Here is a 461,373-nt window from a genome sequence, read left to right as displayed (position 1 = left end):
TGGCCCGGAGCAACTCCGAGGTGAACCGGGAGATAGTCGACCTGGGCGTCGTACCCAAGAAGGTCCAGCACGCCTTCGTCGCCGCCGAGAACAAGTCCTTCTACCGGGACCAGGGCGTCGACCTCAAGGGCACCACCCGCGGTCTGCTCAACACGCTCACCGGCAAGGGCAAGCAGGGTGGTTCCACGATCACCCAGCAGTACGTGAAGAACTACTACCTCACGCAGGACCAGACGGTCACCCGTAAGCTCAAGGAACTGGTGATCTCACTCAAGGTCGACCAGCGCACGAAGAAGGACGACATCCTCGCCGGATACCTCAACACCGTGTACTACGGACGCGGTGCGAGCGGTATCCAGGCGGCGGCGCAGGCCTACTACGGCGTCGACGCCAAGGATCTCGACACGGGCCAGGGCGCCTATCTCGCGGCCCTGCTCCAGGCCCCCAGCCAGTACGACTGGGCGAACGCCACGCCCACCGGTAAGAAGCTCGTCAAGGAGCGCTGGGCCTACACGCTGAACAACATGGTCGACGAGGGCTGGCTCGACCGGGCCGAGCGGGACAAGATGACCTTCCCCGTCCCCGACTCGCCCAAGGCCGCTCACGGCATGGAGGGCCAGGCCGGCTACCTCGTCGAGGCCGCCGACGACGAGATGAAGCGGCAGGGCATCACCGAGGAGATGCTGGACGCCGGCGGCTGGACCATCACCCTCAACGTCGACAAGAAGAAGCAGAAGCAGCTCGAGAAGTCGGTCGACCGCCGGCTGGAGAACCAGCTGGACCGGGAAGGCAACAAGGTCGACGCGTCCGTTCAGGCCGGTGCCACCTCGGTGGATCCGAAGACGGGCAAGGTGCTCGCACTGTACGGCGGTGTCGGCGCCACCGAGCACTACCTGTCCAACGCCACCCGCCAGGACTACCAGCCGGCCTCCACCTTCAAGCCGCTGGTGCTCGCCTCCGCGCTGGAGAACGAGTCGACCACCCAGGACGGCAACCTGATCGGCCTGAACACGGTCTACGACGGCACCAGCAAGCGTCCCGTGGTCGGCAGCGACACCCCGTTCGCCCCGCAGAACGAGGACGACATCAGCTACGACAGCCCCACCGTCCAGACGGCGATGGACAAGTCGATCAACTCCGTCTTCGCGCAGATGGTCGTCGACGTCACCCCGAGCGCCGTGAAGAAGACCGCACTCGACATGGGCGTACCGGACAAGAACTTCCCCGAGCGCCCCGCGATCACGCTCGGCACCATGAACGCTTCGACATGGGACATGGCCGGGGTGTACGCCACGCTCGCCAACCACGGCAAGAAGGTCACCCCGACCATCGTCGAGTCCGCCGAGCACCGCGACCGCACCATGGAGCCCGTCGACGGTGTGGGCGGCCAGGCGATCAGCCGGGCGTCCGCCGACACCGTGACGAAGGCGCTGACCGAGGTCGTCGACGTCGGCTCCGGCCGGGAAGCCAACACCTCCGCGTACGACGCCGCGGGCAAGACGGGTACCTCCGAGGACAACAAGGCGGCCTGGTTCACGGCCTACACCCCGGAGCTCACCACAGCCGTGGCTCTCTTCGGCGAGTCCACCCGGGAGGGCGGCGGCCAGGTCAGCCTCACCGGCACGGCCAACTCCGGCCGTGCCAACGGTGGCGGTTTCCCCGCCAAGATCTGGGCGGACTACACCCTCGGCGCGCTCGGCGGCGGCTCGGACGCCACCTTCGACCTGCAGGGAGTCGAACGCGGTGAGACGCCGGTGACGGAGGCCCCCCCGGCGGCCACTCCGTCCGAGACAGAGGAGCCGTCGGAGACTCCGTCCGAGGAGCCCGAGACGCCCTCCGAGTCGCCGAGCGAGACCCCCTCCGAGGAGTCGCCGCCGGTCGAGACGCCGAGCGAGTCCCCCTCCGTGACGCCGAGCGTGACGCCCAGCGAGACGAAGGACCCCGAGGACGGGGACCAGCCGCCGGGCGAACGGCCGGGCAGCGAAGACATCCTGGGGCAGTAGCGACGAGTGAGGGGCGGGCGCCGGTCGGCACCCGCCCCTCACTCGTGGCCACGTCGTCGGCCTACGGCGTGGCCATCTCGAACCACACCACCTTGCCGGTCGAGAGCCGGGTCGCTCCCCACCGTCTGGCCAGCCGGTTGACCAGGAACAGCCCGCGGCCGCCCTCGTCGGTCTCCCGGGCACGCCGCTGACGGGGCAGCTGCGGGGAGTCGTCGCCGACCTCGCAGCGCAGGGTGTCCGTACGCAGCAGCCGCAGGGTCACCGGCCGCTCCGCGTAGCGCACGGCATTGGTCACCACCTCGCTGACCAGCAGCTCCACCTCGTCCGAGAGGTCGTCCAGACCCCACCGGCTCAGCGCCCTGCGGGCCAGCCTGCGCGCCCGGCCGGGCGCCGCGTCCTCCGGTTCCAGGAACCAGTACGCGACATCGCTCGGCGCGATCCCGTCGAACCGGGCGGCCAGCAGGGCGATGTCGTCGTCCCGGTCACCGGGGCCGAGCATGTCCAGCACGTCGTCGCAGAGCGCTTCCAGCGGCGGAGAATGGTCAGGCCCGGTCAGCTGGGCGGTGGCGGCGAGCCGCTCCCGCAGTATCTCGATGCCCGTCCAGACGTCCCGTATCCGGGACTCCACCAGGCCGTCCGTGTAGAGCAGCAGCGTGGCCCCGGCCGGCGCGTCCAGCTCGACGGCCTCGAAATCGACCCCGCCGACCCCGATCGGCGCGCCCGGCGGCACCCGCAGCACCTCCGCCCGGCCGCCCAGGTGGAGCAGCACGGGCGGCGGGTGCCCGGCGTTGGCGATGGTGATGCGGTGCGCGACGGGGCCGTACACCGCGTACAGGCAGGTCGCCATGCGATCGCTGCCGAGCCGCTGGGCCTGTTCGTCCAGATGGTGCAGGACCTCCTGCGGAGGCAGGTCGAGACCGGCGAGGGTCTGTGCCGTGGTGCGGAGCTGGCCCATGATCGCGGCGGACGTCATGGAGTGCCCCATCACGTCGCCGACGACCAGGGCGACCCTGCTGCCGGGCAGCGGGATCGCGTCGTACCAGTCCCCGCCGACCCGGGCCGTCTCGGCGGCCGGGAGATAGCGCGAGGCCAGGCGTACGCCCGTGGGCTGGGGCAGCGAGTCGGGCAGCATGGTGCGCTGGAGCTCGTCGGCGATGTACGCCTCGCGGCCGTACAGCACGGCCTTGTCGATACCGAGCGCGGTGTGCGTGGCCAGCTGGGCGGCGACCAGGAGGTCGTTGGCCTCGAAGGGCGGGCGGTCCGTGCCGCGCAGGAAGACGGCGGCACCGATCACCCGGCGACGGCCACGCAGCGGAGCCAGGATCGCGCGGTGACCGGTCGGCACGGTGCGGCCGGCCCCCAGCAGTTCGGGCAGGGCGACGCGGGCCGCGGCGGCGTCCCCGAAGACGGGACGCACCCCGCGCAGGACCTCGTCGAGTGCGCCGCCCGCCTGGATCTCGCACAGGTCGGCGGCGGGCAGCAGTCCGGCCTGCGGGTCGCTGACGGACAGCCGCAGCCGCTCGCCCTCCGGCCCGCTGTCGCTCTCCTCGTCGCCGAGCCGCAGCCTGTCGGTGCGCCGCAGCCGCAGCAGGAAGGGGTTGACGGGCCGCTCGTCGCCCACCGGGAGCGGGTCACGGAGGTAGACGAGTATGGCGTCGGAGAACGTGGGTACGCTCGCCCGGCACAGGCCCAGCACGATTTCGTCCAGGTCTATGCCGCGTGCGATCCGGCGGGTCGCCGCGCCGACGAAACGCAGCCGGTCCCCCTCGCGGCGCGTGACCGTCTGGGTGTCGACGCCGGGTGCGGCGGCGTCCGCGGCCGCTCCGGGCGCCGCATTCTGTACGGCGTTCGGCACCGGGCTCTTCGCCGTGCCCGGCACCGGAGAGGGCCCGGGGATCGCGGCGGTGGCAGCGGCGCCCGGCGGAGCCTCCTGCTGCCGGGGCCGGGCGCGTTCCTGCGGTCGGGCGGCGAGGGGCTGCCGGCCTTCGTGGGAGGTGGGATGCTCCGTCACGCGTGGGATTCCGTCCGTCCGGGCCGGTTGTATGAGGCAATCACCTCGTGGGGCGCCACTGTGCCCCGGCAAGAGCACCGAGAACAACGGCTGTCACCGGATGCCCTCGGAAAAGGGGCTGAAACCGTACGGCCACCAGGGAGGCCGGTATGGGATCTTCCGGCGGCTGGGCAGTGGACAGCGAGCACGTCTCCACCCCCTCGTAGTGGTTCATGCGACCGCACGGCCGTCCGGCCGGGTGGGCCGTGCGGCTCATGCGCTGCTTTCGGTGACTGGTGGTCAGGCCCTGAACCGGTCGTGCCGGTTGTGGTGCGCCTTCCGGCAGAGCGGTTCGCGGAGGGCGATCCTGCGTTTGCCCCCCTGGGGTGCATCAAGGGTCTCACGACGTCGTGGGGGTGGGGGTGCGGTCCCAGTCATCAGGCAGCGAGGGGACCTGCCACCGGGGGTCGGGCCGCCAGTGTTCCCAGCCGTCGCTGAACGGCGCGCCCCAGCTCTGGATCACCTCGACGGCCGCCAGCCCCGCCTCGCGTACGCGCCGGGCGGTGGCCTCGTCCATCAGCCCGACACGCTGCGCCTGCGCGAACTCGTCCTCGTCGAGCCATTCCCAGCTGTGGTCGGGACGCACCGAGATGTCGAGGAAATGGTCCTGCGAATCGACCCCGCCCGCCCAGCGTGAGCGGGGCTCCTCGAGATTGACGTACCAGTTGCGGAAGAGCCAGCCGCGGTCCCAGAACAGCCAGACCGACCAGGGGTCTCTTGGCCGGGCGAGCTTCAGCACCCCCGATCCGAACCACCGGGAGCGCGCCGTCGTGCGGGGACGCGTGTAGCGGGTGGCGAGGGGCTCGGCGTGCACCTGGGTGCCGTCGGCGAGGACCGGCCTCACACACTCGGTGCCGGACGCCATCCACACCGCCAGCAGTTCGTCGGTGTCCTGGACGACGGTGACCGGACGGCAGATGTGTACCGCGTAGCCGCCACCGTCGTCACCGCACCTCTCGTTGGCCCGGTAGCGCCAGAGGATCCGGTCCCCCGGCGACCAGCGCACGCCGTCTCCCGCACCCGCCCCGGTGCCTGCTCCCGTACCCGCTTCCGTCGCTGTCATGACGTGATCTTAGGGACGCGCCCGCCGGTGCGAAGCGTAACGGCCGCACCCGCGGCTGTTACGCGTCAGGGCCGGGTCATCCGCAACACGTCCAGGGCCTCGTCGAGCTGTTCCAGGGTCAGGTCCCCGCGCTCGACGTATCCTCCGGCCAGCACGGTCTCCCGGATAGTCGCGCCGTCGGCCAACGACTTCTTCGCGACCTTCGCCGCCTCCTCGTAGCCGATGTACTTGTTCAGCGGCGTCACGACCGACGGGGAGGACTCGGCGTACTGCCGTGCCCGCTCCACATGGGCCGTGATGCCGTCGACCGTGCGGTCGGCGAGCAGCCGGGAGGCGTTGGTGAGCAGCCGCACCGACTCCAGCAGGTTCTTCGCGATCACCGGAAGCATCACGTTGAGCTCGAAGTTGCCGGCCGCTCCGGCGGCGGCGACCGTGGCGTCGTTGCCCGTCACCTGGGCCGCGACCATCAGTACGGCCTCCGGGATGACCGGATTGACCTTGCCCGGCATGATCGACGACCCGGGCTGCAGGTCCGGCAGGCTGATCTCGGCGAGTCCGGTGCGGGGGCCGGAGGCCATCCAGCGCAGGTCGTTGGAGATCTTGGTGAGCGACACCGCGACCGTGCGGAGCTGGCCCGAGGCCTCGACGAGTCCGTCCCGGGCGCCCTGCGCCTCGAAGTGGTTCCGTGCTTCGGTGAGGGGCAGGCCGGTGGTGCGGGCGACCTCCGCGATGACGGCTGCGGAGAATCCGGGCGGGGTGTTGATCCCGGTACCCACCGCCGTGCCGCCCAGGGGGAGTTCGGCGAGGCGGGGGAGCGAGGCGTGCAGCCGCTCGACGCCGTGGCGGATCTGCGCCGCGTAGCCGCCGAACTCCTGCCCCAGGGTGACGGGGGTGGCGTCCATCAGGTGCGTACGGCCCGACTTCACGACCTCCGAGAATTCGGCCGATTTCCGCTCCAGAGAAGCGGCCAGGTGTTCGAGCGCGGGGATCAGGTCGGCGGTGACCGCCGCGGTCGCCGCGATGTGGATGGACGACGGGAAGACATCGTTCGACGACTGCGAGGCGTTGACGTGGTCGTTGGGGTGGACCTCGCGTCCGAGCCGCTCGGTGGCGAGCGTGGCCACGACCTCGTTGGTGTTCATGTTGGACGACGTACCGGACCCCGTCTGGAACACGTCGACGGGGAAGTGCTCGTCCCAGCGTCCGGCCGCCACCTCGGCGGCGGCCTCCTGGATCGCGTCGGCGATGTCCGGATCCAGTACCTCCAGCCCGGCGTTGACCTTGGCCGCCGCGGCCTTGATCCGGGCCAAAGCCTCGATGTGGGCCCGCTCCAGCCGTTGCCCGGAGATGGGGAAGTTCTCCACCGCCCGCTGCGTCTGGGCGCGCCACTTGGCGTGCGCGGGCACCTTCACCTCGCCCATCGAGTCGTGCTCGACGCGGTACTGCGTGTCCTCGGCCGGTTCGCCCATGGTGTTCTTACCTCCTGCTGGAGCGAGCACGGTCCGCGCCCGCCGTATTCCCCGCTCATCCTGCCCGGGACCGACCGGCGGATCACGTCCCGCCGCGACGATCACACGTCCACCGGCGCCGCACATGCCGAAGGGGCGCACCGGTGGCCGGGTGCGCCCCTTCGGCCGGTGTGCGGTCAGCCGAGGCCGGGGCCGCGGACCGGGATGCTGGTGAAGGTCGGCGCCGGGGCGGGCTCGGTGAAGAAGTCGTTGCCCTTGTCGTCGACCACGACGAACGCGGGGAAGTCCTCGACCTCGATCCGCCAGACCGCCTCCATGCCGAGCTCCTCGTACTCGACGACCTCGACCTTCTTGATGCAGTCCTGCGCGAGGCGCGCGGCGGGGCCGCCGATCGAGCCGAGGTAGAAGCCGCCGTGGTCGTCGCACGCGTCCGTGACCTGCTTGGACCGGTTGCCCTTGGCGAGCATCACCTTGGAGCCGCCCGCAGCCTGGAACTGCGCGACGTAACTGTCCATGCGGCCGGCCGTGGTCGGGCCGAAGGAGCCGGAGGCGTAGCCCTCGGGGGTCTTCGCCGGGCCCGCGTAGTACACGGGGTGGTCCTTGAGGTACTGCGGCATCTCCTCGCCCGCGTCGAGGCGCTCCTTGATCTTGGCGTGCGCGATGTCGCGCGCCACGACCAGCGGGCCGGTCAGCGAGAGCCGGGTCTTGACCGGGTACTTGGTCAGCTCGGCGAGAATGTCGTCCATCGGCTGGTTCAGGTCGATCTTCACCACGTCGGACTCGTCGAGGTGCTCGTCGGTGGTGTCCGGGAGGAAGCGCGCCGGGTCCTTCTCCAGCTGCTCCAGGAACACGCCCTCGGCGGTGATCTTCGCGGTTGCCTGGCGGTCGGCCGAGCAGGACACGGCGATCGCGACGGGCAGCGAGGCGCCGTGCCGGGGGAGGCGGACGACCCGGACGTCGTGGCAGAAGTACTTGCCGCCGAACTGGGCGCCGATGCCGATCTTCTGCGTGAGCTCGAAGACCTTCTGCTCCAGGTCCTTGTCCCGGAAGCCGTGGCCGGCCGGGGAGCCCTCGGCGGGCAGCTCGTCCAGGTAGTGCGCGGAGGCGTACTTCGCGGTCTTCAGCGCGAACTCGGCCGACGTACCGCCGACGACGATCGCCAGGTGGTAAGGCGGGCAGGCCGCCGTACCCAGCGAACGGATCTTCTCCTCCAGGAACTTCATCATGGAGCCCTCGTTGAGGACCGCCTTGGTCTCCTGGTAGAGGAACGACTTGTTGGCCGAGCCGCCGCCCTTCGCCATGAAGAGGAACTTGTAGGCGCCGCCGTCGGTCGCGTACAGCTCGATCTGCGCCGGGAGGTTCGAGCCGGTGTTCTTCTCGTCCCACATGGTCAGCGGGGCCATCTGCGAGTAGCGCAGATTGAGCTCGGTGTACGCGTCGAAGATGCCGTGCGACAGGGCCTCCTCGTCACCGCCCTGGGTGAGCACGTTCTGGCCGCGCTTGCCCATGACGATCGCGGTACCGGTGTCCTGGCACATCGGCAGGACACCCGCGGCGGCGATGTTCGCGTTCTTCAGGAGGTCCAGCGCGACGAACTTGTCGTTGGAGGAGGCCTCGGGGTCGTCCACGATGCGGCGCAGCTGCGCGAGGTGGGCGGGCCGCAGGTAGTGCGAGATGTCGTGCATGGCCTCGGCCGCGAGGGTGCGCAGGGCCTCCGGAGCCACCTTGAGGAACGTACGGCCGTCGGCCTCGAAGGTCGAGACGCCCTCGGCGGTCACCAGCCGGTACGGCGTGGTGTCCTCTCCCAGCGGGAGCAGATCGGAGTACGCAAACTCTGGCATTACGGCCATTCCTTACTCGGTGACAGCGGCTGGCCACCCTTGGACAGCGCATCCACCAGGGTAGAACCCTGCGGGCGGGCCGGACCTGTGAGGTAGGGCTCACCCGTACGGAGTGCGGCGGGGGCCCGGATTCCCGGCAAAGGCCGGTGAGGCACTGGTCGCGATCTATCGCGTTTCGGTACGCTGTCGCGGTGGACCTCGAGAAGCAGCCTCAGCAGCCCGTCGCTCCGGCCGGTCCCGCGCCTGCCGGAATCCGAGCCTCCGACGCGGACCGCGACCGGATCGCGGACATCCTGCGGGAAGCCGTGGCCGAAGGCCGGCTGACCGCCGAGGAGCACGCCGAGCGCGTCGACCTGGTCTACCGGGCCAAGACCCTCGGCGAACTCGAACCGCTGGTCCAGGACCTCCCGGCCACGGGCGGCACCGCCTCGCAGACCGCCTCGCCCTACGGGTACGGCCCCGAAGCGGCGGCCGGGCCGGTCGAGAATCTGGTGGCGGTCTTCAGCGGCTCGACCCGCAGGGGCCGTTGGCGCGTCGGCGGCCGTACGAACGCTTTCGCGCTTTTCGGCAGCGTCGAGATCGACCTGACCGAGGCGCTCTTCGGTCAGCGTCTGACGGTCATCAACGCGACGTCCATCTTCGGCAGTGTCGAGATCAAGGTTCCCGAGAACATTTCGCTGCGCGGCAGCGGAACGGGTATTTTCGGCAGTTTCGAGGTCGACACACTGGAATCCGCCGACCCGGAAGCACCGGTCGTCGTCGTGAACGGCTATTCCGTGTTCGGGAGCGTCGAGGCAAAGCCCAAGCGTGGCAAGCTCATCGCCAACCTGCACCGGCAGTTGCGCAAACACCTCGGCCACTGAGGTCGGACGGCTGCCGCACCGCGTATTCAGGCCATTTTGGAGCGCGTGCCGCCGCGGAGGGGCGGAAGGCGGCGCCACTCAGTGCATAGGCGTGCGTACAGCGGGTAGGGAGAGCTGCATCGCCTCTCGCTCGCGAAGCCCGAAGCCGTCGTCAGGAGTGGACCGTGCTGCACATGCCGCATCAGCCCCTGCAGGTCGCCGCCGTACCCTCCCAGCGCGCACCCGCGCGGGAGGATCAGGCGGGGCCCTGGCACTCGGAGGCGGTGTGCCGCCGGGATGAAGCCGGGCTGTTCTTCGCCCCGTCGAAGGAGCCGACTGCTGCCCGGCTGTCCCGTGAAGAGGCCGCGAAGCAGGTATGCGCGAGGTGCCCGGTGATGGTGGAGTGCCGGGAGCACGCGCTCATACAGCCCGAGCCCTACGGGGTGTGGGGTGGCCTCACCGCTGCGGAGCGCCGCGTGGTGCTGGCCCGGCGCCGCAGGCGCGACATGGAGCTCAAGGCGGCGTCCTCGGCGGGGCGCATAGCCGCAGCGGGCTGAGCCCCGCGCACACGGATGGGGGGCCGCCCGGCCCGGGCGGCCCCCCATCCGTGTCGCCGGTCCTACTTGGCGCGGTCGAAGTCGATCGCGCTGTAGGCGCGCAGCTTCGAGAGCCGGTGCGTCGAGTCGATCCTGCGGATCGTTCCCGACTTGGACCGCATCACCAGGGACTCCGTGCTGGCGGTCTCCCCGCGGTACCGCACGCCGCGCAGCAGTTCGCCGTCGGTGATCCCGGTGGCGACGAAGAACACGTTGTCCCCGCTGACGAGGTCGTCCGTCGACAGGACCCGGTCCAGGTCGTGACCGGCGTCCAGCGCGCGCTGCCGCTCGGCGTCGTCCTTGGGCCAGAGCTTGCCCTGGATGACACCGCCGAGGCACTTTATGGCGCAGGCGGAGATGATGCCCTCGGGGGTGCCGCCGATGCCCATGAGCAGGTCGACGCCGGTGCCCTCGCGGGCCGCCATGATCGACCCGGCGACATCGCCGTCGGAGATGAATTTGATGCGGGCGCCGGTCTCCCGGATCTCCCTGACGACGCTCTCGTGCCGAGGCCGGTCCAGGATGACGACGGTGACGTCCTCGGGGGCCGATTTCTTGGCCTTCGCGACGCGCCGGATGTTCACGGACGCGGGCGCGTTGATGTCGACGAAGTCGGCGGCCTCGGGGCCGGTGACCAGCTTGTCCATGTAGAAGACGGCGGACGGGTCGAACATCGCGCCGCGGTCCGCGGCGGCCAGTACGGCGATCGCGTTGGGCATGCCCTTGGCGTTGAGCGTGGTGCCGTCGATCGGGTCGACTGCGATGTCCACCTCGGCTCCGGTGCCGTCGCCGACACGCTCGCCGTTGAACAGCATGGGGGCTTCGTCCTTCTCGCCCTCACCGATGACGACGATGCCGTTCATCGACACCGTCGAGACGAGCGTGCGCATGGCTTTCACGGCGGCGCCGTCGGCGCCGATCTTGTCGCCGCGGCCGACCCAGCGCCCGGCGGCCATGGCTGCGGCCTCGGTGACCCGCACCAGCTCCAGGGCGAGGTTGCGGTCGGGGGCCTCCGGGGAGACCTCGAGCTGGGACGGCAGATGATGCTCGGACATCGGAGCGCACCTTTCTGTACGACGACGACCGGAAAAGAGGGTGCTGTGACTCTATCGGTAGGTCGATAAAATGAGCAGAGCGGGTCACGGATGAGCGGACGCGCCCGCTGGTCGGTCGCCCCCTGGCCGGTCGTGCGGAGGTCCATGCCACCATTGAGTCCGTGGCAAGCAAGCGAGGCAAGCAGACCGTCCGGGACATGATCCTGTCGATGCTCGTGATCACCGCAGTGGCGGGCGTCGTCTACATCTTCATCCCGCACGACGACAAGGCCGACCCGATCAAGGCGGTCGACTACCGGGTCGAGCTCGCGACGGCCCGCCGAGCGGCGCCGTACCCGGTGGCGGCCCCGGCCGGGCTGTCGAAGGAGTGGAAGCCGACCTCCGTCTCGTACGCGGGGCAGGACGGTGCCGGTTGGCACCTGGGCTTCCTCGACCCGGACGGCAGGTACGTCGCGGTGGAGCAGTCCACGAGCCCCGCGCGGAAGTACGTGCCCGAGGTGAGCCAGCAGGCCGAGGACACCGGGCGCACCTATGAGGTGGCGGGCCAGGCGTGGCAGCGCTGGGAGGGCCCGAAGTACGACGCCCTCGTGCTGCGTGCCGAGGGCGTGACGACCGTGGTCACCGGCTCGGCCCCGATGGAGAGCCTGGCGCAGATGGCCGCCGCGCTGAAGACCGCCCCTGGCACCACGGTCCCGGCACCCGCTGCCTGAACAGGCCGCCCGCCAGGACCGCGAAGAGCCCCGCGACGCCGAGCGTTGCGGGGCTCTTCTGCTGGTTCCGGGGGGGATCAGACGGTCGTGACGACCTCGTCGTAGGAGAGACGGGGGAGGCGCGGGAACCAGGCGTCCTCGCCCGGCTTGCCGATGTTGACGGCCATGAGCAGCTGGTGGTCGCCGTCCAGGAACTCCTTCTCGATGCCCGCGGCGTCGTAGCCGGTCATCGGGCCGGCGGCCAGGCCGGCGGCGCGGACGCCGATGATGAAGTAGGCGGCCTGCAGGGTGGCGTTCAGTGCGGAGGACTGCTCGCGGACCGGGCGCTCGGAGAAGAACGCGTCCTTGGCCTGCGGGAAGTGCGGCAGGAGTGCCGGGAGTTCGTCGTGGAACTCGTGGTCCGCGACCAGGAGCGCGACCAGCGGGGCGGTGGAGGTCTTCGGCTGGTTGCCCTCGGCCATGTGCTTCACGAGACGCTCGCGGCCCTCCGGTGTGCGGACCAGGACCACGCGCAGCGGCGACTGGTTGAAGGCCGTGGGGCCGTACTTGACCAGGTCGTAGATCGCCTGGACCTGCTCGTCGGTCACCGGCTCGTCGGTGAACGTGTTGGCAGTGCGGGCCTCACGAAAGAGGAGGTCCTGGGCGGCGGGGTCAAGAACGAGGGACATCTGGAGCATTACCTTCCGGGCGGTACGGGTCAAGCGATGGCGTCACCGTAACCGACGGGTAGATTAAAGGTTCAACTAAATCGACCCGGAGTGATCGACCGCACAGACGCACCCGGAGCGCCCGTGTGTACTCCTCAGTCCGTGCCCTCGGCCTCCGAGGGCTCCTCAGGGCGTGCCAGCGCCGCGTCCAGCCGGGCCCGCGCACCTTCCAGCCAGCGCCGGCACACCTTCGCCAGCTCCTCACCGCGCTCCCAGAGGGCCAGCGACTCCTCCAGCGTCGTGCCGCCCGCCTCCAGGCGGCGTACGACCTCGATCAGCTCGTCCCGCGCCTGCTCGTACCCGAGCGTGCCCGTCGCGGCAGCCGTCGTCGTCCCGTCGTCCGTCATGCCGACCACCCTATGCGCGGGGTCCGACAGACCCGGCCCCTCATTCCGCGTCCCGTACGGTTTCCGAGACCCGCACGGTTTCCGAGACCCGCATGGTTTCCGAGACCCGCACGGTGAACTCGCCTTCGAAGACCCGCGCCCGCAACTCCTCGCCCGGCGCCCCGGCATCCGCGGGGGAGCGCACCACATGGCCGTCCGGCCGCTGCAGCACCGCGTATCCCCGCTCCAGCGTCGCCGCGGGCGACAGCGCCACGACCCGGGCCCGGGTGTGCGCGAGCTCCGAGTCGGCGCGGTCCAGCAGATGCCCGAGCACCCTGCGGCTGCGCCCCACCAACGCGTCGATCTCCGCTTCCCGCTCGTCCACCATCCGCTGCGGCCGCTCCATCGAGGACCTGCCCAGCGCGTGCGCCAGCCCCCGCTCCTCCCGGTCGATCAGCCCCCGCACGGTCCGTAGCGCCCGGTCCCTGAGCTGCTGGACGCGGTCGAGCTCCTCGCCCACGTCCGGCACGACCTTCTTCGCCGCGTCCGTCGGCGTCGACGCCCGCAGATCGGCCACCAGGTCGAGCAGCGGCGAGTCCGGCTCGTGCCCGATGGCGGAGACCACCGGCGTACGGCACGCGGCCACCGCGCGGATCAGCGCCTCGTCGGAGAACGGCAGCAGGTCCTCCACACTGCCCCCTCCGCGGGCGACGACGATCACGTCGACCTCCGGCAGCCCGTCCAGCTCCTGGACCGCCTGGACCACCTGATTCACGGCGTGCACGCCCTGCACCGCGGTGTTACGCACCTCGAACCGCACGGCGGGCCAGCGTCGCCGCGCGTTCTCCAGGACATCGCGCTCGGCCGCCGACGCTCGCCCGGAGACCAGGCCGACCAGCTGCGGCAGGAAAGGCAGCGGCTTCTTCCGGTCCAGTGCGAAGAGCCCCTCGGCGGCCAGCGACTTCTTCAGCTGCTCCAGCCGCACCAGCAGCTCGCCGATGCCCACCGGCCTTATCTCCGTGGCCCGCAGGGAAAGCTGCCCGCGCGGCGCGTACCACTCCGGCTTGGCGAGGACGACGACCCGCGCGCCCTCCGACACCACATCGGCGATGCGGTCGAAGACCTGCCGGAAGCAGGTCACGCTCACCGAGATGTCGTGGGACGGGTCGCGCAGCGTCAGAAACACCACCCCGGCACCGGGCCGGCGCGACAGCTGGGTGATCTGCCCCTCGACCCAGACCGCGCCGAGCCGGTCGATCCAGCCGCCGATCAGGCGTGACACGTCGCCGACAGGCAGCGGGGCTTCCGGGGACGTAGTGAGAGCCATACGGGCGAGCGTATCGGCCGGGACCGACAGTCAGGCGGCCCGGCGCCCCCACTGCACCGCGAGCACAACCAGCCCGATCCCCAGCCAGCACAGCGCCACCAGCTGTGCGCTCGCCGTCGCCTCGAGGATCACCGCGACCAGAACGGCGGCGCCCACCACCGGCATCAGCACATGACGCCACCAGCTCGGGGTCCCCTCCATCCGGCGTACGGCGAACCATCCCACCACCGACGCGTGCAGCAGTACGAACGCGGTGAGCGCGCCGAGGTTCACCACCGACACCAGGTGGTCGAGCCCGTCGTCGCGCCGGGCCGCCCACACCGCCGCCACCAGGGTCACCACCGCGGCGCCCGTGATCGCCACGCGCGGCACCCCGGACCTGGCGTCGACCTGGGACAGGAACGACGGAAGGCGCCGCTCGCGGGCCATCGCGAACACCAGCCGCCCGGCCGCCGCCTGCCCGGCCAATGCCGCGAAGGCCGCCCCGACCGCCTTGCTCACGGCCACCAGATCGTGCAGCCAGGTCCCGACCGAGGCATCCACCGCGTCGTAGAAGGCGGAGCCCTGCTTCACCGGATCCGCCGCCAGCTCCGCCGAGGTCACCGGTTCCAGCAGCGCCGCCAGATACGACTGGACCACGAACAGCACCCCGGCCAGCACCAGGCAGAACAGCACGGCCCGCGCCACCCTCGCCGAACCACCCGTCACCTCTTCGGCGAAGGAGGCGATCGCGTCGAAGCCCAGATAAGACAGCACCGCGACGGACACCGCTCCCAGCACCGCGGTCATCGAGAACCCGGAGTCCCCCGTGAGAGGCGTGAGCCAGCCGCGCTGCGCCCCGTCCCCCGCCAGCACCACCACCGCCGACACCACGAACACCAGCAGCACCACGATCTCCAAGGCGAGCACCGCGAAGCCCACCCGGGCCGCCGCCCGCACGCCCCACAGGTTGAGCGCGGTCGTCACGACCACGGCGATCGCCGTCCACACCCACCGCGACACCTCGGGCACCAGCGCGTTCATCGCGATCCCGGAGAAGAGGTAGGCGACCGCCGGGATGAGCAGGTAGTCGAGCATGGCCATCCAGCCGGCGATGAACCCGGACCCTTCCCCCAGCCCCTTGCGGGCGTACGCGAACACCGAACCGGCCAGCGGGGCGACACGCACCATCTGCGCGTAACTGAACGCCGTGAAGGCCATCACGACGGTCGCCACGAGATACACCAGCGCCACGGCCCCGCCGGACTTGGCGTCCAGCGTGCCGAACACGCCGACCGGAGCCATGGGCGCGATGAACAGCAGCCCGTAGACCACCAGGTCCCGGAACCCGAGTGTGCGGTGCAGCCTTCCCTCGTCCGTGCTGCTGCCGGCCATGAACCCTCCGTCGCTGATCGAGTACGCCTCAGTCTCGCGACCCCGTCGATCCGGCGCCTGTTCGGTGCGGCCTTACGATGGGACGCATGACTGCAACTCCTGCCCGCCGTGTCCTGCTCGCCGCACCTCGTGGCTATTGCGCGGGTGTGGACCGCGCCGTGATCGCCGTCGAGAAGGCCCTGGAGCAGTACGGGGCCCCGGTGTACGTCCGCCACGAGATCGTGCACAACAAGTACGTCGTGCAAACGCTCGAGAAGAAGGGCGCGATCTTCGTCGACGTGACCGCGGAGGTGCCCGAGGGCTCCATCGTGATGTTCTCCGCCCACGGAGTCGCGCCGACCGTCCACGCCGAGGCCGCCGAGCGCAAGCTCGCCACGATCGACGCGACCTGCCCGTTGGTCACCAAGGTCCACAAGGAAGCCGTCCGCTACGCCAAGGACGACTACGACATCCTCCTGATCGGCCACGAGGGCCACGAGGAAGTCATCGGTACGAGTGGTGAGGCACCTGACCACATCACGCTGGTCGACGGCCCCGAGGACGTCGCGAACGTCGAGGTCCGCGACGAGTCGAAGGTGGTCTGGCTCTCCCAGACCACGCTCTCCGTCGACGAGACGATGGAGACCGTCGGAGCACTCAAGCAGAAGTTCCCGAACCTCCTCTCCCCGCCGAGCGACGACATCTGCTATGCCACACAGAACCGCCAGGTCGCGGTGAAGAAGCTGGCGGAGGACGCCGAGCTGGTCATCGTCGTCGGCTCGAAGAACTCCTCCAACTCGATCCGTATGGTCGAGGTCGCCCTCGACGCCGGCGCGCCCGCCGCCCACCTGGTCGACTTCGCCGACGAGATCGACGAGGCGTGGCTGGAAGGCGTCACCACGGTCGGCCTCACCTCGGGCGCCTCGGTGCCCGACGTCCTGGTCGACGGCGTGCTGGAGTGGCTGGGCGAGCGGGGTTACGCGGACGTGGAGACGGTGAAGACCGCGGACGAGTCGATCACCTTCTCGCTGCCCAAGGAGCTCCGGCGCGACCTGCGCGCCGAGGCCGCCGCGCTCTCCGCCGGGTAATCCCGAGCGCGGGTTACCCGCCCCTCGGGGGAGTGATCCGCGCCACCTGCCCGTACCGTGGATCACATGGAGATCTTCGGTGTGGATATCGGCGGTTCAGGGATCAAGGGAGCGCCCGTGGACCTGGACCGCGGAGAGCTGGCGCAGGAGCGCCACAAGGTACTGACACCTCACCCGGCCACGCCGGAGAGCGTGGCCGACGGTGTGGTCGAGGTCGTCGGCCACTTCGGCTGGCAGGGGCCGGTAGGCATCACGTTCCCCGGAGTCGTCACAGGCGGCATCACCAGGACCGCGGCCAATGTGGACAAGGGCTGGATAGACACGGACGCGAGGGCGCTGCTCAGTGACCGTATCGGGCAGCCCGTCACGATCCTCAACGACGCCGACGCGGCCGGTGTCGCCGAGATGACTTTCGGCGCGGGCCGTGGCCGCAAGGGCACGGTGATCATGCTGACCCTCGGTACGGGCATCGGCAGCGCGGTCTTCACCGACGGGCGGTTGATCCCCAACACCGAGCTCGGCCACCTGGAACTGCACGGCCACGACGCGGAGAAGCGTGCCTCCACGAAGGCCAAGGAGGACGAGGGCCTGAGCTGGCAGCACTGGGCGCACCGGGTGCAGAAATACCTGGTCCACGTGGAGATGCTGTTCTCGCCCGAACTCTTCATCATCGGCGGGGGCGTCAGCCGCAAGGCGGAGAAGTTCCTGCCGCTCATCGAACACGTACGGGCGGAGATGGTGCCGGCGGAGCTGCAGAACAACGCGGGCATCGTCGGCGCGGCCATGGGCGCATCCGGTAAGTAGCCTCTACGCGCGGGGGCGGCGGGCCGTCCGGTCGGCCCCTTTGGGCCGGTCGGCCCTTTCGGTCCGCTCGGCCCTGAGTACGTGGCGCTGCCGCTCCCGCATCTGCCGGATCTTCCGTACGGTGGCGATGAGCCCCGCGACGAGCGTGCCCCCGTACAGCCAGCCGGCCTGTACGGCCAGCGCGGTCACGACGGCCATCGCCTGTCCGCCGAAGCCGCCCGTGCCCCCCGCGACGGGGATCACGCCGACCGCGAAGGCGATGGGCACGATGATCGGCGCGGTCACCAGGTCGGCGGGCCGCACCCAGAGCGCGGTCAGGGCGCTGACGGGCAGGAACAGCAGGCCGTAGACGATCTCCGAACCGTCGAAGAGCAGCCGGTCCACACAGGCCAGGAGAAACATGGTCAGGGCCGCGAAGAGACCGGCTCCGATGCCGGTCAGCCGGGGGTCGGGGAATCTGCGCAGCGCCGTGACCACCGGCGGAACACCTCCGGGCCGGGAGCCAGGCCCCGGGCCCGTCGCCGGTGCGACCGTCACCGTCACCGGATAGGCGCCCGCGGCCGTGACCTCGCCGAGGCCGCCGGGCGGGGCGGGCTGAACCTGCGAGGGCTGCCTGCGCTGCGGGGTACGTGTCCTGTGCTGCTCCACCCCGACAACCTAGGTCGCCGCGTGCACTCTTTCGGGCCTTGGACACGCGCTTTGGACGACCTTGGGGTTGCGTTCGATCCCACACGGCCGAAACGGGACCGTTCGGCCCCGCACCGGCCCTCGTCCGCGCACCCGTGACGGGCTGCCCGGCCCCGCCCGTAAACTGGAGAATCGGTCCACCCCCGGCCCGCCCGCACAGCCCCTCTCCTCCACTTCAGGAAGTCGCCAAAGTGTCGCTCACGATCGGAATCGTCGGCCTGCCGAATGTCGGCAAGTCGACCCTGTTCAACGCCCTGACCAAGAACGACGTGCTGGCGGCCAACTACCCGTTCGCCACCATCGAGCCGAACGTCGGCGTCGTGGGCGTCCCCGACCCCCGCCTGAACAAGCTCGCCGAGATCTTCAACTCGCAGAAGCTGCTCCCCGCCACCGTCGACTTCGTCGACATCGCGGGCATTGTGCGAGGCGCGAGCGAGGGCGAGGGCCTGGGCAACAAGTTCCTCGCGAACATCCGCGAGTCCGATGCGATCTGCCAGGTCATCCGTGCCTTCAAGGACGAGAACGTCGTACACGTCGACGGCAAGGTCTCGCCCAAGGACGACATCGAGACGATCAACACCGAGCTGATCCTGGCCGACCTCCAGTCCGTCGAGAAGGCCGTCCCGCGCCTGACGAAGGAGGCCCGCCTCCAGAAGGAGAAGGTCGCGGTCCTCGCCGCCGTGGAGGAGGCCCAGAAGATCCTCGAGGCGGGCGACACGCTCTTCTCCCAGGGCATCACGGCCGGCACGGAGAAAGGCCGCCTTCTCCACGAGCTGCACCTGCTCACGACGAAGCCCTTCCTGTACGTCTTCAACGTCGACGAGGACGAGCTGGTCGACGAGGACTTCAAGAACGAGCAGCGCGCCCTGGTCGCCCCGGCGGAAGCCATCTTCCTCAACGCCAAGATCGAGTCGGAGCTGATCGAACTCGACGACGAGGAGGCGCTCGAACTCCTCCAGTCCATGGGCCAGGAAGAGCCCGGCCTGGCCACTCTGGGCCGCGTCGGCTTCGACACCCTCGGCCTCCAGACCTATCTCACGGCAGGCCCGAAGGAAGCCCGCGCCTGGACGATCAAGAAGGGCGCCACGGCTCCGGAGGCGGCCGGTGTGATCCACACCGACTTCCAGAAGGGCTTCATCAAGGCCGAGATCATCTCCTTCGAGGACCTGGTCGAGACGGGCTCGGTCGCCGAGGCCCGCGCCAAGGGCAAGGCGCGCATGGAGGGCAAGGACTACGTGATGCAGGACGGCGATGTGGTGGAATTCAGGTTCAATGTGTAGCGAGTTGGTTACTGTAAGATAGCTCGTCAAGAATGCTGGTCATGGGGGTCGGACTTGGGTGAGTCCGGCCCCTACCGCATTTCCGTGCCGACTTGGTGCTGACTCAGCCGCGGCGGGGCGGAGCGAGCCTCTCCAGGTCGAGGTTGATCTCGAAGGGCACCGGACGGCTGAGCGAGCCCCTGAAGATGCCAACGGGTGCATAGGTGGCGGTTGGCTCGTCAAGTTCGTAGACGTGGACGATGGGTGCTCCGTCCTCGTCCTCCGGGCGTCTCGCTTCGGCCGCCTGACGGCTGTCGCTGAGGGCGTCATCCTGTCGGCGGTCGTACGTTCTCGAGTGTGAACAAGCGCCCCGAGGTGTCCGGTCGGTCTGCAGGCACCGCGAACCGCGAACGTCCGTCGGGTCCTGATCCAAGCGGTGGGAGGGTCTGGGGAGGGCGGGAGAGGCGGGGGGAAGCGAGGCGGGAACTCGACGCCCTCCCGGGCGCCCGACTGCAGGACGTCACCGAAGGGCGGCTGCGGCCGGGCGGCATCGAGAACGAGCGCCCTGCGAGTCATGGCGCTTCATAACCCCGATCGGTGCGACGCGTACCTTCTTACTCGATGGCGCATCAAGTTGCGAGCCGCACCGTCAGCGTAAGGGGCCGGGCCGAAATAGCCGCGCTATATCGGGCGTTGGCCGGTCAGCGCGAAAGAATGCCCCGGCGCTCCGGTCGCGTCATAGGCAAATGCGAGGCCGGCTTGTCGGTGGAGACGGCGGACGGTACCGAGGGCGCCTTCGTGGAAGGGACGTCGGACGCGTCCACAGGCAGGGGCGGTATTGCCGTGGGCGTGGTCGCCGACGGGAGTTCCGGCGCCAGTACGACGGGCCCGATTTCTATCCCCACCGTTCCCGCGCCCGGCGGCTCGTGCGTCCTCGGAGGGTTTCCCGCATCGGGCCGGCGGATGTCATGGCCCGCCCGGTCGGTGCGGTGCGGGGCCGGGGAGGGGTGGGGCGCGTGCGGATGTCCCGGAGCCGGGCGGGGCGCGGGAAGCTCCGTGGCGTGCCGCAGGGCGTCGGTGCCGGCCCTCGGAGGGCGGCCGTCCGGCCGGTCGGGGAGCGTGACGGGCAGGGACAGTCCCACAGCGGCGACCGTCACCGCCGCCGAGGTCGCCACTGCCGACTGGGCGACGCCTGTACGCGGAAATCTGCGCGCGGACATCCATACGGCCATGGCCAGGGCGAGGCTCCCGGCCAGGACGTTACGCAGCGACCGCCTGGCTCTGGCGATCAGCGACTCGGTCGCCCGGTAGCTCAGCCCCATGGCCCGGGCGACCTGTCCGACGTCGAGATCCTGGGACTGGAGCCGCAGCGCCTCTGCCTGGCGGGCGGGCAGCAGTTCCGTGCTGCGGTCGGCCAGCCACCTGGCCTCTGCCCGGTCGCATGCGGCTTCCTCGACGGGGAAGGGCTCGGCCGGAGCGACGGAAAAGCTCGTGCTCAACTCCGAGTCGCGGGCTACCTGGCGGTCACGTTCGGCGCACGCGCGTACGGTCGCGTGCCTGAGCCACGAGCGCACCCGGCCGTACTGGACGCCCTGGTCCTCCACCGCGCGGAGCATCGCTTCCTGGACTGCGTCCTCGGCCTCCTCGGTGCTCGACGACCGGCGGAGCGCGATCTCCAGCAACTCGTCCCGGTGGCTCCAGATGAGCTCCCACCGGTTGCCCGGGCCGAACGGACGGCGAGCCGTGCCTGGGTGGTCCCTCACGTTCGAAGCTCTCTGGTCCGTGGTGTCGGAGTCCGGTGTGCGTCGGTCATGGTGCCCCACGGCCCCTATGCCCCGCGACCTGGAAGGTATCGGGGCATACGGGCTCAGCGTCGGCTCAGGACGAGAGCGTGGCGGCGGAGCCGAGCCCGGCGACACCGAGCGCGTTGCCGCCGACGGCGCCCGAGATGCCCGCGGAGAGCGGCGTCTCGAGGGAGACCTCGCCGGCCAGGCCGGCGAAGACGCCACCGGACACGTTGTCCAGGTCCGCGTCGGAGATTTCCTGGGTCTGTACCTGGGGGGCGGAGCTCATGATGTGAATTCCTTTCACGTTAATTCCGAATGGCCGGGCCGACTCCGTCAGGAAGGAAGGCCCTTGCCGTCGTCACGGTTACGGTTTCCGCGATGTGAAGGATGAAAGCACGTCAGCACGTTGCGAGGCCACCCATCCGGCAAACCTCGGCAATGCTTTTCCATATCGAAAAGCCGGTGCCGTCACATTGGTTCATGGACCGGTACAGCTTCTTCACTCGACCGATCGACGGATCTTCCTTCGGTCGAATTTTTAATCCGCCGCGAAAGGGACATTCTCCGCGACAGGTGTGAGGGGTCCGTTCCGCGCGTGGAGCATCGTCGGAGGTGGCGGGCCACCTGCGTGTGCGGTGTGGAGATCCGCCGCAGACGGCCGGGTGACTGCGGGCTCACGCGGGTGGGATGCCCCGCGCGGCCTGGACGGTCTCGCTCGGCGCGCCCTCCCGTGAGGTGGCGCACCCTCTCGGCGACGGCGACGGCGACGGCGAGGGTGGCGGTGGCGACGGCGACGGCGAGGGTGGCGATCAGGATCAGCCCTCGTGCCGTCTCCGCGTCGGCCGGCACGCCGGTGGCGGAGTCCGAGGGTGTCCGCGGGTGCGGCCGGGGAGGAGGGCGGAGCCGGCCGGACTCGAACCGGCGTCCTCGCGGTTTTGGAGACCGCGCGCGACGACCTCTGCGCTACGGCTCCGCCCGGCCCGAAATACTAGCCCGTGCATGACAGCGTCACGACGCCATCGGCCGCCTCCCTCCCTCGTCGGGCCCGAGCCGGCACCGGAGGCGGTCCGGTCCCGCGAGTCAGCGGGCGGGTCACCTCCGCGATCGCCTATTCACGGGCGATCGCGGTCAGTTCGGTCACTCCCGTCGGCTTCTCCGCGTCCGTGGAGCGAACCGTGAGCCTGATCTGGCGGGCCGTGGCGCCCGGTTCGTACGGACGCCAGATGCGGCCGTCCAGGGAGGTCTCCAGGGTGTGGGAGGCCGGTGCGATGTCCGTCCAGCGGGGCGTGAGCGAGGCGATCCGGGTCGCCTCGCGCAGGGCCACCGTCAGCGTGCCCGTCGCGCCGTCCGGTGACCAGGAGGTCGACGGGCTGCCGTCCACCGCCGCCTCGGCGTACAGGCCGGGCGCCTCGGAGGTGGCCGTCGCCGGGCGGCATCGGGCCGCGTCGGACGTCGGGGTGAGGTCGGGGCGGCGGGTGGGGAGGGTGAGGGTGACGGAGAGCCGGCGCGGGCCCGCCGGGGTGTGGACGGTGAAGGGTTCGCCGTCCGTGAGCCGGACGGTGGTCGTCCGTGGGCCGACGGCGATGTCGTACGTACGGCCCCGGTAGCGCAGCCCCGTCAGCTCGACGCCCTCGCGCAGCTGCGGTGGCAGGAGCGGGTCGAGACGTACGCCGTCCTCGCGCAGCCTGAGCCCGGTCAGTCCGTGCGTGAAGACCTGGAGGAAGCCGCCCTTACCGGTGAGGAAGTCCTCGGCGGGGAAGCCCGAGAGCGGGTCCTCGGCGCCGGACTTCTCGCCCCGCGCCTCGGAGAAGAGGGCGTACGGACCCCGGACGAACGGGCGTACGGCGCGCTGGAGGTACGTGTACGTGGCGCAGCCCGGCTCCCCGATCGCGGCGGCGTCGATCGCGTGCACCGAGTCGGTCATCGCGGGGCCGTCCGGGTCGGTGCGAGCTGCGTAGTAGTCGAGCGTCGCCGCGGCGGCGCCCTCCGCCATCGGCCACTCCAGCGGGTAGACCAGCAGCACCGTGTCGGCCTGCTTGATGGTGGAGCCGTTGTAGCCGGCGTACTGGAGGAAGATCTTGCGCTCGGCGTCGTACGGGATGCGCAGTCCGTCGGCGACCCGGGTCCAGCCGGAGGGCGCCTGGTGGCCGAGGAGCGCGGCGGCGCGGGTGGCGTTGCGCAGGGCGGTGGCCGCGACCGCGTTGGTGAAGACGCCGTCCGTGACCCCGTTGCTGTACTCGTCGGGGCCCGCGACGTTCTGCACCGAGTAGCTGCCGTCGCTGTTGGCGGTGGCGCGGGACTGCCAGAAGTCCGCGACGCCCTTCAGCAGGGGCCAGCCGCGGTCGGCGAGCCAGGTGCGGTCACCGGTGGCGAGGTAGTACTGCCAGGCGGCGAGGGCGATGTCGCCCTGAAGGTGGTTCTGGGTCAGGCAGTGCGGCGGGTCCCAGCTCTGGCACTCGGAGTCCAGGCGCCCCTTGCTCGCGCTCGTCCAGGGATAGAACAGCCCTTCGTAGCCCAGCTTCTCGGCGTTCGCGCGGGCGGCGCCCCGGGTGCGGTAGCGGTACTCCACGACGGAGCGGGCCAGCTCGGGGCGGGTGGCGAGCAGCCCCGGGTACATCCAGGTCTCCGCGTCCCAGAACACCATGCCCGCGTAGTTGTCGCTGGTCAGCCCTGCCGGGGCGATGCTGTCCGAGGAACCGGTCCGGGTGTTGGCGAGCAGCCCGTACTGCGCGGCGCGCAGCCAGGCCTGCAGATCCGGGCTGCCCGGCGCCCTGACATCGGAAGCCCATGCCTGACGCCATGCCCTCGCGTTGCCGGCGAGGACCCCGGACCAGCCACGCCGCTCCGCACGCTTCGCGGCCGCCCGGGCGGCCGCGAGCGGGGTGCGGGAGGTGAGGGCGGTGTCGACGCCGACGTACTTCTCGAAGGTGTACGAGCGGCCTGCCCGGACCCGGGTGGTGCGGGCGCCGTCGGTGCCCCGCTGGGCGATCGCCCCCTTCGTGCCCGTGCCGAGCGTGCGGAACGTGCCGTCGCCGCCGACCGTGACCCGGCGTGCCCCGCGCTCGTCCAGTCGGCCCGTGACCGTCGCGGTGCCGCTCCAGTGCGGGGTCATCCGCAGGCGTACGGCGCCGGTGTGCACGTCGGAGCGGTCGGCCAGCACCTCGTAGGTCAGGTCGGTCGCGCGGCCGTCGGCCGTGGTCCATCGAAGGGAGGTGACCACGACGCCGCAGCGTAGATGGAGGGTCTGGCGGTAGTGCGAGATACGGCCGGCCGGCGTGGCGGGGCCGTACGTCTCGGAACCGACGCGCACGTCGAGCGTGGTCCAGGACGGCAGCGCGGCGATCACCTCGCGGCCCTCGGCGAGGCCCTTGTCGCGGGCGTAGAGTCCGGAGACGAAGGCACCGTCGTACCGTGGGGTGTAGAGGGGCCAGCCGGTCTTCTCGCCGGTGGCGGCGTAACCGGCGCCCGTGGCGGGCACCCGGTGGCCCAGGTAGCCGTTGCCGACATAGGGGTCGTATCCCTCGGCCTCGCCGAAGGTCGTGGAGGCCGGTGCCCACGAGGTGTCGGAGGTTGATTCCGCTCTGCCGCACACGGGGGCCGGGGCCGGCCCGGCGGCGTACGAGAGCGGCGGCACGGGGAGGGTGAGAGCGCCCGCGATCAGGGGCGCGAGAACTGAGATGCGCTTGAGGCTCACCGTACGAAGGTAGGGAAGACCATGCCGCCGGTGCGGTACCGGCGCGCGGGGCGAGCGGACCGGTTCAGGACCGGCGGCAAGGAGAGCGGCATGTCGTATCCGGAACCCGTCTACACGGACGGCGCGGGCGAGATCAATGCGGAGTACCGCCCGGCCGGCACCGCCCCGAATCTGCTGACACGCGGCGGCGGCAGCACGCACTACCTGGCCACGACCGAGTCGACGCACGGCGAATTCGGGCTGTACCGGATCAACATGGGCCCCAGGGCGGGTGGCCCGGCCGAGCACTTCCACCGGTCGATCTCGGAGTCGTTCTTCATCCTCGACGGAACGGTGCGGATCTACAACGGCGAGCGGTGGATCGACGCCACGGCGGGCGACTTCCTGTACGTGCCCCAGGGCGGCCTGCACGCCTTTCGCAACGACTCCGACTATCCCGCTTCGATGCTGCTGCTCTTCACGCCGGGAGCACCCCGCGAGGAGTACTTCGAGAAGGTGGGGCAGGTCTCCGACTGGCCGGAGAAGGAGCGGGCGGAGTTCTTCATCAAGCACGACACGTACTGGACGGACTGACTCCGGGTGCGTGGGACCGTGCGGGGCGTGGTCGCCCCGCACGGTCACATCGGCTGCCGGCTGGCGACGGCGCAGCCCCCGGGCGACCGCGGTCATCAGCTCGCCGTCGTCCGGTCGGGGATGTGCCTGGCGCGCGCTTGGGTCAGGTATGCGCAGGTGGGTGCGGAATCATCACTTCGAGTGAAACTCTGGCCTGCGCTTGCGGTACTCAACCCACGGTTGCGACGCTGTTGCTGTCTGTCAACCTGTTGGGAGTGGCCCGTGGCTTTCGGTGAGCAGCCCGCCTATTTGCGCGTGGCGAGCGATCTCAGGGAGAAGATCGTCAACGGCGCGCTGCCGCCCCATGCCCGCCTGCCGTCGCAAGCGCGCATCCGCGAGGAGTACGGGGTCTCGGACACCGTGGCGCTGGAGGCGCGCAAGGTGCTGATGGCCGAGGGGCTCGTCGAGGGGCGGTCGGGCTCGGGCACCTATGTGCGCGCGCGTCCGGTTCCGCGCCGGATCGAGCGTTCCGGCTACCGGCCGGGAGGGGGAGCCAGCCCGTTCCGGCAGGAGCAAGCGGCGGAAGGGATGCGGGGGACCTGGGAATCCCGCAGCGAGCAGGAGGCGGCGAGCCCCGAGATCGCCGAGCGGCTCGGGATCGAGCCGGGTGACCGGGTGATGCGTACGCGGTACGTCTTCCGGGAGGCGGGCGAGCCGATGATGCTGTCCACGTCCTGGGAGCCCCTGGCCGTCACGGGACGCACTCCGGTGATGCTGCCGGAGGAGGGCCCGCTCGGCGGCTGCGGCGTCGTCGACCGCATGGCGGCGATCGATGTCGTCGTGGACAACGTGGCGGAGGAGGTCGGTGCGCGCCCGGGGCTGGCGGAGGAGCTCCTGGCGCTCGGCGGCGTGCCCGGCCACGTGGTGATCGTGGTCGGGCGGACGTACTACGCGTCGGGGATGGCGGTGGAGACGGCCGACGTGGTCGTCCCCGCCGACCGCTACCGGATGGCCTACCACCTGCCGGTCAAGTGACCGCCCGGACGGCCGGGGCGACAGCCGGGCAACCGTGGCGACGGCGAGGACGGCTGGGATGACCGCTGGGAGCGACGGCCTGTCCGGCGCCCGTGGCGCGGAGTCGACGATCCCGCGCCGTCTTCGTCGCGCTGGACGCGCTCGGCAGGCCGCACGCGCCGGAGTCGATCGCACCGCAGCCGGCTCGAGGTGCTGAAGCCGTGGCTCGGCTCGCTCGCGCTTCCGGCGGCGGCCGTCATCGTGGTCGTGTCCCGGATCAAGATCAATGTGACCGACGCCGACGGCGGCTCGCTGTCCTGGTCGAACCCCTTCTCCCGGATCACGCACAAACCTCCGGGCCGGGACCGGCACATCTTCCTCGACCTCGGCCTCTCCATCGCGCTGCCGCTGATGGAGATGAACATGTCCGCGGCCCTCGGTAAGCTGCCGGGCTCCTGTTCCGACGTGGGCACCGCCTGGATCGCGGACGCTGCGCCGACCCGGTCATCAACAAGGAAATCTGGCTGAGCCCCGCGCTACGTCGAGTTCAGGCGCGTCCACCTCTACGCCGACCGATCTGTTCGCTGTTCGCGGCTGGGCGCGGAATGCGGAGACGTCTGCCGGAAGGAACCCGCGGCCGCCCGGCGCTGACCCCGATGCCAGTGGCGCAGACACCGGCAGGCCGGCCGGAGAGGGCGTCGGTCCGCCGACGAAAGGGGGCGCGTTCGGAGGATGCGCCCCCTCTGGTGTGGCCGGATGCGTATCTCTTTGTGTAAACATGCCTCCGCTGAGTGAAGGTCAGGCGTACGCTCGGGCATATGCGTACTGCGGTTTCCTGGGGATCCTTAGAGGCGTGCACGTCGGTGGGGAGAGGGGCGGGATGCTGGGGAGGAACATCGTGACGGACAGCGGCGCAGTGCTCCCCTGGCTGGTGATCAGGCAGGATGACAACGGCAACAGGTACCGCGTCGGGCGCTACGCGACGCAGGACGAGGCGCAGAAGATCGCGGACGGCCTGGACCGTCATGGGCACGAGCAGCTCTACTGGGTGGAGCGAACGAGCCGGAGCGCGCGCCCGTAGGCAGGGCCCCGACCGGGGAGGGGTCACCGGCTACGCTCCGGCGCATGAGTGATTCCGTAGTGGTGGCCGGTGCCGTCTGCGACGGTGGGCGGCTCCTTGCCGCCCGCCGCAGCGCCCCGCCGGAGCTGGCCGGGCGCTGGGAGTTGCCGGGCGGCAAGCTGGAGCCGGGCGAGAGCGGCGAGCAGGCGCTCGTACGGGAGCTCCGGGAGGAGCTCGGCGTGGAGGCGGAGCCTCTGGAGCGGATCCCGGGGGAGTGGCCGCTGAAACCCGGCTATGTGCTCAGGGTGTGGACGGTCCGGCTGCTGGCGGGTGAGCCCAGCCCGCTGGAGGCCCACGACGAGCTGCGCTGGCTCGCCCCGGAGGAGACGGACACCGTCGACTGGCTGGACCAGGACCGCCCCGCCGTGGCCGAAGCCGTGCGCCGACTGCGGGAGGCCACGCGGACCTGAGCGGCACCGCGAGCGGCCGGCACCGGCTCGGCCGGGGTTCTGCACCCGTACGCCCCGTAGAGCACTGCCGGCGGTAGGTTGCGCTGAAGATCGGGTATGTGCCGATGTGACCCTGTGGACAGGGTGCGCCCCCGCTGCCGGCCCTGGGAAGTGATCGGCGTGACCGATACCGAAGGCGATTGTGCCGAGTGGAGCTTTCCGGCGGTGCCGGGTTCCGTGCGCAGCGCCAGGCATGCGGTCCGTGACGCACTGCACCAGGAGGGGTTCGACGCGGCGGTGGGCGATGTCGCCGTCCTGCTCGTCAGTGAGCTGGTCACCAATTCCCTGCGCTATGCCTCGGGCCCCATCGGCGTCCGGCTGAGGTGGCCGCATGCCAATGGTGAGGGGCCGGACACGCAGTCCGAGGGGCGGGGGCTGCTGGTGGAAGTCTCCGATCCGGTTCCGGATCCGCCCACCGAACGTACTGCCGGACCCGAGGACGAGAGTGGCCGCGGACTGCAGCTCGTTGCTCGTTCCGCGCGTCGTTGGGGGACCCGGCGCGGAAAGAGTGGCAAGACCGTGTGGTTCGAGCTCGCTCTGCCTGGTTAGGAGTGGGAGGGACGAAAGCGATCACCGGAGGTCGGGCAGGATCTGGCTGAAAGGGACTGAGACCGTGCTGTGATCGTGAACGCCGTGCCGGTGAGGCCCGTAGTGCTGAATACTGCGGGCAGGACCGGTCCGGTGTGTGAGCTGGAGGGGACGGTCGCGTGAGCGAGATACCTGGGACGGCGGGCGGCGTCATGTGGCAGAGCAGCCCGCCTGGCTCGATATATGACTACATGCAGGTGGCCTCATTCTCGATCGGGGCCGACGGTCTTATCGAGCAGTGGAGCCGGCGGGCCGCCGGTCTCTTCGGCATGACCTCCGAAGAGGTGGTGGGGAGAGACCCGGTCGAGGCGTTCATGCCCGCCGGCGTGCGTCCCGACGCCCGTCGGGGGATCGGCGAGATCCTGGACGGCAAGGAGTGGACGGGCCTCGTCCCGTTCCGGATCCCGGGCGAGAACGCCGTCCGTGGGCTTGCCGAGATCTATGTCATGCCGAGCGAGACGGAGACCGGTGAACGCGCCGCGCTCTGCATCGTCGTCGACGTCCGGGCGCTGCGGCGCATCGAGACGGACCTTGCTGCCTCACAGGCGATTTTCGGCCAATCCCCTTTCGGTTTCGTCCTCTTCGGCACCGACTTCGCCGTCGTGCGGGCCAACGAGCGGTTCGCCACCGTCTTCGGGGGTGTGGCCGACGACCACCGAGGCCGCACGGTCGCCGACTACCTGGCCCGACCCGAGGCCGAACGTCTCTCCGCCACGCTCAAGCGTGTCCTGGAGACCGGCGACGCCGTCACCGATCTCCAGCTCGTCGGCACCCCCCCGGGCACCACAGGCCGCCGCCACTGGTCCATGAACCTCTACCGGGTGCACAGCGGCTCCGGGCGTCCCATCGGCATCGCCGGACTCGCCACCGACGTCACGCAACGGCACATCGCCGCCCGCGAGGCGGCCAGCGCCCGCCGTAATCTCGCCCTGCTCAACGAGGCCAGCGCGCACATCGGCAACTCCCTCGACCTGGAGACCACCGCCAGGGAACTGCTCGACGTCGCCGTGCCCGGCTTCTGCGACCTCGCCTCCGTCGATCTCTACCAAGGACTGCTCACCGGTGAGGAGGCCTCGCCGGGCAGCTGGGGCAGGCACCACCAGGAAACCGGCACCGGCTCCGCGGAGCTGCGCCGGGTCGCCCACGCCAGCGCCGTGTCCGACGCCCTCCCGGGGATCTCCGCCGGCGGTGGCGCGGAGATCCCCGGGGCCACGGGCCCGCCCGTGCTCGGCTCGGTCCACCGCTACCCGTTCCACTCGCCCTGTGCCGTCGCCCTGCGCACCGGCCGGGTCACGGACGTGCCCGGCGACGGAAGCGGCTTCGTCCACTCCACCCTCGCCGTGCCGATGGTCGCGCACGACGTCGTGGTCGGCCTCGTCCAGTTCTCCCGGGCCAAGGGCAGCGAGCCCTTCGGCGAGCGGGACCGGGCCCTGGCCACCGAGCTCGCGGCCCGCGCCGCCGTCTGCATCGACAACGCCCGCCTCTACCGCCGCGAGCACGAGCGGGCGCTCATCCTCCAGCGCAGCCTGCTCCCGCCGGGCGACCCCGAGGCGGCGGGCCTGGACATCGCCTGCCGCTACCTTCCGGGCAACACGGCCACCGAGGTCGGCGGCGACTGGTTCGACGTGATCGAACTCCCCGGCCACCGCACGGCCCTGGTCGTCGGCGATGTGATGGGCCGTGGACTGCGGGCGGCCGTCGCCATGGGCGAACTGCGGACCGCCGTACGCACGCTGGCGCTCCTGGACCTGGAACCCGCCGAGGTCCTCTCCGCCCTGGACGAGGTCGCCCGCGGCCTCGGCACCCCGGGCGGCGGCGGGCGGAGCGAAGGCTTCGGCGCGGGCGGCGGCGCCCAGTGGCCCTCACGGGCCGCCCACAAGTCACGCGAGGCCGACCTCGCCGAGGTGTATCTGGCGACCTGTGTGTACGCGGTGTACGACCCGGTCACCCGGCGGTGCACCTTCGCCAACGCCGGCCACCTCCCCCCTGTGGTCGCCGAGCCGGGCGAGGCCGCCCTGCTGCTCGACGTACCGCCGGGTATGCCGCTCGGCGTCGGCGGCGAACCCTTCGAGGAGGTCGAGGTGGAGCTCAAGGAGGGCTCGCTCCTCGCCCTCTACACCGACGGGCTCGTCGAGTCCCGCGACCATCCGCTCGACGAAGGCCTCGACGCCTTCCGGCAGGCCCTCACCGAGAGGTCACAGACCCTCGAAGACGTCTGCGACCACGTGCTGACCACCCTCGACACCCGGCACGGCGAGGACGACATCGCCCTGCTGATGGCCCGTATCCAGGGTCTCGCCCCGGACGCGGTGGGTGACTGGCCGCTTCCGCGTGAGCTCCGGTCGGTCGCCCGGGCCCGTGAGCTGACCCGCGCACAGCTCACCGCCTGGGGCCTGGACGACCTGGTGGACACCACCGAACTGCTCGTCAGCGAGCTGGTCACCAACGCGCTGCGTTACGGCGAGGGTGAGATCCAGCTCAGGCTGCTCCGGGACCGCACGCTCGTCTGCGAGGTGTGGGACGCGGGGCTCGTCCAGCCGCGGCGGCGACGCGCACGCGACACCGACGAGGGCGGGCGCGGGCTGCAACTGGTCGGACTACTGAGCGGCGCCTGGGGGTCGCGCCGCACTCCGCGCGGCAAGACGGTGTGGTTCGAGCTGGCGCTGCCCGGCGGAGCGCCCGCCGCCGAACTCTCCGTGGAGCAGCTGCTGAGCATGTACTGACGGGTACAGGCCTGTCATGAGGTGGCCCTCGGTCAGGGAGCGGACTTCAGCGCGGCGAGCCGGGCCTCGATCTCCGCGCTGTCCCCGAGGCCGTCCAGCTGCTCGAACTGGGCGTCCAGGGAGGACGCGGCGAGTTCCTGCCTGCCCACCGCCTTCGCCTCCTCGCGCCGCACCTTGTCGTCGAAGCGGCCGAGCTCGCTCGCCGGGTCCATGACATCGATGCTCTTCACGGCGTCCTTCATCGGGTTCTGCGCCTGCGCGGACGCCGCGCGCGCGAGCAGTTCGTCGCGCTCGGACTTCAGCCGGGTCAGCTTGTTCTTCATACGGTCGAGACCCGACGTGAGCTTGTCCACCACCACGGTCTGCGAGGCGATAACCGGCTCGGTCGTCTTCGCCCCCTGCTCCGACTGGAGCTGCCGTCCCAGCGCCACCTTGGCGAGGTTGTCGAACGTGTCGGCGTCCACGCCCGAGCCCGCGGCCCGCAGCTCGTCGGCCTTCCTGCTGGCGGTGAGCGCCTTCTGGCCCCACTCCCGGGCCGCGTCGACATCCTCCCGGTGGTCCTCCTCCAGCAGCCTGAGGCTGCCGATGGTGGTGGCCACCGCCTGTTCGGCCTCCGCGATGTCGGCGGTGAAGTCGCGGATCAGCTGATCCAGCATCTTCTGCGGATCCTCCGCCTGGTCGATCAGGGCGTTGATGTCGGCCCGCGCCAGCTGGGTGACGCGGCCGAGGACGGTCTGCTTGGTCATGGCACCTCTCCTTGTGCGAGAACTCGTGAAGTCCCGTCGTACGAAAGGGGTGTCCGGCGTGACACGCCCCGCACCCATGTCAGAAGCGGCCTCCGCCGCCCCGCCGGCCACGGGTCCCCCCGCCGCCGAAACTGCCCGGACCACCCCCGAAACCTCCCCCCACGGCCTCGCCCCGCCCGCCGCCGAGCAGCCCGCCGAGGATGATGCCGCCCAGCACGGCGCCGGCTGTCCCGCCGCCGTCGCGCGGACCGCCGAAGCCGTCCTGGTCGCGATAGCCGCGCACGTCCTGCTCGGCCAGGCTCCGCGCCTGTGCGGCCAGCGCGTCCGCCTGCTGTGCCTCGGCCAGGGCGCCCTGAGGGTCGTTCGCCGAGGACAGCTCCCCGGACCCCTCCCACCGCCGCTGGGCCTCCGCGAGCCGGGTGCGTGCCTGACTGCCCACGGCGCCCCGGTTGGTGCTGATGAAATCCTCGGCGGCACCGATCGCCGCCCGCGCGGTGAGCATCGCCTGGTCGAGCAGCGAACGCGTCCGTCGGCTGCCTTGCTCCCGCTCACGGGCTCCGGCCAGCGCCTCGTCCAGCGCCGCGTCGGCCTTCTCCACCCTGCGCAGCGCGTCGACGGGGTCGTACCGGCCGGAGCCGAGCTTCCTCCTCACGTCGCCGACCACCGCCTCGGCGCGGGCCACCCTGCCCTGCAGACCGGCGGTCGGCACACCCTCCGGGGTGCCGTCGAGCAGGCCTCTGGCGTCGGCGAGGTCCGTCTCCGTCACGGTGAGCGCCCCCGGCAGTTGGTCCGCCGCCTCGGCCAGTTCCCCGGCCCGCCGGTCGACCGCGTCCACCAGGGTGGACACCTGCTTGATCGCCCCTTCGGCGGCGCGGAGGTACACCGCGGCCCGGGCGTTGTCACCGCTGTCCACGGACCGGTGCGCGTGGTCGAGGGCGGAGGTGGTGAAGACCAGCCGGTCCTCGGCCTGTTCGACGTCCCCGGCCGCGGGGGCGGCGGCCGACCCGGCGTACCGGTCCCGCATCGCGCCGAGCGCCGTCTCCGAGGCGGAGACGCGTGCGATCAGCTCGCGGAAGGTGGTCTCGGCGGTCGCCACGGCCTGCGGGGCGGTCCGTTCGAGGGCGCGCAGCCGGTCGAAGTCCTCGGACACGGCGTCCAGTCGCCCGTTGGCGTCCGCGCAACGGCTGATGATCTCGTCGAGCATGCGGCGCCGTGTCACGTCGTCTTCGGGGAAGGCGTCGTCCAGCCGCTGCCGCAGCCGGAAGGCCGCCGTCAGTTCGGTCGCGGCGTGCTGGACGGCAGCGGCGAACGGAGCCGCCGACTCCTCGCCGAACTGTGCCGTGGCGAAGCCGAGTTCTTCCTCGCTGGTGCGTATGGCGTCGTCCGTGTCGACCAGATCCCCCTTCGCCCGCGCGTCGAGTTCCGGAAGCGGAACCGGCGGCTCGGCCGTCTCTCCGGCCTCATCGCCCCAGCCGCCGGCCGCCGGCGTCGTCCGGGTCCTCGTACGCCGCCTGCGGCGGACGAAGGCGAAGGCGGCGACCGACCCCGCGACGACGACCACGGTGAGGGGCACGATGAGGTCGGCCGAGGCTCCACTGCCAAGGGCGCTCCCGGGATCCGCCGTGCCGGGGGTGATGGCGGGCGTCAGGACGGGAGCACCGGCGAGCACCGCGGCGTAGCCGTCGGCGGCGCCGATCGCGGCTCCCGCCCGGTCGTTCCGCCGGAGAGCCGGCTCGACGGCGGTGTTCGCCACGTCCTGGAGCTGGGGGTCGGTGAGGAGTGATCCCCGGTCGACGGAGCAGGCGTACTCCCGGTCGTGCGTGGCCCCGGCCGGCAGCACGTCCTCCTGGCCGAAGCCGTTGCGGTTCGTGGTCCCGTCGGCACAGGTCCGCGCGTCGCGGCCGGAGAAGTCGCGGACGGAGAAGTCACGGACGGACACCACGAACAGCTGCACCTGCCGCTCCGCGAACAGACGGTCGAGAGCGGCTTCGGTCTGTGGCTCACGGTCGCCCAGCGCTCCCGCCTCGTCGGTGATCTGCCCGTCACGGGGCAGCGTCACGGGGTCCTCGGCCCGGGAGCCAGGGGTGCCCGGCAGGGCGATCCAGAGCACCGCCGTGAGGGCGGCGAGGAGCATCCTGCCGGGTATCGAAGGCCGGGGCATCCCGGCACGGCTCGCAGGCGGCATCACATGTGGGAGGTTATGTCCGCCCACTTCCGCCCGCGACCCGGCACGTTCCGCTCGGTCGGCGGCCGTTTGCACCGGGTCGGGTGAGGGTCCCCGGGGCCGGGGGACTGGGAACCCTCGGGCGCATGCCGAGCGGAGTGCGACCCGTGCACCGCTCGGCGACGTCGGTGCGCGGCTCACCGCGCCGCTGCTCATGGGCTCCCTGCTCAACCCGGTCACCACCACGATTATTTCCACGGCACCGGTGGCGTCACCGCACCGCACAGGAGCACGGCTACCACGTCACCATCGCCACGGACGCGGTCACCGACCTGGAGCCGACGCCCACCGCAACGGCCTCGAGAAGATCTTCCCGAGGCCCGGCGAGACCGACACCACTGCCGCCGTCGTCGAGCTCCTGCGCCGACCACCGCCGGGCCGGTGACGGAACCGGGGCCGCACGGGTGACTTCTGCGGCCCCACCGGCCACGCCTGCCTCCCCCCGCGCGTGCGGGTGCCTTCAGTGAATCAGCGAGTCAGTCTGATCAACTGCAAATGCCACCAGAACGCATCATCCGGTCCCTTCCGGTACGGGGTGGACCGGGCCGGCCCCGGAGGTATCAGCCATGGCCCACGTCGGCGTCCCACGCGCGACGGCCCGAAAGCGCCGCTCGGTCGCGCTCCTGGCAACAGGTGTGCTCACGATCCCGGTACTGGCGGGCTGCACCTCGGACAGCGAGGGCCCCACCTCCGCGGCCGCCCCGCAGGACATCGCCCCGGCCGCCCGGTACAGGGTGACGGAGGGCTCCTCCCTCACCTGGGCGATCGACGCGGTCCCCGCCACCCTCAACGCCTTCCAGGCCGACGCCGACAGCGCGACCACGCGGATCACCGGCGCCCTGCTGCCCACCCTCTTCCCCATGGACGCGCGGGGAGAACCCAGGCTCAACCCGGACTACCTGGAGTCGGCGAAGGTCATCGAGCGGGAGCCCAAGCAGGTCGTCCTCTACAAGCTCAGCCAACAGGCCGTGTGGAGCGACGGCCGGGAGATCGGCGCCCCCGACTTCGTCGCCCAGTGGCGCGCGCTGAGAGGCGAGGACTCGGCCTTCTGGACCGCGCGCAACGCAGGGTACGAGCGGATCGAGAAGATCGAACGCGGCAAGGACGACCTGCAGGTCCGGGTGACGTTCTCGAAGCCGTACGCCGACTGGCGCTCGCTCTTCTCGCCGCTGTACCCGAAGGAGGTGACCGGGTCTCCGGGCACCTTCAACGACGGCGCCAGGACAGCCCTCAAGAACACCGCCGGACCGTTCGTGCTGAGCAGCGTGAACAAGGACAAGGGAACGGTCGTGCTCGACCGCAACCCGCGCTGGTGGGGCAACAAGGCAAAGCTCGAGTCCCTGGTCTTCCGTGCCGTCGAGCCGACGGACCGCACCGAGGCGCTGGCGGAGGGCATGGTGGACGTCGCCGACATCGACCCGGCGACGGCGAACAGCATCGCCCGTGCCGCCCGCTACAGCGGCGGGAACGGCCAGCCACCCGCCCACGGCCCGGGAGCCGACATCACCCCGGCCGCCGCCCTGCGGTCCTGGGCACTGGCCCACGGTTCGGACGAGGAGGCAGCCGAGACGGCGCAGGCGGCCCGTGCGAAGAACCGGGAAGCGGTCGCGGTGTACGCCGCCGAGCAGAAGTCGCTGCGCGGTTTCGCCGTACGCAAGTCCCTGGAGCCCGCCTACACGCAGCTCGCGCTGAACGGGGAGTCAGGGCCGCTCTCCGACGACCGGGTGCGCCGCGCCATCGCCCGCACCCTGGACCGGCAGGAGCTCGCCGACACCGTGCTGAAGCCGCTCGGCCTGCCCGCGAAGCCGCCCGGCAGCCACCTCGCCCTGGCCGGGCAGCCCGGGTACAGGGACGGCAGCGGAGCGCTCGGCGAGCGGGACACCAAGGAAGCGCGGGCGCTGCTGGCCGATGCGGGATGGACGCCCGGCGGTGCCGTCCGTAAGACCGAGGACACCAAGGCGGGCAGCGAGGCCGCAAAGAAGGCCGCAGAGAAGAAGGCAGCCGAGGACAGAGCCGGCAAGGCGGAAGAGGCCGAGAAGGACGACCACGCCTCGCGCGACGAGGGGACGTACGTCGTCGGCGACGAGAAGCCCGGTGACCGCTCCGCCGATGACGCCGACAGCACCGCTCAGGAGCAGCCCGGCGGTGCCGCGGGCGCCTACGCTCCCGTGGGAACGGCGGCACCGGCCCCCGCCCCGGCCAAGGACCGCCTCGGCAAGGGCGGCAAGCCGTTGACTCTCCGCTTCGTCCTGCCCTCGGGCCCCGGGTCGCAGGCGCTGCGCACCGTAGGGAAGAAGATCGTCGGGATGCTGGACTCGATCGGCATCAGCGCACAGGTCACCAAGGTCGACGACGACAGCTACTTCAGGGACCACATCGCCTCCGGTGACTACGACATGGCGCTGTACTCCTGGCCCGCCACCGCCTACCCGGCGACCGACGGCCGTCCGATCTTCGCCAAGCCGGAGCCCGCCACCGACGGCTCGCTGCTCGTCGAGCAGAACTACACGCGGGTCGGTTCGGACCATGTCGACCAGCTCTTCGACCGGGCGCTCTCCGAACTCGACGCCAACGCGTCGAGGGACCTGCTGAAGCAGGCCGACGCACGGATCTGGGCTGCCGCAGGATCGATTCCGCTGTATCAGAGGCCACAGCTGGTCGCCGTCGACAAGAAGCTGGCGAACGTCGGGGCCTTCGGCTTCGCCGCGCCCCGCTACGAGGACATCGGTTTCACCGGGCGGCAAGCGGCAGGTTCTCCCGCGAATCGGAAGAAGTAGCAGGTCAAAGCCACATGCAAAGCTCAGATGCAGCTCAAGTCCCTTGCCCGCCGGAGCTCCCGGCGGGCAGGCTCGTGTCTGCCCGGACCCTGGCTGCTCGTCTTCTCACACCCCTTGCCGTCCGGCTGCCCAGCGGCTGGACGATGGCGTAATACCAGCTGAATATCGGCTGAATTGTGGCTGTAGCCGTGTCCTGCGGATCGGCCCGGGAAGCCCCGGACCCATCGGGCCCGTACCATTGGACTAGCCGTGGCGTGCCGCCCGGCGGGCGTACGAGGACTCGAGACCGACTGAGACGCCTGATCCCACGATCCGAGAGAAGCGCAAGCCACCCATGCCCACGCGCCACGACATCCGTAACGTAGCCATCGTCGCCCACGTCGACCACGGCAAGACCACGCTGGTCGACGCCATGCTCAAGCAGGCGGGCGCCTTCGCCGCGCACGCCGCCGAGAACCTCGACGAACGCATGATGGACTCGAACGACCTGGAGCGTGAGAAGGGCATCACGATCCTGGCCAAGAACACGGCCGTCAAGTACCACCCGAAGGATGGCGGCGACGTCATCACCATCAACATCATCGACACCCCCGGCCACGCCGACTTCGGTGGTGAGGTCGAGCGCGGCCTGTCGATGGTGGACGCCGTCGTTCTGCTCGTCGACGCGTCCGAGGGCCCGCTCCCGCAGACGCGTTTCGTGCTCCGCAAGGCGCTGACGGCCAGGCTGCCGGTCATCCTCTGCATCAACAAGACGGACCGCCCGGACTCCCGGATCGCCGAGGTCATCGACGAGACGTACGACCTCTTCCTGGACCTGGACGCCGACGAGGACCAGATCGAGTTCCCGATCGTCTACGCCTGTGCCCGGGACGGCGTCGCCTCGCTGACCAAGCCGGAGGACGGCACCGTCCCGCCGGACAGCGACAGCCTGGAGCCGTTCTTCAGCACGATCCTGTCCGCGGTCCCGGCCCCGGAGTACGACGAGGACGCCCCTCTCCAGGCGCACGTCACCAACCTGGACGCCGACAACTTCCTCGGCCGTATCGCGCTGTGCCGTGTCGAGCAGGGCGAGCTCCGCAAGGGCCAGACGGTCACGTGGATCAAGCGCGACGGCACGATGTCCAACGTGCGCATCACCGAGCTGCTGATGACCGAGGCACTCACCCGCAAGCCCGCCGAGAAGGCAGGCCCGGGCGACATCTGTGCCATCGCCGGTATCCCGGACATCATGATCGGCGAGACCCTGGCCGACACCGAGAACCCGATCGCGCTGCCGCTGATCACGGTCGACGAGCCGGCCATCTCGATGACCATCGGTGCGAACACCTCACCGCTCGTCGGTAAGGGAGGCAAGGGCCACAAGGTCACCGCCCGGCAGATCAAGGACCGTCTGGACCGCGAGCTCGTCGGTAACGTCTCGCTCCGCGTCCTGGAGACCGAGCGCCCCGACGCCTGGGAGGTCCAGGGCCGCGGTGAGCTCGCGCTGGCGATCCTCATCGAGACCATGCGCCGCGAGGGCTTCGAACTCACCGTCGGCAAGCCGCAGGTGGTCACCAAGCAGGTCGACGGCAAGACGCACGAGCCGATCGAGCGCATGACCATCGACTCGCCGGAGGAGCACCTCGGCGCCATCACGCAGCTCATGGCGACCCGTAAGGGCCGTATGGAGACGATGACGAACCACGGTTCGGGCTGGGTCCGCATGGAGTGGATCGTCCCGTCCCGCGGCCTCATCGGCTTCCGTACGGAGTTCCTGACCCAGACCCGTGGCACGGGCATCGCGCACTCCCTGTTCGAGGGCCACGAGCCGTGGTTCGGCGATCTGCGTACCCGTCACAACGGCTCGCTGGTCGCGGACCGCGCGGGCGTCGTGACGCCGTTCGCGATGGTCAACCTCCAGGAGCGCGGTGTCATCTTCACCGAGGCCACCACCGAGGTCTACGAAGGCATGATCATCGGCGAGAACTCGCGCGCCGACGACATGGACGTGAACATCACCAAGGAGAAGAAGCTCACCAACATGCGTGCGGCTTCCGCCGACACCACGGAGAACGTGGTGCCCGCCCGCAAGCTGTCGCTGGAGCAGTCGCTGGAGTTCTGCCGCGACGACGAGTGCATCGAGGTGACCCCGGAGACGGTCCGTATCCGCAAGGTCGTCCTGGACCAGAAGCAGCGTGGCCGCTCGGCCTCGCGCGCGAAGAACGGCTGACCTGGCTCCGGCCGACCGACGTCCCGGAGTTGGCCCGAGTGGATGGGATGTGCCCCGTTCCACTCGGGGAGTTGCTGTCGACGTCGACCAGCCGGGTCACGCTTTCTCAGCTCCTCCTGGACACTGGGTCCGGCTCAAGGGCGGACGTATCCGCATAGCGGATCGGATCACCGCCGTGGTGGGGGGTGCGGCCGTGACGGTCGCGCTCGCCGCAGGTGTGGGCTCTCGCTCGCCCCTGACTCGCAGGACGCACCCTTGGCGGCCGCCGAACCCCGGTTCGGCGGCCGCCACGTGCCGTTCCGGGGGGGGGGCCTCATCGAGACGCTCGGCCCTCCGGAAGTCAAGGCGATTTCAGGGGCGGAGTGTCCGGATATCGGGCGTCGCTCTCCGGAACATGTGTTAACGGTCCGTTTCGGGGGTGTCTGTCTGGGATCGCTTTGTCCGGATTTCGGGCAACCAGCCCTCCTCGATGTTGTCAAACCGAGACCCTTTAAGTGTGGTTTACAGCCCGGTGTTACTTAATAGTTGGCTCCATTGAGCTCGGGTCAATGGGTCGTCGCATTGTGGGGAGTGCGGACTCACGAGCACACTCGGGGCACTGAAACAGATCACCGTCAGGGGTGTCGGTCGATCTCTCCAGTGCCCCTCTTGTAGTCAAAAGTGGACTCATGAGGAGGAAACCCATGCGCGGTGCCAAGAGCGCCAAGTGGGTCGCGGGAGCGGCCATCATCGCCCTGGCCGCGACTGCCTGCGGCGGCGGCGACAGCGGCGACGGCGACAAGAGCGCCAAGGGCGCCGTTGACCCCGACGGCATCTTTTCGGTCGAGGTCGGTGAGCCGCAGAACCCGCTGCAGCCGGCCAACACGATGGAGTCGAACGGCAGCATCGTCACCGATGCCGTCTTCTCGCAGCTCGTCGACTACGACCCTGCGGGCAAGCTCGAGATGATCAACGCCGAGTCGGTCGAGACGACCGACTCGAAGCTGTGGACCGTCAAGCTCAAGAAGGACTGGAAGTTCCACGACGGGACCCCCGTCACCGCCGAGTCCTACGTCAAGGCGTGGAACTGGGCCGCGACCATCACCAACGCGCAGACCAACGCCTCGTGGTTCGCCGACATCAAGGGCTACGCCGACGTCCACCCGGAGGACGAGAAGGCGAAGCCGAAGTCGGACACCATGTCCGGCCTGAAGGTTGTTGACGACCACACCTTCACCATCGAGCTCGGCAGCGCGGTGCCCTACTTCGCGTACAAGCTCGGCTACACGGTCTTCTCCCCGCTGCCCGAGTCCTTCTACGCGGACCCGAAGGCCGCCGGTGAGAAGCCGGTCGGCAACGGCGCGTACAAGTTCGTCAGCTGGGACCACAAGAAGGAAATCAAGGTCGTCCGCAACGACGACTACAAGGGTCTCGACAAGGCGAAGAACGGTGGTGTGCTCTTCAAGAACTACACCACCCTCGAGACCGCCTACGAGGACCTCAAGTCCGGCAACGTCGACGTGCTCCGCCAGATCGGCCCGAAGGACCTTCCGGTCTACCGCGCCGACCTCGGTGACCGCGCCGTGGACCAGGCGTACTCCGCCATCCAGACGCTCGGTGTCGCGATGTACACCGACCAGTGGAAGGACACCGACCCGAAGGTCCTCCAGGGTCTGTCGATGGCCATCGACCGGGACACGATCACCAAGACGGTGCTCCAGGGCACCCGCGAGCCGGCCACGGGCTGGGTCGCCAAGGGCGTTCTCGGCTACCAGGAGAACGTCGCCGGTGACGTGACCACGTACGACCCGGCCAAGGCCAAGGCCCTCATCAAGGAGGGCGGCGGTGTTCCCGGCAACGAGATCTTCATCCAGTTCAACGCCGACGGCGGCCACAAGGAATGGGTCGAGGCTGTCTGCAACAGCATCACCCAGGCCACCGGCGTCAAGTGCGCCGGCGACTCGAAGGCCGACTTCCAGGCCGACCTGAACGCCCGTGACGCCAAGCAGGTGAAGTCGTTCTACCGCGGCGCCTGGGTGCTCGACTACCCGGTCAACGCCAACTTCATCAGCGACCTGTTCCGTACCGGCGCCGCCGGTAACAACGGGTTCTTCTCGAACAAGGACCTCGACGCCAAGATCAAGGCCGCGGACTCCGCCCCCTCCCTGGACGAGTCCGTCAAGGGGTACCAGGAGGTCGAGAAGGAGCTGGTCAAGTACATGCCGACCATCCCGCTCTGGTACTACAAGGTCAACGCCGGCTACTCGGAGAACGTCCAGAACGTGAAGTACGCGCAGGACGGCGACCCGATTCTGACCGAGATCCAGGTCACCAAGTAACGACCGACGTAGTCCGTGGGCCGGTGCGGGACCGAAACTGACGTCGGTCCCGCACGAGCCCGCAGCCGTGGCCGGGGGGCCCTTCCACGCCGCTGACAGTCCCTGAGGGGGTGTCGGCGCCGGGGGAGGGCCCGTCGGCTGCCGCTTGCCTATTACATGGAGGCACGATGGGGCGCTATGTCGCACGACGACTGCTCCAGATGATCCCGGTTTTCATCGGGACAACTCTGCTGATCTTCCTGATGGTCTACACACTGCCCGGCGACCCCGTGCGGGGACTCTTCGGGGACAAGGGCGCCGACCCGGCGACCCTCGAGGCCATGCGTCACAAGCTCGGCCTCGACCAGCCGATCCTGGTGCAGTACTGGGAATACATGAAGGGCATCGTCCTTCACTTCGACTTCGGTACCCAGATAGCCAGCGGACGCCCCGTCACCGACGTCCTCGGCGACGCGTTCCCGGTCACGCTGCGGCTCGCCGCCATGGCGTTCGTCCTCGAGATCGTCCTCGGTATCGGTCTGGGCATGGCCGCGGGTCTGCGCGCCGGCCGCCTGACCGACAACGTCGTCCTGATCTTCACGCTGCTGATCATCTCGATCCCGGTCTTCGTCCTCGGATTCATCGTCAAGTCGGTGTTCGCCTTCCAGCTCGACTGGATCGCGCCGAACGTCTCGAACGAGGCGACCTGGGGTGAACTGATAGCCCCGGCCGTGGTGCTCGGGTCGTTGTCGCTCGCATACGTCGCGCGGCTGACCCGTACGACCATGGCGGAGAACCTGCGGGCGGACTACCTGCGCACGGCCGTGGCCAAGGGGCTCCCCAAGCGCCGCATCGTGGGTGTGCACCTGATGCGCAACTCGCTGATCCCGGTCATCACCTTCCTCGGTACCGACCTCGGGGCCCTGATGGGCGGAGCGGTCGTGACCGAAGGCCTGTTCAACGTGAAGGGCGTCGGCGGCACCATCTTCGAGTCGATCGTCCGGCGCGAGGGCACCACCCTCGTCGGACTGGTCACCATCCTGGTGCTCGTCTACCTCTTCATGAGCCTTGTCGTCGACCTGCTGTACGCGGTCCTGGACCCGAGGATCCGGTATGCCTGATGTGACCAAGACCGCTCCCGCGCCCCAGGACGCCAAGGCGCCCCTCGCCGACCCCTCGGCCGCCGTGAAGGCGGAGCAGGCCCGCAGCCTCTGGGGCGACGCATGGCAGGACCTGCGCCGCAACTGGTACTTCCTGGTCTCCGCGGCGCTGATCCTGATCCTGCTCCTCATCACGGCCTTCCCGGGCCTGTTCACCAGTGCCTCACCCACGACGGGTGACCTGGTGCACCACTTCCTGGGCAAGCCGGAGCTGAGCAAGATCGGATCGCCCGAGTGGTTCGGCTACGACGGTCAGGGCCGCAGTGTCTACGCGCGTGTCATCTACGGCACCCGCGCGTCGGTGATCGTCGGCGTCTCGGTGACCCTCGCGGTGACCCTGTTCGGCGGGCTGATCGGCATGCTGGCCGGCTACTTCGGCGGCCGGGTGGACGCGGTGCTCTCCGGATTCACCAACATCTTCCTCGGCCTGCCCTTCCTGCTCGGCGCCATGGTCGTCCTGCAGGCGTTCACCGAGCGGACGATCTGGGTGGTCGTCTTCGCCCTCGCCTTCCTCGGCTGGACCCAGATCGCCCGTGTCACGCGCGGCGCCGTGATCACGGTCAAGCAGGCGGACTTCGTCCAGGCGGCCAGAGCGCTGGGAGCCGGTACGACCCGGATCCTGTTCCGGCACATCCTGCCGAACGTCCTCGCTCCGGTGATCGTCGTCGCGACCATCTCGCTCGGTGTGTACATCTCGGCCGAGGCGACCCTGTCCTACCTGGGTCTCGGCCTGGCCCCGCCGACCGTTTCCTGGGGTATGGACATCTCCGGTGGTTCGAGCCAGATCCGGGTGGCCCAGCACATCCTGATCTACCCGTCGATCATGCTCAGCATCACCGTTCTGGCGTTCATCATGCTCGGCGAAGCCGTCCGTAACGCCCTCGACCCGAAGACGCGATAAGGAGGGCGCACGTGACCACCATCGACAAGACCGCAGAGGTCCCGTCCGCGCGCTCGGGAGACGACCACGTCGGCCCGCTGCTCGAAGTCCGTGACCTGCACGTGGAGTTCCACACCAGGGACGGCGTGGCCAAGGCCGTCAACGGGGTCAACTACAGCGTGGACGCCGGGGAGACGCTCGCCGTCCTCGGCGAGTCCGGCTCGGGCAAGTCCGTGACCGCTCAGGCGATCATGGGCATCCTCGACATGCCGCCCGGCAAGATCCCGAAGGGCGAGATCTTCTTCCGCGGCCAGGACATGCTCAAGATGTCCGCCGAGGAACGCCGTCAGATCCGGGGCCGGAAGATCGCGATGATCTTCCAGGACGCCCTCTCCTCGCTGAACCCGGTGCTCACCGTGGGCTATCAGCTCGGCGAGATGTTCCGGGTGCACCAGGGCATGTCCAAGAAGGACGCCAAGGCCAAGTCCATCGAGCTGATGGACCAGGTCAAGATCCCGGCCGCCGCGGCGCGGGTGTCGGACTACCCGCACCAGTTCTCCGGCGGTATGCGCCAGCGCATCATGATCGCGATGGCGCTTGCCCTGGAACCGGACCTGATCATCGCGGACGAGCCCACCACGGCCCTCGACGTGACCGTCCAGGCCCAGGTGATGGACCTCCTCGCGGAGCTGCAGCGCGAGTACAACATGGGCCTGATCCTGATCACGCACGACCTGGGCGTCGTCGCGGACGTCGCCGACAAGATCGCCGTGATGTACGCGGGCCGGATCGTCGAGACGTCGCCCGTGCACGAGATCTACAAGGCGCCCGCGCACCCGTACACCAAGGGGCTGCTGGCGTCGATCCCGCGCCTGGACCAGAAGGGCCAGGAGCTGTACGCGATCAAGGGGCTGCCGCCCAACCTGCTCCACGTGCCCTCGGGCTGCGCGTTCAACCCGCGCTGCACGATGGCGCAGGACATCTGCCGTACGGACATCCCGGCGCTGCTGCCGGTGACGGGTACGGACGGCACCGAACTGGTCGGCCGCCACAGCGCCTGTCATTTCTGGAAGGAGACGCTCCATGGCTGACATCAGCAAGGAGCCCGCGGACGCCACCCCCAACGTCACCGAGGTGACCGCGGTCGACGCGGCGACCGAGGACGCGGCGGTCGCCGCCATCGACGCGCCGGTCTCGCAGGGCGAGCCCATCCTTCAGGTACGCAACCTGGTCAAGCACTTCCCCCTGACCCAGGGCATCCTGTTCAAGAAGCAGGTCGGTGCGGTCAAGGCCGTGGACGGGATCTCGTTCGACCTGTACGCGGGCGAGACCCTCGGCATCGTGGGCGAGTCCGGCTGTGGCAAGTCCACGGTCGCCAAGCTCCTGATGACGTTGGAGCAGGCCACCGCCGGTGAGGTCTTCTACAAGGGCCAGGACATCACCAAGCTGTCCGGCCGTGCGCTGAAGGCCGTGCGGCGCAACATCCAGATGGTGTTCCAGGACCCGTACACCTCGCTGAACCCGCGTATGACGGTCGGCGACATCATCGGGGAGACCTACGAGATCCACCCCGAGGTGGCCCCGAAGGGCGAGCGTCGCCGCAAGGTCCAGGACCTCCTCGACGTCGTCGGTCTGAACCCGGAGTACATCAACCGCTATCCGCACCAGTTCTCCGGCGGCCAGCGCCAGCGCATCGGGATCGCCCGCGGCCTCGCGCTCAACCCCGAGATCATCATCTGCGACGAGCCGGTCTCCGCGCTCGACGTGTCGGTGCAGGCGCAGGTCATCAACCTGATGGAGAAGCTCCAGGACGAGTTCAACCTCTCCTACCTCTTCATCGCGCACGACCTGTCGATCGTCCGGCACATCTCGGACCGGGTGGGCGTCATGTACCTCGGCAAGATGGCCGAGATCGGTACGGACACGGAGATCTACGACCACCCGACGCACCCGTACACCCAGGCGCTGCTGTCGGCGGTCCCGGTCCCGGACCCCGAGGCCCGTAGCGGCCGCGAGCGGATCATCCTCTCCGGTGACGTCCCGTCGCCGGCGAACCCGCCGTCGGGCTGCCGCTTCCGCACGCGGTGCTGGAAGGCCCAGGACAAGTGCGCCACCGAGATGCCGCTGCTGGCGATTCCCGAGCGCTTCAAGGGCTCGGACACGCCGGCGGCGCATGAGTCGGCGTGCCACTTCGCCGAGGAGAAGGACGTCGTGCACGCGGCGTAGCACCCGATCGGCTCGACCAGGACGCCCGGCCCCTCGCGAGGGGCCGGGCGTCCTCGCGTTGCGGCAGCCCGTACGGCGGACAACGACATGCGACGCAGTGTCAAATGGGGTGATATAAGGCACTGAGCCATATAAGGGAACCCTAGGAGGCACTCCATGCGCGGAGCCACACAGGCCAGGTGGGTCGCATGCGCCGTAGCCGTCGCCCTGGCGGCCACGGCCTGCGGCGGCGGGGACAGCGGTGGCGGCGGTGGGGCCGACGGGATCGTGAGCTCGTCCTGGGGAGACCCGCAGAACCCGTTGGAGCCGGCGAACACCAACGAGGTCCAGGGCGGCAAGGTCCTCGACATGGTCTTCCGCGGGCTCGTGCGCTACGACCCCAAAACCGGCGAGGCCCGGAACGAGATCGCCGAGAAGATCGAGACGAAGGACTCGCAGAACTTCACCGTCACGATCAAGGACAACTGGACCTTCAGCAACGGCGAGAAGGTCACCGCGAAGTCGTTCGTGGACGCCTGGAACTACGGAGCCGCCCTGAAGAACAACCAGAAGAACGCCTACTTCTTCCAGTACATCGACGGCTATGACACGGTGCACCCCGAGTCCGGCACGGCGTCCGCCACCACCCTCTCCGGCCTCAAGGTGGTCAACGGCACGACCTTCACGGTCAAGCTGTCGCAGAAGTTCTCGCTCTGGCCCGACACTCTCGGCTACAACGCCTTCGTGCCGCTGCCCGAGGTCTTCTACACCGACCACGACGCCTGGCTCTCCAAGCCCGTCGGCAACGGTCCCTACACCGTCGACCAGTACGCCAAGGGCTCGTCGATGAACCTGCGCCGGTGGGACGGTTACCCGGGCGGGGACAAGGCGCAGAACGGCGGCATCGACCTCAAGGTCTACACCGACAACACCACCGCCTACACCGACCTGACCGCGGGCAACCTCGACCTCGTCGACGACGTACCCGCCTCGCAGCTCAAGAACGTCGAGGCGGACCTGGGCGACCGGTACATCAACACCCCGGCCGGCATCATCCAGACGCTGGGCTTCCCGTTCTACGAGAAGGCATGGAACACCCCGGGTGCGACCAAGGTCCGTCAGGGGCTCTCGATGGCGATCAACCGTGAACAGATCACCGACCAGATCTTCCGGAAGACCCGTACCCCCGCCTCCGACTGGACCTCACCGGTCCTCGGCGACGAGGGCGGTTTCAAGAAGGGCCTGTGCGGCCCCGCGTGCGAGTACGACAAGGCGGAGGCCAAGAAGCTGATCGAGGAGGGCGGCGGCATCCCCGGCGGCCGGCTCAAGATCTCGTACAACGCCGACACCGGCTCCCACAAGGAGTGGGTCGACGCCGTGTGCAACAGCATCAACAACGTCATGGGGAACAACAAGGCGTGCGTGGGCGGACCCGTCGGTACGTTCGCCGACTTCCGAAGCCAGGTCTCCACCCAGAAGCTGACCGGCGCCTGGCGGGCCGGCTGGCAGATGGACTACCCGCTGATCCAGAACTTCCTCCAGCCGCTCTACTACACCAACGCCCCGTCCAACGACGGCAAGTGGAGCGACCAGAAGTTCGACGACCTGGTCGACGAGGCCAACGCGGAGAGCGACAAGGCCAAGGCGGTCAGCACCTTCCAGGACGCGGAGAAGGTCCTGGTCGAGCAGATGCCCGTCATCCCGCTCTGGTACCAGAACGGCAGCGCGGGCTACTCGGACAGGGTCGAGAACGTCTCGTTGAACCCCTTCAGCGTCCCGGTGTACGACCAGATCAAGGTCAAGTGACCCCCTGAAGCCGGTGGCCGGTGCGGCATACCGCACCGGCCGCGCGGTTTTCCGGTCCATCCGCCCGTTCGCCCCGACCCCCGGAGCCCTTCATGGGACGTTATGTGATCCGGCGGCTGCTGCAGATGATCCCGGTCTTCTTCGGCACCACGCTGCTGATCTTCCTCATGGTGAACGTGATGGGCGACCCCATCGCGGGCCTCTGCGGCGACCGTCAGTGCGACCCCGCGACCGCCGCCCAGCTGCGCACCGAATTCGGGCTCGACAAGCCGGTCTGGCAGCAATACCTGACCTACATGGGCAACATCTTCACCGGTGACTTCGGCACGGCCTTCAACGGGCAGAAGGTCACGGAACTGATGGGTACAGCCTTCCCCATCACCATCCGGCTCACCATCGTCGCGATCGTGTTCGAGATCGTCATCGGCATCAGCCTCGGCGTCGTCACCGGACTGCGCCGCGGGCGACCCGTCGACACCGTGGTGCTGATCCTGACCCTGGTCGTCATCGCCGTACCGACGTTCGTCACCGGCCTGCTGCTCCAGCTCCTGCTCGGGGTGGAGTGGGGCATCATCAAGCCGTCCGTCTCCTCCGAGGCGCCGGTGGACGAACTCATCGTGCCCGGGCTCGTCCTGGCGTCCGTCTCGCTGGCCTACGTCACCCGGCTCACGCGGACCTCGATCGCCGAGAACTTCCGTGCCGACTACGTCCGTACCGCCGTGGCCAAGGGCCTCCCCAGGCGCCGGGTGGTCGTGCGGCACCTGCTGCGCAACTCCCTCATCCCCGTCGTCACCTTCATCGGTACGGACGTGGGCGCCCTGATGGGCGGCGCGATCGTCACCGAGCGGATCTTCAACATCCACGGCGTCGGCTACCAGCTCTACCAGGGCATCCTCCGCCAGAACTCCCAGACCGTCGTCGGGTTCGTCACGGTGCTGGTCCTCGTCTTCCTGGCGGCGAACCTGATCGTCGACCTCCTGTACGCCGTACTCGACCCGAGGATCCGCTATGCCTGAGCAGAAACCGTGGGACGAAGGGACGGGCGGCGGAGCGATCTCGGGGGCCGGCGCGGGCGGGGCGATGGACCTCGCGATGGACGAGGGCACCACGCTGGAGAAGACGCCCGGCGGCCCTGAAGGCACCGGGCCGACGGGCAAGCCGCGCAGCCTCTGGTCCGACGCCTGGCGCGATCTGCGCCGTAATCCGGTCTTCATCATCTCCGGGCTGGTCATCCTGTTCCTGGTGATCATCTCGATCTGGCCGTCGCTGATCGCGGACCAGGACCCCCTCGACTGCGACCTCTCCAAGGCGCAGGAGGGCTCCCAGCCCGGGCATCCCTTCGGCTTCGACGGCCAGGGCTGTGACGTCTACACCCGCACCGTCTACGGCGCCCGGACCTCGGTGACCGTCGGCGTCCTCTCCACCCTCGGCGTCTCCCTGCTCGGGGGCGTGCTGGGCGGCCTCGCGGGCTTCTTCGGCGGGGCGTGGGACGCCGTGCTCTCCCGCATCACGGACGTCTTCTTCGGCATCCCGGTGGTCCTCGGCGGACTGGTCTTCCTGTCCGTCGTCACCAGCTCCACCGTGTGGCCCGTGATCGGCTTCATCGTGCTGCTGGGCTGGCCCCAGATCGCCCGTATCGCGCGCGGCTCCGTCATCACCGTCAAACAGAACGACTACGTCCAGGCGGCCCGGGCGCTGGGCTCCTCGAACTCACGGCTGATGCTGCGCCACATCATGCCCAACGCCATCGCCCCCGTCATCGTCGTCGCGACCATCGCCCTGGGGACGTACATCTCGCTGGAAGCGACCCTGTCGTACCTCGGTGTCGGACTGAAGCCGCCTGCCGTCTCCTGGGGCATCGACATCTCCGCCGCCTCCCAGTACGTCCGCAACGCGCCGCACATGCTGCTCTGGCCCGCAGGGGCGCTGGCCGTCACCGTGCTCGCCTTCATCATGCTCGGCGACGCGGTGCGCGACGCCCTCGACCCCAAGCTGCGCTGAGGAGTCGCTGCCATGTTGCTCGAAGTGCGCGATCTGCACGTGGAGTTCCACACCAGAGACGGCGTGGCCAAGGCCGTCAACGGGGTCGACTACAGCGTGGACGCCGGGGAGACGCTCGCCGTCCTCGGCGAGTCCGGCTCGGGCAAGTCGGTCACCGCTCAGGCGGTCATGGGCATCCTCGACATGCCGCCCGGGAAGATCAGCGGGGGCGAGATCCTCTTCAAGGACCACGACCTGCTGAAGCTCAAGCCCGAGGCGCGCCGCAGGATCCGGGGCCAGGAGATGGCCATGATCTTCCAGGACGCGCTGTCCTCGCTGAACCCGGTGCTGAGCGTCGGGCAGCAGCTCGGCGAGATGTTCGTCGTGCACCGAGGGATGTCCCGTGGAGACGCCAAGGCCAAGGCCATCGAGCTGATGGACCGGGTGCGCATCCCCGCCGCCCGCCAGCGGGTCGGTGACTTCCCGCACCAGTTCTCCGGCGGCATGCGCCAGCGCATCATGATCGCCATGGCGATGGCGCTGGAACCCTCTCTGATCATCGCCGACGAACCCACCACCGCCCTCGACGTGACCGTCCAGGCCCAGGTCATGGAGCTCCTCGCGGAGCTCCAGCGCGAGCTCAACATGGGGCTCATCCTCATCACCCACGACCTCGGCGTGGTCGCCGACGTCGCCGACAAGATCGCCGTGATGTACGCGGGCCGGATCGTCGAGACATCACCCGTGCACGAGATCTACGAAGCGCCCGCCCACCCGTACACCAAGGGCCTGTTGCGGTCGATCCCGCGCCTGGACCAGAAGGGCCGGGAGCTGTACGCGATCAAGGGGCTGCCGCCCAACCTGATGCACATCCCGCCCGGCTGCGCCTTCCACCCGCGCTGCCCCATGGCCCAGGCCGTGTGCCGTACGGACGTGCCGCCGCTCTACGCCGTGGACGAGGAACGCCGGAGCGCCTGCCACTTCTGGAAGGAGACGCTCGATGCACGCTGACGACACCGGCCGAGGGGGCGGCGGTTCCGTGCTCCAGGCAGGGGCACGGGGAGCCGGTGAGGACCGCTGGTACGCGGAGGGCGAGCCGATCCTTCAGGTGCGCGGCCTGGTCAAGCACTACCCGCTGACCCAGGGCGTCCTCTTCAAGAAACAGGTCGGCGCGGTCAGGGCCGTGGACGGCGTGGACTTCGACCTGGAGGCGGGCGAGACGCTCGGCATCGTGGGGGAGTCCGGCTGCGGGAAGTCGACCGTCGCCAGGATGATGGTGCACCTGGAGCCGCCGACCGGGGGCGCGATCCGTTACAAGGGCGAGGACATCACCCGGCTGTCCGGCCGTGCGCTGAAGGCCGTGCGGCGCAACATCCAGATGGTGTTCCAGGACCCGTACACCTCGCTGAACCCACGGATGACGGTCGGCGACATCATCGGGGAGCCGTACGAGATCCACCCCGAGGTGGCGCCCAAGGGGAGCCGTCGGCAGAGGGTGCAGGACCTGCTCGACGTCGTCGGCCTCAACCCGGAGTACGTCAACCGCTATCCGCACCAGTTCTCCGGCGGCCAGCGCCAGCGCATCGGGATCGCCCGCGGCCTCGCGCTCAACCCCGAGATCATCGTCGCCGACGAACCGGTCTCCGCGCTCGACGTGTCGGTCCAGGCCCAGGTCGTCAACCTGCTGGACCGGCTGCAGGCCGAATTCCACCTGAGCTTCGTCTTCATCGCGCACGACCTGTCGATCGTCCGGCACATCTCCGACCGGGTCGGCGTCATGTACCTGGGCCGGATCGTCGAGATCGGCACGGACGAGGAGATCTACGAACACCCCACGCATCCCTACACCCAGGCGCTGCTGTCCGCCGTCCCGGTGCCGGACCCGACGGCCCGTGAGCATCGCGAGCGGATCATCCTGCACGGTGATGTGCCCTCCCCGGCGAACATCCCGTCCGGCTGCCGCTTCCGTACCCGGTGCTGGAAGGCCCAGGAGCGGTGCGAGCTGGAAGTGCCGCTGCTGGCGGTTCCGGCGGTCTTCCGGGAATCGGGGACACCCGCCCGGCACGACTCCGCGTGCCACTTCGCCGAGGAGAAACAGGTGGTGCCGCAGGAAGATCTGCGGGAGACGCCCGGGGGCGGCGGGGGCGACGGATATGACGGGGACGACCGGTATGACAAAGAATGACAAACGAGCCTCATATCCGTTAACACAGAGGCAACTTGACCGCCGTCACACCGATATACGAACCTCGCACCATAGAGAGCGTACGGCCGTGCGGGTGCCGTGAACCGGCCGGGGCGTTCATCACGTCGCCCCGGCCGGTTACCCGTGTCCGCCCTTCCCCGCAGGGCCACCGCCGCCCGCCTCCCCGCCGCCCGGCTGGTGACAGCCGCTGCTACGCCCGGGGCAGCCCCAGCGACCTCCTGAGGAAGTCCACCTGGAGCAGCAGCAGATTCTCGGCGACCTGCTCCTGTGGGGTCATGTGCGTCACCCCGCTCAGCGGCAGCACCTCGTGCGGGCGTCCGGCGGACAGCAGCGCCGAGGAGAGCCGCAGCGCGTGGGCGACCACCACGTTGTCGTCGGCCAGGCCGTGGACGATCATCATCGGCCGCACCTCCTCGGCCGGCTCGGAGAGGCCCTCGTCGGTCACCAGGGAGTTGCGGGCGTACACCTCGGGCTGCTTCGCGGGGTCGCCGAGATAGCGCTCGGTGTAGTGGGTGTCGTACAGCCGCCAGTCCGTCACCGGTGCGCCGACGACGGCCGCGTGGAAGACGTCGGGGCGCCGCAGCACCGCGAGCGCCGAGAGATAGCCGCCGTACGACCAGCCGCGCATGGCCACCTTCGAAAGGTCCAGCGGGAAGCGCCCGGCCAGGGCGTGCAGCGCCTCGACCTGGTCGTCGAGGGTGAGGGTGAGATCGTCCCTGACCGCCTTCTCCCAGCCGGGCGAGCGGCCCGGTGCGCCCCGGCCGTCCGCGACGATCACGGCGAACCCGTGGTCCGCGAACCACTGGGACGTGAGGTGCGGATTGTGAGCGGCGACCACCCGGCGGCCGTGCGGGCCGCCGTACGGATCCATCAGGACCGGAAGCGGACCATCCGATTCCTTGTATCCGGTGGGGAGCAGCACGGCGCACGGGATCCGCCGTGCGCCCCCCTCCGTCAGCCGGACCCTCGCGGACAGGACCGGCTCCTGGGCGAGGTTCGCCACGGTGGCGATCCGCTTGCCGTCACGCAGCACCTGTACGGCCGTTCCCGGGCGCTCCGGAGAGGCCGACACCAGCACCGTCACGCCGCCGCCGCGCACTGCGGAGTGCACCCCGACGCCCTCGCTGACGCGCTCCACGCCCAGCTCGTTGACCCGGTACACATGGCTCTGTCCCGTCTCCGGGTCGGCGGCGTCCTCGCCCGCGGCCGCCTGCACCAGGATGTCCGACTCCCCGATGTCCAGCACCGCCTGGAGGTGCAACTGGCCTCCCGTCAGCGGCCGGTCCCCGACCGAGAGCACCCGCGCGCCCCCTTCGTCGGCGACCCGCACGAGCCGCCCCCCGGGCGCCCAGGCCGGCACCCCGGCGAAAAGATCAAGCCAGATTCCATCCTCGTCGACATGCACCGTGCGGGTCGAGCCGCTCTCCGTGTCCACGGCCAGATGCAGCTGGCTGCGCTGGTCGCGGGCCTGCACCAGCAGCAGCGGGGCGCCGTGCGAGGACCAGTGCACCCGCGCCAGATAGGGAAAGCGGGACCGGTCCCAGACGACCTCGGTGCGGGTACCGTCCAGGCCCATCACGAAGAGCCGCACCTCCGCGTTGGCCGTCCCCGCCGCCGGATAGCCCACCTCGGCGGGCTTGCTCCCGGGGTGCGCGGGATCGGCGATCCACCACCGCTGTACGGCGCTGTCGTCGACCCGGGCGACCAGCAGGCGGTCCGATTCCGGCGACCACCAGAAACCGCGGTAGCGGCTCATCTCCTCGGCCGCGACGAACTCCGCGAGGCCGTACGAGGTGTGCGCGTCCTCCGGCTCGGCGACCGGCCGGTCCCCGTCGCCCTGCGCCCCCACGACGCGCAGCGCGCCCCGCGCGGCGTAGGCGATGTGCCGGCCGTCGGGGGAGGGGCGCGGGTCGATCACCGGCCCCGGTACAGGCAGGGCGCGCGCCGTACCCGCCCTCAACTCGGCGACGTACACCTTGCCGGAGAGCGCGAAGGCCGCCAACTCGGCCGCGTCGTCCACCGCGTAGCCCACGATGCCCGCCGATCCCTCCCTGGTCCGCTCGCGCCGCGCCCTCTCCTGCGGCGACAGCTTCTCCGCCGAACCGCCCAGCAGGGCATCGGGATCGGCGGCGATCCGCTCCTCTCCCGTCGCGGTGTCCAGCACCAGGAGCCGGTTCGTCCGGTCGGTGCCGGAGGAGGACCGGAGGAAGAGCACCCGCGTCCCATCCGGTGAGACGGTGAAGGCCCGGGGTGCGCCGAGAGTGAACCGCTGGGTCCGCGCGTGCTGGCGGGGAAAAGACAGCTTCTTCGAGGTCATGGCTCCGAACCTAGTCCGCGACGGCCGGTCCGTGCGCCCCTCGTGCTGCTGTGCCCCGATAAATGCGGCGGCACGGATAGTTATGATCCGTAGCGCTCGGTGGGTAGGAACCCGCTGGCTCCATGTGTGCTGCCTGTCCCGACCGTACTGATGGAGGTGAACCGCCGTGGCACTCTCGATTTCGGCGGTGGTGCTGCTGGCGATCGTCGTCTTCCTGCTGATCCGGAAATCCGGACTGAAGGGCGGACACGCGGTGGTCTGCATGTTGCTCGGCTTCTACATGGCGAGCTCGTCGATCGCCCCGACCATCTCGGAGGTGACGTCGAACGTGGCAGGCATGATCGGGGGAATCAAGTTCTGACGGGTGCGCCGCCGGGCGCCCCGGACACCGTGGGCGTTCGGCCCGGAGGGCGGCCTGCTCGTAGGGTGGTCCCATGAAGGACCTTCCCGCCCGCCGTCTGCTCCTGGTGCACGCGCACCCCGATGACGAGTCGATCAACAACGGCGCCACCATGGCCAGGTATGCGGCCGAGGGCGCCCACGTCGCCCTGGTGACGTGCACCCTCGGCGAGGAGGGCGAGGTCATCCCACCGGACCTCGCGCACCTCGCCGCTGACCGGGACGGCGGCCTGGGCGACCACCGCATCGGCGAACTCGCCGCCGCGATGCGGGAGCTCGGGGTCGCCGACCACCGGTTCCTGGGCGGCCCCGGCCGGTTCCGGGACTCCGGGATGATGGGAACCGAGCAGAACCACAGGCCCGATGCCTTCTGGGCCGCAGGACTCGACGACGCGGCCGGCCACCTCGTCCGGGTGATCCGCTCCCTGCGCCCCCAGGTCCTGATCACCTACGACCCCGACGGCGGCTACGGCCACCCCGACCACATCCAGGCGCACCGCGTCGCGATGCGCGCGGTGGACCTGGCCGCAGATCCCGCGTACGACGCCGGAGCAGGGTCCCCGCACACCGTCGCCAAGGTCTACTGGAACCGGGTGCCCCGTTCCGTGGCCGAGGAGGCCTTCGCGCGGCTGCGGGGTACCGCCCCCGACGCCTTCCCGGGCATCGCCGCGATCGACGACGTCCCCGGTGTGGTGGACGACGCGGAGGTCACGGCGGAGATCGACGGATCGGCGTACGCCGCGGCGAAGACCGCCGCGATGCGGGCGCATGCCACCCAGATCGCGGTGGACGGGCCGTTCTTCGCTCTTTCGAACGACCTGGGGCAGCCCGTTCTCACCACCGAGTACTACGAGTTGGTGCGCGGCGTACCCGGCGGCGAGGATGGTGTCCGCGAGCACGACCTCTTCGCGGGCGTGCCGGACGCGGCCCCCGCACCAGGAGCACTGACATGAGCAGCAGGCAGAGGCGGCGTGCCTCGTCGCAGTCGCCGCGTACCCACGCCCCGCCCAGGAGCCCCGTGCCCACCGGTCTCGCCGCGCCCCTCAAATCCGCACGGATTCCCCTGTACGTGGGCCTCGCGGTGCTGGGCGCGGCCGTCGGGCTGGCGGGGACCCTCCTCCAGGCGGCCCTGTTCCCGGGCGGGTTGCTGCTCGCGCTCGCCGCGTCGGCGGGGCTGTTCCACGGCGGCCGGGTGGTGACCGGAACCCAGCTCGGCGCGCTGGCACCGGCGGTGGGGTGGCTCATCGCCGTCATCGTCCTCCTCGGCGGGCGGCCCGAGGGCGACTACGTCTTCGGTGAGGAGCTCGGCCTCGCGCTCTTCATGCTCGGAGGGATGGCTGTCGCTGTGATGTGCGCCACGATGCCGCGGCTGCCTTATCCGGCCAAGGACACCGGCCGATCCGGCTCGTGATGTGGTATGTCCGCTCCCCGATTGCCCTTCCGCGCGGCAGTGGGTGCATCCTTGTCTCCCCCGGGCGCGGAGAGTCTTACGGCGGCGGCCAGTATGGTGGTGCGCGCGCCGAGCCGTCCCCTGGCCTGCGGCACGGGGGAAGTACGGGCGGCGGAGCCGATCGGGAGAACCTGCTTTGAGTCGTGAAACTGACAGTTCGTCCTCCGGGCCCCAGGGGCGCGGCGGAGCCGCGTACCCCTCGGGTACGCCGCCGTACGGATCACGCCAGTATCCGTCGCTGCACCCGTCCCAGGACGGGCCGGAGGACACTCCGGAGCCTGTGGACCCGCCTCGGCCCGAGGAGCCCAGAACAGAGACGACGCTGACGACGCGTATCCGGATCAACATCCCGGGCTCGCGGCCGATCCCGCCTGTCGTCATGCGTACGCCGATGAGCGACACGGACCCGTCCGGCGTGCGTCCACATGCCGAGCGAACCGGCAGCACCCTGGGGCCCGGCGCACCCGCGCCGTCATCCGGTGGGGCACCCGGCGCGGGCCCGGACGCGCGTGACGGCGGCCCGGCCGAGAAGCCGGCCAGGGAGAAGAGCGGCAGCGACTGGTTCGCCCCGCGCAAGGCGCCGGCCCCCGTGCCCGGTACGGGCGCGGCACCCGCCGCCTCCGCCTCCGGAGCACCCGGTCAGGGCCCCGGCTCCGGTGGCGCCCCATCCGGCGGTCCTGCCGACGAGGGTCGTGGCCCAGGCCCGACACTGCCCCGCCCGGACTCGCCCTCCTTCCCGGGCGGCGCTCCCCGTCCCGGACGCAGCGCCCTCGACAGCCTCGACGACCTCGACGCCGGTCCCCTTCCCACGCCGGACCCCGGCCTGCGGCCTCCGGTCGGCCCGGGTCCCTCCGGTCCCACCACCGGTCCGGCTACCGGGAGTTCGTCGCTGACGCCGAACCTCGGCCCGTTTCCCGGTGCGGCCGGCGCGGCGGCTCCTGGCGGCCCGTCCGGCCCCCGGCCGGGCGGCCCCGGCGGCGTACCTCCGCGCATGTCGGACGACACCGCGATCCTGACGCCGCAGGCTCCCGCGCCGGGCCCCGGGTCCGGCTCCGGCGGCAATGTCTCGGGCGACACGCTCACCAGCGGTATCCCGGTCATCCCTTCGGAGCCCCGCTCGGTGTTCCCGGGCGGGCCCGGCGGGATCCGGCCGGCCGAAGGCCCCTTGGGCGGCGGACCGGCGGACACGGGAGTCCGGGCGTCCGCCCCCGCTCCGAAGGCCACGCCGCCTGCCAAGAAGGGCCGCTCCAAGCTGGTCCTCCTGGGCGTGGCCGTCGTCGTGCTGTCCGGCGTGGCCTACGGCGCCGGCCTGCTGATGAACCACTCAGAGGTTCCCAAGGGCACCACCGTGCTCGGCGTCGACATCGGCGGCGGCACGAAGGAAGAAGCGGTCACCAAGCTCGAGGCCGCCCTCGGCGAGCGGGCCCGGTCCCCTCTCCAGCTGTCCGTGGACGGCAAGGAGGAGAAGCTCGCTCCTGAGAAGGCCGGTCTCACCCTGGACAGCCAGGAGACCGTCCGTGGCGCTGCGGGCAGCGACTACAACCCGGTCTCCGTGATCGGTTCTCTGTTCGGCGGAGCACGCCCCGCCGACCCGGTGATCCCGGTCGACGAGGAGAAGCTCGGAGTCGCGCTGACCGACCTGGCGGGCATCTCCGGCGCCGCCAACGACGGCACGATCAAGTTCGAGCCGAACAAGGCCGTGGCCGTCCCCGGCAAGTCCGGGAAGGCGCTGGACGTCAACCGGTCGATGATCTTCGTACGCGATGCCTACCGCACGCAGGTCCAGACCGGTGAACCGGCCGATGTCCAACTGCCGGTGGCCGCCACCGAGCCCACCATCACCAAGGCCGAACTGGACCGGGCGATGAAGGAGTTCGCCGAGCCGGCGATGTCCGGTCTGGTCACCATCAAGGCAGGGCCCAAGCAGATCGACTTCGGCCCCGCGAGGTCTCTGCCGCAGATCCTTTCCATGAAGCCGGTCGACGGCAAGCTGGTCCCCGCCTACGACAGGGAAGCGATCGACACCCTGCTGGACGGGGTCTTCGACGGCATCATGATCACCAAGGGCGACGGGAAGCAGCACCAGGTCAGTGCCACCGACGTGGCCCAGGCCATGCAGAGCGCGCTGCTCGGCAGGACCCCCGCCGAGCGCACCGTCGCGATCGACCTGACCGGCGCGGGCTGACCGGCTCCGCCACACCCGTACGACGCCGCCCCCGCCCGGAGTTCCGGGCAGGGGCGGCGTCGTACGGCCTCATCGGAAGGGGACGGTTCCGTGTCCACCCCATGGAGCTTGACGATCGACTGCGCGCACCCGAAGGCGCTGGCGGCCTTCTGGGCGCAGGCGCTCGGGTACGTGGCAAAGCCACCGCCTGCCGGGTTCGGCAGCTGGGAGGAGTGGTTCAGCCATCACGACGTCCCGGAGGAGGAGTGGGACGACGGTGCCTATCTCTCCGACCCGGACGGTGCGGGCCCCAGCCTGTCCTTCCTGAAGGTCCCGGAGCCGAAGACGGCGAAGAACCGGCTGCACCTCGATGTGCGGGCGGGCGGTGGCCGGGAGACCCCGTGGGAGATCCGGTGGCCCCGGGTGGCCGAGGCGGTGGAGCGGCTGACGGCCGCCGGTGGCACGGTGATCCGGGTGCACGAGCTGCAGGGGCGGCCCGACCATGTGGAGATGGCGGACCCGGAGGGCCATGAGTTCTGCGTGGTCTGAACGGGGCGGGGACCGGCCGCGCTCGCGGCCGGTCCCCGCCCCGCCCGGCTCTACGGGAAGGACACCACCTGTGACGGGACGGTGGTGTCACCGGATGTGGGGGATCCGGTGTCGTTGATGACGTGTTCGTACTGTCCCTTGCCCCCGAGGGACACGACGAGCAGGTCGTGGAACTTCACTCCGGGTTTCACCGGCGCCTGGAACCCGTGTTGCTGACGGATGGTCGGGTCGACGTTGAAGAAGCAGTAGCTGCCCATGCCCCAGCCCTCGTGGGTGGTGACGGAGTCGTCGACCTTGTAGCCGGCGTAGCCCTTGATGTCGCCGTTCTGGATGGCGGCCTGGTCGGGGGCGTCGTACGCCTTCTCGTTCTGGAAGAAGATCGTCTTTCCGTTCTCGCCGGACCACTGGACGTCGTACTTGTTGAAGTGCTCGACGAACAGGCCCGTGGCCAGCACATCGTCGCCCTTCACGTGGACGCCGTAGTCGGCCCGGTTGGTCTCCCAGCCGACTCCGTCGCCGTGGTCGGCGCGCCAGACCCATGTGTGGTCGATGATCGTGTCGTTGCTGTTGACGACGATGCTGGTGGTCGCCTTTCCGGGGCCCGCTCCACCGATACGGACGAACACGTCCTGCAGCGAGGTCGGGTTGGCCGAGTGATCACCCGAGGCGCCGTCGGGGCCCACCTCGATGAGCGTCTCGGAGTTGACCGGTCCCGCGTCCACCAGGAGTCCGGCGAGCTTGACGCCGTCGACGTCGCCGACCTTGATCGCCGTCACGCCGTTGTCCGGAATGATCGTCGCGAGGCCCAGACCGAGGGCGACGGTGTCCGCGCGGTCGATCTCGATCGTCTCGTCGATGTGGTAGACGCCCGGGGTGAACAGCAGATGCAGGCCCTGGTCCACGGCCGCGTTGATGGTCTGCGCGGTCGCGCCCGGCTTGACCACGTAGAACTGGTCGAGGGGGATGGACTCGCCCTCCGGGGTGCCGTCGGCCCAGGTCGTGCCACGTGCGTCGGTCCGCTTGGCGGGGACGAAGACCTTGTAGTCGTCGCCGTCGAGGTGGAGGAAGGGCTTCTCGCGGGAGACGGGGGTGGTGTCCAGGGTGGTGTACGGGGGTTCGGGGAAGCTCTGGGCGGGGGCGCCCTCGACGCCGGAGAACGTCATGTTCCAGACGCCGTTGCCCCAGCTGCCGATGGAGCTGTCGCGGGTGTACCACTGCTGCTGGGAGTAGGGGCCGACCTGGCCGTCGATCTTGCTGTCGGCGATGTAGCCGCCGCTGGCCCAGCCGTAGCCGTTCGGCGCGAGGTTCAGGCCGCCCTTGACGTGCATACGGCGAAAGGGTGCGGCCTGGGAGACCGCCCAGCGGTTGGTCCCGTTGACGGGGTTGAGGGCCAGGTTCTCGGCCGAGCGCCAGAAGTTCTGGGTGGCGTTGCCGTCGAACCAGCCGGCGTCGACGGTGACATCACCGTTGAAGGTGGTGTCGTCGGGGTTCAGTCCGAGCCCGGCGATGGAGGTGTAGAAGCCGATCTGGGCGTTGATGTCGTCGTACGTGCCCGGCTTGAACATCAGCGCGTAGCGGTCGCTGCCGAACTGCGCCGACTCCTGCTTCTTGAAGATCTCGTCGACCTTGCCCTGGATGTCAGGGGTCGAAGGGTCGAAGACCAGCACGTTGGGGCCGAGGTCGCCCCCGCCGGGCACCTTCTGGGCCTCGTTGCCGAACGCTGCCTGGGCTGTGGGGAAGGCCATGAGCAGCGAAACGGCGAGCGCGGCGAAACCGAGCGTCTTGGACCTGCGGTGTCGGCGGGGGGTGGTGGGGGGTGCGGAGTTCGTGGGGGGAACGTGCATGGGTGACGTCTCCTGGGTCGTGGTACGGAGGCACGACGGAACCTTGAGAGCGATGAGAGAGCGCTCTCTCTTGTGGGCGATGTAACCGGTGTCGCCCTGGACACGTCAAGAGGTGTGCGTCTGGAGCCTCGTTCGATTGCCGCCCGGTCAATAAATGACGGCGGGCGTACGGCAATTGCGATGCTTTGCTCTCAGATCACACCCCGGGTGAGTTCACAGGATGGCCGCCCGGCCACCCGCTCCGGCGTTCTGGGCGCTGTGGTTCGCGTAGCGGACTCGCATGATGCGCCACGCGAACCGATGGTGCGGAGCGGGAAGGTGCGTCCACCCGGCGGAGCCGGGTCCCCCGGTGTTCCCGAGTTCGGCACGCCGGGGTGCCGGCCGAGAACACTCACCGTCCGGGGCGACGAGCCGAAGGCCGTTACCGGAGGCCCGCCCGCTGTCGGGTCCGCGCTAATTGAGCAGCGCCCTGGCGGCCTGGGCGCGGTGGCGGATGGCCTCGGCGGCCGTCGGCTCGATGCCGTCGACGATCTCGGCGTACTCGTCCATCTCCGCCGCCCCGCGCAGGAACTCCCCGCGCTGCACGAGGAGCAGGGCCCGCTCGTAGCGGAGTCTGGCCGGGTGCGAGGGCAGCAGCAGGGAGAGGTCCAGCGCCCACAGCGCCACGTCCGTACGCTCGGGCCGCGCCGACGCCCAGGCGCGGATGTTGTTCAGCATCCGCAGCACCGTCTCCAGCGGCCTGGCCGGCACCGGCGTCGACGCCGTCGGCGGTGTTCCGGTCGCCCCCGTCACCAGCAGCTCCGCGTCCTCGCCGCTCAACGGGGCGCCGCCGGCGGAGGGGTCGGCCAGCACCCGCTCGGCCGGGTCGCCGAAACCGACCACGTAGTGGCCCGGCAGAGCCACCCCGTACACGGGTGCCCCTGCCCTCCGGGCGACCTCGATCCAGACCACGGACAGCAGGATGGGCAGTCCTCGGCGGCGTCGCAGCACCTGCTGGAGCACCGACGAGTCCAGCCGCTGGTAGTCCTGGGACGAACCCGCGAAACCGCAGCGCCCACCGAGCAGTCCGGCGAGCGCGGACGCCCAGGCGCGGGCGCTGCGGGCTCCGTACGGGAGCAGTCCGGCCAGCCGGTCCAACTCGATCTGTGCCGCGTCGATGCCGTACGGATCGGCGTCCTCGGACGACGGCGGGGAGGCCTCCGCACCCAGAAGCAGGCAGAGCAGCGCGAGGTCGGGCCGTTCGGCGCGCGCCTCCTCGGCGAACCGCTGCCGTCGTCCGGCCGTGCCGGGATCCTCAGCGCTCATGTGTGACCCGTGTCCCTGCTGCTGTCACCGCTACGCGGCCCGGAAGTGGTGGTAGCGGTGGTGGGTGGCGAAGCCCATGCCGTCGTACAGCGCACGGGCACCTTCATTGTCCGCCTCCACCTGGAGCCACGCTGCCGAGGCGCCCTCGTCCAGGGCCGTGCGGGCCAGGGCGGTCATCACCGCGGTGGCGAGACCGCGGCGTCGGTACTCCGGGCCCACCTCGACGGCCATGAAGCCCGCCCAGCGGCCGTCCACCACACAGCGTCCGATCGCGGCCGGCACCCCCGCCGGATCGTCGCCCGGCACGGAGGCGAACCACACCGAGGGCCCGCTGCCCAGCACCTTCAGCGCATCGGGCCCCGGGGTCTTCGAGCGTTGGTACCGGGAGAGCCACCCGTCGTCCGTCTCCGGCGCCGTACGTACGGCGGAGACGTCCGCGTCCAGGTCGCCGACCGGTGCCAGCGCCGCGATCCGCACCTCGGCCGTGACCTCGCGCAGCCAGCCGTGCTCCTCCAGGGCCGCGCAGAGCCGCTCCTGCGTGCCCTCCGCGCCCGTGGCCGTCTGGATGTAGGCGGGCAGGCCCCGTTCCCCGTACCAGCGCTGGACGTGCGCGAGCGCCTCGCCGAGCGGGAGGCCCGGATCGCCGAGCGGCAGCACGGAGTTGGCGCGGCGGGTGAATCCGCCGGCCGCGCGCAGCCGCCAGTCGCCCAGGGGCTCGCTCTCCACGGGTTGCCAGGCGCGTGCGGTGGCCAGGGCGAGTTCCTCGAAGGAGGCGGCGGGTCCACGACGGCGTGCCGGGGCCGGGGGCACCACCTTGCCCGCCACCAGCCTGGACTCCGCGATGTGGACCCTTTCGCCGCTCCTCGTTGTGACGGAGAGCACTTCACTGTCCCACGATGTGAGAACTCCGACCGTGTCGGTGAACTTCGCGCCCTCGCCCGGGGCACCGACGACGCGCCGTACGGATACCCGTTTGCCCACGTCAGCGGGCGTCATGCGAACCTCGAGCCGTCCGCCGATGGTGAATTCCACAGCTCTGTTTGCCCCTCCTGTTCGGATCGTGCCCCGGAACGGAGATACTAGGGGCGGGCATCGACGACGCCGCGCTCCCGCGCGAGAGCCAACGCCCTACCGAGGAGGAACGACAGCGTGACCTACGTCATCGCGCAGCCTTGTGTCGACGTGAAGGACAAGGCCTGCATCGAAGAGTGCCCCGTCGACTGCATCTACGAGGGCTCCCGGTCCTTGTACATTCATCCGGACGAGTGTGTCGACTGCGGAGCCTGTGAGCCGGTCTGCCCGGTCGAGGCCATCTTCTACGAGGACGACACCCCGGAGGAGTGGAAGGACTACTACAAGGCGAACGTCGAGTTCTTCGACGACCTCGGCTCGCCGGGTGGCGCTTCCAAGCTGGGTCTCATCGAGCGCGACCACGCGTTCATCGCCGCGCTGCCGCCGCAGAACCAGTAACGGCCTCACCCGCGACAGTCGCGGGCGAGGTCGTAAGCGGCCGCACGAGCGCCGCCCGGTCCCGTACGGCTCGTCACCGTGCGGGGCCGAGGTGTTTTCCGGCCGCCACGCCCCCGTACGAGAAAGCAGAGTTCCGTGTCCGCAGCAGTTCCCGTCTCCTCCCGTCTCCCGGTCTTCCCCTGGGACAAGCTCGCGCCCTACAAGGCGACGGCCGTGGCCCATCCGGACGGCATCGTGGACCTGTCGGTCGGTACGCCCGTCGACCCGGTGCCCGAGCTGATCCAGCAGGCGCTGATCGCCGCCGCGGACAGCCCCGGCTATCCGACGGTGTGGGGGACCGAGGCGCTGCGTGACGCCCTCACCGGCTGGGCGGAGCGCAGGCTCGGCGCGGCCGGCGTGACGCACGGGAACGTGCTGCCGGTCGTCGGCTCCAAGGAACTGGTCGCCTGGCTGCCGACCCAGCTCGGCCTCGGCGCGGGCGACAAGGTCGCCTACCCGCGGCTCGCGTACCCGACGTACGAGGTCGGCGCGCGGCTCTGCGGCGCTGAGCCCGTCGTCTACGACGACCCGACGGAGCTGGACCCGGAGGGTCTGAAGCTGCTCTGGCTCAACTCCCCGTCCAACCCGACGGGCCGCGTCCTGCCGAAGGACGAGCTGACCCGGATCGTGGCCTGGGCGCGCGAGCACGGTGTGCTGGTCTTCAGCGACGAGTGCTACCTGGAGCTCGGCTGGGAGGCCGAACCCGTCTCCGTGCTCCACGCGGACGTCTGCGGCGGTACGTACGAGGGCGTCGTCGCCGTTCACTCGCTCTCCAAGCGCTCCAACCTCGCCGGTTACCGCGCGGCCTTCGTGGCGGGTGACGCGGCCGTCCTCGGCGAGCTGCTCCAGATCCGCAAGCACGGCGGGATGATGACCCCGGCCCCGGTCCAGGCGGCGACGGTCGCGGCGCTGGGCGACGACACGCATGTGGCGAAGCAGCGGACGCGCTACGCCCGGCGGCGCACGGTGCTGCGGGCGGCGCTGGAGGCCCATGGCTTCCGGATCGAGCACAGCGAGGCGAGCCTCTACCTCTGGGCCACGCGCGACGAGCCGTGCTGGGAGACCGTGGCGCATCTGGCGGAGCTCGGCGTCCTCGTGGCACCGGGCGACTTCTACGGGCCGGCCGGGGACCGCTTCGTGCGGGTGGCGCTGACGGCCTCGGACGAGCGCGTGGACGCTGCGGTCGAGCGGCTGTCGTAGGGGCTGCCCAGAGGGGCTTCGCGAAGCGGACCCCGTATGCGCCGAGGGGCCTCGGGAGTGCGCACTCCCGAGGCCCCTCGGCGCGCCCTGTGCGGCGCACTTCCGGCTGATCAGCCGAGCGGCAGGCCCTTGGTCGGGAGGGTGTTCTCCGTCAGCTTGCCGTCCGCCACGGTGCCGGCCTTCCGGAGGGTCTTGCCCGCGGCGGGGAGGGTCGTGCCGACCAGCTTGCCGCCGGTCTCGTTCGTCGCCTTGGAACCCTGCTTCGAGGTGGAGTCCAGCGTGCTGCCGAGTCCGGCACCGTCGAGCGAGGTGAGGCCGCCGAGTGCGGGGGTCTGCGGGAGCCCCGCGGCACCCGCGGCACCGGCCGCGCCGACCACGGGGGCCGCGCCTGCGGCGATCAGCAGCGCGGCACGGGCGATCCTGCGGGTCAGGGGGAGGGACATGATGCTCCTTCGACGGGACGTCACGGGTTCACGGCGGATGTGGAATCCGCCTGTCCGGTGATCGGACGCACTGAACAACCGGTCCGGGGGCGGGGAAGGTTGCGGGGCACCGAGGTAAAGACTGGGTAACGCATCGGATAATCCGCAACGGGGGGACCCGGGGGCGTGACGCATCCGGCGAGCACCTGCTGAACCGTCACTCCCCCCTGCGGCCAGGAGAATCCGCTTCGACGGCGGGGGTGCGGAAACGATGGCGGGAGCGTGGGCGGGTGAACGCCCGGCGACCCGTACGGAGGACGGGTCGCACTACTGAGCGAGCCGCATCCGGACCGTGGTGGTGCCCGATTCCTTACGTTCCGTCCGCCACCCCGTGTCGGCGCTCCAGATCCGGCCGGCGTACGAGACCTCTTCGATCCGCAGGGTGCCGGCCCGCGCGACCGCCCAGTGGGCGAGTTCCCAGCCGCGCTGGGACGTGGCCTCGTCCCCGGCCCGTACGGGCACGGACACCGTGCCCGCCGCGGAGGCGCCGGCGGACCCGGCGGAGGGCAGGACGTCCTTGCCGAAGGCGCGCACCAGATCGGACCGCACCTCGGCCGCGTCCCCGGGGCCCCCGTCGGCAGCCGTCGGCAGTGAGCAGGTCAGGGAGGCGGGGGCGCGTCCGGTCAGTGCGGCGGACAGCAGGGCGGCATCCGGCTCGTGCTTGGCGTACGCCTGCGGGAATCCGCTCTTCTGCACACGCTGGGCGGCGACCGTCAGCGGCAGCCGCGAATAGCCCGGGACCTCGGCGAGGTGCTCGTAGAACTTCCCGGCCGAGTAGACCGGGTCCATGATCTGCGCGGGCGTTCCCCACCCCTGCGAGGGGCGCTGCTGGAAGAGCCCGAGCGAGTCCCGGTCGCCGTGGTCGATGTTGCGCAGCGCGGACTCCTGCAGCGCGGTCGCCAGCGCGATGGTCACCGCGCGTTCCGGCAGCCCGCGCGTGGTGCCCGCGGCGGAGATCGTGGCGGCGTTGGCGGCCCGGTCGGGGCTCAGCTCGTACGTGCGCCCCTCGCCCCCGTCGGCGGGCCCCACGGTGCATCGGGGCGCGCCACTGTGGCTGGTGACGTACTGCACGGCCAGATAACCGGCCAGAGCCACGAGCACGGCGAAGGCGGCCGTGACGCGGAAGAGACGGCTGCGGCGGGGAGAGGAGCTGGTCCGGGGCACGCGGCCCACCGTACTGGAGGGCACGGCCGGGGCCGCGACCGAAGTCCCTTAGGGTCGTGACCATGGATGGACACACGCTTGACCTCGCCCTGGACGGTCCGGAGCTCACCGCCCGGCTGGTCGACTTCCCCTCGGTCAGCGGGCAGGAGAAGGACCTCGCCGACGCCATCGAGGCGGCCCTGCGCCCGCTGCCGCACCTGACCGTCGACCGCCACGGCAACAACATCGTGGCCAGGACGCGGCTGGGCCGTGCCGAGCGCGTCGTGCTGGCGGGGCACATCGACACCGTCCCGATCGCGGACAACGTGCCGTCCAGGCTCGACGACGACGGCGTGCTGTGGGGCTGCGGGACCTCCGACATGAAGTCGGGCGTCGCCGTCCAGCTGCGGATCGCGGCGACGGTGCCGGAGCCCAACCGCGACCTCACGTTCATCTTCTACGACAACGAAGAGGTCGCCGCCCACCTCAACGGCCTCGGGCACGTGGCCGCGGCGCACCCGGAGTGGCTCGAAGCGGACTTCGCGGTCCTCCTGGAGGGCTCCGACGCCGAGGTCGAGGGAGGCTGCCAGGGCACGCTGCGGGTCCATCTGCGCTTCGAGGGCGAGCGGGCCCACTCCGCACGCGGCTGGATGGGGTCCAACGCGATCCACGCCGCGGCCCCGGCGCTGGCCCGGCTCGCCGCGTACGAACCGCGCCGGCCGGTCATCGACGGCTTGGAGTACCGCGAAGGCCTCAACGCCGTCCGTATCGAGGGCGGCGTGGCCAACAACGTCATCCCCGACGCCTGCACCGTGGTCGTCAACTACCGGTACGCGCCGGACCTCACGGCCGAGCAGGCCGTGGCGCACGTCCAGGAGGTCTTCGCGGGCTGCGGCGTCGCCGAGTTCGTCGTCGACGACCACTCCGGAGCGGCGATGCCCGGCCTCTCGCACCCGGCGGCCAAGGCGTTCATGGACGCGGTCGGCGGCACGGCCCTGCCCAAGTTCGGCTGGACCGACGTGTCCCGTTTCGGCTCCCTGGGCATCCCCGCGGTGAATTACGGCCCCGGGGACCCCCTGTTCGCCCACAAGCGGGACGAGCACGTGCGGATCGAGAGGATCACGCACTGCGAGGAGCGTCTCCGCTCCTGGCTCACCAGCTGACTCACGGCATTCCCCCGTGCGTAACCTCCCTCGATCTACGCTGAAGCGACACACGCACATCGCAGGTCGGCGGAGGGAGCAGGTCATGGGCAACCCGGAGGACGCACGGATCCCCGAGGGCGCGCAGATTCCTGAGGGCGCGGTGAAGCCGGAGGAACAACGACTGGGTCCGGTACTGCGCCGCAGGGAACAGGTCCAGCCGGGCACGACCGATCAGCGGCTGCTGGATTCCGAGGGCGACTCCGAGTGGGTCCACACCGACCCCTGGCGGGTCATGCGGATCCAGTCGGAGTTCGTGGAGGGCTTCGGCGCGCTGGCGGAACTGCCCAGTGCCATCAGCGTCTTCGGCTCCGCCCGCACCCCGGCCGGCGGGCCGGACTACGAGGCGGGCGTACGGATCGGCAAGGCGCTCGTGGAGGCGGGATTCGCCGTCATCACCGGTGGCGGCCCCGGGGCGATGGAGGCGGCGAACAAGGGGGCCCGGGAGGCGAAGGGCATCTCCGTGGGGCTCGGCATCGAACTGCCGTTCGAGTCCGGCCTGAATCCACATGTCGACATCGGCGTCAACTTCCGCTACTTCTTCGTCCGCAAGACGATGTTCGTGAAGTACGCGCAGGGCTTCGTCGTCCTGCCCGGCGGCCTGGGCACCCTGGACGAGCTCTTCGAGGCGCTGACCCTGGTGCAGACGGGCAAGGTGACGCGCTTCCCGATCGTCCTGTTCGGTACCGCGTACTGGGGCGGCCTGGTGGACTGGCTGCGGGACACGGTGGTCGCGGGCGGCAAGGCGTCCGAGCGGGACCTGATGCTGTTCCACGTCACGGACGACGTGGACGAGGCGGTCCGGCTGGTGACGAAGGAGGTCGGCCGCTAGGCCTCTCGTTCGGATCAGGCCGGGCCCCGGGCGGCCTCCGGGCCACCCGGGGCGGGGAGGGCGGTGGGCCTACGCAAGACCCCGGCGTGCGACCGCCGGTGGGCGGTGGCCCGCGATGGACGCCACCATGTCCAGGACCTGCCGGGTCTCGGCCACCTCGTGCACCCGGTACACCTGTGCCCCCAGCCACGCCGACACGGCTGTCGTCGCGAGCGTACCGATCACGCGTTCCTTGACCGGCCGGTCGAGCGTCTCCCCGACGAAGTCCTTGTTGGAGAGGGAGACCAGCACCGGCCAGCCCGTGGCCGTCATCTCGTCCAGCCGGCGCGTCGCCTCCAGCGAGTGCCGGGTGTTCTTCCCGAAGTCGTGCCCCGGGTCGATCATGATCCCGTCCGGCCTGACCCCGAGCTCCACGGCCCGCTCGGCGAGACCCAGGGTCACCCGCAGGATGTCCGCCATCACGTCGTCGTAGACGGTACGGTGCGGTCGCGTACGGGGCTCCGCGCCGCCCGCGTGCGTGCACACGAGCCCCGCTCCGTACCGCGCGGCCACCTCCGCCAGCTTCGGGTCCACGCCGCCCCACGCATCGTTCAGCAGGTCCGCTCCGGCCTCGCAGACGGCCTCACCCACATCGTGCCGCCAGGTGTCCACGCTGATCACCACGTCCGGGTGGCGGCGGCGTACCTCGGCGACGAAACCGACCGTGCGGCGCGCCTCCTCCTGGGCCGTCACCTCCTCGCCGGGGCCGGCCTTCACGCCGCCGATGTCGATGATCGCGGCGCCTTCCGCCACGGCCTGCTCGACCCGGGAGAGCGCGGGTTCGTCGTGGAACGTCGCCCCCTGGTCGTAGAAGGAGTCGGGCGTCCGGTTCACGATCGCCATGATCACCGGCTCGCGCGGCCCGAACTCCCGCCGCCCCAGCCTGAGCGCCCCGCTTCGCATTCCTGGTTCCTCCCTGTAGCTCGCCTGCGACCCTAGGGCCTCTCGTGCACCGGACCCCGCTCCCTGATCCGGCCTGATCCAAATGAATGACCCTAACTGTCAGTGGCGCATGGCACGATTTGACTCGGACAGGTAATCCGCTCCCTGGGAGATGCACGTGTTCTGGTTCTTGCTGCTCACGATGGCCGTGGTCGTGGCCGCGGTCACCCTGGCGGTGGTCGGTGGAGGCGGAAGCGCGGTGCTGCAGGACGTCGAGCCCGAGCGGCTCACCGACCCGCTGCCCGCGAACCGCCCGGTCGGCCGTGCCGATGTCGAGGCCATGCGGCTTCCCATGGCCGTGCGCGGCTACCGCATGACGGACGTGGACGAGGCCCTCGGCAGGCTGGGAGCCGAACTCGCCGAGCGGGACGCCCACATCGCCGAGCTGGAGTCCGCGCTCGCCGGTGCTCAGGCGACCGCGGTGAACGGCCCCGACCTGTTCAAGCGGCCGGGCGACCCGCCGGCCGCTGAGGACGGCCCGCAGGACGAGGAGGCCGGCGGGCGGTGAGCGGCACCGAACCGGCGGCGGACGGGCGCCCGCGCTGCCCGTGGGGCCTGTCCACGCAGGACTATCTCGCCTATCACGACACGGAGTGGGGCCGCCCGGTCCACGGCGACGACGCCCTCTTCGAGAGGCTCTGCCTGGAGGCGTTCCAGTCAGGGCTCTCGTGGCTGACGATCCTGCGCCGCCGCGAAGGCTTCCGCAGCGCGTTCGCCGGATTCAAGATCCCCGCAGTGGCGGAGTTCACCGACGCCGACAAGGAACGACTCCTCGCCGACGCCGGAATCATCCGCAACCGCGCGAAGATCGACGCCACGCTCGCCAACGCCAAGGTGCTGGCCAGCTGGGGCGAGGGCGAGCTGGACGCCCTCATCTGGTCCTACGCACCCGACCCGGCCACGTCGCCGGCCCCCCGCACCCTCGCTGACGTCCCGGCGGTCACCCCGGAGTCCACAGCATTGGCCAAGGACCTGAAGAAACGCTCCATCCGCTTCGTCGGCCCCACCACCGCGTACGCACTGATGCAGGCGTGTGGCCTCGTCGACGACCACCTGGCCGACTGCGTGGCCCGGGGCGGCGGCCGGTAGCCCTACCTGCCGAGATACTTCGCCGTCTGCTTCGCGAGGAACGCCTCGACCGCGATCGTGTGGTCCTGCGACGCACCCGCCTTCGTCTGGAGTTCGTCCTCCTTCTCCAGCGTCTCGGCGAGCGTGTGCCCGGCGCCGTATGCCACCGAGGCCTTCAGGGCCGCATACGCCAGCGTCGGACCGTCCGCGAGGGCGCGGGCCACCGCGTGCGCCTCCTTCGCCAGGTCGGCGGCCGGCACCACCTTGTTCGCGATGCCCAGCTCATAGGCGTCCTGGGCGGAGATGGAGCGGGGGAAGAGCAGCAGGTCGGCGGCGCGGCTCGCGCCGATCAGCCGGGGCAGGGTCCAGGACATGCCCGAGTCGGCGGTCAGCGCGACGCCCGCGAAGGACGTGTTGAAGGTGGCGGTGTCGGCGACCACGCGGTAGTCGGCGGCGAGCGCGAATCCGAAGCCCGCCCCCGCTGCGACCCCGTTGACGCCCGCGACCACGGGCTTCTCCATCTCGGTGAGGGTGCGCACGATGGGGTTGTAGTGCTCCCGCACCGTGCTCAGCGCGTTGCCGCCGGCCGACTCGCGGGCCTCGGCGAGCTTGGCGACGTGCTCCCTGAGGTCCTGGCCGACGCAGAAGGCGCGCCCGGTGGCGGTGAGGAGAACGGCCCGCACGGCGGGGTCGTCCGCGACTGCCCGAAGAGCGTCGCGGAGCGAGACCTTGGCGGAGGTGTTCATGGCGTTCATCGCGCCGGGGCGGTTGATCGTGATCGTCGCGAGCCCGTCGCTCACGTTCGTGAGCACCGTGTCAGCCGTGGTGTCGGCCATGTCGGCCATTGCTGGGTCTCCTTACGGGGCCGGCTTCGTGCCTGTCGAGGCAAGCATGGCGGACTTCGGGTGACCCGCACATGTGACCTGCGTCTAACGATTGGACCTCGGCTGAGGGCCGACGGCGGCGCAGTATCGCAGCCGGATCGCCGAATTAGGTGGTTTTGGGAGAGCGCGTTGCGCAAGCGATGCCGACCGATGTTGGTCATCGGGGTCCCTGATGCGGGATAATGCGGAGGAAGCATTGTGTTCGACGCCGGTGAGGCAGCGCCTGTCATGGGGCCGCCGGCTGCGATGAGCTGGTTTCAGGAAGGGGAACGAGCATGGCGGCCATGAAGCCGCGGACGGGCGACGGCCCGCTCGAGGTGACAAAGGAGGGGCGGGGCATCGTCATGCGCGTTCCGCTCGAAGGCGGCGGTCGGCTTGTCGTCGAGCTGACTCCGGACGAGGCCGACGCACTCGGTGACGCGCTGAAGAAGGTCGTCGGCTGAGGCAGAGGCGCCCACACTTCACTACTGCCCCGGACGGATTCCGTGCCGGGGCAGTAGTGCGTCCGTGGCCGAACCCGGCGGAGGTGTCAGGGGGCCGTACGGTCAGCCGCGCCGCACCGCGCACAGCAGCCCGTCGCCCACCGGCAGCAGTGTCGCCATGAGCTCCTGGCTCTCGCGCACGGCCCGCAGCAGTTCGCGCAGGCGCAGTACCTCGGCCGGCTGTGCGGCCGAGTCGATCGTGCGGCCGTCCGCGAAGACGCCCTCGAAGCAGACCAGGCCGCCCGGCCGGAGCAGGCGCAACGATTCGGCGAGGCAGTCCAGGCTCTCGAGCCGGTCGCCGTCGCAGAAGACGAGGTCGTATCCGCCGTCCGCGAGCCGCGGAAGTACGTCGAGGGCGCGCCCCGGGATGAAGCGGGCCCGGTTCGTGGCGAAGCCTGCCGCGCGGAACGCCTCACGGGCGAACTGCTGCCGCTCGGGCTCCGGGTCGACGGTGGTCAGTACGCCGTCCGGGCGCATGCCCTGCAGCAGATAGATACCGGACACACCGGTTCCGGTGCCGATCTCGGCCACCGCTTTGGCGTCCGCGGTGGCAGCGAGCAGGCGCAACGCCGCACCGGTGCCTGACGACACCGGGCGGAGCCCTGTCTCCTGAGCCCGGTCCCGGGCCCAGAGCAGAGCTTCCTCCTCGGCGACAAAGGCGTCGGCGAATGCCCAGCTCGTCTGCCGGTTGGCGGTAATGACGCTCTCCTGTCCCCGTAGTTGGCGCAACCGTGACTGTATCCGCTGGACCCGGGAACCCGCAGATGGGACCGGGCGTTGGGAAAGGGCAGAGGGGAACACACGGGCCGGCCCCTGCGGCCGGGCCCGGAATGTGCCTCTTGCTCCCGGGGACACCGGGCACCAGCAGGTAAAAGGCTTATCCGGAGCTAACGGGCGAGGTGGCTATGGTAGGGGCTCCACTGGACACCACCAGAGCCGATAGGGGAGGTGCGGCTGCGCCTGTGGATCGGAGAGGTGCGCTGCGGCGTTTTCTCAGGTCGGCGGGTGAGCCGAAATCCGTGACCAACATTGCTGACCGTTCTTCCAACGATTCCGCACCGACCGCGACCTTCGCCTCCGATGCGGATTCCCAGGCGTGGACCCCGCCCTCATGGGAAGAGATCGTCAGCACGCACAGTGCCCGGGTGTACCGCCTCGCCTACCGGCTGACGGGAAACCAGCATGACGCCGAGGACCTGACCCAGGAAGTCTTCGTCCGCGTCTTCCGGTCGCTGTCGACCTACACGCCCGGCACTTTCGAGGGCTGGCTGCACAGGATCACGACGAATCTCTTCCTTGACATGGTCCGCCGCAAGCAGCGGATCCGCTTCGACTCCCTCGGCGATGACGCGGCCGAGCGGCTGCCGAGCCGTGAGCCGTCCCCGCAGCAGGTCTTCAACGACACGCACTTCGACGCGGACGTCCAGCAGGCGCTGGACACACTCGCGCCCGAATTCCGTGCCGCGGTCGTGCTCTGCGACATCGAGGGACTCTCGTACGAGGAGATCGCCGCCACACTCGGCGTCAAGCTCGGTACGGTGCGCAGCCGCATCCACCGCGGCCGGTCGCACCTGCGCAAGGCGCTCCAGCACCGTTCGCCAGAGGCGCGTGCCGAGCAGCGTTCCCTCGCGGACGCGGTCCTTGCAGGGGAGGGCGGAACGGCGTGAGCGGCACAGGTCCGACCCCCGCGGAACAGCATCTGGGGGACCGGCTCGCCGCCCTGGTCGACGGCGAGCTCAAACACGACGCCCGGGAGCGGGTCCTGGCCCATCTGGCGACCTGCGCCAGATGCAAGGCCGAGGCCGACGCCCAGCGGCGGCTGAAGAACGCCTTCGCGACGTCCGCCGCCCCTTCGCCGTCCGAGGGGTTCCTCGCCCGCCTGCAGGGTCTCCCCGGGGGCCCCAGTGAGAGCGCCGACGGCCCGGGCGACGGCATGAACGGCAGCAGGCGCTTCGGGGACGGGATCTTCCCCGCGCTGCAGCCCGGCGCGCCTGCGGAACCGGGGCGCTCGCCGTTGGACGGCATCGGATATCTCCCCACCGCCCACGGCTCGACCGCCGTACTGCCGGGCGGCTCGTCCGGTTCCGGCTTCCGCATCCATGACGTGGGCCGGGACGCCGACCGTTCACCCTGGCGAGCCCGACGCTTCGCGTTCGTCGCGGCCAGCGCGGTCTCGCTCGCGGCCATCGCGCTGGGCGGCTCCCTCCCGCTCGACTACGGCCCCGACGCGCCGGTCAGCGCCGAGGGCGCGGGCAGCAACGCGACTCCGCTCGGCGCCGGGGAACGGACCGGCGGGGCCGGCGTCGCGGCCAGCCGCAGTGGTGGCGGGGCTCTCGCCGTCGGCGCGGACCAGGGTGCCCGGCCGGGCCCGTCGCTGTCTCCGCCCGCCCGGCCCGTGCTCGCCTCCGCGCTCTCGTCGCTGAGCGCTTCGGCCCTCACGGGCGGCACGTTCGCCTGCCCGGTACTGAACGTGACCGTGCCGCCGCTGATAGGCCCGACCGAGGCCACCCCGCTGCACCCGGCCGCATTCGACGACCGGTTCGGCGGCGGAGCGCACTCGGAGCCGTCCGTACCGCCCGCACCGTCCGCGACGGCTTCCGCGCCACCGCCGCACGACCACGCGATGCCGTTTTCCCCGCTGCGCTGACCGGGGCCCTGCGCGCGGATTCGCAAACCTGGTTGAATTCCGGGAGGGACGCCCCTGTGGGGGCGTGCAAGGGCCAGTTGCGGGGAGAACATGGACGACGGGAAGCCCAGCGGGCCGAAGACGAAGTGGTGGAGCCGTCCTTCTACGGAACGGAATCATCCGGATGAGCCGGAGGACGTGGCGGCCGCCACCGACTCGGGTACGACAGCATCCGCGCCCACGGCGGCGGCCGCGGATGAGGCCGCCGCGGCCGGAGAGCCGCCCAGCCCTCATGCCCCGGACGGCGATTTCCGCCCCGCCCCACCGGCCGCTCCCGCACCGCCCACCGCCGAGCCGCACGGGGCGACCCCCGCGTCGGCGGCATCCGCCCCGGCCCTATGCGCACCGCCCGCCGCCGAGCCGCTCGGGCGCCGTACGCAGCCGCTGCACGCGCCCGATGAGTACAGCACCCCGCCTTACGGCGGTCCGGGGCCGTGGGCGCCCGCGCCGCCCGTGCAGCGCCCGGTGCCGACTCCGGCCCACGGGACCCCCGTACCACCCGTACCGCCGCCGTACGCGGGGACGAACGGCCACAGCGTGGCCGCGCCCCTCCGCGTCCCCGCCCCTGCTCCGGCACCGGGCGGTCAGGGGCACACCGAGGCCTGGGCGCCCCCACCCGCGCCGCACACCGTGCCGCAGCAGCACACGGCGCCCCAGCCCTCCCCGCCCGCCGCACCGGCCCCGCAGACCCAGCAGCAGCCCTCGCAGTGGCTGCGGTACGACCCGTGGGGCGCGCCCCAGCAGCCGCTGAGCCACCCGGGCCCCGGCCAGGGCCCGGAGACCCGGCCACGCAAGGGGCGCCGGGGGGCGGTCCTGGTCGGAGCCGCGCTGCTCGCCCTCGTCGCCGGAGGGATAGGCGGCGGCGTCGGTGCCTACGTCGAGCGCAACGGCGGCCTGACCACGGTGGAGCTGCCCCAGTCCGGCCGGGCCGACGGCGGCCGGGCACCCGACAGCATCGCCGGTATCGCCGCCAGCGCGCTGCCCAGCGTGGTCACCCTGCACGTCAACGGTTCCGCCGAGTCCGGCACCGGTACCGGCTTCGTCCTGGACGGCAAGGGCCACATTCTCACCAACAACCATGTGGTCGCCCCCGCGGGCTCCACCGGGGACATCACCGTGACGTTCAGCGGCGGCGAGAGCGCGTCGGCCGAGATCGTCGGCAAGGACAGCGGCTACGACCTGGCCGTCGTCAAGGTGACCGGTGTCTCGGGCCTCAAACCGCTCCCTCTCGGGAACTCCGACAACGTGCAGGTGGGCGATCCCGTCGTGGCCATCGGCGCACCCTTCGACCTGTCCAACACGGTCACCTCCGGCATCATCAGCGCCAAGCAGCGGCCCATCACCGCGGGCGGCGAGAAGGGCGACGGCACCGACGTCAGCTACGTCGACGCCCTGCAGACCGATGCCCCGATCAACCCGGGCAACTCCGGCGGCCCCCTGGTCGACGCCGACGCCCGGGTCATCGGCATCAACAGCGCCATCCGCGGCGCCGACAGCGGATCCGGTCTCGACGGCGGCCAGTCCGGCTCAATCGGTCTCGGTTTCGCCATACCGATCAACCAGGGCAAGCGCGTCGCCGAGGAACTGATCAGCACCGGGAAGGCCACCCACCCGGTGATCGGCGTCACGCTGGACATGGAGTTCACCGGTGACGGAGCCAAGGTCGGGGGCGGGACGGCCGACGGCAAAGCGGCGGTGACCGAAGGCGGCCCGGCCGACAGAGCGGGCATCCGGCAGGGCGACGTCATCACCGAGGTGGAGGGCCGGCGGGTGCACAGCGGCGAGGAACTGATCGTCAAGATCCGCGCCCACCGGCCCGGTGACCGGCTCGGTCTCGTCCTGACCCGCGGTGGCAAAGACCTGTCCATGACTTTGACACTGGGTTCGGCGAGCGGCACCTGACGGCCACCGGCAGGTACCGCGCGGACAGCTTCGCCGGGTACCGTGGAGCGGCCCGGGCCCCTGATGACCTGGTGGCGGTGAACACGCGGAGACCACGCAGAGAACACGAGGAGCAGCAAGGTGTTCAATGACATAGGCGCACTCGAGCTGCTGACGCTCGTGGTTCTCGCCGTGCTCGTTTTCGGCCCGGAGAAGCTGCCGAAGGTCATCCAGGACGTCACGCGCACCATCCGCAAGATCCGGGAGTTCTCGGACAGCGCCAAGGAAGACATCCGCTCGGAGCTCGGACCGCAGTTCAAGGACTTCGAGTTCGAGGACCTCAACCCCAAGACGTTCGTCCGCAAGCAGCTCATGGACGGCGACGACGACCTGGGGCTCAAGGACATCCGCGAGAGCTTCGACCTGCGCAAGGAGATGGCCGAGGTCACCGACGCGGTGAACAGCCGCGAGAGCGACTCGTCCGCCGGCACCGCCGCCGCGGCGACGTCCGGCACGGCCGCGGCCTCCGGTGCCGCCGCCACGCCCGACCTCCTCAGGAAGCCCGCGCAGCCGGCCAAGGACGAGCGTCCGCCCTTCGACGCAGACGCCACCTGAGACCGGTCAATCCCGACTCGTCCGGACGGTATCGCTATTCTCCATCTGTCCGGTAGCGAGGTTGCCCATGCCCACGGGGGGAGGGCCGCGCCGGATCAGTGAATGATCGAGGAGGCGGCCGGGCAGATGGAGACGACGAGTCGGGCAGGGGCGGACGGTGCGTCCAGCGCAGTCACCGCAGAGGGGGTGCCGGCGACCCGGCGTACTGTCGACGGCTATCTCAAGGCGCCGTTCCCCTGGTACGGACTGGACGAGGCCTTCGCAGGTCCGCGCTGGCTGATGCACGTCACCGCCGCGGCGGACGAGACCGTGCAGCACGGTTCCACCGGGCACGGGGAGGAGCCCGTCGTGCGGGCCGAGGCGGGGGCGGAGAAGGCGCGTTTCGCGGTGGTCGTGACCGTGGGCAGCAGCCCCGTACGGCACAGCGACGACGGTACGGGGGTGCTGGACGCCACCACGGTCTCGTCGGCGGCCTGGCTGGCGGGCTCAGGCCTGCTGGACTGCACCTGGCCCCCGCAGATGGACCACACGCTGCGTGGCGAATGGCTGAAGCAGCAGACGGAGACAGCGTTCGAGCTCGCGGACGATCTGGGCAGGGCGCCCTGGTCGACCCTGTCCCTTCCGGTGGACGGCGTGCCGGTGGACTTCCACTACCGCGAGTCGGAGTTCGGCTGGGTGCTCGCGGGCTCGGCCCCCGACGGGGTGCACATCGGCGCCTACGGGCGCGGCATGAGCGCCTACGGCCTGGGTTTCGCGGTGATCGGCGACATCGCGTCGTACGAGAACTGAAGCCGCACGCGAACGGGTGGGGGCGGTCTCCTGGGAGTCCGCCCCCACCCGTCTCACGGTCAGAACTTGTTGCGCGGGGTGAGACCCAACGACATGCCGGACAGACCGCGCTGACGGCCGCTCAGCTTCTCCGCGATGGAGCGCAGCGCGGAGCCCGCGGGGGAGTCCGGGTCGGACAGGACCACGGGCTTGCCCTCGTCGCCGCCCTCACGCAGCCGTACGTCGATGGGGATGGAGCCGAGCACCGGCACCTCGGCGCCGACCGTCTTCGTCAGCCCCTCGGCGACCCGCTGTCCACCGCCGGAACCGAACACGTCGACCACCTCGTCGCAGTGCGGGCACGGCATGCCCGACATGTTCTCGACGACACCGACGATCTTCTGGTGGGTCTGCACGGCGATGGAACCGGCCCGCTCGGCCACCTCGGCAGCGGCCTGCTGCGGGGTCGTGACGACCAGGATCTCGGCGTTGGGCACGAGCTGTGCCACGGAGATCGCGATGTCACCGGTGCCCGGCGGCAGGTCGAGGAGCAGGATGTCCAGGTCGCCCCAGTACACATCGGCGAGGAACTGCTGCAGCGCGCGGTGCAGCATGGGACCGCGCCACACCACCGGGGCGTTGCCCGGGGTGAACATGCCGATCGAGATCACCTTCACGCCGTGCGCGGACGGCGGCATGATCATGTTCTCGACCTGGGTGGGCTTGCCGTCCGCACCGAGCATCCGGGGCACGCTGTGCCCGTAGATGTCCGCGTCGACCACGCCGACCTTGAGCCCGTCGGCCGCCATCGCCGCCGCGAGGTTCACCGTCACCGAGGACTTGCCGACGCCTCCCTTGCCGGACGCGACCGCGTAGACCCGGGTCAGCGAGCCGGGCTTCGCGAACGGCACCTCGCGCTCCGCCGTGCCGCCGCGCAGCGACGAGGCGAGCTCCTTGCGCTGTTCGTCGCTCATCACGTCGAGCGTGACCTCGACCCGTGACACGCCCTCGACGCGGGCCACCGCGTCGGTCACGTTCTTGGTGATCGTCTCGCGCATCGGGCAGCCGGAAACCGTGAGATACACGGTGACAGCGACTACACCGTCAGGATCGATCTCGACCGACTTCACCATGCCCAGCTCGGTGATCGGTCGGTGGATCTCCGGGTCGTTCACTGTCGCCAGTGCTTCGCGCACCGCGTCTTCCGTAGCCATACGGACGATGGTACGGCGCCGGGGGCTACGCGTGGGTAGCCACTCAGCGGTCGCCTTCGTCACTCTCGGCCTGCGAGAGGATCCGGCGCTCCTCCATGTCCTTCATCATGGCCTCCAGCTCGGAGCGGATCCAGTCCCGGGTGGCGACCTCCCCGAGGCCCATACGGAGCGAGGCGATCTCCCGGCTGAGGTATTCGGTGTCCGCGATCGAGCGCTCGTTCTGCTTGCGGTCCTGTTCGTGGGTGACGCGGTCGCGGTCGTCCTGGCGGTTCTGCGCGAGCAGGATCAGCGGAGCGGCGTAGGAGGCCTGGAGGGACAGCATCAGCGTCAGGAAGATGAACGGGTACTGGTCGAACCGCAGTTCCTCCGGCGCGAAGATGTTCCACACCACCCACAGGATGATGATCAGCGTCATCCAGACGATGAACCGCCCGGTCCCCAGGAAGCGGGCGATGCGCTCGGAGAACCGGCCGAACGCCTCGGGGTCGTACACGGGCAGCAGCCGCCGCCGTGGTGCCTTCGGCTGGTCGAGCCGGGGCCGCGGCGGGCGCACGATGCCCGAAGCACCCGTCGCCACGGCCCTCGCACGGTCCTCAGCGGCCATCGGCGATCTCCTCCTCGCCCTGGAAGTCGGTCTCGCGCCAGTCCTCGGGGAGCAGGTGGTCCAGCACGTCGTCGACGGTCACCGCGCCCAGCAGCGATCCGCTCTCGTCCACCACGGGCACCGAGACCATGTTGTACGCGGCGAGATAGCTGGTCACGGCGGGCAACGGCGTGTCCGGCGTCAGGGGAACGAGATCACTGTCGACGATCGAACTCACCAAGGTGAACGGTGGATCCCGCAGCAGCCGCTGGAAATGCACGGTGCCCAGGTATCTGCCGGTGGGAGTCTCGTCCGGCGACCGGCAGACGTACACCTGGGCGGCCAGGGCGGGGGACAGGTCCTGCTGGCGCACCCTGGCCAGCGCGTCCGCGACCGTCGCGTCGGGCCGCAGGATGATCGGCTCGGTCGTCATCAGCCCGCCCGCGGTCCGCTCCTCGTACGCGAGCAGGCGCCGCACGTCGGCGGCGTCGTCCGGCCGCATCAGGGCCAGCAGCCGTTCCTTGTCCGCCTCCGGCAGTTCCGAGAGCAGGTCGGCCGCGTCGTCCGGGTCCATCGCCTCCAGGACGTCCGCGGCGCGGCCCTCCTCCAGCTTGCCGAGGATCTCCACCTGGTCGTCACCGGGGAGCTCCTCCAGGACGTCGGCGAGCCGGTCGTCGTCCAGGGCCGCGGCGACCTCGGCCCGGCGCTTGGGCGTCAGATGGTGCAGGGCGTTGGCGACATCGGTGGGGCGCAGCCGTTCGAAGGTCGCCACCAGGCTCTCGGCGCCCTGCCCGTGCTCCTCCAGGGAGAAGCCGCTGATGGCCGACCACTCCACGGTCAGCGTCTCCCCCTTGCGGCGCAGGGCTCCGCCCCGCCCCTTGCGTACGAAGAACTTGTCGATCTCCCAGTCGCGGCGGGCCGGGAGCTGCTGGATGGCGACGTCGAGGACGGTCACCTCCTCGTCCGTCTCCACGAGGCGCACCCGCCGGTCAAGGAATTCGCCGAGGACGAGTCGCTCGGTCGGGCGCTGCTCGAAGCGCCGCATGTTGACCACACCGGTGGTGATGACCTGGCCCGACTCGACCCCCGTCACCCGGGTGATCGGGAGGAAGATGCGCCGCCGGCTCACGACCTCGACGACCATGCCGAGCAGGCGCGGCGGCCTGCCGCCGACCCGGAGCATCGCCACCAGGTCCCGCACCCGGCCGACCTGATCGCCATTCGGGTCGAACACCGGTACGCCGGAGAGGTGTGAGACGAAAACCCTGGGAGTGCCTGCCGCCATTCTGTGCGCCTCCCTCAGCCCCTCACGTCCTCCTTTGCCGTGATCAGGCTAGCCCGTGCCGGTCCGTGACGCCTTGGCGGACCGCCCGTACGGCGCTCTGCCGAACGGCGTACGCGGCACGGGTACGCTGCCGTCTGCCATCCCCCGACACACAGATGAGAGGCAGTGCGCCAGTGACCTCTTCCGCCCCTGCCGTCCCGGCTCGCCGCCGGACCGTTTCCGCCGTGGTGCTCTGCGCGGGACTGACCATCGCGCTCACGGCCTGCGCAGGAGAGGACCCGGACAAGGGGACCAACGGCGTCGGCAAGCTGACAGCCGCGCAGATCGACAAGAAGGCACGGACCGCCGCCGCCGCCGCGGACGCGGTGCGGCTCACGGGCAAGCTGGTCAGCAAGGGCGGGACCTACACCCTGAACATGCAGCTCAGCAGCAAGGGCGGCATGGGATCGGTCATCTCGGAGCGGAACACCTTCGAACTGCTGCGCATCGGTGACGAGCTCTATCTCAAGGCCGACGCGGGCTTCTGGAAGGACGACGAGGCCGACGACGAGAGTGACTCGGCCGCCGACAAGCTCCAGAACAAGTACGTCAGGGTCCCCGAGGACGACCCCACCTACCAGCAGATGCGCGGCTTCACGGAGAAGGAGACGCTCCTCGGCGGCGTGCTCGCACTGCACGGAAAGATCAACAAGGGCGACCGGGACACGATCGGCGGGGTGCGCACCGTGCAGATCATGGGCGGAAAGGGTGAGGGGGGCGCACTGGACGTCTCCCTGGAAAGCACTCCGTACCCCCTGCGGGTGGCCCGCGGCGGGGGCGGCGGCACCGTCGCCCTCGCCGACTGGGGCGTGGCCTTCCCGCTGGAGGAGCCGGCCGAGGACGACACCGTCGACTACGGCGGAGAGCTGCCCAGGTCCTCCGGCTGACGGAACCGGGGGGCTGCCCGGGTCCTCCGGCCGGTGGAGCCGGTCAGCGCTTCCCGCGGCGCTTCAGCAGCAGCCGGGGGAGCGCGGCGGGTGCCGTCCGCCGTGTGGTCGCCCCGGTGGGCAACGGCCGCGCGGCCAGCGAGCTGTCCGGCAAGTCGGTGCGGGTGGCGCCGGGCGTCAGCCGGACGACCCGGCATTCACGCGCCCAGCGCTCCGTCAGCTGTTCGGCGTCCGGGGCGTTCAGCCGCTTGCCCTTGAGCTCGCCGACCGCCGCCTCCCACTCCTCGGAGAGCGGCTCCAGCACCGTGACGGCGGCGGTCCAGGCCACGAGCCTGCCGCCCTTGTCCTTGCTGCGTACGGTCACCTCCGCGGCGGCACCGGCGTCCAGTCCGGAGGGGAGCGGCTGCTCCCCGGGGCCGTCCCCGACAAGCACGGCCGCACCCTCGTGCCACACGTGCCACAGCGCCCGGGAGGGGCCGGTGCCCCGCACCCAGATGAGGCCGGACTTCTTGGTGGCCTCCTCGACGAGAGCCCGGGCAAGCAACACGTCAGCAGCAGTCATGCCCGAACTCTATGGGAAACGACGTCAGAGCCAGCCGTTGCGCTTGAGGGTGCGGTGGATGGAGAAGCAGACGGCGCCGATGAGCGCGAGCACCATCGGATAGCCGTACGTCCACCGCAGTTCGGGCATGTGCTTGAAGTTCATGCCGTAGACGCCGCAGATCATCGTGGGTACGGCGATGATGGCCGCCCAGGACGTGATCTTGCGCATGTCCTCGTTCTGCGTGACGGTCGCCTGTGCCAGGTTGGCCTGGAGGATCGAGTTGAGCAGCTCGTCGAAGCCGATGACCTCTTCGTGCACCCGGGCCAGGTGGTCGGCCACGTCGCGGAAGTACTTCTGGATGTCGGGGTCGATCAGTCGCATCGGGCGTTCGCTCAGCAGCTGCATAGGCCGCAGCAGCGGCGACACGGCGCGCTTGAACTCCAGCACCTCGCGCTTCAGCTGGTAGATCCGGCCCGCGTCCGATCCGCGCGGGCTCCCCTTGGCGGGGGTGGAGAACACATCGATCTCCACTTCGTCGATGTCGTCCTGCACCGAGGCCGCCACCGCGATGTAGCCGTCGACGACATGGTCGGCGATGGAGTGCAGCACGGCGGAGGGGCCCTTGGCGAGCAGCTCGGGATCCTGCTGGAGGCGGTGGCGCAGGGCGCGCAGCGAACCCTGCCCGCCGTGCCGCACGGTGATCACGAAGTCCCGGCCGGTGAAGCACATGACCTCGCCGGTCTCGACGACCTCGCTGGTGGCGGTCAGTTCGGCGTGCTCGACGTAGTGGATCGTCTTGAAGACGGTGAAGAGCGTGTCGTCGTACCGCTCCAGCTTGGGCCGCTGGTGGGCGTGGACCGCGTCCTCGACGGCGAGCGGGTGGAGGCCGAACTCCCGGGCGATACCGGCGAATTCCTCCTCCGTCGGCTCGTGCAGGCCGATCCAGGCGAAGCCGCCCTCCTCCCGCACCCGCAGCATCGCCTCGCGCGGTGTCTGACAGGAGGCTGCGGTGACCCGGCGTCCGTCCCGGTAGACCGCGCAGTCGACGACGGCGCTGGAGGCGGACGGGTCACGGGTGGCGTCGTAGCTGTTGTACGGGGTGATGCTCTTGCGCTGGGACGGGCGCACGGCGGCGCGCAGGTCACGGATCATCGACATGGCTGGCTCCTCTTCGCGGAGGGCCGTCGGCGGGCACGTGGAACAGCCCGGAATGGGGACGTGCGCTCACGTCCGCAAAGCGGGCGGCACCGCGCGGGCACGATGGCGGCGTTCGCTACAGACAGGCAAAAACGAGGTGCTCTTCCGGTGCGCGAACTGCCGTGGTGACGTCCGGGAAGGGCGTCAGATCACAGAAGGAAGGCGTTGTGCGGAAGGGCGGTTGGTACTGCACGGTCGACTTGGATCCACCGCAGCCCCACCTCCTCCGGCCGGTCCCCCGTGGGGGATCACGTGGTGTCAGGACTGAGAGCAACGCTTCTGCGTGCTGTCCCGACCGACGCCCCAGACTATCAGCCAGGCGAGGAGTCAATCCCTTTCTCTGCCCGTTCACTACGCGTTCTATGCTCGCGACATGGGAGAAATTCTTGATCTGGTCGAGGCGCGGCTCCGTACGGCGCTGGGGCAGCCGGACGCACGCGCCGATGTGACGTTTCTCGGCACCGACCGCGTCGAGGTGCTCCGTTTCGTCGACGGCGATGTGGTGCGCTACGCCACGCTCGGCATGTCCGCGCAGCCGATGGCCGACCCGACGTCGCCCCTCGCCGACCCGGTGCGGGGCCCGCGCGCCGAACTGGTCCTGTCCGTACGGGTGGGGCTCGCCGCCACCGACCAGGTGCTGCGGCCCCTCGCGGTCCTGGCAGCCTCGCCGCAGGTCGAGGGGCTGATCGTGGCCCCCGGGGCGTCGCTGGACCTCGGGCAGCCCCTGTGGACCGGGGCCCCCTTCAGCTCCGTCCTGGTCGCCGAGCCGGGCGGCCTGGTCGAGGATCTGGAGCTGGACGCCCCGATGGACCCGGTGCGCTTCCTGCCGCTGCTGCCGATGACGCACAACGAGGCCGCGTGGAAGCGGGTCAAGGGTGCGCAGGAACTCCAGGAGCGCTGGCTTTCGCAGGGCACGGACCTGCGGGATCCACTGCGCGCGTCCGCCCTGCTCGACTGAGGCGCGCACAGGAGGGAAGCCCCGCGCGCGGCCAGGAGGGGAGGGGGCAGGGCCGGTACGGGAGACCGTCAGGTCTCAGCCGGCGAAGACGGTGACACCGTCCTCCGTGGCGTCGCGTGGCGCGGTTCCAGTTCCTCTGCCTCGTGGGTCAGTGCCGCACGCCGAACCCGTACGACCACTGCGCCGACCAGGGCGGCGACGGCGGCGACGACGAACGGCATGTGGATGTCGCTCCACTCCTCGATCTTCGGGGCGAGGTAGGGCGCGGCGGCCGCCGCGAACCAGCGGACGAAGTTGTATCCGGCGCTCGCCACCGGACGAGGCGCGTCCGACACACCGAGGGCGAGTTCGGTGTAGACGGTGTTGTTCATGCCGATGAACGCGCCCGAGACGACGGTGCAGACGACGGCCGTCGTGTGGTTGCCGTATCCGAGGACGACCAGGTCCGCGGCGAGCAGCACCAGGGAGCCGCCGACCACCTTCAGCGAGCCGAAGCGCCGCTGCAGGCGCGGTGCGACGAGTACCGAGAAGACGGCGAGCAGCAGGCCCCAGGCGAAGAACACCGCACCCGACCTGTACGGAGACATGTTCAGGACGAACGGCGTGAAGGCCAGGACCGTGAAGAACGCGTAGTTGTAGAAGAACGCCGATGCGGCGACCGAGGCCAGCCCGCCGTGGCCGAGCGCCTTGACCGGGTCGAGCAGCGAGGTCTTCCGGGCCGGCTTCGGCTGCTCCTCGAGGAACGCGGTGATGCAGAGGAACCCGATGGCCATCAGCGCGGCGGTGCCGAAGAACGGGTAACGCCAGCTGGCGTCACCGAGCAGGGCGCCGACCAGCGGCCCGCACGCCATGCCGAGCCCGAGCGCCGACTCGTACAGCAGGATCGCCGCGGCGCTGCCGCCGGCGGCAGCGCCGACGATCACCGCGAGCGCGGTGGACACGAACAGGGCATTGCCCAGGCCCCAGCCTGCCCGGAAGCCGACCAGCTCACCTACGGACGAGGACGTGCCGGAGAGCGCGGCGAAGACCACGACCAGAGCGAGGCCCGCCAGCAGGGTCTTGCGTCCGCCGATACGGCTGGAGACGAAACCGGTCACGAGCATCGCGATCGCGGTGATCAGGAAGTACGAGGTGAACAGCAGGGACACCTGGCTGGGCGTGGCCTGGAGTCCCTCGGCGATGGACGGCAGGATCGGGTCCACCAGACCGATCCCCATGAAGGCCACGACCGAGGCGCCCGCCGTGGCCCAGACGGCCTTCGGCTGACGCAGGATGCTGGTCGTCCCTTCGTCGAACGGGTCCTCTCCCCGCATGGGATTTCTCGCTCTCCACTAGATCGTTGCGTTATGCACAGAATAAGTTAGACACGCTAACAAGTGCAAGTTACATTCATCTTTGCCGGTCGGAGCCGCACCGCGGTCGGGTGATCGTCCTTGACGCGGGGACGGCCGGGGAGGACCGTTGAGCGCTATGAGGGGCGAACCCAGTTGCCCGAAGTGCGGTGGCCGGGTCAGGGCGCCCGGTCTCTTCGTCGATGCCTGGCAGTGCTCCACGCACGGCCAGGTGAGTCCGATGCAGCCGGTGGTCCCGCCCAGCGTCGAGGCACTGGGGGTGGTGGTGCACCGGGCCCGGGTGCCGGTGTGGATGCCCTGGCCGCTCCCCGTGGGCTGGCTGTTCACGGGCGCGGCGTACGCGGGTGACGACCGCAGCGGCGGCCGGGCGACCGTCGTCGCGTGCTCGGGCCCCGGACCGCTCGGGGGCATGGGTGAACTGCTGCTCGTCGCCGAGGAGCTCGGCGTCGGGCTCGGTGCGCGCTACGCCGGCATCGACGGTCCCGACCCCGGCTCCGGTCTGCGTGTCGACGCGGCGCCGGACGCCAAGGTGCTCGCGGCGGGACGCCCCACCGCGCTCTGGCACGTCAAGGACGCCCCCGCCGACCGGGCGGTCTTCGTGGGTGAGGCGCGTGGCCTGTGGCTCTGGGCGATCGCCTGGCCCGAGCAGTCCGGACTCCTGATGTACGACGAACTCGTGCTGACCGATCTGCACGACGCAGGCGGGGAAGTGGACCTGCTGCCGTGCGGAGCGCTGACCCCCCGGCTGCTCACGCCGCCCTGACCCGTCCCGGCGCCTGGACGGAGGGCCGGAAGGGTGATGCCCGGCGGCTATCCTTGGACGTCCCCTGTCCGTCGGCCCCAATGGAGTACGCGTCGTGCGCATCGACCTGCACACTCACTCCACGGCTTCGGACGGTACGGACACTCCCGCCGAGCTGGTGGCCAACGCCGCCGCGGCGGGCCTCGATGTCGTCGCCCTGACCGACCACGACACGGTCGGGGGCCACGCCGAGGCGGCAGCCGCCCTCCCCGAGGGCCTCACTCTCGTCACCGGCGCCGAGCTCTCCTGCCGCGTCGACGGCATCGGCCTGCACATGCTGGCCTACCTCTTCGACCCCGCCGAGCCCGAACTGGCCCGTGAGCGTGAGCTCGTCCGGGACGACCGGGTACCGCGTGCACGGGCCATGGTGCGCAAGCTCCAGGAGCTGGGCGTGCCGGTCACCTGGGAGCAGGTCGCGCGGATTGCCGGGGACGGCTCGGTCGGCCGCCCGCACGTCGCCACCGCCCTCATGGAACTCGGCGTCGTCGCCTCGGTGTCGGACGCCTTCACCCCGGACTGGCTCGGCAACGGCGGACGCGCGTACGCCGACAAGCACGAACTCGACCCGTTCGACGCGGTCCGACTGGTCAAGGCCGCCGGCGGCGTCACCGTCTTCGCCCACCCGCTCGCCGTCAAGCGCGGCGAGGTGGTCCCCGAAGCCGTGATCGCGCGGCTGGCCGCCGCCGGGCTCGACGGCATCGAGGTCGACCACATGGACCACGACGAGCCCGCCAGGGCGCGGCTGCGGGGGCTCGCCGCCGGGCTGGGGCTGCTGCCCACCGGGTCCAGTGACTACCACGGCACCCGCAAGACCGTCCGGCTCGGGGAGTACACCACCGACCCCGAGATCTACGGCGAGATCACCCGGCGCGCCACGGGAGCGTTCCCCGTGCCGGGCGCCGGTGGACCGCTCCCCGCGTAACGGGCTCTCTCTTTTCCTCCTCCGTCGCGTCCCCGTGCGCCCGGGCGGCCTCATGGCGTGCCGGCGCGCACATCCTCCTGTTCGGCCCGCTCTTCTCTCGCAAGGCTCACCGTGTTCGACATCGCTGTCTTCGGATCCCTCTTTCTCACCCTCTTCGTGATTATGGATCCGCCCGGAATCACCCCGATCTTCCTGGCCCTCACCGCGGGCCGCCCGGCCAAGGTGCAGCGCAGGATGGCCTTCCAGGCCGTCGCCGTAGCCTTCGGCGTGATCGCCGTCTTCGGCCTGCTCGGTCAGCAGATCCTCGACTATCTGCACGTCTCCGTACCCGCGCTGATGATCGCGGGCGGGCTTCTCCTGCTGCTCATCGCACTGGACCTGCTCACCGGCAAGACGGACGAGCCGACCCAGACCAAGGACGTCAACGTCGCCCTCGTGCCGCTGGGCATGCCGCTGCTGGCCGGGCCCGGCGCGATCGTCTCGGTGATCCTCGCGGTGCAGGACACCGACGGCGCCGGCGGGCAGATCTCCGTCTGGTCGGCGATCGTCGCGATGCACCTCGTGCTCTGGCTGGCCATGCGGTACTCGCTGCTGATCATCCGTGTGATCAAGGACGGCGGAGTGGTCCTGGTGACCCGGCTCGCCGGAATGATGCTCTCGGCCATCGCCGTACAGCAGATCATCAACGGCGTCACCCAGGTCATCCAGAACTCCTGAGGGTTACTCGCCCGGACACCACAGCACCCCCGCACGGAGCTTCCGTGCGGGGGTGCTTCGTCTTCAGCTCGTCATGCGCTCGTGTTCAGCGACGCGAAGCAGTGCAAGGTGTCATGAAGCCGAGGTGTCGGCCGGCCGGATGTAGATGCGCTGGCCCATGGCTGCGGCCTGCTGCACGATCCGGTTGACGGAGGCGGCGTCCACGACGGTGCTGTCCACGGCGGTACCGTCGACATCGTCGAGTCGCATGATCTCGAAGCGCATACGGCTTCCCTTCGTCTGATCCTCCTGCTGGAGAACTACTGGTCGGACGGGCTGGCCGTCCGCAAGGATGGGGAGCGCGAGGCGTCTGCCGTCTCGTGCTCCTCGAGGGGTACAACGGCTTGCCTACGGCAAACATTCCCTACGCTAAGGAAATTTTTCGGATGTCTAAGTACCCTTCGGTAATCAGTCATGCGCGGACAATGAGGTCCGTATGAATCAAGCGGACACGCGGACGGACGCAGGGCCGGGAATCCGCGAGCAGCTGGACCGCACCAACGAACTGCTCCTGCGCGTACTCGCCGAGGTGTCGAAGACTCCCTCGACCCATGCGATCTTCGTGGACGCGGGGTATGTCTACGCGGCGGCCGGACTGCTCGTCACCGGTACCGAGGACCGCCGGTCCTTCGACCTGGACGCGGAGGGGCTGATCGAGGCCTTCATCGACAAGGCCCGCACGATCTTCGCCGACAGCAGGCTGCTGCGCGTGTACTGGTACGACGGTGCCAGACGCCGGATCCACACCGTCGAGCAGCAGTCGATCGCCGAACTCCCCGACGTCAAGGTCAGGCTCGGCAATCTGAACGCCAACAACCAGCAGAAGGGCGTCGACTCACTCATCCGCACGGACCTGGAGTCGCTCGCCCGGCACCGCGCCATCAGCGACGCGGCCCTCGTAGGCGGCGACGAGGACCTGGTCTCGGCCGTCGAGGCCGCCCAGGGCTACGGCGCCCGGGTCCACCTCTGGGGCATCGAGGCGGGCGAAGGCCGCAACCAGGCCGAGCCGCTGCTCTGGGAGGTCGACAGTCAGCGCACCTTCGACCTCGACTTCTGCCGCCCCTACGTGACCCGGCGCTCCGTCACGATGTACGAGGACGACAGTCCGGCACCCGCGCGCGAGGACGTCCGCTTCGTCGGGGCGCAGATCGCCGCCGGCTGGCTCTCCTCGCGCGGCCGGGAGGCCCTCGCCGACCTGTTGCCCGGACACCCTTACCTGCCGGGCTCGGTCGACCAGGACCTGCTCGTCGAGGCCGAACGGCTCCTTCAGCACTCGCTGCGCGGCCACGCCCATCTGCGCCGCGCGCTGCGCGACGGCTTCTGGCAGCACCTGCAGGCGCAGTACTGACCGAGGCGGGGGTCATCGCCCAGGGGCTGAGGGCCGGACATCGTTCCAGAACGCGACGAGGGCTGTCGCGGTCTCCGCCGGCCGGGCCGTGTTGGGGGAGTGCTCGGCGCCCTCGATCACGGTGCGGCGGGCGCCCAGCCGCCGGGCCATCCGGTCGAGCAGCGGCACCGGCCAGACGTCGTCGCGCTCGCCCGAGACGACATGCACGGGCAGGGACAGTGCGGCGAGCTCGGCCACCCGGTCCGGCTCGGACGACAGCTGCGCGCCGGTGGCGATCAGCTGCGCCGGGTCGTGCAGCATCCAGCGGTGGCGCAGGTCCTCGCCGTCGCCCGTGTCCGCGTCCTCGGGCGGGTCCATCGCGCGCATCATCTGCCAGACCTCGGCCATGCTCCAGCGGGTGAGCGCGTCGCTGAGCAGGCGCGCCTTCTTCTGCTGGGCCGGGTCGATCTCCGCGGGGCCGGACGACATCAGCGTCAGCGAACAAAAGGGCTCGGCATCCAGGAGCACCGCCGCGCGGGCGATCTGGCCGCCCAGCGAGTGCCCTAGCAGATGGATGCCGCCGGAGGCTGCGATGCCGTCCACGGCGGCGGCCTGCGCCAGCACGTCGCGGGCCAACTCAGCCTGGGAGTACGGGTCTTGACGGTCCGTCGGCTCTGTCTCGTACTGCCCTCGGCCGTCGACGGACAGCACGCGGAATCCGGCGTCGGCGAGGGGTTGCAGCAGCGCGACGAAGTCCTCCTTGCTGCCGGTGTACCCGGGCAGCAGGAGGGCGGTGGAGTGCGCGCCGGCAGGCGGAGCGGCGTCCAGCACTGCGAAGTCCCCGCGCTCGGTACACAGCACGCGGGCGCGGGCACAGGGGGGCGGGACGAAGGTGGGCGGCCGGCTCATGGGGCCGAGGGTATCGCCGCCGGCCCGACCGCGCCCGGGCAGTCGTACGGCCCCGGCCCCGCAGTGCGGGAACCGGGGCCGTACGAAGGTGGCTGCGTCCGGGGATCAGCCTTCGGTCGTCTCGGCGGCGGCGGCGGCCGCCGCGCGGGAACGGCGCCTGCGTGGCTTCGCGGGTGCTGCCTCGCCGTCCGTCACGGCCTCGGTCACCGTGGCGGTCTCCGCCTTCTCCGCGGCCGCGGCGCGCGGCCGACGGCGGCGCGGCTTGGTCTCCGCGGCGTCCTCGGCCGTGGCCGTGGTGGCCGCCGCCTCGGTCTTCGGCTTGGCGGCGGCACGGGTACGGCGGCGGGGCCTGGTGTCGCTCACGGGCTCGGAGGCCGGAGCGATCTGGAAGTCGACCTCGTCGGCCGGCTTCACGACCCGGGTGCGGCGGCGCGGCTTGGTGGCCACGGGCTCCGCCACCGGTGCGGCGACGGCCACGGTCTGGAAGTCGACCACGGGCTCGGCGGCGGGGGCCGGCGCGACGGCCACCGTGACAGCGGGCTTCGTGGCCGTGGCACGCGCACGGCGACGGCGCGGCTTCGCCTCCGCGGCCGGCTCGGCCTCGGGGACGGGGGCGGGCTCGACGACCGGAGCCACGACCACCGGCGTCTCGACGGCCGGCGCCTCAGCCACGGCCACTGCGGCCTCCGCCGCAACGGCCTCGGAAACGGCGGCGCGAGTACGGCGCCGGCGGCGAGGGGTGCGCGGCTCCGGAGTTTCGTCACCGGTCGTCTCTGCGGCGGGTGCCGGCACGGTGACGGCGCCCTCGTCTGGGGTGCTGCCGCCCCGCGTGCGACGACGCTGACGCGGCGTGCGCGGCGGGCGCTCCTCGCTGGTAGCCGGCGCGGAGGCGGAGGGGGCGGACTTGCGGCCGCGGCCGCCTGTCTCGCCGAGGTCCTCGAGCTCCTCCGCACGCAGACCGGCACGGGTCCGCTCGGTGCGCGGCAGGACACCCTTGGTGCCGGCCGGGATGCTGAGCTCCTCGTACAGGTGCGGGGACGTGGAGTACGTCTCCGGCGGGTCCGGGAACTTCAGGTCCAGGGCCTTGTTGATCAGCTGCCAGCGCGGAATGTCGTCCCAGTCGACCAGGGTGATCGCGATGCCCTTGGCGCCCGCGCGGCCGGTACGGCCGATGCGGTGGAGGTACGTCTTCTCGTCCTCGGGCGACTGGTAGTTGATGACATGGGTCACACCCTCGACGTCGATGCCACGCGCGGCGACGTCGGTGCAGACGAGGACGTCCACCTTGCCGTTGCGGAACGCGCGCAGCGCCTGCTCGCGAGCTCCCTGGCCGAGGTCGCCGTGGACCGCGCCGGACGCGAAGCCGCGCTTCTCCAGCTGCTCGGCGATGTCGGCGGCGGTCCGCTTCGTACGGCAGAAGATCATCGCCAGCCCGCGGCCATCGGCCTGCAGGATGCGGGAGACCATCTCGGGCTTGTCCATCGAGTGGGCGCGGTAGACGTACTGCGCCGTGTTCTTGACGGTCGTGCCCTCGTCGTCGGGCGACGTGGCGTTGATGTGTGTGGGCTGCGACATGTAGCGGCGCGCGAGGCTGATGACGGCACCGGGCATGGTGGCCGAGAACAGCATCGTCTGGCGCTTCGGCGGCAGCATGGTGATGATGCGCTCGACATCGGGCAGAAAGCCCAGGTCGAGCATCTCGTCGGCCTCGTCCAGGACGAGGACGCGGATGTGTGAAAGGTCGAGCTTGCGCTGGCCCGCCAGGTCGAGCAGCCGTCCCGGGGTGCCGACGACCACGTCGACGCCCTTCTTGAGGGCTTCGACCTGGGGCTCGTACGCCCGGCCACCGTAGATCGCGAGAACGCGGACGTTTCGGACCTTGCCGGCGGTCAGCAGGTCGTTGGTGACCTGCTGGCACAGTTCGCGGGTGGGGACGACGATCAGGGCCTGCGGCGCGTCCGTCAGCTTCTCGGGAGCGGCCCGGCCCGCCTCGACGTCGGCGGGGACGGTCACGCGCTCCAGGAGCGGAAGACCGAAGCCGAGCGTCTTGCCGGTGCCGGTCTTGGCCTGGCCGATGACGTCGGAGCCGGAGAGCGCTACGGGGAGCGTCATCTCCTGGATGGGGAAGGGGGACATGATGCCGACCGCCTCGAGGGCTTCGGCCGTCTCGGTAAGGATTCCGAGGTCGCGGAACGTAGTCAGGGTGCTGCCTCTTCTGTGAGACGCGGCCCGAGGCGAACGCTGGGGGTCGTACCGTGCCGGGGTTGGTCATCCGGCCGTGGATGGGCCGGGTGGCGCGGGACCACTGCCGTCGCTCGAGCGCTCGTGCCGCTGAGGGGGCCCCTCATCTGCGGTCGTACATGGAGTACGCCCCGCGTGGAGGGCTGTCGGGTCGGAGCCGATCGGGCCACCGACCGGGCATCCTCATTCAAGGTCGCGCTCCTGGCACAACAAAATGCTCAGTAAGCGCAATACCACTGTACCCCGGATCAGCGCATGTGTGTTGGGCGAATTCATCGGAACGGTGTGATGTCACCTGCTGACCAGGCCCTTCCGCCCTCGGCGGAGCGGGCTATTCTGCGCTCCATGGAGACGCCTGACAACGCCACTGAAGCATCCGACGAAGCGCTCGCCCCGACCGGGATCGCCGCCCAGGACTGGGCCACCGCCTCCGCCGATCCGCAGTACCGCGCCGCGGTCGTGGATCTGCTCGGCGCGCTCGCCTACGGAGAACTCGCGGCCTTCGAGCGGCTCGCCGAGGATGCCAAACTCGCGCCGACACTCGGTGACAAGGCGGCACTGGCAAAGATGGCGTCCGCCGAATTCCATCATTTCGAGCAGCTGACCGACCGGCTCACGGCCGTCGAGGAGTCGCCGACCGAGGCCATGGAGCCGTTCGCGAAGGCGTTGGACGATTTCCACCGCCAGACGGCCCCGTCGGACTGGCTGGAAGGCCTGGTCAAGGCGTACGTCGGCGACTCGATCGCCAGTGACTTCTACCGGGAGATCGCCGCCCGCCTGGACAAGGACACCCGCTCCCTCGTTCTCTCCGTGCTCGACGACACGGGGCACGGGAACTTCGCGGTCGAGAAGGTCCGCGCCGCCATCGAGGCGGAGCCCCGGGTCGGGGGCAGGCTCGCTCTGTGGGCGCGCAGGCTGATGGGAGAGGCCCTCTCGCAGGCGCAGCGGGTGGTCGCGGACCGTGACGCCCTGTCCACGATGCTCGTGGGCGGAGTGGCGGACGGCTTCGATCTGGCCGAGGTCGGCCGGATGTTCTCCCGGATCACCGAGGCGCACACCAAGCGCATGGCCGCGCTCGGTCTGGCCGCCTGACCGGGGCCCTACTGGGCCGCCGCCGACCGCACCGGCCTGCTTCCGCGCGGGCGGATCAGCAGGGACAGGGTCACCGCCGCGACCAGCACGGCGCCGGCGGGCGTCGCCAGGACGTGGCCGGAGCCCAGGGTCGAATGCGTCAGATACGCACCGAACAGGGCACCCAGCCCACCCGTGACGAACACCACGCGGGAGGCCGGGAGCCGGCCGGGCAGGGAGCGGAGCGCGACCCAGGACAGGGCGATTCCGAGCACGACGGAGCTGATGGGTTCCCAGAGCACAGAGGGGTCACCTCGCTTGATCTGCGCGACGTTCGGTCGGTCGTAGGCGGTCTTACCCGGGGCCCGCTGAATACAACCCTCCTCGGGCCCCTGTGAACCCCACGGAGGGAAGAACCCGGAGCGGATCCGGAGAAGAAAAGGTGGAGGCCCGGCGGATGATTCCGCCGGGCCTCCACCTCTGCTGCCGCGTCGCGCGGGCTACAGCGCCCCGAATCCCACCCGCCGGGTGCTGGGCTCGCCGATCTCCACGTACGCGATCCTGTCGGCCGGCACCAGGACCTTGCGGCCCTTGTCGTCCGTGAGGCTGAGCAGCTGCGCCTTGCCGTTGAGCGCCTCGCCGACCGCGCTCTCGACCTCTTCGGCGGAAAGTCCGCTCTCCAGAACGATCTCGCGGGGCGTGTGCTGCACCCCGATCTTGACCTCCACGGCTATGTCCCTCCGACGGTCCGTCTCTGCGCGGTGAACCGCGCCGTACGCAGCACACATTAGCCCGGTGACGGGACGGACCACGGGTCGACCGGCAACGCCCGCAGCGAACAGAGGCCCTAGTGCTGATCGACGCCGTGCAGCGGGAATCCCGCGATGCCCCGCCAGGCGAGCGACGTGAGCAGCTGCACGGCCGTGTCACGCGGAATGCCGGAGGGGCTGGACAGCCAGTAGCGCGCCACGACCTGGGAGACGCCGCCGAGGCCGACGGCGAGCAGCATCGATTCGTCCTTGGACAGGCCCGTGTCACCCGCGATGACGTCGGAGATGGCCTCCGCGCACTGCAGCGAGACCCGGTCCACCCGCTCGCGGACCGCCGGCTCGTTGGTCAGGTCGGACTCGAAGACCAGACGGAAGGCGCCGCCCTCGTCCTCCACGTACGCGAAATAGGCGTCCATCGTCGCCTCGACGCGCAGCTTGTTGTCCGTGGTCGAGGCGAGCGCCGTACGGACCGCCTGCAGCAGTGACTCGCAGTGCTGGTCGAGCAGGGCGAGGTAGAGCTCCAGCTTGCCGGGGAAGTGCTGGTAGAGCACCGGCTTGCTGACGCCGGCCCGCTCGGCGATGTCGTCCATCGCCGCGGCGTGGTAACCCTGGGCGACGAAGACCTCCTGTGCGGCGCCCAGCAGCTGGTTGCGTCGGGCACGGCGGGGAAGCCGGGTGCCCCGCGGGCGCGCCGCCTCTGTCTGCTCGATGGCTGTCACGCCGCCTCCCAAATTTCGTGGTCGAACACAGTCGTACGTGCACGCTGCGCCGTGGTGCCATCGTACTTTTGGGTAACCCGGGTGTGCGCGGCGCGGACGCAGAATTTCACGGACCGGACTACTGCGGTAGCCACAGATACGACGACTCATGCCGCAAAGCGGTGTGTTCTACCGGTAATCATCCTCATCCTGGGTGACGACACGAGCCTGCTCCGCCGCATCCGCCTCGTTCGCGGTGTCGCGGTCGATGGCGGTGAGCGGTTCGTCGCGCTCCGGCCGGACGGCGGCCTGCTGCTCGGCGGTGTCGGCTTCGGGGGCCTCGGGGTCCGCTTCGTCCGGCTGTGGATCCTCGAAGGTCTCCGGGTCGCTCGGGTCGACCGTCATGGTGGCCCCCTTTCCTCCCTTGAAGCCTAGGAGCAACCCTCCGGACGCGCTATGCGGCCTGTGACCGCGAACACACGAACCATCGTGTGATCGTCTCGTAACATTGGCGCATGTCTTCGACCGAGCTGCCCGGTATCAACGCCGCCGCTGCCGCGGTGGCACCCACGGTCAGTGCCGTCCGGGTCGCGGAGGGGGAGGAGTTGCGCTCCGTCGCCCTGCCCGGGCTCTCGCTGACCGTCCGCTCCCGCCCGGCGCAGGCGACGGCATCTGCCCCGGCCCTCTTCGTGCACGGCCTGGGCGGGTCCTCCCAGAACTGGTCGGCCCTGATGCCGCTGCTCGCGGACTCGCTCGACAGCGAGGCGGTCGATCTGCCCGGCTTCGGGGACTCCCCGCCGCCGGACGACGGCAACTACTCCGTCACCGGACACGCCCGGGCGGTGATACGGCTGCTGGACGCGGGCGGGCGTGGGCCCGTTCACCTTTTCGGTAACTCTTTGGGGGGCGCTGTCGCCACCCGCGTCGCGGCCGTCCGGCCCGACCTGGTGCGCACGCTGACGCTGATCTCCCCGGCACTGCCCGAGATCCGGGTCCAGCGGCCCGCCGTGCCGACCGCCCTGCTCGCACTCCCGGGCGTCGCATCCCTGTTCGTCCGGCTCACCCGGGACTGGACCGCGGAGCAGCGCACCCGTGGCGCCATGGCACTCTGTTACGGCGATCCGGCACGGATCTCCGACGAAGCCTTCCGCCACGCGGTGGCCGAGATGGAGCGCCGGCTGGAACTGCCGTACTTCTGGGATGCCATGACGCGCTCGGCACGGGGCATCGTCGATGCCTACACGCTGGGAGGACAACACGGGCTGTGGCGCCAGGCCGAGCGGGTGCTCGCACCGACCCTGCTGGTGTACGGCGGACGGGACCAGTTGGTCTCGCACCGGATGGCAGGCAGGGCGTCCGCGGCCTTCCGCGACTCGCGTCTGCTGACACTGCCCGACGCCGGGCATGTGGCGATGATGGAGTACCCGGAGGCGGTCGCCCAGGCCTTCCGGGAACTGATCGACGAACGTGGCGGGAGCTGATACGGGGCGTGGGACGACACAGCCGGAAAGGCGGCCCCGAGGCCACCCGGCGCGAAACCGCCGGAACCTCCGCCGGTGCCGAGCGCGGCACCGGCCGGCGTGGGCGGGACCCCGCCACGCCCCCGCCGCAGGAGGGCCACGGCCCGTTCCGGGACGCTCAGCAGGTGCGCGGCGGACACCCCGAACAGCGGGAGCCGGGCGGTGGCTGGGGAACCGAGCCGCAGCCGCAGTACGACCCCCGGCGCGATCCGGCGGCGCCGGGCGGCCAGGACGTCTTCCTGGCCAGGCAGGCCGCCACGGCGCGGCAGCAGGCGGCGCAACAGGCAGGGCAGCAGGCGGCCGGGCGGCGCACGGCTGGGCCGCAGACCGGCAGTGCCGCACTGATACCGGGTCCGCGCAGGGAGTTCCTGGAGGCGTTCGACACCGCACCGTGGCGTCCCGCACCGACGGATCCGCCCGAGGACACGGCCCGGACCTCCGCGGGGCCCGACCCCGAGAACGCCGAGAACGCCGAGAACGCCGAGAACGCCGAGAACGCCGAGAACGCCGGGGGTCCCGAGGGCCCCGAGGACGGCCGGGTGCCGAAGGGCGGCATAGGCCGTACGTTCACGGGGATCGCGGCCGCCGCCGTGACCACGGTGCTCGCGTTCGTGGTGGCCGGGCAGGTGGCACAGGGCCCCGGGAGGCCGGCGGACGGTCCGCGGACCGCGGGCGTCGACCGGCGGGACTCCGAAGGCCCCTCCGGCGCCGTGGACCAGTCGGTCCCCGAGGTGCAGCGGCATGAGGCCGAGCCCCTGACGTACGCGCAGAAGATGGCCACCGCCTTTCCGCTGGCGCCGGACCTGAAGGCGTCCGGGGCGTTCGAGGCGGTGGCGGGACTGGCGAAGGCTCCGGGCAAGGGGACCAAGTACCGGTACAGGATCGACGTCGAGAAGGGCCTCGGTCTCGATGCCGGGCTTTTCGCCGAAGCCGTGCAGAGGACGTTGAACGACGACCGCAGTTGGGCGCACAACGGTGCCATGACCTTCGAGCGGATCTCCTCCGGAGAACCTGATTTCGTGATCACCCTCGCGAGTCCGGGCACCACGGCGGACTGGTGCGAGAAGTCGGGTCTGGACACCACCGAGGACAACGTGTCCTGCGACTCCGCCGCCACCGACCGCGTGATGATCAACGCCTACCGCTGGGCACAGGGCGCCGCGACCTTCGGGCCGGACAAGCTTCTGCCCTACCGTCAGATGCTGATCAACCACGAGGTCGGCCACCGGCTGGGGCACAACCATGTGAGCTGCCGCACCGCTGGCGCCCTGGCGCCCGTGATGCAGCAGCAGACCAAGACCCTGGATCTGGACGGCATCAAGTGCCGCCCCAACCCCTGGGTGTATCCGGGAAGTTGAGCCGCCCGGAAAGACCGATGTCCGCATGGTGGGACCGATGTCTCATCATGCGATGACGTCGGGCTACGGACTCCTGGCGGCGGTTGCCGCGCTCGGCCCCGCACGCGCCGCGGCACGCCGCGCGATCCGGTCGGATCTGGCCGCAGCCTGCCCCTGTGTCACCGGGCTCCCGCATATCGCAACAGAACGCGACTGGGGTGGGAAAGTTACGCCGATTCACCCCTTTCGGTGGCGCGACGGACAACCGTCCGTCGCGCCACCTGTCTGTCCGCATACGGTCGTCCCGCTGCGAGTCGCCGGGCAACGGCGGCTGACCACAAGGGAGATCGGGGGTGTGCTCGTGCGGATCGGACTCCTCACGGACGGTGGTTATCCGTATGCGACCGGTGAGTCCAGACTCTGGTGCGACCGCCTGGTGCGCGGTCTTCCCCAGCACGAGTTCGACCTCTTCGCGCTCAGCCGCTCCGCCGACCAGGAACAACAGGGCTGGGTCAGGCTCCCCGACCGGGTCGGGCGGGTGCGGACGGCGCCGATGCGGACGCACGATGTGGACGCCCGGCACGCCGGCCCGTCCAGAAGCCTGACGGGCAGGCTCGCCACCGGCCTGGGGCGCTCGTACGGGCGGCGGGACCGACGGCGCTTCACGGCGCATGTGACGTCGCTCGTCGGCGCGGTGTGCGCAGGTACGGAAACCGGGCCGGGCCCCGGAGGCGCGGCCGCGGAGGCGGCGGCCGGACGCTTCACGAACGGCCTCCACGGCCTCGCGGAACTGGCCCGGGAACGCGGTGGACTGCACCACGCTCTGCGCTCCGAGACGACCGTACGCGTCGTGGAGTCGGCCTGCCGTGCCCCGGGCACCGGGCGGACCGTCCACGCCGCCACCGTCCCCGACGACCTCTGGGCCATCGGTGCGAAGGGTGTGCGAGCGGGCGTACAAGGAGCGGGGGACGTCGATGCGTGACGACACGAGCGACGACGGCCACAGAGGAGTCCCGATGGGCGGGCCGGTCGACACCCCGTCCCTGGACGCCCTCTGTGCGTCGGCCGGCGAGGCTCCGGCGGCGGGCCGTTCCGCGGTCCGGGCGCCCGAGGTCGCCTGCCACCCCGCCCGCAGATCCGCGGTCCGGCGCGGACCCGCGGACCCGGTGAAGGCGCTCATGCACCGGCACCGGGACCTCTGCGAGCGCGCCGTCGCCCCCCTGGAGATCGCCGCGGGCCTGGAGGCGCACGGGCTCACCGACCGGACCGCTGCGTGCTACCGGCACCGCGACGTCTTCTCGCTCGCGGAGGAGCTCTACGCCCGCGTCCCCGGCGCGGACGGGCACACCCCCCGCGCACCCCGGCCGAAGCCGGATCCCGGCAAGGACGAGGGCGCGCGGGCGGGATGGACACTGCAGGCGCTGCTGCCCGGCGCCGCCTGCCTCGCGACCGCAGGGGCGCTCGAACTTACTGAAGGGGCCCTCGGCGGCGAAGCCCGGTTCGCGGTGACCGCCGTCGGAGCACTGCTCGCCCTCCTCGGGCTCCGGCTCTGTCTGGGCGGCGGTCCGCTGCGCGCCGCGGGCGGCACCGGCGGCGTCACGTTGTACGTCTGCTGGCTCCTCGGCTACGTCGTGTACGGCGACGACCTGCTCGCCCAGGTCGTCAGCGGCGGCCCCGACGGCGACTGGACCGCCGCGCCCGCCCCTCTGCTCGGGCTGGTTCTGGCCCTGGCGCCCGCAGCCTGGTGCGCCCACCTGTTCGCCGTACTGGTTCGCCGCCGTCTGGCAAGGTCCCACGGCCTGTCGGAGTTCGGCGCCGGAGTGCGCCCCCTGCTGTTCGGTGTCGTCGCGCTCTTCCTGTGCACGCTGACCGCGCTGCTGTTCCTGGCCGGCCTCGGCCGGCCCGGCGCGGGCGGCAGCCTCGTGGGCCCGGCCGCCCTCGGTTCCCTCCTCTTCCTGGCCCGCCTGCTGGCCGTCCACGGCTTCCCGGAGCCCGCCGCCACCGGGCTCGCCGCCGCCTTCGCCGTCGAAGTGGCGGCCCCCTTCCTGGTTCTCGCCGGCCGGCTGCCCGGCCTCGGCGACCTCGCCCGGCCCGTCGACGCCGTCGTCGTCGCGGCCGGCCCCAGCGGTGTTCCCGCCCTCGCCTGCGGCATCGCCGCGTTCGGGCTGCTGGTCCACGCCTCGGTCACCCTCACCCGGGCATCCGCCCACGCCTAGGGCCTGCCCCACCCCCGCGGAGCCGACGCCGCGGGTCTTCCGTACCGCGCACACACTTTCCTCAAGGAGACGCCAGACATGACCCCCCAATCCCCCGCACCGGCAGCACGCCGTCGGCACCGAGGGAGCGCGCGATGAGGGTTCTGCTGCTCGGAGCGAACGGATTCCTCGGGCGCTTCGTCGCCGACCGCCTGCTCGCCGACCCGGCCGTGCACCTCACGGCACTCGGCCGGGGCGACGACGCCGATGTGCGCTTCGACCTCGCGGGCGGCAGTCCCGGAGCGCTCACCCGCTTCCTCGACGCCGTCCACCCGGGGGTCGTGGTCAACTGTGCCGGCGCCACCCGCGGCGGTGCCAGGGACCTGACCCGCCACAACACAGTCGCCGTGGCGACCGTCTGCGAAGCCATGCGACGCAGCGGCTGCAGCGCACGGCTCGTCCAGGTCGGCTGTGCCTCCGAGTACGGGCCCTCGCAGCCCGGCTCGTCCACCGCCGAGGACGCGGTGCCCCGGCCGGGAGGCCCGTACGGCGTCAGCAAGCTCGCCGCCACCGAGCTGGTCCTCGGCTCCGGTCTGGACGCGGTCGTGCTGCGCGTCTTCTCCCCGGTGGGGCCCGGCACACCGGCCGGCTCCCCGCTCGGCAGGCTCGCCGAGACCATGCGCCGTGCCATGCAGACCGGCGACCCCGAGCTCAAGCTCAGCGGCCTCGGGGTGCAGCGCGACTTCGTCGACGTGCGCGATGTGGCGCGCGCCGTGCACGCCGCCTCGCTCTCCGCCGCCCAGGGCGTCGTCAACATCGGCACCGGCCGGGCTGTGCGACTGCGCGACGCGGCCTCGGTCCTCGCCAGGGTCGCCGGATACGCGGGCGCGCTCCACGAGCTCGACACGCCTCCCGCCCGGCTCCCCATCCACGCCCCCCGTGCCTCAGCGGAGTCGGTCTTGGAGCACCTCGCGGCAACCCCGTCCCCATACCCCGACGGCTGCGGTGCCTGGCAGCAGGCCGATGTCCGCACAGCCCGGGACCGGCTCGGCTGGCGTCCCCGTATCAATCTGGAGGAGTCTCTCGCGGACATTTGGATGGAGGCGGCATGCCGCATCTGACCCGCACCGGCTCCACCGTCCCCGACATCGACGACGGGCCGGGTGCCCGGCCCGCACTGCCTGGAGGTCACGGGGGCCCGCGCACGCACCTGGAGGGAGCCATGCGCATCGCCCGCCGGCAGGGTGCGGGCACGATCTTCTCCACGGACCGAGACGACGCGAACAGGCAAACCGGCTCATTCGCGGCACTGCCCAGCTACTGGGACGAATTCGTCTCGCAGATCGGACCGGGTATCTCGGAATGAGGAGGGGCGTGGCAGTGTTACGGGAGAACAACCGTACGTAGATGAAGTACGTAGAAACCGACCACCTGCATTGTTGAGGTTCCTGTGTCGCTGCCACCCTTGGTCGAGCCAGCTGCTGAGCTCACCGTCGATGAGGTCCGCAGGTACTCCCGCCACCTGATCATCCCGGATGTCGGGATGGACGGGCAGAAGCGGCTGAAGAACGCGAAGGTGCTCTGTGTCGGCGCCGGTGGCCTCGGCTCGCCGGCTCTGATGTACATGGCCGCGGCCGGCGTCGGCACGCTCGGCATCGTCGAGTTCGACGAGGTCGACGAGTCGAACCTGCAGCGTCAGGTCATCCACAGCCAGGCCGACATCGGCAAGTCCAAGGCCCAGTCGGCCAAGGAGACCGTGCAGGGGATCAACCCCCTGGTGAACGTGGTCCTTCACGAAGAGCGGCTCGAAGCCGAGAACGTGATGGACATCTTCGCCCAGTACGACCTGATCGTGGACGGCACGGACAACTTCGCCACCCGCTATCTCGTCAACGACGCCGCGGTCCTGCTGAACAAGCCGTACGTCTGGGGCTCGATCTACCGCTTCGACGGCCAGGCGTCCGTCTTCTGGTCCGAGCACGGTCCCTGCTACCGCTGCCTCTACCCGGAGCCGCCGCCCCCCGGCATGGTCCCCTCCTGCGCCGAGGGCGGTGTCCTGGGTGTGCTCTGCGCGTCCATCGGCTCCATCCAGGTCAACGAGGCCATCAAGCTGCTCGCCGGTATCGGTGACCCGCTGGTCGGCCGCCTGGTGATCTACGACGCGCTGGAGATGCAGTACCGCCAGGTCAAGGTCCGCAAGGACCCCGACTGCGCGGTCTGCGGCGAGAACCCCACCGTCACCGAGCTCATCGACTACGAGGCCTTCTGCGGCGTCGTGTCCGAGGAGGCCCAGGAGGCGGCGGCCGGTTCCACGATCACTCCCAAGCAGCTCAAGGAGTGGATCGACGGCGACGAGAAGATCGAGATCATCGACGTCCGCGAGCCGAACGAGTACGAGATCGTCTCGATCCCGGGCTCCCGGCTGGTCCCGAAGAACGAGTTCCTGATGGGCAGCGCCCTCCAGGACCTCCCGCAGGACAAGCGCATCGTCCTGAACTGCAAGACCGGTGTCCGCAGTGCCGAGGTCCTCGCGGTCCTCAAGTCGGCGGGCTTCGCCGACGCGGTGCACGTCGGCGGTGGCGTCATCGGCTGGGTGCACCAGGTCGAGCCCGAGAAGCCGGTCTACTAGGACCGCGCCGGTACACACGTGAAGGGGCCGAACGGAGCGGGCCCCTTCACGTGTGTACGTCGACGGCGCCCGCCGGCCGGGGCCGGACGCGGCGCCGCCGATGTCGGGTCGTCCCACGCGTGGTCACCGGCAGACCGTTCCCGGCTCCGGGACCTCCCCTTGGAGCAGATAGCCGTCCACGGCCCTCTGCACGCAGGTACTCCCGCCGTTGTACGCCCCGTGGCCCTCGCCCTTGTACGTGAGCTCGATCCCGACTCCCTTGCCGAGTGCGGCGGCCATTGCACTCGCGCCGGCATACGGCGTCGCCGGGTCCCCCGTGTTGCCGATCACCAGGATCGGGGCCGAACCCGGCGCCCCGACGTCCGGGGTGTCCCACGCGCCCGCGACGGGCCAGCCGGTGCAGGACATCAGACCCCAGCCCAGGTAGTCGCCGAACACGGGGGATGCCTGGCGGAACTCGGGGAGCACCTTCCTGGTCTTTTCCAGGGTGAACCGCTGCTCGGAGTCCGCGCAGTTGACGGCCGCGTTGGCCGCGTTCGAGTTGTCGTAGTGCCCGTCCTCGGAGCGGCCGTTCAGCGAGTCGGCGAGCGCGAGCAGCAGTCCGCCGTTGTTGCCGTCGGCCTCGTCGAGGCCCTGTTCGAGCAGCGGCCAGGTCTCCTTGGAGTAGAGAGCGGACGCGATGCCGGTGGTGGCCTGGGTTTCGGTCAGCTCCCGTTCGCCCAGCCCCGGGACGGGCTTCTTCTCCAGCCGGCCGAGCAGGTCGGCGATCCCGTCCTGGACCTCCTTCGACGTGGCCCCTGGGAGCTTGCAGTCGTCGCGTCCGGCGCAGTCGGCGGTGAAGTTGTCCAGGGCGAGCTGGAAGCCCTTGGCCTGGCCGAGCGAGGACTGCAAGGAGTCCTCCGTCGGGTCGACGACCGCGTCCAGGACGGCCCGGCCGACCTTCTCGGGATAGAGGTGGGCGTAGACACCGCCCAGTTCGGTGCCGTAGGAGATTCCGAAGTAGTACAGCTTGTCGTCACCGAGTACCTGGCGCATCAGATCCATGTCCCGGGCCGCGTTCGTGGTGCCGACGTAGGGCAGTTCTTTCCCCGAGTTCTTCTCGCAGTCCGCGATGTAGGACTTCTGGTCGGCGACGAACGCCTTCTCCTCCTCGGCGTCGTCGGGGGTGGCGTCCTGTTCGTAACGGGCGTCGAGCGTCTCGTTGTCCGAGCACTCGATCCCCTCGCTGCGGCCGACCCCGCGCGGGTCGAAGCTCACCAGGTCGTAGCGGGTGCGAAGGGTGTCGTACGCGGTGCCGAAGGACGGCAGCGTGGCGACGCCTGAGGCGCCCGGCCCTCCGAAGTTGAAGATCAGCGAGCCGATGCGCCGGTCCTTCTTCCTGGCCGCGGCGCGGATGAGTGCCAGTTCGATGGTCCGGCCCTCCGGGTCCGCGTAGTCGAGGGGGACGTCCATGAAGGAGCACTCCCAGGACCCCCCGCCCGGCAGCGGCGAGGGGGCCGCGCCGCTGCCCTGGGCCTGGCTGGGGGCCGGGCAGGGCTGCCAGTCGAGCTTCTGGGAGGACAGCTCCTCCGCCGTCGCCGTGGGGGACGCCGTCGAGGCCACCGATGGCGTCGACCTCTCCGTACCTCCGTCGTCGCCGTCGTCCGAACAGGCGGCCAGCGGCAGCAGCACGGTGGCGGTGGCGGTGAGGGCGGCGGCACGCAGTGCGGGAGAGGTCCTCATGACCCCATCGTGCGGCGGGGCGAGGTGGAACGCGCGGGGCGCGGTCCATGTGAGTGGTCCCGTCCCCGCGCGCGTGTTCTAGAGCTCTCCCTTACGGGTCAGCTGGTTGAAACAGATCCAGCCGGGAAGCACGGGCAGCCACAGGGTCATCACCCGGTACAGCAGCACGGCCGGCGCCGCGACCTCCTTCGGCAGGCCCACCGCGATCAGCCCCAGGGTCAGCGCGCCCTCGACGGCGCCCATGCCGCCCGGAGTGGGCGCCGCGGAGCCGAGGGCGTTGCCCGCGAGGAAGACCACCGCGATGCTGGCGTAGCTGAGCTGGGGGACATCGGGGCCGCTGAACGCGCGGATCGACGCGTCGAGGCACAGCACGAACAGGCCCGTCAGCAGCAGCATGCCGCCGATGCCGGTGACCAGCTTCTGCGGACGCTGCGCCACGTCGAGCATGCGGGGTACGACACCGGCGAACAGCGACCGCACCCGGGTAACGACGAACTTCCGCATGAACGGGATCGCCGTCACCACCAGCACGAGAACGGCGACCGTGAGCAGGCCCGCGATGACCGTCCTCGACGGGGTGAGCGAGTCCGGGGTCTTCTCCGTTCCGGTCAGATACCCGAACAGGGCGAGCAGCAGGATGTGGCAGCCGAGACCGAACAGCTGGGACGCGCCCACGCTCGCGACGGCGAGCCCGGGGCGCACCCCGGCGCGTTGCAGGAAGCGCGTGTTGAGCGCCACCCCACCGACCGCCGCCGGTGCCACGATCTTCACGAACGACCCGGCCACCTGCGCCAGCACGGTCTTCCCGAAGGCCACCCGCTCCGGCACGAAGCCGAGCAGGCTCATGGCCGCGGCGACGTAGCTCAGGGCCGAGAAACCTAGCGCGGCCGCGACCCAGCCCCACTCCGCCTGCTCCACGACCGTGCCGAAGTCGGCCTCGGTGACCTGTGAGATCAGGAAGTAGGCGGCAATGGAACCCGCGATGAAGCTGAAGAGGGTGCGCGGCTTGATGCGTTCCAGCCGGACCGGCTCGACCGGTGCCTGTGGCCTGATCAGCAGCACCTGGCGGCGGATCTGGGCCAGCATGTCCTCCTCGCGGGCCTCTTCCAGGGCATCGTCTATCGCCCGCTTCTCGGCCTGCTTCTCCGTGCGCAGCGACTTTCGGACCGCCTTGCGGTCGCCGGCCTCCGAGCCCTGCTCCTCCTTGGTCTGCTTCGCAGCCTGCGAGGCCTCCAGCACCGCCTCACGCTCGCGCTGTGAACGCTCCCGGGCGAGTCTGCGGAGTGTCGCCCGGGTGGAGCGGCTCAGAGCGATCGGCTGGAGCAGCGGCAGACAGTCGGCGACGGCGTCGGGCCCGAGCACGGCGAGTGCCCCGGCGACGGCTCGTTCGGCGCCCACGCGCAGCCCGGTGGTGGTGAGCAGCTGGGCGACGTCCATGCGCAGGATGAGGTCACCGGCCGCGATCTCACCGCCCCGCAGATCGGTGACGAACACCGTGCCGGAACGATCCACCAGGAGGGCGTCCCCGGTGAGCCTGCGGTGCGCGATCCGCCGCGACTGGAGCGCTTTCACCTGCCGCCAGGCGCCCCGCACCAGGTCGTCGGTGATCTCCTCGTCCTCCATCGCGTCCAGCGAGCGCCCGCCGATGTGCTGGTACACGAGCATCACGGCGTCGGGCCCCAGCTCGGACGTGGCGATCAGCCTGGGTGCGTTGGCCCCGGCGGCGATCGCCGCGTACGCGAGGAGCGCCTCCTGCTCCAGGGCCTGGCGCAGCGACTGGATGGAGCGGCGCTGGGTGATGCTGCGCAGGGTGAGCCTGCGCCACACCCGGTAGAAAAAGCCCTGGGCCTGCTGTTCACGGTCGACGACCGTCACATCCAGCGGTGGGCCGTCCTCCAGGGTGACCAGATAGCGGCGCCCCCGGTCGCTCTGATCGACGTTGTCGGGGGCGTCCTCGGTGCGCATCGCGGCGACCGGACGGAAGCCGACGTGGCGCAGACCGGCCATCAGGTGCTGGCCGGTCGGACGGACGTTCGGCGAGCCGACCGTGTACAGCGTGCCGTACGCCACGGTCCAGCCGATCAGCACGGTGAGGACGATCGAGAACGGGGTGGTGTAGCCGCCGACCAGCATCGCGAAGGCGTCCAGGAGCAGCACCACCCACAGCACGACCCGCCAGCGCGGTCTGCGGGCCATGCCGACCGCCGTCATATAGGCGATGACGGGTGCGAGATATCCGTGCACGGGATCGGTGAGCGCGTCCCCGGGCTGCGGCTGCGTCAGAGCCTCCCGGATCGTCCCGGGGGCCGACCGGGCGACCCAGAGATCGGTGGCCAGGGTCACCCCGTGGGCCAGCACGGCGGCGAGCACTCCGTCCGCGATCCGCAGTCCGTCTCGTTTCACCAGCCGCTCGATCGCGAAGGCGACCGGCACGAGGAGCACGGCGATGCTGGACACCAGGCCCGCGAGCTTGATCAGCAGATCGGGGGCCTGGTCGGTGCCCTTGGAGATGTCGTCCTCGAGACCGGTGGTGGTCCCCTGGGCGAAGGCGGCGACGGAGAACAGCAGGGCGATCGCGAGGACCCCGATGAGGAGCCGCAGCAGATCCGAGGGGCGGTGCACCCGGGCGGGCAGCAGGGGCTCGTCGCCCGAGACACGGTCGGTCAGACCGGTGTCGGCCGAAGCGAGCGTCGAGCCCGAGACGTGTTCCGGGGGCGTCCCGGGGGTCTCCCCGGCATTCGGAGTACCGGGCGCGTCCGGGCGCGGCTCCGCATCAGAGGCGTCCGCCGCCTTCGGTGGCTGCACGCCCTGCTCCTTAGCCTCTGATGAATCTTCGTGTTCTCGTATCACCGGTCACCGCCCGCACGATGGTGGCACGGCCTGCAGACAGAGGGGGGCATCAGGGTGCATTGCGCGGGTGCGATGCGCAACATACGCTGCTCCGCCAGCCCGTCACGGAGTGTGATCAGGGCGCCACCGGGCGGGCCCGGTTGTCGGTGGCGTACGGCATGATGGGACGGATGAGCGAAGACCGGACGAGCGGCAGCCGGGCAGAGGCCGTGCCCGCCGGCGCCGTGAACACCGAGCTGCCCCTCTACGCCGAGCGGGTGCTGGACGTGGCGGATCTCATCCCGCCCGGCCGCGTCTTGACGTACGGCGATGTCGCGGAGTGGCTCGGGGACGGCGGGCCCAGACAGGTCGGCCGGGTGATGGCGCTGTACGGCTCCGCGACGTCCTGGTGGCGTGTGGTGCGCGCCGACGGGGTGCTGCTGCCGGGCCACGAGCTGCGGGCGCTCGGCCACTACCGCGAGGAGGGCACACCGCTGCGGGCGGCCCCGCGCGACGCGGACGGGCACGTTCCGCGCCTTGACATGAGGAGCGCCCGATGGGACGGCGTGACCGGTGGTCCGGGCGGCGAAACTCACATCTGACAGCTTCCGCCGTCGTGGCCCGCCGGGGCGGGCGCCGGGCCGGTGGACCGGACGCTCCGGCGCGTCGGCGGCCTCCACGTGTGACGGGGGACGCGGCCCGGAGCCCGATGTCCGCCTCGCCGCTGGCGTAGCGTCGTCCACACGCGGCACGCTCCACTCCCTCTTCCGTCTCCGTCACGACCGGGCCTCGCGTACCCGGCGCTTCAGCACCGTCCGTCACCGGCAGCCGACACCGGCAGCCGTCGATCCCCGGGCCGTCCCCCCATGGCCGGCCACCGCGCAGACCGAGTACACCCACCAGGACCGGCGATCCACGTGAGCTCCCCCTTCACCACCCGGAACAGCCCGCACCGTCAGGCACGGCGGCGGGCCCCGGGCGCGTACCGGCTGGTGCGCACACCGCCGGGCCCCGTGGACCTCCCTCTTCTGGACGCACCGCAGCGCGCGGTGGTTGACCATCGCGACGGCCCGCTGCTGGTCCTCGCAGGGCCCGGCACCGGCAAGACCACGACGCTGGTCGAGGCGGTCGCCCAGCGCGTGGCCCGGGGGACCGATCCCGCCCGCATCCTGGTCCTCACCTTCAGCCGCAAGGCGGCGGTCGAACTGCGCGACCGTATGGCGGCCCGGCTCGGCGGCACCCGGGGGCCGCAGGCCACCACCTTCCACTCGTACTGCTACGCCCTGGTCCGTGCCCACCAGGACGCCGACCTCTTCGCCGATCCGCTGCGCCTGCTCTCCGGGCCCGAGCAGGACGTCACCGTCCGCGAACTCCTGACCGGCCAGCTCGGCCTGGAGCAGGCAGGGCTGGCCCATGTCCGCTGGCCCGACGAGCTGAGGGCCTGTCTGACCACGCGTGGCTTCGCCGACGAGGTGCGGGCGGTGCTGGCCCGCAGCCGTGAGCTGGGCCTCGGACCGGACGCGCTGGCCGCCTTCGCCCGCCGCACCGGGCGCCCGGACTGGAGCGCCGCCGCCCAGTTCCTCGCCGAGTACCTGGACGTCCTCGACGCCCAAGGGGTCCTCGACTACGCGGAACTGGTCCACCGGGCGGTCCTGCTCGCCGAACGGCCGGAGGTGGCGGCGGCGCTGGCCGGGAGCTACGACGCGGTACTCGTCGACGAATACCAGGACACGGATCCCGCCCAGGTACGGCTGCTGCACGCCCTGGCCGGGAACCAAGGGAGTTCCGCGCCGGGAACAGGCGGCGGCCGGACGCTGATCGCCTTCGGCGACCCCGATCAGTCGATCTACGCCTTCCGGGGCGCCGATGTGAACGGCATCCTCGACTTCCCCGACACCTTCCGCCGTGCCGACGGCGCGCCCGCCCCCGTCGGAGTCCTCACCACCTCACGCCGCTCCGGCACGCACCTGCTCGAGGCGACCCGGCTGCTCACCCGCCGGATGCCGCTCACCCGCCTGCCCTCGGACAAGGTCCGCGCCCACCGCGAGCTGTCCGCCGTGCGCCCGGGCGGCCGCGTCGAGACGTACACCTATCCGACGCCCTCCACCGAGCTGGACAACATCGCCGATCTGCTCCGGCGCGCGCACCTGGAAGAGGGCGTGCCCTGGCGGGACATGGCGGTTCTCGTGCGCGCCGGCGGCCGCTCGATCCCAGCTGTGCGCCGGGCGCTCACCTCCGCCGGAGTCCCTCTGGAGATCGACGGAGACGATCTCCCACTGCGCCACGAACCGGCGGTCACCCCGCTCCTGACCGCCCTGCGCACCGTCGCCACGGCGGCGCTGCACACTGCCGCGCCCGACGAACCCGAGGAGGAGGCCCTCACGTCCTCCGGCCCCCAGGAACCGGAGGAGGAGACCGGCGCCGGGAGCGACAAGGACGCACCCGGCCGGCTCGACACCGAGACCGCCCTCGCCCTGCTCACCTCCCCCCTCGGCTCCATGGATGCAGCCGATCTGCGCCGTCTGGGGCGGGCACTGCGCGACGAGGAACGGGCCGCGGGGAACCGCGTACCGCCGCCGTCCGGGGAGCTGCTGGCCCGGGCGCTGTCCGAGCCGGAGCGCCTGGTCACGCACGACCCGGCATACGCCCGCGGAGCCCAGCGGCTCGGCGCGCTCCTGCGCGACGCCCGAGAACTCCTGGAGGGCGGGGGGACCGCCGAAGAGGCCCTGTGGGCCCTGTGGAGGGGCACCCCCTGGCCCGGCCGGCTGGAACGGGCGGCACTGCGTGGCGGCGCGGCCGGCCGGAACGCCGACCGGGACCTCGACGCCGTATGCGCCCTCTTCGACAGTGCGGCACGGGCCGAGGACCGCACCGGGGGACGCGGCGCCCTCAACTTCCTGGAGGAGGTCGACGCCCAGGACATCGCCGCCGACACCCTGTCCCGTCGTGCCGTACGCCCCGACGCCGTACGCCTGATGACCGCGCACCGCTCCAAGGGCCTGGAATGGCGCCTGGTGGTCGTCGCCGGGGTGCAGGAGGGGCTCTGGCCCGACCTGCGACGCCGGGGATCGCTCCTGGAGGCGGACCGGATCGGGCGCGACGGCCTGGCGGAACCGCTCACCCCGGGGGCACTCCTGGCCGAGGAACGCCGCCTGTTCTACGTCGCCGCGACCCGGGCCCGTGAACGTCTCGTCGTCACCGCCGTCAAGGCCCCCGCCGACGACGGCGACCAGCCCTCCCGCTTCCTCGCCGAGCTCGGTGCCGAGCCCCGGGACGTCACCGGACGCCCCCGCCGCCCGCTCGCGGTGGCCTCGCTCGTCGCCGAGCTCCGGGCGACAACCGTCGACCCCGCCGCCTCGGAAGCGCTGCGCGACGCCGCCGCACACCGGCTCGCCCGGCTCGCGGCGCTCACCGACGACGAGGGCCAGCCGCTCGTGCCCGCCGCGCACCCGTACCGCTGGTGGGGGCTGAACGAGCCGACCCGCTCCGAGATCCCGCTGCGTGACCGGGACCACCCCGTCGCGCTCTCCGGGAGCGCGCTCGACCAGCTCGCCAACACCTGCGCCCTTCAGTGGTTCCTCGGCCGCGAGGTGAAGGCCGACGCCCCGGCGACGGCGGCCCAGGGCTTCGGCAACGTGATCCACGTGCTCGCCGACGAGGTGGCCTCCGGGCGTACCGCCGCCGACCTGGACGTCCTGATGGAACGCCTCGACTCCGTATGGGACGGCCTCGTCTTCGACGCCCCCTGGAAATCGAAGCAGGAGAAGGACCAGGCACGCGCCGCCCTTGAGCGCTTCCTGCGCTGGCACGTCATGGACCGCGCCGGCCGCACCCCCACCGCCAGCGAGCACGACTTCGACGTCACCCTCGAAGCCGGCGAGTACGCGGTACGCATCCGGGGCTCCATGGACCGCGTGGAACAGGACACCGAGGGCCGGGCGTACGTCGTCGACTTCAAGACCGGCAAGGGAGCGCCCACCAAGGACGAGGTGGCCTCCCACCCCCAGCTCGCCGTGTACCAGCTGGCGGTCAGTGAGGGAGCCGTCGATGAGGTCTTCGGCGGCCACCGCCCGGAACCGGGAGGCGCCGAACTCGTACAGCTGCGCCAGCCCGCCCCGAAGAAGGAGGGCGGCGACGCCCTGCCCAAGGTGCAGGCACAGGAACCCCTCACCGGGGAATGGGTCTCCGACCTGCTGGCCACGGCGGCCGGCCGGGTCCTGGACGAACGGTTCACCCCCACGACCGGCCAGCACTGCACCCACTGCGCCTTCAAGGCATCGTGCAGCGCGCAGCCCGAAGGCCGTCAGATCATCGAATGACCGCCCGGACGGAATCCGCGCGGGGCCGCGTTGTCGGTGCGTCCGGTTAGCCTCTCTGGAGTGTCCCCCCGTATCAGCGATCCCGAGCAGCTCAAGGAGCTCCTCGGGATTCCGTTCACCCCGGAGCAGACGGCCTGCATCACCGCGCCGCCCGCCCCGCAGGTGATCGTGGCCGGAGCCGGTTCGGGAAAGACCACCGTGATGGCCGCCCGGGTGGTGTGGCTGGTCGGGACCGGACAGGTCGCCCCGGAGCAGGTACTCGGCCTGACCTTCACGAACAAGGCCGCTGGTGAGCTCGCCGAGCGGGTCCGCAAGGCCCTGGTCGCGGCCGGGGTCACCGACCCGGACGTCATCGACCCGGACAACCCTCCGGGCGAGCCCAGCATCTCCACCTACCACGCCTTCGCCGGCCGGCTTCTCACCGACCACGGACTGCGGATCGGCCTCGAACCCACCACCCGGCTGCTCGCGGACGCCACCCGCTACCAGCTCGCCGCCCGGGTGCTGCGTGAGGCGCCCGGCCCCTACCCGGCGCTGACCAGGTCCTTCCCCACCCTCGTCAGCGACCTGCTGGCCCTGGACGCCGAGCTAGCCGAACACCTCGTACGGCCCGAACAGCTCGCGGAGCACGACACCGAGCTGCTCCACACCCTGGAGACGGCCAGGCTCACCAACGCCGAGCTGCGCAAGCTCCCCGAGACCGCGGAGGCCCGCCGCGAGCTCCTCGAGCTGACCCGGCGCTACCGGGCGGCCAAGCGCAGCCGCGATCTCCTCGACTTCGGCGACCAGATCGCCCTCTCCGCCGAGCTGGCACTCACCCGGCCCGAGGTCGGCGCCATCCTGCGCGACGAGTACCGGGTCGTCCTGCTCGACGAGTACCAGGACACCTCCGTGGCCCAGCGGCTGCTCCTTGCCGCGCTGTTCGGCGGGGGAGACGGGAGCGGCGCGGCAGGCGGCAGCGGCACGGCGGGCCACGCCGTCACCGCCGTCGGTGACCCCTGCCAGGCGATCTACGGCTGGCGTGGCGCCTCCGTGGCCAACCTCGACGACTTCCCGCACCACTTCCCGCACGCCGACGGCACCCCGGCCACCCGCTACTCCCTCAGCGAGAACCGCCGCAGCGGTGGCCGCCTCCTCCACCTCGCCAACGGCTTGGCCGAACCCCTGCGCGCCATGCACGAGGGAGTCGAGGCGCTGCGTCCCGCACCCGGGGCCGAGAGGGACGGCACGGTCCGGTGTGCCCTCCTGAACACCCATGCCGAGGAGATCGACTGGCTCGGCGACTCGCTCGCCCACCTCGTACGGACCGGCACAGCACCTGGGGAGATCGCCGTCCTGTGCCGGACCGCAGGAGACTTTCCCCGTATCCAGGCCGCCCTCGTCGCCCGGGACATCCCGGTCGAGGTCGTCGGCCTGTCCGGCCTGCTGCACCTCCCGGAGGTCGCCGACCTCGTCGCCGTCTGCGCGGTCCTCCAGGACCCCGGGGCCAACGCCTCCCTGGTCCGGCTGCTCACCGGACCGCGCTGGCGCATCGGCCCCCGGGACCTCGCCCTCCTGGGACGACGAGCCCGCCTGCTCGTCCACCGCTCCGCGCCCGGCGTCGACGACGCCGAGCCGGACCAGCGTCTGGCCGAAGCGGTCGAGGGCATCGACCCCGCCGAGGTGATCTCGCTCGCAGACGCCCTCGACACCTTCTTGGAGTCCGGCGGGTCGGAGGACGACCAGCTGCCGTTCTCCGCGGAGGCACGCGTCCGCTTCGCCCGCCTCGCCACCGAGCTCCGCGACCTCCGCCGCTCGCTGGCCGACCCCCTCATGGACGTACTGCACCGTGTCCTCGCGACCACCGGCCTCGAGGTGGAACTCTCCGCGTCGCCGCACGCCCTGGCCGCACGCCGCCGCGAGACCCTCGCCAACTTCCTGGACGTCGCGGCCGGCTTCGCCACGGTGGACGGGGAGGCGACCCTGCTCGCCTTCCTCGGTTTCCTGCGCACCGCCGCGCAGTACGAGAAGGGCCTGGACAACGCCCTGCCCGGTGGCGAGAACACGGTGAAGGTCCTCACCGCACACAAGTCCAAAGGCCTGGAATGGGACGTCGTCGCCGTTCCGGGCCTTGTCGGCGGCCAGTTCCCCAGCACGCAGTCCCGGGACGCGTGGACCTCGCAGTCCCAGGTCCTCCCGCATGCCCTGCGCGGCGACGCGGTCACGCTTCCAGCCCTCCACTCCTTCGACGCCAAGGGCCTCAAAGCGTTCAAGGAGGAGATGAAGGGGCATCAGCACACCGAGGAGCTCCGCCTCGGCTACGTCACCTTCACCCGCCCCCGCAGCCTGCTGCTCGGCTCCGGCCACTGGTGGGGCCCGTCCCAGAAGAAGCCCCGCGGCCCTTCCGCCTTCCTGGACGCGCTGTACGAGCACTGCGCGGCCGGGTACGGCGAGATCGAGGTATGGGAGGACCAGCCCGGGGAGGACCAGGAGAACCCGGCACTCCGGGAGAACGACGCCGACCAGGCCTGGCCCCTCCCGCTCGACGACACCGCCATGGCCCGCCGCCGCGCCGCCCGGGACACGGTGCTGGCCCACCTGGAGGCCCTGGCGGCCACGCCTGTGCCCGATGTGTACGAGGAGCCCGCGCACGCTCCGGAGCCGCCCGGCGAGGAGCCTCCGTACGAGGACGAGCCGCCGTACGGCGACGAGCCCGTTGAGCCCGAGGAGCCGTCCTGTACGGAGGCCGGCGCCCCGTACGACGATCCGTTCCCGGACAGCGAGCCCGGTCCGCACGCCGGACCGGCCCCCGGGCCGGCCGCCCCCGCCCCGCACGTGCCCGCAGCCCGCGCCCCGGCGGACGCGGACCTCACCCCGGCGGACACGGACCTCACTCCGGAGGAGTCCCGCACTCTCGCCTCCTGGGATCGTGATCTCGACGCCCTCGCCGGTGAGCTGCGCCGCGCCCGCGCCACCGTGCGGGACGTCGTCGTACCCGCCACGCTCTCCGCCACACAGCTGCTGCACCTCGCCGACGACCCGGAGGGCTTCGCGCGGGAGCTCGCCCGTCCCATGCCCCGCCCCCCGCAGCCCGCCGCCCGCCGGGGAACCCGCTTCCACGCCTGGGTGGAGTCCCGGTTCGAAGAACTGCCGCTGCCCATGCTCGGCCCCGACGAACTTCCCGGGGGCGACGAGAGCGACGCGGAGATCGCCGACGAACGCGACCTCGCCGAGCTCAAGGAGGCCTTCGAACGCACCGCGTACGCCCGGCGCACTCCGTACCGCGTCGAGACACCGTTCCAGATCACGCTCGGAGGCCGGGTGATCCGCGGCCGGATCGACGCGGTCTACCGCACGGGGGACACGTACGAGATCGTCGACTGGAAAACCGGCCGGCACCGCACTGCCGACCCGCTCCAGCTCGCCGTCTACCGCCTGGCCTGGGCCGAACTGCACGGGCTGCCGCTGGAAGCGGTCACCGCGACCTTCCTCTACGTACGTTCCGGGGAGACGTCCCGTCCCACCGGGCTGCCGGGCCGGGAGGAACTGGAGAAGCTCCTGCTGGACGATCCACCTCCGCAGGGCCGATAGGCTCATAAGCATGAGCGACACCCCGGACAGTGCCGTCCGTACGTACACCGAGCAGCACCGCGCGGCCTTCCTCGACGACCTCGCCGAGTGGCTGCGCATCCCGTCCGTCTCCGCCCAGCCGGAGCATGACGGAGACGTACGGCGCAGCGCCGCATGGCTGTCCGGCAAGCTGACCGAGACCGGATTCCCCGTCACCGAGATCTGGGAGACCCCCGGCGCCCCCGCAGTCTTCGCCGAGTGGCCGTCGGACGATCCGGACGCACCCGTCGTCCTCGTCTACGGCCACCACGACGTGCAGCCCGCCGCCCGCGAGGACGGCTGGACCACCGACCCGTTCGAACCGGTGATCCGCGACGGCAGGATGTACGGACGGGGCGCTGCCGACGACAAGGGGCAGGTGTTCTTCCACACACTCGGCGTCCGCGCCCACCTCGCCGCGACCGGTCGCACGACACCCGCGGTACACCTCAAGCTCCTGGTCGAGGGCGAGGAGGAGTCCGGATCACCGCACTTCCGCGCGCTGGCGGAGGAACGGGCCGCCCGCCTCGCGGCCGATGTCGTGATCGTCTCCGACACCGGCATGTGGGACGAGAACACCCCCACCGTCTGCACCGGCATGCGTGGCCTCGCCGAATGCGAGATCGAGCTGCACGGCCCCGCCCAGGACATCCATTCCGGGTCTTTCGGCGGCGCCGTCCCCAACCCCGCGACCGCCCTCGCCCGCCTCGTCGCCGCCCTCCACGACACGGACGGCAGGGTCGCGGTCCCCGGCTTCTACGACGGAGTCACCGAACTCACCGAAACCGAACGGGCCCTCTTCGCCGAACTGCCCTTCGACGAGGACACCTGGCTGCGCACGGCGGCCTCGCAGGCCACCGCGGGGGAGGCCGGGTACTCCACCCTGGAGCGTGTCTGGGCCCGCCCCACCGCCGAGGTCAACGGCATCGGCAGCGGCTACCAGGGCGCGGGCAGCAAGACCGTCATCCCCTCGTCCGCCCTGGTGAAGCTGAGCTTCCGGCTGGTCGCGGGCCAGGACCCGGAGCGGATCCAGGAAGCGGTCCGCAGCTGGGCCGAGGCCCGGATCCCGGCCGGTGTGCGCCACCGGATCACCTTCGCGCCTGCCACCCGCCCCTGCCTGACGCCTCTGGACCATCCCGCCCTCCAGGCGGTGGCCCGCGCCATGGGACGGGCCTTCGGAACGAAGATCCTCTTCACCCGCGAGGGAGGCTCGGGCCCCGCTGCCGACCTGCAGGATGTGCTCGGCGCACCTGTCCTCTTCCTGGGTATCTCCGTACCGTCCGACGGCTGGCACGGTCCCGACGAGAAGGTCGAGCTCGGCCTTCTCCTCAAGGGCGTGGAGACCACCGCCCACCTGTGGGGCGAGCTGGCCGACGCACTCCGCTGAATCTCTCTGAACGCCCGATCCACCCCCGGGGGAGTAGGAAGCACCTGTGAGCACCTTCGACAACGCCACCGCAGACCGCCCGATCGGTCTCACCGCGCCCAGCGGCATCGACCGCGCCGCGCACCACCGGCTCGACGAGGCCTGGCTCGCCGCGGCCTGGAGTCACCCGACGACCAGAGTCTTCGTCGTCTCCGGGGGCCAGGCGCTCATCGACGACACCCCCGACGGCGGCACCGAGCTCGTCATGACGCCCGCCTTCGAGGCGCCGGTCACCGAGACCCATCGCTATTTCCTGGGCACCGACGAGGACGGCGTACGCTACTTCGCGCTCCAGAAGGATTCTCTTCCGGGCCGCATGGACCAGTCCGCACGGCCCGCCGGCCTGCGTGAGGCCGGGATGCTCCTCGGCCCGCGGGACGCCGGTCTGATGGTGCACGCGGTGGCCCTGGAGAACTGGCAGCGGCTGCACCGCTTCTGCTCACGCTGCGGCGAACGCACCGTCATCGCGGCGGCGGGACACATCCGCCGCTGCCAGGCCTGCGGGGCGGAGCACTACCCACGGACCGACCCCGCGGTGATCATGCTGGTCACGGACGACCAGGACCGTGCCCTGCTGGGACGCCAGGTCCACTGGCCCGAGGGCCGCTTCTCGACCCTCGCCGGCTTCGTCGAGCCGGGGGAGTCGATCGAGCAGTCCGTGGCCCGCGAGGTGTTCGAGGAGGCGGGTGTCACCGTCGGCGAGGTCGAGTACATCGCCAGCCAGCCCTGGCCGTTCCCGTCGAGCCTGATGCTCGGCTTCGTGGCGCGCGCCACGTCCTCCGAGATCAACGTGGACGGCGAAGAGATCGAGGAAGCCCGCTGGTTCTCCCGCGAGGACCTGACGGCCGCCTTCGATTCGGGCGAGGTGCTGCCACCGTTCGGCGTCTCGATCGCGGCGCGCCTCATCGAGCTCTGGTACGGCAAGCCGCTCCCGAGGCCGGGCAACGCCGGCTGACGGGGGCGGTGGCGGCCCGGGCAGGGCGACAGCGACACCCTGGTCACCGGGAGGCCGGGACACCTCGGTAGAGTCCGCGGCCATGTCCGAATCGAGCGTCCGCCACGACGCGATCACCAACGCCGTCATGGCCGACGCCGGCCGCTCGCCACTGGCCTTCGAGCAGGCGAACGCGGGCCGCGGGCACGGAACGGCCTCCTGGTTCAACGACTTGGTCGAGTCCACGCCCGACTCCGAGGTCATCAGGCAGTACCTCGTGACGGCGGCTGAGGTGACGCGTGACGACCTGGGCGAGTTCACGCTGCGACCCGAGCTGTGCGAACCCGTGATGAGCGCGGAGAAGCTCGTCGTGACGGGACTTCGCCGACGGGTGGACCGTCCTCGGTGACCTGGGCGTCGCCGTGATGCCCACTGCCGGGCTGCATGCCCACGGCGCGCGCAAGGGATGGACCTGGGCGACCGACGAGATCACCGACGGACAAGGAGGGGGGCCGAAGGCCCCCAAGGGAGCCAGCGCCTTCGTCTTTCTGCAGGGGGCCGCTCACGCGGCCCACTTGGCTGCTTGCGCGCTTCGTCTTCGCCCTGGTCGGCCCTCTGTCGGAGGCCGCTCTTCGCCTACCGGCTTGCTACTCCTACCGCCGTCGCGGTTGAAGGTATGTAGGTTGTATGGCTCCTCACCCAGATGCCAGACTTTCCAGTACGGGAGAGTCGCACACTTGGCGTCCGGCGTCGATGTGGTCCCGGTAATCCTCGGCAGGTGAGGGGGATTCGCGGCGCGGGCACGTCAGTCCAGCAGCGCGACAGTGAACGTCTCGCGGTGGTCGGTCAGCCAGTCCTGCACGCGGTCCCAGCGTTCCCATCCGCCACGGTGGGCCAGCGCTTGGAGGTAGACAGGATCACCGTCAGCCACGCGGCGGGCGACGAAGGCCCGGCAGATCTCCGTGGCCTGTTCGATCGCGCCGGGCAATTGGGCGCGCTCTCCCGGCGAGAGGCCGTAGCTGTCGGCGAGGATCCGCAGCCGTGCAGGCGCGTCCAATCCGGCGGGATACAGGGCAGCCGCGGATAGCGGATCAAGCAGGGGTACCCAGTAGCGCGCAGCCATGGCGACGTCCCAGAGAGGACAGCCCGGAGCAGCGAGGTCGAAATCGATCAAGGCGGCGGCACGACCGTCGCGGAAGACGACGTTGTCTGGGCACACGTCGTTGTGGCACAACATCGTTCCTCCCTCCGGGTCGGCGAGGTCCTGGGGCCACTCGACGTCTTTGTCGACCGGGATGGTCGCGCTGGCCTCATGCAGGCGGCGCAGCAGGATTCCCACCGATTCGAGCGCGGTTGTCGTGAGCACCCAGGGTGGGAACGGTGGCAGAGCCACGTCGCCGGGAATGAAGGTCAACTGCTCACGACCGTCAGAGTTGAGTCCCACGGGAGTCGGAGCCGCGTCGAAGCCGTGCTCTTTCAGCGCGAGGAGGTGGGCGTGGAGGGCGTGTGCGTTGTGCGGTGCCGGGCGTTCCACCGACGCACCCCGGCGGAAGACCGCCCCCGCGTTCACCATGCCTCCGACCAGCGCCTCGCAGTCCGCGTCGCCCTCGGTCGTCATGTCGATCACGCTACCGCCAAGCCGCCTCGTACGGGCCGGGCGTCAAAACCCCCGATCCGGCGCCAGGCCGGTCGGGGGCCGTGTGCGTCATGTGGGTCAGACGCCAAGCGCCTGCTTCACCTGGGCAAGGCTCGGGTTCGTCATCACGACCTCGGCACCACCATTGGAGGGAACTACCTGAACAGTGGGAACCGTCTGGTTTCCGCCATTGGCCTTCTCGACGAAAGCTGCCGAGTCCGGGTCGTGCTCGATGTTGACCTCGGTGTACGCGATGCCCTCGCGGTCCATCTGCCCTTTGAGCCGGCGGCAGTAGCCGCACCACGTGGTGCTGTACATCGTCACAGTGCCCGGCATGTCGTCGGTGCTCCTTCGTCTTGTCCGTCTCGCTGACGCGGGGCCGCACGCATGGGCATGCTCCCGCATGGAAGGAACGTACGAGAGCTGACCACCATTCCCCGCGGTCTCAGCGCCGGTATGACGAACGGCACCCCCTGTGGACAACCACCGCGGAGGGTCCTCGCAACCTGGCAGCATGGCAGGGTGACAGCAGCAACGCATTCCACCCTCTTCCCACAGGTCCCCGAGTCCGCGGACGCCGTGCTCGCCGGGCTCGACCCGGAGCAGCGCGAGGTCGCGCTGGCCCTCGGCGGACCCGTGTGCGTGCTGGCAGGAGCGGGTACGGGCAAGACGCGAGCGATCACGCATCGCATCGCCTACGGTGTGCGTGCCGGGATCCTCCAGCCGACGACCGTGCTCGCCGTCACGTTCACGAACCGGGCGGCCGGGGAGATGCGGGGGCGCCTCCGTCAGCTCGGCGCGACTGGTGTCCAGGCCCGGACCTTCCACTCCGCGGCCCTGCGCCAGCTCCAGTATTTCTGGCCGAAAGCGGTCGGCGGTGAGCTGCCGCGTCTGGTGGAGCGCAAGGTCCAGCTGGTCGCGGAGGCCGCGGCCCGCTGCGGCATCCGGCTCGACCGCAACGAGCTGCGGGACGCCACCAGCGAGATCGAATGGGCCAAGGTCACCCAGACTGTGCCCGCCGACTACCCGGCCGCGGTCGTGAAGACCCAGCGGGACGCGCCGCGCGACCCGGCCGAGCTCTCGCAGATCTACGCGATGTACGAGCAGCTGAAGCGCGACAGAGCGGTGATCGACTTCGAGGACGTGCTGCTGCTCACCGTCGGTATCCTCCAGGACCGGCACGACATCGCCGACCATGTACGCCGTCAGTACCAGCACTTCGTCGTCGACGAGTACCAGGACGTAAGCCCGCTCCAGCAGCGGCTCCTTGATCTCTGGCTCGGCGACCGGGACGATCTCTGTGTCGTCGGCGACGCCGGTCAGACGATCTACTCCTTCACGGGTGCTACCCCCGACCACCTGCTCAATTTCCGCACCCGTCACCCGGGTGCGACGGTGGTCAAACTGGTGCGGGACTACCGCTCGACACCCCAGGTCGTCCATCTGGCCAACGGTCTGCTGAGTCAGGCCCGGGGCAAGGCGGCCGAACACCGGCTCGAGCTGGTCTCGCAGCGGGACAAGGGCCCCGATCCCGTCTACACGGAGTACCCGGACGAGCCCGCGGAGGCCGAGGGGACCGCACGGAGGATCCGTGACCTGATCGCCGCCGGGGTCCCGGCCGGTGAGATCGCTGTGCTGTACCGGGTGAACTCGCAGTCCGAGGTCTACGAGCAGGCACTCGCGGACGCGGGCGTGCCCTACCAGCTGCGCGGTGCCGAGCGCTTCTTCGACCGGCCCGAGGTGCGGGAAGCGGGCGTCGCCCTGCGCGGCGCCGCTCGCGCCGGAGGCAACGACTCGCTGCTCGACGGCGCCGACGACCTTCCCTCGGAGGTGCGGGCGGTGCTCTCCACGAAGGGATGGAGCTCCAAGCCGCCGGCCGGCTCAGGAGCGGTGCGGGACCGCTGGGAGTCACTCGCCGCGCTGGTGCGACTGGCCGAGGACTTCGAACAGGCCAGGCCGGGCGCCACGCTTTCCGACCTCGTGGCTGAGCTCGACGAGCGGGCCGCGGCGCAGCACGCCCCCACGGTTCAGGGCGTCACCCTTGCGTCACTGCATTCGGCGAAGGGGCTGGAGTGGGATGCCACGTTCCTCGTCGGTCTCACCGAGGGCATGATGCCGATCGCCTACGCCAAGACGGACGAACAGGTCGAGGAGGAACGCCGGCTGCTGTACGTCGGCGTAACCAGGGCCCGCTTCCACCTCTCGCTGTCCTGGGCTCTGTCCCGGTCGCCGGGCGGCCGAGGGAACCGCCGGGCGACCCGCTTCCTGAACGGACTGCGTCCCGGCTCGGCCGCGCTCGGCACACGTGGCGGCACCGGAGGCGGCGGAGGCATCGACCGTGGCTCCCGTGTGGGTACGGGCAGCGCCGTCTTGGCGAGGCCCGCCCGGCCGGCCCGGAGGGGCCCGGTGCTGTGCCGGGTCTGCGGCAAGACACTCACCGAAGCCGGTGAGATGAAACTGATGCGCTGCGAGGACTGTCCCTCGGACATGGACGAGGGGCTGTACGAGCGGCTGCGCGAGTGGCGCGCGGATCGGGCGAAGGAGATCGGCCAGCCCGCCTACTGCGTTTTCACGGACAAGACTCTGATGGCGATCGCCGAGGCGGCGCCGGGCAGTGAGGGGGAGCTCGTCGTCATTTCCGGTGTCGGCAACCGGAAGCTGACCCGGTTCGGGACCGACGTGCTGGCCATCTGTGCAGGCCGGGCGGTGGGTCAGGAGCCGGAAGAGGGCTACGGCGACGTGTGAGGAGAACTTGTCGAAAAAATAGTTTGCGCGCGCAGCAGCAAGCACCATAGGTTCTTAACCACGGGAACAGCGACTTCTCTGAAGCCCTGACTCCGTGCTGTACTTATCCGAATACCGCAGGATCGGCCCCGGCCGGTCCCTTGAGACGCCGAGAGGAGGCGATTGTCGTGATCAGCATCATCAACACCGTCAAAATGACCGATCCGTCGATCGTCTCCACCTGCTCGCTCGGCCTCACACGCTCTTCGGAGCTCTCGCTTCGTGGCACCGGTGTGTCCGGTATCTCCGGGGTCAGCCCTCTGTCCCTGGCGAGCCTGCCCGTCCGGGAGCGTAATGAGCGACCGACCGAGGCACCGGAAGCAGCAGTAGTGAAGGGACAGGCCTCGGCCTATGCCTTTGCGGCAGCCGGTGCCGGAGCCAAGAAGCAGACGACGCAGCACCACACGATGTGGGCCTTCCGTGGGCCTGAACCCTGGAGTGATCCAGCCTGATACGAATCAGGCCGGCGCCTTCAGGGCCGCGGAACCCCACTCGGGATCCGCGGCCCTTTTGTTTTGTCCGAACGGATGAGACGAGACGAGGGAGCCTCGGGACAGCAGGACCTGGTACCAGCCGCCAACCGGCCAACAGGCCGGCACGACCAGACGAGGACAACGCCACCGTGCAACTCGAGACGCACGCCCCGTCCGTACCGCCTTCCGACACGATCTCCCCGCCCGGCCTCACGGAGGACTCCACCTTGATCCCCCTCACCGCGCTCACCGCGCTCGACGACGCCATCGAGAACCTCGGCGTACCCGTTCCCTGCCGTTCCTACGACCCGGAGGTCTTCTTCGCCGAGTCGCCGGCCGATGTCGAGTACGCCAAGTCCCTCTGTCGGACCTGCCCGCTGGTCGAGGCTTGCCTCGCCGGAGCCAATGAGCGTCGCGAGCCGTGGGGCGTCTGGGGCGGCGAGCTCTTCGTCCAGGGCGTCGTCGTGGCCCGCAAGCGGCCGCGTGGGCGTCCGCGCAAGAACCCGGTCGCGGCGTGACCGCCGGCCTGGGGGTCTTGTCCCCCACACGAACGAAGCGCATCGGAACCATCGACCGTCCCCAGACCCATGACCCCCGGAATCAGGCACCAATGACCACCACCACGAGGGAGCCCGTCGGCTCCGCGACCCCGGACGTCACCATCATCGGCGCGAACGACTCGCGTCAGAACAGGACCCGCGAGATGCAACTCATCCCAGAAGCCCTGGCTCGTGCGCATATGCACGACCGTCTGAGGGAGGCCGAGGAGGGACGCCAGGCAGTGCGCCTGGTGGCCGCCCGGCGGGTGCAGCGCCGTGCGGAGCGTGCCTCGATGCGCGCCCGCCGTGCCCTCGCCATGGCCGTCATGTACTGACAGCCCACCAGTGGTGCGGCGCACCACGGCTGCCGGGCCGCCGCTCGGCCTCGCAGGCAGCCACTTTCCCCTTTCGCAGGGCCGGCCCGAACGGGCCGGCCCTGCGGCGCGTGGTGCGGCGCGAGGCCCACACCCCAGGAGTCATCGTCGCCCCACATGCGACGTGGCTCCGGTCCCGCGTGGGGCCGACCCCTACACCTCGACCGCCTCGCCCTCCTCGGCGCTGTCCTCGGCGTTCGCTGCGGCGTCGTCCTCGTCAGGTTCGTACTCCAGCAGGAAGCCCGGCAGCCAGGAGTCCAGTTCGTCCCGTAGACGGACGGTCGCGCCCAACTGGCACAGCACTCCGATCGTGCTGAGCGTCACGCGGTGTATCAGCAGGTAGGACGGGGGTAGATTCAGCTGCTTGCCCAACTGATGTGCCGGGGAGCGCGGATCGGCGATCCTGGCTGCCTGACTGCGCAGCCAGGAGCGGGTGAAGGTGAACTCGTCCACCTGCGCCGGTTCGATGATGGGAAGCAGATAGCCGAGCACGGCGTCCGGTTCGAGATCGATCGACTCCTTGACGAAGCCGGCCTCGCGCAGCATGGCGTAGACCGCGTCGGCGTCCCCGTCCAATGTCATCCGCAGCGCGTCTCCGATGGTCTGCGGCAGACCGCCCGGAAGGCGGTCCACTGTGCCGAAGTCCAGAACTGCCAAGCGCCACGGGCCGTCGTCGCCGTCCGGCTCGACCACGTCCCCACCGGTCACATCTGCCGGGGGGAGCAGCCGGAAGTTCCCCGGATGGGGGTCCGCGTGCAGCAGTCCGGTGCGCGCGGGCCCCGAGAAGAGGAAGCGTGCCAGTAGCTGGCCGGCCCGGTCCCGCTGCTCCGTCGTACCGTCAGCGATCACCTCCGACAGCGGAATTCCCTCGATCCACTCCGTCACCAGCACCTGCTCGGACTGATGCACCACTGCCGGGATCACGATATCCGCATCGTCCTCGAATTCCGCCGCGTGCTCCTCCTGAGCCCGGGCCTCGAGTTCGTAGTCCAGCTCCTCGGACACCCGGTCGCGTAGTTCCGTGATGAGGGGCTTGATGTCCATCCCCGGGACCAGCGGACCGAGCAGCCGGGCGAAGCGGCTGAGCTGGGTGAGGTCCGAAAGCAACGCCTCACCGGCGCCCGGGTACTGAACCTTCACGGCGACGTGGCGTCCGTCATGCCATACGGCGCGATGGACCTGTCCGATCGAGGCCGCCGCGGCGGGCCGGTCGTCGAACTCCGTGAACAGATCACGCCAGTCCTCGCCCATCCGCTCCGCCAGCACCCCGTGGACCGTGCGGGTCGGCATGGGCGGCGCGGCCTCCTGCAACTTGGTCAGCGCTGCCCTGTAGGGACCGGCGACATCTTCGGGCAGTGCGGATTCGAAGACGGACAGCGCCTGTCCGAGCTTCATCGCGCCGCCCTTCAACTCGCCCAGTACCTTGAAGAGCTGATCCGCCGTGCGCTGCTGGACCTCACGGGCCACCAGCTCGGCGGACTTCCCGCCGATCCGCTTACCCAGGCCCCAGGTGGCACGCCCGGCGAAGCCGAGCGGCAGAGCTGCCAGCTTCGCGGTACGGGTGACCGCCTTCCGGGGAAGATCAGACATGTGCCCCTCCAGTTCCCAGACTGCCGTGTCGCGTGTGTATCCGGCTGCGCTCCGTCGGCGGCGGTCACCCGGCCATTGTGTCCTGCGTGACGCCGGCCGCGGAGGTGAGCTCCACCTCAGTGTGCCCGGCGGCCCCGCAGACGCAGTCGGGGTGTGGGGCCAGCCGCTCCGACCGCCAGTCCAGCATCGGCATGGCGGCCTCCCACCGTGCTCCCGTGCTGGCGGGGAGCTCCCCGTCGAGAAAGGACAAGGCGTGGGCCGAGGCGAGGCCGGCCACAGCTGTCGCCAGGCCGAGATCGCAGGCCTGGACGTATGCGCGCCGTCCGGACCTCCACTGTGCGAGCATCCGCAGCCACTGAGGGTCGGCCTCCGCGCGGTGCAGTGCCAGGCAGCCCGCGCAGCCGGTGCCCCCGGGCAGTACCAGCGGCCCGACCACTCCCGTGGCTTCGATCACCCCCGCGTATAGATGCGGGGTACCCGAAGCGATCCACGGTGCGGCGGTGTCCGGTTCGGGCGCGTAGACGGAGAGGCCGTCCCTGGGAGCCACCACGATCAGGGACAGCGCCGGTTCGCCGCTCGCCGGAGCTGCGCCGGGCCCGCCCGATCGTGGAGGCCCGCTCACCGCGGACCTGCGTACCAGCTGCCGGGCCGCCGTGTCCCGGCGCTCCCCGACCGACGACGCCGGAATGCCGCCGGGCGCCACGTCCCAGGGTTCGGCGCGGCCGCCGTCGAGCACCTCGACGTGGCCCACTCCTGATCCGGACAGCACCGCGGCGATCGCCGCGCCGACCCTGCCGGCGCCGCGCACCTGCACCCGCATCGCCCGCCGGGCCGCGAGTCTGCGCAGCCCACTGCCGGGCTCCGGGTGGACCACGGAGAGGGCTGCCGCGTCGGGGCGCTGCCGCTCGAGGGTCTCGGCCCGACGGCGTAAGGCGTCTGCCTCCGGGCCGCCCGCATCCGGGTCGTCCAGCAGGCCGGCTTCCGAGAGGCGCGATACGAGAATGTCCACGTGACGGTCCGACAGGTCCAGGGCTCTTGCCTCTTCGCGGAGCAGAGGAAGTCCGCGTGTTCCGTCGAGCAGTTCCAGAAAGCTGCCGGTGGCGATATCCATCGGCCCCAGCGTTACCGCGTGTGCGGGTGTCACACCGAATTGCACGGTGTTCCGTCCACGCCAGGCACGGCGGAGTGCGGGCTTCAGCATCGGATGCATGACTTCTCCCAGGTCGGTGTCGGGATCCGTTGCCAGAATGCAACGTGGCGGCGAAGCGGGCCGAAAGTTATCCACAGGCTGGGGCATTAGTCGTTCAAATGGTGCAAGCCGAGAAGTGGATCAACACCGATCCGTCGAGGAGGCGGGACTTCCCGCGCCGTCAGCGGGTAACGTCGTGGCGTGCCCGCCGACTCCTCTCCCGGTCTCGCCGGGGAGACCCCCGCGCGCAGCGCCGGACGCCAGCAGCGCAGCGCAGCCACCCAGCAGCCCCGCTCATCGGTGACGAGCGCGGTCGAGGTCCGCAGGAGTACCCGGCGCAGCAGAACGGTCTCCGCGTACCGGGAGGGCGATCGCACCATCGTGCTCATCCCGGCCCGGATGTCGGAGGCCGAAGAGCAGCGCTGGATCGGCGTGATGCTCGACAAGCTCGCCGCGCAGGAGAGCAAGCGCGTCATCGGAGACAGCGAGCTCGCCGATCGAGCCGAGCGGCTCTCCGGTCAGTACCTCGGGGGCCGGGCGCAGCCCGCCTCCGTGCGGTGGGTGACCAATCAGAACACCCGCTGGGGTTCCTGCACCCCGGCCGAGGGCAGCATCCGTCTTTCGCACCGGCTGCAGGGCATGCCGGAGTACGTAGTCGACTACGTCCTCCTCCACGAGCTGGCCCATCTGCTGGTCCCGGGTCACGGGCCGCGTTTCTGGCGGCTCCTTGAGGAGTACCCCCGTACCGAGCGTGCGCGTGGCTATCTCGAAGGAGTCGTGGCGGCCGACCGGCTTCCGCATCTTCCTGGCGCCCGCGAGGAGTGACGTCGCCGATTCTGTACCGGGTCTGTACCGGCTTGGCTCGTTGTCGTGGTTTGCGGCTAGCCTGACGCGACGCATTCACCTTCGGGATGGGGGACGGTCGTTACGCATGGCCAGGGAATTTCAACGCGGCCACAAGGCCAAGGTCAGTGATCTCACGTCAGGGACGGATCTGTACGTAGGTGTGCAGATCGCGGGCCCCGGCTTGACGTTCGACATCAGCTGCTTCGGTCTCGATGCCCATGAGCAGCTCTCCGACGACCGGTATTTCATCTTTTTCAATCAGCCGAAATCGCCTGAGGAGTCCATTCAGCTTCTCGGCGCCCAAGCCGGTGACACCGAGTCGTTCCGCGTCACCCTCGACCGCATTCCGGCCAACATCCACAAGCTGTCCTTCACGGCGACTCTCGACGGTGCCGGTCAGATGTCCCAGGTCGGTCCCGGATACATCCGGATCGTCGCGGGCGGTGAGGAAGTGGTGAAATACGCCTTCACCGGTTCGGAGTTCACCACGGAACGCGCAGTCATGCTAGGCGACTTCTATCTGAAGGACGTCTGGCGGTTCGCCGCGGTCGGCCAGGGTTTCGACGGCGGCCTCGACGCGCTGCTCAAGAACTTCGGCGGGGAGGTCGCCGAGGAAGCTCCCCAGGGGGCCGCTCCCTCGTTCGCACCCCCCGCCCAGTCCTCCGCCCCTCCTGCCTTCGGTGCTCCGGCCGCCCCTCCGGCTCCCCAGCCCGCACCGGCATTCGGCGCACCGGCAGCGCAGGCTCCCGCGCCGCAGCAGCAGCCGATGCACGCCGCGCCGACCATCGCGGCGCCTGTGGCCGCCGCGCCTCAGGCGCCCGCTCCGTACGGGCAGCCGCCCCAGCAGCCGCAGTTCGGGCAGGTCCCGGGACAGGGCGCCCCGTCTGCCGCCCCGCCGTACGGACAGCAGCCGTCTGCCGCCCCGCCGTACGGACAGCAGCCCCCCGCCACCCCGTTGTTCGGCCAGCACCCTCCGGGCACGCAGCCAGGTATGCCGCAGGGCGTACCCCAGGGTGTCCCGGCCGGCGGCGCAGGCCTGCAGGCCGCCCTGCAGCCCTACAAGGAGGCGCCCACCGGGCAGCGCTGGACGTCGCAGAACCAGCAGCTCATGCGCGTCGACCTGTCGATGGGCGGCACCCCGGTGCTCGCCCGCCAGGGCAGCATGGTGATGTATCAGGGCAAGGTCGACTTCGGCTACAAGGGCGCAGGCTTCGCGGGCCGCATGGTCGGCAACGCGACGGGCCAGGAAATGCAGCTGATGCGCTGTACCGGCCGCGGGCAGGTCTTCCTCGCCGAGGAAGGGTCGCATCTGCATCCCATCGAGCTGCAGGGCGACGGTATCTGTGTGTCCGCGGAGAGTGTCCTCGCCTTCGACGAGTCCCTGCAGTACGAGGTCCGCAGGATCGAGGGGCACGGGATCCCCGGCGGCGCCCTGTTCACCATGCAGTTCCAAGGCACCGGCACCGTCGTCGTCAAGACCCACGGCGTCCCGGTCGTCCTGCCGGTCACCCCGACCACCTTCGCGGACTGCAACGCCGTGGTGGCCTGGTCGTCCGCGTCCCAGGTGATCCTCTCCAGCCAGGTCCGGCTGCGCCGCAACGCGTACCCGGGGCACAGCGGGGAGACGGTGAACCTCCAGTTCCGGGGAGCCGCCGGGAACTTCATAGTCGTCCAGCCCTACGAGGTATGAGGGAGCCCGTCATGAATCAGCAACTCGCGGGCTTCGCCCCGACCCCCGTCACGGCCCGCATGGAGAACCACGGCCGCACGATGCTCAAGGTCGCCATGGCCACCGGCCAGGACCTCTACGCGCGCACCGGCTCGATGGTGGCCTACGAGGGCTTCATCCAGTACGAGCCCAACCCGCCCGCCGTCCGGCAGATCGCCTCCCAGTGGATCTCCGGTGAGGGCGCGCCCCTGATGAAGTGCGCCGGCGACGGTCTGCTCTACCTCGCCGACTACGGCGCCGACGTGGTCGTCATCAATCTCGACAACGACTCGCTCTCGGTCAACGGCACCAACCTCCTGGCCTTCGACGGTCACCTCGCCTGGGGTGTGGAGCGGGTCAAGGGGCTGGCCAAATTCGCAGGCCAGGGCCTGTGGAACGTCGGTATCCAGGGCACGGGATGGGTCGCCATCACCTCGCGCGGTACACCGATCGTCGTCGACTGCGGCCGGGGCGAGGACGAGACGTACGTCGACCCCGACGCTCTCGTCGCGTGGTCCCCGAACCTCAAGGTGAAGGGCAAGCGCAGCTTCAAGGCGAGCTCGCTCATCGGGCGGGGCAGCGGCGAGGCGTACCAGATGGCCTTCTCGGGCCAGGGCATCGTCGTGGTGCAGCCGAGCGAGGACAGTACCGACCGCCTGCGGGCCCGGAACTGAGCCGGGGGAGAAACACATCATGCAGAGTCCGATTTTCAGCCACACCGAACAGCAGTCGCAGGACCGCTACACCGTCCAGAACCCGCAGCTCCTGCGGGTCTCGCTGACCGGCCACGACGACGTCCTCGCCCGAAAGGGTGCCATGGTCGCCTACCAGGGGCTCATGGAGTTCGACGGGGAGTACCAGTCGCACGGCCAGCGCCGCGCCCGCCGGAACACGGGCGAGGGCCTCGACCTCATGCGCTGCTCGGGTCAGGGCACGGTCTATCTGGCCAACCTTGCCCAGTACATCCACATGGTCGACGTCGACCACGAGGGCATGACGGTCGACAGCGCCTACGTCCTCGCGCTGGACTCCTCGCTGCACACCGAGGTCATCGCGGTGGACAGCCAGTACGGGATCTCCGGAACCGGCAAGTACCAGCTCAACATCTCGGGGAACGGCAAGGTCGCGTTGATGACCTCCGGCCAGCCCCTGTTGATGCAGGTCACCCCCGACAAGTACGTCAATGCCGACGCCGACGCGATCGTCGCCTGGTCGAGCGGGCTGAGGGTGCAGATGCAGGCCCAGACCCACTCCTCGGGCGTCATCCGACGCCGTGGCAACACGGGGGAGGGCTGGGAGCTGAGCTTCCTCGGACAGGGCTTCGCGCTCGTCCAGCCCAGTGAGGTGCTGCCGCCGCAGAGCGCCCAGATCGGCCAGGGGGCCGCAGCCCAGCTCGGCGTGGGTCAGCAGGGTTCCCGTGGCCAGAACCAGAACAACGCCTGGAACTGAGCCGTCCGCGCAGCAATGAGGGGCGGTCTCCCGCAGGAGACCGCCCCTCAGCAGGTCCTAGCCGTTCTGCTCCAGCCGTGACCGGGTGCTCTCCAGGAGTTGCCTGACCGAGGCGTCCGCCACCCCCGCCACCTCGTCGTAGGGGAACCAGCGCAGATCCAGGGACTCGTCGCTGATCTGCTCCACCGCTCCGGCCGAGGCCGTCGCCGCATACTGCACGTCGAGGTGCCAATGGCACGGCGCCGGGATGGGGTGCCGGTCCAGCCGTACGGGCCCGCCGGGCAGCAGGGTGAGTCCGGCGATCCCCGATTCCTCCGTGGCCTCGCGGAGGGCCGCCGCCGCCAGGGTGGTGTCCTGGGGTTCGCAGTGCCCGCCCATCTGCAGCCACATGCGCAGCTTCCGGTGCAGCGTCAGCAGGACCCTGCCGCGCTTCGGGTCGATCACCAGCGCGCTGGCCGTCAGATGCCCGGCTCCGCACGACTTCCATATGCCGTCGGGGTGCCCGGTCAGGTGGTCCAGGTACAGCGAGCGCAGCTCCGACTGCTGCGCGTCGCCCCCGTCGTAGCTCTTGAGTACCGAAACCGCGTCGTCATGCAGGCTCACTTGCCGGTGTCGTCCTTGCCGTCGCTCTTCGGGTCGCCCCCGGGCTCATCATCGCCCTGGTCCTCGGCGGCGGGCTTCTGCGGGCCCTTCGCCGCCTCGCCGAGCATCTTGTCCAGCTCGGAGAAGTCCAGCTGCTCGTGGTGGACGAAGCCGTCCGGGTCGTCCAGGTCCTGGGCCGTCGGCAGCATGTCCGGGTGCTCCCACAGGCCGTCACGGCCGTCCACGCCCCGGGCGTCCGTGAGCGAGGCCCACAGCCGCGACGCGTCCCGCAGTCGGCGTGGCCGCAGCTGGAGACCGATGAGCGTGGCGAAGGTCTGCTCGGCGGGACCGCCGGAGGCCCGACGCCTGCGCATCGTCTCGCGCAGCGCGTCCGCCGAGGTCAGCCGGGACTTCGCGGCCTCGTGCACCACCGCGTCCACCCAGCCCTCGACAAGAGCGAGGGCGGTCTCCAGGCGGGCCAGCGACGCCTTCTGCTCCGGGGTGTCCTCCGGCTGGAACATGCCCTGCTGAAGAGCGTCCTGCAGCTGCTCGGGCTGCGAGGGGTCGAACTGACCGACGACATCCTCGAGCTTGCTGGTGTCTACCTTGATACCACGCGCATAGGCCTCGACCGCGCCGAAGAGATGCGAGCGCAGCCACGGAACATGCGCGAAGAGCCGCTGGTGGGCCGCCTCCCGCAGAGCCAGGTACAACCGCACCTCGTCCTGCGTCACGCTCAGGTCCTTGCCGAACCGCTCGACGTTCAGCGGTAGCAGTGCGGCCTTGCCGGCCGGCGCCAGCGGAAGGCCGATGTCGGTCGAGCCGACGACCTCGCCGGCGAGCACGCCCACGGCCTGCCCGATCTGCTGGCCGAACATGGCACCACCCATGGACCGCATCATGCCGATCAGCGGGCCGGCCATGGCCTGCATCTCCTCCGGCAGGACGTCGCCCATGGCCAGGCCGACACGCTCGGCCACCGGGTCGACCAGTTGCTGCCAGGCGGGCAGCGAGGCCTCGACCCACTCGGCGCGGCTCCACGCCACCGTCGAGACGGAACCCGAGGGGAGCGATGTCACGCCGTCCAGCCAGAGGTCGGCGAGACGCAGCGCCTCGTCGACGGACGCCCGCTCCGCGGGGCCGACGCTCGCGTCCTTGCTGCCGTCCGTGGTGCCCTGCGACACCGTCTGGCGGGCGATCTGCTTGGCCATGTCCCAGTTGACCGGACCGCCCTCGTAGCTCAGCATCTGGCCGAGCTGCTGGAAGGCGGCACCCAGGTCGTTCGGGTTCATCGAGCCGAACATCGCGGCGAACGGGTTGTCCCCGCCCGCTCCCGGCCCGAAACCGAACGGGTTCGCCGGCCCGCCCGAGCCCTGCCCACCACCGGTGGGGTCCTTCTTCTTGCCTTCGTCGCCGTCTTCCGGCTCCTCCGGCGGAAAGCCGAATCCGAATGGGGTGTCACTCACGGGTTTCCTCGGCTCGTAGGGCCGCCGGCTCGAACCGACGGCGACTGCCCGACATCACCATCCAGCGTAGACACCGAAGACCGCATGGGGCCTCAGTGCTTCGCCGGCTCCCGGCCTGCGGCAGGATGGACGCCACCTGGTACGTACGCGTCATTCGGGTACGTACTGAAGACAACCGCTGGAGACGCCCGGTGAGTTCCCCAGATCCGCAGGTTCGCGCAGCGCGAAACCTGGCCGACCCTTCGCCCGAAAGCAAGCCCACGAAAAAATCTTCCCGAAGCCGCGGCCCCGTCGTCGCGGTCACCGGTGCCGCGACCGGCGTCGGTGCGCTGCTCACCGCCCATCTCGCCGCATCCGACGAGATCAAGCAGGTCATCGCCATCGACGAGCGCCGGGGGGACGTCTCCGAGGCCACGTGGCACATCCTGGACGTGCGGGACCCCGCCATCGCCGAGAAGCTTCGGGGCGCGGATGTCGTCGTGCACATGGCCCTCGACCTCGACCTGGAGACCGATCCCGCCGCCCGTACTGCGTACAACGTGCGCGGCACCCAGACCGTGCTGACGGCGGCGGCGGCCGTGGGTGTCCACCGGGTCGTGCTGTGCACCTCGGCGATGGTCTACGGCGCTCTGCCCGACAACGACATCCCGCTCTCCGAGGACGCGGAACTGCGGGCCACCGCGGAGGCCACCGGCGTCGGCGACCTGCTGGAGATCGAACGGCTCGGCCGCCGCGCACCCCGCGCCCACCCCGGCCTCAACGTCACGGTGGTGCGTCCCACGGTCCTGGTCGGCGGTACGGACACGGCGCTCACCCGGTACTTCGAGTCCCCGAGGCTCCTCGTCGTCGCCGGCTCGCGCCCGGCCTGGCAGTTCTGCCACGTCGACGACCTGGTGAGCGCACTGGAGTACGCGGCTCTCGAAAAGATCGAGGGAGAGTTCGCGGTCGGCTGCGACGGCTGGCTCGAACAGGAAGAGGTGGAGGAACTTTCCGGAGTACGCCGCATGGAGCTGCCGTCCGCCGTCGCTCTCGGCGCGGCGGCCCGGTTGCATCGGATCGGTCTCACACCGTCACCGGCGGGTGATCTCGCCTACACCATGCATCCCTGGGTGGTCAGTGTGAGTCGGCTCCACGACGCGGGATGGCGCCCCCGGTGGACCAACGAAAAGGTTCTGGCCGCGCTCCTGGAAGAGGTAGAAGGGCGCCACACGGTCGCCGGCCGGCGGCTCGGCCGCAAGGACGCCACCGCCGCGGGTGCCGCTGGGGCGACCGTCGCGCTGCTCGGCACGGCGGCGCTGGTGCGGCGGGCCCGCAAGGCGCGCCGTCGTTTCTAGGCGGACGCCGGCCCGGTCTTCCCCGCCTGGTAGGAGGCTCCGAGCGGGCCGGCCCGCCACCGGTCGAACACGCTGTTCCGGGATGTCGGTGCCGTGCGGCACGATGGTCCCATGGCACGCACTCACGACCACCCCGGCGAGCAGGCTGCCCAGGACCCCATCCGGCTTCTGGACATCCGTGACGCACCGCTCTCCGTCGACGAGATCTTCCGCGCGGTCGGGGACGACGCCGCGGGAGGCATGGCGCTCTTCGTCGGCACCGTGCGCAATCACGACGAGGGGCAGGACGTCGGCGCCCTCGGATACTCCTGCCATCCGACGGCCGTCGACGAGCTCCGCAGGGTGGCTGAGAAGGTGGTGGCGGACTTCCCGGTACGGGCGCTGGCCGCCGTCCACCGGGTGGGTGAACTGGGTGTCGGCGATCTGGCGGTGGTCGTCGCCGTCTCCTGCGCCCATCGAGGTGAGGCCTTCGACGCCTGCCGCAAGCTGATCGACGACCTCAAGCATGAGGTCCCGATCTGGAAGCACCAGCGTTTCTCCGACGGTACGGAGGAGTGGGTCGGAGCCTGCTGAGCGCAAACCGCCCCTGGGGGCATCAGCCCCGATTTGCGTAACCGCACCCCTGCCATGAGCGTTGCTCCTACAGGTGGATAATCTTCTGATCGTCAGTTGCGGTCGCTCATGGGGTAGGGAGGTCGTGATGGCAGCACTCGCTTGGCTGTTGATTCCACTTATAGCTGCTCTTGGCGCAGCGATATGGGGAGGGTGGGCAGCCCGCAATCGAACGACCGGCGATGTCACCGAACTCGCCGACTACGCCAGGTTCCGTGAAGCGATGGAGAAATCGCACTCCGGTTCCGAGGCCGTCTGAAAGTCCGCAGCTGTACGCAGGCGCCAGGACGCACCGTACCGCCTCCTGTGCTGACCGGCCCCGACACTGCGCCGACAGGCCGTTCCCGTACTGTCGTTCCATGCCACGCCGCACCGCGACGATGCTCGCCTCCACCCTCATCCTCATCGCGCTGCTCTGCGCAGGCGTGCTGATTCGCGTGCCGTATTCGGAGATGTCTCCCGGGCCGACGGTGAACACGCTCGGTGATGCCCGTGGCGAGCCGGTTCTGCACATCAGCGGTCACAAAACCTATCCGACCTCCGGCCACCTCAACATGACGACGGTTCGTGTCACCGGCGCGGACTACGACATGAACATCGTCGAGGCCGTCTACGGCTGGCTGGCCCATGACAGCGTGGTCGTGCCCCACGACACCCTCTACCCGGACGGCAAGACCGAGCAGGAGTCGACGCAGGAGAACGCCGAGGAGTTCAGCCAGTCCCAGGAGAGCGCCAAGGTCGCCGCCCTGGAGGAGCTGAAGATCCCCGTCACCTCCCGTGTGGTGGTCTCCACGGTCGTCAAGGACAGTGCCGCCGAGGGTGTGCTGCACGCGGGTGATGTGATCAAGGCCGTCGACGGCACGGCGGTCAGGGAGCCGGAGGACGTCGCGAAGCTCGTCACGAAGCACGAGCCCGGCGAGGATGTCGTCTTCACGGTCATCCCCGCCAAGACCGCGGCCGCCGCCGAGAAGGCGGGGAAGGAGCCCAAGGGCTCCCAGGACGTCACCCTCACCACGCGGAAGGCGCCCGAGGACCCTTCGAATCCCTCGGAGGACCGGGCGATCGTCGGGATCCAGGCAGGGACGGACCACACGTTCCCGTTCGAGATCGACATCAAGCTGGCCGATGTCGGCGGTCCGAGCGCCGGACTGATGTTCTCTCTCGGCATCATCGACAAGCTGACGCCCGGAAAGCTGACGGGCGGCGAGTTCGTCGCAGGCACCGGCACCATCGACGACGACGGCAAGGTCGGCCCCATCGGCGGGATCAACATGAAGCTGGTCGGCGCACGCGATGAGGGCGCAGACTACTTCCTGACCCCGGACGACAACTGCGCCGCCGCGGCCTCCGACACCCCGGGCGGCCTCACCCTGGTGAGGGTGAAGACCCTCGACGACGCCAAGAAGTCCCTGGAGAAGATCCGGGCGGGGGACACGGCCGGCCTGCCGAGCTGCTCGACGAGCTGAGGCCGGCCCCCGCCGGAGGGGTCGGAGTGATCAGGACTCGAAGGTCGCCGCGAGTGCCTCGGCCAGCCCCGGGACCAGTCCCGCACCGGTGAGGACCTCGGTCGGGGAATCCTTCTCCCGCAGTCGCACGGCGGAGTCCCGCGCTCCGTCCCGCAGCACCGCCACGGTCATGCGCACCTCCTGCCGGTCCGGGTGCTCGGCGACCCACTTGGTCAGCTGGGCATCGGTCAGGCCGTCCGGCACGGACGCCTCCGCGGACGGCGGCAGCATCATCCGCTCCACGGTCATGGCGCAACCGACCACGGCGTCGGGCCAGGCGATCGTGGCGAGGAACTCGTCCAGCGCGGTGCCGTCGGGGAGCTCCTCCTGCTCGACGGGAGTGAGAGTGGCGGTCGTGGAAGCGGTGTCGTCGAGGCCGAGCTGGGCGGCGAGGCCCGGCTCGTGGGCACGGAGCCGGGCGGTGTCGACCAGAGCGAACAGCCTTGCGGGCTGGTCCCAGCCGAGACCTGCGGCATAGGCGTCGATTTCGAGGACGGCGACGGTGAGTGGACTCGCGGCCATCGGAGGGCCTGAGGGGGAAACGTTGGGCATGCTCAATATCCTGCCTCCTTATGCCCCGGGAACGGGAACTAGGTAAAGCCTCAGTAAGTTGCATAGGTGGGCTCTACGATCGCTGGGCCTGCTTCACACGACCGCGAACTTCGAGGTGCGCACGTTGGCTTTCCAGATGCCGGACCGCGGCGGAGGCCCGACCGGGCCACGGATCAGAGTCGGCCGCCCGTCCCGGCGCGTCCGTACCCTGCTCATGACATTGGGCGTCCTGGCGGTTCTCGCCATGGCCTTCGTCATGTTCGCCGGGTTCTGGACGGACTGGCTCTGGTACAGGTCGGTCGCGTTTTCGTCTGTCTTCACCACCACTCTGTGGACCAAGATCGGACTGTTCCTCGTCTTCGGACTACTGATGGCCGTCGCCATCGGTGTGAACATCTGGCTCGCGCACCGGCTCCGGCCGCCGCTGAGCGCGATGTCGCTGGAGCAGCAGAGCCTGGACCGCTACCGGATGAGCGTCGCCCCTTACAAGAAGTGGGTGCTGCTCGCGGTCACCGCGCTCGTCGGGCTGATCGCAGGCGCCTCAGCGTCGGGCCAGTGGCGTACCTGGCTGATGTACGTCAACGGCGTGCCGTTCGGGCAGAAGGACCCCCAGTTCAAGCTGGACGTCTCCTTCTACGCCTTCGACCTGCCGTGGTACCGCTTCCTGCTCGGATTCGGCTTCGCCGCGGTGGTGCTGTCGCTGATCGCGGCGGCGCTGACCCATTACCTCTACGGCGGACTGCGGATCACGAGTCCCGGCGCGCGGGCGACCGGCGCGGCCACCGGTCATCTCTCCGTGCTGCTAGGCATCTTCGTCGCGCTGAAAGCCGTGGCGTACTGGCTCGACCGGTACGGCCTGGCCGTGAAGTCCAGTGACTTCAAGGCCACGGACAACTGGACCGGCCTGCGGTACGTCGACGCCAACGCCTACCTGCCTGCGAAGACGATTCTGTTCTGCATCGCCGTGATCTGCGCGGTGCTCTTCTTCGCGACGCTTTGGCGTCGTACCTGGCAGCTGCCGGTGATCGGCTTCGGCCTGATGGTGCTGTCGGCCATCCTGATCGGCGGCCTCTATCCGGCGATCGTGCAGAAGTTCCAGGTCCAGCCCAACGAGCAGGCCAAGGAAGCGCCGTTCATCCGGAAGAACATCGACGCGACACGTGATGCCTACGACATCGACGACGCGAAGGTGGACGACTACTCGGGCAAGAGCACGACCACGGACGACGCCAAGCTCCGAGCCGGCGCGGACGCGGCTGCCAGTTACCGGGTGATGGACCCCAACGTCGTCTCCCCGGCCTTCCAGCAGCTCCAGCAGAAGAGGAACTACTACCAGTTCCCCAAGACGCTGGACGTCGACCGCTACAAGGGCGAGGACGGCAAGGAGCAGGACACCGTCATCGGCCTGCGCGAGCTGAACATCGATGGTCTCCCCAAACGGAACTGGATCAACGACCACTTCACGTACACCCACGGCTACGGCGCCATCGCGGCCCGGGGCACCACGACAGGCACCAACCCGGTGGGCTCCCCGGACTTCACGGAGTCGGGCCTGCCGACCTCCGGCGAGTTGCCGAAGTACGAGCAGCGGATCTACTACGGCGAGAAGACCGAGCAGTACTCCATCGTCGGCGGGCCCCAGAAGGAGCTCGACTACGAGGAGGACGGCGAGAAGACCACCAGCTACAAGGGCGACAGCGGGATCAGTCTCTCCAACGCCTTCAACCGCGCGGCCTACGCCGTGTCGTTCAGCGAGCCGCAGATACTGTATTCGGGAGCCATCGGCGACGGTTCACGGATTCTGTACAACCGCACCCCCAAGGAGCGGGTCGAGGCGGTGGCGCCCTGGCTCACGATCGACGGTGACGCCTATCCGGCGGTCGTGGACGGGCGGATCAAGTGGGTCGTCGACGCCTACACCACGACCAACGGGTATCCGTACGCCTCGCGCACGACGCTCGGGGACACCACGGCCGACTCGCTGACGACCAATCAGCGCGCGGTTGTCGCCCAGCAGAACCAGGTCAACTACATCCGCAACTCGGTGAAGGCCACCGTCGACGCGTACGACGGCAAGGTGAAGCTCTACGAGTGGGACACCGAGGACCCGGTGCTCAAGACGTGGCGCAAGGCCTTCCCCGGGACGGTGAAGGCCAAGGACGACATCCCGCAGGAGCTGATGGACCACCTGCGCTACCCGCAGGACCTGTTCAAGGTCCAGCGTGAGCTGCTCACGCGGTACCACGTGCAGGATCCCGCACAGTTCTACAGCGGCAGTGACGCCTGGCAGGTGCCGGACGACCCCACCAACAAGGAGCCCGGGGCCGTTCCGCCGTACTACCTGAGCATGAAGATGCCGGGCCAGGACGAGCAGAAGTTCTCGCTCACCACGACGTTCACACCGAAGGGACGGCCCGACCTTGGGGCGTTCATGGCGGTGGACGCGGACGCGGCCAGCAAGGACTACGGCACGATAAGACTGCTGAGAGTCACCACCACCGTGAAGGGCCCGGGCCAGGTACAGAGTGAGCTCAACGGCAACGACGACGTCGCCGAGTTCGTGAGAAACCTTAAGGGCACCGACTCGGACATCGAGTACGGCAATCTGCTGACCGTGCCGCTCGACGGAGGTTTCCTCTACATCGAACCGGTCTACACGCGCGGTGGCACGCAGAACTATCCGCTGCTGCGCAAGGTCGCCGCCTCGTTCGGGTCGAAGATCGTCTTCGAGAACAGTCTCGGGGAGGCGCTCAACGCGGTCTTCGGAGTCGAGGGCGATACGACCACGCCGCCGACTGAGCCGACCGAGCCGCCGGGCGACACGACGGAGCCCCCGGCCACCGGGGAGGCGGCTCTGAAGAAGGCCATCGCGGACGCCCAGAAGGCATACACGGCGGGAGAGGCGGCTCTCAAGGAGCAGGACTGGGAGGCCTACGGAAAGGCCCAGTCCGACCTTCAGGAGGCGCTCGAGCGGGCCGCGGCGGCGCAGCCCAAGGGGGCCGGCGGCGCCTCGGGTGCCGCGGGCGCCACGAAGCCGGAGGGCGACGACCAGGGCAGCTGAGAAAGGTCCGCCCCGCGTCGTGGTACGGTTTGAACACAACGACGCGGGGTGGAGCAGCTCGGTAGCTCGCTGGGCTCATAACCCAGAGGTCGCAGGTTCAAATCCTGTCCCCGCTACTGAAAGGTGAAGGCCCGGATCCTTTGGGATCCGGGCCTTTGTCATGCCATGAGACATTTTTTCAAGTTGTCGGAGTGAAGTGCGGTTCGCGGGGCACCAGTTGGTCTCGATCATGTTTCACTTGTCTCTCTGTGGGCATGTCGACAAAACGCTGAAGTGACCTCACTGGTCGCGGTATACCAGGTGTACGCGGGTTGCGGGTGGTGCGACGATGGTATTTATGGGGGACAGGGCAACTCTGTTGGAGACAGGGCGGTTTGTGCAGCGACGCGGCCGGACGGCGGGAAACGTGGCAGATGAGGCATTCGCCGCTGCCCCGGCCGGGGCCGCTGGCCCCGCCGACGGCGCCCATGAGGCGGCAGTCCTGGCCGTGGATGTCACCGGTATTGCGGGTACGGACGCCGCCAGGAGCACGGACACCACGGAGACCGCGGACCACGTCGACGAGACCGAGGCGCGGCACCGGCGTGCCGCGGAAGCCGGTGACCCGGCGTCGATGAGCGTCCTGGGCGCACTCCTGCTGCGCCGCGGCGACCTGGACGGAGCCGAGACCCACCTGCGCGCGGCTACCGCCGAGGGTGACCGGGCCGCGGCCAACAACCTCGGCGTGCTCCTCCACCAGAGGGGTTACGCGGACGAGGCGGCCGGGTGGTGGCGCATCGCCGCAGTCGCCGGCTCCGCCGCCGCCGCGCACGCCCTCGGGCGCCACTTCCGTGAGCGTGGGGACGAGCCCGGCGCCGAGTACTGGCTGCGTCAGTCTGCGGAGCAGGGCCACGCATTGGGCGCGTACGCACTGGCCGACCTGCTGGAGCACCGCGGTGACGGCGGCGCCGAGCGCTGGCTGCGGGCCGCCGCGGAACAGGGGCATCGGGAGGCCGCGTACCGCTTGGCGCGGACGATCGAGCGCAACGCCGTGGGCGACGCGCACGATGCCTTCGGCCTGGGACGCGTCGTGGGCGAAGGTCGTCGGGGGCTGGGCCCCCGTATGCCCGCGAAGCGTGACAGCCCTGTCGCGGGGCCCGATGCCGGACGGGTGGGCGAGGCCGAGCAGTGGTACCGCCAGGCTGCGGCGCGCGGTCACCGCCGTGCAGCCCTGCACCTCGGAGCCATCCTCGAGCAGCGCGGCGAGCTGAAGGACGCGGGCCGCTGGTATCTCACCGCCGCCAAGGAGGGCGAGCCCCGGGCGGCCTGCGCCCTCGGTTTCCTGCTGCGTGACGCGGGGGACGAGGAGAGCGCGGCCGTGTGGTGGCTGCGTGCCGCCCAGGACGGCGACGGCAACGCCGCCAACGCGCTGGGTGCACTGCACGCGGCCAGGGGCGAGCAGCAGACCGCCGAACGCTGGTACCGCGCCGCCATGGACGCCGGTGACGTCAATGGCGCGTACAACCTCGGCCTGCTCTGCGCCGCTCAGGACCGGATCCCGCAGGCCGAGCAGTGGTACCGCCGGGCCGCCTATGCCGGGCACCGTGAGGCGGCGAACGCGCTGGCCGTGCTGCTGCTTCAGGCGGGAGACGCGAGCGGGGCCGAGCCCTGGTTCTCCAAGGCCGCGGAGGCGGGCAGCGTGGACGCCGCCTTCAATCTCGGCATCCTGCACGCCGGACGGGACGAGGACCGCACGGCGCTCGGCTGGTACCAGCGGGCGGCGGCGGCCGGGCACACCGATGCCGCGCTCCAGGTCGGTATGGCTCTGTTGCGGGACGGTGACGAGCGGGAGGCCGAGCGCCATCTGCGCTGCGCCGCGGGCGGCGGCAGCGCCGAGGCAGCTTTCCGGCTGGCCGGTGTCCTCGACCTGCGTCAGCCGGTTCCCGGACCTCCCGGGCTGGGAGAGCCGATGCCGGAGAAGACCGAGTGCGAGGAGTGGTACGAGAGGGCCGCCGAGCAGGGCCATCGCCGCGCCCAGGTCAGGGCCGGAATGCTCGCCGCCGCGCGCGGCGACATGGCGAGCGCTGCGCGCTGGTACCGCGAGGCCGCCGAGTCGGGCAGCCGCAACGGCGCCTTCAACCTCGGCCTGCTGCTCGCCCGGGAGGGCAGTGAGCGCGAAGCGGCCTTTTGGTGGAGTCGCGCCGCCAATGACGGGCACGGCCGGGCCGCCCTGCGCCTCGCGCTGCTCGCCGCCCGCCGCGGCGAGCTCACCGAGGCGCAGCGCTGGTGTGCCCGCGCGGTCGAGCTGGGGCCGGCGGAGGTGGCCGAGCGTGCCGCAAGGCTGCTCGAGGCGCTGCACCAGGAGCTCACCGCGTGACCGCGGGCCGTCGGGGTGATCACTGCGTGCGGGTGGCCGGGGAATGAGTTTGCGCTGGTCGACGGGGTCCCGTAGAGTTGCAATCACAACGACGCGGGGTGGAGCAGCTCGGTAGCTCGCTGGGCTCATAACCCAGAGGTCGCAGGTTCAAATCCTGTCCCCGCTACTGTAAGACAGAGGCCCGGATCCTTCCAAGGATCCGGGCCTCTGTCGTATGCCGGTGCAAAGGAGCCGTCCGCACCAGGTGCGTGACGGAGCAGGCGGCTCCCGGCGCGGTGGGGCGCCCCCTCAAGCCGTGGCGGCGCAGTTCGGGCAGATGCCGCGGTAGGTCACCTCGACATCGGAGACCGTGAAGCCGAAGCGCTCGTCGTCCGGCAGGTCCGCCAGCGGATTGCCGGACGGGTGCACGTCCCGGATGGCTCCGCAGCGTCCGCACACCAGGTGGTGGTGGGGGCGGTGGGCGTTGGGGTCGTACCGCTTGGCCCGGCGGTCGGTGGAGACCTCGATGACCTCCCCGAGGGACACCATCTCGCCCAGTGTGTTGTAGACCGTGGCGCGGGAGATCTCGGGCAGCCGGTCCACGGCCCTCGCGTGGACCTCGTCCGCCGTCAGATGTACATGGTCCCCTTCGAGAACCTCGGCTACCACGCGCCGCTGTGCCGTCATGCGCCAGCCGCGTCCACGGAGTCGTTCCAGGAGGTCACTCATGGGGACCAGCCTAACAGTGGGGAGGTCGAGTTCCTCGTAGGTGTGACTTTAGATGATTACTTGACTTAGACAAAGTCCATTGTAGGATCGGTGATGTATCGGCCAAGGGCAGGCTGCGGCCGAGAACGGGCTGTACAGGGAACGACGCTGTACAGGGAACGACGCTGTGCAGGACATTGACGCAGGAGGCACGCGTGATTCAGGGACCGCTCACCACGGAGGCCGGCGCTCCGGTAGCCGACAATCAGAACAGCGAGACCGCTGGCCCGGGTGGACCGGTTCTCGTCCAGGATCAGGCGCTTCTCGAGAAGCTCGCCCACTTCAACCGCGAGCGCATCCCCGAGCGCGTCGTACACGCCCGCGGTGCCGGTGCGTACGGCACGTTCACGCTGACCCGGGACGTCTCGCAGTGGACCCGGGCGGCGTTCCTCTCGGAGGTCGGCAAACAGACCGAGACCTTCCTGCGCTTCTCCACCGTGGCGGGCAATCTCGGCTCCGCCGACGCGGCCCGTGATCCCCGCGGCTGGGCTCTGAAGTTCTACACCGAAGAGGGCAACTACGACCTGGTCGGCAACAACACCCCGGTCTTCTTCATCAGGGACGCCATCAAGTTCCCCGACTTCATCCACACCCAGAAGCGCGACCCGTACACGGGCTCGCAGGAGGCGGACAACGTCTGGGACTTCTGGGGTCTGTCGCCCGAGTCCACGCACCAGGTGACCTGGCTCTTCGGTGACCGGGGCATTCCCGCCTCGTACCGGCACATGGACGGCTTCGGCTCGCACACGTTCCAGTGGAACAACGAGGCCGGTGAGGTCTTCTGGGTCAAGTACCACTTCAAGACCGACCAGGGCATCAAGAACCTCACTGCCGAGGAGGCCGTGCGCCTCTCCGGCGTGGACCCGGACAGCCACCAGCGAGACCTGCGTGAGTCCATCGAGCGGGGCGACTTCCCGAGCTGGACCGTGCAGGTCCAGGTCATGCCGGCGGTCGAGGCCGCGACCTACCGCTTCAACCCGTTCGACCTCACCAAGGTGTGGCCGCACGCGGACTACCCGCCGATCGAAATCGGCAAGCTGGAGCTCAACCGCAACCCGGAGAACGTCTTCGCCGAGGTCGAGCAGTCGATCTTCAGCCCGGCGCACTTCGTGCCCGGTATCGGCCCGTCCCCCGACAAGATGCTTCAGGGGCGCCTCTTCGCGTACGGCGACGCCCACCGCTACCGCGTCGGCATCAATGCCGACCACCTGCCGGTGAACCGCCCGCACGCCACCGAGGCGCGCACCAACAGCCGTGACGGCTACCTCTACGACGGCCGTCACAAGGGGGCGAAGAACTACGAGCCGAACAGCTTCGGCGGCCCGGCCCAGACGGGCCGGCCGCTCTGGCAGCCCGTTCCCGTCACGGGCGGCACGGGCAACCACGAGACGCCGGTCCACTCCGAGGACAACGACTTCGTGCAGGCCGGCAACCTCTACCGGCTGATGTCTGAGGACGAGAAGGCGCGGCTGATCGACAACCTCTCCGGATTCATCTCCCAGGTCTCGCGCGACGACATCGCCGAGCGCGCGATCAGCAACTTCCGTCAGGCCGACGGAGATTTCGGTAAGCGGCTGGAAGCCGCGGTCCGGGCCCTGCGCGGCCAGTAGCCCTTGCCGCCGGCGGCGGGCCGGATTCCCCGGATCGTTCCGGGGGTCCGGCCCGCTGGTCGTTCGCAGGGGCCGGAAAGGTAGGGGCCGGGAGGGAAGGGCCGGGAAGAGGCAGGGCCGGGAAGAGGCGGGGGTCAGGCGGTCAGGGCGGCGGCATGCCTTCTGGCCGGGGCCCAGCACCTGATGATGTCGCGCACCGAGACGATGCCGACGGGGCCGTGACCGTCCAGCACGATCAGATGCCGGAAGCCGCCGTGTGTCATGGCTTCCGCGGCCTCATCGAGGGTCCAGTCGGGAGAAGCGAAGACCACGTCGGTGGTGGTATGGGTGGACGCCGTCTCGAGATCGGGACTCAGCCCGGCGCCGACCGCGTCGAGAATGTCGCGCTCTGTGATGATACCCAGACCGCAGGTGTCCGGGTCGTGGACGACAGCCGCTCCGATGCGGCGGGCCGACATCAGCCGGGCCGCCTGGCGCAGCGTATGGGCCGGGCCGATGGTGAGGACCAGGGTGCTCATGGCGTCACGGACAAGCATGTTGAGGAGCCACCTCCTTCGGGAAGTGACCTGCGAAGTGGCCTTCGTGAGGCAGTTCACAAGTTCACAAGTGGGGGGATTCCCAGAGTCGCACCCAAGTCGGGACCCAACAAGGGGGCGGGCGCCCGCCTTCGACGTATCTCTGCCCCGGACGCCTAGTAGCGCTGGTTGAGGTAGCCGAGCAGCTCGTGGTGCAGCAGCCCGTTGGACGCCGCCGCGTTGCCGCCGCCCGGGCCGGAGACCCCGTCCAGGCTGGTGAACTGCCCGCCCGCCTCCTGGACGATGATCGCGTTCGCCGCCATGTCCCAGAGGGAGAGCTCCGGTTCCGCACAGATGTCCACCGAACCCTCGGCGACCATCATGTACGGCCAGAAGTCCCCGTAACCCCGCGTACGCCAGCAGGCCCGCGTCAGATCCATGAAGCCGTCGAGCCGGCCCTGCTCCTCCCAGCCGGTCATCGAGGCGTAAGCGAACGACGAATCCGCGATCCGCTCGACCTTCGACACGTGCAGCCGCGTCGCAGACGTCAGGCTGCGGCCGGAGAAGGCACCCGCGCCCTTCGCGGCCCACCACCGGCGGTTCAGCGCGGGGGCCGACACCACGCCGACCACCGGTTGGAAGCCGTCTTCGCCTGCCTCCATCAACGAGATCAGCGTCGCCCAGACGGGGACGCCCCGGACGTAGTTCTTGGTGCCGTCGATCGGGTCGACGACCCAGCGCCGCGGGCCGGTGCCCTCGATCCCGTACTCCTCGCCCAGGATCGCGTCGCGTGGCCGCGCCCGATGCAGGTGCCCGCGGATCAGCTCCTCCGCGTTCTTGTCGGCCTCGCTCACCGGGGTCATGTCCGGCTTGGTCTCGACCTTGAGGTCCAGAGCCTTGAACCGGTCCATCGTCGCCGCGTCGGCGGCGTCCGCCAGTACGTGGGCCAGGCGCAGATCATCGTGGTAGTCGGGCATGCTGTCACAGTATCCACCGCCACCCGCCCGGGCTACACGGCCCCGTGCGGGGCGGACAGCTCCCTGGCCGTGCCCGCGGACCCTTGACAGTGCACGGGCGTCCGGGAGTTCACCTACCCGGACCGGGGGGCTCTTCCGGCGGGTCCGGCTCCTGAGCCGACCTGCGAGATCGCGCTCCGGCTCGCCCTCTCCCACGTGCTGGTGCCCGCGGACCCCGTGCCGGGTCCCGGGCTCAGTGCGCCGAACCGGACAACTGCAGACCGATCACGCCGATGATCACCAGCGAGATCGACACCAGCTTGAGCGCGGAGACCACGTCGTCGAGGAAGATCATCCCGTAGATCGCCGTTCCCGCAGCTCCGATGCCCGTCCACACCGCGTACGCCGGACCGACGTCGAGTTTCTTGAGCGCCAGCGTGAGCAGACCGAAACTGCCGAGGGCGAACGCGCAGAAGGCGATCGTCGGCCAGAGACGGGTGAATCCGTGCGAAAGCTTCAGACACACGGCGAAGCCGGTCTCCAGCAGTCCAGCGACCACGACCAGCAACCACGCCATCGTCCGGTGCCTCCCACGTAGGTGACGCTTCGTTCCGCTTGCGCGATTATGCCCTTACCAACCGTGGGAGCCCGCAAACGTGCGCGAGTCGGGCAGTGGGGCGTCCACTGCCGCTCCTCAGTCGCCCTCCCGCCGCTCCCGGGTCGCGAGAAGCCTCCGCAGCGAATCGAGCCGCGCCGGATCGGCGTGGCCCTCAGAGACCCACACGTCCAGGGCGCACTCCGGCTCCTGGCCGTCATGGGTGCAGCCGCGCGGGCAGTTCTCCGTACCCGGCTGAAGATCGGGAAAGGCGTTGATGACCCGGGAGGGGTCGACGTGATGCAGCCCGAACGACCGCACGCCCGGGGTGTCGACCACCCAGCCGCGGCCGTCCGGCAGCGGCAGGGCGAGCGCCGAGGTGGTGGTGTGCCGGCCGCGTCCCGTGACGGCGTTGACCACCCCGGTGGTCCGCCTTCGGTCCTTCGGCACCAGGGCGTTGACCAGCGTCGTCTTACCGACCCCGGAGTGCCCGACGAAGGCGGTCACCCGGTCGTTCAGGAGTTCCCGCACCCGGTCGGCGGCGCCGCCGTTCTCCAGCTCCTCGCGGCTGGTCACGACGTAGGGGACACCCAGCGGGGTGTACGCCTCCAGGAGCTTGTCCGCCGAGGCCAGATCGGACTTGGTCAGCACCAGGAGAGGGGTGAGCCCGCCGTCGTACGCCGCGACCAGACAGCGGTCGATCATGCGCGGGCGGGGTTCGGGATCGGCCAGGGCGGTGACGATGGCCAGCTGGTCGGCGTTGGCGACGACCACCCGCTCGAACGGATCGTCGTCGTCCGCCGTGCGGCGGAGCACCGAGGTGCGCGCGCCGATCCGCACGATGCGCGCAAGGGTGTCCTTGGCGCCGGAGAGGTCACCCACCAGGGAGACCCGGTCGCCCACCACGGCGGCCTTGCGGCCCAGTTCGCGGGCCTTCATGGCCATCACCGTGCGGTCGCCGACCAGGCAGGTCAGCCTGCCCCGGTCGACGGTGAGGACCATGCCGTCCTCGGCGTCCTCGTGCTTGGGACGTGTGTGTGTGCGGGGACGGTTGCCCTTGGGGTTGGGGCGGACGCGGATGTCGTCCTCGTCGGGGTTCTTCCCGTAGCGGCGCATGTCCTCAGACCCCGCGCCTCACCGGTGCGGCACCGAGCGCCCCGGGGATGACGCCGACGGCGCCGGAAGGTTCCCCGAGCATGCCGGTCCACATGTCCGGGAAGTCCGGCAGGGTCTTGGCCGTCGTACCGACGTTCTCGATCTCCACCCCTGCCACGGCGAGGCCGATGATCGCGCCCGCGGTCGCCATCCGGTGGTCGTCGTAGGTGTGGAAGGTGCCGCCGTGCAGCGGGCGGGGATTGATCCGCAGGCCGTCGGCGGTCTCCGTGACGTCGCCGCCGAGACCGTTGATCTCCTTGGTGAGCGCCGCCAGCCGGTCCGTCTCGTGCAGCCGCAGATGGGCGACGCCGCTCAGGGTGGACGGGGAGTCCGCGAGGGCGGCGAGGGCCGCGATGCCCGGCGTCAGCTCACCGACCTCGCCGAGGTCGACGACGATGCCGTGGATCGTGCCGGAGCCTGTGAAGGTGAGACCCCGCTCGGTCAGCTCGCACGAGCCACCCATTGCGGTGAAGATCTCGCGCAGCGCGTCACCCGGCTGGGTGGTCCGCAGGGGCCAGTCGGGCACGGTGACCCGGCCGCCGGTCACCAGCGCGGCGGCCAGGAACGGCTGCGCGTTGGAGAGGTCGGGCTCGACCGTCAGATCGCGGCCGAGCAGAGCGGAGGGGGAGACCCGCCAGACATCGGGCTCGCCGCCCGACTCCGGCTCGTCGACCTGGGCGCCGACCGAGCGGAGCATGTCGACGGTCATCCTGATGTGGGGCATGGAGGGCAGGGCCGAGCCGGTGTGCCGCACTTCCACGCCCTGGTTGAACCGGGGTGCGGACAGCAGAAGCGCGGAGACGAACTGGGAGGACGAGGAGGCGTCGATGGACACCGGGCCACCGTCCAGCGCCCCCGCGCCGTGCACGGTCAGCGGCAGAGTCCCCCGTCCGTCGTCGTCGATCCGGGCTCCCAGGGATTTCAGCGCGTCGATCACGCCGTGCAGGGGGCGTTCGTAGGACCGAGAGTCCCCGTCGAAGTGCACGGGGCCGTCGGCGAGGCAGGCCACGGGCGGCAGGAAGCGCATCACCGTGCCCGCGTTGCCGACGTCCACCTGGGCGGGGCCGTGCAGACCTGCGGGGATGACCCGCCAGGCCTCGCCCGAGCCGTCAGGGCCCACGCCCTCCTCGATGCCGACGCCCATCGCGCGGAGCGCCTGGGCCATCAGGAGGGTGTCGCGGGAGCGCAGCGGGCGGCGCAGCCAGCCCGGCTCGGAGGACAGTGAGGCAAGGACGAGGGCGCGATTGGTGACCGACTTCGATCCGGGCACGGTGACGGTCGCGTCGACGGCCCCGGTCGCTCGGGGGGCGGGCCAGAGGGCAGGGTGCACGGAACTATCGGTCATGCCCCTCACTTTAGTGGCTCAGCACAAACCCGGATCCTCCACAAATTGGCTGAAATCAGGGCGTAATGCAAGGGTGGTACGGGCGGGCTCACAGTCCGAGCAGCCAGCGTCCGCCGCCGATCAGTGAGGAGAGCGACACCGCGTGGAAGAGGAAGAGCCAGACCGCGGCCGGCGCGTGCGTCAGCCTGGCGAGCTGGTCGGCGTCGGAGTCGGGCGCACCGCCGTACCTGCGCTTGGACTGCAGCTCGAACGCCGGACGTACGCCGCCGAGCAGCAGGAACCAGACCACGGTGTACGCGAACGCCGACTGGACGTCCGCCGAGGTCAGCCAGGACACCAGAAGGAAGGTCGTCCCCGTGAGGATGACGGTCAGTGCCCCGTACAGATTGCGGATCATCACCAGCATCACCGCCAGGAGCGCGGTCGCCAGCCACAGGAGCAGCGTGATCCGGCCGTTGGTCAGCAGCCAGGCACCGCCCAGACCGAGCAGCGGTGGCGCGGTGTAGCCGGCCGCCGCGGTGAGGATCATGCCGATACCGGTGGGCTTGCCGCGGCTGACGGTGAGGCCGCTGGTGTCCGAGTGCAGGCGGATGCCGGAGAGCTGCCGCCCGGTGAGCAGGGCGATCAGTCCGTGACCGCCCTCGTGCGCGATGGTGATCGCGTTGCGGGAGAGCCGCCATATGAGGTTCGGCACCACCGCGACGAGCGCCGCCGTGGCCGTGACGACCACCAGCCACTGCTCGGGAGCGGGCTGGGTGCCGAAGACGCGATCCCACAGATCGCCCAGTTCGGTGCTGTCCATGGTGCGGGCTGCTCCTTGGGGTGCTCGAGGTGCTCGAGGGATCGGGGTCCACTCCACCGGCGTGTCGTGGCAGTCTGGCACTTATGTGCGGACGGTATGCGGCGAGTCGGCGGCCAGAGGACCTGACCGGGCTCTTCGGCGTGGAGAAGTGGGAACCCACGGAGACCTTGGAGCCCGACTGGAACGTCGCGCCGACCAAGGAGGTCTACGCGGTTCTGGACCGTCCTGTGAAGGACGCAGACGACCGGCGTCCGGTTCGCCAGCTGCGTGCGCTGAAGTGGGGACTCGTGCCGTCCTGGTCGAAGTCGCCGGAGGGCGGCGCCCGCATGATCAACGCGCGCGCGGAGACCGTCCACGAGAAGCCGTCCTTCCGCCGCCCCTTCGTGTCGAGGCGGTGCATCCTGCCCGCCGACGGCTACTACGAGTGGGTCACCGGGGCCGACGAGCGGCAGTTGGAGGAGAAGGGGAAGAAGAAGCGGGCCCGGAAACAGCCGTACTTCGTGACCCCCGCGGACGGCTCCGTCTTCGCGATGGCCGGCCTGTACGAGTTCTGGCGCGACCGGACGCTGCCCGACGACCATCCGCAGGCCTGGTGGGTGACCTGTTCGGTGATCACCACCGAGGCGGAGACGGCCCCGCTCGCGGTGGCGCCCGCCGAGGGGCCCGCGTCGCTGTCCGACATCCACCCCCGGATGCCGCTGATGCTGACCCCGGACCGCTGGGACGCATGGCTCGACCCGTCGCGCACCGACGTCGACGAGCTGAAGCCGCTGCTCGAGCCCCCGCCCGGCGGACTGATGCGGGCCTATCCGGTGGCGACCGCCGTCAGCAACGTCCGCAACAACGGCCCGGAACTCCTGGAGGAGCTGGCGGCGCCGGAGGTGAGCACGCTCTTCTGACCCGGTACCCGGCAGGATGGGAGTGTGAGCCGTACTACAGCGACAGCGCGGAAGACCGGGAGCATCGGCACGGACGCCGGGGAGGCCAGGATCACCTGGATCCCCGCGAAGAGGGCCCGTCTGGTGCTCGCCGTCAGCCATGGAGCGGGCGGCGGCATCGAGGCCCGTGACCTCCAGGCCCTGGCCGCCGTGCTCCCGGGCCGCCGGGTGACCGTGGCCCTGGTGGAGCAGCCGTGGCGGGTAGCCGGAAAAAAGCTGGCGCCCGCGCCCCGGACCCTGGACACCGGCTGGCGGGGCCTGTGGCCGGCGCTGACGACCCCGGGGCTCCCCGTCGTCGCAGGGGGACGCAGCGCGGGGGCCCGGGTGGCCTGCCGTACGGCGGCGGAGCTCAGCGCCCGCGCGGTTCTCGCCCTGAGCTTCCCGCTGCACCCCCCGGGCAGGCCGGAAAAGTCCCGCGCGGACGAACTGCTCGGCGCGGGCGGCCCCATCCTCGTGGTGCAGGGAGGCCGAGACCCGTTCGGGCGGCCGGAGGAGTTTCCCCCGGGGGAGCACGGGCTCGTCGAGGTGCCGTACGCGGACCATGGCTTCGTCGTACCGAAGAAGGCCCCGCTGACCCAGGATCAGGCGATGGACCTGCTCACCGACGCGGTGGCCGAGTGGCTGGACGGGCTCTCCTGACCACCGGCCATGGAGCGGCCCTCGCGATCCCGGCACCCGCGAAAGCATTGGGAATGCGCCGTGCGGGGCGGCTGTTGTGGCTGATGTCGGTACAACAACGTCGTACGTGGAGAGGGAGTCCGTCGCATGGGTTCGACCATCTGCCCGAGCCGCTCGAACGCCGCTGAACTGGAGTGGACGGTCCTTCACGCGGCCACGAGCACTCCGGCGCGCGCCCCGGGCGGAACCGATCGACAGCCCGCGCAGAGGCAAGGTCGACTATTCTCCGATGCTAGCGGGTCCGGTTTCGGCTCCGCCACATCGTTGGAGGAGGTGGGTCCGGTCACTGGGACCGACACAGGGACCGACGACGGCCGTGCGCAGGAGACGACTGCCGAGCGCAACGCGCGCTTCGAGCGGGACGCCCTCGGATACCTGGACCAGATGTACTCGGCCGCGCTGCGCATGACGCGCAACCCCGCGGATGCCGAGGATCTGGTGCAGGAGACGTATGCCAAGGCGTACGGCTCCTTCCATCAGTTCCGTGAGGGCACGAACCTCAAGGCGTGGATGTACCGCATTCTCACCAACACCTTCATCAACTCGTACCGCAAGAAGCAGCGCGAACCCCAGCGGAGTGCCGCCGAGGAGATCGAGGACTGGCAGCTGGCGCGTGCGGAGTCGCACATGTCGACCGGTCTGCGCTCGGCGGAGTCCCAGGCACTCGACCATCTCCCGGACTCCGATGTGAAGTCCGCCCTGCAGTCGATCCCCGAAGAGTTTCGCATCGCCGTGTACCTCGCCGATGTGGAGGGCTTTGCCTACAAGGAGATCGCGGACATCATGGGGACACCCATCGGTACGGTGATGTCCCGGCTGCACCGGGGACGCCGTCAGCTGCGCGGCATGCTGGAGGACTACGCGCGTGAGCGCGGGCTCGTCCCGGCCGGAGCCGGTGAGTCGGACGACAGGAAAGGCTCGGCCTCATGAGCTGCGGAGAGCCGCACGAGACGGACTGCTCAGAGGTTCTCGATCATCTCTACGAGTTTCTCGACCATGAGATGCCCGAGGGCGACTGCACCAAGTTCGAGGTGCATTTCGAGGAGTGCTCCCCGTGCCTGGAGAAGTACGGCTTGGAGCAAGCCGTGAAGAAACTGGTCAAGCGCTGCTGCGGGCAGGACGACGTCCCCGCCGACCTGCGCTCGAAGGTGATGGGACGGATCGACCTGATCCGTTCGGGCCAGGCCGTGCCCGAACAGGACGTGGCCATGGGCGGCGTCGACCGTCCGGCCGCCGCCGAGTGAAGGCCGACCACCCGGGCGCCGAGCGCTGACCCCCGGTCGTGTCACCCGAACGTGCTAATCCAGCCCGTTCGAGACCTGATGAACCCCCAACTCGCTAGCCTGGCGCCTCCATCGACCAGGCTGGGGGCGGGTGGTACGGGTGAGGGGCACACCGGGGGCGGCACGCGCCCATATCCTGTGCACGGCGGTCTGCGCCGCACTCTGCGCCCTGCCCGCACTGTCGCCCGGTGCCGCCACGCCCTGGGGCACCCTCGGCCTCCTGGCCACGCTCTACCTGGCCTGTGAACTCCCCGGCCGCTGCCGCGTCCTCGGCGGCTCCGTGCCGGTCAGTGCCGGATCGTTCTTCCCCCTGCTGCTCGCCGCGGCATTTCTGCTGCCGCCGTCCACCGCCGTGCTCGTCGCCGTACCCGGTGCGCTCGCCGGCCGCGTGGAGCGCCCGCCCGCCACGGCCCGCCGCGTCTGGAGGGCCGCCCAGCTCGCCCTGACCGTGGGGGCGGCCTCATGGACGTACGCGTTTCTCGGCGGCCCGGCAACGCTCGGAGGAGCCTCGGGGGGCGCCGTGCCAGACCTTCCGTACGCCCTCCTCCCCGCCTGCGCGACGGCGCTCGTCTTCAGCCTCGTACTGGCCGCGCTGGACGGCGGCATCCTCGTCACGGCCGAGCGCGTGGCCGTCGGACACGCCTGGCGCGGGCTGCCGGCCCGCTCCGTGGGGCCGCACATGGTGCACACGCTGGCGGGGCTGATGATGGCCGTCCTGTGGCGCAGCTCCTACGGGCCCTTGTCCGCTCTGGTCGTCCTGCTGCCGATGTACATCTCCTGCTGGGTCTTCGCGCAGTACCACCGCCAGCACGCCGCCCACCGCGCCACCATCAGGGCGCTCGTGCAGGCGGTCGACATCAAGGACGGGTACACCCGTGGACACAGCGAGAGGGTGGGCCGCGCCTCCGAGCTGATCGCGCGCGAACTCGGCATGAAGGAGAGCCGGACGGAAGCTCTCCGCTTCGCCGGCATCCTGCACGACGTCGGCAAGCTCGGCGTCCCGACGCGGGTCCTGCGCAAGGACGGGCCGCTCACCTCCGAGGAGCGCCGCGTCATCGAACTGCATCCGGAGTACGGCCACGAGATCGTCCGGGGCATCGGCTTCCTGGACGAGGCGCGTGCCGCGATCCTGCACCACCACGAGCGGCTCGACGGCAGCGGCTATCCGTACGGCCTCGCCGGTGACAGCATCCCCGAGTTCGCCCGGGTCGTCGCCGTGGCGGACGCCTTCGACGCGATGACCTCGACGCGCTCCTACCGGCGTGGGCGGCCCGTTCCCGCGGCCGTGGAGGAGCTGAGGCGCTGCGCCGGGAGCCAGTTCGACCCCCGGATGGTGTGCGCTCTGGCCCAGGCCCTGGACCGCCACGGCTGGTCCGCCGCGGCCAACACGGTCACCTCGGACGAGGAGCCGCCCGGGCTGCCGCACCAGCGGGCGGGGTCATGACCGTCCGCCACCGGGTCCCCGGGCCGGCCGGGACAGCAGGGGTGACCCCGGTCCGCCCGTCTCCGCCCGTCCTCGCGGTCCGTGGCGCCGCCCTCGTCCTCGCGGTCGTCGCGCTCGGGCACACCCTGTGGAACGGCGTCGTCGAGCCCGGCCACGCCCTTGCCTTCGGAGTCCTGGTCACCGTCGGTGAGCTGGCCCGCTGGGGTGCCCTGCCCGGGGAGCGGGAGCCCGCGCCTCTGGGGGCGGCGGGAGCACTCGCGTACGCACTGCTCGGGCGCAGCGGTGGACAGGGCACGGCGCACGGTGTCCTCCAAGTGGTCACCGTCGTTGTCGCGGCGCAGCTGCTCGCCTCCGTGCCCCATATGGCGCGCGGCAGCGGCCCCGGGCCCGACCAGGCCGCCCGGCGCGTACTGGCGGTGGCATTCGCCGCCGTGTGCTTTCAGCCGCTCCACCATTCGGGCCGGTCGGAACGCTTGTTCGGCGAGGGCCCGTACTTCGCCCTCTTCCTGCTGGTGCTGCTGATCCTCACCGCCCTGTGCGACGCCGTCCTCGCGGCCCTCACGGCGGGGACGCCCCGTCCGTACGGGCCGCAGCTCCGTGACGAACTCCACGCGCTCAGCGGCATCGGCTCGGCGGTCTGCGCGACCGGTGCCGTGATGGCGCTCGGGGTCGCCGTCGCTGGGCTGTGGGCCCTGCCCGTCCTGTGCGTACCGCTGCTGCTCACCCAGGTGTCGTTCCGCCGGTACGCGGCCGTCCGCACGACGTACCGGCAGACCATCGCCTCGCTGGCCCGGTCCACGGAGATCGCGGGCTACACCCCGCACGGGCACGCCCGCCGGGTGGCCGAACTCTCGACGGCCGTCGGGAGGGAGCTGGGGCTCGCAGGCCCGGAGCTGACCGTGCTGGAGTACGCGGCGCTGATGCACGACATCGGTCAGCTCTCGCTCGTCGACCCGGTGGCCGATGGCGCGACCGCGGTCCTCCCGGCTGCCGAGCAGCGCCGGATCGCCCTGCTCGGAGGGGCGGTGGTCCGCCAGACCGGAGTGGATCCGGCGGTCGCCGTCGTGGTGGAGCAGCAGGCCGATCCGTACCGGGAACAGCAGACCGCCGCCAGGATCGTCCGTGCCGTCAACGCGTACGACGACCTGTGCGGGGAAGGCGTCAAAGGGCCCTTGGGGGCGCTGGAGCAGCTGAGGCTCGGCACCGGCCATGACTACCAGCCGCAGGTGGTGGAAGCGCTGGCCAGAGTTCTGGCACGGGGCGGTCTGACCCCGGTCCGGGCTGGGTAACCCATGGGTAATGAGCGAGCGTCCGGCCGGGCGTGGTTGGATGCGAAGGAGAGCGTTAAAGAGGGTGTCCAGTCGGGACAGGCGGGAATCGTGAGGATCTTCGGGAAGGTACGGCATAGGCCGTCCGCCTCTTGGCGGCAGGCCACGGACCGCGCGTTCACGCTGATCGGCGACGGCCGGTACGAGGACGCGGGGGCGCTGCTGACGCGCGCGGCGGACCTGGAGCCCTGGCTCTCCGAGTCCTGGTTCAATCTCGCGCTGCTGCACAAATTCCGGCACGACTGGGAGCAGGCGAGGGCCGCCGGCCTGCGCGCCGTCGCCCTGCTCGACCGGGGGGCGGGAGCCCCGGACTGGTGGAACGTCGGGATCGCCGCCACCGCCCTGCAGGACTGGCCGCTGGCGCGCCGGGCCTGGCAGGCCTACGGGCTGAGGGTGCCCGGCAGCGGTCAGCACAACGCCGCGGCCAACAGCGAGCCCACGGGCATGGAGCTGGGCAGCGCGGCCGTGCGGCTCTCCCCCGAAGGCGAGGCCGAGGTCGTCTGGGGCCGGAGGCTGGACCCGGCACGGATGGAAGTGCTGTCGATCCCGCTGCCGTCCTCGGGGCGGCGCTGGGGCGAGGTCGTCCTGCACGACGGGGTGCCGAACGGCGAGCGGGTCACGGCGGCCGGGCCGTCGTACCCGGTCTTCGACGAGATCGAGCTGTGGGCACCCTCTCCCGTCCCCACCTGGGTGGTGCTCCTCGAGGCCGCCACCGAGGCCGACCGGGACGCACTGGAGCAGCTCGCCTCCGATGCCGGATTCGCCGCCGAGGACTGGTCGTCGTCCGTGCGGCTGCTCTGCCGCGCGTGTTCGGAGAGCCGGATGGAGAGCGATGAGGGCTACGGCGAGCACCTGGACCCGCACGACCACAGCGAGCCGGGGCACCCCGGGCCCCTGGGCCACCGGACCGCCGGCGACCTGTGGGTGCCGGAGCGAGAATGCGGCATAGCCGCCCCCGCCGGGCTGGTGCGGGGGTTGCTGGACGGCTGGGTGGCGGACAGCCCGGACAGCCGCGAGTGGCGGGATCTCGAAGAAGTCTGCTGAGTGGTGCCCGCAGGTGCCCGTAGGCTGTACAGGCACCGATTCCGGTGCGGGTAATCACGGGTTTCAGGTTTGCAGGAAGGCGTACGGCGGACATGTCGCAGCAGGAGACGGACGAGCAGACCGGTGTGGACGACGAGGGATTCCTCGTGGACACCGAGGACTGCGAGGCGCGTGAGGCGGCGCACCGGGAGCGCGGCACCTCCCGCCCGGTCACGGTGGTCGGCAACCCGGTTCTGCACAAGGAGTGCAGAGACGTCACGGAGTTCGACGACGAGCTCGCGCAGCTGATCGACGACATGTTCGCCAGCCAGCGGACGGCCGAGGGCGTGGGCCTGGCCGCCAACCAGATCGGTGTGGACCGCAAGGTCTTCGTCTACGACTGCCCGGACGACGACGGGGTGCGGCACGTCGGCGCGATCTGCAACCCGGTGCTGGAGGATCTCGCACCGGACCGGCGCAACCTCGACGACTCGAACGAGGGCTGCCTCTCCGTGCCCACGGCGTACGCCTCGCTCGCGCGCCCCGACTACGCGGTCGTGCGCGGCCAGGACGCCCAGGGCAACGCGGTGAAGGTACGGGGCAGCGGCTACTTCGCGCGCTGCCTCCAGCACGAGACGGACCACCTGTACGGCTACCTGTACATCGACCGGCTCTCGAAGCGGGACCGCAAGGACGCACTGAAGCAGATGGCGGAGGGTACCCCGCGCTACGAAGTCGTCCCGAACGACTGACTTCCGTACGGAGAGGCGCCTCGCCGCGCGCGGGGCCCTCTCCGCCCCGGTGATGCGGGAGAGCGAAGGGCTTCGTCAACCAGTGTTCTCCGAGGTGTAGTTGACGCACGTCGGCCTGTCCGCCACGCTCGTCCCCACGCCTATCCAGGCCTCACCTCGCAGGGAGACCCATGCTCAGACGTACCGCACATCTGCTGCTCGCCCTTGTCATGGCCATGGCTTTTGCTGTCGGTGGTGCCGTTGTCACCGCCGGCACCGCGCACGCCGACGGCTGTTACACCTGGACCCGCACCCTGTCGCCCGGCGCCACCGGCAATGACGTCACCCAGCTCCAGATCCGGGTGGCCGGCTATCCGGGATACAACTCCGTGCTGGCCGTCGACGGCTCGTACGGCCCCGCCACCACCGCCGCCGTCAAGCGCTTCCAGTCCGCGTACGGCCTCGCCGCGGACGGGATCGCCGGACCGGCTACGCAGTCCAAGCTCTACGCGCTCCAGGACGACGACTGCACCCCCGTCAACTTCACCTACCCCGAGCTCAACACGTGCAACAGCACCTGGGCGGGTGGAGCGGTCGCCGCAGGCACGGCCAGGGCCAACGCTCTGAGCAGCATGTGGAAGCTGCAGGCCCTGCGGCACGCGCTGGGTGACCAGCCCCTCCGGGTCACCAGTGGCTTCCGGTCCACCTCCTGCAACGCGGCGGTCGGCGGAGCCGCGAACAGCCGCCATCTCTACGGTGACGCCGTCGACCTGGGCTCCGGGCCGCACTCGCTGTGCACCATCGCCAAGCAGGCACGTAACCACGGGTTCAACGGGATCCTCGGCCCGGGTTACGCCGGCCACAGCGACCACATCCACGTGAACCAGGGGCCCGGTCACTTCTGGTCGGCCTCCGCCTGCGGTATCTGACGGCACTCCGGGGTCCGCCCGGTCGCGCGGCCTCGGTCACGCGGCCTCGGTCATGTCCGCCGGCCCCCGGAAGGTGCGGCGGTAGGCGTTCGGGGTCGTGCCCAGCGAACGTACGAACTGATGGCGCAGCGCCGCCGCGTTCCCGAAGCCGGTCTGCCCCGCGATCGTGTCCATGGTCGCGTCCGAGGTCTCCAGCAAATGCTGTGCCAGCAGCACCCGCTGCCGGAGCAGCCAGCGGTACGGAGTGGTGCCGGTCTCCTGCTGGAAACGGCGGGCGAAGGTCCGGGGCGACATATGGGTCTGAGCGGCCAGCTGTTCGACGGTCATCTCCTGGTCGAGGTGGTGCTCCATCCAGGCGAGGGTGTCGCCGACCGTGTCGCACCGGGTGCGAGGCAGCGGACGCTTGACGTACTGAGCCTGGCCCCCGTCCCGGTGCGGGGGGACCACCATGCGGCGTGCGATGGCGTTCGCGACGGCGGGGCCGTGCGCCTGGCGGACCAGGTGCAGTGCGGCGTCTATGCCCGCGGCCGTGCCCGCCGACGTGATGACCGCACCCTCGTCCACGTAGAGCACGTCCGGCTCCACGACGGCCTTCGGGAAGCGGCGCGCCAGCTCGTCGGAGTGCCTCCAGTGGGTGGTGCAGCGGCGGCCGTCCAGCAGCCCGGCCGCGCCGAGGACGAAGGCGCCGGAGCAGACGCTCAGCACCCGCGCGCCGCGCTCGACTGCCCGGCGCAGGGCGTCGAGGGCCTCCTCGGGGTACTCCCGGTCGATGTAGTGGCTCCCCGCGGGTACGGCGATGAGATCGGCCTCCTCCAGGCGGTCCAGCCCGTAGGGGGTGCTGATGGTGAACCCGGCGTGTGTCCGCAGGACCGGTCCTTCCGCCGACACCACCGCGAAGTCGTGGACCGGCAGCCCGTCCTCGGATCGGTCAAGCCCGAACACCTCGCATACGACGCCGAGTTCGAAGGGATGGACTTCGTCGAGCAGCAGGGCGGCGACATTCTTCAGCATGACGTCAGTGTGGCAGCAATTCGATGGTGTGTGACAGTCCTGCCACTGCCTGAATCCGGGCGCACGGACGACAGTGGAGCCATGAACGTATTCCAGAGCTACCTATTCATAGCGGCACTTTTCGCCCTCGTCCTGCTGCCCGCGCTCGTCGGGTTGGCGCGGGAGCGCCGTATCGACCGTGCGCTGCGGGAGGCACAACGCAGCCGGGCACAGCCCCCGGAAAGGACGGACGCCGCGCAACCGGTCACGGCCACGCGGCGCCCGTACCTCCGGTCCTGGGCGAGGGTCTAGAAGTCGTCGTCGAAGCCGACGGACCCCTCCACCGCCACCTGGTACGCGGAGGGGCGGCGCTCGAAGAAGTTCGTCAGCTCCTGCACCCCCTGGAGCTCCATGAACGAGAACGGGTTCTCGGAACCGTAGAGCGCGGGGAAGCCGAGCCGGGCGAGCCGCTGGTCGGCGACGCACTCCAGGTACTGACGCATCGACTCGGTGTTCATCCCCGGCAGGCCCTCGCCGCACAGATCGCTGCCGAACCGCAGTTCCGCCTCGACGGCCTCCTTCAGCATGTCGGTGACCTGCTGTTCGAGTGCGTCGTCGAAGAGGTCGGGCTCCTCTTTGCGGACGGTGTCGACGACCTCGAAGGCGAAGTTCATGTGCATCGTCTCGTCACGGAAAACCCAGTTGGTGCCCGTGGCGAGACCGTGCAGCAGACCACGCGAGCGGAACCAGTAGACGTACGCGAACGCGCCGTAGAAGAACAGGCCTTCGATGCACGCGGCGAAGCAGATCAGGTTGAGCAGGAAGCGCCGGCGGTCGGCCTTCGTCTCCAGCCTCTCGATCTTTTCGACCGAGTCCATCCACCGGAAGCAGAACTGCGCCTTCTCACGGATCGACGGGATCTCCTCGACCGCGTCGAAGGCCGCCGCGCGGTCCTCCGGGTCCGGAAGATAGGTGTCGAGCAGCGTCAGGTAGAACTGGACGTGCACGGCCTCCTCGAACAGCTGACGTGACAGATACAGCCGCGCCTCGGGCGAGTTGATGTGCTTGTAGAGCGTCAGGACCAGGTTGTTGGAGACGATGGAGTCGCCCGTCGCGAAGAACGCGACCAGCCGGCCGATCATGTGCTGCTCACCGGGTGAGAGCTTGGCGAGGTCGGAGACATCGGAGTGGAGGTCGACCTCCTCCACCGTCCAGGTGTTCTTGATCGCGTCCCGGTAGCGTTCGTAGAAGTCCGGGTAGCGCATGGGACGCAGGGTCAGTTCGAAGCCCGGGTCGAGCAGGTTCTTGTTCTCGTCGGGACTCATTACTGGCAGGCCTCGCAGGACTCGGGGTTTTCGAGGGAGCAGGCGATCGCGTCCGCGTCGGGAGCGGAAGCCTGCTGTACGGGGATCGGGGCAGCGGTGGCGGCCGTCCCGGACGCCGCGCGGGCGATGCGGGTGGCCGGGCGCGAACGCAGGTAGTACGTCGTCTTCAGCCCTCGCTTCCAGGCGTACGCGTACATCGAGGAGAGTTTGCCGATCGTCGGCGTCTCCAGGAACAGATTCAGCGACTGGCTCTGGTCGAGGAACGGCGTACGGGCCGCCGCCATGTCGATCAGACCGCGCTGCGGGATCTCCCACGCCGTGCGGTACAGCGCCCGTACGTCCTCAGGGATCCAGGCGAAGCCCTGCACGGAGCCGCTCGCCTCGCGCAGCGCCTCCCGGGTCCGCGCGTCCCAGACGCCGAGCTTCTTCAGCTCGTCCACCAGGTAGGCGTTGACCTGGAGGAACTCCCCGCTGAGCGTCTCGCGCTTGAAGAGGTTCGAGACCTGCGGTTCGATGCATTCGTACACGCCGGCGATGGAGGCGATGGTCGCCGTCGGCGCGATGGCCAGGAGCAGGGAGTTGCGCATCCCGCTCTTCGTGATCCGGGCGCGCAGCGCGTCCCAGCGCTCAGGCCAGTTCAACGCGGTGTCGTAGTGGTCCGGGTGCAGCACGCCCCGGGCGGCGCGGGTCTCGGACCAGGCGGGCAGCGGGCCCGACCTCTCGGCGAGGTCGCAGGACGCCTCGTAGGCGGCGAGCATGATCCGCTCGGAGATCCTCGTGGACAGCGCGCGGGCCTCGGGGGAGTCGAACGGCAGGCGCAGCTGGAAGAAGACGTCCTGCAGGCCCATCGCACCCAGACCCACCGGGCGCCAGCGGGCGTTGGACCGGCCGGCCTGTTCGGTCGGGTAGAAATTGATGTCCACCACCCGGTCGAGGAAGGTCACCGCGGTACGGACGGTGGCGTCCAGCCGCTCCCAGTCGATGGTGCCGTCGGCGACGAACGCGCCGAGGTTGACCGACCCCAGGTTGCAGACGGCCGTCTCGCCGTCGTCGGTGACCTCCAGGATCTCGGTGCAGAGGTTCGAGGAGTGCACGACGCGGCCCGGCTCGGCGGTCTGGTTCGCGGTCCGGTTGGAGGCGTCCTTGAACGTCATCCAGCCCTGCCCGGTCTGCGCGAGCGTCCGCATCATCCGCCCGTACAGCTCACGGGCCGGCATGGTCCTGCGGGCCAGCCCCTTGGCCTCGGCGGCGCGATAGGCGGCGTCGAACTCCTCGCCCCACAGGTCCACCAGTTCGGGAGCGTCCGCCGGGGAGAACAGCGACCACTCGGTGTCCGCGTCGACGCGGCGCATGAACTCGTCCGGGATCCAGTGCGCCAGATTGAGGTTGTGCGTACGCCGCTGGTCCTCGCCGGTGTTGTCGCGCAGCTCCAGGAACTCCTCGATGTCCGCGTGCCAGGTCTCCAGGTAGACGGCGGCGGCGCCCTTGCGCCGGCCGCCCTGGTTGACCGCGGCGACCGAGGCGTCGAGCGTCTTGAGGAACGGCACGATGCCGTTGGAGTGCCCGTTGGTGCCCCGGATGAGTGAACCCCGGGCGCGGATGCGGGAGTACGAGAGACCGATGCCGCCCGCGTGCTTGGAGAGGCGGGCCACCTGGCGGTAGCGGTCGTAGATGGAGTCCAGCTCGTCCAGCGGCGAGTCCAGCAGGTAGCAGGACGACATCTGCGGGTGGCGCGTGCCGGAGTTGAAGAGGGTGGGGGAGGAGGGCAGGTAGTCGAGCCGGCTCATCAGGCCGTACAGCGCGGCCACTTCCTCCAAGGCGCGCTCGGAGGTGTCCTCGGCGAGGCCGGCGGCGACACGCAGCAAGAAGTGCTGCGGGGTCTCCACGACCTCACGGGTGAGCGGGTGGCGCAGCAGATAGCGGCTGTGCAGCGTCCGCAGCCCGAAGTAGCCGAAGCGGTCGTCGGCGCCGTCGGCGAGCGCATGGTCGACCAGCGCGTCGAGCGCGGCGGCGTGCAGCGTGACGAACTCGGCCGTACGGTCCGCGATCAGGCCCTCGCGATGCCCGACAGCGACCGATGCCGAGAAGGAGACAGCGCCCTGACCGGCCGCCTCGTCCGCGACGGCCCGGGTGAGGAGCCGGGCGGCGAGCCGGGAGTAGGCCGGGTCCTCGGAGATCAGGCCCGCGGCCGCCTCGGTGGCCAGCGAGCGCAGCTCGGCCTCGTCCGACCGCGCGTTGCGGCCGCGCAGCGCGGCGGCGGCCACCCGGCCTGGGTCGGTGTCGGGCAGATCGGCGGTGAGGTCGGTCAGGGTCCGCAGCAGAGCGGTCCCGGGTGCTTCGGCCGTGCGGCCTTCGGGTTCCGCGGCTGAAACCGGATCGGCGGGCGCGATGGTCACTGGGGGCTATCCCTCGCTCGGCTCAGGGCCTGCGGGGAGCGGGGCAGCCGGGCACGGCGGCGCCCGGGGGAGGGGGCGGCACGGCGCACGGCGTCCACCGGCCCTCCGCGGGGCCCGGACGTCTCGGCGTCCGGTTCGGTCGAGCCGGACGCACTGTCGACAGGTCTTCGGACTTCGGGATGCGCGAAAGCATACCGATCACACCGTTGCGGGACAGTTCCGGATTCACACCGGATTCCCCTGCGGCGACAGCGAGGTCGAGCATACATGTGGGGGCTGCCTATCGAAGCAGCCCCCACATGTTGTGTCGTGGTGGGTCAGAGCTCCAGCCGGAACGTCAGGAGCGGTAGGTCCGGCAGAGGGCACCAGTCCCGCTCCGGGGTTCGTACGAAGCCGAGGCGCCGGTATATCCGGTGGGCCCCCAGCATGGACTGCTGCGTCGACAGGACGACCCCATGGAGCCCTCCGGCAGCTCGTGCCCGGTCGATACAGGCCCGTACGAGCGCCTCGCCCGCACCACGTCCACGTGCCTCCGGCGAGACCGCCAGCATCCGGAACTCGGCCTCGTCCTCCCCGGCGATGTCCGCCCAGGGGCTGCCGGGCGCGACGTAGGTGACGCCTCCCAGCAGGCGGCCGCCCGCGTCCTCGGCGACCAGCACCTCGGCCTCGGCCGCCCGCCGCTCCACCGCGCGGAGCTGCTCCAGGTAGGGGTCCTCGGCGCCGAAGTCCAGCAGCCCGTCCCCGAGATACGCCTGCGCGGTGATCTCGCCGAGCTCCTCGAACTGAGCCGGCCGGACCGGTCCGATCGATACGTCCATGGGCGCAGTCTGCCGCAGCCGAGATGTGCGCGCCCCCGATTTCCGGCCCGCCGCCGCATGGAACGGCACCGCATGGAACGGCACCGCATGGAACGGCACCGCATGGAACGACGCCGTCCCGGCAGGGCGGACCCTGCCGGGACGGACGTCGCGCGTGAGGACTGCTGTGGGGTCAGTGACCGCCCGGGGAGCCCACCGTGGCGGGCGGGAGCTCGACCTTGACTCCGGGGTCGCCCGCGTCCGCCGTGTAGTCGGACGGCGAGGTCTCGTCCACACCGGCCGGGGCCTTCACCGCGTTGAGGACGAAGGTCAGTACGACCACGACGACGAGGTTCAGCACGAACGCGGTGAGACCGATGTAGCCGATCTCGCCGATGCCCGGAATCTCCTTCGAGGACCCGCCGAAGTGCTTCTGCGTCGGGCTGGCGACGCCGTACGCGGCCACCGTGCCGTAGATCATGCCGACCGCCCAGCCCGCGATCAGGGCCCAGCGGTGGAACCACCGGGTGAACAGGCCGCCCACGAGGGCCGGCATCGTCTGGAGGATCCAGATGCCGCCCAGCAGCTGGAAGTTGATCGCGACCGTCTTGTCCATCGTGAGGACGAAGGCGAGCGCGCCGAACTTGACCAGCAGCGAGACCAGCTTGGAGACCTTGGTCTCCTGTGCCGGGGTCGCGTCGGGCTTGATGAAGTCCTTGTAGATGTTGCGCGTGAAGAGGTTCGCCGCGGCGATCGACATGATCGCGGCCGGCACCAGGGCACCGATCCCGATCGCGGCGAAGGCCACGCCGGCGAACCAGTCGGGGAACATGTTCTCGAACAGCTGGGGGATCGCGAGCTGGCCGTTGTCCACCTTGATCCCGGCGGCGATCGCCATGAAACCGAGCAGGGCCAGCAGACCCAGCATCAGCGAATACAGCGGCAGGATCGTGGTGTTACGCCGGATCACCTCACGGCTGCGGCTGGAGAGCGTCGCCGTGATCGAGTGCGGGTACATGAAGAGGGCCAGTGCCGAGCCCAGAGCCAGCGTGGCGTAGCCCCACTGGCCGGAGACGCCGGGTGTGAGTCCGGCCACCGGTTTGCCGGCCGTCTCGTTCGCGGCGGAGAACTTCTCGCCGGCCGCGGCGAAGATGCTGTCGAACCCGCCCAGCTTTATCGGGATGTAGATGATCGCCACCACGATGACGAGGTAGATCAGTCCGTCCTTGACGAACGCGATGAGCGCCGGCGCGCGCAGCCCCGAGGAGTAGGTGTACGCGGCGAGTACGGCGAAGGCGATCAGCAGCGGCAGGTCTTTGATGAACCAGTGCGTGGTCTCGCCGCCGCCGACGCCCATGACGTCCAGCACGGCCTGGATGCCGACCAGCTGGAGCGCGATGTACGGCATCGTCGCGAGGATGCCGGTGAGGGCGACCGCCAGCGAGAGCCCCTTCGAGCCGAACCGGCCACGGACGAAGTCCGACGTGGTGACGTAGCCGTGCTTGTGCGAGACCGACCACAGGCGCGGCAGGAAGGTGAAGATCAGCGGGTAGACGAGGATCGTGTACGGGACGGCGAAGAAGCCGGCCGCCCCCGCCGCGTAGACGGCCGCGGGCACCGCGACGAAGGTGTACGCCGTGTAGAGGTCGCCGCCGAGCAGGAACCAGGTGACCCAGGTGCCGAACGACCGTCCGCCCAGCCCCCATTCGTCGAGGCTGGCCTCGTTCTCGGCCTTGCGCCAGCGCGCGGCCATGAATCCGATGACCGTGACGGCCACGAAGAAGAAGATGAATACGGCGAGTGCGACGCCGTTCACGCCGTCCTTCATGCGGAGGCACCCCCCTTGCGGGCGCGCTGGTCACGCTGCCACAGCTTGTACGCGATCATGGTGAGAGCGGTCGAGATCAGTACCCAGAGCATCTGGTACCAGTAGAAGAACGGGATGCCGATGAAGGTCGGCTCGACCTTCGCGTACGAGCTGACCCAGAGCATCGCCACGAACGGGGCGATCAGGCAGAGCGCGATGATCCCCCTGGTGGGTGTCACTGTCGGTGGTTTCGCATCGTTTTCTTTTGGCATGTGGCGACTCCGTCCCCTCGCTGATCACCTGGAGCAATGCGCAGGAAATCTAAGCGAGAGTTCCGGCCACCGTCACCCCCTGTCCGCATTGCGGTCCTGCAACGGTCCGGTGTCGCCCGAAAGGACTGATCCCCCTGCGTGGACAGGGGGATCAGAGGCACCAGGAGTCCGAACCCGTCTCAGTCGGTGGGACGCTTCAGGCGGGCCACGAACTTGTACCGGTCACCCCGGTACACCGAGCGCACCCACTCCACCGGTTCGGCGTCGCCGTCGATCGAATGCCGGGACAGCATGAGCATCGGAAGGCCCACGTCCGTGCCGAGCAGCCCCGCCTCGCGCGGGGTGGCGAGCGAGGTCTCGATGGTCTCCTCGGCCTCGGCGAGCCGGACGTCGTACACCTCGGCCAGAGCGGTGTAGAGCGAGGTGTACTTCACCAGCGAACGGCGCAGCGCCGGAAAGCGCTTGGCCGAGAGGTGGGTGGTCTCGATGGCCATCGGTTCACCGCTGGCGAGCCGCAGCCGCTCGATCCGCAGCACCCGCCCACCCGTCGTGATGTCCAGCAGCCCGGCGAGCGTGTCGTCCGCCGTGACGTAGCCGATGTCCAGCAGTTGAGAGGTGGGTTCCAGGCCTTGGGCGCGCATGTCCTCGGTGTACGAGGTGAGTTGCAGGGCCTGGGAGACCTTCGGCTTGGCGACGAAGGTGCCCTTGCCCTGGATGCGCTCCAGCCGGCCCTCGACCACCAGCTCCTGCAGGGCCTGGCGCACCGTGGTGCGCGAGGTGTCGAACTCCGCGGCCAGGGTCCGCTCGGGCGGCACCGGGGTGCCGGGCGGCATGGTGTCCGTCATGTCGAGGAGATGGCGCTTGAGCCGGTAGTACTTCGGGACGCGGGCCGTACGCGCTCCCGCGCCGGCGCCGGTCTCGCTCGTACCGCTGCCCCCGTCGGCACCCATGGCCCGCCTTCCCGACTGCTGCGTTGCTGCCGTCACCGGCTCCTCCGTCTGTCGCGGCTCACATGGTGGCACGGTCCGGTCACGGGTCGTCGCCCTCCCTCAGGTGTCGGTCCGATAACGGACGCGAGTGCACTTCTTATACACCCTTGACACCCCTATAGGTCTAGGCCAAGCTCCCGGTACTGGTCTAAACCATTAAAGACCAGGTCCCAGCCCCAGCAGTACTACTCGTCGGTGTCTTCGCGGTGGGCGGGGGGTTGCAGCACCCTGAGGAGGGTTTGGCGTGAAGCGCAAGCTCATCGCGGCGATCGGCGTCGCGGGCATGATGGTCAGCATGGCAGCGTGTGGCTCCGACGACGGCGGCGACAGCGGCAAGAAGTCCGGCCCGGACAGCTACAAGGGCGAGACCCTGACCGTCTGGGCCATGGACGGTTCCACGCCCGAGCAGTGGCAGAAGGACCTGTCCGCCGAGTTCGAGAAGAAGACCGGCGCCAAGGTCAAGTTCGAGGTGCAGGTCTGGAACGGTATCCAGCAGAAGCTGACGACCGCCCTCTCCGAGGAGAACCCGCCCGACGTCTTCGAGATCGGCAACACCCAGACCGCCGCCTACGCCAAGACCGGTGGCCTCGCGGACCTGGGTGACCTCAAGTCGGAGATCGGCGGCGACTGGGCCGCCAACCTGAACGAGGCCGCGGTGGTCGACGGCAAGCAGTACGCCGCCCCGTGGTACTTCGCCAACCGCGTGGTGATCTACAACAAGTCGGTCTTCGCGGAGGCCGGCGTCACCGACACCCCCAAGACCCGCGACGAGTTCTTCGCCGCCCTGGACAAGATCAAGGCCAAGGGCAAGGCCGAGCCGCTCTACCTGCCCGGCCAGAACTGGTACTTCTTTGACGGTCTCACCATCGGTCAGGACGCGGACCTCATCAAGAAGGACGGGGACAAGTGGGTCTCCAACCTCGCCGACCCGAAGATCGGCGCGGCGATGGACCTCTACAAGAAGTACCAGGGCTACTCCAAGGCGCCCAAGGACAAGGACGAGGCCACCCCGCAGCAGGCCGACATCTTCGCCAAGGGCAAGACGGGCGCCTTCATAGGCATGGGCTGGGAAGCCGGTACGGCGATCAAGGCCAACCCGGCCATCGAGAAGGAGATCGGCTACTTCACCATCCCGGGTGAGACCGCCGAGAAGCCCGAGGGCGTCTTCCTCGGCGGCTCCAACCTCGCCGTCGCCGAGGGCAGCGCGAAACAGGACCTCGCCAAGGAGTTCCTGAAGCTCGCGCTCTCCGACAAGTACGAGGGTCAGCTCGCCAAGCTGAACGGCATCATCCCCAACAAGGAGTCGCTGAACTCCAACCTGGTCGGCAACCCGGTCGCCGAGGCCGCCGCCCCGTCCGCCAAGTTCGGCGGCACCACGCCGCTGATCCCCGAGTGGGCCGCGGTCGAGAACGCTCCTAACCCGATCAAGACCTTCATGACGGCGGTCCTGAACGGCAAGTCGAACGCCGAGGCCGCCAAGCAGGTCGAGGAAGAGTTCAACGAGCGCCTCGCGCAGAAGCAGTAAGGCCGAAACGCCGGGGGCGGACTCCTGTGACGGAGTCCGGCCCCGGCCGTGTCCCATGGTGCCGAGAAAGAGATGGCGAGCATGACCGTGCAGACCGAACGGCCGCCCTCCGGGCCGACGGAGGTTACGAAGCGGCCCGACTCCGGGCCGGACAAGCCCCGGGGAGCCGAAAGACGGGCCGTGTCGGCCCCGTATCTGCTGCTGCTTCCCCCCGTGGCCGTGACCCTGGTGTTCCTCGGCTGGCCCGTGGTCAAGAACACCCTGCTGTCGTTCCAGAACCTCAACATGAGGCAGCTGATCCAGCACCTCACCGAGTGGAACGGGATCGACAACTACACGGACATCCTCGGCAGCGAGGAGTTCTGGAACGTCACCGGCCGGTCGATCGTCTTTGCCGGCACCAACGTCGTCCTGATCATGCTGTTCGGCACCCTGATCGGCCTCCTGCTGGCCCGGCTGGGCAAGCGCATGCGCGTCACCCTGCTCGTCGGACTGGTCCTCGCCTGGGCCATGCCGGTCATCGCCGCGACCACCGTCTACCAGTGGCTCTTCGCCTCACGCTTCGGTGTCGTCAACTGGGTGCTGGACGCCATCGGCTTCCACTCCATGGCGGAGTTCAACTGGACCGGCAGCCAGTTCTCCACCTTCTTCGTGATCACGGTCCTCATCGTGTGGCAGTCGATCCCGTTCGTGGCGATCAACCTGTACGCCGCGACGACGACGATCCCCAAGGAGCTCTACGAGGCCGCCTCGCTGGACGGCGCGGGCCCCTGGAAGAGCTTCACCTCGGTCACCATGCCCTTCCTCAAGCCGTTCCTCCTCGCGACCACGTTCCTCGAGGTCATATGGGTCTTCAAGGCCTTCGCCCAGGTGTTCGCGATCAACGAGGGCGGCCCGGACCGGCTCACCGAGATCCTCCCCGTCTACGCGTACATCGAGGGCATCGGCAACCAGCACTACGGCATGGGCTCGGCGATCGCGCTGCTCACCATCGTGATCCTGCTCCTCCTCACCTCGTACTACCTCAGGATCGTCTCCAAGCAAGAGGAGGACGAGCTGTGAAGCGCTCGGCTTCGTCCCGGTTCAGCCGTATCTGGCCCAACGTCACGGCGGTCCTGCTGGTCATCGGCTTCGTCTTCCCCGTGTACTGGATGTTCGCGACGGCCTTCAAGCCGACGCCGGACATCGTCTCCGAGGACCCGGTCTGGTTCCCGACCGACATCACGTTCCAGCACTTCCGGACGGCCGTCGACGCCGAGAACTTCTGGACGATGGTCCGGAACTCGCTCACCGTCACCGTGCTCGCCGTGGCCTTCTCCCTCATCCTGGCGCTCGCGGGATCGTTCGCCCTCGCCCGGATGCGCTTCAAGGGCCGGCGGGGGTTCATCATCGGCTTCATGGTCGCCCAGATGGCGCCCTGGGAAGTCATGGTCATCGCGATCTACTTCATCGTGCGCGACACGGACATGCTCAACAGTTTGATCCCGCTGACGCTCTTCTACATGGTCATGGTCCTGCCCTTCACCCTCCTGACGCTGCGGGGCTTCGTCGCCGCCGTGCCCAGGGAGTTGGAGGAGTCGGCCATGGTCGACGGCTGCACCCGGCCCCAGGCCTTCGTGAAGGTGATCCTGCCGCTGCTGGCCCCCGGGCTGATGTCCACCTCGCTGTTCGGCTTCATCACCGCGTGGAACGAATTCCCGCTGGTCCTGGTGCTCAACAAGCAGGCCGAGGCGCAGACCCTGCCCCTGTGGCTCTCCCAGTTCCAGAGCCAGTTCGGCGACGACTGGGGCGCCACGATGGCCGCGTCCTCCATCTTCGCCATCCCGATCCTCGTCCTCTTCGTCTTCCTGCAGCGCAAGGCCGTCAGCGGTCTGACCGATGGCGCAGTGAAGGGATAACACGGCTGCCATGACCACGCTCGTATCCACCACGGACACCGTCACCCGCGACGCGCTCGCCGTCCTCCAGCCGGGCTTCACCGGCACGAGCGCCCCGGACTGGCTCCTTCGCAGGGTCGGCGAAGGCCTCACCTCCGTCGGGCTGTTCGGCCGGAACATCCACTCACCCGAGCAGCTCGCCGCGCTCACGGCCCGCCTCCGGGCCGAGCGGGACGACGTACTCGTCGCGATCGACGAGGAGGGCGGCGACGTCACCCGGCTGGAGGTCCGCAGCGGCTCCTCCTTCCCCGGCAACCTCGCCCTCGGCGCCGTCGACGACGTGGACCTGACCAGGGCCGTCGCCCGGGAGCTCGGCCGCAGGCTGGCCGAGTGCGGGGTCAACCTCAACTGGGCACCCTCCGCGGACGTCAACTCCAATCCCGGCAACCCCGTCATCGGCGTACGCTCCTTCGGCTCCGGCACCGGGCTGGTCGCCCGCCACACCGCGGCGTACGTCGAGGGCCTCCAGGCCGCCGGTGTCGCCGCATGCACCAAGCACTTCCCCGGGCACGGGGACACGGCGGTCGACTCCCATCACTCGCTGCCCCGCATCGATGTGGATCTGGATACCCTGCACGCCCGTGAGCTGGTGCCTTTCCGGGCTGCCATCGCAGCGGGTTCGAAATCGGTGATGAGCGCACATATCCTGCTCCCCGCACTCGACCCGACCCGGCCGGCCACCCTCAGTCCGCGGATCCTCACGGGTCTGCTGCGCCAGGAGCTGGGCTACGAGGGGCTGATCGTCACCGACGGCATGGAGATGGACGCCATCGCCGGCCCGTACGGCATCGAGCGTGGATCCGTCCTCGCCATCGCCGCGGGCGCCGACGCCATCTGTGTCGGCGGCGGGCTGGCCGACGAGGACACCGTGCTTCGGCTGCGCGACGCGTTGGTGACGGCGGTGCGGGCAGGTGAACTGCCCGAGGAGCGGCTGGCCGACGCGGCCGCACGTGTACGGGCCCTCGCGTCCTGGACGCAGAGGACCAGGGGGGTTGCCTCGGAGCCGGGCGCGGACAGGCAGGAGGGGGCCGCGCCCGGCGCCGGAGCCGACATCGGGCTGGTCGCGGCCCGCAGGGCCGTGAGGGTCACGGGCACCGTCGAACCGCTGAGCGAGCCGGCTTACGTCGCAGCCTTCAGCCCGGCCGCCAACATCGCGGTCGGCGACGAGACCCCGTGGGGCGTCGCGGCCGAGCTGGCCCGGATACTGCCCGGCACATGGACGGACACCTACGGCAGCGGGAGCGCGTCGCCGGCCGCCGAGGTGCTGAGGGCGGCGGGGGAGCGGCGCATCGTCGCCGTCGTCCGTGACGCCCACCGGCACGCGTGGATGAGCGAGGCCCTGGATGCCGTGCTGGCGGCGCGTCCCGACACGGTCGTGGTCGAGATGGGCCTGCCCGAGGCGCCGCCCCGGGGCGCGCCGCACATCGCCACGCACGGCGCGGCACGGGTGTGCGGGGCCGCCGCCGCGGAGGCGATCACGGGTACGGCTTCCTAGCCCCCGGAGGGACGACGCGTGGGGGCCGGGTCACCGTCACAGGTGCCGGCCCTCGCGCGTACGGGAGTTCTAGAGACCCTGCCACTGCGGCTTCGCCGCATAGGTGGCGCGGAAGTAGTCCGCCAGCTTCAGCTTCGACGCCGCGGCCTCGTCGACCACCACGGTGGCGTGCTGATGCAGCTGGAGCGCCGATGCCGGTACGACCGAGGCGACCGGGCCCTCGACCGTGAGGGCCACCGCGTCGGCCTTTCCCTCGCCGGTGGCCAGCAGGATCGGGTGACGGGACTCCAGGATCGTGCCGATGCCCTGTGTGATGACGTGGCGGGGCACCTGCGCGATGTCGTCGTCGAAGAAGCGCGCGTTGTCGATCCGCGTCTGCTCGGTCAGCGTCTTGATACGGGTACGGGAGGCGAGCGAGGAGCACGGCTCGTTGAAGCCGATGTGTCCGTCGGTGCCGATGCCGAGCAGCTGGAGGTCCACGCCGCCCGCCTCGGTGAGCGCCTTGTCGTACGCCTCGCAGGCCGCCTGCACGTCCTCGGCGGTGCCGTCCGGGCCCATGAAGGACTTCTCGGACAGGCCCAGCGGCTCGATGACCTCGCGCAGCAGGACGGAGCGGTACGACTCGGGGTGGCCTGCGGGCAGCCCCACGTACTCGTCGAGCTGGCAGATACGGGCGCGCGAGGCGTCCACGGCGCCGGAGCGGACCTTCGCCGTCAGGGCCCGATAGATGGGCAGCGGGGTCGAGCCGGTGGCAACGCCGAGCAGGGCGTCGGGCTTGCGGCTCAGCAGGGCCGCGACGGCCTCCGCGACGAGTTCGCCGCCTGCCGTGGCGTCCGGGACGATGACAACTTCCACGCTGTGCCTGCCGATCTGAAGAGTGGTGGCATGTGGTATAGACCAATTCAGAGCCCCAATCTAGCAGAATGACGCGGCCCGGAGGTGAACCGGTCGCGTGTGCGTCACTGGTTGTCGCCCTGTCGGCGGACGGCCTCAGCCGTGAGGGGATGCCCCCGGAAACACCCGCGGGCCGCGGCGCCGGGACGGGACCCTCGGCCCGTCCGACACCGCAGCCCGGAGCTGCCTGGCCGGTGGTGTGCGGTGCCTCCGGCCACTGGAGGCACCGGCGCGGTCAGGGCAGAGAGCGCCGGCTACCTCGGTCCGCTCTCCTGTGCGGGGAGAGCGGAGGTCTGTCGTGCAGGAGACACGCTCTTCCTGTCGTGTTCCTATGTGATGCATTGTGGACTAGACCAATAGCCCGTGTCTATCGGTGGGCGCGGACGTTCCCCACGCCGGCCCGTCCCTCACCATGTCACGTACCCGGGGACCGATCGGTTCGGAAGCTCTTCCTTTCCACGGGTACGCTCGCACACGTGCCCTCCATGAACGACCTCGTCCGCCAGCACACAGCCCTGAGTGACACCGACCTCGAGTGGCTCCATCTGCTGGTCTCGGAGTGGCAGCTGCTCTCCGACCTCTCCTTCGCCGACCTCGTCCTGTGGGTGCCCACCCGCGACGGGACCCGCTATGTGTCCGTGGCGCAGATGCGGCCCAACACCGGCCCCACCTCCTACCAGGACGACATGGTCGGCCACCTCGTGCCGCGCGGTCGCCGGCCGCTGCTGGACGCCGCCCTGGACGAAGGCCGCATCGTGCGCGAGGGTGATCCGGAGTGGCGGGAGGAGGTGCCCGTCCGGGTCGAGTCGATCCCCGTCCGGAGAGAGGGCCGAATCCTCGGGGTCATCGCCCGGAACACCAACCTCCTCACCGTGCGCACGCCGTCCAGGCTGGAGCTCACCTACCTCCAGTCCGCCTCCGACCTGGCCCAGATGATCGCCGCCGGGTCCTTTCCGTTCCCCGGCCAGCAGGTCGACATGGACGCGTCGCCGCGCGTCGGCGACGGGCTGATCAGGCTCGACGCCGACGGCGTCGTGCAGTACGCCAGTCCCAACGGCCTCTCCGCCTACCACCGGCTCGGCCTGGCCTCGGACCTAGTCGGCCACAACCTCGGCGCGACCACCGCCGAACTCGCGCCGTCGCGCGGCCCGGTGGACGAGGCCCTGGTCAAGGTGGCGAGCGGATACGCGCCCCGGGAGTTCGAGGTCGAGGGCGCCGGCGGGGTCATCCAGCTGCGCGCGATCCCGCTCAAGCCCAAGGGGGTGCGCATCGGTTCGCTGGTGCTGCTCCGTGATGTCACGGAACTGCGCCGCCGCGAGCGGGAATTGATCACGAAGGACGCCACCATCCGGGAAATCCACCACCGGGTGAAGAACAACCTCCAGACGGTGGCCGCCCTGTTGCGGCTCCAGGCGCGCCGGATGGACTCGGAGCGGGGCCGCGAGGCGCTCAACGAGGCGGTGCGGCGCGTCGGTTCGATCGCGATCGTCCATGAGACGCTGTCCCAGAATCTGGACGAGCGGGTCGAGTTCGACGAGATCGCGGACCGAGTGATCGCGATGGTCGCCGAGATCTCGCCCGGGAAGGTCACCTGCCGCCGCACGGGGCGCTTCGGAATTCTCGATGCGGAAGTGGCCACTCCGCTCTCGATGGTGCTCACCGAGGTCCTGCAGAACGCGCTGGAGCACGCGTTCACCGTGGCCGAGCGCGGCACGGTGGAGGTGTCCGCGGTGCGGGGCGGTTCACCGGCCGAGGGCCGGCTGCGGATCACCGTGACGGACGACGGGCGCGGGCTGCCCGAGGGGTTCGACCCCCAGCGGGCCGGCAATCTGGGACTGCAGATCGTGCGGACCCTGGTGGAGGGCGAGCTCGGCGGCACCTTCGGCATGGTCCCGGCCCCGGTCCGCGGCACGCAGGTGGTGCTCGACCTCCCCGTACGGAACGACAAGTAGTCAAAAGCAGTGGGCCCGGACCGTGGTGACGGTCCGGGCCCACTGCGTGGTGCTCACGGTGCGATGCGCTTCGGGGGTACTGCGCGCTGCGACTCGAAGGCGGGGCTGTGCGTACGCTCTGTACGCGCCGCCGGGCTGAGGCTCATCGTGCGGGGGGCGTCGGTCAGGCGCTGGCGTTACGCGCCCGGTTGCGAGCGGCGCGACGCTTCATTGCGCGACGCTCGTCCTCGCTGAGGCCACCCCAGACGCCGGAGTCCTGGCCGGACTCGAGCGCCCACTGCAGGCACTGCTCCATGACGGGGCAGCGACGGCAGACGGCCTTGGCTTCCTCGATCTGCAGCAGCGCAGGACCGGTGTTGCCGATGGGGAAGAACAGCTCGGGGTCTTCCTCACGACAAACGGCGTTGTGACGCCAGTCCATGGCTGCTACCTCTCCTTGGTAATACATGCTGGTGCTTGTGAATGTGAACGCTTTCACGAATCCCCCCGCAAACAAAGGTCCGACGCCCAGATGAGCTGGATGTGGTCCTGTTGTGGTGAGGAGGGGTTCTGGCTCTCAGTGGAGGCCGATGATGCGGGCCGTCCCGATCGCCATGTAGAGATTCGCAAACCTCGGCGGCGGATACAACCCCTTCTGGAAAGTTTTTTTTGATTCCTCGGTGTCGACTAGGTCACAGCCGTACTTCTAAGGGGTGGGGGCCAGCCCAAACGTTCGAGTTAAAGGACTTTCGCCCCTTCTACTCACACAATCACACGCAGTGCACGGCGTACGCCTGTGAACGTCACGCTCGTACGCAGTCCCAGGTGGTCACCGTCCATCTGGAAGGGCAGTGGCGCCTTTGAATGCAAGGTGAAGTCCGTGAGGTCGTGACGGGACACGGCGTGCTTGCCGTGCGGGCCCCTCTCGGGGCTGGAAGTGAGCAGCTGAGTGGCGTATCGGGCCACCGCGGGAGTGGTGAGACGCTTCAGTCCGAGGATGTCCAGGGCGGTGTCGAAGGACGCCTTGGGGGCGGCGTACATCGGGCGATTCCCCAGGTAGGTCCAGGGTGCGGTGTTGCAGACGATGGACAGCGCCAGCTCCGTGACCGGGTCCTGGCCGGGGACGTCCAGGGTGATCAGCCCGTTGCGCCGGTGCGGCTCCTCCAGGAACTGCCGGACCACCTGGCGTACGTACAGCGGATGGGTCGAACGCTTGCCGCGTTCACGCTGCTGTTCGACCCGGCCGAGGACGCCGGCGTCGAATCCCAGTCCGGCGCAGAAGGTGAACCAGCGTTCCGGGACGGCCTCGTCGTTCGTACCCGGGGTGCCGACGGCCAGTCCGAGGCCCACGGTGCGCTCGCTGCGGTCGGCGAGGGCGTCCAGGATCGCGCCGGTCGCTTCCACCGCGTCGTTGGGGATACCCAGGGCGCGGGCGAAAACATTGGTGGACCCGCCGGGGACCACGGCCAGGCTCGGCAGGCCCTCGGGGTCGGGGCCGCGGTGCAGCAGGCCGTTGACCACCTCGTTCACCGTGCCGTCGCCTCCGAGGGCGACCACCAGGTCGATGTCATCGGCGTCGGCTGCTCGTCGCCCCAGGTCCCGGGCGTGCCCGCGGTACTCCGTCGTGACGGCCTCGATCTTCATCTCGCTCGCCAGAGCGTGGATCAGTACGTCACGTGTCCGCGCACTGGTAGTGGTGGCAGCTGGGTTGACCACGAGGAGTGCGCGCATGCCCGCCAGCGTACCTACCGCGCGGTACCGGCCCGAAGCCGCGATCCGCCCGTCCGCAAGTGATCACGCAACGTGACCGGCCCTCGGTGGCGTGTCCTCGTGGCCCCGGCTTCGCGTTCGGCGGGCCGGGATGCGAATCTGAAAGGCGTGAGCACTCAGCAGAACGCGCCCTCTCCGTCGCCCTCGGCCGGCCCGGAGAAGCCGGGCCGGATCGCCGCCCTGGCCGCACTCAACGCCGCCGAAGGCGCGGCGCTCGCCATCGGCGGGATCTACATGCTGACCGTCGGGCTCCTCGGGCGGCCCGACAGTATTCAGCAGGCCGAAATGGGCGGACTCACGCTGGTCGCGCTCGGCCTGATCCCGCTGTTCGCCGCCCGTGGGCTGCTGCGGCGGCGCAGCTGGAGCCGGGGACCCGCGCTCATCACCCAGCTCATGGCGCTGCCGGTGGCCTGGACGCTGCTGCGGTCCCAGGGGGCGCTGATTCCCGCGGGCATCGTCCTCGCCGTGGTGGCCGTCACAGCGCTCGTACTGGTGATCGACCCCGCGACCACGAAGGCGCTGGGCATCCGGGGGCCGCGTGCGACCCCCGACGCCTGACCTGGTGCAGCGCCCCGCCCGGCGCTACTCCTCCACCAGCAGCCGCTCGCGCAGCTGCGCGAGTGTGCGTGCCAGCAGGCGGGAGACGTGCATCTGGGAGATGCCGACCTCCTGGGCGATCTGCGACTGGGTCATGTTGCCGAAGAATCGCAGCAGCAGGATCCGCTTCTCGCGCGGCGGGAGGTCCTCCAGCAGCGGCTTGAGCGACTCGCGGTACTCGACGCCTTCCAGCGCCTCGTCCTCGGAGCCCAGTGTGTCCGCGACCGCCGGCGACTCGTCGTCCGTGTCCGGGACGTCCAGCGAGAGCGTGCTGTAGGCGTTGGCCGACTCCAGCCCCTCCAGGACCTCCTCCTCGGAGATGCCCAGGCGCTCCGCCAGCTCGTGCACGGTGGGGGAGCGGCCGTGTTGCTGGGAGAGCTCGGCGGTGGCCGTGGTCAGCGACAGCCGAAGCTCCTGGAGGCGCCGCGGGACCCGCACCGCCCAGCCCTTGTCCCGGAAGTGGCGCTTGATCTCGCCGACGACCGTGGGGGTGGCGTACGTCGAGAACTCGACGCCGCGGTCCGGGTCGAACCGGTCCACCGACTTGATCAGGCCGATCGTGGCGACCTGGGTCAGGTCGTCCAGCGGCTCACCGCGGTTACGGAACCGGCGGGCCAGGTGCTCCACGAGCGGCAGATGCATCCGCACCAGCCGGTTGCGCAGCTCGGCCTTCGCCGCCGACCCGTCGGGCAGCTCCCGGAGCTCGATGAAGAGCGCCCGCGCCCCGCTGCGGTCGTGTGGGTCGTGGTGCCCGTGCTCGCTCATCTGGCCCGCCCGCTCCGCCTGCGAAGGCTCCGCCGCGGCCGGACGGCCCTGCACGCCGTCCGTGCCGTCCGCCCCGCCTTCCGGATGCGGCCGGGCCTGCTGCTCCGGGAGGGCTGCTGGGCGTACCGCCCCCGACCGGATCGTTTCGTCCCGCACAGGACCGTCCCCGTTCCCGTCGCTCACGCCGGCCCGGGTCCCGCGCCGCGCTGTTTGTAGAGGCTGATGCTGACCGTACGGTCGTCGGCGACCGTGGAGTCGACCTTGCCGGCCAGTGCGGAGAGCACCGTCCAGGCGAAGGTGTCGCGCTCAGGGGCGCGGCCGTCCGTCGTGGGGGCCGAGACGGTCACCTCGAGGGAATCGTCGACGAGTCGGAAGACGCAGCTGAGGACGGAGCCGGGCACGGCCTGCTGAAGCAGGATCGCGCAGGCCTCGTCGACCGCGATGCGAAGATCCTCGATCTCGTCGAGAGTGAAGTCCAAGCGCGCTGCGAGGCCGGCCGTGGCCGTACGCAGCACCGACAGGTAGGCACCCGCAGCGGGCAGCCGGACTTCTACGAAGTCCTGGTTCCCGGGCTCGCCTGCGATCTGGGACACCCTCACCTCCAAGGTGGCACAAACTCGTTCGAGACTCCGGGACGAGTGCCCGGGGCCGTGCGGTCCGTCGTCGGTTCTGTGGTTCGGCGACGCTGTCGCAACCCATGATGCCGTGTCGCCGAGACCACAACCGCATGATTACTCATGGTAAGCATACGAGTACAGACGGTGGCTAGTGGTCTGCCGCAGTCAATTGCGAAGAACCGGCGCCGGTTTGACGTACCCAGGCGTCAGACGATCGAACCGTCCACGAAGCACCAGCGCCAGCTCTCCGCGCGTTCGAAGCTGCGCATCACCGGGTGCCCGGTCGCCTCGTAGTGCGCTGTCGCGTGCTTCAGTGTCGAGGAATCGCAGCACCCGACGTGTCCGCAGGCGAGGCAGAGCCGAAGCTGCACGGGCTGGGTGCCGGCCGCCAGGCACTCCGGACAGGTGTCGCTGAGCGGGGCGGGCTCGGGGCGCGGCAATTCGGCTACGTGGAGGCACTCACTCATGATGGCCACGTTACGTCGGATGTGAGGACGGTGAGATGGACGCATTGCCGCTGGTGGCACTCGTCGCGGCGAGCGCGGCGGTCGCGGGTGCCGCCCGCCGGACACCGGTGCCCGCGCCGCTGCTGCTGGTCGCGGCCGGACTGCTGGCCTCGTACCTGCCGGGAGTGCCGAGCTACACGCTGGACGCGCACATCGTGCTGCCCCTGCTGCTGCCGCCGTTGCTGTACACGGCGGCGGTCGACAGTTCGTACCTCGACCTGCGGGCCAATCTGCGGCCGGTCGCCCTGCTCTCCGTGGGATACGTGCTCTTCGCGACGGTCGCCGTGGGATGGCTGGCCTATCTCCTCGTGCCGGACCTGCCGCTCACGGCCGCGCTGGTGCTCGGTGCGGTGGTCGCCCCGCCGGACGCCGTCACGGCCGCGGCGATCGCTCGCAGGGTGGGTCTGCCCGCCCGGGTCACCACGATCCTCCAGGGCGAGTCCCTGGTGAACGACGCCACCGCGATCACCGCCTTCAAGGTGGCCCTCGCCGCAGCCGTCGGCGAAGGCATGAGCTGGGGCGCCGGAATCGGTGAGTTCGTGCTTGCGTCGGTCGGCGGCATCGGCGTCGGCCTGCTGCTCATGGTGCCGCTGCACTGGCTGCGTACGCACCTCAAGGAGGCGCTGCTCCAGAACACCCTGTCGCTGCTGATCCCTTTCGTCGCCTACGCGGCGGCGGAGCGGGTGCACGCCTCCGGGGTTCTCGCCGTGGTCGTCGTCGCGCTCTATCTGGGGCACCGCTCCTGGCAGGTCGACTTCGCGACCCGGCTCCAGGAGGCGGCGGTCTGGAAGATGGTCGCGTTCGTCCTGGAGTCCGCTGTCTTCGCGCTCATCGGCCTGCAGCTGCCCTTCGTGCTCAAGGGCCTGGGCACGCACGGCGTGGCCGAGGCCTTCGGCTACGCGGTCCTGGTGTTCGTGGCCGTGGTCGTGGTGCGCTTCGTCTGGGTGTACCCGGCGAACTACCTGCCGCCCCGGCTCTCCCGGCGCGTCAGGGAGCGCGAAGGGGCGCCGCCCTGGACCTCGTCCCTGATCGTCGGCTGGGCCGGTATGAGGGGCGTCGTCTCGCTCGCCATCGCCTTCTCCATCCCCATGGTCACGCACGACGGAGAGGACTTCCCCGCGCGCAACCTGGTGCTGTTCCTGACCTTCACGACCGTCATCGGAACGCTCGTCGTCCAAGGGCTGAGTCTGCCCCTCCTGGTGCGCGTACTGAAGCTCCCAAGGCGCAGCGCGCGCGCCGAGACGCTGGCCGAGGCGCAGGCGCAGAACGAGGCGTCGACGGCCGCGGACGCACGGCTGGAGGCGTTGCTGGCCGATCCGCGCAACGCGCTGCCCGACCCTCTCACCCAGCGGCTGCGGGCCGTCATGGAACGGCGGCGCAACGCCGTGTGGGAGAGGCTCGGCGCGGCCAACCCGGTCACCGGGGAGTCGGCGGACGACACCTACCGGCGGCTGGCGAGAGACATGATCGCCGCCGAGCGCGAGGTCTTCGTACGCCTCAGGGACGAGCGGAGTATCGACGACGAGATGCTGCGCGCCCTGTTGCGGCGGCTGGACCTGGAGGAGGCCGCCGCCTACCGGGAGACGGACGGCGTGTGAGCGTGCCCCGGAGGTCTCGGGGGCCGGACGTCTCAGGGCCGCCCGGTGATGACCGCGGTGACCGTGGCCCCCGGGGCGAAGGCGCCCTCGCCGGCCAGCACGGTCAGCCCGTACAGAAGTTTGGCCACATAGAGCCGCTCGACGGGCAGGGCGTGCCGCTTCTCGAAGTCGTCCGCGAAGGTGTGCAGTTCCGGTGTCGTGCGGGCGTACCCGCCGAAGTGGAAACGTTCGTCCAGGGACCACTGTCCGGTGGGGGCGCCGAACGCCTCCCGCTGCAGATCGCGTACCGCCGCCCCCAGGAACCCGCCGCGCAGGACGGGGATGCCCAGGGCGCGCTGTCCGGGGCCGAGCCCGGCGGCCAGTCCTGCGAGGGTGCCCCCGGTGCCGCAGGCCACCGCCACGGTTCCGGCCGGGCCGCACAGTTCGCGGCCGAGCTCTGTGCAGCCCTGTACGGCCAGCGCGTTGCTGCCGCCTTCCGGGATGACCACACACTCCCCGAAGAGGCTCAGCAGGCCTTCCAGGACGTCGGGAGCGGTCTTCGCGCGGTAGGTGACGCGGTCCACGAAGTGCAGTCGCATGCCGTCGGCCGCGCACCGCGCGAGCGAGGGGTTCAGGGGACGATGGGCCAGCTCCTCGCCCCGTACGACGCCGACGGTGGGGAAACCCAGCAGGCGTCCGGCGGCGGCCGTGGCCCGGAGGTGGTTCGAGTAGGCCCCGCCGAAGGTCAGAACGGTACGGCCGGCGGCGGCCCGGAGATTGAGGGCGAGTTTGCGCCACTTGTTGCCCGGCAGGTCCGGGTGGATCAGATCGTCGCGTTTGAGCAGCAGTGTCACGCCGTGGCGCGCGAAGCGCTCGTCCTCGGCCGGCTGCAGGGGCGAGGGGAGCGCCGGCTGCAGCCGGGAGAGGTCGGGCGTTTCGTCCATGCCTTCATTGTGTGCCGCCCCGTGCCGCCCTGCTTCAGCCGGTCGTGGATCCGGTTGCGCATGCCCGGCGATCGGAAGACCGCTCAGGTCGACGGTGCCGGTGTGCGCGGCGGTCCGGCCGGGCTCCGGATTCTCGTACCAGAAGTGGGCGGAGGCGTCCGGGAGCTTGCCGGTGAGTGCCGCGTGGTCCGTGCGCAGCGCGTGGTCGGCGGGCGAACGGTCGCCGTGGACCACGGTGACGGGCGAACGGTGCTGTTCCTCCGCCAGGTGCTGCACGGCCTCGTACTGCGCGGCCGGTGATGCCCAGGGAGGCGTGCTTGTCGGCGATGTGGCCCAGCATCACATCGGGTTGGGTGCAGGGGTGTTCGACGAGATGGGTGGCAGCGGGTGGCGGCTCGATCAGCCGGGCGCGGGGCGACCGCGGCTGATGCCGAGCAGCAGCGGGCCGGTGGGGGAGGAGACGAGATCGCCGACCGTGAGCGGGTCGAGCGAGGCGTAGAAGGCCTCTTCGGCCTGGCGCAGCGCCGACCGGAGCCGGCAGGCGGAACGCAGGGGGCACGGGGTGCCGCCCTCGCAGTCGACGACCTCGCCCGGCCCCTCCAGCTGCCTCACCAGGGCGCCGATCGAGGCCGACCGGCCGGCGGCGGTGAGGGCGAGGCCTCCGCCCCTGCCTCGCCGCGCGTCGACCAGGCCGAGATGCTGGAGGCGGGCGACGACCTTTGCCGCGTGGGTGTACGGCACCTGCATGGTGGCCGCCACCTCACGTGTGGTCGGCGGGTCCTCGCCCTCCGTCGTGACGGTCAGGCGCATGAGCACCCGGAGCGCCACATCGGTGAATCGCGTCAGCCGCATGGCGGCAGCGTAGATAAGTTACATATTGGATGCAAGTTAGTCGCCCGTCCTCCGTCCCAGGGGGCGCGTCATCATGGGGGTGCGGCCTCGTGACGGATGCGGGGTGCGCGTGGGCGAGAGAGGTGGTCAGCGGCCGTGCCGAAGCCGAACGCAGCCGACGGGATACCGGCGAGCAAGGTCATCACCGACCCGGACAGCCTGGGCCGGTACGCGCACGACGAGGCGGAGTGGGCCCCGGCAGGGCTGCCCCTGGCCGTCGTGCGGCCCCAGGACACCGATGAGGTGCGGGCCGTCGTGGCGTACTGCGTCGAGCACCGGATCCCGGTGATCCCGCGCGGCGCCGGTACGGGTCTCTCCGGCGGGGCCAACGCGGTGGACGGCGCCGTCGTCCTCTCCTTCGAGGACATGAGCCGGATCCTGCGCATCGACCCGGTGGAGCGCCTCGCCGTCGTCCAGCCCGGCGTCGTCAACGACGACCTGCGCGCCGCGTGCGCCGAACAGGGCCTCTGGTATCCGCCGGACCCGGCGAGCTCCCCCTGGTCCACCATCGGCGGCAACACGGCCACCAACGCGGGGGGCATGTGCTGCGTCAAGTACGGCGTGACCCGCGACTACGTGCTCGGGCTCGAGGTGGTCAACGGCCTCGGTAAGATCGTGCGGGTGGGCCGGCAGACCGCCAAGGGGGTCGCCGGGTACGACCTGTGCGGTCTGTTCGTCGGCTCCGAGGGGACCCTCGGCGTGATCACCGAGATCACCGTGAAGCTGCGCGGTGCGCGGCCGGCGGAGCGCACGGTGGCCGGCTTCTTCGACTCGGTCGTCGCGGCCGGCGACGCGGTGAGCCGGGTGACGGCGGCCGGCATCGTGCCCTCAGCGCTCGAACTCCTCGACCGGCACTGCCTGAAAGCCGTCGACGAGTGGAAGAACATGGGCCTGTCGGCGGACGCGGACGCGATCCTGCTCGGCCGCGTTGACACCCCGGGAGCCGCCGGCGACGCAGAGGCCGAGGCCGTACGGGCCTGCTTCGCGGAGGCCGGTGCGGCCTGGGCCGAGGTCTCCACCGACCAGGCGGAGGCGGACGCCCTGTTCCAGGCCCGTCGGCTGGCCTACCCGGCGCTGGAGCGGTTGGGACCGGTGCTCACCGAGGACGTGGTCGTGCCGCGCTCCCGGGTGCCGCAGATGCTGGCGCGTATCGAGGAGATCGCCGGTGAACACGACGTCCTCATCGCCAACATCGCCCACGCCGGCGACGGCAACCTCCACCCCCTGATCATCACCGAACCCGGCGACGACGCGGCCAGGGCCCGCGCTCAGCTCGCCTTCGAGGACATCCTCGACGCGGCGATCTCCTTCGGCGGCACGGTCACCGGTGAACACGGGGTGGGCCTGCTGAAGATGGGCGGCATGGACCGCGAGGTCGGCCCCGTCAACCTCGCCATGCAGAGAGCGGTCAAGGCGGCCCTCGACCCGCACGGCATCCTCAACCCGGGCAAGGTCGTCGTCTCGGGAGCGCCGCTGGCGCACTGACGGCTCCGGCGGCCGTCCCTACCGCAGCGGTTCGCAGAGCGCGATGGCGCGCAGGGCCGCCGCGAGTGCCTGCTCGCCGCCGACATCGAGGGCTGTGTCGGTGAGCTTGACGACGTGCTCGTCGCCGTGTGCCAGGGCTTGTTCGAGGACCTCTTCGGGCGTGATGGCGCCCGGGGGGACATAGGCCACCGGGGCGTCCGGCGCGTACATGGCCGTCACCGCCGCGGATGCCGTCCAGGCGGCCTGGAGGCTCGGCACCCACAGGGCCCGCGGGAGCGCGGGCAGGGTGCGCAGGACGGCGTTGGGCGCCGTCGCCGCGTGGACCAGCATGGTCGCCTCGCCGTGGCCGTGGGTGGCGTACCGATGGGTGGCCGCCCGGACCAGTTCGGTGAGCCGGCGGTGAGCCTCGGCCGGGTCCGTGACCGGGGCGGCCCATACCGGCAGGCTTCTGACCCGGCCGAGCCGGGCGGGGAAGCCGCCCTCCTGTCCGGCGACGGGGGGCACCGCGGCGAGGGCGGCTGCGGCGCTGTCCGCACCTGCTACGGCCTTGGGGAACATCGGTACAGCCGTTGGCGCTGAGATTGATCATGGGGTCTAGCTGCGGATTTCCGTGTTCGGGTGGGGCTGGGCCTGGAGACGGTCGCGGAGGTCGATCTCCTCGGGGGTGAGCGGGTCTTCTGACCGGCGGATGCGGACGTGCTTGGGCCGCAGCGGCGGGCCGTCATCCGCCGCAGCCTCCTCGACTTCGGCCAGCGCCCGGTAGAGCGAGGCGACCGAGGGGCTTTTGCCTGCGTTCTTCCCGGTCTTGATGATCAGCTTCTTCGCGATCTCGGGAACGGGGACGCCCTTGTCCTTGAGCGCGACGGCGAAGGTGAGCATGTCGTCGTCGATTACCTTCGGCCGTCCGCCGTGGTTGCCCTTGGCCGCTGCGGTGACCTGGCCTTCGAGTGTCTTCTCCCGGATGTAGTTGCGCTCGATCTGCCCGGCAACGGCGAGCACGGCGAAGAACATGGCGCCCATGCCGTTGGGGTCGTAGATGCCGGTGAGCGGGCCGGTGAGGAGTTCGAGCTGGATGCCGGCAGCCTGGAGTTCGGCGGACAGTGTCATCAGCTCGGCGGCGTTGCGCGCGAGCCGCTTGAGCTCGTGGACGGTGAGAATGACCGGCGTCTCGGGTGCGGCTTCTTTGAACTGGCGGGCTAGCGCGAGCGCCTTCTCCAGCTCGGGCCGCACCTTGATGCGGGTACTGATCTGCTCCTGGAAGACCTTGTGGCACTCCGCGCGGTGGAGGGCTTCGAGCTGGCTCGCCAGCTCCTGGCGGGCGGTCGAGGTACGGGCGTACCCGATGCGGACCGGGCGTTCGGTGCGCGGCGCGGGCACGACGGCGAGCGCCGGGCCCCGCTTCCACGCGCGGCCGGGGTGGCGGTCGGCGGGGACGAGGATCTCCAGTTCCTCGCGGAGCGCGGGGACGAGGACGAAGCGGGGGGTGTGGTACTTCGCGGCGGTCTTCCCGCCGCGGGTGCGGCAGGCGGAGCCGGCGGGCGCGTCACAGTTTGGGCAGTCGTGACGTTCTACCGCCGATGCGGCCCGATCGGGCGTGAGATCCATCCGGGAAGCCTCTCAGAAGTGCCTCGCACAACATGCAGGTTTCGAGAGGACTTTTGCGAACAGCGACCTGCGGAAACGTGATCACTGCCGGGGCTCTCGCAGAACTCTCACAGATGTTCATTTGTGAGAATGCCGAGAAGTCGAACATGCAACCGGGCGGCGCCCGATCGGAGCCCCTTGCCGGCGTCACGTCGCGGCGAGGACCAACCTGTGTGCTCAGGCGGGCTGACGGAGCGCGCTGACCAGTGCGCGCGGGTCGTCGGCGTGGAAGCGGATGGTGTGGGCCTCTTCCATTGCGCCGAGCGGGCGGGTGAAGGGGAGTGGCCGGTTCAGCTCCAGGGTCACCGAGGTCTGGCTGCCCACTATGAGGTCGAGGACCCCGTCCTCGGAAAGGGTGATCAGGCCGCCTTCGGGATAGCGCCGGTCGACCCGGACCGAGGCGACCGCGTCCGGCGGTACGGCGAGGTCGAAGAGGGCTCCGTAGCGGATCCGCAGAGAGCCGTCGGGGCGCACGACGTGTGGCCGGGTGACGCAGGCGGCGTGCAGGGCCAGCACGAGGACGACGCCGTACAGGTCGAGTACCAGGATCACCCGGTGGACCACCGGCCAAGGGATGAGGAAGGCCAGGACCACCGTCTCGATGACCATCACGAAGAGCAGCCCGTACATCATCGCGGTCTGGGGCCCGGTGTACGCGGCAGCGTGGTCTCCGGGGCGCACCCCGTGCGTGCCGCGCCGGACCCACCGCCCCAGGGAGGCGAGGGCGCGCAGTTCATGGAGGACCAGGCGGCGGACCGTCACCGGCACCGCCTCCTGTACGGCAGCTCGCCGCGCCGCCTGGCGGTCTGCGCCACGGGCGCGCGCGGCGACATACAGCGAGCGCAGCACCCATGCCTCGAACAGCAGCACCACGAGCACCAGCGCCTCGGCGCCCGCCAGCGCCCAACCGGGCGGCCGGAGCCCAGCCATCAGGCAGGCCGCCAGGGCCAGTTCCCCCGGCAGTACGGCGGCGACCGCGACCCGCGCCGCCCGTACGCCCCTTGGTCGGCCGTTCATCCCCGGCCCCTCTCCATGAACGCGTCCATAAGTCGGCCCACGACTTCCGCTTGCGCGGGGGTGTACTCGGCGAGCAGCGCCTCCTTGAACCCGGTCACGACCGCCCCGTCCTCGGGGATTGCGGCGAACAGCTCCTCGGGGACGGCTGCCATCAGGTCAGCTGCCAGAGGTGCGATCCGCGGATCGTCGGCGGGGGCTTCGGCGAGCGCGTCGAGGCGCTCATACAGTTCGACGACCGCGGGATCGGCGACCAGTGTTCCGAGCAGCGCGAAAATCTCTTGGCTACCGGAGCTGGTGGCGTCCATCAGCGTGAGGTACTCGCGGTCCTTGGCCGCGCTCGGCGAGTCTGTCCTGGGGGCCTGTGCCAGCAGTGCGGCGAGGGCGGGTGAGACGGGCCCGGTCGCGCCGGGCGGCTCGGCAAGCAGGGCGCTGAGCCGGCAGCGGCGCTCCCGGATGTCGGCTTCCTGGCGGGCCAGGTCGGCGTCGAGTTCCTCTAACACCTCGGCCAGTTCGCGTCCGGCATCATCGGCGAGGGCGTCGCGCACTTCATCTAGGCTGAGGCCGAGTTCGGTGAGTCGACGCACCCGGGCCAGCAGTACGGCGTCGCGGACGCTGTAGGCCCGGTACCCATTGGGGCGCCGCTCCGGTTCCGGAAGCAGCCCGACATGGTGGTAGTGCCGGATCGCCCGGGTGGTGAGCCCCACGAGCGCGGCGATCTCTCCGATTCGCATGCCGCCAGTAGAAACCCTGCCGTTGCGTCAAGGTCAAGCGCTGAAAGTCTCGTCGGGCGCAAAACGATTCGAGCGCGTCTACACACCGGAGTGATACGTCTTCGTCAGCGCACGTATCTGGCCAGGGTCCGCTCCCGCTACCCCTCGTCGTCCTCGTCGAGTTCGACTGTGTCTGGGTCGCGAAGCGGGCGTAGGGCGCCGCCAGCCGGGGTGGAGGTGGTGAAGCTGTAGCGGCCCAGGACGTTGAGGTTGCGGTGCTTGAGCGGGGAGAGGCGGGCGATGTCCTCGTCCCGGATCTCGTGTCCCTCGGCACGGAGGTGTACGACGGCGGCGTCGATGTACCGGGTGGTCCAGAGCACCACGGCGTTGAGGACCAGGCCCAGTGAGCCGAGCTGGTCCTCCATCCCGTCCCGGTACGCCTGATGGATGGTGCCGCGCTTGCCGTGGCACACGTCGCGGGCCAGCTTGTGCCGGGACTCCTGCACGGTGAGCTGGCGGTTCATCTGGCGGCGGTAGGTGTCGTCGACCGGGTCGACGACACGGAGCAGGTGCTCGGTCTTGGCGATCCGGCCGTACTCGGCGAATGCCTGCCCCAACGGGGTCGGGTGGCCTTCGCGTCCGAACATCCGCAGTAGGTCGTAGGCGCGAACCTGGTTGGTGACCAGGGAACCGGCGACCCGGAGCATGTCCGGCCAGTGGGTGATCACCTTGTTCAGGTTGACCCGGTTGCGGGCCAGCGGCTCCAGCGGCCCGTACGTACCTGTCCCCACGCCCGGAAGGGACGCGCGCCAGAACCGCTGGTCGTCCAGGTCTTTGAACCGGGGGCTGAAGTTGTAGCCCAGAATGCGGAAAATGCCGAACACGATGTCGCTGTACGAGGCGTTGTCGGTGGCGACCATCTCCGGCTTCACCCCGCCGTCGAGGTTCAGCAGCGCGTCCAGGATGTGCAGGGAGTCGCGAGGGGTGCCCGGGACCACCATCTGCCCGATGCCCGCGACCTGGTCGTTGACGGCGTTGAGCCAGGTGATGCCGCGCTTGAACCCGAAGTACTTCGGCGAAGGGGCGGCGTTGATGGTGCGGACGGGGACGACGAACCGCAGTCCGTCGACCGAGGCCAACAGCCCGTCTCCCCAGTACCGCACGATCGGCACCTGGCCCTGCGCCTCGATCAGTGCGGCGTTCGCCGCGGCGATGGTGTCGGCCCGCAGATAGAACTGGTCGACGTGCACCAGCCGGGAACGGTGAAGCGCCTCATGCGCGGGGTTGATGACCGGGGTCATGCCGATGTTGCACGCCTCCGAGACCAGAAGGGCCACCAGTGAGGTGGTCAAGTCCTTCATACGGGTTGTGCCGTCGCCCAGGTGTACGAAGGCGTCCAGGAACCCGGTCCAGCCGTGCACCTCGAACAAAAGCTCCGGCAGGTCGATCTTCGGGAGCATCTTCTCCACCCGCCCCCGCAGCCACGTCAGGGACTTCGGCTCGCCCAGCGCGCCGAGTTTGGACACGTTCAGCTTCGCCCGGCCGCCCGGCGGGACCTCGATGGTGACTTTCGTGTCCTGCCCGGCCGTCTCCAGCCGCTCAGCCATCTGCTTCCACGCCGCATCCAGCGCCGTCACCAGCGCGGCCAGGTGCTCCTCGACCGGCATATCCAGGCTCAGGCCCGCCAGGACGTCCTCCCGCACGGCCTCCCACTCTGTGCCGTCCAGCAGCCGGGCGCGCGGGTCGGACCAGCGGTGCGAGGGAGAGGCGAACACGTCCCGGCGCTGAAGCGCGCGGTGCAGCTGCTCCAGCACACACACCACGTACGCGTCCCGGTCCACAGCCCCCGGCGGCAGCTCGGCGTTGGCGTACACCGCCTTGCGCCATGCGGCTGGCACCAGCTTGTCATCGACCTCGCGCGGCAGCAGTGGCTTGTCCTTCACCCGCCGCCGCGCCAGAGCGGGCAGCCGCTTCACCCCGGCCAGCACCCGCTTCCCGCCGGTCGCCGCATCCAGCGCCTTCGACTCGCCCAGCAGCGACAGGAACGGCCGCACCGTGTTGTACCGGGTGGCCAGCGCCGCCCGCATCGCGACGGCTGCCGAGTCCTCGTCCTCCGGCACCAGCGAGACCACCAGCACGGCCGCACTCATCACCGCGGCCCGGGACGCGACCTCCTCCACTGCCCGCCACAGTGCCGCCGCGTCCAGATCCGTGCCGTGTGCCTCGACCAGCTCCAGCTCCTCGAACAGCACCTTCGCCGCCCGCGCCAGGGTCCGCGACGCCTTCTCCAGCTGCGGCAGCGTCGAGAGCCGCTCCTTGTCCGTCGCCCGCTTTGCCGTGCTGATCAGCCTCGTCGCCATCAGCACCGAGAACAGGTCCAGCGCCTCATCGATCGCCTTGGCCTCAAGGTGGCGCATCACCGCAGTGAGCATCGCCGTGCGCTTGGGCTCTGCGGCCCGCTCCAAGGTCGCAGCCTTGGACCCCAGCCCGTAGCGGGCAAGCGCCGCGAGCCGGTTCGGCGGGATCTGCGACAGCTTCAACCGCCCGAGCTGGAACGCGCCGATTTCGTCGACCCGTTCCAGCGACCGTGCGAACGCCGTGCCCGTCGTCCGTGTCGGCGGCCGGCGCAGCCGCTCCAGCTCCGAGTACCGGCCGCCCTCCGGCGTCACCAGCGTGGCCACCAGGTCCGCCGGCAGAGCCGGGTCCGCACGGTGAGCCGCCCTGGCCACGGTGGCGTGCAGCCGCTTCTCCGCGATCGTTCGAACCTCCGACACCTGCCGGGCCAGCACCGAGACACCCGGCAGCAGCACCCGGTTCCGCCGTAGCCAGCCCACCGCCTGGTTGAACAGCGCGACCGGCCCCTCCGCATGCGTCCACGCCCGGCCGTGCAGGAACGTCCGGAACTTCCGTCCCCACTCCGCATCTTCGTACGGGTGGTATCCGTAGGCGTCCCGGATCTCCCACGAGTGCTCGTACGCCGTCTTCAGCCGCTCGGTGTACCGCTTCACACACGACGGATCCTCGATGCCGAGCTGCGCGGCCAGGTGCTCGACCACCGGCCATGGCACCGCAAGCGGGTCCTCCAGGAACAGCCCCACGTAGCGGACTGTGCACATCTGGAGGGCGAAGCCCAGCTGATGATGCTTTGTACGCCGCAGCGCGATCAGATCGCGGTCGACATCATCCAGGAAGAAGAACCGCTCCAGCTCGGGTCTCGTCGGCTCCTCAGCGAACTTCCCGTACGCCTCGGCCTGATCATCAGTTAAAAACTCCACCGGCATGACGCGGACCGTAGACCGGCCCCACCCGTGATCGACGATCTTTCAGCGAACCCCCGTTCTGGGGACGATCGCTGTGCTACCCGACCATGATCGTTCTCAGCGCCAACGGCTGTACCGATGTTCCCCAAGGCCGTGCTACGGGGGTGAGGCCGGTGACGGGGTGGTGGCGGGCGGCCCAGTAACCGAGGCCATGCTCGAGTTCGGTCAGCCGCGGTGCGGTGCTCTCGCCGGCCAGGAGCGTGCGTACGGCATGGCCCACGCGGATCACCGGATGCGTCGATCCGCCGTACATGCCGGGCAGCAGGCGGGGCCACCACTGGGTCAGCACGTCCCGCCAGGGGCGCTCGGCGACCTCCCGGCCGAAGTAGCCGATCCAGTCGGCGGCGCGGCGCGGGTCTCCCAGAGCCGCACGCCAGTTGGCGTCCGTGACCGGCTCGACGCCGGCCGGGAACTCCTCGAGTCTGGACGCGTAGAGGTCGAGCCAGCGGTGCACGGCCGACGGCTGACCGTTGGCCGCGAGGGCCTCTACGGCCATCGGCGCGTGGTTGGTGAGCCGCCCGAGCCGCTCCGGGCCCGAGCTGTGCAGCCGCTGGAGCGCCTCGTCGAGGGTGCCTGTCGAATCCATGACCAGAACGCTAGGCGGCCGTCCGTACCCCCGTAACGGGCGGAAGTCCTAGGCGCCGGGCGGGGCTTCCCGGAGGAGACCTAGGTCCAGGGGCCTGGTTGGGGTTCTCCCCTCCCCTCCACGCCCGACCGGGTGCCGCTCGGGCTGTTCGCGAGCGCCGGGTGCGGGCAACGTTCCCGCCCTGAGCCTGAATAGTCACACTCTTTTGTGTAATAGCGCGTCGTGTCCTCCGGCTGCAAGTCTTCCTCTCGCAGGTCAGCCCATGATCGAGAGGATGTCGGATGTCCGTTGGTGAAGAGGTTCACGACACGCAGCCGCCGCAGCAGAGTCTCGGCACAGCGGCTGCGCGGAACCTCGCGACGACGACCAAGTCCGCCCCGCAGATGCAGGAGATCACCTCGCGGTGGCTGCTGCGCATGCTGCCGTGGGTGCAGGTGCAGGGCGGCACGTACCGGGTGAACCGCCGGCTGAGCTACTCGGTAGGAGACGGCAGGGTGACGTTCGTCCAGACGGGCGACCGGGTCACCGTCATCCCCGCCGAGCTCGGCGAACTTCCGGCTCTGCGCGGTTTCGGTGACGAGGAGGTACTGGCCGAACTGGCGCGCAGGTGCGAACAGCGCGACGTCGCGGCCGGTGAGGTGCTTGCCGCATCGGGCGACGCGGCGGACCGGGTCCATCTGCTGGCCCACGGCAAGGTCGAGAAGATCGGTGCCGGGCCGTACGGCGACGAGACGGTGCTCGGAGTCCTCGCTGACGGTGCCTATTTCGGTGACCATGTCCTGGTCGACGGTGACGCGACCTGGGCGTACACGGCCCGTGCGGTGACCGCCTGCACGCTGCTGACCCTGCGCCGGTCGGATCTGCTCAACCTCGCGGCCCGCGCGAACTCGCTGCGTGACCATCTCGCCGGGCTCCTCGCCATCCCACACCAGCGGACCAACCGTTACGGCGAGGCGGAGATCGACCTGTCGGCGGGCCATGTGGGGGAGAGCGTCGTCCCGCACACCTTCGTCGACTACGAAACTGCGCCCCGTGAATACGAACTGAGCATCGCCCAGACCGTCCTGAAGGTCCACAGCAGGGTGGCCGACCTCTACAACCAGCCGATGAACCAGACCGAGCAGCAGTTGCGGCTCACGGTCGAGGCGCTGCGTGAACGCCAGGAACACGAGCTCATCAACAACCGGGAGTTCGGCCTGCTCAACAACTGTGACTACGGGCAGCGGCTCCAGCCCCACGACGGGGCGCCCGGCCCCGACGACATGGACGAGCTCCTGTCGCGCCGGCGCGGATCCAAGCTGTTCCTCGCCCATCCGCGGGCCATCGCCGCATTCGGCCGGGAGTGCAACAGGCGCGGCCTGGTGCCGGAGAGCGTCGAGGTCGGGGGCCACCATGTGCCCGCCTGGCGGGGAGTGCCGATCTTCCCGTGCAACAAGATCCCCGTCACAGACGCCCGCACCACCTCGATCATCTGCATGAGGACCGGTGAGGCGGACCAGGGCGTCATCGGTCTGCAGCAGAGCGGAATCCCGGACGAGATCGAGCCCAGCCTCTCGGTCCGCTTCATGGGCATCGACGAGCAGGCGATCATCTCGTACCTCGTGACGGCGTACTACTCCGCCGCCGTGCTGGTGCCGGACGCCCTCGGCGTGCTGGAGAACGTGGAGGTGAGCCGCTGGCGGTAACGCTCCCCGGGGCCCGGGCGGCTGCCGCCCTGGCTCCCGGCAGGCCGAGGCCGCGACCAAGGTGCCCCGTGGCGCCCGGAAGGACTGACCGTGACCATGACCAGTACGGATGCCGCGAGGGAGGGGCACAAGGCCGCCGTTCTCCTGGAGCACACGCGTAACGCCGTCGACCCGCACCTCCGAGCAGCCGTCGAAACACTGCCCGGGGCGATCCGCCGGGTCGCCATGTACCACTTCGGCTGGCAGAACGCCGACGGGAGTCCCGCCTCGGGGCAGGCAGGCAAGGCCATCAGGCCCGCGCTCGTCCTGGCCGCCGCCCGTGCGCTGGGCGGGGACCCGGAGGCAGCGATGCGGGCAGCCGTCGCCGTGGAACTCGCGCACAACTTCACCCTGCTCCACGACGATGTCATCGACGAGGACACGACCCGTCGGCACCGGCCCACGGCCTGGGCGGTGTTCGGCGTGCCGGACGCCGTCATCACGGGTGACGCCATGCTCTCCCTCGCCCTGCGGCTGCTGGCGGACGACTCGCACCCGGCGTCCACGCCGGCCGCGGTGCGGCTCTCCACCTGCGTCATCGAACTCTGCGCGGGGCAGCAGGCCGACTGCGCACTGGAGGACCGCAACCCTGACGACGTCACGTTGGACGAGTGCCTCGCCATGGCCATGGCCAAGACAGGCGCCCTGCTCGGCTGTGCCTGCGCCCTGGGCGCGCTCTACGCCGGAGCGGAGGAGCGGGCGGTCCGCGCACTGGACGGCTTCGGCCGGGAAGCGGGTCTCGCCTTCCAGCTCATCGATGACCTGATCGGCATCTGGGGGGATACGGCCCGCACGGGCAAACCGGTCGGGGCTGACCTGACCACCCACAAGAAGTCCCTGCCGGTGGTCGCGGCGCTCACCTCGGGCACCCCGGATGCCGCCGCGCTCGCCGCGCTCTACCGGGGCTCCATGAACACCCCGGCGGAGGTGAGGGACGCTGCCGACGCGGTCGACCGGGCCGGCGGCCGCGACTGGGCCCAGGTCGCCGCGGCGGACCGGATGGCCCGGGCCGTCCACCACCTGTCCCGTGCGGTGCCCGCGCCGGCCGGTGCCGGAGACCTGCTGGCCCTGGCCGAATTCGTCACCCGCAGAACGCACTGAACGGGGCCGCCCGTGAGCGGTGCCAAGTCGCAACCCTGAGAATCCGGCGGTCGGTGGGGAACATGAGGTCGGGATCAGGTCGTACACATGCTGGAAGAGGCGTTCCACGAGGACCCGGTGAGCAGTCGGGTCTTTCCCGACGAGAGGCACCGGCGCGCGGTGCACGGTGAATTCCTCGGCGTCCATGCCGACGTCACGCTGGAAGGAGGCAGGGTCGACCTGCTGGCGGACGTAACGGCTGCAGCCCTCCGGCTTTCCGTGCCGGCGGGCGTGCCGGAGGAGGACGACGACACCCCCGCTCATGCGGGAGACGGCGGATCCCGACAACGAGCGGGCCGAGCTGGTGGGGAGGACGACCGGCGCCGTCCACCCCCACGACCGTGCGCGCGAGTACCTGTTGATCATCGGTGTCTTCCCGGAACGCCAGGCGGAGGGGATCGGTGAGGCGCAATGAGAGGGGTCCTGGAGCGATGTGACCGGGAGGGAACTCCCGCCTATCTGGAGGCGAGCAACGGGCGTGACCGCGATCTCTGCGAGCGGCTCGGTTTCACTTTCACGGGACAGACCGTCGACCTCCCCGACGGCCCGTCGATGTGGCCCATGTGGCGCGACCCGCAGGCCGGATGAGAGGACTCCGGCCGACGAGTTACGGAAGGGGAGGGTGCCACCGGAGCGGTCGGGGGGACGGGCTACAGTCCCTGCTCATGACAGATGAGTCGTGGGCAGGCTGGTACCGGGACCGTCAAGGTTCCGAGGCCGTCATTCTCACCACGGACGGACAGCAGCTCCGCATCCGCATCCGGGGCACGGACTTCGAGGGCGAGAGCTTCGACGGTCTGGGCCCGGTGGTGGGTGCGCCGGTCCAGGAGGGGCAGTTCGACCTGGTGGACGGCGTACTCGACGACTGTGTGCTGGAGTGGGACCTCCCCCTCCCGGTCCTCGTGTCCGGGACGGTCCGCCAGGCCACGCTCAGTTGCCTGTTGTCCCTGCGCAGGGCAGACCCGGATCTGTATCTCGCCCTCCATCTGGACGGGGCGGTGTACGAGTCGAACCGCGCAGAGGGCGACTTCGCCGCCGCGCTGGCCACGGTCCAGCGGATCCTGCCGCCGGACATGCAACTGCAGACGTGCATCGCCTGCGCCTTCTCCGACTACTTCCCGGCACCGGTCCGCGGTCTGTCCGGCGGGCTCGCCTGCTTCCGCGGCGCGAAGGACGCCTACCGCGACGTGGCGGGCGGGGAGGACGTCGTCGGCCTCTGGGACCGGCGTACCGGATTCGTCCAGGAGATATGGAGCTGCCGGGAGTTCGAACCGCGCCCGGCGCACGGCGCGGGCACGGGTCACCGGGGCGCCTTCCCGCTCGAGCTCGCCTGAGCGGCGTTCGGGCGCCGGTGCCAGGTGGTAGGTGCCGGCCGTGCCGTGGTGTCAGGACGTGCCGGGGCCGCCACCCGACCCGCAGCGCTCCCCGCACATGTCCTGAAGCGGAGCGGTTCCGCGTTATGCCGACAGCGAGGTCCCGTTTCTCCCTTCCGTGCAGCAGGGCAAGCTCCCCGCATGAGGCTCTTGATGCTGGGCGGAACGGAATTCGTAGGACGCGCGGTCACCGACGCCGCTCTCGGCCGCGGATGGGAGGTCACCGTCTTCCACCGCGGCCGTCACACCGCACCGGCCGGGGCCCGGACGCTGACCGGCGACCGGACGACGGGTGAGGCGGGGCTCGCCGCGCTGGCCGACGGCACCTGGGACCTGGTGGTCGACACATGGAGCGGCGCGCCCTCCGCCGTGCGGGACGCCGCCCGGCTGCTGTCGGGCAGAGCCGCACACTTCAGCTATGTCTCCAGCAGATCCGTGTACGCATACCCCATCCCGGCTGGGCTCCCCGAGGACGGGCCGCTGGTGGCCGGGGCGTCGCCGGACGCCGGAGCGGACGTTCCGTACGCCCTGGCCAAGCGCGGCGGGGAGCTCGCGGCGCTCGATGCTTTCGGTGACCGGGCGCTGCTGGCCCGGGCCGGGCTGATCCTCGGCCCCGGGGAGAACGTCGGCCGTCTGCCGTGGTGGCTGGGCCGGACAGCCAGGGGCGGACCGGTCATCGCACCGGGGCCGCCGGATGCCCGGCTCCAGTACATCGACGCCCGTGACCTGGCGGACTGGCTCCTGGCCGCCGCAGCGGACGGCCTGGGCGGGGCGTACAACACGGTGAGCCACCCGGGACACACGACCATGGGCGAGCTTCTGGACGCATGCGTCCGTGTCACCGGCTCCCGCGCCCGACTGCGCTGGACCGACCCCGAGGTGCTCCTCGCGGCAGGCGTCGAGCCGTGGACCGGCCTGCCGGTCTGGCTGCCCGCCGGAGAACGCTACGACAGCCTGCACCAGGGCGATGTCACCAAGGCGCACGCCACGGGTCTGCGCTGCAGACCCGTCGGCGAAACCGTCGCCGATACGTGGGCCTGGCTGTGCGAACGCGGAGGGTCCGCCCCGCAGCGTTCTGACCGGCCCGCCGTCGGTCTCGACGCGCGAACCGAGGCGGAACTTCTGGCGGCACCGGTCAGCCCTTAGCGTGACCCCATGACCGAACAGCTGCTGCACCTCACGGAAGAGCCCCTGTGGGAGGCCGCCCGCACAGCGGGAACGTACGAGATGTCCACCCGGGGCCGCACCCTGCGGGAGGAGGGGTTCATCCACTGCTCGCTGCCCCATCAGCTCCCCGCCGTGGCCCGGGCTTTGTACGGATCCGACGACACGGGCCTGGTGGTCCTGGTCATCGATACCGGCCGGCTCCCGGTGCCTGTCCGGTACGAGGCCATGGAACCCGGCGGCGAGGAGTTCCCGCACATCTACGGGCCGCTGCCGGCGAGCGCGGTCGTGGAGGTGCGCCCCTGGGCCGGGCGCATGGGCCCGGAGAGGGGTGAGGCGGGATGATCAGCCCTCTCGTCGCGGTGACCGGCGCGAGCGGGGCGGTCGGCGGGCGGGTGGCCGCGCGGCTGGCCCGGACCGGGGTCCCCGTGCGTCTCCTCGGCCGGGATCCCTCCCGGCTGCCCCGGCTGCCCGGAGCGGACGCCGCGCCCCCTGCCGCGTACGGCGACGGCGAGGCCATGCGCCGCGCGCTCGAAGGCGCGCACACCCTGTTCCTCGTCTCGGCGCACGAGAGTCCGGACCGGGTGCTGGAGCACACCACGGCGGTGGACGCCGCACTCGCCGCAGGCGTCGAGCGCATCGTGTACGTGTCGTTCGTCGGCGCGGCACCGGACGCGACGTTCACGTTCGCACGCGACCACTGGCACACCGAGGCGCACATCAGGATGGCCGGGGTGCGCCACACCTTTTTGCGGGACAGCTGGTACCTCGCGGCGATCCCCGCGATGACGGGCTCCGACGGCGTCCTGCGCGGTCCGGGCGGCGAGGGGCGGGTCTCGGCCGTCTCCCACGAGGACATCGCGGACGCGGCGTCAGCCGTCCTGCTGGACGAGGGAACCGGCCATGACGGCGCGACGTACGACCTCACGGGCCCCGAGGCGTTCACCTTGGCGGAGGCGGCCGGGGAGCTGAGCCGGCGTACCGGCCGTGCGATCCGCTACGCACCCGAGACCAGGGAGGAGGCGTACGCCTCTCGCGCCCACTACGGCGCCCCGGAGTGGGAAGTGGCCGGCTGGGTCACGTCCTACGAGGCGATCGCGGCAGGCGAGCTGGAGACCGTCTCGAACGCCGTTCCCCTCCTCACGGGCCACCCGGCCCGGAACCTGGCCGCCTTCCTCCAGGAGAACCCGGAGAGCTACCGCCACCTTCTGCCAGGCTCCTAGCGCTGTGCGGCCACGGCCGGGAAAGACGACCGCACCCGGTCCAGGCGGGACGCCGTGAACGGCGGCCCAGCGGACCGGGTGCGGTCGGACCGGCGACGTGACCGGCACATTCTCCGGCCAAGCGGCCTGGCCAGTGATCAGGCCTTCTTGGTCTCCTAGTAATGGGCCGGGTCGGTGACCTGCGGGGATCTTCTCCATGGGCTGCTGACCTGGTCCTTTGCTGTTGGTCAGCGATGGGGCGCGACGGTCCTGATCGGGTGTTCTGCGGACTGTGTGCGGACTGTGAGACGCGTCTGCCGAGAGCCGTGCTCAAGATTTCCGCGGCCGTCACCGCAGCCAGCCTCTCCGAAAACTCCTTGGTTCGAGCTTCAAGCCGCGTTCGGCGACCGCCTTCTTACAGCCGGGGTTGGGCCAGATCTTGGTGATGGTCGGGTCGGCGTTTTTGGCCTGGTCGAGGAGGCGTACATAACGACGTCGAACTGGTGAGGCCGGCCGGCGCTGGGGGGTTATCCCCCGCTCTGATACTGGGGAGCGCCGGATCGCACCCCGGTGTGGGATGACACTAGCGTTGAGTCATGTTTTCGACTCTGCGAAAGCCCCTCGCCGTGCGCTCGGTGTCGCTGTGCTCCTCGCCGCAGAGGCGACCACTGCTGTCGCACAGCCCGCCGGTCCCTTTTCCGTGGAACAAGTCGCGCCGGGGACACCGCGAGCAACAGCGGGGTGCAGGCCCGCCTGATCGCGCCTGATCGGCGGCAATCGGTCGCTGCCAGCGACACCCCGACCTAAAACCGGCTGTCCGGTCTCTTCTGGCAGCTACTTTCGCATGGCTAGCACCTCCAAGACTCTGGTCGCCACCGTGGTCCTCCAACTGGAGGGCGCGGGCAGAATGCCCCTGGACGACATGGTCGACCACTGGCGGCCAGGAGTGGTTCAGGGCAGCAGTCACGACGTCCAACTACTTCGAAACCTGGGATCGATCCTGGGGCAAACGCATGAGAAGGGATACCTCATCGATGCGCATCCTCCTGATCGGGCCGCCCGGTGCCGGCAAGGGCACGCAGGCAGCGCGCCTTGCCGCGCATTTGTCGATCCCGCACATCTCCACTGGCGACCTGTTTCGCGAGCACATCGACCAGGGCACCGAGCTCGGGCAGAACGCCCTCACGCACATCCGTGGCGGCTTTCTGGTACCGGACGAGGTCACGACCGGGGTGATCAAAGAGTGCCTTGCCCGACCGGACACCGAGCGCGGATTCCTGCTGGACGGCTTCCCCCGCAACCTTGCCCAGGCCAAGGCGCTGGACGGCATCCTGGCCGACTCGGAGTCAAGGTTGGATGCCGTGCTCGACCTTGAGATTCCCGAGGATCAGGTGGTCAGCCGGATCGCTGGACGACGGTTGTGCCATCAGGACCGCGAACACATCTTCCACGTCGACTACAGCCCGCCTGAAGTGGCAGGAGTCTGCGGCTTCTGCGGCGGTGAGCTGTACCAGCGCGATGACGACCGCGAGGCAACCGTTCGTAGGCGACTGGAGATCTACCGCACCGAGACGGCGCCGGTCGTCAACCACTACCAGGCCCAGGGCCTGGTGACCACGATCTCGGCCCTCGGCCAAGTCCATGAGGTCCTGAACCGCGCGCTGGTCGCGATTGGCCGCGGCCAGGTCGATGCGTCCGGCACGTCGAGCTGATGACTCCTCTTCCGGGAGGGTGCGGAGCCGCCGTCCCGGAAAGCCGCCACCGAGGACTGCAAACTGCGCTCGACCCGCCGCGTCGGGCCCGCACATCGCCGAGATCTGGACAAGGCTACTGGGATTGGAGGTTCGAACTAACCCGTCGCGGGCCAGTTACGGGTGGCCGCCCCCTCGTTTGGAGCACCGTTCGCGGCAGACGCTGCACCCAACGGCTCCACTCCGCGGGCCCCATCGGTCCAATCTGCTCCGCGAGCGCTCACGGCTACGCGGAGCCGCTGCTCGGGGGCTCCTCCTGCAGTCCAGTCAGCTTCCGTATGCGCCGATCTCGCAGGCGCATACGCCCTGCGGTTGCCTGCGGCGGGCGCGTGCGCACGCCCACGGTCTCCGGCACATAACATTCGCGTTCGTGAGCACCCCACATGTCCTGCTCGGGCTTCTTGCCTCCCGTCCCGGCCACGGCTACGACCTCAAGAAGCGCCACGATGCGCGCTTCCCAAAGGCACGCCCGCTGGCGTACGGCCAGGTGTACACGACACTGCAGCGCCTAGTCCGTGACGGGTTCGCAGAGGCGGTGGGCGCTGAGGCGGATGGGACCCGGGAGCGCATCTGCTACCGGATAACCCCCGAGGGAAGCACTCGACTGAGGGAATGGCTTGCTGAAGTTGCTGTGCCCGTGCGGTTCGTGACAGATGAAACCTTCGCCAAGGTCGTGGTCGCGATCCTCGCCGGCACGTCGGACTCTGCGGCTGGCTACCTCGATGCTCAGCGCGCCGCCCACCGAGCTCGGATAACAGAGCTGAACGCAGCTAGGACCGCTGAGGGCATTCCCTCGGCTGACGCTCTGTCCATGGACTATGCCGTGACTCACCTAGAGGCCGACCTGCGCTGGATGGATGTGACCGCCGGACACCTGAGTGGCTCTGAGAACGAGATGTGAGCTTTTTGAAGGACCGGGGAGCCCGGAGGAGCCAGGGCATGCGCGCGGATGGCCCGACGGGTTGGGGGCGCTCGGTCCGGGTCAAGACAGGCTGAAGCGAACTCCTGCTTCCTTGGCCGAAACCGGGATTACGGCGCGCCGAATGCCCCTCTACCACAGGTGGCAAATCGCCCCTCAGGGGTCATTCCAGCCCCGCCGAGCAAGTAGAGCGTTAGGTTCCGGACATGCCAAAGAAAGCGCATGACTGGTTGGTATTTTTCATGACATGGTGACGACGTCAAAGCGCAACCGGACAAGTGTTCTGGCCCTATCGGGGCGGAATTAGCAATTCTAGGAGAAGAGTTTCTTCATGCGGATGAATACCACCTTCCGTGCGCGGGCAGCGTCCGTCTTTGCCGGCCTCCTGGTAGTGGGCGGGGCAGCGGTCGTGGTCGCACCTCAGGCTTCGGCCGGCGGTGACGGTAACAAGGTGCACAACTGTTTCGGTCGTTGGTACAACACCGACTGGGACCAGAAGTGCAGCGGCTCCGGTGCGGGATACGCTGGCACCTACGAGTCCACGGCCAACTGCAGCCTCGAGCCCGACAACACGATGACGCAGTGGCGGGCGAAGGGCAGCACGGCGACGTACGACGGCCACGACTGCGACTGGTCTGTGTCCGGCGTCTCCACTTTCTACTACTAGGAAGCGTGGCCGCCGCGAGCGGCCTGAAGCAGCATCGCTGCGGCCCGTCTGCCCGCACTCCAATTGCGGGCAGACGGGCCGCGTTTCCAGCTTACTCACCCATGGCAAGGTGCTGATATGCACGTTCACGTATCCGACCTCCGTCAGGGTTATCCCGGGCGTGTGGTCCTCGAGGACCTCGACCTCGAACTCCGCCCCGGCGTGACGGGGCTCCTCGGGCCCAACGGCGCAGGCAAGTCGACCTTGATGCGGACCTTAGCCACGGTGCAGCCACCGCTGCGCGGACGTATTGATCTCGATGGTGTGACCATCGATGGCGAGAAGGCTGCGCGGCACATACGCCGTCGGATCGGCTATCTGCCGCAGCGGTTCGGATGGGATCCGGGGATGCGGGTGCGCGACTTCGTCGAGTACGGAGCGTGGATGCGCGAGGTGCCTGGCAAGTACCGGTCACAGGCCGTGGAGCGGGCACTGAGTCAGGTTGACCTGACGGGCCGAAAGCAGGAGCGGATGTCCCGGCTCTCCGGCGGCATGCGACAGCGTGCGGGCATCGCGTGGGCCATCGTCGGAGACCCGGGCCTGGTGATCTTGGATGAGCCCACTGTGGGCCTGGACCCGCGCCAGCGCCTGCAGTTTCGCCGGATCCTCGCTCAACTCACTGACGCCACTGTCTTGCTGAGCACGCACCTCATTGACGATGTGGCCGCCGCATGCGACCGCGTCGTCGTCCTGCACAGTGGGAGAGTTCTCTTCAACGGCGGGGTGCCCGAGATGGCGGACCGGGCCGGTGACGGTGCCGCTGGGCATACCCCGCTGGAGCGTGCCTATATGGAACTGCTGCCGGACGGAGAGCGGGAACTGTGACCTCCTTCCTTCTGGCGCTGCGCTCCTCCCCGCTGCGGTGGCTGCTTACCCCCTTGGTTGCCCTCGATCTCATCCTCATCCTCACCCGCGATGACTATTGGCACGGGCTGTGGGGAGACACTGGCGCCGCGGGGCAGGTGCCCACCCTCATTCTGGGCGTCTTCGCCGCGGCTGCGGCTGCGTGGACCTCCTCGCTGCGCCGTCCGCCCGAGGTGGCGGAGACTCTGAGCGCGATGCCCCGGCCCAGACCTCAGGCTGAACTGCCACGCATCGCCATGGTCCTGTGTGTCTTCCTCGTCCCGTACCTGGTGGGGCAGGCAGTCTGCTTTGCGGTCACCGCGTCCTCATGGCCGCCCGGCTTCACCCAGTACCTGGGATATCTCCTGCTTGGTGTCTCGAGCCTACTGACAGCGACTGGGTTGGGCTGGGTCGTCGGGCGACTGTTGTCCAGCCGTTGGGGCCCCGCGGCCGGTGCGCTCGGCTGGCTGCTCATCGCTATGGTGTCCGACACTGACCTTTCCGTGGTGAACGGCCCGGCCCGTATGCAGCCCGACCTTCTGGAGATAAGCCTGCGCTCGGCGGCTGCACTGCTGCTGCTTGCAGCCTGCCTCTGGCTGCCGTACGGCCCGCGGATCACGCGAGTCAGCCCCCTACCAGGACTTGCCATCGTCCTGGCACTCGCCGCGACCGCGGCAACCGCCAGCAGCCCGGTCATCGATGAGCGGCAGGGCTCCGCATTGAAGACCTGCGTCAAGGGCCGTACCGACATCTGCCTATGGCCCGAGGAAGAGAAGTACAAGCCGATGGCCCAGGGCGTGCTGGAGCGGGCCGAGGACCTACCCCCGGTATTGGCTACGCCTGAAGCGGTGTACTCCCTCGGTCTTGTCTACACCATGGACCGCAGGTGGGGCGGCGACTTCGACCTGGACAGTGGCTCCGTATGGGCGATGGCTGACGGAGTGACAATGGCGATCAGCACAAAGACGTTCGCGGCCTGCAGGGACAAGGACTTCAAGGGCTATGCGGCGCAACAGAAGGCCGACGACCAGTCGGTTCTCGCTCTGGAGCGGTGGCTTGAGAAGCGACTGGCAGGTGGCGGCGAGCCGGAGTACAAGGAATCGGGAATGACGGCATCCATGGCGAGAGCAGTGGAAACCGGAAAAAAGATGGCCGACCGGTCTGAGGCAGAGCAGAACGAGTGGGCCACGACAACCGTGCGGCACGTCCTGGAGAAATACTGTGACTGACAGCCGCGCCGGCACACGCATCGACGCGCTGCTGCCGACCTGGCGGCTCGGACCGGGCAGGCGTTTTTACCCGCCGTGCGGCGTGCGGCGCCCGGGGAGCGTCTTGCTCGTGGTCCTGCTCAGCGGACTGGCTGTGGCCTGGCTGGGGGACAGGCTAGCCCCCCTGCCCACCGTGGCGGGCGCGCAGGCCGCAGGGACCCCGAGCTGGAGGATGCTAGCCATGTTCGCGGGCGTCCTGCCGGTACTGTCCCTGCACAGCCGCATGGCAGCGCTGGAGGCGGTCGGCACCACCCGCTTTCACCGTGGGAGGGCGTTGCGGCTGATGATGCTGTGGGCCACGAGTATGGCCGTCTTCCTGGGCGTCTGCGCCGTTTCTGTGGAGGGCCGGGTGCTAGAAGTCATGGCTGGCGCTCTGCCGGGGTGGACCGGGCTGGGGCTACTCAGCGGGCGCCTGCTCGGCTGGCGGCAGGGGTGGATCCTGCCCGCACTGGTTCTTCTCCTCATCAGCTACTGGGGTGTTCAGGACGGAACGGGCAGCTACCCGTGGTGGGACTTCACCCGCTCACCCGTTGTGGAGCAGCCGATGGGTATCGGGATCAGTCTGGGGCTGCTGGCTGTAGGGATGCTGGCCTACCGGATGACACCCTGGCGCTTGCGGGGTCTGCTCCGGCGGTTGTAACGAGGGGCGAGTCGCTCCACGAGTAGACACGCTGACGGCCAGCCAGGTGGGCGCCGCGGAGGTGCCCGGTGCGGTGTGCAGTTCCTCGTACCGGTGAGCAGGTAGGCGTGCCGCCTTCGGACTGCCAGGCCGTACGAGGAGGTTGTGATCGAGGTGCTGGGCCGCGATCAGCTCGTGCATACGGACTCCTCGCTCGGGCTGCTGAGGATCAGGCGGGCCCAGACGGTCTTGCCGATCGGGTGGCGGTCGTGGTGGCCGGTTTCTTCAGAGAGCGCTGCGACGAGAAGCAGGCCCCTGCCGCCTTCGTCGTCCTCCCCGGCCTGGGTGGGGCGGGGAGGGGTGAGGCCAGCATCGGAGACTTCGACCAGGCAGTGTGGACCGTCAATAGTCAGCCGAACTTCGAAGAGGTGCCCTCGTCTGCCGCCGTGCTGGACGGCATTGGCGGAGAGCTCTCCGCAGACGAGGACCACCAGGTCGATGTCCTCCTGGCCGTATCCCCAGCTCGCGAGCGTCTTGGAGACGAGGGCGCGGGCCAGGGGCACGCACTTGCGTACCGGGCTGAACTGCATCTGCCTCCGCAACGGGGTGGTCTGTCGGTCGTGCGTCGTCATCGCGTGCATCGCGTCCCCTCGTCGCGGGCGGGCTGTGGGACACAAGTTCACCGCTGCGGTGATCACAGAATCAGGTCACAGTGATTACCCAACGTGGGTAATCTCATCAGCAGTCGGTCCCATGTCAGTCCGTCCGAACGGGCGAGTGAGGGGGATGAGTGGCACGCTCGCATGCCCACCGAGCCCTGCCGGCCGACCTGCTGGCCAGCGCGGCATGGCAGGAAGCCTGTCGCGCTCGGGACTTCGCCCGCATCTTTCGGCTGGTCAAAGTCAAGGCCGGGATCTACCCGTCGCGGATTGCCGCGCTGTGCGGCATGACGCCGAGCAGAGTCGGCGAGATCATGGCGGGGCGGCGCGGCTTGGCGCACATCGACGTGATCGAGCGCGTCTCCGACGGCCTGCGCATCCCCGGTGCGATGCTCGGCCTGGCCCACCGACCTTGGGAGATCCCTGCCCCAGCTCGCACCGAGGATAGGCCGCCCGAGCCCTCTCCTGCTGTACCGGGCGAACCTCAGCGCACCGAACCGGCAGAGGAATTGGACGACCTTCTCGCTCTGGTCGACGGCCGTGCCACCCGTTCCACCCTCACAGCCCTGCGCTCCTCGGTCCAGGACTACTGGCGGCGGGACAACGCACACGGCGGTGCGACCCTGCGGCCGGCCGTCGTGGGACACCTGCGCTATGTCGGCCGCCTCCTCGACTCTGCCGAGGGTGGCTTACGGCACGACCTCCAAGGGGTTGCGGCCGAGCTGGCACGGCTTTCCGGCTGGGCCTACTTCGACGCCCGTCAGTACAGCACCGCTCGCACCTACTTCACCCAGGCGCTCAAGCTCTCCCACACGCAAGGCGACAGCCTCTTCATGGCCAATGTGCTGTCCTGCATGAGCCTTCTGGCCACCTACGACGGCAACCCGAACGATGCCGTGGCCCTTGCATGCCGTGCCCAGGACGCGGCCCGCGCCGCCGGCGAACAGCCGCTCGTCATGTCGATGCTGCACTTGCGAGAAGCGTTCGCCCATGCCGCCCTTCGAGACACCCAGGCTTGCCACCAGGCCGTAAATCGCTCCCGTGACCAGTACGAACGCTCACGCGGACACGAAGTCGAGGCGCCTGACTGGGTCCAGTACTTCGACGAGACGAAACTCCTCGTCGACACCGGCATCGCCTACGCGCGCCTCGGCGACCCAGCCCGCGCCGAACCCCTCATCACTGAGGGCTTACGTCGAGAAAATGCCGACCAACAGCGAGGCCGGGCCTTCCACGCTTACTGGCTGGCCAGCGCCCAGCTCCAGCTGGGCAAACTCGACGAGGCATGCACCAGCGCCAGCCTCGCCCTCGACCTCGCCGCAGCCATTGACTCGCCACGAGTGAGCAGCCACGTCCAGGAACTTCACCGCCGAATGCTGCCCTACGCACGCGAAGCCCCCGTCCTCGCCTTCGAGCAACGCATGCGTGAAGCCCTCGGCTGACCCCTTACGAGCTGCCGGTCGCTTCGTCCAGCAGCAGATACAGCAAACCGACCAGGCTGCCACTGCTGACGACCTCGCGGCGGTCGATCATGCCTCGGATCTCCGAGATCGGAATCCACTCGATTCGGTCGGACTCGTTCAACTCGGTCGGCGGGCCCGCATACGAGGCTGTCTCGGCACGGAAGACGAAGTGCTCGGAATCCGTGATGCCGTTCGCCGGTTGCGCGTACACCAGCGGCTTGACGCCCTTCACACGCCAGCCGGTCTCCTCCTCGACCTCGCGGGCAGCAGCCTGCTCCGGGGTTTCGTCGGCCTCGATGAGGCCCATCGGAAGCTCCCAGCCCCAGGTATCGGTGATGAACCGGTGCCGCCACATCATCAGCACGCGCTTCTGGTCGTCGACCACGGCCGCTACGGCCAGGTGCCGCATCCGGACCACATGGTGTTCCCACCGCCGGCCGTCAGGCTGCTGGACGTCCACAAGCCAGAGATTCACCCATGGGTTGTTGTAGATCTGCCGCTCGCCATGGACGGTCCACTGCATGAGCCCAACTCCCTTGTTTCAGTGAAGTATCCAGCATGTCACTTTGACGAGAATCCGTCCGCCAGGTTGGCGCATCATCGCCCACGCCGACGAGAGGGAGGAGTTTTGGAGTCAGCAGGCATGACCGTTGAGGTGCTCGGCCCCGTAGCCATTGTGCTGCTTGCCCTTGCGGCTGCGAGTCGTCGGCTGGACGCGTTATCGAGCCGCCAGATCAGTACCTGGGCAGGGTGTTCGGCGGTGTCGAGTTCACGTCCTTCAGCGGCTGCGGTGAGAACGGAAGCTGGCGAGTGGCTGCCAGCCTCTGCGCGGCGCAAGGCGGCGGTCAAGGCAGGCCACGCGGGGTCGGCCAGGATTCGGTCGACTTGGGCGGGGAGAGTCGCCCGCAGGATGCCTTCGTAGCGCGTGACGGTTTCGGCGGGCGGGGCACGACGGATCAGTTCGGACAGTACGGGTGCAGCCTGTGCCTCGTAGGTACTGCAGAGGCGGGCGTGGGCCTGCTGGGCGGCGGCTGCTTGCTGTTGGTGATCGCGCTGCTCATGCCAGCGGGCGGCGGCGAGGGCCAGGTGGACGGTGGCGGCGAGGACGGCGATGACGAAGTCGCCCGCACTGTTGGTGCCATAGAGGAGTTCCTGTCCTGCCTTGCGCAGGGCGTGGCCGACCTGGTGGTCTGCGCGGATCATGGACCGGTTGGCGCGATTGAATGCGCTGGCCGCGGCCTGCATCTCAGCTCGCAGCGGGCGGGGCGCATGCAGGGCTGCGGTGTGGAGGAAGTCGCCGAATGCTGCAATTTCGCCCTGAGCCTGGTGCGCGTCGCCGTTCGGGTTCGTGAGGACGGCGTGTGCAGTGCGCAGAGAGCGTTCGGCCTGGCGCCACGGATGAGCCGGTGGCGCGGTCAGCGGGGCGGCTGGCTGCGTGGTGAAGCGTTCGCGCAAGCGGTGGATCGACAGGTCAGGGGAGAGTTTGGAGCCGCCGAATTTAACCGGCTCACCGGCAGCAGTGTCACCAGGGGCCGAAAGGCTGTACCCAATGACGTCACCGGTTTCGGGACCGATGCGGGTGTGGACCGTGATGCCCAGATCGGTCAAGATCGAGAAGTAGTCCTCCTCGTTGCGTGACGCCGCAGCGGCGGTGTGGGCTTGTTCGCGCAGCCAGGCGCGAGTGGTCACTGCACGGCCCTGGCGCTCCGCCTTGGCGCGCTCGGCACCAGTGGGAGTCTTGGGCGCGGTGGCGTCTCCCTTCTTAAGTTGGCGGAGCCCCATTTCCTTCTCGATCTTTCGGCATTCGGCTTGTGCCCTCTGCCCGCCCCGGTGGGTCTGGGGTACGCGTCCGTCGGCGCGGACGGTGGTGGCGATGATGTGGATGTGGTCGTCGGCGTGGCGGACCGCGATCCATCGGCATGCCTTCTCGTCGCCGTTGGGGGCGATGCCCGTGGCGTGCACGACGCGGCGGGCGACCTCGGCCCACTCGGTGTCGGTGAGGTAGCGGTCGCCGGGGGCGGTGCGGACCGGGCAGTGCCAGACGTGCTGTGGTGGCTTCTTGCCGCCGAGCTCGCGGGCGCGGAGGTCGACGTGGTGGTCGAGTCGCCTGGCGAGCTGGGAGTAGGTGGCTGCCGGGTCGCGCCCGGGGTCGGGAGCGCCGGCCATGTCCCAGGCGGCGACGATGTGGGGGTTGGTGTGCTCGTCGCGGCGGCCGGGGCCGAAGAGGTAGGCGATCAGTCCGCGGCTGTCGGAGCCGGTGGAGACGTCAGGAACCATGGGTCGTGCCCTCTGACAGGAGCTGGTCGATGAGGTGGAAGCTGTTCTGTGCTGCTTGCTCGACGTGGTCGAGAACCGTCTCGGCGCGCTCGGGGACGGTTCCTCGGTTGATGGCTGCGGTGATCTGGTTGAGGTTGCCGCCGATGCGGTTCAGCGCGACCGTGTGCGCCTCGACGGCCTCGATCAGCGGGCGCAGAGGATCGTCCTCCGGGCTGCCGACCATTCCCGCCTTGCCCTGCGCAACGGCCAGGGCCGCGTCTCCGACGAATCCGGCGAACCTCTGACCGCGCTGGTGAGCGGCGGTGCTGATCACCTGGACTGCGGTGCGTGTGAAGCGGATGGTCTTCTCCTGGTCGCGCTTCTCCACGGTGCGCTTGCGGTTCATCTGCGCGGGCAGGGCGGGGGCGTCGAGATCCCGCCAGGAGGGCTGCTCGACGAGCGGTGGGGCATCGGCAGGCGTACGAGGAGGAGCGGAGTCGGCTGCGGGCCGGAAGGAGTCCTCGGCCACCCCCTGCTCCGGCTCGGGCGCCCCCTGGCGCTCGGCCTTGCCCTCCGCCACCCCTGGGGCGGGGGCAAGCGCGGACGAAGCCTCGTTAGAGGCTCGTTCGCTCCAGCTTGCTGCTGGTCGTCGGGTGAGCCTGAACAGCTTCCTACGGCGGCGGGAGGTGGTGTCGTCAGTGTTTGATTCGGGCATGGTGGTGCTCCGTCAGTCGTGGGGTGGGGCTTCGTCGCATCCGTCGCATCCGTCGCGTGGCTGGTCAGCACAGGTACGGATACGGCCGCCGGTACGGACCGATCCGTAACGCCGAGGAGATCCGTCCCCGCGCTGACCTGCGCGGGGACGGATGCGACGGATTGATGCGGACCTGGTGTCAGCGAGTGGGCCTGGGGCCTGCGGGCCCACCCGGCGGGCCGGTGGGCAGCGTCCCGGACGGAGGGGCGGGTGGCCTGCCCGGGGTCGGACGTGCCGGAACCTCGGCAGTGGGTGCCGACGGGGCGGGGTCGGGGCAATAGCGGGCCCAGGCGTCCACGAACTGATTGCGGGCGTACGCCTTGGCCTGCCGGCCGTTCTCGAACCGGTAGTTGGCCGGGCTGATACCGAAGTCGCGCAGCAGGTTGGCCAGGTGGTAGGCGTTCATCCCCTTCGTGCCGTACTCCGCCCACGGGGCCTCGGCGTCCTGGATAAGGACCGCGAGCAGGTCTTGGCTGCGCAGAGCCTCCTTGCCGCTCTCCTGGTCGAAGACGCGGCGGATGTCACGCAGCAGCCGAGTCTTCAGCGTCGTCTGCTCGTCCTGGACCACCTCGTTGCGCGTCATCGCCAGACAGGCGGCACGTGCCCGCGCGGGCCAGTGCCCGCCGGCGAGATCGGCGACGATGACGAGCGGCTCCCATGTGTCGGCGGCGCGGTCCTCGACGGGCATCTTCGGCACCGAGCCCGCGACGGTGCCGCGCAGCGGGACCAGCCAGTCGGCCAGCCGGTCGCGAAGCGCGTGCAGTTCCGGTACGGAGTACCGCGAACGGAACGGGGTGATCCGCTCGCCCGGCTTGCGCTTCTGCATGCGGATGACGATCGCGCGGTCCATGATCGTGTCCGGCAGGTCGCCGATACCGGCCAGAGCCGCCATGGCGAAGGTGGGGAACGCGGTCGGCTTGTGCTCCGGCCCGGAGATTCGCCAGGCCGGCCGGTTGCGCTGGTGCCCGGCGTTCAGCAGGCCGCGCAGGTCCTCCTTGTCGCCCGCCTTGGGGCCGAAGATGGTGTCGGCCTCGTCCACCAGGAGCGTTGGCGGGTTCTTGCCGATGACGCGGAAGACGACGGCGGGGGAGGTGTTCACCGTCATCATCGGCTGGTGGACGGTCTCGTAGAGAACGTCCAGGAGGCGGGACTTGCCGCACCCCTTGGTCGGCCCCACTACCGCCAGCCGTGGCGCGTGCTGGAGGCCGGGCTGGATGTGGGAGGCCGCGATCCAGAGGGTGACGGCGGTCAGGGCCTCGTCGCTCGGCAGCACCACGTACCGCCCGATCGCCGTGCGGAGGTCGTCCAGCAGCGCGCTGCCCTCGCCTGCCGCGCCGGCGCCGTCTTGGGTTTCTGATCCGCCTGGAGCAGGATCGCCTGCGCTGTACGACGCTGTTGTCGGGGCGCCGGCCTCGGCAGGTTGCGAATCGCGCGAGCTCCGATGCGGAGCATCGGCGGGCGGGCCTCCGATGGCGGGGCGTGTCTGCCGGTCGCGGGGCAGACCCTGGCCTGGAACCGCGATCGCTGGCCAGGCAACGCCGGATGCCTTCGAGGTGGCGGGGGACGTAGGGTCCTTCATAGATGTTCCTTTCAGGTGGGGGCGAGACGGGCAAGGTCTCGCCCCCGACCAGTTCGTTCAGGGATGGGCGAGGTGCAAGGGGATCTCCGGCCCTCGGCGTAGGCGCGCCGAGGGCCGTTCCTGTGTCCGGGCGGTCCGGCGGCTCATGAGGCCAGGCCCCACTCGTCTCCGCCGTCGATCAGCGCGCGCTCGTAGCGCAGCAGCTCGGCCTCGGGGTAGAGCACCCGCTTGCCGACCTTGATGCCGCGCGGTCCCTTCTTGAGCTGGCGCCAGTAGCGGACGGTGCTCTCGGCGGTGCGGTAGCGCTCGGCGACCTCGGCGGTGGTCAGATCGCATGCGTTCCCATTCGGCTAGATGACGATTCGATCTGCATAATCAGTACCTCATGATCGGCGGTTAGCCAAACCGGGAAGCCCATGTTTCAATTTGGATAGCGAAGGTCGCGATGGAGGTTCGATGGCAAGCGAGAAGGCCGAGGGCGGCGAAGTGCCGCTGCTCTACAGCGAAGGCAACGTGGCGGGCCGCGTGGCCCTGGAGCGCGAGGTCAGAGGGTGGAGCACGACCGAGCTGGCCGAGCGGGTGACCAGAGCGGGCGTGAAGATGAACCAGACGGCCGTGTGGCGCATCGAGAACGGCTCACCCCGCCGGCGGATCAACCTCGATGAGGCGCTCGCCTTCTCCCGCGTCTTCGAGCTCCCCCTCGAAGAGCTGATGTCCCCGCCCCTCGAAGGGCTCGACGTCGACAGCCGACGGCTCGTCCAGGAAGCCGTAGAAGCGTTCTACGAAACTCGCGACGCCCGCGACCGTCTGCACCGTGCCGTGGTCGCCGTCGCCGGCCACATCAAGGCCCACCCGGACAGCTCGCGGGCGATCCACGAGCAATGCCTCCGCCTCATGGGGGACGAGCGAGACGCCCGCGTCCTCAGCGGCGACATCGAGGACGGGGGCCACTACTGACAACCAGCACAGAGGAGAAGCCACTTGGCGAACGTACAGAAGCGCCCCAATGGCAAATGGCGCGCCCGCTACCGTGATCTCGACGGCAAGGAGCACGCTCGCCACTTCGACCGGAAGCTCGACGCCCAGCGCTGGCTCGACGAGGTCACAGCCAGCGTGGTCACTGGTCAGTACGTCGACCCGCGCGCCGGTCGCATCACCTTCGCGAAATACGCCGAGAGGTGGCAGGGCTCGCTCATCGCGAGCGAGGCGGGTGAGCGCATCACCGACAACGCGCTCCGGCTCCACCTCGTACCGGCGCTGGGTGCCCGCTCCCTGGCAGCGATACGCCGCAACGACATACAAGTGCTGTTCAAGCACCTGTCCGACCAGCTCGGTCCGGGCAGTGTCCGGAACGTCCACGACGTCCTCGTGCGCGTCATGACGGCGGCCGTGGACGACAAGGTCATCGCCTCCAGCCCGTGCCGCCGGATCACCCTTCCGGTCATTCCGGACGAGGAGGTTACCCCACCCACCGTCGCTCAGGTTGAGGCCATGGCCCGTGTGATGCCGCCGTACATCCGGGCGGCCGTCGTCATGCTCGCCGGGTCAGGCTTGCGCATAGGTGAGTTGCTGGGCCTGAAGGTGTCGGACATCGACTTCAAGGCCGGCAGCATTCGCGTGGAGCGGCAGCGGCTCCAGTCGGGGAAGGTCGGTCCGCCGAAGACCGCCAAGTCCCGGCGCACGGTTCCGGTCGGGGAGGTCGTCACCGACGCGATCCTCGGCCACCTCGCCGCGCGCCCCTCCACGGAGTGGCTGTTCACGATGGAGGAGGGGGAACCGCTCAACTACCGCCGCTGGAAAACCGAGTGGAATTGCGCACGTAGGGCGCTCCAGGCGGCGGAGAACGAAGCAGCCAAGCGCGAGGGCCGCAAGCCCGTCGAGCTGCCGCACATGGTGATCACGACCTGCGGCACTTCTACGCCTCAGCGCTCATCGCAGGCGGGGCGAGCGTGAAGCAGGTCCAGATGGTCCTCGGCCACGCGTCCGCCGTCATCACGCTGCGGATCTACGCACATCTGTGGCCGGGAGAAGAAGACCGCACCCGGTCCGTGATGGACGCCGTGCTCGGCGGCCTGCGGACCGGGTGCGGACCGGTAGGGAGTCCGACCAGCGAAACCGCAGGTCAGACGGCCTAACCAGAGATCAGGCCTTCTTGGTCTCCCAGAAGATCTTGTCGATCTGGGCGATCAGGTCCAGAGCCTTCTGGCCCGTGGCCGGGTCGTTCGAACCCTTGGCCGCGGAGAGCGCCTTCAGGGTGTCGTTGACCAGCTGGTGCAGCTCCGGGTACTTCTCGAAGTGCGGGGGCTTGAAGTAGTCGCTCCAGAGCACCGAGACGTGGTGCTTCGCGAGCTCGGCACGCTGTTCCTTGATCAGAACGGCGCGCGTGCGGAAGTCCGCGTCCTCGTTGGCCTGGTACTTCTCCTGGACGGCCTTGACGGACTCCGCCTCGATGCGGGCCTGGGCCGGGTCGTACACGCCGCAGGGCAGGTCGCAGTGGGCGCTGACCTTCACCTTGGGGGCAAACAGGCGGGAAAGCATGGAGCTGTCCTTCCTCGTGATCGTCTTCTCAGGTGGGACATTACTCCGTAGGGAGCCGCTTTTTGCGGCTGCCCCCTAGGGCTTAGGCCAAAAGTCCGGGGTGAGGATGAGACCGGTGGCCGAAAATACGGAGCGGTGCGCGCAGCCGTGTACTGGAGGATTGGACCGGGAGGTGCCACAGATGCCGGAACCGGCGCAGGAGCCGTGGAGCGGGCGGGCGGCGCGCAGGCCGTTCCAGGTGGTGGAGGTGACGGGCCCGTCGATGGTGCCCACGCTCTACCACGGGGACCGGCTGCTCGTGCAGCGCGGGGCGCCGGTGCGCCCGGGGGACGTGGTGATCCTGCGTCATCCGTTCCAGCAGGACCTGCTGGTCGTCAAGCGGGCCGCCGAGCGACGCGACGGCGGCTGGTGGGTGCTGGGTGACAACTCGTACGCGGGCGGGGACAGTACGGACTACGGGGCGGTGCCCGAGGAGCTCGTGCTGGCCCGGGTGCGGGCTCGCTACCGGCCGCTGAGGAAGGATCAGCGGTCGGTGCTCGCGCTGCTGGGCTGGGCGGTGTCCGCGGTGCGCCGTGTCTCGCCCGAGCGTTCCGTCTCCAGGCGCTTGCGGGCCCGGTAGGCCGCCACGTTGGCCCGGGTGGCGCAGCGGTCCGAGCAGTAGCGCCGCGAGCGGTTGGTCGAGGTGTCGAGGTAGGCGTTGCGGCACGGAGCCGCCTCGCACAGGCCGAGCCGGTCCACGCCGTGCGAGGTGAGGTGGAAGGCGAGGCCCATCGCCGCGATCGCGGCGAAGCCCGCCGTCGCGTTCGACGGATGGTCGGCGAGATGCATGTGCCAGTCCGGTTTGCCGTCCTCGTCCCGGGTGTCGTGGCCGGAGATCTGCGGGCTCACCGGGAACTCCAGCAGCAGTGAGTTGAGCAGAGCGACCGCGAGGGTCTCGTCGCCGCCGTCGGCAGCCTCGAAGACGGCGCGCAGCCGGGCCCGTACCGACCGGAAGCGGGTCACGTCCGTGTCCGTCGCGCGGCGGGCGGCCTGGGCGTTGGCGCCGAACAGCTCACGGACGGACTCGACCGTGGTGAGGGAGTCCTTGCTACGGGCCGGCTCCTCGGTGTTGACCAGACGCACGGCGTAGTCCGAGTAATAGGCCAGTTCCACTTGTAGTCCTTACGGCGTCGGTCTATGGTCGATGTGCTGACCAGGGTAATGGGTGGTTGCGCCCAACGGGCCTTACGGGTGCGGTCTTCCGTAAGTGGACAGGTGGAGGATCGAGTGACGGCGACGGGTGCCGACTGGCAGTCCTGGCAGGAGAGCTGGGACCGGCAGCAGGAGTGGTACATGCCGGATCGCGAGGAGCGGTTCCGGGTGATGCTGGACATGGTCGAGGCCGTTGTGGGGCCCGGGCCGAGAGTCCTCGACCTGGCGTGCGGTACGGGCAGTATCACGGGCCGGCTCCTCGAGCGGTTCCCCGACGCCACCAGCACCGGCGTCGATCTCGACCCGGCGCTCCTCACCATCGCGCGCGGCACCTTCCAGGGAGACGACCGCGTCACCTTCGTGACCGCCGACTTGAAGGACGCCGCCTGGACCGAGCGGCTTCCGTACACGTCGTACGATGCCGTGCTCACCGCCACCGCCCTGCACTGGCTGCACAGCGGGCCGCTCGCCGCACTGTACGGGCAGATCGGCTCACTGGTCAGGGACGGCGGAGTCTTCATGAACGCGGACCACATGATCGACACCGAGACTCCTCGCATCAACGCCGCCGAACGGGCACACCGGCACGCGGCCATGGACCGGGCCCGGGCCGCGGGGGCCGTTGACTGGGTGGAGTGGTGGGCCATGGCGGCGGAGGATCCGGTGCTCGCGGCGCCCACCGCCGAGCGGTTCGAGATCTACGGAGAGCACGCTGACGGCGATATGCCCCCTGTCCGCTGGCACACCCGTACCCTTCGCGAGGCCGGGTTCGGCGAGGCGCGCGCGGTCTGGGCGTCGCCGTCGGACAGCCTGGTGCTCGCGGTGAAGTAGGGCGCGCGTGCCCGCGCGGGCCGCTCGGCGCCCCCCGGCACATGGCGTAGGACGGCGAGGAGGGCGATACGGACCAGGTCCGTACCGCCCTCCTCGCACCGCGCTACGGGGTTACAGCACCTTCGACAGGAAAGACTTCGTCCGGTCGTGCTGCGGGTTCGTCAGGACGTCGCGCGGGTGGCCGGACTCGACAACGACACCGTCGTCCATGAAGACCAGCGCGTCGCCGACCTCACGGGCGAAGCCCATCTCATGCGTGACGACGATCATTGTCATGCCGTCCTCGGCCAAGCCGCGCATGACGTCCAGGACGTCCCCGACCAGTTCCGGGTCGAGCGCGGACGTGGGCTCGTCGAAGAGCATCAGCTTCGGCTCCATGGCCAGGGCGCGGGCGATGGCCACGCGCTGCTGTTGTCCGCCGGAGAGCTGCGAGGGATAGTTCTTCGCCTTGTCGGACAGGCCGACCCGGTCCAGCAGCCGTTCCGCGCGGGCCCGGGCGACGGCCTTGGCCTCACCCTTGACCTGGATCGGGGCTTCCATGACGTTCTCGAGGGCCGTCATGTGCGGGAACAGGTTGAAACGCTGGAAGACCATGCCGATGTCCCTGCGCTGCAGGGCGACCTCGCTGTCCTTGAGCTCGTAGAGCTTGTCGCCCTTCTGCCGGTAGCCGACCAGGTTTCCGTCGACGTACAGCCTCCCGGCGTTGATCTGCTCCAGGTGGTTGATGCACCGCAGGAACGTCGACTTGCCGGAGCCCGACGGGCCGATCAGGCAGAAGACCTCTCGCGGGGCGACCTCCAGGTCGATGCCCTTGAGGATGTGCGCGGGGCCGAAGGACTTGTGTACACCCTCGGCCTTCACCATGGCGGTCATGCGGAAGCACCTCCCGAGGGGCGGTTGCTGAAGGAGGTGAGGGCGAGCTTGGCCCGCTGGAACGGGGTGAGCGGCAGGCTGCGCAGCGTGCCCCGTGCGTAGCGGCGCTCCAGGTAGTACTGGCCCACGCTGAACACGCTGGTCATCACGATGTACCAGATGGAAGCGACGAAGAGCATCTCCATCACCGCGTAACTGGTCGAGCCGATCTGCGACGTCGAGCGCAGCAGCTCGTTGTAGGTGACGGCGTAGACCAGCGACGAGGTCTTCAGCATGTTGATGAACTCGTTGCCGGTCGGCGGGATGATCACTCGCAGGGCCTGCGGGAGCACCACGCGGCGCATGGTCTTCGCCTGGGTCATGCCGAGCGCGTGCGATGCCTCGGTCTGGCCCTCGTCCACCGACTGGATGCCCGCCCGGACGATCTCCGCCATGTACGCGGCCTCGTTGAGGGCGAGCCCCAGCAGGGCGCACATGAACGGTGTCATCACATCGGTCATCTCGTCCTTGTAGATGAACGGGATGTTGAGGACCGGGAAGATCAGGGCCAGGTTGAACCAGAGCAGCAGCTGCACATAGACCGGAGTGCCGCGGAAGAACCAGATGTAAAGCCAGGACACCCAGCTGGTCACCGGGTTCCTGGAGAGTCGCATGACGGCGAGCACCACGCCCAGGATCACGCCGAGGATCATGGCGAGCACACTGATCATCAGCGTGCGGCCGGCCCCGGCCAGGACGGTGTCGTCGAACAGCTTGTCCCGGACCGCCTGCCACTGGATGTCGCCCTGCGAGAAGGCGTACGCCAGGGCGGCGAGCAGAGCGATGACGACCACGCCGCTGATCCAGCGGCCGTAGTGCCGGACGGGAATGGCTCTGATGCTCTCCGGCGCGACGGTGGTGGCCTCGGAGACGGGCGCGGCGGCGACGGATGGGCCGCCGGGCACCTTGTCGAACTTGTCAGTCACGGTGACTGCCCTTCAATGGTGCGCCGGTCACTTGCCGCCGTTGATGGCGGCCTTGTCGATCGCGCCGGTGCCGGCGCCCCACTTGTCGAGCACCTTCTTGTAGGAGCCGTCGGCGATGATCGCGTCCACGGCCTCCTTGAGCACGTCACGCAGTTCGGTGTTGTCCTTGTTCACGGCGATACCGAAGGGGCCGGCGTCGACCTGCTCGCCGACGACCTCGAAGTCCTTGCCGCCATTGGCCTTGCGGGCCAGGTCGAGGGCGACCGGGTAGTCGTTGACACCGGCTACGGCGCCGCCGGACTTCACACGGGTCTGGGCCTCGGTGTCGTTCTCGAACGGCTCGATCCTGATCGCCTTCTCGCCGCCGTCCGTGCAGGCCTTCGACTGCTTGTCCAGGGCCTTCTCGTACGTGGTGCCGCGCTGGACCGCCGCGGTCCTGCCGCACAGGTCCTCGATGGACTTGATGCCCTCGGGGTTGCCCTTCTTGGTGTAGACGGCGGTACCGGCGAGGAAGTAGTCGACGAAGTCGACGCCCTTGCCGAGCTTCTTGCCGCTGTCGTCCAGGCCCTCCTGGCGCTGCTTGTTGTCCGTGATGGACGACATGGCGATGTCGTGGCGGCCGGTGTTGAGCGCGGTGATCAGGCCGTCGAAGGAGCCGGAGGTGAACTCGAACGTCACACCGAGCTGCTTGCCGAGGGCTTCGGCGAGGTCGGGGTCGACACCGACGATCTTGCCGTTCTCGACGGATTCCATCGGGGCGTACTCGGCATTCGTGCCGACCTTGATGACACCGGACTTCTGGTACTTCTCCGGGAGCTTGTCGAAGAGCGGAGCGCCGTTCCCGGAAGCCGTTCCGTCCTTCGTCGAACCGCTGTCGGTCTGGTCGCCGCAGGCGGTCAGCAGCAGCGTGCCGGCGACCGCGACCGCGCAGACCGCGGCAATCCGGGACTTCGCGGTCGTGCGACAGAGGGTGCTTGCGGTCATGATCGGAATCCTCCGGCGGTGAGGGAATGCTGGCGAGGTGGGCACGCACGCACCTTCGAGTGTCGCCACCATGTGTGATTAGGGCATCTTGCCATTCGGACTCACCCAATCAGGGGGCTGGCCATGTCAAAATCGGGTAACGGGCGACCCCCGAACCTCAATGGGCGGTACGGCAAGGCCGGACCTTCTGCTGGAAAGTGCGTGTACCCCCGGAGAATCTCCGGTGTGTCTCGACCCACGGACGGCCTTTGTAGCCCTTAGTGGACTTGTCCAGATATTCGGCTATGAGTCATGTCACCGAGTCGATACCGACTCGTGAGAGGCCCGGTCCGTCCGGTATGAAAGACCTTTACACCCCTCATCCGGGGCTCAGGGCGCGTGTGCGGCGCGCCCGCGCGTATGTGTCTCCCCTGCCGGAGCGGGCCAACCGCTCGGTGCCGGGAACGTACGCGGTGCCCGCCCACCCCTCCTCAACCGGGAGTGGCCACCCTCAACTGATGAAGACTTAAGGGGTCAACACATGGCAGCGGAGATCGTCAATCCTCGCAGCGACAGCAAGACGCACGGCACGGCCGATGCAGCAGGACTCAGCGGTGCGGACGAGCCCTTCGATCCGGCCTTCGCTCTCCACCGCGGTGGAAAGATGGCCGTGCAGGCCACCGTTCCGATCCGGGACAAGGACGACCTGTCCCTCGCATACACGCCCGGCGTGGCCAAGGTGTGCAGCGCCATCGCCGAGAATCCCGAGCTCGTCCACGACTACACCTGGAAGTCGCAGGTCGTGGCCGTCGTGACGGACGGCACCGCCGTCCTCGGCCTGGGAGACATCGGTCCCGAGGCCTCCCTCCCGGTGATGGAGGGCAAGGCGATTCTCTTCAAGCAGTTCGGCGGGGTCGACGCGGTGCCGATCGCGCTCGCCACGACCGACGCGGACGAGATCGTCGACACCGTCGTGCGCCTCGCGCCGTCCTTCGGCGGCGTGAACCTGGAGGACATCTCGGCGCCGCGGTGCTTCGAGATCGAGCGCAAGCTCCAGGAGCGTCTCGACATCCCGGTCTTCCACGACGACCAGCACGGCACGGCCGTGGTGACCCTCGCGGCTCTGCGTAACGCGGCCAAGCTGTCCGGCCGGACGCTCGGTGATCTGCGCGCCGTCATCTCCGGTGCCGGTGCGGCGGGTGTGGCCATCGCGAAGTTCCTGCTGGAGGCGGGCATCGGTGACGTCGCCGTCGCCGACCGGAAGGGCATCGTCAGCGGCGACCGCGAGGACCTCACAGAGGTCAAGCGAGAGTTGGCGGAGCTCACGAACCGGGCCGGTATCACCGGCTCCCTGGAGACGGCGCTGGCCGGCGCCGATGTCTTCATCGGAGTCTCCGGCGGTACGGTCCCCGAGCAGGCCGTGGCCTCGATGGCGCCCGGTGCGTTCGTGTTCGCCATGGCCAACCCGAACCCCGAGGTCCACCCCGATGTCGCGCACAAGTACGCGGCCGTGGTGGCGACCGGGCGGTCGGACTACCCGAACCAGATCAACAACGTGCTGGCGTTCCCCGGAATCTTCGCGGGCGCGCTGCAGGTGCGGGCCTCCCGGATCACCGAGGGCATGAAGATCGCGGCGGCGAACGCGCTGGCGGATGTCGTCGGCGACGAGCTGGCCGCGGATTACGTCATTCCGTCGCCGTTCGACGAGCGGGTCGCCCCCGCCGTCACCGCCGCGGTGGCTGCGGCCGCCCGCGCGGAGGGTGTCGCGAGGCGCTGACGTGGTGTGGGTGGGGGAGCGGGGTCCGCTGTGCGGGGCCTGCTCCCCCACCCCGCCCCACCCCGCCCCTTCCGGACCCCCGGGCTGCGCCCTCGACCTCGGCCCTCGGATACCGCGCGGGCTGAGGACAGCCCGCAGTAGTCGGGCGAACTGATGGTGGTTCGTGTGTGGCGCGGCGCGTGTCACACACCCGAACGGTTACCTCACGTGACGTCACGGCCTATCGTCGTCGCCATGTTCGCCGCCTACGCAGCACGCATCGACCGTGACCGGCCCCTCGACGGACTTGAGCTGGGGGACCGCCCCGCGCCCGAGGCACGACCCGGGTGGACCACCGTCCGGGTCGAGGCAGCCTCGCTCAATCATCACGACCTCTGGTCCCTGCGCGGCGTGGGCCTGGCCGAGGACAAGCTGCCCATGATCCTCGGCTGCGATGCCGCAGGCGTCGATCAGGACGGCAACGAAGTCGTCCTGCACTCCGTCATCGGCCAGACCGGGCACGGTGTCGGCCCGGACGAGTCGCGCTCCATCCTCACCGAGCGCTACCAGGGCACCTTCGCCGAGCAGGTCACCGTCCCCAGCTGGAATGTGCTGCCCAAGCCGAAGGAACTCACCTTCGAACAGGCCGCCTGCCTGCCGACCGCCTGGCTGACGGCGTACCGGATGCTGTTCACCAACGCCGGTGTGCGGCCCGGCGATTCCGTTCTCGTGCAGGGGGCGGGTGGCGGTGTGGCCACCGCCGCGATCGTGCTCGGCAAGGCCGCCGGGCTGCGGATGTTCGCCACCAGCCGTGACGAGGCCAAGCGCAGGCGGGCCGTCGAACTGGGTGCGGTCGAGGCCTGCGAACCCGGTGCGCGGCTGCCGCAGCGTGTCGACGCCGTCATCGAGACCGTCGGAGCGGCGACCTGGTCCCACTCGGTCAAATCGCTGCGTCCCAGCGGAACCCTGGTCATCTCCGGTGCCACCAGCGGTGACAGGCCCTCGCACGCCGAGCTGACACGGATCTTCTTCCTGGAACTCAGAATCGTCGGCTCCACGATGGGCACCAAGGACGAACTGGAAGACCTGCTGTCGTTCTGCGCGGCAACCGGCGTGCGACCCGTCATCGACACGACACTGCCGCTGGACCGGGCCCGCGAGGGCTTCGAGCGGCTCGCCGCCGGAGACCTTTTCGGAAAGATCGTGCTCACCACCTCATGAGGCCGCCCGGGGAGCTGCTGTCGCGGGAGGGGCCGGTGCTGAGGCCCTGGCGTCCGGTGGCGCTCCGCGCCTTCGCGCCTCCGGAGATGGCCGGGCGGCCGGGCCGGTCCGTCACTACCACCGCCGAGGCATTGGAATGGATCGCCGCCCGGGAGGACGAAGGCGTAGCCGGCATCGCCCACACGTGGGCAGACGTCCGAAAGGGAACTCCGCCCGCGACGGTCAAGCCTGCGTTGTACGGGGACCCAGGGCTGGGCCAGGCCCTGGCGAGCTGGCCGAGCGGCGCCTCACCGGGCGGTGCGGCCCGGCCGGCGGTGCGGCCCGGCCGGGCGACGCGTGGGGTCAGGGCCTGCCGGAGGCGCCCTTCGCCTGGTCGGCCGGCCCGCGCAGGAGCGAGTCGATGCGTGTCGCGGCTGTGGCCAGATGACGGCGGGCCTCCGAGAGCTGGGTCTCGGTGACACCGCGGTCCCGGGCCGCGTCACGGATGTCGTCGCGGAAGCGGTCCAGCAGCCGGTCCAGGTCGCGGGCCGGATCGTTGGTGGCCGTCGTGTCGGCGGCCCACTCGATGTCCGGCTCCTCAGGTGCCGGACGGCTGTACGAGGGCCAGGAGCCGGTCCTGGCGAAGCCGCCGAGCTGGCCGGTGATCTCGGCCAGTCCGTCCCGCACACCCGCGGGCCAGTCCCCCCGCGCGAAGTGCTCCTGGACCTGGCGCGCGGCGTTCTGCATCTGCTCCCGCGCCTTCTCGTGTGCCTCCTGGGCCTGACGGCGGGCCCGCTCCGCGTCCTCACGGGCCTTGCGGGACTCGTCCTTCGCCCGACGAGCCTGTTCCTTCCACTCCTGCTTCGCCTTGCGCAGTTCCTCCTTCGCCGTGCGCCACGCCTCCTTGTCCCCGAGGCCGGCGGGGTCCCAGCCGCTCCCGGCGCCGGAGGTGTGCTGGGACTCGGAGGCGGCCGCGCGCATCTCGCTGCGGAGCCGGCCGGCCGCGCCCCGCACGTCGTCGCGTATCTCGGCGGCCAGCTCTGCGACGGACTCGCGGATCTCCAGCTCCAGATCGGCCAGTTCCCCGCCGCGGCCGGCCAGCTCGGCCCGCCCGGCCTCCGTGATGGAGTAGACCTTGCGCCCACCCTCGGTGGCATGGGTGACCAGGCCCTCGGCCTCCAGCTTGGCCAGTCGCGGATACACGGTGCCCGCCGACGGCGCGTACAGCCCCTGGAAGCGCTCCTCAAGAAGCCGGATCACCTCGTATCCATGGCGGGGGGCCTCGTCCAGCAGCTTGAGGAGGTACAGGCGCAGGCGGCCATGGGCGAATACGGGGGCCATCAGAGCACCTTTCCGGTCGGCTCGGCATCGTGCGCGCTGTCCTGGGCGGGCGGGCGGCGCAGCAGGGCGATCGAACCCGAGACGGTGGTCGCCTTCAGCTTGCCCGTGCCCGCGCCCAGTGTGCCGGTGATCTTCTTCGCCCCCCACTGGCCGCCCACGCGCAGGTCCTCGAAGGCGTTGGAGACGGTACCGCTCGCGGTGTTCGCCTCGACCTTCGCGTCCGCCGGGTGCGGCAGCCGGATGGCGATCTCGCCGGAGACCGAGGTCAGTCTGATGTCCGTCGGCTTCGGCGAGGTGTCGAGGTCGAGCACCATATGGCCGGTGACGGACTCCGCCCGGACCGAGGTGCCGGCGCCCTCGACGACCGTCAGATCGCCCGACACGGACTGGAAGTGGAGGTCGCCGGTGACGGTCTGGGCCTCCAGGCTGCCGGACACGGTCTCGGCCCTGACGACACCGGAGAGACCTACCAGAGTGGTGGCGCCGGAGATGCCCCGCAGCTCGGTCCGTCCCCGGATCCCGGAGACGACCGCCTCGGCGCCGATCACGCCGACCTCGACTCCGGCGTCGGCCGGTACGGCGAGGGAGACCGCGACGCTGCGGTGCGGGCTTCTGCGGTCGAGCCAGGTGAGAAGGCCCTGCCACGGCAGATCCTCGTAGGTGACGGTGAGGGTGCCGCCCTCCAGGGTCACGATCAGCGGCGGTCCGTCGATCGCGGACACCTCCAGCCGGGCGGTCGGCTCGTCGGTGCCGACGACATTGACCACGCCGTCGACGATGCGCACGTTGAGCGTCGTCACGGGGGCGTCGAAGGCGAGCTTCCGGGGCTCGGCGACGGTCCACGTCGACTCAGGCATGGTCTGACCTCCCTCTGGGTGGCGTGACGCAACATATCGCGTCCCCTGTGGAACACGATATATCGCGGTTCGGAGAAGTCAAGGAAGAAGCCAAGAAGTCAAGGGAATCGCAAGGGTGCTCGTCGAAAGGCGCTCGAGGGTCTCGAGTGGTCCATATGTGTGCAAATTGCCCCCGCGTGTGAGGCATGACGGCGACATCCGTGGGGTCCCTGCTCCTGTGCCGGGCCGACCCGAGACCGTACGGCCCGTGCCCCCGCCTTCTGCGGGAGTGCATGCTGCCCGCGCCCGCCGGGAACGGCTGGAGCGTGTTCGTTCCCGAGGTGAGCCCTGGCGGAGGGCGCTACGAAGGCGACAGAGGTACGGCGCCCGGCGGGGCCACCGCGGCCGATGGTGCCGAGCCGGTCGACCGCGTCGTCGGCGGCTGGGCCACCGCCCTCGCGGTGGGCGCCACCTGGCCGGTGCCCGCCCCGTGGTGGGACGGCGACCGGTCCGGCTGCACTCTGGCCTCCGGCTTCCGCCGCCCGTTCGGCTGCATCTGGCTCGCCGACGGCACCCCGGCCGCCGAGGACGAAGTGATGCGGACGTCCGTCCGGCTGGGGCTCGACCCCGTCCTGGACGTTCAGTCGCTGGAGGCTCTCACCCGCGCGGCCCCGGGTACGGACGCAGAGGCCCCGCTGCGCGGGCTGCCCGCCGTACTCCCCCGGACCGGGGCGGCGCTGCCGCCCGGTCTCACGCCCGGCGACCGGCTGCGCTCGGGCGCCGGGGCCCATCCGGAAGCGGAACAGATCGCGTGGGCCGGCCGGCGCGCCCGGTCCGCCTTATGCAGGGGCTGCTGGGGTGCGCGTACAACCGCGTCAGGGGTGCGGGCGAAGGAAGCGGAAGCCCCGGACGGTGACTACTCGTCCTCGTCGTCGTCCAGCCGGGCCAGCCAGGTCGCCAGGCGCTCGACGGGCACCTCGAAGTCGGGGTTGAGGTCGACGAACGTACGAAGCTGCTCGGCGAGCCACTCGAAGGTGACCTCCTCCTCGCCGCGCCGCTTCTCCAGTTCCTCGATGCCACGGTCCGTGAAGTACATACGACCAGAATAACGAGGCCGGAAAGCCGGAGGGCCCGGCCCCGCGAACATCTCGCGAGGCCGGGCCCTCCGGGGACGTACTGCCGCTGATCAGGCCTCGAAGACCTCGGCGACCAGCTGGGCCTGCTCGGCCTGGTGACGCTTGGCAGAGCCGACCGCCGGGGACGAGCCGTGCGACCGCGAGATGCGGCGCAGGCGCTCTCCGTGCGGCACGTCGGAGCCGACGGCCAGGTCCAGGTGGTCGATCAGGTTGAGCGCGATGAACGGCCACGCACCCTGGTTCGCCGGCTCCTCCTGGGCCCAGAGGTACTTCTCGGCGTTCGGGTACTTGGCGATCTCGGCCTGGATCTCCGCACCCGGCAGCGGGTACAGCCGCTCCAGCCGGATGATCGCCGTCTCCGTGTCGCCACGGTTCTCGCGCTCGGCGTCCAGGTCGTAGTACAGCTTGCCGGAGACGAAGACGACCTTGCGGACCGCTTCGGCCTTGACCGACTCGTCGCCGATGACCGGGCGGAAGCCGCCGGTGGTGAACTCCTCCACCTTCGACGCGGCCGCCTTGAGGCGGAGCATCGACTTCGGGGTGAAGACGATCAGCGGCTTGTGGTGCGGGTTGTGCACCTGCCACCGCAGGAGGTGGAAGTAGTTCGACGGGAGCGTGGGCATCGCGACCGTCATGTTGTCCTGCGCGCACATCTGCAGGAAACGCTCCGGGCGGGCGGACGAGTGGTCCGGGCCCTGGCCCTCGTAGCCGTGCGGGAGCAACAGGGTGACGCCGGACGTCTGGCCCCACTTCTGCTCGGCGGAGGAGATGAACTCGTCCACGACGGTCTGCGCGCCGTTGACGAAGTCGCCGAACTGGGCCTCCCAGATGACCAGGGATTCCGGGCGGGCAAGCGAGTAGCCGTACTCGAAGCCCATCGCCGCGTACTCGCTGAGCAGCGAGTCGTAGACGTTGTAGCGGGCCTGCTCGTCGGAGAGGTAGAGCAGCGGGGTGTAGTCCTCGCCGGTCTTCTGGTCGACGAGGACGGCGTGACGCTGACCGAACGTGCCGCGGCGGGTGTCCTGGCCGGCGAGCCGGACCGGGGTGCCCTCCATGAGCAGCGAACCGATGGCCAGGGTCTCGCCCATGCCCCAGTCGATCGTGCCGTTCTCCACGGAGGCGGCACGGCGCTGCATCTGCGGCAGGAGACGCGGGTGAACGGTGATCCCGTCGGGGATGTTCACCTGCGACTCGGCGACCAGCTTCACGACCTCCGAGGACACCGCGGTGTTCACGGCGACCGGGAATTCCGCCTGCGCGTCCGGGACGTGCGGCTGGGACGGCGCCGAGGTGGCTTCGCGGACCTCCGCGAACACCTTCTCCAGCTGGCCCTGGAAGTCCTGCAGCGCCTGCTCGGCCTCTTCCAGCGTGATGTCGCCGCGACCGATGAGGGACTCGGTGTAGAGCTTGCGCACCGAGCGCTTCTTGTCGATCAGGGTGTACATCTGCGGGTTGGTGAACTCCGGGTTGTCGCCCTCGTTGTGCCCGCGACGGCGGTAGCAGATGAGGTCGATGACGACGTCCTTGTTGAACGTCTGCCGGTACTCGAAGGCCAGCCGTGCGACGCGGACCACGGCCTCCGGGTCGTCGCCGTTGACGTGGATGATCGGCGCCTCGATCATGCGCGCCACGTCGGTGGCGTACATCGAGGAGCGCGAGGACTCCGGGGCGGCGGTGAAGCCGACCTGGTTGTTGATCACCACGTGCACGGTTCCGCCGGTGCGGTAGCCGCGCAGCTGCGACATGTTGAGCGTCTCGGCGACGACGCCCTGGCCGGCGAAGGCCGCGTCGCCGTGGAGCGCGACGGGCAGGACCGTGAAGTCCGTGCCGCCCTTGTTGATGATGTCCTGCTTGGCGCGGGCGATGCCCTCGAGGACCGGGTCGACGGCTTCCAGGTGCGAGGGGTTGGCGGCCAGCGAGACCTTGATCTGCTCACCGTCCAGACCGGTGAAGGTGCCGTCGGCGCCCAGGTGGTACTTGACGTCACCGGAGCCGTGCATCGAGCGCGGGTCGAGGTTGCCCTCGAACTCGCGGAAGATCTGCGCGTACGACTTGCCGACGATGTTCGCCAGCACGTTGAGGCGGCCGCGGTGGGCCATGCCGATGACGACCTCGTCCAGGCGGGCCTCGGCGGCGGAGTCGATGACCGCGTCGAGCAGCGGGATGACGGACTCCCCGCCCTCCAGCGAGAACCGCTTCTGGCCGACGTACTTGGTCTGCAGGAACGTCTCGAACGCCTCGGCGGCGTTGAGGCGACGCAGGATCCGCAGCTGCTCCTCGCGCTCCGGAGCCGGGCGCGGACGCTCCACCCGGTCCTGGAGCCACTTACGCTCCTTCGGCTCCTGGATGTGCATGAACTCGATGCCGGTGGTGCGGCAGTACGACTCACGCAGCACGCCGAGGATGTCGCGGAGCTTCATCATCGTCTTGCCGGCGAAACCGCCGACCGCGAAGTCCCGCTCCAGGTCCCACAGGGTGAGGCCGTGCTCGGTGATGTCCAGGTCGGGGTGCTTGCGCTGGCGGTACTCCAGCGGGTCGGTGTCGGCCATGACGTGGCCGCGGACCCGGTAGGAGTGGATCAGCTCGAAGACCCGCGCGGCCTTGGTGACGTCGTCGTCGTGCGAGGCGTCGATGTCCTTGAGCCAGCGGACCGGCTCGTAGGGGATGCGCAGCGCCTTGAAGATCTCGTCGTAGAAGTCGTTCTCGCCGAGCAGCAGTTGGGCCAGGACACGGAGGAACTCGCCGGACGCCGCGCCCTGGATGACCCGGTGGTCGTACGTCGAGGTCAGGGTCATGACCTTCGAGATGCCCAGCTTGTTCAGGGTGTCCTGCGAGGTGCCCTGGAACTCCGCCGGGTAGTCCATCGCGCCGACGCCCATGATGAGGCCCTGTCCGGGCATCAGGCGGGGCACGGAGTGGACCGTGCCGATGCCGCCGGGGTTGGTCAGCGAGGCGGTGACCCCGGAGAAGTCGTCCATGCCGAGCTTGCCGACACGGGCCCGGCGGACGATGTCCTCGTACGCCTGCCAGAACTCGAAGAAGTTGAGCGTCTCGGCCTTCTTGATGGCCGCGACGACCAGCTGACGGTCGCCGTTCGGCTTCACCAGGTCGATGGCCAGACCGAGGTTGACGTGCTCGGGCTTGACCAGGGTCGGCTTGCCGTCCTTCACCGCGAAGGAGTAGTTCATCGACGGCATGGCCTTGAGGGCCTGCACCATCGCGTACCCGATGAGGTGCGTGAAGGAGATCTTCCCGCCGCGGGCCCGCTTCAGGTGGTTGTTGATGACGATGCGGTTGTCGAAGAGCAGCTTCACCGGCACGGCGCGGACCGACGTGGCCGTCGGCAGCTCCAGGGAGGCGTTCATGTTCTTCGCGACGGCGGCCGAGGGGCCGCGCAGCGTCACGAACTCCGGGCCTGCGGGGGCCTCGGCCGGGGCATCCGCCTTCGCGGGGGCCGGGGACGGGGCCGCCTTCGCCGGTGCGGCCTTCGCGGGCGCGGCCGGAGCCTTTGCCGGAGCGGGGGCAGCGGGCGCGGCCGGGGCAGCGGGGGGCGCGGCCGGGGCAGCGGGGGGCGCGGCCGGGGCCTGCGCCTCGGCCTGCGCCGGAGCGGTGTTGTTCACGGTGTTCGCAGCGGTGGCGGCCGGAGCCGGTGTCACCGCTCCCGCAGATGCGGGGACGGGCTTGTCCGCCGTGCCGGACGTACCCGGCTTGTAGTCGGCGAAGAAGTCCCACCAGGCGCGGTCGACCGAACTGGGGTCCTGGAGGTACTGCTGGTAGATCTCGTCGACTAGCCACTCATTGGGCCCGAAAGCGGCGGCCGGGTTGGACCCGGTGCCCGCTTCTTGATCGGTCGAGATGCTCGAGTTACTGGGGGACTGAGACGACACGGCGGCAACCGCCCTCTTCCGCTTCACAAGGTGATGGACAGCGGAAATCAAGGCTACGCCTCCCGAGCCGTTACGTGCAGGCCGGGCCGGTCTTCGTCGTGCACATCACATCGAAGGCCGGGTTTCGGCGCATGAAATGGCGGGAAACAAGCAAGGTTCCGCTGCCCTTCGGGTACGCGAGGCCAATGCTACGGCCCCCTGGACCGTATCTCTTTCCCGGACGGGAGGGAGAACGGGGTCCTCCACTTCGAACAGCGGGTCAACCGTGCATCGGTGCGATCCCCGGAAGAGTGACCTGGATATGGCAGCCGCGGGCGGATTCGGCCACCCCGATACGACCGCCGTGCAGATCCACCGCCCAGCGGGCGATCGCGAGCCCGAGCCCCGTGCCGCCGTCGCTGCCCGGACCGTGGGGGGACGGTGCCTGGCCGCGGTTGAAGCGCTCGAAGACCCGGTGACGCTCCGCCTCCGGAATGCCGGGGCCCTCGTCCATGACCTCCAGCTCCAGCGACTCGGGATACTTTCCACGCCGCGCCAGCACCGTGACCCGGCCGTGCGGAGGGCTGTGTTTGACGGCGTTGTCGACCAGATTGGCGACAACCTGGTGCAGGCGTTCCGCGTCCGCGTGCGCGGTCAGCTCGGGCGGCGATACATCGAGGTGCAGATGGACGTCGGTGCGGGAGTGGTTTCCGGAACCGGAGGAGAGCCGGCGCTGCGAGGAGGCGAGATTCGCTTCCTTCAGCACGCCCGACAGATACGGCCAGACCTCGAAGCGGCGCGCCTTGAGCGCCACCACGCCGTTGTCCAGCCGGGAGAGGTCCAGCAGGGTCTCCACCAGCCTGCCCAGGCGTTCGGTCTGTTTGAGGGCCGTACGCATCGTCTCGGGGTCCGCGGCGGACACCCCGTCCACCACGTTCTCCAGGACGGCTCTGAGCGCCGCGATCGGCGTACGCAGCTCATGGGACACGTTGGCCACCAGCTCCTTGCGGTGCCGGTCCTCCGCCTCCAGATCGTCCGCCATGCGGTTGATCGTCTGTGCCAGGTCGCCGAGCTCGTCACGCCGCCCGGCGCCGCTCACCCGTCTCGTGTAGTCGCCGTGCGAGATCGACCGTGCGACGGCGCGCATCTCGTCCAGCGGCGCGGTCAGTCCGTGTGCCACGAACTGGGTGATCAGCAGAGTGGCGATCACCGAGAAGACCGTGATGAACCGGAATTCGGTCCTGGTCCGCAGAGCGACGATCAGCAGTCCGGTCGTGATGAACACCGAGACCACGACGAGGGTGCCCAGCTTGGCCTTGATCGAGAAGGGCCGCAGTCCGGAGCCGGGCGGCGTCATGGCGCGGGTGTCTCCAGGGCGTAGCCGACGCCGTGCACGGTACGGATCCGCTCGGCGCCGATCTTCCGGCGCAGGGCCTTGATGTGGCTGTCGACCGTGCGGGTCCCGGAGGCATCCGCCCAGTCCCAGACCTCGGCCAGCAGCTGTTCCCGGGACAGAACCGCGCGCGGTGTGTTGGCCAGGCAGACCAGCAGGTCGAACTCGGTCGGGGTGAGGTGGACGTCGTCGGCGCGCACCCTGACACGGCGCTGCGCGTGGTCGATCTCCAGCTCGCCGAGGCGCAGGATGCCGCTGCGCGGCGTCACGGCGGCCAGTGCGGCCCGTTCGACCCGGCGCAGCAGGACGTGGACCCGCGCAGCCAGCTCCCGCATGGAGAAGGGCTTGGTCATGTAGTCGTCGGCGCCGACGCCGAGCCCGACCAGCATGTCGGTCTCGTCGTCCCGCGCGGTGAGCATCAGCACCGGCACGGGGCGCTGGGCCTGCACACGACGGCAGACCTCCAGACCGTCGAAGCCGGGAAGCATGATGTCGAGCACCATCAGGTCCGGCTGCCATGCCTCGGCCGCGTCCACGGCCGCCGGCCCGTCCAGCGCGGTCTGCACCAGAAAGCCCTCGGCCCGCAGACGGGCGGAAATGGCGTCGACGATTGTCGCGTCGTCCTCGACCACCAGCACCCGGCGCTGAGCCCCGGGGGTGGCCGCGACGCCGTTGTGGGTGGTGTGTGTCTGTTCCATCGCCCCGCCCCTGCCCGTTCCCACGGGGGCCATTCCCCCGGAGCACGGTTATCGCTTGTGGATTTTCGTCGGTGATCCCTTGTCCGGTCAGCAGCGTAAAGGCAGAGGACACCTCTCGGCTACGCAGGGTGTTGTCCGTCGTGAAGGTGTTACCGGCGGGAACGAGGCGGATCGGCGGACTTGTCCCGCCTGATCCGTGGCGGGGCCAGGTAAATGGGTACCGGGTGGGGGTTCAGTTGTCCCGTAGTGCGAGATGGACCACGTCCGGTACACCTCGGGCAACCGCTACTTCTTCGGTCCTTACTGCGTGGAATCCGGCATTCCGCATGGCCTGCTCGAAGTCGGAGGACGGCTGCGCGGACCATACGGCCAGGACCCCGCCGGGTGTCAGACGCGCGCGGCAGGCGGCGAGGCCGGCGGGTGAATAGAGGTTTCCGTTGTCCTGGGTGACGGTCCAGTCGGGGCCGTTGTCGATGTCCAGGCACAGTGCGTCGTAACGCTCCGTGGTCGTACGGAGATGGGCGACGAGGTCCGTACGCAGGATCTCGGTCCGCGGATCGGCGAGCGCCGCACCGGAGATGCGGCCGAGCGGTCCGTCGAGGTGCCAGTCCACGATGGCCTGCTCCCGTTCGACGACGGCGATCCTGCCCCAGCGCGGTTCGGTGGCGGCCCGCACCAGGGAGAACCCGACGCCGAGCCCGCCGATCAGTACCGACGGGTCCGGCCGTCCGACGGGCAGGGCGGCGAGCGCCGCGTCCACCAGGAGTCGCTCCGAGCGCCCGTCGGAGGTGTCCATCAGGAAGCAGCCGTTGGCGATGATCTCGAACGCGGCGCCGCGTTCGCGCAGGACGACTTCGCCGAACGGTCCTTCGCGCCGGTCGAGGACGACGGGGCGGGGGGCATCTGTGGCGGGCATGGGCGCGGTCTCCGGCGTGTGGCGGGGTGGGCCTTGTCGTGGCCGCCCAGTTTCGCCCACCACCGGGCCTTCGGTACACCCGATTTCCGCGTCCCGGCTCTCCGGGCCGGTCGCGCCGGGAATGGCTGTGTGCCGTGGAGCGCTGGTGTGGAGGCGTGGCCCGTGCGGCCCGGATCCGGGTGATCGCTATGAGCGAACAGGGCGTGGGGAACATTCGAGCGCTCATGAGCATTGAGTCCACATAGCTCAACTTGCCTGCCGAAGGGGAGATCATGACTGCTGAGTCCAATGCGTCCGAGGCGTTCACGCCGGTCGACCTGCCCGTGCTGCCGCTCGACGACGAGGTCGTACTGCCCGGCATGGTCGTGCCGCTCGACCTGTCGGACGCGGAAGTGCGCGCCGCCGTGGAGGCCGCCCAGGCCGTCGCGCGAACCGGGGGCGGCAAGCCCGAGGTCCTGCTCGTGCCGCGTATCGACGGGAATTACACCGGGACCGGTGTCCTGGGCACCGTCGAGCAGGTGGGACGGCTGTCGGACGGGGACCCGGGCGCACTCATCAGGGCCCGGGACCGGGTGCGGATCGGTGCCGGGACGAGCGGTCCCGGGAGCGCGCTGTGGGTGGAGGGCACCCGGATCGACGTATCGGTACCCGACCCGCTGCCCGGTTCCGCGGCCGAGCTCGCCAGGGAGTACAAGGCCCTCGCCACCAGCTGGCTGAAGAAGCGTGGCGCCTGGCAGGTCGTGGACAGGGTGCAGCAGATCGAGGACATCTCGGCGCTCGCCGACAACTCCGGGTACTCGCCCTTCCTCACCACCGCCCAGAAGGTCCAGCTGCTGGAGACCGCCGACGCGGTCGCCCGTCTGAAGCTGGCCATCCAGTGGCTCGGCGAGCACCTCGCCGAGCAGGACGTCGCCGAGTCCATCGCCAAGGACGTCCAGGAGGGTGTCGACAAGCAGCAGCGCGAATTCCTCCTGAGGCGCCAGCTCGACGCCGTACGCAAGGAGCTCTCCGAGCTCAACGGTGAAGCCGGCTCCGGCGACGAGTCCGACGACTACCGGGCGCGCGTCGAAGCCGCCGATCTTCCGGAGCACGTCCGTGCGGCCGCCCTCAAGGAGGTCGAGAAGCTGGAGCGGTCCTCCGACCAGAGCCCCGAGGGCTCCTGGATCCGCACCTGGCTGGACACCGTCCTGGAACTGCCGTGGACCCAACGGACCGAGGACGCGTACGACATCAAGGGCGCCCGGGAGATCCTCGACGCGGAGCACGCCGGCCTGCAGGACGTGAAGGAGCGCATCACCGAGTACCTCGCGGTGCGCAAGCGGCGTGCCGACCGCGGGCTCGGTGTGGTCGGTGGCCGCCGCGGCGGCGCGGTGCTGGCACTCGTCGGTCCGCCCGGAGTCGGGAAGACCTCGCTCGGCGAAAGCGTCGCGCACGCCATGGGGCGCAAGTTCGTCCGGGTCGCGCTCGGCGGGGTCCGGGACGAGGCCGAGATCCGGGGCCACCGGCGCACGTACGTCGGCGCGCTCCCCGGGCGCATCGTCCGGGCCGTCAAGGAGGCCGGTTCGATGAACCCGGTCGTCCTGCTCGACGAGATCGACAAGGTCGGCTCCGACTTCCGGGGCGACCCGGCGGCCGCCCTGCTGGAGGTGCTCGACCCGGCTCAGAATCACACCTTCCGCGACCACTACCTGGAGGTCGAACTCGACCTCAGCGACGTCGTGTTCCTGGCCACGGCGAACGTCCTCGAATCCATTCCGGAGGCTCTGCTCGACCGCATGGAGCTGGTCACGCTGGACGGGTACACGGAGGACGAGAAGGTCGTCATCGCCCGTGACCACCTGCTCCCGCGCCAGCTGGAGCGGGCCGGTCTGAAGGAGGACGAGGTCGGCCTGGACGAGTCGGCGCTGCGCAAGCTGGCCGGGGAGTACACCCGGGAGGCCGGGGTGCGGAACCTGGAGCGGGCCGTCGCACGGCTGCTCCGCAAGGTCGCGGCTCAGCACGAACTCGGGGAACGTGAACTGCCGTTCACGGTTGCCGAGGACGACCTGCGGGGTCTGATCGGCCGACCGCACCACGTGCCCGAGTCCGCCCAGGTCCCGGCCGAACGCCGCACCGCGGTGCCGGGTGTGGCCACGGGGCTCGCGGTGACCGGAGCGGGTGGAGACGTGCTCTTCGTGGAGGCGTCGCTGGCCGACCCGGAGACCGGGGCCTCCGGGCTGACCCTGACCGGTCAGCTGGGTGACGTCATGAAGGAGTCCGCGCAGATCGCCCTGAGCTTCCTGCGCTCGCACGGCGCGGAGCTGGAGCTTCCGGTCGCGGACCTCAAGGACCGTGGCGCGCACATCCACTTCCCCGCGGGTGCGGTCCCCAAGGACGGTCCGAGCGCGGGCATCACGATGACGACGGCGCTGGCCTCCCTGCTCTCGGGGCGGCTCGTCCGGACGGATGTGGCCATGACCGGTGAGGTGTCGCTGACCGGACGGGTGCTCCCGATCGGCGGCCTGAAGCAGAAGCTGCTGGCCGCGCACCGGGCCGGCATCACCACCGTGGTGATCCCCAAGCGCAACGAGGCCGACCTGGACGACGTACCGGCCGAGGTCCTCGACACCTTGGAGGTCCACCCGGTGACCGATGTCCGCCAGGTGCTGGAGATCGCGCTCGCCCCGGCCGCCGCCAGGGCGCAGGACAGGATCCCGGCCGCCGCGTAGGCGTCACGGCGTGACGGGCGTGGCACCACGCCGACGGCCGGTAGGAACGGCCCGTCCTCCACGCGGAGGGCGGGCCGTTCCGCGGGACACTCCCGCGGCGCGGGCGGAGTCTGGCCGCTGCCGGAGGTCTACGCCTGCGAAATACTGGCCCGGCTGCGGCGATGGCCGGAGTCGAGAGCAGTTTCAGCGGCGGGAAAGTGTATGAGGGGTGCTGACGTGCACGGGAGCGGAAGCGGCGGTGAACCCGGTGCAGCGGCCGGAAGTGGTGTGGACCATGAGTTCCTCGCCCTGGAGCGGGAGTTGGCGGTCTTCCTGCGCCGGGCGCGGGCCAATTCGGGGGAGATGGCACGCGAGGTCCATCCGGATCTGGAAGCCGCGGCCTACGGGCTTCTCGTGCGGCTGGAGTCGGCGGGGCGGCAGCGGGCCACGGATCTCGCCGCCTACATCGGGGTGGGCAAGGCGACCATGAGCCGCCAGCTGCGAGCCCTGGAAGGGCTCGGCCTGGTGGCACGGGAGACCGACCCGGCGGACGGCCGCGCCTCGCTCGTCCACCTCACGGAGGAGGGCCTCGCGCGCTTCCGCAGCGTCCGCGACGCCCGCCGCGGCCGATACGCCCGCAAGCTCGCGGGCTGGGACCGGGCCGAGATCGCGGAACTGGCGCGACTGCTGCACCACCTGAACGAGCGGGCCGAGGGGTGAGTCGCTCCGCCGTGACGCCGTGCTCCGACGGCGGCCGGGCGGGGCGGGAGTCAGAGTTCCACGAGAACCGCTGTCGCGTCGTCGTGCGTCTTGCCGCGGCGCAGGTACACGCGGTCGGTGTCGGCCCGCTCCAGCTCCCTGACCCGGTCGATCAGACCCTGCGGCCCCTCCTTGCGCAGCAGGCCGAGGGCGGCCGTCCAGTCGCCCTCCCGGAACTTCTCCGTCCAGCGGCTGGCGCCGTCGGTCAGGGCCGCCAGCGCCCGGACCTCCGCCTGCGGGGTCTCGCCGGTCACCGCGCGTGACGACACCGAGGGGTCCGCGGCCGCCGTGAAGAAGCCGCCCTCCTTGTTCCGTACATGTGCGTCCGCGATCTCCGCAGAGGCGAGCGAGCCCGGCGGCAGCCGGTCGATACGGTCGTCGAGCAGCGGCCGGACCGTGCCGTCGTGCCCCTCGACGAGCAGGACCGAGTCGGAGAGCACGAGGTGCTCGACCCGTTCTTCGTCCCAACGCGCCAGGACCACCGTTGCCTGAGGCGTGCGCGGGTGAGAAAGGTCACACAGGGAACGGTGGGCATCGGCGGTGCGTCGGATGGACGTCGAGAGGATCTCCGCCAGTGTCAGATCCCGTCGCGAAGCGGACAGTTCGGCCAAGGCGCCGCCGAGCCGTGCGGTGAACCACGGAACCGAGTGCACACACCCGTCGTCGCCCACGGGCGGCGTGACGCCGTCGAGCAGGACCAGGGCACCACCCTGGCCTGCCGCGGAGGCGGCGGTCGACGCCCAGTCCTCGTTGGGGCGTTCGGGGCTGCCGGGCTCGGTGGCGAGTGCGATGGGCATCCGATCAGTCTGCATGATGTCCTCACGCGACGGGCACGACCCCGCGCTCGGGCCGTATCGGCAGGTCAGATGGCTCGCATGGGGAGGACTCAAGGGCTTCACGCATATGCGGGCGGGCATACTGCCAAAGCCTGGCCCGAAGTTCCACCCGGTGGCCCGTGCATGCCCTGCGGCTCCTGTGGGGAGACTTGTTAGCCAACTCCGGAGTGCGGTTCACTCGTTCGAGTGGCGGAGCGGTTGATGCACGGCCCCCTCTCAAAAGCGCTGGAATGGTCAGAAGCCGTACGGGCGCGCACCAGGGTGGCATGCCCATTCACGTGACCGTGTGTCACCTCTGCTTCAAGGGCGGACGAGTCAAGATTGCGAGCACCGGTGCAGAAGAAGCGGCCTCGGAGCAAGGACAGCACGCGCGAGGAGTCCGGGGCGACGCCTCAGGCAGCGGGTGCCTCCAAGCGGACCGTGCGGGTACGCAGCCGGCTCGTCGCCGGTGTTGCCGTCGTGGGGATCACCGTCATCGCCGCCGGCGCCCCGGCGGCACTCGGCGCATCCTCCGATCTCAACGAGTCCCAGCGGCTGGTCACGCTCGCCGAGCTGAACCAGCAGGCGATCACGCTCGCGCACTCCCTCGCGGACGAGCGCGACGAGGTCACCGTCCACATCGCGGGCGGCCGTGAGGCCGGGGACACCGAGGACGGCACCACCGGTCCGGCGGCCCGTGTCGACCAGCAGGTGGACGAGATCCGGGCGACCGCTCCGGCGGCGCTGCGCCGGGACCTCGCCGCCGTTCCCTCGCTGCGCCGGACCGCCCTCACGGGCAAGGGCTCGGCGATGGAGGCGTACACGGCGTACTCCGAGGTCATCGCCAAGCTCCACGACCTCGCGAACGAGCTCGCCGAGAAGACCCCGCCGCGGGCCGCCGACGCCACCCGCGCGCCGCTCGCACTCGGCGGTGCCGTGGAGCAGGCCTCCGCCACCAGGGGGCTGCTCCTGGCCGCGCTGGCCGTGCCCGGCGCGCAGTCGCAGCAGCAGACCGACCCGTTCACCGGCCTCCCCGTCCAGAGCCAGGACACGGCCCCCGACGAGGACGACCGCAACCGCGACGAACTGAGCGCCGCCGCCCAGCAGGCGCGGGTGCGCGAGCTCGCCTCTCTCGCCGAGTTCGACCAGGCCGCCGGGTCCTCGGCCCGGGACAGGCTCGCTTCCACGGTCACCGGACCCGAGGTCACCAGCGCGGAGAAGTACCTCACGCGGTTCACCGACCGCCCCGAGCTGTCCGACGCCGAGCGGGAAGCCGACCCCGAGAAGGTCGAGGCGGCTCTCTCCGCCCGTATCGACCGCATGCGCGGAGTCGAGTCCGCGCTGGGCACCGCGCAGGTCAAGCGGCTGGAGGGGCTGCGCGACGACGACGTCACCGCGCTGGAACTCCGCCTCGCCCTGCTCGGCGGCTGCGTGCTGATCGCCATCGGCGTCTCCACCGCCGTCGCCCGCACCCTCACCCAGCCGCTCGCCGTCCTGCGGATCGGGGCCGGCCGTATCGCCGCCGAGCCCGAGACCGCCGAACCGGTCCGTTACACCGGGCGCAACGATGAATTCGCCCAGGTCGTACGGTCCATCAACACTCTCCACGGCACGCTGCACGGACTGCGCCACGAGGTCACCGGCCGACTCGAGGGCGTGCAGACCGAGCGCGGCGAACCGGTCACCGACCATGAGGCCCTCACACTCGAGCGGGCCGAACTCCAGGCCCGGGTCGCGGAACTCACCGGGCAGCTCGAACGGCTGCGGAACACGGTCCACCACACCTTCGTCAATCTGTCTCTGCGCACGCTCGGCCTCGTCGAGCGCCAGCTCGGCGTCATCGAGGGCCTGGAGGCCGGCGAGCAGGACCCGGAGCGCCTCGCGACCCTCTTCAAGCTGGACCACATGGCCACCGTCATGCGGCGCCACAGCGAGAACATGCTGGTCTTCGCGGGAACCGATCACCACCAGGGGCACGCGAGCCCGATCCCCCTCGTCGACGTACTGCGCGCCGGGGTCAGCGAGATCGAGCGGTACGAGCGGGTCACGATCCAGTCCCTGCCGCCGCACGCCCAGGTCGCGGGCTTCGCCGCCGACGACCTGAGCCACCTCGTCGCCGAACTCCTGGAGAACGCGACCTCCTTCTCCCCGCCCGACTCCCATGTCGAGCTCTCCGGCTGGCTTCTGGAGACCGGGGAGGTGATGCTCTCCGTACAGGACGAGGGCATCGGCATGTCGGCGGTCCGGATGGGTGAACTCAATGCCAGGCTCGCCGACCCGACGTCCTTCGAAGCGGGCGAACAGGCCGCGGACGGTGCCGGACTGGGCCTCCAGGTGACCTCGCTGCTCGCGGCCCGCCACGGCGTACGGGTGCAGCTGCGCGAACATAAGGGGAGCGGGGTCACCGCGGTCGTCGTCCTTCCGCAGACGATGCTGCCCACGGCGCCGCCCGCGGCTTCCCCGCCGTCCGTACCGCTGGCGGGGGACGCGCCCGGGCTGAACCTTCCGGGATCGGTCGCCGAGGCCGATTCCCACGCGCTGCCGCCCCGTTCGGCTCCTCCCGTGGAAGACCCGCTGATCGCGGCCGCGGAGCGGACCCTGCAGGCTGCGGGCCAGGAGCTCGTAGAGGCATCGGAGCCCGCGGGTCAGGAGCCCGCAGAGGCATCGGAGCCCGCGGGTCAGGAGCCCGCAGAGGCATCGGAGCCCGCGGGTCAGGAGCCCGCAGAGGCATCGGAGCCCGCGGTACCGGATCCCGCAGCAGAGTCGGAGCCCGCGGTACCGGAGCCCGCGACGCCCGCTCCCGCCGAGCCCGTGTCCGAGGCCCGCGAGGAGTCCGAGGCCGAGACCACGATGCGGGTCCGGCTGCCCGCGCAGCAGGCCGCACCGAGCCCGTACGCCATCGGACCCGACCGCCATGAGCGCGCGGCCGACACGAGCCCCGCCACGGCCCCGGCCGCCGATACCCTTCCGGGCCCCCGGCAGCCGCTGACCGGACTGGGCGAGGAGGTGCCCGACCCGGCGCCCCTGCCCGAGCGCCTCACGGACAAGGGGCTGCCCAAGCGCACCCCGAGGGTCGCCGCGTCGCCCTCGGCCCCGGTCGCCGAGCGCACGGGCAGCCTGGACAAGGAAGCCCTGCGCCGCCGGCTCGGCGGGTTCCACCAGGGCGCGAAGGACGGCCGTCGCGATGTGGAGGCGGAGATCGACGAGAGCGGCGCGCAGACCGGCCATGACCGCACCGACGGTCGGATCGATGAGACGGGGGACACAGTCGAGGAGGCACGCAATTGACTGCGCCCAGCACATTCGGGATGAGTACCGAGGCGCGGAACCTCCACTGGTTGCTGAACAATCTCGTGGAAGAGGTGCCAGGGGTCCACTCGGTCACCGTCGTCTCGTCCGACGGGCTCATGCTGCTTTCCTCGGACCCCGGCTTCGCGACGGCCGAGGCGGCAGGACGGCAGAGGGGCCCCAGGGGTTCCAGCGCCGACCTCGCCACCATCGTGTCCGGGATCGGGTCCCTCACGATCGGTGCCGCCAAGCTGATGGACGGCGGCGGCGTCAAGCAGACGATGGTCGCGATGGACGAGGGCAGCGTCTTCGTCATGTCGATCAGTGACGGTTCTCTGCTCGGCGTGCACGCCACCCCCGACTGCGACATGAGCGTCATCGCCTACCACATGGCACTCTTCGTCGGCCGCGCCGGACATGTGCTCACCCCCGAACTCCGCAGTGAGCTGCGCACATCGATGGAGAGCGCCCAGTGACGTCAGCTGCTGGACCCGTACGAAAACTCCCCGTCCGGGGTGCGGACCGCAAGGCCGCACGAGTCCGTCCGTACTCCCTCACCGGAGGCCGCACCCGCTTCACCCACGTCCTGCTCGTCGAGACGTTCGTCGCCGCGCTGGAGGCTCCCGAGGAGCGCCGCGAGCTCACGAACGGCAACCTCGCCTCGCGTGTCATGCCGGAGCTCCACGCCATCGTCGAACTCTGCCGCCGCATGCGTACGGTCGCGGAGATCTCCGCCCTGCTGAAGATGCCGCTCGGCGTGGTCCGGGTACTGCTCAGCGACCTGGCCGACCAAGGAAAGATCCGCGTCTACGGCACCGGTCACGGCACCGGCCAGCCCGACCGCGCGCTGCTCGAAAGGGTGCTCGATGGACTCCGTCGTCTCTGACGCGCCGCGCTTCACTCCGCGTCAGCGGGGGCCGCGGGAGCGGCCCGACGAGCCGGTGCAGTCCTGGCAGCTCGACCGCACACGCGCGCCGATCGCGACCAAGATCGTGGTCGCGGGCGGGTTCGGCGTGGGCAAGACGACTTTCGTCAGTTCGGTCTCCGAGATACCCCCGCTGCAGACCGAAGCGCTGATGACACAGGCCAGCGAGGGGACCGACGACCTCACGGCCACCCCCGACAAGGTCACCACGACCGTGGCGATGGACTTCGGCCGCCTCACCTTGGACGACGACCTCGTCCTGTACATCTTCGGAACGCCTGGCCAGCAGCGCTTCTGGTTCATGTGGGACGACATGGTGCGCGGCGCGATCGGCGCGGTCGTGCTGGCCGACACGCGGCGCCTCGCCGACTGCTTCGCCGCGCTCGACTACTTCGAGACCTGCGGCCTTCCCTACATCGTCGCCGTCAACCACTTCGAGGGAGCGGCCGGTTACGACGAGGCCGATGTCAGGGAGGCCCTGACCGTATCTCCGCACGTACCTGTCGTGATCATGGACGCGCGTAAGAGGGGCACCGTCGTCGAGGCCTTGCTCGCCCTGGTGGGCCACGCACTCGAAGCCACCCCCGAGTGACGACGCACCCAGAACACGTAACGGAGAACCGAGATGCGGAAGGTACTCATAGTCGGAGCCGGTCAGTCCGGTCTCCAGCTGGCGCTCGGGCTGCAGTCCGAAGGGTACGAAGTCACCCTGCTGGCCGACCGCACCGCGGACGAGGTCCGGTCCGGCCGGGTCATGTCGACGCAGTGCATGTTCCACACGGCCCTCCAGCACGAGCGTGACCTGCAGCTCGACTTCTGGGAGTCGCGGGCGCCGCGGATCGAGGGTCTCGGCGTCTCCGTCGCCGGGCCCGACTCCTCGCGTGTCATCGACTGGGTCGGCAAGCTGGACAACATCGCCCAGTCCGTCGACCAGCGCGTCAAGATGGCCGGCTGGATGGAGACCTTCGCCCAGCGCGGCGGGCAGCTCGTCATCCACGGTGCCGCGGTCTCCGACCTGGACTACTTCTCCCGCACGTACGACCTGGTGATGGTGTCGGCGGGCAAGGGTGAGCTCGTCTCCATGTTCGGCCGGGACGCCTCCCGTTCGCCGTACGACGCCCCGCAGCGGGCGCTGGCCGTCGCGTACGTCCACGGTCTGGGCCCGCGGCCCGAGCACCCGGAGTTCGACGCGGTGCGGTGCAACCTGGTCCCGGGCGTCGGTGAACTCCTCATCATGCCGACCCTGACGACGTCGGGCCGCGCGGACATCCTGTTCTGGGAGGGCATCCCCGGCGGTCCGCTCGACGCGTTCCAGGGCATCAAGGACCCCTCGGAGCACCTGGCCAGGACGCTGGAGCTCATGGAGAGGTACACGCCGTGGGAGTACGCACGCGCCACCGAAGTCGAACTGACGGACGCCAACGCGACGCTGGTGGGCCGTTACGCCCCGACCGTGCGCAAGCCCGTCGGCAGGCTGCCCGGCGGCGGTCTGGTCCTCGGCGTGGGGGACGTCGTCGTCGCGAACGACCCGGTCACCGGACAGGGCTCCAACACCGCGTCAAAGGGCGCGCACTCCTACCTGCACTCGATCCTGGAGCACGGCGACCGGCCGTTCGACGAGGAGTGGATGAAGGCCACGTTCGAGCGGCACTGGGCGAAGACGCAGCACGTCGTGAAGTGGACGAACGCGATGCTCGCGCCGCCGCCGGAGCACGTGCTGAATCTGATCGGCGCGGCCGGTCAGCTCCAGCCGGCCGCGGACCGGTTCGCCAACGGGTTCAACGACCCGGCGGACTTCGACAACTTCTTCTTCGAGCCGGAGAAGACGAACGCGTACCTCGCCGAGATCTCGGGCGCGCAGGGCTGACACAAGCGCGTGGGGAGGCCGGGCCGCCAGGTGCCGTCACGCAGGCACGGACGGATGGGCCGGCCCGGCTCTCACTCGTCCGGGGCGTCGTAGCCCGTGTCCGCGCCCGAGGTGGCGTCCGCGGGCAGCTCCGGCCGCGTGTACGCGCTCAGCGGCTCGTTGCCCGGGTCGGGGCGGACGGCCCCCAGCAGCGGGTTCGAGGCCAGCGGCGAGACCTTCACCGTGGCGCCGGGCCTGGGGGCCTGCACCACGAGACCGTCGCCGATGTAGAGCGCGACATGCGTGGCCTTCGGGAAGTAGACCACCAGGTCGCCGGGGCGCAGCGAGCCTACCGGCACCTTCGGCAGCCGGCGCCACTGTTCCTGCGAAGTGCGCGGGATGTCCCGGCCAGCAGCCGACCAGGCCTGCGAGGTGAGCCCGGAGCAGTCGTAGGCCTCGGGCCCCTCCCCGCCCCACACGTACGGCTTGCCGATCTGCTGGACGGCGTAGCGGACGGCCTTGCCGCCCTCCTCGGACGGCGGGTGGACCGAGCTGAGCGCCCCTGAGGCGGCCAGTGCGCCCTGGGCCTTGCCGACGTTCTTCTCCTCCAGCGCCGACAGCGCGGCGAGTTGCTCGGCCGACAGCGATGCCAGCATCGCCTCGACGCCCTTCAGCTGTGACTGCGCGCTGTCACGCTGCTTCTTCTGCCGGGCGGCCAGCACCCGCTGCCGTTCCTGTGCCGCCCGGGACTCGGCCGCCAGGGTCTCGGCATGCTTCTTCGCGCCGGTGAGCCGGTCGACCACGGCCGTCCGGCCTGCCTGGGCGCGCTCGATGACGTGGCTCTGCTCCAGGGCGCGAGCCGGGTCCTTCGCGAGCAGCAGCTGCACGTACACGGAGAAGTCGGTGCGCCCCTGGTACTGGTCACGTGCCAGTCGCCCGGCGTCCCGGCGTCCGGAGTCCAGCGCCGCCCTCGCCCTGGTCAGCTCGGTGCGCAGTTTCCTGGCCTCGGCGGTCCGCTTCTTCAGCTCCTCCGCGGTGCCGTTGTAGAGCTCCCCGGCTTCCTCGGCCTCCTGATAGAGCGTCCGCAGCTTTTTCAGCAGCCCGGCCACGCTCTGCGGAGCGGCTCCGGCGGCCGGTGCGGGATCCGGTCCGGACGGCTCGGCGCCGGCGGTCGAGGCAGCGGGGGAGACGGCGACGACCGCGGCCAGCGCCGCCGTGCAGAGGGCGTGTACGACTCTGCCCGGCACGAGATCACCTCCGGTGTCAGGGGTGACGCCGATTAATCGGACAACCCCACAATTGGTCGGATCTCGTCCATCCGGTCACTCGGCCCCGGGTGATGCAAGGACCGCCACGCCCGCCGTCCGGGGCGTGCCCCGGACGGCGGGCGCCCGGGCAGGTCACTCCACGGCGAACGCGTAGAAAGCCCGTTCCCGACCGTGCCCCGGCACCTTGACCGCCGATCGTACGGACGCGTGCGCGGACGACACTCAGGACCCGCTGCGGGGCCTGTCCCAGGGCCACTTGGGGGTGAAGCGCTCACGGCCCCCGGGGGCGTACTCGTACACCCAGCCGCGTTGCAGCCCGAGCCGCTTGGAATAGCCCGCCGGGGTGCGCCGGTAGGCGTGGACCGTGGCGGGGCCGCCACCGGCGTCCGGCACCGGTACCTCGTACCACTTGGGCGGATGACCGGTCGGCCCGAGCAGGACGGGCAGCACCCGGCCGTCCAGGGGGCCGCCGCAAAAGGGCGTGTTCTCGCTTTTCACCGGGCCAGTGTCACCCAGGCGTTCTCAGTCCGGCGGCAGCAGGTGCGCGGCCCGGCCCGCCACCGGGATGATCAGCGTGGCGAGCCGGCCGGCGGGGCCGTCGGCGGTCTCCTGGTCCAGCAGGTCCGCCACCACGGCTTCCGTCTCCTCGTCCGAGGCGGCGGTGGCCGCGAGCAGGGCAATCAGATGGTCGACCAGCCAGCCCCGCAGGTCACAGGCCGTCGGCTGCTTCTCCTCGTCCAGCCAGATCAGGGACGCCGCCTCCACGGCCGCGATCCAGGTGCGCACCATCATCCGCAGGCGTGGCCCGGCGGGTTTCTGCCCCGGGCCGGTGCCCCGGCCCAGGTGGAGCAGGATCTGCTCGGCCGCCGACCGGCGCACGCCGTCCACGATCGTCGACGTACGCGAGGTCTCGGCCACGCTGCCGCCGCGAAGCAACGCGCTGAAGCCGGCGTCGTGCTGGTCGACGAAGCCGAGATAGCGGTCCAGGACCCGGCTGACCCGCTCGGTGGGCGGCCCGACGGCGGGTTCCGCGAAGCAGAGCGTCAGCTGCTCGGCGGCCGATCCGAGGGCGGCCTCGTACAACTGCTGCCTGCCGCCGGGGAAGTAGCGGTAGACCAGCGGACGGGAGACCCCGGCCGCGGCCGCCACCTCGTCGATCGACACGTCGTCCGGCGGTCGGTGGGCGAAGAGCGTGAGCGCCGCGCCCAGCAGTTGGGCGCGGCGCTCCTCGACACCGAGCCGTCGGTAGGCGCGGGCCGGCGGTGCTGCGGGTGCGGAGGTCATACCTCGAAGCCTAAGCGGTGCCTTCAAGAGCCCCTCAGGCCAGCAGGCCCGAGCTCTTCCACAGCCTGCGTCCCACGCCGTTGAGCACGCCGATGTCATCGAAGAAGTCCGTGAGCCGTTTCGCTCCCGACTGCATGACCTCCGCCCGGTGGCCGCTCGTTCTCACCTGGGCGACGGCCTCGTGGCGGTCCAGTCCGACGTTCTCGTACACCTGCGGGTTGACGAAGCAGACGGAGAAGACGCGAGCCGCCTCCCCGCAGTTGAGCCGGGTCAGCCGGCGCTCCCAGAGGGGTGCGGTCACCATCTGACGGCGCAGCTCCTCGCGGGCGTAACGCACATGCCGGGCCTCCTCGACGACATGGATGCGGGTCACCCCCCGTACGAGCGACTGGACGCGCTCGTCGGGGAAGGTGAGCCGCTGCATCCAGTCCAGGATCTCCTCGCCGAGCAGGGTCGCGGCGAACGAACCCGGGGTGGTGGAGACGGTCTTCAACACCCGCGCCAGGTTGTGGTAGCGCCGGGGTACCGGGTAGCTGGGGGCCCCGCCCCACTCGATCATGCGGGCGAACATCATCGAGTGCCGGCACTCGTCGGCTATCTCGGTCAGGGCGTAGCGGACGTGCTTGCTCGTCACGGACTTGTCGTAGATGTGCCGGACGAGCAGCTGCATAAGAATGATCTCGAACCAGATCCCGAGCGAGGCCAGCGACGCCGCCTCGTGACGCGCCAGGTCCATCCGCTGTTCCTCGGACATCTTCCGCCACAGCGGGGTGTCGTACAGGGAGACCAGCTCGGGAGGCCAGAACCACTTGCCGTCCTCGACCGCCGCGTCCCAGTCGAGCTCGGTGTCCGGATCGAAGGAGTGCTTGGCCGAGGCTTCGAGCAGGCGGGCCGCAACCTGTTCGCGGCCCTTGAGGGGGCCGAGCGCATCGCGCAGCGCCTGGATGTCCTTGTCGGTCACTGTCGTCATGCTCAGGGCACCTCGCACATGGGTTACCGGCGGTCAAGTTTCCGGTCACGCCTTATGAGACCTCCTGTCAGCAAGGCGGTCAATCCCTTGTGCGCGACTTGTTGACTGCGTGTCTACCAACGTGTGAACCTGCCAACGGACGTCAGCACCACGGAATGTACGATCCTCGCCGGGCGAAGGAGCTGTCCGTGTCGACACACGACCTCTACACCACCGCACCCGCCGCACCGACATGGCAGGTACCTGCCACGGGTGCGGCCCGTTTCAGCTGGGACTACGACGACGGCCGCGAACGCCTCCTCGCCCTCTACCAGAAGGGCAAGGACAAGCAGTGGGACGGCAACAAGCGCATCGACTGGAGCCTGGAGGTCGACCCCGCAGACCCGCTCGGCACCCCGGACGAGGCCCTCACGCTTTACGGCACACCGCACTGGGCGAAGATGGCCGAGCGGGACCGCGGCGAACTGCGCAAGCACTACACCTCCTGGCAGTTCAGCCAGTTCCTGCACGGTGAACAGGGCGCCATGGTCTGCGCCGCCCGGATCGTGGAGTCGGTCCCCGATCTGGACGCGAAGTTCTACTCCGCGACCCAGACGATGGACGAGGCGCGGCACGCGGAGATCTACGGCCGTTTCCTGCACGAGAAGGTCGGGATGCTCTACCCGATCAACGACAACCTCCAGGGGCTGCTCGGCGACACCCTGCGCGACTCCCGCTGGGACATGCCCTACCTCGGCATGCAGGTCCTCATCGAAGGGCTGGCACTCGCCGCGTTCGGCATGATCCGTGACACCACGACGAGACAGCTGCCCAAGCAGATCCTCGCCTACGTCATGCAGGACGAGGCCCGGCACGTCGCCTTCGGGCGGATGGCGCTGCGCGACTACTACAAGCAGCTGAGCGACGCCGAACTGCGCGAACGCGAGGAGTTCGTCATCGAGGGCTGCTACCTGATGCGCGACCGCCTCAGCGGCGTCGAGGTTCTGGAGAACTTCGGCATCGGCAAGCAGGAGGCCAAGGACCTCTCCGAGCACTCCGAGTATCTCCAGCTCTTCCGCAAGCTGCTGTTCAGCCGGATCGTCCCCTGTGTCAAGGACATCGGCCTCTGGGGCGAACGGCTCCAGAAGGCCTACGTCGCCATGGGCGTCTTCGAACTGGGCGACTCGAACCTGGACCTGCTGATGGCCCAGGACGAGGAGATAGCCGAGCAGCTGGACCGGGACCGCTTCGCGGTGGAGGAGCGGGAGCGCGTCGCGGAGGTCGCGGAGGCGATCGCGGAGGGCGGGACGGGCGGCTAGTTCTCCTCGGGGATCTCGACGGTCCTGCCGTTCTCGTCGAGGGTCCGGGTGTTCCAGTACGTGTACCACTTGTCGTCCACGTGCTCGGGCACCTTGCCCTCCGGGTAGCGGGCGTAGCCCTTGGGCGGCTCCTCGTCGTCGGGCACGCATGCGTTGCCGGCGCTTCCCACGGCCAGGACCGGGTATTCGCCGCCCCCGCACACGGCGTCCTGCGTGGAGCAGGCGCCGGTGAGCAGGGCGACCGTGACGCCGGCCAGGGCGAGCCCGAGCGCGGTGCGTGACGGGGTGCGGAGTCGGTAGGCCGTGCGCATGGTGGAGCTCCCTCTGACGTGTGGCTGACAGGTCCAGCCTGCCGTGGCCGGAGGGGGTGAGCGTGAGCACGCGTACTCAAATCCGGTGTACGTACCGGGTACGCGAGCGGAGGATGGCGGGCATGAACTCCTCTCCAGGCCATGGTGATTCCGCGGCAGCCCGCCGCAGCCTCGAAGCGCTCGCCCTCGGTGACGCCTTCGGGGAGCGCTGGTTCCCGCTCTTCCGGCCGCCCCGGCAGGCGTACGCCGAGGTCCGGGCGCGCCGCACCCCGCACGAGCCCGTGTGGCACTGGACCGACGACACCGCGCTGGCGCTGGCGCTGCAGCGGGTCCTCGACGAATACGGGCAGGTCGAACAGGACCGGCTCGCCCTGTACTACGCCCTGGCCTTCGACGCGGACCAGGCCCGCGGTTACGGGCACGGCATGCACCTCCTGCTGCCGGAACTGCTGGCCTCGCCGGCCGACTGGCGCATCCTGGCGCCCGGGCTCTTCGAGGGCGGCAGCCTCGGCAACGGCGCCGCGATGCGGGTCGCGCCGCTCGGAGCCCGCTTCCACGCCGACCTCGGCCATGCCGCCGAACAGGCCGCGCTCTCGGCGGTCGTCACCCACGCCCACCCGGAGGGCGTCGCGGGTGCGGTGGCGGTCGCCGTGGCGGCGGCTCTGTCTGTGCGCGGGGAGTTCACGCTGGAGGCGGTCGCCGAGCGCACCCCCGAGGGTCTGGTCCGCGACGGCGTGCTGCGTGCCGCGGGGGTGCCGTTCGCCACGGAGCCCTGGAAGGCCGCCGACCTCCTGGGCAACGGGCAGCGCATCAGGGCCGACGACACCGTCCCGTTCGCGCTGTGGACCGCCGCCCGGCACCCCGGCGACCTGGAGGCCGCCCTGTGGTCGACGGCGGAGGGCTTCGGGGACGTGGACACGACGTGTGCCATCACGGGGGGCGTCGTCGGTGCGGCCACGGGTGTGGAGGGGGCGCCTGACGAGTGGCGCAGGAAACGCGAACCGCTGAGTTGACAGCGGTCCGGCGAAGCCCGGACCAGGCCGGAACTCTGCGCGGGTGCGCTTCGAGCCACGTCGGCCGATTCAGCTGAACCGGCGCGGTCGCGGGGCCGGCAGGACGTGTTCCATCGCGCATGCCATGCCGAGCAGCGCCGCGTCCGTACCCCGGCGGGCCACCAGCTGGAGACCGGCCGGACAGCCGTCCGGGGTGAGACCGGCCGGAAGGCTCGCCGCGGGATGTCCGCTGAGGTTGAACGCCCAGGTGAGCGCCGTGGAGTAGACGTCCCCCGGGCCTTCGTGGCCGTGCGGCGGGTTGGGCGTCACCGGGGTGAGCAGCAGGGGCGTACGGGCGAAGAAGGCGTCGAGGGCGCGGTCGTTCACGGCACGGAGCGCCCGGGTGGCGGGGGTCGGTGACTCCCCGCGTACCGCCTTCCACGCCTCCGCGGGGTCGAACAGAGTGACGGGGTCCCGGACGAGGCGGATCACCCCGGCCGCGGCCAGCCGCTCCACCGCGGCTCGCGTCACCTCGGCGACCTCCGGTTCCACCGATGCGAAGCCCAGGTCCGGGCTGTGGGCGGCAGGGACCGGAAGACGTGCCGGCCGGGGCACGTACCCGTCGAGTACGTGGCGCAGGTATGTCTCCGCCCGTGCCGCCGAGCTCGCGAGCACACCGGGGGAGGCGAGGCCCGTGCGGTCGGGGGAGGGCAGCAGTCCCGTCGTCGTCTTCAGGCCGAACACTCCGCACCACGCCGCCGGGATCCGTACCGACCCGGCCCCGTCGCTGCCCGTCGCCAGCTCCACCATGCCGGCCGCGACCGCCACCGCCGAGCCCGCCGAGGAGCCTCCCGGAGTCCGGTCGGGCCGCCAGGGGTTGACCGTACGGCCGTGCGCGCCCTGCCCCCATGTCTGCCAGGGGGCACCGGGGCCGGGGACGGACGTGGTGCCGACCGGGACGGCGCCCGCGGCGGCCAGGCGGCGGGCCGCGTACGAGTGGAGGCCCTTGCGGCCCTTCACCGCGAACGGCAGTCCGGCGAGCGGGAGGTCCAGGGCGGCCCGCTCCTCGGCGAGCGCGTCCTCGTGCCGGACCTCCGTGAACGCGTGGAGCTCCGGGTCCAGTTCGTCGATCCGGGCCAGTGCCGCCGCCACCGCTGAAGTCATGGGCTCAGTCTCGGCCCTCCAGCGCCGCCCGCATCACCGCCCGGGCGATCGGCGCCGCGTTGCCGCCCCCGCTGACGTCCGCCCGGTCGGCCGACGCGTCCTCCACGACCACCGCGACGGCGACCGCCGGGCGGCCGGAGTCCGGTGCCCGCGCCCAGGCGATGAACCAGGCGTACGGCGTACCGGAGTTGTCGACCCCGTGCTGGGCGGTGCCCGTCTTGCCGCCGACCGTCACCCCGGCGATCGCCGCGTTCGTGCCGGTGCCGTTCTCCACGACGTCGACCATCATCCGCTGGAGCTGCTGGGCCGTCGTCGGGTTCATCGCCTGGCGGTACGAGTCCGAGCCCTGCTGCCGGACCGTGTCGGCGTCGTCGGTGGTGACCCGGTCCACCAGGTGGGGGCGCCTGAGATCACCGCCGTTCGCCACGGCCGAGGCCACCATGGCCATCTGGAGCGGGGTCGCCGCCGTGTCGAACTGGCCGATCGAGGACTGGGCCAGCTGGTCGTCGCTCATGTCCGAGTCGAAAGTGCTGCGGGCCACCCCGGAGGGAATCTTCAGGTCGTTGTCGTTGAAGCCGAATCTGCCCACCGCCTCCAGCATCCCGTCCAGACCGACCTCGACGCCGAGATGGGCCATCACCGTGTTGCAGGAGATCCGGATCGCCTCCGCCAGCGACGCCTTCTCGCAGCCGCGCGCCTCGTTCGGCAACACGGTCGAGGTGCCCGGCAGGACGTACGGGGACGGGGTGTCGGTCTTCGCGTCCGGATCGGTGACCACCTCCGCGTCCAGCGCCGCGGCCGCCGTCACGATCTTGAAGGCCGAACCCGGCGGATAGGTCTGACGGATGGCGCGGTTGAGCATCGGCCGGCTCTGCGCACCGTTGAGCCGCGTCCACGCGTCGGTGACGGCGGAGCCGGTGCCGGAGAGGAGCTCCGGATCGTACGAGGGCGAGGAGACCAGTGCCAGGATCCGGCCGCTGGCCGGGTCGAGGGCCACCACCGCGCCGCGCCGGCCGTCCAGGCCCTCGTACGCCGCGCGCTGCATCGAGTCCTCGATGGTGGTGACGACATCGCCGCCGGGTTGCCGGCTGCGTGTGAGGTCACCCCACAGCGGGAGCGGGGCCAGGGCCGGGTCGGTACCGGAGAGGACACCGTCCTCGGCGTTCTCCAGCAGCGTGGTGCCGTACGTCTGCGAGGCGTAGCCCGTCACCGGCGCGTACAGCGGCCCGTGGCGGTAGGTGCGCTCGTACGCGAGCGGCTCCCCGGTGTCCTCCGAACCGGTGACGGGTTCCCCGCCGACCACGATGTCGCCGCGTGGCTGGTCGTAACGGTCGATGGTGGCGCGGCGGTTGGCGGAGTTGGTGTTCAGCTCGTCGGCCTCGAAGAGCTGGACACGGGCGGCGTTCGCCAGAAGGGCGAGGAGCAGGAGCAGACAGAATCCGGCGGCGCGCCGGATGTAGCGGATCACTGTGGCTCCCCGGCCGGCGAGGTCTCCGTATCGGGGTCGGGGGTGCGGGCCACGTCGCTGACCCGGATGAGCAGCGCCACGATGATCCAGTTGGTGACCACGGACGAACCGCCCTGGGCCAGGAACGGCATCGCCATCCCGGTCAGCGGGATCAGCCCCATCACCCCGCCCGCGATCACGAAGACCTGGAGCGCCAGGATCGAGGCCAGGCCGATCGACAGCAGCCGCCCGAAGGGGTCCCGCAGGGCCAGGCCCGCACGGTATCCGCGGGCCACCAGCAGGGCGTACAGCAGGAAGATCGTGGTGAGCCCGGCCAGGCCCAGTTCCTCTCCCGCGGTGGCCAGGATGAAGTCGGACTTGGCGGCGAAGCCGATGAGGATGGAGTGGCCGAGCCCGAGACCGGTGCCGAGCATGCCGCCCGCGGCGAACGCGAAGAGGGACTGGGCGAGCTGGCTGGGTCCCTGGCCCGCGTTGATCGTGGCGTACGGGTCCAGCCAGTCCTCCACCCTGCTGTGCACATGAGGTTCGAACGAGCCGACGACGAAGGCGCCCGCGGCGGCGAGGAGCAGCCCCACGGCGATCCACCCGGTCCGCCCGGTGGCCACGTACAGCAGGATCACGAAGAGGCCGAAGAAGAGCAGCGAGGTGCCGAGGTCACGTTCGAGCACGAGGACACCGACGCTGAGCAGCCAGATCGCGACGATGGGGCCCAGGACCCGGCCGGTGGGGAACTGGAGCTTCCAGATCCTGCGGCCGGTGTACGCGAGCGCGTTGCGGTTCGCGGCGAGGTACGCGGCGAAGAAGACGGCGAGCAGGATCTTGGCGAACTCGCCCGGCTGGAAGGAGAGTCCGCCGATCCGGATCCAGATCTTCGCCCCGTTCACCGCGGGGAAGAAGATCGGCACGATCATCAGCACCAGTGCCGCGGCGACTGACAGATACGCGTAGCGCTGGAGCACCCGGTGGTCGCGCAGCAGGACGACGACGGCGATGAAGAAGGCGACCCCGAGCGTGGACCAGATCAGCTGCGTCGTCGCCGCCCGGTCGCTCGGGGTCTCCAGATCGAGGCGGTAGATCAGCACCAGGCCCAGTCCGTTGAGCAGGACGGCGATGGGCAGCAGCAGCGGATCGGCGAACGGGGCGCGGAAGCGGACCGCGAGGTGGGCGAGCAGGGCGAGCAGACCGAGACCGGCGCCGTACCCGGCGACATCGGGGGGTACGGCGTTGTTCCGGGCGAGGCCGACGGCGGCGTAGCCGTAGACGGAGATGAGCACGGCCCCGATCAGGAGCGAGAGCTCGACCCCGCGCCGCTTGGGCAGGCGTAGCTCGGGCGGGCGTGCGTCCGCCGTCGTTGCGGTCATGCCCCGCAACGTAGCAAGAGGACGGTGTTATTTCCCTTATGTCGACTTCGTGGCACTCTTCGGCGGAAGGCCCCGGGAGGCTCAGCGCTGGTACGGGTTCTGGCCGCCGGGAGGCGCGTAGCCGGTCTGCTGCTGTGGGGCACCGAACGGACTGCCGTCCTGCCCGCCCTGGGCCTGCGCCAGCAGCTGGTCGGCCTGCTCCTTCGGTATCTGCCGCTCCCCGCCGCAGAAGGTGCACTGCGTCGCGTACTTCGTGGAGAACGGGAACAGCGGCACGAAGAACAGCGTGAACTTGGTGACCCGCTTGCGCAGGGTGTGCGCCGCGGGATTGCCGCACCAGCCGCACACCATCGTCAGCACCGCCAGCTGATGGAGATAGCCCCGCGTACCGAAAATGATCATGATGTGGTTCCTTTCCCCGTGTTTCCCAGAAGTGCCCGCCGGCAGAGTGCCAGCAGCTTCTCGTCCTCATAAGTGTCGTGACTGCCGTATCCGCCGTCCAGCGCGTTGTGGCGGCGTACGGAGAGGAGCTCGGCGCGGAGCACCCGCGTCGCGTCCGACCCTGCCTCAGCGACACCCATCCGCGCCAGACATCCCGCGACCCTGACTCTGACGTGCCGATTCCTCTCCCACGCGGAGAGGAGCACGGGCACGGCCTCACCGGTCCGCCCGGAGACCTCCCAGAGGGCGATCGCGGCGTCGACCCGGAGCCACAGCTCCTCATGTGCCAGCAGTGCCCGCAGCCTCGGCGTCACCGCCTCGGCGCGCCTGCCCAGCCCGCCCAGCGCGCTCACCGCCGCCCGGCAGGCGTGCACCTGCTCCGCCCGCAGCCCCTCGGCCAGCACCGGCAGCACCGCGTCCGCGTCGCCCGTGGCCGCCCACAGCGCCTCCGCCGCCTCCGTGGACGCCACCGTCCCGGGCCGCCGGATCAGCCGCCTCAGCTCCGGCACGGCGCAGTCCGCAGCCGGCCCGAACGCCCCCAGCGCCCGCAGGGCCGCCGTACGCAGCCACTCGCCCCGGTACTCGGGCGCACCCCGCAGCACCCGCAGCACCTCCGGAGCGGCCTCGCCCGCGCGCAGCGCGGTCAGCCCGGCGAGCAGCGGACTCGCCCGGTCGTACGCCCCCTCGTCCAGGCGGACCTCGCCCAGCCTGCGCCGCAGTGCCCCGGCGAGCGGGGCCGCCGCGTCACCGAGACACCGGATCGCGAACCCGACGTCGTGCGGTACCTCCGGCCGCTCCAGAGCCGCCGCCAGCGCGGGCAGCACCCGGGCGTCGCCCAGCCTGGCCAGCGCCTTCACCGCCGGACCCAGACCGGGCGGCCCGCTCGCCCACTCCCTCACCCAGGCCCCCGGATCCGCCGCCACCCGCCCGGCCAGGGCGTCGGCCGCCGGGGCGGCCAGACCGAACAGCTCCTCCAGCACGTTTGAGGCTGCCTCGGCGAGCCGCGGTTCCGGATCCGTGAGCTGCACGCCGACCAGCCGAACCAACCCCTCGTACGAACCGCGCCAGGCCCGGATCAGTCCACCGCTCATCCGTACGGCGTCGATGCGCTGCCAGGGGTCCGGGCTGCGCAGCTGGTCCGTCAGCAGCGCCGTACGGTCCTCCACCCGGTCGTCCAGGCCGCCGTGCAGCGTCCGCAGCAGGTCGGCCGCCCACGGGGTGCTGACCTGCTGCGGACGCGCGGACTCCTCGGCCGACAGCTCCCGAAGCCGGCCCACCAGCGTCGGCGCGGCGGCCCGGTCCGCCGCGCTGTCGTCACAGCCCGTCGCCTTCGCGACGCTCGGTTCCGGACGGACGGGCCGGGCACGCAGCTCGCGCAGCAGCTCCGACACCACCCGTACGACGTCACCGGGCAGGGCGTCCGGGGCGCACCTGGCCAGCTGGGCGAGGGCAGCGAGCCGCAGCCCGGGCGGATGCGCCTCCGAGGCGAGCCGGCACAGCCAGTCGGCCGCCTGCCCCGCCAGCGGCCGGTGGCGCAGGGCGATCCGGCCGGCGGCCTCGACGAGCGCGAGCCGCACCTCGTCGTCCGCCTCCACCGGCATCCGCTCCCGCAGCAGCGCGAGCACCCTCTCCGGCCGGCTGTGCAGCGTGGCCAGGGCCAGCGGTGCGGCGAGCCGCACGCCCGGGTCCTCGTCGGCGACCAGTTCGAAGAACTCCGCCGACCCGGCGGTCACGGCGGCCGCGGCCATCGCGTAGTTCGCCACGCCCTGGATCTCGTCCTCGTCCAGCTCGCTCTCGTCGTCCTCGTCCAGATCGATGCCGCCGATACTGGTGAGCAGCTCGACGATGCCGCCCCGGTCCCCTATGCCGGGATCCACGGCCAGCTCGAAGAGGAACGGGATGCACGCGAGCGTGCACGCGTACACATCGCCCTGGTGGTGCACCGCGCCGTACATCCCGTCGAGCGCGCTCTCCCGCTCCGCCGCATCGGCGGACGCGAGTCCGTACAGGAGCCCCGGCACGTCGTCGGCCGGTCCGTAGGCATGCTCCATCGAGGCCCAGTCGACCTCGTCGATCCCCGTGAACACGCCACACCCTCCCCGTGTCTTCCCACTGCCGCCCGGACCTGGCGGAATGCCGTGTCCGCGAAGCAGCGTCTGCGCAGAGTGTGCACCACTGCCAGGACAATCCACCGCCCACTTGCGGCCTTTCCTCGCGGTCCCCGCCCCACGGCTGTGCGTCCACTCAGCCCTCGGGCAGGGGCCGTGCCTGCCCGGGGTCGGTCAGCGGGCCGAGCAGATCCCCGTGCCGCTCCAGCCGTGCGGCCATGTCACCGGCGAGGAAGACGAGGTCGCCCGGCGCTCCGCAGTCCTCGATCTCGTCCCAGGTGACGGGCGCGGAGACGGCCGGGCTGCCCTTCGCACGCAGGGTGTACGGGGCGGCGGTGGTCTTCGCCGCGGCGTTCTGGCTGAAATCCACGAACACCTTCCCCGGGCGCAGCGCACGCGTCATCCGGTACACGGCCAGTGCGGGAAGCGCGCTCTGCGCCTCGACCGCCAGTTTCTTCGCGTAGGCCGTCACCTCCTCGGAGGGGGTGGGCTCCAGGGGGACGAGCAGATGCAGCCCCTTGGAGCCGGAGGTCTTCCCGTACGAGGTCAGTCCGTCCTCCGCCAGCCGCTCCCGCAGCCAGAGGGCGATCGCGCAGCACTCGACGACACCCGCGGGCGGCCCTGGGTCCAGGTCGAACACCATCCGGTCGGCCACGGCGGGGGAGTCCTGCCGCCACTGATGGGTGTGGAACTCCACCACCAGATTCGCCGCCCACATCAAAGAGGGCAGGTCCTGGGCGAGCACCTGCCGGGCACCGGGGTCGTCGCTGCGGGGGACCGGGGCCGTGCGCACCCAGTCGGGTGTACCGGGCGGTGGGTTCTTGGTGAAGAAGCGCAGCCCCTCCGGGCCGTCGGGATACCGGAGGAAGGACAGCGGGCGGTCACGCAGGTGCGGCAGCATCGCGGCCGCCGCCGTGGCCGCGTAGTAGTGCAGAACCTCGCCCTTGGTCGTACCCGTGTCCGGGTACAGCACCTTGTCGAGATTGCTGAGCGCCAGGCGCCGCCCCTCCACCTCAGTGATCGGCGTCATACGATAAGAATCACATGAAATCGTGTGAATGAGGTCGCGGCGGGCGTAAGGGGTTCATGGTGAGGTCCATCTGGAACGGCTCCATCTCGTTCGGGCTGGTCAGTATTCCGGTCAAGCTCATGAACGCCACGGAGAGCCACGCGATCTCCTTCCGGCAGATCCACCTCGAGGACGGTGGCCGGATCCGCTATCGCAAGGTCTGCGAACTGGACGAGGAGGAGATACCCGCCTCCGAGGCCGTCAAGGCGTACGAGGACGCCGACGGCACGGTGATCCCCGTGACCGACGAGGACCTGGCCTCGCTGCCGCTCCCCACGGCCAAGACGATCGAGATCGAGGGATTCGTGCCGTCCTCGGCGATCGACCCGCTCCAGCTGGACTCCGCGTACTACCTCTCGGCCAACGGTGTCCCGGCCGCCAAGCCGTACGCCCTGCTGCGCGAAGCCCTGAGACGGAGCGGCAAGGTCGCCGTCGCGAAGTACGCGCTGCGCGGGCGGGAACGGCTCGGCATGCTGCGGGTGGTCGACGACGTCATCGCGATGCACGGCCTGCTGTGGCCGGACGAGATCCGTGCCCCGGAAGGTGTCGCCCCGGACTCCGGCGTCAAGGTCCGCGACGCGGAACTGGACCTCGCGGACGCGCTGATGAACACGCTCGGCGACGCCGATCTGGACACGCTCCACGACGACTACCGCGAGGCGGTCGAGGAGCTCGTCGCGGCGAAGGCGGCCGGTGCACCCGTGGCGGAGGGGGAGGCCGGGGAGCCCGAGGGCAAGGTGATCGACCTGATGGCGGCGCTGGAAAGCAGCGTGCGGGCGGCGAAGGAGTCCCACGGCGAGGGCGACGGGCACGGGGGCGAGGTCGCGGACGTACACCCCATCGGGTCCGGCCGGGGCGGCGGCGCGAAGAAGACCTCGAAGAGGGCGGCCCCGAAGAAGACGGCTGCGAAGAAGACCGCGGCGAAGACGGCGTCCAAGACGGCGGCGAAGAAGCCCGCGGCGAAGAAGGACACCGAGAAGGAGCCGGCGGCGAAGAAGACGACGACCCGGGGCACCCGGAAACGCACCTCGGCCTGACGTGCGGCCGAGGCGCGCCCCCAGGGGACGCTCGCCGGCGCACTTCGGCTCGCGCCGGGGTCAGCCGCCGTCGACGTAGGCGCGGGCGGCGACCATGACGTCCTTGAAACGGCCGTCCGCGATGCACTGAGCGGGCGTCTCGTCCTCGAGTTGCGGGTTCATGCCGATCATCCAGGCGCGCGCGGTGTGGTTGTCCTCGGCGCTCTGGATGACGTGAAATGTCTGCAGCGTCGCGCGGAGGCGCTCTTCGGCCTCGTCGCGGGGCTGTGTGTCGCCGGCGGCCCACTTGCCCACCTGCCGCGGATCGCTGATCCGCGTGATGCGGGCGGTGATGCGCGGCCCGAGATTCTCCTGCAGGAAGCGGGCGACCTCCGCGATACGCATGCGTGTGGCCGTACCGTGCGCGATCTCGGCGTGGTCGGTGCTCAGCGGCGTGCGTGTGATGGTCTGCGTCATGGTCACAGGGGGTCTCCCTCGTTGTCATGGCTGCGCGCCTTGTACGGCGGTCGCGTGCCGGACGACGGGTGATGGGCATGGGTCGTGCGCGGGCACCAGGAGGCACCGCGTGCCGGCGTTCCGGCGCGACGCGGAAGAGATGTGTGCCAGGTGCTGTGAACGCTTCTCGGTGCGCACCCGTGGGGAAGCGTGACCGCGACGGGTGGGACGAGCTGGTGCGCGCCGGCTGTCAGTCTCGATGCCTGCCGGTCGTCGGAGATCCGGTGCATGGAGGCTGATGCGGCGCCGCGTCGATGCGGGGACCGGTGTGCTGGTGAGGTCGGGCACCACGAAAAGGCGGCTGCTGCAACGTGCCTAAGACAGCGCTTTGTTCCATCATGATCTTTGCCCCCATCTGAAGAAGATGCATTGAGACTACCCATCAACTCTGTCCAACTCCACCGCTTTGACTGTTGTTTCAGACACGTAATGCAGCGTCAAGTTGACGGGTCTGTCGGCGTGTTGAGTCGGTGACCTGCTGCTACAGCCTCTGGTGGACAGGTCCGGACGCGGTAAACTCCACGGCTTTTTCACCTCTTCGGAGGCTGGTACCTCCGGTGGTCTCCCCGTGGTTTTTCCTGTGGTCTCCCGGTGGTGTCCGTGGATCCGTGGATCCGGTCGAGGTCAGTCCAGGCGCAGGCCGTACTCCTTCACCACCCTGCGCAACGCGGCATCCTCCGGGAAGATCAAGTGCGACTCGATCCGGGTGAAGCCGACGTCGCTGTAGACCGCCCAGCACTGATGCATGCCGAGCCGGGACCGATAGGCGATCCCATGGATGAGGCGGCCGCCCTGTCCGGGCTCCCGCTGGCTGATGGCCCAGGCGGAGATGGCGCGGGTGATCTTGCGGTTGAAGCCCTCGATGTGATTGCGGGCCAGCTTGTCCACCTCGTTGAGCGTCAGCGTCGGCCGCAGCTCGTCGGACAGGGTCATCAGAGTGCGCTCGTCGTCGACGTCCAAGAACCTGGTGTCCTTGGACAGTTCTAAGCGCTCCAGCGTGTGCCGCGTCGTCCAGTCGGGAGGGAGCAGGCCCGGTGCGTCCTCGCCCGCCCAGTCGGCGGCCGCGGAGTCCTGCCAGTCGGGATGGGGGCGAAACGGACTGAGGGCTTCGGCCAGGCAGCCGTCCCGTTCGGAGGCACAGTAGAGGGTCCCGTACCCCACCAGGCTCCATTGGTTGCCTGCCGAGCTGTCCGCGTCTTCGCGGCTGATCTTCTCGTACCTCAGTGGCTCATGGACCTTGCCGAGCCGCCATACGCCCCGTTCGGGTGGGGGGATCAGCCTGACATCCGGCTGATGGTCTCCTCGTACGGTCATGCATGCTCCTCACTCGGGTCGGGTGACGGGTGGGCGGCGCGGCGCCCGGAAGCGTCAGGCCTTCGTGCCGCCGGCCGCTCGGGCGACGGGGCGCCGGAGGAGCGGACCGCTCGGACGGCCGGCACCGCGCGAAGCGAAGCCTCATAGGCGGGACGATCATTTTTATGCCCGGTTCGCTCCCTCACTGCGTGCCCGCCCAAAGAATCAGGGGCGCACGTAAGCTTCCGGGGGGCGCACAAGGGTTACCGGGCCCGGCCGTCACAGATCTCCGAGGTCCAGCGTCATCACGGCAGCGCCGGCGTGACCCGCCACGGTGAGGGTGACGCGGCCGCTTTCTCCCTCGGAGGGATGAGCGGACAGCGTGTGCACCGGCACGGTAAGGGCGAGTCGCAGAAGACAACGGCCGCTCGCCACGTCCCAGATCCGCAGCGTCCCGTCCCGTGAGGCGCCGGCAACGAACAGACCCACGCCTCCGGCCGACCAGGTGGCCACGGCATCGACGGACGCGGTATGACCCAGCAGGCGCCGGAGCGGCTCTCCGGTCAGCAGGTTCCAGAGCCGGACCGATCCGTCGCTTCCCCCGCTCGCGAGATAGGGCGGCACGTCTGCCTGCGGGCGCGCGTTGATCGCCAAGGCCCTGACCAGGCCCTGGTCGCAGGCGATCACCCCCGTCGGGGCGCTGTGGTCGATGCTCCAGAGGCGGACGGTGCCGTCCGAACTCCCGGAGGCGAACCAGTCGTTGTTCTCCCCGGAAGCCGCCGCCACCGCGCTGACGGGCAAGGTGTGAGCACGCCATGCGCGTCTCAGCACCGGTCCGTCGAGGTCCCACAGGACGACCCGGTGGTCGCGCCCGCCGCTGAGCACGACGTCCCGCCCCGCGGCGGTGGTGCAGGAGGCGATGGAACTCACACGCTGCGTATGCCCCTTGAGCCTGACGGCCGGGTTCCTGCGGCTGGTCGCGTCCCACAGACGGATGCTGTGGTCGGGTGCGGCCCAGAGCAGGGTCCGTCCCGCCGGACCGGCCGCCCAGGCGAGAGCGGGAGGCTCCCGGCCTCCCTCGGTCCCGAACCCGCCCTCGGGCGCCCCCGTCTCCAGGTCCCACAGGCCGACCGACTCCGCGGTCGCTACGGCGAGAAGAGGAGCAGAACCCTCTCCGGTGCCGAGTGAGGCGACCGCGGGCAGCCGCGCGTGGGCTCCGACGCCCTCCAGAGCGCGAAGCAGCGCAGCCTGGTCCCACAGCCGTACGGTCCTGTCCTCGGCGGCCGACGCGAGGACGTCCTCACCCGCCGCCGGAAGGGTGGTCAGCGCCGTGACGTGGCCCGCATGCCCCGGCAGGTGGCCTGCCGGCCGTGAACCGGAGGTGTCCCACAGGTCGATCCCGCTCCCGTTGGCGACGGCGAGAACGTGCCGCTCGCCGACCGTCAGCGCGGCCAGACAGGTGACGGGTCCGCCCGCACCGCCGAGCACCGTCCGCCTGCCCGCGGTGACGTCCCACACGACGACACTGCCGTCCGCGTGTCCGGACGCGACCTCTCCCGGGCGCCGGGTGGGAGCGAGGGCCCGCAGCGCCCGAGGGCCGGGCCAGGGGAGGGGCCACCGGTGAAGGACTTCGCCCGTGGAGGGCACCCGCGCGGTCAGGAACTCACCGGCGCTCACCAGAAGCAGGCTGCCGTCCTCCCGGCGGACGGTCGTGACGCAGGTCCTGTTCGTCCTGCCGACGGAGGCCAGGGTGCGGACACCGTCCGTCTCGCTCCAGCGCGTCAGCGTGCCGTCGCCCTTCCCGGACACCACGACGGGAAGGCCCGCGCCGTCCAGGTAGCCGGTCACGTCATCGGCCCAGACGGACCCGGGGCTGCCGACCTGGCTGACGAGGTGGCCGGTGAGCAGATCCCGGATGCGCACCGTACCGTCCCCGCTCCCCGACGCGAGGATGTTGCCGGCCGGGTGCCGGACACTCGTGAGGGAGCGCACCGCGCCGTCGTGCGCGAGCACGCGATCACCGACGAGCCCTCCGGTCGCCGGGTCGATGAACTCGATCCCGCCCCGTTCGTCCCCGGCGGCCAGGAGCACCTCCCCGTCGGGGTCGACGACCGGAGCGAGGGCGTGCACAGGATGCCCGACCGTGGTGAGCACGTGGGCGGGCGGCGTCCACCGGGACCACAGGATCTCCAGGCGGGACCCCTGCGGTACGGAGTCGGCAGGCAGCCCGGCACGAGGTACACCGGAATGGTTCAGCGCGGTGTGTGCCAGGTGCAGACCGGCGAGCCGTGACGTCGCGTCCGTATGGGCCGCGTACGGCTCGATGACGGCATACGCCTCCAGCCAGGTGCGCGGCCCGGTGCCCCTGGAGGAGCTGAGCAGCCCGCGGATGCTGCCGCTCGTCTCCCACGGCAGCACACACACCGGTACGTGGACGTCGTCCAGGACCCCGCCCAGCCGGGCGTGCTCCGCGAGGTGGCGCCGGATGTACGGGGGAGGAGGGTCCCCCTGTGACCTTTCCGAGGTACGCGCCAGGGCGGCGCTGATCGAGGCGTGTGCCGCCCGCTCGTCCGCCGGGTACCCCGCGCCGGAGCCGTCGGACGCACGCACCTCGTCGGGCGGCCCGTCCCGCGTGCCGTCATCCGTCCCGTCGGCCCCGTCGTGGGCCCACGGTCCGCTCCGCAGGATGTCGGCCAGCCGGGCATGGGCCGGGCGGTAGACGAGGCGTTCGTCCTCGACGTCGTGGCTGAGATACCCCGACAGCGAACCGTGCAGAAGCCTGTCGATCTTCCCGTCGGCCCCCGCCAGCGGACGGCCGAGGACCGCACCGGCGGCGGCCGGCCAGACCTCTCCCCAGGCCATGCCCCGGCCCTGGGCGAACGCCGTCGCACGCAGGAGCGCGAGCGCCTCCACGGCCGGCAGGCCGGCTCCGGCCGCACGGGCCAGGTCGGCCCGCAACAGGCCGGCCGTGCCCCCGTCCAGCTGGGCGAGCCACTGCCGGTCCCGCAGCAAGGACGGTCCGCCCGCGCGCAGTTGCTCGGCGGCGCGCTGGGCGTCCAGGAACGACGGCTGCACCTGCCGGGCCACCAGCGCCGCCGCGTCGGTCCGCTCCGGCTCGCTCCAGCCTTCCGCGTTCCCCAGCAGGGCGCGCGTGTACCGGTCGATGTCGTTCTCCGTGCCGTCGCCGTCCGTACGCAGTTCCCGGGCCGCGGGAAAGGCGGCGTGGAGCACCGACACGAGACTCGATCCGCGCAGCCCCGCCGGGGCACGAGGACCGGGGCTGGAGCTGCGTACCCCGAGCAGCAGCCGCAGCCCGCGCCGGGCGGCTCTCTCCCCGGCCCGGCCGGCCTGCTCCGGGACACGGCCCGCGGATTTTCCCGGCGTGAGCAGGCCGGCCAGTGGAGCCAGGACGTCGCTCACGCAACGGGCGGGACTCATCGCCTCGTCGACGGAATCCACCACGATCGTGAGCGCGGTGGCCGACTCCTCGATGAGCACACGCAGCTTCGCCCGCAGCGTCTCCTGCGCCTGACGGACGTCACTCTGCTCCGTCCGGTTCCCGAGCTCTCGGCAGAGCGCCTCCAGAAGGGCGAGTGAGCTGCGGTTGCGGGCGCTGACCGCGGCGGTGATCGCACCGTGGGGAGGAATGGCGGTGGCGGGAGAATCGCGTACCGCCGCGCCGTAACCCTCCGAGAACCGGAAATCCGAAGCGCTCAGGGTCACGGCCCGGCCGAGCACCGCGGATTTGCCGCTCGCGGCCGTACCGGTGACGATCAGCACGCCCGGTGGCCCCCGGAGGAACTCGGCCACGGCGCCGTTGAGTTTCTCCCGGCCCGAGAAGTACCAGCCGGTGTCCTCGGGCCGGGGACGGCCGCTCGCCTTCTCCAGCCAGTGGTCCGGCTCCCCGGCCTCGGACGTCCCCGATTCCCGGCTCTCCGCGAGCGGTGGGATCTGCGCCCGGTAGCCCGGATTGGGGATCGCGGTGGTCGGCGCGTCGAGGCGCGCCGTCAGGATGGGGCGTGGGCCTTCGATCGTGCGGTGGTCCCTCTCGTTGATGGCGTCGGTCGCCGCCCGCAGCGCTTCCACGAACTCCGCCATGGACAGATGGGGACGTGTGATCCCGCCGGCCCTGCGCGACCACGCGTGCGCCTCCTGGAGGATCGTGGCGAACTCCAGACCGAGCACTGCCGTACGGTCACCCGTTGTGGCCAGTACGTTCAGACGGTTTCCCTGCTCGCGGCCTGGTGCCAAATCCCGTAAGGACGAATGGAGTTCACTCGCGATGCCGGCGGCCTCGCACAGGTTGACGACGACCAGGACGTCCTGGGCGCACGAGTCCAGGGCGGCGACGACGATGTCGCACGTCGGCAGGGTCGTCGCCAGCAGACGTGTACGGTCCGTCTCCGGCAGCAGCAGGTAGTGCCGTGAGCCCGTGCCTGCCAGGCCGTGTCCCGTGATGAAGAGAACCAGGGGTACGTCCGGCTCGGCGTCCCGCAACTCGGCGCGCTCGAGGAAGATTTCCACGTCGTGACGTCTCTGTGGCTCACGCGTCTCCACCACGTCGAAACGCGCTCCCGGGGACTGTCCGGACTGCCACCAGGCGCGGACCGCCCTCAGCTGCTCGTCGATCGCGGCGCTGAACGGCTCGGTGCCGTCCTCCACGGCCAGCATGACCAGGAGCCCGGACCGGTCGGGGGCCGGCAGCTGTTCGGCCGCCGTCCGCCGGGGACGGCCGGCTAACTCGATCTCCACACGCTCCCCCTGCACTTTCCCTATTCTGCACAACCATGGACCGTCCGCCGCGCCGAACGCGCATTCCGCAGGCTGCCGATGCGCAGCCGCTCTCCGACAGGACCACGCAGGACGCCGTGGTCGTCGTACCGGGCATCATGGGCAGCACACTCAAGGACGGTGTGACGGGCCGTCATCTGTGGGGCCTGGGTGGAGCCTCGTGGTACGTCAAGGCATGGACCCACCCCCAGGGGCTGCGGGAGCTTCACCTGACCGAGGACGAGCTGGAAGGGAAGACCGGCCGGATCGAGGCCACCGGGCTCCTCGCCTCGACCGCCTGGACGCCCTATCTGCGCGGACACGAGCCCTACACGGCCCTGGTCGGGCGGGTGAGGAAATGCGTGGCACACGAGGCGGCCGTCCTGCCGTTCGCCTATGACTGGCGGCTGCCCGTGGCCACCAACGCACGGATCCTGGCCGACGCGGCGCGCCGCCACCTGAGCGCCTGGCGGAACCACGAGGCACACGACCGGGCACGTCGTCACCGTGTGGACGAACGCCCCGCGCGCCTGGTCTTCGTGGCCCACTCCATGGGTGGACTGGTGACACGGGCCGCCCTCGACGTCGGCTACGACAGCGACCTCGCGGCCGACACCCGAGGCGTCATCACCCTCGGCACCCCCTTCAGCGGTGCGGTCGCGGCCGCCGTCATCCTCAACACGGGACGTGGGACCCCCGTGCCCCTCCCCAGGCGCAAGCTGCGGTCCCTGTGCGCCACGATGCCCGGACTGCACGACCTGCTGCCCCAGTACCGGAGCGTCCGCGAGGACGACGGCATCCGCCCTCTCACGCCCGAAGACGTGGCGGCCATCGGCGGCAGCGCCGAGCTGGCGCGCGCGGCACGGGACTTCCATGCGGGCCAGCGGCACATCGAGCTGCCCGACCACCGGTCCGTCGTGGGGATCAACCAGCCCACGTGGCAGAGCCTCGGCCTGCGTGACGGGCAGGTCGAGGCATTCCCCGACGGCGCCCGTCAGAACAGCGACGGCACCTTCATTCGGGACCGGCACGACAGGCTGCGCTACTTCGCCGTACAGGGAGACGGCACCGTCTACAAGGAGTCCGCGGAGATCACCGCCGCCGCGACGCCCCTTCCCCTGCAGCACGGCTCGCTCGCCGTCGAGGACACGGCGCTCGACGCGGTCGAGGAGATCCTCGCCAGGGACACGCACCTGGGTCCGCCGCAGGGCCAGTTCGGCTGCGGTCTCACGGTTCCCGACATCGCCGAGGCGGGCAGTTCCTGGACCCTGTCCCTGAACGGGGTCGATTCCTTGGCGGGCCTCACCTGCCGTATCCAGGATGTCGAAGATCCGACGACGGGCCGGGAGCTGCGTCCGGGGTGGATGGACGGTGGTATCGGTACCCGGGTGACCGTCGACAGCCCGGGACTGCACCGTGTGGAGGTGCGGACCCGTGACGGGTTCCGGATCACCCAGGTCGTCCTCGTGACGGACCCCGCGCTCCGGCTCGAAGAGGCGGTGTGACACTCACCGGCCGTGGCACGGTGTCCGCAAGGACCGCCCCGCAGTGACGTGCGCAGGGCCGCGACCGGCGCGTGCCGGCGGGATCTCCGTGGAAACGACCACGAGGGAGCGGCACACCCCGGGCACCCCCGGGCATGCTTCGGGACGTCGCCGCCGGAGGCCGTCCGCCTGGGCTGTGCGGGTCCATGTCGCCCCGTGCGACCGACCCGGAAGGAACCCCGTGACCGTGCAGCCGTCCGATGCCGCTCGTACAGGTGATGAAACAACCGTTTCCGAGGTCGGGGACGAAGTGCGGACCATGATGGACGCCTATCCGGCGCCGGGTCTCCCCCTGGCCTGACCGGGACGTCGGAGCAGCCCGGGGCACACAGGGCGCCGGACCGCTCCGGAACGCCGTGTCCCCGACTCCGCGCGCCCGCTCTGCGCCCTGTGCCGAGGACGGGCCGCGGTACAGGCTGGGGGAAGTATGGATGGCCGGCGGGGTGAACAGAGGGGGCACGATGCACGATCTCAAGGTCACGTCATGGCAGCTCTTCGGGCACGACCGGCTCTATGTGAACCTGCCGGACGGCACCGCGATCGGATGGGCTGACCGGGGCAGCGGCACGATCACGGTCCTGCACCCGCGCTACCGCGACGCCGTGACCGACGCGCTCGCGCGCCAGGTCCCGGACCTGCCGGCGCTCGTCGGCGAGGGCGCCCCGATCGGGCCACCGGCCCCGCGGACCCCGCCCCCGGCCCCGCGGATCCCGCCCGTGAGGGGGATACGGAAGCGGGGCGCCGCACAGGAGACAGCACCGGTGCGGGTGGCAGCACCTGTGCGCGAGCCGGCACCGGTGCAGGATTTGGCGCCAGCACCGGAGAGGGTGCGGGAGGCGGTGCCTGTGACGGATCCGTCGTCCGGGCCGGAACCGTCGTCCGGCCCGGATACGGGGCAGCGGCGACGACGGCCGGCTGTCCTCCCCGCCCTGACACCCGCGAGCGATCTCTCGTCCCGGAGGCCGGGGGCCGGGCTCCGGGAGCAGCTCGGCGAGTCCGGAACCGGGGCGCTCGTGCGGGCGGCCACCGGGGCGCTGCGGCGGCACAAGGACGCGGACCCGCGCCGCGGCGCCCTCGCGGGGGAGCGGCGGGTGGGGGCCGAACTCAAGCGGCTGACCCGGCACGGCTGGCGCGTCCTGCACTCCGTGCCGCTGCCGGACGGCTCCGAGATCGGGCATCTGCTCATCGGGCCCGGCGGTGTGTTCGCGGTGAGCACCGAGCACCGACCCGGGGCATCGGTACGGATCGGGGACGGCACTCTGCGGATCGACGACGGCACCCCGCAGCCGTACGAGCTCGACGGCCGTCCCGCTGCCCGGCGGGCCCGGGCGGCACTGGAGGCGTACTGCACCTTCGAGGTGCCCGTACAGACCGTGCTCGTGTTCACCGGCGTCACCGCGCTGGAGGTGGTCGCCACCCCGGCCGGTGTCCGCGTCTGCCGCGAGCGTCAGGTGGCCACCCTCGCCCCGCTGACCGGCGTCCTCACCGCCACCCAGGTGGAGCGGGTCTACGACGTCGCGCGCAACGGGGAGGCGTGGCTGGACGCGTGAGCCCGGGACACGGCCGGTAGATTCCCCGGTGCCACCGCCACCGCCACCGCCATCGCCACCGCCGGCGCCGCGCCATCGCCGTGCCGTTGCCGTGCCGCCGAAGGGGAAGACGCCATGAAACTCCGCTGTGCCGTGCTCGACGACTACCAGTCCGCGGCGGTCGACGCCGCCGACTGGTCGCCCGTCGCCGATGACATCGACGTGGTCACTTTCGCCGACCACTGCGCCACCGAGGACGAACTGGCCGAGCGCCTGGCCGGGTTCGACATCGTCGTCACCCTCCGGGAGCGTGTGCCGTTCCCCGCCACGCTGATCGGGCGGCTGCCCCGGCTCCGGCTGCTCGTGGCCTCCGGCATGCGCAACACGTCGATCGACTACGCCGCCGCCGAGCGGCACGGGGTCACCGTCTGCGGCACGGCCAGCACGGCCACCCCGCCGGTCGAGCTCACCTGGGCGCTCCTGCTCGGACTGGCGCGCGGGCTCGTGACAGAGGTGAACGCACTGCGGACCGGCGGCCCCTGGCAGTCCACCGTCGGAGCCGACCTGCACGGGCGCAGGCTCGGAATCCTCGGGCTGGGAAAGATCGGCAGCAGGGTCGCCGATGTCGGTCGCGCCTTCGGCATGGACGTGGTCGCCTGGAGCCGGAACCTGACCCCGGAGCGGGCCGAGGAGGCCGGGGTGGGATTCGCCGCGTCCAAGGAAGAGCTGCTGGAGACCAGCGACTTCGTCTCCGTACACCTGGTGCTGAGCGAGCGCACGCGTGGACTGCTGGGCGCGAAGGAGCTCGGGCTGATGCGGCCTGGCAGCTATCTCGTCAACACCTCCCGGGCGGCGATCGTCGACCAGGACGCGCTGCTCGACGTGCTGCGCAGAGGGGCCATCGCGGGAGCAGGCGTCGATGTGTTCGACGTCGAGCCCCTCCCGGCGGACCACCCGATGCGCAGCGCGCCGCGCCTCCTTGCCACGCCGCACCTGGGGTATGTGTCGCAGGCCAACTACGCGGCGTACTACGGGGACGCGGTCGAGGACATCCGCGCCTACCTCGACGGCGAGCCGGTTCGCCGCCTCGGCTGAAGAGCGAAGTAGCGTGTGCACGGGGGAACTTCGCCCCTCTCCGGACAGGAAGGCCCACCGCGTGCACACGCTCACCGACGACCAGACGGTCTCCTGCATGATCCGGATACCGGCCGGGACCGTGCACCTCCGCGACGACCGCCGCGGAGCCCGCTGGCAGGAGGAGATCGAACCCTTCCTGCTCGCCCGCCACCCCGTCACCACCGGACAGCACCGCGCCGTCACAGGGACGGACCCCGACCCTTCCGCGCCCGGCGCTCTGCCCCTGACCAACATCAGCTGGCTCGACGCCATCGACCTGTGCAACCGCTTCTCGGTCCGCGCCGGACTGGATCCGGTCTACTCCCACGACGCACGGAGCGGCGAGGTGACCCGCGACCCGGCCTCGGACGGCTACCGCCTGCCCACGGAGGCGGAGTGGCAGTACGCCTGCAAGGCGGGAACCACCGGCTACCGCTACGGCGAGATCGACGACATCGCCTGGTACGACGGCAACTCCGACGGCCGGGCCCACGAGCCCGGCGCCAAGGCCCCCAACGCGTGGGGCCTGTACGACATGCTGGGCAACGTCTGGGAGTGGTGCTGGGACCTCTACGACGAGGAGGTGTACGGCGCCTATCGCACCTTCCGCGGCGGCGGCTGGGCCGAGTCGGAGCGCGGCTGCGGCGCCACCGTACGCCGCCGGAGCCACCCCACCTTCGCGATCGACGACCTCGGGCTCCGGCTGGCCCGCAGCGTGCGCCGTCGGGCCGAGGACGTGAGCTGACCGTCGCGGACAGCTCCGGTGCCGTGTGCGGGGCGTACCTCGCATGTCGGCCGGGCCTTCGGGGGCGGCCGATGCATCATGTCCAGTGGGTGCGGGCCGTCCGCAGGTTCCTCCGACGGGAGCGGCGCGATGCGCGAGATCTGGACGATCGGGCACTGGACCTGCCCGGAAGAGACGTTCACCGGTTTGCTGGACGCCCAGCGCATCGACGTACTGGCCGATGTCCGGGCGCACCCCGGCTCACGCCGAAGCCCGCAGTTCTCCGAAGAGACGCTGCGCGCGTGGCTGGAGCGGGCCGGACTCGACTACGTGTACCTGGACGAGCTCGGCGGCCGGCGGCGCAAGCAGGACGTGGACCCCGCCGCCAATGCGGGCTGGCACAACCCGAGCTTCAAGAACTACGCCGACTACACGCTGCTCCCGGCGTACGAGCGCGGCATCACTCGTCTGACCTCCCTCGCGGAGTGTGGCCGTGTCGCCGTCATGTGCGGCGAGCCGATGCCGTGGCGCTGCCATCGCCTGCTGATCGCGAACACGCTCACCGCCCGCGGCTGGACGGTCCGGCACATCATGGGCGCCGGCGAGCCGCGTGTGCACGAACTGGGCGCCTGGGGCGCGGAGCCACGGGTCGACGTGCCTGGCCGCGTGACGTACCCGGCGCCCCGGACCGAACCCCGGTGAAAAACCGTGCGGGCGATCGAGGACGTGTGCGATACGTTCCTGTCACTCGAAGGGGGCGAAGTGACGAAGCTCAACCAGATCATCGCCGTGGAGAAGGGTGTCAAGAGCAAGTCGCTCCAGGACATCACCGCGGCCCATCACAAGGTGCAGAAGCCGGCGCTGCTGGCAGGCATCTCGCGTACGTACCAGCCGAAGGACGAAGAGGGCGAACAGCTTCCGCCCGAGTCCACGCGTGTGCAGATCAAGGCCGAGGAGGCGCTGCGTGAGATGTCCGCGTCGCTGACCCGGCTGTTCGACGTGACCGCGACGAAGGACTGGGCCAACTGCTCGGCCCGCGCGGACGTCACCGTCGACGGCCGTACGATCGTGAGTGAAGTCCCGGTCAGCTACCTGCTCTTCCTGGAGAAGCAGCTCACCGACCTCCACACCTTCGTGAAGAAGCTTCCCGTCCTGGACGCTTCGGAGTCCTGGTCGCTCGACCCCTCGACGGACTGGTGGAAGACGGACCCGGTCCGCACGATCCGGACGAAGAAGGTCCCGCGCAACCACGTCAAGGCCGAGGCGACCGACAAGCACCCGGCGCAGGTCGACGTGTACTACGAGGACGTGCCGATCGGGTACTGGACGACCGTGAAGTTCTCCGGAGCGCTGCCGGCGCGCCGGGTGAACGAGCTGCTGGAGCGGGTCGAGAAGCTGCAGCACGCGGTGAAGTTCGCCCGTGAGGAGGCCAACGGCGCCGAGGTCACCGACCAGCGGGTCGGAGACGCGGTGTTCGGCTACCTGTTCGGCTAGCCTCGGACACGAGGCGGCACCCCCAAGAACGCCCCCGCGCCAATGTCGTGGGGGCTGCGCACCCTGCACGAGGCGGAATTGAGGTCCGCCCCGTGTGACGAGCGCAAGCTGAAACTGAACGTTCAGCCTGAAGACGCGGTAACGGTGGAGGTTCGAGTCCTCCCCCCGGCACCACCTGCCGGGGTGGCCCAACATGGCAGAGGCAGCCGCGATCAATCTCAGACTCTCGCTCCAGCTTCAGTATCGCCGCCGATTGCCAGATCGACCGAGTACGGACGAACACCGTTGAATGCTGGTTCGAATCCGGCCTGCGCCTCTACGCGGCGCGGTAGTTCAAAGGCAGAACGCGACGGTATGACGACTGATCCGCACTCTTAAACGGCGCTGGCAAGCGCAATTGGGTGGCAACCCCAGGGGCCCGGGAGCTGGATACGACTCCCGGGCTCCGCCACGTCCGGCGAGCGCGGTTCTCCGTCGGCCGGGCACCGGTGCTTCAGCGGATGACCCAGACCTCTGCAGTCTGCTGTATCGGAATCCGAAGTTTTGTTCAGACGACCTGGCTGGTGAACCGCACGCGTTCACCAAGCGCCGCGGTCGCTCCTTCCAGATCTGCCATCCGGGCTGAGAGCGTGGCCTCGGCCAGCCGGGGCGGAAGAGCCGCACTGAACTTCAGCCCGTTCAGGGCTCGCGGGTCAACAGAGGGAAGACACAGGCGCTCCCCCGCGCCAGTTTTTGCCTGCTTCCATTCCCGCAGAGTGAGGTCTTCGCGAAGCCGCACGTACATGTCGGTGGGTCGCTGCAAGGGGTCAGCCACCGAAGAGAGAGTGGCTGCCAGCGCCGCGTTGGCCTTGTACCCGGCCCAGGTCCACCAGCGCACGTTCGTGTCACGGTTGCCGCGGAGGAGCACTGTGCCGTCAGGGGCCACCAGTTCACGGCCCTTGTCACGCAACTGATCGAGTGCGCCGGCCGCACGACGCGTGAGTGCCGCACGAGGCGTCGAGCCGAGCATGACCTCTCGTGCTGCACGGGTCAGCGCATAGGAGGCTGTGCGGGAGAGGCCCACGCCGCCCCAACGTGCCCTTCCGCCACCGTCGACCGGCTCCACGAAGCAGCGGCGGCGCGACCAGTCGATGTAGGTCACCTGCCAACTACGCCCGGCCAGCAGGAGGCGCCGCGGGCCCATGACCCGCTCGGTGAGCAAGGCGGGGTCAGTAGCTCCGATCTCTGTACGGCCGGCCAGGACGGTGAACTCCGGGGCGGCGGTGAAGACAGCGGTCAGGTCCATGAAGTGCCGGTACCCGAAACGCTGTTCCGCCTCAGGACCGATGAACATCAGGCCTGCGTCGCGGTTCAGGAACCCGGCCCCCAAAGATGACGTACGAGGGGCTCGGAAGCCGGACCGAACGGTCCCAGTCCGCCCCACCAGTCCTGCCACAGTCGGTCCCCGACCCGGTGTTCCTGCAGACAGAGCGCAAGAACCTGCTGGGCGACGATATGACGGGGTTCCGGCGGAGGAACAACAGGTTCGACCCAGCCGCGCGTCCACAGCAGCAGAAGCGCTGCCGCTGACAGCAGGCCTGCCTCGTCGAGAGCCAGGAACAGGCAGTTGCGTGTGGATCCCGGCCGAACAGGAGCACGATCGCTTCCTCCTGGAGGGGCCGCAGGCCCGCGACTTCGATGCCGGCCTTCGCCAACGACCACTGCGTGCAGGACCCGAGGGCGGGCTTGACCGCGTCGGCGGGGGCGGCACACAATGCGGGACATGACCCCCTACTCGCTGACCACTGTCGCCCTGCGGATGACGGGGCCTTGCGGCGAGTGTGCTCCACGGTCCACCACCTGTCTGCGCCGCCGCGGCCGTATCGGCTCGCCGCCCGCGCGCATCGGCGGACACTCGCGCTGACCGGGCGTCAACCACTCGGCTGCTCCCCAGGATGAAGCCGAGATCCCGGAACGCCCGTGTTGTCTCTCCCCGGCCTCTCACGGTCCCACCGCGTCCCCGCACCTGCCCGGCAGGCACTCGGCGCGGGCGTGAACGGCCCACCTCATCGCACCGCCGGAGGCCTCGGCCGCTGTCGCGGGTCCCGCCTGTCCCTTCGGGTACCCGGGGCCCGCCCACCGGGGCCCACGACGGCTCGCTCTCCTTCAAGGAGGAACCGTATGACCACCATTGCTTCCCCGAATGCGACCGACGCGCCCGGCGCCGTCACGGCCGCCGACCGGCCCTCCACCACCCCGCCCGTCCTGCGTGAGGCACGCATACCGCAGGACGGTCTGTACGAAGGGCACCGCGTCCTAAAACGGCTGCCGGCCAGTGCGACGGTGCGCCCGTACACACTCTTCGACGTCGTCCCTCAGGCCCGCACGATCGGCGCGGAGATCCACGGCCCGGACCTCTCCCGGCCGTTGGAGCCGGCCCTGCGCGAAGAGCTGAACCGTGCCCTGCTGGAGTGGAAGGTGCTCTTCTTCCGGGGGCAGAACCTCACCTCGGCCGCCCAGCGCGATTTCGCACGCCACTGGGGCGAGCTGGAAGTCAACCCGCTGCTGGCCAGGGGAGACAGCGAAGACGTCGTGCGCTTCGACAAGACGGCCGGGGCAACGAAGACGTTCGAGAACGTCTGGCACACGGACGTCACCTTCCGTGAGCGTCCGGCTCTCGGCGCCGTCCTGCAACTGCGCGAGGTGCCGCCGCTGGGGGGAGACACCATGTGGGCGGACATGGCCGCCGCGTACGACAACCTGCCGCAGGACGTGAAGGACCGCATCGACGGGGCGAGCGCCGTACACGACTTCATCCCCGGCTTCGCCCGCTTCCTCGGGCCCGAGCAACTCGCTCCCCACCAGCAGGCGTTCCCGCCGGTCGAGCATCCGGTCGTGCGCACGCACCCGGAGTCGGGGCGTCGGATGCTGTTCGTGAACACCTCGTTCACGACCCGGATCGTCGGCATCGACCGGGCGGAGAGCGACCGCCTCCTGCGCTTCCTCTTCCAGCAGGCGCACGTACCCGAGTACCAGGTGCGTTTCCGCTGGCAGCCGGGCGACATAGCCTTCTGGGACAACCGGGCGACCCAGCACTACGCCGTGAACGACTATGCCCCGCACCCGCGGGTCGCCGAGCGGGTCGCCATCGCGGGGGACCGCCCCTTCTGAGCGACCGGCGACTGCCGAACGGCGGGCGCGGCACCGCGCCCGCCGGGTCGTCACCGTACGTCCCGGGTCAGGGGGAGAGCGGCGCCATCTTGTCGACCACGCCCGGGTTCTGGGCGATCCACTTCTCCACGGCCGCTTCCTCACGGCCGGTGCCCTCGTCCTGGATGGTCGCCTCCAGGTCCCCGAGCTGCTCCTCCGACATGTGCCAGTCCTTGAGCCAGCCGTGGAACTCGGGGAACTCCTTCGGGAAGGACTTGTGGCCGAGCGAGCGGATCTCGTTCACCTCGCCCCACAACTTCTTCGGGTCCTTGAGCTTGGTCAACTCGTACTTGCTGTATGCCCAGTGTGGCGACCACAGGACGACCGCCACCGGTTCGCGCTTCCGCAGCGAACGCTGCAGCTCCAGGATCATGCTGGGGGAGCTGCCGTCGGTGACCTTGTACTCCTTGTCGAGCCCGTAGCCGGGCAGCACCTCGTTCTTGAGCAGGTTCATCTGGCCGGTCCCGGGCTCGATGCCGATGATCCTGCCGCCGAACTCCTTCGACCTGCCCTTGAGGTCCGCCATCGAGTCGATGCCCTTGACATAGCTGGGCACCGTCACTTCCAGCGTGGTCTCGTCGTACCACGGGCCGATGTCGACCAGGTCGTCCTTGTACTTGTCCCAGTACTGCTTCTGAGCGTTGGGGAGCCAGGCGTCGAATTCCACATCGACCTGGCCGCCGGCCATCGCGGTGAACATCGACCCGATGTCGTACTGGTGGATGCTGGGCTTGTATCCGCGCCGCTCCAGGACGTTCTTCCACAGGTAGGTGACAGCCACGTCCTCGTCCCACGGGAAGTAGCCGATCCTGGGAGCCGCACCGGCCTCCGTCCCCAGGTCCTTCCTGTCCACGTCCTGGCCGTCGTCGTCCGGGCCGGAGACGAACTGCAGACCGCCGGCGAGCAGCGCGAGGACCAGCACACCTATACCCGCGAACGCTGTGCTGGGCCTCCACAGCAGGGCCTTTCCCGCCCGGAGAGAGGCCGCCTTGGCCAGCGCACGGCGACCGAGAGGCGAGATGCGCTGGTTCAGCGCGCCGGTCATGCGGTCGAGATACATGGCGAGGATGACCACTGCGAGACCCGCCTCGAAGCCGAGGCCGATGTCCACCGAGCTGATGGCCTGGAAGACGACGGTACCCAGACCGTCGGCGCCGACCATGCCCGCGATGACCACCATGGACAGGGAGAGCATGATGATCTGGTTGACGCCGGCCATGATGGTCGGCAGGGCCAGCGGCAGCTGTACGCGCAGCAGAATGGCACGTGGAAGTGCTCCGAACGCTTCCGCGGCCTCCACCAGCTCCTCGTCCACCTGCCGGATACCGAGCTCGGTCATCCGGATCCCCGGCGGCATCGCGAAGATGATGGTGGCGACGATGCCGGGCACCACGCCCACTCCGAAGAAGGTGATACCGGGGACAAGGTAGACAAAGGCCGGCATCGTCTGCATGAAGTCGAGAACCGGCCGAAGGACCGAACTCACCGACTTGTTGCGGGCCGCCCAGATGCCGAGGGGGACAGCGATCACCATGGTGACCGTGGCCGCCACGACGAGAAGCGACAGCGTCTGCATCGCCTTCTCCCACAACTCGATCGAGTTGACGAGGAAGAAGCCCGCGGAAGCGACGGCGGCCGCCACCACGCCCCGCAGCCACCAGGCGATCAGCGCGAGGATCGCCCCCATCACCAGCGCGTCGGGGCCCGACATGACGAAGTACACACCGTTGTACAGGCCTTGGCCGACGGAGTGCAGGGAGTCGAAGAGCCAGGGCAGACGAGCTTCCAGGAACTCGACGGCACTGTTGACGCCGGCACCTATTTCGAGCCTGATCACGGCTTTCCGCCTTCATCGCACCGGTGTCCGTCAGCTACGGCAGGGCCGGGCCCGCGTACGGGTCGCCCTGCTCCCTCACCGAAGGCTCTGTACCTGCCTGGGGGCTCTGTTGTCAGCCTGGTCACGTGTACCTTTCGCGTTGACCTGAGACCCGGCGAAGAGACATGGCGCCGCCCAGCCCCTTGGCGGTGTGGGACATGCGGATGCGCGCGGCGCGTGGCCGTAGCAGCACCTCAGCCGGGCGGTCATGTGTCCTGGCAGCCGGGTCCTGGCATGCTGCCGTGCCATCCGCGCCGGCTGCCCGAAGGGCGTCCGCGCCCGGACAGGGTGATTCGGGCTGCGGCTACCCAGTGTTCCGGGAGACAAACGGATGGCGAAGCCTTCGTTCGGACGAGCTCGCTGGTGAATCGCACGGTATGCGACGGCAACGCACGGGCTGCCCGTCGGCGGCGGGGGCGCTGGGGCCGTGCGGTCCTCGGCGGGCATGAAAAAGACCCCCTGCTCGGCGTCTCCGCCGATCAGAAGGTCTTCCGGAAAGTGCCCCCGGCAGGATTCGAACCTGCGCACCCGGCTCCGGAGGCCGATGCTCTATCCCCTGAGCTACGGGGGCGATGTCGCTGCGCTTGGCGGCGACGAGTGAAACCCTACCAGCTCCGACGGGGTGTCCGGGAACGGGTATGTCCGGTCGGAGGCACCCTCGCGAGGCGGGCACAGGCCACCCCTCCGGGGGCGGAAGTGGGCAAAACCCGGACGCAGCTACTCCGCTCGACCTACCCTCGAAGGGTGTCAGGGGCGTACGGCCGCGTGCTTGTTGTCGACGACAACAAGGCCATCCGGCAGCTGATCAGGGTCAATCTCGAGCTGGAGGGCTTCGAGGTCGTGACCGCGGCCGATGGCGTCGAGTGCCTCGACCTGGTGCACGAGGTCTGCCCGGATGTGATCACTCTCGATGTGATGATGCCCAGGCTCGACGGAATGCAGACCGCGGCCCGGCTGCGCGCCGATCCGAGGACCGGGCATCTCCCGGTCGCCGTCATCAGTGCGTGTCCACCCCACGAGGTGGACTCCGGGGCGGCCACCGCCGGAGTCGACGCGTTCCTCGCGAAACCCTTCGAGCCGAGCGAGCTGGTGCGCATGGTGCGCCGGCTCGCACACCGCGAGGAACCCGCGCCCTTCGACGGCAGGCGCGGTGCGGGGACGGCCGGGAGCACGGCCGGCTGACGGCATGGCTGACCGGACCTCCGACGGGCCCCTCGGCCGCGCCGACACAGGATTGCTGCCCGTATGGCGAAACCGGTTGGCGAAGTGCCCCCCTTCCTCCCATACGCTTGTCCCGTGACCCCCGCAGATCTCTCCATGACCGTGCTGCACGCTGTGCGCCGCGCGGTCGACGAGGACGCCCTGCGCGCACCGGTGCCCGTGCGCGTGCGGGTCGAGCGGACACGGCCCGGCGGCAGCGGCGACTACGCCTGCGCCGTCGCCCTTCAGCTGGCCGGCCCCGCCGCGCTCCCGGCGCCGGAAGTCGCCGCGCTGCTGCGCGATCGGGTCGTCGGCGCGCCCGGGATCGGGCGGGTCGAGATCACCGGGCCCGGATTCCTGAACTTTCACCTCGACGCCTCGGCGGACGCCGCTCGCGCCGCGCTCGTACGCGAGGTGCTGGAGCAAGGGCTGCGGTACGGGCGGGTACCCGAGTACACCGGCCGGCTCTACCAGCTCCACCACCGTCGCGAGGTCCGGGCCGCGGTGACGGCCGACTCGGTGCAGCGGCTGAAGCGGTCCCAGGGCGCCCTGGGGCGTGTCACCTGCGAGGAGGCGTCCGACCCCGACTGGGTGCGTCTCGGTGTCAGCGTCGACGCGCACGGGCGGCCCCCCGTCCCGCTCACGGAGACCCGCCCCGTCCCCGCAGGAGCCACGGCGGGCGAACTGCTGGAGCGGCTGGGCCCCGACGCCACCCGGTGGGGTCTACTGCGGCCCGCCGGGCACGACCGGGCGGCTCTCGGTGATGATCTCCTCGTCCAGACGGAGGCCAACCCGCTCTTCCTGGTCCGCTACGCCCACGCACGCGCCCGCGCGCTGACCCGCGAGGGGGCGCGGCTCGGCATCACCGGCGCGTACGAGACGGACGTCCACGCGCCCGCGCTGCACGCCGCGCTCGCCGACCACCCCGGCGTCCTCGCCGCGGCCGCCCGTCACCAGGCACCCGACCGGCTCGCCCGGCACCTCGAAACGGTGGCGCGCGCCTTCTTCGACCTCCACGACGCCTGCCCGCCGCTCCCCGCCGGCGACGAGAAACCCTCGGCCGCCCACCGCTCCAGGCTGGCCCTCGCCGAAGCCGCCGGGACGGTGCTCGCAGGCGGCCTGTCCCTGCTCGGCATCAGCGCGCCCGACCACCTCTGAGAACCGAGAGAGCAGAACAGAACGATGAGCCGATCCGCACACCCCGCCGGACCCCGTCACGCCGACGTCCTTCCCGAGGGCCACTACACCGCCCCGGCCACCGACCTCAACGAGCTGGACGCGAAGGTCTGGTCCCGTACCGTCACCCGTGACGCCGACGGTGCGCTCACCGTCGGCGGGATCGAAGTCGCCCGGCTGGCCGAGGAGTTCGGCACGCCGGCGTACTTCCTGGACGAGTCCGACTTCCGTGCGCGCTGCCGTGCCTGGTCGGACGCCTTCGGGGCGGACGCCGACGTCTTCTACGCCGGGAAGGCCTTCCTGTCACGCGCCGTGGTGCGCTGGCTCAAGGAGGAGGGGCTGAATTTGGACGTGTGCTCCGGCGGCGAGCTGGCCACGGCGCTGGACGCGGGGATGCCGGCCGAGCGCATCGCCTTCCACGGCAACAACAAGACCGCCGCCGAGATCGAGCGGGCCGTCGAGGCCGGCGTCGGGCGGATCGTGCTCGACTCCTTCCAGGAGATCGTCCGGGTCTCGCACATCGCGCAGCGGCTCGGCACGCGCCAGCGTGTGCAGATCCGCGTCACGGTCGGCGTCGAGGCCCACACCCACGAGTTCATCGCCACCGCGCACGAGGACCAGAAGTTCGGCATCGCGCTGGCGGACGGACAGGCGGCCGAGGCGGTCCGCAGGGCGCTCACCCTGGACGGCCTGGAACTCATCGGCATCCACTCGCACATCGGCTCGCAGATCTTCGACATGGCCGGCTTCGAGGTCTCCGCGCGGCGTGTCGTGCAGCTGCTCGCCGAGATCCGCGACGAGCACGGTGTCGAGCTCCCCGAGATCGACCTCGGCGGCGGTCTCGGCATCGCGTACACCTCCGACGACGACCCCCGCGAGCCGCACGAGATCGCCAAGGCGCTCTCCGAGATCGTGACCCGGGAGTGCGAGTCGGCCGGTCTGCGGACCCCGCGCATCTCCGTGGAGCCGGGCCGCGCGATCGTCGGCCCCACCGCCTTCACGCTGTACGAGGTCGGCACCATCAAGCCCCTCGAAGGCCTGCGCACGTACGTGAGCGTCGACGGCGGCATGTCGGACAACATCCGCACCGCGCTGTACGACGCCGAGTACAGCGTCTCGCTCGTCTCGCGCAGCTCCGAGGCCGAACCCATGCTCGTACGCGTCGTCGGCAAGCACTGCGAGAGCGGTGACATCGTGGTCAAGGACGCGTTCCTGCCGTCCGACCTGGCCCCCGGCGACCTGATCGCGGTGCCCGCCACGGGCGCGTACTGCCGCTCGATGGCGAGCAACTACAACCACGCCCTGCGCCCGCCCGTCGTCGCCGTGCGCGACGGACAGGCGCGGGTCATCGTCCGACGCGAGACAGAGGAAGATCTCCTGCGTCTCGATGTCGGCTGATGAAATTCACATCTCAAAATCCGGACGGGTGGCAGAAACCCCCGTCCGGTGAGTGAGACTGGTCCACACATCAGAAGTATGAGAAACGAGGTCGGATGATGCGTACGCGTCCGCTGAAGGTGGCGCTGCTGGGCTGTGGAGTGGTCGGCTCAGAGGTGGCGCGCATCATGACGACGCACGCCGACGACCTCGCCGCGCGCATCGGTGCGCCGGTCGAGCTCGCCGGTGTGGCCGTCCGCCGGCCCTCCAAGGTGCGGGAGGGCATCGACCCCGCGCTGATCACCACCGATGCGACCGCCCTGGTCAAACGGGGCGACATCGACGTCGTCGTCGAGGTCATCGGCGGCATCGAGCCCGCCCGTACGCTCATCACGACCGCTTTCGAGCACGGCGCGGGCGTCGTCTCGGCCAACAAGGCGCTGCTCGCCGAGGACGGCTCCGCGCTCCACGCCGCCGCCGAGAAGCACGGCAGGGACCTCTACTACGAGGCGGCCGTGGCCGGCGCCATCCCGCTCGTACGGCCGCTGCGCGAGTCCCTCGCCGGGGACAAGGTCAACCGGGTGCTCGGCATCGTCAACGGCACGACCAACTTCATCCTCGACAAGATGGACACGAGTGGCGCCGGGTACTCCGAGGCGCTCGACGAGGCCACCGCTCTCGGGTACGCCGAGGCCGACCCGACCGCCGACGTCGAGGGCTTCGACGCCGCGGCGAAGGCCGCCATTCTCGCCGGTATCGCCTTCCACACCCGGGTGAAGATCGGCGAGGTGCACCGCGAGGGCATCACCGAGGTCACCGCCGCCGACATCGCCTCCGCCCGGCGCATGGGCTGCACCGTCAAGCTCCTCGCCATCTGCGAACGCGCTGCCGACGGCAGGTCCGTCACCGCCCGGGTGCATCCCGCGATGATCCCGCTCAGCCACCCGCTGGCCTCCGTCCGTGAGGCGTACAACGCGGTCTTCGTCGAGGCCGACGCGGCCGGTCAGCTGATGTTCTACGGTCCCGGCGCCGGCGGTGCCCCGACCGCGTCCGCGGTTCTGGGCGACCTGGTCGCCGTGTGCCGCAACATCATCGGCGAGAGCACGGGTCCCGGTGAGTCCGCGTACACGCGTCTGCCGGTCAGCCCCATGGGTGATGTCGTCACGCGGTACCACATCAGTCTCGACGTGGCCGACAAGCCTGGCGTGCTAGCCCAGGTCGCGACGGTCTTCGCCGAACAGGGCGTATCCATCGATACGGTCCGACAGCAGAGCCGACCATCGGGCAGCGGCGACGGAGTTGCCATCGAGCAGGGTGGCGGCGGGCGACGGATGGGCGGAGACGGCGAGGCATCCCTCGTCGTCGTCACCCACCGCGCGCCCGACGCCGCCCTCTCCGGGACCGTCGAAGCGCTGCGCAAGCTGGACACCGTGCGCGGTGTCGCCAGCATCATGCGTGTTGAAGGGGAGTAAGGACCCATGACCAGCAAGGGCACCCACCAGTGGCGCGGCATCATCGAGGAGTACCGGGACCGTCTTCCGGTCACGAGCTCCACCCCGGTCGTCACGCTCCGTGAAGGCGGCACGCCGCTCGTTCCGGCGCAGGTCCTCTCCGAGCGCACGGGCTGCGAGGTGCACCTCAAGGTCGAGGGCGCCAACCCCACCGGGTCGTTCAAGGACCGCGGCATGACCATGGCGATCACGCGGGCCAAGGAGGAGGGCGCGCAGGCCGTCATCTGCGCCTCCACCGGCAACACCTCCGCCTCCGCCGCGGCGTACGCCGTGCGCGCGGGCATGGTCTGCGCCGTCCTCGTGCCGCAGGGCAAGATCGCGCTGGGCAAGATGGGGCAGGCGCTCGTCCACGGCGCGAAGATCCTCCAGGTCGACGGGAACTTCGACGACTGCCTGACCCTGGCCCGCAGCCTCTCGGACAACTACCCGGTAGCGCTGGTCAATTCGGTCAATCCGGTGCGCATCGAGGGCCAGAAGACCGCAGCGTTCGAGATCGTCGACGCGCTCGGCGACGCCCCCGACATCCACGTCCTTCCGGTGGGCAACGCGGGCAACATCACGGCCTACTGGAAGGGCTACAAGGAGTACGCGGGGGACGGCGTCTCGTCGCACACCCCGCGCATGTGGGGCTTCCAGGCCTCCGGTTCCGCGCCGATCGTGCGCGGCGAGATCGTCAAGGACCCGGCGACCATCGCCACCGCGATCCGCATCGGCAACCCGGCGTCCTGGCAGTTCGCGCTGGACGCCCGGGACGAATCGGGCGGCTTCATAGACGATGTGACGGACCGTCAGATCCTGTCGGCCTACCGCCTGCTGGCCTCCCAGGAGGGTGTCTTCGTCGAGCCCGCCTCGGCCGCCTCCGTGGCCGGTCTGCTCAAGGCCGCCGAAGAGGGCAAGGTCGACCCCGGCCAGAGAATCGTCTGCACCGTCACCGGCAACGGGCTCAAGGACCCCGACTGGGCCGTCGCCGGCGCACCGCAGCCGGTCACCGTCCCGGTCGACGCGGTGGCCGCGGCCGAGAAGCTGGGCCTGGCGTAGCCGGCCCCTTGCCGCAGCTCAACCGCCCTCCCGGGCGGAGAGCGCATGGGAGGTGTGCGACACGCATCGTGCGCCTCCCGTGCGCCCTATGTCGCCACAGAACCTTCCTTCGATAAGCTGTACTCGACCCGCCCCGCCGCATCCGCCGCGGTGCAGCAGCCGTCGTGACTGCCGGGCCCTCAGTCCCTCCGCGCAACGACACCACGCATACGTCGAAGTACCCTGCACAACATCCCCGCCGCCGTACAGGAAGAGTCGTCCAACCGATGGCCGGTCCCGCGTTCCGAGCCGCCGCCGTCCGGGTGCGCGTCCCCGCAACCAGCGCCAATCTGGGCCCGGGTTTCGACGCCCTCGGCCTCTCGCTGGGGCTCTACGACGACGTGGTCGTCAGGGTCGCCGATTCCGGGCTGCACATCGACATCGCGGGTGAGGGCGCCGAGACGCTGCCCCGCGACGAGAACCACCTGCTCGTACGCTCCCTGCGTACGGCCTTCGACCTGCTCGGCGGACAGCCCCGCGGTCTGGAGATCGTCTGCGCCAACCGCATTCCGCACGGCCGTGGCCTCGGTTCCTCGTCCGCCGCCATCTGCGCCGGGATCGTCGCCGCCCGCGCCGTGACGACGGGCGGCGAGGCCCGGCTCGACGATGCCGCGCTGCTGGAGCTGGCCACCGAGATCGAGGGGCACCCCGACAACGTCGCCGCCTGTCTCCTCGGCGGATTCACCCTCGCCTGGATGGACGGCGGAGCCGCCAGAGCGATCAGGATGGACCCCGCGGATTCCGTCGTGCCGGTGGTTTTCGTCCCGGCGACGCCGGTGCTGACGGAGACCGCCCGCGGTCTGCTGCCGCGCACCGTCCCCCATGTGGACGCCGCGGCCAACGCCGGCCGCGCGGCCCTGCTCGTCGAGGCCCTGACCAGGCGTCCCGAGCTGCTTCTCGCCGCAACGGAGGACCGGATCCACCAGGAGTACCGGGGTGCCGCGATGCCGCAGAGCGTGGAGCTGGTGCACCGGCTGCGTGCCGACGGCGTCCCTGCCGTCATCTCCGGTGCGGGGCCCACCGTGCTCGCGCTGACGGAAGAGGGTTCGGCCGAGAAGGTCGCCCGGCTGGCGGGTGAGGGCTGGGCCGCGAACCGGCTCGCTCTCGATGCCACGGGTGCGAGCGTGTTGCCGCTCGCCGCGTAGTCCCACGTGATTGCCGGTGCATGAGAGGGGGAATGTTTGTTGGAGCCGGTAGTGTTAACCTCAAGTCGGCAATCGACGTCTTCGTGGCGCGTTGCTTCGTGTCCCCCTCCGGGACCACCACTCTTCCGGGAGCCTCCCCGACTGCCTGAGCAGCCTGCCTGAGCTTTCGAGCACGCTCCGGAACCGGCACGACACCCTCTTGCTCGTCCAGGAGTGGGCCGAGCAAGGGGATCTCGCGCCGGACCCCGCACATTCATCTCTCCGCCGTACCCGGCGGACCACCGCCCCGGCAAGGTCCGCGATCGACACGATCAACAGACCGCAGTCGGACAGCACAACCGGTCGCCGAGCCAGAAGGCCGACGTCCGCTCCAGGGAAGGACCCTTCGTGAGCGACACCACCGATCTGATGGGCGTGAGCGCCGACAAGAGCGTCGACAGCTCCGCGCCCGCCGAAGGTGCTGCCACTGGCACCACCGTACGGCGCCGCCGCTCCGGCACCGGCCTCGAGGGCATGGTCCTGGCCGAGCTGCAGCAGGTCGCGTCCGGCCTCGGCATCAGGGGAACTGCGCGGATGCGCAAGAGCCAGCTGATCGAGGTCATCAAGGAGGCGCAGTCAGGAGGATCCTCCGCGCCCGCCCCCAAGGCCGCCGCATCCGCCGGTACGGACACCGGAAGCAAGCCGAAGCGGCGAGCCACGTCGAAGACGCGCACCGGTGACGAGAGCGCTGCCGCTCCGGCCGCCGACGCCGCCCAGCAGCAGATCGACATCCCCGGGCAGCCGGCGAGCGACGACCAGCCCACGGGCGAGCGCCGCCGTCGCCGGGCCACCGCGCAGGCGGGCAGCCCCGACACCAAGGCGGAGCCCAAGGCGGAGCCCAAGGCCGAGTCCAGGACGGAGGCCGAGCCGAAGACAGAGCCCAAGGCAGAGGGCCGCCAGGACCGCGCCGAAGAGCGTGGCGAGGCGAAGGCCGACGCGAAGGCGGAGTCCGCAGCGGACACCGCCGAGGGCCGGCGGGGCGACCGCCAGGACGGCCGGCGCGGCGACCGCCAGGACCGCGGTGACCGCCAGGACCGCGGTGATCGCCGGGACCGCCAGCGCGACCGCCGTGGCAAGGGCGACGACCAGGGCCAGCAGGGCGGCGGACGCCGTCAGGGCCAGCAGGGCGGCGGCCAGGGCCAGAGTCAGGGCCAGGGCCAGGGCCAGCAGGGCGGCGGTGGCCAGCAGGACGACGGTTACGACGACGAGAGCGGCCGGCGTGGCCGCAGGGGCCGTTACCGCGACCGCCGTGGCCGTCGCGGCCGTGACGACTTCGCGACCGACGTCCAGGTGGCCGACGACGACGTCCTGATCCCCGTCGCGGGCATTCTCGACATCCTCGACAACTACGCGTTCATCCGGACCTCCGGCTACCTGCCGGGCCCGAACGACGTGTACGTCTCGCTCGCCCAGGTCCGCAAGAACGGCCTGCGCAAGGGTGACCACGTCACCGGTGCGGTGCGTCAGCCCAAGGACGGCGAGCGCCGCGAGAAGTTCAACGCGCTGGTCCGTCTCGACTCCGTCAACGGCATGGCGCCGGAGACCGGCCGTGGCCGTCCCGAGTTCCAGAAGCTGACTCCGCTGTACCCGCAGGACAGGCTCCGTCTGGAGACCGACTCCAACGTCCTGACCACCCGGATCATCGACCTGGTCGCACCGATCGGCAAGGGCCAGCGAGGCCTGATCGTGGCCCCGCCGAAGACCGGTAAGACCATGATCCTGCAGGCCATCGCCAACGCGATCACGGTCAACAGCCCCGAGTGCCACCTGATGGTCGTCCTGGTCGACGAGCGTCCGGAAGAGGTCACCGACATGCAGCGGTCGGTGAAGGGCGAGGTCATCTCCTCGACCTTCGACCGCCCCGCCGAGGACCACACCACGGTCGCCGAGCTCGCCATCGAGCGCGCGAAGCGCCTCGTGGAGCTGGGCCACGACGTGGTCGTCCTGCTGGACTCGATCACCCGCCTGGGCCGCGCCTACAACCTGGCGGCGCCGGCCTCCGGCCGCATCCTGTCCGGTGGTGTCGACTCGACCGCGCTGTACCCGCCGAAGCGCTTCTTCGGTGCCGCACGCAACATCGAGGACGGCGGCTCGCTGACCATCCTGGCCACCGCGCTCGTCGAGACCGGCTCGCGCATGGACGAGGTGATCTTCGAGGAGTTCAAGGGCACCGGCAACATGGAGCTCAAGCTCGACCGGAAACTCTCGGACAAGCGCATCTTCCCTGCGGTGGACGTCGACGCGTCCAGCACCCGCAAGGAAGAGATCCTGCTCGGCACCGATGAACTGGCCGTGGTCTGGAAGCTGCGCAGGGTGCTCCACGCTCTCGACCAGCAGCAGGCGATCGAGCTGCTGCTTGACCGCATGAAGAAGACGCAGTCCAACGCGGAGTTCCTGCTCCAGATCCAGAAGACGACGCCGGGCAACGGCAACGACTGACGTCGCCGAGTCGCGACATGGAACAGATGCCCCGTCACGAGGTAGTGACGGGGCATCTGTTTTCTTTTCCCGCCCCGGCGAGCTGGGACCGCCGCCGGCAGCTTGGGCATGCCTCCGGTGCGATCTTTGCCACACGCGTAGTGATCGGCCGCGGCTGGAGCAGCCACAACCAGTTCGGCTGAAACACCAGGTGAGCGCCGGTTCGCCGGCCCACTCGCCCGCTTCTTCCGAGGTCCCTGTCACCGGACGGGGACCTCGGGTCTTTGTGCGAGGCTGCTGGATGCTCCGACGTCCCAGCGAGTGACGCCGGACGCCCGTGCACCACGGCAGGGGGTGACAGCGAGAAGCGAAAGAGGGAGCGTATGACCGAGCAGAGCAGGAGCGCCGGCCGAATACGCGGCACCGGCAGCCGCCGGAGGACGCCGTCCCGTGCCCGCCGGGTGAAGAGGGCCGCCCTGTGGGGCGCCGCCGCCCTGGTGGTCGTCGGGGGATCCGGGGTCGGCTACGCCTACGTCACGCTCAACGGGAACCTGAAGGGCGTCGACATCGACGCCGCCCTGGGAGCCGAGCGACCCGATGACGTCGACAACGGCTCGCAGGACATCCTCGTGCTGGGATCGGACTCCCGCTCCGGCGCCAATGCGAAGTACGGCGTCGACGAGGGCTCCGCCCGGGCGGACACCGCGATGGTCGTCCATGTCGACGAGGGCCACACCTCCGCGAGCGTGGTCTCCGTCCCGCGGGACACCCTCGTCGACCGTCCCGCCTGCACGAGCGACACGACCGGTGAGCAGGTCGGCGCGGAGCAGGAGGCGATGTTCAACACGGCGTACGCGGTCGGCGGGCCGGCCTGTGCGGTGAAGACCGTCGAGGCCATGTCCGGTATCCGCATGGACCATTACGTCGAGGTCGACTTCACCGGGTTCAAGAAGCTCATCGACGAGCTGGGCGGCGTGAAGATCACCACCTCGCAGGCGATCGACGACCCCAACAGCCATCTGGCGCTGAAGGCCGGCACCCACACCCTGAGCGGCGAGCAGTCGCTCGGCCTCGTCCGCACGCGGGAGAGCGTCGGCGACGGCAGTGACCTGGGCCGGATCCAGCTCCAGCAGGCGTTCGTGAAGGCGCTGATGGACCAGGCGAGGAGCGTCGGGGTGTTCTCGAACCCGCAGAAGCTGTTCGGCCTCGCGGACGCGGCGACCGAAGCCCTCACCACCGACTCCGCGCTGGCCTCCGTCAAGAAGCTCACGGGTTTCGCCAACGGGCTCAAGGGCCTCGGCTCGAAGAACGTCGACATGGTCACCCTGCCCGTCGAGTACGACCAGGACGACCCTAACCGCGTACTGCCCCAGGAGAAGGCCGGCCGGCAGGTCTGGGCGGCGCTCAAGCAGGACAAGCCGATTCCGGCGTCCGCCACGGCGAAGTCGGCCGGCGACAAGGGCGGGGCGGGGAAGGTCTTGGGGTGACGGCGCCCTCAGCGGAGCGCCCTCGACGGCACCATCCGTCACCCCGCGATCGCGGAACGTTCCCCGCACGTACGGGAATACACCCGGCCGAGTCCTCGTTTTGGGAGATACGGCCGGTCCTGGCAGACTGGTACGTCGGTCCCGGTTCACGGACGCGCAATCCGCGCGAACGACCCGGAGCCCTCCCGAACCTAGGAGACACCTTGAAGCGCGACATTCACCCCGAGTACGTCGAGACGCAGGTCAGCTGCACCTGCGGTGCGTCGTTCACCACCCGGAGCACCCTTGAGGGCGGCGCCATCCGCGCCGACGTCTGCTCCGAGTGCCACCCGTTCTACACGGGCAAGCAGAAGATCCTCGACACCGGCGGCCGCGTGGCCCGCTTCGAGGCCCGCTTCGGCAAGGCTGCCGGCTCCGCCAGCAAGTAGCGAGCCATTGCGCCGGTTCCCGACGCCCTCCATCGGGGCGCCGGGACCGGCGTTTTTTCCGGCTGTGCGGCCGGACGCGCCGCCGCGGTGCGGCACCGGCAGCACACCGTCCAACAGGCCCGCAGACGTATGACGCAGAAACCAGGAGCCCGAAGATGTTCGAGGCGGTCGAGGAACTGATCGGCGAGCACGCCGATCTCGAGAAGAAGCTCGCCGACCCGTCGGTCCACGCCGACCAGGCCAACGCGCGCAAGCTCAACAAGCGCTACGCGGAGCTGACCCCGATCGTCTCCACCTATCGGTCCTGGAAGCAGACCGGCGACGACATCGGGACCGCCCGCGAATTCGCGGCCGACGACCCGGACTTCGCCGCCGAGGTCAAGGTCCTGGAGAAGCAGCGCGAGGAGATCACCGAGAAGCTCCGCCTCCTCCTTGTCCCGCGCGACCCCAGTGACGACAAGGACGTACTCCTGGAGATCAAGGCGGGCGCGGGCGGCGACGAGTCCGCCCTGTTCGCCGGCGACCTCCTGCGCATGTATCTGCGCTACGCCGAACGTGTCGGCTGGAAGACCGAGATCATCGACTCCACCGAGTCCGAGCTCGGCGGCTACAAGGACGTCCAGGTCGCAGTGAAGACCAAGGGGGGCAACGGTGCCACCGAGCCCGGCCAGGGCGTCTGGGCACGGATGAAGTACGAGGGCGGTGTGCACCGTGTGCAGCGGGTGCCCTCCACCGAGTCCCAGGGCCGTATCCACACCTCCGCAGCCGGTGTGCTCGTCACGCCCGAGGCGGAGGAGGTCGACGTGGAGATCCACGCCAACGACCTGCGTATCGACGTCTACCGCTCCTCGGGCCCGGGCGGCCAGTCCGTCAACACCACGGACTCCGCCGTGCGCATCACGCACCTGCCGACCGGTGTGGTCGCCTCCTGCCAGAACGAGAAGAGCCAGCTCCAGAACAAGGAGCAGGCCATGCGCATCCTGCGGTCCCGGCTGCTGGCCGCCGCCCAGGAAGCCGCTGAGCAGGAAGCCTCCGACGTACGCCGCAGCCAGGTGCGCACCGTGGACCGCTCCGAGAAGATCCGGACGTACAACTTCCCGGAAAACCGGATCTCGGACCACCGCGTCGGCTTCAAGGCGTACAACTTGGACCAGGTCCTCGACGGTGACCTCGACGCCGTCATCCAGGCCTGCGTCGACGCCGACTCGGCCGCCAAGCTCGCCGCCGCATAAGGCGCGTACGACCCGCCCCGCCCCGCTCGTGAACCCGTACGGAGAACCGCGATGAACCTGCTGCTCGCCGAGGTGGCCCAGGCCACCCAGCGGCTGGCCGACGCCGGTGTCCCCTCGCCGCGATTCGACGCCGAGGAACTGGCCGCGTTCGTGCACGGCGTCAAGCGGGGCGAGCTGCACCATGTGCCGGACGCCGATTTCGACGCCCGCTACTGGGAGACGATCGCCCGCCGCGAGGCCCGTGAGCCGCTCCAGCACATCACCGGCCGCGCTTTCTTCCGCTACCTGGAACTCCAGGTCGGCCCCGGTGTCTTCGTGCCGCGCCCGGAGACCGAGTCGGTCGTCGGCTGGGCGATAGACGCGGTCCGCGCGATGGACGTCGTCGAACCGCTGATCGTCGACCTCTGCACCGGATCGGGCGCGATCGCTCTCGCCATGGCGCAGGAGGTGCCGCGCTCCCGTGTGCACGGCGTGGAGCTGTCCGAGGACGCCCTGCAGTGGACGCGGAAGAACGCCGAGGGGTCCAGGGTCACCATCCACCGCGGAGACGCCCTGAGCGCCCTTCCCGAGCTCGACGGCCAGGTCGACCTCGTCATCTCCAACCCTCCCTACATCCCGCTCACCGAGTGGGAGTACGTGGCGCCGGAAGCCCGCGACCACGACCCGCAGATGGCACTGTTCTCCGGCGAGGACGGCCTCGACACCATCCGGGGCATCGAACGCACCGCGCACCGCCTGCTCCGCCCGGGCGGGGTCGTCGTCATCGAGCACGCCGACACCCAGGGCGGCCAGGTGCCGTGGATCTTCACCGAGGAGCGGGGCTGGGCCGACGCGGCCGACCACCCCGACCTGAACAACCGGCCCCGGTTCGCGACGGCCCGCAAGGCCATGCCGTGACCACCGGGACACCGGCACCGCACGATCCCTACCCGCCATACCCGTACATGTCCGAGGAGGCCGGCTGATGGCACGGCGATACGACTGCAACGACGCGACCGACCGTACGACCGGCCTGCGTGAAGCCGCGTCCGCCGTCCGCCGCGGCGAACTGGTCGTGCTGCCCACCGACACCGTGTACGGGATCGGTGCGGACGCCTTCAGCTCGGAGGGCGTCGCCGACCTGCTCGACGCCAAGGGCCGCGGCCGCAACATGCCGACCCCGGTCCTGATCGGCTCCCCGAACACCCTGCACGGCCTGGTCACCGACTTCTCCGAGCAGGCGTGGGAGCTCGTCGACGCGTTCTGGCCCGGCGCCCTCACGCTCGTCGCCAAGCACCAGCCGTCGCTGCAGTGGGACCTCGGTGACACCCGGGGCACAGTCGCCATCCGGATGCCCCTGCACCCGGTCGCCATCGAACTCCTCACGGAGGTCGGCCCGATGGCCGTCTCCAGTGCCAACCTCACCGGACACCCCTCGCCGGAGGACTGCGACGCCGCCCAGGAAATGCTCGGCGACAGCGTCTCCGTCTACCTCGACGGCGGTCCGACCCCCGGAATCGTCCCGTCCTCCATCGTCGACGTCACCGGCAAGATCCCGGTCCTGCTGCGGGCGGGCGCTCTCTCGGTCGAGGAACTCCGCAAGGTGGTACCCGACCTCGAGGTGGCCAATTGACCGCCCCTGAGGGGCGTGGCATAGCGCGGCAGTACGACACCTTCCGCATCCTCCACGTCAGCACCGGCAATGTCTGCCGCTCGCCCATCACCGAGCGTCTGACCCGTCATGCCCTCGTGGACCGACTCGGAGACCCGCTCAGCGGCGGCCTCATCGTGGAGAGCGCGGGCACCTGGGGGCACGAGGGCGCGCCCATGGAGGCCAACGCCGAGGTCGTCCTCGCCGACTTCGGCGCCGACGCCACCGGCTTCGTCGGCCGTGAGCTCCTGGACGAGCACGTGATCCGCGCCGACCTCGTACTCACCGCCACCCGGGACCACCGCGCGCAGGTGATCTCCATGGGCCACTCGGCGGGCCTGCGGACCTTCACGCTCAAGGAGTTCACCCGGCTGGTACGGGCCATAGACCCCGCCACGCTGCCCGATGCCCGTGAGGAGGGCGTCGTCGAGCGTGCCCGCGCACTGGTGCGCGCCGCGGCGGCCCTGCGCGGCTGGCTGCTGGCCCCCACCGCGGACGCGGACGAGGTCTACGACCCGTACGGCGCCCCGATCACCTTCTTCCGCTCCGTCGGCGACGAGATCAGCCAGGCACTCGATCCCGTCATGACGGCACTGACCGGAGTGCACGCCCCGCACTGACGGCCCGCACCGGGGTGCGCCGACCGGCGTAGAGGGGCGCCCGGCAGCGGGCAGGCGGCCCCCGGCGGGCCTACATTGGATCTGACCCCACGCACCCCCCTCCAGGCCCGGAGCCGTCAGATGCCGGTCACCACTCCAGCCGCACGCGCGGCCGCGCCATCGCCCTCCCCCTCCGACACCGCCATGCCGCAGGACTTCGGCGCCCTGCTCCGCCAGGACCCGGAGGTCGCCGGCATCCTGCTGGCCGAGGCCGGGCGGCAGTCCAGCACCCTCCAGCTCATCGCCGCCGAGAACTTCACCTCGCCCGCGGTCCTCGCCGCCCTCGGCTCCCCGCTCGCCAACAAGTACGCCGAGGGCTACCCCGGAGCCCGTCACCACGGCGGCTGCGAGCAGGCCGACGCCGCGGAACGTCTCGCCGTCCGGCGCGCCATGTCGCTGTTCGGCGCCGAACACGCCAACGTCCAGCCGCACTCCGGCTCCTCGGCCGTCCTCGCCGCCTACGCCGCGCTGCTGCGCCCCGGCGACACGGTCCTGGCCATGGGGCTCCCGTACGGCGGACACCTCACCCACGGAGCTCCGGGCAACTTCTCCGGACGCTGGTTCGAGTTCGCCGGCTACGGCGTCGATCCCGACAGCGGACTCATCGACTACGCACAGGTGCGCGCCCTGGCCCGCGCCCGGCGCCCCAAGGCGATCGTCTGCGGCTCGATCTCGTACCCCCGGCACCCCGACTACGGGCAGTTCCGGGACATCGCCGACGAGGTGGGCGCCTATCTGATCGCGGACGCCGCCCACCCTATGGGACTGATCGCCGGGGGAGCGGCCCCCAGCCCGGTGCCGCACGCGGACGTGGTGTGCGCGACGACGCACAAGGTGCTGCGCGGACCGCGCGGCGGCATGATCCTGTGCGGCGTCGAGCTGTCGGAACGGATCGACCGTGCCGTGTTTCCCTTCACACAGGGCGGCGCCCAGATGCACACGATCGCGGCGAAGGCCGTCGCGTTCGGGGAGGCGGCGGCCCCGGCGTACACGGTCTACGCCCACCGGGTCGTCGCGCACGCCCGTGTCCTGGCGGCCGCTCTCGAATCCGAGGGCTTCGAGGTCACCACGGGCGGAACGGACACCCACATCGTCGTCGCGGACCCCGCCCCGCTCGGCGTCGACGGCCGTACCGCCCGCGAGCGGCTCATGGCCGCCGGGCTGGTCCTGGACACCTGCGCCCTGCCGTACGGCGACGCGCGCGGGATCCGGCTCGGTACCGCGGCCGTCACCACCCAGGGCATGGACGAGGACGACATGGCACGGATCGCCGCCCTGTTCGGCGCGGCCGTGCGCGAGGAGCGCGCCCCGGGTCTGCTGCGGGCCGAGGTGCGGGGACTGGCCGAGCGCAATCCGCCGTATCCGGGGTAGGCGGTGTGGATGAGGTATGTGCAACCAACACCCGTGGCTCGGTGTCCTTGTTCTTGAGACTAGGGTGTGGGGCTGAGACAGCCGGCGAATTCTATGGGGCAGCCCGTGCGTGATTACCTGCTGACGCTCTGTGTCACGGCCGCAGTTACCTATCTGCTGACCGGACCGGTGCGGAAGTTCGCCATCGCGGTCGGGGCGATGCCCGCGATCCGTGCGCGTGACGTACACCGAGAACCGACACCTCGGCTCGGTGGCATCGCCATGTTCGGCGGACTGTGTGCGGGGCTGATCGTCGCGGACCACCTGTTCAACCTGAACGGTGTCTTCGAACTCTCCAACGAGCCCAGGGCGCTGCTGTCCGGCGCCGCCCTGATCTGGCTGATCGGCGTCCTGGACGACAAGTTCGAGATCGACGCGCTGATCAAGCTCGGCGGACAGATGATCGCCGCCGCGGTCATGGTCATCCAGGGTCTGACGATCCTGTGGCTGCCCATCCCCGGCCTGGGTACCGTCGCGCTCACCCAGTGGCAGGGCACGCTGCTCACCGTCGCGCTGGTGGTCATCACCATCAACGCGGTCAACTTCGTCGACGGCCTGGACGGCCTGGCGGCCGGCATGGTCTGCATCGCGTCCGCGGCGTTCTTCCTGTACACCTACCGCCTCTGGTACGGATACGGGATCGAGGCGGCAGCCCCCGCGACGCTCTTCGCCGCGATCCTGATGGGCATGTGCCTCGGCTTCCTGCCGCACAACATGCACCCCGCCCGGATCTTCATGGGTGACTCCGGATCGATGCTGATCGGCCTGGTGCTGGCGGCAGGCGCGATCTCGGTCACCGGCCAGGTCGACCCGGACGCGATGAAGCTCTTCGAGGGCAGTGAGCGACAGGCGACCCACGCGATGCTGCCGGTCTTCATCCCGCTGCTGCTGCCCCTGACGATCATCGCGATCCCGGCCGCCGACCTGATCCTCGCGATCGTGCGGCGTACCTGGAACGGTCAGTCGCCGTTCGCGGCCGACCGCGGGCACCTGCATCACCGGCTGCTGGAGATCGGGCACTCGCACAGCAGGTCCGTGCTGATCATGTACTTCTGGTCCGCGCTGATCGCGTTCGGCGCCGTCGGCTACTCCGTGCACTCCGCGTCGCTGTGGATCGTGCTGGTGATCGTCGGACTCAGCGCCGTGGGCCTGGTCCTGCTGCTCATGCCGCGCTTCACCCCTCGGGCTCCGAGGTGGGCTCAGCGGATCGTGCCGCCGCGCTACCGGCGCAGGCCCCGGGAAGGCGCCTCGGTGGCCTTCGAGGGACGTGGAGAACCCCAACGGGAGCCGGTGGGCGGGCAGGTGGGGTCCGCCGGTGACGAGGGCTCCAGGACTCCGGTCGCCACGGGTGCCTCAGGGTTCAACGGCGCCACCGCGATCGGCGGGCACGCGCATCACCCGGACAAGCGGAAGGCGAGCTCGCGCCGCTGAGCGCGGGGAGACCCGCAGGGTGTTCGGTCGCCTACCGCATGAAACGTGCAGAATCTGCGACGACATGCGAACGGTTAGCCCTTACGTGTGACAGTGAGCACCCTTTCGGGTAAAGACCTCATCAAATAGTTTGTGATAGCGTTCACGAGAGCCTGGCGGAGAGTCGGCAGTCCGCACTGTGACGGCCTGCACCGATGCACACAGCACCTCCGGATACGCTCACCGTTGAACGAAACCCCCGTCTTACGTACCCCTGCTGGAGAAGCATCCATGCCGTCGAACGACGCCCGAATCCTCCGAGGCGCCGCGATTCCCTCAGCATGCGCCGGCTTGATCGGTGTAGTGGTGGGGGCGTTGACGGCCGGTGTCGCCGGCGCCGCCGGTGCCGCCATCGGCACCGTCGTGGTGCTCGCCTTCTTCGGCGGTGGCCTGTACGGGATCGGAGTGGTGGGGAAGCGCTGGCCCGAGCTGTTCCTCGGCGCGGGCCTCCTGCTGTACACCACGCAGATCCTGCTGCTCGTGATCCTGCTGGTGATCTTCCGGGACGCGACGTTCATGGACGGCAGGGTCTTCGGGCTGACGACGCTCGGCTGTGTGGTCGTCTGGATCGCCGGCCAGGCATGGTCGAACGTCCGCGCCAAGACCCCTTATGTGGTGCCTGAATCCGACAAGTCGCCGACCGGACCGGAGAGTCGCCCGTGACTTCGCGGTGTACGTCCTCTCGGCGTAGGGGTGACATAAATCCCCGCTTCGAGGGCTGCTATCGTCCGACCCCGAGGGTGCGTCGAGTGAGGCAGCGAGTGCTGTGCGGGACAGCATCGCGTGTTCACCACCCTTCCGCCGGCGGCCCCGGCTCACAGCCGGCCGCCCAGACTTCCCGCGTATCCAGTCCAGTGCCGCCTTGTGGCCTCGTACCACGCCGACACATCGAGGAAGCCGTACCTATGCGTCATATCGAAGGAGCTCGCGGTGAGTGCTGACCAGTTGCTCGCCTTCGAGACCGATTGCCACCTCTTCAAGGGGTGCGGCTTCCCGGCTCCCAGTGTGTGGTCGTTCCTCTTCGAACCCATCGCCACGGTCGGTTCGGTCGAGATCAACAAGCCCATGCTGCTGGCGGCGATCGGTACCGTCGTCATCCTCGGTTTCTTCTGGGCCGCGTTCTCCAAGCCGAAGCTCGTCCCGGGCAAGCTCCAGATGGTGGCCGAGGCTCTCTACGACTTCGTGCGCCGCGGGATCGCCCGCGAGGTGATCGGTAAGAAGGGGGAGCCGTTCGTCCCCTTCCTGGTCTCCTTGTTCTTCTTCGTCTGGATGCTGAACCTGTGGGCGATCATCCCGCTGGGGCAGTTCCCGGTGAGCTCCGTCATCGCCTACCCCGCGGGCCTGGCGCTCGTCGTATGGGTCGTCTACATGACGGTGACCTTCCGGACGAACGGGTTCGTCGGAGGCATCCGTAACCTCTGCGTGCCGAGCGGCCTGCCGAAGCCGATCTACGTGATCCTGACGCCGATCGAGTTCGTCTCGAACATCTTCGTGCGGCCCTTCACGCTGGCGGTGCGACTCTTCGCCAACATGTTCGCCGGACACGTCCTGATCCTGATCTTCACGATCGCGACCTGGTACATGCTCGGCACCGTGCTCGGCACGGTCTACGCCAGCGCCTCGTTCGTCCTGACCCTGGTCATCACGGTCTTCGAGCTGTTCATCCAGGCGCTCCAGGCGTACGTCTTCACGGTGCTGACCGCCACCTACCTCTCCCAGGCGCTCGAAGAAGCGCACTGAGAGCCCGAAGCCACTTTCCGCTCCATCCCACAGACGTCCGGTGGACACATCCCACCGGCCCATTAAGAGAAGGAACCAAGGACATGTCTGCTCTTGAGACCCTTGCGGCTATCAACGGCAATATCGGCACCATCGGTTACGGCCTCGCCGCGATCGGCCCCGGTATCGGCGTCGGCATCATCTTCGGTAACGGTGTGCAGGCCATCGCCCGCCAGCCCGAGGCCGCCGGCCTCATCCGCCAGAACATGCTGCTCGGCTTCGCCGTCGTCGAGGCCCTGGCCCTGATCGGCTTCGTCGTTCCGTTCATCGTCAAGTGACGTACCGGCGTTAGCCCGATTCGACGGAAAGGTCCATCATGATGTACCTGGCAGCCGAGGAAGCGCAGAACCCTCTGCTTCCGGTGTGGCCCGAGGTCGTCATCGGCCTGATCTGCTTCTCCATCGTCTTCTTCGTCTTCTCGAAGAAACTCCTCCCGAGCATGAACAAGGTTCTGGAAGAGCGCCGAGAGGCCATCGAAGGCGGTATCGAGAAGGCCGACGCGGCACAGGTCGAGGCCCAGAGCGTTCTTGAGCAGTACAAGGCTCAGCTCGCCGAAGCCCGGCACGAAGCGGCACGTCTCCGTCAGGAGGCCACCGAGCAGGGCTCCGTGATCATCGCGGAGATGCGGGCGGAAGGGCAGCGCCAGCGCGAGGAGATCATCGCCGCCGGCCACACCCAGATCGAGGCCGACCGCAAGGCCGCGGCGTCCGCGCTGCGTCAGGACGTGGGCACCCTCGCCACCGCCCTGGCAGGCAAGCTCGTCGGCGAGTCCCTCGAGGACCACGCCCGGCAGAGCGGCACCGTCGACCGTTTCCTCGACGAGCTCGAGGCGAAGGCCGAGGCCGTCCGATGAACGGAGCGAGCCGCGAGGCGCTGGCCTCCGCACGCGAGCGTCTCGACGCGCTGACCGACTCCACGTCGGTCGACGCGGCGAAGCTCGCCGGGGAGCTGGCAGCCGTCACCGCGCTGCTCCACCGCGAGGTGTCGTTGCGCCGGGTCCTCACCGACCCGTCGCAGGGCGGCGAGGCGAAGGCCGAGCTGGCCGGACGGCTGCTGAGCGGTCAGGTGGGCGGCGAAGCCGTGGACCTGGTCTCCGGCATGGTCCGCTCCCGCTGGTCGCAGTCCCGTGACCTGGTCGATTCGGTCGAGGAGCTGGCGAGCACCGCAGACCTCACCGCGGCCGAGCGCGCGGGTGTGCTCGACGACGTCGAGGACGAGCTGTTCCGGTTCGGCCGGATCGTCGGATCCGACGTGGCACTGCGATCGGCTCTGACCAGCAAGTCGGCTCCGGTCTCCGCCAAGGGCGAGCTGCTGCGCAGCCTGCTCGGCGGCAAGGCGCAGCCCGTCACCGAGCGCGTGGTCACACGCCTCGTGACGCAGCCGCGAGGCCGTAGCCTGGAAGCGGGACTCGAGTCCCTGTCCACGCTCGCCGCCGAGCGCCGGAACCGCACGGTCGCCGTCGTCACCTCGGCGGTACCGCTGTCCGATCGGCAGAAGCAGCGCCTCGGCGCCGCCCTGGCGAAGATCTACGGCCGTCAGATGCATCTGAACCTGGACGTGGACCCCGAGGTCCTCGGTGGGATCTCGGTGCGCGTCGGTGACGAGGTCATCAACGGCACGATCGCGGAGCGCCTCGAAGAGGTCACCCGCAGGATGGCCGGCTGACAGCGCGCAGCGCCACACCGCACCAACTGAACGAGCAAGAACAGCGGCCCGGTTGGGCCGTGCAGAAATTGCAGAAGATTCCTGGGGGTCGCCCCCAGACCCCATTGAGAAACTTCGGGCCCAACAAGGAGAGCAGGGAACCCAGATGGCGGAGCTCACGATCCGGCCGGAGGAGATCCGGGACGCACTGGATAACTTCGTCCAGTCGTACCAGCCGGACGCGGCCTCGCGCGAGGAGGTCGGTACGGTCAGCGTTGCCGGTGACGGCATCGCGAAGGTCGAGGGTCTTCCCTCGGCCATGGCGAACGAGCTGCTGAAGTTCGAGGACGGCACCCTCGGTCTCGCCCTCAACCTCGAGGAGCGGGAGATCGGTGCGATCGTCCTCGGCGAGTTCAGCGGAATCGAGGAGGGCCAGCCGGTGCAGCGCACCGGTGAGGTGCTCTCCGTCGGCGTCGGCGAGGGCTACCTCGGCCGCGTCGTCGACCCGCTCGGCAACCCGATCGACGGTCTCGGCGAGATCGCGACCGAAAGCCGTCGCGCCCTCGAGCTGCAGGCCCCCGGCGTCATGGTCCGCAAGTCGGTCCACGAGCCGATGCAGACCGGCTACAAGGCAGTCGACGCCATGGTGCCGATCGGCCGAGGCCAGCGTCAGCTGATCATCGGCGACCGTCAGACGGGTAAGACCGCTCTGGCCGTCGACACGATCATCAACCAGCGCGACAACTGGCGCTCGGGCGACGTGAACAAGCAGGTGCGCTGCATCTACGTCGCCATCGGTCAGAAGGGCTCCACCATCGCCTCCGTGCGCGGTGCCCTCGAAGAGGCCGGTGCGCTCGAGTACACGACCATCGTCGCCGCCCCGGCGTCCGACCCGGCCGGCTTCAAGTACCTGGCGCCGTACACCGGTTCGGCCATCGGTCAGCACTGGATGTACGACGGCAAGCACGTCCTCATCATCTTCGACGACCTCTCGAAGCAGGCCGACGCCTACCGCGCCGTGTCGCTTCTGCTGCGCCGTCCGCCGGGCCGTGAGGCCTACCCGGGCGACGTCTTCTACCTGCACTCGCGTTTGCTGGAGCGCTGCGCCAAGCTCTCCGACGACATGGGCGCCGGTTCGATGACCGGCCTCCCGATCGTCGAGACCAAGGCGAACGACGTGTCGGCGTTCATCCCGACCAACGTCATCTCCATCACCGACGGCCAGTGCTTCCTGGAGTCCGACCTGTTCAACGCGGGTCAGCGTCCGGCGCTCAACGTCGGTATCTCGGTTTCCCGAGTCGGTGGCTCCGCCCAGCACAAGGCCATGAAGCAGGTCTCCGGCCGACTGCGCGTGGACCTCGCCCAGTACCGCGAGCTGGAGGCGTTCGCCGCTTTCGGTTCCGACCTGGACGCGGCCTCCAAGGCGTCGCTGGAGCGCGGTAAGCGCATGGTCGAGCTGCTGAAGCAGCCGCAGTACGCCCCGTTCCCGATGGAGGAGCAGGTCGTCTCCGTCTGGGCCGGCACCACGGGCAAGATGGACGACGTCCCGGTCGAGGACATCCGCCGCTTCGAGGGCGAGCTGCTGGAGTTCCTGCGCCGCGAGCGCAAGGACCTCCTGACCAGCATCGCCGAGGGCGGCAAGATGTCCGATGACACGCTGCAGTCGATCGCCGACGCGATCGCCGCCTTCAAGCAGCAGTTCGAGACCTCGGACGGCAAGCTCCTGGGCGAGGGCTGATCGATGGGCGCTCAGCTTCGCGTTTACAAGCGCCGCATCCAAGCCGTCACCGCGACCAAGAAGATCACCAAGGCGATGGAGATGATCGCCGCCTCGCGCATCGTCAAGGCGCAGCGCAAGGTGGCGGCGTCGATGCCGTACGCGACCGAGCTCACCCGTGCGGTGACCGCGGTGGCGACCGGCTCCAACACCAAGCACCCGCTCACCACCGAGGTCGAGTCCCCGGTCCGGGCGGCGGTCCTGCTCCTCACGAGCGACCGCGGTCTGGCCGGCGGATACTCCTCCAACGCCATCAAGGCGGCGGAGCGGCTGCGGGAGCGGCTGGCGGCCGAGGGCAAGGAGGTCGACACGTACATCGTCGGCCGCAAGGGTGTCGCGTACTACGGCTTCCGTGAGCGCAAGGTCTCGGAGTCGTGGACCGGCTTCACCGACAGCCCCGAGTACTCGGATGCCAAGAAGATCGCCGAGCCCCTCATCGCGTCCATCCAGAAGGACACGGCCGAGGGTGGCGTCGACGAGCTGCACATCGTCTTCACGGAATTCGTGTCGATGATGACGCAGAACGCGGTCGACGGCCGGATGCTGCCGCTGTCGCTCGACGAGGTCGCTGAGGAGAGCACCGAGAAGGGCGAGATCCTTCCGCTGTTCGACTTCGAGCCGTCGGCCGAGGACGTCCTCGACGCCCTTCTGCCGCGCTACGTCGAGAGCCGTATCTACAACGCACTGCTGCAGGCCGCCGCTTCCGAGCACGCCGCCCGCCGTCGTGCGATGAAGTCGGCGACCGACAACGCCGGGGATCTGATCAAGAGCCTTTCCAGGCTTGCCAACGCGGCCCGCCAGGCCGAAATCACCCAGGAAATCAGCGAGATCGTCGGCGGTGCAGGTGCGCTGGCCGACGCGTCCGCGGGGAGTGACAAGTAATGACGACGACAGTTGAGACGGCCGCTGCCACGGGCCGCGTCGCCCGGGTCATCGGCCCGGTCGTCGACGTGGAGTTCCCCGTCGACGCGATGCCGGAGATCTACAACGCCCTGCACGTCGAGGTCGACGACCCGGCCGAGGCCGGCGTTCGTAAGACGCTGACCCTCGAGGTCGCCCAGCACCTGGGCGACGGCGTGGTCCGCGCGATCTCGATGCAGCCCACCGACGGCCTGGTCCGCCAGGCCCCGGTGACCGACACGGGCGCGGGTATCACCGTCCCGGTCGGTGACATCACCAAGGGTAAGGTGTTCAACACCCTCGGTCAGATCCTGAACGAGCCGGAGGCCGAGGCGCAGATCACCGAGCGCTGGCCGATCCACCGCAAGGCCCCGGCCTTCGACCAGCTCGAGTCCAAGACCGAGATGTTCGAGACCGGCCTGAAGGTCGTCGACCTGCTGACCCCGTACGTCAAGGGCGGCAAGATCGGTCTGTTCGGTGGTGCGGGCGTCGGCAAGACGGTCCTCATCCAGGAAATGATCATGCGTGTGGCGAAGCTGCACGACGGTGTGTCGGTGTTCGCCGGTGTCGGCGAGCGCACCCGTGAGGGCAACGACCTCATCGACGAGATGACCGACTCGGGCGTCCTGGAGAAGACCGCACTGGTCTTCGGCCAGATGGACGAGCCGCCGGGCACCCGTCTGCGGGTCGCGCTGTCCGCCCTGACCATGGCGGAGTACTTCCGCGATGTGCAGAAGCAGGACGTGCTGCTCTTCATCGACAACATCTTCCGCTTCACGCAGGCCGGTTCCGAGGTCTCCACGCTGCTGGGCCGCATGCCGTCCGCAGTGGGTTACCAGCCGACCCTGGCCGACGAGATGGGTGTGCTCCAGGAGCGCATCACCTCGACGCGTGGTCACTCGATCACCTCGATGCAGGCGATCTACGTCCCCGCGGACGACCTGACCGACCCGGCCCCGGCCACCACGTTCGCCCACCTCGACGCGACGACGGTTCTCTCCCGTCCGATCTCCGAGAAGGGCATCTACCCGGCCGTGGACCCGCTGGACTCCACGTCCCGCATCCTGGACCCGCGCTACATCGCGCAGGACCACTACGACACGGCCAGCCGCGTCAAGGGGATCCTGCAGAAGTACAAGGACCTCCAGGACATCATCGCGATCCTCGGTATCGACGAGCTGGGCGAGGAGGACAAGCTCGTTGTCCACCGTGCCCGTCGCGTCGAGCGCTTCCTGTCGCAGAACACCCACGCCGCCAAGCAGTTCACCGGCCTGGACGGTTCGGACGTTCCGCTCGACGAGTCGATCGCCGCGTTCAACGCGATCTGTGACGGGGAGTACGACCACTTCCCCGAGCAGGCGTTCTTCATGTGCGGTGGCATCGAGGACCTCAAGGCCAACGCCAAGGAGCTCGGCGTCTCCTGAGCCTCCGGCTCACCGAGGGGGGTGGGTGTGTCCCGCCCCCCTCACCACGCCCCGTAGAATTGAACCGACACCCGGCACAACCGCCGGGTGGTGACCCGAGGAGCCACCCTTGGCTGCTGAGCTGCATGTCGAGCTGGTCGCCGCGGACCGCAGTGTCTGGTCCGGCGAGGCCACCCTCGTCGTCGCACGTACCACGTCCGGTGACATCGGCGTCATGCCCGGTCACCAGCCGCTTCTCGGTGTGCTGGAGTCGGGCCCGGTGACGATCCGTACGAGCGACGGCGGCACCGTCGTCGCTGCCGTGCACGGCGGTTTCATCTCGTTCGCGGACAACAAGCTCTCGCTGCTGGCGGAGATCGCCGAGCTCGCGGCGGAGATCGATGTCGAGCGCGCAGAGCGTGCGCTGGAGCGCGCGCAGTCCGACACGGACGCCGGCGCGGAGCGCCGCGCGGACGTGCGACTGCGTGCGGTGGCGGCGCACTGAGCGTCCCCACGAGGAGTTTTTGACTCAGCCGCGGCCCGAGCTGGAGAGATCCAGACCGTGTCGCGGCTGAGGCGATGCAGGTGCAGTCCGGTTCGGCTCGGTGCGGTATCCGTTACTCGACGATGCGAGGAGGTCGGTGGAGATGGTCCTCGCTTTGTGGGTGGGCGGTCTGGTCGTCGTACTGGTCGCGGTGGGTCTGTTCGTCTTCGGTCTTCGCCGGAGGCTGATCCAGCGCTCGGGCGGAACGTTCGACTGCAGCCTGCGCTGGGATGTGTCCGAGGAGCCCGATCCGTCCGGCAAGGGCTGGGTGTACGGGGTCGCCCGCTACAGCGGTGACCGCGTCGACTGGTTCCGGGTCTTCTCCTACTCGCCCCGGCCGCGCCGCGGCCTGGAGCGCTCCGCCATCGAGGTGGTCGCGCGCCGGCTGCCCGAGGGCGAGGAGGAGCTGGCGCTCCTGTCCGACTCCGTCGTGCTCGGCTGTCTCCACCGGGGGACGCGCCTGGAGCTGGCGATGAGCGAGGACGCCCTGACCGGCTTCCTCGCCTGGCTGGAGGCGGCGCCGCCCGGCCAGAGGGTGAACGTGGCCTGAGGTCTCGCAGACGGGCGAAAACCGGGGAGACAGGGGGCGGACCTGTCTCCCCGGCGCTTTTCCGGGGTTCGACTGCCTCGTGGGGGCTAGTTGAGGCCGCTGTCCATCGCGCTCACGAGCTCACCGTTGGCTGTGTCGCCGCTGAACTCCCAGAAGAACGCCCCGCCCAGCCCCTGGCTGTTCGCCCAGGTCATCTTGGACGCGATGGTCGCCGGGGTGTCGTAGCTCCACCAGTTGGTGCCGCAGTGGGCGTACGCGGTGCCGGCGATCGTGCCGGTGGCCGGGCAGCTGTTCTTCAGGACCTTGTAGTCCTCGATGCCCGCCTCGTACGTTCCCGGGGCCGCCCCGGTCGCCGTACCGCCGGGTGCCGCCTGCGTGACGCCGGTCCAGCCGCGGCCGTAGAAACCGATACCCAGCAGCAGCTTCGAGGCGGGGACGCCCTTGGCCTTCAGCTTGGCGATGGCGGCGGCGCTGTTGAAGCCCTCCTGCGGGATGCCGCTGTACGAGGTCAGGGGGGAGTGCGGGGCCGTCGGACCCTTGGCCTCCCAGGCGCCGAAGAAGTCGTACGTCATCACGTTGTACCAGTCGAAGTGCGCTGCGGCGCCCGCGTAGTCGGCGGCATCGATCTTGCCGCCCGCCGAGCCGTCCGCGGTGATCGCGGCAGTGACCAGGTTGTTCGTGCCGAATTTCGTGCGCAGCGCCGAGGAGAGGTTCTTCAGCGCGGCGGGTCCGCTGGTGTCGCAGGTGAGACCGCAGGCGTTGGGGTACTCCCAGTCGATGTCGATGCCGTCGAAGACGTCGGCCCAGCGGGGGTCCTCCACCAGGTCGTGGCAGGACTGGGCGAAGGCGGCCGGGTTCTGCGCCGCGGCACCGAAGCCGCCGGACCAGGTCCAGCCGCCGAAGGACCAGATGACCTTGATGTGCGGGTACTTCGCCTTGAGCTTGCGCAGCTGGTTGAAGTTGCCGCGCAGCGGCTGGTCCCAGGTGTCGGCGACCCCGTCGACCGACTGGTCGGCGGTGTAGGCCTTGTCGTAGTCGGCATAGGCGTCACCGATGGTGCACTTGCCGCCCTGGACGTTGCCGAACGCGTAGTTGATGTGGGTGATCTTCTCGGCGGAGCCCGAGGTCACGAGGTTCTTGACGTGGTAGTTGCGCCCGTAGACGCCCCACTCGGTGAAGTAACCGAGGTTGACCTTGCCACCGGGGCCCGGGTCGGTGGTGCCGGTGGTGCGGACGGCGACCGAGGCGCTGACCGGACCGGTCTGGTCGGCGGTGTCACGGGCTTGCACCGTGTAGGAGTAAACGGTGCCCTTGGTGAGACCGGTGTCGGTGTACGTCGTCGTCGTGACCGTGGCGACCTTGGCGCCGTCGCGCAGGACGTCGTAGTTCTTGACGCCCTTGTCGTCGGTGGCGGCGCTCCAGGTGAGCTTCGCCGAGGTGTCCGTGATGCCGCTCGCGGTGGGGGTGCCGGGCTTGGACGGGGCGCTGTCGCCGGGGACGCTGCCGCCGTCACAGGAGGCGCCGTTCAGCTTGCAGCCGGTGGGGGAGCCGGTGCCGGTGCCGTTGAAGCCGAAACTGATGCTGGCGCCCGGAGCGACCGTACCGTTCCAGCCGAGGTTCTTCGCGGTCCAGTGGGTTCCGGAGCTGGTGACGGAGGCGTCCCAGGCGGAGCCGACCGCGGTGCCCGAGGGGAAGTCCCACTCGATCGTCCAGGAGGAGAGGGCGGTCGTACCGGTGTTCTTGACCGTCCACTGGCCCTCGAAGCCGCTGCCCCAGTCGGACTTCTTGACGTAGGTGGCGGTCGCGGAGGCGGCGGCCTCGGCGGGGGAGGCCAGGCCGACCATCGCGGCGAGGGGGAGCAGCAGTGCGGTGAGGCCCGCGACCGCCTTGGATCTGGTGGCTGTGCCGGCTGCGCGTCTCCATCTGAGTCGGGAGAGGCTTACGGGGTTGTCAGTGCTCAACGGTGCTCCTCGGGTGAGGTCCGGCAAACGGGGATGATCCGTAACCTGCGAACCCTGCGTCGCCCTGAGCCGCTTTGTCATGGCGTACTCACCGCAGCGTGTTCGGTGAGATTAGGAAGGTCTGGACCAATCGTCAAGAGGTCCAGACCAAGCAACGTTCCGGACCGGAGATCAGAGGCCCCACTCCTGTGCGAGCACCGCTGCTTGCACCCGGCTGCGGAGCTCCAGCTTGCCGAGCAGTCTGCTGACGTGTGTCTTCACCGTCGCCTCCGCCATCGAGAGCCGGCCCGCGATCTCCGCGTTCGACAGGCCCTCACCCAGACAGCCCAGCACCTCGCGCTCCCGGCGCGTGAGTGTGTCGAGGGCCTCCGGAGCGGGCCCGGCCGTCCTGCGCGCGGAGGAGGCCCCGGCGAACTCCTCGATCAGCCGCCGCGTCACGGCCGGGGCGATCACGCCCTCGCCGCGCGCCACCGTGCGTACGGCATGGAGCAGGTCCTTGGCGTCGGTGTTCTTCAACAGGAAGCCCGACGCACCCGCGCGCAGCGCGCCGAAGACGTATGCGTCCAGGTCGAAGGTCGTCAGCACCAGCACGTCCGCCAGCCGCTCCGCCACGACCTGCCGCGTCGCGGACACCCCGTCGAGCCGGGGCATCTGCACGTCCATCAGCACCAGATCCGGGCGGAGTTCACGGGCCAGGCGCACGGCTGCCTCGCCGTCGGCCGCCTCGCCCACGACCTCGATGTCCGGCGCGCTGCCCAGGATCAGCACCAGTCCCGCGCGCACCGCCGACTGGTCCTCGGCGACCAGCACCCGGATCGTCATGTCTTCTACGCCCTTTCCTCGACGGGCAGTTCGGCCCGCACCAGCCAGATCTTCACGCCGTCGCCCCGGCGTTCCAGGCCCGCCTCGACGGTCCCGCCCAGCAGCGCGACCCGTTCCCGCATCCCCACGAGGCCGGCCCCCGAGCCGGGCGCACGCGGCCCGGGCCGGTCTCCGAACACGCTGCCGACCTCCACCGTCAGAAGCTTGCGCGACCCACGCAGCCGGACCGTCACCGGGCCCGGCGCCGCATGCTTCAGCGCGTTCGTCAGCGACTCCTGGACGATGCGGTAGGCCGCCAGCTCCACCGGTGCGGGCAGCGGCCCGGACTCCCTTCGGCCGTCGTCCAGGATGACGTCGAGCCCGCTGGACGCGGAGCTGGCGCCGGCCTGCTCCACCAGAGCCTCCACGGAGGCGAGGGTCGGGGCCGCGCTCGGCGGCCCGTCCGCGCCGTTCTCCCGTAGCAGCCCGATCAGCCGCCGCATCTCGGCCAGTCCGTCGACACTGTTCTGCCGGATGACGCCGAGGGCGTCGCGAGAGGTGTCCGGTTCGTCGATGGAGAGCGCGGCGGTGGAGTGGATGGCGATCGCGGAGAGGTGGTTGGCGACCATGTCGTGCAGCTCGCGGGCCATTCGCGACCGCTCGGCGGTCACCGCCTGGACCCGGTCCATCTCGGCCAGGAGCGCGGTCTGGTCTGCGCGCAGCCGGGCCGCGTCGGCGGCGTCGCGGTGGTTGCGCACGCTGGCCCCGGTCAGGGCGGGACCGAAGAAGACCACGCCGACGACGATCCCGATGAGGACGGCGTCCGCCGACGGGGCCCAGGCGACGAAACCGACCGTCGTGGCGACCGTGACGAGCAGCGCGATCACCGGAACGCGGCGCGAGGCGGCGGGCGCACCGTACAGCACCGCGGCGTACACGAGGTCGGTGAACAGCAGCAGGGTCGCGAGGCTGCCCACCGTGAACTGATCGGCCACCAGTGCGAGCGTGCCGGCCGCCAGAGCGGTGAGCGGGGCGCAGCGCCGTAGCAGTTCGAGGGCTGACATCGCGACGAGTGGCAGCAGGGACACCCAGGGGGCGTCGAAGAGCCGGCCGTTCTGGATGTGAATGCCGATCAGCCACATGATCACACCGCCGGACAGCCCGATGACCGCGAGCAGGACGTCGTGGCGATGCGGACGCACAAAGGAGAACACCCTCCCATCCAACACGGCGGCGTGCCGCAGCACGTCCGTTCGCGGGGTGAGGCGCGGCTACATCGAAGGATGCAGTCACGTTTCGTCACTGCTGACGACGATCCGGCGCCCAGCGGAGGGGAGTCTGGAGGGACCGGAAGGAGAAGTACCGTGATCGTCACACTGATCGTGCTCTGCGAGGTCGGCTTCTGGGTCCTGCTGGCCGCCGGACTCGGACTCCGGTACATCGCGAAGAAGCCGCGGCTGGGTGCCGCCGTGCTGCTGTGCGAGCCCCTGCTGGAGGTCGTCCTGCTGGTGGTGACCGCCATGGACCTGAAGGACGGCGCCGAACCGGGCATGAGGCACGGTATCGCCGCCGTCTACATCGGCTTCACCGTCGGACTCGGCCACTCCACCGTCAAGTGGGTCGACGCCAGGGTCGCCCACCGCTTCGCCGGCGGCCCGGCCCCGGTGAAGCCCCCGAAGTACGGGATGGCGCGGGCCGCCCACGAGTGGCGCACCGCCGCCCGCTGGATCGTGGCCGCGGTGACCGCCATGGCGCTGCTCCAGGCGGCAATCTGGTACGTCGGCGGGCACGGCGACACCGGCTCGCTGCAGATGTGGCAGCAGAAGATGCTCTGGGTGATCGGGCTCAACCTGATCATCGCCGCGGGCTACACGGTGTTCCCCAAGCAGGAGCCCAAGGACCGGGTCGGGGCGGGCCGCTGATCAGCGCTCGCCGCCCGGCACCCACAGCACGTCGCCGACCTCCTTGTTCGCCGTCCTCGCGAGGATGAACAGGAGGTCGGAGAGGCGGTTCAGGTACGTCGCGGTCAGCGCGTTCATCACGTCCCCGTGAACCTCCAGGGCCGCCCAGGTGGACCGCTCCGCCCGCCGGACGACGGTGCAGGCCTGGTGCAGCAGCGCCGCCCCGGGAGTTCCGCCCGGAAGGATGAAGCTGCGGAGCTTGTCCAGCTCCTCCAGGAAGGTGTCGCAGTCGGCCTCCAGCTTGTCGACGTAGGACTGCTCCACCCGTAGCGGCGGGTACTCCGGGTTCTCCACCACCGGTGTGGACAGGTCCGCACCCACGTCGAAGAGGTCGTTCTGCACGCGGACGAGGACCTTCACGACCTCCTCGGAGAGGTTCCCGAGCGCGACGGCCGTGCCGATGACGGCATTGGCCTCGTTGGCGTCGGCGTAGGCGGAGATCCGCAGATCGGTCTTGGCGGTCCGGCTCATGTCGCCGAGGGCGGTGGTGCCCTTGTCGCCGGTACGGGTGTAGATGCGCGTCAGATTGACCATGGGGCCAGCGTAGTTATGCTCCGGCCCTGCGGAGGGCACGCGTGCCGGTCGGCACAGCCGGAAGGGCGACGCGAGGGCCACGGGTGACCAGGTCCTCCCGCACGGTGGCGTGCGGGTCCACCCCGCCGGACCGGGCGACGGGACCGCACTTCTCGCGGACCCCCGCCGGGTCCGCGGCCAGGTCACAGCCGGAGACGGTGGAGATCCGGCTGGACCCGGACGTGCTGATGGCGGGCCTAGGGGCCACAGAAGCAGAGCGAACCGAAAATGCACTCCCACCAAACTTTCAGGGCCACCATGAGCTCCGTAGGATGGGCTCATGGCTGAGGGGCTGAGGGAGCGGAAGAAGCGCCGGACGAGGCAGCACATCTCCGACGTGGCCACCGGGCTCTTCGTGGAGCGGGGCTTCGACGCGGTCACGATCTCCGAGATCGCCCAGGCCGCCGATGTCTCGGTGAACACGGTGTACAACTACTTCCCGGCCAAGGAAGACCTCTTCCTGGACCGCAGCCGGGGCATCGTCGACCGGCTCTCGCGCTGTGCCCGCGGCCGTGACGCGGGGGAGTCCGCCGCCGACGCCGTCCTGCGCGAGCTGCGGACCCAGGTGGAGGGCGTCTCGCCAGCGGTCGGCCTCGTGGACGGCTACGCGAGCGTCATGCGGGTCATCGAGGGCGCCGACAGCCTCAAGGCCCGCCTCTGGCGCATCGGGCAGGAGGCCCAGTTCCACCTGGAGAGCACCCTGCGCGAGGAGTCCGGGGCGGATCCCGGCGACCGGGCTCCGAATCTGGTGGCCGGTCAGCTCTCCTGGGTGCACAGCACCCTCATGGCGTACATCGGCGGCGAGATGGTCGCGGGCCGCAAGCCTGACCAGGTCTCGCGGGACGCGCTCGTGCTGCTCGACGAGATGGAGGACCTCCTCGGCGAGAAGGTCCTCAACTACGCGCGACGTGCCGCCACGTGACGCCGGCCGGTGTGATGTCCGTCATGTGAGACGTGACGCGCATCTCTTCAGGGCCCCATGGCCCCTCACGGGTACTAATCTCCGCCGGAGAGCATGCGAACGACTGACAAGCATTGGGGTGCGGAACGTGGCCAGGAAGCTCGCCGTCATCGGCGCCGGACTCATGGGGTCCGGTATCGCGCAGGTCTCCGCCCAGGCGGGCTGGGACGTCGTGCTGCGTGATGTCACCGACGAAGCCCTGGCCCGTGGGCGCGGCGGCATCGAGGCCAGTTACGGCAAGTTCGTGGCCAAGGGCAAGCTGGAGGCCGCCGACGCCGAGGCCGCGCTCGCCAGGATCACCACGACCACCGACCTCGACGCCGTGGCCGATGCCGATGTCGTCGTCGAGGCCGTCTTCGAGAAGCTCGAGGTCAAGCACGAGATCTTCCGTACGCTCGACAAGGTCGTACGCAAGGACGCCGTCCTCGCCTCCAACACCTCCGCCATCCCGATCACCAAGATCGCGTCCGTGACGGAGCACCCGGAGCGGGTCGTCGGGGTGCACTTCTTCTCGCCGGTCCCGATGATGCAGCTCTGCGAGCTGGTGCGCGGTTACAAGACCAGCGACGAAACACTCGCCACCGCACGGGAGTTCGCCGAGTCCGTGGGCAAGACCTGCATCGTCGTCAACCGCGATGTCGCGGGTTTCGTCACCACCCGGCTGATCTCGGCGCTCGTCGTCGAGGCGGCCAAGCTGTACGAGTCGGGCGTCGCCTCGGCCGAAGACATCGACACCGCCTGCAAGCTGGGCTTCGGTCACGCCATGGGCCCGCTCGCCACGGCCGACATGACCGGCGTCGACATCCTTCTGCACGCCACGGGCAACATCTACACCGAGTCCCAGGACGAGAAGTTCGCCGCTCCGGAGCTGATGCGCCGGATGGTCGACGCAGGTGACATCGGCCGCAAGAGCGGGCAGGGCTTCTACACCTACTGATCACGACCCGGGGGCCCCGGGCTGTCTGATGTGCCGTCAATCAGACCAGGGGACCCGGGATCCGGCGCCCACCGGCGGACGGATCCCGCGGATACCGCCGTACCTGCTTCACCCATCGGGGTGAATTCGGTATCGGTTCACACACAGACGGCAACTTCCCTGTCGCTGCGGCAGTCAGTTGTGGCAGAGGCAGAAAGAGAAGAACCAGACAGACCGACCTAGCTGCGGAGCACTTCCGGGGAGCGCATATGCACATCAGGGGCGACCATGCCGAGCTGGTCGTCGGGGGACGCCTCGACGTCCGAAGCGCGGCGGACGCCCGTACGGTCCTGCACTCGGCCGTCGACGACGGAGCCGGCGACCTCGTGCTGAACCTGACCGAGCTGGACTCGTGGGACGCCACCGGCCTCGGCGTCATCATGGGCGCGCACCGCAGAGCCGGCCGGGCCGGCCGACGGCTGGTGCTGCGCGGCGTCCCGCCGCAGATGCAGCGCCTGCTGGTGGCGACGAGACTGCACAGGATCCTGGCCATCGAGGGCGGGATCGCCGCGGACTCCCTGCCACGCGTCTGAGAGCGTCGGGCGACACACGCACAATCCTCACGAGAATGTGATGTCGGTGCGGCGCGGCCCCCCGCTGACTCGTGGATACTGTGCGAGGGTTCAGGGTTCGGCCGTCTGCCGATGGACGAGAACCCACTGGCGGACACCGGACCGGGAACGACAGCGGGCGTGCGAGGCCGGAGAGGGCAACCGCGCGCTGCGCGTCTGGGGGACTTTCACGATGGACCCGACCAATCGGGGACCGGAAGAGTACGGCCACGGCAACGACCGTTCCGGTGACGACGGCGGGCGGCGACGGCAGTCCCGCGACCCGCTGACGCCCGACTTCGGGCACCAGACACCACAGCAGACCCGCATGGTGCAGCTGATATCGGGCGACTTCCTCCTCACCGTCAATCCGGTCGACGGCAGCGAGATCGAGCCCTGTCGGCCGGGGGAGCAGCCCGACCCGCCCGTACGGCGCACCGCCGCCCAGCGGGTGGAGCGGGAGCGCGCCGCCGCGCCGCCCGTCCCTCCGGGGCCGCCCGCTCCGCAGATGCCTCTCCTGGAGCGCCAGGAGGAGCGTGAGCGACTGGTGCGGCTGCTTGCCCGGGGGCGCTCGGTGTGCCTCACCGGGCCGGCCGGGAGCGGCCGCACGGCCCTTCTGGACGCCGTCGCCGGCGACTGCGCGGATCTGGCCCCGGACGGGGTCGTACGGCTCTCCGGATACAAGAGGACCGCCCCCGAACTGCTCTACGGGCTGTTCGAGGCCGTCTATCGCGCTCCGCTGCACCGCCCCGACCGCGAAGGGCTCCTGGCGCTCGTCCACGGCATCGGCGCCGTCGTCGTCGTGGACGACCTGGAGCTCGGCGGCGCCGCGCTCCAGGAGCTGCTCGACGCCACCCCGGAGTGCGCGTTCCTCTTCGCCACGACCCCCGAGGTGTCAGCGCCCGCGGCCGATGCGAACCTCGAAGAGGTCTTCCTCACCGGTCTCGGCCGCAGTACCTCGATCGAGCTCATGGAACACGTCGTGGAGCGCGCGCTCACCGACGAGGAGGCCAACTGGGCGGGAGACCTCTGGTTCGAGTCCGAAGGGCTGCCGCTGCGCTTCGTCCAGGCCGGCGCCCTGCTGCGCCAGCGCGACGACCTGCGCACCGGCAAGGACGTGTTCGACGGTGACGACGGTGCGGCCGACGCGACGGCCTTCGGCCGGACCGAGCCGGCCGACCTCCCGCTGCCCAGCCTCGGCGAGGGTGCGGCGCCCGCCGCCCTGCTCGCGTCCCGGCTGAGCGAGGCGGCCCGCGAGACCCTGCGCTTCGCCGTCGCGCTCGGCGGTGAGGTGCCCCACCAGGCGCATCTGCCGGCCCTGGTGGGGGACACCCACGCCGACGCGGCGCTCGGCGAGCTGGCTCTCGTCGGCTTGCTCTCCCCCGCCGGACCCCGCTTCCGCCTGGCTGCCGGAGTCCGGACTCAGCTGGAGGCGAGCGGCTACGGCGAGGGTGCGGAGGCACACGCCCGCAGCGCCGCCCAGCACTATGCCTGGTGGACAGGACATCCCTCCGTCACCCCGGAACGCGCGGCCGCCGAGGCCGACGCCCTCCTCGCCTCGATGACCCGCCTCGTCCCCGCCGACGCGCCCGGACAGGCCAGCGTGGCCGTCCTGCTGGCCCGCAGCGCCGCGCCCGCCTTCGCGGCGGGGATGCAGTGGGGCGCTTGGGAGAAGGCCCTCAGGGCCGGCCAGGAGGCCGCACGGATCGCCGGCGAGGTGGCGGAAGAGGCGTACTTCCACCATGAGTTGGGTGTCCTCGCGCTCTGCACCGGTCATCTGGACCGGGCGAGGGCCGAACTGGAGGCGTCCATCGGCATGCGCGGGGCGCTCGCCGACAAGCCCGGTGCGGTGGCCGGCCGCCGGGCTCTCGCCCTCGTCGCGGACCGCTCCGGCGAACCGGTGCTCAGCACCCCCGCGGGCGAGGCGGTGCCGGCCCCGCGTCACGACGAGCCGGCCTCACTCCCCGCCGGCATGCCGGCGACCAAGCCTCTTTTCCCCCGGCAGACGGCCGAGACGTCCGCGCCCCTGCTCACCCGGCAGAGCCCCTCGCCCGCCGGCGGGCCGATGGGGGTGTTCCGGGGGGCCCGGCGCAACCTGGTCGCGGTGGGCGCGGGCGCGCTGCTGGCAGCCGTGCTGGGCACGGTGGTGACTCTGGGCGCCACCTCAGGAGGTGAGGACCCGGAGGAGAAGACCGTCACGACCGAACAGTCGGCGAACGAGGACGACAGCGAGAACGGCCTCTCCGTGGACGAGCCGACCGACGATCCGGCCACCGACGAGGGCACGGCCGGTGGCGGCTCCGAATCCCCCGCCCCGTCGGGCACGGCCACGCCGTCCGCGAGCGGCACCCCGTCCCCGGACACCTCGAGCCCCGGCACGAGCCCGGGGACGGGCACCCCGTCGAGCAGCAGCCCCAGTAGTGACGACCCGCCGGCCGAGGGCAGCCCCTCGCCGACGCAGACGACGAAACCGCCGGCCACCGAGCCCACCGAGTCCGAACCCCCGACCGAGTCGCCGACCGACCCGCCCACCACGGAGCCGGCCCCGACGGAGACCTCGACGGAGCCGGAAACCTCCAACTCGGCGAGCGGCCCGGCCGAGACCGTCACCGCGTCGACGACGGAGAACGGTCCCGCCTCGCCGGCCATGGCCTGAACGCGAAATCGCCGTACGGCCCCGGAAAGCGGGCCCGTACGGCGATCGGTGGGTCAAGGCCTCTCGTCGGGATCAGGACCGGCCCGAACGAAAGGCCCTGCAGCCGGCGCGTCAGAACAGCCGCAGCTTGTCGTCCTCGATGCCGCGCATCGCGTCGTAGTCGAGGACCAGGCACCCGATCCCACGGTCCGTCGCCAGCACCCGGGCCTGCGGCTTGATCTCCTGCGCGGCGAACACGCCCCGCACCGGCGCCAGATGCGGATCACGATTGAGCAGTTCCAGATAGCGGGTCAGCTGCTCCACGCCGTCGATGTCACCCCGCCGCTTCAGCTCCACGGCCACCGTCGCGCCGTCCGCGTCCCGGCACAGGATGTCGACCGGGCCGATCGCGGTCGGGTACTCACGGCGGATCAGGGTGTAACCCGCACCGATCGTCTCGATGCGGTCGGCCAGCAGCTCCTGGAGATGCGCCTCCACGCCGTCCTTGATGAGCCCCGGGTCGACACCCAGCTCATGGGACGAGTCGTGAAGGATGTGCTCCATGGTGATGATCAATTTCTCGCCCGCTTTGTTCACCACGGTCCAGACGCCCTCGTTCTCGTCGGCGCCCTCCTTCAGGGTGCACGGCGGGGACATCCAGTTGAGAGGTTTGTACGCCCGGTCGTCGGCGTGGATCGAGACGCTGCCGTCCGCCTTCACCAGGATCAGACGGGGGGCGGAGGGCAGGTGGGCGGTGAGCCGGCCCGCGTAATCGACGGAGCAACGGGCGATGACGAGACGCATGGTCGGCAACGCTACTCGACGACCACGGGTCCACGCGATTCCCGGACCCGGCCGCCGTAGGCCCCTTGACGTGTACCGGACGGACGCCGATCGGGCTTGCCCCTCTTTGCGACCGTTCGTTATTGGCCGGTTGTGTTCCCAATCTCCTGGTGCGGCCCGGACTGCGCGCTTACCGTGGAAGCAGGAGGTCGCCGTCTGTGTACGCAGCGTCGCCATCCTGTCTTGCCCGTAAGGCCCCGGCCACCTGTCGGGGTCGCGAGAGGAGAACCCATGTCGCTCGACGTCTCACCGGCGCTGTTGGAACAGGCCGAGCGAGGCGAGGTCGACGAAGCCGACTTCGTCGACTGCGTCCGGACCTCCCTGCCCTACGCATGGGAGATGATCAGCTCGCTGGTGGCCCAGCTGAAGGTCGACGGTGGAGAATTCGCCGACAACCAGACGCCCCCGCCGGACGAGCAGGCTCGTGGTCAGCTGCTGCGTGCGCTCGCAAGTGATGCGATACGCGGCGCGCTCCAGCGGCACTTCGGAGTGCGCCTGGCATTCCAGAACTGCCACCGCGTCGCAGTGTTCCCGCTGGACGCCTCGGTCGACGAGCGGCTGGTCCGATTCACCTCTGTGAGAGGGCAGTTGCTCAACCAGTCGCCCGGACTACGGGACTGCTGAACGCTTCTGCTGCCGCTTCGGGCCGCGGGAGGCGCAACTGGCTCCGGGGCGGCAGCTCCCGCACCACCAGGACACCAGGGCCGGCCGGACCACCAGCGTGAACGGATCACTCCAGCAACGGCAGCACTTCTGTGCCCAGCCGCTGCACATTCGTCTCCGTCGCCGCGAGATCACCCGACCCCTCCACCATGAGGGCGAAGCGGGTGATGCCCGTGCGCTCCGCCGTGGCCGCCAGCCGGTCGGCGGCGAGACGGGGCGGGCCCACCGGATGCAGGCCGCAGAGGAACTCCGTGTACGCAACGGGGTCGCGCATCACCCGGTGCCGGCCGTCGACCGTCACATGGGCGTCGAGCCCTTGACGCAGCCAGCCCGGCATCGCCTTCACGAGCGTCTCCACGGCGTCTGCGGGGTTGTCGGCGATCTGGGCCACCCCCGCGGACACATGTGCTACCCGCTCCGCGACCTCCGCGGGCTGACCGGCCACCCGGGCGGCCGATCGCCACAGGGCGGCCATGTCGGCCTTCTCCTCGTCGTCGCAATGCATCCCGAGGAGCATCGGCAAACCCTTTTCAGCAGCGAGTTTCACGCTTTTCGGCGACGTACAGGCGACGATCACCTCGGGGCCCGGCGGGCCGTCGCCCAAGAGCTCGTCGGCCCGGGGCACCACGGCCACCTCGCGGAAGCCGTACCGCTCCCCGCTCCCCGCCACCCGGGGTTCGTCCAGCCAGTCGAGCAGCAGCTCCAGCGCCTCGGGGAAGCCCCTCTCGTACGCCTCCAGCCCGCCGCCGAACACCTCCAGGTCGACCCACGGGCCGCCGCGCCCCACCCCCAGGGAGAAGCGCCCTCCACTGGTCAGATGCAGCAGCGCGGCCTGCTCGCCGAGCATGACCGGGTGCTGGTTGGGCAGCACGCTCACCGCCGTGCCCACGCGGATCCTGCGGGTGCGCCCGAGCAGCAGGGCGGCCAGGGTCGTGGCGGACGGGCACACCCCGTACGGCACGAAGTGATGTTCTGCCAGCCAGACGGAGTCGAGCCCCGACTCCTCCGCGACTTCCGCGGACCGGACGGCGCGGTGCAGGGCCTCGCCCTGCCCCTGGCCCGGGAACTGGGCCGCCAGTACGAATGTTCCTACGCGCATCGCCTCTTGCCTCCTTACGGCCGACGCGGTCCCCCACTGGCAACAACGCCTGACACGTGCCAAAGGCACGGTTCGGAGCGAAGTTGTTGCGATTTTCCGGTTACCCACCCACCCCGCCGCTGCTTACGCGGCACTTCCGGCAGGGGCCCGCAGCCGATGCCTCTAGGCTGGACGGAACAATCTGCCCGAACCGTCGCCCCGTGAGGTGTCCCGTGTCCCCGCGCCGCAACCGCCCCCGAGGCGGCGAGAGCCCTACCGGCAACGCACGAGAGGCGGGGGAGCGGTACGGCGGCGGCGGCGCCACGGTGAGCTGGCAGGGCGAGGAGTGGTCGGTGCGCCCGGTGAGCGGCGCGAGCGCGGAGGGCAAGCGCTACCGCTGCCCCGGCTGCGACCAGGAGATCCCGTCCGGGGTCCCGCACCTCGTGGCCTGGCCCGGATTCGGCGGGATCGACGACCGCAGGCACTGGCACAAAGCCTGTTGGAACGCGAAGGACCGCCGCACCACACGGGTGCAGCGGTCCAGGAACGCTCCGCGCTACTGAGTCAGACGTCCCGCCGGTCCAGTGCCGCGAAGGCGCCGGCCATGGCCACCGCGGTCACGCCGACGATGATCCACAGCGGATCCCAGCCGCTCGGCCCCGTCGAGGTCATGGACGTGTTGTACAGCGTGGCGAGCTGATTGGGGATCGAGTACTGGAAGAGTGCCTCCTGCACACCGGCCAGCGTCGGCGAGAACATGAACATCGCCAGCACGAGCGGGAGCAGCACCACCGCGATCATGATCGTGATGGCACCCGCCGAGTGCCGGATGATCGCGCCGAGCGCGAGTGAGAGCAGCCCGAGCGTGGCGACGTAGAGGCCGACTCCGACCGTGGAGCGCACCCACAAGCCGGTGTCGGGTGTGGCGCCGTCCAGCATGGCCGTCTGCAGGACTCCGACGGTCCCGGTGGTCACCGTGGTGATCGTGAAGGCCAGCAGGAAGAAGACCACCGACTTCGCGATCACCATCCGCGCCCGGCTCGGGCACGCGGTCAGCGTCGTACGGATCATCCCGGTGCCGTACTCGGACGCGATGGTCAGCACGCCGAGCGTGATCACACAGATCGATCCGAGCAGTACCCCGAAGAAGCCCAGACTGAGCACGGGGGTGTCGTCCATGGGGGCGTCGGACACGTTCACGACGAGCGCGGTGAGCAGCCCGACGCCGACCAGCAGCACGATCATCACGCCGAGCGTCCACATCGTGGAGCGCACGGAGCGGATCTTCGTCCACTCGGAGGCGATCGCGTCACCGAGGCCGGGAGTGCGCACGGGAATCGGCGAGGCGTACAGGCCGGGAGGGGCGTCCCAGCCCTGCTGCGGCTGTTGGGGAGCCTGGTGAGCGTGTGGGGGCGGCGGGGCCGGCATCGTCATCGGGAGTCCTCGGTGGTCTTGGGCCCGGTCGCGTCCGCGGTGGCCGCGGTGGCCGCGGGAACATGTGCCGGTGTGCCGGCGTACGGGTTCTGTCCCGGGGGCGGCGGTGCGTACCAGCCCTGCTGCGGGACTTCCGGCATACTCCGGGGCGCGTGATCGGGCTGTCCGTAGCCGGGCGGCGGCAGTTGGAGCCCTTCCTTGGAGTCCGCCGTCGAGCGGTAGTCCACGGCGCCCTGCGTCATCCGCATGTACGCCTCCTCCAGCGACGCCTGGTGCGGGGAGAGCTCCCACAGCCGGACGTCCGACGCGTGGGCCAGATCACTGATCCGGGGGAGCGGCAGCCCGGTGACGCGCAGCGCCCCGTCCGGCTCCGTCATGACTCGGCCGCCCCCTTCCGTCAGCGAGGCCGTCAGCTTCTCCCGCTCCTCCGGCCGGTCGTCGGGGACCCGCACCCGCGCGAAGTCCGCGGAGTTGGCGGAGATGAAGTCCTTGATGCTCATGTCGGAGAGCAGCTGCCCGCGGCCGATCACGATCAGGTGATCGGCGGTGAGTGCCATCTCGCTCATCAAGTGGCTGGAGACGAAGACGGTGCGGCCTTCGGAGGCCAGCTGCTTCATCAGATTGCGGACCCAGAGGATGCCCTCGGGGTCGAGCCCGTTGACCGGCTCGTCGAAGAGCAGCACCTGCGGGTCGCCGAGCAGCGCCGCCGCGATCCCGAGCCGCTGGCCCATGCCGAGGGAGAAGCCCTTGGACCGCTTCTTCGCGACGTCCTGCAGACCGACGACGCCGAGGACCTCGTCCACCCGGACCGCCGGGATACCCGCCAGCTGGGCCAGGCACAGCAGGTGGTTACGAGCGCTGCGCCCGCCGTGCACGGCCTTGGCGTCGAGCAGGGCCCCCACCTGGCGCGGGGCGTTGGGGAGGCTGCGGAAGGCGTGGCCGCCGATCGTCACCTGTCCGGACGTCGGCCGGTCCAGGCCGAGGATCATGCGCATGGTGGTGGACTTACCCGATCCGTTGGGACCGAGGAACCCCGTGACGGCACCGGGCCGTACCTGGAAGGAAAGGTTGTGCACGGCCGTCTTCGCGCCGTAGCGCTTGGTCAGGCCGACTGCCTCGATCATTCTCCAGCCCCATCGACTTATCTGTCGTCGGGGCCCAGGCCTGCGGCCGCACGCCCCCGTAAGAGTTAGGAGGATAACCAGCCGTGGGTGGTTCCGGCCAAGCCGTTCCGTGGAGCGGCGGTGCTCCGGGCGCCTCTAGGCGTCCCGCTTCTTCATCACGAGGTAGCCGCCGATCAGTGCAGCCACCACCCACAGCGCCATGATCCCGAGCCCGGTCCATGGCCCGTACGGCGCCGGGTCGCTGTTCATGGCGTCCGGAACCACCTGCATGATCTCGGAGCCGGCCTGGTCGGGGAAGTACCGGGCCACGCTCTTGGCGCCGGGAACCGCGGAGAGGATCTGCGAGACGAGGAAGAAGAACGGCATCAGGATGCCCAGCGACAGCATGGAGCTGCGCAGCATCGTGGCCACGCCCATCGAGAAGATCGCGATCAGGCCCATGTAGACGCCGCCGCCGAACACCGCGCGCAGCACGTTCTCCGCGCCGATGTCGGTGCCCCGGTCGCCGAGCAGGGCCTGGCTGAGGAAGAAGGTCACGAAGCTGGTGGCGAGGCCGACCACCAGGGCCAGGACGCCCGCGACCGCGATCTTGCTGAAAAGGAAGGAACCGCGCTGCGGCACGGCGGCCAGCGAGGTGCGGATCATGCCGGAGCTGTACTCGGTGCCCACCACCAGGACTCCGAAGACGACCATCGCCAACTGCCCCAGGACCATGCCGGAGAAGCTCACGAACGTCGGGTCGAAGGTGGCCCGCTCGGCGGCGGAGAGATCGTCGAACTGGCTGTTCATCAGGGCGCTCAGAGCGGCGCCGATGGCGACGGTGACGAGGAACGCGGAGATCAGGGTCCAGGTGGTCGACGAGACCGTACGGATCTTGGTCCACTCGGCGTTCAGGACCGCGGGTACCGATGCCATCGCCGTCACACCTTCTTCGTACGGTCGCCGGCCGTGCCGCCGGGCTGCTGCTGGTTCCACTGGTCGCCCCAGTGCGGGCCCACCGGCGGTGGCGGGGCACCGTCGCGTTCGGAGTGGGCGTGGTACTCAACGGAGCCCGCGGTCATCTGCATGAAGGCCTCCTCCAGGGAGGCCCGCTGGGCGCTCAGCTCGTGCAGCACGATCCCGTGCCGGCCGGCGAGCTCACCGAGCCGCTCCGGGGCCTCGCCGTCGATCTCCAGCGTGCCGTTGCCCGACTCCACCGCGACGACGCCTTCCGTGTGCAGCAGGTCGCGCAGGCGTTCCTGCTCCGGAGAGCGCATCCGCACGAAACTGCGGGAGTTCTCGCGGATGAAGTCGGCCATCGAGGTGTCGGCGAGCAGCTTGCCCTGCCCGATGACGATCAGATGATCGGCTGTCAGGGCCATCTCACTCATCAGGTGCGAGGAGACGAAGATCGTCCGGCCTTCCGCCGCGAGGGCCTTCATCAGATTCCTGATCCAGTGGATCCCTTCGGGGTCCAGGCCGTTGACGGGTTCGTCGAACATCAGGATCTCGGGGTCGCCGAGCAGTGCGGCCGCGATGCCCAGCCGCTGGCCCATACCGAGGGAGAAGCCCTTGGGCTTCTTCTTCGCCACCGCGCTCAGGCCGACCGTGTCCAGCACATGGGAGACCCGGCTCGCCGGGATGCGGTTGCTCTGGGCGAGGCACAGCAGGTTGTTGTACGCGCTGCGCCCGCCGTGCATCGACTTGGCGTCCAGCAGCGCCCCGATGTGCTTGAGCGGCTCCTGGAGATCGCGGTAGGGGCGGCCGTCGATCCGCACCGTTCCGCTGGTCGGGTTGTCGAGGTCGAGCATCATCCGCATGGTCGTGGACTTGCCCGCACCGTTCGGGCCGAGGAAGCCGGTCACCATTCCCGGCCTGACCCGGCATGACAGATGGTCGACGGCAACCTTGTTACCGAATCGTTTGGTGAGGCCGTCGAGCTCGATCATGCGTTCACGCTAGAACGCCCGCGCGCCCGGCGCCACCACAAGGGCGGGACCGGGCGCGCAAAGGGGTACAGCTGCTGTACGTGCCCTCGGTATCAGCGGGTCTGCTGGACGGGGACCCCGCGGGTGGTGGACTCGTCCTCCGCCGGGGAGCCGGCGGCGGCGACCGCGGCACCCGTGAGCGTCGCCAGCATCTCGCGGACGTTGGTCAGCTGGGCGTTGATCGAGTCGCGGCGGTTGGTGAGCGCCGCGAGCTCGCGCTCCGATTCGCTGCGGATCCGGTCGGCCTTGGCGTTCGCGTCCGCCACGATGTCCTCGGCCTGACGCTGAGCCGTCTCCACCGTCTGACGGGCCCGGCGCTCGGCGTCCGTGCGGAGCTTCTCCGCCTCCAGACGGAGCTGCTCGGCGCGGTGCTCGATCTCGGCCAGACGCTTCTCGGCCTTCGCCTGACGGGACGCGAGGTCGCGCTCGGACTGCTCGCGGCGCTTGGCGAGGTTCGTCTCGAAGTCCGCGGCGGCCTGGGCGGCCTTGGCGCGGGTCTCCTCGAAGAGGGCGTCCGCCTCCTCGCGCTTCTGCTGGGCGTCCTTCTGGGCGTCGGTGCGCAGCGTGCTCGCTTCGCCCTTGGCCTTCTCGACGATACGAACGCCCTCGTCCTCGGCCTTCGCCTTGCGATCCGCGGCGAACGTCTCCGCGTCGTTGCGCACCTGCTGGGCGGCCGACTCGGCCAGCTCGCGGTGCTGCTCGGCCGCGCGGCGGGCCTCCTCACGCAGGTCCTTGGCCTCCTCCTCGGCGAGGCGGAGGATCTTCTCCACGCGGGCACCGAGACCGGCGTACGACGGCTCGGCGTCGTTGACCTGGGCCTGGGCGTTCTGCGTCTCGAGGTGGAGTTCCTCGATGCGCTTTTCCAGAGAGGTGATACGGGCGAGAGCGCTGTCACGGTCGGCGACGAGTTTGGTAATGCGGTCGTCCACCTGACCGCGGTCGTATCCACGTCGCACGAGCTCGAAGCCGAAGGGGGAGGAAGGGTCGCTCATGGGGTTCCTGTCGAATGAGACCGGTGAGGTGTTAGAGGGAATCCTAGGGGCCTGGGCGGCGTGTCAATGTGAAGATGCCGCTTTGGTATGGAGAATGACAGTCCTTTTGAGTGGCTGACCCCCGGAGCGCTTGTGACCGGAAGGGTTGAATGTGCATGGCAAAGTCCGTGAGCCGCTACCCGCCCGACGTCTTGCCCCCCGAACGGTTGCCCGCCGCCGCGCCGGCCTTCACCGCGGCAACGCCGCCCGCCCCCTTGCCCGGTCCACCCGGAGCCTCGAAGGACTCCAGCGCCTCGAGGACATCCTGGACACGGGAGATCTCCGTGTTGATGTCCTCGCGTCTGCGGACCAGCAGATCCAGCTCCCGACGGCCCTCGTCGACCGTCTGCTTCGCCTCGGCCTCGGCGTCGGCGCGCAGCTTCTCGGCCACCCGGGTCAGCTCGGCCTTCTTGGCCTCGGCCTCCTTGAGGAGCGACTCGGCGCGCTTCACGGCGGCGATACGGACCTTGCTCGCCTCCGAATTCGCATCCGAAAGCAGCTCCTTGGCCTTGGCCTCGGCCTCCGCCCGCTGCTCCGTCGCCGCCTTCATCAGCTTGTCGACGCGCTCGCCCGCCGTCTTCATCTGCTCGGAGGTCTCGCGCCGCGCGCGCTCGTGCAGCTCCTCGACCTCGCTCTCGATGCGGACTCTGAGCTCCTCGGCCCGCTCGCGGGTCGCGGTGGCGTCCCGGCGGGCGCCGACGAGCAGCTCATCCGCGTCCGCACGGGCCCGCTCCACCAGGGAGTTGCCCTCGACCGTCGCCTCCGAGGTGATCCGCACGGCCTCGTTGCGGGCGGCGCCGACCATCCTGTCGGCCTGCTCCTCGGCCTCGGTGGCGGCGCGCAGCGCCTCCTCCTGGGCCTTGTTGACGAGCTGGTCGGCCTGTTCGGCGGCGTCGGCACGGCGCTTCGCCGCGGCCTCGCGCGCCTCGTCCAGGAGCCGGTCGGCCTCCTGACGGGCCTCCGCGCGCAGTTGCTCCGCCGCGGACTCGGCGTCGGTGCGCAGCCGCTCCGACTCCTCGCGGGTACGGGCGGCGTGCTCCTGGGCCGAACCCACGGTCTGGGCCGCCTCCGCGCGCAGCCGCTCCGCCTCGTCGGTCGCCTCTCCGATGAAGCGTTCCGACTGCTCGGCGGCCTCGGTGCGGATGCGCTCGCTCTCGCTCGTCGCCTCGGCCATGAGCCGGTCGGCCTGCGCCGCCGCCTCGGAACGGATCCGGTTGGCGTCCTCACGGGCCTCGCCGCGGGCGCGCGAGGCGTCCTGCTCCGCCGACGCGAGGGCGTCGGACGCCTCCGTACGAACCCGTTGGCTGTACACCGAGGTGTCCGAGCGCAGCTTCTCCGACTCGGCGATGGCATCGGAGACGGTCCGCTCGGCCAGGGCCTTCGCGGCCTCCGACTCCTCGTGCGCGACCTGACGGACGCGGTTGGCGTCCTCGGCGGCCCGCTCGCGCTCGGCGTAGGCGTCGGACCTGAGCCGGTCGGCCTCCTCCTGCGCCTCGGTCCTGGTCCGCTCCGCCGCGTGCTCGGCGGCGGAGCGCAGCCCGGTGAGCTCCTCCTCGGCCTGCTCCTGCAGCCCGGCTACGGACTCCCGCACCTGCTGGGCGGTCTGCTCGGCGGCGGAGACCAGCTCGGCCGCCCGGCTCTCCGCCTCCTCGACCAGCCGCTGGGCCTCGGCCTGGGCCTCCTCGACCCGCTTGCGGGCGGACGCCAGGAGCTCCTCGCTCTGCTCGCGGGCGCGCTCGCGCTCCTGATCCGCCTCGGCGCGCGCGGAGCCGAGTGTCTCCTCGGCGGCGCGGCGGCGGCGGTTGGCCTCCTCCTGAGCGGCGGCCAGGGCCTCGGCGGCCTCCGTGCCGACCCGCTCGGCGGCGGCCGCTGCCTCGGAACGCACCCGGTCGGCGCTCTCCTGCGCCTCGGTCTTCAGCCGCTCCGCCTCGGCGGCGGCCTCGCTACGCAGCCGTACGGCGACGGACTCGCCCTCGGCACGGGACCGCGCGGCGTCGGCGGCGGCCTCGGTACGCAGGCGCTCGGCCTCCGTCGTGGCCTGCTCCTGGAGCGTACGAATCCGCTCGGCGGCCTCCGCGCGCAGCCGCTCGGACTCCTCGCTCGTCTCGCGGCGGATCCGCTCCGCCTCCGTACGCGCCTCGCCCAGCGCCTCTTCCGCCGCTGCCACCCGGGACTCGGCCTCGGTGTGCAGCCGGGACAGCTCCTCGGCCGCCTCGGCCTTGCGGGCCTCGACCCCGCGCTCGGTCTCCTCGCGCAGCGCCTCGGCCGCCGTCTCCGCCGCGGCGGTCAGGGCGGTCGCCTGTTCCTCGGCCTCGGCGCGCAGCTTCTCCGCCTCGGCGCGGCTGCGCTCCAGCGCTTCCTCGGCCTGCTTGCGCAGGGTGGCGGCACGCTCGGCCGCCTCGGTCCTGACACGCTCGCTGTCGGTGCCCGCGGAAGTCCGCAGCTCCTCGGCGTCGGCCTTGGCCTTGGTGAGCAGCTCCTCGGCGGTGCGGGCACCCTCCTCGAGCTGCTGGACGGCCTCGCGGCGGGCCTCGCCACGGATGCGCTCGCCCTCGGCGACCGCCTCGGAGCGGAGCTGCTCGGCCTCGCCGCGGAGCCGGCGGGCCTCCTCCTGCAGCTCGACGGTCTTGGCCCGGTACTCCTTGGTGTCGTCCTTGGCCGCGCCCTTGAGCTGGTCGGCCTGCTCGGCGGCCTCGCCGCGCAGCCGGTCCGCCTCGGCCTCGGCCTCGCGGCGGATCCGGTCGGCCTCCTCACCGGCGGCCCTGGTGGTGGACCTGGCGTCGTCGGAGGCCTTGGTCAGGACCTCCTCGGCACTCCGGGCCGCCTTCGCGAGCTGGGCCGCGGCGTCCTCGGCGGCCAGGGTGCGGGCCTTCTCGGAGGCCTCGGCGACCACCCGCTCGGCCTCGGCCCGGGCGTCGACGAGGGCCTGCTCGGCCTCTTCCTTGAGCGTCTCGGCCTGCTTCGTGGCCTCGCCGACCAGCCGTGCGATCTCGGACCTGGCCGTACGGGTGCGCTGCTCGTTCTGCGACTCGGCCCCGGCCAGCCGCTTGACCGCGGCGTCCTTCGCCTCGGAGAGGACCTTCTCGGCCTCCAGCCGGGCCTCGCGCAGCCGGGTCTCGGCCTCCTGCACGCGCTGCTCGGCCGCGCGGTTCAGCTCCGCGGTCTGCTGCCGGGTCTGCTCGGTCTCCGCGGTGGCCGTCGCGCGCAGCCGCTCGGCGTGACCGGTGGCCTCCTGGGCCTGGGTCGAGGCGGCCTCCAGCAGCCGCTCGGCGTCCCGGCGGGCCCGCAGGAGGGTCGACTCGGCATCGGCACGCGCCGACTCGGTCTCGGAGTTGAGGCGCCGACGGGTCTCGTCGGCGAGCCGGGCGGCCTCGGCGCGGGCGGTGGCCAGCGACTGCTCGGCCTCCGTACGCGACTCGTCCAGGAGCCGGCGGGCCTGGGACTCGGTCCTGGCCCGCAGCTGCTCGGCCCAGGCGACGTTCTCGTTGACGTGGGACTCGACGGTCTGCCGGCGTTCCGCCAGCTCCTGGTCGAGCCGCTGACGCCGCTGCACCGCCTCGGCGTGCAACTCCGCCTGGAGACGGGCCTGATGCTCCGCGTGCTCCTGCAGGATCCGCTGCGTCTGCGCCCTTGCCTCACGCAGTTCGCGCTCGGCGTCCGTACGCAGCTGTTCGGCCTGGATCTGGGCGTTACGGAGCATCTGTTCGGCCTGGTAGCCGATGTCCGCGCTGTCGTGTGCGGGACGGGTCGCCAGATTGCGCCGTGCCTCGTGCAGCTTGGCGCGCAAGACCTCGACCTGGTAACCGAGGTCCTCGGCGTGCTGGACGGCCTTCTCCCGGTCGGTCTTCAGCCGGTCCATCTCGGCTTCGAACCGCGAGAGATGGTCGTCGTCAGCTCGGTGGCTCTGCTGGCTCTCGTAGCCCCGCACTGCGCGGTCCCATCCTTCCCCGAGCTCTCAACTTCTTCCCCGAGCTCTCAACTTCGTTCGAGCAGGGAATGCCCCACTGAGCAGGGGGAGACCCCAACCCTGGTCGCAATTCTCCGTACGAGTACCGCTCACCGACGAGCGGTCCCCCGGGGAATGGTGACAGATCAACGGCGGGGACGCGGCACGGCCCCGACCCGGCCCCGGCCCGGAGCGGCCCACTCTACCGGGCCGGGTATCGGTCGGGTCAGTGCTCTGTCGCCGAGGTGACCAGTTCGGTCAGCACGCCGTGGCAGTCCTTGGGGTGCAGGAAGGTGATCCGGGAGCCCATCGACCCGGTCCTGGGCTCGTCGTACAGCACCCGGACGCCCTTCCCGCGGATGTCCGCGGCGTCCTGGTCGACGTCCGCGGTCCCGAACGCGATGTGGTGCACGCCCTCACCGTTCTTCGCCAGCCACTTGCCGACGGCCGAATCCTCACGGGTCGGTTCGAGCAGCTGGAGGTAGGAAGCACCGCCGTCAGAAGTGTCGTTGATCTTCAGCATGGCCTCCCGGACACCCTGCTCCTCGTTGATCTCCGAGTGGTACACCTCGAAGCCGTAGGTCGCGCGATAGAACTCCACCGTCTTGTCGAGGTCGAAACAGGCGATTCCGATGTGGTCGATACGCGTCAGCATGGAACCAGTGCAGCGCCCCGGGGTTGGTTACGCAACGTGCGCGCGATCACACCGACAGCCGGATGACGGGCGCAGTACCGCTCAGTACATTCAGGTAAACCCTCGTTCACAACCAATCCAAGGGGCTGCGCCTCATGTCTGGAACGACCGGAACCACCTCAGTGATCGTCGCGGGCGCGCGGACGCCCATGGGCCGGCTCCTCGGCTCGCTGAAGAGCTTCTCCGGCGCCGACCTGGGAGGCGTGGCCATCAAGGCGGCGCTGGACCGGGCCGGTATCGGCGGCGACCAGGTCGAGTACGTGATCATGGGCCAGGTGCTCCAGGCCGGGGCAGGGCAGATCCCGGCACGCCAGGCGGCGGTCAAGGCCGGAATCCCGATGAACGTCCCCGCGCTCACCGTCAACAAGGTGTGTCTGTCGGGGCTCGACGCGATCGCGCTCGCGGACCAGCTGATCCGCGCCGGCGAGTTCGACGTCGTGGTGGCCGGCGGCCAGGAGTCCATGACCAACGCCCCGCACCTGCTGCCGAAGTCCCGTGAGGGATACAAGTACGGTGCGATCGAGATGCTCGACTCCATGGCGTACGACGGCCTGACCGACGCCTACGAGAACATTCCGATGGGCGAGTCCACCGAGAAGCACAACACCCGACTGGGCCTGGGCCGCGCCGACCAGGACGAGATCGGCGCCCAGTCGCATCAGCGCGCCGCCGCCGCCCAGAAGAACGGCGTCTTCGAGGCCGAGATCACACCGGTCGAGATCCCGCAGCGCAAGGGCGAGCCGGTCCTCTTCGCCAAGGACGAGGGCATCCGCCCCGAGACGACCGCCGAGTCCCTCGGGAAGCTGCGCCCCGCCTTCACCAAGGACGGCACGATCACCGCGGGCACCTCCTCGCAGATCTCCGACGGAGCCGCCGCCGTCGTCGTCATGAGCAAGGCCAGGGCCGAGGAGCTCGGCCTGGACTGGATCGCCGAGATCGGCGCACACGGCAATGTGGCGGGCCCGGACAACTCGCTCCAGTCGCAGCCTTCCAACGCCATCCGGCACGCCCTGAAGAAGGAGGGCATCGGGGTCGAGGACCTCGACCTCATCGAGATCAACGAGGCCTTCGCGGCCGTGGCGGTCCAGTCGATGAAGGACCTCGGCGTCACGTCCGACAAGGTCAACGTCAACGGCGGCGCGATCGCGCTCGGCCACCCCATCGGCATGTCCGGCGCCCGTGTGGTGCTGCACCTCGCGCTGGAGCTGAAGCGGCGCGGCGGCGGCACCGGGGCGGCGGCGCTGTGCGGCGGCGGTGGTCAGGGCGACGCGTTGATCATCCGCGTACCGGGCAAGTAGCCGGTACGAGCGAACGAGGAGGCCGAGCGTGAAGGTGGACGTCCCCACCCTGGTGGAGCAGGCACGTGAGGGCAGGCCACGTGCGGTGGCCCGGCTCATCTCGCTGGTGGAGGGCGCCTCGCCGCAGCTGCGCGAGGTGATGGCCGCCCTGGCACCCCTCGCGGGCCGTGCCTACGTCGTCGGCCTGACCGGATCGCCGGGTGTCGGCAAGTCCACCTCCACCTCGGCGCTGGTCTCCGCCTACCGGAAGGCCGGCAAACGGGTCGCGGTCCTGGCAGTCGACCCGTCGTCGCCGTTCTCAGGGGGCGCGCTCCTCGGGGACCGGGTGCGGATGTCGGAGCACGCCTCCGACCCGGGCGTCTACATCCGCTCGATGGCCACCCGCGGTCATCTGGGCGGCCTCGCGTGGTCGGCACCGCAGGCGATCCGGGTGCTGGACGCGGCGGGCTGCGACGTGATCCTCGTGGAGACCGTGGGGGTCGGCCAGTCGGAGGTGGAGATCGCCTCCCAGGCCGACACCTCGGTCGTCCTCCTCGCCCCCGGCATGGGCGACGGCATCCAGGCGGCGAAGGCCGGAATCCTTGAGATCGGCGATGTCTACGTGGTCAACAAGGCCGACCGGGACGGTGCGGACGCCACCGCCCGCGAGCTCAACCACATGCTGGGCCTCGGGGAGTCCCGAGGGCCCGGCGACTGGCGGCCGCCGATCGTGAAGACGGTCGCCGCCCGGGGCGAGGGCATCGACGAGGTAGTCGAGGCCCTGGAGAAGCACCGGGCCTGGATGGAGGAGCACGACATCCTGGCCGAGCGGCGTACGGCGCGTGCGGCCCGCGAGGTCGAGACGATCGCCGTCACCGCGCTCCGTGAGCGGATCGCCGATCTGCACGGCGACCGCCGGCTGGACGCCCTCGCGGAACGGATCGTGGCCGGCGGCCTCGACCCGTACGCGGCGGCGGACGAGCTGGTCGCGGGGCTCACCGGCGGGAACTGACGGCCCCCGGGCGGCGTGCGGGCCGCCCGGGAGCCGCCCCCGCCGCGTTCCGAGGGACAGTGCTCCCCGCCTGACGGGGCGTGAAAAGATGCCGCGCACGGGACGCGTGCGGTGCGCGTTCCGGTCATGTACCTCGGGGGGACGCATGCTGGAGCCGTTGCGCGAGGACTCACCGAGACGTATCGGGCCGTACGCCGTTCTGGCCAGGCTCGGCGCGGGCGGCATGGGCGAGGTCTTCCTGGGGCTGCGGGACGGCTCCGGATCCGACGAGGTCCCCGTCGCCGTGAAGACGGTCCGCCGTGATGTCGCCCAGGACCCCTCTTTCCGGCAGCGCTTTTGCCGGGAGATCGCCGTCGCCCGCTCGGTCACCGGCCCGGCCCTGGCCCCGCTCCTGGACGGTGACGCCGAGGCGGACGTGCCGTGGCTGGCCACCGGCTATGTCGCGGGCCCGAACCTGTCGGCCGCGATACGCCGGTCGGGCGCGCTGGACGAGGAAGAGGTCCGGATGCTCGGGGCGGACCTCGCCCGAGCCCTGGAGACCGTACACGCGGCGGGTGTGGTGCACCGGGACCTGAAGCCGGGCAACGTCCTGCTCGCCGCCGACGGGCCGCGCCTGATCGACTTCGGGATCGCCCGCGGCGCGGGTGCCACCCCGCTCACGACGACCAGCCGCATGATCGGCAGCCCCGCCTTCATGTCCCCGGAGCACGTGGCGGGCAGCGGACGCGTCGTGCCCGCCTCCGACGTCTTCTGCCTCGCGTCCCTCCTGTGTTTCGCCGCCACCGGCCGTGACCCCTTCGGCGACGGTCCGGTCGCCGCGGTGCTGTACCGGGTCAAGTACGTCGAGGCCGACCTCGACGGAGTGCCCGGCGCACTGCGCGCCGTGCTCCAGGACTGCCTGGTGGCCGACCCTTCCGCCCGCCCGGCCCCCGGCGAACTCGCCGCACGGCTCGCGCCGGAGGCGTCCGTGCGGTGGCCCGGACCGGTCGCGGCGCACATCGCCGAGTACGAGCGGGAGCTGGTCTCCGTACAGGCGCTGGGCGGGCCGCTGCTGCCCGGGTACACACCGACCGAGGCGGCCACGGGCAGCCGGACGCCGGTGGACCGACTTCCCACCCAGGGACCCGGGGTGCCGCCCACGGCCGCTCCGGTCCGTCCCGCCCGCCGCCGGCGCCTCCTCGGCACGGCCGTCGCCGTCGCGGTCCTCGCCGGGGCGGCCACGTGGGGTCTGCCGGCCCTGCGAGGCGGGGGCGCCGAGGGCGTGAAGACTCCCGCGCAGGCAGGCCCGGTCGGCTGGAAGGCGTGGCACGCCACCTTCGACGGCACCCCGCTCGGCTGCGCGGCGGGCCAGGACGTCATGGTCTGCCGTATGGCGGACGGATCGTACGAGGCGCTCTCGGCAGCCGACGGCAAGCGACTCTGGGAGTTCGCCGCGGGCGAGGAACCGGGCGACGCGGAGGCCCGTTACAGCCCGTCCGGGGCGTTCTTCATGCCCAGTGGCTCCACCCGTCCCACAGTCCACGAGGACTCGGTGTACTTCGCCACCGGTGACCATCTCCTCGCAGTCGACGCCAGGACGGGAACGTCCCGATGGGAAGCCGCGGCCGGGGCGGCCCACATGCCGGGGAGTTCGCCCCGGGTCGCGGACGGGATGGTGTTCGCGGCCACGGGGGCTCTGCCCGCCGGGTCCGGGATCGCGGCGTTCGACGTCCGCGACGGGACGGAGAAATGGAACAGGCCACTCGCAGGCGACGATCTGGCCCAGGTCCAGAGAGGTGACTTCTGGCCGTTGGGCGCCCGCGACGGGGTGCTCTACGCCAACAGCGAGGAGGGGCTGCACGCCTTCCGCACCGAGGACGGCGAGGAGGAGTCCGCCGGATGCCCACGAGAGACACCGGCCGACTTCGCGGTCCACTGCCCGCAGGCTCAGGACGGTACGGACGAGGAGGACCCGCCGCCCGGAGTCGGCGAGGACGCGGTAGCGGTGGCGGAGACCGACAGCCTGACCGTGTTCAGGACGGGCATGGACACCGCGGCCGAGCCCGTCGAGGACGACGAGGAGTCCGAGTTCGTCGTCGTACGGAGTGACGACGGCACGGTGCTGAAGCGCTTCAGCCTCGGCAAGGACGCAGAAGCCCGCGAGAAGAACCCCGTCTCCGCTCCCGCCCTCGTCGACGGCACCCTCGTCTGGGCTGACACCGACGCGCTCCGGAGCGTCGCGCTGGGCGGGGGCACCCCGGGGCCCCTGCGCCGCACCCCGATCGAGGACGTACCCGTCCCCGCGATCGAGGAGCCGTACGACCCTGACATCGGCGTCTCGCTGGGCAAGGAGAACCGGCCGCCCGAGATCTTCCCGGTCGGCGGGATCGTCCACATCGTCTACCGGCACGGCGTCGCCGTGTCACTCGCGCTGCCCGGAGGAGAGGCCTCCTCGTGATCGAGCCCCTGACTCCCGGCAGCCGCACCCGTATCGGCCCCTACCGGCTCCTGGGGCGCCTCGGCGCGGGCGGCATGGGCGAGGTGTACCTGGCGCGGGCGGACACCGCCCCGGCCGCCGGCGCCGGACCGCTCGCCGGGCTCGTCGCGCTCAAGACCGTGCTCGCTGGGCTCGACCTCGACGACGGCTTCCGTATCCGCTTCCGCCGGGAGATCGCGGCGGCCGGTGCCGTGCGCAGCCCTCACTCCGCGGCACTCGTCGCCGGGGACGCGTCGGGCGGGACGCCCTGGCTCGCCACGGAGTACGTCCCGGGCCCCTCGCTCGCCGAGGCGGTCTCCCGCACCGGGCCGCTGCCCGAGGACGTGGTCCGGGCCGTCGGTTCGCGGCTGGCCCTGGCGCTCGCCGACATGCACGCCGTACGGGTGCTGCACCGTGACCTCAAGCCGGGCAACGTCCTGCTGGGCGCCGACGGACCCAAGGTGATCGACTTCGGGATCGCCCAGGCCTTCGAGGCCACCCAGCTCACCCGGACCGGTGTGGTGGTCGGCAGCCCCGGCTACATCTCGCCCGAACACGTCAACGGCTCGACGGCGCTGGTCCCGGCGTCCGACGTGTTCTGCCTGGGCGCGGTGCTGGCGTTCGCGGCGTGCGGACGCGGCCCGTTCGACGATCCGGACATGGCGGCGGTGATCTTCCGGATCGCGCACGGCGAACCGGAACTCGACCGCGTACCAGCGGGGTTGCGCGCGGTGATCGAGTGCTGCCTCGCCGCCCGCCCCGAGGACCGGCCGACCCCGCACGAGCTTGCCGGGCTGCTCGCTCCGGGTGGCGTCCCGGAGCCCTTCCCGTGGCACGGCGCGGTACGGGGGCTGGGCGCTGCGCACGCCGAACTGGCCCTGAGGTGCGCCGAGTCGGCGCCGGTGGCTCCGCCACCACCGCCGGCCGCCGCCCCCACGCCGCCGCCTCCCGTACGTACCCGGCGGCGCCGTCCCGTCGTGGGCATGGTCGCGCTCGCGGTGGTCTGCGCGGTGCTCGGCGCGGTGTTCCTGCCGGGGCTGCTCGACGGTGACGACGGCGCCGGCGATCCGGCCGCCGCCCGGCCGGGTGGACCGGCATCCTCGGCGGCCGCCCCGGCCGGGCCCACGGTCGTGTCCGGGGCGGACGCCGCCCGCACGGACGACTTCGGGGCACGCGGCGCGGACCTGGCCGTGCGGCCGACCGGCTGGAAGCCCTGGACGACCGACGAGGGTGTGGGTGAGCACGGCTGCTTACTGTCGGCCGGGACCCTGGTCTGCTCCGGCCGGCGGGGCGTCACCGCGCTGGACGCGGCGAAGGGCACCGAACGCTGGAACGTCCCGGAGAGGCCCGGGTCCGAGGCCGGCACGGACGGCCGCTCGGTCGTCACGGCCGTGGACGGCACGGTGTACGCCTTCGTGCCGGGCGCCCTCGTCGGGTTGCGCCTGACCGACGGCGAGGAGGTGTGGCGGCGCGCCTTGCCGGACGGTCAGCTGGGTACAGGAGCGGTGTACTCGGACGGAGTGATCTTCCACGTCTCCTGGAACGAGGGCGGCTCGGCCGGCCGTCTGACCGCCCAGCAGATCACCGGTGAGGAGAAGCCGGAGATGTGGGCCGTCGAGTACGCCGAGTCCGACTCGACCCTCCTGGCCGGGGACGGCCGGGTGGTGGCCGTGGGGAGCGACATCCAGATCTTCGACGCCCGGTCGGGCGAGCGGCTGCGGGGAGTCGGCAAGGAGGACACGGAGTGCGCCCATCCCCTGCTCAAGGGCGGCGATCTGATCTGCGTCGCCCGGGACGGCCTCACGGTGACGGACACCTCCGCCCCCGCCGGCCGCCGCACCCTGGCCGAGGGGATGGCGGGCGCGATGAAGCCGGCCGTCACGGCGGACGGCACGGTGGTGGTCTCGGCGCCCGGCGAGGTCCGGGCGTTCCGTCTCCGTGACGGCGAGGAACTCTGGTACCACGTCGACACCCTGCTCGACGAGAAGGCGGGGAACGTCTCGATCGTGGGCGACCGGGCGTTCGTCCACGCGGACATCACGGTGAGCGCCTACGAAATGGACGGCAGCGGCGAGAACCCTCCCGGCGCGGGCAAGCTCTTCGACCTGCCCATCGGCGGTACGCCGCCCTCCCTGATCGCATACGGTGACGCCCTGTTCCTCTCCTCACCTGACGACGGCAGGGTCCTGTCCGGCTTCGCACCCTAAGGCGGAGCCGGACGGGACCGCCGGGCCTGAGGATCAGTCGTCGTCGCCGTCGTTGTCGTTGTCGTCGTTGTCGTCGTCCTGGTCCACGGTGACCTTGCCGCTCTTCGCGTCGACGTGCAGCTCGTGCTGCTTGCCGTCCTTGCCCGCGACATCGACGTCCCAGCGCAGGGCACCGCGCCGGTCGTCGTCGTCGTCCAGGTCCACCGACGTCACCGTGCCGGGCTGCGCGGCGAGGGCCGCCTTCACCGCCGCGTCCAGGGACACGGCGGCCGAACGGGAGGCGTGCTGGTCGCGGTCGTCGTTGTCGTCGTCCTCGCGGTCGGACAGCACTGTGCCGTTCCGTGCGTCCACGGACACGTCGTGCCAGACCTTGTCGGAGCCGTACACGTCGAGCTCCCAGACGGCGCGGTCGCGGTCGTCGTCGTCATCGTCCAGACCGGCCTCGGTCACCGTGCCGGGGACTGCCTTCAGCGCGGCGCCGACGGCCTCGTCCACGGTGAGCCGCTCGGTCTTCCGCTCGGCCGTCCGCTCCCCGGTGCTCCCGGCCACCCGGTCCGCCACGGCAGTCCGGTCGTCCTTGACGCTGCCGGCGGAGTCCGCGAAGGCCGCGGTGGCGGCGAGCCCGCCGCCGACGAGTACGGCCGCAGTGAGGGTGGCGATGGCGATGTTGCGCTTCATGGTGGGTTCCTCCCCGATGGGATGTGCTGTGCTGAGCGACGGGACCCACACTGGCCCGGCGATGCTGAACGCAGCCTGAAGCCACCTGAAGACTTCTTCAGGTTCGGTTTGGGAAGCTGTCCCCATGCGCCTGTTGATCGTGGAGGACGAGAAGCGTCTCGCGACGTCCCTCGCGAGAGGACTCACAGCCGAGGGCTTCGCCGTGGATGTCGTGCACGACGGTCTGGAGGGCCTGCACCTGGCCGGCCAGGGTGTCCACGACCTCGTGGTCCTCGACATCATGCTGCCCGGGATGAACGGCTACCGGATCTGCGCCGCCCTGCGCGCCGCCGGGCACGAGATGCCGATCCTGATGCTGACGGCGAAGGACGGGGAGTACGACGAGGCGGAGGGCCTCGACACGGGCGCCGACGACTATCTGACCAAACCGTTCTCGTACGTCGTGCTCGTCGCCCGGATCCGGGCGCTGCTGCGCCGCCGCGGCGGATCCGCCTCGCCGGTGCTGACAGCCGGCACGCTGCGGATGGACACCGCCGCCCGCCGGGTCCACCGTGGCGAGGACGAAGTCACGCTCACCACCAAGGAGTTCGCCGTCCTGGAACAGCTCGTCCTGCGCGCGGGCGAGGTGGTCAGCAAGGCCGACATCCTGGAGCACGTCTGGGACTTCGCCTACGAAGGGGACCCGAACATCGTCGAGGTCTACATCAGCACGCTGCGCCGCAAACTCGGCGCCGCGACGATCCGTACGGTACGGGGCGCGGGCTACCGGCTGGAGGTCCTGTGAGGTCCGTACGAGCCAGGGCCGCCCTGGGCGCCACCCTGGTCGTCGCCGTAGCGCTGATCGTCGCGGGGCTGGCCGTCCTGACGGTGCTGCGCGGCAACCTGACGGACAGGGCGGGCCTGGAGGCGGAGGTCGCCGCGCGCGAGGTGGCCGGGCAGATCGCCCTGGGCGTGCCGTACGCGGACCTGGAGCTGGGCGACGAGGACACCCACCCCGTCCAGGTGACCGACGAGTCGGGGCGCGTGGTGGCCGTCTCCCCGGACCTGGAGGCGATTTCGGGGACGGGCGCGGCCGGGGTCGTACCAGCGCCCTCCGCGCCGGCCCCGAGTCCGGGTGACGACGATGACGACGACGATGACGACGACCCGCCCCGCAGTGAGGTCTCCTCCGATCCGCCGGGCTTCACGAACGGCACCGCCACCGTCGACGGCGGGACGGCGGACTACCGCTTGGCCGCCGTCGAGGTGACGACCGGGCAGGGCGTCACCCTGACCGTCCACGCGGGCGCCCCGCTCGCGGCCGAGCAGGAGGCCGTGGACACCGTACGCACCTCGATGCTGACCGGACTGCCCCTCATGCTGCTCGTCGTCGCCGGAGTGACCTGGCTGGTCACCCGGCGCGCGCTGCGCCCGGTGGAGGGCATCCGGCAGGAGCTGGCCGCGATCACCGCGTCCGAGGATCTCAGCCGGCGCGTGCCCGAGCCGGACTCGCGGGACGAGATCGCACGGCTGGCCCGTACGACCAACGAGACCCTCACCGTGCTGGAGGCCTCGGTCGACCGGCAGCGGCGCTTCGTCGCCGACGCCTCGCACGAGCTGCGCAGCCCGATCGCCTCGCTGCGCACCCAGCTGGAGGTGGGGGAGGCCCACCCGGAGCTGCTGGACGTGTCCGGCGCGGTCGCCGACACCGTACGGCTGCAGGTGCTGGCCGCCGATCTGCTGCTGCTCGCCCGGCTGGACGCGGGGGAGCGGCCGGGGCGGGCGGCGGTCGGCCTGGCCGCACTGGTCCGCGAGGAGATCTCCCAGCGGGCCACGGACCGGATCCCGCCGGACGTGTCCGTCGCCGACGACAGTGGACCGCTCGAAGTCGCCGGTTCAAGGGGGCAGTTGGCGCGGGTGGTCGGTAATCTGCTGGACAACGCCCAGCGTCACGCGGAGCGTTCCGTCGCCGTGTCGGTGCGGGCGGACGGGGGAGATGTGCTCGTGGAGGTCACCGACGACGGGTCGGGCGTGCCCGAGGCCGAGCGGGACCGGATCTTCGAGCGTTTCGTGCGGCTGGACGACGCCCGCAGCCGGGACGACGGCGGAGCCGGGCTCGGCCTGGCCATCGCCCGCGATGTGGCCGCCCGGCACGGAGGCACACTCACGGTGGGCGAGGGGCCGGGCGGCGGTGCGCGGTTCACCCTGCGGCTGCCGGGGAAGCCGCAGGCCGGGCGGGAGGGGGCGGCGGAGGACTGCTGAGCGCCGGCCGGTTACGGCTTGCCGCGCCGCCCGCGCAGATGGTCCGCGATCGGGGTCAGCGCCGAGTGCAGTCCGGTGAGCTCCTCGGGGGAGAGCAGGTCCATGAAGTGCCTGCGGACCGACTCGACGTGGCGCGGCGCGACCTTCCGCATCGTCTCGCCGCCCAGGTCCGTGAGGACCGCGAACAGTCCGCGCCGGTCCGACTCGCAGTGCTCGCGCCGCACCAGGCCGGCGTTCTCCATACGGGTGATCTGGTGAGAGAGCCTGCTCTTGGACTGCAGGGTGGCGGCGGCGAGATCGCTCATCCGCATGCGCTGGTCTTCCGACTCCGAGAGGTTGACCAGGATCTCGTAGTCGTTCATGGTCAGGCCGAACGGCTGGAGGTCCTTCTCCAGCTGATGCGTCAGCAGCCTGCTGACGTCCAGGTGGGTGCGCCAGGCGCACTGCTCCGCATCGGTAAGCCACCGTGTGGCCGTCTCGGTCTCCATGTATGAATTCTACCTAAGATGTTGAAAGCCGGACGAAGTCTGGGAGTGTGACGCTGCGCACCCGCCTGTCGGGTGTCACACTCCGCAGACTACCGTTCACAGTCCGAAGCGGCGCTGGAGGTCCCCCAGCTGACCGGGCATGCGGGGTGTGGAGCCATGTTGACCACCGCTCCCGGGACCGCCGCCCGGCACACCCGGCTCGTGCGGGACGGCGCCGGTCGTCTGCTCCGGCATCAGTGCCTCGGTCGACTGAAGCAGCACCGTACCCGCCCCGACGAACTCGAACTGATGCTCCTCGCCCGAGGTGCCGCCGATCCCGGTCAGCGAGCGCAGCCCGCCCATCACGCCCGTCATGTAGCCGTGGTCGTAGTGGTGGCACGGCGAGGGGCAGTCCGCCCACCCCACCAGCGCCTGGGGGTCCACCCGGAGCGGCGGCTCCATGAAGACCACCGGGCCGTTGGACGCGGCGACGAACTTCCCCGTCCCGATCAGGGTCAGGAAATTCGGCACGATCGACTGCTTCAGCGCCAGCGTCGGCTGGTAGGCCAGCAGATTGCCGGAGCGGATCGTCAGGTTGCCGTCCTCCAGGTCGAAGGAGTTCACATCGAAGGCCCGGTCGGCGAGCAGCATCTTGCCGCTGCCCTCGGCCACCACCCAGTCGCTCGCGTGCAGCGGCGAGTGGAAGCTCGTACGGATCAGCCGCTCGAAGCGGCCGTGCCCGATGCCGTTGAATTCGATCTGCCCGTAATAGGCGATCATCTTGCCCTTCTGCAGGAACCACTGGCTCCCCTTGAGCTCCACGCAGAAGGTGTACGCGTTGACGTTGTCGTCCGACGGCAGCGTCATCGGGTCGAAAACCACCGGCGTGCTCACAGCTTCTCCTCCGACGCCTGGACGTACACCGCTCCGTTGCCGCTGAGCTCCAGCTGGAACGCCTCACCGGAACCGCGTCCCACCATGTCGCGCCAGCCGAGCGCGGTGGACAGCTTGTTGGTCACGTCCCCGTGGTGCGCGACGTACGCCTGCGGGTCCACATGGACCGGCCGGCCCGGCGTGATCGGCAGCTCGATCACCCCGCCGTGCGCCATCACGGCGACAGCGCCGTGGCCCTTGAGCGTCGTCGTGAACAGGCCCTGCCCGGTCACCTGGCCGCGCACCATGCCCATCACCCCGCCCTGCGAGCCCATGAACATGGTGCCCTGGTGGAGCGTCCCGTCGAAGGCGAGCAGCCGGTCGGCCTCCACGTAGAGGGTGTCGCCGGCCAGGCCGATCACCTGGATGTGGTGGCCCCCGTGGCCGAACATCACCGTGCCGTTGCCCTCGACCGTCATCAGCGGGGTCGCCTCGTTCGCCACCCGCCGGCCGATCATCGACCCCAGGCCGCCCTGGCCGCCCTGGATGTTCGGGGTGAACGAGACGTCGCCCCGGTACGCGAGCATCGCGCCGCGCTGGCTGTACATCTTCTGGCCGGGGCCCACCACGGCCTCGACCATCTTCGAGTTGATCTCACGGAACGGCATCAGACATCGCCCCCGACGGTGTTCCGCTCGCTGGGCTGTACGTAGACGAGGCCCTCGCCCTCGAAGCGGATCTGGAAGGACTCGCCCGAGCCCTCGCCCATGAGCGTCCGGAAGTTCACCCCGGACTGGAAGTGCTGCTGGAGCCTGCCCTGGTGGGCGATGTAGGCGCCGGGGTCCACGTTCAGCGGGTACCGGGGTGTCACCCGCAGCACCACTGCGGAGCCGTCCGACATGATCGCCGCCTGGCCGGTGCCCTCGACGGTCGTGGTGAACAGACCGTTGCCACTCGCCCCGCCGCGGAGGCCCGTGAAGGAGGTGCCGGTGCGCAGGCCGGCGTCGGTGGCCAGCAGATTGCTGGACTCGACGTACAGCGTCTCGCCGTGCAGCGAGACGAGGTTGATCTCGCTCGCCCGGTCGGCGAAATAGCAGGTGCCCTGCCCCTTCACCTCCATCATCACCATCTGCTCGCCGGTCACCCGGCGGGTCACCATGCCCCGCAGGCCCTCACCGCCGCCGGACATCTTCTTGAACGCCATCTGGCCGTCGTACGCCACCATCGAGCCGTTCTTCGCCTTGACGGCATCGCCCGTCAGGTCGACGGCGAGCGTCTTGCTGCCTTGAAGTCGAAACATCGCCACGGTGAGACGTTAGCCGCAGGAGAGGCCGGCGGACAGAGCCCCACGGCCGATCCGGCTCCCGAAATGAGCCTGATATGCGCGGATACGTTCGGTACGGGCCGGACGCGGACCCCCTGCCTGAAGAGCCCCGGGACGATGCCACAATGGCTGTGCTTGTGCCTGCTTTCACAAGCCGACACGCCCCTCCCACCGAAGGTGCCCTCGTGGACATCAAGACCGCTTCCGCCCTGCACCGGCTGCGCCTCATCTCGCTTCCCGAGGCGCTGTCCTTCCCCGCGCTCCTCATCTTCGGCTCGCTCCTCATGCGGGTCTCGGACATCGACTTCCTGATGCCGCCCCTCGGCGCGCTGCACGGCCTGCTCTTCACGATCTACGTGATCTTCCTGCTGGACGTATGGGTCAAGGCCAAGTGGCCCCTCAAGCGCGTCGCCCTGTTCTTCCTCCTCGCGGTCGTGCCCTTCGGTGGTCTCTACGGCGAGAAACTGCTCAAGAAGTACGAGGCCGACGGCGTCATCGCCGCCCGCGCCCGCGCCGAGGGCACGGTCAGCGCATGATCGTCGCCTTCTCCGTCAGTCCTCTGGGCGTCGGCGAGGACGTCGGAGAGTACGTCGCCGACGCCGTACGGGTCGTCCGCGAGTCCGGTCTGCCCAACCGCACGGACGCGATGTTCACCTCCGTCGAGGGCGAGTGGGACGAGGTCATGGACGTCGTCAAGCGCGCCGTCGCCGCCGTCGAGGCCCGCGCCGGCCGTGTCTCCCTGGTGCTGAAGGCCGATATCCGGCCGGGCGTCACCGACGGCCTGACCTCCAAGGTCGAGACGGTGGAGCGCCACCTGGCGGGCTGAGACCCCCGTCGGCCCCCGCACGCACGACGAGCCCCCACGCCCTCCGGCGCCGGGGGCTCGTCCCGTTCGGGCGAAGAAATCCGCTCGGTCGGACCTGCCGGGTCGCCACCTCGCCGGATCTCCCCTTCTGTGGGGACATCGGCATATCCGACCGTTGGAGGCCCGATGCCATCGGAAAGACCTGACCACGAATGTCGCAGCCGGCCTGCCGGCCGCACCGGCCGGCGCCGAATAAGGGCGGTCCCCCCGCTGACGCTCGCCCCCGTGCTCGCCGGACTGCTGCTCCTCCTCCTGGTCCTGCCCGCGCACCGGGCCGCACGCGGGCACGGCCGGGCGTGGCTCGCTCCCGCCGACTCCGTGATGCTGGTGTCCCTCGGTCTGCTCGCCGTGTGTGCGGCGGCCGGCCTCGCCCTGGTCGTGCACGCCGTGACGGTGGCCGGCGATCCGGTCCCGCCGATGCCCGAGCCCGGCACCCGGGTCGCCTTCCTCACCACGTACGTGCCCGGCCGGGAGCCGCTCTCCTCGGTGCGGGCGAACCTGGAGGGAGCCGTACGGATGAGGCACCCCGGGCCGCTGGACGTCTGGCTGCTCGACGAAGGGGACGATCCGGAGGCCCGGATGCTCTGCGCCGAACTGGGCGTGCACCACTTCACCCGCCTCGGGGTGCCCGAGTGGAACCGGGCACAGGGCCCGCACCAGGCCGGGACGAGGCACGGCAACCGCAACGCGTGGCTCGCCAAGCACGGTGACGCCTACGACTTCTTCGCGTCCGTGGACACCGACCACGTCCCGCTGCCGAACTTCCTGGAGCGGATGACGGGCTACTTCCGCGACCCGGACATGGCGTTCGTCGTCAGCCCCCGGCCCGGCGGGGACGACGACCTCCACGTGCTGGCGCAGCGCGCGGGCAACCGCTACGGCGCGGCCGTGTTCGCCGGTCCCGGCAGCGTCGTACGCGTCGCGGCGCTGCGCCAGGCCGGGGGCTTCCACGACTCGGTCACCGAGGACACGGCCACCGGGCTCGAGATCCACCACCGCCGCAACCCGCGGACCGGACGGTACTGGCGTTCCGTGCACACCCGGGACGTGGCGGTCTCCCGCGAAGGGCGCGCCTCGTCGGTGGACCGCCCCGGCCGACGGCCGCACCGGCCCGGGAGGGCGCTGCTGCGGCAGTACGGAGAGGCGCTGTTCCGGATGCCGCCCGGCCGGCTCCTCGGCTACACGCTGCTGGTCGTCCACCACCCCGTGGCCGTCCTCACCCGGCTGCTCGGTGTGCTGAGCTGTCTGGCGGCCCTCGCCCACCCGGCGGCCCGTGGCTGGTCGGTGCTCGCTCTGGTGATCGCCCTCGCACCGGGCGTGGTGCGGTCCTGCGCACTCCGGCGTGAGCGCGGGAACGACAGCGGGCCGATGGCCCCGCTCAGGGCTCCTGCGCCGCCAGAGCGATGCCCAGCGGTGTGCGCTCGTACAGCACCTGATGCCCGTAGCGCCGCGAGGTGAGCAGGCCCGCCGCGCGCAGCACCGCGAGATGGGCGGACACGGAGGACGGGGCGAGCGCGAGCCGGTGGGCAAGTGCGCTCGTCCCGGCCGGTTCGCCGAGGGCGCACAGCACGTCGGCGCGGGCCCGGCCCAGCAGCCGGGCGAGCGCGTCCGGCGCCCGGTCGGCGGACTCCGTCCACAGCCCGCCGATGCCGCGCGCCGGATAGATCACGGCGGGCCGCCAGGGCGGTTCGTGGCCGCCGACGACGTCCGGCCACACGAAGACGCTGGGCATCAGGACGAGGCCCTGGCCGCCCAGGACCCGGCTGTGGTTCCCCTGGGTGCCGACCACCGTCAGGGTCGAGTCCGTCCAGCGCAGCTGCGGGCTGATGTCGCCGAGCGTCCGTGGTGGCCCCGAAGGCCCTCGCGGGGCCGGCCGCGGAGTTCGTCCCGGTGCATCAGGTGGTCGCCGGCTCGGGCGTGCTCGGCACCGTCTGCACCCTCCTGCTGGTCGCGGAGGTCCGTAGAACACGCGTCCGGTACCGAAAGGCGAGACAGGGCTGACCCGCATGTGACCAGTGGGTAAGGTCGTGCCGTGCCGAAGCCGCTCAGCCTTCCCTTCGATCCCATCTCCCGCGCCGAAGAACTCTGGCAGCGGCGGTGGGGGCCGGTGCCCTCCATGGGCGCGATCACCTCGATCATGCGTGCGCAGCAGATCCTGCTGGCCGAGGTGGACGCGGTGGTCAAACCGTACGGGCTGACCTTCGCCCGGTACGAGGCGCTGGTCCTGCTCACCTTCTCCCAGGCCGGTGAGCTGCCGATGTCCAAGATCGGCGAGCGCCTGATGGTGCACCCCACCTCCGTGACGAACACGGTGGACCGGCTGGTGCGCTCGGGGCTGGTCGACAAGCGTCCCAACCCCAACGACGGCCGCGGGACCCTGGCCTCCATCACGGACAAGGGCCGCGAGGTCGTCGAGGCGGCCAGCCAGGACCTGATGGTGATGGACTTCGGGCTCGGTGCGTACGACGACGAGGAGTGCGCCGAGATCTTCGCGATGCTCCGGCCGCTGCGGGTGGCCGCCCAGGACTTCGAGGACAAGTAGCCGCGAGGACGGGGTGCTGCAAGATCGTCCCGGCCGCCCGGTTAGGCTCGATGCCATGAAACGCAGCGTGCTGACCCGCTATCGGGTGATGGCCTACGTCACCGCCGTCATGTTGATGATCCTGTGCGTGTGCATGGTCTTCAAGTACGGATTCGACACCGGCGAGAGCCTGACCTTCGCGGTCTCGCAGCTTCACGGCGTCCTGTTCATCATCTACCTGATCTTCGCCTTCGACCTCGGTTCCAAGGCGAAGTGGCCGATCGGCAAGCTGCTCTGGGTGCTGATCTCCGGCACGATCCCGACGGCCGCGTTCTTCGTCGAGCGCAAGGTCGTCCGGGAGGTCGAGCCGCTGATCACCGACGGCTCCGCACGGGCCGTCAAGGTCTGACCAGAGGTACCCGAACCGCCCCGCGCGATGCGCCGGGCGGTTTGCCGTCGACATTTACTAGGACGTCCTAGTAAATTTGAGCTATGGACGCTCACGCGATCGAGGAAGGCCGCCGTCGCTGGCAGGCCCGTTACGACAAGGCCCGCAAGCGCGACGCGGACTTCACCACGCTCTCCGGTGACCCGGTGGAGCCCGTGTACGGGCCCCGCCCCGGCGACACGTACGAGGGGTTCGAGCGGATCGGCTGGCCCGGCGAGTACCCCTTCACCCGGGGACTGCACGCCACCGGTTACCGAGGCCGCACCTGGACCATCCGCCAGTTCGCCGGCTTCGGCAACGCCGAGCAGACCAACGAGCGGTACAAGTCCATCCTGGCCAACGGCGGCGGTGGACTCAGCGTCGCCTTCGACATGCCGACCCTGATGGGCCGCGACTCCGACGACCCCCGCGCACTCGGCGAGGTCGGCCACTGCGGCGTCGCCATCGACTCCGCCGCCGACATGGAGGTCCTGTTCCAGGACATCCCGCTCGGCGACGTCACCACCTCCATGACGATCAGCGGACCCGCCGTCCCCGTCTTCTGCATGTACCTCGTCGCCGCCGAGCGCCAGGGCGTCGACCCGGCCGTACTCAACGGCACGCTCCAGACCGACATCTTCAAGGAGTACATCGCGCAGAAGGAGTGGCTCTTCCAGCCCGAGCCCCATCTGCGCCTCATCGGCGACCTGATGGAGCACTGCACGCGCGACATCCCCGCCTACAAGCCGCTCTCGGTCTCCGGCTACCACATCCGCGAGGCCGGGGCCACGGCCGCGCAGGAGCTCGCCTACACCCTCGCCGACGGCTTCGGGTACGTGGAGCTCGGTCTCTCGCGCGGTCTGGACGTCGACACCTTCGCCCCCGGGCTCTCCTTCTTCTTCGACGCGCACCTCGACTTCTTCGAGGAGATCGCCAAATTCCGCGCCGCCCGCCGGATCTGGGCCCGTTGGATGAAGGAGACCTACGGCGCGAAGACCGACAAGGCGCAGTGGCTCCGCTTCCACACCCAGACCGCCGGTGTCTCGCTCACCGCTCAGCAGCCGTACAACAACGTCGTACGCACCGCCGTGGAGGCGCTGTCCGCCGTCCTCGGCGGCACCAACTCCCTGCACACGAACGCCCTGGACGAGACGCTCGCCCTCCCGTCCGAGCAGGCGGCCGAGATCGCGCTGCGCACCCAGCAGGTGCTCATGGAGGAGACCGGTGTCGCCAACGTCGCCGACCCGCTGGGCGGTTCCTGGTACGTCGAGCAGCTCACCGACCGCATCGAGGCCGACGCCGAGAAGATCTTCGAGCAGATCAAGGAGCGCGGTACCCGGGCGCACCCGGACGGCAAGCACCCCATCGGACCGATGACCTCAGGAATCCTGCGCGGTATCGAGGACGGCTGGTTCACCGGCGAGACCGCCGAATCCGCCTTCCGGTACCAGCAGTCCCTGGAGAAGGGCGAGAAGCGGGTGGTCGGCGTCAACGTCCACCACGGGTCCGTCACCGGCGACCTGGAGATCCTGCGGGTCAGCCACGAGGTCGAGCGCGACCAGGTGCGTGAGCTCGCGGGGCGCAAGGAGGGCCGCGAGGACGCGAAGGTCCGTGGCGCGCTGGACGCGATGCTGGCTGCCGCTCGCGACGGCTCGAACATGATCGGGCCGATGCTGGACGCCGTACGGGCGGAGGCGACCCTCGGCGAGATCTGCGGGGTGCTGCGCGAGGAGTGGGGCGTCTACACGGAGCCGCCAGGCTTCTGACGGGCGGGTGTCAGTCCTTCGGCGGGTACGCCGCTCCCAGCCCCGAGAGCAGCAGATGGGTGAAGCGCCGGGCCCAGGCACAGTCCACGGGCTCGGCGCTCACCAACGTCCGGTGCACGACGGCGCCGGCGATCACGTCGAAGATCAGGTCGGCGGTGCGGGCCGCCACGATCGCGTCCGGCTCGGCGGGCAGCTCGCCACGCCGCTGGGCACGCTCGCGCCCCAGCAGTACGAGGTGTTTCTGCCGGGTCACGATCGAAGCGCGTATGCGATCCCGCAGCGCCTCGTCCCGTGTCGACTCGGCGACCACCGCCATCAGCGCCGTTTTGGTCTCCGGGCGCTCCAGCAGGGCCGCGAACTGCAGGACCACGGCATGCACATCGGCCGCGAGGCTGCCGAGGTCGGGCAGCTCCAGCTCGTCGAAGAGAACCGCGACCGCGTCCACCACCAGCTCGTTCTTGCCGGCCCAGCGGCGGTAGAGCGTCGTCTTGGCGACCCCTGCCCGCGCCGCCACATCGCCCATCGTCAGCTTCGACCAGCCGAGATCGACCAGCGACGCACGGGTCGCCTCCAGGATCGCGGCATCGGCCTCGGCGCTGCGAGGGCGTCCGGAACGGGCGGGTCCGGTGGGGCTGCGGCTCAGCATGCGGCGACCATACCGGCCGGTAAGTGCTGTTGACCGGCCCGGGAGCCCGTGAGACAGATCACCGCGCGCTCTTGCCCGTCAGGGGGTCCGGACAGTTACGCTACGGGGCGTAGCGTAAGGATCGACGGCTCGTCCGTCGTTACGCGACGACCGATCGACAGCCGCAGGTGCCGGGTGGGGACCCGGTGTCGAACACGGGGTTTTTCAGGGCCCCGGGACCGTTTCCGTCCGCCCGCCCCGCACACCGGCGTGGCTGTGGACGGAGGCGGTTCACGGATCGCTTTCCGGAACAGTGGGTGCAGGGGGGAGGATGTACGTATGCAGCCTAGGAACATGTCCATGAGCGGTGTCGTCGACCTCGCCGCTGTGAAGGCGGCCGGCGACGCCAAGGCGAAGGCGGAGCAGGCCCGCGCGGAGTCCGCCCGGCAGGGGGGCACCGGTGCCGTGGCACCCGCCTCCCTGGTGATCGACGTCGATGAGGCGGGCTTCGAGACCGACGTCCTCCAGCGCTCCACCGAAGTCCCCGTCGTCATCGACTTCTGGGCCGAGTGGTGCGAGCCGTGCAAGCAGCTCGGCCCGCTCCTGGAGCGTCTCGCCGCCGAGTACAACGGCCGTTTCGTGCTGGCCAAGGTCGATGTCGACGCCAACCAGATGCTGATGCAGCAGTTCGGGATCCAGGGCATCCCGGCGGTCTTCGCGGTAGTGGCCGGACAGGCCCTCCCGCTCTTCCAGGGCGCGGCCCCCGAGAGTCAGATCCGCCAGACGCTGGACCAGCTGATCCAGGTCGGCGAGGAGCGTTTCGGTCTCACCGGGATCGCCGTCGACCCGGACGCCGGAGCCGGAGGCGAGGAGAGCGAGCCGGCCGAGGTGCCCGCGGGCCCGTACGACGCACAGCTGGAAGCCGCCGCACAGGCGCTGGACGCCAACGACTTCACCGGCGCCGTCCAGTCGTACAAGAGCGTCCTGGCCGACGACCCGGTCAACACCGAGGCGAAGCTGGGCCTCGCCCAGGCCGAACTGCTGGGCCGCGTCGCGGGCATGGACCCGCAGCAGGTCCGCAAGGAGGCCGCGGAGAAGCCGACCGAGCCGGTGGCGCAGATGGCCGCCGCCGACCTGGACCTCGTGGGCGGCCACGTCGAGGACGCGTTCGGGCGGCTCGTCGAGACGGTCCGCCGTAATTTCGGCGACGACCGCGACGTCGTCCGGGTCCGCCTCCTGGAGCTCTTCGAGGTGATCGGCCCCGACGATCCTCGGGTCAGCGCGGCCCGGACCGCCCTGGCGCGTGTCTTGTTCTGATGTGACAACACGGCCGTGGAGCCCTTCGGGTGCCACGGCCGTTTTCGCGAGCGGACGACAATGAACGCCTCCGCTTTACCAAAACTTGGCAAAAGTGCCTACTGTTACTGGCAGTAAATCACCTGCAGGGGTCTGTCCGGTTTCAGGCTGTAATCCCAGCATTGCCGCGTCCCTCCGGTGCCACCCTGTGTGGCCGGATGATGCCGCCCTGTCGCGTCCTGGTAACCGCGTCGTTACTAGTCAGTAACCACCCCCCTTGTGTCATGGCCGCGAATGCACCACGATCGGCCACGCTCGGTCCAACACCCGCGGGCCCGACGGCCAGTCGGCGCAGGTGGGTCTGTTGGTTCCCCACCGGGTGGTCGGCGGCAGTGACGCCGATCGCGGACAGGGGGGTTCCTGCCCCTGGCAGGGCCTGTCCGAACCGGCTGTGCAGACGCGCGGCCAGTGGTTGTCGCTCGGGGGTGATCGCCGGTGATTCGGACGCGGTACGCGCCTCCGGTCCGGGCGCTCTCCTTCCCGAGGACGTAGCACTTCTCCCATCCCAGGACGGGCGCGATGCCCGTACCGGAGATGTACGTCCGAGAAGGAGGAAATTTATGAGTTCGCAGGTTCGCGGTGGTACCAGATGGAAGCGTTTCGCTCTGGTCATGGTGCCGAGCGTCGCGGCGACCGCTGCGGTGGGCATCGGCCTGGCACAGGGCGCCCTCGCGGCGTCGTTCAGCGTGTCCGGGCAGGAGTTCAAGGTCAAGGCCACCGAGCTCGAGGGCTGGGACTTCGTCCAGTACGGCAGCGTGGCCTCGGGCAAGACGCTCGACGGTAAGGACATGCACGCCCCGGTGGCGGTGTCGGGCTTCAGCAAGGCCTACATCTCCCACATGTGCCAGTCGGTCGTCACGCCCAAGGTGCCCGGTATCGGCACCGTGACGCTGAGGCTGGAGGCAGGCGGGGGCGAGGAGCGTGTCTTCGCCAAGGACCTCTACCTCGACGTGTCCGAGCTCGACGCCGACGCCGAGTTCAAGAACATCGACATCGGCGTGGCCGCGGGTTCCCTGCCCAAGGAGGACGGCAAGCCCGGTATTCAGCCGAACACCCAGGCCAACCCCAACGGCTTCTCGCAGCGCGCCGAGAAGGCTTTGCTGAAGAACGTCAGGCAGAAGGCGTGGGCCACGACGGCCGGCACCTTCAACCTCAGCGGACTGAAGCTGCGGCTGTCCACGGGCACCGACCAGGAGTGCTACTAAGCACGCCCGGGTGGCCGGAGCACGCACCGTCGGCTTCCGGCCACCCTCCCTTTCTTCTCTCACAGCAGTACCGGTTCCAGGGAGCTGTTTTCCATGAGCCCCGAGTCCACAGGGCAGAACGAGCACTACCTCACCGTCATTCGGCGGAAATTCCGCACGTGGCGGGGTAACCGGCCGTTCTGGGCGGGTCTGTTCACCATGGCGGGTGGCCTTCCCATCGCCTACTTCCCGTACGCCAACCTGCATCTCGGCAACGTCACGCTGGCGATGTCCACCACAGCCGGCGCCGGGTCGCTGATCATCGGGGTCCTGCTCGTCACGCTGGGTCTCACGATGTGGTTCCACCACATCGTGCGGGTGTTCGCCGGCGTCGCCGCGCTCCTGCTCGCCCTGGTATCCATACCCGTCGCCAACATAGGAGGCTTCGTCATCGGCTTCCTGCTCTCCCTCGTCGGTGGAGCTCTCTCCATCTCCTGGGCGCCGGGCGACGCGAAGGACGAACGGGCCCCGGAGGGGCCGCAGGCGCAGATGACCCGGAACGACGCCTCCGAGGCGTCGGAGCACTATCAGAAGTCCCACGACACGGCTGAGGCCTCGCGCAGGCCGATGCTGTTCGAGGCGGCGACGGAGGCCGACGGCGGGAGGCATCGTGCGGGGTGACGAACGGCAGTCGAACGGCTTCGGCCCGGAGGGTCTTCCGGAGCGAAGAGGGCCCCGTCACGCGGCGCCCAGGAAGTCACTCCTGACGAAGTTGCACATGCCCTCAGGCAAGAAGGCGTTCGCGCTCGCCGCGATGCCGACGGCCGTCTTCGTGGGCATGGGGCTCACCCCGAAGCTGGCCATGGCCGACGACAACTCGGACATCCCCTTCGCGCCCGGGCCCTGCGTGACCCGCTCCGACGAGCCGTCCGAGTCGCCGGAGCCGACCCCGAGCGCCACGCCGTCCGACGACGCCGGCAAGGACGACGCCGGCAAGGACGACGCCGGCAAGGACGACGCCGACAAGGACGACGCCGGCAAGGACGACGGGACCGCGGCGCCGAAGCCCACCGCGAGTACGAGCGCCTCCGGCGAGGACGCGCCCGCGGAGACCTCCGGGGACAAGGCCGCCCCGTCGGCCGCCCCCTCGCCCACCGAGTCGAAGAACCCCCTCGACCCGCTGGGTGTCGGTGACGCGCTCAAGGACCTCCTCGACGGAACGGACAAGGAGACGGCCGAGCCGTCCCCGAGCGCAACAAAGGAGACCCCGGAGCCGTCGGAGAGCGCCTCCACCACCAAGCCGGTGGAGGAGGCGACGGACGCGGCGAAGGACACGGTCGACAAGACCACCGACGCCATCCGTGAGGCGGCCGAGAAGGCGGGCAAGGACGTCGAGGAGCTCGACGACGACGTCAAGGGCCTCGATCCCGTGAAGGACGAGGCCATCCCGGAAGGCGCCAAGGAGCGCTTCCCCTGCCCGACCGCCGACCCCGAGGCGCTCGCCGCGGCCGAACTGGAGCCGGGCATCCCGCTGCTCCCCAACGACCCGTGGATCCTGGAGTCGTCACGGCTCACGCTCAACGGGCTCGACTACGCGGGCATCGTCGAGGTGCGGAAGGGGGACGGCAGCACCAAGAAGGTGCTGAAGTTCACCGCGAGCTCCATCGACATCAAGGACCTGCACCAGCTGACCACGGGCCCGGCCGGCACCACCGGTCACGTCAAGGCGCGTGAGGGCTCGACGTCCACCATCCGCAACGGCACGGTGACGATGTACACGGAGGAGCTGAAGGGCAACCTCTTCGGCCTCATCCCGATCACGTTCAGCCCGCAGACCCCGCCGCCGCTGAACGTCCCCTTCGCCTTCTTCACCGACGTGAAGGTGACCCAGGCCGGCCAGTTCGGCGGCACGCTCACCGTCCCCGGCCTGCAGAACTACTTCACCGGCGGCAACGGCTAGCCGGTGGTCCGGACCCGTCCAAGAGCCGCACGACGCCTGTGGCCCGCACCCCCGTTCTCACCGGGATGCGGGCCACAGTCGTCCACGCCGTACGGCCGGTCAGGCGCGCTCGCCGCTCAGGTGGTGCACCCGGACCATGTTGGTGGTGCCGGGGACGCCGGGAGGCGAGCCGGCCGTCATGACCATCGTGTCGCCGTCGTTGTAGCGGTTCAGCTTGAGCAGCTCCGCGTCCACGAGTTCGACCATGGCGTCCGTGTTGTCCACGTGCGGCACGACGTAGGACTCGACGCCCCAGCTCAGTGCCAGCTGGTTACGCGTGGACTCCTCCGTGGTGAAGGCCAGGATCGGCTGCGCCACGCGGTAGCGGGAGAGACGGCGGGCGGTGTCACCGGACTTGGTGAAGGCCACCAGCGCCTTGCCGTCCAGGAAGTCCGCGATCTCGCAGGCCGCGCGCGCCACCGAACCACCCTGCGTACGGGGCTTCTTGCCCGGCACCAGCGGCTGGAGGCCCTTGGACAGGAGCTCCTCCTCGGCGGCGACGACGATCTTCGACATCGTCTTGACCGTCTCGATCGGGTAGGCGCCGACGGAGGACTCCGCCGACAGCATGACCGCGTCCGCGCCGTCCAGGATCGCGTTGGCGACGTCGGACGCCTCGGCGCGGGTCGGCCGCGAGTTGGTGATCATCGACTCCATCATCTGGGTCGCCACGATCACCGGCTTGGCGTTGCGGCGGCACAGCTCGATGAGGCGCTTCTGCACCATCGGGACCTTCTCGAGCGGGTACTCGACGGCGAGGTCACCGCGGGCGACCATCACACCGTCGAAGGCGGCGACGACGCCCTCCATGTGCTCGACGGCCTGCGGCTTCTCGACCTTGGCGATGACGGGGACCCGGCGGCCCACCTCGTCCATCACCTTGTGCACGTCCTTGACGTCCTCGGCGTCCCGGACGAAGGACAGCGCCACCAGGTCGCAGCCCATCCGCAGGGCGAACCGCAGGTCTTCGACGTCCTTCTCGGAGAGCGCGGGGACGTTCACCGCCGCGCCCGGGAGGTTGATCCCCTTGTGGTCGGAGATGACACCGCCCTCGATGACGATGGAGGTGACCCGGGGGCCGTCGACCGAAACGACCTTCAGCTCGACGTTGCCGTCGTTGATCAGGATCGGGTCACCCTTGGTGACGTCGCCGGGCAGCCCCTTGTACGTGGTGCCGCAGATCGACTTGTCACCGGGGACGTCCTCGGAGGTGATGACGAACTCGTCCCCGCGGACCAGTTCGACAGGGCCCTCGGAGAACTTCCCGAGACGGATCTTGGGGCCCTGGAGGTCGGCGAGCACGCCGACCGCGCGGCCGGTCTCGGCGGCGGCCTTGCGGACCCGGTCGTAACGGCCTTGGTGCTCCTCGTGGGTACCGTGACTGAAGTTGAAACGAGCCACGCTCATGCCGGCCTCGATCAGAGCGACGAGCTGCTCATGGGAGTCGACGGCGGGACCGAGGGTGCAGACGATTTTGGAACGGCGCATGAGGCGGATCCTATCGGTTTGTTTCACTGCGGAATATTCCGTCTGGTGGAAGATACAAAAGGGCGCGGGGCCGCTCAGTTGTCGACCAGGGCGAAGGTCTGACCTGCGATCTCCAGCTCCTCGTCGGTAGGCACGACGGCGACCGCCACCCGCGCGTCCTCGGGCGAGACCAGCCGCGGTTCGCCGGACCGTACGGCGTTGCGGTCCGCGTCCACGGCCAGGCCGAAAGCTTCCAGTCCCGCGAGCGCAGCCTCCCGCACCGGGGCCGAGTTCTCCCCGACCCCCGCCGTGAACACCACCGCGTCCACCCGGCCGAGGACTGCCGAATAGGCGCCTATGTACTTCTTCAGCCGGTGGATGTAGATGTCGAACGCGAGCGTGGCACGCTCGTCGCCCTCGTCCACCCGGCGCCGGATCTCCCGCATGTCGTTGTCGCCGCAGAGGCCGACCAGGCCGCTCCTCTTGTTCAGCAGGACGTCGATCTCGTCCGTGGACATCCCCGCCACCCGCTTCAGGTGGAAGGTGACGGCCGGGTCGATGTCCCCCGAACGCGTACCCATGACCAGCCCTTCCAAGGGAGTCAGCCCCATGGACGTCTCCACGCACCGGCCTCCCGCCACCGCCGAGGCCGAGGCGCCGTTGCCCAGGTGCAGCACGATCACGTTCACGTCGGCCACCGGCCGGCCCAGCAGCTCGGCCGTCCGGCGCGACACGTACGCGTGCGAGGTGCCGTGGAAACCGTAGCGCCGGATGCGGTGCGCGTCGGCGGTCTCGACGTCGATCGCGTACCGCGCCGCGTACTCCGGCATCGTCGTGTGGAACGCCGTGTCGAAGACCGCGACCTGCGGCAGGTCCGGGCGCAGCGCCTGCGCCGTACGGATGCCGGTGATGTTCGCCGGGTTGTGCAGCGGGGCCACGGGGACGAGCCGTTCGATCTCCTTCAGCACCTCGTCGGTGATCACGGTGGGCTCGCTGAACTTCAGCCCGCCGTGCACCACGCGGTGCCCGATCGCCGCCAGCTCGGGGGAGTCCAGGCCGAGCCCGTCGGCCGCCAGTTCCTCGGCCGCTGCCTTCAGCGCCTGCTCGTGGTCGGCGATCCTGCCGGTGCGCTCGCGGCGCTCCCCGCTCCTCAACGGTGTGTGTACCAGCCGGGAGTCCGCCTCGCCGATCCGCTCGACCAGGCCGGTCGCCAGCCGTGCGCCGTCGCGCATGTCCAGGAGCTGGTACTTCACCGAGGAGGACCCCGAATTGAGGACGAGCACCCGGCTCGCCCGGTCGCCGGGGGTCTGCGTGGGGGTCATGCGGTCTGCTCCTCGTCCTGCGCCTGGATCGCTGTGATGGCCACGGTGGTCACGATGTCCTGTACGAGGGCGCCGCGCGAGAGGTCGTTGACCGGCTTGCGCAGCCCCTGCAGGACCGGGCCGACCGCGACGGCGCCCGCCGAACGCTGGACGGCCTTGTAGGTGTTGTTGCCGGTGTTGAGGTCCGGGAAGATCAGCACGGTCGCCCGGCCCGCCACCTCCGACGCCGGCAGCTTGGTCGCGGCGACGGACGGTTCGACCGCCGCGTCGTACTGGATCGGCCCCTCGATCCTCAGGTCCGGCCGGGAGGCGCGTACCCGCTCCGTGGCCTCCCGCACCTTGTCGACGTCGGCGCCGGTGCCGGAGGTGCCCGTCGAGTACGAGAGCATCGCGATCCGCGGGTCCACACCGAAGCGGGACGCGGTGACCGCCGACTGCACCGCGATGTCCGCCAGCTGCTCCGCGTTCGGGTCCGGGTTGACCGCGCAGTCGCCGTAGACCAGGACCTTGTCGGCGAGGCACATGAAGAACACCGAGGAGACGATCGAGGCGTCCGGCTTCGTCTTGATGATCTCGAAGGCGGGGCGGATCGTCGCGGCTGTGGAGTGCACCGAGCCGGAGACCATGCCGTCGGCCAGGCCCTCCTGGACCATCAGCGTGCCGAAGTAGTTGACGTCCGAGACGACGTCGTACGCCAGCTCCACCGTCACCCCGCGGTGCGCGCGCAGTTCGGCGTACCGCTCGGCGAAGCTCTGGCGCAGCTCGGAGGTCTGCGGATCGACGACCTGGGTCCCGCCGAGGTCGATGCCCAGGTCGGCGGCCTTCTTGCGGATGACGTCGGTGTCCCCGAGGAGGGTCAGGTCGCAGACGTCGCGGCGGAGCAGTACGTCGGCGGCGCGCAGGACGCGTTCCTCGGTGCCCTCGGGGAGAACGACCCGGCGCCTGTTCGAGCGCGCCTGTTCCAGCAGCTCGTGCTCGAACATCATGGGGGTGACCCGGCCGCTGCGGGCCACGGAGATGCGCTCCAGCAGGGCGCCGGTGTCCACATGACGCTCGAAGAGGCCGAGGGCGGTCTCCGCCTTGCGGGGCGTCGCCGCGTTCAGTTTGCCTTCCAGGGCGAAGAGTTCGGCCGCCGTGGGGAAGGATCCGCCGGCCACCGCGATGACCGGGGTGCCCGGTGCGAGGCGGGCCGCCAGCCGGAGTATCTCCTCGCCGGGGCGCTCGTTCAGGGTCAGCAGGACGCCCGCGATGGGCGGCGTACCGGCGCTGTGCGCGGCGAGCGAACCGACGACCAGGTCCGCGCGGTCGCCGGGGGTGACGACCATGCAGCCTGGCGTCAGGGCCTTCAGGAGGTTCGGCAGCATGGCGCCGCCGAACACGAAGTCCAGCGCGTCCCTGGCCAGACCCGAGTCGTCGCCGAGCAGAACCGTTCCGCCCAGTGCTGTGGTGATCTGGGCGACGGTGGGCGCGGAGAGCGCGGGATCGTCCGGCAGCACGGAACAGGGGACCGGGAGCTGCGCCTTCAGCCGGTCGGCGATGTCCGCGCGGTCGCCGGACGCCACCCGGTTCACGATCATCGCCAGGACGTCGCAGCCGAGACCGGCGTACGCCCGGTAGGCGTTGCGCGTCTCGGCCCGTACCGACTCGGCTTCCTGGTCCTTGCCGCCGACCACCGCGATCACCGAGGCGCCGAACTCGTTGGCGAGCCTGGCGTTCAGGGCCAGTTCGTCGGGGAGCTGGGTGGCGGCGAAGTCGCTGCCGAGGACCAGCACCACCTCGTAGTCGCGGGCCACCCGGTGGAACCGCTCGACGAGCAGCGAGACCAGCTCGTCCGTGCCCTTCTCCGCCTGGACGGCGGAGGCCTGCTGGTAGTCGAGGCCGAAGACCGTCTCCGGGCTCTGCGAGAGCCGGTAGCGGGCCCGCAGCAGCTCGAACAGCCGGTCGGGCCCGTCGTGGATCAGCGGCCGGAAGACACCGACCCGGTCCACCTGACGCGTCAGTAGCTCCATGACTCCCAGATCGACGACCTGTCGGCCGTCCCCCCGGTCGATCCCGGTCACGTACACGCTGCGCGCCACGCGTGGTCTCCCGTCCTGTATGGCTGGCATTGTCCCTTTGACGATACCTACCGGGGCAGGTGGGCCGCCCGCCGGGCACCGATCCGGACGGGCCGCTCCCCGCCCCGGACGGTCCCTGTCACAAAGTCGGAAGCGCGGGGGCCCGGCTCGGCGTGGGACAATCGTCCTGGCTCACGGTACGGGGGGTTTCTCGACGGGTCCCCGGAATGCATGTCACTAGCGAGCAGGAGACAGAGCGGGATGCGCATCGGAATTCTCACCGCAGGCGGCGACTGCCCAGGCCTGAACGCTGTGATCCGCTCGGTCGTGCACCGCGCCGTGGTGGGGCACGGCGATGAGGTCATCGGCTTCGAGGACGGCTTCAAGGGCCTGCTGGACGGCCACTTCCGGCCCCTCGACCTGAACGCGGTCAGCGGCATCCTGGCCCGCGGCGGCACGATCCTCGGCTCGGCACGCCTGGAGCGCGACCGGTTGCGCGAGGCCGCCGAGAACTGCGCGGAACTGTCCCACCGTTACGGCATCGACGCGCTGATCCCGATCGGCGGCGAGGGCACGCTCACCGCGGCCCGCATGCTGTCCGACGCCGGGATGCCCGTCGTGGGCGTCCCGAAGACCATCGACAACGACATCTCCGCCACCGACCGGACCTTCGGCTTCGACACCGCCGTCGGCGTCGCGACCGAGGCCATAGACCGGCTCAAGACCACTGCCGAATCGCACCAGCGGGTCATGGTCGTCGAGGTCATGGGCCGCCACGCGGGCTGGATCGCGCTGGAGTCCGGCATGGCCGGCGGTGCCCACGGCATCTGCCTGCCCGAGCGGCCCTTCCAGGTCGACGACCTGGTCAAGATGGTCGAGGAACGCTTCGCGCGCGGCAAGAAGTTCGCCGTCATCTGCGTCGCCGAGGGCGCACACCCGGCCGAGGGCTCCATGGCGTACGCCAAGGGCGAGATCGACCAGTTCGGCCACGAGCGCTTCCAGGGCATCGGCAACCGGCTGGCCGCCGAGTTGGAACGGCGGCTCGGCAAGGAGGCCCGGCCGGTCATTCTCGGCCATGTGCAGCGCGGTGGCACACCGACCGCGTACGACCGCGTGCTCGCGACCCGCTTCGGGTGGAACGCCGTGGAGGCCGTGCACCGCGGTGACTTCGGGCGGATGACGGCCCTGCGCGGGACCGAGATCGTGATGGCCCCGCTGGCCGACGCCGTGGCCCGGCTGAAGACGGTTCCCAGCGACCGGATGTACGAGGCCGAGTCGGTCTTCTGAGGCCCCGCCCGACAGCAGACGCGGCCCCGGCCGTCCCTTCGCGGACGGCCGGGGCCGCTGCCGTTGTCCTCGCGCTTCAGATACCCGCCGTCCGCCAGAACTCCTCGACCACCCGGTCCAGGAACTTCCGCCCCGCGTCGCCCGTCGTCCCGGCCCGGTCCCGGGCTGTCGGGTTCCAGCCCGAAGCCGAGACCATCAGGGCCTGGTAGTCGGCGTGCAACTGCTCCAGCACGTCCTGGACCAGGACCCGGTCCAGCGGTACGAGCTTGTCCACCGGCCGTACGTACGCCTGCCAGCGGGTCGTGACCGCCTTGCTCAGCAGGTCCGCCAGCTCCTCGTTCCGGCCGGTCGCCGTCAGGAACTGCGCCGCCGACATGCCCAGCGCCCGGCGGAGCGCCGTGGCCTGGCGCTCGTTGCCGCGCCAACGGCCGGACTCCTCGATCCGCTGATACGCGGCGGCCGTCATCCCGAGCGTCCGCGCCAGGTCCTCCACCGCCATGTCCCGGGCCAGCCGGTGCTCGCGCAAGGTGCTGGCAGCGGTCAGCAGTTCGCCGGGCGCGCACCACAACACACCGGCCAGTGCTTTCAGTTCGCGTTCGCCGGGCAGGGCCGTGCCGCGTTCCCAGGCCATGACGGTCTCAGTGGTGACGGTCAGTCCGTACTGGGCGCCGAGCCCGTACGCAACATGTCCGGGAGCCATTCCCAGCGCCTCGCGGAGACGGCGTGCGGCGGGGGCGTCGAAGGGGGGTGTGGGGTGCACGGCCCCACCGTAGAAGCCAGAGAACGGCCTGGCTACAGGCTGTTCCTCACAGTTCACCCTTCGTACGATCCTCCTAGGGAGCCCGCCCCGGTGGGGACCCGGTCCATCAGCGAGTTTCGGCCACCCAGTGATAGTGCAGCTCGGGCCGGCCGACCTGACCGTAGCTCGGCCGCCGTGCGGCCCGGCCCGCCGTCACCAGGTGCTCCAGATAGCGGCGGGCGGTGATCCGGGAGATCCCCAGCTCTTCCCCGGCGGCCGCCGCGGTCACCCCGTCCCGAGCCTCCCGCAGAGCCCTCGTCACCGCTTCCAGCGTCGGACCGCTCAGGCCCTTGGGCAGCGTGGCCGGGTCCGAGACCCGCAGCGCGCCCAGCGCCCGGTCCACCTCCTCCTGACCGCTGGCCTCACCGGCCGCCGCCCGGAACTCGGCGTACCGCACGAGCCGGTCCCGGAGCGTGGGATACGTGAACGGCTTCAGCACGTACTGCACGACGCCGAGCGATACCCCCTCCCGCACCACCGCCAGATCACGCGCCGACGTCACCGCGATGACGTCCGCGCCGTGCCCCGCCGCCCGCAGCGAGCGCAGCAGCTGCAGACCGTGCCCGTCGGGCAGATAGAGGTCGAGCAGCAACAGATCCACCTCCGTCCGGTCCAGCGCCCGTACGGCCTCCGCCCGGGAGTGGGCGACAGCGGCGACCTCGAAGCCCGGCACCCGGCCCACGTACAGCTGGTGGGCGTCCGCGGCCACCGGATCGTCCTCCACGACCAGTACCCGGATCACGGTGCGACCACCTCCGGCCTGGCCGTACGGCCGGCGAGCGGCAGTCGCACCGTGAACTCCGCGCCGCCGTCCGGCGCCCGGCCCAGCGTCACCGTCCCGCCGTTGCGGTGGGCCGCCTGCCGTACGAGCGCCAGGCCCAGGCCCCGGCCCGCGCCGTGGGTCGTCCAGCCACGCCGGAACACCTCGTCCGCGTCGTCCGGGCCGATCCCGGCCCCGGTGTCCGCCACCCGCAGCAGCAGCTCGCCGGACTCCGTCCGCGCGGTCACCGTGACCAGGGCCCGCGGCGCGGTGCGCTGTGCGGGGACGGGGTCGGCGGCGTCGCCCGTCGCCGTCTCCGACGCCGCGTCCACCGCGTTGTCGATCAGATTGCCGAGGATCGTCACCAGGTCCCGCGGCGCCAGCGAGCGCGGCAGAGCCCCGTCGTCGATCAGGCTGTCCTCGGCGAGTACCAGCTCCACCCCACGCTCGTTGGCCTGCGCCGCCTTGCCGAGCAGCAGGGCGGCGAGCACCGGCTCGGCCACCGCGTCCACGACCCGGTCGGTGAGGGCCTGTGCCAGCTCCAGCTCCGCCGTCGCGAAATCCACCGCCTCCGCGACCCGGCCCAGCTCGATCAGCGACACCACGGTGTGCAGCCGGTTCGCCGCCTCGTGCGCCTGCGAGCGCAGCGCCTGGGTGAACCCGCGCTCCGAGTCGAGCTCGCCCGACAGCGCCTGCAGCTCCGTGTGGTCCCGCAGTGTCACGACCGTGCCGCGCCGCTCGCCGCCGACCACCGGGCTCGTGTTGACGACGATCACCCGGTCCGCCGTCAGGTGGACCTCGTCCACCCGCGGCTCGGACGCCAGGAGCGCCCCGGTCAGCGGCGCCGGCAGCGCCAGTTCGTCGACCCGGAGGCCGACCGCCCCCGGCGCCAGCCCCAGCAGCTCCCGGCCCGCGTCGTTGATCAGCGCGACCCGGCGCTGCCCGTCCAGCATGAGCAGCCCCTCGCGCACCGCGTGCAGCGTGGCCTCGTGGTAGGTGTGCTTCCGGCTCAGCTCCCGGGCGTTCATCCCGTGGGTGTGCCGCCGCAGTCTGGCGTTGATCACGTACGTCCCGAGCGCGCCGAGCGCGAGGGCGGCACCCGCCGCCGTCCCCAGGGCGCCGAGCTGCTCACGTACCTGGGTGGACACCCGCTCGACGGTGATGCCCGCGCTGACCAGGCCGACGATCCTGCCCCCGTCCTCGACCGGGGTGACGACCCGTATCGAGGGGCCGAGCGTGCCCGTGTAGGTCTCCTCGAACGTCTCGCCGAGCAGCGCGCGCTCGGTGTGGCCGATGAATCTCCTGCCGATCTGGGCGGGATCGGGGTGGGTCCAGCGGACCCCCTTCGGATTCATGATCGTGACGAAGGCTACCCCGGTGTCCTCGCGGACCTGTTCCGCGTACGGCTGGAGTACGGCGGACGGGTCCGGGGTACGGATCGCCTCCCGCACGGACGGCGATCCGGCCATGGCGAGGGCGGTCGCCCGCACCTGGCGGGCCGCGGTCTCCTCCGCCTGGGACCTGCCGGAGGCGTACGCGAAGAAGGCGCACCCGGCCACGACCGCGGCCACGAGCAGGGCCTGCATCGCGAACAGCTGTCCGGCCAGGCTGCGGGGGCGGGTACGGGGCAGGCGCATGCATAACAGTCTGCCTGGCGGGGAGCGAAGGCCCAAAGTGGCTTGAAAGCGTCCGTGAACGATATGAACGCAAGGGTGACGCCCATCATAGGGAAGTGAATAGTCACCGGGGCCCCCAGGGACGGGGAGCCGCCGCATACCCGAGGAGACCCCCGTGGCAGAGAAAGCCGCACGACGGGACCGCACCCACTACCTCTATATCGCCGTGATCGCCGCCGTGGTGCTGGGCATCACGGTGGGCCTGGTGGTTCCCGACTTCGCCGTCGAGCTCAAGCCGATCGGCACAGGCTTCGTCAACCTCATCAAGATGATGATCTCGCCGATCATCTTCTGCACGATCGTGCTGGGAGTCGGCTCCGTACGGAAGGCCGCCAAGGTCGGCGCCGTCGGCGGCCTGGCCCTCGGTTACTTCCTGGTGATGTCGACCGTCGCCCTGGCCATCGGCCTGGTCGTCGGCAACCTCCTGGAGCCCGGTTCCAGCCTTCACCTCACCGAGGCGGCCCGCGCCGCGGGTGAGAAGCAGGCCTCGGGGGCGAGCGAGTCCACCGTGGACTTCCTGCTCGGCATCATCCCCACCACCATGGTGTCGGCCTTCACCGAGGGCGAGGTCCTGCAGACCCTGCTGATCGCCCTGCTCGCGGGCTTCGCGCTCCAGGCCATGGGCTCGGCCGGCGAGCCGGTGCTGCGTGGCATCGGCCACATCCAGCGCCTCGTCTTCCGTATCCTCGCCATGATCATGTGGGTGGCCCCGGTCGGCGCGTTCGGCGCGATGGCGGCGGTGGTCGGCGAAACCGGTGTGGACGCGCTGAAGTCGCTCGCGATCATCATGATCGGCTTCTACGTGACCTGCGCGCTCTTCGTGTTCCTGATCCTGGGCGCGATCCTGCGCCTGGTGGCCGGGGTCAACATCTTCACGCTGCTGAAGTACCTTGGCCGTGAGTTCCTGCTGATTCTCTCCACCTCCTCGTCCGAGTCGGCCCTGCCGCGGCTGATCGCGAAGATGGAGCACATGGGTGTCAGCAAGCCCGTCGTCGGCATCACGGTGCCGACCGGCTACTCCTTCAACCTCGACGGCACCGCGATCTACCTCACGATGGCCTCGCTCTTCATCGCCAACGCGACGGGTGACCCGCTGACCATCGGCGAGCAGATCTCGCTGCTGGTCTTCATGGTGATCGCCTCGAAGGGCGCGGCGGGCGTCACCGGCGCCGGTCTGGCCACCCTCGCGGGCGGCCTCCAGTCGCACCGGCCCGAGCTGGTCGACGGTGTCGGCCTGATCGTCGGCATCGACCGCTTCATGAGCGAGGCCCGCGCCCTGACGAACTTCGCGGGCAACGCGGTCGCCACGGTGCTGGTCGGCACCTGGACCAAGGAGATCGACCGGGAGCGGGTGGACCAGGTCCTCTCCGGCGCCCTCCCGTTCGACGAGAAGACGATGACGGACGACGCCCATGGGGGCGAGCCGCACGTCCCGGCCTCGCGGGACGGCGACGGCGACGCCGCCGTCGACGAGAAGTCGTCGCTGACGAAGGTGTAAGCAGGCGTAAGGACACCAGGCAGGCGAGTGCGGCCGGTACGGGAGCCCCCGTACCGGCCGCACTCATGTGGTGGGTCACCGGCGGGGAACACGGCCGGCCCGCTTGGTCGACAGGGACGAAGCATCGCGGGCTCCGGCCGACGCACGGGACCTGGCCGGAGCTCGGACGCTGTTCCGGGCGGTGCCTGGTCGTTCCCGGCTGCGGTGGGGCGTGCTCGGAGTCCTCGGGGTCGTGCTGACCCTGGTCGGGACCGGTCGGGGGTCGGGGGGTACGCGGCCGGGCGGAGCGCCCGGCGTTCGCTCGCGGCGGTGCCGCCGTGGCCCGTGGCCTGAGCCGGTGCCCCCGGGGCCGCGCAGAATGATCCGCGCCAGGCCACGCCGTCTGCGACCCGGCTGCCCGCCCCCACCCCGGCGGGAAGCCGGAGCCGGTCAGGCACCGGCCGACGGGATTTCCACCATCGGCCCGGAAGCCGGCCATGGGAGTGTGTTTCCCTTACGACCCCACGCGTGCGAGACGCGTTCGGTACTCGTCCGACCGAGGAGCGGAATGCACAGGAATCTGGCGGACACCGCCCGAGCCGCTCTGACGGCCGCGTCTGCGCCTGGCGCCGGCGGGCGCGAGGCCGTACCGGCGCACCGCCTCGATGGCGCCACCACCACTGTCGTCGTCGACACGTGCATACGGGGCGACCTCGGCTTCGCCCTGCTCCTCCACCGGCGCAAGGACGGTGCTGACGCCGAGGAGCTCTTCTTCGCGAGGCGCGAGGGCACAGGGGGCTGGGGGAGTGCGGAACACCTCTCGGGCAGCGGGGGGATACCGGACCTGACCGGGCCCGAGGAGGCCGCGGCCGTTCTGCGCGGCTGGTCTATGACCTTGCTCGGCGAATCCGAGACGCTTCTTCCCACCGGGCGGCCTCAGGCCGACGAGGGCTACGAATTGCTGCGCTTCCATGTGCTGCTGGTGGACGGGAGTGTCCGTCACCTCCAGGTCGAGGACACCTCGGCAGCAGCCCCGCCGGCGGCGTCCGGCCACGTCCGTAAGCCCTTGAGGTCCCAGATGGCTCTTCTCGCCCTGTTCCCCGAGGAGAGCGTCACCGTGCGCACGAGGGCGGACGCCGGGACCGGTGCCGGGTCTCTCGGTGAGCGGTTCGAGCTGACGGGCAGCGGCGCCGTGTCCGGCGCCTCCGGTTCGTAGAGCCCGGAGCCCGCCTCGCGTCGCCTTGCCTTCCATAGTCGGTTGACACTCGTTAATGCACCGTGGTTGACACCTGTCAAGCTGACGAGGAGTGCCATGACCCAGACCACGGTCATCACCGGAGGGAACTCAGGGATCGGTGAGGAGTTCGCCTGCCGTTTCGCGGAGGCCACGGACGAGGGCGCCGCCGCGGTCGCCCTGAACGTCACCGCCGTCGGCGACCTGTCGAAGGCGTTCTACCCGGACCTGCTCAGGACGGAGTCGGTCATGCTCGTCAACGTGGCCGACGTCGCGGGCCACGCCCCCTTCGCCGGTATGGCCGTCTACTCCGCGGCGAAGGCGTTCGTCATCACGCCCACCGAAGCGCTGTGGGCGGAAGCGCGGGGGAGCCGGCTGCGCGTGCCGTGCCTCTCGCCGGGGGCGACCACCAGTGAGTTCTTCGACATACCAGGTACGCCGACCAAGGGCATCGGCTTCCAGTCGCCCGCCCAAGGTGGTCGACACCGCCCTGCGCACCCTGGGAACCAGTGGTCCCTCCGGGTCCTGCCCCGGAGTCTCGCCGTGATCCTCGCCGCCCGCCAGGCCCCGGAACCGGCGGCGGGCCTGCTTGGCTGACGGTGCGGGACCGTCGTTGGGGGATCGCGGACACTCCGACGGGTCATTTGCCCCGTTTTGGCTGTCCGTAACTCCCCACCGACCCATGGGGGGGAGGCCGGGGGTGTCGCCAACCCCAAGACGATCGTGTACTTCGCTGCCGTACTGCCGCAGTTTCGTCGACCGCGCCCAGGGGCGCGTCCTGGCGCAGATGCTTCTAGGCGGCGTTTCGCCTGAGCGGTCAGTCTCGCTCCCGCCAGCTCGGCGGACGCTCAACGACTGATGGCGACTGACCAGGCGGGCCGGGACTTGGCTCACCTCCACACGGTTGCCGCCCGTGAACCGGTCGTCCCACAGATGGACTGGCTGCCGGAAGGTGTCCCCGCGGCCCGCCTGCTTTCGGCGGAGAACGATCCGAAGGTACGCCTCGTGGCGGCCCTGGCGCGCGCCACCATCGACTTCCTGAGCGGCCCGCAGCGCGAGCAGTTGCGCGCCTGCACCGCACCCCGCTGCGTGCGCTACTCCGTCAAAAGCCATGACCGACAGGAGTGGTGCAAGCCGTCATGCGGAAACCGTGCCCGCGCAGCTCGCCACTACCGGCGTCGACGCATGGTGACCGATGGCAGTCCCACCCCGTCCGACGGGTGCGGCGAGTGATCGATGCGCCTTGACGGCGCCGCTTTCGACACGTACGCGCGGTGGGAGTTCGAGCCGCGCGCCACCGCCGCCGCCATGGAGTGGGGGCGGCGGTGGCGGAGCCGTCAGTTGATCACCCGCAGGTGAGTCGGCCAGCCGATGCGGTTCAGGAGCCTGAACATCTTCGCGATGTCCGTCGGGTTGAGCTTCACACAGCCGTTGGACGCGTAGTCACTCGCGCCGTCCCAGCGGCGTGCCTCGGTCTTCCCCCGGCTGCCGTCCCGGTTCATCTCGGAGTGGATGAACATCTCCGTGCGCGTGGTGGTCTTCTTGGAGCACTTCATGTTCTCCAGCCACACGGCGTATCCCTTGATGAGCCGCCCGTTGTAGCGCGTGTCCTTGAGCTTGATCTTCCAGTTCCCGTTCGGCATCCAGCCCTGGTTGCGGACGCAGTCCTCCTTGTTCCGGTTTCCGTAACCGGACCCGGCCCGGTACGCGGCCTGGAGCTTTCCGCCCCGGTAGACGCGCAGCCGTGAGTCGGAGGGCGAACTCTGATTCTTGTCGAACACCAGAGTCGTCGCCGGCGCTGTGGCGGCGGCCTTCGTGCCCGGCGCCGGTGCGCCGACGGCGGCGGCCGGCGCCAGTGCGAGAGTGGCAGCCAGGGTTCCCACGGCCAGCACGCCGCTGATCACGCGCTTGCTCGACTCCATGTGCGTACCTCGCTTCGTTCCTGTGGCTTGATTCCCTCCGGGGTGGACGTGCGGATGCGTGGTCGTGCGGAAAGCGGACATGGAGAACTCCTCCGAGGAGAGATGACGGGACGCGCACCGGAAACGGAGAGCGGACGCAGGCTCTTCGATGCCCTCGACGAGGGCGGGCCGTCCGGCACCGCTGGGCGCATCACCAGACTGCCCCGCGGAGTACGGCGCGGAAAAGTGCGTTCGGCAGGCTGCGCAGGTGCATGGATGCAGCCCATGCACAGCGGCCCTGACCTGGTGTTATGACGTCATGCGGGAAGCGGCGGACGGCATGCGCCGGTACGGGCGCCAGCGCCTGCCCGCCGTGCTCACGCGGAGACGGAGGGCGAAGCGCTCGGGGACTTCTGGTAAGCGGGCGTGTCATCGGCCGGGCTCTGGGACATCAGCAGCGCCCGCCAGGTGGGCACGTCCACCGCACCGGTCACGGGAAGGCCGTGTCCCTGCTGGAAGAACCGCACGTTGGAAGCGGTCGTCGGGGTGAACGTCCCCGACACCTCCGTGCCGCCCTGGCCCGCGTTGTCCAGCAGTTCCTGCGCCGCCCTGACGGGGAATCCATTGGCGCCGATGTGGATCTCCACGACCAGAGCCGGCCAGGTGTCGTCTCCCACCTTGCCGTCGGGCGAGAGCTGATGTCTTTTCTGGAAGTCCATGACGGCCTCGTATGTCCTGTCTCCGAAGATGCCGTCCACCTCCAGCTCGTACCCCTGGTGCTTCAGCAGGTTCTGCACCGTGCGGCCCCAGGTGAACTGGTCCTCGTGCTTCTTCCGCTTCACCAGCGGCCACCGCTGGGGCCCGTGTGTCGTGTGGGCGGGACCAGCCCCCGTGCTCCCGCTCGCAGCGACCGTACGGTCCCCGGCGAACTGCCCCTGTACGACGGTCCCGGCGAGGAAGGACAGAACAGCCACCGCCACCACCACAGGCAGCGCCAACCGGGGGAGTGACCGGCCGGAGGCATCACCGCCACGCGCCTCCGCGACGGCCCTGTCGGCAGGTACGGGTGTGCTGCCGGCCGCCCGCTGGCGCCCCAGATCCTCGAGCGCGGCCCGGCACAGGGCGTGGGCCCGCTCCAACTCCTCTGCGGGGGCGCGTAGCTGGGCGTGCAGAGCCGCCACCACCTTCGGGGGAGCGGTGGACTGGTGATTCCGGTTCAGGTAGCGCGAGAGTGTCGTCTGGTCGATGCCCAGCCTCGACGCCAGCGCCTGCTGTGTCGGCCGCGTACCGCCGGACGCGTTTCCCGCCGCCTCCCACCACCTCCGGAGCAACTGCGCCAGCTGCACGCCCGGCGGCTCCTCCTGCTCCTGGCCACCTTGCTCGCTCGCCACGCGTGGTCCCCCCTCGTCCTCGTACGGAACAGCCGGCGGCACGGGACAACCGGGTGCCCAGGGCTCCATGCCTGATGGCATAACGGCTGGTCGACGGCGTGCGTAACGGCATACATGAACGCTTCGGCCGACAGCAGAGCAGATCGTAGCGACGGGGACGATGTGTCCGGCATGCTGACTTCGCCACCGAGCATCCGGTTCGGCGCTCTCGGCGCCCGGCGACCCAGCAGCTCAGCGGCACAGGTCGTCGCCGTCCGGCGCGCGGTGCGTCTCTCCGCCGCGTACACGTTCACCCGGACGAGTGGCGCGCGGGCTCGCGTCGTACGACCCGGCCCCCCTACTCATCCCCTGGAAGGACTCCGCATGTCCGTCGTCCGATTCACGCTCACCTCGGCGAGGAGCCGCATGGCCGGCCTGCGAAGGGCCGCCGTACGGATTGCCGTGGTGGCGGCGAGCACCGGAGTGGTGGTTACCGGCCTGACCGCGATGCCCTCGGAGGCGGCCCCGCCGGGCAGCTACCGCGTCAAGGGCGTCGACACCAGTCGCTACAGCCACCCCGGAGAACAGGCCATCGACTGGCGTGAAGTCCGCGCTGCCGGGCACTCGTTCATGATCGCCAAGGTCACCGAGGGCGCCACCGTGAGGGACAGCTGGTTCGCCCGCGATCTCGAAGATGCGAAGCGCGCGGGTCTCCTCCGGGGCGCCTACCACTTCTACGCCGGGACGCCGGGCACCGCTCAGGCCGAGAACTTCGTGAAGGCGATGAAGGGCGCGGGTTACACCGGGAAGGCCGCCGGTGAACTGCCGCCACGAGCGTGTTGATGCGGATCCCGTGCGCCGCGTACTCGGCCGCTGCTGCCCTGGTCATGCCGAGCACCGCGTCTACCGCTCGACGCGCCCGCGATCATGACGGTCTTGCCCGCCAACATCCCGCTTATCCCGCCCATCCCACTTCACTCGTCCTACTCACGTCACTCATGTGGCGAGTGCAACTCCTGAGGTCACGGCGACAACCCCCCCAGCACATGTCCGGGACGGGACCCGCAGGCGCGGTCACTGTGTTCTGTCGATCAGCAACTGCGAGCGAGCGGTGGCGAACATCCGCTGCTGTTCAGCCAGGCGGTTCGGCGTGGAGACGGTATCGAACAGCAGTTGGTAGACATGGCCCGACTCACCTGCGACGAAGACCTCCACCCGCTTACGGGGCTCGCTCTGCCGTACCCAGTGATAGTCGATCTCCAGCCACAGAGCCTCCTGGCCGTTCTGCCGAGTGGAATGTTCGGCCACCTTGAGATCGGCCATCGAGGATTCACCGGAGTCGTTGTACCAGGCGAGCTGTCCGGCAGCCGCTGCCTCGGCGGTCGGACCGTAGGAACTGTCTCGTTTGACGGTCATGGCATGAGTTTCGTCCTGTGAGCGCCACGCACTCTGAATGTCGCTGTTCCGCTTGCGCGTCCATCCGCCCGGGACGGCGAAGGCCGCCTTGAGTGCCGGCGCACTGACGACGCGCCAGCCCGGGGGAAGGGTGGCTGCGGGGGACGGTCCGGCCGAGCGCGACGCATGGGGAGTGGCGGACACGGCAGGGGAGTACGGGGAGTTCGTCATGGGTGGGGGCCCTGAGGAGGAGGCCGGTGCTTCCGCGTCCTCGGCGATGCTCCTGTTGACGGAGGAGCCGCCGACGGTCGGGACACCGAATACCGCCAGCAGTAGTCCGACGACCGCGGCGACGGCCGAGACCAGCGCCGCTGTTTCGCTGATCCGCCGGTCCTGCCGTGACCCGTCACCCGGACCGCTCACTTCTCTCCCCCCGGTGCGCGGAGCGCCGAGAAGGCCCCCGTCGGAGGTATTCAACCGGAGCGGCGTGGCGAACATAAGGGGCTTCCACGCTGATCCGCGGAGGGCCCGCACGATTGTGCGGACCCTCGCGCGGTCCACGGACAGCGCGGCCCGGGGCCTCAGTTCGCCGCCGGTTGCCGAGCCGGTGCGACCTCCAGGCCACCGCGGGTCCGCCGGCCCACGCGCGGGCCGGGGGCTGGCCGCAGCGGGGCCCTTGCGGAGCGAGCCTCGAAATGGAGCCATCGCGCTGTCACCGGTAGCGGACGAGCCCGGACGTATCGAAGGTCCATTTCGCGGCGGAGACCGTATCTCCGTACGAGTAAGGCAAGTTCGGCCCGTGCTCCGGGCGGGGGGCGGGGTGCCGCACCCCGTGGCCACACCCACGCAGCCGGGTCCGTCAGTGGCCGCCCAGTCCCGGCAGGCAGGTTCCGTCATTCGTGCGGCCGATGACCTCGGCTTCGGCCTGACCGGTGACGTGGACCGTCCCGTTCACGTTTCTCTCCGAGCGCGAGCGGTACGTCGCCGGGTACGTCGGCCATCTCCCCGACGGCGCGGCCATGGACATCAAGTCGCTGGCCAAGGACCTCCCGCTGTACGGCCAGATGGCCATCGGCACCGCCCTGCGCACCCTCGCGGTCGCCGGTCATCTCCGCCTCGTACGCTGCCGCGTCGAATCGCTCGGCCGGAGCCGTTGGGTGACGCGTACCTACTGGTCCCGCCGCGCCCACGACAACGAGTGGTGGGTCGCCCACCTTGCCGGGGAGGCGCCCGGGGCCTCGGACGCCCATGTCGGGCCGCCGATGCCCACGCCGCAGGAGGGGTCGCGTGGTCCCGCCGTGCCGCAGCTGAGGACATTGGCCGACCCCGCCCCGGACAGCGCCGCGCCCTCGCCCGCGTATCTCACCCGGCCCGGATCGGCCGCCTCGAACCCCGGCTGGCCCTCTCCGCCGGGGACTGTGCCGCGCTGGAGAGGCTCGCCGCGGGAGTGGTTCGCCCGTGGGGTGGACGCCGACTACCTCCTCCAGGCCCTCACCTCGGGGCTCCCGTCCCCGATCGGCTCGCCCGTCGGCTTCGTGCGCCGCCGCCTCATCGACAAACTCCCGCCCCGGCTGCCTGCCACCGCCCCCGCTGCGGGGCCGACCGCGCCGGACGTACGGCCTCTCCTGGTGGAGTGCGCCGAATGCGGCCGCCCCGGCCCCGCCGACGCGCTCCCGGACGGCCTCTGCCGCCTCTGCCGCGCCACTGTCCAGGCGGGGACGGCAGCCCCGGCGGAGGTGGTGGCCGAACTGCCCGGTGGACGGGACGTCCACGCGCTGGTGGGCAGCAGCCGCAACTGGTGCGGGCACCCTTACGCCTTCGGGCGGCAGCCGTCCGCCCCGGCCGAACCCGCAGGGATGCCCGTCGGTGCGCCTGACTAGGCTTTTCCGGGACCCGGGGCCTGTCGGGCGCGCCGGGGGACACCGATCATGGGGGAAGCAATGCGCAAGACACTCACCGCGACGGCCTTCGTTCTGGCGGCCGCTCTGCTGGCGGGCTGCGGTGGTGGCGAGGAGAAGCTGGCCGACGCGAGCAAGGGGAGCAGCCCCGCCGCTCAGGAGCCCTCCAAGTCGAAGGAGATTGGCGGAGATGCCGTGGAGAAAGGCGCGTCGCACGAGGTGACGATCAAGGTCGAGGGGACGGGTAAGAGCAAGGTCATGTACACCCTCGACGACTCGGACTTCGCGGACGTGGAACTGCCGTGGACGAAGACGGCCACCATTGCCCCGCGAGGCGCGGAGAGCAAGGTCGGACGGCTGGTGATCGTCACGCCCGGCACCATGACGGCGGCCGACGGCAAGCTGGTCTCCGCAGGATGTTCGATCACCGTCGACGGCAAGACGGTCGTCGAGCACGAGGGTGGCGAGACGGGCAAGCCCTGCTCGTACAAGCTCACGTAGGAACTCTACGAAGGCCGGCCCCATTCCCGTTCCCGCTTACCGACCCGCGGGCGGAGAGCGGACGTGCGGCGATCACCGGTACGTGTCACTCTCCGGCCCCGAATCCATCGAGTAAACAGGTACGTAAATCTGTACAGAAACAGGACCGACGTGGGGGCACGGGGGCGCACCCGGTACGCCGCCCCCTGCCCCGCGTCGTCCCGACCGTCAGGCCGGCCGCAGCCAGACCGTCGCCAGCGGCGGGAGCGTCAGCGTGATGCTGGTGTCCCTGCCGTGGGCCGGTACCGCCTCCGGCTTCAGCGGCTCCTCGTTGCGCACGTCGCTGCCGCCGTACCGGTCCGCGTCCGTGTTGACGACCTCCACCCAGGCCTCCGGGCCGTCCGGTACGCCGATGCGGTAGTCGCTGCGCACTACCGGCGAGAAGTGGCAGACGGCGATCAGCGGCGACCCGTCCGCGTCGTAGCGCACGAACGAGAACGCGTTGTCCTCGGCGGCGCCCCCGTCGATCCAGCTGAAACCTTCCGGCACGCTGTCCCGCTGCCAGAGCGCGGGCAGCGCGTTGTAGACCCCGTTGAGATCCGTGACCAGGTTGCGTACGCCCCGGTGGTCGCCGGAGGCCTCGTACGTCTCGTCGAGCAGCCACCAGTCCGGGCCGTGACCCTCGGACCACTCGGCGCCCTGCGCGAACTCCTGTCCCATGAAGAGGAGTTGCTTACCGGGGTGCGCCCACATGAAGCCGAGGTAGGCGCGGTGGTTCGCGCGCCGTTGCCACCAGTCGCCGGGCATCTTGGTGACCAGGGCCTGCTTGCCGTGCACCACCTCGTCGTGCGAGATCGGCAGCACGTAGTTCTCGCTGTACGCGTACACCATCGAGAAGGTCATCTCGTTGTGGTGGTACTTGCGGTGGACGGGCTCCTTGGACATGTACACCAGCGAGTCGTGCATCCAGCCCATGTTCCACTTCAGACCGAAGCCGAGGCCCCCGTGGTCCGTGGCGCGGGTGACGCCGTCCCAGGCGGTGGACTCCTCCGCCATCGTGACGACGCCGGGGTTGCGCCGGTAGACCGTCGCGTTCATCTCCTGGAGGAAGGCGACCGCGTCCAGGTTCTCCCGGCCCCCGTACTCGTTCGGTGACCACTGGCCGTCCTCGCGGGAGTAGTCGAGGTAGAGCATGGAGGCCACCGCGTCGACCCGCAGGCCGTCGATGTGGAACTCCTCGCACCAGTAAGTGGCGTTAGAGACCAGGAAGTTACGGACCTCCTTGCGGCCGTAGTCGAACTCCAGCGTGCCCCAGTCCGGGTGCGAGGCCCGGTCCGGGTCGGAGTGCTCGTACAGCGGGCGGCCGTCGAACTCGGCGAGCGCCCAGTCGTCGCGGGGAAAGTGGGCCGGCACCCAGTCCATGAGGACGCCGATGCCCGCTGCGTGCAGCGCGTCGACCAGGAAGCGGAAGTCGTCCGGGGTGCCCAGGCGGGACGTCGGCGCGTAGAAACCGGTGACCTGGTAACCCCAGGACCCTCCGAAGGGGTGCTCGGAGACCGGCATCAGCTCCACGTGGGTGAAGCCCAGCTCCCTCACGTACGAAGGGAGTTGGGATGCGAGCTGGCGGTAGGTGAGACCGGGGCGCCAGGACGGGAGGTGGACCTCGTAGACCGAGAACGGGGCCTCGTGGACCGGGCGGTCACCTCGGTGGCTCATCCAGTCCTCGTCCTGCCACACGTGGTGCGACGCGGTGACCACCGAGGCGGTCGCGGGCGGCACCTCGGTGCTGCGGGCCATCGGGTCGGCGCGCTGGGTGTGCGAGCCGTCGGGCCTGCTGATGTCGTACTTGTACACGGCGCCTTCGCCGACGCCGGGGAGGAACAGCTCCCACACGCCGGTGGAGCCGAGGGAGCGCATGGGGAAGGCCGTGCCGTCCCAGTAGTTGAAGTCGCCCGCGACGCGCACGCCCCGCGCGTTCGGTGCCCAGACGGTGAACCGGGTACCCGCGACACCCTGGTGCTCCATCGGCTGGGAGCCGAGTGCCTTCCACAGCTCCTCGTGCCGGCCCTCGCCGATCAGGTGCAGATCGAGTTCGCCGATGGCGGGCAGGAAACGGTACGGGTCCTCCACCTCGATCGTGTTGTCGTCGTAGACGACCCGAAGGCGGTAGCCGTCCGGCACGGCGGGCAGCGGCAGGACGCCCGAGAAGAAGCCGTCGCCGTCGCTCTGCAGTTCGGACTGCTTGCCCTCGGTCAGCACGGTCACCGCCCGCGCGAAGGGGCGCAGAGCCCGGAAGAGCACCCCGCCCGAGGCCGGATGCGCGCCGAGCACGTCGTGCGGGGCGTGGTGCTCACCGGTGAGCAGCCGGCCCCGGTCCGCGTCGTCCAGGGCGGCGGCGGGCAGCACGTTCTTGCCGCCTCCACCGCGCCGGGGGCGGGGCGGGGTCTTGGAGGCCGCTGCGGTCGTCTTCCTGGCCCGGGCCCGCTTGGCCGGCGGCGGGGTGGGCCCGGCAGGAGCATCCGTGCCGGCGGGAGCGGCTGCTGGAGCCGTGGCAGGAGCGGGGGCGGGCGCCGCGGCCGGGGCGGTGACCTCGGTGGTCACCGGCTTGGCCGTGGGCGGGGCCTCGACGGGCTCGGACGGCTTGCGGGACGGCTTGCGGGCGGTCACGGAGACAGCCTCCTCGAAAGGCTCGTATGGCTCGCGGGTGGGTGGTGGGAAGGGGAGGTCACACGGGCGTGGCCGCCAGGCGCTGGATGGCGGCCATCGGGACGGGCAGCCAGTCGGGGCGGTGCCGGGCCTCGTACAGCACCTCGTACACCGCCTTGTCGGTCTCATGGGCGCGCAGCAGCTCCGGCTCGCAGCGCGGATCGGAGCCCGCCGCGCCGGCGTAGCCCTCGCAGTACGCGGCCCGGCAGCGGGCCGCCCATTCGGGGTTCCAGGGGTGGTGCGAGCTGGCCGCGTAGTCGAAGGACCGGAGCATCCCCGCGATGTCGCGCACCGTCGGTTGCGGACTGCGGCGCTCGGGGAGCGGCTTGGCAGGCTCGCCCTCGAAGTCGATCAGCGACCAGAAGCCGTCGTCTCCCCGCAGGGTCTGGCCGAGGTGCAGATCGCCGTGGACCCGCTGCGCCGCCCAGCCGCGCCCGGTGTCCCTGAGCGTCGCCACGGCGTCGAAGGCGGTGCGCAGCCCCGGTACGTACGGGACGAGCGCAGGGACCGCCTGGGCGGCGGCCTCCAGGCGTTCCGTCATCCCGGCCACCAGGTCCCTGGTCCGTTCGTGGGCGAGAGGCGGCGTCGGCAGCGCGGTGGCGAGGGCCGTGTGCACCTCTGCGGTCGCCCGGCCGAGCGCGTGTGCCTCGGGTACGAAGTCCCGCCCGGCGGCCAGGGCGGCCAGCGCGAGCTGCCAGCCGTCCTGCGCGCCGCGCAGGAAAGGCTGCAGCACGCCGAGCGTGAGCGGCTCCGGGGCCGTCGTCGCCTCGAACCAGGCCACCGGGGCGGGCACCCGGCCGCAGCCCTCGCGGCCCAGCGCGAGCGGCAGTTCGAGATCGGGGTTGGTGCCCGGGAAGACCCGGCGGAAGATCTTCAGGATGAGGGCGTCCCCGTAGACGAGCGAGGAGTTGGACTGCTCGGTGTCCAGGAAGCGCGGGGCGAGATCCGGCGGGACGGGCTCCGCCCGGTCGAAGCGGAGGAGGCCGAGGGATCCGGGGTTACGGAATCGTTCCAGCAGAAGGTCGGCCACGCGCGGGTCGTGCAGCCCCTCGTACACGGTGCGGCCCGCCAGCGGGCCGTCCGTGACCTGGCCGATCCGGGCGTCGGCCAGGCGAGGAGGAAGCGCGGCGCGCACCCCGAGCAGGAGCTGGTAACAGTCCCCCTGGGCATGCGCGGAGCGGCTGCTCGGCTGGTGCACCCGGACGAGCAGATGGAGCAGTCCGGGGGTCGTACCCGGGGTGTCCAGAGGCAGTATCTCGGTGGCCGCGACGAGGGAGAAGCCGGTGACCGGCTGCCCCTTGCCCGCGAACCACCGCTGCCGGGGCACCCACTCGTGGAGCAGCGGGGCGAGCGACGCCAGCAGGACCGTGGTGCCCATGGCGCTCGTCGAATGTCTTCTTGTCGTCTTTCTCGATGTTGCGCTCTTCGCCAGGGCGACTCGAGTGGATGCAGCCTCCGACATGGCATCGCGTCCTTTCCCCGGGCACACCACAGGATGCGAAGAGTGTCCCGGATTGCGGCAACGGCTGTCCGGCTGTGCGGGACGTGTCGGGTGAAGAAATGTCCGTATGGACTCGATCAATGCTCGATCAATGGGCCACAAGTGCCAGGAAGGGCCAGGAAGTGCTCGATATGGGGGGAGAGTGCCCCGTGCGGGGCGGCGGAAACCGCCCCGCGGGTGGCGCCCCGCAGGCGGGGCGCCGTCAGCAGGCCGGCACCGGTGGTCAGCTGACCGGAGCGTCCTTCCGTAGCCGGAACCAGTAGAAACCGTGCCCCGCGAGTGTCAGCAGGTAGGGCCACTGGCCGACGGCGGGGAAGCGCACCCCGCCGATCAACTCCACCGGATGACGCCCGTCGAAGGCCCGCAGATCGAGCTCCGTCGGCTGTGCGAACCGCGAGAAGTTGTGGACGCACAGCACGAGATCGTCCTTGTACTCACGGGTGAACGCGATCACCGCGGGGTTCGAGGACGGCAGTTCGCTGTACGAGCCGAGACCGAACGCCGGATTCTGCTTGCGGATCTCGATCATCCGCCGAGTCCAGTGCAGCAGCGACGACGGCGAGGCCATCGACGCCTCGACGTTGGTGACCTGATAGCCGTAGACCGGGTCCATGATCGTGGGGAGGTAGAGCCGCCCCGGGTCGCTGGAGGAGAAACCGGCGTTGCGGTCGGGTGTCCACTGCATCGGGGTGCGTACGGCGTCACGGTCGCCCAGCCAGATGTTGTCGCCCATCCCGATCTCGTCCCCGTAGTAGAGGATCGGGGAACCGGGCAAGGACAGCAGCAGCGCCGTGAAGAGCTCGATCTGGTTGCGGTCGTTGTCCAGGAGCGGTGCGAGACGTCGTCGGATGCCGATGTTGGCCCGCATCCGTGGATCCTTGGCGTACTCCGCGTACATGTAGTCGCGCTCTTCGTCCGTGACCATTTCGAGCGTGAGCTCGTCGTGGTTGCGCAGGAAGATGCCCCACTGACAGCCCGACGGGATCTCCGGGGTCTTCGCCAGGATTTCCGAGACCGGGTAGCGGCTCTCGCGCCGTACGGCCATGAAGATCCGGGGCATCACCGGGAAGTGGAACGCCATGTGGCACTCGTCGCCGCCGGCCGTGTAGTCGCCGAAGTAGTCGACGACGTCCTCCGGCCACTGGTTGGCCTCGGCGAGCAGCACGGTGTCCGGGTAGTTGGCGTCGATCTCCTTGCGGACCCGCTTGAGGAAGTCATGGGTCTCGGGAAGGTTCTCGCAGTTGGTGCCCTCGCGCTGGTAGAGGTAGGGCACCGCATCGACCCGGAAGCCGTCGATGCCGAGGTCCAGCCAGAAGCGCAGGGCCGAGATGATCTCCTCCTGCACCGCCGGGTTCTCGTAGTTGAGATCGGGCTGGTGCGAGAAGAACCGGTGCCAGTAGTACTGCTTGCGGACCGGGTCGAAGGTCCAGTTGGACGTCTCCGTGTCGACGAAGATGATCCGGGCGTCCGGGAACTGTTTGTCGTTGTCGGCCCAGACGTAGTAGTCGCCGTACGGCCCGTCCGGGTCCGTGCGGGACTGCTGGAACCAGTCGTGCTGGTCGCTCGTGTGATTCATGACGAAGTCGATGATCACGCGCATGCCGCGCTGGTGCGCGGCGTCGACGAACTCCACGAAGTCGGCGAGGTCGCCGAATTCGGGCAGCACGGCGGTGTAGTCGGAGACGTCGTAACCGCCGTCGCGCAGCGGTGACTTGAAGAACGGCGGCAGCCACAGGCAGTCGACGCCCAGCCACTGCAGATAGTCCAGCTTGGCGGTGAGGCCTTTGAGGTCACCGACGCCGTCCCCGTTGGAGTCCTGGAAGGACCGGACGAGTACCTCGTAGAAGACGGCGCGCTTGAACCAGTCGGGATCGCGGTCCTTGGCGGGAGTGTCCTCGAACAGGTCGTGGACAGGCTCATTGACGATCATGGTGTGGGTGACCCTCCGGTCGGCGGGGACGGTCGCAGGGCCGCGATGTGCGCCGGCGCCGTACCCGGCTCCAGACGCACATAGAAGGTCCTGCCCCAGTGGTAGGTGTCGCCGGTGAGCTCGTCGCGCACCGGCACGCTCTCGTGCCGGTCGAGGCCGAGACGCGGCATGTCCAACGAGACCGTGGCCTCCTGGGTGTGGTGAGGGTCGAGGTTGACGACCACCAGGACGGTGTCCGGGCCGGAGCGCTTGCTGTAGGCGATCAGGGCCTCGTTGTCGACCGGGTGGAAGTGGACGTCCCGCAGTTGCTGGAGCGCCGGATGGCGGCGCCGGATCCGGTTGAGCGAGGTGATCAGGGGAGCGAGCGAGCGGCCCTCACGTTCCGCCGACTCCCAGTCCCTGGGCCTGAGCTGATACTTCTCCGAATCCTGGTACTCCTCGCTCCCGGGACGCACCGGGGTGTTCTCGCACAGCTCGAAGCCCGCGTACACGCCCCAGGACGGGGACAGAGTCGCGGCCAGGACAGCCCGGGCCTCGAAGGCGGGACGGCCGCCGTCCTGGAGGTAACCGGGAAGAATGTCGGGCGTGTTCACGAAGAAGTTGGGCCGCATGTACGAGGAACTCTCGCCCGAGAGTTCGGTGACGTACTCGGTGAGTTCCTGCTTCGTGTTACGCCAGGTGAAGTACGTGTACGACTGCTGGAAGCCGACCGAGGCCAGCGTGCGCATCATCGCGGGGCGCGTGAAGGCCTCCGCCAGGAAGACGACGTCCGGGTCGCTGCGGTTGATGTCGGCGATCACCTTCTCCCAGAAGACCACCGGCTTGGTGTGCGGATTGTCGACACGGAAGATCCGTACGCCGTGCTCCATCCAGAACCGCAGGATGCGGAGGGCCTCCGTGACGATCCCGGGCATGTCCGTGTCGAACGCGAGCGGATAGATGTCCTGGTACTTCTTGGGCGGGTTCTCGGCGTAGGCGATGGACCCGTCCGGGCGGTGGTGGAACCACTCCGGATGCTCCGTCACCCAGGGGTGGTCCGGGGAGCACTGCAGGGCGAAGTCCAGCGCGATCTCCATCCGCAGCGTGCGGGCCGCCGCGACGAAGTGGTCGAAGTCCTCGATGGTGCCCAGGTCCGGGTGGACCGCGTCGTGGCCGCCCTCGGCCGAACCGATCGCCCAGGGCACGCCCGGGTCACCGTCCCCGGGGGTGAGGCTGTTGTCGGGGCCCTTGCGGTGGGTGGTGCCGATGGGATGGATCGGCGGGAGGTAGACGACGTCGAAGCCCATCGCGGCGACGGCGGGAAGCCGCTCGGCGGCGGTCCGGAAGGTACCGCTGACCATCCTCGGGGCGGGCGGCAGGGGCAGCTCCGCGGTGACCGCCGCAGGGGCCTTCCTCCGCGTGGCGGGGGTCTTCGTGGCCCGCGGCTTCCGGGCCGACTTCTCCGGCGCCGCGGCCTCCTCCCGCGCACCCTCGGAACGCGGGAACAGCTCGTACCAGGAGCCGTACAGGGCGCGACGGCGCTCGACCGTCAGCGGCTGGGGCCGGGACGCGGTGACCAGTTCGCGCAGGGGGTGGCGTCCGAAGACCCTGTCCACCTCGGCGGTCAGCGCGGCCGCGAGCCGGGCGGCCGCCGGGCGTTCCGTGTCGCGCAGCGCGTCGACGGCGGCCAGCACGGCCTCGCGCTCGTCCTTCTTGGGTACGCCCTCGGCGGCGCGGGCGTAGAGCTCGGCCCCCTCGTCGAGGACCAGGGCGACGTCGATGCCCGCCGGAATCTTGATCTGCGCATGGGTGCGCCAGGTGGTGACGGGATCGCTCCACGCCTCGACGGTGTATGTCCAGCGGCCCTCGGAATCCGGGGTGACGTCGGCGCCCCACCGGTCCGTGCCAGGGGCGAGCTCACGCATCGGCGTCCAGGGGCCGGGCCGTCCGTTCGGGTCGCACAGGACGACGTTGGCGGCCACGGCGTCGTGTCCCTCGCGGAACACGGTGGCGCTGACCTCGAAGGTCTCACCCACGACGGCTTTGGCCGGCCGCCTGCCGCAGTCGACGAGCGGATGGACGTCCAGGACGGGAATGCGACCGATCATGGAATCACCTGGGGGTCGGAGCTCGGCATGCGCGGCGCGCGACGTGGGCGGGAAGGGCTGACCGCGCGCGCCGCGATGGTGGGGTTGCGTCCTTTGTAGCTGCTCGGTCGTCGGCTGGCGGGCTGTGGGCATGGCCGCTCCTGTCCGCGTTCACTCGAATGGCACTCGAATGGCAGGTGCGCGGGCGGTTCGTGCTCGGACCGGGGCACCTGGTATGTGCAGCGCGGGGGTGTTACCGGGGAAGCCTTCCCACCGCTTTCGGGCGGCCAACCCGGCGGTGTGTCAACTCCTGGGTGCAACCGGTGCACACGCTGTGGGCCGCGCGCCGGTCCCCCGGCCGTCACGCGGGCACCTCCGCAGCCTTCCCTGTGGTGCGGGGTGTCACAAGTACGAGCGAGGAGGGGAAATCAGCCATATCGCCCGTGACAGACGGGGGCGTAACCGGCGCATCTGGCCCATGCGGCGGCAGGGGTCCGAGGGCCCCACGGTGCCCCGGCGACCGGAGTGGTGCGGGAGGTGGCAGAGGGAGGGTGCGCCCGTTGCAGCGCCCGGGACGGGGGCGGGCGGACCGCGCCGGGGCGCAGCCACTGAGCCGGTCGCGCGCCGTGGCCTCGTTCGGCGGCACGCCGCTACCGTCGAGGGTGACGGAGAGGGCGCCCACCGTCGTGCGTCCCCTCGGATCCGTACGTCCCCTGTAAAGGTGGGATACGTGAAGGCCATTCGTCGATTCACCGTGCGTCCCGTCCTCCCCGAACCCCTGCGACCCCTCAACGACCTCGCCCGCAACCTGCGCTGGTCCTGGCACATCGAGACCCGACAGCTCTTCCAGGCGGCCGACCCGGAGGGCTGGCGGCCCGCGGACACCGACCCCGTGCGTCTGCTCGGCGCTGTCTCCGCCGCGCGCCTCGCCGAGCTGGCCGGGGACCAGCAGTTCCTGCGGCGGCTCACCGAGGTGTCCGAGGACCTCCGGGAGTACCTCGGCGGCCCGAGGTGGTATCAGAACCAGCTGTCCCAGGGCGCGGAGCTCCCCGCGGCCATCGCCTACTTCTCACCCGAATTCGGCGTCACCGCCGCCCTGCCCCAGTATTCGGGCGGGCTCGGCATCCTGGCCGGTGACCATCTGAAAGCCGCCAGCGACCTGGGCGTGCCGCTCATCGGGGTCGGCCTTCTCTACCGGCACGGCTACTTCCGGCAGAGCCTCTCCCGGGACGGCTGGCAGCAGGAGCACTACCCCGTCCTCGACCCCGACGAGCTGCCGCTCACCCTCCTGCGGGAGGCCGACGGCACCCCCAGCAGGGTCGTGCTCTCCCTGCCCGGCGGGCGCTCGCTCCACGCCTCGGTCTGGCAGGCCCGGGTCGGGCGTGTCCCCCTGCTGCTCCTGGACTCCGACGTCGAGGAGAACGCACCGGGCGAGCGCGACGTCACCGACCGGCTCTACGGAGGAGGCAGCGACCACCGGCTGCTGCAGGAGATGCTGCTCGGCATCGGCGGGGTGCGCGCCGTACGCGCCTACTGCCGGCTGACCGGGCACGAGGCCCCCGAGGTGTTCCACACCAACGAGGGGCACGCCGGATTTCTCGGCCTGGAGCGGATCCGGGAACTCTCCGAGACGGGACTGGACTTCGACGCCGCGCTGGAGGTCGTACGGGCCGGTGCGGTCTTCACCACGCACACCCCGGTGCCCGCCGGGATAGACCGGTTCGAGCGCCAGCTCGTCGCCCGCCATTTCGGTGACGACGGCGAGCTGCCCGGGGTCGCCGTGGACAGGATCCTGCGCCTCGGTATGGAGACCTACCCCGGCGGTGTGCCCGACCTCTTCAACATGGCCGTGATGGGCCTCCGGCTCGCCCAGCGTGCCAACGGGGTCTCCACCCTGCACGGAGCCGTCAGCCGGGAGATGTTCTCCGGGCTGTGGCCGGGATTCGACCCCTCCGAGGTGCCGATCACCTCGGTGACCAACGGGGTGCACGCCACGACCTGGGTCGCCCCCGAGGTCCTCCGGCTCGGCGCCGGCACATTCGGCTCCGAACGCGCGCAGAACGCCCTCGCCGGAGCCGAGATCGGCCGGGAGGCCGGTGCCGACGGCGGAACAGCAGGCACACCCAGACGCTGGGACGCCGTGGCCGCCGTCCCCGACCGCGAGATCTGGGACCTGCGCCGGGGGCTGCGCGAGCAGCTCGTCACCGAAGTACGCAAACGCCTCTACGCCTCCTGGCGCAGGCGCGGCGCGGGCACTGCCGAACTGGGCTGGATCGACGGTGTCCTCGACCCGGACGTGCTGACCATCGGCTTCGCCCGCCGGGTGCCCTCGTACAAGCGCCTCACCCTCATGCTGCACGACCGCGACCGGCTGCGGGAGCTGCTGCTCCACCCGACGCGCCCGATCCAGATCGTCGTCGCCGGCAAGGCCCACCCCGCCGACGACGGTGGCAAGCGGCTGGTGCAGGAGCTGGTGCGGTTCTCGGACGACCTGCGGGTCCGCCATCGCATCGTCTTCCTGCCGGACTACGGAATGGGGATGGCGCAGAAGCTCTACCCGGGCTGCGACGTCTGGCTCAACAACCCGCTGCGCCCCCTGGAGGCCTGCGGCACCAGCGGCATGAAGGCGGCGCTCAACGGCTGCCTCAACCTCTCCGTGCGCGACGGCTGGTGGGACGAGTGGTTCGAGCCCGACTTCGGCTGGGCGATCCCCACCGCCGACGGCTCCGCCACCGACGAGGAGCGGCGCGACGAGCTGGAGGCCAACGCCCTCTACGCGTTGATCGAGGACCGGGTCGCCCCCCGTTTCTACGATCGCGATGCCGAGGGCCTGCCCGAGCGGTGGATCGAGATGGTCCGCCGCACCCTGGTCACCCTGGGGCCCAAGGTCCTCGCGGGCCGCATGGTGCGGGAGTACGTCGAGAGGCTCTACGCCCCCGCGGCGCTGTCACGCCGGGCCCTGGATCCCGCGGCCGCCCGCGAGCTCGCCTCCTGGAAGAGCAGGATCCGCGCGGCCTGGCCGCAGGTGGCGGTCGGCCATGTGGAGGCTTCCGTCGACACGGTCGTCGGCGGTTCCGCCGAGCTGGGGTCCACCCTGGCGCTCCGGGCCCGGATCGCCCTGGGCGGTCTCGACCCGGAGGACGTGGAGGTGCAGGTGGTCGCCGGGCGGGTCGACTCCGGGGACGCGATCGCTGAGGCCCAGACGTTTCCGCTGAAGCCGGCCGGCGGTCACGACCTGGAGGGCCGCCGGCTGTACGAGGGCCCGCTCGCCCTCGACCGCACGGGCCCCTACGGGTACACCGTGCGCGTCCTGCCCTCGCATCCGCGGCTCGCCTCGGGTGCGGAACTCGGTCTGGTCGCGGTGCCGAACGCCGTCACGGGTGACGGCGGCGGGGTGATCCTGCGCTGACACACCCGCTCGCGGTGGGCCGGGCGCGTGTGCCGCGCCCGGCCCACCGCTGTGCCCGCCGGCCCCGAGGGAAGAACCGACAGGGGTGTTTCTGCTGTGACCTCGCTAACATGGCAGCCGTGCCGGTGTCGCCCAGCAGCCACCGACCTGACAGCGAGGCGTCCCCGGGACGCGAGTGGAGGCCAGCACGGTGAAAGGCGGCGGAGGTCGAGCGAGACGCCTGGCCCGTCGTCTGTCCGCGCGGAACGGCACCACCCGTCCGCTGCACATCCGCCGGCCGGAATCCGTCCCCCTGAGGGGCGACCGCTTCACCACCGCGGCCCGGCTGCGCTGGCTGCACTCCGCGAGCACCCGGATCGGCACGACCCTCGACCTGGAGCGCACGGCCGAGGAGCTGGCCGGATTCAGCGTCCCCCGACTCGCCGACGGCGCGGCCGTCGACGTGCTGGAGTCCGTGCTGCGCGGTGAGGAGGGGGAGCGGGTCACCGGCACGGCGGTTCCCGTCACCCGTGCGATGGCCGTCCGGGCCATCGACGCGCTGAACGAGCTCGAACCCTCGCCCGTGGGCCAGGTCGTCGACCACCGGGAGCGCCACGAGACGCTGCTGACCACCGAGTGCCTGCGCAACGGCCGGCCCGTGCTGGTGAGCAGGATGACCCAGGAGGACTACGAGCGCGTCACGCCCACCCGGAGCGCGGCCGAGGCGATGCGGCGCCAGGGTGTCCACAGCTACATGGCCGTCCCACTGATCGCCCGCGGCGTGCTGCTGGGATCCGCCGACTTCGTACGCGCGGGCAGCAGCCCGCCCTTCAACCGTGCCGACTTGGATCTCGCGGGTCAACTGGGCTCCATGGCGGCCGTGTTCATCGACAACGCGCGGCTCTACGGGCGCGAGCGCGAGCACGTGCTCTCGCTGCAGCGCTCCCTGCTCCCGCGCGCCACTCCCCACACCCCGGGCCTGCGGGTGCACGCCCATTACGCTCCCGCCGTCGACGCGCACGGGGTGGGCGGCGACTGGTACGACGTGGTGGCGCTGCCCAGCGGGCGTACGGCGCTGGTCGTCGGCGACGTCACCGGTCACGGCCTGCCCGCCGCCGCCACGATGGGCCGGCTGCGGGCCGTCGCCCGTACGCTCATGATGCTGGACATCGCACCCGACCGGGTGCTCGCCCGGCTGGACCTGGCGACCCGCGACCTGGAGGACGACCAGGTCGCCACGTGCCTGTGCGCGGTCTACGACCCGGCCGACTCCAGCTACACCATCGCGAGCGCGGGCCATCCGCCGCCGCTGCTGGTCGACGCGGGCGGCACCGCCCGCTACCTCGACGTGCCGGTCGGTGCGCCGCTGGGTGCCGGGGTCATCCCGTACGACCCGTTGCGGCTGCGCGGCCCTGCGGGCGGCCGGCTGGTGCTCTACACCGACGGGCTGATCAAGACCAGGACCGACGACGTGGACGTACAACTGGAGGGACTGCGCGCGGCCGTGGCGGCGATGCCGCCCGAGCAGCTCGACGCCGGTGGTCCGCTCACCTCGCCGCGGCGCGACGACGGCCGTTTCGACGAGGCCGTGCTGCTGGTCGCCGGGGGCCATGAGCTGCCGTCCGAGGTGAACTTGCGGGAGTGGGACCTGCCCACGGAGGGCAACCCCGCTTCCACCGCACGCAATCTGATCACCGAGCAGCTCACGCGGTGGGGCCTCGACGAACTCGCGGACGTGACGGAACTGGTCGTCAGCGAGCTGGTCGGCAACGCCCTGCGCTACGGCGGAGGCCCGGGCCGGCTCCGGCTGCTGTACGACGAGCGGGACGAGCGGCTCCAGGTGGAGCTCGCCGACACCGGGCCCGATCTGCCGCAGATCCAGCACGGGGGCGTCAGCGACGAGGGCGGGCGGGGGCTGCAGCTCATCAACGTGCTGTGCCGCAGGTGGGGTTCGTGCCGCACGGCGGCCGGCAAGGTCGTCTGGGCCGAGCAGGACATCCCGGGATGACCGGACGTACTCAGCGGGCGGGGCGGCCCGGGGGAGTGTCGTTCCCCCCGGGCCGCCCCTTCGGCGCGATTGTGCTCAGAAGGTGAGCTTGACGCTGTTGAAGGTGCCGGTGTCGCCCGAGTAGGCGTCCTGGACCTTGAGGTTCCACGTGCCGTTGGCCACCTCGGACGAGGCGTTGACCGTGTAGGTCGCCACCACGTCGTCCGCGGAGTCGCTCGACGAGGAGTTCTTCAGGCGGTACGCCGTCCCGTCCGGGGCGACCAGGTCGAGGACGAGGTCACCGCGGTAGGTGTGGCTGATGTCCACCGCCACCGACAGGTCACTGGGCGCGTTGCCGGTGACGCCGCTGACGACGACCGGCAGGCTGGTGGTGCTCCGGTCGGCCAGGGCCCTCGCGGTCGTGTTCTGGAAGACCGTGCCACCCGGGTCGGGGTCGGTGCCCCCGCCGGGGCGGGAGCCCACGGCGATACCGGCCCAGGCGTGGGCGACCGCGGCGTACTCGGTGCTCGTGGTGCCGTACAGCTCACCGGCGACCGCGAGGGTGCCGGTGCGGGCCGCCGCGTAGTTCGTGGTGGAGGTGAACTTCGTGGTGAGCGCCTTGTACCAGATCTGCAGCGCCTTGTCCCGGCCGATGCCGGTCACCGGAAGGCCGTCGGACGTCGGGGAGTTGTAGGCCACCCCGTTGACCGTCTTGGCCCCGCTGCCCTCGGAGAGCAGGTAGAAGAAGTGGTTCGCCGGGCCCGAGGAGTAGTGGACGTCGACCGAGCCGATGCCCGAGTACCAGTAGTCCTTGGACGCGCCGTCCTTGCTCGGCTTGTCCATGTAACGCAGTGGGGTGCCGTCGCCGTTGATGTCGATCTTCTCGCCGACGAAGTAGTCGCCCGGGTCGGCGGCGGTGTCGGAGTAGAACTCCACACCCGCCGCGAAGATGTCCGAGGTCGCCTCGTTGAGGCCGCCCGACTCGCCGCTGTAGTTGAGGCCGGCCGTGTGGGAGGTGACGCCGTGCGTCATCTCGTGGGCCGCCACGTCCAGCGAGGTCAGCGGCGCGGCGTTGCCGCTGCCGTCGCCGTAGGTCATGCAGAAGCAGCTGTCGGACCAGAAGGCGTTGACGTAGTTGTTGCCGTAGTGGACGCGGGAGTACGCGCCGACGCCGTCGCCCCTGATACCGCTGCGGCCCATGACGTTCTTGAAGAAGTCCCAGGTCTCCGCGGCGCCGTAGTGCGCGTCGGCGGCGGCGGTCTCGAGGTTCGACGCGCTGCCGTTGCCCCAGACGTCGTCGGCCCCGGAGAAGAGCGTCCCGGTGCCGGACGTACCGCGGTTCAGGTTGTACGTCTTGTGGTTGCCGCGTGCGGCGTCGGTCAGGTTGTACGAGCCCGAGGAGCCGGAGGTTCCCAGTGTCACGGTGCCGTTGTACTGGGTGTTGCCGGTGCCGTTCTCGATGGCCTGCCACTCGTAGAGCTCGGCGCCGGAGGAGGCGTCCGTGATGACGTGCAGCTCGTTCGGGGTGCCGTCGTGCTGGAGGCCGCCGACCACGGTCTCGTACGCGAGCTTCGGGGTCCCCGTCGCCGCCCAGACGACCTTGCGCGGGGCCTCGGACGCCTCGGTGCTCTTCGAGCCGTCGGCCCGGGCCGCGGCGAGCGCCTGCTTCTCGGCGGTGGCCGGTGCGACGGCCGCGGTGGTGCCGGCCGCCTTCAGCTGCGCGCCGGTCGCCTTGGACGCCTTGGTGACGCCCTCGGTCGTACCGGACTCCGACTCGGACACGACCAGGTCGCCGCCGAGGACGGGGAGGCCGCCGAGCGTGCGCTCGTAGCGGGTGTGGGTGGTGCCGTCGACGTCCTTGACGACATCGCGGACCACGAGCTTCTCCGTGGTGCCGAGCCCGAGTTCCTCGGCGGTGGCCGCCTTGCTGGAGTTGGCCTCGCGAAGCAGTTCGGCCCGCTGGGCGGGGGAGAGCTTCGCGGGGAGCGCGCCGGGGTCGGCGCCCTTCGCCGCTGCGGCGGGGGCCGCGGTCGCGCTCTCGGGGGCGGCGGTTGCGGCACCGCCCTGGAATCCGACGGCGAGGAGGGCTGCTGCGGCTATCAGAGCGCCGGTCGCGGTGGTACGACGGCTGGGCGTGGGTCTCACGCGGACTCCTTCTGCGAGGGGGCGACGGCCGACCGGGTGAGCGGGCCGGGCAGAGCAGGCGGTGCGTGGAACGGGGGAAGAGTGCCAGCCGGAACAGGGGCGTGTCAGGACCGCGTCAATACATTGGCCGGAATTCGTCCGTTGCCGGAATGGTCATGTTCGTTAAGCGGACGTTTCGCCGCGTGTCATTCATGTCTCGCGAGAAGTTGCCGCGACGGTCATCGGCCGTACGCCGCAGGGTGGAGAGGGGTTTCCCGCGGTATCCGTCGGGGCCGGGTCCCGCGAGGGGAAGCGGACGGGACCGCGTGCTGAGACGGTGCGCGGGGATGGCCGGATCGGGGCCGGGTGCCGAGAGAGGCCGCCGCCCACCCGCCGCCCCCCGCCGGTCAACCGCCGGCCCGGCCTGGACGAGGCGACGGCCCCGGCCAGCCGGGTGGCGGCTGCCGCGGACCCTCAGACCAGGCTCTCCCGCCACGCCCGGTGCAGGCCCGCGAACCGGCCCGTACCCGCGATGAGTTCGGCCGGGGAGCCGTCCTCCACGATCCGGCCGTGCTCCATCACGAGGACCCGGTCGGCGATCTCGACCGTGGAGAGGCGGTGGGCGATGACGACGGCCGTGCGGCCGTGCAGCACCGTGTCCATCGCCCGCTGCACCGCACGCTCACCCGGAATGTCCAGCGAGCTCGTGGCCTCGTCGAGGATCAGCACCGCCGGGTCCGCGAGCAACGCCCGTGCGAAGGCGACCAGCTGGCGCTGTCCGGCGGAGATCCGGCCACCCCGCTTACGGACATCCGTGTCGTACCCGTCGGGCAGGGAGCTGATGAAGTCGTGCGCCCCGATGACCTTGGCCGCGTGCTCGATCTCCTCGGGCGTCGCCTCCGGGCGGCCGATCGCGATGTTCTCGGCGATCGTCCCGGAGAACAGGAACGCCTCCTGGGTCACCATCACCACACCTCTGCGCAGCTCCGCCGTCGCCAGGTCCCGCAGATCCGTTCCGTCCAGCAGGACCCGGCCCTCCGTCGGGTCGTAGAAGCGTGCCAGCAGCTTGGCCAGCGTCGACTTGCCCGCCCCCGTCGAGCCGACCACGGCCACGGTCCGGCCCGCCGGGATCGTCAGAGTGAAGCGCGGCAGGACCTCGCCCCCCGTGCGGTAGGCGAACCGCACCCCGTCGAAGGTGACCTCGCGGCCGGGATGCTCACCGGCGAGGGCCGGCAGCACCTTCGGCTCCGCCGGCTCGGGCACCGTGGGCGTCTGGGCGAGCAGGCCCGCGATCTTCTCCAGCGAGGCGGCGGCCGACTGGTAGGAGTTGAGGAACATCGCGAGCCGGTCGATCGGGTCGTACAGCCGTCGCAGGTACAGCACCGCCGCGGCCAGCACGCCGAGTGCCAGCGTGCCCGACGCCACCCGGTGGGCGCCCCACAGCACCATCGCCGCCACCGCCGTGTTGGCGACGAGCCGGGAGCCGACGACGTAGCGCGCCATCTCCAGAAGCGCGTCGCCGTTCCTCCGCTCGTGACGGTGGTTGAACACCGCGAAGTCCTCGTCGTTGGCGCGCTCCCTGCGGAAGGCCTGCACAGGGCGGATCCCGTTCATCGTCTCGGCGAACTTCACGATGACCGCGGCGATCGCCGAGGAGCGCGCCGAGTACGCCGTGGACGCCCGGCGCCGGTAGTTCCGCACCAGCAGATACAGAGGAACGAAGGAGGCCACGGCGATGGCGCCGATGCCGAAGTCGAGCCAGAGCAGCATCAGGGAGATCGACGCGAACGACAGGACCACCCCGATGAGTTCCTGCAGGCCCTCGCTCAGCAGCTCGCGCAGGGACTCCACATCCGTGGTCGAGCGGGAGATCAGCCGGCCCGAGGTGTAGCGCTCGTGGAAGTCCACACTCAGCGCCTGTGCGTGACGGAAGATCCGCCCGCGCAGGTCGAGCAGCACATCCTGGTTGATCCGGGCGGCCGCCCGGATGAAGGCGTACTGGAGCAGTCCCGCACCGACCGAGCACACCGCGTACCCGATGCCCACGGCGGCCAGCGGACCGTAGTCGTCGTCACGGAACGCGGGCACCCCGCTGTCGATGGCGTACGCGACCAGAAGTGGCCCCGCCTGCACGGCGGCCTGCTGGACGAGCATCAGGAGGGAGGCCACGACCACCCTGGCCCGCAGCGGCACGAGCAGGGAGGTCAGCAGCGCCCGGGTGGCACCCGGAGGAGTGGGCAGGGCGTCCGCGTCGAACGCGTCCCCGTCGCCCGGCGCCCGGCCGGACTCCTTCCCGGGCAGGTCCTCGCCGGCGAGGGCGGGTCCGTCGGCAGTCGTACTGGTCATCGGGTGCTGCCCTCCTCGGGGACAAGGACTCCGGTGTCGCGGGCACCGGACATCAGCCAGGCGTACTCGGCGTTGGTGCGCAGGAGTTCCTGATGGGTTCCCACGGCGCTGATCCGGCCCTCGGACAGCAGCGCCACCCGGTCCGCCAGCATCACCGTGGAGGGCCGGTGGGCGACGACCACGGCGGTCGTCTCCTCCAGCACGCGCCGCAGCGCGGCCTCCACCAGGGTCTCCGTATGCACGTCCAGGGCGGAGAGCGGGTCGTCGAGCACCAGGAAGCGCGGCCCGCCGACCACGGCGCGGGCCAGTGCCAGGCGCTGCCGCTGGCCGCCGGAGAGGCTCAGCCCCTGCTCGCCGACCTGCGTGTCGATGCCCTGCGGCAGATCGTGCACGAAGTCGGCCTGCGCGACCGACAGCGCCCGGCGCAGCTCCTGTTCGCTCGCACCCTCCGCCCCCATCAGCACGTTCTCCCCGACGGTCGCCGAGAAGAGGGTGGGCTCCTCGAAGGCCACCGACACCAGCTCGCGCAACCGGGGCCGCTCCATGGTGGCGATGTCCTCGCCGTCCAGCAGGATCCGGCCGCCGGTGGCCTCGTGCAGCCGGGGGACGAGCGACGTCAGCGTCGTCTTCCCGGAACCCGTGGCGCCCACCAGAGCCATCGTCTCGCCGGGACGGACCCGCAGGTCGATCCGGGTCAGGACGGGCGGTGCGCCGGGATCGGCGTCCGGGTAGCGGAACTCCACCCCCTCGAAGACGATGCCCTGCCCGGCCGTCCCGGTCTCCCCTCCCGGCGTCCCCGGCTCCGGTTCCGGCTCCTCCGCGACGTCCATGACCTCGAAGTAGCGGTCGGCGGCCGTCGCCGACTCCTGGCTCATCGCCAGCAGGAAGCCGATCGACTCGACCGGCCAGCGCAGCGCCAGGGCCGTCGAGAGGAACGCGACGAGCGTGCCCGCCGACAGACCGCCGTCCGCCACTTCGATCGTGCCGAGCACCAGCGCGGCACCGATCGCCAGCTCCGGAATGACGGTGATGAGCGCCCAGATCCCCGCGAGCAGCCGGGCCTTGCCCAGCTCCGTGGTGCGCAGCCGCTGGGCGAGCGCGCGGAAGGCCAGCGCCTGGCTGCGGTTACGTCCGAAGCCTTTGACGATACGGATGCCCAGCACGCTCTCCTCGACGACCGTCGTCAGATCGCCGACCTGGTCCTGGGCCTTGCGCGCCACCAGGGCGTACTTCGTCTCGAAGACCGAGCACAGGATCATCAGCGGGACGGCGGGCGCGAGCAGCACCAGTCCCAGCGACCAATCCTGGACGAAGAGGATGACGAAACCGACCAGCACCGTCGTGCCGTTGACCAGCAGGAACGTCAGCGGGAAAGCCAGGAACATCCGCAGCAGCATGAGATCCGTGGTCCCGCGCGAGAGCAGCTGCCCCGAGGGCCAGCGGTCGTGGAACGCCACAGGCAGCCGCTGCAGATGACGGTAGAGGTCGGCGCGCATCGACGCCTCGACACCGGCCAGCGGCCGGGCCACGAGCCACCGCCGGAGTCCGAACAGCCCTGCCTCGACGATACCCAGCAGCAGGAGCCAGAGCGCCCCCAGCCACACGCCGCCGGGATCACGGTCCGCGACGGGGCCGTCCACCATCCACTTCAGGACCAGAGGGATCACCAGGACGAGACAGGACGCGAGTATCGCCACGAGCGCCGCGCTGATCCAGCGCATGCGCACCGGTCTGACATAGGGCCACAGTCGCAGGAGGGAGCGCACGGCGGACCGGTCCGTGGGCTCTGCAGGTTTTTCGGGCATCAGGAGCGAGCCTATGGTTCACGACTGACATCACTCACGTGATTTTCCGGTCACGCGCCGTGGGTCGGAGCTCCCAGTCAACCGATCGGCTGATGCCGGCCCGAGCGGGACGGCGGATACCGGCGCCGCCCTCCCGCTGGAATCCTTACGGGCATGGCAATCATCGAAGTACGCGGGATCCACAAGGCCTATGGCGGCCGGCCCGCGGTCGACGGGGTGAGCTTCACCGTCGACGAGGGGGAGATCTTCGGGATCCTCGGCCCCAACGGGGCCGGCAAGACCACCACGGTCGAATGCGTCGAGGGACTGCGGGTTCCCGACGCGGGCACGGTCCGGGTCGCCGGCCTGGACCCTGCCGTCGACCGCCACGCGGTCACCCAACTGATGGGTGCCCAGCTCCAGGAGAGCGAGCTCCAGCCCAAGCTGACCGTGGGGGAGGCGCTGGAGCTGTACAGCGCCTTCTATCCGCGGCCCGCCGACCCGCGGGCGCTCGCCGAACGGCTCGGGCTGGACGGTCACCTCGACCGACGCTTCGCCAAGCTCTCCGGTGGCCAGAAACAGCGCCTGTTCATCGCGCTCGCCCTCATCGGGAACCCGCGTGTGGTCGTGCTGGACGAACTGACCACCGGCCTCGACCCCCGTGCCCGCAGGGACACCTGGCAACTGATCGAGGAGATCCGGGACGGCGGGGTGACCGTCCTGCTGGTCACCCACTTCATGGAGGAGGCCCAGCGGCTCTGCGACCGGGTCGCGGTGATCGACAAGGGCCGCGTGGTCGCGCTCGACACCCCCGGCGGGCTGATCGGCGGGGCTGCGGGATCGACCGCCATCTCGTTCACCCCCTCGGAGCCGATCGCGTACGCCGAACTCAGGACACTGCCGGGCGCCGTCTCCGTCGACGTGACCGATCCCGGCGGCCGGGTGGTCATCCACGGTACGGACGACACCGCCAACGCCGTGATCACTCTCCTGGCCCGCCACCACATCACCGCCCGTCAGCTGCGCGTCGCCGAGGCCGGCCTGGACGACGTCTTCCTCGACCTCACGGAACAGGCATCATGACCGCGACCGTCACCCCGACCGCCGGGTCCCGCCCGGCCCCCCTCGCCGCCGTCCTGAGGGCGGAGACCCTGCTCTTCCTGCGCGAACCCGGCAGCCTGTTCTGGATCCTCGTCTTCCCGACCGTCCTCATGACGATCCTCGGCCTGATCCCGTCCTTCCGGGAGTCCGACGACGCCCTCGGCGGCCGCAGCGTCATCGACCTGTACGTGCCGGTGGCCGTCCTGCTGGCCATGATCATGGCCGGGCTCCAGGCGATGCCACCGGTCCTCACCGGCTACCGCGAACGCGGCATCCTGCGCCGGATGTCGGCCACACCGGTGCGCCCCTCGGCCCTGCTGGCCGCGCAGATCGTGTTGCACGGCGCGGCCTCGCTGGGCTCGGCGGCGCTCGTCATCGCCGTCGGCCGGATCGCCTTCGGTGTGCGGCTGCCGGGACAGGCCCCCGGCTACCTGCTGGCCCTTCTCCTCGCCGTCGCCTGCGTTCTCGCCCTCGGCGCGACCATCTGCGCACTGTCCCGGACGTCCAAGGTCGCGACCGCCGTCGGTTCGGTGGCCTACCTCCTGATGATGTTCACCGCCGGAGTCTGGGTGCCCGTCCAGACCATGCCGGACCTGCTGCGCACGATCGTCGAGTTCACCCCGTTCGGTGCCGCCTCGCAGGCCCTGGACCAGGCGGCCTCGGGGAGCTGGCCGGACTGGACGCATCTGGCGGTGATGGTTCTGTGGACCGCCGCGCCGGGCAAGGCGGCGACCCGGCTCTTCCGCTGGGAGTGACCCGGGGCGCGGCGCAGGGAGACTGAGTCCCGGACGAGGCGGCGGAGGAATCGATGAACAGCGACGGAACGATGGCCGAGCGGTTCTACCGGTACGGCCCGTACACCCTCTTGGGCATCGCCGTTCTGATGGCCGCCTTGTCCTTCCAGCCCGTCGGAATGTCTGGAACGGACGTGTATGCGGCGGCCGCCCTGGTCTCCGCGGCCGTCGTCCTCCAAGGGTGGTGGGGCCGGGCCCGGCAGCTGCCCTCGCACCACCGGGCCGCCCAGATCTACTACGTGCTGCGGACCGCGCTGGGTTTCGCGCTCTGCTGGTGCAACCCCTTCTTCTCCATCTATGCCATCGTCGGCTACTTCGACGCCATCGGGCTGCTGCCTCGGCGCTTCGTACGCCTCGGGCTGATGTGCACAGCCGTCACGATGGCCGGAGCGCAGTCCGGCAGCGGACTGCCGCCGGCCTCCCTCACCAACTGGGTGGCCTTCGGCGCGCTCTTCGTGCTGCACTCGGGCCTCGCTGTCCTTTTCGGCCACCTCGGTGACCGAGAGGAGGAGAAGGCCCGGCGCCAGAAAAAGACCATCTCCGAACTGGAACTCGCCAACACCCGCCTGGAACAGGCCCTCGCCGAGAACGCGACCCTGCACGCCCAACTCCTGCTCCAGGCACGGGAGGCCGGCGTGGCCGACGAGCGGCGCCGACTCGCCGCGGAGATCCACGACACCCTCGCTCAGGGGCTGACCGGCATCATCGCCCAGTTGCAGGCCGTCACCTCGACCGCTGACCCCGGCCTGGCCCGCGAGCACCTGGACCGCGCGGCGGGGCTCGCCCGGCACAGTCTCGGCGAGGCACGCCGCTCGGTACACAACCTGGTGCCCGCCGCGCTGGAGGACGACGACCTGCCCGGTGCGCTGAAGAAGACGGTGAGCAGCTGGGCGGAAAACACCGGCGTACGCGCGGAGTTCACGGTCACCGGAACGGTCGAACCGCTCCACGACGAGGTCGCCGCCACACTGCTCCGCATCGCGGAGGAGGCCCTCACCAACGCCGCCCGGCACGCCGGGGCGGCCCGGGCCGGCGTCACCCTCTCCTATATGGGTGACGAGGTCACCCTGGACATACGCGACGACGGCTGCGGCTTCGACCCGGCAGCCGTGGCCCCGCACAGCAGCACGGGTGGCTTCGGCCTCGGCGGGATGCGGGCCCGCGCCGAACGGATCGCCGGCACCGTCGAGATCGAGACGGAACCCGGACGGGGTACGGCCGTCTCCGCCCGGGTGCCGCTGGTCCGGCGCGTCTGACGGGACGTAGCCTGGAGCTGATATGACTGAGGCCCCGGGAACCGCGCGCGTCATCACCCTTCTCGTCGTCGACGACCATCCCGTCGTACGGGACGGTCTGCGCGGCATGTTCGCCTCGGCCCCCGGCTTCGAGGTACTCGGCGAGGCGGCCGACGGAGTGGCCGCCGTCGAGCTCACCACCCGCCTCGACCCCGACGTCGTCCTGATGGACCTGCGGATGCCGGGCGGCGGGGGAGTGGCCGCCATCGCCGAACTGACCCGACTCGGCGCCCGGTCCAGGGTGCTCGTCCTCACCACGTACGACACCGACTCGGACACCCTGCCCGCGATCGAGGCGGGCGCCACCGGCTACCTGCTCAAGGACGCGCCCCGCGACGAGCTGTTCACCGCCGTACGCGCCGCCGCCGACGGACGTACGGTCCTGTCACCGGCCGTCGCCTCACGGCTCGTCTCCCGGGTACGCACCCCGGCCGCACCCGGTCACGATTCGCTCTCCGCGCGCGAGTGCGAAGTGCTCCGGCTCGTCGCCCGTGGGACCTCGAACCGCGAGATCGCCGCCGAGCTGTTCATCAGCGAGGCGACCGTGAAGACCCACCTCACCCATGTCTTCGCCAAGCTGGGTGCCAAGGACCGTGCGGCGGCCGTCGCCGTCGGCTACGAGCGCGGCATCCTCGGCTGACCCGGCCCCTCACTCCGCCACCCGCAGCAGCATCACCGACCTGCCCGGCACCGTGAGCCCCGTGCCGCCCCGGTGGAGGGTGCCGGGGGCGGTGGACTGCTCCTCGCGCGAGGTGTCCAGCACCAGTTCGTAGGCCTGGGCCCAGGGCGGGCCGGGGAGCCGGAAGTCGCAGGGCCGGTGGTCCGCGTGGAGGACCGCCAGGAAGCTGTCGTCGGTGATCTGCTCGCCCCGGGCGTCCCTGCCCGGGATGTCACGCCCGGAGAGGTAGAGCGCGAGCGTCGCGGCCGGTGCGTACCAGTCGTCCTCCGTCATCTCGGCGCCCTGCGCGGTGAACCACGCCAGGTCCCGCAGCCCGTCCGGGGCCTGCGGTGTCCCGGCGAAGAAGGCCCGGCGGCGCAGCACCGGATGGCGGTGGCGCAGGGACAGTACCCGGGCGGTCAGCTCGGTCAGCTCCCGCCACCGGGGCTCCTCCAGGAGCGACCAGTCCAGCCAGCTGACCTCGTTGTCCTGGCAGTAGGCGTTGTTGTTGCCGCCCTGGGTACGGCCCATCTCGTCACCCGCCACCAGCATCGGCACCCCGGTCGACAGGAGCAGCGTCGTCAGGAGGTTGCGCATCTGCCGGCGGCGCAGGGCGTTGACGCCGGGATCGTCGGTCTCGCCCTCGGCGCCGCAGTTCCATGCGCGGTTGTCGTTCGTGCCGTCACGGTTGCCCTCGCCGTTGGACTCGTTGTGCTTGTGCGCGTAGGTGACCAGGTCGCGCAGGGTGAAACCGTCGTGCGCGGTGATGAAGTTGACCGAGGCGTACGGGCGCCTGCCGCCCCAGGAGTACAGGTCGCTGGACCCGGTGAGCCGGTAGCCGACGTCGCGCACGTCGGGCAGCGCCCCGCGCCAGAAGTCGCGTACGGCGTCCCGGTAGCGGTCGTTCCACTCGGTCCACAGCGGTGGGAACGCGCCCACCTGGTAGCCGCCGTCGCCGACGTCCCACGGTTCGGCGATCAGCTTGACCCGGCGCAGCACGGGGTCCTGGGCGATGACCGCCAGGAACGGTGAGAGCATGTCCACGTCGTGCATCGAGCGCGCGAGGGCCGCCGCCAGGTCGAAGCGGAAGCCGTCGACGCCCATCTCCGACACCCAGTAGCGGAGCGAGTCCGTGATCAGCCGGAGGACCTGCGGCTGCACCACGTGCAGGGTGTTGCCGCAGCCGGTGTAGTCCGCGTAGCGGCGGGCGTCCGGCTGGAGGCGGTAGTAGCCGCGGTTGTCGATGCCCCGCAGGGAGAGCATCGGGCCGAGCTCGCCGGCCTCCGCGGTGTGGTTGTAGACCACGTCGAGGATCACCTCGATCCCGGCGTCGTGCAGGGCGTGCACCATCTTTTTGAACTCGCCGACCTGTTGGCCCGCCGTGCCGCTCGCCGCGTAACCCGCGTGCGGGGCGAAGTAGCCGATCGAGTTGTAGCCCCAGTAGTTGTGCAGACCGCGTCGCAGCAGATGGTCCTCGTGGGCGAACTGGTGGACCGGGAGCAGTTCGACGGCGGTCACACCGAGGCGGCGGAGGTGGCTGACGGCGGCGGGGTGGGCGAGTCCGGCGTAGGTGCCGCGCAGCTCGGGCGGGATGCCCGGGTGGAGCTTGGTGAAGCCGCGTACGTGCAGCTCGTATATGACCGAGTCCGCCCAGGGGGTCTTGGGCCTGCGGTCCTCGGCCCAGTCGTCGTCGTCATGCACGACGACCGCCTTGGGGACGTACGGCGCCGAGTCCCGGTCGTCGCGCACGGTGTCGGCGACATGTTGCTGGGGCCAGTCCCTCACATGGCCGTACACCTCGACCGGAAGGGTGAACGACCCGTCCACCGCGCGGGCGTACGGGTCGAGGAGCAGCTTCGCCGCGTTCCAGCGGGCGCCGGTCCAGGGGTCCCAGCGGCCGTGCACCCGGTAGCCGTACCGCTGTCCCGCGCGTACGCCGGGCACGAAACCGTGCCAGATCTCATGGGTCAGCTCGGTGAGCGGGAGCCGGGTCTCGGCGCCCCGCTCGTCGAAGAGGCAGAGGTCGACGGCCTCGGCCCCACCCGCCCAGAGGGCGAAGTTGGTGCCCGCCACACCGTCCGGTCCGACCCGGAAGCGGGCTCCCAGCGGCATCGGGGCACCCGGCCATACGGGTGGTTCGTCCCTTTCGTCTCCGGGGGTCGGTCCGGTGGTCACCACCCTTCCCGTCGTACGCGGCGTTTCCTCCTGCTCGGCTGTGCTCGACACCTTTCAGCCTCCTGCGGCTCGTAGGAGCGGTCACCCGGCAGAAGGAGTACGCGGCGTCCCGGCCGCGGCCTCCCTGGCGGTGTCCTCCCCCCTGTTCTGCCCACCGGGGGGCCCGCACTCACGTTTCCCCGGGGCGGCCACGTCGTTGGGGGGAGCGTGAACCACGTAGCGAAGAGAGCACGGGCCGGTTGGGCCGCCGTGCTGACATGGGCAGGACTGTTCACCGTGCCGGCCGTACTGACGGGCTGCACCGAGGCGACGTCGTTCTTCGGGGACAACCGCTCACCCGGGGACGCCATCCGGATCGTCCCCGAGGACGGCGCCGAGGCCGTCGGCGCGGACAGCCGGCTCGAGGTGACCGTCCCCGACGGACGGCTCGAGCGGGTGAAGGTGACCCGGATGGAGGACGCGGAACACGAGGAGGTGGCCGGCCGCATCGGGAAGGACGGCCGGTCATGGGCCCCACGGGACGGCGGATACCGGCTCGGGCTGGCCGGGAAGTACAGCGTGGAGGCGGTCGCCGTCGATGGCGACGGCCACCGCACGAGCCGCAGCACCACATTCACCACCCTGGTCCCCAAGGACCGCTTCATCGGCTACTTCAAGCCGGAGAACCGGTCCACCGTGGGCACCGGCATGATCGTCTCCTTCGACTTCAACCGGCCCGTCACCCGTCGTGCCGCGGTGGAGAAGGCCATCAGGATCACCACGAGACCCGAGGTCGAGGTGGTCGGCCACTGGTTCGGCAAGGACCGGCTCGACTTCCGGCCCGCCACCTACTGGGAACCGGGCACCGAGGTCACCGTCGATGTGGGCCTGCGTGATGTGGAGGGCGCGCCGGGGGTGTACGGCAGCCAGCGGAAGAAGGTGACCTTCCGGGTGGGCCGCTCCCAGACGTCCCTGGTGGACGCCAGGGCGCACACCATGGAGGTACGCCGCGACGGCGAGCTCGTCAGCACGGTTCCGATCACGGCGGGTGCGGCGAAGAGGACCACGTACAACGGGAAGATGGTGGTCTCCGAGCTCCACGACGTGACCCGCATGGACGGCAGCACCGTGGGCTTCGGTGGTGAGTACGACATCAAGGACGTGCCCCACGCCGTCCGGCTGACGGAGTCAGGCACGTTCCTGCACGGCAACTACTGGGAGTCCCCGGAGATCTTCGGCTCCGAGAACACCAGTCACGGCTGCATCGGGCTGCGTGATGTGAAGGGCGGCAGCTCGGACACCCCGGCAGGCTGGTTCTTCGAGCGGACGCGCATCGGCGACGTGGTCGAGGTGGTCAACTCCGCGGACAAGACGGTCGCCCCGGACAACGGACTCGGTGGCTGGAACCTTGACTGGCCCCGGTGGAAGGCGGGTTCGGCCCTGCGTTGACCCCCGTTCCGACCTGGGGTGGCCCCGGAGACCCGCTCTCCGGGGCCACCCGGCCGCGGTCCAGGGCGTCTTGGGACCGAACAGTGACAATCTGGGGGACTTCTCCCCACGTGCGGTGTGATTATCTTGCGCCGGGCGTGCATGTACAGCGCGCGGGGGTGCGGGCCATGGCGGGGCCAGGCCCTGCGAGGGGAGACAACCACATTGAACGGGCAGCCGATATCGGGTGCATGGGCCGGCGCGGGCGGGGAACGGGGCGGGCGGGGGTCCCGCGGACCTCTCGCACTGGCACTGGGCGCGTTGCTGTTGCTGGTGACCGCGTGCGGCGGCAGCGGAAACGCCGCCGACAGGGACGGTAAGGAAGCGGGCGCGCAGGTCGATGACACCAGCGCCTCACAGGCGGTGGTGACCATCGCGCCCAAGGACGGCGCCGAAGAGGTGGCGACCAGCGGGGCGCTGAAGGTCTCGGCGGCCGAGGGCAAGCTGAGCACCGTGAAGGTCGCGGACCCCAAGGGCAAAGAGGTCGTGGGCAAGATGGCGAAGGACGGCCTGAGCTGGGTGCCTGACCGCCACCTGGCCGCCGCGACCAAGTACACGGTGCACGCGGTCGCCAAGGACGACAAGGGCCGCCAGTCGGCGAAGGACACCAGCTTCACGACGCTGGTCCCGAAGAACACCTTCATCGGGCAGTACACCCCCGAGGACGGTTCGACCGTCGGCGTGGGCATGCCGGTGTCGATCCACTTCACCCGGGGCATCACCGACCCGGAGGCCGTGGAGAGGGCGATCAGCGTGACGGCGGAGCCCGCCGTGCAGATCGAGCCCCACTGGTTCGGCAACGACCGCCTCGACTTCCGGCCCGAGAAATACTGGGCGGCGGGCACGAAGGTGAAGCTGCGCCTCGACCTCGACGGTGTCGAGGGGCGGCCGGGGGTCTACGGGAAGCAGGCCAAGACGGTGGAGTTCACCGTCGGCCGCAGCCAGGTCTCCACGGTCGACGCGCGTTCCCACCGGATGAAGGTGGTCCGCGACGGCAAGCAGATCAAGGACATTCCGATCTCCGCGGGCGCACCGGCCACGACCACGTACAACGGGCAGATGGTCATCAGCGAGAAGCTCAAGGTGACCCGGATGAACGGTGACACCGTCGGCTTCGGCGGCGAGTACGACATCAAGGACGTGCCGCACGCGATGCGTCTGTCGACCTCGGGCACCTTCATCCACGGCAACTACTGGGGTGCGTCGAGCATCTTCGGTTCGACCAACACCAGTCACGGCTGCGTCGGTCTGCGCGACGTGCGAGGCGCCTGGGACAGCAAGACCCCTGCGGCCTGGCTCTTCGACAACTCCCTGATCGGCGACGTCGTCGTCGTCAAGAACTCCAAGGACAAGGTGATCCAGCCCGACAACGGCCTCAACGGCTGGAACATGGACTGGTCGGAGTGGATCAAGTAGGTCCCCACCGCTGACGTAGGAAGCGGGCCCGGTGCTGTGACCAACGGCACCGGGCCCGCCCGCGTTAGCCGCAGTTAACCTGCTCCCCATGACCGTAACCCTCGAAGTAAGCGAGAACGTCGGCACGATCCGGCTGGACCGTCCGCCGATGAACGCCCTGGACGTCGCCGTCCAGGACCGGCTGCGCGAGCTCGCCGAGGAGGCCGGCCGGCGCGACGACGTGCGGGCCGTGATCCTCTACGGCGGCGAGAAGGTGTTCGCGGCGGGCGCGGACATCAAGGAGATGCAGACGATGGACCACGCGGCGATGGTCGTACGCTCCAGGGCCCTGCAGGAGTCCTTCACCGCGGTGGCCCGCATCCCCAAGCCCGTGGTCGCGGCCGTCACCGGCTACGCCCTGGGCGGAGGCTGCGAGCTGGCGCTCTGCGCCGACTTCAGGATCGTTGGGGACGATGCGAGGCTCGGCCAGCCGGAGATTCTCCTGGGGCTGATTCCCGGCGCCGGCGGCACCCAGCGCCTGGCCCGGCTGGTGGGCCCGTCCAAGGCCAAGGACCTGATCTTCACGGGCCGTCAGGTGAAGGCTGAGGAGGCCCTGGCGATCGGCTTGGTGGACCGTGTGGTGCCCGCCGCCGAGGTGTACGAGCAGGCGCACGCCTGGGCCGCCCGGTTGGCGCAGGGGCCCGCGCTGGCGCTGCGGGCCGCCAAGGAGTCCGTGGACGCGGGGCTGGAGACGGACATCGACACCGGGCTCACGATCGAGCGGAACTGGTTCGCAGGCCTGTTCGCCACCGAGGACCGGGAGCGCGGCATGCGCAGCTTCGTGGAGGAAGGCCCGGGCAAGGCCCGGTTCCTCTGACCGAGGGTGAGCGGCGTACCGGACCCCGCGTTCATCCGTGCGGGCGGATCAGCTGGACCTCAGGAGAGCCTTGAGGTCCAGCGCTCCCCGCCGCTTGTGCAATGACGCGGCCTGCCCTTGTCGTCGCAGGTGGGCTCGGCTGCCCGGCCCTCTGTTCTGCCTCTGGCATATGCCGGACAACGGGCGCGGAGTGAGGGGTTCGGGTAGGGGGATTCTGGCAGAACGGTCACCGAGGGCGTTCTCTGCGGCCATGATGGTGAGCATGGCGGGCCTGGAGGGTGTGGAACAGCCGCGACCGCGCGGCAGTGCGACAGCGGCACGCTGGACGACCGCCGTCGAAGACGAACAGGCGTTCAAAGCGCTGGAGTTGTTCGGAAATCCGACGGAGGGCGAAGTCCGGCTGCCCTCCCGTCCGGAGTCCGCCGCCACCGCCCGTCGGATCGCTTCGTGCGTGATGCTGCGCCAGTGGCAGCTTCCCCCGCAGACCGCCGAACACGGTGTGTTACTGGTCTCCGAGCTCGTGGGCAACGCCGTGCGGCATACCGGAGCGCGGGTTTTCGGTCTGCGGATGCTGCGTCGTCGTGGCTGGGTCCGGATCGAGGTGCGGGATCCTTCGCGCGGGCTGCCGTGCCTGATGCCCGTTCGTGAGATGGACGTCAGCGGGCGAGGCCTCTTCCTGGTCGACAAGCTCTCCGACAGATGGGGCGTGGATCTCCTGCCGCGAGGGAAGACCACCTGGTTCGAGATGCGCGCCGCCGACCGCTGACACGCAGAAGCCCCCGGTCGCAGCCTGGGTGTGACGCGTCGGGGGCTTCTGAGAGGGCCGTGGATTGGGGGGTGTGTCCACGGCCGCACAGGGGACCTGGCTCGGGTCGGAGGAGGTCGCGTCTCCGACTATGACAGACGGGCGGCCCGGAAGCAAAGGTCACGTATGGGACAATAATCATCAAAGTGGTGTATCCGTTTGTGAATCATAGGTGTGATGGGTCACGCACCTGGTAATTGTCGCGTATCCATGGACTTTGGTCGGTGATTCATTGATCACCTTCGGGGGGCGGTCCTGCCCGGCCACTCCCGTACATCCATGGATGTCGCCTTGTGGTGAGTCGGATTCCGGGGGAGATCCCGGACCGACCCGCAAGGTGGCCGCCGGCGAGCCCCGGAGCTGCTGACCTGACACCGCCCTGGGCCCTGCCGGGTGCGGTCGCCCGCCGGATCCGCCGCCCGGGCTGCCGGATAACCTGACCTCCGGAAACGACGCTTGACGAAGGGGCGGAACAGTGGCGGACATCGAGTCGGCACGCAAGGCATTCGAGCGCTTCGACCAGAACGGCGACGGCAGCATAACGGCCGCCGAGTACAAGAGCGCCATGGCGCAGCTCGGTGACCCCTATGTCACCGAGACCGTCGCCCAGGCCGTGATCAACGCCCACGACGGCAACGGTGACGGCGAGCTCACGTTCGACGAGTTCTGGGCCTCGCAGAACAAGGCCTGACCAGACCCGCACCGGTCCGGCAGACGGCGGTCGAAGCCCTCCGTGGCCGCGGAGGGCTTCGGAGCCCCCGTCGCCGCTGTGTCCCTGAGCGGCCGAGCGCTCAGCTCTGCGGGGCGGAGGGGCAGGCGGCCATCCTGATCCCGCCGCCGGTGAGGACGAGCAGGTACCTGGGGGCCGCACGTCCCTCCCTTCGGCTGGGGCGTCGGTCAGGAAGCTCTGAGCAGCGCGAGGACGACGTTGTGGCCGCCGAAGCCGAAGGAATGGCTGACGGCTACGCGGATGTCCTGTCGGCGTGGCCGTTCGGTGACACAGTCGATGCCGAACTCGGGTGCGGACGCTCGCAGGTTGGCGATCGGTGGCGCCGTGCGGTGTCCGATGGTGAGCACAGTCAGCGCCGCTTCGACAGCTCCTGCCGCGCCCAGGCTGTGACCCAGCACGCCTTTTGGCGCGGTGACGCTGGGGCGGTGTGGCAGCACGCGGGCGATCAGGGCTGCCTCCCCGGCATCGTTGAGCGGGGTGGAGGTGCCGTGCGCGTTGACGTGGTCGACATCGTGTGCGGCCAGTCCCGCCTGCGCCAGTGCGGTGTGCAGGGCTGACTCGGCACCGCCGGCTGCCGGGTGCGGAGCGGTGGGGTGATGGGCGTCCGAGGTGCTGCCACAGCCCACGAGCTGGGCGCGGGAACGGGCGCCACGGGCAGCGGCGTGCTCCACGCGTTCCAGGACGAGCATGCCTGCGCCTTCCCCCATGACGAAGCCGTCGCGGTCGGCGGCGAAGGGCCGGGACGCCTCGGTGACCGGGCCGGTGCGTCGGGACAGGGCACCCAGGCGCCAGAAGGCGGTGGTCACCAGCCGGCTGATCGTCGCTTCCGTGCCTCCGGCCACCGCGATGTCGCACTGGCCGGAGAGCAGAAGGTCGCGGGCCATGGCGATGGCGGTGGCGCCGGAGGCGCAGGCGGTGGCAGGGGCGAGGCTGGGACCGCGGGTGCTGAGGTCGATGGAGACCTCGCCGGCCGGCATGTTCGTGAGGATCTGGGGGATCGTGAGCGTCGAGACCATGTCGGCGCCCAGTTCCTCCAGACGCCTGGTCTGTTCTTCGCGTACCGCGCCTCCTCCGAGTCCGCAGCCGACGACGACGGCGACCCGATCGCCGTTCCAGGTCCGGGGGTCGAGGCCGGCGTCGTGTACGGCATCGCGGGCGGCGAGCACCGCGAGCTTCGCGTCCCGTGACATGCGCCAGGCGGTGCGTCCGATGCGGTCGGCCAGGGTGTCGGAGGCGAGGGGGACACGGCAGGAGAAGTCGACGGGCAGGCCGGCGAGTGCCGGGTCACGGGTCGCGGTGCTCACGCCGTGGCAGACGGCGCTCCAGGTGGCGTCGGCGTCCTCTCCTCCTGGGGTGAGCAGGCCGAGACCGGTGACGGCGACGGGCGCAGTCATGAGGGCGCCACCTGCCTCGTGCCCTCGGCGCACAGGGCGTCGAGGTGGTCGACGACCTCAGCGATGGTCTTGCTGCGATCGGTGTACTCGCTGCTGATCTTGACCGCGAAGCGTTCGTGGAGGACGAGCACCAGCTCCGCCAGGGCCAGGGAGTCCAGGCCCAGCTGCTCCAGCGTGGCCTGAGGACGGATGACGTCCTCCGGGATACGGAAAGAGCTGGTCAGGACGGAACGGAGGGTGTCGTAAGTTTTCGGCACGGTGTGTCCTAGCTGTCGTCGAAGGCGGACGGGGTGATCCGGGCGAGTTCCGCGAGGCCGGCCTCGAAGCCGATCGGCGGTGCGAAGGACAGATCGCGGCGTGCTGCGGTCAGGTCGAAGTAGTGCGGTTGCAGCAGTTCCGCGACGAGGAAGCGGCTCAGCGCGAGGGTGCGCGGGCTGCGGACCATACGCAGGCATGTGTCGCTGAGGGCGGCCGCGGCCGTCGCCAGTCGTGGCGGGACGGCGCACCAGCGGGCGCTGATACCGGCGGCCCGCAACAGGCACCGGGCGATTTCGCGCAGGGGGCGCGGCTCGCCCTGGCTGATGAAATAGGCGCGGCCGCCCATCTCCGGTGATCGGTGCAGGCGGTCCAGGGCGAGAAGGTGGGCGTGAGCTGCGGTGCGGAGATGTGTGGTGTCGACGAGGTTGCTGCCGTGGCCGGGCATCAGCAGGCGCCCGGCCCGGACGGCGCGCGCGAGGGCGGGGGTGAAGTGCGGGTCGCCCGGGCCCCAGATGATGTGCGGGCGCAGCGAGACGGTGGCCAGCTCCGGGCTGTGGGCTGTGAGGACCAGGGCTTCGGCAGTGGCTTTCGTCCTGGGATAGGCGGCCAGGTGGCTGGTGGGGTAGGGAATGTCCTCGGCGACGCCCTCCAGGCCCCCGGGCCGGAAGACGACGCTGGCGGTCGAGGTGTGGACGAGTCTGCGCACCTGGTGGGCACGGCACTGCTCGATCACGTGGCGGGTGCCGAGGACGTTGGTGGCCCAGTAGGGCTGCGGAGGGCCGCTGACCCCGGCCAGGGCGGCGTTGTGGATGACGGCGTCGCATTCGGCGACCGCGCGGGAGACCGCGTTCACGTCGGCGAGATCTCCCAGGTGCTGACGGACCCCCAGCTGTTGCAGAGCGGTGCTGGGGCGGCGGCCGAAGGAGGATGTGGTGATGCCGCGTGCCGTCAGCCGACGGCAGATCTCCAGGCCCAGGAAGCCGCTCCCCCCGGTGACCAGCACCTTCATCGAGTCCTCCCGCGCAGGCGCCTGGCGGCCCAGCCCGCCAGGCGTAGGCGGTCGACCTTTGAGTTGTGCCGGGGGTCGGTGGGGAAGCCGGGATGCAGGAGCAGGTGCTCGACGCGGTGCCCTTCCGGGTGGCCTGTCAGGACGGTGCGTACGGCTGCCAGGGCCGCGGTGCGGGGAGTGGAAGGCAGGGGCTCCACGCACAGGACGGGCAGTTGGCATACGGCCGTGCCGACACCGACCAGAGCGGTGCGGCGAACGCCGGGAGCGGTGTCGGCCGTGATCTCGATGTCCTCGGTGGTCATGGTGAACCCGGTACCGGTGACCAGGTGAGCTCGACGGCCGACGAACCACAGCCGGCCCTGGTCGTCGAGCCGGCCGAGGTCTCCGGTGCGGTGCAGTACGCCACGGCTGGTGACGCTCTTCGTGACGGCGTCTGCGTCAGGACGCGCGTGGTAGGCGGGGCTGACGGTGGGGCCGGCCACGGCGATCTCGCCGAGTCCGGTGGGGTCCGCGTCCAGGATCTGAGGGTGGATGCCGGGAAGCGGTCGGCCCAGGCAGGTGCCGGCCTGCCCGACGGGCGGTTGGATGCGTGAGGTGAGCAGGTCCCGGTCGTTGATCGCGGAGACGGGCAGGCATTCGGTGGCACCGTAGACGCTGAGGATCTCGGTGGCGTCCGGCACGGCCTTGCGCAGCGATTCGGCGAGGCGGAGACGTAGCGGAGCGCCGAAGGACAGGATCTGGCGGACCGAGGGCAGGGTGATGCCGTGGCGGGCGCAGTGACCGGCGATCAGTGTGAGCACGGCGGGCGACGCGACGATCTTGGTGACCCGGTGCTTCAGGATCGGCTCGACGAGCTCCTTCGGCGACGTGCGGGCCGGGGACAGGTGGTTCACGGCCGGGGCGAGGGTGGTCAGGCCCAGGAGCGGGCCGAGCATCGCGACCGGAAGGAACCCCGCGAGGAGTACGTCGTCGGGCCGGGGATCCAGCACCGTGGTGAGCGCGTCGAGTTGCCCCGCCAGGGTGGCGTAGCGGTACTCCGCGCCCTTGGGGCGTCCGGTGGAACCGGAGGTGAACGCGATCATGGCCAGCTCGTCGTCGTCAGGCTCCCGCAGTTGCAGGGAGGGGACGCTGCCGGCCGGCGCCCGGGTCTCCAGGCGTCGGCCCGGAGCGACCGGTGGATGGCCGGTGACCAGGGAAATCCGGATGTGGGGGCGGCCCCACCCCAGGAACTGACGTCCGAGCTGGGCCAAAGGTTCGCCGATGAAGACGTCCGGAACGACGTCCCGCAGGCAGCGGCGCACCTCGGCGCGCGGCTCGATGAGGACAGGTACGGCGCCGAGGGAGCACAGGGCGTACGCGACGGTGGTGAGGTCGTAGGCGTCGCGGGTCATCACCACGGCCTTGTGACCCGGCCGGACACCGGCTTTGTGCAGGGCTTGCGCCGTCAGGTGACAACCCTGCAGCAGTCGGCCACGGCTGATCGTCAGGGAGGCCCCCTTACGGCAGCGGATGAGCGCGGTGGCGTCAGGCCGGTCGGCCAGGTGTGCGGTGATACCTGGGACGGTCACGGTCATCGGGTTCCTTGCAAAAAGTCACGGATGTGGTCGCCGAGTTCGGCTGCGGCGTCTTCCATCACGAAGTGCCCGGCCCCGGGGAACCGGTGGATGGCCGCGTGGGGATAGCGGCGGGCCCACTCGTCCAGCAGGACCGGGGTGAACACCGGATCGCGCATGCCCCAGCCGATGAGCATGGGCAGTGCCGCCAGATCGGCGTCGGCGCCGGGAGGTTCGAGCAGCCGCCATACGGGGTCAGCGGTGTCACGTGGGATGGCGCGGACGGCGGCGGTGACTGCCCGGCGCTCGGCGCGCCGGAGATAGGGCCGCAGGTAGGCCCGGCGCTCGGCCGGGCGCAGTGGGTGGTGCACTCCGGCGTGCACGGCGGTGCGTGCGAAGCCGTTGGTGAGGTGCACGACGTCGGCCACCAGGGAATGGTCGCGGATCCAGCGCAGGTAGAACGGCAGTCGGAAGCCGCTGGGCCAAGGGAAGGCCACGGTGTTGCAGATGACCAGACGGGTCACGACCCCGGGGTGCCGCAGAGCCCAGGCGATGCCGAGCGGACCGCCCCAGTCGTGCAGGACGAGCGTCCAGCCTTGCTCAGGCAGCCCCTCGTCCTCCACCAGGTGCCGGTAAAGGATGTCCAGGTGCTCCAGCTGCACGCGGTAGGGGTCCGAGACTCCCTCGGCCGGCATCAGATGCCGGGACATGCCGAAGCCGGGCAGGTCCGGGGCCAGGCAACGGGCATACGGGGAGAGCCGGTCGACCAGCTTGCGCCAGGCGTAGCTCCATGAAGGATTACCGTGCAGGAACAGCACCGGCTCCCCGGAGCCGAGGGCGAGGTAATGCTGTCCGGTGGCCGGCACGCGCCGCCAGTGCTGGGGTGGGGGGTAGCCCGGCATCAGCCGTTCCAGTGCTGTGACTCGGTCCGTCGCGGTGAGTGCCGGGGCACGGCCGGCCCGTGTGGTCACCATCGGATGAGGGCCATTCCGAAGCTGAAACCGCTGGCGACGCCGATCATCGCCACGATGTCCCCCTCCTCGACGCGGTCGGCTTCCCGCGCCTTGACCAACTGCAGAGGAAGGGAAGCCGCCGCGCAGTTGCCGTGCTCGGCCACTGCGGGCATGCACAAGCCCTCGGGCAGGGTGAACATGTCGAGCATCTGTCTGTATTGCGGCATGGCGATCTGGTGGAAGGCTACGAAGGCGCCAGCGCGTGCTGTGGCAAGTTCGTCTCCGGCACCGACCAGAATGTTGGGGAGTACATCGAGCAACCCCTGGCGCAGGTCCCCGTTCAGACGCAGGGTGGCGTGGTCGTCGTGTACCGAGCGCTGGTGCATGGTCCCTCCGCCGGCCACGGTGCAGGCTTCCCAGGCGGCGGAATTACTGACGAATCGCATCGCCATGACGCCGGGGCTGTCTTCGCTCGCGGGCCCGGCGGTGAGCACCATCGCGGCGCCGGCGTCGGACGCGGTGTAGCCGGGCAGGGCTCTGAGCAGAGCGTGACGGTCAGGGACGTTCCAGCGTGTAACCAGGGAGCCGGTCTCTCCGCAGGCGATGAGGACGGTGCGGTAGCGGCCGGCTTCGATGAACGAAGCGGCCGTCTCCATGGCGTTGAGTACGCTGTTGCAGGCGTTCTTGACGTCGAACACCGGGCAGGTGGCGCCCAGTTTGGCGGCCACCAGATGGGACGTGGCCGGTTCGATCAGGTCCGCGGCGGTAGCGGCGAACAACAGCAGATCGATGTCGGCGATGGTCAGGCCCGCCTCGTCGAGTGCCGTGCGAGCGGCCGCTACAGCAAGGTCGGAGGCGTTCTCTCCGTCTCCCCGCACATGGACTCCGCGCACCCCGGTGAGATCCTCGAGCAGGCCGGGCGGTGGCGCGTAGTCACCGGTCTTGGCGATCTTCTCGCGGATCTCACCCATGGTCCGGTAACGGGTCGGCAGGTGAGCAGCAACGGCTGCGATACGGGCACGGGCTGGTTCGGGCACCGCGCAACCGTAACGGCGCGGTTTCGTCTGCCGGGCCGGATAGCCGCGCACCGAACGGGCTCCACCCTAACGAGTGACCGGCATTGGCTTTTCGTTCCCGTGATGCTCTTCAATCCGCACGGAGCCAGCAATCGGCGTGAGGCGGGAACGTGGCAGAGCAGCAGCATGAGCGGTCCGTAGCGGTCGTGGGTGTCGGTTGCCGACTTCCCGGCGGGATCACCGACCTGGACGGACTGTGGTCCGTGCTGCGTGAGGGACTGGACATGGTCGGTGAGATGCCCGCCGACCGGCTGCCCGGGGACAGGATGGTCGACCCGGGGACTGTGCGTCCCGGCCGCAGTTACACCGCCGCCGGGGGGTTCCTCACCGACGTCGCCTCGTTCGACGCCGCCTACTTCGAGATCTCGCCCGCGGAGGCGCGGCACATCGACCCGCAGCAGCGACTCCTGCTGGAGATGGCCGCGGAGGCGCTCGACGACGCCGCCATTCCCGTCGAGTCGCTGGCAGGATCGGACACCTGCGTCTTCGTAGGGGTCTCGGACCCCGCCTACGGCACGGGGCTGGTCCTGATGCAGGACCACAAAAGTCCGCACACCATGCCGGGTGCCACGCTGTCCATCACAGCGAACCGGATGTCGTACGCCTTCGACCTGCGCGGGCCCAGCATGGCCATCGACACCGCCTGCTCCTCCGCACTGGTTGCGCTGGACCGTGCCTGCCGCACCCTGCGCGAGGGCTCCAGCCGTGTCGCCCTGGTCGGCGGGGTCAACGTGCTGAGCAGCCCCTACTCCTTCGCCGGATTCTCCTACGCGGGCATGCTGTCGCGGCGCGGACGCTGCGCGGCCTTCTCCGCCGACGCCGACGGCTTCGTCCGCGCGGAAGGCGGCGCGGTGCTCGTCCTCAAGCGTCTCGCGGACGCACTGGCCGACGGGGACCGCATCCATGCCGTGCTCGCGGCTACCGGCAACAACACCGACGGCCGCAGCACCGGCATGATCATGCCCAGCGCCGAGACCCAGGAGGCGCTGCTGCACGCGGTCTACGCGGAAGCCGGGATCAGCGCGGACGATCTGGTGTACTTCGAGGCTCACGGCACAGGCACTCAGGTCGGGGACCCGGCGGAAGCCGAGGCCATCGGCCGGGCGCTGGCCCGTCACCGGCGCAGCGGCCCGTTGCCGGTCGGCTCGGTGAAGACCAACCTGGGCCACCTGGAGCCCGCTTCCGGCATGGCGGGCCTGCTCAAGGCGATCCTGGTACTGCGCCACCGGATCGCGCCCGCGTCGCTGCACGCCCTCCCGCTCAACCCCGCGATCGACTTCGACGGCCTCGGACTGTCCCCGACGGTGGAGCCTGTCCAGCTGCCTCGAGGGAAAGCGGCCGTAGGCGTGAACGCCTTCGGCTTCGGCGGAGCCAACGCCCACGCCATCCTCACCCCGCCCCCCACTGCCCCACGGCCCGACGCGGGGCCACCCCCGGGCCACCGCATGCTGCCGCTGGTCGTCTCCGCACGCTCCCCCAAGGCGCTGAAGCAACTGGCCACCGGGATGGCAGAGCGCTTGCGGGCCACGCAGCCCGATGACTTCTACGACCTGGCCTACACCAGCACCGTGCGGCGCAGCGCCCACCCGCATCGCGCCGCCGTCATGGCCGCCGACCCGCAGGACGCAGCCCGGCAACTGGACCGGCTGGCGGCCGGAGAGCCCGCCCGCGGGGCGACCGTACGAAGGAACGCTCAGGGCGGCATCGCCTTCGTGTTCTCCGGCAACGCCTCCCAGTGGCCGGGCATGGCCGCGGACCTGCTGGAGCACGAGAGAGACTTCCGTGCGGCCGTCGAGGAGGCCGACGCCGCCCTTGCCCCGTACCTGGGCTGGTCGGTGGCCAAGGAACTGGCGCATCCCTCCCCGTCCACCTGGCAGCGCACCGAGATCGCCCAGCCCGCCCTGTTCGCCGTGCAGGTCGGCCTGACCGCACTGCTGGCCTCACACGGGCTGCGACCGCGGGCGGTGGCCGGGCACAGCGTCGGTGAGGTCGCCGCCGCCTACGCTTGCGGAGCCCTGACCCTGCAACAGGCGGCGCTGGTCATCGCTGAGCGCAGCCGTACCCAGGCCACCACAGCGGGCAGGGGCCGCATGGCCGCCGTCGGCCTGTCCGAGGAACAGGCCCGCGAGGAACTGCTGGGCTACGAAGGCGTACTGGAGATCGCGGGGATCAACAGCGATCGTGCCGTGACCGTAGCCGGCTCTGCCGACGAGCTGACGGCCTGGGGCAGGGAGCTGGCCGTCCGAGGCGTCTTCTTCCGCGAGCTGGACCTGGACTACGCCTTCCACAGCCGGGCCATGGACTCCATCGAGGAACCCCTGTGCACCGCCCTGGAGGGGCTGACCCCTGGCGCTGCCCGGATTCCGTTCGTCTCCACCGTCACCGGCACACCGCTGGGCGGGCCGGAGCTGGATGCGCGCTACTGGTGGCGCAACGTCCGTGAGCCGGTCCGCTTCGCCGAGGCCGTCACCCACCTCGCGTCCGAGTACGCCGGCATCGTGGTCGAGATCGGCCCGCACCCGGTACTGCGCCCCTACCTGCGCCACACGGATGTCTCCTACGTCCCTACGTTGCACCGGGACGGGGACGGCCTCCGCGAGACCGGAGCCGCGGTTGCCGCCCTGCTCGCCGCCGACGCCACCACCGACTGGCAGCTTCACTTCCCCCACCCCGGTCGCGTGGCCGAGCTGCCCGTCTACCCGTGGCAGCACGAACGGTACTGGCACGGCACCGCGCAGGACCGGATCGCACACACCAGCGGCTCCGGTGCGCTCGACCACCCGCTGGTGGGCGAGCGGATGCCCGCCCCGCACCCCGTATGGCACGGCACCGTCGAGCCCCAGCTGGTGCCCTGGCTGGGCGACCACAAAATCGGGGACGACGTGCTTCTGCCCGCCGCCGCCTACGTGGAGATGGCACTGAGCGCCGGCCTTCGAGCCATGGAGCGCCCGGTCGAAGTACGGCACCTGGAGATCAGCCGCCCTCTCGCTCTGCCCTGGCCGGACCCGACACCGGTCGCCCTGCAGACGTCCGTCGATCCCGACGACGGCATCCTGACCATCAGCGTCCGCGAAGAACACGGCGGGGAGTGCCGGCCCGCTGTCCGAGCCCAGGTCCGCACCCTGCTCGGGTCGGCACCGTCCCCGCTCGACGTCGGCACCCTCCGGGCACGCTGTCACAAAAGCCTCGGTGGGGCGGACTTCTACCGGACGTGCCACCGCATCGGACTGAACTGCGGGCCGGCCTTCCAGCTCATCGAGCACCTGGACATCGGCGAGGAGGAGGTGCTGGTGTCCTACCGGCTCCAGCACCCCGCCGACGCCTATACCGCCCACCCGGTACTTCTCGACGCACCGCTGCAGGCCACCGTCGCCCTGTCCGAACTCACTGCGGAATCCGCCGGCTTCCTGCCGACGGTGTTCGGGTCCGTACGCGTGTGGCGCACGCCCGCGCCCACCGGCGTCGTGCACCTGCGCCGCCGTAGCCGCAGCGCCAACGAGATCTGCTGGGACATCACCTACGCTGACGCGGACGGCACGGTCACCGTCGAGATCGACGCTTGCCGTACCCGCCGCGGCGGCATGATGGAGCACAACCCGCTGACCGTCCAGCGCACCGTTCTGCGGGCCGCTCCGCACCCGGGCGCACCTGCGCTGCCCTCTCCGCTCCCTGCTCCCGCCGAGGTGGCGCGCGCCACCGAGCCGCGTATCACCGCCGCACGCGCCGCCCTGGACGACAGCGGCCACCACCGGTTCATCGCCGCCACCGGACAGACCGGCGCTCACTGCTGGGCCAAGACGCTGCACGGCCTTCTCGAAGACCCGGGGGCCCCGTTCTCGATGCGTGATCTGGTGAGCGGAGGCCTTCAGCCCCGGCACCGCCGACTGGTACGGATGATGATGCCCCTGCTGGTCGAGCACGGTCTCGTCCAGCTGGCCGGAGAGACCTGGCAGCTGACAGATGCCGAGATCCGACCCGAGACACTGCTGCGCGGCCTGGTGGAAGAGCATCCCGCGTTCGGTTCCGAGACACTGCTCCTCAACCGGCATCTGCGCCACCTCGCCGACCTGCTGCGGGGACGCGTCGACGCACGCGATCTCCTGCCGGCGGGGGACAGCGTGTACGAGCAACTCCGTGAAACCGGCCCGTCCCACCGCTTCACCCACCGTGCCGTCCAGGCCGCCCTCTGCGACATCGTCGCCCGCTGGCCCGCCGACCGCCCGCTGCGCGTCCTGGAGATCGGTGCAACCACTACCGCCCTGACGGCCGCCGTGCTGCCCGTGTTGCCGGCCGACCGGACCCGCTACACCTGCGCAGCCGTCACGGGGGCCGGTCTCGCCCGCGCCGAACACCGCTTTCGCGGCCACGATTTCGTCGACCACCGCACTCTGGACCTGAACACCGATCTGGCCGACCAGGGCCTGCCCCGAGCCGGTTTCGACCTCGTCCTGGCAGGCGACGCCCTGCACGCCACCCATGATCTGGCCGCGACCCTGCGGCGTCTGCACACCATGCTGGCCCCCGGCGGATATCTGCTGGCCACCGAACCGCACCACGCTCAGCTACAGGCCTTGCTGTTCGGCACACTGGAGGACTTCTGGGAGCGCGGCGATCACACCCTGCGCCCCGTCTCACGCATCCTCGCCCGTGAGCAGTGGGTACCGCTGCTTCAACGGTGCGGCTTCCCCGATCCGGAGCACGTCGGTTGCGAGGACCGTTCCGTCCTCCTCGCCGCAGCCACTCACCGCCATGCCCCTGAGCCCGACGTACCGACGCCGCTTCCTGGGGCCGCCTGGGTCATCGCCGTCGAGGACGGTACCGAGACGCAGACCGCGCACACCCTGGCAGCCCTCCTCGGGGAGGCCACCGTCGTCGCCGCGTCCGAGGAGGCCGGCGACTGGGCCGGGGCGCTGTCCACGGACGGCGAGCCGCGCGTCGTCCTCTTGCTCGCCGAACCCCGACCGCACCAAACCGTCGTCACACTGACCACCCGTCGCGCGGCGCTGCTACGTGCTCTCGCCACCGCCTGTGACAGCCTTCAGGGCCGCACGAGCCCCCAGCTGTGGCTCATCACCCGCCCGACCGGGCTGTTCCCGGCCCCGGAGCAGCCCACGCACACGGAGGACGCGGCCGTCTGGGCAGCCTGCCGGACACTCGCCAACGAGCGCCCCGACCTGGGCGTGCGACGTCTCTCGTGGCAACGCACCGGTGAAGCGGCCGCCGACGCGCACCGCCTCGCCGGGGAACTTCTCGCTGCCACCGGCGACGACGCGAGCGCTCAGGAGGACGAGATCATTCTGACCGCGCACGGCCGCTTCGTGCCCCGGCAGGTCCAGCATGCGGAGAACGAACCCCCCGCCGCCCCCGCCGGCACACCGTTCATCCTGGAAGCCCGTAACCCGAGCCTGCACCGACGGCTGATCTGGCGGCAGATGGACAGCCCCCGGCCCGGACCGGGCGAGGTGGCCATCGAGATGCGGGCCGTGGCACTGAACTACCGCGACCCCATGAGGGCCAACGGTCTGCTCCCGCCCGAAGCGGTGGAAAACAGCCCCCTCGGCCGCGGTCTGGGCACGGACGGCGCCGGCATCGTGCGCGCCGTGGGACCGGACGTGCACGACCTGAAGCCGGGCGACAGGGTCTGTGGCCTGGTGCCCGCCGCCCTCGCCTCCCACGCGACGACTCCCGCCGTCGCTGTCGTCCGCATCCCCGACGGGATGAGCTTCGCGGAAGCGGCGACCTTCCCCGTCGCCTTCCTGACCGTTCACCACACCCTGGTCAATCAAGCCTGCCTCGCCCGCGGGGAGACCGTGCTCGTACACGGCGGAGCCGGAGCGGTGGGCCTGGCCGTCCTGCAGTGCGCCCGCAACCGGGGTGCCCGCGTCATCGCCACCGCCGGCACCGAGACCAAGCGAGACCTGCTCCGCACGCTCGGCGCCGAACACGTCCTCGACTCACGCAGCCTGGACTTCGTCCCACAGGTGAGGGAGCTGACCGGCGGCCAGGGCGTCGACGTCGTGGTGAACTCCCTCAGCGGCGAAGCCGTCGCCCACAACCTCGACCTCCTGCGCCCCAACGGACGGTTCATCGAACTCGGCAAGAGGGACATCTACCTCAACATGCCCATGACGCTGCGTCCCTTCCAGCGCAGCCTCACCTTCAACGCCTTCAACCTCGACGCCGTCATGGATTCCCCGGCCCTCCGCTCCCGGCTCATCTCGGATTTCGGCGACCAGATCAGCTGCCGCGCCTACCAGCCTCTGCCCCACACGATCTACCCCGCAGCACGTGCCGAGGAAGCTTTCCACCTCCTGCAGCACTCCCGCCACACCGGCAAGGTCGTCATCACCTTCGACCCCCTCGACGAACCCGTCCTCGTAGAACCCGCCCCCGGCACCCTCACCCTCGACAACGACAGCACCTACATGATCACCGGCGGACTGGGCGGACTCGGCGCCGCCACCGCCCACTGGCTGGCCGGTCACGGGGCCCGGCACCTGGCCCTGCTCTCCCGCCGCGGACCTGACGCCCCCGAGGCGTCCGCCCTGCTCCAGCAGCTCACCGACCGCGGTGTGCACGCCACCGCCTACGCTGTCGACGTCACCGACGAGATCGCGCTGCGCCAGGTCATCCACACCGTGGACGCCACGGGGCACCAGTTGCGCGGCATCGTGCACGCGGCCATGCACATGGACGACGCACCGCAGTCCGAGCTCACCGACGACCGGTTCGCCGCCGTGCTGGCGCCCAAGGCGGCAGGCGCGGCACTGCTGGACCGGCTCACCACGGACCGCAGCCTGGATCTCTTCCTCACCTACTCCTCCGTCTCCGCCACCATCGGCAACCCCGGCCAGGCCGCCTACGCGGCAGCCAACGCCTACCTGGAAGCGCTGACCCGGGCTCGGCGCAGTGTCGGCAGAACGGGTACGGCACTGGCCTGGGGGCCCATCAGCGAAACCGGTTACGTCGCCCGCAGCGGCATGGAAACGGCCATGACCGAACGCGGTCTCGAGCTCCTCACTCCCGCCGAGGCCCTCGCCACCGCCGGCCACCTCATGGCCGCCGGCACCGATGTCGCCGGAGCGGGACGCTACCGCTGGGGAACCGCACGTCACCTGCTGCCGGCTCTGGCCTCGCCTCGTTTTGCCCGCCTGGCTCCGTCCTCCTCCATCGCTTCCGCGGACGGCCGCGACGAGCTCCTGCGGACGCTGGCGGACCTGCCGGCGGACGAGGCGGTGCGAAAGATCACCGACACGCTCGGCCACCTCCTCGCCGGTGTCCTGCAGACCGATCGGGACGACATGGACCCCACCCGTCCCGTCACCGACTTCGGACTCGACTCCCTGCTCGGGATGCAGTTCCTCGTCAGCGCCCGTGACCTCTTCGCCGTCCGCCTCGCACCGGCGGACCTGGCCACCGGACGCACCTTGCATCATTTCGCCCGACTGATCCATCAGCGTCTCGGCCTCCCCGGGAACGAGGCGTAGGAAGGTCCTGACCGCGCTGGAAGGAGCTAAAGGGCAGGTCAGGACCCGCACCTCAGCACTCGATGATGTTCACCGCGAGCCCGCCCCGGGCCGTCTCCTTGTACTTGACGCTCATGTCGGCGCCCGTCTCCTTCATGGTCTTGATGACCTTGTCCAGGGAGACCTTGTGGCTGCCGTCGCCGCGCAGCGCCATCTTGGCCGCCGTGACCGCCTTGACCGCCGCCATGCCGTTGCGCTCGATGCACGGGATCTGGACGAGGCCGCCGACCGGGTCGCAGGTCAGGCCCAGGTTGTGCTCCATGCCGATCTCGGCGGCGTTCTCCACCTGCTCCGGGGAGCCGCCCAGGACCTCGGCGAGGGCGCCGGCGGCCATGGAGCAGGCGGAGCCCACCTCGCCCTGGCAGCCGACCTCGGCGCCGGAGATGGAGGCGTTCTCCTTGAAGAGCATGCCGATCGCCCCGGCGGCCAGCAGGAAGCGGACGACGCCGTCGTCCTTCTCGGCCTCGGTGCAGCCGTCCGCCGCGAAGTTCATCCAGTAGTGCAGGACGGCCGGGATGATGCCCGCCGCGCCGTTGGTCGGGGCGGTGACGACGCGGCCACCGGCGGCGTTCTCCTCGTTGACGGCCATCGCGTAAAGGGTGATCCACTCCATCGCGTGCGTCCGGGGGTCACCCTCGGCGCGCAGCTGCCTGGCCGAGTTCGCGGCGCGGCGGCGGACCTTCAGGCCGCCGGGCAGGATGCCTTCGCGGGACATACCGCGCGCGATGCAGGCCTGCATGACGCGCCAGATCTCCAGCAGGCCGGCGCGGATCTCGTCCTCGGTGCGCCAGGCCCTCTCGTTCTCCAGCATGAGCGAGGAGATGGACAGGCCGGTCTCCCGGGCGAGCCTCAGCAGCTCGTCGCCGGTGCGGAAGGGGTGTTTCAGGACGGTGTCGTCCGGGACGATCGGGTTCTCGCCGGCCACGGCGTCCTCGTCGACGACGAAGCCACCGCCCACTGAGTAGTACGTCTTCTCCAGGAGCGGGACGCCCTCGCGGTCGTACGCGAGGACCGTCATCCCGTTGGCGTGGTACGGCAGGGCCTTGCGCCGGTGCAGGACCAGCTGTTCGTCGGCGTCGAACGGGATGTCGTGCATGCCGAGCAGGTTGATACGGCCCGAGGCGCGGATCTCCTCGACGCGCGCGTCGGCGCCCTCGACGTCGACCGTACGCGGTGACTCGCCCTCCAGGCCCAGCAGGACGGCCTTGGGGGTGCCGTGGCCGTGGCCGGTCGCGCCGAGCGAGCCGTACAGCTCGGCCCGGATCGACGCGGTGTGGGCCAGCAGGCCCTCGTTCTTGAGGCGGCGGGCGAACATGCGGGCCGCGCGCATCGGGCCGACCGTGTGGGAGCTGGACGGGCCGATGCCGACCGAGAAGAGGTCGAAGACCGAGAGGGCCACGGGGGTACTCCTAGAACGTTGGTGGACGACGTTGTCCGCCGGGTGGTGCGGGACGGGCCGGGTGGGCCCGGAAGCGCGGGGCAAAGGGGTGGGGGCACCGGGCTCACTGTGTTCAGTGTGCGCGATGCCCCCACCCGGCGTGCAAACGGCGGATGACTACTTGATGCCGGGGTACAGCGGGAACTTCTCGGCCAGCGCGGTCACACGGGCCTTGAGGTCGTCGGCGTCGTACGTGGGCTTCAGCGCGGCCGCGATGATCTCGGCGACCTCGGTGAAGTCCTCCGTCCGGAAGCCGCGGGTGGCCAGGGCCGGCGTACCGATCCGCAGACCCGAGGTGACCATCGGGGGCCGGGGGTCGTTCGGGACGGCGTTCCGGTTGACCGTGATGCCCAGCTCGTGGAGCCGGTCCTCCGCCTGCTGGCCGTCCAGCTCGGAGTTGCGCAGGTCGACCAGGACCAGATGGACGTCCGTACCGCCGGACAGGACGGAGACGCCCACCTCGGTGACGTCCGGCTGCACCAGGCGCTCGGCGAGGATGCGGGCACCGTCCAGGGTGCGCTGCTGGCGCTCCTTGAACTCGTCGGTCGCCGCGACCTTGAAGGAGACGGCCTTGGCCGCGATCACGTGCTCCAGCGGGCCACCCTGCTGACCGGGGAAGACCGCCGAGTTGATCTTCTTGGCGAGCTCCTGCGTCGACAGGATGACGCCACCGCGCGGACCACCGAGGGTCTTGTGCGTGGTGGTCGTCACGACGTGGGCGTGCGGTACCGGGTTCGGGTGCAGACCCGCGGCGACCAGGCCCGCGAAGTGCGCCATGTCGACCATCAGGTACGCGCCGACCTCGTCCGCGATACGGCGGAAGGCGGCGAAGTCCAGCTGGCGGGGGTAGGCGGACCAGCCGGCCACGATGAGCTTCGGCTTCGACTCCTTGGCGAGGCGCTCGACCTCGGCCATGTCCACGACACCGGTGTCATCGACGTGGTACGGGACCACGTTGTAGAGCTTGCCGGAGAAGTTGATCTTCATGCCGTGGGTCAGGTGACCGCCGTGGGCCAAATTCAGACCCATGATCGTGTCGCCCGGCTTCAGCAGCGCGAACATCGCGGCGGCGTTGGCCTGCGCACCCGAGTGCGGCTGGACGTTCGCGGCCTCGGCGCCGAAGAGCGCCTTGATCCGGTCGATCGCGATCTGCTCGACCACGTCGACGTGCTCGCAGCCACCGTAGTAGCGGCGGCCGGGGTAGCCCTCGGCGTACTTGTTGGTGAGGACGGAGCCCTGCGCCTCCATGACCGCGACCGGAGCGAAGTTCTCCGAGGCGATCATCTCGAGGGTGGACTGCTGACGGTGGAGCTCGGCGTCGACGGCGGCGGCGACGTCCGGGTCCAGCTCGTGGAGGGAGGAGTTGAGAAGCGACATCAGTGGGTCCCTAAGGTCTCAGTTGCCGGAGAACGCGGTGTACTCGTCGGCGGAGAGAAGGTCCTTCGGCTCCTCCGCGACGCGCACCTTGAACAGCCAGCCGCCCTCGAAGGGGGCGGAGTTCACCAGCGACGGGTCGTCCACGACGTCCTGGTTGGCCGCGGTCACCTCGCCGGTCACCGGCGAGTACAGGTCGCTGACCGACTTGGTCGACTCCAGCTCGCCGCAGGTCTCGCCCGCGGTCACCGTGTCACCGACCTTGGGGAGCTCGGCGAAGACGACGTCACCGAGCGCGTTGGCCGCGTGCTCGGTGATGCCGACCGTGGCCACGCCGTCCTCGACGGCAGACAGCCACTCGTGCTCCTTGCTGTACCGCAGCTGCTGGGGGTTGCTCATGACCTGAATTCTCCTGTACGCGGGGGAGTGCTGATGAACGGTGGTCTTACGGTGTGAGACACGAATGCGTCACGTGCGCGGCGCGCTGTGCCGCATGCGCGCTGCCCAGGGTCACTTACGGCGCTTGTAGAAGGGCAGCGTCACGACCGCGTACGGCTCGTGCGTGCCCCGGATGTCGACCCCGACACCCTCGGTGCCGGGCGTGGCGTGCGCCGCGTCCACGTAGGCCATGGCGACCGGCTTGCCCAGGGTGGGCGACGGCGCACCGGAGGTGACCTCCCCGACGACCTTTCCGCCGGCCACGACGGGATAACCGGCGCGCGGCACCCGGCGGCCCTCGGCGACCAGGCCGACGAGCTTGCGGGGCGGGGAGGTCTCCGCCCGGTCCGCCGCGGCGAGAAGCGCCTCGCGGCCGACGAAGTCGCCCTCCTTCTCGAACTTCACGACCCTGCCCAGGCCCGCGTCGAAGGGCGTCAGCGCGGTGGTCAGCTCGTGGCCGTACAGCGGCATGCCCGCCTCCAGACGGAGCGTGTCGCGGCAGGAGAGCCCACAGGGGATCAGGCCGTACGGCGCACCGGCCTCGGTCAGGGCCTTCCACAGCTGCTCGGCGTGGGCGGGGGCCACGAAGAGCTCGAAGCCGTCCTCGCCGGTGTAGCCCGTACGGGCGATGAGCGCGGGGACACCGGCGACCGTTCCGGGGAGTCCGGCGTAGTACTTCAATCCGTCCAGGTCGGCGTCCGTGACCGACTTCAGTACGGCGGGGGAGCCGGGGCCCTGGACGGCGAGCAGTGCGTACGCGTCGCGGTCGTCCCGCACCTCGGTGTCGAAGCCGTCGGCGCGCTCGGTCAGGGTGTCCAGGACGAGCTGGGCGTTGCCGGCGTTGGCGACGACCAGATACTCGGGGGCCCCGGTCTCGCCGAGGCGGTAGACGATCAGGTCGTCAAGGATCCCGCCGTCCTCCGCGACGATCATCGTGTAGCGGGCCCGGCCCACGCCGACGGTGGTGATGTCGCCGACCAGCGCGTAGCTCAGGAAGGCCGCCGCCTGCGGCCCGGTGACGGTGATCTCGCCCATGTGCGACAGGTCGAACAGGCCGGCCCGATCGCGTACGGCGAGGTGCTCGTCGCGCTCACTGGCGTACCGCAGCGGCATGTCCCAGCCGGCGAAATCGGTCATGGTCGCGCCCAACGACCGGTGCAGGGCGTCGAGGGCGGTGCGGCGGGGGGCGGCGCTCGGGGCAGTGCTCATGGACATGGCTCCAGGGCATGACGACAGGGGGTGGTTCCCTCCCCATCTGTCATCGGAACCTGAGAGGTTCGCCGAAAGCCCCTGAAAGGGTCTGGCGGGGTCGTCCCCGTCAGGATCGGCTTGCACCTTGGGTGGGGCCGCAACAGCGGCCCGCTTTTCAGATCTGCCTCATCCACGCGGTACGGGGCCTGAGAGATTCAAGGGAGGAACTTGCTCCTTCGGCGCCCGGCGCACACAGTGACCGGGACTCTCCCGCGCGGATTCAAACGGCCGGTATGCAGTTGGCGGGGTCATCATCGCACGCATTGGGGGAGAGTGGGGCGTCGCGGTCGTGACCGGCGCAGGCCACGACACGTAGGGGTGGAAGCGGTTGTGCCGCATTACCTTTTCTTTACACTTCTTGGGCAGGTCCGTGGGTGACTCGGCAGGGGGAAGGCGATGACGTTGCAGCACTACGCGACAACCGCGGGGGCGGCACGCGGTGCGATGCCCCAGCTCCCGGGCGTGCCCGCCCGGGAGCTGACGGGCGGGCACGCTCCGGTGGTGCGTGATCTGCGGGGCAGGGGTGGCCGCGTACCGCGGGGCCTGGACTTCGCGGCCGGTGATGTGGTGGTGGTCTCGGGGCTGCCCGGCAGCGGGAAGTCGACGCTGATCCGGCGGGCGGTCCAGGAGCACGCGATCGACTCCCAGGACACCAGGGACCGCTGGGCGGCCGCCCTGCCGGGATTTCCGTACGCGCTCTACCGGCCCCTGGTGCGCGCCGCGCATTACGCCGGGCTGTGGCGGGCCCTGCGGTCGGGTGGATCCGTCGTCGTGCACGACTGCGGTACGCAGGCCTGGGTGCGGCGCTGGCTGGCGCGCGAGGCCCGGCGCCGCGGCAGCGCCCTCCATCTCGTCCTGCTCGACGTCACCCCCCGGGTGGCCAGGCAGGGACAGCGGGAGCGGGGACGCGGAGTGTCCGGGTACGCGTTCGCCCGGCACCGGCGTGCGGTGGGCCGGCTGCTGCGCGACACGGAGGGCGGTCTGCTGCCGCCGGGGTGCGCCTCGGCGGTGCTGCTCGACCGGGAGGCGGCGGCGGCGATCGGCCGGATCGCCTTCCCGGAGGCGCGGCTCCCGCAGGAGTAACCGCCCGTCCCTCCGGGGATCCGGAGGGGCCCGTGGCCCGGACCGAGGCGCCGCTGTTCGCATACGCACAGTTTGCAGGCCTCCTGCCTGCTGTCCGGAATCTGGACGGTGGGGCAGGCCCGGACGTGGCTCCCGCCTGCGGCACTGCCTTCGCGGCGCGAGCCGGTCTAAGGTTTCAGCCGCACCGCATGGCGAGAAAGGGACACAGACACCGTGGACATTCCGGCTCAGGCCCAGGCCCCGTCGCATCCACCGCAGGGATGGCCGGCCAACGAGCTCGAAGAAGTGCTCAGCGCCTCGCTCGGGGTGCCCGGGGCGGGCGGACGGCTGGTCGAAGTGCTCGGCCGCAGTCAGGTCTGGGTGCCCCTGCCGAACGGCGGGGGGCCCGACAACGCCGATCTCGACCTGCCGACGGTCGACATCGGCGGCGGCGCGTACGTCCCCGTGTTCAGCTCCGAGGCACAGTTCCTCCAGTGCGTCGGCACCCGTCTCGCCTTCGCTGTCGCGCCCGCACGCGAGTTCGCCCGCGGACTGCCTCCGCAGCTCGGTATAGCGGTCAACCCGGGCGGAGCTGTCGGTGTGCCCCTGCCGCCGCCCGCCGTCGCCGAGCTCTGCCGGGCCGGGCGCACCCCGCTGGACGGTCCCGCGAGCGGCGGCCGGGTGCGGCTGTACGAGCCGGACTGGAAGGAGGACCCCGTCGACTTCCTGGCCGCGGTGTCCGCCGAATTCCAGGAGACCGGTGTGGTGAGCACCGCGCGCCGGGTGCTGGCCAGCATCGAGGGCGACAGCCCCGCCCTCTTCGTCGGCGTCGAGTTCGCCGTACCGGACGCCGCGGCGCAGAGCCTCCCGCTGGAAGCATTGGGCCGCGCGCTGGGCCGGGTCCAGGTGCCCTGGCCGGTCAATCTCCTCCTGCTCGACGTGGCACAGGACCCGGTCGGAGACTGGATGCTGGAGAAGGTACGCCCGTTCTACCGGCGCGACGGGTACTGAACTCGGAAGCCCCTGCTGCCACGTGGCGTCAAGCCGGTGTCAGGCGTGGCGCATAAGCTGGTTGGATGACGAGGCCGCCCCGTGTGCCCGGGAGTGGCGCCACAGCACCGTGCGGCATGCGGGAACAGCGGATCGATGAGGGGCGGGACCCAGGGTGAGTGCGTCAGGCGCCGCGGCGGCCGGGCAGGTCGAGCAGATGCTTCGCCAAGTGACCCCCGGGCGGCTCGACACGTACGAGGCGCTGCTGCGATCGCTGACGGACGGCCCGGTCTGGATGCTGCTCTGGCACGGCACGGCGGGCTCCCCCGATGCCCAGTACGGCAACATGGAGATCGAGGGCATGGGCTACGCCCCGTGCGTGACCTCCGCCCAGGAGCTCTCCGCCAGCGGCTGGAACAGGGCCCACGAGGTGACCACCGGCCGCGACATCGCCCGCGCCCTCTTCCCTGACCGCTGGGGCATCTGGCTCAACCCGCACGCCCCCGGCGGCGGCGTCGGCATCCCCTGGCTGGACCTGCGCCGCATCGCCACAGGCCTCGACCGGATGCCCGCGGGGCCGCTGCGGCTCTCCGAACCCGCCATCGAGATCCCGCAGTTCTACGCCCTGCTGACGCAGAACGCCCACCGCACCCCCGCTGTCCGCGCACTGCGCCGCGCCTGGGTACAGCCGGCGCTCGGCGCCCCGTACCTCGCGATCGGGCTCGACCTCTACGACACCGGCCGACCGTCCGTCGACGCGGTCCGCGTGATGATGCAGCAGTCGGTCGGCGTGGTTCCCGACGGGCTGCCCGTCTCCACGGTCTCGCTGTCCGACGAGTACGATCCGGTCGCGATGTGGCTCAACGCCAACTCCAGGCCGTTCTACGACCGAGAGGCGCATGCCCCGGCGCCTGCCGCGCCGGGTTACGGCTATCCCCCGGCACCGTTCCTCTAAACCCGTTCTGGTTTCGAACAAGTTAACAAACGCGGGGAGGATGTCCTGTATCTGCACGGTTTGTTGGGTGTCCGGGTCTCAGGTAGGTATCACCGCTATGCGGACTGTTCTCCACGCAGCTTCACGAATGTAGTGTTCCAGCGACTCATTACCTCTCCACACACTGCTGACCTGGGGTGGACCCACCATGCGAATAAACACGTCCCGAACCGTTCGGGCGATCACGGCGGCTGTTGCTGTCGGTCTGATCGCCACGGGCTGCTCCAGCGAGCGGGACAACGATGCCAAGGACGGGGCGAAGGACACCTTCGTCTTCGCCGGTGCAGGAGACCCCGGGTCCCTGGACCCGGCGCTCGCCAGCGACGGTGAGACCTTCCGGGTCACGCGCCAGGCGTTCGAAGCCCTCCTCGAGCACGAGTCCGGCGGCAGCAAGATCGTCGGCGGTCTGGCCGAGACGTGGGACAGCAACGACGCCGGCACGGTGTGGACGTTCAACCTCCGCAAGAACGTGAAGTTCCACGACGGTGAGGCGTTCAACGCCGAAGCGGTCTGCGCGAACTACGACCACTGGTTCAACTGGGCGGGCACCTACCAGTCCAGCGCGGTCTCGTACTACTGGCAGTCCATCATGGGCGGCTTCGCCAAGAACGAGGACGCCGAGGCGCCGAAGGCGAACTACAAGTCCTGCACCGCGAAGGACGCCAACACGGCCGTCATCGAGGTCAACGAGCCCTCGGCCAACCTGCCCGGCGGCTTCTCCCTCCAGGCCCTGGCGATCCACTCGCCGAAGGCCATCAAGGAGTACGAGAAGCAGGACGCGACCGCCAAGGGCGACGCGATCACGTACCCCAAGTACAGCCAGGAAGCCGGCACGGTCGCCGGTACCGGCCCGTACAAGATCACCAAGTGGAACAAGAGCAACAAGGAAGTCAGCCTCGAGCGCTTCGACGGCTACTGGGGTGACAAGGCCAAGGTGAAGAACCTGGTCTTCCGCACGATCGACACCGAAGAGGGCCGCCGTCAGGCGCTGCAGGCCGGTGACATCGACGGATACGACCTGGTCGCACCCGCGGACATCAAGACGCTGGAGAGCGCCGGCTACGAGGTCCCGACCCGTGACGTCTTCAACATCTTCTACGTGGGTATGACCCAGTCGAAGAACAAGGCGCTGCAGAAGCCCGAGGTCCGTCAGGCCATCGCGCACGCCATCGACCGCGAGAACATCGTCAAGACCCAGCTGCCCGAGGGCGGCAAGGTCGCCACGCAGTTCATGCCCGACACGATCGCCGGTTACTCGGACAAGGTGAAGCAGTACGCCTTCGACACCGACAAGGCGAAGCAGCTCCTCAAGAAGGCCGGCGAGAGCAAGCTCTCGCTCGAGTTCTGCTACCCGACCGAGGTCACCCGCCCGTACATGCCCGGCCCGCAGGACATGTTCGAGCTGATGAAGGCCGACCTGGAGAAGGCCGGCATCACGGTCGTCCCGAAGGCCATGAAGTGGGCCCCGGACTACCTGGACGCCACCGAGGCCGGCTCCTGCGCTCTGCACATGTTCGGCTGGACCGGTGACTTCAACGACGGCTACAACTTCATCGGCACCTGGTTCGCAGCCGCTGACAAGCAGTGGGGCTTCAAGGACGCCAAGGTCTTCGACTCGGTGAACGCCGCGTCGAAGGAGACCGACCCCGCCGCCCGCATCGCGGCCTACAAGAAGGCCAACGAGACAATCATGGAGTACCTGCCGGGTCTCCCGATCTCGTCCTCGCCGCCCGCCATCGCGTTCGCCAAGAACGTCAACCCTCCGAAGGTCTCCCCGCTGACGCAGGAGAACTTCGCCGAGGTTTCCTTCAAGTAACCGCACATCAGTGGGTTTCGCCCGGCCACAGCTTCCCGGTGGCCGGGCGGGCCCACTTCTCGACACGTGAGAAAGGGGCACGCGGGGTGCTGCGACTCGTCGTACGAAGACTGCTACAGCTCATACCCACCCTGCTCGGCCTGTCGGTTCTGCTCTTCCTGTGGCTGAACCGTCTGCCCGGCGGACCCGCCTCAGCGATCCTGGGCGAGCGGGCGACCGAAGCCGAAGTGGCGCGCATCAACCGGGCGTTGGGGCTCGACGAACCTGTCTACGTTCAGTACTGGCGCTTCCTCAAGCGCATCTTCGAACTGGACCTCGGTACTTCCACCCAGACCGGTCAGCCGGTGTGGGACGAATTCGTGCTGCGCTTCCCGGCCACCGTGGAACTCAGCATCGCCGCGATCGTCATCGCGGTCCTGATCGGGATTCCGCTGGGCTACCTCGCCGCCCGCCACCGCGGTGGCTGGCTCGACGTGGCCTCGGTGTCCGGATCACTGATCGGCATCTGCATCCCGGTGTTCTTCCTCGCGCTGATGCTCAAGGGCATTTTTGCCGTGGAGCTGGGTATGTTCCCGAGTTATGGCAGGCTCTCCACCGGTCTCGACGCCACCGAGATCACCGGCTTCGCCACCCTGGACGGCCTGCTGACCGGCGAGCTCGACGCGACATGGGACGCGATCATGCACCTGGTGCTGCCCGCGATCGCCCTCGCGTCCATTCCGCTCGCCGTGATCGTGCGGATGACCAGGGCCAGCGTCCTGGAAGTCCTCGGTGAGGACTACATCCGTACCGCCGAGTCCAAGGGCCTGGAGAAGCGGGTCGTACGCGGCCGTCACGTGCTGCGCAACGCGCTGCTTCCCGTGGTCACCGCGGTCGGTCTGCTGACCGGAAGCCTGCTGTCGGGTGCGGTGCTGACCGAGTCGGTCTTCTCGTTCGGAGGTATCGGCTCCTTCATCCGTACCTCGATCGATGCCCGTGACTACCCGGTGCTGGTCGGGTTCATCCTCTTCATCGCGATGGTGTACGTCCTCATCAACCTGCTGGTCGACCTCGCGTACAGCATCATCGACCCGAGAGTGCGGGTGCACTGACGTGACGACCTTGACCAAGAGGGCCGACAAGATCGACCGGCTCGCCGAGCTGACCCAGCAGACCGAGGCGACCTCCGGCGCGAGCCTGTGGCGCGTGGCGCTGCGGCGGCTCAGGAACAGCAAGATGGCCATCATCGGCGCCGTCGTCATCGGCGCGTTCGTGGTGATGGCGATCGTGGGGCCGTGGGTCGCTCCGTACAGCCCCACCGCCCAGACCTGGCGTGGCGAAGTCTTCACCAACCAGGGCAAGTTCGTCGGCATGCGGGGTGAGAACTGGTTCGGGCTCGACCACCTGGGCCGCGACCTGTTCTCCCGCATGCTCGTCGGGGCGCGCCAGACCCTGCTCGTGGGCGTGGTCTCGATGCTCATCGGCCTGGTCATCGGCGCCGTCGTCGGTGTGCTGTCTGGTGCCGCCGCGACTCTCGGCGGCAAGGCCGGGCAGCGGATCGACACCGTGATCATGCGTATCACCGACCTCATGCTGTCGCTGCCTTCGCTGCTGCTCGCGGTCTCCGTCGCGGCGGTCATGGGCCAGTCCCTGACCACCGTGATGATCGCGGTCGGTGTCGTCCAGATCCCCGTCTTCGCCCGTCTGCTCCGTGGCTCGATGCTCGCCCAGGGCGGAGCGGACTACGTCCTGGCGGCCAAGGCGCTCGGCATCCGGAAGAAGCGGATCGTCCTCACGCAGATCCTGCCCAACTCACTGAGCCCGGTGATCGTCCAGGCGACGCTCAGCCTGGCCACCGCGATCATCGAAGCCGCGGCCCTGTCCTACCTCGGCCTCGGAAACCCGGACCCGGCGATCCCCGAATGGGGCGTCATGCTCTCCCAGGCGCAGCGGTTCTTCGACAACGAGCCGATGATGGCCGCCTACCCGGCCGTCGGGATCATCATCACCGCCCTGGGCTTCACCCTGCTCGGCGAGGCCATGCGCGAAGCCCTCGACCCGAAGCTGCGAGGCTGATCTCCCATGGCACTGCTCAATGTCGACCAACTCAGCGTCACCTTCGGCGGACGCGGCAGCAAGGACTCCGTCGCGGTCGACGGCGTCTCCTTCACCGTCGACCAGGGCCAGGTCGTCGGCCTGGTGGGAGAGTCGGGCTGCGGCAAGTCCGTGACCTCGCTCGCCCTCATGGGCCTGCTGCCCGAGAAGGGCGTGAAGGTCGGCGGACGCGTGGAGTTCGACGGCCAGGACCTGCTGACCATCAGCCGGCGCAAGCTCCGCGACATGCGCGGCAGCCAGCTCGCGATGATCTTCCAGGACCCGCTGTCCTCGCTGAACCCGGTGATCCCCATCGGTGTCCAGGTGACCGAGATCCTCCAGCGCCACCGCGGCCTGAAGGGGGAGGCCGCCCGCAAGGAGGCCGCCCACCTCCTGGACCGGGTCGGCATTCCCGACCCGCGCCGGCGGCTGAAGGAGTACCCGCACCAGCTGTCCGGCGGTATGCGGCAGCGTGCGCTCATCGCCATGGCGGTGGCCTGCGCACCCCGGCTGCTCATCGCCGACGAGCCGACCACCGCGCTCGACGTGACCATCCAGGCCCAGATCCTGGAACTCCTCAAGGAACTGGTCGATCAGGAGGGCACCGCCCTGCTGATGATCACCCATGACCTCGGGGTCGTCGCCGGTATCTGCGACGAGGTCAACGTGCTGTACGCGGGACGGGCGGTGGAGTCCGCGGACCGGCGTGAGCTGTTCGCCGCACCCACACACCCGTACGCGCACGGACTGCTCGGATCCATCCCGCGTCTGGACGCACCGCGCGGGGAACCGCTCCGCCCGATCCGCGGGTCGATCAACGACAAGATCGCCTGGGCCGACGGCTGCGCCTTCGCGCCCCGCTGCGACTTCTACACGATGGAGTGCCTCACGGGCACTCCCGAACTGACCGAACCACGCACGGCCGGACACCAGGTGCGCTGTGTCAACCCGGTCCTGCCCAAGGCGGAGGTTTCGGCATGAGCCTGCTCGAACTCGACGATGTGAAGGTCCACTTCCCCGTCAAGAAGGGTGTCTTCTTCGACCGTACGGTCGGACACGTGTACGCCGTGGACGGCATCTCGCTGAGCGTCGAGGCCGGACAGACGTACGGACTCGTGGGCGAGTCGGGCTGCGGCAAGACGACGCTGGGCCGGGCCGTGCTGCGGCTGGTGGACATCACCTCCGGTGAGGTCGTCTTCGACGGCACCGACCTGGCCAAGCTGCCTGACGAGGAGATGCGCCGGTTCCGTCGCCGGCTCCAGATGGTCTTCCAGGACCCGCTCGGCAGCCTCAACCCGCGGCAGAACATCGAGTCGATCCTCTCCGAGGGCATGGCGGCCCACGGGATCGGCACCGACCGGGCGGACCGCCGGGAGAAGATCAAGGCGATCCTCGCCAAGGTCGGACTGCCCGCGAACTCGCTGTCCCGCTACCCGCACGAGTTCTCCGGCGGGCAGCGCCAGCGCATCGGCATCGCCCGTGCCCTGGTGCTCGAACCGGATGTCATCATCTGCGACGAGCCGGTGTCGGCGCTCGACGTGTCGATCCAGGCGCAGGTCATCAACCTGCTGGAGGAGCTGCAGGAGTCACTCGGGCTCACGTATCTCGTCATTGCCCATGACCTCGCCGTCGTCCGGCACATCTCCGACGTCATCGGGGTCATGTACCTGGGCTCCCTCGTGGAGGAGGCGCCCAGCGACGCGCTGTACGCCGCGCCGAGGCACCCCTACACCCGGGCGCTCATGTCCGCGGTGCCGGTGCCCGACCCGGAGGTCGAGGACCGGCGGGAGCGGATCCTGCTCCAGGGCGACCTGCCCTCGCCGGCCGATCCGCCGGCCGGCTGCCGGTTCCACACCCGCTGCCCGTGGGTGCAGGACAAGTGCGCGGTCGAACGCCCGGTTCTCACGGACCTGGGTGGCGGGCACAAGGTGGCCTGCCACTTCGCGGCCGGGATCGAGGACGGGACGATCGGCCTGACCCGGGCCACGGGTATCGAGGCGGTCACAGGGACGGACACGACCGAGGACGTGCCCGCGGACGCGGCGGAGACCGCGCCCGCCGAAGAGCCGGTCGCCGAGGAGCCGGTTGCCGGTAAGGCGCCCGCGGGGAAGGTGCCCGCGCAGAAGGAATCCGCCGAGCCGGTAGACGCCGAGCCGGTCGCGGAGAAGCCTGAGGAGAAGTCCGCGGATCCGGAGAACGAGTCCGGGGGTGCGGCCCCGCCCGAGGACGAGGCGGCGGTCACGGGGGACGCTCCGGGCGAGGTGGCCGTCACGGCCGACGCTCCGGACACGGCCGGTACCGCGGCCGGGCCGGGTACCGAAGAGAAGACCGGTACCGCCTGACGGCCCCTGGTGACATCGTGGGCACCGGACGTTGTAGAACTGTCCGGTGCTCAACGAACTCTTCACCCCCTCCGTCCAGCATGCGCTCGACATCGTCGGCATCTTCGCCTTCGCGATCTCGGGCGCTCTGCTCGCCGTACGCAAGAACTTCGATGTCTTCGGCATCGCGGTTCTCGCCGAGGTGACAGCGCTGGGCGGAGGGATTTTCCGTGATGTGATCATCGGGGCCGTCCCCCCGGCGGCCTTCACGGATCTCGGTTACTTCACCACCCCGCTGCTCGCCGCCGGGCTGGTCTTCTTCCTGCACCCGCACGTGGAGCGGATCCAGGTCGGCGTCAACGTCTTCGACGCGGCGGGGCTGGGGCTCTTCTGCGTATCCGGCACGATCAAGGCGTACGAGTACGGCCTCGGCCTCACCTCCTCCGCTGCCCTCGGGCTGGCCACCGCGGTCGGCGGCGGTGTGCTGCGTGACGTCCTGGCCAACGAGGTGCCCTCGCTGCTGCGCTGGGACCGCGACCTGTACGCCGTGCCCGCGATCGTCGGCGCCGGCATGGTCGTCCTCTGCATCCGTTTCGAGACCCTCAACGCCTACACCAGCGGTGCCGCCGCGGCCACCGCGTTCGTCCTGCGGCTGATGGCCATGCGTTTCCACTGGAGGGCCCCGCGCGCCTACAACAGGCGTTCGGCCACGGCGGAGGAAGCGCCGGCCGTCATCTGAACGGCAATGAAGACTACTGCTCAGTAATGCGATCGGTGTACCGTGCATGCCATGGCACAGGCAGCAGCACAGGAGTCGCGCGCAGTGCAGGCGACCATCGGTGACAGCGAGTTCGACCGCGACACCGCCGTCACGCTCCGGCAGGAAGGCGTCTACGACGCGGAGCTCTCCGAAGGCTGGACGATCATCCGCGCGGTCAACGGTGGCTATCTGCTGGCCATGCTCGGCCGAGCACTCGGCGAGGCCCTCCCGCACTCCGACCCCTTCTCGGTCTCCGCGCACTACCTCACGGCCTCCGTCCCCGGCCCCGCCGTGATCCGTACCCAGGTCGTCCGCACCGGCCGCACGCTCTCCACCGGTGAGGCCTCGCTCTTCCAGTTCGCGGAGGACGGCACGGAGATCGAACGCATCCGGGTGCTGGCCACCTACGGCGACCTGGACGACCTGACCGACGAGGTCCGTACGTCCGTCGAGCCGCCGGCCCTCCCGCCCCTCGAGCAGTGCCTCGGAACGGGCGACGGGACGGCGCCGATCCCCGGAAGCTCCGCCATCACCGAGCGGCTGGACGTCAAGCTCGACCCGGCGACGCTCGGCTGGGCCGTCGGCGCTCCGTCGGGCAAGGGGGAGGTACGGGGCTGGTTCGCGCTCGGGGACGGCCGCGACGCGGACCCGCTCTCGCTGCTGCTCACCGTGGACGCCATGCCCCCGACCGCCTTCGAGCTGGGGCTGAAGGGCTGGACGCCCACCATCGAGCTCACCACACACATCCGCTGCCGCCCGGCCCCCGGTCCGCTGCGTGTCTCCATCACCACCCGCAACCTCGCGGGCGGCTACCTGGAGGAGGACGCGGACGTCTGGGACAGTGCCGGCCGTCTCGTCGCACAGTCCCGCCAGCTGGCCCGGGCGCCCCGAGGCTGAGCCCCACCAGGACGGCCGCCGGTTACGGGGTCGTACGCAGGAAACGGTTGAGGGTCGCGGTGAGCACGGCAGGGTGCCCTCCTGGGCGAGATGTCCGGCCCCTTCGATCAGTCGTGGCTCGGAGTCCGCAATGGAGACCCGCACCGGCGTAGGTCCGGTGCGGAGTTCTCTCGCTCATGACGCCGAACCTGCGGCCGCACTGTCCAGCCAGTGGGCCTGGCCCAGCGTGACCAGTCGCAGCCGCCGCCGGGCCACCCGGACGACCTCCTGCTCGCCTTCCGGTCCGGTGTCCAGCAGCGCCGACGCGGTCAGCACCATGTGATCGACGTACAGCCCGCCCAGCATCAGCAGGTCCTCCCGGCCCCAGCCCGCCGATCCGGGCTCCTGGCCGAGGATGTGGGCGACCTCCTCGGCGAAGCCGCGTAGCTGGGCGGCGATGGCCTCGCGTACCTGTCTGACACCGCCGTGCTGTTCACGGGCGATGAAGCGGAAATGCGCCGGCTGTTCCGCGACATGACGGGCTATCAGTCCGACGCTGCGGTCGAGCCGTTCCTCGCTGTCCCCGGTGTCGGCGAGGATCGCGCCGATCATGCCGTGCAGGCTCTCCAGGGTCTCGTCGACGAGAGCGACGCCCAGTGCCGCCGTGCTGTCGAAGTGGCGATAGAAGGCGGTCGGGGTCACGCCCACGGCCCGTGTCACCTCACGCAGGCCCAGGCTGCTCAGGCTCTGGTGCTCCAGCAGCTCCAGAGCCGCGTCGAGCAACGCCTGACGTGTCTTCAGCTTCTGGGTCCGGCGGATGCCGGTGGTGTGACTCATGCCATCCAGTAAACAACCGTTCTCCGAGTCCAGGAAGGGGTACAAGGTCCTAGACTCGAAGTCAGTTAACAGTCGTACTCTCAAACCTCGCAGAAAGGCCGGACATGCTGGTCCTCGTCGCCGCCCTGCTCCTGCTGGGGGTCGTCCTCGGAGCGGTCGCACATCTCCCTCTCCCCGTGGCCCTGACCGCCGCGGCCGTGATCGGTCTCTGGCTGGCGGTCTTCGGTATCCGTGAACGCCTCGCCCGCCGCACCCGCTGACGAAGGAGCCGCACCATGACACTCACCACCGCACGCACCGCCGACACGGCCCGCACGGCTCGGCGCGGCGGCCGTTCCGCCGGCATTCCGTCCGCCGAGGTCCGTCCGGCCACCCGTGAAGCAGACGGGCTCGCCGTCGCCTCGTTCGTGCTCGGGCTGCTCGGCCTCCTGGTGATGAACATCCTGCTCGGGCCGGTCGCCATCGTCATGGCGGTCGTCGCCCTCGCCCGCTCCACCGCCCGCCGCGGCCGTGCCCTGCTCGGCCTGACCCTCGGCGTCGCCGACCTGGTCGTCCTCGCGGTCCTGGTCACGGGCAACGGCACCGTCTCGTGGAGCCTGACCGGCTGACGCCCCGCCTGTGGCCCTGCCGGCCGACGCCGACGTGGCGTTCTATGCGCGAACCGATCGCCAGATCTGCTCGGGCAGGAGACGCGCGGCCTCGTCGAGGTCGACGTCGTCGATGCCCGACAGTGACCTGCGGGCGACGGCGACGACGGGGCCCAGGACCAGGGACTCGATCAGCGGCGGGGGGAGCGGGGCGAGTTCCCCGGAGTCGATGCCGAGCCGAATCCAGAGGGCCACTTCGGAGACCCTGGCCTCCTGGGCGTCGCGGAACTCCCTCCCCCGTGCCATGCCCTTGCGATCGGCGAGGGGGGAGTGCAGGAGCAGGGCGGGGCCCGGGTGCTCCTGGACGAAGGCCAGGTAGGCGCGCACGGCGGCGGCGATGCCCGCAGGCGCGGTGCCGGCCTCCCGCAGGGCCTTGGTCAGCTCACCCAGCAGCCGGTCCAGCCAGCGGTGGCTGAGGGCGCCGATGAGGCCGTCGAGGCTGCCGAAGTGGTGGTAGAGGCTGCCCAGGCTGACGCCGCTGGTCCGGATGACGGCGTTCACCGTGAGGCCCTGTTCGCCGGACTCGGCGAACACGCGCAGTGCGGCGTCGAGGAGCAGACCGGAAGTGACTTCGCCGCGGTGCTGCTTGGGGCTCATCGAGTGGCCGTCCCTGTGGTTCGTGAAGCGGGGCTCTTCCGCGGTGAATTTCTAGAGTGACTTTCTAGAAGATGCTTCCTCTTTCAGTATCCACTGGTCAGACTTCGCCTAGAAGCAATTGCGTGTCACGGGGAGACGGTGTGGGCGTGTTAGACCTGGCGGGCAGCGGGGCCAAGCCGCTCGAAGCGGACGATCCGCGGCAGATCGGCGGAATCCCGCTCGCGGGCCGGCTCGGCGCCGGCGGGATGGGCCGTGTGTACCTCGGTGTCCACGAGGAGCGGTACGTCGCCGTCAAGCAGGTACTGCCATCGATCGCGGGGGAGGACCAGGACTTCGTCCGCCGCTTCGGGCACGAGCTGGACAACCTGTCCCAGCTGCCGGCGGAGGCCACCGCACCTCTGCTCGCCAGCGACCGCGACGCACGGCCCCCGTGGCTGGCGACGGCGTACGTTCCCGGGGTCACGCTGAGCAAGGCCTTCGAGCTGAACGGGGGCCCGCTGGACGCAGGCACCCTGTGGCTGCTCCTGCGTGAGGCGGCGGCGGGGCTGGTTCCGGTGCACGAACTGGGCATGGTGCACCGGGACCTCAAGCCGTCCAACGTGATGCTGACGGCCGAGGGTGCCACGGTCATCGACTTCGGTGTGGCCCGCGCCGCCGAACAGAGTCAGCTGACCAGGAGCGGCATGGTGGTCGGCACCCCGGCCTACATGGCCCCCGAACAAGCCACGACGCAGCGGGATCTGACCGGCGCCGCCGATGTGTTCGCGCTGGGGTCGGTCCTCGCGTACGCGGCCGGCGGCAGGCCGCCCTTCGGCGAGGAGTCCGGCCCGGCGGTTCTGTACCGCATCGTGCACGAGGAGCCCGACCTGGAAGCGGTGCGGGAGCTGGACCCCGGCCTCGCCGATGTCGTCGCGGCCTGTCTCGCCAAGGACCCCGAGTCCCGTCCCACGGCCGCCGAGCTGGTGAGGCAAGCGGAGGAACACGGGCCGTTCGCGGCTCCCCTCTGGCCGCAGTCCATCAGCGGAGACCTCGCGGAGAAGGCCGCTTTCGCAGCGCACGTCCAGGAGATCGAGCTGCCGGAGCCCGAGTCGGTGGAGACGCTGCGCCTCGGCGGGAAGGCCCGCCCGAAGCCCCGTGAGCGCCGCAGGCGGACTCGCGTCTTCTTCGCTGTGATCCCCGTCATCGTGACGGTGGGCGGAGCGACACTCGCCGTCCAGCTCCTGCCCTACACCTTCGGGCCGGACGACCGAGTGGCCGCCGGCCCGTCCGTCACTGCCACAGCCCCGGCGGATCCCACGGCCTCCGCCTCGGGCGCGAGCCCGTCCGGCTCGGCGTCACCGGGCAAGTCGCCGACGGGCAAGATGAAGGACGAGGACGCCAAAGGGGGAGGCGAGGCGACGGACGGGGCTTCCTCTCCCGCGCAGGGAGCGGGCGACGCGGGGGGCGGGGCCCAGGACGACGGCTCCGGTGGGGCGAGCGCCTCCGGCGGTTCCAGTGCGTCGAGTGGGTCCGATACCTCAGGCGCTACCGGTGCCTCCGGACCCGGGGGAACCACCACGCCCTCAGGGACCCACCGCTATCGCAACGGCGGGAACGGCGAATGTCTGGTCGCCCCCTTCAACGGCTACCCGAGCACCGGCAACTGCGACGGGTCGGGTGCCGTCTGGGGTGTCCGGGCCGTGTCCGGCGGGTCCTTCCAGCTCGTCCATGAGTCGGGCAGGTCGTGCCTCAGCGCGGGGGCCGGAGGGGTCCTGCTGCTCTCGTGCAACGAGGACGCGTCACGCCGCTGGCGCACGGGGTCGGGAGGCAGCCTCGTCAGCGTCGGCACCGGGGACTGCCTCGGAGCGGGCGCCAGGGGCCTCATGGTGAGCCGCTGCTCAGGAGAGGCGTCCCAGCGCTGGACGGCCTTCTGACTACGGCGGGACGAGGACCCTTCCCGTGTGCCACGGGCCTCGTCCGCCCCGGACCGGAAGCGGACAGGACTGTCGGCCGGTGCCCGTCCGGGCCCTCCCGAGGGCCCGGACCGGTCTCTCCCGGGCTTCCGCGAGCCGGGGCCCGAGGCGCCGGACACCGCCCTCGGCACGCGCCGCGCCACAGGCTCGTAGAATCGTCTCCACCATGGCTTACCTCGACCACGCCGCGACCACTCCGATGCTTCCGGAGGCGATCGCGGCGATGACCACGCAGCTCGCCGTCACCGGCAACGCGTCCTCCCTGCACGCTGCCGGGCGCCGGGCCCGCCGTACCGTCGAGGAGTCCAGAGAGACCCTCGCCGACGCACTCGGCGCACGCCCCAGCGAGGTGGTCCTGACCTCCGGCGGCACCGAGGCCGACAACCTCGCAGTGAAGGGCCTCTACTGGGCCCGCCGCGACGCCGACCCCCGGCGCACCCGGGTCCTCGCGAGCCCTGTGGAGCACCACGCCGTCCTCGACGCGGTGGACTGGCTCGCCGAGCACGAGGGCGCCACCGTCGAATACCTACCGGTCGACGCGTACGGACGCGTGCACCCGGACGCACTGCGAGAAGCTCTTGCCCGCGATCCCGACGACATCGCGCTGGTCACCGTGATGTGGGCCAACAACGAGATCGGCACGATCATGCCGATACGTGAGCTCGCCGAGGTGGCGGGCGAGTTCGGTGTTCCCGTGCACGCCGACGCGGTGCAGGCGTTCGGGCAGCTGGAGGTCGGCTTCGCCGCTTCCGGGCTGGCCGCCATGACCGTCAGCGCGCACAAGATCGGCGGTCCGTTCGGCATCGGAGCGCTGCTGCTCGGCCGCGACCAGACCCCCGTACCCGTCCTGCACGGCGGCGGCCAGGAGCGGCATGTGCGCTCCGGCACCCTCGACGTACCCGCCGTGGCCGCGTTCGCCGTGGCCGGACGGCACGCCGCCGACGGACGTGAGAACTTCGCCCGCGAGATCGGCGCACTCCGTGACGAGCTGGCCGAGGCCGTGCTGGAGGCCGTACCCGACGCCCTCCTCGGCGGTGATCCGGCCCCCGGCGGGCGGCTGCCCGCCAACGCCCACTTCACCTTCCCCGGGTGCGAGGGCGACTCCCTCCTGCTGCTGCTCGACGCCCAGGGCATCGCATGCTCCACCGGGTCGGCGTGCACCGCCGGCATCGCCCAGCCCAGCCATGTGCTCCTGGCCACCGGCACCGACCCCGCGCTGGCGCGGGGCACGCTGCGCTTCTCGCTCGGTCACACCTCCACCCGGCAGGACGTGGAGAAGGTCGCCCGGGCCATCGGCCCCGCCGTCGACCGGGCCAGGACGGCAGGACTCAGCTAGCTTGTGCGTCCTCGGCTCCCGCCTTGGACGCGGCGCGCACCAGTTCCATGTAGCGGGGCCAGTCCCAGTGCGGGCCGGGATCGGTGTGGTCCGTGCCGGGCACCTCGACGTGCCCGATGATGTGCTCGCGGTCCACCGGGATCTTGTACCGCTCGCATATCTCCGCGGTCAGCCGCGCCGACGACTCGTACATCTCCGTGGTCAAGTCCTGCGGGCGGTCGACGAAGCCCTCGTGCTCGATACCGATGCTGCGCTCGTTGAACGAGCGGTTGCCCGCGTGGTACGCCACGTCGAGCTCCCGGATCATCTGGGTCACCCGGCCGTTCTGCCCGACGATGTAATGCGTCGCCGCCTGGTGCGCCGGGTCCTGGAACACGCGGACCGCGCTGGCGAAGCTGCCCTGGGTGACATGCATGATCACCCGGTCCACGCGGTAGTCGTCAGGGCGGTCGGCGCGCCGCAGGTTTGCCTCGGAGGCCGCGACCCAGCTCGCCGGGGCGTAGTCCAGCTCGCCCGCCTTGCGGGGCTTCTCCACACCCGGTACCCGCCACCAGACGCGCTGGATGTCCTCCGCGGCCAGGGCGGCCGTGCCCGCCGCGGCGACCGCGCCGCCGATCAGCAGCGTGCGCCGACTGATGCCGTGACCTGGCTTTTTTCTCCGCGATCCGGCACTCCCGTTGTTCCCCATGTGCTGCTCAACGCTTATCCGCGAGCATTCGGTTCCCGGAGCCCCGTACTCTGGTGAAGCTATGACTCAGACCTCCCAGCGCCCCCTCCGTGTGCTCGCCGCCATGTCGGGCGGAGTCGACTCCGCCGTCGCGGCGGCCCGAGCCGCCGAGGCAGGCCACGACGTGACCGGTGTGCACCTCGCCCTCTCCGCGAACCCGCAGTCCTTCCGTACGGGCGCGCGCGGCTGTTGCACCATCGAGGACTCCAGGGACGCCCGCCGCGCGGCGGACGTCATCGGCATCCCGTTCTACGTCTGGGACCTGGCGGAACGCTTCCGCGAGGACGTCGTGGACGACTTCGTCGCGGAGTACGAGGCCGGGCGCACCCCCAACCCCTGCCTGCGCTGCAACGAGAAGATCAAGTTCGCCGCGCTGCTCGACAAGGCGCTGGCCCTCGGCTTCGACGCCGTCTGCACCGGTCACTACGCCACCGTCGTCCTCGCCGAGGACGGCAGCCGGGAGCTGCACCGCGCCTCGGACATGGCCAAGGACCAGAGCTACGTCCTCGGTGTCCTGGACGAGAAGCAGCTCGCCCACGCGATGTTCCCGCTCGGTGACACCCTCACCACCAAGGACGAGATCCGTGCCGAGGCCGAGCGCCGGGGCCTGGCGGTCGCCAAGAAGCCCGACAGCCACGACATCTGCTTCATCGCCGACGGCGACACCCAGGGTTTCCTGGCCGGCCGCCTCGGTGGCCCGGCGGAGGGCGACATCCTCGACGAGGCGGGCACGAAGGTCGGCACGCACGAGGGCGCCTTCGGCTTCACCATCGGCCAGCGCAAGGGCCTGCGCATCGGCCACCCCGCCCCCGACGGCAAGCCGCGCTACGTCCTGGACATCTCCCCGGTGAACAACACGGTGACGGTCGGCCCGGCCGAGGCCCTGGACGTCACCGCCCTCACGGCCATCAGGCCCCGCTGGTGCGGCACGGCCCCGTCCGGTTCCGGCACGTACACCGCCCAGCTCCGCGCCCACGGCGGCGAGACCGAGGTGACGGCGGGGCTGGTGGACGGCACCCTGTCCGTCATCTTCACCGAGCCGGTCCGAGGTGTGGCGCCCGGCCAGGCGGTGGTGCTCTACGACGGCACCCGTGTCGTCGGCTCGGCCACGATCGCCACGACGGTGCGCAAGGAGAAGGCGGCGGCGGCCGGCTGACGCCGGGGCTGGCACGGCCGGTGCCGCCGTCATAGGCTGCGCATGCGGATCGTCCGCATGCGGTGTACGTACGACGGGGCCAGCCTCCCCGTCCTGTCGGGAGGCCGAGGGTGCTACTGCGTTTCCGGGTGGCCAATCACCGCTCGATCCGCGACGAGTGCGAGCTGTCGCTGATCGGCTCGGAACCCGGCGTGAGCGGTGGCCGCCCGACCGGACTCCGCCACGCGGAGCAAGAGGTTTCGGCGCTGCCGGTGCTGGGCGTCTTCGGCGCCAACGCTGCGGGCAAGAGCAACATGCTCAGCGCCCTGCGGGACATGCGAGCCGCCGTCCGTACCTCGTTCGCCGACTGGGCTAAGACACCCGGGGTCCCCCGGAAGCCGTTCAAGCTTGCCCCCGCTTACGCGGAGGAGACCAGCCTCTACGAGGTGGACCTCACTCTGGGACGCAGCCGCACGCGGTTCACGTACGGTTTCGAGCTCTCGGACGAGCGTGTCGAGGCCGAGTGGCTGCACGCCTACCCGCAGGGCAGACGCGAGATCTGGTTCGACCGGGAGGCAGGGCGCCCCGAAAGCGAAGGCGGGGAGTTCGTCTTCGAGGGCGAGGGCTTCAAGGGCCGCCGTGCGGACCTGGTGGCGCTCACCCGCCCGGATGCGCTGTTCCTGTCCACCGCCGCCACACTGAACGACCCGCAGCTTTCCGCGCTGCACCGATGGTTCCTGGACAACCTGTGGCTCGTGACACCCGGCGCGGACGTCGAGCACCGGACCAGGTGGACGCAGGAGCTCATCGAGCGGGGCGCGGACGAGGGGTACCGCGAGCGCGTCATGAACCTGCTGGCTGTCGCCGACCTCGGTGTCACCGGCATGGACATCGACCAGGAGTCCGGTGCCGTCAGGCTCAGGCACCGCACAGCGGACGGTAACGAGACCCCGCTGGACTTCCTCACCGAGGAGTCGTTCGGCACGCACGCCTGGTTCGCCTTCCTGGGACCGATGCTCACGGTGCTCGACAAGGGGGCGGTGCTGCTCGTGGACGAGCTGGACTCCAGCCTGCACCCGACGCTGGCGGCAGAGGTCGTACGGATCTTCCAGGACCCGATGGCCAACCCGCGGAACGCACAGCTGATCTTCACGACGCACGACGCCACCCTGTTGGGCAGCGAGGTGCTGGACCGGCCGCTCGGCCGGGACCAGGTCTGGATCGCGGCCAAGGACCGGTCGGGCGCGACAGAGCTCTATCCGCTGACCGCCGCCCATCCGAAGGACGGCGAGAACCTGGAGCGCGGCTATCTGCGCGGCCGGTACGGCGGTGTGCCCCGAGTCAGCGCGGGGGAGATCGCCCGCGAACTGTCCTGGCAGGAGGAGAAGGCGACAGCGTGAGTACGGCGTCACGCGTTGGGCTGCCCGTACCCTCGGTCGAGGCCTTTGACCTCGGACCCCGATGGGGAGCCCTGGGGCAGGACGGCGGCATCATGGTGCACTGGGCGGTGCTGCAGCTTCCTCCGCCCCTGGTGGATCTCGTCCTGGTCCACGAACTCTGCCACCTGCGTGCCGCCGGTCACGGCGCGGCCTTCCGGCGGGAGGTACGGCTCGTGCTGCCGGACGCCGACGCGCGCGAGGAGCTGTTCGCGGAGGCTGAGCCGAAACTGTGGCGTGGAGCGGTGCGGTGACGTCCGCCCCGGAAGAGTGCGCTTACGGGTTTGGAGCGGGAGGCGGAACCGGACCGTCCTCCGTACGGGTGTGAGCGCGGTGCGACAACCGTCTCGGTCCCGGGGTGCAGGACTTGGTAGAGCTCCCGAACCGGTCACTGATGCCGCCGGGTCCCCGTCGTGGGCCGACGGCTACGTCGCGGCGGCCGGTGCGCCCGGGGGCTCGAAGCCGGCCAGCATCTGCTCCAGGCCGTGCTGGTCCGGGCCGATGAACGGGTCGGCCCCCGGTGCGGCGGCGAGCATGTCGAGGAACTCCGGCCCGCGCCCCGTGGAGGGCGGCAGGTGGGTGCTGAGGATGCGCTCGGGCTCCATCGCGCGCAGCGGTCCGGCCGAGCCGAGGAGCGCCACGGGGTCGATCAGGTGTACCCAGGGACTGTCGACCGTCGCCCACAGGAGCTGACCGGCCCGGAGGTCGTCCGCTGGGACGGTCGCCACATCGTCACAGCTGGCCAGGTCGACGCTGGGCATGGGCGCCCCGAAGCAGTCGGAGCTGAAGCAGGTGCGTGTGGCGGTGTCGAAGAAACCCACGGTCGCCGGGTTGTCGAACAGCGGCGGCCGGAAACCGACCAGCGTCCGGTCGCCCACGTCGAGGCTCTGCCCGGGATTGAGCAGGTAGACCCGGTCCATCGGCAGTGGGCGTTCGGTCGACATGATTCCCGCACCCAGGAAGGTGGTCACCACCCGGGCCTCGGGGGAGGCGGCGAGGAGGTCGAACAGCGCCCCGGTGTGGTCGCGGTCCGGATGGGTCAGCCAGATCCACCGCACGTCGTCGACGGCGACGACGGATCCGAGCGCGTCCATGAAGCCGCGGTCGGGCAGGCTGAGCCCGGTGTCCACAACGACGGGCTCAGCGGCGTGCAGCACGAAAGAATTCACCGTCAGGAAGCCGATTCCGGGTATGGGCAGGCAGTCGTTGAGGACGGTGACGTCACGTCCTAGCCGGTGGGTGAACATGCGAAGCCTCCTGGCCCCCGACTGTGTCAACGGTCTGGCGTTCGTTCCCTGCCTCTCACCCCGCTCCCAAGTCTTCTCCTGGTCACCCCGGACATCAAGGCGCGCCGGGGTACGTCCCCGTGCGAACCCCGCGCGGTCACGTCCGACCCCTGTACGGGCGTGGCTGCGCGGGGCGGTTCAGGACGCCTGGCGCGCGAACACGTCCCTGGCGAAGAAGTCCGCCAGCACCGGCGCGATCGAGTGCGGCGCCAGTTCGCGGGTCTGGCCGGTCAGCGTGCGGTGCCGGGCCCGGGGGATCGCGGCTGCGAGGGCGAAGGTCGTCTCGTGAGCCTGTGCCGTGCTGGAACCACCGGTCACCACCAGGGTACGGGCGGTGACCGACCCGAGTCTCCCGGACGGGACCGAGCCGTCGCCCAGCAGCGCGTCGTCGTACGCGAGGGTGTGGGCCACCGCTTCGAGGCCGGCCCACAGCGGGGCCCGGCGCATGCGGGTGATCGTCTCCTGCGGGACTCCGGTGCGGGACAGGTACAGCTCCACGGCGCCGCCCCTGTCACCGTTCGCCAGCAGCCGGTGCAGTCGCGCGGTGCAGCGCGACTTGTGCAGGAGGCCGTCGGCACCGGGGCTGTACGGCGGTTCGTAGACCGCGAGCAGATCCACCGGCAGCCCCGCAGCCGCCGCCTCGAGGGCCAGCGCCCCACCCGACAGCATGCCGAACAGCGAGACGCTACCGCCCGTGGCGGCCGCGACCGCCGCCAAGTCCTCGATCTCGCGGCGGGGGGTGTACGGCCCGCCGTCGCCGCTCGCCCCGCGTCCCCGTCGGTCGTACGTGACGACCGTGAAAAGCGGGGCCAGCAGAGCGGCCAGCGGTGCCTCGTCCGCCGCGGTGCTCAGGGCGCCGCCGACCAGGATCACCGGCGGCCCGTCGCCGTGGCGGCGATACGCGATCGACGTGCCGTCACGGGAGAGAGTCTTGTCCATGTGAAGGTGGACTGCCGTGCCCCACGGAACTCATCGCTGAGTAGGGAAAGTTTTTCGACGGTCAGTCAGGGACGACTTCCGTGGCGTAGAAACAGAAGTGATCCTTGATCGCGGCGACGTTCTCCCTGGGCTCCGGGTAGGCCCAGACGAGGTCGGCCGCACCGGGCAGCGACCAGTACGACGCGTCTCCCTTGAACGGGCAGTGCGTGCGGGTGTCCGAGGCCGTCAGCAGGTCGGTACGGACATCCCCGGGCGGCAGGTAGTACCGGTCGGGACAGCCCGTCTCGCGCAGCACCAGCGGGCGGCGGCTCTCGGCGAGCACCTGCCCGTCGTGCACCGCACGCACATGCACGGCGGCGGGTTCGACGGTGATCGTGTGTCCTGTGGTGGAGGTCATACCCGGTTCAGCCGTGGAGGAGGCCGCTTTCTTCCCGCGCCGTGGACCCGGTCGTACGGTGTCCGCATGAACATCTGTGTCTTCCTCTCCGCCGCCGACCTCGACGACCGCTACACCGTGCCCGCCCGTGAATTCGCCGAACTGCTGGGCCGGGGCGGGCACACCCTGGTCTGGGGCGGGTCGGAGAGCGGGCTGATGAAGATCGTCGCCGACGGCGTGCAGGAGTCCGGCGGGCGGCTGGTCGGGGTGTCGGTGGACTTCCTGGCGGCGAAGGCGCGGACGAACGCCGACGAGATGGTGATCGCCGAGGACCTGGCCGAGCGCAAGGCGCTGCTCCTGGAGAAGTCCGACGCGATCGTGATCATGGTGGGCGGGACGGGGACGCTCGACGAGGCGACGGAGATCCTGGAGCTGAAGAAGCACGGCAAGCACACCAAGCCCGTCGTCCTGCTGAACACCGCCGGGTTCTACGACGGCCTGCGTCAGCAGTTCCAGCGGATGGAGGACGAGGGCTTCCTGCCGGTCCCGCTCACCGATCTGGTCTTCTTCGCCAAGGACGGCGTAGGGGCGCTGGCCTACCTGGAGGAGTCGGCCGGCCTGCAGTGATGCGAGCATGAGGGCATGCCTACTCATCTCATCACCGGCGCCGGTTCCGGCATCGGCGCGGCTGTCGCCCGCCGTCTCCTGGAGCGAGGCGACGAGCTCGTGCTGCTGGCCCGGGACGCGGGACGCGCCAAGGAACTGGCCGCGATGCACCCCGGAGCCCGCACGCTCGTCGGCGACCTCGGCAACCCGGACCGGCTCTCCTGGGCGTTCGGGCAGCAGCCGATGCCCGAACGTCTCGACTCGCTGCTGCACATCGCGGGCGTGGTCGAACTCGGCACGGTCGGCGACCTCACCCCCAAGGCCTGGCACTTCCAGCTCAACGCCAACCTGGTCTCCCCGGCCGAGCTGACGCGTCTGCTCCTGCCGCAGCTGCGTGTCGCCCAGGGCCACGTCGTCTTCGTGAACTCCGGCGCCGGGCTCGCGGCGCACGCCGAATGGGGCGCGTACGCCGCGAGCAAGCACGGGCTCAAGGCGCTCGCCGACGCGCTGCGCCACGAGGAGCACGGCAACGGCGTCCGGGTCACCTCCGTCTACCCGGGCCGCACCGCCAGCCCCATGCAGGCCAAGGTCCACCAGCAGGAAGGCAAGGAGTACGACGCCTCGCGCTGGATCGACCCGGAGTCGGTGGCCACCACGATCCTGCTGGCCCTCGACCTGCCGCGGGACGCCGAGATCAACGACCTGACGGTCCGCCCCGGCCGCTGAGAGCCCGCGCCCCGGGCCCGTAGGCTTCCCGTGTGAGCGAGAAGAGCGGGTTCAGCACGAGTGCAGCCACCGGCATCGGTTCCATGCCGGGGGGAGACGCCCGGGAGGCGGCCAGAACCGTCACCGGGTCCTTCGCCGACGGCCAGGGCATGCCGTACCTGGCGGAACTGCCGGCGCGGGGCCCCGGCGCGGACATGACCGGGCGGACCATCGGTCTGCTCGTCGAGATGTACGGCCATGTCGAGCCCAGCGGCTGGCGGGTCAGCGACCGCCCCGGACGCGACACCCGCCGGGCCCGCTCCTGGCTCGGCGAGGACCTCGACGCGCTGGAGGAGTTCACCCAGGGGTACGAGGGACTGCTCAAGGTCCAGGCCGTCGGACCCTGGACCCTCGCGGCGGGACTGGAACTGCGGGGCGGCGAGGCCATGCTCGGCGACCCGGGGGCCTGCCGCGACCTGGCGGGCTCGCTGGCCGAGGGACTGCGCTCGCACCTCGCGGAGGTGCGGCGCCGGGTGCCCGGTGCCGAGGTGGTGCTCCAGCTCGACGAACCTTCCCTGACTGCCGTACTGCTGGGGCGGGTCAGGTCGGCGAGCGGCTACCGCACCTACCGTGCCGTGGACCGCCAAGTCGTCGAGGGGACCCTGCGCGACCTGCTGGCGGTCAACGGCGGGGGTCCGACGGTCGTCCACTCGTGTGCTCCCGAGGTGCCCTTCGCGTTGCTGCGCCGTACCGGGGCGGGCGCGGTCTCCTTCGACTTCTCCCTGCTCACCGAGCGTGAGGAGGAGGCGATCGGGGAAGCCGTCGAAGGCGGTACCCAGCTCTTCCTCGGCGTGGTTCCCGGCCTCGACGCCGCCTCGACCCCATTGTCGGACCCGGGCGGTAGCGTCAAGGAGGTCAGGACGTTGTGGAGCAGGCTGGGGCTGAATCCGGGGACTCTCGCCGAGTCCGTCGTGATCACCCCGTCCTGCGGGCTGGCGGGGGCGTCGCCCGCGTACGCGCGCGCCGCGCTCGCCCACTGCGCCCGGGCCGCGAGGTCGCTCGCGGACAACCCTGAGTAACGGTCGGTGTGGGCAGTGGGGCAACGGGAGGTAACGGGACGATGGCCGGCGAAGAGCAGGCGCAGCAGCTGACCGGTGTGCCGGCGGAGGTGCAGGAACAGCACGCACTCCTCGCCGAGCAGATCGAGGAGCACCGCTTCCGGTATTACGTGAAGGACCAGCCCGTCATCGACGACGCCGAGTTCGACCGGCAGATGCGCGCGCTGGAGGCCATCGAGGACGAGCACCCCGAGCTGCGCACACCGGACTCGCCGACCCAGAAGGTCGCCGGCCCGTACACCACGGAATTCACGTCCGTCGAGCACCGCGAGCGTCTGCTGTCCCTGGACAACGCCTTCGACGATCTGGAGCTCGCGGCCTGGGCCGAGCGGGTGGCCAAGGACGTGGGCAGAGGCGGGTACCACTTCCTGTGCGAACTCAAGGTGGACGGTCTCGCCGTCAACCTCACCTACGAGCACGGGAGGCTGACCCGCGCGTCGACCCGCGGTGACGGGCGCACAGGGGAGGACATCACCCCCAACGTCCGTACGATCGCCGACATCCCCCTCCGCCTCACGGGCGACCGCGTCCCCGCGCTCGTCGAGATCCGCGGCGAGGTCTTCTTCCCCATGGAGGCCTTCGAGGGGCTCAACGCCCGGCTGGTCGAGGCCGGCGACAAGCCCTTCGCGAACCCGCGCAACGCGGCGGCCGGATCGCTTCGGCAGAAGGACCCGAAGGTCACCGCGACCCGCCCGCTCCACATGGTGGTGCACGGCATCGGCGCCCGAGAGGGCTTCGACATCGACCGGCTCTCCCAGGCCTACGACCTGCTGAGGGAATGGGGCCTGCCGACCGCCAAGCACAACAAGGTGGTCGAATCCCTCGACGAGGTACGGGAGTTCATCGCCCACTTCGGCGAGAACCGCCAGTCCGTCGAGCACGAGATCGACGGCGTCGTCATCAAGCTCGACGAGATCCCGCTCCAGGGCAGGCTGGGTTCCACCTCGCGCGCGCCGCGCTGGGCGATCGCCTGGAAGTACGCTCCGCAGGAGGTCAACACCAAGCTGGTCAACATCCGGGTCGGCGTCGGACGCACCGGCCGGGTCACGCCGTACGCCCAGGTCGAACCGGTCGAGGTGGCGGGATCAGAGGTCGAATTCGCCACCTTGCACAACCAGAACGTGGTGAAGGCCAAGGGCGTCCTCATCGGTGACACGGTGGTGCTCCGCAAGGCGGGCGACGTCATCCCGGAGATCCTCGGCCCGGTGGTCGATCTGCGCGACGGCAGCGAGCGGGAGTTCGTCATGCCGTCCGAGTGCCCCGAGTGCGGGACGGCGCTGCGCCCCATGAAGGAGGCCGACATCGACCTCCGCTGCCCCAACGCCCGCTCCTGCCCCGCCCAGTTGCGGGAGCGCCTGGCCTATCTGGCCAGCCGTAAGTGCCTGGACATCGACCACTTCGGGTATGTGGCCGCCGCCGCCCTGACCAAGCCGCTGGAGCCCGCCGCGCCACCGCTGCTGGACGAGGGGGGTCTCTTCGGCCTGACGGTGGAGCAGCTGCTCCCGATCCGTGCGTACGTCCTGGACGCGGACAGCGGACTGCCCAAGCGTGACCCGAAGACGGGCGAGGAGAAGATCGCCACGGTTTTCGCCAACCAGCAGGGGGAGCCGAAGAAGAACGCGCTCGGCATGCTGGAGGGCATCGCGGCGGCCAGACAGGCCCCGCTCGCCCGGATCCTCACGGGCCTCTCGATCCGGCACGTGGGACCGGTGGCCGCCGTCGAGCTGGCCCGGCAGTTCCGGTCCGTCGACCGGATCGACGAGGCGTCCGAGGAGGAGCTGGCCGCGGCCGACGGGGTGGGCCCCATCATCGCCGCGTCGGTCAAGCAGTGGTTCGCCGAGGACTGGCACCGCGAGATCCTGCGCAAGTGGCGGGAGGCCGGGGTCCGGATGGAGGACGAGGGCGTGGGCGAGAACGAGGGCCCGCGGCCGCTGGAGGGACTCACCGTCGTGGTCACCGGCACGCTGACCGCGCACACGAGGGACGGCGCCAAGGACGCGCTCCAGAGCCGCGGGGCGAAGGTCACCGGTTCCGTGTCGAAGAAGACCTCCTTCGTGGTGGTGGGCGACAACCCGGGATCGAAGTACGACAAAGCGATGCAGCTGAAGGTGCCCGTCCTCGACGAGGAGGGCTTCGCCGTACTCCTCGAACAGGGGCCGGACGCGGCCCGGGAAGCCGCTGTCCCCGCCGAGTCGTGACCGACGCGTGACCGAGGCGCGATCGACGCGCGATCGAGACGGTGGTGACGCGTGGTCATGAGCGAGGAGGGAAGGAAGCGGACGAGGCGGACGACAGAGGAACCGGGAGACCCGCTCCGCTCCTGCCCGCATCACCCGTTCGGCGCTTATCAGACGGTGAGGAGAGTCAGGACCGCATTCGGGCAAGACCTGCAGAGCGCTGCCCGTGGAGGCCCTCGTCGGCCTACTGTTGAACGAGCACCTGCCGTGCCCGGCCGCATGATGGGATTCGGGTCGTGGTGGCATGGGAGCGGGGGCCACCATGGGACATCGGCACCGCCGGCTGTGAGAGGGACGGAATGAAACCGACCGAGAGCGCCGCACCGGTGTCGCGGCTGCAAGGTTTCGTGGGCCTCACGTCCAAAGTGGGTGCCGTCGTCGTGGCGGTCGCCGCGGTGCAGCTCGCGACCGGCTTCTACCGGACGTTCCACGACGGCCACGCACTGTTCCCCGCCGGCACCGCGGGCTGGTCGCTCGCCCTGCTCACCGGAATCATCGTGGTCCATCTGGTCGCCCTCGGGCGCGACCGCTGGTGGGGTGGCACCGGCTCCGGCGCCGCCCTCACCCTTTCCGTCCTGCTGCTCTACGGCTGGGTGGCCGCCGGGCTGGTCAGCCTCGTCGTCGTGGTGCTCGTCGGAACGGCCAGGCGCCACCGGTGGCGGCAGGGGCTGCTGCACGGGGCCGTGGACATGCTCGGCATCGGGGCGGCCGCGCTCGTCCTGTCCGCCTTCGGCGAGGTGCCGAGCGTCGAGACGCCCTGGCGGCCCCTCCACTGGGGCATCGAGGCCTTACCGGTAGTACTGCTCGCCGCCGGCACGTATCTCCTCGTCACCCGCTTCCTGCTCTGGTACGCCAGGGCGTCCCAGAGCGGCGGGCTGCCCACGATCGCGCGCACCGCACTGCTGCGGCAGGGTCTCGTCGCGGTCGCCCTGCTCGGCATCGCCCCGCTGATCTGTGTGGTGGCATCGGTCAAGCCCGTGCTGCTGCCGCTCTTCGCCGTCCCGCTGATCGCCCTGGACTCCACGCTCTATATCGCCCGCGCACGGGCCGAGGAGCAGCTGAGGGACCCACTCACCGGACTGCCCAACCGGCAGTGGCTCCTGGAGAGGACGTGGACGGCGCTCGAGGAGGCCGACGGCACGGGCACCAGGTCCGCGCTCGTCCTCATCGACCTCGACCGCTTCCGGGCCGTCAACGACACCCTCGGCCATCTCGCCGGGGACCGGCTCCTGCTCCAGATAGCGGAGCGCCTGCGGCTCGCCCTGCCGCGAGGTGCGGAGGCCGCGCGGCTCGGCGGCGACGAGTTCGCCGTGCTGCTGCCGACCGCGGACTCGGCCACCAGCGCCCAGCGCATCGCCCGTCATCTGGTCGCCGAACTCTCCTCGCCCCTCGACCTCGACGGGCTCACACTGGTGCTGGAGGCGAGCGCGGGGGTCGCTGTCCACCCCGACCACGCGCTGGACGCCGAAGGTCTGCTCAGGCGGGCCGACGTGGCCATGTACCAGGCCAAGCGGGACCGTACGGGTGTGGAGGTCTACGAGTCCAAGCGGGACAGCAACACCCCGGACCGGCTCGGCCTGCTGGGCGATCTCCGCCGGGCCCTCGACGCCCGCGAGGTGGAACTCCACTACCAGCCCAAGGTCCGGTTCGACGGCCAGGTGGCCGGCCTCGAAGCGCTGGTGCGCTGGGTGCATCCGGAGCGCGGCAGGGTCCCCCCGGACGAGTTCATCGCGATCGCGGAGTCCTCCGGGCTGATGCCCCACCTCACCGAGTACGTACTGGAGACGGCGCTGGCCCAGGTGGCCCGGTGGCGGGCGCAGGGGCTGTTCGTTCCCGTCGCGGTCAACGTCTCACCGCGCGATGTCCACACCCCCGGCTTCGCGGGCAGCGTCGCCGCACGCCTCGCCCGGCACGGCGTCCCGGCCGGGGCGCTGCAACTGGAGATAACCGAGCACGTCCTGCTGGAGGACCCGCAGCGGGCCGCCGACACCCTGGCGGCGCTGACCGGGCACGGGGTGAAGATGTCGCTCGACGACTTCGGCACCGGCTACTCCTCCCTCGTCCATCTGCGGAAGCTGCCGGTCAGCGAACTCAAGATCGACCGGTCGTTCGTGGCACGGCTGGCGGTCGACAACGAGGACGCCGAGATCGTCCGCTGCACCATCGACCTGGCCCACTCACTCGGGCTGATCGTCGTCGCCGAGGGCGTCGAGGACGACGAGACCTGGGAGCGGTTGCGGGACCTGAGCTGCGACGCGGTCCAGGGGTGGCTGGTGGCCGCCGCGATGCCGCCGCAGGAGACGACGGCCTGGCTGCGGGCGCGCGGCGAGCACGGCTGGCGGCGGCCGGCGGAGCGGGAGGCCGCGGCCGCGCCGGCGGCACCCGAGCCGGCGCCGAGGGCTGCGGGGCGTGCGCTGAATCCCGGCCCGGCCACGGCCTGACGCCCCCGGCGGTGCGGGGCGAAGGGGTGCCTGACGGGCTTTTTGTCCGTAATCGGCGGACGGGCGCGATCCACTCGCCACAGAGGTGTCCGGTGACCCCATAGGATTGGGCCAAAACCACACACCAAACCCTGAGGATCGCTGCATGCCTGGCATCACGCGCGAGGAGGTCGCCCACCTCGCCCGGCTGGCGCGTCTGGAGCTGAAGGGCGAAGAGCTCGAGCACTTCGCCGGTCAGCTCGACGACATCATCGGCGCGGTCGCCCGCGTCTCCGAGGTCGCCGACCAAGACGTACCGCCGACCTCCCACCCGCTGCCGCTGACCAATGTCATGCGCGCGGACGAGGTCCGTCCGTCGCTCACCCCCGAGCAGGCGCTTTCCGGCGCCCCGGCCCAGGAGCAGCAGCGTTTCAAGGTGCCGCAGATCCTGGGGGAGGACTAACAGCCATGACGGACATCAGCACCATCATCAAGCTCACCGCGGCCCAGATCGCCGCGAAGATCGCCTCCGGCGAGCTGACGGCCGTCGAGGTCACCGAGGCCCACCTGGCCCGGATCGACGCCATCGACGAGAAGGTCCACGCCTTCCTGCACATCGACCGTGAAGGCGCGCTCGCGCAGGCCCGCGCCGTCGACGCCAAGCGTGAGGCGGGCGAGAAGCTCGGCCCGCTGGCCGGCGTCCCGCTCGCGCTCAAGGACATCTTCACCACGCAGGACATGCCGACCACGGTCGGTTCGAAGATCCTCGAGGGCTGGGTCCCGCCGTACGACGCGACCCTCACCAAGAAGCTGAAGGCGGCCGACGTCGTCATCCTCGGCAAGACCAACATGGACGAGTTCGCCATGGGGTCCTCCACCGAGAACAGCGCCTACGGCCCCACCGGGAACCCCTGGGACCTCACCCGCATCCCGGGAGGCTCCGGCGGCGGCTCCTCCGCCGCGCTCGCCTCCTTCGAGGCGGCGCTCGCCATCGGCACGGACACCGGAGGCTCCATTCGCCAGCCCGCCGCCGTCACCGGCACCGTCGGTGTCAAGCCCACCTACGGCGGCGTCTCCCGCTACGGCATGGTCGCCTTCTCGTCCTCCCTCGACCAGGGCGGCCCCTGTGCCCGTACGGTCCTGGACGCGGCGCTGCTCCACGAGGTCATCGGCGGACACGACCCGCTGGACTCGACGTCCATCGACGCGCCGGTCCCGCCGGTCGTCGAGGCCGCGCGCAACGGCTCCGTGGAGGGCATGCGCGTCGGTGTGGTCAAGCAGTTCTCGGGCGAGGGCTACCAGGCCGGGGTAGTCCAGCGGTTCAACGAGTCGGTCGAGCTGCTCAAGTCCCTCGGCGCGACGATCGTCGAGCTGGACTGCCCGTCCTTCGACCTCGCTCTTTCGGCGTACTACCTGATCGCGCCGTCCGAGTGCTCCTCGAACCTGGCGCGCTTCGACGCCATGCGTTACGGCCTGCGGGTCGGCGACGACGGCACGCGCTCCGCCGAGGACGTCACCGCACTCACCCGCGAGGCCGGCTTCGGCGACGAGGTCAAGCGCCGCATCATCCTCGGCACGTACGCGCTCAGCTCCGGCTACTACGACGCGTACTACGGCTCGGCGCAGAAGGTCCGCACCCTCATCACCCAGGACTTCGAGAAGGCGTTCGAGCAGGTGGACGTCATCGTCTCGCCGACGACGCCCACCACCGCCTTTCCCATCGGCGAGCGCGCCGACGACCCGATGGCGATGTACCTCGCGGACCTGTGCACCATTCCGACCAACCTCGCCGGCAACTCCGCCATGTCGCTGCCCTGCGGCCTGGCCCCGGAGGACGGCCTGCCGGTCGGACTGCAGATCATCGCCCCCGCCATGAAGGACGACCGGCTGTACAAGGTCGGAGCAGCCGTCGAGGCCGCTTTCGTGGAAAAGTGGGGGCACCCGCTGCTTGAGGAGGCTCCGTCACTATGAGCGCAATGGCTAAGAAGGCCAAGAACTTCAAGAAGTCCAAGTCCGGCGTGTACGTGTCCCTGGGCACCACCGCCTTCGGCGCGCTCAGCGTCGTCAAGCAGGCGAGGATGGCCCGCGAGGACAACGACACGCTGCGGCTGATCGACGCCGCCGTATCCGCCGCCGCGATCGTGACCGGACTCGCGATCCTCTACCGCGAGCTCAAGCGTCTCGGCGACGACGACGTCCTGCTGGGCTGAGAGGGAAAGTTTCATCGTGACTGTCATCGACCTGGAGTCGTACGAGGATGCCCTCGCGACGTACGACCCCGTCATGGGCCTCGAGGTCCATGTGGAGCTCGGCACCAAGACCAAGATGTTCTGCGGGTGCTCCACGGAGCTCAAGCAGGACGCCAACTCGCAGACCTGCCCGGTCTGCCTCGGGCTGCCGGGCGCTCTCCCGGTCGTCAACGAGATCGGCGTCGAGTCCGCCATCAAGATCGGGCTCGCGCTGAACTGCGAGATCGCCGAGTGGTGCCGCTTCGCCCGGAAGAACTACTTCTATCCGGACATGCCGAAGAACTTCCAGACCTCCCAGTACGACGAGCCGATCGCCTTCAACGGTTATCTGGACGTCCAGCTGGAGGACGGCGAGATCTTCCGCGTGCAGATCGAGCGTGCCCACATGGAGGAGGACACCGGAAAGTCGACGCACGTCGGCGGTGCCACCGGCCGTATCCACGGCGCCTCCCACTCGCTGCTCGACTACAACCGCGCGGGCATCCCGCTCATCGAGATCGTCACCAAGCCGATCGAGGGAGCGGGAGAGCGCGCCCCCGAGGTCGCCAAGGCGTACGTCGCCGAGCTCCGCGAGCTCATCAAGGCGCTCGGCGTCTCGGACGCCCGGATGGAGATGGGCCAGATGCGCTGCGACGTCAACCTGTCGCTGCGCCCCCACGGCACCGAGAAGTTCGGCACGCGCTCCGAGACGAAGAACGTCAACTCGCTGCGCTCCGTCGAGCGTGCCGCCCGTTTCGAGATCCAGCGTCACGCCGCGGTGCTGAACTCCGGCGGGACGATCGTGCAGGAAACCCGGCACTTCCACGAGGAGGACGGCTCCACCACGGCCGGCCGCATCAAGGACAACGCCGAGGACTACCGCTACTTCCCCGAGCCGGACCTGGTGCCGGTCGCCCCTTCCCGGGACTGGGTCGAGGAGCTCCGCAAGGAGCTTCCCGAGCTTCCCCGGCTGCGCCGCAAGCGGCTTAAGGAGGAGTGGGGTGTCAACGAGCACGACATGCAGTCCATCCTCAACGCGGGCGCGGTCGACCTGATCGTCGCAACGACGGACGAGGGTGCTCCCTCCGACCAGGCCCGCAAGTGGTGGATGGGTGAGCTCGCCCGTAACGCCAACGAGACCGGCCGCAGCCTGGACGAGCTGCCGGTCACCCCGGCGCAGGTCGCCCGGGTGGCGGAGCTCGTCGCCTCCGGCGACCTCAACGACAAGCTGGCGCGCCAGGTCCTCGAGGGCGTCCTCGCGGGCGAGGGCGACCCGGACACCGTCGTCGAGAAGCGCGGCCTGAAGGTCGTCTCGGACGAGGGCGCGCTGGGTACGGCTGTCGACGAGGCCATCGCGGGCAACGCGGCGATCGCCGACAAGATCCGCGGCGGCAAGGTCGCCGCGGCCGGTGCGCTCGTCGGCGCGGTCATGAAGGCCACCCGCGGTCAGGCGGACGCGGCCCGCGTCCGTGAGCTGATCCTGGAAAAGCTCGGCGTCGAAGGCTGATCCCGCCACGTCCTGGGGGCGGTGCACCCGTTGGTCGGGTGCACCGCCCCTTCGCTCTGCCCGGCCCCTCCCACCGGACTGCCCGCGACGGCCTGCAGGACGTTCACCGTCAGGCCGTACGGCGGTCTTCCCGAAGCCACCCGGCGTGACTAGCTTCCAGCCGTAGATACGGAATCGGGAGGCTCACTTGACCACGGACATGTCACGGCGGCGGCTCTTCGCGCTCGGGAGCGGTGCTCTCGGCGCCGCGGCGGCGGGATCGTTCCTGCCCCCGTCGCTCCGGGCGGCGATCGCCGCGCAGCCCGCCGCCGAGCGGTCCGGTGGTGCGGGGCTGGACGCCATCGAGCACGTGGTGATCCTGATGCAGGAGAACCGTTCCTTCGATCATTACTTCGGAACCCTGCGCGGAGTACGCGGCTTCGGTGACCGGAACGCGATCGAACTTCCCTCCGGCCGGTCCGTCTTCGAGCAGCCTGGACCTCTGGGCGCGACCGTGCTGCCGTTCCCCGTGCGCGGGGCCGCAGATGCGCAGAAGGAGGACCTGCAGTACATCGGCGCCCTCGACCACTCATGGAGCGGTGGCGCCAAGGCATGGGCCGGCGGCTGGATGAACGGCTGGGTCACCGCGAAGACCGCCGCGACCATGGCGTACTACGATCGCGGCGACATCCCGCTGCACTACGAACTCGCCGACACCTTCACGGTCTGCGACGCCTACCACTCCTCGATCCACACCTCCACCAGCCCGAACCGCAACCACCTGTGGAGCGGCAGGACGGGCAACGAGCCCGACGGCAGGCGGGCTGTGGGCAACGACGCGTACGACGAGAGCACCCACCCCGGATACGACTGGGGCACGTATGCCGAGCGGCTGGAGAAGGCCGGGCGGAGCTGGAAGACGTACACCGAGTGGGAGAACTTCACCGACAACCAGATCGAGTTCTTCGCCACCTTCAAGAAAATCGCCCGCAAGGCACTGGCGAGGACCGACGGCCACACCTACATGGAGTCCTTCTACGCCACCGTGCGCGACGCGGACGGGGACGCCGAGCGGGAGCGGCTGCTGGGCCTGCTCGACGAGGGCGTCGCCGCCCTGACGGCGGCCGAGCGCAGTCTGTTCGAGCGGGGGCTGCGCCGGGTGGAAACGGGCACCCTCGCCGACGAGTTCGCCAAGGACGTGGCGGCGGGGACGCTGCCCGAGGTCTCCTACCTGGTCCCGTCGGCGGTGGACTCCGAGCACCCGAGTGTCTCCTCGCCGGCGCACAGCGCGACGATCGTCTACAAGGTCCTTGACGCACTCGGCAGGAACCCCGATGTGTGGCGGCGCACCGTCGTCCTCGTCAACTACGACGAGAACGACGGATTCTTCGACCACGTGCCGCCGCCGGTCGCTCCCGCGGAGGTGACCGAGGAGCACTGGGAGGGCAGGCCCACAGGGCTCGGCGTGCGGGTCCCGCTGCTGGTCGTCTCCCCGTGGTCGGTCGGCGGATACGTGTGCTCCGAGGTCTTCGACCACACCTCCGTGATCCGCTTCCTGGAGCGCTGGACGGGGGTGAGGGAACCGAACATCGGTGACTGGCGGCGGCAGGTCGCCGGCGACCTCACCTCGGCTTTCGACTTCACCCGTGCGCGGCGGCAGCCGGAGACTGAGCCCCCCGCCGCGATCCCGCCGTTCGGCGGACGCTGGCAGCCGAAGCCGCCGGCCGTCCAGCACATGCCCGTCCAGGAGGCGGGTGCCCGCCCGGCCCGGCCCCTGCCCTACCAGCCCGACGCACAGGCGAAGCGCGTGGACGCCGGGCTGCGGCTGGACCTCAGCAACACCGGCAAGTCCTCCGCGCACTTCACGCTCTACCCGTACGCGCGGGAGTTCCCCGCTCCGCAGCACCGGGATGTCAGGGGCACGGCACGGTGGACGGTGCCGCTGACCGGTGAGGGGTACCTCTTCACGGTCACCGGCCCGAACGGGTTCCGGCGGGAGTTCGAAGGAGCGTCCGACGGTGCCGCGGAACTCTCCTCCCGCATCGACGCCCACGAGCGGGACCTGCATCTCACGCTGCGCAACCATGGCAGGCGCACGCTGACCTACACCGTGCGGCCCCTCGGGTACGTGGACGAGGCCGACCTGCGGGACTGGACCCGCACGGTCAAGGTGAAGCCGGGACGCAGCCGCACGGTCGTGCATTCGGCGGCCGACGCCCACGGCTGGTACGACCTCGAGGTGACGTCCGACGAGGCGGGCTCCTTCCGGCGCCGGCTGATGGGCCACATCGAGAACGGCAGAGCGGGCGTCTCCGGCTGACGTGGCGGGAGGCGGCGGCCGTACGACGAAAACGGGCGAAGTCAAGCATCGGTGTCGAGCCGCCGGACCGCACCGCACCACGTGCGAAAATCCCGGGGGAACGCACCGACGACGCCGGCCCTTCGCTCAGCGCGTCCACCGAAGACGTCTCGACGACGAGGAGAGCCGCTGTGTTCAGGGTGTCACTGGGGGAGGACGGTGCGGAACTTCGCCCGCTCGAGCCCTGGCAGGCCGAGGAGTTCCTGGCCCACATGGACCGGGCACGCGCCCTGGTCGATCCCTGGATCCCGTTCGCCGCGGCCGCCACCGACCTCACCTCCGCACGGGCGCTGCTCCAGCGGTACGCCGACAAGCAGGCTGCCGACACCGGCCGGCTCTACGGCATCTGGCTGGACGGCACGCTGGTGGGCGGCGTCCTGTTCCGGATGTTCGAGGCGGAGGCCGGTAACTGCGAGATCGGCTGCTGGCTGGAGGCCGCCGCGGAGGGCCGGGGCCTCGTGACCCGGGCGTCACGGAAGCTGATCGACTGGGCCATCGGCGTACGGGGCATGCACCGGGTGGAGTGGATCGCTTCCTCCGCCAACACCCGCAGTGTCGCGGTGGCCGAGCGGCTCGGCATGACCCGCGAAGGTGTGCTGCGCGAGGCATATCCGTACCGCGGCAAGCGCCACGACGAGGAGATCTGGGCTGTCCTCGCCCCTGAATGGCGCAACGGACAGGGCTGAGGCGCTCAGTGTTAAGGAGGTTCTCATACGGGCCCCCTAGCGTGCGGCGCATGAACACCTCCCCCACCACTCCGACCACAGACGACACCGAGAAGAAGGCGGCCGACGGAACCGCGACCGCGCCGGACGTGACGAAGAAGGCGGGCCCCACGGAAAACGCCGTCCCGGCCGACGCCGCCCCGGGCGTGACCACGTCGGACGTGACCGCGATGGACGTGGCCGCGACCGACGCAGCCGCAGAGGACGGCCTGGAGACCGACCTCGAGCCAGACCCCTACGACGAGGCCGAGGCGGCCGCGGCCGCCGGGGTCGGAGCCGGAGCCGCGTCCGTCGTCGCCGCAGGGCTCGGCATCGTCTCGCTCTCGGGCGCGTGGACCGGCCGCGTCGCCGCCGAGCGCGAGACGCTGATGGGCCAGATCAAGACCTCCGGCGGTGGCGGCAGCGCCTCCCAGCAGATCGCCGAGATCTACGGCGACGCCTGGCACAGCACGGCCCTCGTCAACGGGCTCTTCGCGCTGCTCGCGCTGCTCGTCGGTGTCTTCGTCCTGGTCCGGCCCTCCTTCGGCGCGCCATCTCTCCGTCCCCAGGCCGGCTGGGTCCGCTCCGTGGCCGTGGCGGGCGTCTCACTGGGAGTGCTCGGACTGCTGATCTCCGTAGGCATGTATTTCGACCTCTTCGTCGCCATGCCGTCCGCCGCCGCCGGGGGCTGAGGCCCGGCCGCAGGCGGCTGAGGCGTCCGTCACCCGGGGGCGGGTCTGCAAGCCCCCACCCGCAGACATGCGGCGGCATCCTCCGGCGTACGAGCGTGGAGGCACGGCAACGAGCCGTGCCTCTCTGCTTCCTCGCCGGGGAGAAAACCATGTACGCGTACGAACGCCCCCCGATCGCCGCCGCCGGCTACCGCACCTTCAGAAGCAGGATCCGGTCGTCGCCCGGCTTCGGGGTGCCGCGACCGTCGGTGTTGCTCGTGACCAGCCACAGCTTGTCGCCACCCGCGGCGAGCACCGTGCGCAGACGGCCGTACTTCCCTTCCAGGAACGCCTGGGGGGCGGCCGATGGTTTCCCGTCCGCCTTGCCCGACAGCGGGATCCGCCAGAGCCGCTCGCCTCGCAGCCCCGCCATCCAGACCGATCCCTCGGCGTACGCGATACCGCTCGGCGACGCCTCGGAGGTCTTCCACTGGGCCACCGGGTCGACGAACCCCGATTCCCCCTCCTTTCCCTCGACATCGGGCCAGCCGTAATTCTTTCCCGGCTCGATCAGATTCAGCTCGTCCCAGGTGTTCTGGCCGAATTCCGCCGCCCAGAGCCGCTTTCCGCTGTCCCAGGCCAGACCCTGCACATTGCGATGCCCGTACGTATAGACCAGGGAGTCGGCCTCGGGGTTGCCGTGCACCGGCTCCCCGTCGGGCGTCATCCGCAGGATCTTGCCCGCGGTGGACGACGTGTCCTGGGCGAGACCCGTGTCACCGGTCTCGCCCGTGCCCGCGTACAGCATGCGGTCGGGACCGAACGCGATCCGCCCGCCGTTGTGGATGGAGCCCTTCGGGATGCCCCGCAGAATGGTGTCCGGGGCTCCCAGCTGCCGTCCGGCGGGTTTCTCCTCGTCGTACTGAAGGCGGGCGATGCGATTGTCCGACTCGGTGGTGAAGTACGCGTAGACCAGATGGTCCGCGCCGTACGTCGGGGCGACGGCGAGGCCGAGCAGACCGCCCTCGCCCGCCGGCGCGACCCCCGGCACCGAGCCCAGCAGGGTCTTCTTGCCGCTCTCACCATCGACCCGGGTGACCGTCGCCTCGTCGCGTGAGGCCACCAGCAGATCGCCCCCGGGCAGAGCCGCGAGGCCCCAGGGGGACGCGAGACCGTCCGTGAGCGTCTTCACCACGTCGACCGAGCCCTTGGCCGGGGGCACGTCCGCCGACGGGCTCGCCGAGGCCGGGGAGGAGGACGTGGCGCTCGCCGGGGGCGAGGAGTCACCCTCACCGGCCGCGGGGGCGTCACCGGACGAGCAGGCGGACAGCAGGAGGGAGGCCGAGACGAGCAGGGCCACCACCCCCTTGCGCAGTACGGGACTTTGCACAGCACCGATCCTTTCGACGGTCGCTCGACTACTGTTCTTACACCGCCGCTCCGCACCGGGTTCCGATCTCCGCCGATCGTCCCGCTAAGTCAGTCCCACGACCCGCGGGCCCGCGGCAGTCCGGCTATCTCGGCCATGTCCCGGTCCGTGAGCGCCATCCCCGCCGCCCGCGCGTTCTCCACGGCCCATCGCTCCCGCTTCGCGCCGGGCACGGGCACCACATGGCGGCCCTGCCGCAGGACCCACGCGAGAGCCACCTGAGCGGGAGTGGCGCCGTGCCGCTCCGCGATCCTTCGCAGGCCCGCCACCACCGGCTGGTTGGCCGCCATCATCTCCGCGGTGAAGCGGGGGTGCCTGGCCCGCGGATCATCCGGCTCGAAGCCCTGGCCCGGCTTGAGCGTGCCCGTGAGATAGCCGTTACCCAGTGGCATCGCCGCCAGCACACCCACGCCCCGGGCCGCGCACCACGGCAGCAGATCCTCCAGTGCCTGGGGCGACCACACGGAGAGTTCCGCCTCGACCGCGCTGACGGGAAAGACCTGCTGTATCCGCTCCAGCTGCCGGATGGTCCCGTCGTGCATCCGCGCCCCCGGCCGGCGGCCGGCCCGGGCCCCCACCGCGCACAGTCCGAGGGCCCGCACCTTGCCCGCGGTCACCAGGTCCGCCATCGCACCCCAGGTCTCCTCGACCGGCACCTCGGGATCGGCCCGGTGCAGCTGGTAGAGATCGATCACATCGGTCTGGAGCCGTCGCAGCGAGGCGTCACAGGCCCGGCGCACATAGCCGGGGCGCCCGTTGGCCACGACGTGCTGATCGCCCACCAGCAGACCGCACTTGGTGGAGAGAAAGGCTTCGTACCGGCGGCCCTTCAGCGCCCGTCCGACAAGCAGTTCATTGGTGAAGGGCCCGTACATGTCGGCGGTGTCGAGCAGTTGGACGCCCGCGTCCAGCGCGGCGTGCACGGTCCGCACCGAGCGGTCACCGCGCTGCTGCGACGTGCTGTAGGCCCAGCTCATCGGCATACACCCCAGCCCGACCGCACCCACGGCCAGCGCCGCCGCACCGATAGTCCTGCGCTCCAACTCCCCGAACCCTCCCTCGGCCCCGTGATCACGGGCCCACCAGCACCCCAAAGTAACCTCTGCTGTTCCGCGCCCTTCGCATAGCCTCCTGACCATGACTTCCACATCCCCTGCCGACGTATGGCTGCCGTTCCCCGCCGATGAGGTCGACGGCCTCCCCGAGGGTCTCAACTACCGTCTCTGGGACGGAGACCGGGACTACCCGGCGGACCCCTCCGACTGCGCGTTCTATGTCGTTCCGTACATGAAAGGCCCCGAGGTCGCGGTCCGCCCGCTCAAGGAGATGCGGGCGGTCCAGGTCGTCCAGACCCTCTCCGCGGGCATCGACCACGTGGAGCCGGGGCTCGGCCTGCTGCCCGCGGGAGTGCGGCTGTGCAACGCCAAGGGTGTGCACGAGGCGTCGACCGCCGAGCTCGCAGTCGCCCTGGTCCTCGCCGCGCTCCGCGGGTTCCCCGGCTTCGTGCACGGTCAGGACAAGGAGGAGTGGCGGTCCGGCTTCTATCCGGCGCTCGCCGACAAGTCCGTTCTCGTGGTGGGCTACGGATCGATCGGCGCGGCCATCGAGGACCGGCTCGAACCCTTCGAGTGCGCGCGGGTGGTGCGCGTCGCACGCTCCGCGCGGACAACCGCACGCGGCCCCGTACACGCGATCGATGAGCTGCCCGCCCTGCTCCCCGAGGCCGACATCGTCATCCTGTCCACTCCGCTGAACCCTTCCACGCAAGGGCTGGTGGGCCCCGGCTTCCTCGCCGCGATGCCGGACGGAGCGCTGCTCGTGAACGTCGCGCGGGGCGCCGTCGTCGACACCGCGGCCCTGCTGTCCGAACTCGAGTCCGGGCGACTGCGTGCCGCGCTCGACGTGACCGATCCCGAACCTCTGCCCGTCGGCCACCCTCTCTGGCATGCTCCCCACACACTGATCACCCCTCACGTGGGCGGCAGCACCTCCGCGTTCCTGCCCCGGGCCAAGCGGCTGCTGGCCGGACAGCTCACCCGGTTCGCCGCCGGAGAGCAGGTCGAGAACCTCGTACGCACCACCGTCTGACCACTCTCCGGAGCCGCGTGGGCGCACCGCGTTCGGACGACAGCCCAGATCGTCACGGAGAGTAGAGAAGTTATGGCGCTGTGTGACGGCTTTGGTGTATCGTCCACAAGAGGGCTGCGCCGGGGAAGGGACGGCGCCGGAGAGGAAGCGGAACGCGAGGGGGCGACGGGCGATGTGCGGCCAGTGGAGAGACGATCCGACGCGGGGCGGGCAGGAGAGGCGGGCGGCGAGGGTGCCAGGGCCTGCCGGTGGAGCCCTCCGGTGAGCGCCCTCGAGGCCCTGCTCTCCCGGCAGCCGGTCACAGGGGGGAGCGCGGGGCTGCGCTCCCAGCTCGTTCTCGCCGCGGTCTGCGCCGGATACGCGGTGGGCGCCGCCTTCGGCTGGGGCTCGCCCGAAGTCGCCCTGTTCATGGGTGATTTCGGTCTCAGCGTCGCCGCCCTGATCGCCGCGGTCTCGTGCTTCCTGCACGCCCGCACGAGCGGCAGCCCGTTCAGGCCCGCATGGCTTCTCTTCTCGTTCTCCTCGGCCATGGCCGCCGGAGGCAACGCGGTCTGGGGGTGGTACGAGGTGGTACTGCGGCGCGAGGTGCCCACCCCCTCCCTCGCGGACCTCTTCTTCCTCTGCTTCGCGCCGCCCGTCATCGTCGGGTTGCTCGTCCTCGCCAAGCGGCCCGTCACCCGGGCCGGCTGGGTCTGCCTGGTGCTGGACGCCTGGCTGATCGGCGGATCCCTGCTGACGCTCTCCTGGAGCCTCGCGCTGGCCCACACGGCGCACACCGCGAACGCCGCGGGGGAGAGCGTGGCCAGGGCGGCGCTGTCGCTGGCCTACCCGCTGCTCGACATCGTGCTGGTCTCCATGGTCCTCGCACTGCACTTCCGGCGGGCCCGCATGAACCGCACCGCGGTGAACACCGCCATCGCGGGCCTCGCCCTGACCGTGCTGTGCGATGCCCTCTTCACCGCACCGCTGCTGCGCTCGGCGTACCGGTCGGGCGAGTTGCTGGACGCGGGCTGGTTCGCCGGTTCCCTGCTCCTGGCGTACGCCCCCTGGGTGGCCCGCCGAGGCCAGGACAACGCTGTCGAAGCCCCCTGTCCCAGCCCCCGGGCCACGAGCCGGCCGATCGCCGGGTCCCTCGCCGCGCTCACGCCCTATCTGGCCGCGGCGGTCTGCACCCTCGGCATCCTGTACAACATGGTGGAGGGCCGCAAGGTCGACCAGGTCGTGGTCCTCACCGGCTGCACGGTCGTGCTCGCCCTGGTCCTGCGGCAGGCCATCATGCTCCTCGACAACATCGCGCTCACCCAGAAACTGGCCCAGAAGGAGAACCACTTCCGCTCCCTGGTGCAGGGTTCCAGCGACGTCATCATGATCGCTGAACCCAGCGGAGTGCTCCGCTACGTCAGTCCCGCGGCAGCCGGGGTCTACCGGCGAGACGCCGAGGACCTCATCGGTGCGAAGCTGTCGTCGATCATCCACCCCGACGACCTCGGCAGAGTGATCCTCGAGCTGCGGCGCTTCCTCGCCGCGCCGTCACGCGAGAAGCCCACCACCCGGATCGAGTGCCGCTTCAGGTCGGGTACGGGCGACTGGCTGCACGTCGAGTCCACCGTCAACCGCCATCAGGGTGGTCTGCTGCTCAACAGCCGCGATGTCACCGAGCGGGTCAGGCTTCAGGCTCAGCTCCAGCACAACGCCGAGCACGACCCGCTCACCGACCTGCCCAACCGCGCCCTCTTCACCACCCGGGTCGGCCAGGCGCTCGGGGGCCGCCGGGCCGGGGACCCCGGTACCGCCGTGCTCTTCATCGACCTCGACGGCTTCAAGGCGGTCAACGATTCCATCGGCCACCAGGCGGGCGACGAGCTCCTCGTCCAGGCCGCACGTCGCCTCCAGGAATCGGTACGGACCTCGGACACGGCGGCGCGCCTCGGTGGCGACGAGTTCGCCGCCCTCATCGTCGGCGACGGCACCCGCGACCAGGCCGCCCGGGAGTGCCAGGTCCACGAGATCGCCGACCGGCTGCGCCTCAGGCTCTCCCAGCCGTACCGGATCGGCGCCGCGGAGGTCCGGGTGGCCGCCTCCATCGGTGTCGCCTTCGCCGAACCCTCCCTCACGCCCAAGGACCTCATGCGTAACGCCGACCTCGCCATGTACCGGGCGAAAGCGAGCGGCAAGGACCGGGTCGAGCTCTACGCCCCCCATATGCAGGCGGACGTCTTGCGCCGCTCCGAGCTCGCGCCGCGGCTCCGCACCGCCGTGCGCGACGGCGAATTCGCCTTGCTCCACCAGCCCGTCGTCCACCTGGCCAGCGGCACGGTCGCGGCCGTCGCCGCGCAGGCCCGCTGGCGCTCCGCCCAGGGCATCCTGTTCACCCCCGCCGAATTCCTCCGCGTCTCCGAGGACAGCGACCGCGCTGCCGAGCTCGGCACCTGGATGCTGGAGGAGGCCGTCGAGCAGGCAGCCGACCGGTCCAGGGGTGGGAACCCGGTCACCGTCTCCGTGCGGGTGCCGGCCGCCCGGCTGCTGGACCGGGCCCTGCCCCCGCGGTCCGTCGAGGCGCTCCTGACCCGGTACGGGCTGCCCTCAGGTTCCCTGATGATCGAGGTGGCCGACAGCGACCCGCGGATCTCCTTCGACGAGCTTGAACAGCGGCTGGTCGCGCTGCGCCGTCTCGGTGTCCGGATCGCGCTCGACGGCTTCGGCAGCGGGTATGCCGCGCTCAACGCCCTGCGCCGGCTCCCCGTAGACGTCCTGAAGCTGGACCGGTGCCTGGTGGAGGGCGTCGTCGAGTCGGCGAGACTGCACAAGATCACCACTGGGCTGCTGCGTATCGCCGGGGATCTCGGCATGCAGTCGGTGGCCGACGGGGTGGACGTGCCCGAGCAGGTACGCGCACTGCGCGCCATGGGGTGCACACACGGCCAGGGGATGGCTTTCGCCGGGCCGCTGGACGAGTACCGGCTGCGGCGCACCCTGATCCGGGGGAAGTATCCCGTCCCTGGCCACTCCCCGGCCGCTCAACCGGTGTTCGCGGGTCGCACGATCCCGCTCCAGAGTCGCTCACATGATGAGACGCCCGTCCCACCCACTTGACACCGAATGCGTGCCGGAGAGAGGGTCAATGCCATGCGCACCCGAATTCTCGTACTTGGAAAGCGCGTCGGCTGAAGCAGGGTCACTCATGGACACCCCGCAGACCGCACCGGCGCGCTCCCCTCGCTTGCCTCACGGCACGAGGGGTTTTTTGTTGCACCGGGACTTCTCAGAACCCCACAAAAACACCGCGTAAACCCTCAGCTTCGAGAAGAGAATGCCGATGACCGAGCAGGCCACCGGGGCCCAGCACCCGCAGCCGCGGGCCCGTAACGGCGGACCGTCCCCCGCCTCCGTTGAGCACCTCACGGGCGCGCAGTCCCTCATCCGTTCTCTCGAGGAAGTCGGCGCCGACACCGTATTCGGCCTGCCCGGCGGCTGCATCCTCCCGGCGTACGACCCGCTGATGGACTCCACCCGGGTCCGCCACATCCTGGTCCGTCACGAGCAGGGGGCCGGTCACGCGGCCACCGGTTACGCACAGGCCACCGGCAAGGTCGGTGTCTGCATGGTCACCTCGGGTCCCGGTGCCACGAACCTGGTCACCCCGATCGCTGACGCGGCCATGGATTCCGTGCCCCTGGTCGCGATCACCGGCCAGGTGGCATCCGCCGCCATCGGCACGGACGCCTTCCAGGAAGCCGACATCTGCGGCATCACGATGCCGATCACCAAGCACAACTTCCTCGTCACCCGCGCCGAGGACATCGCGCACACGATCGCTGAGGCCTTCCACATCGCCTCCACCGGCCGCCCCGGACCGGTCCTCGTCGACATCGCCAAGGACGCGCTGCAGTCGAAGACGGCGTTCAGCTGGCCGCCGACCATGGACCTGCCCGGTTACCGCCCGGTCACCAAGCCGCACGCCAAGCAGATCCGCGAGGCCGCCAAGCTCATCACGCAGGCCAAGCGCCCCGTGCTCTACGTCGGCGGCGGCGTCATGAAGGCCGGCGCCACCGCCGAACTGAAGGTTTTGGCAGAGCTCACCGGAGCGCCCGTCACCACCACCCTGATGGCGCTCGGCTCCTTCCCCGACAGCCACCCGCTGCACGTGGGGATGCCCGGCATGCACGGTTCGGTCACCGCCGTCACCGCGCTGCAGAAGGCCGACCTGATCGTCGCGCTCGGGGCCAGGTTCGACGACCGTGTCACCGGCAAACTGGACAGCTTCGCCCCGTACGCCAAGATCGTCCACGCGGACATCGACCCGGCGGAGATCGGCAAGAACCGTGCCGCCGACGTCCCGATCGTCGGTGACGCCCGCGAGGTCATCGCCGACCTCGTCCAGGCGGTCCAGGCCGAGCACACCGACGGCCACACCGGTGACTACGCCGCCTGGTGGAAGGACCTCAACCGCTGGCGCGAGACCTACCCCGTCGGCTACGACCTGCCGGAGGACGGCAGCCTCTCGCCGCAGCAGGTCATTGAGCGCATCGGCGAACTCGCCCCCGAGGGCACGATCTTCGCGGCGGGTGTCGGTCAGCACCAGATGTGGGCCTCGCACTTCATCCAGTACGAGCAGCCCGCCACCTGGCTCAACTCCGGCGGCGCCGGGACCATGGGCTACGCCGTCCCGGCCGCGATGGGCGCCAAGGCCGGCATGCCCGAGCGCGCGGTCTGGGCGATCGACGGCGACGGCTGCTTCCAGATGACCAATCAGGAACTCACCACCTGCGCGCTCAACAACATCCCGATCAAGGTCGCCATCATCAACAACGGCGCCCTCGGGATGGTCCGCCAGTGGCAGACCCTGTTCTACAACCAGCGGTACTCCAACACGGTGCTGCACTCCGGCGCGGACACGGACGGCGTCCCCGCCAAGGGCACCCGCGTGCCGGACTTCGTCAAGCTGTCCGAGGCCATGGGCTGCTACGCGATCCGCTGCGAGGACCCGGCCGACCTGGACAAGGTCATCGCCGAGGCCAACGCGATCAACGACCGCCCGGTCGTCATCGACTTCATCGTCCACGAGGACGCCATGGTGTGGCCGATGGTCGCCGCCGGCACCTCCAACGACGAGGTCATGGCAGCGCGCGGTGTCCGCCCCGACTTCGGCGACAACGAAGACGACTGAGAGACAGAGAGAGACCGACTCCATGTCCAGTAAGCACACGCTCTCCGTCCTGGTCGAGAACAAGCCGGGTGTCCTCGCCCGGATCACGGCCCTGTTCTCCCGGCGCGGCTTCAACATCGACTCGCTCGCGGTCGGTACCACCGAGCATCCCGACATCTCACGCATCACCATTGTCGTGAATGTCGAGGGCCTGCCCCTGGAGCAGGTGACCAAGCAGCTCAACAAGCTGGTCAACGTCCTGAAGATCGTCGAACTCGAGCCCGCCGCTGCGATCCAGCGGGAGCTCGTCCTGGTGAAGGTCCGCGCGGACAACGAGACCCGCTCCCAGATCGTCGAGATCGTCCAGCTGTTCCGCGCCAAGACCGTGGACGTCTCCCCGGAGGCCGTCACGATCGAGGCGACAGGGGGCGCCGACAAGCTGGAGGCCATGCTCAAGATGCTGGAGCAGTTCGGTATCAAGGAGCTCGTCCAGTCCGGCACCATCGCCATAGGGCGCGGCGCGCGCTCGATCACCGACCGTTCTCTGCGCGCACTCGACCGTACGGCGTAACCCATCCGGCGCCTCGCAGCTCGTATGGCGAGACCCGGCAACGTACCCCACGCACCCCGCCGTACGGTGGGACGCAACACCTGCACACCAAGGAGAAGACCCAGTGGCCGAGCTGTTCTACGACGACGATGCCGACCTGTCCATCATCCAGGGCCGTAAGGTCGCGGTGCTTGGTTACGGCAGCCAGGGGCACGCCCACGCGCTGTCGCTGCG

Annotated in this window: 389 protein-coding genes, 4 tRNA genes, 18 pseudogenes and 2 riboswitches (1 of these 413 only partly in view); of the genes and pseudogenes, 243 read left to right on the top strand and 168 right to left on the bottom strand. The window is 70.3% G+C overall.

The genetic code is table 11. From position 1 onward, the window contains the following. A protein-coding gene (locus ACWD04_RS02055; protein WP_451127081.1) for a transglycosylase domain-containing protein crosses the window boundary here: on the top strand, positions 1-2,003 show its 3' portion. The gene continues 232 nt to the left of window position 1, outside the view; only the last 2,003 of its 2,235 coding nucleotides appear in the window; the start codon falls outside the window, past its left edge; it ends in the stop codon at positions 2,001-2,003. Between the two features lie 61 nt (positions 2,004-2,064). On the opposite strand, the gene ACWD04_RS02050 is transcribed toward ACWD04_RS02055, so the two are convergent. The 4 genes from ACWD04_RS02050 to ACWD04_RS02035 all read right to left on the bottom strand — a co-directional run bounded on the left by ACWD04_RS02050 (position 2,065) and on the right by ACWD04_RS02035 (position 8,426). Then, positions 2,065-4,014 carry a SpoIIE family protein phosphatase gene (locus ACWD04_RS02050; RefSeq protein WP_451127079.1) on the bottom strand — a complete coding sequence of 650 codons (1,950 nt, stop codon included), beginning with the start codon at positions 4,012-4,014 and terminating at the stop codon, positions 2,065-2,067. A gap of 379 nt (positions 4,015-4,393) precedes the next feature. Beyond that, complete coding sequence (gene fomD, locus ACWD04_RS02045; protein ID WP_451127077.1) at positions 4,394-5,116, bottom strand: cytidylyl-2-hydroxypropylphosphonate hydrolase; 723 nt, start codon at positions 5,114-5,116, stop codon at positions 4,394-4,396. Positions 5,117-5,181: 65 nt separating this feature from the next. Continuing rightward, entirely contained in the window at positions 5,182-6,585 is a 1,404-nt protein-coding gene (locus tag ACWD04_RS02040) for a class II fumarate hydratase (protein WP_451127075.1), read from the bottom strand. 176 nt (positions 6,586-6,761) lie between these two features. Then, positions 6,762-8,426, bottom strand: coding sequence for a fumarate hydratase (locus tag ACWD04_RS02035; RefSeq protein WP_451127073.1), 1,665 nt, complete (start codon positions 8,424-8,426; stop codon positions 6,762-6,764). A 191-nt stretch (positions 8,427-8,617) separates the two neighbouring features. Here ACWD04_RS02035 and ACWD04_RS02030 point away from each other — a divergent pair, with 191 nt between their 5' ends. Together ACWD04_RS02030 and ACWD04_RS02025 are read left to right on the top strand one after the other, a co-directional pair. Next, complete coding sequence (locus ACWD04_RS02030) at positions 8,618-9,289, top strand: DUF1707 SHOCT-like domain-containing protein (protein ID WP_451127072.1); 672 nt, start codon at positions 8,618-8,620, stop codon at positions 9,287-9,289. A 164-nt stretch (positions 9,290-9,453) separates the two neighbouring features. Continuing rightward, complete coding sequence (locus tag ACWD04_RS02025; RefSeq protein ID WP_451127070.1) at positions 9,454-9,825, top strand: WhiB family transcriptional regulator; 372 nt, start codon at positions 9,454-9,456, stop codon at positions 9,823-9,825. A gap of 62 nt (positions 9,826-9,887) precedes the next feature. On the opposite strand, the gene glpX is transcribed toward ACWD04_RS02025, so the two are convergent. Continuing rightward, positions 9,888-10,919 (bottom strand): class II fructose-bisphosphatase, encoded by a 1,032-nt coding sequence (gene glpX / locus ACWD04_RS02020; protein WP_451127069.1) that lies wholly within the window; start codon positions 10,917-10,919, stop codon positions 9,888-9,890. Positions 10,920-11,080: 161 nt separating this feature from the next. Here glpX and ACWD04_RS02015 point away from each other — a divergent pair, with 161 nt between their 5' ends. Then, positions 11,081-11,629 (top strand): DUF4245 domain-containing protein, encoded by a 549-nt coding sequence (locus ACWD04_RS02015; RefSeq protein WP_451127067.1) that lies wholly within the window; start codon positions 11,081-11,083, stop codon positions 11,627-11,629. 77 nt (positions 11,630-11,706) lie between these two features. Here the strand turns inward: ACWD04_RS02015 and ACWD04_RS02010 are convergent, their stop codons facing one another. From ACWD04_RS02010 to ACWD04_RS01995, 4 genes are all read right to left on the bottom strand, one after another. Further along, a complete protein-coding gene (locus ACWD04_RS02010; RefSeq protein ID WP_451127065.1) occupies positions 11,707-12,297 on the bottom strand; it encodes a malonic semialdehyde reductase in 591 nt (196 codons plus the stop codon). Positions 12,298-12,431: 134 nt separating this feature from the next. Continuing rightward, entirely contained in the window at positions 12,432-12,683 is a 252-nt protein-coding gene (locus ACWD04_RS02005) for an exodeoxyribonuclease VII small subunit (RefSeq protein ID WP_451127063.1), read from the bottom strand. Positions 12,684-12,723: 40 nt separating this feature from the next. Further along, a complete protein-coding gene (gene xseA, locus ACWD04_RS02000) occupies positions 12,724-13,989 on the bottom strand; it encodes an exodeoxyribonuclease VII large subunit (protein WP_451127061.1) in 1,266 nt (421 codons plus the stop codon). Between the two features lie 30 nt (positions 13,990-14,019). Beyond that, on the bottom strand, positions 14,020-15,363 hold the full coding sequence (locus ACWD04_RS01995; RefSeq protein WP_451127060.1) for an APC family permease: 1,344 nt from the start codon (positions 15,361-15,363) through the stop codon (positions 14,020-14,022). A gap of 77 nt (positions 15,364-15,440) precedes the next feature. Between ACWD04_RS01995 and ACWD04_RS01990 the strand changes: the two genes are divergently transcribed. Then, entirely contained in the window at positions 15,441-16,430 is a 990-nt protein-coding gene (locus ACWD04_RS01990; RefSeq protein WP_451127058.1) for a 4-hydroxy-3-methylbut-2-enyl diphosphate reductase, read from the top strand. A gap of 66 nt (positions 16,431-16,496) precedes the next feature. After that, complete coding sequence (gene ppgK / locus ACWD04_RS01985) at positions 16,497-17,234, top strand: polyphosphate--glucose phosphotransferase (RefSeq protein ID WP_451127056.1); 738 nt, start codon at positions 16,497-16,499, stop codon at positions 17,232-17,234. 3 nt (positions 17,235-17,237) lie between these two features. Here ppgK and ACWD04_RS01980 read toward each other — a convergent pair whose 3' ends face one another. Beyond that, a complete protein-coding gene (locus tag ACWD04_RS01980; RefSeq protein ID WP_451127054.1) occupies positions 17,238-17,882 on the bottom strand; it encodes a DUF6542 domain-containing protein in 645 nt (214 codons plus the stop codon). A gap of 230 nt (positions 17,883-18,112) precedes the next feature. On the opposite strand from ACWD04_RS01980, the gene ychF reads away from it, so the two are divergent. Beyond that, positions 18,113-19,201, top strand: coding sequence for a redox-regulated ATPase YchF (gene ychF / locus ACWD04_RS01975; RefSeq protein WP_451127052.1), 1,089 nt, complete (start codon positions 18,113-18,115; stop codon positions 19,199-19,201). Positions 19,202-19,304: 103 nt separating this feature from the next. Here the strand turns inward: ychF and ACWD04_RS01970 are convergent. From ACWD04_RS01970 to ACWD04_RS01950, 5 genes and pseudogenes are all read right to left on the bottom strand, one after another. Beyond that, positions 19,305-19,490 (bottom strand): annotated as a pseudogene (locus ACWD04_RS01970) (Uma2 family endonuclease); the annotation flags it as partial. 391 nt (positions 19,491-19,881) lie between these two features. Beyond that, the gene (locus ACWD04_RS01965) at positions 19,882-20,943 is read right to left on the bottom strand and encodes an RNA polymerase sigma factor (protein ID WP_451127050.1); all 1,062 of its coding nucleotides are present in this window, start codon (positions 20,941-20,943) and stop codon (positions 19,882-19,884) included. Between the two features lie 115 nt (positions 20,944-21,058). Next, positions 21,059-21,253 carry a hypothetical protein gene (locus ACWD04_RS01960; RefSeq protein WP_451127048.1) on the bottom strand — a complete coding sequence of 65 codons (195 nt, stop codon included), beginning with the start codon at positions 21,251-21,253 and terminating at the stop codon, positions 21,059-21,061. 612 nt (positions 21,254-21,865) lie between these two features. Next, positions 21,866-21,940: transfer RNA gene (locus tag ACWD04_RS01955), tRNA-Trp, on the bottom strand. 135 nt (positions 21,941-22,075) lie between these two features. Next, on the bottom strand, positions 22,076-24,661 hold the full coding sequence (locus ACWD04_RS01950; RefSeq protein WP_451127046.1) for a glycosyl hydrolase family 65 protein: 2,586 nt from the start codon (positions 24,659-24,661) through the stop codon (positions 22,076-22,078). Positions 24,662-24,751: 90 nt separating this feature from the next. Between ACWD04_RS01950 and ACWD04_RS01945 the strand changes: the two genes are divergently transcribed. The 7 genes from ACWD04_RS01945 (at position 24,752) to ACWD04_RS01915 (ending at position 31,107) form a co-directional block, all read left to right on the top strand. Continuing rightward, complete coding sequence (locus ACWD04_RS01945; RefSeq protein WP_451127044.1) at positions 24,752-25,234, top strand: cupin domain-containing protein; 483 nt, start codon at positions 24,752-24,754, stop codon at positions 25,232-25,234. A gap of 261 nt (positions 25,235-25,495) precedes the next feature. Next, on the top strand, positions 25,496-26,248 hold the full coding sequence (locus ACWD04_RS01940; RefSeq protein ID WP_451127042.1) for a GntR family transcriptional regulator: 753 nt from the start codon (positions 25,496-25,498) through the stop codon (positions 26,246-26,248). Between the two features lie 189 nt (positions 26,249-26,437). Beyond that, entirely contained in the window at positions 26,438-26,755 is a 318-nt protein-coding gene (locus ACWD04_RS01935; RefSeq protein WP_451127040.1) for a hypothetical protein, read from the top strand. A gap of 370 nt (positions 26,756-27,125) precedes the next feature. Beyond that, positions 27,126-27,308: a hypothetical protein gene (locus ACWD04_RS01930; RefSeq protein ID WP_030123731.1), complete on the top strand. Its 183-nt coding sequence runs from the start codon at positions 27,126-27,128 to the stop codon at positions 27,306-27,308. A 44-nt stretch (positions 27,309-27,352) separates the two neighbouring features. Continuing rightward, positions 27,353-27,757, top strand: coding sequence for a (deoxy)nucleoside triphosphate pyrophosphohydrolase (locus ACWD04_RS01925; protein ID WP_451127038.1), 405 nt, complete (start codon positions 27,353-27,355; stop codon positions 27,755-27,757). A gap of 150 nt (positions 27,758-27,907) precedes the next feature. Next, the gene (locus ACWD04_RS01920) at positions 27,908-28,345 is read left to right on the top strand and encodes an ATP-binding protein (protein WP_451127443.1); all 438 of its coding nucleotides are present in this window, start codon (positions 27,908-27,910) and stop codon (positions 28,343-28,345) included. 191 nt (positions 28,346-28,536) lie between these two features. Then, positions 28,537-31,107: a SpoIIE family protein phosphatase gene (locus tag ACWD04_RS01915; RefSeq protein WP_451127441.1), complete on the top strand. Its 2,571-nt coding sequence runs from the start codon at positions 28,537-28,539 to the stop codon at positions 31,105-31,107. A 32-nt stretch (positions 31,108-31,139) separates the two neighbouring features. On the opposite strand, the gene ACWD04_RS01910 is transcribed toward ACWD04_RS01915, so the two are convergent. Then, the gene (locus tag ACWD04_RS01910; protein ID WP_451127036.1) at positions 31,140-31,853 is read right to left on the bottom strand and encodes a PspA/IM30 family protein; all 714 of its coding nucleotides are present in this window, start codon (positions 31,851-31,853) and stop codon (positions 31,140-31,142) included. A 79-nt stretch (positions 31,854-31,932) separates the two neighbouring features. Beyond that, complete coding sequence (locus ACWD04_RS01905; RefSeq protein ID WP_451127034.1) at positions 31,933-34,038, bottom strand: TPM domain-containing protein; 2,106 nt, start codon at positions 34,036-34,038, stop codon at positions 31,933-31,935. Between the two features lie 254 nt (positions 34,039-34,292). Between ACWD04_RS01905 and ACWD04_RS01900 the strand changes: the two are divergent. The 13 genes and pseudogenes from ACWD04_RS01900 to ACWD04_RS01840 all read left to right on the top strand — a co-directional run. Next, positions 34,293-34,462: pseudogene (locus ACWD04_RS01900) on the top strand (hydrolase); the annotation flags it as partial. A 181-nt stretch (positions 34,463-34,643) separates the two neighbouring features. Further along, positions 34,644-36,854: an ABC transporter family substrate-binding protein gene (locus tag ACWD04_RS01895; protein WP_451127032.1), complete on the top strand. Its 2,211-nt coding sequence runs from the start codon at positions 34,644-34,646 to the stop codon at positions 36,852-36,854. A 334-nt stretch (positions 36,855-37,188) separates the two neighbouring features. Continuing rightward, positions 37,189-39,063 carry a translational GTPase TypA gene (gene typA, locus ACWD04_RS01890; protein ID WP_451127030.1) on the top strand — a complete coding sequence of 625 codons (1,875 nt, stop codon included), beginning with the start codon at positions 37,189-37,191 and terminating at the stop codon, positions 39,061-39,063. Between the two features lie 683 nt (positions 39,064-39,746). Then, on the top strand, positions 39,747-41,381 hold the full coding sequence (locus ACWD04_RS01885) for a peptide ABC transporter substrate-binding protein (RefSeq protein WP_451127028.1): 1,635 nt from the start codon (positions 39,747-39,749) through the stop codon (positions 41,379-41,381). A gap of 167 nt (positions 41,382-41,548) precedes the next feature. After that, entirely contained in the window at positions 41,549-42,481 is a 933-nt protein-coding gene (locus ACWD04_RS01880; protein WP_451127026.1) for an ABC transporter permease, read from the top strand. Further along, on the top strand, positions 42,474-43,421 hold the full coding sequence (locus ACWD04_RS01875; protein ID WP_451127024.1) for an ABC transporter permease: 948 nt from the start codon (positions 42,474-42,476) through the stop codon (positions 43,419-43,421). The genes ACWD04_RS01880 and ACWD04_RS01875 overlap by 8 nt, the downstream gene beginning before the upstream one ends. Positions 43,422-43,432: 11 nt before the next feature. Beyond that, complete coding sequence (locus tag ACWD04_RS01870; protein WP_451127022.1) at positions 43,433-44,491, top strand: ABC transporter ATP-binding protein; 1,059 nt, start codon at positions 43,433-43,435, stop codon at positions 44,489-44,491. Beyond that, positions 44,484-45,626 (top strand): ABC transporter ATP-binding protein, encoded by a 1,143-nt coding sequence (locus tag ACWD04_RS01865; protein ID WP_451127020.1) that lies wholly within the window; start codon positions 44,484-44,486, stop codon positions 45,624-45,626. The genes ACWD04_RS01870 and ACWD04_RS01865 overlap by 8 nt, the downstream gene beginning before the upstream one ends. A gap of 156 nt (positions 45,627-45,782) precedes the next feature. Then, complete coding sequence (locus tag ACWD04_RS01860) at positions 45,783-47,411, top strand: peptide ABC transporter substrate-binding protein (protein ID WP_451127017.1); 1,629 nt, start codon at positions 45,783-45,785, stop codon at positions 47,409-47,411. Between the two features lie 92 nt (positions 47,412-47,503). Then, on the top strand, positions 47,504-48,427 hold the full coding sequence (locus ACWD04_RS01855) for an ABC transporter permease (protein WP_451127015.1): 924 nt from the start codon (positions 47,504-47,506) through the stop codon (positions 48,425-48,427). Further along, complete coding sequence (locus ACWD04_RS01850; protein WP_451127013.1) at positions 48,420-49,412, top strand: ABC transporter permease; 993 nt, start codon at positions 48,420-48,422, stop codon at positions 49,410-49,412. The genes ACWD04_RS01855 and ACWD04_RS01850 overlap by 8 nt, the downstream gene beginning before the upstream one ends. Positions 49,413-49,424: 12 nt before the next feature. After that, positions 49,425-50,402: an ABC transporter ATP-binding protein gene (locus ACWD04_RS01845; protein WP_451127011.1), complete on the top strand. Its 978-nt coding sequence runs from the start codon at positions 49,425-49,427 to the stop codon at positions 50,400-50,402. Beyond that, entirely contained in the window at positions 50,392-51,576 is a 1,185-nt protein-coding gene (locus ACWD04_RS01840; protein ID WP_451127009.1) for an ABC transporter ATP-binding protein, read from the top strand. Before ACWD04_RS01845 ends, ACWD04_RS01840 begins: the two co-directional genes overlap by 11 nt. A gap of 211 nt (positions 51,577-51,787) precedes the next feature. Here ACWD04_RS01840 and ACWD04_RS01835 read toward each other — a convergent pair whose 3' ends face one another. After that, positions 51,788-53,914 carry an alpha/beta fold hydrolase gene (locus ACWD04_RS01835; protein WP_451127007.1) on the bottom strand — a complete coding sequence of 709 codons (2,127 nt, stop codon included), beginning with the start codon at positions 53,912-53,914 and terminating at the stop codon, positions 51,788-51,790. A 166-nt stretch (positions 53,915-54,080) separates the two neighbouring features. On the opposite strand from ACWD04_RS01835, the gene ACWD04_RS01830 reads away from it, so the two are divergent. The 5 genes from ACWD04_RS01830 to ACWD04_RS01810 all read left to right on the top strand — a co-directional run bounded on the left by ACWD04_RS01830 (position 54,081) and on the right by ACWD04_RS01810 (position 58,476). Beyond that, positions 54,081-54,275, top strand: coding sequence for a DUF2304 family protein (locus tag ACWD04_RS01830; protein ID WP_056793925.1), 195 nt, complete (start codon positions 54,081-54,083; stop codon positions 54,273-54,275). A 73-nt stretch (positions 54,276-54,348) separates the two neighbouring features. Next, positions 54,349-55,266: an N-acetyl-1-D-myo-inositol-2-amino-2-deoxy-alpha-D-glucopyranoside deacetylase gene (mshB, locus tag ACWD04_RS01825; RefSeq protein ID WP_451127005.1), complete on the top strand. Its 918-nt coding sequence runs from the start codon at positions 54,349-54,351 to the stop codon at positions 55,264-55,266. Beyond that, entirely contained in the window at positions 55,263-55,724 is a 462-nt protein-coding gene (locus tag ACWD04_RS01820) for a DUF6113 family protein (protein ID WP_451127003.1), read from the top strand. Before mshB ends, ACWD04_RS01820 begins: the two co-directional genes overlap by 4 nt. A 175-nt stretch (positions 55,725-55,899) precedes the next feature. Beyond that, a complete protein-coding gene (locus tag ACWD04_RS01815; RefSeq protein ID WP_451127001.1) occupies positions 55,900-57,948 on the top strand; it encodes a hypothetical protein in 2,049 nt (682 codons plus the stop codon). A gap of 90 nt (positions 57,949-58,038) precedes the next feature. Further along, complete coding sequence (locus ACWD04_RS01810; RefSeq protein ID WP_451126999.1) at positions 58,039-58,476, top strand: VOC family protein; 438 nt, start codon at positions 58,039-58,041, stop codon at positions 58,474-58,476. A 50-nt stretch (positions 58,477-58,526) separates the two neighbouring features. On the opposite strand, the gene ACWD04_RS01805 is transcribed toward ACWD04_RS01810, so the two are convergent. The 3 genes from ACWD04_RS01805 to ACWD04_RS01795 all read right to left on the bottom strand — a co-directional run bounded on the left by ACWD04_RS01805 (position 58,527) and on the right by ACWD04_RS01795 (position 62,657). After that, entirely contained in the window at positions 58,527-60,320 is a 1,794-nt protein-coding gene (locus ACWD04_RS01805) for a coagulation factor 5/8 type domain-containing protein (RefSeq protein WP_451126997.1), read from the bottom strand. Positions 60,321-60,773: 453 nt separating this feature from the next. Continuing rightward, positions 60,774-61,625, bottom strand: a complete 852-nt coding sequence (locus ACWD04_RS01800; RefSeq protein ID WP_451126996.1) for a transglutaminase family protein — start codon at positions 61,623-61,625, stop codon at positions 60,774-60,776. A gap of 30 nt (positions 61,626-61,655) precedes the next feature. Then, positions 61,656-62,657 (bottom strand): GNAT family N-acetyltransferase, encoded by a 1,002-nt coding sequence (locus ACWD04_RS01795; RefSeq protein WP_451126994.1) that lies wholly within the window; start codon positions 62,655-62,657, stop codon positions 61,656-61,658. Between the two features lie 117 nt (positions 62,658-62,774). Between ACWD04_RS01795 and fdxA the strand changes: the two genes are divergently transcribed. Both fdxA and dapC read left to right on the top strand, forming a co-directional pair. Beyond that, positions 62,775-63,095 carry a ferredoxin gene (gene fdxA, locus ACWD04_RS01790; RefSeq protein ID WP_014154250.1) on the top strand — a complete coding sequence of 107 codons (321 nt, stop codon included), beginning with the start codon at positions 62,775-62,777 and terminating at the stop codon, positions 63,093-63,095. A 135-nt stretch (positions 63,096-63,230) separates the two neighbouring features. Continuing rightward, on the top strand, positions 63,231-64,334 hold the full coding sequence (gene dapC / locus ACWD04_RS01785; RefSeq protein WP_451126992.1) for a succinyldiaminopimelate transaminase: 1,104 nt from the start codon (positions 63,231-63,233) through the stop codon (positions 64,332-64,334). Between the two features lie 164 nt (positions 64,335-64,498). Here dapC and ACWD04_RS01780 read toward each other — a convergent pair. Both ACWD04_RS01780 and ACWD04_RS01775 read right to left on the bottom strand, forming a co-directional pair. Next, positions 64,499-64,777 (bottom strand): annotated as a pseudogene (locus ACWD04_RS01780) (ATP-binding protein); the annotation flags it as partial. 306 nt (positions 64,778-65,083) lie between these two features. Further along, positions 65,084-65,980, bottom strand: coding sequence for a hypothetical protein (locus ACWD04_RS01775; RefSeq protein ID WP_451126990.1), 897 nt, complete (start codon positions 65,978-65,980; stop codon positions 65,084-65,086). A 62-nt stretch (positions 65,981-66,042) separates the two neighbouring features. Here ACWD04_RS01775 and dapE point away from each other — a divergent pair, with 62 nt between their 5' ends. Beyond that, a complete protein-coding gene (gene dapE / locus ACWD04_RS01770; protein WP_451126988.1) occupies positions 66,043-67,122 on the top strand; it encodes a succinyl-diaminopimelate desuccinylase in 1,080 nt (359 codons plus the stop codon). 85 nt (positions 67,123-67,207) lie between these two features. Beyond that, a complete protein-coding gene (locus ACWD04_RS01765; protein WP_451126986.1) occupies positions 67,208-67,993 on the top strand; it encodes an LOG family protein in 786 nt (261 codons plus the stop codon). A gap of 69 nt (positions 67,994-68,062) precedes the next feature. On the opposite strand, the gene folP is transcribed toward ACWD04_RS01765, so the two are convergent. Continuing rightward, on the bottom strand, positions 68,063-68,935 hold the full coding sequence (folP, locus tag ACWD04_RS01760) for a dihydropteroate synthase (protein WP_451126984.1): 873 nt from the start codon (positions 68,933-68,935) through the stop codon (positions 68,063-68,065). A gap of 151 nt (positions 68,936-69,086) precedes the next feature. Between folP and ACWD04_RS01755 the strand changes: the two genes are divergently transcribed. After that, positions 69,087-69,482 (top strand): DivIVA domain-containing protein, encoded by a 396-nt coding sequence (locus tag ACWD04_RS01755; protein WP_451126982.1) that lies wholly within the window; start codon positions 69,087-69,089, stop codon positions 69,480-69,482. Further along, positions 69,479-70,063, top strand: coding sequence for a DNA-3-methyladenine glycosylase I (locus ACWD04_RS01750; protein WP_451126980.1), 585 nt, complete (start codon positions 69,479-69,481; stop codon positions 70,061-70,063). The genes ACWD04_RS01755 and ACWD04_RS01750 overlap by 4 nt, the downstream gene beginning before the upstream one ends. A 2-nt stretch (positions 70,064-70,065) precedes the next feature. On the opposite strand, the gene chcB is transcribed toward ACWD04_RS01750, so the two are convergent. Next, complete coding sequence (gene chcB / locus ACWD04_RS01745) at positions 70,066-70,878, bottom strand: 2-cyclohexenylcarbonyl CoA isomerase (protein ID WP_451127439.1); 813 nt, start codon at positions 70,876-70,878, stop codon at positions 70,066-70,068. Between the two features lie 323 nt (positions 70,879-71,201). On the opposite strand from chcB, the gene ACWD04_RS01740 reads away from it, so the two are divergent. After that, positions 71,202-71,369 (top strand): DUF3117 domain-containing protein, encoded by a 168-nt coding sequence (locus ACWD04_RS01740; protein WP_003966491.1) that lies wholly within the window; start codon positions 71,202-71,204, stop codon positions 71,367-71,369. Positions 71,370-71,471: 102 nt separating this feature from the next. On the opposite strand, the gene ACWD04_RS01735 is transcribed toward ACWD04_RS01740, so the two are convergent. Beyond that, the gene (locus ACWD04_RS01735) at positions 71,472-72,137 is read right to left on the bottom strand and encodes an O-methyltransferase (protein WP_359470509.1); all 666 of its coding nucleotides are present in this window, start codon (positions 72,135-72,137) and stop codon (positions 71,472-71,474) included. Between the two features lie 176 nt (positions 72,138-72,313). On the opposite strand from ACWD04_RS01735, the gene sigE reads away from it, so the two are divergent. The 5 genes from sigE to ACWD04_RS01710 all read left to right on the top strand — a co-directional run bounded on the left by sigE (position 72,314) and on the right by ACWD04_RS01710 (position 77,379). Continuing rightward, positions 72,314-73,075 (top strand): RNA polymerase sigma factor SigE, encoded by a 762-nt coding sequence (gene sigE / locus ACWD04_RS01730; protein ID WP_208765960.1) that lies wholly within the window; start codon positions 72,314-72,316, stop codon positions 73,073-73,075. Next, positions 73,072-74,055, top strand: a complete 984-nt coding sequence (locus ACWD04_RS01725; RefSeq protein ID WP_451126978.1) for an anti-sigma factor family protein — start codon at positions 73,072-73,074, stop codon at positions 74,053-74,055. Before sigE ends, ACWD04_RS01725 begins: the two co-directional genes overlap by 4 nt. 90 nt (positions 74,056-74,145) lie before the next feature. Then, positions 74,146-75,996, top strand: a complete 1,851-nt coding sequence (locus tag ACWD04_RS01720; RefSeq protein WP_451126976.1) for a S1C family serine protease — start codon at positions 74,146-74,148, stop codon at positions 75,994-75,996. Positions 75,997-76,116: 120 nt separating this feature from the next. Further along, positions 76,117-76,590 (top strand): sec-independent translocase, encoded by a 474-nt coding sequence (locus ACWD04_RS01715; RefSeq protein ID WP_451126974.1) that lies wholly within the window; start codon positions 76,117-76,119, stop codon positions 76,588-76,590. Between the two features lie 126 nt (positions 76,591-76,716). Then, entirely contained in the window at positions 76,717-77,379 is a 663-nt protein-coding gene (locus ACWD04_RS01710) for a hypothetical protein (protein ID WP_451126972.1), read from the top strand. 59 nt (positions 77,380-77,438) lie between these two features. Here the strand turns inward: ACWD04_RS01710 and ACWD04_RS01705 are convergent, their stop codons facing one another. Genes ACWD04_RS01705 through ACWD04_RS01695 form a run of 3 tightly spaced genes read right to left on the bottom strand, consistent with a single transcriptional unit; the run spans position 77,439 to position 80,440 of the window. Beyond that, positions 77,439-78,572 carry an Mrp/NBP35 family ATP-binding protein gene (locus ACWD04_RS01705; protein ID WP_451126970.1) on the bottom strand — a complete coding sequence of 378 codons (1,134 nt, stop codon included), beginning with the start codon at positions 78,570-78,572 and terminating at the stop codon, positions 77,439-77,441. Between the two features lie 43 nt (positions 78,573-78,615). Continuing rightward, positions 78,616-79,176: a DUF1003 domain-containing protein gene (locus ACWD04_RS01700; RefSeq protein ID WP_451126968.1), complete on the bottom strand. Its 561-nt coding sequence runs from the start codon at positions 79,174-79,176 to the stop codon at positions 78,616-78,618. Next, on the bottom strand, positions 79,166-80,440 hold the full coding sequence (locus ACWD04_RS01695) for a magnesium transporter MgtE N-terminal domain-containing protein (RefSeq protein WP_451126966.1): 1,275 nt from the start codon (positions 80,438-80,440) through the stop codon (positions 79,166-79,168). Before ACWD04_RS01695 ends, ACWD04_RS01700 begins: the two co-directional genes overlap by 11 nt. A 173-nt stretch (positions 80,441-80,613) precedes the next feature. Here ACWD04_RS01695 and ACWD04_RS01690 point away from each other — a divergent pair, with 173 nt between their 5' ends. Continuing rightward, positions 80,614-81,366: a hypothetical protein gene (locus tag ACWD04_RS01690; protein ID WP_451126964.1), complete on the top strand. Its 753-nt coding sequence runs from the start codon at positions 80,614-80,616 to the stop codon at positions 81,364-81,366. A 43-nt stretch (positions 81,367-81,409) separates the two neighbouring features. Here ACWD04_RS01690 and ACWD04_RS01685 read toward each other — a convergent pair whose 3' ends face one another. Together ACWD04_RS01685 and ACWD04_RS01680 are read right to left on the bottom strand one after the other, a co-directional pair. Continuing rightward, positions 81,410-81,928 (bottom strand): hypothetical protein, encoded by a 519-nt coding sequence (locus ACWD04_RS01685; RefSeq protein WP_451126962.1) that lies wholly within the window; start codon positions 81,926-81,928, stop codon positions 81,410-81,412. A gap of 24 nt (positions 81,929-81,952) precedes the next feature. Then, complete coding sequence (locus ACWD04_RS01680) at positions 81,953-83,068, bottom strand: magnesium and cobalt transport protein CorA (RefSeq protein WP_451126960.1); 1,116 nt, start codon at positions 83,066-83,068, stop codon at positions 81,953-81,955. Between the two features lie 412 nt (positions 83,069-83,480). Here ACWD04_RS01680 and ACWD04_RS01675 point away from each other — a divergent pair, with 412 nt between their 5' ends. Next, entirely contained in the window at positions 83,481-84,065 is a 585-nt protein-coding gene (locus ACWD04_RS01675) for a suppressor of fused domain protein (protein WP_451126958.1), read from the top strand. 75 nt (positions 84,066-84,140) lie between these two features. Here ACWD04_RS01675 and ACWD04_RS01670 read toward each other — a convergent pair. After that, a pseudogene (locus tag ACWD04_RS01670) lies at positions 84,141-85,378 on the bottom strand (MFS transporter). Positions 85,379-85,535: 157 nt separating this feature from the next. Here ACWD04_RS01670 and ACWD04_RS01665 point away from each other — a divergent pair. The 3 genes from ACWD04_RS01665 (at position 85,536) to ACWD04_RS01655 (ending at position 87,858) form a co-directional block, all read left to right on the top strand. Further along, the gene (locus ACWD04_RS01665) at positions 85,536-86,180 is read left to right on the top strand and encodes a DUF6758 family protein (protein ID WP_451126956.1); all 645 of its coding nucleotides are present in this window, start codon (positions 85,536-85,538) and stop codon (positions 86,178-86,180) included. Positions 86,181-86,274: 94 nt separating this feature from the next. Then, a complete protein-coding gene (locus ACWD04_RS01660; RefSeq protein WP_451126954.1) occupies positions 86,275-87,141 on the top strand; it encodes a PHP domain-containing protein in 867 nt (288 codons plus the stop codon). 111 nt (positions 87,142-87,252) lie between these two features. Next, on the top strand, positions 87,253-87,858 hold the full coding sequence (locus ACWD04_RS01655) for a MarC family protein (protein WP_451126952.1): 606 nt from the start codon (positions 87,253-87,255) through the stop codon (positions 87,856-87,858). A 111-nt stretch (positions 87,859-87,969) separates the two neighbouring features. Here ACWD04_RS01655 and ACWD04_RS01650 read toward each other — a convergent pair whose 3' ends face one another. Beyond that, positions 87,970-88,122 carry a hypothetical protein gene (locus tag ACWD04_RS01650; protein ID WP_014154223.1) on the bottom strand — a complete coding sequence of 51 codons (153 nt, stop codon included), beginning with the start codon at positions 88,120-88,122 and terminating at the stop codon, positions 87,970-87,972. 211 nt (positions 88,123-88,333) lie between these two features. Here ACWD04_RS01650 and ACWD04_RS01645 point away from each other — a divergent pair, with 211 nt between their 5' ends. Continuing rightward, positions 88,334-89,245, top strand: a complete 912-nt coding sequence (locus ACWD04_RS01645) for an NYN domain-containing protein (RefSeq protein WP_451126949.1) — start codon at positions 88,334-88,336, stop codon at positions 89,243-89,245. Positions 89,246-89,257: 12 nt separating this feature from the next. Here the strand turns inward: ACWD04_RS01645 and ACWD04_RS01640 are convergent, their stop codons facing one another. Beyond that, positions 89,258-90,133 (bottom strand): alpha/beta fold hydrolase, encoded by an 876-nt coding sequence (locus tag ACWD04_RS01640; RefSeq protein ID WP_451126947.1) that lies wholly within the window; start codon positions 90,131-90,133, stop codon positions 89,258-89,260. 105 nt (positions 90,134-90,238) lie between these two features. Continuing rightward, positions 90,239-92,269, bottom strand: a complete 2,031-nt coding sequence (locus ACWD04_RS01635) for a DEAD/DEAH box helicase (protein WP_451126945.1) — start codon at positions 92,267-92,269, stop codon at positions 90,239-90,241. Between the two features lie 450 nt (positions 92,270-92,719). Here ACWD04_RS01635 and ACWD04_RS01630 point away from each other — a divergent pair, with 450 nt between their 5' ends. Continuing rightward, positions 92,720-93,466, top strand: a complete 747-nt coding sequence (locus ACWD04_RS01630) for a ferritin-like fold-containing protein (RefSeq protein WP_451126943.1) — start codon at positions 92,720-92,722, stop codon at positions 93,464-93,466. Positions 93,467-93,474: 8 nt separating this feature from the next. Here ACWD04_RS01630 and ACWD04_RS01625 read toward each other — a convergent pair whose 3' ends face one another. The 4 genes from ACWD04_RS01625 to ACWD04_RS01610 all read right to left on the bottom strand — a co-directional run bounded on the left by ACWD04_RS01625 (position 93,475) and on the right by ACWD04_RS01610 (position 95,318). Next, positions 93,475-93,747 (bottom strand): hypothetical protein, encoded by a 273-nt coding sequence (locus tag ACWD04_RS01625; RefSeq protein WP_451126941.1) that lies wholly within the window; start codon positions 93,745-93,747, stop codon positions 93,475-93,477. A 198-nt stretch (positions 93,748-93,945) separates the two neighbouring features. After that, the gene (locus ACWD04_RS01620) at positions 93,946-94,173 is read right to left on the bottom strand and encodes a DUF3107 domain-containing protein (protein WP_167526138.1); all 228 of its coding nucleotides are present in this window, start codon (positions 94,171-94,173) and stop codon (positions 93,946-93,948) included. A gap of 119 nt (positions 94,174-94,292) precedes the next feature. Then, the gene (locus ACWD04_RS01615; RefSeq protein ID WP_073744957.1) at positions 94,293-94,934 is read right to left on the bottom strand and encodes a TetR/AcrR family transcriptional regulator; all 642 of its coding nucleotides are present in this window, start codon (positions 94,932-94,934) and stop codon (positions 94,293-94,295) included. Positions 94,935-95,102: 168 nt separating this feature from the next. After that, the gene (locus tag ACWD04_RS01610; protein ID WP_451126938.1) at positions 95,103-95,318 is read right to left on the bottom strand and encodes a hypothetical protein; all 216 of its coding nucleotides are present in this window, start codon (positions 95,316-95,318) and stop codon (positions 95,103-95,105) included. Between the two features lie 110 nt (positions 95,319-95,428). Here ACWD04_RS01610 and ACWD04_RS01605 point away from each other — a divergent pair, with 110 nt between their 5' ends. From ACWD04_RS01605 to moeZ, 7 genes and pseudogenes are all read left to right on the top strand, one after another. Then, the gene (locus ACWD04_RS01605; RefSeq protein WP_451126936.1) at positions 95,429-96,394 is read left to right on the top strand and encodes an alpha/beta fold hydrolase; all 966 of its coding nucleotides are present in this window, start codon (positions 95,429-95,431) and stop codon (positions 96,392-96,394) included. Between the two features lie 8 nt (positions 96,395-96,402). Next, positions 96,403-97,791: a DUF3152 domain-containing protein gene (locus ACWD04_RS01600; protein ID WP_451126934.1), complete on the top strand. Its 1,389-nt coding sequence runs from the start codon at positions 96,403-96,405 to the stop codon at positions 97,789-97,791. Positions 97,792-98,131: 340 nt separating this feature from the next. Continuing rightward, positions 98,132-98,689, top strand: a pseudogene (locus tag ACWD04_RS01595) (DUF3492 domain-containing protein); the annotation flags it as partial. Positions 98,690-98,744: 55 nt separating this feature from the next. Beyond that, entirely contained in the window at positions 98,745-99,986 is a 1,242-nt protein-coding gene (locus tag ACWD04_RS01590; protein WP_451126933.1) for a hypothetical protein, read from the top strand. A gap of 134 nt (positions 99,987-100,120) precedes the next feature. Further along, on the top strand, positions 100,121-101,086 hold the full coding sequence (locus ACWD04_RS01585; protein WP_451126931.1) for an NAD-dependent epimerase/dehydratase family protein: 966 nt from the start codon (positions 100,121-100,123) through the stop codon (positions 101,084-101,086). A 68-nt stretch (positions 101,087-101,154) separates the two neighbouring features. Further along, a pseudogene (locus tag ACWD04_RS01580) lies at positions 101,155-101,331 on the top strand (spherulation-specific family 4 protein); the annotation flags it as partial. Positions 101,332-101,415: 84 nt separating this feature from the next. Then, positions 101,416-102,594: an adenylyltransferase/sulfurtransferase MoeZ gene (gene moeZ, locus ACWD04_RS01575; protein WP_451126929.1), complete on the top strand. Its 1,179-nt coding sequence runs from the start codon at positions 101,416-101,418 to the stop codon at positions 102,592-102,594. Between the two features lie 123 nt (positions 102,595-102,717). Here the strand turns inward: moeZ and ACWD04_RS01570 are convergent, their stop codons facing one another. Together ACWD04_RS01570 and ACWD04_RS01565 are read right to left on the bottom strand one after the other, a co-directional pair. Beyond that, the gene (locus ACWD04_RS01570) at positions 102,718-104,316 is read right to left on the bottom strand and encodes an alpha/beta fold hydrolase (RefSeq protein WP_451126927.1); all 1,599 of its coding nucleotides are present in this window, start codon (positions 104,314-104,316) and stop codon (positions 102,718-102,720) included. Between the two features lie 78 nt (positions 104,317-104,394). Next, entirely contained in the window at positions 104,395-107,121 is a 2,727-nt protein-coding gene (locus ACWD04_RS01565) for a lysylphosphatidylglycerol synthase domain-containing protein (RefSeq protein WP_451126925.1), read from the bottom strand. Positions 107,122-107,336: 215 nt separating this feature from the next. Here ACWD04_RS01565 and ACWD04_RS01560 point away from each other — a divergent pair, with 215 nt between their 5' ends. The 6 genes from ACWD04_RS01560 to ACWD04_RS01535 all read left to right on the top strand — a co-directional run bounded on the left by ACWD04_RS01560 (position 107,337) and on the right by ACWD04_RS01535 (position 117,821). After that, positions 107,337-107,747 (top strand): MGMT family protein, encoded by a 411-nt coding sequence (locus tag ACWD04_RS01560; RefSeq protein ID WP_451126923.1) that lies wholly within the window; start codon positions 107,337-107,339, stop codon positions 107,745-107,747. A gap of 315 nt (positions 107,748-108,062) precedes the next feature. Beyond that, positions 108,063-111,464 carry an ATP-dependent helicase gene (locus ACWD04_RS01555; protein WP_451126921.1) on the top strand — a complete coding sequence of 1,134 codons (3,402 nt, stop codon included), beginning with the start codon at positions 108,063-108,065 and terminating at the stop codon, positions 111,462-111,464. Positions 111,465-111,524: 60 nt separating this feature from the next. Continuing rightward, positions 111,525-115,034 (top strand): UvrD-helicase domain-containing protein, encoded by a 3,510-nt coding sequence (locus ACWD04_RS01550; protein WP_451126919.1) that lies wholly within the window; start codon positions 111,525-111,527, stop codon positions 115,032-115,034. A 10-nt stretch (positions 115,035-115,044) separates the two neighbouring features. Continuing rightward, complete coding sequence (locus ACWD04_RS01545) at positions 115,045-116,439, top strand: dipeptidase (protein ID WP_451126917.1); 1,395 nt, start codon at positions 115,045-115,047, stop codon at positions 116,437-116,439. Between the two features lie 46 nt (positions 116,440-116,485). Beyond that, entirely contained in the window at positions 116,486-117,433 is a 948-nt protein-coding gene (gene nudC, locus ACWD04_RS01540; RefSeq protein ID WP_451126915.1) for an NAD(+) diphosphatase, read from the top strand. A gap of 82 nt (positions 117,434-117,515) precedes the next feature. After that, complete coding sequence (locus ACWD04_RS01535) at positions 117,516-117,821, top strand: hypothetical protein (RefSeq protein WP_451126913.1); 306 nt, start codon at positions 117,516-117,518, stop codon at positions 117,819-117,821. 396 nt (positions 117,822-118,217) lie between these two features. Here ACWD04_RS01535 and ACWD04_RS01530 read toward each other — a convergent pair whose 3' ends face one another. Next, on the bottom strand, positions 118,218-119,030 hold the full coding sequence (locus ACWD04_RS01530) for a phosphotransferase (RefSeq protein ID WP_451126911.1): 813 nt from the start codon (positions 119,028-119,030) through the stop codon (positions 118,218-118,220). Between the two features lie 96 nt (positions 119,031-119,126). Next, positions 119,127-119,384, bottom strand: coding sequence for a mycoredoxin (locus ACWD04_RS01525; RefSeq protein ID WP_451126909.1), 258 nt, complete (start codon positions 119,382-119,384; stop codon positions 119,127-119,129). A gap of 186 nt (positions 119,385-119,570) precedes the next feature. Between ACWD04_RS01525 and ACWD04_RS01520 the strand changes: the two genes are divergently transcribed. The 4 genes from ACWD04_RS01520 (at position 119,571) to ACWD04_RS01505 (ending at position 123,179) form a co-directional block, all read left to right on the top strand. Further along, positions 119,571-121,793, top strand: a complete 2,223-nt coding sequence (locus ACWD04_RS01520) for an ATP-dependent DNA helicase UvrD2 (RefSeq protein WP_451126907.1) — start codon at positions 119,571-119,573, stop codon at positions 121,791-121,793. Positions 121,794-121,960: 167 nt separating this feature from the next. Further along, positions 121,961-122,284, top strand: a complete 324-nt coding sequence (locus ACWD04_RS01515; RefSeq protein ID WP_451126905.1) for a hypothetical protein — start codon at positions 121,961-121,963, stop codon at positions 122,282-122,284. Positions 122,285-122,454: 170 nt separating this feature from the next. Then, the gene (locus ACWD04_RS01510) at positions 122,455-122,823 is read left to right on the top strand and encodes a WhiB family transcriptional regulator (protein ID WP_451126903.1); all 369 of its coding nucleotides are present in this window, start codon (positions 122,455-122,457) and stop codon (positions 122,821-122,823) included. Next, complete coding sequence (locus ACWD04_RS01505; RefSeq protein WP_451126901.1) at positions 122,820-123,179, top strand: hypothetical protein; 360 nt, start codon at positions 122,820-122,822, stop codon at positions 123,177-123,179. The genes ACWD04_RS01510 and ACWD04_RS01505 overlap by 4 nt, the downstream gene beginning before the upstream one ends. A 192-nt stretch (positions 123,180-123,371) precedes the next feature. On the opposite strand, the gene ACWD04_RS01500 is transcribed toward ACWD04_RS01505, so the two are convergent. Further along, positions 123,372-124,808 (bottom strand): ABC1 kinase family protein, encoded by a 1,437-nt coding sequence (locus ACWD04_RS01500; RefSeq protein ID WP_451126899.1) that lies wholly within the window; start codon positions 124,806-124,808, stop codon positions 123,372-123,374. 64 nt (positions 124,809-124,872) lie between these two features. Next, positions 124,873-126,018, bottom strand: a complete 1,146-nt coding sequence (locus ACWD04_RS01495; RefSeq protein ID WP_451126897.1) for a TOMM precursor leader peptide-binding protein — start codon at positions 126,016-126,018, stop codon at positions 124,873-124,875. A gap of 180 nt (positions 126,019-126,198) precedes the next feature. On the opposite strand from ACWD04_RS01495, the gene ACWD04_RS01490 reads away from it, so the two are divergent. From ACWD04_RS01490 to ACWD04_RS01475, 4 genes are all read left to right on the top strand, one after another. After that, a complete protein-coding gene (locus ACWD04_RS01490; protein WP_451126895.1) occupies positions 126,199-126,822 on the top strand; it encodes a M48 metallopeptidase family protein in 624 nt (207 codons plus the stop codon). Positions 126,823-126,928: 106 nt separating this feature from the next. Next, the gene (locus tag ACWD04_RS01485; RefSeq protein WP_451126893.1) at positions 126,929-128,533 is read left to right on the top strand and encodes a TerD family protein; all 1,605 of its coding nucleotides are present in this window, start codon (positions 126,929-126,931) and stop codon (positions 128,531-128,533) included. Between the two features lie 11 nt (positions 128,534-128,544). Next, a complete protein-coding gene (locus ACWD04_RS01480; protein WP_451126891.1) occupies positions 128,545-129,225 on the top strand; it encodes an AIM24 family protein in 681 nt (226 codons plus the stop codon). 19 nt (positions 129,226-129,244) lie between these two features. Beyond that, entirely contained in the window at positions 129,245-130,000 is a 756-nt protein-coding gene (locus tag ACWD04_RS01475) for an AIM24 family protein (protein WP_451126889.1), read from the top strand. A 57-nt stretch (positions 130,001-130,057) separates the two neighbouring features. Here ACWD04_RS01475 and ACWD04_RS01470 read toward each other — a convergent pair whose 3' ends face one another. Next, entirely contained in the window at positions 130,058-130,603 is a 546-nt protein-coding gene (locus ACWD04_RS01470; protein WP_451126887.1) for an NUDIX hydrolase, read from the bottom strand. Next, the gene (locus ACWD04_RS01465; protein ID WP_451126885.1) at positions 130,600-132,048 is read right to left on the bottom strand and encodes a zinc-dependent metalloprotease; all 1,449 of its coding nucleotides are present in this window, start codon (positions 132,046-132,048) and stop codon (positions 130,600-130,602) included. The genes ACWD04_RS01470 and ACWD04_RS01465 overlap by 4 nt, the downstream gene beginning before the upstream one ends. A gap of 191 nt (positions 132,049-132,239) precedes the next feature. Here ACWD04_RS01465 and ACWD04_RS01460 point away from each other — a divergent pair, with 191 nt between their 5' ends. The 4 genes from ACWD04_RS01460 (at position 132,240) to ACWD04_RS01445 (ending at position 135,460) form a co-directional block, all read left to right on the top strand. After that, positions 132,240-133,382, top strand: coding sequence for an SDR family oxidoreductase (locus ACWD04_RS01460; protein WP_451126883.1), 1,143 nt, complete (start codon positions 132,240-132,242; stop codon positions 133,380-133,382). Positions 133,383-133,493: 111 nt separating this feature from the next. Continuing rightward, the gene (locus tag ACWD04_RS01455; protein ID WP_451126881.1) at positions 133,494-133,955 is read left to right on the top strand and encodes a molybdenum cofactor biosynthesis protein MoaE; all 462 of its coding nucleotides are present in this window, start codon (positions 133,494-133,496) and stop codon (positions 133,953-133,955) included. A gap of 127 nt (positions 133,956-134,082) precedes the next feature. Beyond that, complete coding sequence (locus ACWD04_RS01450) at positions 134,083-134,253, top strand: hypothetical protein (protein ID WP_451126879.1); 171 nt, start codon at positions 134,083-134,085, stop codon at positions 134,251-134,253. 100 nt (positions 134,254-134,353) lie between these two features. Beyond that, complete coding sequence (locus tag ACWD04_RS01445) at positions 134,354-135,460, top strand: YlbL family protein (RefSeq protein WP_451126877.1); 1,107 nt, start codon at positions 134,354-134,356, stop codon at positions 135,458-135,460. Between the two features lie 30 nt (positions 135,461-135,490). Here ACWD04_RS01445 and ACWD04_RS01440 read toward each other — a convergent pair whose 3' ends face one another. After that, positions 135,491-136,051 carry a PPA1309 family protein gene (locus ACWD04_RS01440; RefSeq protein WP_451126875.1) on the bottom strand — a complete coding sequence of 187 codons (561 nt, stop codon included), beginning with the start codon at positions 136,049-136,051 and terminating at the stop codon, positions 135,491-135,493. A 136-nt stretch (positions 136,052-136,187) separates the two neighbouring features. Between ACWD04_RS01440 and ACWD04_RS01435 the strand changes: the two genes are divergently transcribed. The 4 genes from ACWD04_RS01435 (at position 136,188) to ACWD04_RS01420 (ending at position 141,634) form a co-directional block, all read left to right on the top strand. Beyond that, positions 136,188-139,112 carry a UPF0182 family membrane protein gene (locus ACWD04_RS01435; protein ID WP_451127437.1) on the top strand — a complete coding sequence of 975 codons (2,925 nt, stop codon included), beginning with the start codon at positions 136,188-136,190 and terminating at the stop codon, positions 139,110-139,112. A 42-nt stretch (positions 139,113-139,154) separates the two neighbouring features. Further along, positions 139,155-139,228: transfer RNA gene (locus ACWD04_RS01430), tRNA-Met, on the top strand. Between the two features lie 212 nt (positions 139,229-139,440). Continuing rightward, positions 139,441-141,468: a tetratricopeptide repeat protein gene (locus ACWD04_RS01425; RefSeq protein WP_451126873.1), complete on the top strand. Its 2,028-nt coding sequence runs from the start codon at positions 139,441-139,443 to the stop codon at positions 141,466-141,468. A gap of 92 nt (positions 141,469-141,560) precedes the next feature. Beyond that, a tRNA-Met gene (locus tag ACWD04_RS01420) sits at positions 141,561-141,634 on the top strand. Between the two features lie 122 nt (positions 141,635-141,756). Here the strand turns inward: ACWD04_RS01420 and ACWD04_RS01415 are convergent. Continuing rightward, positions 141,757-142,176, bottom strand: coding sequence for a Fur family transcriptional regulator (locus tag ACWD04_RS01415; RefSeq protein WP_099174573.1), 420 nt, complete (start codon positions 142,174-142,176; stop codon positions 141,757-141,759). Positions 142,177-142,370: 194 nt separating this feature from the next. Between ACWD04_RS01415 and ACWD04_RS01410 the strand changes: the two genes are divergently transcribed. Continuing rightward, positions 142,371-143,825, top strand: a complete 1,455-nt coding sequence (locus ACWD04_RS01410; protein ID WP_451126871.1) for a catalase — start codon at positions 142,371-142,373, stop codon at positions 143,823-143,825. A 134-nt stretch (positions 143,826-143,959) separates the two neighbouring features. Here ACWD04_RS01410 and ACWD04_RS01405 read toward each other — a convergent pair whose 3' ends face one another. From ACWD04_RS01405 to ACWD04_RS01380, 6 genes are all read right to left on the bottom strand, one after another. Continuing rightward, positions 143,960-144,361: a CBS domain-containing protein gene (locus ACWD04_RS01405; RefSeq protein WP_451126869.1), complete on the bottom strand. Its 402-nt coding sequence runs from the start codon at positions 144,359-144,361 to the stop codon at positions 143,960-143,962. A gap of 155 nt (positions 144,362-144,516) precedes the next feature. After that, entirely contained in the window at positions 144,517-145,317 is an 801-nt protein-coding gene (gene hisN, locus ACWD04_RS01400; RefSeq protein ID WP_451126867.1) for a histidinol-phosphatase, read from the bottom strand. Between the two features lie 232 nt (positions 145,318-145,549). Next, a complete protein-coding gene (locus ACWD04_RS01395; protein WP_329232667.1) occupies positions 145,550-145,873 on the bottom strand; it encodes a DMT family transporter in 324 nt (107 codons plus the stop codon). Positions 145,874-145,990: 117 nt separating this feature from the next. Further along, positions 145,991-147,007 carry a ribosome small subunit-dependent GTPase A gene (rsgA, locus tag ACWD04_RS01390; protein ID WP_451126865.1) on the bottom strand — a complete coding sequence of 339 codons (1,017 nt, stop codon included), beginning with the start codon at positions 147,005-147,007 and terminating at the stop codon, positions 145,991-145,993. 4 nt (positions 147,008-147,011) lie between these two features. Then, entirely contained in the window at positions 147,012-148,391 is a 1,380-nt protein-coding gene (aroA, locus tag ACWD04_RS01385; RefSeq protein WP_451126863.1) for a 3-phosphoshikimate 1-carboxyvinyltransferase, read from the bottom strand. Positions 148,392-148,479: 88 nt separating this feature from the next. After that, entirely contained in the window at positions 148,480-149,193 is a 714-nt protein-coding gene (locus tag ACWD04_RS01380; RefSeq protein ID WP_451126861.1) for a M50 family metallopeptidase, read from the bottom strand. 83 nt (positions 149,194-149,276) lie between these two features. On the opposite strand from ACWD04_RS01380, the gene ACWD04_RS01375 reads away from it, so the two are divergent. From ACWD04_RS01375 to ACWD04_RS01335, 9 genes are all read left to right on the top strand, one after another. Then, on the top strand, positions 149,277-150,092 hold the full coding sequence (locus ACWD04_RS01375) for an SOS response-associated peptidase (RefSeq protein ID WP_451126859.1): 816 nt from the start codon (positions 149,277-149,279) through the stop codon (positions 150,090-150,092). 24 nt (positions 150,093-150,116) lie between these two features. Beyond that, positions 150,117-150,770 (top strand): alpha/beta hydrolase family protein, encoded by a 654-nt coding sequence (locus ACWD04_RS01370; protein WP_451126857.1) that lies wholly within the window; start codon positions 150,117-150,119, stop codon positions 150,768-150,770. Between the two features lie 312 nt (positions 150,771-151,082). Further along, positions 151,083-151,739: a sigma-70 family RNA polymerase sigma factor gene (locus ACWD04_RS01365; protein ID WP_033298180.1), complete on the top strand. Its 657-nt coding sequence runs from the start codon at positions 151,083-151,085 to the stop codon at positions 151,737-151,739. Then, a complete protein-coding gene (gene rsrA / locus ACWD04_RS01360; RefSeq protein ID WP_451126854.1) occupies positions 151,736-152,053 on the top strand; it encodes a mycothiol system anti-sigma-R factor in 318 nt (105 codons plus the stop codon). The genes ACWD04_RS01365 and rsrA overlap by 4 nt, the downstream gene beginning before the upstream one ends. 139 nt (positions 152,054-152,192) lie before the next feature. Beyond that, positions 152,193-153,536 (top strand): HD-GYP domain-containing protein, encoded by a 1,344-nt coding sequence (locus ACWD04_RS01355; protein ID WP_451126852.1) that lies wholly within the window; start codon positions 152,193-152,195, stop codon positions 153,534-153,536. After that, complete coding sequence (locus ACWD04_RS01350) at positions 153,533-154,825, top strand: HD-GYP domain-containing protein (protein ID WP_451126850.1); 1,293 nt, start codon at positions 153,533-153,535, stop codon at positions 154,823-154,825. Before ACWD04_RS01355 ends, ACWD04_RS01350 begins: the two co-directional genes overlap by 4 nt. A gap of 90 nt (positions 154,826-154,915) precedes the next feature. After that, complete coding sequence (locus ACWD04_RS01345; protein ID WP_451126848.1) at positions 154,916-155,908, top strand: tetratricopeptide repeat protein; 993 nt, start codon at positions 154,916-154,918, stop codon at positions 155,906-155,908. Positions 155,909-156,000: 92 nt separating this feature from the next. Next, positions 156,001-156,639, top strand: a complete 639-nt coding sequence (def, locus tag ACWD04_RS01340) for a peptide deformylase (protein ID WP_451126846.1) — start codon at positions 156,001-156,003, stop codon at positions 156,637-156,639. A gap of 170 nt (positions 156,640-156,809) precedes the next feature. After that, positions 156,810-157,547, top strand: coding sequence for a D-Ala-D-Ala carboxypeptidase family metallohydrolase (locus tag ACWD04_RS01335; protein WP_451126844.1), 738 nt, complete (start codon positions 156,810-156,812; stop codon positions 157,545-157,547). 36 nt (positions 157,548-157,583) lie between these two features. Here ACWD04_RS01335 and ACWD04_RS01330 read toward each other — a convergent pair whose 3' ends face one another. Further along, positions 157,584-158,558 carry a helix-turn-helix domain-containing protein gene (locus ACWD04_RS01330; protein WP_451126842.1) on the bottom strand — a complete coding sequence of 325 codons (975 nt, stop codon included), beginning with the start codon at positions 158,556-158,558 and terminating at the stop codon, positions 157,584-157,586. 81 nt (positions 158,559-158,639) lie between these two features. Here ACWD04_RS01330 and ACWD04_RS01325 point away from each other — a divergent pair, with 81 nt between their 5' ends. Further along, positions 158,640-158,849: a hypothetical protein gene (locus ACWD04_RS01325; RefSeq protein ID WP_451126840.1), complete on the top strand. Its 210-nt coding sequence runs from the start codon at positions 158,640-158,642 to the stop codon at positions 158,847-158,849. Here the strand turns inward: ACWD04_RS01325 and ACWD04_RS01320 are convergent. From ACWD04_RS01320 to ACWD04_RS01295, 6 genes are all read right to left on the bottom strand, one after another. After that, positions 158,846-159,862, bottom strand: a complete 1,017-nt coding sequence (locus ACWD04_RS01320; RefSeq protein WP_451126838.1) for a ribonucleotide-diphosphate reductase subunit beta — start codon at positions 159,860-159,862, stop codon at positions 158,846-158,848. The two genes, ACWD04_RS01325 and ACWD04_RS01320, sit on opposite strands and share 4 nt — an antisense overlap. Next, positions 159,862-162,258 (bottom strand): ribonucleoside-diphosphate reductase subunit alpha, encoded by a 2,397-nt coding sequence (locus ACWD04_RS01315; protein ID WP_451126836.1) that lies wholly within the window; start codon positions 162,256-162,258, stop codon positions 159,862-159,864. The genes ACWD04_RS01320 and ACWD04_RS01315 overlap by 1 nt, the downstream gene beginning before the upstream one ends. Before the next feature lie 141 nt (positions 162,259-162,399). Continuing rightward, positions 162,400-162,523, bottom strand: a riboswitch (cobalamin riboswitch). A gap of 52 nt (positions 162,524-162,575) precedes the next feature. Next, positions 162,576-163,076, bottom strand: a complete 501-nt coding sequence (locus tag ACWD04_RS01310; RefSeq protein WP_451126834.1) for a GNAT family N-acetyltransferase — start codon at positions 163,074-163,076, stop codon at positions 162,576-162,578. Positions 163,077-163,248: 172 nt separating this feature from the next. Then, a complete protein-coding gene (gene mctP / locus ACWD04_RS01305) occupies positions 163,249-164,883 on the bottom strand; it encodes a monocarboxylate uptake permease MctP (protein ID WP_451126833.1) in 1,635 nt (544 codons plus the stop codon). Then, complete coding sequence (locus tag ACWD04_RS01300) at positions 164,880-165,134, bottom strand: DUF3311 domain-containing protein (RefSeq protein WP_451126831.1); 255 nt, start codon at positions 165,132-165,134, stop codon at positions 164,880-164,882. The genes mctP and ACWD04_RS01300 overlap by 4 nt, the downstream gene beginning before the upstream one ends. Before the next feature lie 179 nt (positions 165,135-165,313). Next, positions 165,314-166,084: a GntR family transcriptional regulator gene (locus ACWD04_RS01295; protein ID WP_451127435.1), complete on the bottom strand. Its 771-nt coding sequence runs from the start codon at positions 166,082-166,084 to the stop codon at positions 165,314-165,316. 283 nt (positions 166,085-166,367) lie between these two features. Here ACWD04_RS01295 and ACWD04_RS01290 point away from each other — a divergent pair, with 283 nt between their 5' ends. The 4 genes from ACWD04_RS01290 (at position 166,368) to ACWD04_RS01275 (ending at position 171,080) form a co-directional block, all read left to right on the top strand. Next, positions 166,368-167,648: an extracellular solute-binding protein gene (locus tag ACWD04_RS01290; RefSeq protein WP_351281739.1), complete on the top strand. Its 1,281-nt coding sequence runs from the start codon at positions 166,368-166,370 to the stop codon at positions 167,646-167,648. 81 nt (positions 167,649-167,729) lie between these two features. Then, the gene (locus ACWD04_RS01285; RefSeq protein WP_451126828.1) at positions 167,730-168,710 is read left to right on the top strand and encodes a carbohydrate ABC transporter permease; all 981 of its coding nucleotides are present in this window, start codon (positions 167,730-167,732) and stop codon (positions 168,708-168,710) included. A gap of 29 nt (positions 168,711-168,739) precedes the next feature. Then, on the top strand, positions 168,740-169,546 hold the full coding sequence (locus ACWD04_RS01280) for a carbohydrate ABC transporter permease (protein WP_451127433.1): 807 nt from the start codon (positions 168,740-168,742) through the stop codon (positions 169,544-169,546). Between the two features lie 10 nt (positions 169,547-169,556). Beyond that, positions 169,557-171,080, top strand: a complete 1,524-nt coding sequence (locus ACWD04_RS01275; RefSeq protein WP_451126826.1) for a glycoside hydrolase family 3 protein — start codon at positions 169,557-169,559, stop codon at positions 171,078-171,080. A 69-nt stretch (positions 171,081-171,149) separates the two neighbouring features. Here ACWD04_RS01275 and nagB read toward each other — a convergent pair whose 3' ends face one another. Continuing rightward, positions 171,150-171,935 (bottom strand): glucosamine-6-phosphate deaminase, encoded by a 786-nt coding sequence (nagB, locus tag ACWD04_RS01270; RefSeq protein WP_451126824.1) that lies wholly within the window; start codon positions 171,933-171,935, stop codon positions 171,150-171,152. 524 nt (positions 171,936-172,459) lie between these two features. Here nagB and ACWD04_RS01265 point away from each other — a divergent pair. Next, entirely contained in the window at positions 172,460-173,926 is a 1,467-nt protein-coding gene (locus tag ACWD04_RS01265) for a sensor histidine kinase (protein WP_451127431.1), read from the top strand. A 163-nt stretch (positions 173,927-174,089) separates the two neighbouring features. Here the strand turns inward: ACWD04_RS01265 and ACWD04_RS01260 are convergent, their stop codons facing one another. Next, positions 174,090-174,347: a WhiB family transcriptional regulator gene (locus tag ACWD04_RS01260; protein ID WP_003953983.1), complete on the bottom strand. Its 258-nt coding sequence runs from the start codon at positions 174,345-174,347 to the stop codon at positions 174,090-174,092. A 320-nt stretch (positions 174,348-174,667) separates the two neighbouring features. Next, positions 174,668-175,636, bottom strand: coding sequence for a diacylglycerol/lipid kinase family protein (locus ACWD04_RS01255; protein WP_451126821.1), 969 nt, complete (start codon positions 175,634-175,636; stop codon positions 174,668-174,670). Positions 175,637-175,783: 147 nt separating this feature from the next. On the opposite strand from ACWD04_RS01255, the gene ACWD04_RS01250 reads away from it, so the two are divergent. Continuing rightward, positions 175,784-176,233 carry a hypothetical protein gene (locus ACWD04_RS01250; protein WP_451126819.1) on the top strand — a complete coding sequence of 150 codons (450 nt, stop codon included), beginning with the start codon at positions 175,784-175,786 and terminating at the stop codon, positions 176,231-176,233. Positions 176,234-176,257: 24 nt separating this feature from the next. Here ACWD04_RS01250 and ACWD04_RS01245 read toward each other — a convergent pair whose 3' ends face one another. The 3 genes from ACWD04_RS01245 to ACWD04_RS01235 form a co-directional block, all read right to left on the bottom strand. Continuing rightward, positions 176,258-177,193: an RNA polymerase sigma factor SigF gene (locus tag ACWD04_RS01245; RefSeq protein ID WP_451126817.1), complete on the bottom strand. Its 936-nt coding sequence runs from the start codon at positions 177,191-177,193 to the stop codon at positions 176,258-176,260. A gap of 23 nt (positions 177,194-177,216) precedes the next feature. After that, entirely contained in the window at positions 177,217-177,630 is a 414-nt protein-coding gene (locus ACWD04_RS01240; protein WP_003966375.1) for an ATP-binding protein, read from the bottom strand. A gap of 230 nt (positions 177,631-177,860) precedes the next feature. Then, positions 177,861-178,121, bottom strand: a complete 261-nt coding sequence (locus ACWD04_RS01235) for a UBP-type zinc finger domain-containing protein (protein ID WP_451126815.1) — start codon at positions 178,119-178,121, stop codon at positions 177,861-177,863. Positions 178,122-178,156: 35 nt separating this feature from the next. Here ACWD04_RS01235 and ACWD04_RS01230 point away from each other — a divergent pair, with 35 nt between their 5' ends. Next, positions 178,157-179,758, top strand: a complete 1,602-nt coding sequence (locus tag ACWD04_RS01230) for a Na+/H+ antiporter (RefSeq protein WP_451126813.1) — start codon at positions 178,157-178,159, stop codon at positions 179,756-179,758. 32 nt (positions 179,759-179,790) lie between these two features. Here ACWD04_RS01230 and ACWD04_RS01225 read toward each other — a convergent pair whose 3' ends face one another. Then, a complete protein-coding gene (locus tag ACWD04_RS01225) occupies positions 179,791-180,681 on the bottom strand; it encodes a 1-aminocyclopropane-1-carboxylate deaminase/D-cysteine desulfhydrase (RefSeq protein WP_451127429.1) in 891 nt (296 codons plus the stop codon). A 399-nt stretch (positions 180,682-181,080) separates the two neighbouring features. Next, complete coding sequence (locus ACWD04_RS01220) at positions 181,081-181,533, bottom strand: RrF2 family transcriptional regulator (protein ID WP_451126811.1); 453 nt, start codon at positions 181,531-181,533, stop codon at positions 181,081-181,083. Positions 181,534-181,629: 96 nt separating this feature from the next. Between ACWD04_RS01220 and ACWD04_RS01215 the strand changes: the two genes are divergently transcribed. Beyond that, positions 181,630-183,057, top strand: coding sequence for an FAD-binding oxidoreductase (locus tag ACWD04_RS01215; RefSeq protein WP_451126809.1), 1,428 nt, complete (start codon positions 181,630-181,632; stop codon positions 183,055-183,057). 18 nt (positions 183,058-183,075) lie between these two features. Here the strand turns inward: ACWD04_RS01215 and ACWD04_RS01210 are convergent. The 6 genes and pseudogenes from ACWD04_RS01210 to ACWD04_RS01185 all read right to left on the bottom strand — a co-directional run. Beyond that, positions 183,076-183,594: pseudogene (locus ACWD04_RS01210) on the bottom strand (questin oxidase family protein); the annotation flags it as partial. Positions 183,595-183,651: 57 nt separating this feature from the next. Further along, entirely contained in the window at positions 183,652-184,662 is a 1,011-nt protein-coding gene (locus tag ACWD04_RS01205) for a recombinase family protein (protein ID WP_451126807.1), read from the bottom strand. Between the two features lie 216 nt (positions 184,663-184,878). Further along, a complete protein-coding gene (locus ACWD04_RS01200) occupies positions 184,879-185,718 on the bottom strand; it encodes a hypothetical protein (protein ID WP_451126805.1) in 840 nt (279 codons plus the stop codon). Next, the gene (locus ACWD04_RS01195) at positions 185,715-186,449 is read right to left on the bottom strand and encodes a MerR family transcriptional regulator (protein ID WP_258779053.1); all 735 of its coding nucleotides are present in this window, start codon (positions 186,447-186,449) and stop codon (positions 185,715-185,717) included. Before ACWD04_RS01195 ends, ACWD04_RS01200 begins: the two co-directional genes overlap by 4 nt. Before the next feature lie 137 nt (positions 186,450-186,586). Further along, positions 186,587-189,709, bottom strand: coding sequence for a Tn3 family transposase (locus ACWD04_RS01190; RefSeq protein WP_451126802.1), 3,123 nt, complete (start codon positions 189,707-189,709; stop codon positions 186,587-186,589). 136 nt (positions 189,710-189,845) lie between these two features. Continuing rightward, positions 189,846-190,334, bottom strand: a pseudogene (locus ACWD04_RS01185) (questin oxidase family protein); the annotation flags it as partial. 281 nt (positions 190,335-190,615) lie between these two features. On the opposite strand from ACWD04_RS01185, the gene ACWD04_RS01180 reads away from it, so the two are divergent. From ACWD04_RS01180 to ACWD04_RS01120, 13 genes and pseudogenes are all read left to right on the top strand, one after another. Then, the gene (locus tag ACWD04_RS01180; RefSeq protein WP_451126800.1) at positions 190,616-192,019 is read left to right on the top strand and encodes a family 2B encapsulin nanocompartment shell protein; all 1,404 of its coding nucleotides are present in this window, start codon (positions 190,616-190,618) and stop codon (positions 192,017-192,019) included. Positions 192,020-192,115: 96 nt separating this feature from the next. Then, the gene (locus ACWD04_RS01175) at positions 192,116-193,159 is read left to right on the top strand and encodes a family 2 encapsulin nanocompartment cargo protein polyprenyl transferase (RefSeq protein WP_451126798.1); all 1,044 of its coding nucleotides are present in this window, start codon (positions 192,116-192,118) and stop codon (positions 193,157-193,159) included. 87 nt (positions 193,160-193,246) lie between these two features. Further along, positions 193,247-193,786: pseudogene (locus ACWD04_RS01170) on the top strand (GNAT family N-acetyltransferase). Between the two features lie 77 nt (positions 193,787-193,863). Continuing rightward, the gene (locus tag ACWD04_RS01165) at positions 193,864-194,532 is read left to right on the top strand and encodes a DUF6304 family protein (RefSeq protein WP_451126796.1); all 669 of its coding nucleotides are present in this window, start codon (positions 193,864-193,866) and stop codon (positions 194,530-194,532) included. 180 nt (positions 194,533-194,712) lie between these two features. Next, the gene (locus ACWD04_RS01160) at positions 194,713-195,717 is read left to right on the top strand and encodes an NAD-dependent epimerase/dehydratase family protein (RefSeq protein WP_451126794.1); all 1,005 of its coding nucleotides are present in this window, start codon (positions 194,713-194,715) and stop codon (positions 195,715-195,717) included. Positions 195,718-195,726: 9 nt separating this feature from the next. Then, positions 195,727-196,080 carry a DUF952 domain-containing protein gene (locus tag ACWD04_RS01155; protein WP_451126792.1) on the top strand — a complete coding sequence of 118 codons (354 nt, stop codon included), beginning with the start codon at positions 195,727-195,729 and terminating at the stop codon, positions 196,078-196,080. Then, a complete protein-coding gene (locus tag ACWD04_RS01150; protein WP_451126790.1) occupies positions 196,077-196,958 on the top strand; it encodes an SDR family oxidoreductase in 882 nt (293 codons plus the stop codon). Before ACWD04_RS01155 ends, ACWD04_RS01150 begins: the two co-directional genes overlap by 4 nt. 1,013 nt (positions 196,959-197,971) lie before the next feature. Next, positions 197,972-198,649 carry an adenylate kinase gene (locus ACWD04_RS01145; protein WP_451126788.1) on the top strand — a complete coding sequence of 226 codons (678 nt, stop codon included), beginning with the start codon at positions 197,972-197,974 and terminating at the stop codon, positions 198,647-198,649. Between the two features lie 409 nt (positions 198,650-199,058). Then, a complete protein-coding gene (locus ACWD04_RS01140) occupies positions 199,059-199,589 on the top strand; it encodes a PadR family transcriptional regulator (RefSeq protein WP_451126786.1) in 531 nt (176 codons plus the stop codon). A gap of 349 nt (positions 199,590-199,938) precedes the next feature. Next, positions 199,939-200,274, top strand: coding sequence for a hypothetical protein (locus tag ACWD04_RS01135; protein ID WP_451126784.1), 336 nt, complete (start codon positions 199,939-199,941; stop codon positions 200,272-200,274). Between the two features lie 162 nt (positions 200,275-200,436). Next, on the top strand, positions 200,437-201,138 hold the full coding sequence (locus ACWD04_RS01130) for an ATP-binding cassette domain-containing protein (protein WP_451126782.1): 702 nt from the start codon (positions 200,437-200,439) through the stop codon (positions 201,136-201,138). Next, on the top strand, positions 201,135-202,385 hold the full coding sequence (locus tag ACWD04_RS01125; protein WP_451126780.1) for a hypothetical protein: 1,251 nt from the start codon (positions 201,135-201,137) through the stop codon (positions 202,383-202,385). The genes ACWD04_RS01130 and ACWD04_RS01125 overlap by 4 nt, the downstream gene beginning before the upstream one ends. Further along, positions 202,378-203,064 carry a hypothetical protein gene (locus ACWD04_RS01120; protein WP_451126778.1) on the top strand — a complete coding sequence of 229 codons (687 nt, stop codon included), beginning with the start codon at positions 202,378-202,380 and terminating at the stop codon, positions 203,062-203,064. The genes ACWD04_RS01125 and ACWD04_RS01120 overlap by 8 nt, the downstream gene beginning before the upstream one ends. A gap of 167 nt (positions 203,065-203,231) precedes the next feature. Here ACWD04_RS01120 and ACWD04_RS01115 read toward each other — a convergent pair whose 3' ends face one another. Then, on the bottom strand, positions 203,232-203,675 hold the full coding sequence (locus ACWD04_RS01115) for an ATP-binding protein (protein WP_451126776.1): 444 nt from the start codon (positions 203,673-203,675) through the stop codon (positions 203,232-203,234). Positions 203,676-203,833: 158 nt separating this feature from the next. Between ACWD04_RS01115 and ACWD04_RS01110 the strand changes: the two genes are divergently transcribed. Next, positions 203,834-205,144, top strand: a complete 1,311-nt coding sequence (locus tag ACWD04_RS01110) for a hypothetical protein (protein ID WP_451126774.1) — start codon at positions 203,834-203,836, stop codon at positions 205,142-205,144. A gap of 4 nt (positions 205,145-205,148) precedes the next feature. Here the strand turns inward: ACWD04_RS01110 and ACWD04_RS01105 are convergent, their stop codons facing one another. The 5 genes from ACWD04_RS01105 to ACWD04_RS01085 all read right to left on the bottom strand — a co-directional run bounded on the left by ACWD04_RS01105 (position 205,149) and on the right by ACWD04_RS01085 (position 210,083). Then, a complete protein-coding gene (locus ACWD04_RS01105; protein ID WP_307669806.1) occupies positions 205,149-205,688 on the bottom strand; it encodes an NUDIX hydrolase in 540 nt (179 codons plus the stop codon). Positions 205,689-205,762: 74 nt separating this feature from the next. Beyond that, a complete protein-coding gene (locus ACWD04_RS01100) occupies positions 205,763-207,442 on the bottom strand; it encodes a relaxase/mobilization nuclease domain-containing protein (protein ID WP_451126771.1) in 1,680 nt (559 codons plus the stop codon). Continuing rightward, the gene (locus ACWD04_RS01095) at positions 207,432-208,001 is read right to left on the bottom strand and encodes a hypothetical protein (RefSeq protein ID WP_451127427.1); all 570 of its coding nucleotides are present in this window, start codon (positions 207,999-208,001) and stop codon (positions 207,432-207,434) included. The genes ACWD04_RS01100 and ACWD04_RS01095 overlap by 11 nt, the downstream gene beginning before the upstream one ends. A 313-nt stretch (positions 208,002-208,314) precedes the next feature. Next, complete coding sequence (locus tag ACWD04_RS01090; protein ID WP_451126769.1) at positions 208,315-209,754, bottom strand: DUF3631 domain-containing protein; 1,440 nt, start codon at positions 209,752-209,754, stop codon at positions 208,315-208,317. 143 nt (positions 209,755-209,897) lie between these two features. Further along, positions 209,898-210,083, bottom strand: coding sequence for a helix-turn-helix transcriptional regulator (locus ACWD04_RS01085; RefSeq protein ID WP_451127425.1), 186 nt, complete (start codon positions 210,081-210,083; stop codon positions 209,898-209,900). Positions 210,084-210,210: 127 nt separating this feature from the next. Here ACWD04_RS01085 and ACWD04_RS01080 point away from each other — a divergent pair, with 127 nt between their 5' ends. Together ACWD04_RS01080 and ACWD04_RS01075 are read left to right on the top strand one after the other, a co-directional pair. After that, entirely contained in the window at positions 210,211-210,711 is a 501-nt protein-coding gene (locus ACWD04_RS01080) for a helix-turn-helix transcriptional regulator (RefSeq protein ID WP_100561490.1), read from the top strand. Between the two features lie 24 nt (positions 210,712-210,735). Then, positions 210,736-211,889 (top strand): annotated as a pseudogene (locus ACWD04_RS01075) (tyrosine-type recombinase/integrase). Between the two features lie 7 nt (positions 211,890-211,896). Here ACWD04_RS01075 and sodN read toward each other — a convergent pair. Continuing rightward, positions 211,897-212,292, bottom strand: a complete 396-nt coding sequence (sodN, locus tag ACWD04_RS01070) for a superoxide dismutase, Ni (RefSeq protein ID WP_033298259.1) — start codon at positions 212,290-212,292, stop codon at positions 211,897-211,899. Positions 212,293-212,473: 181 nt separating this feature from the next. Here sodN and sodX point away from each other — a divergent pair, with 181 nt between their 5' ends. Next, positions 212,474-212,911: a nickel-type superoxide dismutase maturation protease gene (sodX, locus tag ACWD04_RS01065; RefSeq protein WP_451126766.1), complete on the top strand. Its 438-nt coding sequence runs from the start codon at positions 212,474-212,476 to the stop codon at positions 212,909-212,911. On the opposite strand, the gene ACWD04_RS01060 is transcribed toward sodX, so the two are convergent. Next, on the bottom strand, positions 212,815-213,444 hold the full coding sequence (locus ACWD04_RS01060) for a CGNR zinc finger domain-containing protein (protein WP_451126764.1): 630 nt from the start codon (positions 213,442-213,444) through the stop codon (positions 212,815-212,817). The two genes, sodX and ACWD04_RS01060, sit on opposite strands and share 97 nt — an antisense overlap. A gap of 48 nt (positions 213,445-213,492) precedes the next feature. Here ACWD04_RS01060 and ACWD04_RS01055 point away from each other — a divergent pair, with 48 nt between their 5' ends. Then, positions 213,493-214,314 (top strand): class I SAM-dependent methyltransferase, encoded by an 822-nt coding sequence (locus tag ACWD04_RS01055; protein ID WP_451127423.1) that lies wholly within the window; start codon positions 213,493-213,495, stop codon positions 214,312-214,314. A 111-nt stretch (positions 214,315-214,425) separates the two neighbouring features. Here ACWD04_RS01055 and ACWD04_RS01050 read toward each other — a convergent pair whose 3' ends face one another. The 3 genes from ACWD04_RS01050 to ACWD04_RS01040 are packed head-to-tail and all read right to left on the bottom strand — an operon-like array spanning position 214,426 to position 217,136. Further along, a complete protein-coding gene (locus tag ACWD04_RS01050) occupies positions 214,426-215,187 on the bottom strand; it encodes an amino acid ABC transporter ATP-binding protein (protein WP_451126762.1) in 762 nt (253 codons plus the stop codon). Beyond that, positions 215,184-216,152 (bottom strand): amino acid ABC transporter permease, encoded by a 969-nt coding sequence (locus ACWD04_RS01045; protein ID WP_451126760.1) that lies wholly within the window; start codon positions 216,150-216,152, stop codon positions 215,184-215,186. The genes ACWD04_RS01050 and ACWD04_RS01045 overlap by 4 nt, the downstream gene beginning before the upstream one ends. Before the next feature lie 27 nt (positions 216,153-216,179). Further along, the gene (locus tag ACWD04_RS01040) at positions 216,180-217,136 is read right to left on the bottom strand and encodes an ABC transporter substrate-binding protein (protein WP_451126758.1); all 957 of its coding nucleotides are present in this window, start codon (positions 217,134-217,136) and stop codon (positions 216,180-216,182) included. Between the two features lie 520 nt (positions 217,137-217,656). On the opposite strand from ACWD04_RS01040, the gene ACWD04_RS01035 reads away from it, so the two are divergent. After that, the gene (locus tag ACWD04_RS01035; RefSeq protein ID WP_451126756.1) at positions 217,657-218,892 is read left to right on the top strand and encodes an NAD(P)-dependent malic enzyme; all 1,236 of its coding nucleotides are present in this window, start codon (positions 217,657-217,659) and stop codon (positions 218,890-218,892) included. 234 nt (positions 218,893-219,126) lie between these two features. Next, positions 219,127-220,092, top strand: coding sequence for a zinc-binding dehydrogenase (locus ACWD04_RS01030; RefSeq protein WP_451127421.1), 966 nt, complete (start codon positions 219,127-219,129; stop codon positions 220,090-220,092). Positions 220,093-220,434: 342 nt separating this feature from the next. Here ACWD04_RS01030 and ACWD04_RS01025 read toward each other — a convergent pair whose 3' ends face one another. Beyond that, positions 220,435-221,412, bottom strand: a complete 978-nt coding sequence (locus ACWD04_RS01025; RefSeq protein ID WP_451126754.1) for a helix-turn-helix transcriptional regulator — start codon at positions 221,410-221,412, stop codon at positions 220,435-220,437. After that, complete coding sequence (locus ACWD04_RS01020; protein WP_451126752.1) at positions 221,412-222,269, bottom strand: DUF4097 family beta strand repeat-containing protein; 858 nt, start codon at positions 222,267-222,269, stop codon at positions 221,412-221,414. Before ACWD04_RS01020 ends, ACWD04_RS01025 begins: the two co-directional genes overlap by 1 nt. 185 nt (positions 222,270-222,454) lie before the next feature. Between ACWD04_RS01020 and ACWD04_RS01015 the strand changes: the two are divergent. Beyond that, positions 222,455-223,075, top strand: a pseudogene (locus tag ACWD04_RS01015) (hypothetical protein); the annotation flags it as partial. 89 nt (positions 223,076-223,164) lie between these two features. Here the strand turns inward: ACWD04_RS01015 and ACWD04_RS01010 are convergent. From ACWD04_RS01010 to ACWD04_RS00990, 5 genes are all read right to left on the bottom strand, one after another. Next, a complete protein-coding gene (locus ACWD04_RS01010; protein WP_014048295.1) occupies positions 223,165-223,344 on the bottom strand; it encodes a DUF6104 family protein in 180 nt (59 codons plus the stop codon). A 90-nt stretch (positions 223,345-223,434) separates the two neighbouring features. Further along, positions 223,435-227,271: a multifunctional oxoglutarate decarboxylase/oxoglutarate dehydrogenase thiamine pyrophosphate-binding subunit/dihydrolipoyllysine-residue succinyltransferase subunit gene (locus ACWD04_RS01005; RefSeq protein ID WP_451126750.1), complete on the bottom strand. Its 3,837-nt coding sequence runs from the start codon at positions 227,269-227,271 to the stop codon at positions 223,435-223,437. 259 nt (positions 227,272-227,530) lie between these two features. Beyond that, positions 227,531-228,607: a HAMP domain-containing sensor histidine kinase gene (locus tag ACWD04_RS01000; protein ID WP_451126748.1), complete on the bottom strand. Its 1,077-nt coding sequence runs from the start codon at positions 228,605-228,607 to the stop codon at positions 227,531-227,533. After that, the gene (locus ACWD04_RS00995) at positions 228,604-229,341 is read right to left on the bottom strand and encodes a response regulator transcription factor (RefSeq protein WP_014154105.1); all 738 of its coding nucleotides are present in this window, start codon (positions 229,339-229,341) and stop codon (positions 228,604-228,606) included. The genes ACWD04_RS01000 and ACWD04_RS00995 overlap by 4 nt, the downstream gene beginning before the upstream one ends. Positions 229,342-229,573: 232 nt before the next feature. Further along, positions 229,574-230,257: a spermidine synthase gene (locus tag ACWD04_RS00990; protein WP_451126745.1), complete on the bottom strand. Its 684-nt coding sequence runs from the start codon at positions 230,255-230,257 to the stop codon at positions 229,574-229,576. A 272-nt stretch (positions 230,258-230,529) separates the two neighbouring features. Here ACWD04_RS00990 and lon point away from each other — a divergent pair, with 272 nt between their 5' ends. Further along, positions 230,530-232,965, top strand: coding sequence for an endopeptidase La (gene lon, locus ACWD04_RS00985; RefSeq protein ID WP_451126743.1), 2,436 nt, complete (start codon positions 230,530-230,532; stop codon positions 232,963-232,965). A gap of 201 nt (positions 232,966-233,166) precedes the next feature. Next, positions 233,167-233,664, top strand: a complete 498-nt coding sequence (locus tag ACWD04_RS00980) for a MarR family winged helix-turn-helix transcriptional regulator (protein WP_451126741.1) — start codon at positions 233,167-233,169, stop codon at positions 233,662-233,664. 50 nt (positions 233,665-233,714) lie between these two features. On the opposite strand, the gene ACWD04_RS00975 is transcribed toward ACWD04_RS00980, so the two are convergent. After that, positions 233,715-234,500: a protein phosphatase 2C domain-containing protein gene (locus ACWD04_RS00975; protein ID WP_451126739.1), complete on the bottom strand. Its 786-nt coding sequence runs from the start codon at positions 234,498-234,500 to the stop codon at positions 233,715-233,717. A gap of 372 nt (positions 234,501-234,872) precedes the next feature. On the opposite strand from ACWD04_RS00975, the gene ACWD04_RS00970 reads away from it, so the two are divergent. The 5 genes from ACWD04_RS00970 to ACWD04_RS00950 are packed head-to-tail and all read left to right on the top strand — an operon-like array spanning position 234,873 to position 240,598. After that, positions 234,873-237,806, top strand: a complete 2,934-nt coding sequence (locus ACWD04_RS00970; RefSeq protein ID WP_451126737.1) for a nitrate- and nitrite sensing domain-containing protein — start codon at positions 234,873-234,875, stop codon at positions 237,804-237,806. Continuing rightward, positions 237,803-238,282 (top strand): roadblock/LC7 domain-containing protein, encoded by a 480-nt coding sequence (locus ACWD04_RS00965; RefSeq protein ID WP_451126735.1) that lies wholly within the window; start codon positions 237,803-237,805, stop codon positions 238,280-238,282. The genes ACWD04_RS00970 and ACWD04_RS00965 overlap by 4 nt, the downstream gene beginning before the upstream one ends. Further along, positions 238,279-238,692, top strand: a complete 414-nt coding sequence (locus ACWD04_RS00960) for a DUF742 domain-containing protein (protein WP_451126733.1) — start codon at positions 238,279-238,281, stop codon at positions 238,690-238,692. Before ACWD04_RS00965 ends, ACWD04_RS00960 begins: the two co-directional genes overlap by 4 nt. Then, a complete protein-coding gene (locus ACWD04_RS00955) occupies positions 238,673-239,323 on the top strand; it encodes a GTP-binding protein (RefSeq protein WP_451126731.1) in 651 nt (216 codons plus the stop codon). The genes ACWD04_RS00960 and ACWD04_RS00955 overlap by 20 nt, the downstream gene beginning before the upstream one ends. A gap of 33 nt (positions 239,324-239,356) precedes the next feature. After that, a complete protein-coding gene (locus tag ACWD04_RS00950) occupies positions 239,357-240,598 on the top strand; it encodes a styrene monooxygenase/indole monooxygenase family protein (protein WP_451126729.1) in 1,242 nt (413 codons plus the stop codon). Positions 240,599-240,669: 71 nt separating this feature from the next. Here the strand turns inward: ACWD04_RS00950 and ACWD04_RS00945 are convergent, their stop codons facing one another. The 4 genes from ACWD04_RS00945 to ACWD04_RS00930 all read right to left on the bottom strand — a co-directional run bounded on the left by ACWD04_RS00945 (position 240,670) and on the right by ACWD04_RS00930 (position 244,099). Then, positions 240,670-241,824 carry an NlpC/P60 family protein gene (locus ACWD04_RS00945; protein WP_451126727.1) on the bottom strand — a complete coding sequence of 385 codons (1,155 nt, stop codon included), beginning with the start codon at positions 241,822-241,824 and terminating at the stop codon, positions 240,670-240,672. A 243-nt stretch (positions 241,825-242,067) separates the two neighbouring features. Then, positions 242,068-242,343, bottom strand: a complete 276-nt coding sequence (locus ACWD04_RS00940) for a hypothetical protein (RefSeq protein WP_451126725.1) — start codon at positions 242,341-242,343, stop codon at positions 242,068-242,070. 24 nt (positions 242,344-242,367) lie between these two features. Further along, positions 242,368-243,129 (bottom strand): TetR/AcrR family transcriptional regulator, encoded by a 762-nt coding sequence (locus ACWD04_RS00935; protein ID WP_451126723.1) that lies wholly within the window; start codon positions 243,127-243,129, stop codon positions 242,368-242,370. Between the two features lie 34 nt (positions 243,130-243,163). Then, a complete protein-coding gene (locus ACWD04_RS00930) occupies positions 243,164-244,099 on the bottom strand; it encodes an AurF N-oxygenase family protein (RefSeq protein WP_451126721.1) in 936 nt (311 codons plus the stop codon). A gap of 188 nt (positions 244,100-244,287) precedes the next feature. Here ACWD04_RS00930 and ACWD04_RS00925 point away from each other — a divergent pair, with 188 nt between their 5' ends. Continuing rightward, complete coding sequence (locus tag ACWD04_RS00925) at positions 244,288-245,397, top strand: ferritin-like domain-containing protein (RefSeq protein WP_451126719.1); 1,110 nt, start codon at positions 244,288-244,290, stop codon at positions 245,395-245,397. On the opposite strand, the gene ACWD04_RS00920 is transcribed toward ACWD04_RS00925, so the two are convergent. Further along, on the bottom strand, positions 245,394-245,708 hold the full coding sequence (locus ACWD04_RS00920) for an SCO0607 family lipoprotein (RefSeq protein WP_451126717.1): 315 nt from the start codon (positions 245,706-245,708) through the stop codon (positions 245,394-245,396). The genes ACWD04_RS00925 and ACWD04_RS00920 overlap by 4 nt on opposite strands. A gap of 122 nt (positions 245,709-245,830) precedes the next feature. On the opposite strand from ACWD04_RS00920, the gene ACWD04_RS00915 reads away from it, so the two are divergent. Further along, positions 245,831-246,721 carry an ADP-ribosylglycohydrolase family protein gene (locus ACWD04_RS00915; RefSeq protein ID WP_451126715.1) on the top strand — a complete coding sequence of 297 codons (891 nt, stop codon included), beginning with the start codon at positions 245,831-245,833 and terminating at the stop codon, positions 246,719-246,721. Positions 246,722-246,790: 69 nt separating this feature from the next. Here ACWD04_RS00915 and ACWD04_RS00910 read toward each other — a convergent pair whose 3' ends face one another. The 6 genes from ACWD04_RS00910 to ligD all read right to left on the bottom strand — a co-directional run bounded on the left by ACWD04_RS00910 (position 246,791) and on the right by ligD (position 254,272). Continuing rightward, positions 246,791-247,864, bottom strand: a complete 1,074-nt coding sequence (locus tag ACWD04_RS00910) for an amidase family protein (RefSeq protein WP_451126713.1) — start codon at positions 247,862-247,864, stop codon at positions 246,791-246,793. Positions 247,865-247,868: 4 nt separating this feature from the next. Continuing rightward, on the bottom strand, positions 247,869-249,332 hold the full coding sequence (locus ACWD04_RS00905; protein WP_451126710.1) for a peptidoglycan D,D-transpeptidase FtsI family protein: 1,464 nt from the start codon (positions 249,330-249,332) through the stop codon (positions 247,869-247,871). Next, the gene (locus ACWD04_RS00900; protein WP_451126708.1) at positions 249,329-250,693 is read right to left on the bottom strand and encodes an FtsW/RodA/SpoVE family cell cycle protein; all 1,365 of its coding nucleotides are present in this window, start codon (positions 250,691-250,693) and stop codon (positions 249,329-249,331) included. Before ACWD04_RS00900 ends, ACWD04_RS00905 begins: the two co-directional genes overlap by 4 nt. A gap of 81 nt (positions 250,694-250,774) precedes the next feature. After that, positions 250,775-251,095 carry a zinc-ribbon domain-containing protein gene (locus ACWD04_RS00895; RefSeq protein ID WP_451126706.1) on the bottom strand — a complete coding sequence of 107 codons (321 nt, stop codon included), beginning with the start codon at positions 251,093-251,095 and terminating at the stop codon, positions 250,775-250,777. Then, positions 251,092-253,221 carry a HEAT repeat domain-containing protein gene (locus tag ACWD04_RS00890; protein ID WP_451126704.1) on the bottom strand — a complete coding sequence of 710 codons (2,130 nt, stop codon included), beginning with the start codon at positions 253,219-253,221 and terminating at the stop codon, positions 251,092-251,094. The genes ACWD04_RS00895 and ACWD04_RS00890 overlap by 4 nt, the downstream gene beginning before the upstream one ends. Positions 253,222-253,378: 157 nt before the next feature. After that, positions 253,379-254,272 carry a non-homologous end-joining DNA ligase gene (ligD, locus tag ACWD04_RS00885; RefSeq protein ID WP_451126702.1) on the bottom strand — a complete coding sequence of 298 codons (894 nt, stop codon included), beginning with the start codon at positions 254,270-254,272 and terminating at the stop codon, positions 253,379-253,381. A gap of 59 nt (positions 254,273-254,331) precedes the next feature. Here ligD and ku point away from each other — a divergent pair, with 59 nt between their 5' ends. Beyond that, positions 254,332-255,348: a non-homologous end joining protein Ku gene (gene ku / locus ACWD04_RS00880; RefSeq protein ID WP_451127419.1), complete on the top strand. Its 1,017-nt coding sequence runs from the start codon at positions 254,332-254,334 to the stop codon at positions 255,346-255,348. A gap of 60 nt (positions 255,349-255,408) precedes the next feature. On the opposite strand, the gene ACWD04_RS00875 is transcribed toward ku, so the two are convergent. The 3 genes from ACWD04_RS00875 to ACWD04_RS00865 all read right to left on the bottom strand — a co-directional run bounded on the left by ACWD04_RS00875 (position 255,409) and on the right by ACWD04_RS00865 (position 261,888). Beyond that, on the bottom strand, positions 255,409-255,804 hold the full coding sequence (locus ACWD04_RS00875) for an XRE family transcriptional regulator (protein WP_451126700.1): 396 nt from the start codon (positions 255,802-255,804) through the stop codon (positions 255,409-255,411). A gap of 663 nt (positions 255,805-256,467) precedes the next feature. Further along, positions 256,468-257,157: an RES domain-containing protein gene (locus ACWD04_RS00870; RefSeq protein ID WP_451126698.1), complete on the bottom strand. Its 690-nt coding sequence runs from the start codon at positions 257,155-257,157 to the stop codon at positions 256,468-256,470. Between the two features lie 258 nt (positions 257,158-257,415). Next, positions 257,416-261,888 carry a hypothetical protein gene (locus tag ACWD04_RS00865; RefSeq protein ID WP_451126696.1) on the bottom strand — a complete coding sequence of 1,491 codons (4,473 nt, stop codon included), beginning with the start codon at positions 261,886-261,888 and terminating at the stop codon, positions 257,416-257,418. A 35-nt stretch (positions 261,889-261,923) separates the two neighbouring features. Between ACWD04_RS00865 and ACWD04_RS00860 the strand changes: the two genes are divergently transcribed. The 6 genes from ACWD04_RS00860 to ACWD04_RS00835 all read left to right on the top strand — a co-directional run bounded on the left by ACWD04_RS00860 (position 261,924) and on the right by ACWD04_RS00835 (position 268,313). Then, positions 261,924-263,411 carry an esterase/lipase family protein gene (locus ACWD04_RS00860; protein ID WP_451126694.1) on the top strand — a complete coding sequence of 496 codons (1,488 nt, stop codon included), beginning with the start codon at positions 261,924-261,926 and terminating at the stop codon, positions 263,409-263,411. A gap of 500 nt (positions 263,412-263,911) precedes the next feature. After that, entirely contained in the window at positions 263,912-265,000 is a 1,089-nt protein-coding gene (locus tag ACWD04_RS00855) for an NERD domain-containing protein (protein ID WP_451126692.1), read from the top strand. Between the two features lie 114 nt (positions 265,001-265,114). Continuing rightward, positions 265,115-266,074, top strand: coding sequence for a D-2-hydroxyacid dehydrogenase family protein (locus ACWD04_RS00850; protein ID WP_451126690.1), 960 nt, complete (start codon positions 265,115-265,117; stop codon positions 266,072-266,074). 97 nt (positions 266,075-266,171) lie between these two features. After that, the gene (locus tag ACWD04_RS00845) at positions 266,172-266,840 is read left to right on the top strand and encodes a formylglycine-generating enzyme family protein (protein ID WP_451127417.1); all 669 of its coding nucleotides are present in this window, start codon (positions 266,172-266,174) and stop codon (positions 266,838-266,840) included. Positions 266,841-266,969: 129 nt separating this feature from the next. Continuing rightward, positions 266,970-267,521, top strand: a complete 552-nt coding sequence (locus tag ACWD04_RS00840) for a DUF488 domain-containing protein (RefSeq protein WP_451126688.1) — start codon at positions 266,970-266,972, stop codon at positions 267,519-267,521. A 60-nt stretch (positions 267,522-267,581) separates the two neighbouring features. Next, on the top strand, positions 267,582-268,313 hold the full coding sequence (locus ACWD04_RS00835; protein ID WP_451126686.1) for a DUF7873 family protein: 732 nt from the start codon (positions 267,582-267,584) through the stop codon (positions 268,311-268,313). A 547-nt stretch (positions 268,314-268,860) separates the two neighbouring features. Here ACWD04_RS00835 and ACWD04_RS00830 read toward each other — a convergent pair. Beyond that, positions 268,861-269,939 (bottom strand): annotated as a pseudogene (locus ACWD04_RS00830) (DEAD/DEAH box helicase); the annotation flags it as partial. A 136-nt stretch (positions 269,940-270,075) separates the two neighbouring features. Here ACWD04_RS00830 and ACWD04_RS00825 point away from each other — a divergent pair. Continuing rightward, entirely contained in the window at positions 270,076-270,216 is a 141-nt protein-coding gene (locus ACWD04_RS00825; RefSeq protein WP_451126684.1) for a hypothetical protein, read from the top strand. A 257-nt stretch (positions 270,217-270,473) separates the two neighbouring features. Continuing rightward, on the top strand, positions 270,474-271,463 hold the full coding sequence (locus ACWD04_RS00820) for a TauD/TfdA dioxygenase family protein (protein WP_451126682.1): 990 nt from the start codon (positions 270,474-270,476) through the stop codon (positions 271,461-271,463). A gap of 67 nt (positions 271,464-271,530) precedes the next feature. Here the strand turns inward: ACWD04_RS00820 and ACWD04_RS00815 are convergent, their stop codons facing one another. Continuing rightward, on the bottom strand, positions 271,531-273,339 hold the full coding sequence (locus ACWD04_RS00815; RefSeq protein ID WP_451126680.1) for an ABC transporter permease/substrate binding protein: 1,809 nt from the start codon (positions 273,337-273,339) through the stop codon (positions 271,531-271,533). Between the two features lie 538 nt (positions 273,340-273,877). Further along, positions 273,878-273,949 (bottom strand) — tRNA-Arg (locus tag ACWD04_RS00810). Between the two features lie 125 nt (positions 273,950-274,074). On the opposite strand from ACWD04_RS00810, the gene ACWD04_RS00805 reads away from it, so the two are divergent. The 26 genes from ACWD04_RS00805 to ACWD04_RS00680 all read left to right on the top strand — a co-directional run bounded on the left by ACWD04_RS00805 (position 274,075) and on the right by ACWD04_RS00680 (position 300,234). Beyond that, positions 274,075-274,560, top strand: a complete 486-nt coding sequence (locus ACWD04_RS00805) for a response regulator (protein ID WP_451126678.1) — start codon at positions 274,075-274,077, stop codon at positions 274,558-274,560. A gap of 114 nt (positions 274,561-274,674) precedes the next feature. Continuing rightward, complete coding sequence (gene nrtL, locus ACWD04_RS00800; RefSeq protein ID WP_451126676.1) at positions 274,675-275,736, top strand: ArgS-related anticodon-binding protein NrtL; 1,062 nt, start codon at positions 274,675-274,677, stop codon at positions 275,734-275,736. 24 nt (positions 275,737-275,760) lie between these two features. After that, a complete protein-coding gene (gene lysA / locus ACWD04_RS00795) occupies positions 275,761-277,152 on the top strand; it encodes a diaminopimelate decarboxylase (protein WP_451126674.1) in 1,392 nt (463 codons plus the stop codon). A gap of 95 nt (positions 277,153-277,247) precedes the next feature. Continuing rightward, positions 277,248-278,603, top strand: coding sequence for a homoserine dehydrogenase (locus ACWD04_RS00790; protein WP_451126672.1), 1,356 nt, complete (start codon positions 277,248-277,250; stop codon positions 278,601-278,603). 6 nt (positions 278,604-278,609) lie between these two features. Continuing rightward, positions 278,610-279,680 carry a threonine synthase gene (gene thrC, locus ACWD04_RS00785; RefSeq protein WP_451126670.1) on the top strand — a complete coding sequence of 357 codons (1,071 nt, stop codon included), beginning with the start codon at positions 278,610-278,612 and terminating at the stop codon, positions 279,678-279,680. A gap of 266 nt (positions 279,681-279,946) precedes the next feature. Continuing rightward, positions 279,947-280,864, top strand: coding sequence for a homoserine kinase (gene thrB / locus ACWD04_RS00780; protein WP_451126668.1), 918 nt, complete (start codon positions 279,947-279,949; stop codon positions 280,862-280,864). Between the two features lie 387 nt (positions 280,865-281,251). Then, complete coding sequence (rho, locus tag ACWD04_RS00775; RefSeq protein WP_451126666.1) at positions 281,252-283,342, top strand: transcription termination factor Rho; 2,091 nt, start codon at positions 281,252-281,254, stop codon at positions 283,340-283,342. A gap of 17 nt (positions 283,343-283,359) precedes the next feature. Then, entirely contained in the window at positions 283,360-283,524 is a 165-nt protein-coding gene (locus ACWD04_RS00770) for a hypothetical protein (protein WP_451126664.1), read from the top strand. A gap of 180 nt (positions 283,525-283,704) precedes the next feature. After that, positions 283,705-284,808, top strand: a complete 1,104-nt coding sequence (locus ACWD04_RS00765) for an LCP family protein (protein WP_451126662.1) — start codon at positions 283,705-283,707, stop codon at positions 284,806-284,808. Positions 284,809-285,011: 203 nt separating this feature from the next. Beyond that, positions 285,012-285,236 (top strand): 50S ribosomal protein L31, encoded by a 225-nt coding sequence (gene rpmE / locus ACWD04_RS00760; RefSeq protein WP_099174467.1) that lies wholly within the window; start codon positions 285,012-285,014, stop codon positions 285,234-285,236. Positions 285,237-285,391: 155 nt separating this feature from the next. After that, on the top strand, positions 285,392-286,468 hold the full coding sequence (prfA, locus tag ACWD04_RS00755) for a peptide chain release factor 1 (protein ID WP_014154059.1): 1,077 nt from the start codon (positions 285,392-285,394) through the stop codon (positions 286,466-286,468). Between the two features lie 51 nt (positions 286,469-286,519). After that, positions 286,520-287,365, top strand: a complete 846-nt coding sequence (gene prmC / locus ACWD04_RS00750; protein WP_451126659.1) for a peptide chain release factor N(5)-glutamine methyltransferase — start codon at positions 286,520-286,522, stop codon at positions 287,363-287,365. Between the two features lie 67 nt (positions 287,366-287,432). Continuing rightward, the gene (locus ACWD04_RS00745; RefSeq protein ID WP_356088299.1) at positions 287,433-288,080 is read left to right on the top strand and encodes an L-threonylcarbamoyladenylate synthase; all 648 of its coding nucleotides are present in this window, start codon (positions 287,433-287,435) and stop codon (positions 288,078-288,080) included. Beyond that, the gene (locus ACWD04_RS00740) at positions 288,077-288,718 is read left to right on the top strand and encodes an arsenate reductase/protein-tyrosine-phosphatase family protein (protein WP_451126656.1); all 642 of its coding nucleotides are present in this window, start codon (positions 288,077-288,079) and stop codon (positions 288,716-288,718) included. Before ACWD04_RS00745 ends, ACWD04_RS00740 begins: the two co-directional genes overlap by 4 nt. 120 nt (positions 288,719-288,838) lie before the next feature. Further along, positions 288,839-290,128, top strand: a complete 1,290-nt coding sequence (locus ACWD04_RS00735) for a serine hydroxymethyltransferase (RefSeq protein ID WP_451126654.1) — start codon at positions 288,839-288,841, stop codon at positions 290,126-290,128. A 93-nt stretch (positions 290,129-290,221) separates the two neighbouring features. Beyond that, entirely contained in the window at positions 290,222-291,598 is a 1,377-nt protein-coding gene (locus tag ACWD04_RS00730; protein WP_451126652.1) for an MraY family glycosyltransferase, read from the top strand. A gap of 330 nt (positions 291,599-291,928) precedes the next feature. Continuing rightward, complete coding sequence (locus ACWD04_RS00725) at positions 291,929-292,300, top strand: hypothetical protein (protein WP_451126650.1); 372 nt, start codon at positions 291,929-291,931, stop codon at positions 292,298-292,300. Positions 292,301-292,549: 249 nt separating this feature from the next. Beyond that, positions 292,550-293,377 (top strand): F0F1 ATP synthase subunit A, encoded by an 828-nt coding sequence (gene atpB, locus ACWD04_RS00720; RefSeq protein ID WP_451127415.1) that lies wholly within the window; start codon positions 292,550-292,552, stop codon positions 293,375-293,377. An 83-nt stretch (positions 293,378-293,460) separates the two neighbouring features. Next, complete coding sequence (gene atpE, locus ACWD04_RS00715; protein ID WP_451126648.1) at positions 293,461-293,694, top strand: ATP synthase F0 subunit C; 234 nt, start codon at positions 293,461-293,463, stop codon at positions 293,692-293,694. A gap of 38 nt (positions 293,695-293,732) precedes the next feature. After that, positions 293,733-294,269, top strand: coding sequence for a F0F1 ATP synthase subunit B (locus ACWD04_RS00710; RefSeq protein ID WP_451126646.1), 537 nt, complete (start codon positions 293,733-293,735; stop codon positions 294,267-294,269). Then, positions 294,266-295,081 carry a F0F1 ATP synthase subunit delta gene (locus tag ACWD04_RS00705; RefSeq protein WP_451126644.1) on the top strand — a complete coding sequence of 272 codons (816 nt, stop codon included), beginning with the start codon at positions 294,266-294,268 and terminating at the stop codon, positions 295,079-295,081. Before ACWD04_RS00710 ends, ACWD04_RS00705 begins: the two co-directional genes overlap by 4 nt. A gap of 145 nt (positions 295,082-295,226) precedes the next feature. Further along, entirely contained in the window at positions 295,227-296,798 is a 1,572-nt protein-coding gene (gene atpA, locus ACWD04_RS00700) for a F0F1 ATP synthase subunit alpha (RefSeq protein ID WP_451126642.1), read from the top strand. Positions 296,799-296,801: 3 nt separating this feature from the next. Next, complete coding sequence (locus ACWD04_RS00695) at positions 296,802-297,719, top strand: F0F1 ATP synthase subunit gamma (RefSeq protein ID WP_451126640.1); 918 nt, start codon at positions 296,802-296,804, stop codon at positions 297,717-297,719. After that, entirely contained in the window at positions 297,719-299,161 is a 1,443-nt protein-coding gene (gene atpD, locus ACWD04_RS00690) for a F0F1 ATP synthase subunit beta (RefSeq protein WP_451126638.1), read from the top strand. Before ACWD04_RS00695 ends, atpD begins: the two co-directional genes overlap by 1 nt. A gap of 109 nt (positions 299,162-299,270) precedes the next feature. Then, entirely contained in the window at positions 299,271-299,645 is a 375-nt protein-coding gene (locus ACWD04_RS00685) for a F0F1 ATP synthase subunit epsilon (RefSeq protein ID WP_451126636.1), read from the top strand. A gap of 142 nt (positions 299,646-299,787) precedes the next feature. Next, positions 299,788-300,234: a DUF2550 domain-containing protein gene (locus ACWD04_RS00680; protein ID WP_014154045.1), complete on the top strand. Its 447-nt coding sequence runs from the start codon at positions 299,788-299,790 to the stop codon at positions 300,232-300,234. Between the two features lie 86 nt (positions 300,235-300,320). Here ACWD04_RS00680 and ACWD04_RS00675 read toward each other — a convergent pair whose 3' ends face one another. The 3 genes from ACWD04_RS00675 to ACWD04_RS00665 form a co-directional block, all read right to left on the bottom strand. Further along, a complete protein-coding gene (locus tag ACWD04_RS00675) occupies positions 300,321-302,195 on the bottom strand; it encodes a glycosyl hydrolase family 18 protein (RefSeq protein WP_451126634.1) in 1,875 nt (624 codons plus the stop codon). A gap of 171 nt (positions 302,196-302,366) precedes the next feature. Then, positions 302,367-303,017 (bottom strand): response regulator, encoded by a 651-nt coding sequence (locus ACWD04_RS00670; RefSeq protein ID WP_451126632.1) that lies wholly within the window; start codon positions 303,015-303,017, stop codon positions 302,367-302,369. A 5-nt stretch (positions 303,018-303,022) separates the two neighbouring features. Then, positions 303,023-304,210: a sensor histidine kinase gene (locus ACWD04_RS00665; RefSeq protein ID WP_451126630.1), complete on the bottom strand. Its 1,188-nt coding sequence runs from the start codon at positions 304,208-304,210 to the stop codon at positions 303,023-303,025. 150 nt (positions 304,211-304,360) lie between these two features. On the opposite strand from ACWD04_RS00665, the gene ACWD04_RS00660 reads away from it, so the two are divergent. Then, positions 304,361-304,918 carry a hypothetical protein gene (locus tag ACWD04_RS00660; protein ID WP_451126628.1) on the top strand — a complete coding sequence of 186 codons (558 nt, stop codon included), beginning with the start codon at positions 304,361-304,363 and terminating at the stop codon, positions 304,916-304,918. Here ACWD04_RS00660 and ACWD04_RS00655 read toward each other — a convergent pair whose 3' ends face one another. Both ACWD04_RS00655 and ACWD04_RS00650 read right to left on the bottom strand, forming a co-directional pair. Continuing rightward, positions 304,919-305,491 (bottom strand): cob(I)yrinic acid a,c-diamide adenosyltransferase, encoded by a 573-nt coding sequence (locus ACWD04_RS00655; RefSeq protein WP_451126626.1) that lies wholly within the window; start codon positions 305,489-305,491, stop codon positions 304,919-304,921. Between the two features lie 13 nt (positions 305,492-305,504). Next, entirely contained in the window at positions 305,505-305,738 is a 234-nt protein-coding gene (locus ACWD04_RS00650) for a hypothetical protein (RefSeq protein WP_451126624.1), read from the bottom strand. A gap of 72 nt (positions 305,739-305,810) precedes the next feature. Between ACWD04_RS00650 and ACWD04_RS00645 the strand changes: the two genes are divergently transcribed. The 4 genes from ACWD04_RS00645 (at position 305,811) to ACWD04_RS00630 (ending at position 310,674) form a co-directional block, all read left to right on the top strand. Next, a complete protein-coding gene (locus tag ACWD04_RS00645) occupies positions 305,811-306,452 on the top strand; it encodes a TetR/AcrR family transcriptional regulator (protein ID WP_451126622.1) in 642 nt (213 codons plus the stop codon). 127 nt (positions 306,453-306,579) lie between these two features. Then, positions 306,580-307,428, top strand: a complete 849-nt coding sequence (locus ACWD04_RS00640; protein ID WP_451126620.1) for a 3-hydroxyacyl-CoA dehydrogenase family protein — start codon at positions 306,580-306,582, stop codon at positions 307,426-307,428. 248 nt (positions 307,429-307,676) lie between these two features. Then, positions 307,677-308,000 (top strand): STAS domain-containing protein, encoded by a 324-nt coding sequence (locus tag ACWD04_RS00635; protein WP_073745281.1) that lies wholly within the window; start codon positions 307,677-307,679, stop codon positions 307,998-308,000. A 211-nt stretch (positions 308,001-308,211) separates the two neighbouring features. Further along, a complete protein-coding gene (locus tag ACWD04_RS00630; protein WP_451126618.1) occupies positions 308,212-310,674 on the top strand; it encodes an ATP-binding protein in 2,463 nt (820 codons plus the stop codon). A gap of 111 nt (positions 310,675-310,785) precedes the next feature. Here the strand turns inward: ACWD04_RS00630 and nucS are convergent, their stop codons facing one another. Further along, positions 310,786-311,457, bottom strand: a complete 672-nt coding sequence (nucS, locus tag ACWD04_RS00625) for an endonuclease NucS (RefSeq protein WP_451126616.1) — start codon at positions 311,455-311,457, stop codon at positions 310,786-310,788. Positions 311,458-311,727: 270 nt separating this feature from the next. Here nucS and ACWD04_RS00620 point away from each other — a divergent pair, with 270 nt between their 5' ends. Beyond that, on the top strand, positions 311,728-312,120 hold the full coding sequence (locus ACWD04_RS00620) for an SCO5389 family protein (RefSeq protein WP_451126614.1): 393 nt from the start codon (positions 311,728-311,730) through the stop codon (positions 312,118-312,120). Between the two features lie 106 nt (positions 312,121-312,226). Here the strand turns inward: ACWD04_RS00620 and ACWD04_RS00615 are convergent, their stop codons facing one another. Further along, complete coding sequence (locus ACWD04_RS00615) at positions 312,227-313,258, bottom strand: LLM class flavin-dependent oxidoreductase (RefSeq protein ID WP_451126612.1); 1,032 nt, start codon at positions 313,256-313,258, stop codon at positions 312,227-312,229. 212 nt (positions 313,259-313,470) lie between these two features. Between ACWD04_RS00615 and ACWD04_RS00610 the strand changes: the two genes are divergently transcribed. Beyond that, positions 313,471-313,800 carry an ATP/GTP-binding protein gene (locus ACWD04_RS00610; protein WP_451126610.1) on the top strand — a complete coding sequence of 110 codons (330 nt, stop codon included), beginning with the start codon at positions 313,471-313,473 and terminating at the stop codon, positions 313,798-313,800. A gap of 1 nt (position 313,801) precedes the next feature. Here ACWD04_RS00610 and ACWD04_RS00605 read toward each other — a convergent pair whose 3' ends face one another. The 7 genes from ACWD04_RS00605 to mce form a co-directional block, all read right to left on the bottom strand. Continuing rightward, a complete protein-coding gene (locus ACWD04_RS00605; protein ID WP_451126608.1) occupies positions 313,802-314,671 on the bottom strand; it encodes an ABC transporter permease subunit in 870 nt (289 codons plus the stop codon). After that, on the bottom strand, positions 314,668-315,795 hold the full coding sequence (locus ACWD04_RS00600) for an ATP-binding cassette domain-containing protein (RefSeq protein ID WP_451126606.1): 1,128 nt from the start codon (positions 315,793-315,795) through the stop codon (positions 314,668-314,670). The genes ACWD04_RS00605 and ACWD04_RS00600 overlap by 4 nt, the downstream gene beginning before the upstream one ends. Positions 315,796-315,930: 135 nt before the next feature. Beyond that, a complete protein-coding gene (locus ACWD04_RS00595) occupies positions 315,931-316,710 on the bottom strand; it encodes an ABC transporter permease subunit (protein WP_451126604.1) in 780 nt (259 codons plus the stop codon). Between the two features lie 5 nt (positions 316,711-316,715). Continuing rightward, positions 316,716-317,723, bottom strand: a complete 1,008-nt coding sequence (locus ACWD04_RS00590) for an ABC transporter ATP-binding protein (RefSeq protein ID WP_451126602.1) — start codon at positions 317,721-317,723, stop codon at positions 316,716-316,718. Between the two features lie 92 nt (positions 317,724-317,815). Continuing rightward, positions 317,816-318,754: a cellulose-binding protein gene (locus tag ACWD04_RS00585; RefSeq protein WP_451126600.1), complete on the bottom strand. Its 939-nt coding sequence runs from the start codon at positions 318,752-318,754 to the stop codon at positions 317,816-317,818. A gap of 175 nt (positions 318,755-318,929) precedes the next feature. Then, on the bottom strand, positions 318,930-322,721 hold the full coding sequence (scy, locus tag ACWD04_RS00580) for a polarized growth protein Scy (RefSeq protein ID WP_451126598.1): 3,792 nt from the start codon (positions 322,719-322,721) through the stop codon (positions 318,930-318,932). Between the two features lie 244 nt (positions 322,722-322,965). Continuing rightward, a complete protein-coding gene (gene mce / locus ACWD04_RS00575; protein WP_451126596.1) occupies positions 322,966-323,394 on the bottom strand; it encodes a methylmalonyl-CoA epimerase in 429 nt (142 codons plus the stop codon). Positions 323,395-323,528: 134 nt separating this feature from the next. Here mce and ACWD04_RS00570 point away from each other — a divergent pair, with 134 nt between their 5' ends. The 4 genes from ACWD04_RS00570 to ACWD04_RS00555 all read left to right on the top strand — a co-directional run bounded on the left by ACWD04_RS00570 (position 323,529) and on the right by ACWD04_RS00555 (position 330,384). Further along, positions 323,529-324,731, top strand: a complete 1,203-nt coding sequence (locus ACWD04_RS00570; protein ID WP_451126594.1) for an acetyl-CoA C-acetyltransferase — start codon at positions 323,529-323,531, stop codon at positions 324,729-324,731. A gap of 28 nt (positions 324,732-324,759) precedes the next feature. After that, on the top strand, positions 324,760-325,722 hold the full coding sequence (gene meaB, locus ACWD04_RS00565) for a methylmalonyl Co-A mutase-associated GTPase MeaB (protein WP_451126592.1): 963 nt from the start codon (positions 324,760-324,762) through the stop codon (positions 325,720-325,722). 145 nt (positions 325,723-325,867) lie between these two features. Further along, positions 325,868-328,159 carry a protein kinase domain-containing protein gene (locus tag ACWD04_RS00560; protein WP_451126590.1) on the top strand — a complete coding sequence of 764 codons (2,292 nt, stop codon included), beginning with the start codon at positions 325,868-325,870 and terminating at the stop codon, positions 328,157-328,159. Continuing rightward, entirely contained in the window at positions 328,156-330,384 is a 2,229-nt protein-coding gene (locus ACWD04_RS00555) for a serine/threonine-protein kinase (RefSeq protein WP_451126588.1), read from the top strand. Before ACWD04_RS00560 ends, ACWD04_RS00555 begins: the two co-directional genes overlap by 4 nt. A gap of 33 nt (positions 330,385-330,417) precedes the next feature. Here ACWD04_RS00555 and ACWD04_RS00550 read toward each other — a convergent pair whose 3' ends face one another. Continuing rightward, positions 330,418-331,062, bottom strand: coding sequence for a PepSY domain-containing protein (locus ACWD04_RS00550; RefSeq protein ID WP_451126586.1), 645 nt, complete (start codon positions 331,060-331,062; stop codon positions 330,418-330,420). 124 nt (positions 331,063-331,186) lie between these two features. Between ACWD04_RS00550 and ACWD04_RS00545 the strand changes: the two genes are divergently transcribed. Then, positions 331,187-331,846 carry a response regulator transcription factor gene (locus tag ACWD04_RS00545; protein WP_451126584.1) on the top strand — a complete coding sequence of 220 codons (660 nt, stop codon included), beginning with the start codon at positions 331,187-331,189 and terminating at the stop codon, positions 331,844-331,846. Then, positions 331,843-333,303 (top strand): ATP-binding protein, encoded by a 1,461-nt coding sequence (locus tag ACWD04_RS00540; RefSeq protein ID WP_451126582.1) that lies wholly within the window; start codon positions 331,843-331,845, stop codon positions 333,301-333,303. Before ACWD04_RS00545 ends, ACWD04_RS00540 begins: the two co-directional genes overlap by 4 nt. 11 nt (positions 333,304-333,314) lie before the next feature. On the opposite strand, the gene ACWD04_RS00535 is transcribed toward ACWD04_RS00540, so the two are convergent. The 4 genes from ACWD04_RS00535 to ACWD04_RS00520 form a co-directional block, all read right to left on the bottom strand. Next, a complete protein-coding gene (locus ACWD04_RS00535) occupies positions 333,315-333,791 on the bottom strand; it encodes a MarR family winged helix-turn-helix transcriptional regulator (RefSeq protein WP_451126580.1) in 477 nt (158 codons plus the stop codon). 96 nt (positions 333,792-333,887) lie between these two features. Continuing rightward, the gene (locus ACWD04_RS00530) at positions 333,888-334,664 is read right to left on the bottom strand and encodes an AIM24 family protein (protein WP_451126578.1); all 777 of its coding nucleotides are present in this window, start codon (positions 334,662-334,664) and stop codon (positions 333,888-333,890) included. Further along, positions 334,661-335,311 carry an AIM24 family protein gene (locus tag ACWD04_RS00525; protein WP_451126576.1) on the bottom strand — a complete coding sequence of 217 codons (651 nt, stop codon included), beginning with the start codon at positions 335,309-335,311 and terminating at the stop codon, positions 334,661-334,663. Before ACWD04_RS00525 ends, ACWD04_RS00530 begins: the two co-directional genes overlap by 4 nt. Further along, positions 335,311-335,943 carry an AIM24 family protein gene (locus tag ACWD04_RS00520; RefSeq protein ID WP_451127414.1) on the bottom strand — a complete coding sequence of 211 codons (633 nt, stop codon included), beginning with the start codon at positions 335,941-335,943 and terminating at the stop codon, positions 335,311-335,313. Before ACWD04_RS00520 ends, ACWD04_RS00525 begins: the two co-directional genes overlap by 1 nt. A 209-nt stretch (positions 335,944-336,152) precedes the next feature. Here ACWD04_RS00520 and ACWD04_RS00515 point away from each other — a divergent pair, with 209 nt between their 5' ends. From ACWD04_RS00515 to ACWD04_RS00505, 3 genes are all read left to right on the top strand, one after another. Next, positions 336,153-336,503 carry a DUF3817 domain-containing protein gene (locus ACWD04_RS00515; RefSeq protein ID WP_325746621.1) on the top strand — a complete coding sequence of 117 codons (351 nt, stop codon included), beginning with the start codon at positions 336,153-336,155 and terminating at the stop codon, positions 336,501-336,503. Beyond that, on the top strand, positions 336,500-336,793 hold the full coding sequence (locus ACWD04_RS00510; RefSeq protein WP_031091528.1) for an MTH1187 family thiamine-binding protein: 294 nt from the start codon (positions 336,500-336,502) through the stop codon (positions 336,791-336,793). The genes ACWD04_RS00515 and ACWD04_RS00510 overlap by 4 nt, the downstream gene beginning before the upstream one ends. A 264-nt stretch (positions 336,794-337,057) precedes the next feature. After that, positions 337,058-338,290, top strand: a complete 1,233-nt coding sequence (locus tag ACWD04_RS00505; RefSeq protein WP_451126573.1) for a glycosyl transferase — start codon at positions 337,058-337,060, stop codon at positions 338,288-338,290. Here ACWD04_RS00505 and ACWD04_RS00500 read toward each other — a convergent pair. Next, positions 338,211-338,669 (bottom strand): annotated as a pseudogene (locus tag ACWD04_RS00500) (ArsR family transcriptional regulator); the annotation flags it as partial. The gene ACWD04_RS00505 and the pseudogene ACWD04_RS00500 overlap by 80 nt on opposite strands. Before the next feature lie 20 nt (positions 338,670-338,689). Here ACWD04_RS00500 and ACWD04_RS00495 point away from each other — a divergent pair. From ACWD04_RS00495 to ACWD04_RS00480, 4 genes and pseudogenes are all read left to right on the top strand, one after another. Next, positions 338,690-338,855 (top strand): annotated as a pseudogene (locus ACWD04_RS00495) (MFS transporter); the annotation flags it as partial. 9 nt (positions 338,856-338,864) lie between these two features. After that, the gene (locus ACWD04_RS00490; protein WP_451126571.1) at positions 338,865-339,374 is read left to right on the top strand and encodes a MarR family winged helix-turn-helix transcriptional regulator; all 510 of its coding nucleotides are present in this window, start codon (positions 338,865-338,867) and stop codon (positions 339,372-339,374) included. Between the two features lie 55 nt (positions 339,375-339,429). After that, positions 339,430-339,762: a DUF3817 domain-containing protein gene (locus ACWD04_RS00485; protein ID WP_451126569.1), complete on the top strand. Its 333-nt coding sequence runs from the start codon at positions 339,430-339,432 to the stop codon at positions 339,760-339,762. An 83-nt stretch (positions 339,763-339,845) separates the two neighbouring features. After that, entirely contained in the window at positions 339,846-341,546 is a 1,701-nt protein-coding gene (locus ACWD04_RS00480; RefSeq protein ID WP_451126567.1) for an acyl-CoA mutase large subunit family protein, read from the top strand. Positions 341,547-341,556: 10 nt separating this feature from the next. Here the strand turns inward: ACWD04_RS00480 and ACWD04_RS00475 are convergent, their stop codons facing one another. After that, a complete protein-coding gene (locus ACWD04_RS00475; RefSeq protein ID WP_451126565.1) occupies positions 341,557-342,192 on the bottom strand; it encodes a TetR/AcrR family transcriptional regulator in 636 nt (211 codons plus the stop codon). A gap of 318 nt (positions 342,193-342,510) precedes the next feature. Between ACWD04_RS00475 and ACWD04_RS00470 the strand changes: the two genes are divergently transcribed. From ACWD04_RS00470 to ACWD04_RS00455, 4 genes are all read left to right on the top strand, one after another. Next, on the top strand, positions 342,511-343,488 hold the full coding sequence (locus ACWD04_RS00470) for a tetratricopeptide repeat protein (protein WP_451126563.1): 978 nt from the start codon (positions 342,511-342,513) through the stop codon (positions 343,486-343,488). Between the two features lie 599 nt (positions 343,489-344,087). After that, entirely contained in the window at positions 344,088-344,732 is a 645-nt protein-coding gene (locus ACWD04_RS00465; RefSeq protein ID WP_451126561.1) for a DUF6230 family protein, read from the top strand. A gap of 93 nt (positions 344,733-344,825) precedes the next feature. After that, positions 344,826-345,392, top strand: coding sequence for a DUF6114 domain-containing protein (locus tag ACWD04_RS00460; protein ID WP_451126559.1), 567 nt, complete (start codon positions 344,826-344,828; stop codon positions 345,390-345,392). Beyond that, complete coding sequence (locus ACWD04_RS00455; protein WP_451126557.1) at positions 345,382-346,671, top strand: hypothetical protein; 1,290 nt, start codon at positions 345,382-345,384, stop codon at positions 346,669-346,671. Before ACWD04_RS00460 ends, ACWD04_RS00455 begins: the two co-directional genes overlap by 11 nt. A 99-nt stretch (positions 346,672-346,770) precedes the next feature. Here the strand turns inward: ACWD04_RS00455 and pyk are convergent, their stop codons facing one another. The 3 genes from pyk to pta all read right to left on the bottom strand — a co-directional run bounded on the left by pyk (position 346,771) and on the right by pta (position 351,577). Continuing rightward, positions 346,771-348,198: a pyruvate kinase gene (gene pyk / locus ACWD04_RS00450; RefSeq protein WP_451126555.1), complete on the bottom strand. Its 1,428-nt coding sequence runs from the start codon at positions 348,196-348,198 to the stop codon at positions 346,771-346,773. A 74-nt stretch (positions 348,199-348,272) separates the two neighbouring features. Then, on the bottom strand, positions 348,273-349,499 hold the full coding sequence (locus tag ACWD04_RS00445; RefSeq protein WP_451126553.1) for an acetate kinase: 1,227 nt from the start codon (positions 349,497-349,499) through the stop codon (positions 348,273-348,275). Further along, positions 349,496-351,577: a phosphate acetyltransferase gene (gene pta, locus ACWD04_RS00440; RefSeq protein WP_451126551.1), complete on the bottom strand. Its 2,082-nt coding sequence runs from the start codon at positions 351,575-351,577 to the stop codon at positions 349,496-349,498. The genes ACWD04_RS00445 and pta overlap by 4 nt, the downstream gene beginning before the upstream one ends. Positions 351,578-351,817: 240 nt before the next feature. Between pta and ACWD04_RS00435 the strand changes: the two genes are divergently transcribed. Then, positions 351,818-352,843 carry an ATP-dependent 6-phosphofructokinase gene (locus ACWD04_RS00435; protein ID WP_451126549.1) on the top strand — a complete coding sequence of 342 codons (1,026 nt, stop codon included), beginning with the start codon at positions 351,818-351,820 and terminating at the stop codon, positions 352,841-352,843. A gap of 76 nt (positions 352,844-352,919) precedes the next feature. On the opposite strand, the gene ACWD04_RS00430 is transcribed toward ACWD04_RS00435, so the two are convergent. The 3 genes from ACWD04_RS00430 to ACWD04_RS00420 all read right to left on the bottom strand — a co-directional run bounded on the left by ACWD04_RS00430 (position 352,920) and on the right by ACWD04_RS00420 (position 356,039). Then, positions 352,920-353,543: an XRE family transcriptional regulator gene (locus tag ACWD04_RS00430; protein WP_451127412.1), complete on the bottom strand. Its 624-nt coding sequence runs from the start codon at positions 353,541-353,543 to the stop codon at positions 352,920-352,922. 166 nt (positions 353,544-353,709) lie between these two features. Next, positions 353,710-354,384, bottom strand: coding sequence for a response regulator (locus ACWD04_RS00425; RefSeq protein ID WP_451126547.1), 675 nt, complete (start codon positions 354,382-354,384; stop codon positions 353,710-353,712). Beyond that, positions 354,381-356,039: a sensor histidine kinase gene (locus ACWD04_RS00420; RefSeq protein WP_451126545.1), complete on the bottom strand. Its 1,659-nt coding sequence runs from the start codon at positions 356,037-356,039 to the stop codon at positions 354,381-354,383. The genes ACWD04_RS00425 and ACWD04_RS00420 overlap by 4 nt, the downstream gene beginning before the upstream one ends. A gap of 154 nt (positions 356,040-356,193) precedes the next feature. Between ACWD04_RS00420 and ACWD04_RS00415 the strand changes: the two genes are divergently transcribed. From ACWD04_RS00415 to ACWD04_RS00395, 5 genes and pseudogenes are all read left to right on the top strand, one after another. After that, positions 356,194-357,576, top strand: coding sequence for a cation:dicarboxylate symporter family transporter (locus tag ACWD04_RS00415; protein ID WP_451126543.1), 1,383 nt, complete (start codon positions 356,194-356,196; stop codon positions 357,574-357,576). 547 nt (positions 357,577-358,123) lie between these two features. Beyond that, positions 358,124-358,771, top strand: coding sequence for a hypothetical protein (locus ACWD04_RS00410; protein ID WP_451126541.1), 648 nt, complete (start codon positions 358,124-358,126; stop codon positions 358,769-358,771). Positions 358,772-358,867: 96 nt separating this feature from the next. After that, positions 358,868-359,386 carry an SDR family NAD(P)-dependent oxidoreductase gene (locus ACWD04_RS00405; RefSeq protein ID WP_451126539.1) on the top strand — a complete coding sequence of 173 codons (519 nt, stop codon included), beginning with the start codon at positions 358,868-358,870 and terminating at the stop codon, positions 359,384-359,386. A gap of 90 nt (positions 359,387-359,476) precedes the next feature. Then, a pseudogene (locus ACWD04_RS00400) lies at positions 359,477-359,594 on the top strand (LysE family translocator); the annotation flags it as partial. Positions 359,595-359,605: 11 nt separating this feature from the next. Further along, positions 359,606-360,022: pseudogene (locus tag ACWD04_RS00395) on the top strand (CGNR zinc finger domain-containing protein); the annotation flags it as partial. 104 nt (positions 360,023-360,126) lie between these two features. Here the strand turns inward: ACWD04_RS00395 and ACWD04_RS00390 are convergent. After that, a complete protein-coding gene (locus tag ACWD04_RS00390; RefSeq protein ID WP_451126537.1) occupies positions 360,127-360,711 on the bottom strand; it encodes a L,D-transpeptidase in 585 nt (194 codons plus the stop codon). 356 nt (positions 360,712-361,067) lie between these two features. After that, entirely contained in the window at positions 361,068-362,081 is a 1,014-nt protein-coding gene (locus ACWD04_RS00385) for a peptidoglycan-binding protein (RefSeq protein ID WP_451126535.1), read from the bottom strand. 363 nt (positions 362,082-362,444) lie between these two features. Between ACWD04_RS00385 and ACWD04_RS00380 the strand changes: the two genes are divergently transcribed. Continuing rightward, positions 362,445-362,903, top strand: coding sequence for a glycoside hydrolase family 25 protein (locus ACWD04_RS00380; RefSeq protein ID WP_451126533.1), 459 nt, complete (start codon positions 362,445-362,447; stop codon positions 362,901-362,903). 231 nt (positions 362,904-363,134) lie between these two features. Here ACWD04_RS00380 and ACWD04_RS00375 read toward each other — a convergent pair whose 3' ends face one another. Next, a complete protein-coding gene (locus tag ACWD04_RS00375; protein WP_451126531.1) occupies positions 363,135-363,878 on the bottom strand; it encodes a hypothetical protein in 744 nt (247 codons plus the stop codon). A gap of 527 nt (positions 363,879-364,405) precedes the next feature. On the opposite strand from ACWD04_RS00375, the pseudogene ACWD04_RS00370 reads away from it, so the two are divergent. Continuing rightward, positions 364,406-365,335: pseudogene (locus tag ACWD04_RS00370) on the top strand (MarR family transcriptional regulator); the annotation flags it as partial. 60 nt (positions 365,336-365,395) lie between these two features. Beyond that, positions 365,396-365,854, top strand: coding sequence for a hypothetical protein (locus tag ACWD04_RS00365; protein ID WP_451126529.1), 459 nt, complete (start codon positions 365,396-365,398; stop codon positions 365,852-365,854). 207 nt (positions 365,855-366,061) lie between these two features. Here ACWD04_RS00365 and glgB read toward each other — a convergent pair whose 3' ends face one another. From glgB to ACWD04_RS00345, 4 genes are all read right to left on the bottom strand, one after another. Further along, a complete protein-coding gene (gene glgB, locus ACWD04_RS00360) occupies positions 366,062-368,500 on the bottom strand; it encodes a 1,4-alpha-glucan branching enzyme (RefSeq protein WP_451126527.1) in 2,439 nt (812 codons plus the stop codon). Positions 368,501-368,558: 58 nt separating this feature from the next. Further along, entirely contained in the window at positions 368,559-370,001 is a 1,443-nt protein-coding gene (locus ACWD04_RS00355) for a maltokinase N-terminal cap-like domain-containing protein (RefSeq protein ID WP_451126525.1), read from the bottom strand. A 262-nt stretch (positions 370,002-370,263) separates the two neighbouring features. Continuing rightward, on the bottom strand, positions 370,264-371,970 hold the full coding sequence (gene treS / locus ACWD04_RS00350) for a maltose alpha-D-glucosyltransferase (RefSeq protein ID WP_451126523.1): 1,707 nt from the start codon (positions 371,968-371,970) through the stop codon (positions 370,264-370,266). Next, a complete protein-coding gene (locus tag ACWD04_RS00345; protein WP_451126521.1) occupies positions 371,967-374,057 on the bottom strand; it encodes an alpha-1,4-glucan--maltose-1-phosphate maltosyltransferase in 2,091 nt (696 codons plus the stop codon). The genes treS and ACWD04_RS00345 overlap by 4 nt, the downstream gene beginning before the upstream one ends. A gap of 709 nt (positions 374,058-374,766) precedes the next feature. On the opposite strand from ACWD04_RS00345, the gene glgP reads away from it, so the two are divergent. After that, entirely contained in the window at positions 374,767-377,445 is a 2,679-nt protein-coding gene (gene glgP, locus ACWD04_RS00340; protein WP_451126519.1) for an alpha-glucan family phosphorylase, read from the top strand. 190 nt (positions 377,446-377,635) lie between these two features. Continuing rightward, complete coding sequence (locus ACWD04_RS00335) at positions 377,636-379,432, top strand: SpoIIE family protein phosphatase (protein ID WP_451126517.1); 1,797 nt, start codon at positions 377,636-377,638, stop codon at positions 379,430-379,432. Positions 379,433-379,507: 75 nt separating this feature from the next. On the opposite strand, the gene ACWD04_RS00330 is transcribed toward ACWD04_RS00335, so the two are convergent. From ACWD04_RS00330 to ACWD04_RS00320, 3 genes are all read right to left on the bottom strand, one after another. Next, a complete protein-coding gene (locus ACWD04_RS00330) occupies positions 379,508-381,556 on the bottom strand; it encodes a M4 family metallopeptidase (RefSeq protein WP_451126515.1) in 2,049 nt (682 codons plus the stop codon). A 453-nt stretch (positions 381,557-382,009) separates the two neighbouring features. Continuing rightward, a complete protein-coding gene (locus ACWD04_RS00325; protein ID WP_451126513.1) occupies positions 382,010-383,881 on the bottom strand; it encodes an ABC transporter ATP-binding protein in 1,872 nt (623 codons plus the stop codon). Then, a complete protein-coding gene (locus tag ACWD04_RS00320) occupies positions 383,878-385,686 on the bottom strand; it encodes an ABC transporter ATP-binding protein (protein ID WP_451126511.1) in 1,809 nt (602 codons plus the stop codon). Before ACWD04_RS00320 ends, ACWD04_RS00325 begins: the two co-directional genes overlap by 4 nt. 153 nt (positions 385,687-385,839) lie before the next feature. On the opposite strand from ACWD04_RS00320, the gene ACWD04_RS00315 reads away from it, so the two are divergent. The 4 genes from ACWD04_RS00315 to ACWD04_RS00300 are packed head-to-tail and all read left to right on the top strand — an operon-like array spanning position 385,840 to position 389,495. After that, positions 385,840-386,748, top strand: coding sequence for an ABC transporter ATP-binding protein (locus ACWD04_RS00315; protein ID WP_451126509.1), 909 nt, complete (start codon positions 385,840-385,842; stop codon positions 386,746-386,748). Next, positions 386,745-387,521 (top strand): ABC transporter permease, encoded by a 777-nt coding sequence (locus ACWD04_RS00310; protein ID WP_451126507.1) that lies wholly within the window; start codon positions 386,745-386,747, stop codon positions 387,519-387,521. The genes ACWD04_RS00315 and ACWD04_RS00310 overlap by 4 nt, the downstream gene beginning before the upstream one ends. A gap of 53 nt (positions 387,522-387,574) precedes the next feature. Then, positions 387,575-388,816: a sensor histidine kinase gene (locus ACWD04_RS00305; protein ID WP_451126505.1), complete on the top strand. Its 1,242-nt coding sequence runs from the start codon at positions 387,575-387,577 to the stop codon at positions 388,814-388,816. A 22-nt stretch (positions 388,817-388,838) separates the two neighbouring features. Next, complete coding sequence (locus tag ACWD04_RS00300) at positions 388,839-389,495, top strand: response regulator (RefSeq protein WP_451126503.1); 657 nt, start codon at positions 388,839-388,841, stop codon at positions 389,493-389,495. A 9-nt stretch (positions 389,496-389,504) separates the two neighbouring features. Here ACWD04_RS00300 and glgX read toward each other — a convergent pair whose 3' ends face one another. Next, the gene (gene glgX / locus ACWD04_RS00295) at positions 389,505-391,625 is read right to left on the bottom strand and encodes a glycogen debranching protein GlgX (protein WP_451127410.1); all 2,121 of its coding nucleotides are present in this window, start codon (positions 391,623-391,625) and stop codon (positions 389,505-389,507) included. Between the two features lie 270 nt (positions 391,626-391,895). On the opposite strand from glgX, the gene ACWD04_RS00290 reads away from it, so the two are divergent. From ACWD04_RS00290 to ACWD04_RS00270, 5 genes are all read left to right on the top strand, one after another. Beyond that, entirely contained in the window at positions 391,896-393,116 is a 1,221-nt protein-coding gene (locus tag ACWD04_RS00290) for an Ig-like domain-containing protein (RefSeq protein WP_451126501.1), read from the top strand. 204 nt (positions 393,117-393,320) lie between these two features. After that, a complete protein-coding gene (locus ACWD04_RS00285; protein ID WP_451126499.1) occupies positions 393,321-394,571 on the top strand; it encodes a L,D-transpeptidase in 1,251 nt (416 codons plus the stop codon). 88 nt (positions 394,572-394,659) lie between these two features. Further along, the gene (locus ACWD04_RS00280) at positions 394,660-395,427 is read left to right on the top strand and encodes an enoyl-CoA hydratase/isomerase family protein (protein WP_451126497.1); all 768 of its coding nucleotides are present in this window, start codon (positions 394,660-394,662) and stop codon (positions 395,425-395,427) included. A 250-nt stretch (positions 395,428-395,677) separates the two neighbouring features. Continuing rightward, complete coding sequence (locus ACWD04_RS00275) at positions 395,678-396,193, top strand: ATP-binding protein (RefSeq protein ID WP_451126495.1); 516 nt, start codon at positions 395,678-395,680, stop codon at positions 396,191-396,193. 514 nt (positions 396,194-396,707) lie between these two features. Then, positions 396,708-396,923: an EF-hand domain-containing protein gene (locus ACWD04_RS00270; RefSeq protein ID WP_203182564.1), complete on the top strand. Its 216-nt coding sequence runs from the start codon at positions 396,708-396,710 to the stop codon at positions 396,921-396,923. A gap of 206 nt (positions 396,924-397,129) precedes the next feature. On the opposite strand, the gene ACWD04_RS00265 is transcribed toward ACWD04_RS00270, so the two are convergent. Genes ACWD04_RS00265 through ACWD04_RS00240 form a run of 6 tightly spaced genes read right to left on the bottom strand, consistent with a single transcriptional unit; the run spans position 397,130 to position 403,166 of the window. After that, complete coding sequence (locus ACWD04_RS00265) at positions 397,130-398,356, bottom strand: beta-ketoacyl-[acyl-carrier-protein] synthase family protein (RefSeq protein WP_451126493.1); 1,227 nt, start codon at positions 398,354-398,356, stop codon at positions 397,130-397,132. Then, positions 398,353-398,613: an acyl carrier protein gene (locus ACWD04_RS00260; protein WP_451126491.1), complete on the bottom strand. Its 261-nt coding sequence runs from the start codon at positions 398,611-398,613 to the stop codon at positions 398,353-398,355. Before ACWD04_RS00260 ends, ACWD04_RS00265 begins: the two co-directional genes overlap by 4 nt. An 8-nt stretch (positions 398,614-398,621) precedes the next feature. Next, positions 398,622-399,623 carry an NAD-dependent epimerase/dehydratase family protein gene (locus ACWD04_RS00255; RefSeq protein WP_451126489.1) on the bottom strand — a complete coding sequence of 334 codons (1,002 nt, stop codon included), beginning with the start codon at positions 399,621-399,623 and terminating at the stop codon, positions 398,622-398,624. Beyond that, the gene (locus tag ACWD04_RS00250) at positions 399,620-401,197 is read right to left on the bottom strand and encodes an AMP-binding protein (RefSeq protein ID WP_451126487.1); all 1,578 of its coding nucleotides are present in this window, start codon (positions 401,195-401,197) and stop codon (positions 399,620-399,622) included. The genes ACWD04_RS00255 and ACWD04_RS00250 overlap by 4 nt, the downstream gene beginning before the upstream one ends. After that, complete coding sequence (locus ACWD04_RS00245; protein ID WP_451126485.1) at positions 401,194-402,150, bottom strand: alpha/beta fold hydrolase; 957 nt, start codon at positions 402,148-402,150, stop codon at positions 401,194-401,196. The genes ACWD04_RS00250 and ACWD04_RS00245 overlap by 4 nt, the downstream gene beginning before the upstream one ends. Then, positions 402,144-403,166 (bottom strand): 3-oxoacyl-ACP synthase III family protein, encoded by a 1,023-nt coding sequence (locus ACWD04_RS00240; RefSeq protein ID WP_451126483.1) that lies wholly within the window; start codon positions 403,164-403,166, stop codon positions 402,144-402,146. Before ACWD04_RS00240 ends, ACWD04_RS00245 begins: the two co-directional genes overlap by 7 nt. Before the next feature lie 149 nt (positions 403,167-403,315). On the opposite strand from ACWD04_RS00240, the gene ACWD04_RS00235 reads away from it, so the two are divergent. Continuing rightward, complete coding sequence (locus tag ACWD04_RS00235) at positions 403,316-410,692, top strand: SDR family NAD(P)-dependent oxidoreductase (RefSeq protein WP_451126481.1); 7,377 nt, start codon at positions 403,316-403,318, stop codon at positions 410,690-410,692. A 52-nt stretch (positions 410,693-410,744) separates the two neighbouring features. Here ACWD04_RS00235 and ACWD04_RS00230 read toward each other — a convergent pair whose 3' ends face one another. From ACWD04_RS00230 to gcvT, 4 genes are all read right to left on the bottom strand, one after another. Then, positions 410,745-412,130 (bottom strand): L-serine ammonia-lyase, encoded by a 1,386-nt coding sequence (locus ACWD04_RS00230; RefSeq protein WP_451126479.1) that lies wholly within the window; start codon positions 412,128-412,130, stop codon positions 410,745-410,747. A gap of 156 nt (positions 412,131-412,286) precedes the next feature. Continuing rightward, the gene (gene glyA, locus ACWD04_RS00225) at positions 412,287-413,546 is read right to left on the bottom strand and encodes a serine hydroxymethyltransferase (protein WP_451126477.1); all 1,260 of its coding nucleotides are present in this window, start codon (positions 413,544-413,546) and stop codon (positions 412,287-412,289) included. Positions 413,547-413,564: 18 nt separating this feature from the next. Further along, complete coding sequence (gcvH, locus tag ACWD04_RS00220) at positions 413,565-413,942, bottom strand: glycine cleavage system protein GcvH (RefSeq protein WP_451126475.1); 378 nt, start codon at positions 413,940-413,942, stop codon at positions 413,565-413,567. Between the two features lie 111 nt (positions 413,943-414,053). Continuing rightward, positions 414,054-415,190 (bottom strand): glycine cleavage system aminomethyltransferase GcvT, encoded by a 1,137-nt coding sequence (gene gcvT, locus ACWD04_RS00215; RefSeq protein WP_451126473.1) that lies wholly within the window; start codon positions 415,188-415,190, stop codon positions 414,054-414,056. A gap of 167 nt (positions 415,191-415,357) precedes the next feature. Then, a riboswitch (glycine riboswitch) is annotated at positions 415,358-415,455 on the bottom strand. A 173-nt stretch (positions 415,456-415,628) separates the two neighbouring features. Between gcvT and ACWD04_RS00210 the strand changes: the two genes are divergently transcribed. The 10 genes from ACWD04_RS00210 to ACWD04_RS00165 all read left to right on the top strand — a co-directional run bounded on the left by ACWD04_RS00210 (position 415,629) and on the right by ACWD04_RS00165 (position 426,145). Next, on the top strand, positions 415,629-416,315 hold the full coding sequence (locus tag ACWD04_RS00210) for an AAA family ATPase (protein WP_451126471.1): 687 nt from the start codon (positions 415,629-415,631) through the stop codon (positions 416,313-416,315). A gap of 213 nt (positions 416,316-416,528) precedes the next feature. Continuing rightward, positions 416,529-417,305 carry an enhanced serine sensitivity protein SseB gene (locus tag ACWD04_RS00205; RefSeq protein ID WP_451126470.1) on the top strand — a complete coding sequence of 259 codons (777 nt, stop codon included), beginning with the start codon at positions 416,529-416,531 and terminating at the stop codon, positions 417,303-417,305. Between the two features lie 154 nt (positions 417,306-417,459). Then, the gene (locus ACWD04_RS00200; protein WP_451126468.1) at positions 417,460-418,239 is read left to right on the top strand and encodes an enhanced serine sensitivity protein SseB C-terminal domain-containing protein; all 780 of its coding nucleotides are present in this window, start codon (positions 417,460-417,462) and stop codon (positions 418,237-418,239) included. A gap of 187 nt (positions 418,240-418,426) precedes the next feature. Then, positions 418,427-420,094, top strand: coding sequence for an ABC transporter substrate-binding protein (locus ACWD04_RS00195; protein WP_451126466.1), 1,668 nt, complete (start codon positions 418,427-418,429; stop codon positions 420,092-420,094). Between the two features lie 86 nt (positions 420,095-420,180). Then, entirely contained in the window at positions 420,181-421,185 is a 1,005-nt protein-coding gene (locus ACWD04_RS00190; protein ID WP_451126464.1) for an ABC transporter permease, read from the top strand. A 1-nt stretch (position 421,186) separates the two neighbouring features. Beyond that, complete coding sequence (locus ACWD04_RS00185) at positions 421,187-422,149, top strand: ABC transporter permease (protein WP_451126462.1); 963 nt, start codon at positions 421,187-421,189, stop codon at positions 422,147-422,149. Positions 422,150-422,155: 6 nt separating this feature from the next. Then, entirely contained in the window at positions 422,156-423,148 is a 993-nt protein-coding gene (locus ACWD04_RS00180; protein ID WP_451126460.1) for an ABC transporter ATP-binding protein, read from the top strand. Further along, positions 423,145-424,509: an oligopeptide/dipeptide ABC transporter ATP-binding protein gene (locus ACWD04_RS00175; protein ID WP_451126458.1), complete on the top strand. Its 1,365-nt coding sequence runs from the start codon at positions 423,145-423,147 to the stop codon at positions 424,507-424,509. The genes ACWD04_RS00180 and ACWD04_RS00175 overlap by 4 nt, the downstream gene beginning before the upstream one ends. A gap of 46 nt (positions 424,510-424,555) precedes the next feature. Further along, a complete protein-coding gene (locus tag ACWD04_RS00170) occupies positions 424,556-425,227 on the top strand; it encodes a trimeric intracellular cation channel family protein (protein WP_451126456.1) in 672 nt (223 codons plus the stop codon). Between the two features lie 51 nt (positions 425,228-425,278). Then, positions 425,279-426,145, top strand: coding sequence for a thioesterase family protein (locus tag ACWD04_RS00165; protein ID WP_451126454.1), 867 nt, complete (start codon positions 425,279-425,281; stop codon positions 426,143-426,145). Between the two features lie 174 nt (positions 426,146-426,319). Here ACWD04_RS00165 and ACWD04_RS00160 read toward each other — a convergent pair whose 3' ends face one another. Continuing rightward, complete coding sequence (locus tag ACWD04_RS00160; RefSeq protein WP_451126452.1) at positions 426,320-426,961, bottom strand: TetR family transcriptional regulator; 642 nt, start codon at positions 426,959-426,961, stop codon at positions 426,320-426,322. 104 nt (positions 426,962-427,065) lie between these two features. Here ACWD04_RS00160 and ACWD04_RS00155 point away from each other — a divergent pair, with 104 nt between their 5' ends. Together ACWD04_RS00155 and ACWD04_RS00150 are read left to right on the top strand one after the other, a co-directional pair. Then, complete coding sequence (locus tag ACWD04_RS00155; protein ID WP_451126450.1) at positions 427,066-427,221, top strand: hypothetical protein; 156 nt, start codon at positions 427,066-427,068, stop codon at positions 427,219-427,221. A 15-nt stretch (positions 427,222-427,236) separates the two neighbouring features. Next, the gene (locus ACWD04_RS00150; RefSeq protein WP_451126448.1) at positions 427,237-427,569 is read left to right on the top strand and encodes a DUF4190 domain-containing protein; all 333 of its coding nucleotides are present in this window, start codon (positions 427,237-427,239) and stop codon (positions 427,567-427,569) included. A gap of 42 nt (positions 427,570-427,611) precedes the next feature. Here the strand turns inward: ACWD04_RS00150 and ACWD04_RS00145 are convergent, their stop codons facing one another. After that, a complete protein-coding gene (locus ACWD04_RS00145) occupies positions 427,612-428,205 on the bottom strand; it encodes a TetR/AcrR family transcriptional regulator (protein ID WP_451126446.1) in 594 nt (197 codons plus the stop codon). A 146-nt stretch (positions 428,206-428,351) separates the two neighbouring features. Here ACWD04_RS00145 and ACWD04_RS00140 point away from each other — a divergent pair, with 146 nt between their 5' ends. Both ACWD04_RS00140 and ACWD04_RS00135 read left to right on the top strand, forming a co-directional pair. Next, positions 428,352-430,118 carry a serine/threonine-protein kinase gene (locus tag ACWD04_RS00140; RefSeq protein ID WP_451127408.1) on the top strand — a complete coding sequence of 589 codons (1,767 nt, stop codon included), beginning with the start codon at positions 428,352-428,354 and terminating at the stop codon, positions 430,116-430,118. 205 nt (positions 430,119-430,323) lie between these two features. After that, entirely contained in the window at positions 430,324-431,493 is a 1,170-nt protein-coding gene (locus ACWD04_RS00135) for a cysteine desulfurase family protein (protein WP_451126444.1), read from the top strand. Here the strand turns inward: ACWD04_RS00135 and ACWD04_RS00130 are convergent. After that, on the bottom strand, positions 431,486-432,181 hold the full coding sequence (locus ACWD04_RS00130) for an N-acetylmuramoyl-L-alanine amidase (RefSeq protein WP_451126442.1): 696 nt from the start codon (positions 432,179-432,181) through the stop codon (positions 431,486-431,488). The genes ACWD04_RS00135 and ACWD04_RS00130 overlap by 8 nt on opposite strands. Positions 432,182-432,242: 61 nt before the next feature. Here ACWD04_RS00130 and mnmA point away from each other — a divergent pair, with 61 nt between their 5' ends. The 3 genes from mnmA (at position 432,243) to ACWD04_RS00115 (ending at position 435,045) form a co-directional block, all read left to right on the top strand. Then, complete coding sequence (mnmA, locus tag ACWD04_RS00125; protein ID WP_451126440.1) at positions 432,243-433,376, top strand: tRNA 2-thiouridine(34) synthase MnmA; 1,134 nt, start codon at positions 432,243-432,245, stop codon at positions 433,374-433,376. A gap of 110 nt (positions 433,377-433,486) precedes the next feature. Next, positions 433,487-434,755 (top strand): AAA family ATPase, encoded by a 1,269-nt coding sequence (locus ACWD04_RS00120; protein ID WP_451126438.1) that lies wholly within the window; start codon positions 433,487-433,489, stop codon positions 434,753-434,755. Beyond that, positions 434,752-435,045 (top strand): M48 metallopeptidase family protein, encoded by a 294-nt coding sequence (locus tag ACWD04_RS00115; protein WP_451126436.1) that lies wholly within the window; start codon positions 434,752-434,754, stop codon positions 435,043-435,045. The genes ACWD04_RS00120 and ACWD04_RS00115 overlap by 4 nt, the downstream gene beginning before the upstream one ends. Before the next feature lie 171 nt (positions 435,046-435,216). Here ACWD04_RS00115 and ACWD04_RS00110 read toward each other — a convergent pair whose 3' ends face one another. The 3 genes from ACWD04_RS00110 to ACWD04_RS00100 all read right to left on the bottom strand — a co-directional run bounded on the left by ACWD04_RS00110 (position 435,217) and on the right by ACWD04_RS00100 (position 437,413). After that, positions 435,217-436,038, bottom strand: coding sequence for an MBL fold metallo-hydrolase (locus tag ACWD04_RS00110; protein WP_451126434.1), 822 nt, complete (start codon positions 436,036-436,038; stop codon positions 435,217-435,219). Between the two features lie 177 nt (positions 436,039-436,215). Beyond that, positions 436,216-437,016 carry an alpha/beta fold hydrolase gene (locus ACWD04_RS00105; protein ID WP_451126432.1) on the bottom strand — a complete coding sequence of 267 codons (801 nt, stop codon included), beginning with the start codon at positions 437,014-437,016 and terminating at the stop codon, positions 436,216-436,218. A gap of 61 nt (positions 437,017-437,077) precedes the next feature. Continuing rightward, on the bottom strand, positions 437,078-437,413 hold the full coding sequence (locus ACWD04_RS00100; RefSeq protein ID WP_451126430.1) for a DUF427 domain-containing protein: 336 nt from the start codon (positions 437,411-437,413) through the stop codon (positions 437,078-437,080). A gap of 66 nt (positions 437,414-437,479) precedes the next feature. On the opposite strand from ACWD04_RS00100, the gene ACWD04_RS00095 reads away from it, so the two are divergent. From ACWD04_RS00095 to ACWD04_RS00040, 12 genes are all read left to right on the top strand, one after another. Beyond that, a complete protein-coding gene (locus ACWD04_RS00095; protein ID WP_451126428.1) occupies positions 437,480-438,019 on the top strand; it encodes an LOG family protein in 540 nt (179 codons plus the stop codon). Positions 438,020-438,034: 15 nt separating this feature from the next. After that, positions 438,035-438,724, top strand: coding sequence for an SDR family oxidoreductase (locus ACWD04_RS00090; RefSeq protein WP_451126426.1), 690 nt, complete (start codon positions 438,035-438,037; stop codon positions 438,722-438,724). 32 nt (positions 438,725-438,756) lie between these two features. Beyond that, entirely contained in the window at positions 438,757-439,782 is a 1,026-nt protein-coding gene (locus ACWD04_RS00085) for a methionine synthase (RefSeq protein WP_451126424.1), read from the top strand. A 41-nt stretch (positions 439,783-439,823) separates the two neighbouring features. Next, positions 439,824-442,019 carry an NAD-dependent DNA ligase LigA gene (gene ligA, locus ACWD04_RS00080; RefSeq protein WP_451126422.1) on the top strand — a complete coding sequence of 732 codons (2,196 nt, stop codon included), beginning with the start codon at positions 439,824-439,826 and terminating at the stop codon, positions 442,017-442,019. Positions 442,020-442,357: 338 nt separating this feature from the next. Then, positions 442,358-444,499: a putative bifunctional diguanylate cyclase/phosphodiesterase gene (locus ACWD04_RS00075; protein WP_451126420.1), complete on the top strand. Its 2,142-nt coding sequence runs from the start codon at positions 442,358-442,360 to the stop codon at positions 444,497-444,499. A 145-nt stretch (positions 444,500-444,644) separates the two neighbouring features. Further along, a complete protein-coding gene (gene gatC, locus ACWD04_RS00070; protein ID WP_014153935.1) occupies positions 444,645-444,941 on the top strand; it encodes an Asp-tRNA(Asn)/Glu-tRNA(Gln) amidotransferase subunit GatC in 297 nt (98 codons plus the stop codon). 5 nt (positions 444,942-444,946) lie between these two features. After that, a complete protein-coding gene (gene gatA / locus ACWD04_RS00065; protein WP_451126418.1) occupies positions 444,947-446,449 on the top strand; it encodes an Asp-tRNA(Asn)/Glu-tRNA(Gln) amidotransferase subunit GatA in 1,503 nt (500 codons plus the stop codon). Further along, positions 446,446-446,688, top strand: a complete 243-nt coding sequence (locus ACWD04_RS00060) for a hypothetical protein (RefSeq protein ID WP_451126416.1) — start codon at positions 446,446-446,448, stop codon at positions 446,686-446,688. Before gatA ends, ACWD04_RS00060 begins: the two co-directional genes overlap by 4 nt. A 16-nt stretch (positions 446,689-446,704) precedes the next feature. Beyond that, positions 446,705-448,213 (top strand): Asp-tRNA(Asn)/Glu-tRNA(Gln) amidotransferase subunit GatB, encoded by a 1,509-nt coding sequence (gatB, locus tag ACWD04_RS00055; RefSeq protein WP_451126414.1) that lies wholly within the window; start codon positions 446,705-446,707, stop codon positions 448,211-448,213. Between the two features lie 187 nt (positions 448,214-448,400). Continuing rightward, complete coding sequence (locus ACWD04_RS00050) at positions 448,401-450,512, top strand: phosphocholine-specific phospholipase C (protein ID WP_451126412.1); 2,112 nt, start codon at positions 448,401-448,403, stop codon at positions 450,510-450,512. A 170-nt stretch (positions 450,513-450,682) separates the two neighbouring features. Beyond that, the gene (locus ACWD04_RS00045) at positions 450,683-451,237 is read left to right on the top strand and encodes a GNAT family N-acetyltransferase (RefSeq protein ID WP_451126410.1); all 555 of its coding nucleotides are present in this window, start codon (positions 450,683-450,685) and stop codon (positions 451,235-451,237) included. 50 nt (positions 451,238-451,287) lie between these two features. Next, positions 451,288-451,947, top strand: a complete 660-nt coding sequence (locus tag ACWD04_RS00040) for a hypothetical protein (RefSeq protein WP_451126407.1) — start codon at positions 451,288-451,290, stop codon at positions 451,945-451,947. Between the two features lie 187 nt (positions 451,948-452,134). Here the strand turns inward: ACWD04_RS00040 and ACWD04_RS00035 are convergent, their stop codons facing one another. Then, positions 452,135-453,316 carry a PQQ-dependent sugar dehydrogenase gene (locus ACWD04_RS00035; protein WP_451126405.1) on the bottom strand — a complete coding sequence of 394 codons (1,182 nt, stop codon included), beginning with the start codon at positions 453,314-453,316 and terminating at the stop codon, positions 452,135-452,137. Between the two features lie 89 nt (positions 453,317-453,405). Beyond that, positions 453,406-454,398: an aldo/keto reductase gene (locus ACWD04_RS00030; RefSeq protein ID WP_451126403.1), complete on the bottom strand. Its 993-nt coding sequence runs from the start codon at positions 454,396-454,398 to the stop codon at positions 453,406-453,408. Between the two features lie 94 nt (positions 454,399-454,492). Between ACWD04_RS00030 and ACWD04_RS00025 the strand changes: the two genes are divergently transcribed. From ACWD04_RS00025 to ACWD04_RS00005, 5 genes and pseudogenes are all read left to right on the top strand, one after another. Next, entirely contained in the window at positions 454,493-455,443 is a 951-nt protein-coding gene (locus tag ACWD04_RS00025) for a 2-hydroxyacid dehydrogenase (RefSeq protein ID WP_451126401.1), read from the top strand. 261 nt (positions 455,444-455,704) lie between these two features. Next, a complete protein-coding gene (locus tag ACWD04_RS00020; protein ID WP_451126399.1) occupies positions 455,705-458,536 on the top strand; it encodes a putative bifunctional diguanylate cyclase/phosphodiesterase in 2,832 nt (943 codons plus the stop codon). 217 nt (positions 458,537-458,753) lie between these two features. Next, a complete protein-coding gene (locus ACWD04_RS00015) occupies positions 458,754-460,610 on the top strand; it encodes an acetolactate synthase large subunit (protein ID WP_451126397.1) in 1,857 nt (618 codons plus the stop codon). 22 nt (positions 460,611-460,632) lie between these two features. Further along, positions 460,633-461,160 carry an acetolactate synthase small subunit gene (ilvN, locus tag ACWD04_RS00010; protein ID WP_031091631.1) on the top strand — a complete coding sequence of 176 codons (528 nt, stop codon included), beginning with the start codon at positions 460,633-460,635 and terminating at the stop codon, positions 461,158-461,160. A 103-nt stretch (positions 461,161-461,263) separates the two neighbouring features. Further along, positions 461,264-461,373, top strand: a pseudogene (locus tag ACWD04_RS00005) (ketol-acid reductoisomerase); the annotation flags it as partial.

Source organism: Streptomyces sp. NPDC002911, assembly GCF_053591835.1.
Note: the sequence above shows the minus strand (reverse complement) of the source record. Positions and strands in the feature narration are given on the sequence as shown.

What these genes read in the sequence shown, in the direction of transcription:
- fomD (WP_451127077.1), bottom strand. Translation starts at nt 5,116, where the DNA reads ATGACAGCGACGGAAGCGGGTACGGGAGCAGGCACCGGGGCGGGTGCG.
- ACWD04_RS02040 (WP_451127075.1), bottom strand. Translation starts at nt 6,585, where the DNA reads ATGGGCGAACCGGCCGAGGACACGCAGTACCGCGTCGAGCACGACTCG.
- ACWD04_RS02035 (WP_451127073.1), bottom strand. Translation starts at nt 8,426, where the DNA reads ATGCCAGAGTTTGCGTACTCCGATCTGCTCCCGCTGGGAGAGGACACC.
- glpX (WP_451127069.1), bottom strand. Translation starts at nt 10,919, where the DNA reads ATGTCCGAGCATCATCTGCCGTCCCAGCTCGAGGTCTCCCCGGAGGCC.
- ACWD04_RS02010 (WP_451127065.1), bottom strand. Translation starts at nt 12,297, where the DNA reads ATGTCCCTCGTTCTTGACCCCGCCGCCCAGGACCTCCTCTTTCGTGAG.
- ACWD04_RS02005 (WP_451127063.1), bottom strand. Translation starts at nt 12,683, where the DNA reads ATGACGGACGACGGGACGACGACGGCTGCCGCGACGGGCACGCTCGGG.
- xseA (WP_451127061.1), bottom strand. Translation starts at nt 13,989, where the DNA reads ATGGCTCTCACTACGTCCCCGGAAGCCCCGCTGCCTGTCGGCGACGTG.
- ACWD04_RS01995 (WP_451127060.1), bottom strand. Translation starts at nt 15,363, where the DNA reads ATGGCCGGCAGCAGCACGGACGAGGGAAGGCTGCACCGCACACTCGGG.
- ACWD04_RS01990 (WP_451127058.1), top strand. Translation starts at nt 15,441, where the DNA reads ATGGGACGCATGACTGCAACTCCTGCCCGCCGTGTCCTGCTCGCCGCA.
- ppgK (WP_451127056.1), top strand. Translation starts at nt 16,497, where the DNA reads ATGGAGATCTTCGGTGTGGATATCGGCGGTTCAGGGATCAAGGGAGCG.
- ACWD04_RS01960 (WP_451127048.1), bottom strand. Translation starts at nt 21,253, where the DNA reads ATGAGCTCCGCCCCCCAGGTACAGACCCAGGAAATCTCCGACGCGGAC.
- ACWD04_RS01945 (WP_451127044.1), top strand. Translation starts at nt 24,752, where the DNA reads ATGTCGTATCCGGAACCCGTCTACACGGACGGCGCGGGCGAGATCAAT.
- ACWD04_RS01925 (WP_451127038.1), top strand. Translation starts at nt 27,353, where the DNA reads ATGAGTGATTCCGTAGTGGTGGCCGGTGCCGTCTGCGACGGTGGGCGG.
- ACWD04_RS01915 (WP_451127441.1), top strand. Translation starts at nt 28,537, where the DNA reads ATGTGGCAGAGCAGCCCGCCTGGCTCGATATATGACTACATGCAGGTG.
- ACWD04_RS01910 (WP_451127036.1), bottom strand. Translation starts at nt 31,853, where the DNA reads ATGACCAAGCAGACCGTCCTCGGCCGCGTCACCCAGCTGGCGCGGGCC.
- ACWD04_RS01905 (WP_451127034.1), bottom strand. Translation starts at nt 34,038, where the DNA reads ATGCCGCCTGCGAGCCGTGCCGGGATGCCCCGGCCTTCGATACCCGGC.
- ACWD04_RS01895 (WP_451127032.1), top strand. Translation starts at nt 34,644, where the DNA reads ATGGCCCACGTCGGCGTCCCACGCGCGACGGCCCGAAAGCGCCGCTCG.
- typA (WP_451127030.1), top strand. Translation starts at nt 37,189, where the DNA reads ATGCCCACGCGCCACGACATCCGTAACGTAGCCATCGTCGCCCACGTC.
- ACWD04_RS01885 (WP_451127028.1), top strand. Translation starts at nt 39,747, where the DNA reads ATGCGCGGTGCCAAGAGCGCCAAGTGGGTCGCGGGAGCGGCCATCATC.
- ACWD04_RS01880 (WP_451127026.1), top strand. Translation starts at nt 41,549, where the DNA reads ATGGGGCGCTATGTCGCACGACGACTGCTCCAGATGATCCCGGTTTTC.
- ACWD04_RS01875 (WP_451127024.1), top strand. Translation starts at nt 42,474, where the DNA reads ATGCCTGATGTGACCAAGACCGCTCCCGCGCCCCAGGACGCCAAGGCG.
- ACWD04_RS01865 (WP_451127020.1), top strand. Translation starts at nt 44,484, where the DNA reads ATGGCTGACATCAGCAAGGAGCCCGCGGACGCCACCCCCAACGTCACC.
- ACWD04_RS01860 (WP_451127017.1), top strand. Translation starts at nt 45,783, where the DNA reads ATGCGCGGAGCCACACAGGCCAGGTGGGTCGCATGCGCCGTAGCCGTC.
- ACWD04_RS01855 (WP_451127015.1), top strand. Translation starts at nt 47,504, where the DNA reads ATGGGACGTTATGTGATCCGGCGGCTGCTGCAGATGATCCCGGTCTTC.
- ACWD04_RS01850 (WP_451127013.1), top strand. Translation starts at nt 48,420, where the DNA reads ATGCCTGAGCAGAAACCGTGGGACGAAGGGACGGGCGGCGGAGCGATC.
- ACWD04_RS01845 (WP_451127011.1), top strand. Translation starts at nt 49,425, where the DNA reads ATGTTGCTCGAAGTGCGCGATCTGCACGTGGAGTTCCACACCAGAGAC.
- ACWD04_RS01840 (WP_451127009.1), top strand. Translation starts at nt 50,392, where the DNA reads ATGCACGCTGACGACACCGGCCGAGGGGGCGGCGGTTCCGTGCTCCAG.
- ACWD04_RS01835 (WP_451127007.1), bottom strand. Translation starts at nt 53,914, where the DNA reads ATGACCTCGAAGAAGCTGTCTTTTCCCCGCCAGCACGCGCGGACCCAG.
- mshB (WP_451127005.1), top strand. Translation starts at nt 54,349, where the DNA reads ATGAAGGACCTTCCCGCCCGCCGTCTGCTCCTGGTGCACGCGCACCCC.
- ACWD04_RS01820 (WP_451127003.1), top strand. Translation starts at nt 55,263, where the DNA reads ATGAGCAGCAGGCAGAGGCGGCGTGCCTCGTCGCAGTCGCCGCGTACC.
- ACWD04_RS01805 (WP_451126997.1), bottom strand. Translation starts at nt 60,320, where the DNA reads ATGCACGTTCCCCCCACGAACTCCGCACCCCCCACCACCCCCCGCCGA.
- ACWD04_RS01800 (WP_451126996.1), bottom strand. Translation starts at nt 61,625, where the DNA reads ATGAGCGCTGAGGATCCCGGCACGGCCGGACGACGGCAGCGGTTCGCC.
- dapE (WP_451126988.1), top strand. Translation starts at nt 66,043, where the DNA reads ATGGATGGACACACGCTTGACCTCGCCCTGGACGGTCCGGAGCTCACC.
- ACWD04_RS01765 (WP_451126986.1), top strand. Translation starts at nt 67,208, where the DNA reads ATGGGCAACCCGGAGGACGCACGGATCCCCGAGGGCGCGCAGATTCCT.
- folP (WP_451126984.1), bottom strand. Translation starts at nt 68,935, where the DNA reads ATGCGAAGCGGGGCGCTCAGGCTGGGGCGGCGGGAGTTCGGGCCGCGC.
- ACWD04_RS01755 (WP_451126982.1), top strand. Translation starts at nt 69,087, where the DNA reads ATGCACGTGTTCTGGTTCTTGCTGCTCACGATGGCCGTGGTCGTGGCC.
- chcB (WP_451127439.1), bottom strand. Translation starts at nt 70,878, where the DNA reads ATGGCCGACACCACGGCTGACACGGTGCTCACGAACGTGAGCGACGGG.
- ACWD04_RS01740 (WP_003966491.1), top strand. Translation starts at nt 71,202, where the DNA reads ATGGCGGCCATGAAGCCGCGGACGGGCGACGGCCCGCTCGAGGTGACA.
- sigE (WP_208765960.1), top strand. Translation starts at nt 72,314, where the DNA reads ATGGTAGGGGCTCCACTGGACACCACCAGAGCCGATAGGGGAGGTGCG.
- ACWD04_RS01720 (WP_451126976.1), top strand. Translation starts at nt 74,146, where the DNA reads ATGGACGACGGGAAGCCCAGCGGGCCGAAGACGAAGTGGTGGAGCCGT.
- ACWD04_RS01710 (WP_451126972.1), top strand. Translation starts at nt 76,717, where the DNA reads ATGGAGACGACGAGTCGGGCAGGGGCGGACGGTGCGTCCAGCGCAGTC.
- ACWD04_RS01705 (WP_451126970.1), bottom strand. Translation starts at nt 78,572, where the DNA reads ATGGCTACGGAAGACGCGGTGCGCGAAGCACTGGCGACAGTGAACGAC.
- ACWD04_RS01700 (WP_451126968.1), bottom strand. Translation starts at nt 79,176, where the DNA reads ATGGCCGCTGAGGACCGTGCGAGGGCCGTGGCGACGGGTGCTTCGGGC.
- ACWD04_RS01695 (WP_451126966.1), bottom strand. Translation starts at nt 80,440, where the DNA reads ATGGCGGCAGGCACTCCCAGGGTTTTCGTCTCACACCTCTCCGGCGTA.
- ACWD04_RS01685 (WP_451126962.1), bottom strand. Translation starts at nt 81,928, where the DNA reads ATGACTGCTGCTGACGTGTTGCTTGCCCGGGCTCTCGTCGAGGAGGCC.
- ACWD04_RS01680 (WP_451126960.1), bottom strand. Translation starts at nt 83,068, where the DNA reads ATGTCGATGATCCGTGACCTGCGCGCCGCCGTGCGCCCGTCCCAGCGC.
- ACWD04_RS01675 (WP_451126958.1), top strand. Translation starts at nt 83,481, where the DNA reads ATGGGAGAAATTCTTGATCTGGTCGAGGCGCGGCTCCGTACGGCGCTG.
- ACWD04_RS01665 (WP_451126956.1), top strand. Translation starts at nt 85,536, where the DNA reads ATGAGGGGCGAACCCAGTTGCCCGAAGTGCGGTGGCCGGGTCAGGGCG.
- ACWD04_RS01650 (WP_014154223.1), bottom strand. Translation starts at nt 88,122, where the DNA reads ATGCGCTTCGAGATCATGCGACTCGACGATGTCGACGGTACCGCCGTG.
- ACWD04_RS01645 (WP_451126949.1), top strand. Translation starts at nt 88,334, where the DNA reads ATGAATCAAGCGGACACGCGGACGGACGCAGGGCCGGGAATCCGCGAG.
- ACWD04_RS01640 (WP_451126947.1), bottom strand. Translation starts at nt 90,133, where the DNA reads ATGAGCCGGCCGCCCACCTTCGTCCCGCCCCCCTGTGCCCGCGCCCGC.
- ACWD04_RS01635 (WP_451126945.1), bottom strand. Translation starts at nt 92,269, where the DNA reads ATGTCCCCCTTCCCCATCCAGGAGATGACGCTCCCCGTAGCGCTCTCC.
- ACWD04_RS01630 (WP_451126943.1), top strand. Translation starts at nt 92,720, where the DNA reads ATGGAGACGCCTGACAACGCCACTGAAGCATCCGACGAAGCGCTCGCC.
- ACWD04_RS01610 (WP_451126938.1), bottom strand. Translation starts at nt 95,318, where the DNA reads ATGACGGTCGACCCGAGCGACCCGGAGACCTTCGAGGATCCACAGCCG.
- ACWD04_RS01605 (WP_451126936.1), top strand. Translation starts at nt 95,429, where the DNA reads ATGTCTTCGACCGAGCTGCCCGGTATCAACGCCGCCGCTGCCGCGGTG.
- ACWD04_RS01590 (WP_451126933.1), top strand. Translation starts at nt 98,745, where the DNA reads ATGCGTGACGACACGAGCGACGACGGCCACAGAGGAGTCCCGATGGGC.
- ACWD04_RS01585 (WP_451126931.1), top strand. Translation starts at nt 100,121, where the DNA reads ATGAGGGTTCTGCTGCTCGGAGCGAACGGATTCCTCGGGCGCTTCGTC.
- ACWD04_RS01570 (WP_451126927.1), bottom strand. Translation starts at nt 104,316, where the DNA reads ATGAGGACCTCTCCCGCACTGCGTGCCGCCGCCCTCACCGCCACCGCC.
- ACWD04_RS01560 (WP_451126923.1), top strand. Translation starts at nt 107,337, where the DNA reads ATGAGCGAAGACCGGACGAGCGGCAGCCGGGCAGAGGCCGTGCCCGCC.
- ACWD04_RS01545 (WP_451126917.1), top strand. Translation starts at nt 115,045, where the DNA reads ATGAGCGACACCCCGGACAGTGCCGTCCGTACGTACACCGAGCAGCAC.
- ACWD04_RS01535 (WP_451126913.1), top strand. Translation starts at nt 117,516, where the DNA reads ATGTCCGAATCGAGCGTCCGCCACGACGCGATCACCAACGCCGTCATG.
- ACWD04_RS01530 (WP_451126911.1), bottom strand. Translation starts at nt 119,030, where the DNA reads ATGACGACCGAGGGCGACGCGGACTGCGAGGCGCTGGTCGGAGGCATG.
- ACWD04_RS01525 (WP_451126909.1), bottom strand. Translation starts at nt 119,384, where the DNA reads ATGCCGGGCACTGTGACGATGTACAGCACCACGTGGTGCGGCTACTGC.
- ACWD04_RS01500 (WP_451126899.1), bottom strand. Translation starts at nt 124,808, where the DNA reads ATGTCTGATCTTCCCCGGAAGGCGGTCACCCGTACCGCGAAGCTGGCA.
- ACWD04_RS01495 (WP_451126897.1), bottom strand. Translation starts at nt 126,018, where the DNA reads ATGCATCCGATGCTGAAGCCCGCACTCCGCCGTGCCTGGCGTGGACGG.
- ACWD04_RS01485 (WP_451126893.1), top strand. Translation starts at nt 126,929, where the DNA reads ATGGCCAGGGAATTTCAACGCGGCCACAAGGCCAAGGTCAGTGATCTC.
- ACWD04_RS01480 (WP_451126891.1), top strand. Translation starts at nt 128,545, where the DNA reads ATGAATCAGCAACTCGCGGGCTTCGCCCCGACCCCCGTCACGGCCCGC.
- ACWD04_RS01475 (WP_451126889.1), top strand. Translation starts at nt 129,245, where the DNA reads ATGCAGAGTCCGATTTTCAGCCACACCGAACAGCAGTCGCAGGACCGC.
- ACWD04_RS01455 (WP_451126881.1), top strand. Translation starts at nt 133,494, where the DNA reads ATGGCACGCACTCACGACCACCCCGGCGAGCAGGCTGCCCAGGACCCC.
- ACWD04_RS01450 (WP_451126879.1), top strand. Translation starts at nt 134,083, where the DNA reads ATGGCAGCACTCGCTTGGCTGTTGATTCCACTTATAGCTGCTCTTGGC.
- ACWD04_RS01445 (WP_451126877.1), top strand. Translation starts at nt 134,354, where the DNA reads ATGCCACGCCGCACCGCGACGATGCTCGCCTCCACCCTCATCCTCATC.
- ACWD04_RS01440 (WP_451126875.1), bottom strand. Translation starts at nt 136,051, where the DNA reads ATGCCCAACGTTTCCCCCTCAGGCCCTCCGATGGCCGCGAGTCCACTC.
- ACWD04_RS01435 (WP_451127437.1), top strand. Translation starts at nt 136,188, where the DNA reads ATGCCGGACCGCGGCGGAGGCCCGACCGGGCCACGGATCAGAGTCGGC.
- ACWD04_RS01425 (WP_451126873.1), top strand. Translation starts at nt 139,441, where the DNA reads ATGGTATTTATGGGGGACAGGGCAACTCTGTTGGAGACAGGGCGGTTT.
- ACWD04_RS01415 (WP_099174573.1), bottom strand. Translation starts at nt 142,176, where the DNA reads ATGAGTGACCTCCTGGAACGACTCCGTGGACGCGGCTGGCGCATGACG.
- ACWD04_RS01405 (WP_451126869.1), bottom strand. Translation starts at nt 144,361, where the DNA reads ATGCTTGTCCGTGACGCCATGAGCACCCTGGTCCTCACCATCGGCCCG.
- hisN (WP_451126867.1), bottom strand. Translation starts at nt 145,317, where the DNA reads ATGCCCGACTACCACGATGATCTGCGCCTGGCCCACGTACTGGCGGAC.
- ACWD04_RS01395 (WP_329232667.1), bottom strand. Translation starts at nt 145,873, where the DNA reads ATGGCGTGGTTGCTGGTCGTGGTCGCTGGACTGCTGGAGACCGGCTTC.
- rsgA (WP_451126865.1), bottom strand. Translation starts at nt 147,007, where the DNA reads ATGCGCCGCTACGGGAAGAACCCCGACGAGGACGACATCCGCGTCCGC.
- aroA (WP_451126863.1), bottom strand. Translation starts at nt 148,391, where the DNA reads ATGACCGATAGTTCCGTGCACCCTGCCCTCTGGCCCGCCCCCCGAGCG.
- ACWD04_RS01380 (WP_451126861.1), bottom strand. Translation starts at nt 149,193, where the DNA reads ATGGACAGCACCGAACTGGGCGATCTGTGGGATCGCGTCTTCGGCACC.
- ACWD04_RS01375 (WP_451126859.1), top strand. Translation starts at nt 149,277, where the DNA reads ATGTGCGGACGGTATGCGGCGAGTCGGCGGCCAGAGGACCTGACCGGG.
- rsrA (WP_451126854.1), top strand. Translation starts at nt 151,736, where the DNA reads ATGAGCTGCGGAGAGCCGCACGAGACGGACTGCTCAGAGGTTCTCGAT.
- ACWD04_RS01350 (WP_451126850.1), top strand. Translation starts at nt 153,533, where the DNA reads ATGACCGTCCGCCACCGGGTCCCCGGGCCGGCCGGGACAGCAGGGGTG.
- def (WP_451126846.1), top strand. Translation starts at nt 156,001, where the DNA reads ATGTCGCAGCAGGAGACGGACGAGCAGACCGGTGTGGACGACGAGGGA.
- ACWD04_RS01335 (WP_451126844.1), top strand. Translation starts at nt 156,810, where the DNA reads ATGCTCAGACGTACCGCACATCTGCTGCTCGCCCTTGTCATGGCCATG.
- ACWD04_RS01330 (WP_451126842.1), bottom strand. Translation starts at nt 158,558, where the DNA reads ATGCTGAAGAATGTCGCCGCCCTGCTGCTCGACGAAGTCCATCCCTTC.
- ACWD04_RS01325 (WP_451126840.1), top strand. Translation starts at nt 158,640, where the DNA reads ATGAACGTATTCCAGAGCTACCTATTCATAGCGGCACTTTTCGCCCTC.
- ACWD04_RS01320 (WP_451126838.1), bottom strand. Translation starts at nt 159,862, where the DNA reads ATGAGTCCCGACGAGAACAAGAACCTGCTCGACCCGGGCTTCGAACTG.
- ACWD04_RS01310 (WP_451126834.1), bottom strand. Translation starts at nt 163,076, where the DNA reads ATGGACGTATCGATCGGACCGGTCCGGCCGGCTCAGTTCGAGGAGCTC.
- mctP (WP_451126833.1), bottom strand. Translation starts at nt 164,883, where the DNA reads ATGAAGGACGGCGTGAACGGCGTCGCACTCGCCGTATTCATCTTCTTC.
- ACWD04_RS01300 (WP_451126831.1), bottom strand. Translation starts at nt 165,134, where the DNA reads ATGCCAAAAGAAAACGATGCGAAACCACCGACAGTGACACCCACCAGG.
- ACWD04_RS01295 (WP_451127435.1), bottom strand. Translation starts at nt 166,084, where the DNA reads ATGGGTGCCGACGGGGGCAGCGGTACGAGCGAGACCGGCGCCGGCGCG.
- ACWD04_RS01285 (WP_451126828.1), top strand. Translation starts at nt 167,730, where the DNA reads ATGACCGTGCAGACCGAACGGCCGCCCTCCGGGCCGACGGAGGTTACG.
- ACWD04_RS01275 (WP_451126826.1), top strand. Translation starts at nt 169,557, where the DNA reads ATGACCACGCTCGTATCCACCACGGACACCGTCACCCGCGACGCGCTC.
- ACWD04_RS01265 (WP_451127431.1), top strand. Translation starts at nt 172,460, where the DNA reads ATGAACGACCTCGTCCGCCAGCACACAGCCCTGAGTGACACCGACCTC.
- ACWD04_RS01260 (WP_003953983.1), bottom strand. Translation starts at nt 174,347, where the DNA reads ATGGACTGGCGTCACAACGCCGTTTGTCGTGAGGAAGACCCCGAGCTG.
- ACWD04_RS01255 (WP_451126821.1), bottom strand. Translation starts at nt 175,636, where the DNA reads ATGCGCGCACTCCTCGTGGTCAACCCAGCTGCCACCACTACCAGTGCG.
- ACWD04_RS01235 (WP_451126815.1), bottom strand. Translation starts at nt 178,121, where the DNA reads ATGAGTGAGTGCCTCCACGTAGCCGAATTGCCGCGCCCCGAGCCCGCC.
- ACWD04_RS01230 (WP_451126813.1), top strand. Translation starts at nt 178,157, where the DNA reads ATGGACGCATTGCCGCTGGTGGCACTCGTCGCGGCGAGCGCGGCGGTC.
- ACWD04_RS01225 (WP_451127429.1), bottom strand. Translation starts at nt 180,681, where the DNA reads ATGGACGAAACGCCCGACCTCTCCCGGCTGCAGCCGGCGCTCCCCTCG.
- ACWD04_RS01220 (WP_451126811.1), bottom strand. Translation starts at nt 181,533, where the DNA reads ATGCGGCTGACGCGATTCACCGATGTGGCGCTCCGGGTGCTCATGCGC.
- ACWD04_RS01215 (WP_451126809.1), top strand. Translation starts at nt 181,630, where the DNA reads ATGCGGGGTGCGCGTGGGCGAGAGAGGTGGTCAGCGGCCGTGCCGAAG.
- ACWD04_RS01205 (WP_451126807.1), bottom strand. Translation starts at nt 184,662, where the DNA reads ATGGATCTCACGCCCGATCGGGCCGCATCGGCGGTAGAACGTCACGAC.
- ACWD04_RS01200 (WP_451126805.1), bottom strand. Translation starts at nt 185,718, where the DNA reads ATGAACGGCCGACCAAGGGGCGTACGGGCGGCGCGGGTCGCGGTCGCC.
- ACWD04_RS01195 (WP_258779053.1), bottom strand. Translation starts at nt 186,449, where the DNA reads ATGCGAATCGGAGAGATCGCCGCGCTCGTGGGGCTCACCACCCGGGCG.
- ACWD04_RS01190 (WP_451126802.1), bottom strand. Translation starts at nt 189,709, where the DNA reads ATGCCGGTGGAGTTTTTAACTGATGATCAGGCCGAGGCGTACGGGAAG.
- ACWD04_RS01180 (WP_451126800.1), top strand. Translation starts at nt 190,616, where the DNA reads ATGTCCGTTGGTGAAGAGGTTCACGACACGCAGCCGCCGCAGCAGAGT.
- ACWD04_RS01175 (WP_451126798.1), top strand. Translation starts at nt 192,116, where the DNA reads ATGACCAGTACGGATGCCGCGAGGGAGGGGCACAAGGCCGCCGTTCTC.
- ACWD04_RS01165 (WP_451126796.1), top strand. Translation starts at nt 193,864, where the DNA reads ATGACAGATGAGTCGTGGGCAGGCTGGTACCGGGACCGTCAAGGTTCC.
- ACWD04_RS01160 (WP_451126794.1), top strand. Translation starts at nt 194,713, where the DNA reads ATGAGGCTCTTGATGCTGGGCGGAACGGAATTCGTAGGACGCGCGGTC.
- ACWD04_RS01155 (WP_451126792.1), top strand. Translation starts at nt 195,727, where the DNA reads ATGACCGAACAGCTGCTGCACCTCACGGAAGAGCCCCTGTGGGAGGCC.
- ACWD04_RS01150 (WP_451126790.1), top strand. Translation starts at nt 196,077, where the DNA reads ATGATCAGCCCTCTCGTCGCGGTGACCGGCGCGAGCGGGGCGGTCGGC.
- ACWD04_RS01145 (WP_451126788.1), top strand. Translation starts at nt 197,972, where the DNA reads ATGCGCATCCTCCTGATCGGGCCGCCCGGTGCCGGCAAGGGCACGCAG.
- ACWD04_RS01135 (WP_451126784.1), top strand. Translation starts at nt 199,939, where the DNA reads ATGCGGATGAATACCACCTTCCGTGCGCGGGCAGCGTCCGTCTTTGCC.
- ACWD04_RS01115 (WP_451126776.1), bottom strand. Translation starts at nt 203,675, where the DNA reads ATGACGACGCACGACCGACAGACCACCCCGTTGCGGAGGCAGATGCAG.
- ACWD04_RS01105 (WP_307669806.1), bottom strand. Translation starts at nt 205,688, where the DNA reads ATGCAGTGGACCGTCCATGGCGAGCGGCAGATCTACAACAACCCATGG.
- ACWD04_RS01100 (WP_451126771.1), bottom strand. Translation starts at nt 207,442, where the DNA reads ATGGTTCCTGACGTCTCCACCGGCTCCGACAGCCGCGGACTGATCGCC.
- ACWD04_RS01090 (WP_451126769.1), bottom strand. Translation starts at nt 209,754, where the DNA reads ATGAAGGACCCTACGTCCCCCGCCACCTCGAAGGCATCCGGCGTTGCC.
- ACWD04_RS01080 (WP_100561490.1), top strand. Translation starts at nt 210,211, where the DNA reads ATGGCAAGCGAGAAGGCCGAGGGCGGCGAAGTGCCGCTGCTCTACAGC.
- sodN (WP_033298259.1), bottom strand. Translation starts at nt 212,292, where the DNA reads ATGCTTTCCCGCCTGTTTGCCCCCAAGGTGAAGGTCAGCGCCCACTGC.
- sodX (WP_451126766.1), top strand. Translation starts at nt 212,474, where the DNA reads ATGCCGGAACCGGCGCAGGAGCCGTGGAGCGGGCGGGCGGCGCGCAGG.
- ACWD04_RS01055 (WP_451127423.1), top strand. Translation starts at nt 213,493, where the DNA reads ATGGGTGGTTGCGCCCAACGGGCCTTACGGGTGCGGTCTTCCGTAAGT.
- ACWD04_RS01050 (WP_451126762.1), bottom strand. Translation starts at nt 215,187, where the DNA reads ATGACCGCCATGGTGAAGGCCGAGGGTGTACACAAGTCCTTCGGCCCC.
- ACWD04_RS01040 (WP_451126758.1), bottom strand. Translation starts at nt 217,136, where the DNA reads ATGACCGCAAGCACCCTCTGTCGCACGACCGCGAAGTCCCGGATTGCC.
- ACWD04_RS01035 (WP_451126756.1), top strand. Translation starts at nt 217,657, where the DNA reads ATGGCAGCGGAGATCGTCAATCCTCGCAGCGACAGCAAGACGCACGGC.
- ACWD04_RS01030 (WP_451127421.1), top strand. Translation starts at nt 219,127, where the DNA reads ATGTTCGCCGCCTACGCAGCACGCATCGACCGTGACCGGCCCCTCGAC.
- ACWD04_RS01025 (WP_451126754.1), bottom strand. Translation starts at nt 221,412, where the DNA reads ATGGCCCCCGTATTCGCCCATGGCCGCCTGCGCCTGTACCTCCTCAAG.
- ACWD04_RS01020 (WP_451126752.1), bottom strand. Translation starts at nt 222,269, where the DNA reads ATGCCTGAGTCGACGTGGACCGTCGCCGAGCCCCGGAAGCTCGCCTTC.
- ACWD04_RS01010 (WP_014048295.1), bottom strand. Translation starts at nt 223,344, where the DNA reads ATGTACTTCACGGACCGTGGCATCGAGGAACTGGAGAAGCGGCGCGGC.
- ACWD04_RS01000 (WP_451126748.1), bottom strand. Translation starts at nt 228,607, where the DNA reads ATGACGCCGCCCGGCTCCGGACTGCGGCCCTTCTCGATCAAGGCCAAG.
- ACWD04_RS00995 (WP_014154105.1), bottom strand. Translation starts at nt 229,341, where the DNA reads ATGGAACAGACACACACCACCCACAACGGCGTCGCGGCCACCCCCGGG.
- ACWD04_RS00990 (WP_451126745.1), bottom strand. Translation starts at nt 230,257, where the DNA reads ATGCCCGCCACAGATGCCCCCCGCCCCGTCGTCCTCGACCGGCGCGAA.
- lon (WP_451126743.1), top strand. Translation starts at nt 230,530, where the DNA reads ATGACTGCTGAGTCCAATGCGTCCGAGGCGTTCACGCCGGTCGACCTG.
- ACWD04_RS00980 (WP_451126741.1), top strand. Translation starts at nt 233,167, where the DNA reads ATGAGGGGTGCTGACGTGCACGGGAGCGGAAGCGGCGGTGAACCCGGT.
- ACWD04_RS00975 (WP_451126739.1), bottom strand. Translation starts at nt 234,500, where the DNA reads ATGCCCATCGCACTCGCCACCGAGCCCGGCAGCCCCGAACGCCCCAAC.
- ACWD04_RS00955 (WP_451126731.1), top strand. Translation starts at nt 238,673, where the DNA reads ATGGACTCCGTCGTCTCTGACGCGCCGCGCTTCACTCCGCGTCAGCGG.
- ACWD04_RS00950 (WP_451126729.1), top strand. Translation starts at nt 239,357, where the DNA reads ATGCGGAAGGTACTCATAGTCGGAGCCGGTCAGTCCGGTCTCCAGCTG.
- ACWD04_RS00935 (WP_451126723.1), bottom strand. Translation starts at nt 243,129, where the DNA reads ATGACCTCCGCACCCGCAGCACCGCCGGCCCGCGCCTACCGACGGCTC.
- ACWD04_RS00930 (WP_451126721.1), bottom strand. Translation starts at nt 244,099, where the DNA reads ATGACGACAGTGACCGACAAGGACATCCAGGCGCTGCGCGATGCGCTC.
- ACWD04_RS00920 (WP_451126717.1), bottom strand. Translation starts at nt 245,708, where the DNA reads ATGCGCACGGCCTACCGACTCCGCACCCCGTCACGCACCGCGCTCGGG.
- ACWD04_RS00915 (WP_451126715.1), top strand. Translation starts at nt 245,831, where the DNA reads ATGAACTCCTCTCCAGGCCATGGTGATTCCGCGGCAGCCCGCCGCAGC.
- ACWD04_RS00910 (WP_451126713.1), bottom strand. Translation starts at nt 247,864, where the DNA reads ATGACTTCAGCGGTGGCGGCGGCACTGGCCCGGATCGACGAACTGGAC.
- ACWD04_RS00900 (WP_451126708.1), bottom strand. Translation starts at nt 250,693, where the DNA reads ATGACCGCAACGACGGCGGACGCACGCCCGCCCGAGCTACGCCTGCCC.
- ACWD04_RS00895 (WP_451126706.1), bottom strand. Translation starts at nt 251,095, where the DNA reads ATGATCATTTTCGGTACGCGGGGCTATCTCCATCAGCTGGCGGTGCTG.
- ligD (WP_451126702.1), bottom strand. Translation starts at nt 254,272, where the DNA reads ATGACGCCGATCACTGAGGTGGAGGGGCGGCGCCTGGCGCTCAGCAAT.
- ACWD04_RS00875 (WP_451126700.1), bottom strand. Translation starts at nt 255,804, where the DNA reads ATGACGCAGACCATCACACGCACGCCGCTGAGCACCGACCACGCCGAG.
- ACWD04_RS00870 (WP_451126698.1), bottom strand. Translation starts at nt 257,157, where the DNA reads ATGACCGTACGAGGAGACCATCAGCCGGATGTCAGGCTGATCCCCCCA.
- ACWD04_RS00860 (WP_451126694.1), top strand. Translation starts at nt 261,924, where the DNA reads ATGGACCGTCCGCCGCGCCGAACGCGCATTCCGCAGGCTGCCGATGCG.
- ACWD04_RS00855 (WP_451126692.1), top strand. Translation starts at nt 263,912, where the DNA reads ATGCACGATCTCAAGGTCACGTCATGGCAGCTCTTCGGGCACGACCGG.
- ACWD04_RS00850 (WP_451126690.1), top strand. Translation starts at nt 265,115, where the DNA reads ATGAAACTCCGCTGTGCCGTGCTCGACGACTACCAGTCCGCGGCGGTC.
- ACWD04_RS00845 (WP_451127417.1), top strand. Translation starts at nt 266,172, where the DNA reads ATGATCCGGATACCGGCCGGGACCGTGCACCTCCGCGACGACCGCCGC.
- ACWD04_RS00840 (WP_451126688.1), top strand. Translation starts at nt 266,970, where the DNA reads ATGCGCGAGATCTGGACGATCGGGCACTGGACCTGCCCGGAAGAGACG.
- ACWD04_RS00825 (WP_451126684.1), top strand. Translation starts at nt 270,076, where the DNA reads ATGACCCCCTACTCGCTGACCACTGTCGCCCTGCGGATGACGGGGCCT.
- ACWD04_RS00820 (WP_451126682.1), top strand. Translation starts at nt 270,474, where the DNA reads ATGACCACCATTGCTTCCCCGAATGCGACCGACGCGCCCGGCGCCGTC.
- lysA (WP_451126674.1), top strand. Translation starts at nt 275,761, where the DNA reads ATGAGCCGATCCGCACACCCCGCCGGACCCCGTCACGCCGACGTCCTT.
- ACWD04_RS00790 (WP_451126672.1), top strand. Translation starts at nt 277,248, where the DNA reads ATGATGCGTACGCGTCCGCTGAAGGTGGCGCTGCTGGGCTGTGGAGTG.
- thrC (WP_451126670.1), top strand. Translation starts at nt 278,610, where the DNA reads ATGACCAGCAAGGGCACCCACCAGTGGCGCGGCATCATCGAGGAGTAC.
- thrB (WP_451126668.1), top strand. Translation starts at nt 279,947, where the DNA reads ATGGCCGGTCCCGCGTTCCGAGCCGCCGCCGTCCGGGTGCGCGTCCCC.
- ACWD04_RS00770 (WP_451126664.1), top strand. Translation starts at nt 283,360, where the DNA reads ATGGAACAGATGCCCCGTCACGAGGTAGTGACGGGGCATCTGTTTTCT.
- ACWD04_RS00765 (WP_451126662.1), top strand. Translation starts at nt 283,705, where the DNA reads ATGACCGAGCAGAGCAGGAGCGCCGGCCGAATACGCGGCACCGGCAGC.
- prfA (WP_014154059.1), top strand. Translation starts at nt 285,392, where the DNA reads ATGTTCGAGGCGGTCGAGGAACTGATCGGCGAGCACGCCGATCTCGAG.
- prmC (WP_451126659.1), top strand. Translation starts at nt 286,520, where the DNA reads ATGAACCTGCTGCTCGCCGAGGTGGCCCAGGCCACCCAGCGGCTGGCC.
- ACWD04_RS00745 (WP_356088299.1), top strand. Translation starts at nt 287,433, where the DNA reads ATGGCACGGCGATACGACTGCAACGACGCGACCGACCGTACGACCGGC.
- ACWD04_RS00735 (WP_451126654.1), top strand. Translation starts at nt 288,839, where the DNA reads ATGCCGGTCACCACTCCAGCCGCACGCGCGGCCGCGCCATCGCCCTCC.
- ACWD04_RS00730 (WP_451126652.1), top strand. Translation starts at nt 290,222, where the DNA reads ATGGGGCAGCCCGTGCGTGATTACCTGCTGACGCTCTGTGTCACGGCC.
- atpE (WP_451126648.1), top strand. Translation starts at nt 293,461, where the DNA reads ATGTCTGCTCTTGAGACCCTTGCGGCTATCAACGGCAATATCGGCACC.
- ACWD04_RS00710 (WP_451126646.1), top strand. Translation starts at nt 293,733, where the DNA reads ATGATGTACCTGGCAGCCGAGGAAGCGCAGAACCCTCTGCTTCCGGTG.
- ACWD04_RS00705 (WP_451126644.1), top strand. Translation starts at nt 294,266, where the DNA reads ATGAACGGAGCGAGCCGCGAGGCGCTGGCCTCCGCACGCGAGCGTCTC.
- atpA (WP_451126642.1), top strand. Translation starts at nt 295,227, where the DNA reads ATGGCGGAGCTCACGATCCGGCCGGAGGAGATCCGGGACGCACTGGAT.
- ACWD04_RS00695 (WP_451126640.1), top strand. Translation starts at nt 296,802, where the DNA reads ATGGGCGCTCAGCTTCGCGTTTACAAGCGCCGCATCCAAGCCGTCACC.
- atpD (WP_451126638.1), top strand. Translation starts at nt 297,719, where the DNA reads ATGACGACGACAGTTGAGACGGCCGCTGCCACGGGCCGCGTCGCCCGG.
- ACWD04_RS00680 (WP_014154045.1), top strand. Translation starts at nt 299,788, where the DNA reads ATGGTCCTCGCTTTGTGGGTGGGCGGTCTGGTCGTCGTACTGGTCGCG.
- ACWD04_RS00670 (WP_451126632.1), bottom strand. Translation starts at nt 303,017, where the DNA reads ATGACGATCCGGGTGCTGGTCGCCGAGGACCAGTCGGCGGTGCGCGCG.
- ACWD04_RS00655 (WP_451126626.1), bottom strand. Translation starts at nt 305,491, where the DNA reads ATGGTCAATCTGACGCGCATCTACACCCGTACCGGCGACAAGGGCACC.
- ACWD04_RS00645 (WP_451126622.1), top strand. Translation starts at nt 305,811, where the DNA reads ATGGCTGAGGGGCTGAGGGAGCGGAAGAAGCGCCGGACGAGGCAGCAC.
- ACWD04_RS00635 (WP_073745281.1), top strand. Translation starts at nt 307,677, where the DNA reads ATGCACATCAGGGGCGACCATGCCGAGCTGGTCGTCGGGGGACGCCTC.
- ACWD04_RS00630 (WP_451126618.1), top strand. Translation starts at nt 308,212, where the DNA reads ATGGACCCGACCAATCGGGGACCGGAAGAGTACGGCCACGGCAACGAC.
- nucS (WP_451126616.1), bottom strand. Translation starts at nt 311,457, where the DNA reads ATGCGTCTCGTCATCGCCCGTTGCTCCGTCGATTACGCGGGCCGGCTC.
- ACWD04_RS00620 (WP_451126614.1), top strand. Translation starts at nt 311,728, where the DNA reads ATGTCGCTCGACGTCTCACCGGCGCTGTTGGAACAGGCCGAGCGAGGC.
- ACWD04_RS00615 (WP_451126612.1), bottom strand. Translation starts at nt 313,258, where the DNA reads ATGCGCGTAGGAACATTCGTACTGGCGGCCCAGTTCCCGGGCCAGGGG.
- ACWD04_RS00605 (WP_451126608.1), bottom strand. Translation starts at nt 314,671, where the DNA reads ATGACGATGCCGGCCCCGCCGCCCCCACACGCTCACCAGGCTCCCCAA.
- ACWD04_RS00600 (WP_451126606.1), bottom strand. Translation starts at nt 315,795, where the DNA reads ATGATCGAGGCAGTCGGCCTGACCAAGCGCTACGGCGCGAAGACGGCC.
- ACWD04_RS00595 (WP_451126604.1), bottom strand. Translation starts at nt 316,710, where the DNA reads ATGGCATCGGTACCCGCGGTCCTGAACGCCGAGTGGACCAAGATCCGT.
- ACWD04_RS00590 (WP_451126602.1), bottom strand. Translation starts at nt 317,723, where the DNA reads ATGATCGAGCTCGACGGCCTCACCAAACGATTCGGTAACAAGGTTGCC.
- ACWD04_RS00585 (WP_451126600.1), bottom strand. Translation starts at nt 318,754, where the DNA reads ATGAGCGACCCTTCCTCCCCCTTCGGCTTCGAGCTCGTGCGACGTGGA.
- mce (WP_451126596.1), bottom strand. Translation starts at nt 323,394, where the DNA reads ATGCTGACGCGTATCGACCACATCGGAATCGCCTGTTTCGACCTCGAC.
- ACWD04_RS00570 (WP_451126594.1), top strand. Translation starts at nt 323,529, where the DNA reads ATGTCTGGAACGACCGGAACCACCTCAGTGATCGTCGCGGGCGCGCGG.
- ACWD04_RS00560 (WP_451126590.1), top strand. Translation starts at nt 325,868, where the DNA reads ATGCTGGAGCCGTTGCGCGAGGACTCACCGAGACGTATCGGGCCGTAC.
- ACWD04_RS00550 (WP_451126586.1), bottom strand. Translation starts at nt 331,062, where the DNA reads ATGAAGCGCAACATCGCCATCGCCACCCTCACTGCGGCCGTACTCGTC.
- ACWD04_RS00545 (WP_451126584.1), top strand. Translation starts at nt 331,187, where the DNA reads ATGCGCCTGTTGATCGTGGAGGACGAGAAGCGTCTCGCGACGTCCCTC.
- ACWD04_RS00535 (WP_451126580.1), bottom strand. Translation starts at nt 333,791, where the DNA reads ATGGAGACCGAGACGGCCACACGGTGGCTTACCGATGCGGAGCAGTGC.
- ACWD04_RS00525 (WP_451126576.1), bottom strand. Translation starts at nt 335,311, where the DNA reads ATGCCGTTCCGTGAGATCAACTCGAAGATGGTCGAGGCCGTGGTGGGC.
- ACWD04_RS00520 (WP_451127414.1), bottom strand. Translation starts at nt 335,943, where the DNA reads ATGTTTCGACTTCAAGGCAGCAAGACGCTCGCCGTCGACCTGACGGGC.
- ACWD04_RS00510 (WP_031091528.1), top strand. Translation starts at nt 336,500, where the DNA reads ATGATCGTCGCCTTCTCCGTCAGTCCTCTGGGCGTCGGCGAGGACGTC.
- ACWD04_RS00485 (WP_451126569.1), top strand. Translation starts at nt 339,430, where the DNA reads ATGAAACGCAGCGTGCTGACCCGCTATCGGGTGATGGCCTACGTCACC.
- ACWD04_RS00480 (WP_451126567.1), top strand. Translation starts at nt 339,846, where the DNA reads ATGGACGCTCACGCGATCGAGGAAGGCCGCCGTCGCTGGCAGGCCCGT.
- ACWD04_RS00475 (WP_451126565.1), bottom strand. Translation starts at nt 342,192, where the DNA reads ATGCTGAGCCGCAGCCCCACCGGACCCGCCCGTTCCGGACGCCCTCGC.
- ACWD04_RS00470 (WP_451126563.1), top strand. Translation starts at nt 342,511, where the DNA reads ATGCAGCCTAGGAACATGTCCATGAGCGGTGTCGTCGACCTCGCCGCT.
- ACWD04_RS00465 (WP_451126561.1), top strand. Translation starts at nt 344,088, where the DNA reads ATGAGTTCGCAGGTTCGCGGTGGTACCAGATGGAAGCGTTTCGCTCTG.
- ACWD04_RS00460 (WP_451126559.1), top strand. Translation starts at nt 344,826, where the DNA reads ATGAGCCCCGAGTCCACAGGGCAGAACGAGCACTACCTCACCGTCATT.
- pyk (WP_451126555.1), bottom strand. Translation starts at nt 348,198, where the DNA reads ATGCGCCGTTCCAAAATCGTCTGCACCCTCGGTCCCGCCGTCGACTCC.
- ACWD04_RS00445 (WP_451126553.1), bottom strand. Translation starts at nt 349,499, where the DNA reads ATGACCCCCACGCAGACCCCCGGCGACCGGGCGAGCCGGGTGCTCGTC.
- ACWD04_RS00435 (WP_451126549.1), top strand. Translation starts at nt 351,818, where the DNA reads ATGCGCATCGGAATTCTCACCGCAGGCGGCGACTGCCCAGGCCTGAAC.
- ACWD04_RS00430 (WP_451127412.1), bottom strand. Translation starts at nt 353,543, where the DNA reads ATGGCTCCCGGACATGTTGCGTACGGGCTCGGCGCCCAGTACGGACTG.
- ACWD04_RS00420 (WP_451126545.1), bottom strand. Translation starts at nt 356,039, where the DNA reads ATGCGCCTGCCCCGTACCCGCCCCCGCAGCCTGGCCGGACAGCTGTTC.
- ACWD04_RS00410 (WP_451126541.1), top strand. Translation starts at nt 358,124, where the DNA reads ATGCACAGGAATCTGGCGGACACCGCCCGAGCCGCTCTGACGGCCGCG.
- ACWD04_RS00405 (WP_451126539.1), top strand. Translation starts at nt 358,868, where the DNA reads ATGACCCAGACCACGGTCATCACCGGAGGGAACTCAGGGATCGGTGAG.
- ACWD04_RS00390 (WP_451126537.1), bottom strand. Translation starts at nt 360,711, where the DNA reads ATGGAGTCGAGCAAGCGCGTGATCAGCGGCGTGCTGGCCGTGGGAACC.
- ACWD04_RS00380 (WP_451126533.1), top strand. Translation starts at nt 362,445, where the DNA reads ATGTCCGTCGTCCGATTCACGCTCACCTCGGCGAGGAGCCGCATGGCC.
- ACWD04_RS00365 (WP_451126529.1), top strand. Translation starts at nt 365,396, where the DNA reads ATGCGCAAGACACTCACCGCGACGGCCTTCGTTCTGGCGGCCGCTCTG.
- ACWD04_RS00355 (WP_451126525.1), bottom strand. Translation starts at nt 370,001, where the DNA reads ATGTCGGAGGCTGCATCCACTCGAGTCGCCCTGGCGAAGAGCGCAACA.
- treS (WP_451126523.1), bottom strand. Translation starts at nt 371,970, where the DNA reads ATGATCGTCAATGAGCCTGTCCACGACCTGTTCGAGGACACTCCCGCC.
- ACWD04_RS00345 (WP_451126521.1), bottom strand. Translation starts at nt 374,057, where the DNA reads ATGATCGGTCGCATTCCCGTCCTGGACGTCCATCCGCTCGTCGACTGC.
- ACWD04_RS00325 (WP_451126513.1), bottom strand. Translation starts at nt 383,881, where the DNA reads ATGACCAGTACGACTGCCGACGGACCCGCCCTCGCCGGCGAGGACCTG.
- ACWD04_RS00320 (WP_451126511.1), bottom strand. Translation starts at nt 385,686, where the DNA reads ATGCCCGAAAAACCTGCAGAGCCCACGGACCGGTCCGCCGTGCGCTCC.
- ACWD04_RS00315 (WP_451126509.1), top strand. Translation starts at nt 385,840, where the DNA reads ATGGCAATCATCGAAGTACGCGGGATCCACAAGGCCTATGGCGGCCGG.
- ACWD04_RS00310 (WP_451126507.1), top strand. Translation starts at nt 386,745, where the DNA reads ATGACCGCGACCGTCACCCCGACCGCCGGGTCCCGCCCGGCCCCCCTC.
- ACWD04_RS00305 (WP_451126505.1), top strand. Translation starts at nt 387,575, where the DNA reads ATGAACAGCGACGGAACGATGGCCGAGCGGTTCTACCGGTACGGCCCG.
- ACWD04_RS00300 (WP_451126503.1), top strand. Translation starts at nt 388,839, where the DNA reads ATGACTGAGGCCCCGGGAACCGCGCGCGTCATCACCCTTCTCGTCGTC.
- glgX (WP_451127410.1), bottom strand. Translation starts at nt 391,625, where the DNA reads ATGCCGCTGGGAGCCCGCTTCCGGGTCGGACCGGACGGTGTGGCGGGC.
- ACWD04_RS00280 (WP_451126497.1), top strand. Translation starts at nt 394,660, where the DNA reads ATGACCGTAACCCTCGAAGTAAGCGAGAACGTCGGCACGATCCGGCTG.
- ACWD04_RS00275 (WP_451126495.1), top strand. Translation starts at nt 395,678, where the DNA reads ATGATGGTGAGCATGGCGGGCCTGGAGGGTGTGGAACAGCCGCGACCG.
- ACWD04_RS00265 (WP_451126493.1), bottom strand. Translation starts at nt 398,356, where the DNA reads ATGACTGCGCCCGTCGCCGTCACCGGTCTCGGCCTGCTCACCCCAGGA.
- ACWD04_RS00255 (WP_451126489.1), bottom strand. Translation starts at nt 399,623, where the DNA reads ATGAAGGTGCTGGTCACCGGGGGGAGCGGCTTCCTGGGCCTGGAGATC.
- ACWD04_RS00250 (WP_451126487.1), bottom strand. Translation starts at nt 401,197, where the DNA reads ATGACCGTGACCGTCCCAGGTATCACCGCACACCTGGCCGACCGGCCT.
- ACWD04_RS00245 (WP_451126485.1), bottom strand. Translation starts at nt 402,150, where the DNA reads ATGGTGACCACACGGGCCGGCCGTGCCCCGGCACTCACCGCGACGGAC.
- glyA (WP_451126477.1), bottom strand. Translation starts at nt 413,546, where the DNA reads ATGTCGCTTCTCAACTCCTCCCTCCACGAGCTGGACCCGGACGTCGCC.
- gcvH (WP_451126475.1), bottom strand. Translation starts at nt 413,942, where the DNA reads ATGAGCAACCCCCAGCAGCTGCGGTACAGCAAGGAGCACGAGTGGCTG.
- gcvT (WP_451126473.1), bottom strand. Translation starts at nt 415,190, where the DNA reads ATGAGCACTGCCCCGAGCGCCGCCCCCCGCCGCACCGCCCTCGACGCC.
- ACWD04_RS00210 (WP_451126471.1), top strand. Translation starts at nt 415,629, where the DNA reads ATGACGTTGCAGCACTACGCGACAACCGCGGGGGCGGCACGCGGTGCG.
- ACWD04_RS00195 (WP_451126466.1), top strand. Translation starts at nt 418,427, where the DNA reads ATGCGAATAAACACGTCCCGAACCGTTCGGGCGATCACGGCGGCTGTT.
- ACWD04_RS00180 (WP_451126460.1), top strand. Translation starts at nt 422,156, where the DNA reads ATGGCACTGCTCAATGTCGACCAACTCAGCGTCACCTTCGGCGGACGC.
- ACWD04_RS00175 (WP_451126458.1), top strand. Translation starts at nt 423,145, where the DNA reads ATGAGCCTGCTCGAACTCGACGATGTGAAGGTCCACTTCCCCGTCAAG.
- ACWD04_RS00165 (WP_451126454.1), top strand. Translation starts at nt 425,279, where the DNA reads ATGGCACAGGCAGCAGCACAGGAGTCGCGCGCAGTGCAGGCGACCATC.
- ACWD04_RS00160 (WP_451126452.1), bottom strand. Translation starts at nt 426,961, where the DNA reads ATGAGTCACACCACCGGCATCCGCCGGACCCAGAAGCTGAAGACACGT.
- ACWD04_RS00155 (WP_451126450.1), top strand. Translation starts at nt 427,066, where the DNA reads ATGCTGGTCCTCGTCGCCGCCCTGCTCCTGCTGGGGGTCGTCCTCGGA.
- ACWD04_RS00150 (WP_451126448.1), top strand. Translation starts at nt 427,237, where the DNA reads ATGACACTCACCACCGCACGCACCGCCGACACGGCCCGCACGGCTCGG.
- ACWD04_RS00145 (WP_451126446.1), bottom strand. Translation starts at nt 428,205, where the DNA reads ATGAGCCCCAAGCAGCACCGCGGCGAAGTCACTTCCGGTCTGCTCCTC.
- ACWD04_RS00135 (WP_451126444.1), top strand. Translation starts at nt 430,324, where the DNA reads ATGGCTTACCTCGACCACGCCGCGACCACTCCGATGCTTCCGGAGGCG.
- ACWD04_RS00130 (WP_451126442.1), bottom strand. Translation starts at nt 432,181, where the DNA reads ATGGGGAACAACGGGAGTGCCGGATCGCGGAGAAAAAAGCCAGGTCAC.
- mnmA (WP_451126440.1), top strand. Translation starts at nt 432,243, where the DNA reads ATGACTCAGACCTCCCAGCGCCCCCTCCGTGTGCTCGCCGCCATGTCG.
- ACWD04_RS00110 (WP_451126434.1), bottom strand. Translation starts at nt 436,038, where the DNA reads ATGTTCACCCACCGGCTAGGACGTGACGTCACCGTCCTCAACGACTGC.
- ACWD04_RS00105 (WP_451126432.1), bottom strand. Translation starts at nt 437,016, where the DNA reads ATGGACAAGACTCTCTCCCGTGACGGCACGTCGATCGCGTATCGCCGC.
- ACWD04_RS00100 (WP_451126430.1), bottom strand. Translation starts at nt 437,413, where the DNA reads ATGACCTCCACCACAGGACACACGATCACCGTCGAACCCGCCGCCGTG.
- ACWD04_RS00095 (WP_451126428.1), top strand. Translation starts at nt 437,480, where the DNA reads ATGAACATCTGTGTCTTCCTCTCCGCCGCCGACCTCGACGACCGCTAC.
- ACWD04_RS00090 (WP_451126426.1), top strand. Translation starts at nt 438,035, where the DNA reads ATGCCTACTCATCTCATCACCGGCGCCGGTTCCGGCATCGGCGCGGCT.
- ligA (WP_451126422.1), top strand. Translation starts at nt 439,824, where the DNA reads ATGGCCGGCGAAGAGCAGGCGCAGCAGCTGACCGGTGTGCCGGCGGAG.
- ACWD04_RS00075 (WP_451126420.1), top strand. Translation starts at nt 442,358, where the DNA reads ATGAAACCGACCGAGAGCGCCGCACCGGTGTCGCGGCTGCAAGGTTTC.
- gatC (WP_014153935.1), top strand. Translation starts at nt 444,645, where the DNA reads ATGCCTGGCATCACGCGCGAGGAGGTCGCCCACCTCGCCCGGCTGGCG.
- gatA (WP_451126418.1), top strand. Translation starts at nt 444,947, where the DNA reads ATGACGGACATCAGCACCATCATCAAGCTCACCGCGGCCCAGATCGCC.
- ACWD04_RS00060 (WP_451126416.1), top strand. Translation starts at nt 446,446, where the DNA reads ATGAGCGCAATGGCTAAGAAGGCCAAGAACTTCAAGAAGTCCAAGTCC.
- ACWD04_RS00040 (WP_451126407.1), top strand. Translation starts at nt 451,288, where the DNA reads ATGAACACCTCCCCCACCACTCCGACCACAGACGACACCGAGAAGAAG.
- ACWD04_RS00025 (WP_451126401.1), top strand. Translation starts at nt 454,493, where the DNA reads ATGACTTCCACATCCCCTGCCGACGTATGGCTGCCGTTCCCCGCCGAT.
- ACWD04_RS00015 (WP_451126397.1), top strand. Translation starts at nt 458,754, where the DNA reads ATGCCGATGACCGAGCAGGCCACCGGGGCCCAGCACCCGCAGCCGCGG.
- ilvN (WP_031091631.1), top strand. Translation starts at nt 460,633, where the DNA reads ATGTCCAGTAAGCACACGCTCTCCGTCCTGGTCGAGAACAAGCCGGGT.